Here is a 329816-nt window from a genome sequence, read left to right on the forward strand (position 1 = left end):
CCCTCAACACCCCGCAACACACCCGACAACGACCAGTCCACAAACCCCGACAGCGCCGACTCACACTCCGCCAACCGCGCAGCGAACACCGGCGACGACTCCAGCAGGGCAGCACCCATCCCCGCCCACTGCGCACCCTGACCCGGGAAGACGAACACGGTCCGGCCGACCGCACCCGCGACCCCCGACACCACCCCACCCGCAGGCTCACCCGAAGCCAACGCCTCAAGCCCCACCGCAGGTGAACCCACCACCACGGCCCGATGCTCAAAACACGACCGCGTCGACACCAACGACCAACCCACAGCCGCCGGATCCACCTCACCGACCAACGGCAACAACGCCCCGGCCTGAGCACGCAACGCAGCCGCACTCCGCCCCGACATCACCCACGGAACCGCAGGCAGGTCGGCTCCAGGCTCCGCTGCCTCCCCGGTGGGCGCCTCGGAGAGAACCAGGTGGCAGTTGGTGCCCCCCATCCCGAACGCGCTGACCCCGGCAATCCGGGGACGGCTCACGTCGGGCCACTCCATCGCGCGGTCCACGACGCGAAGGTTCAGTTCGTTCAGCGGGATGTCCGGGTTGGCTTCCTCGAAGTTCAGGCTTGCGGGGATGCGCCCGTGCGACAGTGCCAGCACCGTCTTGAGCAGACCGGTGACGCCGGCGGCGGCCTCCAGGTGTCCCACGTTGGTCTTGACCGAGCCGACCAGCAGCGGACTCGTGTCCGGCCGGGTGGAGCCCAGGGCGGCACCCAGCGCCTCGGCCTCGATCGGGTCGCCCACAGGGGTGCCGGTGCCGTGCAGTTCGACGTACTGCACGGCATCCGCCGGGAGGCCGGCGGCCTCGTACGCCTGGCGCAGGACGTCCGCCTGCGCCCGTGGGCTCGGGGTGGTCAGATGCTCGGCCCTGCCGTCGTTGTTGACGGCACCGCCGCGGATGACGCCGTAGACGCGGTCGCCGGCGGCGATCGCGTCGGGGAGCAGTCGGAGCACGAGGACGACGCCGCCCTCACCCCGTACGAAGCCGTTGGCCCGGTGGTCGAAGGTGTAACTGCGGCCGTCCGGTGAGAGGCCGCCGAACTCTTCGGCGGCGGTGCCTGTTTCGGCGGCGATACTGAGATTGACGCCGCCCGCGAGGGCAAGGGTGGTCTCACCGCGGCGCAGGCTCTCCATCGCGGTGTGGACCGCGACGAGCGAGGACGCCTGGCCGGCGTCGACGACGAGGCTGGGCCCGCACAGCCCGAAGAAGTGGGATGTCCGGCCCGCGATGATGCCGCGGCTCACCCCGGGCATCGCGTGGTGGTTGAGTGCGGCCCGGCCCGCCCTGCCGAGGAGGAGGGCGTAGTCGTCCCGCATCGCGCCGACGAACACTCCGGTCGCGCTGTCGCGCAGGTCGTCGGCGACGATCCGGGCGTCCTCGAAGGCCTCCCAGGCGAGCTCGAGCATCAGTCGCTGCTGAGGGTCGAGCACGGCGGCTTCGCGCGGGGTGATTCCGAAGAAGTCGGCGTCGAACCGGTCGACGTCGTCGAGGAACGCGCCCCAGTTCCCGCCGGACGGTTCCCGTCCGGCGGGAACCCGGGTGACCGCGCTTTCCCCGTCGCACAGCAGTCGCCAGAAGGCGTCGGGGTCGGGGGCCCCGGGCAGCCGGCAGGCGAGTCCGACGATGGCCACCGGCTGGTTGCCTGTGGCGGTGCCGGGCCGGGCGGGGATGCTGGTGCGAGGGGTGTCCATGGGTCGCGAGGTCTCCATAGGGCGCGTTGCTCCCGCCTACTCCGCGATCTTGGTGAAGCCGGTCCAGCGGAAGGTCCTCGGTCCCTGGCCGGCACCGCCGGGTTCGTCGGCCGGCTCGAAGTGCTGGTAGCCGCCGTAGTACTCGATTTTGATCTTGTCCGGGGCGTTGGCCGTGTCGATGAGCACCGTCCGCCTGTCTGCCGGGAGGTCGTCGGGACCGCCGATCAAGGTGACGCTCACCATGCGCTCGCCGGTCTCCTCGCCGATTCCGGTCATGGGGTACCCCTTCCGTGTCTCGTTGGTGAAGCGATGCGGTCCGCGCGCGCTCACCGTGCGAACGCGCGCCGTCGTGGCCGGACGGGGGGACGGTCCGGGCGGGGACGTCCCACCGCATTCCGGTGGATGCCGTGGCTGCGGTGCTGCGGTCGCGGTCAGTCCAGGCAGGAGCGCAGACAGGCGATGAGGCTGCGGGCCTGCACGTTGAGGTAGTGCCGGTGCTGGAGCAGCCAGGTGATCTGGGGCAGGGTCATCCAGCGGAAGCCGGGCGGCTCCTCGTCCGGGTGGTCGTCGCCCACTTCGATGATCACGTACCGGCTGCGGGAGTGGTGGAAGCGGCCGCCCTCCTCCGACAACTCCGCGTCGAACAGCACACGGTCGGTGTGGCGGCGGTGTTCGATGTCGCGGAACTGCTCCCGCAGTGGGCCGGGCAGGTGGGCGTGGTTCTCCGGGGTGCCCTGCACGGTGGGGGCGAGTTCGATGGCGTCGATGTAGCCGGGCTCGATGCGGGCGCGGAGCAGGACGTGTGGCACCCCATCGAACCGTTTGACCAGCAGCGCGATCACGCCGACGCCGTGCGGTTGGATCAACGGCTGCGTCCAGCCGGCCACTTCCCGGCTGTTGGCGACGACATCGACGGCGATGACGTCGAAGAACAGGCCGCGTTCGTGCGCGATGGACCGGTCCGTCTGCCGCCAGCCGGGCAAGTTCCGCAGGCCCACGACGGTGGTGTCGACGTCGTGGACGGCCTGGTTGGAGGTGATCCAGCTGATGATCTCGGTGCCGGTGTGCAGACTCGGGCCGTCCGTGTCGAAGCCGGGCAGGCAGGACAGCACCGTGCGGGTGTCCATGTTCACCCGGTGGTCCATGCGCAGTTGTTGCTGCACCTGGCCCAGGGTCAGCCAGCAGAAGTCGTCCCCGGCCTCCACCTCGGGCCCGACCTCGACCACCATGTTGCGGTTGCGCTTGTGGTAGAACCAGGCGCCGTGCTCGGACTGGAGCACGTCGGCGACGACCCGGCGCGGATCTGCGCGCGCGAAGTGCTCGACGTAGGGCACGGTCCGGCCGCGGTGCACTCCGGTGTAATTGCTCTTGGTGGCCTGCACCGTGGGTGACAGCTGGACGCCGTTGGGATTGCCGGGCTCCGTCTTGGCCTGCATCAGCAGGTGCAGGACCCCGTCGATCTCCCGTACGGCGATGCCCAGGAGTCCGATCTCCCGCTGCAGGATGATGGGCTGGGCCCACTGCCGTACCGGGCCTTCGTCGACCTCGACCCGGAGGCCGGCCACCGAGAAGAACCGGCCGCTGTCGTGCACCAGGTTCCCGGTGTCCTCGGCGAACGACCAGTTCCGCAGTTGGCTGAACGGGATGCGGGTGACGTCGTGGACCTGGGCGGCGCCGCGTTCGGCGAGCCATTTCTCGAACTGTTCGGGGCTGGTGGCCACACCGTCGGTGGCACGGGCCGACTCCGCGAGCCGCTCCCGCAGCCGTGGGTCCTCGTGACGCAGCACGCCGGGTCCGGTGGTCAGCGGCATGGTCCTCTCCCCCGTCGTCTGTTCGGTGGCGTTCGCACTCCGGTCGGGTCGACCGGGGCCTCGCCCTGTGGCGTCGCACACCAGGTGAACACGTCGGTGGGAGCTGTCCCAGACGGAGCGGACCGATCTAGGTGTTCACTCAGATCCGCGCCGAGGGGAGTGCCGCGGGGACGGTCGGCGAACTTCCCTTGACCCAAGCGGCCGACAGGGAGTGTGCTCCCGCCTCCCCACTCGCCGGCCGTGTTCGCGATCAGAGAGGCCGGGATGAACGACACCGATGTGTGGATACGACGCTACTTTCCGAGTGCCGATGCCGCGGTCCAGTTGGTCTGCCTGCCGCACGCGGGAGGCTCGGCGCCCTTCTACCGGCCGGTGGCCCAGGCGCTGAGCCCGCGGGTGGAAGTCCTCGCCGTCCAGTACCCGGGACGCCAGGACCGCCGCCACGAACCGATGATCGACGACCTGGGGGTGCTCGCGGACCGGGTGTGCGAGGCCGTCGCGGCGGCCGTCGACCGCCCCTTCGCGCTGTTCGGACACAGCATGGGCGCCACCCTGGCGTTCGAGACGGCGACCCGGCTGGAGGGCCGTCAGATGTTCCCGATGAGGGTGTTCGCGTCCGGGCGGCGGGCGCCGTCCCGGGTCCGCGACGAGCGGGTGCACCTGCGTGACGACGACGGCATGGTGGCCGAACTGCGGGCGCTCAGCGGCACGGACCAGCGGATCTTCGGTGACGAGGAACTCCTTCGCATGGTGCTGCCCGCGATCCGCAACGACTACCGCGCCGCGGAGACGTACCGGTACACGCCCGGTCCCCGGCTGCGCTGCCCGATCACCGCTCTCACCGGCGACAGCGACCCCAAGGCGAGTCACGAGGAGGTGGACGCCTGGCGTTCGCACACCGCGGGCTCGTTCGAGCTGAAGACCTACACCGGCGGGCACTTCTACCTCGTCGACCACACCTCGGAGGTCCTGCGCGTCATCGACGAGCGGCTGAGCGAACCGGCCCTTCGGTGACCGGGGAGCCGGACGGAGTGATGACGTCCAGGCATGTCGCGGTCCTCGTGTTCCCGGGGTACGGCCATGTGAACCCGACGCTGGAGATCAGCCGCATGCTGATCGCGCGGGGCCACCGGGTCAGCTACGTCCTGGACGAGCGCCTCGCGGAGCCGGTGACGGCCGCCGGCGCCCGGATGGTGCCGTACAGCTCGCGCCGCGTCCGGCTGGCCGCCGGTACGGACACGGTGACCGGTGAGGAGATCGCCGCGATGGGTCTGGCGTTCCTGCGGGAGTCGAGGGACGTCATCCTGCCGCTGACCCTGGAGGCGTTCGAGGACGACGTACCGGACCTGATCCTGTACGACCTGGAGAGCTTCTTCACCGCACGCACCGTGGCCAGACGCTGGGGCCGCCCCACCGCGCAGATGTTCCCGTACATGGCCACCAACGAGCACTACTCGCTGAACCGGGAGGTGTTCTCCGGGGCGGGTGAGAGCCTGGAGAAGTCCGTCGAGCTGGTGGCGGAGTTCCTGACCGGCGAGGGTGAGGACGCGGACGCCGTCTGGCCGTTCCTGGCCAACTTCGACGAGCGCAACCTCGTGCTGCTGCCAAGGGAGCTCCAGCCCCGCGGCGAGACCTTCGACGAGCGGTACACCTTCACCGGGCACAGCCTGCCGGCCGACCGGCCCGGTACGGGTTCGTGGGTCCGGCCGGCCGGGGACGGCCCGGTGGTGCTGATCACGCTGGGCACCGAGAAGAACGACCGCCCGGACTTCTTCGAAGCCTGCGGTGCCGCCTTCGCGGACGGCGGCTGGCATCTGGTGGCGGCGGTCGGCCCGGGCAACCTGCCCGCCGCCCGGCCTGCGGGCGACCACGTGGAGGTGCACGAGTGGATCGACTACAACACGGTCCTGCCGCATGTGTCGGCCGTGGTCTGCCATGCGGGCATGAGCACGATGCTGGACGCCCTCGCCTTCGGTAAACCGCTGGTGGTCGTCACGTACACGCCGGAGGACCGCGTCAACGGCAGGTCTGTCACCGAATGCGGCGTGGGCGTCGAGCTGCCCGGCGCGGAGGTCACCGCCGAGCGGCTGCGCGCCGCGGTGGAACACGTCGTGAGCTCCCCGGACATCCGCCGCCGGGTCGCCCGGATGCGCATGGACCTGCTCGCGGCGGGCGGGCCCGCCCGCGCCGCGCGGGTGATCGACGACTGGCTGAACGAACCCTTCCCGACGTCTGGAGAATCCATGGAGCACACGGTCCCGTCCGGGGCGCCCGAGAGCGCGGGCACCCGATGACGTATGCCATCGAGACCGAAGGCCTGGTCAAGCGCTTCGGCAAGGTCACCGCGCTGGGCGGACTGGACCTCGCGGCGCACCGGGGGACCGTGCTCGGCGTCCTCGGCCCGAACGGGGCGGGGAAGACGACCGCGGTCCGCATCCTGGCCTCGCTGATGCGGCCGGACGAGGGTACCGCCCGGGTCTGCGGATACGACGTGGCCCGCGACCCCCACGAGGTCCGCCGGGTCATCGGTCTCACCGGCCAGTACGCGGCCGTCGACCAGGAACTCACCGGCGCGCAGAACGTCTTCATGGTGGCCAGGCTGCTGGGATTCAGCCGGGCCGACGCCCGGGCCCGGGTGGCACAGCTGCTGGAACGGTTCGGGCTCGGACACGCGGCCAACCGCAAGGCGAGCACCTACTCGGGTGGCATGAGACGCCGGCTCGACCTCGCGGTCAGCCTGGTGGGTGATCCCGAGGTGCTGTACCTCGACGAGCCGACCACGGGTCTGGACCCGGAGAGCCGCTACGAACTGTGGGACATCGTGCGCGATCTGGTCGCGGACGGCTCGACGGTGCTGCTGACCACGCAGTACATGGACGAGGCCGACCGGCTCGCCGACGACATCGTGGTGATCGACGGGGGCGTGGCCATCGCCACCGGCACCCCCGAGGAGCTGAAGTCGAAGATCGACCGGCAGACGCTGGAGCTCCAGCCCGCCGATGACGGTCAGCTCGAGCGTGCCGCACGGATCGTGGAGGAGCTCAGCGGCATCCGGCCGATGACGGAGGGCAAGCGGCTGCGCTTCCAGGTCAACGACTCGGCGCTGCCGCCCGCGCTGCTGCGCCGTCTCGACGAGGCGGGCATCGAGGTCGTCGAACTGGCGCTGCGCAGGCCCAGCCTCGACGAGGTGTTCCTGTCCCTGACCGGGAGCGGCAGGCGGACGGATCCGGCGTGGACAGTGAAGACGGAACGGAGCACGGTATGAGCACGATCGTCCGCACGCGGCCCGGACACCGGCTGGGGATCGTGACGACGACCCGGCACTGTCTGACCCTCACCGGCCGCAACCTGCTGCACCTCAAGGCGAATCCGGGGGAGATCATCGGGTTCGCCGTCGTGCAGCCGCTGATGGTGATCGCGCTTCTGGTGTACGTCTTCGGCGGGGCCATCGCCGGAGACACCGAGACGTACCTCCAGTACGCCCTGCCGGGTCTGATCGTGCAGTCGTCGGTCACCTCCGTGCTCGCCACCGGTGCCGGACTGCACCAGGACATCAGCAACGGCGTGTTCGACCGGCTGCGCAGCCTGCCCATCGCCCGCATCGCGCCACTGATGGGTCATCTGATCGGCAACATGGTGCGGGTCGCGGCCGGTGTGCTGATGCTGCTGGCCGTGGGCGCCGCGCAGGGCTTCGACGTGCACACCGGGTTCTGGTCCACCCTGGCCGGCCTGCTGCTGGCCGTGCTGTTCGGAACGAGCCTGGCCTGGGCGTCGATGCTGGTCGGGCTCGCCGCCAAGTCCGCTACGACGGTCCACATGTTCAGCGGTGTGCTGCTGTTCCCGCTCACCTTCTGCAGCAACGTGTTCGTGCAGACCGACACCATGCCGGGCTGGCTCCAGTCCTGGGCCGACATCAACCCCATCTCGTACGAGGCGACGGCTCTGAGGGCGCTGATGACGGGCGGGCCGATCGGTGCCTCCGTGTGGTGGACGCTCGGCTGGACCGCCTTGCTGACGGCCGTGTTCGCCCCGCTCGCCATGCGGGCGTACCGCAGACGGGTCTGAGGCGACCCCCACAGCTTGCCAAGGGAGACGTAGTGATGAAGCACCGTACGGAAGACCTCGCACTGTTCGGCGGACCACCGGCCTTCGTGCACAACCGCCGCGTCGGCCGGCCGAACCAGGGCGACCGCGCACGGTTCCTGGAGCGGATGAACCGGGTTCTGGACAACGAGTGGCTGTCCAACATGGGGCCGCTCATGTACGAGTTCGAGGAGCGCGTGGCGGAGCTCGTGGGCGTGCGGCACTGCGTCTCCCTGTGCAACGCGACCGTGGCGCTCCAGATGCTGGTCGGCGACGTCGCCACCGGGGGTGTCCCGGGCGACGAGGTGATCGTGCCGGCGCTGACGTTCCCCGCGACGGCGCACGCCGTGCGGTGGCGGGGCCTGCGGCCGGTCGTGTGCGACGTGGATCCCGTGACCGGTCTGATCGACCCGGACGCGGTGGAGGAGCTCATCACGCCCCGCACCCGGGCGATCACGGGTGTTCATCTGTGGGGTCAGGCCTGCGACGTGCTCCGCCTGGAGAAGATCGCCGAGAGCAACGGACTGCGGCTCTTCTTCGACGCGGCCCCGGCGTTCGGCTGCACATACGGCGACAGGCCCCTCGGCGGCTTCGGTCACGCGGAGGTGTTCAGCTTCCACGCGACGAAGGTCGTCAACTCCTTCGAAGGCGGCGCGATCGTCACCGACGACGACGCGCTCGCCGCACGCATGCGGGCCGTGCGGAACTTCGGCTTCGGCCCCGACGGCCTGGTCGAACTGCTCGGCACGAACGCCAAGCTGAGCGAGGCCGCGGCCGCGATGGGGCTCACCTCGCTGGACGCGCTCGAGGGCAACATCGCCCACAACCGGGCCGCCTACGAGGCGTACCTGACCGCGCTCTCCGGTATCCCCGGGGTGCGGGTGCTGGAGTACGACCCGCGGCACCGCAACAACCACCACTACATGATGATCAACGTGGACGAGCAGGACGCCGGGGTGCACCGGGACCTGCTGCTGGAGGTGCTGCGCGCCGAGAACGTTCTGGCCCAGCCCTACTTCCGCCAGGCCATGCATCAACTGCTCCCGGAGGCAGACGAGTCACCCGCCCCGCTTCCGCACGCCGAGCGGCTCTGCGGGCAGTTGCTGGCCCTGCCGACCGGCCCCGGGGTGAGCACCGCCGACATCGAGGTGATCGGCGATGTCGTACGGGCGGCGGTCGCCCACTCCGGCGAGGTCACGGCACGACGGCGCACGGAGCCGGCCGGCGCGGCCGGAGCGTAGCGGGCACGACGGACTGGAGCGAGGAGAGGCCGCGATGGCAGCGACCACCACCACACCCGTCGGCAGGGTCAAGCCCAGCCGGCTCATCGATCTGGAACGGCACATGGACGAACGCGGCTGCATATCGGTCGTCGAGTCGGAGAAGACCGCCGATTTCCCCATCCGGCGGGTGTACTACCTGCACGACCTGACGGGCGGTACCTCCCGGGGCGGGCACGCGCACCGGGAGCTGGAACAACTGTTCATCGCCGCCCACGGCAGCTTCACCATCAGGGTCGACGACGGCTTCCAGCAGGCCGAGTACCGTCTGGGCAGTCCGTCGACCGCCCTGTACGTCGGTCCGATGGTGTGGCGGGACCTCAGCGACTTCTCACCCGGTGCGGTCTGTCTGGTCCTGGCCTCGCACCACTACGACGAGGCGGACTACTACCGCGGATACGAGGAGTTCCTGCGGGACACCCGGAGCCCGGCATGACCGAGGTCCCGTTCTTCGACTTACGCGACCTGCACGTCGCCACCGGCACGCAGGAGGAGATCGACCTGGCCGTGCTGCGGGTGTCCCGCTCCGGCCGCTACCTTCTGGGAGCCGAACTGGACGCCTTCGAGGCGGCTTTCGCGGCGTACTGCGACAGCGCGCACTGCGTGGCGACGGGCAGCGGTTTCTCCGCTCTCGAACTGGCGCTCAGGGCGACGGGGGTGGGCCCGGGCGACGAGGTGATCGTGCCCGCGCACACCTATGTCGCCACCTGGTTCGCCGTGTCGGCGACCGGTGCCCGCCCGGTGCCCGTGGAGCCGGGCGAGGACTCCTTCCTGCTCGACACGGACCTGCTGGAGGCGGCCGTCACCGAGCGCACCCGCGCGGTACTGCCGGTGCACCTGTACGGGCACCCGGTCGACCTGGACGCGGTCGGCCGGTTCGCCGGCCGGCACGGGATCGCGGTGGTCGAGGACGCTGCCCAGGCGCACGGCGCCCGGCACCGCGGCCGGCGGGTGGGCAGCGGCCATGCCGTGGCCTTCAGCTTCTATCCCGGCAAGAACCTGGGCGCCCTGGGCGACGGCGGCGCCGTCCTCACCGACGACGCGGAACTGGCCGACCGGTTACGGCTGCTGCGCAACTACGGCTCCCGCGAGAAGTACGTGCACGAGGTGCAGGGATACAACTCCCGTCTGGACGAGATCCAGGCCGCGGTGCTCGCCGCGAAACTACCTCACCTGGACGGCTGGAACGAGCGGCGCCGCGCCGTCGCCCGGCGCTACACGGAGGCGTTCGCCGCGCTGCCCGGCATCGTCGTGCCAAGGGTGGCGCCCTGGGCGGAGCCCGTCTGGCACCAGTACGTGCTGCGCGCCCCGCACCGCACGGCATTGCGCGAACGGATTCAGGAGGCGGGCGTGGCGACCCAGATCCACTATCCGGTGGCCAACCACCGCGCACCCGCATACGCCGGTCAGCGGATCGCCCCGCCCGGTGGCCTGCCGCGGGCCGAACGGCTGGCGGAGGAGGTGCTGAGCCTGCCCATCGGTCCCCACCTGCCGGACGAGACCGTCGAGCGGGTCGTCGACGCCGTACGCACCGCGGCGCTGGACCTCGCCGGAACCGGGTCCCGGTAGGCGTTCACCGAGGTTCGGCCGGACGCTCAGGCCTCCTGGCCGTCCGCGCGCGGGCCGGTCCGCGTCGCGCGCACCCACCCGAGGAAGGCCTCCACCCCGTCGACGACGGCTTCGAAGCGCAGCGAGTGGAACAGGTCGAACGAGTGTTGCGCACCAGGAAGTTCGGCGTACAGCACGGGACCGGACGACGCGGCGCGCAGGGCCCGGGCGAAGGCGCGGGCGTTCTCGACGGGTACCAGCGTGTCCTTGTCGCCGTGCGCCAGGAAGAACGGTGGCGCGTCCGGGCGCAGATACGCCCACGGCGTGGAGGCCGGCCGGCCCTCGGTCACCGCGGGACCGTAGTAGCCGTACAGGGAGACGGCGGCGGCGACCGAGGTGTCCGCCTGCTCGAAACCGGGCTGGAAGACGGGGTCACCGGGGGTCAGTGCGGCCATGCACGCCATGTGGCCTCCCGCGGAACTGCCCGCGACGACCAGCGTCGACGGGTCGGCGCCGTACGCCCGGCCGTGCTCCCGCGCCCAGACGATCACCTTCTTGGCGTCGACGAGGTGGTCGGGGAACCTGGCATCGGGCATCAGGCGGTAGTTCGCGCTCACGCACACCCAGCCCCGGCTCGCCAGCCGGTAGAGCAGGGGACGCGCCTCGCGGTCCTTGCGGCCGCTGTAGAAGCCGCCGCCGTGGAAGTAGACCAGGGTGGGGGCGCCCTCGGGACGGGAGCGGTGACGGTAGACGTCGAGCAGGTTGCGGCGGCCCGCTTCTCCGTAGCGGATGTCCGCGACCCGCTCGACGTCCCGGCGGCGCACGAGGAACGGCCGGAACAGGATGCGGGCGAGCGGGGGACGACGGCGCAGGCTGGCGGCGGTGCCGGGGGCGAGGGCGGAGCGCCAGCCGGCCCCGAGGCCCTCACTCAGGGCGTCCTCGACCACCGGGCGCGCCCGCAGCCCCCGGTGGATCACGACCCCCAGCCCGGCCGTGGTGAGCACGGCCGCCCCGAGCACGGCCCGGCCACCGGGAGAGGCGACATCGCCCTGGGCGAACGCCGGCAGGGTCGAGGCGACGATCCAGTAGAGGCCGAGGAACGGCAGTTCGTTGAGCACCAGGCCGAAGCGGAAACTCAGGGCGCCCAGCAGCCATGGCCGGCGCGGGGCGACGGCGGCGAAAAACGTGCACCACGTGACGAGGGCGGTCGCCACCAAGTAACCAATCGGCATGCCGCGAACTGTATCAACGGCCATGTCAGGGCAGTTAGTTGTTTCCCTAGAAGGTCCGGAATCCACGCTCTGGGCCGGTGTTCGCGTGGATACGCTTCGTCAGACATTCACCATTGTGTTCTGCGAAGGGGCGAACGTGGCGGAGCTTGTCGAACTGGGCGGCAGCCTGAAGGTCTACACACAGAGCCCGCTCGAAGCGCAGTACATCTACGACGAGATATTCGAGCAGGGTTGCTACGACGGGATCGAACTCGCCGAGAGGCCTCTCGTTTTCGACATCGGCGGGAACATCGGAATGTTCGTCCTGTTCATCAAGAACAAGTACCCGGACGCCGAAGTGGTCTCCTTCGAACCGATGCCGGATTCCATCGAACTCTTCAACACGAACATGGCGCTGCACGGTCTCGACGATGTCACCCTGCACCGCACGGCACTCGGCAGCGTGCCGGAATCCGCGGTCACCTTCTCCTTCTTCCCCATGCTTCCGGCCAACTCGACCAGGTACCCGGAGATCAAGGAGCTGCCGAAGGCGCAGATGGCCGAGAAGGTGGACCGGGCGCTGGTGGACCAGATGTACCACGCCGAGAAGGTGACCGTCGGCGTCGAGCGGCTCGCGGCGTTCCTCCCGGAGGACCGCGACGTCGATCTGCTCAAGGTCGACGTGGAGGGCGCCGAGGCCGACGTGCTGCTGGGTATCGACGATTCCCAGTGGTCGCGGATTCGTCGGGCGATCGTAGAAGTGGCTGACCTGGACGGGCAGTTGGAGCGGGTATGCGACATCCTGCGCAAGGCCGGCTTCGAGGTCGTTCCGGAGCGGGCCCCTCTCACCGAGGAGGAGAACCGCTACTACATGGTGCACGCCGCACGCCACTGACGCCTTCGCTTTCACTCCTGCCTTCCTTCGTGCTTTTCACTTCTGTGCCGGCCGTCATCCGCTCCGGCCCTTTTCCACGTCGGCCCTTTCCCCTGTCGAGGTGACAGCGTGGCTCTCGCATCCATATTCGGTACGAACCTCTTCCACTACGAGCCGAGCGGTGTCGTCGAGTTCTACGAGGCATATCCGGCGGTACGCGACTCCTTCGCCGAGGCCTCCCGGTGGACGGGCCTGGACATCGAGCCGCTCCTGTACCAGAACGGCTCCTACGAGGACGAGACGCAGCGGATCCGGGCGGTCTCCGTGGGGCTCGCCGCCGCCCAGCTCGGCATCCAGGACGTACTCGTGGAGAAGGGCCTGCTCCCCGACGCGGTCGGCGGGCTCAGCCTCGGCGGACTGGTCGGCAGCTGCGTCGCCGGCTCGATCGGGCGACGGGATCTCATGCGGATGCTCGTGGAGGCGGACCACGACTCCCAGCAGCCCGGTGGGGAGCGGGCCGAGGGCATCGCGTCGGCGTACCTGAGCCTGGACTTCGACCCCGACCACTACTACGGGGAACAGCGCGAAGGAGTTTTCCTGAGCGCCGACTTCGGCTGGGACGCCGAGGGCAGAATCCGGATCGCCATGCTCAGCGGTTACCGCGACGCCCTGGAGAAGCTCGCCTCGGAGGAACCGGAAGGCCTCATCAACGTCACCGAGGGCGCGGACCTCGCCGTGCACAGCCCGCTGCGGTGGCGGAACCGGGAGCTGACGCGGGCCCAGGTGGCCCCGATCCCCTTCTCGGACCCGCAACTGCCGCTGTGCTCGTGCCTGGAGCAGCGGACGCTCGGCACCGCCGAGGAGGTGCGGGAGATGTTCGTGGACAACGTCGTCAAGCCGATCAGCCTCGTGCATCTGAACGAGGAACTGCAGCGGCACGGCACCCAACTCGCCCTGGTGGTGGGCCCATCACCCGTCATGAACGCCCTGAAGTATCCGTTCCCGACGGTCTTCGTCGACTCCCCCGCAGCCGTGTCGCAGGCGGTCGCAGCGGTCTTCGAACACGGCGTCCGCCTGCGACGCGCCTGACACCGCACGGCCGGACGGGACCCCGTCCGGCCCGGGGCCGATTCGCCTAGTAGAGGCCCTCGGGCCGGTCCGCGGAGACCTGGAGGGGCTGGACGTTGGCGACTCCGTCGCATGGCCAGTCGGGCGAGGCGCGGTGGCGGATCGCCTGATCGCGCTCGAGGACGTTGGGCAGGAAGAGGTCCTCCTGGAGCACGGTCAGCCGCACCCGGCCGACCTCGCCGTACTCCACGACCCGCGTCGGGTCGTCCTTGTCGACGACGGCCATCGTCGTGTGCGGGAACCCCGGTACGTACGGCAGGGTGGCCCCGCCGTCGGGCGAGGGCAGACCGTAGCCGTTTCCGAAGGTGTTGCCGTAGGTGGTGCCGATCACCCCGTTCGGCATGGCCGCGGTGAGCCTGCGGTACGCGTCCGGGGTGAACTGGGTCCCGCCGAGGGCGACACCGCGCAGGGCTGCCACCAGGTCGGGGCGGCGGTTGATCAGGGCCTGCACGGTCGCGGGGGTGGTGCGCAGGTAGTCGACCGGGCGAGTGCCGAGGACGTCGACGATCTGGTCGGTCACGTGGTCGACGTACTCCTGCATCTCGGCGAGCCGGCCGCCGCGGATGAGGGTCTTGATCCAGCGGGGGTCCAGGTCGATCGCGTAGACGGTCGAGCCGAAGATCTCGGCCAGGTGGTTGAGTTCCTGGCCGACGACATGGGGACCGCTGGGCCCGGCGTCGAGCCAGACCCGCCCGGGTTCGAAGCCGGCCGTCTCGCGGCCGCGCTGGTGCCAGGCGGTCCACTGGAGTGCCATCGCCTCGGTGTAGAAGACGCGGCAGGGCCTGCCCGTGGTGCCGCCCGACTCGAAGACGCGTCCCCGCAGCGGCCGGGGCACGCTCTGCGGCACGAGATCGGCCGGGTCGAGGTCCCGCAGCAGCGCCAGGTCGAAGGAGCCGAACGCGGACAGCTCGTCGTAGCGGGTGATCTCCAGGGGGTCGAAGCCGAGGTCGGAACGCTGCTTCAGCCAGTACGCCGAGCCGCCCTCCGGGTCGAAGTGACGCCGCAGCACATGCCGCGTCCAGGCGTCGAGATCCTGCGCCAGCCAGCCGTCGGTCAACGCCCTCAGCGTCTCCGTGCGCATCTTCACCAACATGGCGTCAGTATCCGGGGCGGCACAGTGGGGGAATCCTTAGAGCGCGGCTCGCGGGGGCGGCGGGGCGGCCTGCCCGCAGGGGCCGGGCCCGGCGGGGAGACCGCCGGGCCCGGCCTGACACATCCGGCTCAGCTGCCCATCGGCCAGGGCACGTCCGGCGACAGGTAGTAGTTCACCCGCGCCTCACGCAGCCGCGGGCCCTGAGCGGCCAGCCGCCGCTTGAAGGTGTCCCAGTCGTGCGCGGACGCCTTCGCCCAGCCGATCTCCGCGACCGACAGCAGCCGCGGGAAGGCGAGGCCCTCCAACTGGTTGATCCCGAACACCGTCTCGGTCCACAGCGGCGCCTCGACACCGGCGATCGCGTTCACGGGCAGACCGGCGATCTGCTCCTCCGGCTTCCAGGCGTAGGACTTCTCCACGGTGGACGTGCCGACCCAGGAGTTGCCCACCGGATACTCCGGCAGATCGGCCGTGTACTTCATGTCGAGGTACGTGTGGGCGGCCGGAGCCATGACGACCTTGCCGCCCGCCTCGGCGGCGGAGATCATCTGCCCGTCGTTGAGGCCGGGGGCCCAGACCTCGGTCATCGACCCCGACGGGTTCAGCGAACCCGCCGCTTCCTGCCAGCCGAAGACCTTCTTGCCGTGCTTCTCGACGAGCTTTTCGACCTTCTCGAAATAGCCGTCGAGTTCCTTCTGCGTCCTGCCGCTGGCCTCGTCGCCGCCTATGTGGAGGTACGGGCCGGGCGTGAGGTCGGCGAGCTCACCGATGACGTCGTCGAGGAACTCGTACGTGTCCGGATCGTCGAGGCACAGCGCGCCCTCCTCGCTCTGCACCCAGCCGGTGTACGGCTCCGGCGCGGTGCCGTCGCAGTTCAGCTCGGCGTAGGAGGCCAGGGCCGCGTGCGAGTGGTTGGGCCCCTCGATCTCGGGGACCACCGTGACACCGCGCTGGGCGGCGTACCGGACGAGTTCCCGGTACTCCTCCTGCGTGTAGGAGCCGCCCATCAAGCCGCCGACACCGCTGCTGCCGCCGACCTTGGTCAGCTCCGGGCGCTCCTTGATCTCGATGCGCCAGCCCTGGTCGTCGGTGAGGTGCAGATGCAGGTAGTTGATCTTGTAGCGGGCGATGGTGTCGATGTACTTCTTCACGTCCGTCGCCGGCAGGAAGTGCCGGGCCACGTCGAGCATGGCACCACGGTAGGCGTAGCGCGGTGCGTCGGCGATGCGGCCGGCCTGGACCCGCCAGGGACCCGGCATCCGCTGCTGCCGTTCGACCTTGACCGGGAACAACTGGCGCAGGGTGGCGACCCCGTTGAGGAGTCCCGCCCGGTCATCGGCCCGGATGGTGACGGCCCGGGAGGTGACGTCCAGCTGGTAGCCCTCGGTCTTGGTGACCGAGTTGGCCCCGCCCAGGGCCAGCACGATGCCCTCCGGCTCGGTGCCGGCCCGGAGCGTGCGCACCGGCAGGTCGTAGCCGGTGGGCTTGCGCAGCAGGCCGGCCAGGAAGTCGGCGGCCGCCTTGGCGTCCGCCGAGCCGTCGGTCGCGTAGATCGCGTCGTCCGGGCCCAGGGCGAAGGAACCCTGCATAGTGCGGACCTGGGCGGGCAGCGGAACCACCTTGGTCAGCGGGACGGCGCCCGGCGTCCCCGAGGGCCCGCCGAGTGACGGCGTCGCCGCGGAGAGGGAGGCTGTGACCGCCACCACGACCCCGAGGACCGTGACTTTCTTGCTCCGGGAGCGGAGGCGCCCCGGGGGTTTCGCTCTTGCCTTCATGTATGACCGTGTCCTTCTGTCGAAACTCGATGGTGTCCTGAACCCATCGGTGACCAGCTTGGCGAACTCGGTCCAGTGGGAGCCCTAGTCTTCGCGGTCCAGTGGGTGCCCTAGTCTTCGCGTCACTCGCTCGATGCGGCACGCGGGGCGTGTACATACTCGCGCCGTGAACGGACGACCGGCGCACGACGGACCACCGCAGCGGCACGGAGACGGCCGGTTCGGCGGCCACATCGGTGTCTTCACCTTCCCCGCGTACGCGCACATCGCGCCCGCCGTACCGATGCTGGCCGAGCTGGTGCGGCGTGGCCACCGGGTCAGTTGCTTCGTCACGGAGCGGTTCGCCGGCCTGGTCCGGGGCACCGGGGCGGAGCCCGTCGTCTACCCGTCCGCGTTTCCGTGGGCCTCAGGTCCCTCCGGTACGGCGCTGGAGAACATTCTCGACTTCTTCGAGGAGGCGATCGCCCCGCTGCACAGGGCGGTGACCCACTTCGACGGCGACCGGCCCGACCTCCTCGCCCATGATCTGGCGGCCTGTGAGGCGGCTCGGCTGCTGGCCCGTGCCTGGGACGTCCCGGTGGTGCAGCTCTGCCCGACCATGGCCTCCGGCCCGGGGTTCTCGATGGGCGAGCGGCAGGGCCGGGAGGCCTCGGGGCCGCCCCCGGAGCCGATCGACCCGGCGGATCCGGCGATCACCTCGTTCGTCGGGCGCAAGGCGGAACTGCTCGCCCGGCACGGCCTCGACGGCGTCCCGGCCGACGGCCCCGGCGCCGAGCACGGCCCCAACGTGGTCTTTCTGCCGAAGGCGTTCCAGATCGCCCCGGAGACGTTCGACGACCGGTTCGCCTTCATCGGCCCGTGCCTGGACGACGCTCCGGCCCCGGACGACTGGCGTCCGCCGGAGGGCCGCCGGGTGCTGCTGCTGTCGCTCGGCAGTTCCCACACCCCCGACCAGGCCGACTTCCTGCGCGGTTGCGTCACCGCGCTCGCCGGCACACCGTGGCATGTCGTGGTGACCCTCGGTCATCGCGTCACCGCCGCCGAACTCGGCCCCCTGCCCGGCAACGTCGAGGTCCACCAGTGGCTGCGCCACCCCGAAGTCCTGCGGCACGCCGCCGCGTTCATTACGCACGCCGGCATGGGCAGCGTCATGGAGTCCCTCTTCCACGGGGTTCCGATGGTGCTCGTGCCGTACCACATCGACCAGCGGGTCATCGCCCGGCAGGCGGCCGAACTCGACCTGGGCCGGGTCCTGCTCCGCGAGGCGGCCGGCGGAGACGCTCTGCGCACGGCCGTCGACGAGGTCACCGGAAGCCCCCGTGTCGCGGCCGCCGTGGCCGAGATGCGCCGGCATGTGATCGAAGCGGGCGGCGCGCCCCGGGGCGCGGACGTCGTCGAGGCTCTGATGCGTCGTCGTCCCGCCCGTCCATACACCCTCAACGCGCCACCTATGGAGGTGACTCAGCCATGAAGGGCATCATCCTCGCCGGAGGCGCCGGAACGCGCCTGCACCCCGTGACCCTTGCCGTCTCCAAGCAGCTGCTCCCCGTCTACGACAAGCCGATGATCTACTACCCGCTGTCCGTGCTCATGCTGGCGGACATCCGGGACATCCTCATCATCTCCACGGCCGAGGACCAGCCGCTCTTCCAGCGGCTGCTCGGCGACGGCTCAGAACTGGGACTGCGGCTCAGCTACGCCGTCCAGGCCGAACCCAACGGTCTGCCCGAGGCGTTCGTCATCGGCGCGGACTTCGTCGGCGACGACTCCATCGCGCTGATCCTCGGCGACAACATCTTCTACGGTCCCGGCATGTCCGATTTCCTGCGGGACAGCCGCGACAGCCTGGACGGGTGCGTGCTGTTCGGCTACCGCGTCTCCGACCCGGAGCGCTACGGCGTCGGCGAGGTCGACGACCAGGGCCGGCTCATCGGCATCGAGGAGAAGCCGGAACGGCCGCGCACCGACCGCGCCATCACGGGCCTGTACCTCTTCGACAACCGCGCGCTCGACATCGCCAAGAACCTCACACCGTCGGCGCGCGGCGAGCTGGAGATCACCGATGTCATCCGCCGCTACCAGCAGGAGGGCAAGGCGAAGGTGATCGACCTCGGTCGCGGTTTCGCCTGGCTGGACACCGGCACCCACGACTCGCTCATCGACGCCGGCCAGTACGTCCAGGTGCTGGAGCGGCGCCAGGGCGTACGCATCGCCTGTATCGAGGAGATCGCCCTGCGCCGCGGTTTCATCGACGCCGAGGCCTGCCACCGGCGCGGCGCGCGCCTGCCCAAGTCCGGATACGGCGAGTACGTGATGCGCGTCGCCGAGAAGCAGAAGGAGCTTCGATGACCGGCCGGCACATCGCCTTCTTCAACTACGCGGCCCACGGCCACGTGAACCCGACCCTGCCGGTCGTCGCCGAGCTGGTACGCCGCGGCCACCGGGTGACCTACGTGGTCGCCGAGCAGTTCGCGGACGTGGTCGCCGCGACCGGCGCCGAGGTGATCGGGTACCACTCCGTCGTGCCGAAGTCCTGGAACACGGTGGCCATCCCGGCGAAGATCACCGGCAACGACATGGCGGAGGCGGCGGTGGTCCACCTCTCCGAGGCGTTCGCGCCCCTGGACGAGGTGGAGAAGCGGCTGGGCGACGACCGGCCCGACGCGATGGTGTACGACGCGTTCGGTTATGCGTCCGGGCGGCTGCTGGCGCGCAAGTGGCAGGTGCCCTCGGTGCTGACCGCCACGACGTTCGTGGTCAGCGAGGCCTGCAACCCGTACGCCGCGCTCGCCGGGTCGATGACCCCGCCCGACCCCGGTCACCCGGCGCTCGCCGAGCACCGCGATCTGCTGCGCGCCACGCTGGACGCGCACGGACTCGGCGGGCTGTCGAACGAGGAGTTCACCGGCGCCGCCGAGGAGCGCACGATCGTCTTCGTGCCGCCCGAGTTCCAGCCGGGCGTGGAGACGTTCGACGAGCGGCACGTCTTCGTCGGTCCGTGCATCGGGGACCGGGCCCTGCAGGGCGAGTGGCGGCGCCCGGACGACGGACGCCCGGTGGTGCTCGTCGCACTCGGCAGCTTCGGGTACGAGAACCAGGCGGCGTTCTACCGCGACGCTCTGGCCGCGCTGGCCGATCTGCCCTGGCACGTCGTGATGTCGCTCGGCGGCCTGGTCGGCCCGGACGATCTGGGCCCGCTCCCGGCGAACGTCGAGGCCCGGCCCTGGGTGCCGCAGTTGTCGGTCCTGGAACACGCGTCGGCCTTCGTCTCGCACGCCGGGATGGGCAGCACCATGGAGTCGCTGTCGTTCGGCGTGCCGCCGGTCGTGGTGCCCCGCACCGGCGAACAGGACCTGGTCGCCGCACGGGTGGCCGAGCTGGGCCTGGGCCGTGCCATTGCTCCGGGCGAGCTGACCGCCGACGGCCTGCGGGCCGCGGTGCTCGGGCTCACCGAGGACACGGCCACCCGGAGCCGGGTGCGGGAGCTGTCGGCGAGCATCGCGGCACGACGCGGGCCCGCGCTCGCCGCCGACGCGATCGAGGCCCGGGCGGCCTCGGCATGACCGGTCCTTCCCCGGTGGAACCCGGTGGTCCGCCCCGGCACTTCGCCTTCCTGCCCTACCCGGCGTACGGTCACATGGTGCCGGTTCTTCCGGTGGTCTCCGAACTCGTGGCGCGAGGCCACCGCGTGACCTGCTTCACCACCGACGCGTTCACCGACCGGGTCCGCGAGACGGGCGCCGAGGCGCGCCTGTACGACCCACCGCTCTCGTCCGACCCGCCGCCGGACGTCATCGACGCCGACGAATGCGCGCGCGCCCCGCTGAAGCTCCTCGAGGCGAGTACCGCCGTACTGCCGGCGATCGAGTCCCGCTTCGTGGACGGACCGCCGGACGCGGTTGCGTACGACACGACGCTGTGGCTGACGGGGCGCCTGCTGGCCACGCGGTGGGCGTGCCCGAGCGTGCAGCTGTCGCCGACGTTCATCTCCAACGAGCACTTCAACCTCTCCGATCGGCACCAGGAGTTCGCCGGGCGGATCGATCCGGCGCATCCGGCGATCGTGACGTTCGGCAAGCGGCTGACCGAGATCGTGACCGGCAGCGGTTTGGCGGCGGAACAGCAGGCCGAACTGTTTTACGGGCGGCGGGAGTTCACTGTGGCGTTCGTGCCGAAGGCGTTCCAGTTCGCCGGTGACACGTTCGACGAACGGCATGTCTTCGTGGGTCCGACGGTCTCGGGCCAGGACGGGGCGTGGCAGCCGCCGTCCGACGGCAGACCAGTGCTGCTGGTCTCGCTGGGCACCACCGTGAACAACCGGCCGGACTTCTTCCGCGCGTGCGTGGCGGCCTTCGCCGACCTGCCCTGGCACACCGTACTCGCGCTCGGCAACCGGGTCTCCCCCGCCGAGCTGGGGCCCCTGCCGCCTCATGTGGAGGCGCACTCCTGGGTACCGCTGAGCGCTGTCCTGCGGCACGCCTCGGTCTTCCTCTGCCAGTCGGGCATGGGCAGCATCCTGGAAGGGCTGCGCGCGGGAGTGCCCATGGTCGTCGTCCCGCACCACCCCGAGCAGCACGTCAACGCGGCCCGGTTGTCCGAGCTGGGCCTGGCCCGGGTGGTACAGCGCGAGGACGCGACCGCCGGGGCCCTGCGCGCGGCCGTGCTGGACGTCGCGGGCGACACCGCTCTGCGTGCCCGCGTCGGGGCCATGCGGCGGCATGTGGACTCGGCCGGTGGAGCCTCCCTGGCGGCCGACGCGATCGAACGACGGCTGCGTGCCGTGACCTTGGAGACGCCATGACCCACCCGGATTCCCGTCCCGCCACCCACCCGGACGCCTCCCAGGGCGCCGGACCCGGCACCGACACCCCGCGCGGTGGCCGGAGCGACGGGTCCCCGGAAACGGAGGCCGGGGAGGCTTCCGCCGTGCCGGTCACGTTGCCGGTGGCGCGTGGCTGTCCCTTCGATCCGCCGGCCGCGTACACGGCTCTCCGCGAGGAGGCCCCGGTCACGCCGCTGGCGTTGACCGTCGGGCCGGGCGGGGGCAGGGGCTGGCTGGTCACCCGGCTCGCGGACGCCCGGGCGGTGCTGAGCGACCGCCGCTTCAGTCATCGCAACGAACTGATCGGCCTGCCCATACCGCCGCCCTTCCCGATGGCCGGGTACGCGCCGTCGCCCGCCGCGCCGGGTGCCTTCATCAAGATGGACCAGCCCGGCCACTCGCGCTACCGCCGTCTGGTGACCCGCCGGTTCACGATGCGCGCGATCGCCGCACTGACGCCGGTCATCACCCGGCTGACGACGGAGCACCTCGACGCCATGGCCCGCTCCGAAGGGCCGGTGGATCTTGTCACCGCGTTCGCCGAGCCGCTCCCGGTCCAGGTGATGTGCGAGATGTTCGGCGTCCCGGACGCCGTACGCGATCCCCTCGCCCGGCACTTCGCGGTGCTGTCCCGGATGTCGTACACCGTCGAGGAGCTGGTCGCCGCGTGCACGGCCATCGCCGAGCTGCTGACGGACCTGGTGACGACGCGGCGCGGGAAGCCCGGCACGGACCTGCTGAGCGAGCTGGCCGGCAACGGGGAACTCACCGACGAGGAGGTCGTCAACATCGCCTGGGCGCTGCTCGGCGGCGGCTTCGACACCACCGCGAACATGATCGCCCTGAGCACGTTCGCGCTCCTCACGCACCCCGAGCAGCTCGCCACCCTGCGCGCCCGGCCGGAACTGGCCGACGACGCGGTCGAGGAGCTGTTGCGCTATCTCACCATCTCCCATCTGGGAGCGAGCCGCGCCGCACTGACGGACGTCGAGCTGAACGGCGTCCGGATCGGAGCGGGTGACACGGTCGTGGTGGCGCTGCCCGCGGCGAACCGGGACCCCGCGCACTTCCCGGCCCCGGAACGGCTGGACATCACCGCCTCCGCCCAGGGCCATGTGGCCTTCGGACACGGCGAGCACCAGTGCATCGGCCAGCACCTGGCGCGCAGCGTGCTGCGCATCGCGCTGCCGGCGCTGTTCGACCGCTTCCCGGACCTGCGCCTGGCGACCGACCCCGAGAAGGTCCCGCTGCGCCTGGACATGCTGCACTACGGCGTGCACGAGCTGCCGGTCGCCTGGGGCGCCGAGGGCTGACCGCGACAACGGAGGTGGGGGGGGGGGGAAGGGGGGGGGGGGGGGCCCCCCCCCGGGGGGGGGGTGTGCCCCCCCCCCTAGTCACCCTCCTGTTTGTTTTTCGCCCCCACCCCCCCCTTCTCCCCCCCCCCCCCAAGACCCCCCCCCCCCCTCCCCCCCCCCCCCCCCCCCCCCCCCCCCCCCCCCCCCCCCCCCCCCCCCCCCCCCCCCCCCCCCCCCCCCCCCCCCACCTCCGCGTGGTGCCGTGCCGTCAGCCCTCGTCAGGCCACCGTTCGGGGTGTTCGCGGTACCACCGCACCGTGCTCTCCAGCCCCTGGTCGAACTCGATCGCCGGGCTGAAGCCCAGCTTCGTGATCTTGCCGAAGTCCAGGGCGTACCGCAGGTCGTGGCCCTTGCGGTCGGCGACGTGGTGGATCAGCGCCGGGTCCGCGCCGCACAGGTCGACGAGCCGGCGCGCGATCGAGGCGTTGGTCACCTCGACGCCGCTGCCGATGTTGTAGATCTCGCCGGGCGCCCCGTCGGTGAGCACGAGCTGGAGCGCCGTGCAGTGGTCGGCGACGTGCAGCCATTCCCGGACGTTGCGGCCGTCGCCGTAGAGCGGCACGGGTCTGCCGCGCAGCAGGTTGGTGATGAACAGCGGGATGAGCTTCTCGGTGTTCTGGTACGGGCCGTAGTTGTTGGAGCAGCGGGTGATCCGGACATCCAGGCCGTGAGTGCGCCAGCAGGCCCGTGCGATCAGGTCGCTGCCGGCCTTCGACGCCGAGTACGGCGAGTTGGGCAGCAGGGGCCACTCCTCGTCCCACGCACCGGACTCGATCGAGCCGTACACCTCGTCGGTGGACACGCACAGCACCGTCGTCACGCCGTGGCGCAGACAGCCGTCCAGGAGCAGCTGGGTTCCGAGCACGTTCGTCGACACGAACGGCGCCGCGCCCACCAGCGACCGGTCGACGTGCGACTCGGCCGCGAAGTGGACCACCACGTCATGGCCGGGCAGTGCCCGTGCGAGCGCGTCGGCGTCGCGGATGTCCCCCTGCACGAACGTCAGCCGTTCGTGGCCGAGCGGCAGGTTGTCCGTGGTGCCCGCGTAGGTGAGCAGGTCGAACACGGTGACTTCGGCGTCCTCGTACCCGGCGTACTCGCCGGCGAGCATCGCGCGGACGTACTGCGAGCCGATGAACCCCGCGCCGCCCGTGACAAAGACCTTCACGTCGCTCCGCCCCTCAGCCGACCGGCAGGACCTTGAGCGAGCGGCGCTGTACGCCGTCGCCGGAGTCCGCGATCGAGGACAGGTGCGAGACGACCCGCTCGGTGGCGGGGTCGTTCGCCGGGTCGTCGTGCACGCGCAGGATGTCGTACGTGGTGCTGCGCTGGGCCGGCACGCGGTCGGCGCCCCGGATCAGATCCAGCAGCTCGGACAGGTTGGAGCGGTGCCTGGCCCCGGCCGACGACACCACGTTCTCCTCCAGCATGATGGAGCCCAGGTCGTCGGCGCCGTAGTGCAGCGTCAGCTGGCCCATCTCCTTGCCGGTGGTCAGCCAGGAGCCCTGGATGTGCGGCACGTTGTCGAGGAAGAGCCGGGCGATGGCGATCAGGCGCAGGTACTCCAGCGGCGTCGCCTGCGTCTGCCCCTTCAGCTTGTTGTTCTCCGGCTGGTAGGTGTACGGGATGAACGCCCGGAAGCCTCCGGTGCGGTCCTGCACGTCACGGATCATCCGCAGGTGCTCGATGCGCTCGGCGTTGGTCTCGCCGGTGCCCATCAGCATCGTGGTGGTGGACTCCACGCCCAACCCGTGCGCGATCTCCATGATCTCCAGCCAGCGCTCGCCCGACTCCTTCAGCGGGGCGATGGCGTTGCGGGCGCGGGCGGGCAGCAGTTCGGCGCCGGCGCCGGCGAACGAGTCGAGACCCGCCTGCTTGATCCGGCCGATCGCCTCGTCGACGGAGACGCCCGAGACCTTCGCCATGTGCTCCACCTCGGACGCGCCGAGCGAGTGGATCACCAGCTCCGGGAACCGCTCCTTGATGGAGCGGAACATGCCCTCGTAGTACTCGACCCCGTAGTCGGGGTGGTGACCGCCCTGGAACATGATCTGGGTACCGCCGAGCTCCACGGTCTCCGCGCAGCGGCGCAGGATGTCGTCGAGGTCGCGGGTCCAGCCCTTCTCGGTGTCCTTCGGGGCCGCGTAGAAGGCGCAGAACTTGCACGCCGTGACGCACACGTTGGTGTAGTTGATGTTCCGCTCGATGATGTATGTCGCCAGGTGCCCCTTGTCGGGGTAGCGGCGGCGGCGTGCGGCGTCCGCGGCCTGCCCGAGCGCGTGCAGGGGCGCGTCCCGGTAGAGCTCGAGCGCCTCGTCGGGCGTGATACGGCCTCCGGTGGCGGCACGGTCCAGAACAGCGGTGAGATGACTGGGCGGGTTGGCCACGTCGGGCCACCTTTCTTCTCTTGGGTGGTCGGGCTCGCGGTGCTATGCCGCGTGCTCGGTGTCCAGCAGGCCGATCCGCACGTCCGGCGGGAACCCGGCGTCGTCGCCGCCGACCCGACGGGCGAATTCACGAAGGCCCGCCAACTGCCGCTCGCCCAGACTGAAGTCGAGCGCGGACAGGTAGTAGCGCCTGAGGGTGGCGGCGTCGAACTCCGCCCAGCGGGCGGCCTTGCGGCACACCTCGTCGATCTCGGCGAGGAACAGCTCGCGCGAGGCGAGGAAGCCGGAGTGCACCTCGTGGACCAGGTCGGGATGATCCGCGAGGAAGTCGCGCCGGGCCGCGAACACGGCGAACACGAACGGCAGCCCGGTCCACCGGCGCCACATGTCGGCCAGGTCGTACACCTCGAACCCCAGGGTGTCCGCCTCCAGGAGCGAGGCGCGCAGCGCGGAGTCGCCGATCACCACGGCCGCGGGGGCGTCCGCCAGCATGGTCGGCAGATGCGGCGGACAGGTGAAGTACCGCGGCCGCACACCGATGTGGTCGGTGAGCAGCAGCTCGGCGAGGCGTACGGAGGTGCGGCTGGTGGTGGTGCAGGCGAGCGGGAGGCCGTCCAGCTGCGCGAGGGGCACCTTGCTCACCAGCAGGCAGGACATCACGGGTCCGTCCGCGCCCACCGCGATCTCGGGCAGGACCACCAGCTCGTCGGCGTGCCGCAGGTACTCCATGACGCTGATCGGGCCGATGTCCAGTTCACCGGAGACCAGGGCGTCGCTCAGCCGGTCGGGGGTGTCCCGGCGCAGGTCGAGGTCGAGCAGACTGCCCGTGCGGGCCAGACCCCAGAACAGGGGCAGGCAGTTGAGGAAGTCGATGTGACCGACGCGCGGCCGGCCGGCCGTGGGGCGAGGGCCTTCGGTGGCCGGCCGGCGGCCGGTGACCGTCGTCATCAGTCGTCGGCCGCGTCCGGTCCGAAGACCTCGACGCCGTCGTGCACCCGGCGCACGTGGATGCAGTCACCCGGACACTCCTTGGCGGAGTCGGTGACGTCGCGCAGGGCGATGGTGGGCACCACGACGGTGGCACCCGTGTCCTGGAGCAGTTCGCCGTCCGTGTCCTTGACATAGGCCAGGCCGTCGACGTCCAGTTCGAAGATGTCGGGCGCGTACTGGCAGCAGATGCCATCACCCGTGCACAGATCCTGGTCGATCCAGACCTCTAGGGTCTCCTCCTGCGCGGTCATCGCGCACACCTACCGATCCTTGTCGTGGTTGTGGGCACCGGGCTCAGACCCGCATGGGCTGGGGGGACTCCCGGCGGGCCGGGTCCGGGCCCTCGTACTCCCGGATGACCTCGTAGCGCGTGTTGCGCTCGACGGGCCGGAAGCCGGCGTCGCGGATCATGTCGAGCAGGCCCTCGCGGGACACCTTGTCCGGGGTGCCGTAGCCGTCCGCGTCGTGAGTGATCTTGTACTCGACGACCGAGCCGTCGATGTCGTCGGCTCCGTGGCTGAGGGCGAGCGCGGCGGTGCCCAGGCCGTGCATCACCCAGAAGACCTTCACGTGCGGCACGTTGTCGAAGAGCAGCCGCGAGACGGCGAACGTCTTGAGCGCCTCGGCCGGCGTGGCCATCTTCGTCTTCGCCATCAGCCGGTTGCGTACGACGCCGTCCATCGAGTCATGGAAGTCGTGCTGGTAGCGCAGCGGGATGAAGACCTGGAAGCCGCCGGTCTCGTCCTGCAGCTCCCGCAGCCTGAGGACGTGGTCGACGCGGTGCCGCGGCTCCTCGATGTGTCCGTAGAGCATGGTGCACGGCGTCTTGATGCCCTTGGAGTGGGCCAGACGGTGGATGCGCGACCAGTCCTCCCAGTGGGTCTTGTGGTCGACGATCTGCTGTCGGATCTCCCAGTCGAAGATCTCCGCGCCACCGCCGGTCAGGGACTCCAGACCCGCGTCGATCAGTTCGTCGAGGATCTCCTCGGCGCTCAGCCCCGAGATCTGCTCGAACCAGTGGATCTCGGTGGCGGTGAAGGCCTTGACGGCCACGTTCTGCGGCAGGGCCTCCTTCAGCGCCCTGATCGAGCGCGGGTAGTAGCGCCAGGGCAGGGTGGGGTGCAGGCCGTTGACCACGTGCAGCTCGGTGAGCTGCTCCGACTCCATCTCCTTGGCCAGCTTGACCGCGTCCTCGATGCGCATCGTGTACGCGGCCTTCTCCCCCGGCTTGCGCTGGAAGGAGCAGTAGGCGCACGAGGCCGTGCACACGTTGGTCATGTTGAGGTGCCGGTTGATGTTGAAGTGGACGACGTCGCCGTTCTTGCGCGTCCGTACCTGATGCGCCAGCCCGCCGAGCCAGGCCAGGTCGTCGCACTCGTACAGGGCGATGCCGTCCTCACGGCTGAGCCGTTCGCCGGCCTCGACCTTCTGCTCGACCTCGCGTTTGAATCCTGCGTCCACCCGTGCCATCTCCTCAGATTCGGGTTCCGCCGTGGGAACGGTTCGCTCGGCCGCCAGCACAACAGCTGGGGCAGCGCAGCTCCATGCTGGCGGAGGCACCCCTAAGAGATTCCCTACAGCTCCGTTGCCCGGCCCCTGGCGCACCCGGCGGACCGTACCGTGAGCCGTCCCGAACGTTCGGACAAGGCACCCTCGGCGTAAGGAAGTTGACGCATGTCACGTACGGAGACCGCCACCCCCACACGGCGCACGGCCGGCGGGCGGTTCGTTTACATCATGATCGCGACGGGCGCGGCCGTGGCCGTCTGGCTCGTCGCGCATTCCCTCCTCGGCATCTCCCTCAGGGCGAAGACGGACGGCGACGAGGCCCAGGACGTGGGCCTCGTCGCGGTCGTCGGCGCGTCGCTCGTGGCCGGCCTGGCCGCCTGGGGCCTGGTGACGGTGCTGGACCGGACGACGGCGGCGGCGCGCACGGTGTGGATGGCAGTCGGCTCCGTCGTGTTCCTGCTGTCCCTGATGGGGCCGGCCGGGGCCGAGGGAACCGGGGCGAAGATCGCCCTGGCGTGCATGCACCTCGTGGTCGCGCTGGTACTCGTTCCCGGCCTCGCCCGCACCGCGCGCAGTCACTGAACAGCGCACCGGAGGTCACCCGTCCGCCGGGTGAACTCCGGTGCCGGGCACGGGAGCGTCAGTGTGCCGCGGCCTCCGCGACACTCGCGTGGAGCGCGTCGACGATGCGCTCCACCTGGTCGGCGACGACGATCAGCGGCGGGGCGACCGCGAGGACCGGCCCCTCACTGCGCACGACGACCCCCCGGGACAGGCATCCGCCGGCCACCTGGGCGGCGCGCTCGAACGTGTCGAACTCGATCCCGGCGAGCAGGCCCTCTCCCCGTACGTCGCGTACTCCGTCCAGTCCCTTGAGCCGGTCGGTCAGCCCGCCGAGGAGGAGCCGGCCCATGGCGTCGGCGTGCTCGACCAGCCCGTCCTCCTCGATCGTCCGCAGGACGGCCAGCGCGACCGCCGCGCCGAGGGCATGACCGCTCGTCGTGTGCCCGTGCCGCAGACCGCCGAGCATCGGGTCGCCGGCGAACACCTCGGCGACGGCCGTGGTCGTCGTGACGGCGGCGAGGGGCACGTATCCGGCCGTCAGCCCCTTCGCCAGGGTGACCAGGTCCGGGCGGATGCCCTCCCGCTGGTGTGCGAACCAGGCGCCGGTGCGGCCGAGACCGGTGGTCACCTCGTCGACGACCAGGAGGATTCCGTACCGGTCGCAGATCTCCCGCACCTCGCGCAGATACCCGGGTGGCAGGGGGCGGATCCCGCCGACGCCGAGCACCGGTTCCACGAAGAACGCGGCCACGTTCTCCGGCCCGGCCGCGAGGACGGCCCGCTCCAGCTCCGCCGCTCCGGACTCGGAGGCGTGCGGGCCCGCTATCTGGACGAACCCCTCGGGGCGGGGCCCGCATCCGGTCCACGCCAGCGGGGAGGCCGACATCGCCGCGGTGGCGAGCGTGGTCCCGTGGTAACCGTCGGCGAGCGAGATCACCGTGCTGCGCCCGGGCTCGCCGAGCAGCGCGTGGTGCATCCGGACGATCCGGATCGCCGCCTCCGCCGCCTCCGAGCCGGAGTTGCAGAACAGGGTGTGGCTCAGGGGCTCGCCCAGCAGCTGGGCCAGTCGGGCCGCGAGCCTGACGGCGGCCTCGTTCGACGCGCCCAGCAGCGCGTACGTCATGAGTTTGCCGGCCTGCTCGCCGAGGGCGGCCAGGATCTTGGGATGGCTGTAGCCGAGGGTCGCGTTGAACTGGCCGCTGCGGCCGTCCAGATAGGTGCGCCCGTAGGAGTCGGTGATCTCGCAGCCCTCGCCGGAGACGAGCACCAGCGGGTCGGCGCCTCCCATGGGGGTCCACGGGTGCAGCAGGTGGCGGCGGTCGAGTGCGGCCAGTTCGTCGCCGTCCGGCGCGTGGGCTGCGGGTGATGCGGTGTCGGTCATCGGCACGGCTCCAGGTAGAGGTCGGGGCGGGCTGGGGTGGTCATCGGCTACCACCGCACCGCGGCCGCCGCGGCGAAGTCACCGGCGTGGGCGAAGCCGGACAGTACGAGGAGATCGCCCTTGGCGATCCGTCCCTCGTCGCGGGCCTGGGTCAGGGTGACCGGGATACCCGCGCCGAAGAGGTTGCCGTACTGGTCGTAGGTGTCGAGGTGGCGTTCGGGCTTCAGTTCCAGCGCCGTGTGCCAGTTCTCCAGGAACATCCGGTTCGGCTGGTTGGTGATCAGCACGTCGATGTCGCTGGTCGGCGTGTCCAGCCGCGCGCACAGCTCGGAGGTGACCTGCGGCACCAGCCGGTTGCCGCGTGCGACGATCTGCTTGACCTTGCTCTCGGTGAAGCCGATGTCTATCTCGCCCTCGCCGGGTTCCCAGTACTTGCGGGTGTCCACGGCGAGCGTCATGTCGTTGGCGTACTCCACCCCGTGGTGGGTCACCACGTCGAGGATGGGCGATTCGTCGCCGGCCGAGAGGAACCCGACGCCGCAGCCGTCGCCGGGCACCGCGGCGTGCTTGCGGCCCCTCACCTCCGGCCGGGCGAAAAGCTGGCCCGCCATGTTCTGCACACTGCAGATCAGCGCCGTACGCGCCTGACCGGAGGCGATGAGGCTCCGGCCGAGCTTCATCAGGTACACGAACGAGGCACATCCGCTGTTGTGGACGTCGATGATCCACTCGGGGACCGGGTCGAGCCCCAGCCGGTCCACGATGTCGGCCCCGGCGCCGGTGAACGCGCGGTCGGGGAGTGCCACGTTCGTCAGGACGACGTCCACCCGGTCGTCGCCGAGGGCGCGCCGGCGCTCCAGCACCGGCCGGGCCGCCTCGACCGCCATGTAGGTGGCGGTCTCGTGCGGCGCCGCATGACGTCTGCGGGCGGGCGGCCCGAACATGACGCCGTCGGCGGGCGGCGCCTCGTCACCCGTGTAGAACGAGGTGTCGACGCTTTGCGCGGGCAGGTAGCTGCCCACGTCCGTGAGGCTGACCGGGATCACGCACCGACCTCCGCGCCGGCGGTGACCTCGATCGGCAGCCCCCGGCTGTGGCGGTACTCCAGGATCCGCTTGAGGTTCTCGAGCTCGATGCGGTGCCCCGCGAAGAACAGCGGCCACAGGTCGCCCACCCAGACCCGGTCCGGGCTCGGGGCCAGCTCGGGGTGGGGGTTCTTGTCGTAGTTGGGGTGGCGGCAGTTGGTCCAGATGACGACGGAGCCCGGCTTGCCCAGCACCAGCTCCGCGGGAACGATCCGGAAGAGGTAGATCATCCAGAGTTCCTCGCCCTGGTCCCAGGCGCAGTGGTAGTCGAGCGTCAGCGTCTCGCGGTTCGGCTTCAGCCGCATGAAGATCCGGGTGTCGTCGCCCAGGGTGTCCCAGCCGGCGTAGAGCCCGGGTTCGTCGGTCGGTTCGAACGAACGGGTGCTGACGGAGTACTCGTCCAGGCTGTTGATGTCGCAGAGGTAGTCGAAGACGTCCTCGGGCGGGCAGTCGATGTACTCCTGGACCGTGCAGAAGTCCCCGTACACCTCGTCGTGCGAGTACTGGGGCCGGGTGCCGGCCGTGGCGAGGGCGAGGATGTCCTCGCGGGGGGTGGTCTCGCACCGGATCAGGCCGGGGACGTCAGCCAACTGGTGTGACGCGGTCGCCATGAGCAGCTCCTGGTTCACTGGGAGGATCGTCGATCAGACGGAGGAAGGGCACGAAGGGTGGTGTCTCGTACGGGTCGGACTCCACGCAGACCAGCGCCGGTCCGGCACTGGCGTTCGTCTCGGCCAGGGCCCGGCGGAGCTCGTCGGGCGTGCTCGCCGAACGGGCGGTGAGCGTGGGGAACATGGCACCGGCGCCGGCCGCGATGTCGGCGGGCCGGAAGGTGTTGTACGAGTAGTCGGCCGCGTAGAGCAGTTGCTCCCGCAGGACGCACATCGCGTGGGCGTTGTTGTTGAAGATGACGAAGGTGACCGGCAGCTCGTGCTCGACGGCCGTGTGCACCTCCATGCCGTGGGCGTAGAAGCCGCCGTCCCCGGAGAGCACGTAGCTGCGCCGGCCGGTGGCGAACGCGGCTCCGATGCCGGCTCCGAAGCTGTGTCCCATCCCGCCCATGCCGAGGGCGAGGACGAACTGTCCGCGGCGGGGCACGGACAGATGGTGGATGGCAGCCGCGCTCGCGTTCCCCGCGTCGGAGACCACGGTGGCGTCGTCGGGGAGCGCCGACTCGATCACGTGGACCGCGTCGATGAGTCGCAGTCCGGCGGCGTCCGGGTCCGCCACCGGTGCCGCCAGGTATTCCAGCCCGCCGACGGCGCCACGGGACGGTTCCGGACGGACCGGCAGCGCGGCCAGACGCTCGGCGGCCGTGCGCAGTTCGGTCCGCAGATCGCCGTCCACGTGCAGGACGGGCGGGCCGTCGACGGTGGGGGCGGTGAAGGGCGGCTCGGGGTCGTAACAGATCAACGGGGTGTTCCGGAGGGCCTCTTCCAGCCCGGTCCGGGCCATCACCGGCAGTCGGGTGCCCACGAGTACGCAGAGTTCCGCCTTCTCCAGGTGGCGCGGCACGGTGGGATGCCCGATCGCGCCGGCCACTCCGGCGAACCGGGGATCGTGATTGTCGAAGGCGTCCTTGGCCTCGGGGGTCACCGCCACGGCGGCCCCCAGCAGGTCGGCCAGCCGGGCGAGTTCGGCGCGGGCGTCCCGCCGTCCGACGCCGTCCCCGGCAATGACGAGGACGTCCGCCCCGCGCCCGACGGCGTCGGCGAGCAGGTCGGCCGCGGCGTGGCGGTCGGCCGCCGCACGCGGGTCCGCCGCGGCGGGTGACGTCCCCGGTTTCGACAGCAGTTCGGCGAGATCGGGCACCGGGCCCGAGGGTGCCTGCTGGACGTCCTTCGGCAGCAGCAGGACCGCCGGGCCCGGGTGCGGCGCCCGGGTGGCTGCCACCGCCTCGGTGAGCAGCTTGCCGAGGTCCGAGGGGTCGTCGACCCGGGCGCAGAAGCGCGAGACGGTCCGGAAGAGCTCGACGGCGTCGAAGGCACCGGCCAGGCCGCTGGAGTCCTGGAAGGCACCGCGGCCTTCCAGCGGCCGGGGCGGCTGGCCGATCAGGGCGAGCAGCGGAATGCGGGCGGCGTGGGCCTCGGCGAGACCTGGCACCAGGTTCATCGCGCCGGCACCGGAGGTGGCCATGACGACGCCGGGCTTTCCGGACGTCCGGTGATATCCCTCGGCCATGGTCACGGCCGAGAATTCGTGCTTGGCGACCACCGCACGGACGCTTCCGCCCGTTGACTGGGCGGCATCGTACAGATCCTCGATGTTCGCGCCACCGACTCCGAATATATGGTCGACGCCGAAATCGGCCAGCGCGGATATGAGGCGGTCGGCGACGCGCGGTCGGCTGTTTCGCATGGAGCTGCCTCCCCTGGGTCCAATGATCCGTGGCCCACCGATGGATGCCGCGTACTTTCCGCGCGGGAGGCGGTCCGGGGTCTCCACCGGACCTCCGGTGGAGACCCCGACACGGAATGCCGGACGGGGGATTCCAGGGATTCCGTGGCCTCCAGAGCCCGTTGGGGCCCGGTGGAACAGAGGGCTACGGGCACAACATAGACGGCGTCATATGCCGGAAGGGCACCGTGTTCCTTGCGACTGGGACCTTCACTAGTCTTCGTGCCGGTCCGCGAGCCGCTCCGGTGATCCGGGCCCCACACTTCCCGCATGACACCAGTTCAGCCGCCGAGTGCACGCGCAGGGGAGCTGGCCGCGTTGCGGGAACGGATCCGGCGCGGGCCCGGCGCCGGGGCCACGGAGGCCCAGCGCGCCAAGGGCAAGCTGACCGTCCGCGACCGTCTTCGGCTGCTCTTCGACGAAGGCACCTTCACCGAGATCGAGGAACTGCGCAGACACCGCGCGTCGGGTTTCGGCCTGGAGAGGCGCAGGCCCCACACCGACGGTGTCGTCACCGGATGGGGCCAGGTGCACGGCCGCAAGGTGTTCGCCTACGCCCACGACTTCCGCATCTTCGGCGGGGCGCTGGGCGAGGCCCACGCCGCGAAGATCCACAAAGTGCAGGACCTCGCGCTCACGACGGGGGCGCCTGTGGTGGCCCTGTGCGACGGCGCCGGGGCGCGCATCCAGGAGGGGGTGTCGGCGCTCGCCGGATACGGCGGCATCTTCCGCCGCAACGCCCGCTGTTCGGGCACCATCCCGCAGATCAGCGTGATGCTCGGCCCGTGTGCGGGCGGCGCCGCCTACTCCCCCGCTCTCACGGACTTCGTCTTCATGGTGCGCGGCATCTCACAGATGTTCATCACCGGTCCGGACGTGGTCCGGGCGGTCACCGGTGAAGCGGTGTCCGTCGATGAGCTGGGCGGCGCGGACGTCCACTCCACCCGTACCGGTGTCGCCGCATTCGCCTATGACGACGAGGAGACGTGTCTGGAGGAGGTTCGCTACCTGCTGTCGATGTTGCCGGCGAACAACCGGGAGCTGCCGCCCGCCGTGTTCTGCGACGACCCGCTGGACCGGCGCAATGAATCCCTTCTCGATCTGGTTCCCTCGAATCCCGCACAGGCCTATGACATGCGTGCCGTCATCGAAGAACTGGCGGACGACGGCGAGTTGTTCGAGACCGGCGCGTCGTGGGCCAGGAACGTGATCTGCGGTCTGGTCCGGCTCGGGGGACAGGTCACCGGAATCGTCGCCAACCAGCCCGAGGTGCTGGCGGGTGTACTCGACATCGGGGCGAGCGAAAAGGCGGCTCGTTTCGTCCAGTTCTGCGACTCCTTCAACATTCCGCTGGTGACCCTGGTCGACGTGCCCGGTTTTCTGCCCGGCACGGAACAGGAACACGACGGAATCATCCGGCACGGTGCGAAACTCCTGTACGCGTACTGCAACGCCACCGTCCCGCGCATCCAGCTCATTCTGCGCAAGGCCTACGGCGGCGCGTACATCGTGATGGACTCCCGCTCCATCGGCGCCGACCTGTCCTTCGCCTGGCCCACGAACGAGATCGCGGTGATGGGCGCCCAGGGGGCCGCCGACGTCATCTTCCGGCGCGAGCTGGCCGCGGCGGACGACCCCGACGCGCTGCGCGCCCGCCTCGTCAAGGAGTACACGGCCGAACTCATGCATCCCTACTACGCGGCGGAACGCGGTCTGGTCGACGATGTGATCGACCCCGCCGAGACACGTCGGGTGCTCATCCAATCGCTCGCGATGCTCGTGGCCAAACGGGCCGACCTGCCCAGCCGCAAGCACGGCAACCCGCCCCAGTGAAGACACCCGCACCCGCGGCCCCGGCCCCGTAGGAAGGCTGAACGTCGTGGAGGAAGCACGCCCGGATGCGACCGGCGCCCACGTCCTCGTCGTCACCGCGGTGCCGGCGGAACGGGAGGCGGTCGCCGCGGCGTTCGGCGGGCCCCGACAGGAGATTCCGCGCGCCGGGGTGTCCCTGCACCGGGTGACGGCGCCCGGCACCACCGTGGACCTGTTGGCCGGCGGGGTGGGTCCCGCCGCCGCGGCCGCCTCGACCGCCGCCGCCCTGACCGCCGCCGCGCTCACGGGGACGACGTACGACCTGGTCGTCAGCGCGGGGATCGGCGGCGGTTTCCCGCCCGAGGCGCCGGTCGGGTCGCTCGTCGTCGCGGACGAGCTCGTCGCCGGGGATCTGGGCGCCGAGACGGCGGACGGTTTCCTGTCGCTGCCCGCCCTCGGTTTCGGCCGGGTCACCCACCGTCCGCCTTCGGAACTCGTCCACCGGTTCGCGGCGGCGACCGACGCGCGGGTGGGTCCGGTACTCACCGTCTCCACGGCGACCGGCAGCGCTCGACGCGCCGCCGAACTGCGCGCCCGGCATCCGGGCGTCCTCGCCGAGGCCATGGAGGGCTTCGGCGTCGCCGCGGCGGCCCTGGTGGCGGGCTGCCCCGTTCTGGAGATCAGGGCCGTGTCCAACCCCGTCGGCCCACGGGAGCGCGACCTGTGGCGCGTCGAGGACGCGCTGACCGCCCTCACCGGGGCGTTCGAAAGGCTCACGCCCCACTGCGCGCAGTGGAGGGTCCGGCCGGCACCGCGGTGACCGCTCTGTCCCCTCGGTTCGACCGTCCCGGTCTCCCGCACCATCCCGGTCTACCGTCGCGCCGCGTCCCGGAAGGCCGAGGCCGGCGACGTTCCGGAGCCCGCCCGGGCCGAGCACGTCGGCTACGCCGACATCGAGTCCGGCCACCGGCCCGTGATCACCCGGCCCGTGATCACCCGACCCGTCGAGCCGGCCCGGATCACGTCCGCTCCGCCTCCCGCCCTCTGGTGGTCACCAGGGCATGGAGCATGGCGAGGAAGACCACGGTCCAGGCGGTGAGGGCGACCCAGAGCCAGGCCTGGCCGATCCATTCCACGATGGGGAGGTCATCGGCCCGGCCGAGGTACATGCCGGCGACGGCGTACATGCCGAGCGGGAAGACGATGCTCCACCAGGTGGGCTCGTAGGTGAGGGGCACCCGGTGGACGTGGTGGCGCCAGACGCCGACCGCGATCAGGACGGGGATGAGCCAGGTCGCGAAACACCAGAAGACGACCGACATGCCCGCCACCAGGCCGCGTACCGCGTCGACCATGGGTGCGCTCTCCATCTCCACGATGCGCGCGCCCGCGACCACGGTGATGGCGACCGCGCCCATGGAGACCCAGTAGGGCGGGTCGAGTTCGCGCGGTTCGAGGGTGTAGAGCATCAGGCGGAGCGAGACGAAGATCGCGGAGGCGGCGTAGAGGACACAGCCGACCGACCAGGAGAAGACCGCGACGACGGCCAGGCCCTGACGTGCGGCCTCGTAGTGGGGCTCCAGGGTCGCGGCGGCCACGGCGACCGACTGGCTGGCGACCACCCAGACGAACCAGGTCCCGTTGGCGGCCGCCACGACCGGGCGTTCGCTGCGGCCCAGGACCGCCGCCCAGGGGATGGTGTAGCCGAGGACGAGCCAGGTCAGCGCGGCGATCACGAGGAGGACGGCGGCGGGGACGTAGTGGCCCTGCCCCGCCAGGCCGACGGCGAAGACGTCGGTGCCCGCCACGAAGGTGAAGAAGAGGAACGCCCTGCGGGTGTCGTGGGCGTCGGCGGCGAGTTCGCGGCGGTGCGCGACGAAACGCCAGACGGTGAGGACGACGAGCAGGGCGTACTCGACGGCGGTGAGGACGAGGAGCGACCGGGCCATCAGGTCCCAGCCGCGCAGTTGGCAGCCGACGGACAGGATGCCCGTGGCCATGACGAGGGCGAAGTACCCGGGGGACAGCCGCGCCGGTGTCAGGCCGGCCAGCCGGGGGGACGGGGGGAGGAGGGACGTGGAGAGCACTCCGGCACCGTACGTGAACAGGACTGCGTCGTCCTGGGACGTTCGGCCCTCGTCGTGACGACGAGCGTGCTTCGCGGCTCCTCCCCAGCCGCCGGGCGGTCCGTGCCAGGGGCGGACGGGGCCGACTTCGTGCCGTGGTCCGGGCCCGTGAGCCAGGCACGAGTCCGTCAGGCGGCCTCGTGGACGACGAGCTTGAACTCCGCCAGGACGATGTCGCGCGCCACACTGTCGTCATGGGTGGCGCGCACCGCGAGCGGCACGGCCGGGTCGACGAAGATGCCCCACTGCTTCGTCCAGCACTGCATGCCGGGGCTGGGCGGCCGATGCTCCGTCGCCGTGGTGTCGTTGGGCGACGGGGTGAGACCGAGCGGATCCCGGACGAACTGGTCCCGCACTTCGTCGTAGCCTCCCGCCTCCCACTGGATCATCGCGTACAGGACGCCCCACCCGGCGGTGCTGGGCCATATCAGCCCGGAGCGGTCGTCGGTGTCCCAGCTCGTGACCACGTAGCCGTCCGGCTGGTTGACCTGGTGCATGGTGAAGCGGTCGGTGGACTCGGCGGCCCCGAACGGGAACCTGATGACCGTATAGGGGCTGTTCGCCGGGATCGACTGCGCGGTGTCCCGCTTCAGGGAGCAGACCTGCACGCCGGGCGAAGCCGTCGCATGGGTAGACATGTTTTCCGATATGCCCATCATGGGCCGGTTCGATGTCGGTCCGACCGGGATTCCGGACACCAATGACGCCTCGGCGTACAACCGTTCGAGGTGGTGGTGAGTCTCCGTCAGTGACCGACCTGAGTGACCGGCCTGGTCACTTGTACGAGGAGACCGTTATTTCCGCCATACGCAAGACCCTGACCGCCACCGCCGTCGCCACCGCCGTGCTGGCCGGCTCCGCCGCTTGCGGCACCGTGGAGAACTTGTCCGCCGGGCAGAAGCTCGACAACGCCTTCGACAGGCTCGGCGAGGAGCGGTCGCTCTCCTTCGAGCTGGACCTGGACACCGACGCCGCGACGCTGAAGGCGCTGGACGCCGAGTCGTCGGAGCCGGGCGAGGAGATGCCCGACGAGGTCGCCGAGCTGCTCAGCGACGCGCGGATCTCCGTCTCCGTGCAGTCGAAGAAGCCGATCGAGAAGTCCGGTGAGAAGGACTTCACCGCCATGGCGGTGAAGTTCAGCGGCCCGGACGGTGCCCTGTTCGAGTACCGGCTGGTAGGCGACTACACCTACGTCCGCGTCGACGCGGAGGCGCTCGGGAAGATGTCCGGCAGCCCCATGCCGCCGGTCGACGAACTTCCCGACAGCGCGGGAGCGTTCAAGAAGCTGCTCGCCGGTGAGTGGCTCAAGGTCTCGACGAAGGAGCTGAAGGAGACCGGCGGGCAGATGTCGGGGGCGGAGGGTGCCGAGGGCCGGAAGCCCTCCGCGGAGCCCACACTCGATGCCAAGACGCAGAAGAAGCTCACGAAGGCTCTGCGGCAGGTCATCGCCCAGGAGGTCGACTTCAAGACCTCCGGCGGAACGGACGGCACCGAGCACATCAAGGCCACGGCACCGTTCCGGACGCTGGTCACCGAGCTGTTCGACGAACTGCGGCCGCTGCAGAAGGATCTCCCGGGGGGCTCCGAGCTGCCCACCGCCAAGGACTTCAAGGACGCGCCGAACGAGAAGGTCACCGCCGACTTCACGCTGAAGAACGGCGAGCTGACCGAAGTGTCCGTCGACCTCGCCAAGCTGGCGGAGAAGGCGAAGGTCAAGAAGTTCGCGCTGGTACTGCGCATCGGCAAAGGTGAGAAGGCGACGGCCCCGGCGGGAGCCACCGAGGTGCGCATCGACGAGATCCTGGAGGGCTTCTTCGGTGGCGCCATGGGGCCGCTCGGGGAAGAGGGCTTCGAAGACGGCGAGTTCTAGGAGCTCGGCGGGCCGCCGGTGTCACCTGTCACCTGCGTCCGCCGAACTCCCAGTCGTGAACCTCGACGACGGCGTACCGGTCCGGGGCCAGGACGGCCCGGGCCGTGCCCCGGTCCGGTGCGCGGACCAGGGCCGCGGTACCCAGCCAGGCCGTGCCGTCGTCGGACAGCAGGGGCCCGTACGCGATCAACTCGTCCCGGTCGGCGTCGGCCGGCACGTCGAGGTCCGGGGTCTGCCCGGTGCCGAAGCCCAGGACGAGGTAGCGGTTGCCGCCGCTCCGGCCACCGGGGAAGTCCCACATGGTCCGGCCCAGTACGTTGTGCCAGCGGCGCAGCAGCACGTCCCGGTACACGCCTGCCTGGTGGTTGGGTTCGTCGAAGGCGAACGCCCGGGCGGACGCGGGATCCGGCAGGTCGACGATGTGGACGCTGCCGGTGGGCGTTTCACCGTCGTCGGCGAAGGTCGGGCCACGGGCAGTCAGCCGCTGCGCGTACCGGTCCATGTAGGACCAGTGTTCCTCCCCCAGTTCCTGGCGCAGGGAGAGGGACCCTGGCCGGTCGCGGTGGTAGCAGAAGAACTCCATGGGATCCCCTCCGACGAGCGTGCGACGCATCGTACGCACGGCACCGGCCAGAGGCGGCTCAATTCAGATCGACACCTCCGCCGACGCCGACGTCACCGTGTCCCAGTGGACCGTACGGTCGCACCACCGGTTCAGGAGGGTCTGGTCGTGGCCCACTGCCAGAAGGCCGGCTCGTGTCGCCGTGCGGTAGTCCTCCACGACCCGTACCAGCGCCGCCGTCGTCGACGCGTCCAGCATCGCCGTCATCTCGTCGCAGATCAGCCAGCGTGGTCGGAGCACCAGTGCACGGGCCAGGCAGGCGCGTTGCAGCTGGCCGTCGCTGACCTCGTGGGGGCGGCGGGTGAGCAGGTCCGGGGTCAGACCGACCGTTTCGGAGAGCTCGGCCACGCGGGCGGGGACCGAGGCGCGCCGGCCCGTCGCCCGCAGGGGTTCCGCGATCAGGTCGGCGAGGCGCAGCCGGGGGTCGGCGGAGAGGCGGGGCTGCTGGAAGACGACGCCGATGGTCGTACGCCGGGTGCGCGGGGCGCGGTGACGGTAGTGGTGCACGGGGGTGCCGTCGAGGACGACTTCCCCGGAGTCCGGGCGGTGGAGGAGGGCGGCGACCCTGGCGAGGGTGGACTTGCCGCAGCCACTGGGGCCCAGCAGGCCCACGGCCTCACCGGGAGCGACGGTGAGGGTCGCGCCGCGTACGACGGGGGCGCGCCGGTCGTAGCCGGCGGTGACGGCGTGCAGTTCAAGCACGGATGTCCTCCCGGGTGCGGGCCGGGACCGGGTGGTGGCAGGCGACCGGGCCCGTGAGGGGCGGGAGTGTCGCACAGGTGTCCGTGACGCGGTCGCATCGGGGGGCGAAGGCGCAGCCGACGGGGAGACTGCCGAGTTCGGGAGGCAGTCCGGGAAGGGGCAGGAAGGACCTCTCGGGGAGAGCCTCCAACAGGCCTCTGCTGTAGGGGTGACGAGGGCCCGGGAGGCCGAAGAAGGCGTCCGCCTCGGCCAGTTCCACTATGCGGCCGGCGTACATGACCGCCACGCGGTCGGCCATGCGTTCCGCCGCCGCCAGGTCGTGCGTGATCAGCAGCAGGGCACGGTCGGCGTCGACGTGGCGGCGCAGTTCGTCGACCGTGCGGTCCACGAGGTCGCGGTCCAGGCCGGTGGTCGGTTCGTCGGCGAGCAGCAACGGGGCCTCGCCGATCAGCGCCAGGGCGGTTGCGGCTCGCTGGGCGAGTCCGCCGGAGAGTTCGTGGGGGTGGCGGTCGAGGTGGTCCGCGGGGAACTCGGCGCGCTTCGCCGCCCGTTCGGCGGCCGCGCGCCGAGCCTGGCGTCCGCGCGTGCCGGTGAGCCGGACGATCGCCTCCTCCATCTGGGACCGGATCGTGCGCACGGGAGTGAGGTGCGCGGCAGGGCTCTGCGGGATGAGGCCGATGCGGCGGCCGCGTACGGTGCGGGCGAGGGTGCGTTCGTCGGCGGTGAGCAGGTCGAGGTCGCCGAGTCGGGCGTGGCCGGCGGTCTGCGCGTTGGCGGGGAGCAGGCCGAGCAGGGCGGAGGCCAGCACGGACTTGCCGCAGCCGCTCTCGCCGATCAGGGCCAGGCACTCCCCCGGCGCCACGTCGAAGTGCGCGTCGGTGACAGCGGCGATCCGGCGGCCACCCGGCAGCAGGAAGCGCACGGACAGTCCGCGGACCGACAGGACGGGAGGCCGCTCGGTCGTTCCGGCATCTGTCGACGGCGCGGGAGGTCGCTCCAGCGCCACCACATCGGCCGACGGCACGGCAGATCGCTCAGGCGCCACCACATCGGCCGGCTGGTCGGGAGGTCGCTCGGTCGTCACAGCATCAGCTCCGATCGGCGGCGGGGGTTGATCCGCTCCCGCCAGACACCGGCGAGGCCGGCGACGGCCAGGGTGGGGATGATCAGGAAGAGGCCGGGGAAAAGGGCGGGCCACCACTGTCCGGCGAGCAGGGAGCCGCGGGCCCCCTGGATGAGGGTGCCGAGGCTCGCGGTGTGGGTGGGCAGGCCGAGGCCCAGGAAGGACAGGGCCGATTCGTGCCACATGGCGTGCGGGACCATCAGAACGGCGGCGAGACCGGCCTGGGGCAGGACACCGGGGAGCAGGTGGCGGAACGTGACCCGCCACCGGGACGCGCCGCCGGAGACGGCCGCGTCGATGTGGGGGCGGGACCGCAGCGAGAGGATTTCGGCGCGGACGATGCGGGCGGTGGACAGCCAGTGGGTGAGGGCGACGGAGATCACCACCGGCCAGACGCCCGGCCGGAACATGGCGACGATGAAGATGCCGAGCAGCAGGTGCGGGACGGAGGACAGGGTGTCGACCAGGCGCATGACCAGGCGGTCGGCCCAGCCGCCGAGCGCACCTGCGGTGGCGCCGACGGCGGTGCCGATCACGGTGGCGGTGAGCGCGGCCACCAGGCCCACCAGCAGCGACACCCGGAGCCCGTAGACGCAGCGCAGCAGCAGGTCGCGGCCCACGTCGTCGGTGCCGAAGGGGTGGGCCCAGCTGGGCGGCAGGAGTTCCGCCGCCAGGTCGACGGCCTGCTCGTCGAGCTGGGCCAGGGGCGGTACGAGCAGGGCCGCGAGGACCGTCAGTGCGACCAGGACGGCGGAGACGCGCAGGCGGAGGGTGTGGGTGGAGCGGCGGGCGGTGCCGTGCGAGCGCCACGCCGGCGGGGTCGCGTACTCGGCGTCCGTCTTCACGACGGCGTCCGTCTTCACGACGGCGTCCGTCTTCACGACGGTGGTGTCAGCCACGGGAGTCACATCTCATTCAGCTTCACCCTCGGGTCGATCAGTCCGTAGAGCAGGTCGGCGAGCAGGTTTCCGGCGAGGACGGCAGCGGTGGCGAGGGTGGTGAGCGCGGCCAGCAGCGGGAAGTCGACGGCGGTGGCCGCCTCCACGGTGGCCGAGGCGATACCCGGCCAGCTGAAGACGCTCTCCACCAGCAGTGCGCCGGTGATGAGTTCGGGGACGCGGGAGCCGATCAGGGTGAGCACGGGCAGCAGTCCGGAGCGCAGGGCGTGGCCGAGCAGTACGGTGCGTTCGCTCAGGCCGCGGGCCCGGGCTCCGCGTACGGGGTCCTCCGCGAGGGCGTCGCCGACGCCCTGACGGACGTACAGGACGAACCAGGGCAGCTGGGAGACGGCGAGGACGCCGGCGGGCAGGATCAGGTGACGCGCGACCTGGCCGGCGGTGGCGTGGTCGCTGCCCGTGTCGGTGAGGCCGCCGGCCGGGAGGACGTCCAGCTTGAGGGCGAACAGCCAGACGGCGAGCAAAGCGATCCAGAAGACCGGCGCCGCCTCCAGGGAGTACGCGAGGGAGGTGACCGTACGGTCGAGGAGGGAACCGGGGCGGCGGGCGGCGAGCACGCCGAGCACGGTGCCGAGCAGCACCGCGACGGCGAACGCGACGGCGCACAGCAGCGTCGACCAGACCAGGCGTTCGCCGATGACCTCGGCCACGGGCCGGCGCATGACGGTGGACAGGCCCAGGTCGCCGCCGAGCACGGAGGTCAGCCAGTCCCACCAGCGGGCGGTGAACGGCCGGTCCGCGCCGAGGTTCTCCCGCAGCCGGTCCAGGGTCTCCTGGTCGGCGCCGAGCGCGGCGGTGCCCGCGTAGGCCTTGACGGGGTCGAAGGGGGATGCGGCGGCCACGGCGAACACGCCGAAGGTGACGACGAGGAGCACCGGCACGGCGTACAGGGCGCGCCGTGCCGTGAGCCGTGCCATCGATCCCCAGAGGGCGCGGGTCATGCCTGGGGCTGCCAGTCCTCGACGTTCCACCAGGGACCGCCGGCGAAGCCGTGCTCGTGCGGTTCGGTCTGGGTGGTGAGGTCCTTCCAGCGGTCCTCGAGGACGTACATGTGGTCGATGTGGGTGAGGAAGGTGTAGCCGGGGTCCTTCACCAGCGCGCGCTGGAGGTCGTCGTAGGCGGCCTCGCGGGTCCGGGGGTCCAGGCTGCGGCGGCCGGTGTCCAGGGCCTCGTCCACGGCCGGGTTGTCGTAGCGGGCCATGTTGTTGAAGCCGTTCCCGGCGAGGGAGGAGTGCAGCAGGGTGTGGAGGCCGAAGTCGGGGTCGCCGGTGCTGCCGAAGCCGGCGAGGACGGCATCGTGCTTCATACGGGGTTCGATGACCTCCCAGGTGGCGCTCTCGACCTTGACGTCGATGCCGGTCTTCTTGGCGTCGGAGGCGTAGGCGAGGGCGTGGTCCTGGCGGACCTTGTCACCGGAGGGGTAGTACAGGGTGAAGCGGGCGGGGCGGCCGTCCTTGGCGCGGATGGCGTCCTTCCCGGGCTTCCAGCCGGCTGTGTCCAGTACGCGCCCGGCTTGGGCGAGGTCCTGGGGCCGCTCGATGTCCTCGGCGAACCAGGGGTCGTCGAGGGGCAGGGGGCCGTAGGCGGGGCGGCCGGCACCGTCGAGGACCGTGTCGACCATGGCCCGGCGGTCCACGGCGAGGTCGAGGGCGCGGCGGATCGCGAGGTCGCCGGTGACGGGGTTGCCGGTGGGGAGGGTGACCGCGCGGAAGTCGTACGACGTGGCCCGGTAGGTCTTCTTGCCGTCGTCGTTCTCGAAGGTGGCGGCGAGGTTCGGCGGGAGGGTCGCGCCGTCGAGGTCACCGGAGCGCAGCCGGGTGGCGCGGACGTCGTCGTCGGCGACGATCGCCATGGTGAGCCTTTTCACCTTCGGCGCACCGCCCCAGTACTCCGGATTGGCCTCGAAGGTGAGCTTTTCGCCCTTGCTCCAGCCGGTGAGTACGTACGGTCCGGTACCGACCGGCTCGGTGTTGAAGGCGCCCGTGTTGGGATCCTGCCTTCCGGCGATGTGCTCGGGGACGATGGGCAGGACCGTGCGGGCGGCGAAGCCCGCGTAAGGGCGGTCGAGGGTGAAGACGACCTTGTCCTCGCCGTCCGCCTCGACCTCCTCGAGGGCGGCCAGTTCACTCCGGGCGGTGTTGTTGGTCTCGTCGGCCAGAACCGTGCGGTACGTGAACACCACGTCGTCGGCGGTCAGCGGCTCACCGTCGCTGAACTTCACGCCGTCACGCAGGGTGTACGTGTAGGTGCGGCCGCCGTCGGTGATCTCGGGGAGCGTCTTCGCCAGCGCGGGCTCGAGGCCGAGGTCGGCGTTCCGGGCGAGGAGTCCGTCGAAGATCTTGGAGTTGCCGTCCTTGCCGTAACCGAGCAACGGGCTGAGGGTGTCCGGTTCGGTGGAGACCCCGATCACCACGGACTCGGCGTCCGCGCCGCCGTCCGCGCTGCCGCTGCCCGGCGCCGAGCAGGCGGTGACCACCGCGGCCAACGCCACCGCGGCCGCGCCCCGTATTCGTCGGGTCGTCATCGAACCTCACATCCCTATTGCTTAACTATCGCTGTTGCATATTAGTTGCAGCAAGGTTCTGCCCATGACGGCGGCCCTCCAGTCCTCCGCCCCGGCGGGCGACACGATGCGCGTCAAGTCCGCAGGTGCACGCCGGGCCACGAGCCTCCGGGCGCCGTCCGCGCGCCCCTGGTGACCGCTTGTCACCGGCCCGGTCCGGGCACTACTGTCACCACGCCTTGGTGACGGGAAATCGGTGCGATACCGGTGCGGCCCTCGCCACTGTGATCGGGAAGTCCGGCTCCGGCCCTCACGGGCAGCCACTGGGTTCTTCGGAACCCGGGAAGGCGGAGCACGGGCGGTGGTACCCGTCAGCCAGGAGACCGGCCAAGGCGCGTCAACCATCCACGAGGTGCTGGAGAGGGTCTGCTGAGCCATGCACATTGCCGAGGGTTTTCTGCCTCCGGTGCACGCGGTCGCCTGGGGCGTCGCGTCGGCGCCGTTCGTCGTCCACGGAGCCCGGTCACTCATCCGTGAAGTCAGGGAACATCCCGAGAGCACCCTGCTGCTGGGCGCGTCGGGAGCGTTCACGTTTGTCCTGTCCGCACTGAAACTTCCGTCCGTGACGGGGAGTTGCTCCCACCCGACCGGCACGGGACTCGGCGCGATCCTGTTCCGGCCGCCGGTCGTGGCGGTGCTGGGCACCATCACGCTGCTGTTCCAGGCGCTGCTGCTCGCCCACGGCGGGCTGACCACGCTCGGCGCCAACGTCTTCTCGATGGCGGTCGTCGGCCCGTGGGCCGGGTACGGCGTCTACCGGCTGCTGCGCCGGTACGGCCTGCCGCTGATGGGTGCCGTGTTCTGCGGCGCGTTCGTCGCCGACCTGTCGACGTACTGCGTGACGAGCGTGCAGCTGGCGCTCGCCTTCCCCGACCCGGGCAGCGGATTTCCGGGCGCCCTGGGCAAGTTCGGCTCCGTCTTCGCCGTGACGCAGATTCCGCTCGCGGTGAGCGAGGGACTGCTGACCGTACTGGTGATGCGCATGCTGGTGCAGTCGAGCAGGGGTGAACTGACCCGGCTCGGGGTGCTCGTGACAACGGTGGGTGTCCGCAAGCCGGCGGAGCGGGCCGGGGCGGTGACCCGATGAGCCGCAACGCGAAGATCAACAGCCTGCTGCTGCTTCTCGTCGCCGCGCTGGCGGTGCTGCCACTGGTGCTCGGGCTCGGCGACCACAAGGAGGAGCCGTTCACGGGTGCGGACGCCGAGGCGGAGACGGCGATCACCGAGATCGACCCGGAGTACGAACCGTGGTTCTCGCCCCTGTACGAACCGCCGTCCAGGGAGGTCGAGTCGGCGCTGTTCGCCCTCCAGGCGGCGATCGGCGCGGGCGTCCTCGCCTACTACTTCGGACTGCGGCGTGGGCGGCGGCAGGGCGAGGCGCGGGCGCTGGAGCGGGCGCTGGAGCAGCCGTCGGAGCAGCCGCGGGAGCAGCCGGGGGAGCAGCCGGGGGGCGAGGCCGGCCCTCGCCCCGGCACGGACGCCGGGGCCGGTGCGGGCGACGGCGGCGGCTCCACGTCCGCGTCGCGGGGCTGAGCCTTCGTGCTGTCGATCGACGCGGCGGCGCACAGCAGTCGCTGGCGCCGCCGTCATCCCGTGGACAAAGCTGTGCTGGGACTCGGTCTCACCGTGCTCGCGATCTCGCTGCCCCCCTGGCCGGGCGCGGCCCTGGTGCTGGTGTCGGCGCTCGTGGCGCTGCTCGGCCCGGCGGGCGTGCCCGGGCGGCGGCTGTGGCGGGCGTACCGGGTGCCGCTGGGCTTCTGCCTCACGGGAGCACTCACACTGCTGGTGCAGGTGGGCGGTCCGGGCGGGTTCGTGGCACCGGCCGACGACGGGCCGCTGCGTGCCGGGGAGTTGTTGCTCCGCACGTCGGCGGCCTCCCTCGGAGTACTGCTGTTCGCGTTCACCACCCCGATGTCGGATCTGCTGCCGCGCCTGGTGCGCGCCGGGGTGCCCGCGCCGCTCGTGGACGTGGCGCTGGTGACGTACCGGATGAGCTTTCTGCTGCTGGACTCGGTGCGCCGGATCCATCAGGCGCAGGCGGCCCGGCTCGGGCACACCACCCGGGCCGCGACCTGGCGTTCGCTCGGCGGACTCGGGGCCACCGCGTTCGTCCGGTCCTTCGACCGGGCATCGCGGCTGCAGTCGGGGCTCGCCGGACGCGGCTATGACGGCACCCTGCGCGTACTGGTGCCCGAGGCCCGTGTCTCCGTGCGGTTCACGGCGCTGAGCGTGACCCTCCTGGCGGCATTGACCGCCCTCACCCTCGTACTGGAAAGGCCGTTGTCATGACGGAGCCCGTGCTGGTGACCCTGCGGGGTGCGTCCTTCGCGTACGAGGACGGCCCTCCCGTGCTCAGCGGCCTCGACTTCGAGGTGCGCGAGGGGCGCGCGCTGGCCCTGCTGGGGCGCAACGGCAGTGGCAAGACGACGCTGATGCGACTGCTCAGCGGTGGACTGCGGCCCGACAGAGGTGAGTTGACCGTCGACGGCAAGGTGGTGCGGTACGACCGGAAGGGGCTGACGGCGCTGCGGACCACCGTGCAACTGGTGGTGCAGGACCCCGACGACCAGTTGTTCGCCGCGTCCGTCGGCCAGGACGTGTCGTTCGGGCCGCTGAACCTCGGCCTGTCCGACACGGAGGTGCGCGACCGCGTGGCCGAGTCGCTCGCCGCGCTGGACATCACGGCGCTCGCCGACCGGCCCACACACCTGTTGTCCTACGGGCAGCGCAAGCGCACGGCGATCGCGGGCGCGGTCGCCATGCGGCCCCGCGTCCTGATCCTGGACGAGCCGACGGCGGGCCTGGACCCGGACGGCCAGGAACGCCTGCTCGCCACCCTCGACGGGTTGCGTGAGGGCGGCACCACGGTGGTGATGGCCACCCACGACGTGGACCTCGCGCTGCGCTGGGCCGACGACGCCGCCCTGCTCACCCCGTCGGGGGCGCACACCGGGCCCGCGGCCAGGATGCTGGGCCGCGCGGATCTGCTCGCGGCAGCGGGGCTGCGGCTCCCCTGGGGCGTCGCGGCGGCTCTTCTCCTGCGCAGGTGCGGACTGTTGACGAACGCGCGGGTCGGCCCCCGCACGGCGGAGGAACTGGTCGCCGCGCTGGCGGACGGGTGAGCACACCGGTGCGGGGGGCACCGACGGTGCCCCCCGCGTGCGCTCGGTCTCTAGGCCATGGAGCGGAAGGCGGGCAGGTATCCGCTCGACTGACCGACGGCCTTCGGGTGGTAGGAGTTGGTGATCGGGATCGTCACGCTGTGCAGCCACGCGTCGCCGGAGCAGAGCTCGTGTCCGGTGAAGTCGTCCGCCACCGACGAGAAGGTGAACCCGGCGTTGGCGGCCCGCTTCGCGAGCACCCCGTTCAGCACGTTCGAGGCGTTGTTGATGGCGCCGCGCTCGGTCTCGCTGAGGCCGGCGATGCAACTGCCCGACAGCTTGTAGAAGCGCGGGTACCCCAGCACCACCACGTGTGCCTGCGGGGAGCGGGAGCGAATGCCGGAGTACAGCGAGTCGAGCCTGCCCGGCAGGGTGTTCTGCATCTGCGAGACCGCGGTGTTGACCCGGGAGACGCAGGTGGCCTCGCTCTGCAGGACGCAGGTCTGCATGACGTCCGCGAAGCCGACGTCGTTGCCGCCCGCGGTGACGCTGACGAGGGTGGTCGAGGAGGACAAGGAGCCCAGCTGGCCGGAGGACACGCTCGACGTCGTCGCGCCCGAGCAGGCGACGAATCTGAACGACGACGGGGAGTTGGCGTTCGCCCACAGCTGCGGGTACGCCTTGGTGCTGCGCTTGCAGTCACCACTCTCGGACGTGTAGCTCCCGGCACCTACGCCGGAGGAGTAGGAGTCGCCGAGAGCGACGTAGTTGTCGCCGGCGGCCGAGGCCGGCTGAGCCATACCGAGCACGGCCACGGCACCCATCGCGAGGGTCGCCAGGGAAGCCCAGAGTGAACGCACTGACACGTGGCAGTCCGCCCTTCACAGAGGAGGGTCACAGGGGTGGTTGATGAGGCAATGAAGGTTGTAGCAGGCCTGTGTACCGCTCGGTAACACCTGTGGAAAAAGTCATCCGGAATGCCCGAATGATCGTTCGGCCAAGCATGCTCCGCGCGTAGATAAACCTTCAATCAGCCCTGGCGAAGGTGAATTTCAGGGGAGCGTCAGGGGCCCGTCCCCTCGGCCGGGTGGGCCGCAGGGCGGGCCACCGGGTCAGCCGGTCGGGTCGGCGGCCGGCGGGGGCAGCCGACGGCGACCCGCCGCACGGGTGATGGCCGACTCGACGGCTGCGATGCGTTCGCCGAGGAGGGCGAGGGCGGCCACGGCGCGGGCCAGCGCGTCGTCGTCCGGGCCGCCCAGGGTGCGGGCGCGGACATGGGCGGCCTTCAACTCCGCCCAGCGCGCCGACTGTTCGGCGGTGAGGGTGCCCCGCAGTTCCCCGAGCTTGAGCAGACTCGCCTCGGCGCCGGTGGTGAGGGTCTGGGCCTCGGCCGTGTAGTGGTCGTCGATGACGGCGCTCAGCTCGGCGTCGTTCATGACGGGCTGGATGCGCTGGGCGATCTTGTTCATGTTGCGGTAGGAGCCCTGGAGCCGGAACGGCGGCTCGGTGCGGGCGTCGTCGGACTGGGCGGCCGAGGCGATGTAGGCGGCGTTGACGGCGAGGACCGTCCGGCGGGCGGTGAGCAGATGCCGCAGTACGGCCTGGACGCGGTGGAGTTCGGCGGGTGCGTAGGGGTGGGTGAGGCGGTCGGGGCGGGCCGTGGGGTCGTTCTCGGCGAGACGGATCAGCAGGTCCAGGTCGGCGCGCTCCCGTCCGGCGAGCGGGGCGAGGACCGGGTTGGCGGTCAGGGCGTTCTCCACGAAGCTGAGCGCGAAGACGTCGTCCTTGCCGGTGAGGACGTCGCCGAGGTTCCACACGTCGGCGCGGTTGGCCAGCATGTCCGGGACCCGGAAGACCTCGCCGGACTCCGTGTAGGGATTGCCGGACATGCAGACGGCGAACCGCTTGCCGCGCAGGTCGTAGGTGCGCGGTTCGCCCTCCCACACACCCTCCATCCGACGGGTGGCGTCGCACAGCGGGATGAACTTCTGGAGCAGTTCGGGCGAGGTGTGCTGGATGTCGTCGAGGTAGAGGAGGGTGTTGTTGCCCGCGGCCAGCGCGAAGTTGATTTTCTCGACCTCGTGGCGGGCGGTGGCGTTCGGAGCCTCGGCCGGGTCCAGCGAGGTGACCGCGTGGCCGAGCGCGGGGCCGCTGATGCGGACCAGGACCAGACCGAGCCGGTGGGCGACGTACTCCACGAGGGTCGTCTTGCCGTAACCGGGCGGGGAGACCAAAAGCAGCAACCCGCCGGCGCCGGTGCGGGCGGACTCGCCCGTGGTGCCGAGCTGCTTGGCGAGGCTGTCGCCGACCAGCGGCAGGTAGACCTCGTCGACCAGCCGGTTACGGACGAACGACGCCATCACGCGCGGCCGGTGGTCGTCCAGGCGCAGACGGGTGCGCTCGGTGGTCACCAGGGCGGTGCGGCGGCGCTGGAAGGCGCGGAAGGCGAGTACGTCGTGTGCACCGAACTCCTCGGTGCGGGCGAGGAATTCGTCGAGGCGAAGGGTGAGGCGGCGGTCGGTGATCCGCGGATGGGTGGCGATCAGCCCCTCCACCGTGACGGTCAGGGACGCATCCGACTCGTGGCGGGGCAGGTCGGGGCAGAGCTCGGCGGCCACGGCCTCGGCGAGGTCGCCGGGGGTCACCAGGTCGCCGGTGGCGGCGGTGTACGCGGTCAGCCAGGCCTCTACCAGCTGTCGGCGGGCGGTGAGGTCGCCGAGGGCGGGGAGGTCCTCGTCGTAGGCCGCGGTCGCGACCGTGCGGCGGAACTTGTCGAGCAGGGTGCGGGTCCGGGTGCTGATGACGAAGCCGTCGGGGCCGGTGGTCAGTTCGTCGAAGAGGTACGCGGCGCAGGCCTCGGGGCGGGCGGTGGCCTCCTGGTCCCAGTCACGCACGGCACGGGCGAGCTCCGCCCGCAGCGCATCGAGCGCGGGCGGCGGGCCGAAGGCGTCCCGGACCCGGGCCAGGGAGCGGGCGCGGCGGGTGAGGTCGGCGCGCGCCTGGGCCGTGGTGCCGTGCGCCCAGTACAGCAGGGCGTGCGCGCGGGCGGCGGAGGCGTGGCGCAGGGTTCCGGCGGCGTCGTACAGGGGCAGTACGGCGGTGAGGACGGCGGTGGCGTCGTGGTCGTGGACACCGCGCTCGTAGCCCTCGTCGTACGCCTCCTCGGCGGCCTTGCGCACCAGGGTGGCGAGGTCCTCGGCGCCGGTCAGGGCGTCGGGGCCGTGCTCGCGCAGCAGACGGGCGGCGAGGTGTTCGGCGCGGTAGACCTCGGGCGATTCGGACGGCAGGTGCCGGTTCCACAGAGGGCGGTCGGCGAGGAGGGCGGGGTCGGTGACGGGGGCGCGGTAGTCGGTGCCGGTGAGGGCGAGGGCGAGACTGTCGCCGTGCGGGACGACGGTGAGTTCGAAGGGCTGGGTGGAGACGGCGAAGCGGTGGTCGCCGAGGCGGATGGTGCGTCCGCCGTCCGCGTAGAGGTCGGTGCGGTCGCGCAGGGCGCGGGCGGCCTCCTCGTGTGCGGAGCGCAGCCGGCCGTCGAGTTCCTCGGCCCGTACGCTGTCGCCCAGTCCGCGTAGTTCGGCGGCGGTACGGCGGACCTTGGCGACCAGCGGGTCGGAGGCGAAGTAGGTGCTCACCGCGTCGGTGTCGGCGAGCGTGGCGGAACGCCGGGCGATCGTCTCCAGTACGCGTCCGGCGGCGGAGGCGAGCTGTTCGGCGCGGCGGGCGCGGGCGTCGGTGAGGCTCTGCTTGCGGGCGGAGAACGCCTCGTAGACCTCGGTGCGCCGGTCGGCGAGTTCACCGAGGACGTCGTCGAACTCCGCGAAGCGGGACTCCAGGGACTCCAGCCGGGTCAGCACCTGGGTCAGTTGGTCGTCGCACGTCCCGGGGTCGTCGGCAGCGGCGAGGGCGCCGGTGACCGTCTGGCCGAGCAGGGCGAGTTCGGCGGCGAACCCGGCGCGTGCCTCCCGGTCGAGGAGGCCGCGGCGGCGGGTGTCGAGGGTGGCACGGGCGCGGTTGATCCCGGCCAGGGCGTCGGCGACCCGCTCCAGGACGGTCGTGCGGACCGTGGCGTCGCTGATGTCGAGTCCGGCGACCACCTCGGTCACCGTGGAGAGACCGTCGGCGAGTTCGTCGAGGCGGGCGGTGACGGGGGCGGCCTGCGCGGTGGTGGTGACCGACTCGATGTCGGCGTGCAGCTCTTCGAGGTCCGTGTGATGGGTGGCGAAGGCGTCCTCGCGGGCCAGGAAGGTGATCGCGCGCTGCCCGAAGGAGGCGAGGTCCGTCTCGGCGGCGCCCGCCAGTGCGTCGATGCGGGCGTGGTCCGCGTACCGCATGTCCTTCAGGGTCAGCAGATGGCCCTGGGCGTGGCGGAGTTCGGTGAGGCCGGTGACCCAGGCGGCGGCCTCGCGGGGCTGCTCGCCGCGCAGCCGTCGCACCACCGAGGCGATCCGGTCCGCCGCTTCGTCGAGCGCGTCGGCGGCCCGGCGGGTGAGGTCGCGCACGGCCTCGAACTCGGCCAGCACCTGCTCGGCGGTGTCCCGCACCTGATCCAAGGGGCCTCGGAGGTCGCCGAGTTCGCTGTCACCGAGCCAGTGGTGGGTGTCCGTGGCGCGGACGCAGGCGGCCGCCAGGGTCGTGTAGATCTCGGCCGTGGGGGTGGTCTCGGCTGCGGAGCGGGCCAGCGACAGGCAGTCGGAGATGCCTCGTACGAGGTCTGCGTTGCCGACCCGGGCCAGCGGTCCCTCGCCGGCGGGCTGTGCGGCGGCGTGGGTGTCGGAGACGTAGGGGGTCTCCCAGAGCTGGACGGGGTGGACACGGGCGGGGTCGTCGCCCTCGGGGCGCAGTACAACGAGCAGCCCGTCGTCGAACAGCGCCCATCCGTGGCACGCCATCGGGATGGCGACCGCCTCGTGGATCTGGTTGTACGACAGCAGCAGGGCCCGTCCGCGTCCGGGGGCGTGGAAGGCGTACAGCACGTCCTCACCGTGCGGTGAGCGCACCTCGCGTTCGAACCGCATGCTTTGCGTGTCGAGTTCGTACGTCTTGTGCGTCCCGACGGCGAGGCAGTAGCCGCCGGGGAACACGATGCCCTGGTCCTCGGGCAGCCGGCGGGGGCCCTGTCCGATGCCGTCGAGGCGGACGACGGAGCGGGTGAGGGTGTTGAAGACCAGGTAGCGGTGTGCCGTCTCCTTGTAGGGGAGGACCCGCAGCAGGATCAGGGGGCCCACACGGGCGTGGGCGATGTCGGCGTCGGCGAGGGACTGCAGGGGCTCGTCGACCGGCTCGGTGTGGATGCCGTCGGGGGCGTCCGTGTCATTGTCGGTCTTGACGGTGAGGGTGCCGCCGAGGGTGTCGACGAAGACCTCGCCCTGGACGGAGACGTGCGGGTGGCGGCCGAGGACGTGGTCCTCACGGGTGGTGGAGGTCCACTCGATGTCGGTCGGCGGGATGAGCGCGTGATCGCGGTCGCCGCGCGCGTCGAGGAAGGCGGCACGGCCGTCCTCGGACACCGACCAGCGCAGGACGCGGATGTCGCCCGCCTTCTCGCCGGTCTGGAAGACGGCGAGCAGCTTGCCGTCGACGCGGCGCAGGCGCAGCAGGCGTGCCTGGCGGTAGTAGCGGTGCAGGGCGGTGAACTCGCGGACGAAGTGCGGGTCGTCGAGGAGTCCGGGCACGGCGTCGTCGGGGAGGCGGTTCAGGTCGCGGTCGTGCGCGGCGAGGACGTCGCGGACCTCGGTGTCCCGGTCGGGCCGGGGCTTGGCCTCGTAGCCGAAGAGGAGTACGTCACCGACTGCGACGATGTCGCGGGGCACACTGCTCCGGTCGGTGCGCAGCCGCTCGGTGCCGGCGAGGCGCAGTTCGGGGGCACCGAACTCCTGCGCCCTCCGGTGGTTCAACGCCTGGGCCCGGCGGGCGAGTTCCGCTGCCTGGGCGGTGAGGCGGTCCCGCAGCACCTGGTAGGCGCCGCCGTCGACCGTCGCGGGGTCCGTCGCGGGCCCGCCCGCGTCCGGTGTCTCGTGGCGGGCCCCGGGCTCGTGGGTGCTGCTGGTCATGGCTGCCTCTCGGGAAGGGAGCGGTCGGGAGCCGCCGTCCCCTGTGCGGCGGCTCCCGACCCGATGGTGGTCAGGCCCTCGCGTGGCCGTTCAGTTCGGCCAGCGGCGTGTCCGAGAGACCCAGCTCACCTGCCTTTTCGATCAGTTCCCTGAACCGACCGGTGTTCTCGCCGCCCTGCTTCATCAGTCGCATCAGCAGGGCCGAGACGGTGAGGTTCTGTACGTCGGAGGTCGAGACGGAGCCCAGCATGCGGCTCAGGTCGTCGGTGAAGCTCGCGGAGCCGTCCAGCCAGGGGCCGGCGAGTGCCTGCGCGGTCTCGGAGTTCTGGACGAAGCCGTCCACGCTCCTGCCGAGCGTGATGGAGGACATCAGCCGGTCGAAGAACATCGATTCCCCGCCGACGATGTTGATGTCCGCGTTCTCCAGTCCGGTCGCGAGGACCGTGGCCTGTGCCTCGGCGACCTGCCGCTGCACGTCCAGTCCCGCGAGCCGGATGTCCTTCTCGGCCTCCAGCCGCAGCCGGTACTCCTCGTGGCCGCGGGACGCCTCGTCGAGGGCGGCCATCGCCGCCGCCTTCTCGGTGAGGCCGGCCGCCTCCGCGCGGAGCCTGCCGCTGATGGCCTCCGCGTCGGCGAGCGCCTTGGCCCGTGCGCCCTCGGCCTCCGCGCGCATCCGGGCCTCGGCGGCCTCGGCTTCGGCGCGGCCCGCCTTCTCGATGACCTCGGCCTCCTTGTCGCGGACCTGAACTGCCGCCAGTCCCTCGGCCGCGGCCTCCGCCTGGACTCCCTCGGCGGTCCGCAGCTTGGCCCGTGCGTCCAGGTCGGCGGTCTTCAACCGTGCCTCGGCCAGGGTGACTTCCTCGGCGGCACGGTGTGTGGCGGCCTGCTCGGCGGCCTCGGCGGCCTTGATGTCCTTGACCAGCTTCTCCTGCGCCTCGGCCTCAGCGGCGATGATCACGGACTGGCGCTGCCGCTCGGCCTCCTCGACGGCCCGGAGCTTCAGGATCGACTCCTCCTGCTCGGCCACCGTACGGTCCACCGCGACCCGCTCGCGGATCACCTCGGCGATCTCCCGCTTCTCCGCCTCGACCTCCTTGTCGGCGGCGATCCTGGTCAGCTGTGTCTCCCGCTCCCGGGCGATGACCTCCAGCAGGCGGTCCTTCTCGATCCGCTCGCTCTCGACGGCGATGACCCGCTCGCGGTTCTTGGCAGCGACGGCGACCTCACGGGCCTGGTTCTCGCGCTGCACGCCGAGCTGTTCCTCCGTGCGCAGGAAAGCGCTCTGGGCGCGCAGCCGCTCCTCCTCCATGACCCGCGCGGTCTCGGCCTCCTCGCGGGCCCTCACCGTCTCGATCTCCCGCTTCTGCTTGATCTCGGCGTCGGCCTGGCGGCGCTCCAGTTCCAGGATCGCCTCGCGCGCGTCGACGTCCTGCCGCGTGATCTCCTTCTGCTCGTTGCGCTGTGCCTCGTTGGTGCGGACGTGCTCGACCGCGGTCAGCTCGGTGATCTTGCGGATGCCCTGCGCGTCGAGCACATTGCCCGGGTCGAGCTGGGCCAGCGGGGTCTGCTCCAGGAAGTCGATCGCCGCGTCCTCGAGGTGGTAGCCGTTCAGGTCGACCCCGATGACCTCGATGATCTGGTACCGCAGTTCCTCGCGCTTGGTGTAGAGGTCGGTGAAGTCCATCTGCTTGCCCACGGTCTTCAGCGCCTCGGAGAACTTGGCGTGGAACAGCTCCTGGAGCGTGTTGCGGTCACTGGCCCGCGCGGTGCCGACGGCCTGGGCGACCTTGATGACGTCGTCGACGGTCTTGTTGACCTTGACGAAGAACGTGATGCGGATGTCGGCGCGGATGTTGTCCCGGCAGATCAGGCCCTCCTTGCCGGCCCGGGTGATCTCGATGGTCTTCACCGAGATGTCCATCACCTCGGCCTTGTGCAGCACCGGCAGCACGACCGATCCGGTGAACGTCACGTCGACCCTGCGGGTCTTGGAGACGATCAGTGCCTTGCCCTGTTCCACCTTGCGGAACAGCTTGGTGACGAGCAGCAGACCGATGAGCACGAGCAACAGGGCGACGCCGACGAGTACGGCGATGCCCACGGTGGCGGCATCCATGGAGCACGTCCTTCTGGGCTGAAAATTTGGCAGAAGTCAGGTGAAGTGGCGCCTCGTTGGCGAGACGGGTGAATGTCCGGTGGTGAGGGGGACGACTCAGCCGGCGCTGCGGTTCTGCGGCGGGCGCGGACGGATGCCGTCCGCTGCCCGGCGCACCGCGCGCGCCACACCGTCCCGGTCCGCACCGCGCCTGAGCGGGGACCGGGACGGCCCGGGTTCGTCCGGGGAGAGACGGTGCAACGGCCGTACGAGGCGGAGGGCGGACGGGCCCGCGGCGGGCTTCACGCACGTGCGCATCCGGGCCCCCTCCCTTCTCACCACTCGACGTCGTCGGGGCAGCACTGCTCCCCTCCGGTTCCGGCGCGAGGCACCTGCCGGTGCCCGGCACCGGAACCTTCCGCGGTGCTCCCCGCGGACCATGATGCCCGGCGGGGACGGAAACGTGCATTGCCGGATTCCGGCAAGGTTCACTAGGGTCTGCATGCCGGTGCGTCAACAGGAACGCATCAGGAACGCGTCAAGAGTTGGGGGCCCGCGTGACACAACGGGAGATTCCCGAGCAGTACCTGGACGGCTGTATCCACATCCTGTCCGAGGTGGCGGCGACGGGCAGACGCCTCACCCGGGACGAGATCGCCTCACGGCGGGATCTCGGGGAACGCGCCGCGGAGGCGGGCTTCGGCCTGCGGTCCCTCGTCAGCGCGCATCTGTCCGCCGCCCGCGGGGCGTGGCCGCGCGGTGCGGACTCGGTGGAGAGCGCGCTCGCGGCCGTACAGCAGGTCGTGGACGCGTTCGCCGAAGGCTATGAGCGCGCGCAGCGACTGGCGGTCCGTCAGGAGGAGGCGGCACGGCGCGAGTTCATCGACGACCTGCTCTACGGGCGCAGCGATCTGGGCCGGCTCGCCGAACGCGCCGAGCGGTTCGGGCTGCGGCTGTCCCACGAGCACGCGGTGGCCGTCGCACGGGGCGCGGTCGGCTACGACGAGGGCGACCCGGTGCCGCGGCAGGTGGAGCGCGCTCTGATATCCCGTTTCGGTGACCGCAGCGTCCTGCTCACCACCAAGGACGGCCGGCTGCTGTGCATCGCCCCCGGACATCAAAGCGAGGTGCTCACCTACTTCGCCAAGCAGGCGTACGCCGCCACCGACGGCGGACAGGTCGCCATCGGCCGCCCGCAGTCCGGGCCCGGCGGGGTCGTCCAGTCCTACGAGGAGGCCCTGAGCTCCCTGGAGATCGCCGAGCGACTGGGGCTGGACGATCCGGTGCTGCGCGCCTCCGACCTGCTCGTCTACCCGGTGCTGGCCCGCGACCGCCAGGCCATGGCCGACCTGGTGTACAACACCCTCGGGCCACTGACGACGGCCCGGGGCGGTGCCAAGCCCCTGCTCGACACGCTCACCGCCTACTTCGACTCCGGCTGTGTCGCGGCGGAGGCGGCCCGGCGTCTCTCCCTGAGTGTGCGGGCGCTGACCTACCGTCTGGAGCGCATCAGCAAACTCACCGGCGCCAACCCCGCCGACCCGGCGCACCGTTACATGCTGCAGACGGCAGTGATCGGGGCGCGACTGCTGAACTGGCCGGCCGACGGACCGTGAGCCGGAGGCCCGCGGGTCGCCTCACGCGCCCGCCGCCAGAACCTCCTGGCGCAGGGCGTCGGGGCCCATCGCCAGCAGACCGGGAACCACGTCGTTCCATCGTGCGGCGCTCTCGTCCAGGGCCTTGTCCAGGGACCGTTGCAGGCGGCGCCGGCCGAGGCGGAGGGCGACGGCCGCCACCGGGCGCAGCAGGCGCCGGCCCCGGACGCGTACGGTGACCGACACCGCCCAGTGACCGTCGGGGCCCCCGGGTCCGGGTACCGCCCGCAGGTCCGCCCGGGCGGCGCCGCACTCCAGGCTCGCCGACAGCGGGGCCCTACGCGTCGTCCGGCCCGTGTCGGCCGCCGCCCACCAGTCGTCGCACCGCAGCCGTGCCACACCGCTCACCCGGGACAGCGCGGACCAGACGTTCTCCACGCGGGCGCGTCCGTCGACCTCGACGAGGCGCGGACGGTCCGGGCGGTGCAGCGTGCCCCGGAGGGCGAAGGTGCCGTCCGGGGCGGATACGGCGAGCGCGAGCCGCAGCGCACGCCGGCGGTTCCACTCCTCCACGGTGATCCGTACCGTCTCCCCCGGCCGCCCCGGCTCCCCGTCCCCCGTGCTCTCGTAGACCCCTCCGGGCCGGAGGTGGCGTCCCCCGGCGAGCCGTACGTCCGGTGCCTCCCGCCCGTCCGGCAGCAGCACCCGCCCCGCCTCCGTACGGGTGTCCTCCGCCAGGTCCAGGAGGGCGGCGAGGGCATCGGCGAGCCAGGGACGCGGGACGGGGACGAGGACCATCGTGTGACGGAGAGCGACCATGGGACGAGGGTGACGGACCGGCCGTGTGCCGGTCCATGCCCGGGCACGGCAGTGGGGGCGCCGGTGTTCTTCCGGTCCCCGGCAGCGCGGGGGCCGGCCGGGCGGCGCCGGTCAGGCCCGGAGGAGGGTGACGTCCCGGTTTCCGACGGCATGGACGACGGGCTCCAGGACGATGCCGCTGAGGCGCTGTTCCATGATGATGGCCTCGACGTGCGCCGGGCCCGCCTTCAGCACGTTGCCGGGCACGCGGCCGGTGTTCTCCCAGGGGTGCTCCACTCCGTCGCACACCGCCCTGGTGCCCCCGATGCCGTAGCGGATCGTGGGCGCGGACTGGCTCACAGAGGAGCTGATGAAGACCGCGCCGGTGCCGGCGAGACAGCGGTAGGTGCCGGAGAGGGTGACGGAGCCGTCGTCGGCGATGCGTCCCTCCACGTCCACCGTCACAGTCTCCTCGGGGTCGGTCGACACGGCGGCCGAGGGGGCTGCCGCGGCGGTGCCGAGCAGCAGGAGCGCGGCGCCGGCCGCCGCGCCGAGGTGGGGGCGTACGGGCATGGGAAACCTCCGTGAGTGAGCGGAACGAGGCCTTCCACCAGTACCCGGTGCATCGCTCCCCGGCCACTCGTCGTCACCCTTCGGTGGCCGGGGGTGCCGGCCGTCGGGGAACGGCCCGGCGATCGTCCTGCCGCCGTCCCGGGTATCGGCCTGCGCTGGCCGGCGCGCCTGACGGTACGGGGGCGGAACCGTCAAGGAACCCTCAAGGTCGCCGTGGGTGGGCCGTCAAGTCCGCTGAGAAGGATGTGCCGAGTCGTCTTCCTACGAGTGAGGGAATCGTTCATGGCTACGTTCTTGTACAGGCTGGGCGCATGGGGTGCTCGCCGGTGGCGAACGATGTTGATCGGGTGGATTCTCGCCCTTGGCGCGGTGGTGGGTCTGGGGCTGTCGTTCGCCGGCTCCTTCAGCGACAGCGGTTCCATTCCCGGCTCACCGGCCCAGACGGCCCTGACCAAAATGGAGGGGCACTTCCCCGAGCCGGACACCCAGTCGGCGCAGATCGTGTTCCAGGCGCCGCCCGGCCGCAAGGTGACCGAGACGGATCTGAGCAAGCCGCTGGAGGCCACGCTGGAGGCCATGGGCCGGGTTCCGGGGGTGAGCGAGGTCAGTGACCCGTCCGAGAGCGGCACCGTCTCCGATGACGAACGCACCGCGGTGGCCCAGGTGACCTTCACCACCAAGGCGGAGGACGACGTGCCGGCGGGCACGCTGGACGCGGTGAAGGCCACGGGAAGCGAGGCCGAGCAGGCGGGCCTGAAGACCGTCTACGGCGGTGAACCGTACGAGTCCTCGCATCCGCCCGTGGGCCCCAGTGAGCTGATCGGTCTGGGGGTGGCCCTGGTCATCCTGGTGATCACGTTCGGGTCGCTGCTCTCGGCAGGTCTGCCGCTGATCACCGCGGTTCTCGGGATCGTGGGCACGATGGGCGCGATGATCGGTCTGGCCACGGTGTTCGACGTCTCCGACAACGCGCCCACTCTGGCGATCATGTTGGGGCTCGCCGTCGGGATCGACTACTCCCTGTTCATCGTCTCCCGTCACCGTGCCCAACTCGGCACCGGCATGCCGGTCCGCGAGTCCGTCGCGAGGGCCACCGCCACCGCAGGCAGCGCCGTCGTCTTCGCCGGAGCGACCGTCCTCATCGCGCTCGCCGGTCTGTCCGTCGCCGGTGTGCCGATGCTGACCTCCATGGGGCTGGCGTCCGCCGGAGCGGTCGCCGTCGCCGTCATCACGGCTGTGACGCTGCTGCCCGCGCTGATGGGGATGGCCGGAAGCAGGCTCACGCCCAAGGAACGCCAGTCCGCCACCCGGCACCGCAGGTTCCTGCCCCTGCGCCGTAAGGACGCCGTGCGCCGGACCGCAGCTCCCACCATGGGGGTGCGCTGGACCGAGGGCGTCCTGCGCCATCCCGTGCGCAACCTGGTCCTGGGAACCGTCGCGCTCGTCGCCCTGGCCGTTCCCGCCCTGGAGCTGAAGCTGGCGCTCACCGACGAGGGTTCCAGCGCCACCAGCAACTCGAGCCGCCAGGCCTACGACATGATCAGTGACGCCTTCGGACCCGGCGCCCACGGTCCCCTCGTCGTGCTCGTCGAGGACGACGACCCGGCCACCGTCAGCACCACGGCCGCCGCTGTCGAGGACGAGGTGCAAGGGGTTCGGGGCATCGCGGATGTCAGCGGTGTCGACGTGGCCCGGGACGGCAGGGCGGCACGGATCCAGATCATCCCCGACACCGGGCCGCGGTCCGGGGAAACCAGCGACCTCGTCTCCCGGCTGCGCACCCAGATGCAGCCGCTGGCCCAGGCCGGCGGTGGCTACGTCGCCGTCACCGGCATGACCGCGGTCAGCATCGACGTCTCCGACAAACTCAGCGGTGCGCTCCTCCCCTTCGTGGTCGTCGTCGTCGGCCTCTCCCTGCTCCTGCTCATGGTCGCGTTCCGGTCCGTGGCCATCCCCGTCAAGGCCACCATCGGGTTCCTGCTCTCCGTGGGGGCCGCCTTCGGCGCCACCGTCGCGGTCTTCCAGTGGGGATGGCTGGCCGGCCTGCTGGGCGTCCCCAGCCAGGGACCTGTGGCCAGCTTCGTACCCATCATCGTGATGTCCGTGCTCTTCGGCCTGGCCATGGACTACGAGGTGTTCCTCGTCTCCGCCATGCGTGAGGACTACAACCGCCACCGCAACGCCCGCATGGCCATCCTCAACGGAGCCCGCAACGCCGCCCGCGTGGTCACCTCTGCCGCACTCATCATGATCTCGGTGTTCGTCAGCTTCCTGTTCTCCCGCGACGCCGACATCATGCCGATCGCCTTCGCGCTGGCCTTCGGAGTCCTGGTCGACGCCTTCCTGGTCCGGATGACCCTCGTACCGGCTGTCCTGGCGCTCCTCGGTGACCGCGCTTGGTGGCTGCCGCGGCGTCTTGACCGGATCCTGCCCCACCTCGACGTCGAGGGCGGGAACTTCCACGCTCCCGAAGGGGCGGCGCCCCACGCCCCCGTCAAGGACTCCACTCCAGTGAGCCTGTGACACGATGATCAGCAAAGCCGATATCGGAATACCCGCCGAGTCCACCGCACCGGCCGCGGCGGCAGAGGTCAGGCGGTCGCTGCCGTCACCAGGAGCGCACATGAACGTCGTCAGCACGCCGGGGACCGCCGACCGCGTCCTGGTCATCGACGATGATCCCGGTATCAGGCGGCTGCTGATCTCGGCACTGGAATTCGCCGGATTCGACGTCGACGCGGCGGGCGACCTGAGCGAAGCCCTCGCCCAGGTCGCCCGCCACTCCCCGGACGTCATCGTCCTGGATGTGATGCTCCCCGGCGCCGACGGCTTCGAGATCCTCCAGCTGCTGCGCGCCCGCGACATCAACGTACCCGTACTCTTTCTCACCGCCCGCGACGCCGTCGAAGACCGCGTACGAGGGCTGCGGCTGGGAGGCGACGACTACGTCACCAAACCCTTCAGCGTCGTCGAGGTCGGCGCCCGGCTGCAGGCACTGTTGCGCCGCGCCCGCAGCGGCGCCCCCGCCGCCGAGGAGACACGCCTGTCCTGCGGCGACCTCACACTCGACGACCTCCGCCACGAAGTCCGCCGCGACAACCGACTCGTCGAGCTCTCTCCCACCGAATACCGACTGCTGCACTACCTGATGAGTCATCAGGGACAGGTTCTCTCCCGCGCCCAGATCCTCGAGGCCGTGTGGCAGTACGACTTCGGCGGCGGCTCCGTCGTGGTCGAGCGTTTCGTCTCCAACCTCCGCCGCAAGATCGACCACGGCCGCACACCGCTGCTGCACACCGTCCGCGGTGTCGGCTACGTCCTCCGAGAGCGGGCCGGCACGTGAGACTCCGCGGCCGTCTCCCCTGGGCCTTCTCCAGCGTCCGTCTGCGCCTGCTCGCCGGGCTGTCCGTGCTCCTGGTCGCCGGCCTGGCCGTCAGCGCCCTCATCAGCGCCTTCCTCCTCGACAGCTTCCTGGACAAGCGCAACCAGGACACCCTCGAAGCCAACGCCGACCGTCTGACCCAGGTCATCGGCCAGGGACCGCAGACGGCCAACGCCGACCAACTCGGCGCCCTCCTCGGCTCACCCCTGGGCACCGTGGCCGTCGACGAGGACAACAAGGTCCTGCTGAGCACCGGTTCCGCATCCCGGTCCGCCGGCGATATCGCCGCACTCAGCGTGACCGCAACCGCCGGCAGTGTCGTCTCACTGGAAGGAGGCAATCTCAGCGCCGTACGCATCCCCAGCCCCGGCCTGATCATCGACCGCGGACCCGTCGAAGGCACCGTGGCTCCGGCAGCTGTCATCCTCACCATAGACACCAACGTCGACGACGCCACCACCGACGCCCTCATCGGACGCCAACTGGCTTTGATCGGAGCCGTGTTGCTCACGCTGCTGGGGCTGTCCGTCATCGTCCTGCGCCTCGGTATGCGCCCGCTCGCCCGCATGGCCCGCAGCGCCGACGCCATAGCCGCCGGCTCGTTGACCGAGCGGCTCCCCACACACCGCAACGGCAGCGAAGCCGACCTGCTGGCCAAGGCGGTCAACCGGGCGTTCGACGCCCAGGCCCGCGCGGAGGCGACCGTTCGCTCCCTGGCCGCCGACACCTCGCACGAACTGCGCACCCCCCTGTCCACGATCTCCGGGTGGCTCGATCTGCACCGCCAGGGCGGCCTTTCCGGCCCGGGCCTGGAGACCGCGCTCGAGCACATCGAGAACGAGGTGGGGCGGATGCGCCTGCTCGTGGAAGACCTCTCACTGCTCGCTCGCCTGGACGCCGGCCGCCCCGTCGACCAGGACGAGGTGAACGTCACCCTGCTGGCCGCCGGCGTGATCGAGGACGCCCAGATCATCTACCCCCAGCGCGACATCACCATGGCACCCGCGCCCCCCGCGCCCGTCATCGGTGACGCCGCCCGCCTGCAACAGGCCCTGCGCAATCTCGTCGGCAACGCCGTCCAGCACACCCCGGTCCACACCTCCGTCCGCGTCGAGATCACCCTCGGCCGCGAGGACGTACGACTGAGCGTCATCGACAACGGCCCCGGGATCTCCCCGGAGGACCTGCCCCGCGTCTTCGAACGGTTCTGGCGCGCCGAGGCCAGCCGCAGCCGCGCCTACGGCGGTTCCGGTCTCGGCCTGGCCATCGTGGAAGCCATCATCCACGCCCACCACGGAGAGGTGACCGTGCGGTCGGAGGTGGGAGTCGGGACCACTGTCAGCATCCGGCTCCCCCGCGGCCACCACCCACGCTGACTCCGCACCACGGGGTTCCGCCTCAGCGCTCGGCGTCCGCCGTCCAGGCAGCCGGCCCCATGTCAGGACACCACCTGACGGGCCGGCCCTCCCGGCGGCCGCTGCACCACGACGACGCCCGGCCCGACGGGACACCGTCCCCCCGCCCGTCCCGGCACACCGGCACACGGAGGGCTGCGTGCGTGTTCGGCTGAACGCCGTCGAACGTGGGAGGGCCGCCCCCAGGGCTGTCCCAGCCCTTCTACGAGGCTGTTCGCAGCCGGTTCGCGATGAAACTGGTGTGCGTCGTGCCGGGCACGACGAGGCCGCTCTCATAGGCGAAGGCGACCAGGTGCCCGCGCCGGCGGATGCCGAGCTTGCTGAGCATGCGTGTGATGTGGGTCTTCACGGTGAGCGGGCTGAGGCCAAGGTCGCGGGCGATGCAGGCACTGTCCTGACCGCCGGCGAGCATCGTGAGGATTTCGCGTTCCCGGACGGAGAGTTCCCGGGTGAGCTCGGGTGTGACGCGTGCCTGCCCCGTGTTCACGGCCGGAGCCGTTCCGAGCGCGACGACAAGCCCGCCCCGGCTCACGGTTTCCAGGGCCGAGATGAGCTGTGACGCGCTGACGTCGGCGGCGAGAATGCCCGTGGCTCCGGCCCGCACCTGGGCGTCGACCTCCTGAGCGCCGGGGGCGCCGAAGACGACGGTCCGGGTCACCGCGCAGATCTCGCGGATCAGACCGGTGAAATCGCCTGGTTGCCCTGTGCGGACGGAACGGTCGAGCAGGACGACGTCCGCAGGGGCGTGGGCGTCGAGCAGGTGTGTGAGGTCATCGCTGTCCGCGGCGGTGCCTGCCACCCTCAGGGTGTCGCTCGAATCGATCACCTTGGTGAGGGCGGCCCGCACGAGGGACGGCCCGCCCGCAACAATCACCGTGTCCACGGATCCCTCTTCTCGGCTCGCCGGACCTTCCGTCACGACCCGCCCGGTGCTGAGTCCAGCCGTGCCCGGCTCCCGCACCGGCGGGGATGACCCGACAGATCATCCACACCGCACTTGACGGTCGCCCCGCGATCAACCTGAGTGTTTGTTGACGGTTGTGCCAGGGCCGGCGAGGACCCGAGCGGCCGGGACTTGTCCGGCCGGTCGTGGTCGCAGCCGCTCCGGCGGCCGGGGCGTCGGCCGCACCGGATGTCCGCCGACCGCCTCGTGGCCGCCGCCTGCTCCCGGCCGCCGCTGCGTTCACCCTTCCGCGACGAACCACCGCAGCAGGGAGGCGAGCCGCTCCGGCCGGTCCTCGGCGATCAGCGTCCGCGTGTTCCTGATCTCCACCAGCCGGCCGCGCGGCAGCAGTTCGGCCAGCAGGCGGCCGTGTTCACGCGGCATCATCAGGTCCTCGGTCGCCCAGACGACCAGCGCGGGCCGGTCGAAGTACCGCAGGCCCTGGGCGGCCTCGAGCAGTTCGCTCCGCCGGACGTGGGTCCCGTAGTGCCGGAAGTCCCTCCGGATCGCCGGGTCGGTGCGCAGGGGACGCAGCCAGCGGTCGACGATCTCGTCCGGCACGGGACGCTTGGTGAGCGCGCCGAGGCCGACCGGCAGCCTGCGCAGCGGTTTCAGGCCCAGCGTGCGGACCATCAGCGGGATGCCTCCGGGCACCTCGCAGGCCAGGGCGAGCATCTTGCCGGGCAGCCCCGGCGGGTAGTTGTCGAAGGCCTCGCAGGAGATCAGGACCAGCCGTGCCAGCCGCTCGGGGTGCCGGGCCGCGACCGTCTGGGCGCGTCCGCAGTCGCTCTCGACGAGGGTGACGTCCCGAAGGTCGAGGCGGTCGAGGAACTCCGCGACCATTTCGTTGACCAGGTCGGGTGTGGGCGGCCGGGTCATCGGCCTGCGGTGCGAGCCGTACGGCAGGGTCGGCGCCAGCAGCCGGTGACCGGTCCGCAGTTCGGCGATGACCTTCCGCCAGACCGAGGAGTCGTGGACGAGTCCGTGCAGCAGGACGACGACCGGCCCTTCCCCTCCGGTGTCCTCGTACTCGACGGTGCCCGCGCTCAGCTCGATCTCCGGCATGGTGTCAGGCTAGGGGCGCCCGGCGGGTCAGGGCAGCAGGGCGAAGCCGTCGAGTTCCACCAGGGCCTCTTCGTCCCACAGACGGACCACTTCGACGACCGCCATCGCCGGGTAGTCCCGGCCGGCCAGCTCGTGCCAGACGCGGCCGAGTTCCCGGGCGTGGGTGCGGTAGGCGGCGATGTCGGTGGCGTAGACGGTGACGCGGGCCAGGTCGGCGGGGGTGCCGCCGGCGGCGCGCAGGGCGGTGAGCAGGTTGCTGAGGGCGCGGGTGAACTGCTCGGGCAGGGTGCCGCCGACCACCTTTCCGTCGGCGTCGAGGGCGGTCTGGCCGGCCAGGAACACCAGCCGGGAGCCGGTGGCGACCACGGCGTGCGAGAAGCCGGCCGGCGGGGAGAGGTCGGGCGGGTTGACGCGATCGGCGGTCACCGGTCCTCCAGGCTCTTGTACAACTCCTTGGCGATGATGCCCCGTTGGACTTCGCTCGCCCCCTCGTAGATACGGGGTGCGCGGACCTCGCGGTAGAGGTGTTCGAGCAGGTGCCCGCGTTGCAGGGCGCGCGCTCCGTGCAGCTGGACGGCCCGGTCGACGACGTACTGCGCGGTCTCGGTGGCCAGCAGCTTCGCCATCGCGGCGCGCCGGGGGACGTCGGCGGCGCCCGCGTCGTACGCCGTGGCCGCCGCGTACACCATCAGCCGGGCCGACTCGGTGCGCAGGGCCATCTCGGCGACCTGGTGGGCGACGGACTGCAGGTCCTTCAGTTTGCCGCCGAACGCGTCCCGCCGGGCGGTGTGCTCGAGGGTCGCGTCCAGGGCGGCCTGGGCCATGCCGACCGCGAAGGCGCCGACGCTGGGCCGGAACAGGTTGAGGGTGTCCATGGCGACCCGGAAGCCGCCGTCCGGTGCGCCCAGCACGTCGTCGGCGGTCACCGGTACGGCGTCGAAGCCGAGGGCACCGATGGGGTGCGGGGAGAGCATGTCGAGGCGGCTGCCGGTGAGGCCGGGGCGGTCGGCGGGGACCAGGAAGGCGGTCACGCCCCGGGCGCCGGAACCGGGGGTGGTCCGGGCGAAGACGGTGCAGACGTCGGCGTCGGGGGCGTTGGAGATCCAGCACTTCTCCCCGGTGAGCCGCCAGCGGGAGGGTCCGTCGGGGTGAGCGGTGAGCGCCAGCGCCGCCGCGTCCGAGCCCGCGCCCGGCTCGCTGAGCGCGAACGCCGCGACCGCGCTGCCGTCACTCACCCGGGGGAGCCAGCGGTCGCGCTGGGCAGCGGTGCCGTGGGCGTGTACCGGGTGCGCGCCCAGGCCCTGGAGGGCGAGGGCGGTCTCCGCCTCGGTGCAGGCGTGGGCGAGGGACTCCCGCATCAGGCACAGGTCGAGCGCGCCGGAGGTGAACAGGCGGGGCAGCAGGCCGAGGGTGCCCAGTTCGGTGACCAGGGCGCGGTTGACCCGGCCGGGTTCACCCTTCTCCGCAAGCGGTCGCAGCCGCCGCGCGGCCAGGCTGCGCAGCTCCGCGCACCAGGCGAGTTGTGCCGGTTGGAGCGAGAATGCGGTCATCGCCGGTCCCTTCCCTCGCCGCTGGGCCACTCCCGACGTTATCGCGGACCGTTGACTGCCGTCACCAACGCGATACGCTCCTGGTGCGAGCCCACCACGCCAAGGGGGCGAACCGTCATGAACCCACGGGCCACCGCGCACGTCGACACCTTCGCCCGCGACCATCTCCCACCACCCGGTCAGTGGCCCGAGCTCCGCTTCGAGCTGCCGGAGCTGCGCTACCCCGAGCGGATGAACTGCGCCGCCGAACTGCTGCACGGCCCGCCGGACGACCGTCCGGTGTTCCACACACCCGACGGCACGACATGGACGTACGGCGAACTGCGGGCCCGGGTGGACCGGCTCGCGCACCTCCTCACCCGCGACCTCGGGGTCGTTCCCGGCAACCGGGTGCTGCTGCGCGGGCCCACCACTCCCTGGCTGGCCGCGTGCTGGCTGGCGGTACTGAAGGCGGGCGCGGTCGCCGTCACCGTGCTGGCCCAGCAGCGCCCGCACGAGCTGAGCACCATCTGCGAGATCGCCGAGGTCCGCCACGCCCTGTGCGACGTCCGGGCCGTCGACGACCTGGCCAAGGCCGAGGTCCCGGACCTGAGGATCGCCACGTACGGCGGTGACTCCCCCGACGACCTGCTGAACCGTCCGGCGGCAGGCACCCCGTACGAGGCGGTGCCCACCGCCGCCGACGATGTCGCCCTGATCGCCTTCACCTCCGGCACCACCGGACGGCCCAAGGGCTGCATGCACTTCCACCGGGACGTGCTGGCGATCGCGGACACCTTCTCCCGGCACGTACTGAAGCCGGTCGCGGACGACGTGTTCGCCGGCAGCCCTCCGCTCGGCTTCACCTTCGGTCTCGGCGGACTCGTGGTGTTCCCCATGCGTGTCGGCGCGAGCGCACTGCTGCTCGAACAGGCGCATCCCACCCAGTTGCTGGCCGCGATCGCCCAGCACCGGGTGTCGGTGCTGTTCACCGCGCCGACCGCCTACCGGGCGATGCTCGGCGACGCCGCCTCGCACGACATCTCCTCGCTGCGCCGCTGTGTCTCGGCGGGCGAGAACCTGCCGGCCGCCACCTGGAGCGCCTGGCACGAGCACACCGGGTTGCGCATCATCAACGGCATCGGCGCCACCGAGCTGCTGCACATCTTCGTCTCCGCCGCCGACGAGCACATCAGGCCGGGGACGACCGGAGTCCCGGTCCCCGGGTGGCAGGCGCGCGTGCAGGACGCGTCCGGCGCCCCCGTGCCGGACGGGGAGCCGGGACTGCTCGCGGTGCGCGGCCCCGTCGGCTGCCGCTATCTCGCCGACCCGCGCCAGCGCGAGTACGTACGCGACGGCTGGAACATCACCGGTGACACCTACGTCCGTGATCCCGACGGCTACTTCCGGTATGTGGCCCGCGCCGACGACATGATCATCTCGGCGGGTTACAACATCGCCGGCCCCGAGGTCGAGGACGCCCTGCTGCGCCACCCGGACGTGGTGGAGGCGGCGGTGGTCGGGCGGCCCGACGAGGCGCGCGGCCAGGTCGTGGTGGCGTACACGGTCCTCAAGGAGGGCGCCGCACGCGACACCGAGGCCCTGCGCGCCTTCGTGAAGTCCGAGCTCGCGCCGTACAAGTGCCCCCGCGAGATCGTCTTCCTGGACGCACTGCCCCGCACGGCCACCGGCAAGCTCCAGCGGTTCCGGCTGCGTGCTGCCGCGGAGTCGGGAGATGACCAGGACTGATGCCGGGGAACAGCGGTCATCGGCAGGACCTAAGATGATCAACGTGTCCGACCAGCATGCTCCACGGTCTCTCATCGTCACGCTCTACGGCGCGTACGGCCGCTTCGCGCCGGGCCCGGTGCCCGTCGCCGAGCTGATCCGTCTGCTCGCCGCGGTCGGGGTGGACGCCCCGTCCGTGCGTTCCTCGGTGTCCCGGCTCAAACGGCGCGGGCTGCTCGTCCCGGCGCGTACCGCGCGGGGCGCGGCCGGGTACGCACTCTCGGCCGACGCACGGCAGTTGCTGGAGGACGGCGACCGGCGCATCTACGCCACCGCACCGCCCGGGGACGAGGGCTGGGTGCTCGCCGTGTTCTCCGTCCCGGAGTCCGAGCGGCAGAAGCGGCACCTCCTGCGCTCCCGGCTGTCCGGCCTCGGTTTCGGCACGGCGGCGCCGGGTGTGTGGATCGCCCCCGCGCGGCTGTACGCGGAAACCAGGCACACCCTGGAGCGCCTGCGCCTCGACGGGTACGTCGACCTCTTCCGCGGTGAGCACCTGGGATTCGCGCCCACCGCGGAGGCGGCAGCCCGCTGGTGGGACCTGGCCGGCATCGCCAAGGAGCACGAGGCGTTCCTGGACCGGCACGCGCGCGTGCTGCACGCCTGGGAACGGCGCACGGACACCCCGCCCGAGGAGGCCTACCGCGACTACCTCCTCGCCCTCGACTCCTGGCGCCATCTCCCCTACGCCGACCCGGGCCTGCCGGCCGCGCTGCTGCCCGGGGACTGGCCCGGCACGCGCTCGGCGGCCGTCTTCCAGGCGCTGCACGAGCGGCTCCGCGACGCGGGAGCACGCTACGCGGCCCTGGACACCGGCTGATCCGGGCACCACTCACGACGTGCGTGGCGGGGGCTGCGTGTCCTGAGCGGACGTGGTCAGTCGGTCAGCGTGAGCCGCGGTTTGGGGGCGTCGGTACGTCCGGTCTGCGGACGACGGCTGCCCGCCCGGTACTGCGGTGGCCAGACGACGCCCGGCCCCTCGTAGCCCTGCTCGGCCGCGGCGTGCAGCGTCCAGTGCGGGTCGTAGAGATGGGGCCGGGCCAGCGCGCACAGGTCCGTACGCCCGGCGAGGATGAGGGAGTTGACGTCGTCCCAGGAGGAGATCGCGCCGACCGCGATCACCGGGATGCCGACCTGGTTCCGTACCCGGTCGGCGAACGGGGTCTGGTACGAGCGGCCGAACTCCGGCTCCTCCTCGGCCACGACCTGCCCGGTCGACACATCGATCGCGTCGGCACCGTGCGCGGCGAAGGCACGGGCGATCGCGACCGCGTCCTCGGCCGTGGTGCCGCCCTCCGTCCAGTCGGTGGCGGAGATCCGGACGGTCATCGGCCGCTCGCCGGGCCACACCGCGCGCACCGCGTCGAAGACCTCCAGCGGGAAGCGCAGCCGCTTCCCCGGCGAGCCCCCGTAGGCGTCGGTGCGGCGGTTGGTGAGCGGGGAGAGGAAACCGGAGAGCAGGTAGCCGTGGGCGCAGTGCAGTTCGAGGAGATCGAAACCGGCCCGCGCGGCCCGCGCGGCGGCGGCCGTGAACTGTTCCCTTATGTCGGTGAGCTGGGCACGTGACAGCTCACCGGGTACCTGACCACCCGGCCTGTACGGCAGCGGGGAGGCGGCGACGAGGGGCCAGTTGCCGTCGTCGAGCGGTTCGTCCATGCCCTCCCACATGAGCTTGGTCGAACCCTTGCGCCCGCTGTGGCCGAGCTGTACGCCGATCGCGGTGCCGGGTGCCCGCTCGTGCACGAAGCCGGTGATCCGCCGCCATGCCTCGGCCTGCCGCCCGGTGTAGAGACCGGCACAGCCGGGGGTGATACGGCCCTCGGGGCTGACGCACACCATCTCGGTCATCACCAGCCCGGCGCCGCCGAGCGCGCGGGAGCCGAGGTGGACGAGGTGGAAGTCACCGGGCACGCCGTCGACCGCCGAGTACATGTCCATGGGCGAGACGACGACCCGGTTGCGCAGGGTCAGCCCGCGCAGCCGGAACGGGGTGAACATCGGGGGCGTACCGGGAGGGCAGCCGAACCCGCGCTCCACCGCCTCGGTGAAGCGGGCGTCGCGCAGCCGCAGGTTGTCGTGGGTGACCCGGCGGCTGCGGGTGAGCAGGTTGAAGGCGAACTGGCGCGACGGCTGGGCGAGGTAGAGGGGCAGGTTCTCGAACCATTCCAGGCTGGCCCGGGCCGCCCGCTGGGTGGAGGCGACGACGGGCCGTCGTTCCGTCTCGTACGCGGTCAACGCGGTTTCGAGGGTGGGCTGTTCACGCAGGCAGGCGGCGAGCGCGAGCGCGTCCTCCACGGCGAGCTTGGTGCCGGAGCCGATGGAGAAGTGGGCGGTGTGGGCGGCGTCGCCGAGGAGCACGATGTTGCCGTGCGACCAGCGCTCGTTGACGACCGTGCGGAAGGTGGTCCACGCGGAGTTGTTGGACTTCAGCGGGCGCCCGCCGAGCGCGTCGGCGAAGATCTTGGCGCAGCGCCCGGCGGATTCCGTCTCGTCCGTCTCGTCGAATCCGGCCCTGCGCCACACCTCTTCACGCATTTCGATGATCACGGTGGAGGCGCACTGATCCTGCGGCCCGGAGGGCCTCGTCGCGGGGTGGTGGTCGGGCGACGGGCGGGAGTAGGGGTAGCCGTGCAGTTGCATCACGCCGTGCTCGGTCTCGGCGATCTCGAAGCGGAAGGCGTCGAAGGCGAAGTCGGCGGCGAGCCAGATGTAGCGGCAGCGGTGCGCGGTGATCCGGGGCCGGAACACGTCCGCGAAGGCCTCGCGGGTGGTGCTGTGGACGCCGTCGGCGGCCACGACGAGGTCGTATGTCTCCGCCAGCCGGGCCGGGTCGGGGGCATCGGCGCGGAAGCGCAGGTCGACGTCGAGGGCGCGGCAGCGGTCGTGCAGGATGTCCAGGAGGCGGCGGCGGCCGAGGGCCGCGAAGGCGTGCCCTCCGGAGGTGTGGCGGGCTCCCCGGTGCACGATGTCGATGTCGTCCCAGCGGACGAAGTGCTGTTGGAGGGCCGCGTAGACCTGTGGGTCGGCGTGTTCGATGCCGCCGAGGGTTTCGTCCGAGAGGACCACTCCGAAACCGAAGGTGCTGTCGGGGGGGTTGCGTTCCCAGAGGGTGACCTTCCGGTCGGGGGCCAGGCGTTTGAGCAACGCGGCGGTGTAGAGGCCGCCGGGGCCTCCGCCGATGACCGCTACGCGCAGGGGGTGGTTGTGCTCGTCGGGCGACCGCGGGCCGTCCGTGGCTCGGCGCGCGGTTCCCCGCGCCCCTGGGGATGATGCCGTGCCCTTGGCCGAGAACATCCGCTGCCTCCCCCACCGCCGTGCCCACACGGCCGCGGCCGCGGGTTCGGGACAGCCTCGCGCCCCCGCGGGCGATGCCGCGCCCTGCGTCGAAGGCATTCCCCTACCTCCCCCGCCACTTCGGGGGGCGCTTCTCCGTGAAGGCCGCGTGGAATTCCGCGTAGTCCTCGCCGGTCATCAGGAGGGCCTGGGTGGATGCGTCCAGTTCCACCGCCGCCGCCAGGGGCATGTCCAGTTCGGCGGTGAGGAGGGCCTTGGTCTGGGCATGGGCCAGGGCGGGGCCGTCGGCGAGGCGGCGGGCCAGCGACCGGGCGGCCTCGTCGGCGTGGCCCTCGTCCGTCAGCACGCTGATCAGGCCGATGCGCTCGGCCTCCGGGGCGCGTACCGGTTCTCCCAGCATGAGCAGCCGGGTCGCGTGGCCCAGGCCGACCACCCGGGGCAGCAGGTATGCCGCGCCCATGTCACCGCCCGACAGGCCGACCCGGGTGAAGAGGAAGGCGAAGCGGGCGCCGGCGTCGGCGACCCGGAAGTCGGCGGCCAGGGCGAGGACGGCGCCGGCGCCCGCCGCCACCCCGTGCACCGCGGCGATCACCGGGAACGGGCACTCCCGTACGGCCCGCACCACCTGGCCGGTCATCCGGTTGAAGTCGAGCAGCCCCGCGGTGTCCATCGAGAGGGTCGCGCCGATGATCTCGTCGACGTCGCCGCCGGAGCAGAAGCCGCGCCCCTCGCCGGCCAGCACCAGGGCGCGTACGGCCCGCTCCCGGGACAGCTCGGCGAGCAGGTCGCGCAGGTCCGCGTAGGCGCCGAAGGTGAGCGCGTTGAGCCTGTCGGGGCGGGCGAGGGTGACGGTGGCGACGCCGTCGGTGAGCTCGACGCGCAGATGCTCCCAGTGGGCGGTGCGGGCGGCGGAGCCGGTGAAGGGACTCATGAGGGCGGCCTCCTCGGGCGGGCACTGCGCTGCTCACTGAGCTCTACCCCAAGAAGTTATCACCTATTGGTGACTGTCGTCACGGCTACGCGATAGGCCGGGGGCGGTGCGGACCGGAGGTTCGGGCACCGGAGGGTTCGGGCACCGGGTTCGGGGCCGTCACATCCGTCACGACTCGTCGACATACCGGTAACGGGGGGACCGGGTGCGCGAGGTGAGGTCCGCAGGTGGGTAGGCCGCCGTTGCCGGGGCCCGACGCCCTGGACGGCGCCCGGGCAGGGCTCCGGGGCCTCCCCCTCGCAGGGCCGCACCGGGTGCGCCGTACGATTGACGGTTGAATGCGGGCGCTCCCGCTCCATGAACGGACCAGTTGTGTACGAACCCTCCGCCGCTTCCACCTCCTGGCGCGTCGCACTGCCGCACTCCACCGCGGCAGTGCCCGTGGCCCGTGCACTGGTCCGTACGGCACTGGCCGAGCGGGAGCACTCCGCCGACAGCGACACGGCGGAGCTGCTGACGGCGGAGCTGGTGGCCAACGCCGTGGAGCACACCTCGGGGAGCGCCCCCATAGAGCTGGTGGTGCGGCTGCTGCCGACCGGTTTCCAGGTCGAGGTGCACGACGCCGACCCGGCACCGCCCGGTGACCTCACCCGTCCCGTACGCGACAAGCCCGACCCCTGGCAGGAGCACGGGCGGGGGCTGCTGCTGATCCGCACCCTGAGCTCGTCCTGCGGTCACCGCCCCACCGAGTCCGGCAAGGCGGTGTGGTTCCGGCTGCCGGGCCAGCGGCGCCCGGCCTGAGCGGGGCTTCGGCGCCCGGCCCGAGCGGGGCGGGAACTCAGGCGAGGGTCGCGACGAGGATCGCCTTGATCGTGTGCATACGGTTCTCCGCCTCGTCGAAGACCACCGAGTGCGCCGACTCGAACACCTCGTCGGTCACCTCCAGCGACTGAAGGCCGTGGGCCTCGTACACCTCGCGGCCCACCTGGGTGCCGAGGTCGTGGAAGGCCGGCAGGCAGTGCAGGAACCTGACGTCCGGGTTGCCGGTGGCGCGCAGCACGTCCATGGTCACCGCGTACGGCGCGAGGGCGGCGATCCGCTCGCCCCAGACCTCCTTGGGCTCGCCCATGGAGACCCAGACGTCCGTGGCGACGAAGTCGGCACCGGCGACCCCCTCGGCGATCTCCTCGGTGAGCGTGATGCGCGCCCCGCCGGACACGGCGAGCTCGCGGGCCCGGTCGATCACCTCCTGGGCGGGCCAGTAGGACTTGGGGGCGACGATGCGCACGTCCATGCCCAGCAGGGCCGCGGTGACGAGGTAGGAGTTGCCCATGTTGAAGCGGGCGTCGCCGAGGTAGGCGAAGGCGATGTCCGTGAGCGGCTTGGGGCTGTGCTCGGTCATCGTGAGCACGTCGGCGAGCATCTGGGTGGGGTGCCAGTCGTCGGTGAGACCGTTGAAGACCGGGACCCCCGCGTACCGCGCCAGCTCCTCCACCTTGTCCTGGCTGTCTCCCCGGTACTCGATCCCGTCGTACATCCGGCCCAGCACCCGGGCGGTGTCCTTCACGGACTCCTTATGGCCCATCTGCGAGCCCGACGGGTCGAGATACGTGGTCGAGGCGCCCTGGTCGGCGGCCGCGACCTCGAACGCGCAGCGTGTCCGCGTCGAGGTCTTCTCGAAGATCAGCGCGATGTTCCTGCCCCGCAGATACCGGTGCTCGGTCCCGGCACGCTTGGCGGCCTTCAGCTCGGCGGCCAGCTCCAGCAGACCGCGGAACTCCTGCGCGGTGAAGTCCACCTCCTTGAGGAAGTGGCGGCCGGCGAGGGCGGTCGGGACAGTCGCCATGGGGCTCTCCAGGGATGGGGAACGCGAACCCTTGGAAGTATATACGAAGTTTTGTATTTCTATACGGCGTCTCGCTGTACGGGACAGCTCATGCAGCGCGGTCCTCCCCTGCCCCGGCCCAGTTCACTGCCCGGGATCTCTATCACCTCGATGCCCTGCTTGCGCAGATGCGTGTTGGTGGTGGAGTTCCGCTCGTAGGCGACGACGACGCCCGGTTCGACGGCCAGGACGTTGCAGCCGTCGTCCCACTGTTCGCGCTCGGCCGCGTGCACGTCCTGGGTGGCGGTCAGCACCCGGATCTCGCTGAGCCCCAGCGCGGCGGCGATCGCCCGGTGCATGTGCTCCGGCGGATGGTCGGTGACCTTCAGTTCCTTCTCGTCGGAGCCGGGTTCGATGGTGTAGGAGCGGAGCATGCCGAGGCCCGCGTACTGGGTGAAGGTGTCACCGTCGACCATCGTCATCACCGTGTCGAGGTGCATCAGCGCGCGTCTCTTCGGCATGTCGAGCGCCACGATCGTGCTCGCCGAGCCGGCCGCGAACAGTTTGTGCGCGAGCATCTCCACGGCCTGGGGGGTGGTGCGCTCGCTCATCCCGATCAGCACCGCGCCGTTGCCGATGACCAGCACGTCCCCGCCCTCGATGGTGGACGGGTAGTCGGCCTGCCCCTCCGACCAGAGGTGGAAGGACTCCCCCCGGAACAGCGGATGGTGCCGGTAGATCGCCTCGAAGTGCACGGTCTCGCGCTGCCGGGCCGGCCAGCGCATCGCGTTGATGGAGACACCGTCGTAGATCCAGGCGGAGGTGTCCCGGGTGAAGAGGTGGTTGGGCAGCGGGCCGAGCAGGAAGTCGTCGAGCTCCATGGCGTGGAAGCGCACGGAGGTCGGCTCCGGGTGGGTGTCCAGGAACTCCCGCTTGGTCATCCCGCCCACCAGCACCTCGGCCAGGTCCGGCGCCGGGAGCGTCTCGAACGCGGCGCGGAGATGGTCGGTGGCCAGCGGGCCGTACTCCTTCTCGTCGAAGACACGGTCCAGTACGAGCGCACGTGCCGCCGGGACCGCCAGCGTCTCGGAGAGCAGGTCACCGAAGAGGTGGACGGTGACGCCGCGGTCACGCAGGACATCGGCGAACCCGTCGTGCTCGGCGCGCGCCCGGCGCACCCAGAGCACGTCGTCGAAGAGCAGGGCGTCCTTGTTGCTGGGGGTGAGCCTTTTGAGCTCGAGATCGGGCCGGTGCAGAATCACGCGGCGCAGCCGCCCGGCCTCGGAGTCGACGTGGTAGGTCATGCCTCCATCCTGACCACCCGGCTGCCCGTTCACCCCCGGTTCGGCGGATCCGCGATCCCGCTTCCGTCACCCGGCTCCCGGCGACGGCGTCAGCAGCAGCTCCGGCCGGGCCAGCATCCGCCGGGCGGCGCGGCCCGGTTCCAGCACGGCCCGGGCGACGATCCAGCCGGCGAGCAGGTGCGGGTCTCCGGGCTCTCGTTCCAGTCCTTTGGCGTACCCGTCGAACGCGGCCGCCGGGTCGCCCGCGGCGAGGTGCTCGTCCGGCGTACGGGGTTCGGCGGGCGGCAGGGCGAAGGCGTGGGTGCGGACGTCGGGCCAGGACCCGCGATCGGGACGGAAGCGGAGGGGCCCGCTGCCGTACGGGTCCTCCGGAGGAACGGGCGGGGCCAGGTTCCGCAGTCGCCACTCGGTGCGGTGCAGCGCGGCCGCGACGCGGGCGCGGACCAGCGCGACCCGGTCGACGGGCTCGCGCAGCCATGCGTCCAGCGTCCGGGCGAGCCCGGCGACCAGGCCTCGCCCGGTCTCGGTGAGCCGCCCGCTGGTCACGAGGGTGCGCACCACGAGCCTGCTCTGTGTCCGGCGCAGCGCGAAGTGGTAGGCCGCCGTCCTGCCGTGCTCCGGGTCGGAGAGCCGGTCCCGCCAGAAGCCGGCGACGCCTGTGAAGGCGTACGCGCCGTGCAGCAGACCGGTGAGGTGGCGGGGATCGGCACGCCAGGGAGCGTAGTACCGCTCCGCACGGTCGTCGTCGACGAGCGGAAAGAGGTGGATCAGGGCGGCGAGCTTGCTGTGCTGGAACTCGTGGACCAGCGTCTCGGCAAGGGCGAGCGGAGAGGAGGGGCGGGCGATGAGCATGGCGCCGAAGGAGTCACCGCTCGATGCGGACACCCGTACGTCGGGCGGCGGCGGGGGCAGCGGACTGGTCCGTCCCCACGGTACGACGGACCGGATCACCGCCGGATCCAGTCGCCCGGGCCGGTCCGTGCCGTCCGGGGCCGCGAACATCCCGGTGGCTTCGCCGAACAGCCGCTGCCAGGCCAGGGCCTCGTCGGCGTCCAGCCGGGCGGGCGGTACGGGGTCGTCGAGGTCGCGGTAGGGGTCGAGATCCTCCAGGGGTATCGCGACCGGACCGGACGTGGTGGTGTGGGTGAGCGTGCGCAGCGGGGTCCAGTGCGGGGCCTCGGTCTCGGCGGACGTGCCGATCGGTTCCGGCGCCGGGCGGCAGGTCACGGACACCGGGCGGCCCCTTCGGTCCGGGCCGGTGAGCGTCAGTTCTCCCGCGCGGGTGCTCGCCCGGCCGGCCGTCGGACCGGCCGTCGCGTCGGGCAGGTGCACCGTGCCGAGGCCGGGGAGCGGGAGAGAGCCGTCGGTGAGGGGAACGCGCAGCTGCGATTCCGTTCCCGCGTGCAGCGAGGCGACGACCGCCAGGCTATTCAGCCGGCCGGCCTCCGCCCACAGCGGGGGGCCGTTCGCCGTACCGTGCACCCTGCGCAGGGTGTGGGCGATCCAGGCGCCGGTCGTCGGGGCCAGGAGCAGCGCCTCGACCGGCTCCGGCGTCCGCTGCGCGGCCTCCTTCAGCACCTCCCAGGCCTCCGCGGCCGGGGTCAGCGGTGTCGGCAGGGCGGCCAGATCGTCCAGCAGTGTGCGCAGGAGCAGCAGCCGCCGGGCCCTTTCCCCCTGTTCGAGGAAGGTGACGGCCTGCGCGGAGCCGCCGCCGGCGGCCAGTTCCGCGAAGAGGCGTCCGGGCATGCGGAGACGGTCGGTGCGCGGCTCACTGATCATCCCCGGCGTCCTCCGGTCTGTGGGCAGGCAGGCGGGAGCCCGGCCGGGTGCTCCCGCGGGCGGGCGGCTCTATTCGGCCCGGGCGCCGCCTCCGTCCTCGCCGCCGCCCCGGATGCCGCCGCGGGAGCGCAGGACCTCGGTGAGAAGACGGGTGCCGGGACGAAGAGGCGCCAGGCCGTCCACGGCGGTCAGCGGCAGTGTCCTGAGGTCCAGCAGGTCCGACTCCCGCACGGGAGCTCCCGTCGCGAGGGCCGACTCTCGGGCGGCTGCTTCGGCGTTCCGCTGCACGGGCGTCTGATGCAAGGTGCGTCCCCCTTCTCGCACGGTGGCACGCGATGCCCCGTGTCTTCATCCATCATGGCCATTCTGTCCCCCGTCGAAAACCATACGATCACGCCACCTGATCATCGTTCACCATGCGGGCGGGCTGAGGATCCCTCGAACTCCCTTGTTCTGCCCCGGAGTTCCCATCAGCAGTGTCCCCCGCACCGACCGGCACACAGTGTCGGTCACTGCCCGCCAGGGCGCCGGACGGGACCGGTGGGAGCGCTGGTAACCACTGTGCGTCCCCTGGTGCGACGGGACGGGCCGAAGGTGCGCGGGGGGTGACGCGACGGTCGGCGCACACCGCCCACGGGGCCCGCCATCAGCGGGTTCGTCAGCCGGCCGGTCTTCCCCCCGGGGAATCGGCGGGCGGTGACGCCTCAGTCCGGACGGAGGAATCACCGGACGCTCGCGGATACGGAGCCGGGTCCGGGGGGACTGCAGAGAACGGCCCGCTTCCCTGAGGGCCACGAGACACGCCCGTACGGCCGGAAACCGTCCCTCCGGATCAGCGGCCGCACAGCGCGGTACGTCCGCTACGGCACCGGGGGAACGCCGCCCCGGTCCCCGCCCGGGCGCACGGTCGGCGCACGGCGGCATGCGCGGCGACCTGCGGCACGAGAAGGGCGCACACCGCACCGATTCCCTCCGAGGCCCGCCTCGATCATGCACTCCGATGCCGCCGGGCGCTCCGCCCATCGGGGTGAGCCGACACCCGACGACCCGTCACATCGCCGATATCGTTGAACACTTGGCGTCGCACACCCGTGTGATGCACCGTCCGCGGCCGTACGGGGCCGGACGACCCGCCCACAGGGGGATGCATGAGCCCTGACACGCTGATCGCGCACTTCGTGGGAGCCTCGGCCCTCATCCTGGTGGCGGCTCACGCCGCGGGCTGGGTGGCCCGCAAGCTCGGGCAGCCGTACATCATCGGCCAGCTGGCGGCCGGTATGGCGCTGGGCCCCTCGCTCCTCGGCGGTGCGGCGCCCGGCGCGTACGACACGCTGTTCCCCGACGGGATCGACCCCATGCTGACCGGGTTCGCCCAGTTCGCCCTGGTGGTGTTCCTGTTCGCGGTGGGCTATGAGCTGGATCTGCGCCTGCTCGGCGGACGGGCCCGGACGGCGGTGGCCGTGGCGCTGGCCTCCTTCGTGGTGCCGATGGCGGTGGGCAGTGGCGCCGCCGTGCTGTTCCGGGACCAGCTCCGCTCGCTCGGCATGCCGCGTGACCTCACCCCCTCCATGGTCCTGTTCGCCGGGATCGCTCTGTCCATAACGGCGGTTCCGGTCCTGACGGCCATCGTGCGGGAGAACGGTCTGGCAACCACGGTGCCGGGGGTGGTGGCGGTCTCCGCGGCCGGGCTGCTCGACGTCATCTGCTGGACGGTGCTGGCAGGGACGATGATGGAGGCCGGCACGGAGCACGCGCTCGGATGGCCGTGGCGTGCCGTGCTCGCGGCCGGCTTCGTCGCCCTCATGCTGATCACCACCCGCCCGCTGCTGCGGCGGCTGCTGTGGGGCACGCACATGGACCCTTCGGTGCGTCTGGCGCTGCTGATCGGCTTCGCCCTCGGATCGGCCTGGGTGACCCACTCCCTGGGACTGCACGTCATCTTCGGTGCCCTGCTGGCGGGTGTCGTGACGCCCCGGGAGCCCGGCGGTACGCTCGACTCCGATCTGGTGCGGCCCCTGCACGACATCGGCCGGCTGCTGCTGCCGTTCTTCTTCGTGGTCTCGGGCCGCTCGGTCGTGGTGACCGGCATGGACACCACGGGATGGGCGGCCGTTGTCGTGGTGACGCTCCTCGCGGTGGTCGCCAAGATCGGCAGCGGGACGCTGACGGCCCGGCTCGGCGGTCTGGACCGGCACGACGCGCGTACCGTGGGCGTCCTGCTGAGCGCCCGCGGCCTCACCGAACTGATCGCCCTGGACGCGGGCCTGCGAGCGGGGCTGCTCAGCGTTCCGCTCTACACGGTCCTGGTGTTCATGGCACTGGCCACCACCCTGCTGACCCAGCCGCTACTGGGGCTGGTCCGCCGCTCGGCCGAGCGGGCTCCGCAGCGGCCCGCCGGACACGTCCGCCACACACCGACCGCGCCGGCGACGGACCGGGAGGACGCACCGTCGGCCCGGGTGGCGGACCCGGGCTGACCTCCGCATCTCCGGCGCGGTCGGAGTGGCACGTCGCGCCACTCCGACCGCCCGCGCTACAGCGGCATCGGCGCGATGGGCTACAGCGGCATCGGCGCGATGTCTGCCTCGATACGACGCTTGTACTGGGCGGAGGCGAGCCAGGGGTGACCGCTGCGCACCACACGGCTGAAACCGTCCACCGCCTTGCGCTGCGCCTCGTCCGCATCCTGCCCACGGCCCAGACCGCGCAGGTCGAGGGCGAGGTTGGCGGTGCAGGCGAGCGTCAGCGGGTGGTCCTCACCGGCGACCTCGGCGAGCAGCGGGAGGTTGGCCTCGTCGATCGCGTGCGCCCGCTCGAAGTCCAGCTGCGCGTACGCCGTGTTGGCCTGGCCGATGGCCGTCGTCAGGGTGAGTACGTGGTGTTCGCCCACCGTGGCGGAGAGCCGGCGGGCCGCGTCGTCCTCGACCTCGCGTGCCTTGTCCAGCCCGCCGAGCGCACGCAGTGTGGCCGCCAGATTCGCCTGCGTCAGCAGGGTGTAGGAGTGGTCCTCACCGAGGAGCGAGGCATAGCGGCGTGCCGTCTCCTCTCCCAGCTCGCGGGAGAGGTCGAGGTCTCCGGTCAGCCGCTGGTCGACGGAGTAGTTGATCGCCGTGGCGAGCGAATCGGCGTGCCGCGCCCCGTACCGGGCGACGAAGCGGCGCAGGGTCTCCGCGGAGAGCTTGGCCGCGTCGCCGAGGTCGCCGTCCCGGCGCCGGCAGACCGCGAGGTTGCGCGCCACGCGCAGGGTCAGCGGGTGCTCCTCACCCATCGCGGCGCGCGCCCGCCGGTAGACGTCCTCCTGGAACTCGCGGGCACCCGGGTAGTCGCCGCTCTCCCGCATGTTGATGGCGAGACCGTTGAGGCTGTTGAGGGTGAAGTAGCTGGCCGGCCCGAACATCGTCTCGCGCTGGCGGACGTTCTCCTGGTCCAGGGGCAGGGCCTCCTGGAACTGCCCGCACAGCCGGAGGTCGACGCACCAGCTGTGAGTGGCCCGCAGGGTGGCCGGGTCGTCCGGCCCGAACAGGGACCGGGCCAGCTCGGTGGCCTCCTGCCCGAGGTCCCGGGCCTCCGCGAAACGTCCCTGGTAGCGGCGGGCGTCGGCCAGGCTGCACAGGGACTCGATGAGTTCCTCGGAGTCGACCTGGACGCGCCGTGAGACCTCCAGGGCCTTCTCGGTGAGGGGAATGGACTCCGGGATCTGGCCGATCTGACGCAGCGTGAACGCGAAGCTCTTCGCCATGCGGATGACGTCCGGGTCCTCCTCCCCCGAGGCGGCCAGCCAGGCGTTCCACGCCTGCCTGCCGAGTTTGGCGGCTCCCTCGTGGTCGCCCCAGTAGTAGAGGAACTGCACGGTGTCGAAGACCAGTTCGCGCACATAGGTGTCCGTGCTGGCCACCGCGTCGGAGGAGAGAATGTGCGGCAGCAGCTTCTGGTAGCGGGGCCACTCCGCAGACGAGCCGTAGGGACCCGGCTTGGCCGCCGACAGCAACTGGTGGGCGGCGTCCCGCATGCGCTCGCGGTTCTGCGGGGACAGCTTGGCGAGGAGCACCGTCTGGAGCAGCCGGTGCATCTGCAGGGTGTCGGCCCGCGGGTCCACCTTCACCAGGGAGAACTGGCTGAGGTCGCGCACGGCTCGGTTGAGCCTGATCGACTCGCGCAGCAGGGGGTCGATCTCCGGCGTGATGTTGATGCCCCTGCTGCTGCGCAGCATGGACCGCGGAATGGGCTCGGGCGCCATGCTGGCGCAGATGTCGAGGAGTTGCCGGGCTCCGGGATTGTTCTCCCGGATCCGTTCCAGTGAGATGTCCCAGGCGGCGGCGACGGAGACCGGGTAGTCGGGAGCGGGATCCAGTTCCAGGATCTCCGGGCGGCGCTGCGCCAGCAACTCGAGGTAGTCATCGACGAGCATCCCGGTGACCGCACGCCAGGCGCCCGCCTGCTCAACGGCGAGCGGAAGGTCGCCCAGGGCCTCGGCGAGCCGGTCGGCATCCCCGTCCGTGAGGTCGGGTGAGCGCTTCTGGAGCAGCTCGATGGACTCCTCGCGTTCGAACACGTTCACGGGAAGCGGGGTGGCCACCCGTTCCCAGGCCCGGTTCCGGGAGGTGACGATGACCTTGCCGGGTCCGTTGGTCGGGAAGTACTGGCGCACCTCCTCGACGTCCTCGGCGTTGTCGAAGATGAGCAGCCAGTTGTCGTACGGCTTGCCCGTGCGCAGCGCCTCGAGGACCGCGGGAACGGCCGTGTTGGCGGTGGACGCCCCGGCACTGTCCTGCCCGGGCGAGGAGACGCCCAGCCGTGCCGCCAGAGTGGACAGCGCGGCCAGGATGAGGCTGTCCCGCTCCGCCGGGATCCAGCAGATCACCTTGTGGTCGTGCTGGTGGGTGTAGATGTACTCCAAGGCCAGCTGGGACTTGCCGACGCCGCCCAGGCCGTGCAGGGCGTGCGGCAGCACCGCCGCGGTGTCCTGGGCTCCGAGCTGTTCCTCCACGGCCCTCAGCAGCGCCTGACGGCCGACGAATGAGGTGTTCCTGAGCGGAACGTTCACCATGAGGGCCGGCGTTGCGGTCGTGGTGCTCTGCATGAGCGATTCAGCCTCCGGGGCTTCGTGTTTGATCTCGGTCACCAGGCTCGGCAAGGGGTACTCCGTGTGGTCCGGGTCGTCCGACACTGGAGTCATCCCGTCCTGATCGTCACGGGAGTCGCCGCCGTCCGGGTGGTTCACCCCACCGGGCGGCACTCCGGACGCACCGACGTCCATCCGTTCGGGGGTATCCGGCAGGAGCCTGGAGGCGTCGGGCTGAATGCGGTGCGCCCTTTCGGAGTACGGACCCGACAGGGCGCGCATCACGGCGAGTTCGCTGCGCAGCCAGCCGTTCTCCGCCGGGTCGGGCAGCACGGTGCCGGCCGGGTCACGCAGCGCGGCGCGCAGGGCCACACCCCGTTCCCCGGCGGCCGGAAGATCGCCCACCACGCTGACGGTGCGGGCGAGTTGGGATCGGGTGGTGCTGGCGAGCAGCGCCTCGCGCACGCCGTCGGCGAATTCGGGGCGGCCCTCGCCACCGCTGTCCCAGTCGATGAGTCCGCCCATGAGGATCTCGGCGAGGTGGTCGGGGCCGGTCTCCGGCATGACCCGGCGCCGTAGTTGATCCACCAGGTCGAAGTCGAACGGGATGGCGGCCAGCTGGGTGGCGAGCCGCCGCGCGGCGGGCGTGGCGAGGGTGAAGAAGCGGCGCACGGCGGCGGAAGCGGCGCGCGGGAGGCGCGGAGCGCGCAGACCGGGGGCGGGCGCTCCCTTCGTCAGGGTGCCGGCGAGCACGACGGGCAGGGAACGGCGGACTCCACGCTCCCCGGTGACGAGGTCGGCCCAGGCGCCGACGGATCCGGGTTTGAGGGTGAGCACCGGAATGGGGAGGGAGTCGTCGGCCGCCTCGGGCAGCGGGCGCAGGGGGTCGGGGCCGCCGGGTGGCGCCCAGTGCCCTAGGCAGTCGTTGGGCAAGCCGAAGCCACCCGCCTCCAGGACCGCCGGGTGGGGGTAGAGAGAGGTGCGGTGGCGCAGGTGGGGCGGGAGCAGGTGGACCAGTGCGGTGGGCCCGGAACGGGCGAACCGGCTCAGCAGGGTGTCCGCGGCGGGGGCGGCCCAGCCGTGGGCGAGGCCGTCGGTGACGACCAGGAAGACGCGGCCGCCGCTTCCGTCGAGGAGTTCGGCCGGGTCCGTGAGGGCAGCGCCGCTGCTCCAGCGAAGGGTGGCGGTGCCGGTCCGCGGGAGAGTGAGCCTGAGGGCACGGACGCTGCGGAAGGCGCCGCTGTGCTCGGCGGCCCGGGCGAGCCCCGCCACCGTCTCGTCCCAGATCCGCATGGTGGGTGCCTCGTCGGTGATCAGCACCAGGTCGAACGCGGCGGTCGGGACGGAGCGGAAGAACGGCATCCAGATGCCGGCGGTGACCCCTTGCTCGGCGGTGGTCTCCTCGTCGAGCTCCCGGGTGTCGCGGGAGGGGACCCGGCGGGCGAGCTGGTGCAGGGCGCGGGCGAGCAGGGCGGTGGGGCGGCCGGGTCCGTGCTGCGGCAGATTGGCGTCGGACAGCAGCGGCCGCCCGACGTGGAGCGTGGCGGTGCCCTCGGGGTGGGGTAACAGCCGGTCGTCGGCCGCTACCGGAGGTCCGGGGGGACCGGCCCCGCCCGCCGGGGCGGACGGTTCCGCCCGCCGGGGCGGGTCGGACGGGGGCGGCACAACAGAACCGGAGAGGCCGGAGCCGGCCTCGAAGTCGGCCGATTCCGCACCTTCCGAGGACACGCCGGTGCCTGGCCCGCCCTCCGCCCGGGGGGCCGCGCCGGCTTCCGTGGGATCGGCGAAGGACGCGGCCGTTCGGGTGGCGGACCGCTCCGCGGCGGTGTCCCGACCGACGTCACCGGGTCCACCGTGGCGGTTCCAGTGTGCGGCGAGCCACACCGCGTCGGCGACCTCCTGCCAGTGCGGTGGGTCCTGCGCCTCGCCGTGCGGGCCCGGCGACGGCTGGTCATGGCTTTGGGCTTTCCGGAGCGGGGCAGCGAAGGACGGCTCTCCGCCCTCACTCGCGTACTCGACGGACTCGGAGAACGCCGAAGAAGGCGACGGCCTCGGTTCAGGTCCGCCGTCGCCGGATCCGGATGCGCGCTCCCTGGGAAAGCCGTTGTCCATTCAGCGGCCCTTCGCGAGGTCGCGGAGCAGCATTTCCACGAGCTTACGCCCGTTGCCCTCGACCTGGAAACCACCCGTGGTAGTGATCTGGACAGCGTTGAGTAACTGGTCCAGGGAATGCGTGCCCCCGGCGTGGACGCGCTGGAGGAAGAGGTCCACCAGGTCCTCGCTGTGCGGCGAGCGCTCCCCGAGGTGCCGGCTCACCATGGCGAGGAGCTGTTCGCGGGTGGGCACACGGAGTTCGAGGGGCAGACAGCGCCTGCGGAACGCGGGCGGAAACTCGCGTTCCCCGTTGCTGGTGATCACCACGACGGGGAACTCCCGGCATTCGACCCGCCCTTGTCGCAGCAGGGCACGGACTCCGGGGTCGCTGGTGTGGACGCTCGCGGTGTCGGCGGCGTCGCGGACCAGTTCCGGGACGTCATAGCTTCCGTTCTCCAAGACGTGCAACAGATCGTTCGGCAGGTCGATGTCGCTCTTGTCGAGCTCGTCGACAAGGAGCACCCGGGGACGATCGTAGGGCAGCAGAGCGGTTCCCAGGGGCCCCAGGGTAATGAAATCCCCTAGGACCGGCGCAATGTGACGGTCCGTCACGACATGGCCGGCCCCGCTGTCCGCTGTCCCGCCGGCGCCGCGCGCCCCCGCGTCCCGCAGCCCCGCCTGCCAGGCGGCGATGGCCTGGGCGCGTCCCATCGCGTCATGGATGTACAGCCCCTCGTGCAGGGCCGTGCGGCTGACGATGTTCCACTCGAGCACCCGGCCGAGGCCCAGTTCCCGCGCGATCATGTAGGCGAGGGTGGACTTGCCGATGCCGGGCGGTCCGCTGATCAGCAGCGGCCGACGCAGCAGCAGCGCGGCGTTGACCGTGTCGATCTCCTCGGAACCGAGCTGTGGAGTGACCTCGCCGGGACCGAGCCGGCGCAGCGCGGCCTCCGGATCGTCGGGCGGGGCGGGCTGGAGCGGGGCTCCGCCGAACCGCCGCCAGGGCGGGGGCTCGGGCAACTCCACCGCGGCGGCGGGGCTCTGGCCGGTGGCATGGAAGACCCGCCAGCCGTCCGGGGTGGTCTGCTCCTCCTGCGCGGTCATGCCGATGCCTCCTCGCTGGCGAGATCGCCGTCGTCGGTGTGGATGTCGACCACTCGGGTCGGATCGTCCCAGAAAAAGGCGATGTGACGGCCCAGCAGGTCGGGACTCTGTGCGGGGTCGACGGCCTTCTTGCGCAGCCGGTGGATGGCCATGGGAATCTGGGCGGCGATCGGGACGGAGGCGAAGACGGCGGTGACGACCTCGCGTCGCTCCTCGATGAAGGCGCCCCGACGGTCCCATATGGCCAGCGAGATTCCCTCCGCGATGGCGGCCTTCAACGCCTCCAGGGCGGGGGGGGCGGCCGGGGCGTCAATGACCACGGCGGTACGTCCGGACTCCCCGGCGAGCGCGGTCTGCCAGGCGTCGAGCCGCTGGGCGTCGGCGCCGGTCCACCCGTGCACCGTGACTCCGTGCTGCCGCAGGCTCCTCCAGCGTTCCCGCCACTGCTGCCGGACCAGCACGTCGTCCGTGCGCATCCGCTCCAGACTGCGCAGGTGCACGCCGTACTTGAGGCCGAGCGGCAGCGGGCGGCCGTGGCCGATCCGGAGCCTCAGCCCCGCCACGTCGTGATTGAGGAGGTCGTAGGGGAGAACGAACTCCACGTACGTCGGCTGCTCGCGCCCGTCCGGTCCGGCCGGTGGGGACCAGAGCCGGGCGCCCTGCCGGAGGGCGCTGTCGACGGCCTCGCCGAGACCGTCGAGTGTGGTCGTGGCGGGTTCGCCGGGCTGGGGGTCCCAATGGCCGGGGACCGTGTTCAGCCAGGGACGTACGACGATCTCACCCGTACCGTCGCGGGCGGGTTCCACGGCGACGATCAGGCAGCAGGGGATGTCGGGGTCGGCGGCGGTCGTCCGGCGGGCGGCGCGGCGCTGGGCCACCGCCGGCGTCAGCTCCGAGCGCTGGGCCCAGCCGTCGACCCACTTGAGGAGGCTCCCGCGGTGACCGGGTGACGCGGCGAGATGGGCGGCCGTGTCGACCAGGAGCACCGCGGGCGGTAATCCGTCCGGTTGCGCGTTCCATTCGAGGACGTGCGCGAAGAGCTGTTCGGGCGAGAGGCCGGTGGGCAGGTAGAGGCCGTTGAGCTCCTCGGCGAGCCTGTCCCGCAGCCGGGAGGCGGACACCTCCCCTTTGGCCTCGGCCAGCAGGGCGTGCGCGGTACCGGTGTCGTGGCCGGAGACCGGGCCGGGGAGGGTTGCGGGGGCGGGCGCGGCGGGGGCGAGCAGCCGGTCGAGTTCGTCGGCCGGCGCGGGCCCCTCGAAGACCTCGACCACCCGCACCAGTACGCGTTCCCCGCCCGCCACGTTCAGCGCGGCGCGCACCATGGCCACCACGTCCTCGCGCAGCCGGACGCCACGTACGTCGACGGTGCGGGCCAGCTGCTCGCCGAGCACGGTGGCGAACTGGACCCGTCCCTGCGCGTCCTCCATACAGCCCAGCTCGCACAGCGCGGCGGTGAGCCGGGACAGCAGTTCCAGGCCCTGTGCGCGCGCACCCCCGCCCTCGGGGCCGACGATTGCCTCGCCTCTCTCCACCGACTGCTCCCCCATGAGTCGGTTCAGCTGTCTGACCGGCCTGCGAAGTTAGCACGGTAACTGACGGTTAGCCAGGGACGTGTGATGTGGGGGAAACGATGTCGGCCGGGCTCCCCCCGTACGCGGGGTGCCCGGCCGACGTGAGGGCGGAAAGGGCGCGGGGCCCGTCACAGGCGTGGGTCGACCGGTTCCGACTCCAGGGCCAGTACGGCGAAGACCGGCTCGTGGACGCGCCACAGGGGCTCGCCCCCGGCCAGGCGGTCCAGGGCCTCCAGGCCGAGCGCGTACTCGCGCAGGGCGAGGGAGCGCTTGTGGTTGAGGAAGCGGCCGCGCAGACGGGTCAGGTTCTCCGGGCGGGTGTACTCGGGACCGTAGATGATCCGCAGGTACTCGCGGCCCCGGCACTTGATTCCGGGCTGCACCAGGCGGCCCGAGGAGTCGCGGACCAGGGCGCCGACCGGCTTGACGACCATGCCCTCGCCGCCGCGTCCGGTCATCTCCAGCCACCAGTCGACGCCGGCCCGCACCGACTCGGGGTCGGCGGTGTCGACGTACAAGCGGCGGGTGGTGTGGAGAAGGCCCGTGGTGTCGTGCTCGACCATGCGGTCGATGAGGGCGAGCTGCTGGTCGTGCGGCAGGGCGGCGAGGCTCCGGCCCCGGGCGGCGAGGATCTGGAACGGTGCCAGGCGTACGCCGTCGAGGCCGTCGGTGGTCCAGCAGTAGCGGCGGTACGCGTCGGTGAACGCCGAGGCGGACCCGGCGCGCTCGCGCTGGCGGTTCAGCAGGTCCTTGACCTCGACACCGCGGGCCGCCGCGCCCTCCAGCGCGGCCAGGGCGCCCGGGAAGACCGCGGCGGCGGCGGCGCCGACCGAGGCGTACTGCGAGCGCAGCAGGCCGGACGCCTTCAGGGACCACGGCATCAGTTCGGCGTCCAGCAGCAGCCAGTCGCCCGCGTCGGAGGCGCTGTCGGATGCGGCGAGTTCGTCCCAGAGGCCGGCCTCGGTGACCGCCGTCCGCAGCCGGCCCAGGATCTCCTCCGTGACGGACGCGTCGTCGAAGAACGGGCGGCCGGTACGGGTGTACAGCGAGCCGGTCTCGCCTCCGCCGGCGCCGAACCGCTGAGCGGCCACGGCCGCGTCGCGGCAGACCAGGGCGACCGCACGGGAGCCCATGTGCTTCTCCTCGCACACCACCCGTGCGACGCCGTCCCGCTCGTACTGGGCGAAGGCTTCCACCGGGTGCTCCAGGTAGCCGTCGAGGTGCGACGTGGCGGTGGGTGCCATGGTCGGCGGGAGGTACGGCAGCAGGCGGGGGTCGATCGCGAAGCGGCTCATGACCTCCAGGGCCGCGGCGGCGTTCTCCTCGCGGACGGACACCCGGCCGGTGTGCCGGGTCTCCACGACACGGCGGCCGTGCACGTCCGCCAGGTCCAGCGGGCGGCCCTCGTGGCCGCCGGGGGCCTCGCTGCGCAGCGGGCGGGCCGGCTCGTACCAGACCCGCTCGGCCGGTACGTCGACCAGTTCGCGTTCCGGCCAGCGCAGCGCGGTGAGCTTGCCGCCGAAGACCGCGCCGGTGTCCAGGCAGATGGTGTTGTTGAGCCAGGTCGCCTCCGGGACGGGGGTGTGCCCGTAGACCACGGCCGCACGGCCGCGGTAGTCCTCGGCCCACGGATAGCGCACCGGCAGGCCGAACTCGTCGGTCTCGCCAGTGGTGTCGCCGTACAGGGCGTGGCTGCGGACCCGGCCGGAGGTGCGGCCGTGGTACTTCTCCGGCAGTCCGGCGTGGCAGACCACGAGCCTGCCGCCGTCGAGGACGTAGTGGCTGACGAGGCCGTCGATGAACTGCCGCACCTCGGCGCGGAACGCGTCACTCTGGCCGTCCATCTGGGCGATGGTCTCGGCGAGTCCGTGGGTGTGCTGGACGTTGCGGCCCTTGAGGTAGCGGCCGAACTTGTTCTCGTGGTTGCCGGGCACGCAGAGGGCGTTGCCCGACTTCACCATGGCCATGACGCGGCGCAGGACCGCGGGGCTGTCCGGGCCGCGGTCGACGAGGTCGCCGACGAAGACGGCGGTACGGCCCTCGGGGTGGACACCGTCGGTGTAGCCCAGTTTGCCGAGCAGGCTTTCGAGTTCGGTGGCGCAGCCGTGGATGTCGCCGATGATGTCGAAGGGGCCGGTGAGGTGGGTGAGGTCGTTGAACCGCTTCTCGGTGACGACGACTGCGTGCTCGATCTCCTCCACACCGCGCAGCACATGCACCTTGCGGAAGCCCTCGCGCTCCAAGTGACGCAGTGAACGGCGGAGTTCACGGGTGTGACGCTGGATGACCCGGCGCGGCATGTCCGCGCGGTCGGTGCGGGCCGCGTTGCGCTCGGCGCACACCTGCTCGGGCACGTCGAGCACGATGGCGATGGGCAGGACGTCGTACTGCCTGGCCAGGTCGATCAGCTGACGGCGGGCGTCCTGCTGGACGCTGGTGGCGTCGACGACGGTGCGGCGGCCGGCGGCGAGGCGCTTGCCGGCGATGTAGTGCAGCACGTCGAAGGCGTCGCGGGACGCGCTCTGGTCGTTCTCGTCGTCGGCGACCAGACCGCGGCAGAAGTCGGAGGAGATGACCTCGGTGGGCCCGAAGTGGCGGCGGGCGAAGGTGGACTTGCCGGAGCCGGAGGCGCCGATCAGCACGACGAGGGAGAGGTCGGTGACGGGCAGGGCGCGGGGCGGCCGGGAGGTGTCGGTGGTGGTCATGCGGCCTTCGCCTCCTTCGGGTTCGCGACCTGGAACACGGCCATCTGGGTGGGCGGTCCGACCTCGGGGTCGTCCGGCCCCACGGGCTCGAACCCGACCTCGTAGCCGTGCCGTTCGGCCACCTTCTCCGCCCAGGCGCGGAACTCCTCGCGGGTCCACTCGAAGCGGTGGTCGCCGTGTCGGACATGGCCGGCCGGGAGGCTCTCCCAGCGCACGTTGTACTCGACGTTCGGGGTGGTCACGAGGACCGTCCGGGGGCGGGCGGCGCCGAACACCGCGTACTCCAGGGCCGGCAGCCGGGGCAGGTCGAGGTGTTCGATCACCTCGCTGAGGACGGCGGCGTCGTATCCCGCCAGCCTCTTGTCGGTGTAGACGAGGGAGCCCTGGAAGAGGTGCACGCGCGCGGCCTGGCGCTCCCCCATGCGGTCGAGCTTCAGCCGCCGGGAGGCGATGGTGAGCGCCCGCATCGACACGTCGACGCCGACGATCTCGGTGAAGGACGGGTCCTTGAGCAGCTGCTGCACCAGCTGTCCCTGGCCGCAGCCGAGGTCGAGCACCCGGGCGGCGCCCGAGGCGCGGAGCGCGGCGAGGATCGCCTCGCGGCGCCGCACGGCGAGCGGAGTCGGCTTCTCCTCCTGCTCGGCCTCCGCTTCGACGGCGTTGTCGATGTCCTCGATGTCGCTGTCGTCCGCCTCGGCCAGCCGGACCATCTCCAGGCGTTCCATGGCCTGCCGGGTCAGTGACCAGCGGCGGGAGAGGTAGCGGCTGGTGATCAGCTTCTGCTCCGGGTGCCCGGGCAGCCAGCCCTCGCCGGCCCGCAGCAGTTTGTCGACCTCGTCGGAGGAGACCCAGTAGTGCTTGGCGTCGTCGAGGACGGGGAGCAGTACGTAGAGATGGCGCAGGGCCTCGGCGAGGGTGAGCGTGTCCGCGTCCAGGACCAGGCGTATGTAGCGCGAGTCGCCCCACTGCGGGAACTCGCCGTCCAGCGGCACGGGCTCGGCGATGACGGTCCAGCCGAGCGGCTCGAAGAGCCGGCGGACGAGATCCGGGCCGCCCCGCGCGGGCAGCGCGGGCACCTCGATGCTCAGCGGGCGGGGCTGTCCCGGGAGCTCCGGGCGGGCGGTGCACACCCCGCGCATCGCGCTGGAGAAGACGCCGCTCAGCGCGACGGCGAGCAGGGAGGAGGCGGCGTACGGGCGGTCGTTGACGTACTGCGCGAGGGCGGCGTCGGGTGCGCCGCCGCGTCCCTTGCCCTTGCCGCGCCGGACCAGTGCCACCGCGTCCACCTCCAGCAGCAGCGCCGCCGTGCAGCGCCCGGCATCGGCCTCGGGGTAGAGGACGTGTGCCGTGCCGTAGGACGTGGAGAACGCCTGCGCCTTGTCGGGATGCTTGTGCAGCAGGAAACCGAGGTCGGTCGCCGGGCGCTGTGCGGAGCCGGTGGTACTGATCGTCAGGAACACGGTGGTTACACCTCGAAAGGCCTTCTGAAGTGCGGGTACACAGACCGGGACTCCGGCATGTCCGATCAACGTACAGGGAAGGGGTCGCGGGGTTCGAGGGATTTCGGGGCCGGTACGAGGGGCGGGACCACCCTGGTGAGAGGCGGTCCCGTCCGCCCGGTGCGCGTGCTACGACAGCTGGGACTTGACCTGGGTGGAGATCAGCTCCAGGTGGTCGAGATCGTCCAGGTCGAGGAGCTGGAGGTACAGGCGCCGCGAGCCCGCCCCGGCGTAGCGGCCGATCTTCTCGACGACCTCCGCCGGGGAGCCCGCCAGGCCGTTGGCCTTGAGTTCACCGACCTCGCGGCCGATCGCGGCGGCGCGGCGGGCGACCTCCCGGTCGTCCTTGCCGACGCAGACGACGAGCGCGTTGGAATAGACGAGGTCGCCCGGGTCGCGGCCGGCCTCCTGGGCGGCGTCCCGGACCCGGGCGAACTGGCGCGCGGTGTCCTCGACCGAGGCGAAGGGCATGTTGAACTCGTCGGCGAACCGGGCCGCCAGGCGCGGCGTGCGGGTCGTGCCGTGACCGCCGATGAGCACCGGCACCCTGGGCTGGGACGGCTTGGGGAGCGCGGGTGACTTGGTGAGGTCGTAGTGGGTGCCGTGGTAGTCGAAGGTCTTGCCGGGCTCGGTGGCCCACAGCCCCGTGACGATCTCCAGTTGCTCTTCGAGGCGGGCGAACTTCTCCTTCGGGAAGGGAATGCCGTACGCCTTGTGCTCCTCCTCGAACCAACCGGTGCCCAGGCCGAGTTCGACGCGGCCGCCGGACATCTGGTCGACCTGGGCGACCTGGATGGCGAGCACGCCGGGGAGGCGGAAGGTGCCTGCGGTCATCAGCGTGCCGAGCCGGATGCGCCTGGTCTCGCGGGCGAGGCCGGCGAGGGTGATCCAGGCGTCGGTGGGGCCGGGAAGGCCGTCGCCGGATCCCATGCTGAGGTAGTGGTCGGAGCGGAAGAAGGCGTCGAAGCCGAGGTCCTCGGTGGCCTTGGCGACGGTGAGCAAGGTGTCGTAGGTGGCCCCCTGCTGGGGCTCGGTGAAGATGCGGAGATCCATGCCCTCATCCTGCACGCTCGCCGGCGGAGGGCGGCCTCGTCCGGCCCTCCGGCGTGCCCCGGCCCACGGCCGGGCGGGGACGGGCGTGGACCGGCGGTGCGGTACGGCCGGCACGTGACCGGTCACGGTGGAAATCGTTTGCTCGGGAGGAGCCGGAGCGTCCGGCACCCGTGGCGGCCGGTGTGCGCCGGGGCGTCATCGTGTCGGCCGTCGGAGACCGTCCGGGGCCACGGGCCGGGGAGGCCTTCATGTCCGAAGAGTGCGTGCCGCGGCGGGACGGAGTGGCCACGGGCCGCCGGAGGGGCTGCTGCGGCGGATGGAGGAGCTGATGGCGGCCCTGAGCGCGGACCCGCCGGCGCTGGACGCGGACCCGCGGGCGCTGGACGCGGACCCGCGGGCGACGGGGCGGGATGCCGGGGCCGCGGAGGAACACCAGGGCCGCTGACACCGCGCCGCGTCGGTGCGGAAGGCCCGGTGCGCTCATCCGGCCTCCCGCACCGGTAGGACCTCGTCGCGGTCCGCCAGTCTGCGGAGCATCTCCAGCACACGGTCCCGGGACTCGTCCGCCGCGTCGATGGCCTCCATGCACTGCCAGTACGTCGCCTCGTCGTTCACGGAACAGGCGATGCCGACCAGGGCGATACCGACCTCGCCGAGCAGACCGCCGAGGTACATCAGGCACGGGCGGGCCTCGCCCAGTTCGGTGAGCTGCGCCGCGCGCGGCTCACCCACGCCGAACTCGGGGGTGCCCAGCACACCGCAGCCGCGGCCCGCCAACTCGGTCAGCCCCAGCGCCTCGCCGCGCAGTTCGGGTGGGCCGACGACCGCCAGTCGGCTGCCTATCGCCTGTGCCAGGGCCTGTGCCTGCCACACCTCGGTCAGCAGCTCCGGCACGCCGCCGCTCGCTGCCAGGGCCCTTCTGCTCGTCACGATGAGCCGCACCGCGTCCATGCGCTGCCCCCGTCCGTCCGACGCGCTGCCCACGCGTCCGCATCCACTGAACTCCCTTGTCCATTACCCAGAGTGAGGGACCGTGAGACAAAAAGCCAGAGGAAGACCGAAATCTGTGGACAACAATTCGATCGAGGTCAGATTCTCATATACGGAGAGTGAAGACGGAGCCGACGGCTCCCTACTCGGGGGACGGCTTTCCGGCCGGGAACCGGCGCTCGTTGCGGTCGATCTTCGCGGCAAGGGCGGCCAGCGGGTCCACGCCGAGGACCTCGCACAGCTGGAGGAGATAGGCGAGGACGTCGGCGACCTCGTCGGCGACCCGGTGCGCGCTGTCCGGGTCGTCCATGACACGGGAGGACTCCTCGGGCGTCAGCCACTGGAAGATCTCGAGGAGTTCGGATGCCTCCACGCTGAGCGCGGCGGCGAGGTTCTTCGGGGTGTGGTACGGCTGCCAGTCGCGCACGGCGGCGAGCTCGGCGAGACGGCGCTGGAGTCCGGCGAGTACGAGTGGCTCGTGCGGGGTGTCGTCGTCGTACGGATCAGTCACGGTCCAGGTCTACCACTGTCACGCCGGGCACTCCGGCGGCCCAGGAGGCGTCGCTCACCGCGCCGGCCAGGCGGATGTGCCCGCGCTCGCACATCCGCGCCGCCAGGCGCAGCAGGTGCGCGCGCTGTCCGGGGTCGAGATCCCGGTCCAGGCCGTCGGCGAGGACCGTGAGGGTGCGGAGCGCGGCGGGGACCTCGCCGGGCACGTCGGTCTCCAGTACGCCGGGGCCGGTGAGCAGCACCAGCGCGAGGGCGGTGTACCTCAGCTCGCCGTCACCGAGCCGCCGCAACTCGGTACGGGTGCCGTCGCCCCGGTCGAGCAGGGCGCGGACCAGGCGGCCGGCGTCGTACGGCTCGGCGAGCAGGTCGGCGACCGGCCCCGCGCAGCCGGCGCGCACCGCGTCGACGAGGAGCGCGTGCCGGCGTCCGCACTCGGCACGGGTGCGCCGCAGTACGTCGGCGACGTTGTCACAGCCGCCCAGCAGCCGGCCGGTTCCGGCCGGTACGGCGCCGCGCATCCGGTCGGGGCGGGGGTCGCAGGGGAAGACCGAGCGCAGGGCGACCACCATCTGCTCGGCGGCGGCGAGCACCCTGCGCTGCCCCGGGGTCTTGCCGGCGACGCGCAGCGGCAGCAGCGCGGTGCCGAGCCGATCGTCCGGCAGCGGGGCGCGGGTCACCGGTGCGGTCCCGGCCGTGTACCAGGCGGCCTGCACGGTGCGGCGGCTCGGATCGCGCAGGGCGGTCTGCAGCAGGACCTGTCCGTCCGCGGTCAGCCGCTCGCCCACGATGCGCAGCTCCGGTTCGGCCTGTACGGCGATCTCCAGCCGGACCGGTCCCTCGGGGCCGTCGGCCGTGCAGCCGATACGGAAGCCGCGGCGGCGCTGGACGTCGGGGCGTGCCCGCTCCGGCACACAGGCGCCGGGCTCCCGGAACGCCTCGCCCAGCTCGGCCCCGCCACCGAGCCGGGCGAGCGCCTCGTACGCCCCCAGCGCACTGGTCTTGCCGCTTCCACTGCGCCCGGCGATCAGCGTCAGCGCCCCGAGGGGAAGCGTGACGCCACGGTGCCCTGCGAACGCGGACAGCAGCAGTGCGGTGACCCGCGGCAGCCCGGGGCGCCGCTCGGCCGCGCCGGAAGCGGGAGACCCGGCCGACGGCAGGGGTGGCGGGGGCGCAGTCGTGCCGGACGCAGGTGACGACGGCGTGCCCGGACCGGCCAGGGACGGCGACGGCGTGCTCGGACCGGACAGGGACGGCGACGGCGTGCCCGGACCGGACAGGAGCGACGGCGTGCCCGGGTGGGACAAGGGTGGCGGGGTCATGTGCGGGACGCTAAGGGATGGAGTGCGGGGCGAACCGTTCCGCTTGGTGGGCCGTCCCACGTTCGGGCGGCGCGGGCCGCGCGGCTGCTCGCGCCCTCGGGCACCGTATGCGCCCCCAAGGGGCCCCGGGGCCCGGGGTCCTTGAGAGCCCGGACCACCCGAGATCACCGGGCTCTCAGACTCCCGGGACCCCCATGCCCTCCATCAGCCCCGTGACCTCCGTGCCGGACGGGGTCAGGAGGAAGACGTTGCGGTCCACCCGGTGCATCCCGCTGGCCAGACCGAAGACGACACCCGTGCTGAAGTCCAGGACGCGTTTGGCCACGTCGGGCTCCGCGCCGGTCAGGTCCAGCAGGACGGGTATGCCCGACATCAGTGTCTCGGCGACGTCGCGGGCGTCCGCGAACACGTTGACGCGCAGGACGACGAAGCGGCGCCGGGCCTCCGTCTCGGCCTCGGGCAGTGCGCGATGGCCCACCGCGGACGGCCACGCGTCGCGGCCCCGCAGCGGAACGACCTGGGCGAGCCCTTCCCACTGTTCGTCGGTGACATCGTGGCTGCTCACCGGCATGCTCCGTCCCCTGTCGCGCTGACTGTCTGCATCGGGCAATTCTTACGCATGGTCACCCGTTCGGCCCAATAACGACACGCTCCGCCATCGCACCGCACCTACTCCCCGGACCTGCCGGAGCCCGTCGTCGGTCACGGCACCGGCCCGCGCGGCGTGCGGAGGCCCGGCGGGCCGGGGCGCCGGCCAGATCCGCTCCGGAACCGGAATCCGCCACCATCAGATCCGCCCGACTCCCCAGCGGGGCCCCCGCGTTGACCCGGGTCCTCCGGGCCGGTTGCATGGGCGTATGGCTGGTGACGTGAAGGGTGTGACGGGGCCGGTGCGTGCCTTCGAGACGCAGGGGGACTGGGAGGAGTGGCTGGAGGAGCATCACGAGGAGGCCGGCGGGATCTGGGTGAAGATTCCGCGCAAGGGCTCCGGTGTCGTCGGGGTCGACTACGCCACCGCGCTGGAGTCGGCGCTGTGCTACGGCTGGATCGACGGGCACAAGAAGGGGCTGGACGACACGTACTGGATCCAGCGTTTCACGCCGCGTCGCCCGCGCAGCAGATGGTCGGCGGTCAACCGGCAGAAGGCCATCGACCTCATCGAGCGGGAGCGGATGCGGCCGCCCGGTCTGCGCGAGGTGGAGAGGGCGCAGGCGGACGGTCGCTGGGAAGCCGCGTACGCGAGCCAGAGCACGGCGGCCGTCCCCGGCGATCTGCGGGCCGCGCTGGACGCGACCCCCGGTGCCGGTGACTTCTTCGGCACCCTCGACAGCCGCAACCGCTACGCGATCCTTCACCGGATCGAGGAGGCCAAACGGCCTCAGACCCGCGCGGCCCGGATCGAGAAGTTCGTCGCCATGCTCGCCGAGGGGAAGAAGATCCACCCCTGAGCTTCGCGCGGCCGGCCCCCTGACGACCGCCTCCGAGCGCGCCGGAGCCGCGGCGCCCGGCCGGCGACGCCCGCCGCCCCGTCACGGACACGCACGGGTCGGCCCGGGGCGGGCCGGACTGCGGTCCCGCCCGGCGCCACGGCCACACGACCCGGAACGACGGCGAGTCAGCCCGCCACCACCGCCTCCGCCGCCGCCACACCGCAGACGCGCGCCGCGCCGTGGGTGGTGATGTGCAGGGCGCCGCGTGGAGCGGACTGCGGTACGCCCATCTCCACCACCACGGTGTCCGGGTCGGCGGCGAGCAGCGTGTCCAGGGCGGTACGCATCCACGGGTGCCGGTGCTCGTCGCGGACCACGGCGACGACGCGTCGGCCCGCCGCCGCCCTCAGTGCCGCGTCACCGGCGTCGGGACCGGTGAAGCTGCCCGTGGCCGTGCCCGGCAGCAGTCGCTCCAGCTCCGCGCCGACACCCCACGGGGTCTCGTCGCCCACGGCGATGTTCGGGGCCGGGTTGAAGGTGGCGACGTACACCGGCCCGCTGACCGGCGTGGAGCCGGCGGCGCGGGTGACGGTCACCGCTCTGCGGGCCGCCGTGAGACCGATCTCCGGCTCGGGGTCGACCGCGGCCGCCGGGGAGCGCCGTACTCCGGCGGTCCATTCGGCCAGGGCACGCACCCGGGCGGCGGCGTCGGCGAGCCGTTCCTCCGGGAGTTCGCCGGAGCGTACGGCGCGCACCAGCGCGTCCTGGAGGCTCTGCACCGTGCCCTCGTCGCACAGCCCGCCGCCCACGCAGATCGCGTCGGCGCCGGCGGCGATGGCGAGGACGACCCCGTGTTCGAGGCCGTACGTGCCGGAGATGGCGCGCATCTCCATGCCGTCGGTGACGATCAGCCCCTCGTAGCCGAGTTCGCCGCGCAGCAGGTCGGTGAGGATGCGCCGGGAGAGCGTGGCCGGGCGGTCCGGGTCGAGGACCGGCACCCGGATGTGCGCGCTCATGACGGCACGGGTGCCGACCGCGATCGCCGCCCGGAACGGCTGAAGTTCACGCTCGTGCAGCGTCGTGGCGTCCAGGTCGATGTGCGGGACCGCGTGGTGGGAGTCGACGCTGGTGTCGCCGTGGCCGGGGAAGTGCTTGGTGCACGCGGCGACACCGGTGGACTGCAGGCCCTCCACGTACGCGGCGGTGTGCCGGGCGACCAGGTCGGTCTCCCGGCCGAAGGAGCGCACGCCGATCACCGGATTGTCCGGATTGGCGTTGACGTCGGCGGAGGGGGCCCAGTTGAAGTTGACCCCGCACTCGGCGAGCCGGCGGCCCAGCTCGCGGGCGACGCCCCGGGTCAGGCCGGTGTCGTCGACCGCGCCGAGCGCGTGGTTGCCGGGGAAGGAGGATCCGGTGCGGACCTCCAGGCGGGTGACGTCTCCGCTCTCCTCGTCGATGGCCACCAGCAGGTCGTCCCGCTCGGCCCGCAACTGCGCGGTGAGGGCGGTGACCTGCTCGGCGGTGGTGACGTTACGGCCGAAGAGGGCGACGGAGGCGAGGCCCTCACCGAGCCTGCGGCGTACCCAGTCGGGCGCGGTGGTACCGGCGAAGCCCGGCTGCAGTACGGCCAGCGCATCCCGGGTGAGGGTGTCGGTGCCGGTGGTGAATGTCGTCATCGGGTGGCGTTATCCCTTCACGGCGCCCGCGGTGAGGCCGCTGACGGCCTTGCGCTGCAGGAAGACGAAGAGGATCAGGATCGGGACGGCGAAGAGCGACGAGGCGGCCATGGTCGCGCCCCAGTCGTTGCCGAACTGGCTCTGGAAACTGGACAGCCACAGCGGCAGGGTCTGGGCCTCGGCGTCCTTGTTGAGCACCAGCACCAGGGCGAACTCGTTCCAGGCGGTGATGAATCCGAACAGCGAGGTGGCCATCAGGCCCGGGGCGAGCAGCGGCAGGATGACCCGGCGGAACGCCTGGGCGCGGGTGCAGCCGTCGACCATCGCCGACTCCTCCAGTTCCTTCGGCACGGCGGCGACGAAGCCGCGCAGCGTCAGGATGGTGAAGGGCAGGATCATCATCATGTAGAAGAGCGTCAGCGGTACGAGGCTGTTCAGCATGGACGCGTCGCGCACGATCATGTACATCGCGATGATCATGACTTCCCAGGGCGCCATCTGCGCCAGCATGAAGCCGATGACGAAGCCGCGCCGTCCCTTGAACCGCATCCGCGCGAGGGCGAAGGAGCCGGCCAGCGCGATGACCATCGAGAAGACGACGGCGAGGACGGTGACGGTCAGCGAGTTGGTGACGTAGGTCCAGAAGTGGTCGACGTCGGTCGCGGTCACGAAGTGTTCGAAGGTGATGTCGGTGGGGAGCCAGACCGGGTCCTGCGAGATGATGTCGCCGGTCGGCTTGAGGGCCGTGCTGAACATCCAGTACACCGGGAAGACGAAGCCGATGAACAGGACGGCGGCCGTGACGTTGGGCCACAGGCGGCCGAACAGTGAGCGCTTCACAGCTCGTCCTCCTCTTGCTTGAGCACGATCCTGAGGTAGTAGGCGGTCAGGCCGAGCAGGATCAGGATGGTCAGGACGGCGATCGCCGCGCCCATGCCGTAGTGCTGGTTGCCGACGCCCTCGACGTAGGCGTAGACGGGCAGGATCTCGGTGAGCCGGTCCGGGCCGCCCTCGTTGATGAGGTAGACCTGCACGAACGCCTTGAAGACCCAGATGATCTCCAGGAACGTCGTGGCGTAGAGGAAGGGCCGCAGGAACGGCACGGTGACCGTGGTGAAGCTCCGCCAGGCGCCGGCGCCGTCGAGGGACGCGGCCTCGTAGAGCTCCTTCGGGATCGTGGTGGTCGCGGCGTAGAGGTTGATCGCGACGAACGGGATGGACATCCACACGATCAGCAGGGTGATGACGAAGAACGTCGACATCTGGCTGCTGGTCCAGCTGTAGTCGGCCATGGAGTGCCAGCCGAGCTTGTCCAGGACCCAGTTGACGACGCCGAAGCGCTGTGCGAACAGCCACTGGTAGACGGTGGTGGCGGCCACGATCGGCATGGCCCAGGCGAGCACCAGGCCCAGCAGCAGGGTGAACCGCATCCACTTGCCGAGACGGGCGAGCAGCAGTCCGACCAGTGCGCCCAGCACCATGATCAGGACGACGTTGACCGCCGTGAACAGGATCGAGCGGAGGGTGACCCGCCAGAAGTCCTCACTGGTCAGGGCCGCCTGGTAGTTGTCGACACCGTTCCACTCAGTGGCGCGCTGGATCAGCTGCGTCATGTTGAGGTTCTGGAACGACAGCAGCACGTCCTTCAGCAGCGGCCAGCCGAGCAGCAGCACGGAGGCCACACAGGCGGGCAGCAGCAACAGGTAGGGGGCGAGCGCGCCAACGCGCGACGCCGCTGTCTGTGCCGTCCTGCCGGGTCCCCCGTCGTCCGCCTTGCGGACGTCCGCCGGGCCGGAGGGCGGCCGTTCGGTCTGCACGGTCATGCTCGCGATCTCTCTTCTCGACATACTCGACGCCGGGGCGGGGACCGGCGAGTGGCCGGCCCCCGCCCCGTCCGTGCACTCGCTGCGTCTACTGCTTCTGCGACAGGCGCTTGTTGAACTCGCCCTCGACCTGCTCCGCGGCCTCGGCCGGGGACTTGCCGTTCAGAACGGCGGTCAGGTACGTCTTGATCGGGTTGGGGTCGTTCTCCACAGCGGCCCACTCCGGGATCAGCGGCGTGGTGCCACCGACGGCGGCGGCCGGCGCCGCGGCCTCGGCGGGGGCGTTGCCCTTCAGGTTGCTCTGCAGCGACTCCTTGTTCGGGATGACGCCGTTGAGCTTGGCCAGCTGGCCCTCGAACTTGTCGGAGAGGGCGAGCTTCAGGAACTCCTTGGCGAGCTCCTGCTTCTTGCTGCCGGCGGCGACGGCGAGGTTGGAGCCGCCGAGGAAGACACCCTCGGGCTTGTCGGCCGTGGCACCGGGGATGGTGAAGTAGCCGATGTCCTTCTCGATCTTCGGGTTGGCCTCGATCGCGATGCCGGCTTCCCAGCCCATGCCGATGAACGCGCCGATCTTGCCGTCGGCGAAGACCTCGCCCTGCTGCGGGGTGGCCTCGTCCTTGTCCTTGGGCGCCTTGGACAGCGCCTGGAACTTCTTGTACGTCTCCGCGGCGGCGGCGACCTTCGGGTCGTCGAGGTTGGAGACGTACGTGTCGCCGTCCTTCTTGACCAGTTCGCCACCCTCGCCGATCACCAGGCCGACGAAGTGGTACCAGTTCTGGCCGGGCAGGTAGATCGGTTCGGCGTCGGTCTTGTCACCGATCGTCTTGAGCGCGTCGTAGAACTCGTCGCGGGTCTTGGGCGTGTCCTTGAGACCGGCGTCCGCCCAGACCTTCTTGTTGTAGAGGACGACGCGGTTGGCGAAGTACCAGGGCGCCGCGTACTGCTTGCCCTCGAAGACGGACGACTCGTTGAGCGACTCGGTCCACTCGCCGCCGATCTCGGACTTGAGGTCGGCGAGGTCGGCGAGGCCGCCGGTCTTGGCGTAGGCCGGGGTCTGGGTGTTGCCGATCTCGAAGACGTCCGGCGGGTTCTCCTCGGACAGCGAGGTGGTCAGCTTCTGCTGGATGCCGTTCCACTGCTGGACCTCGAACTTGACCTTCGCCTTGGTCTTCTTCTCGAACTCGGCGGTGAGGTCCTTCTGCCACTGGTCCGGCGACGAGCCGTCCATCACCCACACGGTGAGCGTCTCGCCGGCGTAACCGTCCGCACCGGCCTTCTTGTCGCCGTCACCACTGTCGCCGCCACACGCAGCGACGGAGAACAACATGCCCGCGACCCCGATCGCGGCTATCAGCTTGCGCTTCACGCGCCACCCCTCCTCAGGAATGCCTTCCACACCCACGCCCTCGGCGGTGACCCTCACAACGGCGCAACAGCTCGGCGGGCTGGGACCCGGCTTCCTCTAAATGGTTTAGACCAGCAAGGGGAGCTTGGCCTAGACCTATGGCCCTGTCAAGGGTCGTGGACCCACGCCTGGATAACGGCTCGGCCACTTCCGAACGGCGGTAGAACTCACCCCAAACGGGGACGGCTTGAGGGTTGGACTAGACCAAAGCGAGAACGCACCGTTATAACGGGATCGCCGAGCGTGCGGCGCCGAACCCGGCCGTCCGCCGACGTGCACCGCGGCCGGCACCTGCCGTCCGCGCGCCGGACACCGCAGCCGGGAGGCAGGTCATGAGCACGGACGTCAGCAGCGCCCAGGCCGGAACGGGGGCGCCGGGCCATATCGGTCGCGTTCCGAAGTACTACCGCATCAAGCAGCGGTTACTGCAGATGACCGACGAGCGGGCCCCGGGCGCCCCGATGCCGGCGGAGCGCCTGCTCGCCGTCGAGTTCCGCACCTCCCGCACCACGATCCGCAAGGCACTTCAGGAGCTGGTGGGCGAGGGCCGACTGGACCGGATCCAGGGCAAGGGCACGTTCGTCGCCCGGCCGAAGGTCTACCGCACGCTCCAGCTCACCTCGTACACCGAGGACATGCGGGCGCAGGGGCTCCATCCGGCCTCACAGGTCCTGGACATCGGCTACGTTCCCGCCGACGAGGAGCTGGCGGCCCTGCTGGAGGTGGAGCCGGAGGACAGGGTGCTGCGCATCGAGCGGCTGCGGCTGGCCGGCGGCGAGCCGATGGCGATCGAGGCCACCCACCTGTCCGCCCGCCGCTTCCCCCACCTGCGCCGGAACCTCTCCCGCTACACCTCGCTCTACACCACCCTCGCCGAGGTGTACGGGGTCCGCCCGGCGGAGGCCGACGAGACGATCGAGACCTCCCCGGCGACCCCGCGGGAGGCCGGACTGCTCGGTACGGACGTGGGGCTGCCGATGCTCCTGCTCTCCCGCCACTCGCGGGACGAGACGGGGACGCCGGTGGAGTGGGTCCGCTCGGTGTACCGCGGCTCGCGCTACAAGTTCACGGCGACCCTGACCCGTCCGGCGCCCTGACCGGGCGGTTCGCTTCAACACCGCCTCGAGCAACCGAAGTTCGCAAGGGCGTTCCTTGACACCAACCATTGGTCCAGTCCAATATTCAATGGTCTGAACCACTCGTGGCGCATTCCCTGCGCATCCGCCGCGTGCACAACCCCGCACGGAGGTCCCGATGACCGAGAGCAGCCACCCGCGACTGCCGCGGTGGGCGCACTCCGTGCTCCAGCCGGGCTTCGGGGGCACGACGGTGCCGGACTGGGTGCGCCGCCGCATCTCCGAGGGGCTCTCCTCCGTCGTCCCGTTCGGCCGCAACATCCACGGTCCGGAGCAGACCGCGGGGCTCACCACCGCCCTGCGCACGGAGAACCCCGGCCTCGTGGTCGCCGTCGACGGGGAGGCGGGCGACGTCAACCGGATCGAGGCGCGCACCGGGGCATCCCGCCCGGGCGACCTGGCACTGGGCCTGCTCGATGACATCGATGTCACCGAGCAGGTCGCGCGGGACGTCGGACGGGGACTGCACGGCCTCGGCATCACCCTGGACCACGCGCCGAGCGCCGACGTCAACACCAATCCGCTGAACGCGGGCACCCTCGCGCTGACCGGGCTGCCGCCGTTCATCGCCGCGACGGACGCGGGCGTAGGGGCCGTGATGACCGCCCACCTGCTCGTACCGGCCTACGACGAACGGTGGCCGGCGACCCTGAGCCCCCCGGTCGTGGAAGACCTGCGGCGCGGCGAACTCGGCTTCGGCGGTCCGGTCGGGACCGACGCCGGGGAAATGAGCGCCGTGGCCGACCGCTACGGCATGCCGGACGCCGCCCGCTACGGCTGGATGTCCCGCGCGCTCGCCGGCCTGGTCCGCAGGCGTCCCGACGCGACGGTCGTCGAGATGGGCGTTCTGGCGGGTGAGCGCCCCGGTGCGGTGCATCCGGCGACGCACGGCGCCACACGCGTGTCCGGCATCGCCGCGGCCGAGATCCTGGCGGGCCGCACGGGGCCGTCGTAACACCGACCGGTCACCGGCTCGTTCGTCCCGACCTTTCCCTTCCCTCTGTCCTTCCCTCTGTTCCTTCTTTCTGTCCGCATGCCGTGAGCGATCCAGAGTTCCGGAGTACCGCATGACGACGCACCACCGCTTCTTACACCGCGCCGCCTCCGAACGCCCCTACTTCAGCGCCGACGGCGAGACCTACCTCGCCGAGACGCAGCTGAGGCACCTGGACAAGGACCTGCCGCTGCGGGTCCTCTCCGAGGAGCAGTTCGCCTCCTGGCAGAGCCACGGTTACGTGGTGGTCCCGGAGGCCATCTCCCCCGACGCGGCCAAGCTGCTGCTGGAGTTCGCCTGGGAGTTCCAGGGCCTCGACCCGCAGCGCCCCGAGACCTGGTACCAGGAGCGCACCTTCCGCTCGGACCTCGACCGGGACCTGTTCGTCTACGGCTTCGTCGAGGCGTACCACCACCAGCTGATCTGGGACAGCCGGCAGACCCGGCGTGTCTACGACGCCTTCGTGGACGTCTGGGACTGCGAGGAACTCTGGGTCACCCTGGACCGGCTCAACCTCAATCCGCCCAACGTGAGGAACCGTTCGCGATCCCTGATCGACCCCACGGACGAGGGCTTCGACATCGAGCTGCACTGGGATGTGGACACCACGGCGAGCGTGCCGCCGCAGCGGGTGCAGGGCGTCATCGCACTCACCGAGACGGAACCCGACCAGGGCGGTTTCCAGTGCTCGCCGGAGCTCTTCCACCGGTTCGACGCGTGGAAGGCCGGGCAGCCGGCCGGCCGGGACCCGATCCGGCCGGGGACCGACCGCAGGGAGTTCCCGGTGGTCCGGCCCCAGCTGAAGACCGGAGACCTGCTGATCTTCAACGGCATGCTGGCGCACGGAGTGGCCGGCAACCTCTCGGCCGACGGCGTGCGGGCGGTGCAGTACCTGTCGATGATGCCCGCGCTGGAGGAGCACGAGGAACTGCGCCGCTCCCGGGTGGAGTCCTGGCGCACCCTCAGCACGCCGGACTGGAACCCGACCCTGCTCGGCGACGCGACGCTGCACGAGTCCCTGCGCTACGGGCCCGCCGAACTCGACGGTCTGGGGCGGACGCTGCTGGGACTCGACGCCTGGCACGAGCGGACACGATGAGACAGGAAACCGACGTGCACCGGATATGCCTGGCACTCCCCACCAACAGGGAGTGCTCCGCGACCATCACGGCCATCGGCGCCGAAGCCGCCCACGCCGCCCGGCACTTCGACGTCGAAGTGCGTCTGCTGATCCTCGACTCCTCCGACGAGGCGACCCGGGCCGCACACGCCCGGACGGTCGCCGCGCTCCCCGGCCTTCCGCGCGTCGTCGTGCACCACCTCGACGAGGCGGCCCAGCGGGAGTTCCTGCGCACCGCCGTCGGGCGGACGGAACTGCCCGAACAGGAGCGGCTGCTCGACCTCATGCTCCCCGACGCGCTCTCGTACGGCGCCTGCACCAACCGCGCGTTCCTGATCGCCGCCGCGCTGGGCTGCCGCTCGGTGCACCGCCGCGACTCCGACTGCCGCTACCAGTTCTTCGACGGCGAACCGGTCTTCCCCGTCCACCACGAGTTGGCCTCTCTGGGCAAACGGGCCTCGGACGCCTTCGCCGGGGTCTCGGACGTCACGCTCGACCCCGCGATCGCCCATCGGGCCGTCTCGATGGTGGGCGCCTCCTTCATCGGGGAACTCTCCGTCGACATCGGCGGGATCCAGGAACTCGACAAGGAGGTCTACGAGCAGGTCGTCGGCCTGTGGGCCCCCGCCCACTGGACGGACGAGGAGAAGCACGGCCTGGTCGAGGAGTCCTTCAAGGGCGCCGGGATGCTGCCCTTCACGGGCGACCACTCGACGCTGACCCTGGTCGACCCGATGCGCGTCGACATGTCCAACATCGCGTTCACCCGGGACGTGTACGAGCGGCTGCCCCTGCCGCCCGCCACCGCGACCATCGGCAGCGACTACTTCCTCATCCACGCCGTGTACGACGCCGCCCTGCCCGGCGTCCTGCACAACCGGCACATCGAGAACTACTACACCGGGGAGCGCCGGACCCACGCCGGATTCCTGGCGTACCAGACCCGGTTCGTGAAGTTTTTGCTGTCGATGCTGTACCTGCACCACGTCTACGACCGGATGGGTGAGGCGGGCGCGGGACTGCTGGACGACGACGGGCGGCTGGACCCCACGCCGTTCGCCGCGTTCCTCACCGAGAGCGTGGCGCTGGACCGTACGGAGAACGAGCGCCGTCTGGACACGGTGGAGGCGGCGTACGGGCGACTGGGCGGCAGGTACGCCGAGTTCGCGCGCGCCATGGCAGCGGAGCGGGAGCGTCTGCTGGACGAGGCCGCGCGCGACACCGAGGACTTCGTGCTGCTGATCAAGTCCTGGGAGGCCCTGGTGAGCGCGAGCGGGGGCGTCGAGGTGCGGAGCGCTCTCCGGTGAACCGGGCTCTGCGCACCGCCCTCGCGGCCGCCACCGAGGACGCGCTCGTCTACGACCTGGACGGGATCGCCGCCCAGTACGACGCGCTGACCGGCGAGTTGCCCGGTGTCGACGTGCGGTTCGCGATGAAGGCGTGCCCGGTGGAGGAGGTCCTGGCCCTCCTGGCGTCCCGGGGCGCCGGCTTCGACGCGGCGAGCCCCGGGGAGATCGTCCGGGCGCTGGCGACGGGCGTGCCCGCGCACCGCGTCCACTACGGCAACACGGTGAAGTCCGACCGGAACATCGCTCAGGCGTACGGGCTCGGCGTACGGGACTTCGCCACGGACAGCGTGCAGGACGTGGCGGCGCTGGCCGAACACGCCCCGGGCTCACGCGTGTTCTGCCGGCTGGCGACCACGGGTGAGGGAGCGCTGTGGGGGCTGAGCCGGAAGTTCGGGTGCTCGGCGGTCGACGCCGTACGGGTGCTGGAGAGCGCCCGGGACGCGGACCTTGTTCCCGCCGGGCTGTCGGTGCACGTCGGTTCGCAGCAGATGACCGCCGAGGCGTGGCAGCAGGCCGTCGCGACCCTCGCCGACGTGCTCACGGCCCTGCACGGCCGCGGGATCGTGCCGGACCACGTCAACCTCGGCGGGGGTCTGCCGGCGCTCGGCTACATCGACCGCCGGGGTGAACACCTGGACCCCCCGCTGGACAAGACCTTCGCCGTGCTGCGCGAAGGCATCGAACGGCTGGCGGAACTGTCCCCCCGCCCCCTGGGCTTCGTCGTGGAGCCGGGCCGTCATCTGGTCGCCGACCACGGCGCGATCAGGGCCCATGTCTCCCGGCTGACGTCCCGGCGTCAGCCGGACGGGGAGCGCGAACACTGGCTGTACCTGAGCTGCGGCAAGTTCAACGGGCTGTACGAGATGGACGAGGTGCGGTACCCACTCGTCTTCCCGACCCACCCGGACGTGACCGACGCCGGCCTGGTGCCGGCCGTCGTCGCGGGCCCCACCTGTGACAGCGACGACGCCTACGCCCATGAGCACCGCCGGGTGCGGGTGCCGGGGGAGGTCGCGTCGGGGGACCCGGTCTGGGTGCTGTCCGCCGGCGCGTACGCCGCCAGCTATACGACCGAGGGTTTCAACGGCTTCGGTCCGCTCCCCCGCGTCTGTGTCCGCGACGACGCCCCGGACGGGCGCGTCCGCGCCGTCGCCGAGGACGACTGGCCACGGATAGCCGCCCTGGAGGCCGAGGCGTACGCGTCGGCTGCACTGTCCGAGGGCGTCGAGGCGCTGCGCTCCCGGGGCCGTGCGTCCCCGGCGACCTGCTTCGTCCTGGAGACGGGGGACCGGGTCGCGGGCTATGTACTCGCTCTGCCCTATCCGCGGTTCCGTTACCCCGATCTCGCCCGGCCGGAGGAGCGGACGTTCGACTCGCGCAACCTGCATCTGCACGACCTCGTGATCGCGGACGACCTCCGCGGCCGAGGTCTGGGCAGCCGGCTCGTGCGGCATCTCACGGACACCGCCGGGCGGTCGTCGTACGAGCGGATCTCGCTGATCGCCGTCGGCGGGACGGAGGGCTTCTGGGCCGGACACGGCTTCCGGCCCGACCCGGGCGCCCGGCTCCACGGGAGTTACGGCGACGGCGCCGTCTACATGTCCCGCCCGGTCCAGTACCACCGCTCCGGCGGCCCGGAAGAAAGGTCCTGAACACTGATGCTGCCCACCCTCGGCGATTTCCGCCGTGACCAACTGGCCACGGCCGCGCTGTTCTGCTTCCTCGGCTTCCAGTACGCCACCTGGGCCTCCCGGCTGCCCGCGCTCAAGTCCCGTTTCGGCCTGGACGAGACACAACTGGGGCTGCTGCTGATGATCTGCGGTGTCGGGGCGGCGGTGTCCTTCCCGCTGGTCGCGCCGCTGATGCGGCGGATGGGCTCGCGCCGGCTGGCGGTCCGGTCCGCGCTGGTGCTGGTGGCGGTGCTGCCCGCGCTGGCCGCGGCCGGCAGCTACCCGCTCGCCCTGGCGGTGGTCTTCGTCGACGGTGTGGCGGTCGGCTGCCTGAACGTCGCCATGAACGCGCGGGGCGCCGCCCTCGAGGAGCACTACGGCCGGGCCGCGATGGCCCAGCTGCACGCGACGTTCAGCGGCGGGGCGTTCGCGGGCGCGCTGCTGGCCTCCGCGACGAACGCGGTCACCCACTCCGTGACCGCGCACTTCGCGCTGGCCGCGGCGCTGCTGGTGCCGCTGCTGGCCGCCTCCGGGCCCAGGGTCCTCGCCGAGGGCCGGGGTGCCGCTCCCGGGGAGCGGCCGGCGAAGGACGGCGAGAAGGGCCTCCGGAGCCTGACCGGAGCCTCCCGCACGGCTCTCTGGCTGGGCTGTGCCATGGTGTTCGGCACCGTCACCGAGGGTGCCATGAACGACTGGTCCGCGCTCTACCTGACCGAGGAGACGGGCGCGTCGGGACGGCTGGCGCCGCTGGGCATCGCCTTCTTCTCGGTGATGATGGTGCTGGCCCGCCTGCTGGGCGACGGCTGGCGGAGCCGGTGGGGGGATGCGCGCCTGGTGCGTGCGGGCAGCGTGCTGGCCGGCACCGGGCTCGCGCTCGCCCTGCTGACCGGCGGTACCTGGCCGGCCCTCATCGGCTTCGCCTGCGTCGGCCTGGGCATGGCGACGGTGACCCCCTGTCTCTACGTGGCCGCCGCGGCCGAGGGCCCGGGCGCCCTCGCCCTGGTCGCCGCCATGGGCACCACCGGACTCCTCGCCGGACCCGCACTGATCGGCTTCCTCGCCGGTCACACGGACCTGACGGTCGGCATGGCCGCCGTCGCGGCGTCCGCGGTGCTGGTCGCGGTGTGCTCGCGAGGGGTCACCTGGAAGGAACGGGAGGCCGAGGGCGAGGCCGAGACCGTGGCGCGCTGAACGCCGTGGGGGCCCGCCCGGTGCGGGACCCCCCGGCCGCGCCGTCACCGCGCGCGGGGGACCGTCACCGCGCGCGGGGGACTGCCGCCGCGCTCCTCTGCCGGCGGTCGGCGCTCAGGTCCGCCGTGCCCGCAGGACCGGGGCGAGCAGGATGACGAGGAGTCCGGCGAGGGGCACCACGAGCAGGCCCACCCGCAGGCCGGCGGCGTCGGCGACGAGTCCGACGACGGGCGGGGAGCACAGGAAGCCCAAGCGCATCAGCCAGGAGACGATGGTGAGTCCCGATCCGGGCTTGAGGCCGGGCAGTTCGTCGGCTTCGTGCATCGCCGCCGGCACGAGGGTCGCCACGCCGAACCCGGCGGCGGCGAAGCCGAGGATCGTTCCGGGAACCGTGGGCACGGCCAGCGCCAGGCCCATGCCGGCCGCCACGATGACCCCGCCGGCGCGGGCCACCTGCCGCTGTCCGAACCGGTCCACGAGCCGGTCGCCGATCAGGCGGCCGATGAACTGCGCGCCGACCAGGGCGATGAATCCGCAGGCCGCCAGGGTCACCGACGCGTCCAGGGAGTCGGAAAGGTACAGCGTGGCCCAGGAGTTGCCGGCGTCCTCGACGAGTGTGCCGGTAGTGGCGATGAGGACCAGTGCGGTCAGCAGGTACGCGGTGCGCCGGGACACCGCTCCCCCGCCTTCCCGCTGCCCCGGGTCGTGCCCGGCCGCCGTGGCCTCCTCCACCGCCGGCCCGGTGTCGGGTCCGGGCAGGCAGTAACGCAGGGCGACACAGGCGGCCACGCCGAAGATCACTCCGGAGACGAGCAGGTGCTGTCCCCGGGAGAGGTCGAGGGCGATGGCGCCGGCGGCCATGGCACCGCCGGTGACGGCGCCGATGGACCAGACGGCGTGGAAGGAGTTGATGATGCTGCGTCCGTAGTGGCGCTGCACCCGCAGACCGTGGGCGTTCTGGGCGACGTCCGTGATCGCGTCCATGGCGCCGGCCAGGAAGAGCGCCGCCGCGAACAGCGCCGGCGAGCCGGCCACTCCCGCCGCCAGCACTCCCGCGCCCGTCAGCAGGGTGCCGAGCACGGCGACGCGCGCCGACCCCAGCCTGCGGACCAGTACCCCCGCCGCCAGGCCCGCGACGATGGCGCCCGTCGGGAACGCGGCGACGGCCAGTCCGTACGCGGCGTTGCCGATCCCGAGGTCGTCCTTGATCTGCGGATAGCGCGGCAGCAGGTTGGCGAACAGGGCGCCGTTGGTGAGGAACAGCACCGCCACGGCCGCGCGGGCCCGCCGGTCGGCCCGGGTGGGCCCGCGCAGTACGTCAACAGTCATGCGGGGAGCCTACAACCGGGAGCGTACGGTCGTACATTCCTGAAGGTACGACCGTACGCTCCCGCTCGCGCCCCACATCTGCCCCTGGTCCGGGAGGCCGAGCGGGCCGGAGCCGAGTGAGCCCTCGTCCACGGTGGGCGCGCGGGCGTCGAGGAGTCGCGCCGCGCCGCCCTCGCGAAGGCCGAACCGCACCGCGAGGACTTCACCCTCAACCGGCGTTCGAGCCGGCCCGCGGCATCGCCGTCGTCGGGCCGACGGTCCGGCTCGCACCCGGCGTACAGCCCACGGACCGGACCCACGACCCGCCGGACCCGCCCCACTGGGGCCGGACCGGCGGATCATGCCGGAGACGCGAGGGCCGGCACACCTGGGCTCCAGGACACCGCCCGTTTCCTCCGACGTGATCCGCCGGTCCGGCCCCGGCGGACGGGGCCGGCGGCAGCCGGTCAGCGCAGCGGGTCAGCGCAGCGGGTCGAACGGGGCGAGCTGCGGCGGGCGTTCACCGGTGACCATCGCCTCGGCGAGCAGCAGTCCGGTGGCCGGGCCGAGGGTGATGCCCCACATGCCGTGCCCGCCGGCCGCGAAGACCCGGGGTGAGCCGGTGGCGCCGATCAGTGGGAGGCCGTCGGTCGTGCAGGGGCGCGAGCCGACCCACTCGTCCTCGCGGGCGTCCAGGTCGGCGCCACGCAGCAGTGGGCGGGCCGCCTCGGCGATGGCGTTGATCCGGCGTGCGTCCAACGGCGCTTCCGGCTTGCGGAACTCCATCATTCCGGCGACGCGCAACCGGTCGCCGAGCGGCGTGCAGGCGACGCGCTGACCGGGGAAGTACACCGGGCCGGCCGGCAGGTGCTCAACCGGGACGCTGAAGCTGTACCCCCGGCCGGCCTGGACCAGGGAGCGGACCCCGAACTTCCTGGCATGGCGGCCGAGCCAGGCTCCGGTGGCCAGGACCACCGCGTCGAAGCGCCGGGTCGCGCCGTCACCGGTCAGGACGGTGACACCGGTGGCGGCGTCCCGCACATCGGTGACCTCGGTCCCCTCCCGGATCTCACCGCCGCGGGCGCGGACCGCGTCGCCCAGGGCGTGCACGAAGTGCCCGGGATCGATGTAGCGCTGGCCGTACAGCCGGATCGCGGCGCCGATCCCGTCCGAGAGGGACGGCTCGACCTCGCGGGCCTCGTCGCCGGTGAGGACGTCGAACTCCATCCGCTGGCCGGCGGCGGAGATCTGCTCGAGTTCCTCCAGCAGAACCCGGCGTTCCCCGGCGGTGCGGTAGGCCGCGAGGAAGGACTTCGCCTCGAGGGTCCGGGCCTCGACGCCGCCTCCGGTCAGCAGGTCGAAGCCGGCCAGCGACAGGCTGTTGAGGGGGACGAGCGCGCGCATCGACCGCAGCCACCGCTTCGCGGTGCTGTTCCGGGCGAACCCCGCGAGGAACCTGAGCAGCCTGGGGTCGGCGCTGGGCGGGACATAGACCGGTGAGGACGGGCTGAGAACCGCGCGGACGCCGTAGGTGAGGACCGCGGGTTCGGGCAGCGGTGTGGCGATGCCGGGGGTCAGCCATCCGGCGTTGCCCCAGGAGGAGCCGGCGGCCACCGCGTCACGGTCGTACACGGTCACCTCGACGCCCCGCTCCTGCAGGAACCAGGCGGCGGACAGTCCGACCATGCCCGCACCGACGACGGCGACAGTACGGGGGCCCGGGTGCGCGGGCGAGGCGGGGCGGGACATGCGGAACCTCTTCTCCGATGCGGTGGTGCGTTTTCTCCGAGCGGTAGTGCCTTCGATGGTGGGCCCCGCCCCCGCGGTTGTCTTTGTGCCGTGCGGCCAAGGGAAGTGGCCCGGGTAGTGCGCCGGGAACAATGCCTCCGGGCCACAATGGGGGCATGACCCCGCTCATGCGTCACTGCCGTCGCGCCGTCCGGGACCGAGGATGATCACGGTCACCGATCTGGTGGAGTCCCTGGGCGCCGGGTTCCTCCGTACGGTCGTGGCGGCCGGTGACGCCGAAGTGCACGACGTCGCCCTGGCCGAGCCCGGTGATGCCGTGGGGCAGCCGGGCGAACTCGTCCTGGGGGTGGGGGTGACCGACCGGGACGGCGCCGTCGCCCTGCTGGAACGGGCCGCCCGGGCGTCGGCCGGGGGCGTCGTGCTGAAGGGCCCCTTCGCCGCGGATCCCCGGGTGGCCGCAGCGGCACACGAACTGGCCGGCCCCGCCCTGGTCGAACTGCAGCCGCACACGTCGTGGGCGCATGTCGTCTGGCTGCTGCGGGGCGTCATCGACCGGGCCGCCGCGCCGGACACCAGCCGTCTCGGGTCGCCCGGCCCGCACGTCGATCTGTTCGCGCTGGCCGACACGGCGGCCGAGATCATCGACGCGCCGGTGACGGTGGAGGACGCGCAGTCGCGGGTCCTCGCCTACTCCGCGCGGCAGGACACGACCGACCCGGCGCGCGTCTCCACCATCGTGGGACGGCGTGTTCCGCCGGAGACCCTCACCCACTTCCGGGCCGGCGGAGTCTTCCGCAGGCTCGCCCGCTCCAGTGAGCCCATCTGGACCCCGGCGGGCCCCGACGGCACCCTGCCCCGGCTGATCATCCCGGTGCGGGCCGGCGGCGAGTGGCTGGGATCGATCTGGGCGGTGGTCCGGGCCCCGGTCCCCCCGGAACGCATCCGGGAGCTCGGCGACGTGGCCTCGGTCCTCGCCCTGCACCTGCTGCGGCTGCGCGCCGAGGCCGGTATCGCACGGCGGGTCTCGACGGGCCGGCTGCGGGTGACCCTGCGCGAGGGCGCCGCCTCCGTCACCGGTCCCGGCACGGCCGCGGGGCCCGGCGTCGCGGGACCGGGTGCACCGGCGCTGCCGGCGGGCCCCTGGCGGGTGGTGGCCTTCGGATCGCCCGCGGGGACCGATGTGCGCAGACAACTGGATCTGTGGGAGTCGGTCGCCCTGCGCTTCGGCTGGCACCAGCCGCTGCTGACCGACCTCGACGGCTCGCTGTTCGGCCTGGTCGCCGAACGGCCGCGGGGCAGACGGCCGGTCACGGCCGGGGGTCTGGCCGACGCCGGTGCGGGCACGCTGGACTGGCTCCGGCACGTGCTCCGTGAGGTGCACGCCCACGATCCGGGTCTGTACGCCGTGGCGGGCTGCCCCGCCCGCACCCCCGACGAACTGCCCCGGGCCACCGCGGAGGCGGGCGAGCTCCACCGGCTGGTGGGAGATGGCCGGCTCCCGCTCCCCGACCGGACGGGGCTCCTGCTGATGGAGGACGCCTGGGACGCCGTCGTCGTGGAGCGTGCCGCGGCGGCCGTCGGGATCGACACGGGCCTGCTCGGCGGGCCGCTCGCCGCGCTCCGCTCGCACGACGAGGAGCACGGCACGGCATACCGCGAGACGCTCGCGGCCTGGCTGGACCACTACGGTGACCCGCGGAGCGCCGCGCGGCTGCTGCGGATCCATCCCAACACGCTGCGCTACCGGCTGCGCAAGCTCGACGAGGTGGCCCCGGTGGACCTGACCTCGCCACGGGTACGGCTCGCGCTGCGGCTGCAGCTCATGGCGATGACCGACGGGCCGCGCCCGGCCGGCACCTGACACCACAGGTGGACCGGGCCGCCTCCTTGTCGAGCACCGGCCCTGGCAGCCCGGCCGCCTGTACGTCACCGCACGCCGACGTGGATGTCGCCGTCTCCCTTGACGCCCTCCTTGGTGCGTTCGGCGACGGCCGACTACGGCCTCGACGGGAGGCCCCCGGACCGCCGCGCGGCGGCCCCGCCGAACACGTCCCGAGGTCAGGCGAGCCCATAGGTGCCGGAGAGTGCGCCCACCGTGGCGGCCATCGCCCGGCGCAGTCCGGCCGGTGCGACGACCTCGACGTCGGTGCCGAGCCGGAGCAGCTCGCCGCAGGCGTGGTCCGTGCTCTCGGTCGGGATGACGGCCTCCACCCACCCGTCGTCGCCGACGGCGACCGCCGTGGTGTCGACGGCCCGGACCACCTCCGGGGGGACGTTGTCGGGCAGGCGCCGCCGCCCCCGTGGCGAGAGACGGACGGTGGCCGTGCCGGTGTAGCGGCGCGTCCGGAAATCGTCGAGGTAGGAGGTCCAGTACGCACCCAGGTCGAAGTCCGGCGGCCGGTCGAACCGCTCGTCGCTCGGCACCGCGTCGAGGACCCGGGCGACCCGGTAGGTCGCGATCCGGTCCTCCCCGGCGGCGACCAGGTACCAGGTGCCGGACTTGAGCACCAGGCCGTAGGGGCGGAGGCGGCGCTCCACCTCGTGCGGGGCCCGCCAGCGGCGGTAGCGCACGTCCATGGCACGCCCGGTGAGCACCGCGTCGGCGAACAGGGGCAGGTGCGGCGCACGTTCGGGGTCCCGGTACCAGCCGGGGGCGTCCAGGTGGAACACCGCCGCGGTCCGGGTCGCCTCCTCGCGCTGTGCCGTCGGCAGCGCGGCCAGCAGCTTCAGCCGTGCCGCCGCCACCTCGGCCGCGATGCCCAGCTCGGTGGCGGGCCCGGGCAGCCCGGCGAAGAACAGGGCCCGAGCCTCGCCCTCGCTCATGCCGGTGAGGCGGGTGCGGTACCCGTCGAGCAGCCGGTAGCCGCCCCCGCGCCCCGGCTCCGCGTAGACCGGGACCCCGGCGGCCTGCAGACGTGCCAGGTCACGGTAGGCGGTCCGCACGGACACCCCCAGTTCGTCGGCGAGTACTCGCGCGGACATGCGGCCACGGGATTGCAGCAACAGCAGCACCGACAGCAGTCGACCGGCAGACATGGGCGCATTCTTCCAGGAAACCCTGACAGCACCTGGCACACGGCTCCCCTACCGTCGGTCCGCGCCCGGCTTTTACCGGGACGAGCAGGGATCCCCTGCCCGGAGAAGAGAACCGAACAGGAGCCCGCTGTGCCTCCCACCCACGCTGTCGACCGCCCCTCCGTGATCGAGCTCCGCCAGTACACGCTGCGTCCCGGCCGGCGCGACGAACTCATCGAGCTGTTCGACCGGGAGTTCGTGGAGACCCAGGAGGAGACCGGGATGGTCGTGCTCGGCCAGTTCCGGGATCTCGACGACCCCGATCGCTTCGTCTGGCTGCGGGGATTCCGGGACATGGCGGCGCGTCACAGCGCGCTGACGGCCTTCTACGGCGGCCCGGTCTGGGCCGAGCACGGCCCCCGGGCCAGCGCCACCATGATCGACTCCGACGACGTCCTCCTGCTGCGGCCGCTGTCGGCCGGGACCGGTTTCGCCCTCTCCCCTGCCGAGCGGCCCCGGGCCGGCGCCCCGGAACCGGAGCGCTTCGTGTCCGCCACGCTGTGGTCCCTCCCTCCCGGACGGCACGACGGCGTCGACCTGGTCCGGGACGGCCTTCTCCCGGTGTTCCGGGAGACGGGACCCGCGCCGCTCGCCGTCCTGGCCACCGAGTCCGCCCCCAACACCTTCCCGGCGCTACCGGTCCGCGCCGGCGAGAACATCGTCGCGGTCCTCACCTCGTACCCGGACGAGAGCGACCACCGACGGCACCTGGCCGACGTGCGGGACCACCCCCTCGTACGGGACGCGGTCCTGCAGGCCCTCGAGCGGGCGCGGACGGCCGCCCCCCGGACGCTCCGGCTGGCCCCCACCGGCCGCTCACTGATCCGCTGACGGGTCCGGCCCGGTCCTGCAACCAGCGGTTGCGCGTCACGGGAAACGGGCCTACGGTTATACGCAACCAGAGGTTGCGAGAGGTGAGGGGTCCGGGATGGAGTACGGCAGCATCGAGCGGGAGATCCGCATCGAGGCCACGCCCGAGGTGGTCTACGAGGTCGTCAGCAGGCCCGAGCACCTGAAGGAGTGGTGGCCGGACGAAGCAGAGCTCGATCCGGTGCCCGGCGCCACCGGGATGATCTCGTTCGGGGAAACGGGCACGCCGGAGGCGCACGTCGTGCCGGTCACGGTGGTGGAGGCCGACCCGCCCCGCCGGTTCTCCTTCCGGTGGGTGTACGACAAGGGTGAGGCCGCGACGCCGGACAACTCGCTCCTGGTGACCTTCGAGCTGGTGCCGTCCGGTGGGGGGACGCTGCTGCGCCTCACCGAGGCGGGGTTCCGGGAGAAGGGCTGGGAGGCAGCCCTCCTCGAGGAGCAGTACCGCGACCACGTCACCGGCTGGGACTACTGCCTGCCCCGCCTCGTCCCGTACGTCACCCGGCTGGTGTCGACGCCATGAGCGTCACCGTCGACGACGACCTCTGGTCCGCGGTGGGCGACCCCACCCGGCGGCGGATGCTCGACCTGCTGCTGGCCGACGGCGGCGGGACGGCCACCACCCTGAGCGAGCGGCTGCCGGTCACGCGGCAGGCGGTCGCCAAGCACCTCGGCGTACTCCACCGGGTCGGGCTGGTCCACGTCACGCCGTCCGGACGCGAGCGCCGCTACGAGGTCGACGAGGCCCAGCTCGCCCGCGCCGTCGCGCAGTTGTCGTCGGTCGGGGCGGCCTGGGACGCCCGGCTGCAGCGCATCAAGCGGATCGCCGAAGCCATCCAGCACGGCCAGGGCGGCCAGGGCGGCCAGCACGGCCAGAGCGGCCAGCACGACTGACCCCACACGAACACACGCCGCCGCATCCGTTGGCGGCGCCCGCACAAGGAAGAGGCATCACCATGGTGGACATTCTGCACAGGATCGGAGTCACGTCGTCTCCCGAAGCCGTCTACGCGGCGTTGACCACGGTCGAAGGGCTGGCAGGCTGGTGGACGCGGGACACCGACGGCGACCCCGGCGTCGGGGGAGTCATCCGGTTCAGCTTCGAGCCCGGCGCGTTCGACATGAAGGTCCTGGAGGCCCAGCCCGCCGAGCGCGTGGTCTGGGAGGTCGTCGACGGCCCCGAGGAGTGGATCGGCACACGGATCCGCTTCGAGCTCAAGGAGGAGGACGACTACACGATCGTCCTGTTCCGGCACGAGGGCTGGAAGGAGCCGGTGGAATTCATGCACCACTGCAGCACCAAGTGGGCGACCTTCCTGATGAGCCTCAAGAAACTGATCGAAACCGGCACGGGCGAGCCCGCGCCGCAGGACGTCAGGATCAGCAACTGGCACTAGAGAGGCGGGCGGTCCGCCCGCGCATCGGGCTCCGGGCCGCGCACCGGGCTCCGGGCTCCGGGCCGCGCCGGCGAACGTCTCGTCCGGCGCGGCCCGGGCGGGCTACCGGTCCGGGCTCAGACCGAGGCCGGTGGCGAGCGTCGGCCAGGACGCCTCGAACTCCCCCCGCCACGCGGACCACGCGTGCGAACCACCCCGGTACAGGTGGGACCGTACCGGTACGTCGAGGTCGTCGAGCCAGTCGACGAACCCGCGCGCCTGCCACCACAACGTGCCCTCCAGGACGGCGCCCTCGAGGTTTCCGAAGTCGTCGCTGGGCAGGCCGCTGCCCTGGGAGACGTACAAGTGGGTGTTCTTCAGCCGGTCCGCGAGCCGGTAGGGGTTGTGCGCCGACCAGTTGGCCCACTGGATGACGGTGTTGCCCCACAGGGTGACCGGCAGCTGTCCCTCCCGGGCGACGATCGCGCCGACGACGGTGCGCATGCCGGTGGCCGTCGTGTCCAGGATGCCGCTGTAGGACGCGGCGGCCTTGAAGGCACCGGGCCGGCGGGCCGCGAACGCCAGGGCGCCGTAGCCGCCGGTCGACACCCCCGCCGCGGCCCTGGCCGGCCCCGCGTGGAACTCCTCGCGCAGCAGCCCCATCACCTCGTCGACCTGGAAGGTCTCGTAGTCGGGCGCGCCGCGGCCGAAGTTCCACCAGTCGGTGGGGATGCCGGTCGGTCCCGCCGACGGCATGACGGTGATGACCTCCTTGTCGGCCAGGAAGTCCTCGACGTCCGTCTCCCGCGTCCACGAGGTGTGGTCGTCGTGCGCACCGTGCAGCAGGTAGAGCACCGGCCGCTCGCGGTCGGGCGTTTCCGCGTACGAGTCCGGGAGCAGGACCCGCACCGGGACGTCGGCGCCCACGGCCGGGGAACGGACCGTCAGGTCGACGGTCCGCTCGTCGAGCCATCGGCGTTCGACGATGTGGGCGCCGTCCTCGGTCGCGGCCGTCCGCTGCCCGGAGGACACCGGCGTGCCCTGTGCCGTGGACGCCGCGAGCGCGCCGCCCGTGGCGAGGAGCGCGGCGGTGACGGTGAGTGCGGCGAGGCGGGTGCGGAGTGTTCTGCGGTGCCGGCGGTTTCGTCGCATCAGGGCTCCATGGAGGCGTGCTTCGGCGGGAGGCCGGAGGGGTCGAGGGCACGGGTCAGGTCCGCGGCGAGGGTGTCCACCGCCGGAGGGTCGAGCAGCGCCAGGTGGTGGCCCGGCAGATCGGTCACGGTCAGGTCGGGGCAGTGGGCGTCCCAGCCGAGCGTGGTGTCGGTGCGTTCGTAGCGGGCGTCGCGGACCGTGTGAGGTGCCGGCCGCGTCGCCCGGTAGAGGAGGGTGCGGCCCGGGTACGGGCCCGGTGTGTGGCGTTCCCCGCTGCGCAGGTCCAGGTACGAGGCACGCTGGTGTGCCGGCACGGCGGGCGGCAGGCCGACGGCCTTCTCCAGGAGCGCGAGGACGAGGTCGACCTGTCCGGTGTCGTCCATGGTCCCCAACTCCTTGTACGGAAGGTCCAGTTCGGCCCCGTACACGGTGCGGACGTACGCGGCGAAGCCGGCGAAGCGCCGCCGTGCCTCGTCGGCCGGGGTCGCCACGGGCGGGGCCGGCAGCGGCAGCACCGAGTCGACGAGGACCAGGGCGGCGACCTCGCCCTCCCGGCTCAGCAGCCGGGCCGTCTCCTGGGCGACGACTCCGCCGTACGACCAGCCGCCGAGGATCCAGGGGCCCTCGGGCCGCAGCAGGCGGATCCGGCGGGCGAACTCGGCGGCGCGACCCGCCACGTCGTCCGGGTGTTCCAGGCGGTCGAAGCCGTACACCGGCCGTTGCCCGTCCAGGCGCGCGGCCAGGCGGCCGTACACGTCGGAGGAACCGCCGGCGGCGTGCGCCAGGAAGAGGGGCGGGTGCGGCCCGTCACCGGGGAACGAGCGCAGGACGCCGGGCGTGCCGTGGGTCGGCTCCTCGGGGTGCGCGAGAGGCGGCGGGGCCGGTACGTGCGCGTCGTCGAGCAGTGCCGCCACGCCGCGCAGCGTGCCCTGGCGCAGCAGCACACCGGTTTCGGGCGCCGAGCCGAACTCCCCCAGTACGGCCGTGCGGATACGGACCGCGGTGAGCGAGTCGAGACCGAGGTCGGTGAGGGGGACGTCCGGGTCGAGGCGGTCCGGGGCGAAGCCCATGACGCGTGCGACGAGTGTGCGCAACCGGTCCAGCCGGGTGGCCGTGGCCGGCCGGGCCTCGGGTTCGGGGACCGGCTGTGGTTCCTCGCCCGCCCAGTACCGGCGGTGCTGCCAGCGGGGCGAGGGAACGTCCGTGATCCGGCCGCCCGGGTGCAGCGTCTGCCGCGTCGACGGGAGGCGCGCGCCGTGCACCAGGAGTGTGGCGAGACCGGTGCGGAAGGACATCGCGTCGTCGGTGCCGCGGCGCAGCGTCGGGACGACCAGTGCCTCGTGCGCCCCGGCGGCCTCCAGGGTCCGGGCCAGCGGGTGTGCCTGGGTGGGGTGCGGCGCGACTTCCACGAACACGCGGTGTCCGTCCTGCGCCGCCGCGCGCACCGCCTGCTCGAACCGGACGGGGCGGCGCAGGTTCGCCAGCCAGTAGGCGGTGTCGTAGGCGTCGTCGTCCCGGGGGTCGTCCAGGACCGTGGAGTAGCGGCGGCAGACGGGATCGCCGTGCGGGACGGCGCCGAGCTCCCACGCGAACGCGTCCAGCAGCGGTTCGACGTCCGGCGAGTGTCCCGCCACCGGGACCGGCATCGTCCTCGCGAAGGCGCCCTCGGCGGTGACCCGGGCGACCAGAGCCGCGACATCGGGTGCCGAACCGGTGACGACGCACTGCTCGGGCGAGGCGTACACCGCGACCTGCAGCGTCGGCAGGTCATCCGTGATCCGGCCGATGTCGTGCGGGGGCAGGTCGACGACGGCCATGGTGCCGCCCCGCACGGTGGTCAGGAGCCGGGAGCGGGAGGCGACGATCCGTGCCCCGGTCGGCGCGTCCAGGGCTCCGGCCGTGACCGCCGCCGCGATCTCGCCCAGCGAGTGGCCGATCACCGCCGAGGGCTCGACGCCGTAGGAGCGCCACAGTTCGGCGAGCGCCACCTGGAGGCCGTAGAGGGCCGGCATGACGGCGGTGAGCGAGGTGAGGTCGGCATCCGGTTCCGTCGCGCCGAGCAACGAGATCCCGGCGTGCTCCCGCAGCACCGGTTCGAGCCGTTCGACGGCGGCGGCGAACGCGGGTTCCGCGGCGAGCAGTTCGCGTGCCATGCCGGGCCACTGGGAGCCGTAGCCGGAGAAGACCCACACCGGCCCCGGGTCGTCGGCGGCGAGCGGGGCGCGGTCGGCGGTGACGAGGTGGGTGTCCGGGTGGCCCGCGGCGAGACGGTGCAGGGCGGTGGTGGCGGCGTCCAGGTCGCGGCTGACGACGGCCGCGCGCCGCCGGCCGCGTCCGGTGCGGCCGGCCAGGGTCCGGCCGACGTCGGACGGCCGTGCGCCGCGGCTCGCCGGCGAGTCGAGCCACCGCGCCAGCTCGCCCGCGTGGGCGCGGAGTCGGGCGTCGGTGGGCGCGTCGAGCAGCACCACGGCGGGCCGGTGGGGTGCCGGCGCCGGACCGCCGGTGCCACGTATGTGGTGTTCGCGGAGTGCGACGTGTGCGTTCGTGCCGCTGAAGCCGAAGGACGACACGCCCGCGGTCGCCGTGCCGGAGTAGCGGGGCCACGGTTCGGGGGAGGTGAGCACGCGCAGGCGCAGGGCGTCCAGGTCGATGTGCGGGTTGGGGTCGGCGAAGTGGAGTTGGCCGGGCAGTTCGTCGTGGTGGAGGGCGAGGACGGTCTTGATGAGTCCGGCGATGCCGGCGGCCGCTTCGAGGTGGCCGATGTTCGTCTTGACCGAGCCGAGCAGCAGGGGCTGTTCGGCGGGGCGGCCCCGTCCGAGCACCGCGCCCAGTGCGCCGGCCTCGACCGGGTCGCCGAGCGGGGTGCCGGTGCCGTGGGCCTCCACGTAGTCCAGCTGCCGGCCGTCGGGGCCGTGGGCGTGGGTCAGCAGGGCGCGCTGTGCGGCCGCGTTCGGGGCGGTCAGGCCGTTGGAGCGGCCGTCGGAGTTCACCTCGGTGGCCGTGATCACAGCGAGGACGCGGTCGCCGGCCCGCTCGGCGTCGGCGAGGCGCTTGAGGACGACTACGCCGCATCCCTCGCCCCGCACCATTCCGTCGGCCGCCGCGTCGAACGCCTTGCACCGGCCGTCGGCGGAGAGCGCGCCCGCCCGCTGGAGTCCGAGCGTCACGGTCGGCGAGAGCAGGACGTTGACGCCGGCCGCGAGCGCCACGTCGGACGTGCCGTCGGCCAGGCTGCGCACCGCGTGGTCCACGGCCACCAGCGAGGAGGAGCAGGCCGTGTCGACGGACAGGCTCGGGCCCCGCAGGTCGAGCGCGTAGGAGACGCGGCCGGCGGCCACGCTCAGGGCGGCGCCGGCCGCCGTCCACGGGGTCACCGACTCCGGCCGCCCGGCGGTGAGATGGGCGTACTCGGTGCCGCTGATCCCGACGAACACCCCGGTGCGGGTCCCGGCGAGCGAGGGCGCGGGGATCGCCGCATGGTCGAGGGCCTCGCGGGTCACCTCGAGCAGCATCCGCTGCTGCGGGTCGAGGGCCACGGCCTCGTCGGCGGCGACGCCGAAGAACTCGGCGTCGAACTCCTCGACGCCGTCGAGGAAGCCGCCGTGCCGGCCGAGGTCGTCGGGCAGGACGGACCCGGGCGGCACGAACCGCTCCCAGCGTCCCTCGGGCACCGTCCCGACGGCGTCCCGGCCTTCGGTCAGCAACCGCCAGTACGCCGCCGGGGAGTCGGCCCCGCCGGGGAAACGGCACCCGACGCCGACCACGGCGACCGGTGACCCGGTGGCGGGGAGAGCTTCCGTCGACCCTCCGGCGGGATGAACCGTCACGGCCGTGCCGGCCGGCGGTTGTTCCGGTTCCGCCGTGAGCGCGGCGACCAGCGCCGCCGGGGTCGGCGTCTCCCACAGCAGCGTCGCGGGCAGCCGCCGCCCCACTGCCTGGCCGAGGAGCGCGGTGAGGGCGACGGCGTCCCGTGAAGTGAGTCCGTACTCGGCGAACGGCCGGTCGTCGGTCACCTCCTCGGGGGTGACGCCGTACCACTCGCCGAGCCGCGCGACCAGCGTCTCCCGGACGAGCCGCGCCGTGGCGCTCACAGCGCCTCCGCCCGCAGCGCGCCGGAGAGGAAGCGTTCCCGGCCGGCGGCCCTCGCCACCTTGCCGCTCGAGGTGCGCGGCACCGTGCCCGCCTCGACCAGCACCAGCTCGGCCAGCCGCAGTCCGTGCCGCGCCGCGACCGCGGCCCGTGCCCGGGCCAGGTGCTCGACCGCCTGCGCGCCGTCCGTTCCGGTGCCCCGCCGGACCTCGGCCACCACCACGAGGTCCTCCTGGCCGTCGTCGCCGCGCGGGACGGTGAAGGCGGCCAGCCGGTCCCGGCGTACCACATCCACCGCCGACTGCACGGTCTCCTCGATGTCCTGGGGGTAGTGGTTGCGGCCGTCCACGACGATCAGGTCCTTCAGACGCCCGGTCACCAGCAGCCTCCCGTCGTGCAGCGCGCCCAGGTCGCCCGTGTGCAGCCAGCCGTCGCGGAACGTCTCGGCGCTGCGCTCGGACTGTTTCCAGTAGCCGGCGCCCACGTTCGGTCCGCGCACCTGGATCTCGCCGACCCGTCCCTCGCCCAGCACGGTGCCCGACTCCGGGTCGGCGACGCGCACCTCCTGGCCGACCGGCCGGCCGCACGCGGTGAGCCGTGCCGTCCCGCCGGGCCGCTCCTCGACCCGGCCCGCCGCCAGGGCCCCGGCGTCGCACTCCACGGTCACCGGCGGCTCGTCGCGGCGGTCCGCCGTGACGAACACGGTGGCCTCGGCGAGCCCGTACGCGGGGCACAGGGCCTCGGCGGCGAGGCCGGCCGGGCCGAACGCGGCGAGGAACCGCTCCAGGGTGGCGGGCCGCACCGGCTCGCTGCCGTTGAGCAGCGCCGCCACCCGGTCGAGCCGCAGACCGGCCGCCTCGTCGGCGCCGACGCGGGTGGCGCAGTAGTCGTACGCGAAGTTGGGCGCGGCGCTGACCGTCCCGGGATATCTGCCGAGCAGGCGCAGCCAGCGCACCGGGCGCTCCAGGAACGCCACGGGGTCGAGCAGTACGGAGGCGAACCCGGCGTAGACCGGGGCGGCCACGCTCAGCACCAGGCCCATGTCGTGGAAGAGCGGCAGCCAGCCCACGGTGGTGCTGCGTGCGGGGGCGGCGTCGAAGGCGGTGACGGCCTGCCGGGCGTTGGCGACGACGTTGGCGTGGGTCACCATCACTCCGGCCGGGCTGCGGGTGGAGCCCGAGGTGTACTGCAGGTAGGCGACGTCGTCCGGAGCGGTGCGGGGCAGCTCCGTCGCGGGCGGGCCCTCGGGCAGCGCGTCCACCTCGGTCACCGGAAGGCTCCCCCCGGTCGCCCCCTCCACCGCCTCCCGCGACGGGCCGTCCGTGAGCACGTGGGCGGGCTCGCAGTCGTCGAGTACGGCGGCCAGGCGTCCCGCGTGCCCCGCGAGGTCGGGTGTGAAGAGGGGAACCGCGATCACTCCGGCGTACAGGCAGCCTAGGAAGGCCGCCGTGTAGTCGAGGCCCTGCGGCAGCAACAGCGCCACCCGGTCACCGGCCCGCACGGTCCGCTGCAACTGCCCGGCGACGGCACGGGCCCGTGCGTCGAGGCCCTGCCAGCTCAGCGTGCGGTGCACGCCGGCCGAGTCCGGTTCGGGGAACGCGACATGGGTGACGGCGGGCCGGTGGGCGCTGTGCGCCGCCCAGTGCCGGAGCCGGTCGGTCAGCAGCGGCGCGGGTTCGGACGTGTCGGTCATCTCGACTCCACTGTGGTGACGGGCGGTTCGGCTGAGGCCCCAGGTTCCGCTTCCGTGCGGCGGTGGCAGAAGACGGGGCGCTGACAGACCGTCCAATAGGAACTGTCAGCGCGGTGACAACACCCACCCCGTCAATCAACGGCCCGCACAGCAGTGCGCGGACCTCCCGCGCCCGCACAATCCGTGGGACGCATCCGGCGGGAAGGGCGAGGTCATGCATCGCGGAAGGCTGTCGGCGTTACTGGTCCTGGTGTCCCTGACCGGCTTCCTGACCACGCTGGACAACACCGTCATCAACGTGGCCCTGCCCACCGTGCAGGAGGACCTGGGGCTGGACGTCGCGGACCTGGAGTGGGTCGCGGCCAGTTACGTCCTGTCGTTCGGGGCGCTGCTGCTCGCCGGCGGGCGGGTGGCCGATCTGGCCGGGCGGCGCGCCGTCATGGCCGTCGGCATCGTGGTGTTCACCCTGTCCTCCTGTGCCGCCGCGCTGGCCGGCAGCGGGACGGCCCTCATGGCGGCCCGGGCCGTGCAGGGCGCCGGCGCCGCTCTGATCGTCCCCGCGTCCCTCGCGATCGTCACCATGGACCTGCCGGTCCGGCGCCGCACCACCGCCATCGGGATGTGGACGGCGTCCCTCGCGATAGCCCTCGCGCTCGGACCGGTCATCGGCGGATTCGTCACCGAGCACTGGGGCTGGACCTGGATCTTCCTGCTCAACGTGCCCTTCGGGGCGCTCGCTCTGCTGCTCGTGCCCGCCGTCCCGGCGGCCGCACGGCGCGGTACCGACCGGTTGCGGACCTCACTGCTGGACGTGCCGGGCGTCGTGCTCTCCGTCATCGCGCTGTTCCTTCTCACCTACGCGCTCGTGAAGGGCGGCGAGCACACCTTCAGCACGCCGCCCGTCCCGTTGTGCCTGTGGCTCTCGGCCGCGGCCGGCGCCGCGTTCCTGGTGGTCGAGGCGCGCGCCTTCCTGCCCCTGGTCGACCTGCGGGTGCTCCGCGACCGGATCCTCGTCGGGGGGGTCGCGGCGCAGGTGCTCTGGGGGGTCGGGGTCAACGGCGTGTTCTTCTTCACCGCCCTCTACCTGCAGCAGATCCTCGCCTTCTCTCCCGTCGAGGCCGGACTGGTGTTCCTGCCCCTGGCCGGTGCCCTGCTGGTGTGCACACCGTTCGCCGAACGGGCCGCCCGGCTCGTCGGCGCCCACCGCTCCATCGCGGCCGGGCTCGTGCTGGTCGCCGCGGGTCTGCTGCTGGTCTCCGGGACCGGCGCGGACGCCTCCTACGCCGATCTGCAGCCGGGACTCCTGCTCATCGGCGTCGGTTCGGCCCTGACCACGCCGCTCACCGTACGGTCGATCGCCGGCGTCCCCGCCACCCGGACCGGCATGGCGTCGGGCCTGGTGAGCGCGGCGCGGGAGATCAGCGGTGTGTTCGGCGTGGTCCTGGTCGGCATCGTGCTCATCCGAACCGAACGTGACGCGCTGGCGGACGGGGTGGCCCCGCACACCGCGTTCCTCGACGGCTACGACACGGGACTTCGACTGGCCGCCGGCTGTGTCCTGCTGGGCGCCGTCGTCAGTGTCGTGGCGCTGCGCCGTCCCGGCCGCCACCGTCGCCGAGCAGCGTGACGAACCCGTCGGGGCCGCGTACCGCGAGCCGTCCGGTGCGCAGCCATCCGCCTGCCGGGCGCCCCTGGTGGTCGCCGAACTGAGGTCCACGCAGGAGGAGTTCACCGGCGTGACCGGGCAGCACGTCCACCTCGGGGAACCCCTCGACGGCGATCCGCGCCCGGGTGCGCGGCACCGCCAGCCCCGCCGTGCCCGGACGGGCGTCGGCGGTCAGCGGGTTGGCCAGTGCGACGCCCGCGGCGGCCTCGGGACCGTACGCCTCGATGACACGGGCGTCCAGCGCCGCCCGTAACCACTCGCCGGTGGCGACGTCCAGCGGGGCCGTGACGACCGTGCGCACGGTGCCCAGGGCCTCCCGTTCGTGAACGGGACGCTCCAGGAGGCGGCGCAGGTCCGCGGGGGACGCCACCAGGACGGTGGGCGCGTGCCGGCGGGCCGCCCGCAGCACGCCGAGCGGGTGGCTGTCGGGCACCAGCACGGTGCGCGCCCCGGCGAGGAGCGCCGCCGTGACCAGGACGATCCCCCGGGTGTCCGACAGCGGAACCAGGGACAGCAGCCGCGGCCGGCGCGGCACCGGGGCCGGCTGCCAGGCGACGATCTGGTGTGCCGCCGCCACGACGTTGTGGTGCCGCAGGGAGACCCGCGTGCCGTCGTGCCGGTGCACGACGACGGCGACGTCGTCGGGTTCCGGTCCGCCGGACCAGTCCCAGTCCCTCAGGGAGTCCGACCGGTCGGCCGGCCGCCGTTCCAGGTCCCGGTAGGCCACGATGTCCACGGGTCCGCGCCGCGGCCGGGCGTCCCGGCTGACGGCGGCGTACGGCGAGCCCGGACCGGTCCGCTGAGCGGGTATGTTCCGCGAGGCCGGGTCCGGCCGGTGCGCCGCGACGGTCCGGGCCGGGCCGGGTGGCCGCCCCTCGAGCGGCAGGTCCGCCGTCCGGGGCGCGGCGTCCTTCCGGCTCCCGGTGCGGGAGGAGCCGCCCCGCCGGGCCGGCGCCGTCTGCACGGTCACGACGGCGCGCAGGAACGCGCGGTCCTCGCTCGCGGCGATCTCCGGGAGCCGCTCCAGCGGTACGGCGGCGACCACGGCGTGGGCCAGCGCCCGCCGGTGGCCGGAGGTACCGCCCGGTACGACGACCGCGCCGAGCCGCCACGCGGCGTGGCAGAGCACCACCGCCTCCGGGCAGTCGGGCAGCAGCAGCGCCAGGTGGTCGCCGCGCCGCAGCCCCAGCCGGGAGAGCGCCGGGGCGATCCGCGCGGCCGTCCGCAGCAGGGCGCGGAAGCCGGTCCGGCCCCCCTGTGCGGTCAGGGCCGTACGGCCCCCGTACCGGTGGGCCGCGCCCTCGAGCAGGTCGGGCAGCGTGTCCCGGGGCACGGGCAGGTGCCATGGCACGCCCGAGGCGTAGAAGCGCAGGCCGGGCTCCTCGGCGGGCCGTCGCTCGAACAGATCCGTCATGTGCGGGATAGTGGCCCATCGCGTCCTGTGACCACTTGTGTCCGTACGCACAGGACACCCGGCCTTGTTGTCACTTCAATGACATATCGCTCCCCGCGATCCGTCTGCCGCTGACGAGCCGACACACCGACTGGGCGGTACGGTCTCCGGGCCCCTGATGTCCCCCACGCCGAGGGAGCCCCATGGCCGACGGAGCCCGCACAAGGTCCGAACCTCCCGCAGGTGACGCCCCGCTCAAGGCCCTGCCGGCAGAACTCCTGGACCGCTTGCGGCCGTTCCTCGACGAGATCACCGAGGAGGTCGTCCGGACCATAGGCGTCGAGATCGCCGAGTACGCCCGCCCGATGGACGAGACGTACATGCATGTCATCAACCGGGGTGTCGGGCAGGCCCTGGAGGGCTTCCTCGCCCGTCTGTCGGGCTCCCGGACCGACTGGGAGGACGTCAGGGCCACCTACCAGCGCATCGGGAGGGGCGAGGCCGAGGAGGGGCGCAGTCTCGACTCGTTCCAGGCGGCGCTGCGGATCGGCGCGCGGGTGACCTGGCGCCGGGTGTGCGAACTCGTCGAGGTCCACCGGCTGCCCCCGGACGTGCTCATCGCGTTCGGCGAGACCGTGTTCCTGCACCTCGACGAGATGGCTGCCGCCACCGCCGGCGGGTACACCGAGGCCCGGCTGCACGCTGCCGGTGAACTGCAGCAGCGGCGCGGCCGGTTGATCGACCTGCTCACCGCCGACCCGGCGGTCTCCCCGGAGGCGATCGCCGACCTCGCCCGCACCGCCCAGTGGCCGCTGCCCCGGGACATCGCCGTCGTCGTCACCGACCTCGCCGAGGAGTCGGGCACCGTGCGCCCCATCGTGCCACCGGAGTTCCTCGCCCGGTTCGACGGACAGCCGGGCATCATCGTCGTCCCCGATCCGCAGGGCCCCGGCCGGGAACGGGCCATCACGGGGGCGTTACGCGGCCTGCGGGCGACGCTCGGGCCCACCGTCGCCCTCGACGCGGGCGCCCGCTCGCTGCGCTGGGCCCTCGACGCACTCGACCTCGCACGGCGCGGCATCCTGCCCGGTACCGGGCTCGTCCGCTGCTCCGACCATCTGGCGACCCTGCTCCTCTTCCGCGACGAGGAACTCGTCGACGCGCTCACCCGGCAGTACCTCGGGCCGCTCGACTCCGTGCGCCCTCCCCAGCGCGAGCGACTCGCCGAGACCCTGCTGTGCTGGCTGAGCTGCGCCCGCAACGCGAGCGAGGTCGCCCAGCGTCTCGCCGTGCATCCGCAGACCGTCCGCTACCGGCTGCGCCAGCTCGAGGAGGTCTTCGGCGATCAACTACGCGATCCCACGGCCCAGTTCGAGATGCAGATCGCGTTACGCGCCCTGAGGCTGCGCCCCTCGCCGGAGTGAGCCGGTGGTGCGCGACCGGCCCGGCACGGGGTGCCGGCCGCGTGCGGCCCGTCGGCGCCAGGCGCGAGACGGTCAGGCGGCCGGTTCCTGCGCCGGCTGCCTGTCGAGCTGCACACCGACCGTGTTGAGGGTGAGGGCGATCATGACGTAATGGCCGATGAGCATGCACAGTTCGAGTGCCTCGTCGGGCGTGCAGTGGTCGCACAGCGCGGACCAGGAGGCGTCCGTCAGAGTGCCGGAGGCGAGGATCTCGTCGGTGGCCTCGACCAGGGCGTGCAGACGGGGGTCGTCGAACCGCGGTGACTCGGTCGCCGCGGCGCGTTTGTGGTGATCCGGCACTCCGGCGGCCGTGGCCATGGGGCTGTGCAGGGACCATTCGTAGACGCAGCCCTGCCGCCAGGCCACTCTGAGGATGACGAGTTCCTTCTCGGCCACCGGGAGACGGCCCTTGAGGAGGATCTGGGAGAGGAAGACCGCGTGCGCGGGAAAGATGCCGCCCAGCCGGGCCAGGGTGCGGAAGACGTTGTAGTCGTGTGGGGCCCGGGTGCGCCGCCGGATGACGCGGAGCACGAGACGGGCCGTGAGGCCCAGCGCCTCGGGTGCGGCCGGTTCGATCCGGGCCCGGGGCGCGAGGTACCAGTTGCCGGCCGGCAGGTCTTCGAGTACGGGATGTTCGGTCACAGCCATCGTCCTTTCGGCGGACGGAGATCGCGGCCGGACGGACGGTGAGCCGGAGCTTCCGTTTGCCGACCCTCTGACTCATGCCGTACGTTTCCTCCGGAACTTATGGCATAAGTATGGGCCGGTCAATGGGTGCGGCCGCGCGGAGGGACGGGCGGGCCGATGGCGGGGAGAAGGACGCAGCGGGGTCCGCTGAGCAGGCGGGAGATCGTCCTGCGCGCCCTGGAGCTGGCCGAGGCCGACGGCATGGAGCAGCTGTCTCTGCACCGGATCGCCACGGCGGTCGGGGTCCGGACGATGTCGCTGTACAACCACATCCGCGACAAGTCGGATGTGCTGGACGCGATGGCTGACGTGATCCTCGAAGAGATCGCCGTCCCGGAGATCGATGCCATGCCCTGGGAGGACGGACTGCGCGAACTCGCCCGCGCCTTCCGGGCGGCCGCGCTGACCTACCCGCGGTCGGCTTCCCTGCTCCTGACGCGTCGCCTGAACGCGCCCGCCTCCCTGCCCGTGGTGGAGGCCTCGCTCCAGGTGTGCCGCCGGGCCGGGCTGGACGGCGGGGAGGCGGTCCACGTCCTGCGGGCCTTCATCGCCTTCCTGATCGGGGCGCTGTCGCGCGAGGTCGGTTCGGCGCCCGCCCGTGCGGGAGCGGTACCCGGCATCATCGCCTCACGCGAGCAGGACCTCGTCGACAGCGGGTTCCCGGCGGTGGCGTCCGCCGCGCGGGAACTGGCGGTGTGCGACCACGGGGCGGAGTTGGAGTACGGCCTGGACCTGCTGGTGGAGGCCGTACGCCGACGGGTGGGGACGCGCCCGTGAACGCGGCGGGAGACCGCCCGGGCCGGACACCCTTCGGCGGACGCGAACGGGATCGCGGGCGCTGATCGGGTCACACCCGGCTGGTCGTCCCGGCCCGTGCCCCGGAGGCTGCCGGACGCCTGCTGCCCCACCGGGTGCTCCCCCGGGAGGACGCCGCCCACAGGTGACACCGATCGTCGGAGGGACGCGTGTCGCGTTCCCCGCGGAGAGGAGTGCCTGATCACGCCGGTTCCCTCCGCACCCCGGCCGGGCAGGCCACCGGCAGCCCTGTCGGCACCTCGGGCAACGCCGTTACGCCGGTGAGGCGTTACCGCTTCCGCCCGCCCCGGCGCCCGGGAACCCGCAGGCCTCACGTCCCCGCGCCCGGACCGGCCGGAGCGGCGCGTCACTACGGCGAGGGGGCGGGATGCGGGACGCGGGGTGATGGCGTCATACCCGCGCACCCACGTCATGGCCCACCGCCGCCCCACGACGGGCAGCGGAACGCGCGAACCGACCGCCTCACCGCGGCCGTCTCGAACCGGCCGCGGCGTACGGCGGTCGGGCCTGGCCGGGCAGATGGGCGTGCTCGGCCCGGCCCCGACCGCGTGTCAGCCGAAGCGCAGGATGCGCGGGGCGAAGGCGCCCTCGGGGCCGTCGGCGCGGCCGACCGACCACACCGTCTCCGTGCCCGGCACCGGCGTCAGCCGCAGCACCCGGGAGTCGCCCTCCCCCGCCACGGCCGGTTCGTCGTGCCCGATGAAGGACTGTCCGTCCCAGGCGAGGAAGTCCGGTCCGGGGACCAGCGGCGGATAGCTTCCCGGTGGGCCCCACTTCTGCGAGCGGGCCACCGCGACCCAGCCCAGCGCGCCGGACGGAGCGGGGGCCAGCGAACTGATGGAGCCGAAGTCGGTGGGCACGGTCACCCTGCTCCACTCCTGGCCGTCGAAGCGGACCAGCAGGGGCGGGATCGGCCGGCCCACCGGACCGCCGATGAACCCCGCCGTGCCACCCGCCCACACCTCCGTCGGCGAGACCGCCAGCACACTGCTCACGCCGGATCGCGGGAACCCGTCCACGATCGTCTGCCGCCACGCCTGCCCGTCCCAGTGCGACACGGTCGCACCCGAGGCTCCGGCCCCCGCGGCCCAGACGTCGTCGGCCGCCAGGATGTGCAGGCCGTACACGGATCCCGGTGGCACCGGCAGGTCCCGCCAGCCGTTCCCGTCCCGGCGCATCAGGACCTGTGCGCCGTCCCGCGAGCCGATCAGCCAGGTCTCACCGCCGCCCGCGACGACCTTCGCCGGCTCGACGCCCCTCGGCGGCCGGCTCTCACGCCAGGCGGCGCCGTCGAAGCGGAGCAACCGGGCGCCGCTCGCCGCGTCACGTCCGGCCGCCCAGACGTCGCCCGGCGAGACCCCGGCGACGGACAGCAGCTCTCCCTGCCAGCCGATCCCGGGCAGACTCTGGCGCTGCCACGCGTCTCCGTCCCAGCGCAGGACCAGCGGGAAGCCGGGCGACTGGCGGCCCACGGCGTCGGCCCCCACCGCCCAGGCCCGGTCCGGCCCGAACGCCACCGCCTCGTTGAGCCCGGCCTGGGGGCGTACCTGGGCCGGGACGGGAACATGCTGCCAGGACGCGGTCTCCGCCGCGGCCGACGTCATGAGGCCCGTGAGGCCCAGGACGACGGCGAGGACCGCGACGAGAAGTCTGCGTGTCATGGTCAGCCTCCCAGCCGCTCGCTCATCAGGTTCGGTTTCGAGCCGTAGATCTCCGCGGTCCCGAAGGACATCAGCGAGGACCCGGCGGTCGCCAGGGCCCGGGGCGTGACGTCGATCGCGTTCGGGCGCTCCGGGCCGTAGGAGAAGGTGGTCCTGGAGGCCTTCATCCGCGCGTACTTCGACTGGAACGCGCGGTCACTGATCACCGGCAGCCACAGCGCCCCGTCGGGCCCGCGGACCATGGCGTCGGTGGAGGAGTTACCCAGCGGTGGGTGACTGGTGTGCCAGGTAGGGCCGTTGCGGGTCATCAGGTACGTGCGCACCACGCCGTCGGCGTACCGGCTGCCGCCGACCGTGACCCGGCCGGACGGTTCGGGCAGGATCGTGTGCACGTTGCTGTCCGGTGGCAGCGGCACCTTCGCGTCCCGCCATGCCGTGCCGTCCCAGTGCAGGACGGTGGTCCCGGTGGTGGTGTCCGCCCAGGCCCACGCGTCGGTGGCGGTTCGCGCGGTGATGCCCATCAGGAACACCACACCGTCCGGGACGGACTGCGCGCTCCAGCCGGAGCCGTCGTGGTGCAGCACCTTCAGCCCGGTGTCGTCCTCACCGACCACCCAGGCCGCGCCCGGTACCGCTGTGAAGTCCTGGTACGTCCAGAGGGTCTCCGGCAGTGGGACGGCCCGCCATCCTTCCGCCGACCGGCGCAGGATCTCCCCGGCGCCCTGGCGCTCGTGGAAGATCCACACCTCCTCGCCCACGAACTGCGCCTTGCCGAGCCGGCCCTGCTCGGCGGCACCGGGAAAGCTCGTGTCCCTGTTCCACGCCGTGCCGTCCCACCGGTACAGCAACGGCCGCCGCTCACCGGCGACATGCTCGGACCCGGTCGCCCACGCCTCCCCCGGCCCACGGGCCGCGAGATCGTCCACGTAGACCGGCGGAGCGGCCGCCGGCACCTCGGACGCCGACCAGCCGGGTGGGGCGGCCGCGGCCGGCGAGACGAGCGTGGCGCAGGCGACCACAAGACAGACGATGACTGCACGAAGACCGTTCACGAGCCCCCCAGGACGCGAAGGTGGCACACAGTATTGGCATGTCCCTGCCCAGAGACAGACGGCATTCGGCCATCACACCCTCCTCCGCCGCGGCTTCCGGGCGGATGCCGCGGCAGGAAGAGGGTGGCGAGCGCATCCCGTTGTCACCCGGCTCGGCCGTTCGGGTCCCGTACCGGTGCGGGACGGCCACCCCGACCGGCGACCGTCCTCCGTTCGGGGATCGTCTGCCGGGCGTGCGGCGTCCGCCGCGCAGGCAACCGGCTCACCACCGGTGGAGCACGCGAAATGAGTTCCCGTACCCATGTGCCGTGCCGGGGCGCTGGTTAGGCTGCCGCCGCGAGATGCGGTCAGGGCGGTCTAAGGAGGCGGGAGACAGGATGCGGCCGGTAGGCGGAGCGGGTGGACCGGAGGAGCTCAGGGAAGGTGACCCCCGGGAGATCGGTGGCTATCCGCTGTACGCCCGTCTCGGTGAGGGCGGCATGGGCACGGTCTACCTGTCGCACACGCGCGGGAACCGTCCGGTCGCGCTCAAGGTCATCCGGCGGGAGCACGCCGAGGACCCGCACTACCGGCGCCGTTTCGCACGGGAGGCGCAGGCGGCCCGGAAGGTCGCCGGGTACCACCTGGTCCCGGTGCTCGACTTCGACACCGACGCCGAGCAGCCCTGGATCGCCACCGCGTACCAGCCGGGCCCTTCCCTGGGCTCCGTACTCGAGTCGCACGGTCCGCTCCCGGTGGCGATCGCCCTGCAGATCACGGGGTGCGTGGCGCGGGCGCTGCACGCCGTGCACACCGCCGGATACGTGCACCGGGACGTCAAGCCCGGCAACGTCCTGATCGGGGCGGACGGCCCCTGGCTGATCGACTTCGGCATCGCGCGCTCCGCCGACTCCACCGATCTGACGGGCACCGGCGGGATCGTCGGCACGCTCCGCTTCATGTCACCGGAACACGCGCGCGGCCGGGAACCCGGACCGCCCAGCGACGTGTTCTCCCTCGGCCTGCTGGCCGCGGTCACGGCGACCGGACGCCATCCCTACGGGGACGGCGACGGCATGGGCATCGCCGCGTCGATCGCCGGTACGGACACCTGTCCGCCCGTCCTCGACGGCTACCCGGCCCCGCTGCGGCACATCCTGCGGGCCGCTCTCACCGCCGACCCCGGCCGGCGGCCGGACGCGGCCGGGCTGGCGGTTCTGTGCGAGGAGGCGGCCGGGCGACCGCTGACCGACTTCGACGGCTGGCTGCCCGAAGCCGTCGCCTCGGCCGTGGCGTCGGTGGAGAGGGAGGTGGCGGAGGTGACGGCGCGCATGACGGCGGACACCCCGCCCGCGGGGACGGGGACACCCGTCCCGCCGCCCCCCGTACCCGCCGGCTTCGGGCCGCCACCGCTCATGCCCACGGTGCCCCTCCCCGCGCGGACGGTACGGCGCAGACGGGTGCTGACCGCCCTGCTCGCCGCCCTGACCGTGGGGGCCGTGGCCGGCGCCGTCACCTCGATGTGGCCGGAGGGGGCCGACCGCGCGAAGGGCGCCACGGGGACCGGCACCGGCTCCCCGTCGACCGCACAGCCGCGTTCGCCGAAGAACGACGACAACGGCACGGACCGTCCCGTGCCGCACGCCCCCCAGGGCTACCGACTGATCTTCGCCAACAAACCCTTCACCTTCACCCCGCCCCCGGGCGACGGCCAGGCCAACCACCTGGACCTCGACATCCCCCGGTCCACGTACATGGAACGCGACACTCTCCCGGGGCCGGCGGAACTCGTCTACAACTCCGACGGCTGGCTGGGCAGCATCCTCGTGGTCGTCGGGAAGCGGAAGACCGTCTGCACGGAGGAACAGCAGACGGCCGTCCTGTCCCACCCGCTGCCCGCCGCGGAACTGCGCCTGGGCCGGCAGGTGAAGGTCGGCACCATCCTGTGCGCGATCACCAGCAACGACAACGTCGCGGAGGCGGAGATCACCGAGATCGTTCCGGGAGAGGGCCCCGACGGACTCCCGACGTACAAGGGATACGTCACCGCGTGGAAGCGTCCCGCGAGCAACCAACAGGGCTGAACACCACAGGAGTTGTCTCGGCCGGCTCACCCAGCGGGTTGGTCCCCGCACGGGTGGGGCAGGCGCCCGCGGGGCGCCTGCCCCGCCCTCCGGCCGCCGGCACGCGTGGACACGACCGGCCCCGCCACGGGAGCACGGGGTGCCCCTCCCACCGGCGGGCGGCCACCGGCCGGTGGATATGGCTCAAAGCATGAACACAATTTGCACACAACCTCTCTTCAACACCGACCCTCATGGTCTAGATTGACCTTGCTTCAGCTGTTCGAACACGAAGCGACCGCTAATGATCAATAGGTCCGGCGCTACGGCAGGCCGGCATTCGCGTCCCCGGCACCGCACTTGGGGATGATCTGGCTTCCTGGAGCCCGAGAGGGCCCCGGATGCGGGGAGCATCCGAGGTTCCGACGGGCTTGCACGCACCTCGAAAGTCCGGCGGGACGGGCAGTCCGCTGCCGCCGGGGCGAATTGCTCGAGTACCTCTGAAAGAACCGGAAGGTCAGGTGCGGGAGGCGGGGGCCGCCCGTGGGGAGGGGAACGGCGCGGCGCGGGGGGCGGGGACCTCCGTGCGGACGAACAGTGTGGGGCGACCACGTCGAGCCACTGGGACCTGGGGGGTTCTGTGCGGCAAGGGGGATTAGTCAGCCCGTTTCCGCCGGCGCGCGGGCGTCTGGCGAACGGGGAGATCAGCCGGCCCGCGAGCGACTGGGAGCAGCGGTACCGCCGTACCGTGATCACCGGCGATACCGTGACCACCGCCGTGGTCGTAGCGGCGATCGGCAACTTCTTCGGGGCGCGGGATGCGGCCAACTGGCATGAGAAATGGGGAATTCTCGCCTTCGGGACCTGGTTGCTGGTGCTGGGGGCGCTCGCGGTGAGCCGGGCGTGGGCTCCGGCCGTACTCGGCCAGGGCGCCGAGGAATTCCGCCGGCTCGGCCGCTCTCTGTTCGCGGCGACCGTCGTCCTGGCGCTCGGCGGAATCGCCCTCACCTCGCGCAACATCAAGCTCTGGATCTTCGTCGCGGTTCCCGCGATCGCCCTCGTCACCATGACCGCGCGGTATGTGCTGCGTCTGCGGCTGCACAGACAGCGGAAGGAAGGGCGGTGCCTGAGACCGGTGCTCGCCGCCGGGAGCCCGGACACCGTGCGCGACCTGATCACCCGGACCCGCAAGTTCCCGCACCTCGGCTGGCGGGTGGACGCCGTGTGCACGACGGAGGGTCACCGATTCGGCGGTGACCGGCTGGACGGAGTGCCGGTCGTCGGCCGGCTGGCGGACGTCGCCGGCCACGTCCGTCGCGACGGCTACCGTGTCGTCGCGGTCACACCTGACCCGCACTGGTCACCGGACCGGCTGCAACGGCTGGCCTGGAGCCTCGAAGGCAGCGACACCGAGATGGTCGTGGCCCCTGTGCTCATGGAGGTGGCCGGCCCGCGGCTGCACATCGACGCGGTGCTCGGGATCCCGCTGCTGCGGGTCAGCCTGCCGGCCTTCACCGGGGGCCGCCGGGTGGTCAAGGGGGTCGTCGACCGGATGGGCGCGGCGGTCCTGCTGCTGCTGTTCACGCCGCTGATGGTGTGCGTCGGGCTGCTCGTGCTGACGACCAGCCGGGGTGGGGTGTTCTACCGCCAGCGCAGGGTCGGCAAGGACGGCCGCGAGTTCACCATCCTCAAGTTCCGGACCATGGTCGCCGGGGCCGACCGGGCTCGTGCCGGGCTGGCCGGTCTCAACGAGGGCGCCGGGCCGCTGTTCAAGCTCCGCCGGGATCCGCGGGTGACCCGGGTGGGAGCGGTACTGCGCCGCTACTCGGTCGACGAACTCCCGCAACTCCTCAACGTCATCACCGGATCGATGTCGCTCGTCGGTCCGCGGCCTCCGTTACCGGAGGAGTCCGCCGCCTACGGCCCGGACATCCGGCGGCGGCTGTTGGTCAAGCCCGGACTCACCGGCCTGTGGCAGATCAGCGGACGCAGCGACCTGTCGTGGGAGGAGGCGGTCCGGCTGGACCTGCGGTACGTGGAGGACTGGTCCCTCGCCCTGGACACGGTGATCCTGTGGAAGACGCTGCGTGCGGTGCTCCACGGGCAGGGGGCCTACTGATGTGCGGCGGCCGCATACCGGCCGGCGCGCGCACCGCGGGCCGTGAGGGCCCGCCCGGGGGGAGGAACGGGTCGTGAGAGTCAGTGTTTTCGGGCTCGGCTACGTGGGCTGTGTGTCGGCCGCGTGCCTGGCCGGCATGGGGCACCGGGTCGTCGGGGTGGACGTGAACCGGGTGAAGGTCGACCTGGTCAACGACGGCAAGGCACCGGTGGTCGAGGAGCGGATCGGCGAGCTCGTCGCCGAGGGCGTGCGGACGGGGGCGTTACGCGCCACCGGTGACGTCCGCGACGCGGTCATGAACAGCGAGGTGTCGCTGGTCTGCGTGGGCACGCCGTCCGAACCCAACGGCAGTCTGTGCACGACGTACCTGGAGCGGGTCACGGAGGAGATCGGCGCCGCGCTCGCCGAGCGGGGCGGGCGGCACACCGTCGTCTTCCGCAGCACCATGCTCCCGGGCACCTGCCTGAACCTGCTGGTACCGATCCTGGAGAAGTACGTCGGCGGCACGGCCGGGGTGGACGTCGGGGTCGCGGTCAACCCGGAGTTCCTGCGCGAGGGCACGAGCGTGCGGGACTTCTTCGACCCGCCCAAGACCGTCATCGGCGAGCTCGACCCGGCCAGCGGTGACACGGTGGCGGCACTGTACGACGGCCTGCCCGGCGAGGTGTTCCGGGTGCCGGTCCCGACGGCCGAGGCGATCAAATACGCGGACAACGCGTTCCACGGCCTCAAGATCGGATTCGCGAACGAACTGGGCGCGGTGTGCCAGGCCCTCGGGGTGGACTCGCACCAGGTGATGGACGTGTTCCTGGCCGACCACAAGCTGAACATCAGCCCCGCCTACCTGCGGCCCGGCTTCGCCTTCGGTGGCTCCTGCCTGCCCAAGGATCTGCGCAGCCTGGTCCACGCGGCCCAGCGGGCCGATGTCTCGGTGCCCATCCTGGCCCATGTGCTGCCCTCCAACTCCGACCATCTGCAACGCGCGGTGGAACTCGTCGAGCGCACCGGCAAACGCCGGGTGGGCCTGTTCGGGCTGTCCTTCAAGCCCGGAACCGACGACCTCCGCGAGAGCCCGCTGGTCGAGCTGGCGGAGAGGCTCTTCGGCAAGGGCTACGACCTGAGGATCCACGACGCCAACGTGAGCCTCTCCCGGCTGCTCGGCGCGAACCGCGAGTACGTCGAGACCCGGCTGCCGCACCTCGCGCAGCTGCTCGCGGACTCCGTCGAGGAGGTGCTGGAGCACGCGGAGGTGTGCCTGGTGGGCACCAGGGACCCGGCCGTGCTGTCGGCCCTGCCCCATGGCGCCCACCCGGTGATCGTCGACCTCATCCACCTTCCCGACGCCGACGCGCGCCGGGCCGAACCGGGGTACGTGGGCCTTGCTTGGTGACAGTTCAATCGGTGACATGCCGTCGGATCACGGAGCCGGCGGCGACCGGCCGGACCGGCGCGCGCTGATCCTGGTGGAGAACCTGTCGGTGCCGTTCGACCGGCGGGTGTGGCAGGAGTGCACGACGCTGCGCGACGCGGGCTGGGAGGTGCACGTCATCTGCCCACGGGGAAGCAAACGGGACACGGAACCGGAGGCGGAGATCGACGGGGTGCGGATCCACCGCTACCCGCTGCGCGCGGCCACCGGAGGGCCGGCCGGCTACCTGCGGGAGTACGGATCGGCGCTGTGGCACACGGCCCGGCTGGCCCGCAGGGTCGGGCCGGTGGACGTGGTCCACGCCTGCAACCCGCCCGACCTGCTGTTCCTGCCGGCACTGTGGCTGAAGCGGCGCGGTGCCCGGTTCGTCTTCGACCAGCACGACCTGGTACCCGAGCTGTACCTCTCCCGGTTCGGCCGCGGCAAGGACCTGCTCTACCGCGCCGTGTGCGCGCTGGAACGGATGACCTACCGGGCCGCGGACGTCGTGCTCGCGACGAACGAGAGTTACCGGGACGTCGCGGTGCACCGCGGCGGCCGTCGGCCGGAGGACGTCTTCGTGGTGCGCAGCGCGCCCGACACAGGCCGGTTCCGCCCCGTACCGCCCGAGCCGGAGCTGAAGCGCGGCCGGCCCCATCTGCTGTGCTACCTGGGCGTCATGGGCCCGCAGGACGGGGTCGACTACGCCCTGCGGGCCCTGGCGAAGCTGCGCGACGAGCTCGGGCGGAACGACTGGCACGCGGTGTTCGTCGGCGCGGGCGACACCTTCGACGCGATGGTGGAGCTGTCCGGGCGGCTCGGGCTCTCGGAGCAGGTGCAGTTCACCGGGCGCATTCCGGACGCCGACCTGGTGCGCTACCTGTCCACCGCGGACGTGTGCCTCTCCCCCGATCCGCACAATCCGCTCAACGACGTGTCGACCATGAACAAGGTCCTGGAGTACATGGTGATGGGCCGGCCGGTCGTCTCGTTCGACCTCAAGGAGGCGCGGGTCTCCGCCGAGGACGCCGCCCTCTACGCGCCCGCCAACGACGAGGCCGAGTTCGCGAAGCTCATCGCACTGCTGCTGGACGACCCGGAACAGCGGGCCCGGATGGGCAGGAGCGGTCAGGAACGGATCAACGGGCCGCTCGCCTGGCGCAACTCGCAGGCGTCGCTGCTCGCCGCCTACGCCGCCGCCTGCCGTGACCGGCCGCCGGTACCGGCGGGCCGCCCGTACCGGGCAGGGAAGAGGCCGCGCCGTTGAGTGACGACACGATACGTCTGGTCACGATCGGGCGGATGATCCGCCGGCGCCGGCGGCTGCTCGTCATCCTCACCGTCGTGGGCGCGCTCGTCGGCTACGGCACCTCCTTGCTTTTTCCGCCGCGTTACACGACGTCGGCCTCGGTCCTGCTGCCGGGGGCGTGGGAGGATCGCGAACTGCTGACCCAGGTGGAGGTCGCGACCAGTTCGGTGGTGGTCGACCGCGCGGCCGCCGAGCTCGGCTGGGACGGGGTCGGCGGCGCCGAGCTGCGGGACCGGGTGAGCGCCGAGGCCGCCGACGGGAACATCATCGAGATCTCGGGCACGGCCGACACCCCGGAGCGCGCACAGCGGCTCTCCGATCAGATGGTCGAGCAGTTCGTCACCTTCTCCGCTCGGATCGCGGACGACACCACCGACTCCGAAGCGGCGGCGCGACCCGAGGAACTGCGGCAGATGGTGGTGCGGACCAGCCGCCGCATCACCGAGCTGGCCGACGCGGCCGATCCGGGACGGACCGTGGAGAGCGTGCAGACCCGCACCGAGCTCGCGAAGCTGCGCACCGCGCTGCAGGAGGCCGTCGCCAAGCTGGACCAGGCCGACCCTGCCGCGAACAGGGCCGGCCTGGTCGTCATGGGGCCGGCCGCCCTGCCGGACGGCGAGGCACCGCCGACGAGGCCCCAACTCGTCGGCGCCGGCGCGCTGCTGTTCCTCCTGCTCGCGGTCATCGGCCAGCTCACCGCCGCACGGACGAGCCGCCGGCTGCGCACCGGACCGGAGATCGCCGCGGCGCTGGACTCGACGCTGCTGGGTACCGTCGAGGTCCCTGGTGAACCGTCCGCGCACCGGCCGGAGGACCGCGGCCCGCGGGCCCGGACCCGCCGGCTGCTGGGCCTCGACGTCCGGTGGGACGTACCCACCCCGCGGACGTCCGGCGACGAGGCCGGCCGGCAGATCCGCTACCGGCGGGTGTGCGCCCGTCTGCGGGACCGGCTGCCTGCTCCCCGGCGGCTGCTTCTCGTCGTCCCGGACGGCGACGCGACCGCCCGCCGGGCCTCCGAGCGGCTCGTCGCCGAGGCCGGGAGCGATCCCGACCTGCGGGTGGTGGGGGTTTCGGTGTCCCGGCCCATGATGGCGGACCACGACGACGAGTCCGGCGTCCTGCTCGTGCTCGGCGCGGGCAACTGGACCGCGGAGGAGCTCGCGGGCATCTCCGGGGCGTGTTCGGACGCGGGGCACGAGGTCGTCGGCGTCGTTCTCGCCGGCCCGGTCCCAGCCCGTCCGGCGCGGTCCGCCGACCGTCCCCGGGATGCCGCCGCGCCGGCGCTCGCGGTGGGCGGCAACACCACGGGAGGGCCGGCGTGACGACACGTACGACGTCGGAGTCCGAGGCCGCCGCTCCGCTGCTGGACCTTCAGTCGCTGGTGGCCGCGGTGCGCAGGCGACGCCGCCTCTGGTCCTCCATGGCGCTGCTGGGGCTGCTCGCGGGCACGGCGGTGGCGGTCCTGCTGCCGCCGCCACCGACCGCGGTGACCAAGGTGCTGGTCGCACATCAGCAGGACCAGCCGAACGACCCCGGAACGCTGATCCGCACCGACGCCGCGCTGCTGCACACCACGCGGATCGCCGACCAGGCCCTTCGGTCCCTCGGGTCCCCGGAGAAACCGGAGGACTTCATGGAGGACTACGAGGGCCTCGGCCTGACCAACAACCTGCTGCAGATCACGGTCACCGGTGACAGCGACGCGGAAGCGGTGGCCCGCGCGGAGGCGCTGGCCGAAGCGTTCGTCGCGGACCACGTCAGGCGGATACGGGAGGCCGCGGACGCCGAGGCCAAGATCCTGCTCGAGCAGCGTGACCACATGCGGGACGAACTCGCCCAGGTCAACGAGGCGATCGAAGACGGACCGCCGGAGAGTGACCCGCAGGATCCGGCGAGCATGGAGTCGCTCTTCGCCCGCCGGGCCGAACTGACCTCGCGGATCACCGACTTCGGACAGCGGGCCGCGGAGGCGCGGGTCGGCACGCCCCAACTCGTCGCCGGTACACAGATCGTGGACGCGCCCCGCGTGGTGCGGCACTCCCTGCCCGGGACCGCCGCCACCAACGCCGCGATCGGGCTCGTCCTCGGGCTCGTCCTCGGGCTCGCGGCGGCCGCGGTCACCGCGGTGGTGGCGGACCGCCCCGTGCTGCGCCGGGAGATCGCGGCGAACCTCGGCGCCTCGGTCGTCGCGGAGCTGCCCCACCGGCCGGCCCGGCTGTGGCAGGGGCGACGGACCCGAGCGGCACGTGCGCGGCTCACCACGACGCTGGCCCGCACCGTGCGCGGCTCCGCGGAACCGGTGTCGCTGCTGGAACTGGGCTGTGCGCGCAGCGCGACCGTGATCGCGCTGGACCTCGCCCGGGCGCTGGCGGAGGAGGAACCCGTGGTCGTCGTCGACGGTCTGCCCGGCCCAGGGCTCCCGGGCCACCGCCCGAAGCCGGGAGACCCGACGGTGATCGGCGCCGAGCATGCCGCGGCCGCCCGCGACAACCCGCCCGGCCCACAACCCGCCGACCACACGAAATCGAGCGACCCGGCCCCGACCGGCGGTGAGCCGGTCGCAGCCGTGGGCGGCGGTGGACATGCCGCGGCCGTGTCGCACGGGGAGCGTCGGCTCGGCGTCGGGTCGGTGGCGCCCGGCACGACGTGGACCGACCTGCGGTACCTCGGCACCCGGACCGTGCTCCTCGTACGCGCCGGGCACGGCAGCGCCGCGTGGCTGCACACCGTGGCGCGGCAGCTGGCGGACCAGCGCATCGCGGTGATCGGTGTGGTGCTGATCGACCCCGATCCGCGTGACCGGACCGACGGGACGCTGTGGGACCGGCCGCACGCCGAGCCGCGCGACCGGAGGGAGCCGCCCGCCCGGTGGAACGGTGGGGGTACCTCCCACGCCGTCCAGGCAGTGGGGGAGGGCCCGCGGCGGACGGAACGGCTGCCGATGCCGGCGGCACGGGTCCCGGACAGCGACCAGGAGGCGCGGTAGCACATGTGCGGCATCGCAGGCACCTACCGATGGCCGGACGGCAAGGCCGTCACCGACCGGCTCACCGACACCCTCGCCCACCGCGGTCCGGACGGGGCGGGCCGGTACAGCCACAGCGTCGGTGACGGCGAAGTGCACCTCGGGCACCGCCGGCTGGCCGTCATCGACCTGTCCGGGACCGGCGCCCAGCCGATGGTCTCGGGCGGCCTCGTCCTGACGTACAACGGCGAACTGTACAACGCGCCCGAACTGCGGGCCGAACTGGCGGCCGCCGGGGTGAGCTTCCGCGGTACCTCCGACACGGAGGTGCTGCTGGAGGCCTGGCGGCGCTGGGGCACGGACTGCCTGCCCCGGCTGCGCGGCATGTTCGCGTTCGGGATCTTCGACGAGCGGACCGGTGAGCTGGTACTCGCCCGCGACCAGCTGGGCGTCAAGCCGCTGTTCCTGCTCCGGCGCGGCGAGGGCCTGGTGTTCGCCTCCGAGCTCAAGGCGCTCGCCGCCGTGACCGGCGGGTCGCTGGAGGTTGACCACGCGGCGATGGTGGCCTCGCTGCTGTACTACTGGGTACCGGACTCACGGTGCGCGTTCCGCGAGGCGGAGAAACTGCCGCCGGGGAGCTGGCTGAGGTGCCGGCCCGACGGCCGGGTGGAGCGCGGCCGTTACTGGAGCCTGAGGGACGTCGCCGCCGAGGGCCGGGAGCGGGCCCTGGCCGGCGAACAGCCGGACATCGCCGCCGTCGTGGAGGAGTCGGCCCGGCGCCACCTCCTCTCCGACGTGCCCGTGGCGACCTTCCTCTCCGGCGGTCTCGACTCCAGCTATCTGACCGCACTGGCGGCCCGCGACCGGCCCGGGATCGCCGCGTACACGATCGGGTTCCGCGCCGAGGACGCGAGGTTCGAGGCGATGCCGGACGACCTGCGCTACGCCCGGCAGGTGGCCGAGCGGTTCGGTGTCGACCTGCGTGAGATCGAGATCGCTCCGGATGTGCTCGACCTGCTGCCCCGGATGACGTACCACCTGGACGAGCCGATCGGTGACCCCGCCGCGATCAACACGTTCCTGATCTGCTCGGCCGCCCGGGAGGCCGGGATCAAGGTGATGCTGTCGGGGATGGGCGCCGACGAGTTGTTCGCCGGATACCGCAAGCACCTGGCCAACCTGCTCGCACTGCGCTACCAGCGCGTCCCGCGGCCGCTGCGGCGCGGGGTGTCCGGGGCCGTGGACCGGCTCCCGGTCGCGACGAGCCGGCGGGGGCTGCGGTCGGTGCGCTTCGCGAAGCGCTTCCTCTCCTTCGCCGATCTGCCGGAGGAGACCGCCTTCCGGCGCAGCTACACCATGTACGACCGGGAGGAACTGCTCGCCCTGGTCGATCCGGACCTGGCCGGAACGGTCGACGACGTGCTGACCGAGCATGCGGACGTCTACGGGGACAACGACCTCGACGACTTCGTCAACCGCATGTGCCTGGGCGACGCCCGGATGTTCCTGCCGGGCCTGAACCTCGCCTACACGGACCGGTCGAGTATGGCCGCGTCGACCGAGGTGCGGGTGCCGTACGTGGACGTCGAGGTGGTCAGGGCGGCGTTCGCCGTGCCCGGTGACCGCAAGATCGTCGGACGGCAGGGCAAGGCCGTCCTCAAGGAGGCGGCCGTCTCCATCCTGCCCCGGGAGATCGTCTACCGGCCCAAGGGCCTGTTCAGCGCCCCGCTGCGGGCCTGGATGAGCCGGGATCTGGCCCCGCTGGTGCGCGAGGTGGTCAACGACGGCGAGCTCGTCCGTTCCGGGTTCCTGCGCCGCGACGCGCTCCGGCGGCTCGTCGCCGAGGACGCCGCCGGACAGCAGGACTTCTCCAAGCACCTGTGGCACGTGCTGACCCTCGAGTACTGGTACCGCGGCGCGACCTCCGGGTCCGGCCCGCACTCATCGACGGCGTAGAGACAAGAGGACTTCGGGTGAAACAGGTCGTACAGAACTACAAGAGCGGCGAGCTGGCACTGCTCGACGTGCCGGAGCCCGGGTGCAAGCCGGGCGGTGTGCTGGTCCGCAGCTCCTACTCGCTGATCTCCACCGGGACCGAGCTCATGAAGGTGTCCGAGGCCGGCATGTCGATGCTGGGCAAGGCCCGTTCCCGGCCGGACCAGGTGGCGAAGGTCGTGCGGAGCGTGGCCACCAACGGGGTGCCCGCCACCTACCGCAAGGTGATGGGCAAGCTGGACTCCTACACGCCGCTGGGCTATTCGCTGTGCGGTGTGGTCGAGCAGGTCGGTGCCGGGATCGACGACGTGGCGGTCGGTGACCTGGTGGCCTGTGCCGGCAACGAGCACGCGTTGCACGCCGAGTTGAACTGGGTGCCGAAGAACCTCTACGCGCCGGTGCCGGACGGTCTCGCGCCGCAGCACGCGGCCTTCGGCACCGTCGGGTCGATCGCTTTGCAGGGTGTACGCCGCGGCGAGTCACAACTCGGCGACGTGGCGCTGGTCATCGGCCTCGGGCTGATCGGGCAGTTGGTGGTGCAGCTGCTCGCCGCCTCGGGAGTGCGTGTCGTCGGGGCCGACCCCGACCCACTGCGCTGCGAGCTCGCCGAGCGGCTGGGCGCGGCGGCCTGCGACGATCCCGCCTCCTCGGCGGTGGAGCAGGCCGTCGCCGAACTCACCGGCGGCCTGGGCGTGGACCAGGTGTACCTGGCCGCCGGCGGCGACAGCAACCAGCCCGTCGAGCTGGCCGCCCGGCTGTGCCGGGACCGGGGCCGGGTGGTCGACATCGGCAAGTGCCGTCTGGACCTGCCGTGGAACGCGTACTACGAGAAGGAACTCGACGTCCGCTTCTCCCGCAGTTACGGCCCCGGGCGCTACGACCCGGAGTACGAACTGGAGGGCCGGGACTACCCGATCGGGTACGTGCGCTGGACCGAGCGCCGCAACCTGGCGTGCTTCCTCGATCTCGTCGCCCGCGGCCGCGTCGACGTGGAGCCCCTGGTCTCCCACACGGCCGACTTCGACGACGCCGTCGAGACATACCGGAGTCTGCAGGACGGCGGCCTGAAGGCCGTGGCCGTGCTGTTCCGGTACCCGGAGCAGGCGGCCGGGGCGGAAGCCCTGGAGATCGCCGTCCCCCCGGTACGGCGCGGCGGCACGGTGTCCGCCCCGGCCCGGGCGGCCACGTCCCCGGTGCGCCTCGCGTTCGTCGGCGCGGGCAACTACGCGACGTCGATGCTGCTGCCGCACCTGGCAGGGCGTGACGGCGTCGAGCTGTCCACGGTCGTCACCACGACGGCGCTGTCCGCGGCCAACGCGCAGCGCAAGTTCGGCTTCACCGGGGCGACCACCGACCTCGACGCCGTGCTCGGCGACCCGGCCGTCGACGCGGTGTTCGTGGTCACCCGGCACAGCTCGCACGCCGAACTGACCCGGAAGGCGCTGCTGGCCGGCAAGGCGGTGTTCGTGGAGAAGCCGCTGGCGCTCACCGAGGACGAGCTGGCCGGTGTGCTCGCGGCGGTGGAGGAGTCCGGCAACGACCGGCTCCAGGTGGGCTTCAACCGCCGGTTCGCGCCGCTGCTGCGGGAGGCCGGGAAACGGTTCGGCCCCCGGACCGGACCGGGACACGTCCGCTACCTGGTCAACGCCGGCCGGCTGGACCACGGCAGCTGGTACCTCCAACAGGGCACCGAGGGCTCGCGGTTCGCCGGCGAGGGCGGACACTTCGTCGACACGGCGAGCTGGCTGCTCGGGGCCGACCCGGTCTCGGTGTACGCGCTCACCACGCCCGGCGGTGAGGACCTCCAGGTCGTGCTGCGCTACCCCGACGGATCCACCGCCACCATCAGTTACGTCACCACGGGCCCGTCCGGCTTCCCCAAGGAGACCCTGGACCTGGTCGCGGACGGCCGCGCGCTGCGCCTGGACGACTTCGTCCGCGCCTCGGTGTACGACGGCCGCAAGCGGTGGGTCAGTTCGCGGCTGCCCAAGGCGCGCGACAAGGGCCAGTCCGCGGAACTGGCCGCGTTCGTCAGGGCCGTGCGCAGCGGCGGGCCGATGCCGGTGCCGCTGGAGTCGCTGGCCGCCACCACGGCGGCCACCCTCGCCGTGCGGGCCGGGCTGGCCGGCGGTGTGCCGGTCACGCTGACGGGGGCGCGATGACGGTGCGTTCGGGGAGTCCGGGCTGGTACCTGCGGCGGCTGTCCCGGATGGAGCCGCGGGAGGTCGCCGGCCGGGTGGGCGACACGGTGCGCAGGCGGCGGTGGCGGTCTGCGCCGCCGCCGGACTGCCCGCGCGTGACCGGCGCCCGGTTCACCGCCGTGCTGCCCCCGGGGACGGTCGCCGCGGTGCCGCCGGACGCCGCGAAACGCCTCGTCGCCGAGGCGGACCGGCTGATGGCCGGACGCGTCGAGTACTTCGGGGTGGAGCGCGACGACCTGGCCGACCCGGACTGGTGGTACGACCCGAAGACCGGGCGCCGGGCCCCGTCGGGCTACGCCTTCGACGTGCCCTACCGGGACGAGGACACGGTCGGGGACATCAAGCAGATCTGGGAGCCGTCCCGGCACCAGTACCTCACCGTGCTCGCCGCCGCCTATGCGGTCACCGGGGACGAGCGGTACGCCGAGCGGGTGGCCGAGCACCTGCGGTCGTGGTGGGCGGTCAACGCGCCGCTGCGCGGGGTGCACTGGACCAGCGGCATCGAACTGGGGATCCGGCTGCTGTCCTGGGTGTGGATCCGGCGGCTGCTCGACGGCTGGCCGGGCGCGGCCACTCTGTTCGAGGGCAATCCGGTGGCGGTGAACCAGATCTGGCACCACCAGCGCTGGCTGGCCGCCTTCCCCAGCCGGGGGTCCTCGGCGAACAACCACGTCATCGCCGAGGCGGCCGGGCAGTTCGCCGCGGCCTGCGCGTTCGGATGGTTCCCCACGTCCGCGCGCCTGCGGGCCGACGCGCTGCGGTCGCTGGAGCGGCAGCTGCGGAGCAACACCTTCGGCTCCGGACTCAACCGCGAGCTGGCCACCGAATACCACGGGCTGGTGCTGGAGCTCGCCCTGGCCGCGGTGGCCGAGGCGGATGCCGCGGGCGTGCCGGTTCCCGCGTCCGTCCGGCTGGTGCTGCTGCGGATGACCGACGCGCTCGCGGCCGTCGTGGACAACCGGCTGCGGCCGCCGCGGCAGGGGGACGCGGACGACGGGCACGGTCTGGTCGTGGACGGCGCGGGCACCGACCGCTGGGGTTCGCTGCTGGCCACCGGGGACGCCGTGTTCGGCCGGCTCGACTGGTGGCCGGAGGTGACCGGCACCGATGTGCGCACCCCGTTGCTGGCCGCGCTCATCCGGCCCGGGGCCGATCCGGAGTCCTCCGTGGGCACTCCGGCGCCCGGCACGCGCCCTCGCCGCACGACGGCCCTGGGCGGATGGCTCCGCCCGGCACCCGGCACGCACCCCCACCGCATCACGCCCCTGGACGGATGGCTCCGCGGCGTGACCGGCGGAGCCGCACGTAGAGGGCGGGGGCCGGACGCCGCTGCGCCCGGCTCCCGGGCGGTCGGCGGGAGAAGCCGGACAGGTCACGCCCCGGCCGTCTCCCGCCCGGCGAGCCGGCCGGCCCACTTCGCCGACGCGGGGCTCACCATCCTGCGGGGGCCGGGAGACATCTGGTGCCGCTGCGACGGCGGCCCGCACGGATTCCTGTCCATCGCCGCGCACGCCCACGCGGACGCGCTGTCCGTGGAGGTCCGGCACGACGGGGTGGACGTGCTCGCCGATCCGGGGACGTACTGCTACCACGGGCAGCCCGAGTGGCGACGGTACTTCCGCTCGACCCTCGGCCACAACACGCTGGAACTCGACGGCGCCGACCAGTCCGTCTCCGGCGGCCCGTTCCTGTGGACCAGGCAGGCCCGCAGCCGCGTCCTGGCCGTGGACACCTCCGGGGAGGGGGTGGCCCGCTGGTGCGCCGAGCACGACGGCTACCGGCCGGCCGTACACCGCCGCCGGGTCGAACTGACGGCGGCCGGCCGCGAGGTGAAGGTGGTCGACGAGATACGCGGCCCGGTCCGGGACGTGCGCCTGGCGTTCCACCTCGGCCCGGCGGTCACCGCGGACCTGGTGGGGAACCGGGCCGCGCTCACCTGGACCCGGGACGGCGAGGACCGCTCCGCGGTGCTCGAGCTGCCCGGCCAGTTGAGCTGGCGGGCGCACCGCGGCGAGAGCGACCCGCCACTGGGCTGGTACTCCCCCGGCTTCGGCCGCAGGGAACCCGCCACCACGCTGGTCGGCACCGGCGTCGCCGACGCCGCGCGGCGGTTCACCACCGTACTCGGGTTCCAGGGCTAGGGGGGAGGACACTTGGGGAGCAAGGGGCGGCGCCGGGCGTTACCGGCGGCACCGCTGGCGCTGCTTCTGCTGGCGGCGACCGGCTGCGAGGGCACGCCGGACGCACGGCCGGAGCCGAGCACCGGGCCGTCCCTGTCCGTGGCCCGGGTGTGCGCCGGGCCCGCGGCCGGGCCGGCGAAGGCGCCGGCCGGTGCGGTGACGGTCGACCCCGCGGTGGCCGGCGACCTGGCCGCGAAGACCAGGAGCAGTCCGCCGGGGACCACGTTCTGGCTCCGGCCGGGCACGCACACGCTCGAGCCGGACCGCTACGCCCAGGTCCTCCCCAAGGAGGGCAACAGCTACCTCGGCGCGCCGGGGGCGGTGCTCGACGGCCGGAAGACCAACCAGTACGCGTTCGGCGGCACCGCCCGCGACGTCACCATCCGCCACCTGACCGTGCAGGGCTTCGTCGCGCCGCACGACGAGGGCGTGGTCAACCACGACTCGGCCGACGGGTGGGTGATCGAGCACGCGACGATCCAGAACAACTCCGGTGCCGGCCTGATGGCCGGTGCCAGCCAGCAGGTCCGCGCGAACTGCCTGCGCGGCAACGGCCAGTACGGCATGAACGCGTACAAGGGTGACGGGATCATCAGGGACCTGGTGGTCGAGGGCAACGAGATCACGGGCAACAACACCGGCGACTGGGAACGGCGACGGCCGGGCTGCGGCTGCACCGGAGGCGTCAAGTTCTGGGCCGTGGACGGCGCGGATGTACGCGGCAACTGGGTGCACGACAACCGCGGAACCGGGTTGTGGGCGGACACCAACAACAACGACTTCCGTATCGAGGGCAACGTGCTCGAAGCCAATGACGGCGCCGCGCTGATCTACGAGACCAGCTACAACGCGGTCATCCGGAAGAACACGATCCGGCGGAACAACTGGGTGGAGGGCCGCAGGTACGCCGACCGCGGCGACACCTTCCCGTTCGCGACCGTCTACCTGTCCGAGTCCGGCGGTGAACCGCGGATCCCGGCCCGCACGGACAGGATCGAGGTCTACCGGAACCTCCTGGAGAACAACTGGTCCGGCATCACCCTGTGGGAGAACGCCGACCGGTTCTGCAACAGCCCGGCCAACACCTCGTCCGGTGACTGCACGCTGCTGGTCGAGGACACCGACCGCTGCGCACAGCCGGAGATCGCCACCGCACCGCTCTACGCCGACTGCCGGTGGAAGACCCAGCGGGTGGACATCCACGACAACCGCTTCGTGCTGGACAAGTCCGTCGTCGACTGCGCGGTGAAGTGCGACCGCATGGCGGTGCTGGCCAACTACGGCACCTATCCGGAGTGGTCGCCGTACCAGGGCGAGCGGGTGGCCGAGGCGATCACCCTCGAGCAGCACAACCGCTGGCACGACAACGTCTACGTCGGACCGTGGAAGTTCGTCGCCCACGACCCCAGCCGGGTGCTCGACCCCGGGCAGTGGCAGGGGCCGCCGTACCGGCAGGACGCGGGCAGCGACTTCCGCGCACGGGACGGTGGTTGAGATGGGCACGGACCACACGCCGAAGATCGTCGGAACGGCCTGGGGACTGCTGGTCCTCAACACCCTCGGCTCCGCCGGGGCGAAGACCATCGTCCCGCTGCCCCGCTCCCTCATCCAGATGGTCACCATGGGCGCGCTGGTCACCGCGTTCGCGCTGGCGCTCGCGGTCAATCTCCGTCCGCGCGTCCGGCCGAGTGCCTTCCTGTTCCTGCTGACCCTGCTGCTGGTGCCGAGCGTGCTCTCCAGCGCGAGCCTGGAGTCCGGGTTCGGCGCGCTGTTCCGCTGCGCCCGGCTCGCTCTCTTCGTCGGCACGCTGTGGCTGCTCAGCCGCTGGTGGGACGGCGGCCCGACGTTCGTCCGGCACCACATCCGCATGTACTTCCTGGTGCTCTGTTCGGTGGCCGCCGGCCTGGTCGTCTCACCGGGAGCCGCCCTGCCCGAGCTCTACGGGGGGCGGCTGGTCGGCGCGTTGTGGCCGCTCACCCCGCCGCAGATCGGACAGTACGCCGCGGTGGTCACCGGGCTTGCCGTGCTGCTCCTCCTGGGCCGCCGGACCGACCGGCGCAGCGCGGCGCTGGTCATCGTGCCGGCCCTCGTCCTGCTCGCGCTGACCCATACCCGTACGGCCACGCTGGGTCTGGTCGCCGGGCTGACGCTGGCGGTCGGCTCGCTCGTCCTGACCAGTGCCGCCGCCCGCCGGTTCTTCACCTGGGCGGTGCTGTGCGCCGCCGTGGCCGCGGTGGGGTTCGGCTCCGCGCTGCGGGCCTGGTTCCTGCGCGGGCAGAGCCAGGAGAACTTCACCAGTCTCACCGGCCGGGCCAAGGTCTGGGACGCCCTGCTCGCGGCGCCCCGGACGACCTCGGAGTACCTGTTCGGCGCGGGCCTGGGTGACAAGTCGTTCGGCGGGCTGCCGATCGACAACAGCTGGCTGGCCGTCTACCACGAGCAGGGGATGACCGGTGTCGCCCTGGTCGCGGGAATGATCACCGTGCTGGGCGGGGTCGCGTTGCTGCGGCCGCCGTCACTGTCGAGGGCCTGCGCGATCTTCCTGATCAGCTACTGCGCGATCGCGTCGTACACCGAGGCCGGGCTGGGCGACGCCTCGCCGTACCTGCTGCATCTGGCCGTGGCCGCCTCGCTCCTTGCCGCACCGGCCGCGGCCACGGCCCTCCCGGCGCCGGACGTGCCTCGACGGCGCGCTCCGCGATGGGCCCGGACATCGGAGGTGACCTGAGCATGCACGTCCTCGTGGTGCACAACCGCTACCGCTCGGAGCAGCCGAGCGGGGAGAACACGGTCGTCGACCGGGAGGTGGCGCTGCTGCGCGGGGCCGGCCACCGGGTCGAGGTGTTCGAGCGGCGCAGCGACGACATCGCCGCCAGATCCCTGCCGGCCAAGGCCGTGCTGCCGTTCCTCGTGCCGTGGAACCCGGCGGTCCGCAAGGAGCTCGCCGCCCGGCTGCGCGGCGAACGGCCGGACGTGGTGCACGTCCACAACGTCTTCCCGCTCCTGTCGCCGGCGGTGCTGGCCGCATGCGCCGACGCCGGGGTGCCCGCCGTGGCCACGCTGCACAACTACGCCCAGGTCTGCCCGCCCGGCACGCTGCAACGGGACGGCCGGCCGTGCACCGAGTGCGTCGGGGCCTCACCGCTGCCCGCCGTCCGGCACGGCTGCTACCGGAACTCCCGGCCGGCGACCGTACCGCTCGCGGTCAGCCTGGCGGTCAACCGGCGGCGGTGGTGGTCCGGCGTGGAGCGGTTCTTCTGCATCTCGGCAGCGCAGCGCGATGTCCTGGTGGGGGCAGGCATGCCGGCCGAACGGCTGGTGGTGAAGCACAACTTCGTGCCCGACCCGCAGGTCCGCCGGCGGGGCGACGGCGAGCATCTGCTCTATCTCGGCCGCCTCGCCGAGACCAAGGGCGTACGGCTGCTGATGGCCGCGTGGGACGAGCTCGCCGCCGGCGGCGGTGTGGGCGTGCCGCTCGTGATCGCCGGCGCGGGGCCGCTGGAGCGGGAGGTGGCCGCCTGGGCGGCGGGCCGGGACGACGTGCGGTACGCCGGCCTGTACGACCGGGCGGAGTGCCTGGAGGCCGTCGCGCGGTCGGTCGCCGTGGTGGCTCCCTCCACGTGGCTGGAGGCGTTCGGCCTGGTGGTCGTGGAGGCGATGGCGGCGGGCGTCCCGGCCGTCGCCGCCGGTCACGGCGCCTTCACCGAACTCGTCGAGCACGAAGGGACCGGGCTGCTGCACCGGCCGAACGATGCCGCCTCGCTCGCGTCCTGCCTGCGCCGGATCACGGCCGAGACCGCTGAGGGCCGGGAGATGGGCCGGGCGGCCCGGCGCCGTTACGAGCAGGGATTCAGCCCGGACGTCGGGCTGGAGCGCCTGGTGGAGGGGTACCGCTCCGCGATCGCGGGCCGGTCCGGCGGCGGGGACGGCCCGCCGCCGGCAGGGGATGGAAACACTGGCTCGCGGCGGGGACACCCGCGCGGGCGGGATGGGGGCAGTTGATGACACGATGCCGACTCTGCGGCTCGGCGGCGCTCGAGAGCGTCGTCGACCTGGGGGCGACCCCGCCGTGCGAGAGCTTCCTCGCCGCGGACCAACTCGACCGGCCGGAACCGGCGTACCCGCTGCACCTGCGGGTGTGCACCGACTGCTGGCTCGCGCAGATCCCTCCGCTGATCACGCCGGAGGAGACGTTCACGCAGTACGCGTACTTCTCCTCCTACTCGACCTCCTGGGTGGAGCACGCGCGCACGTTCGTCGACGGCGCCGCCGCGCGGCTGGGGCTCGGCGCCGACTCCTTCGTGGTCGAGGTCGCGAGCAACGACGGATATCTGCTGAAGCATGTGGTGGACCGCGGCATCCGCTGCCTCGGCATCGAGCCGTCGGTGAACGTCGGCGCGACGGCGCGGGACGCGGGTGTGCCCACGCTCACGGCCTTCCTGGACCCGGCCACCGGCTCGGAGGTCCGCGCGCAACACGGCCCGGCGGACCTGGTCGTGGCCAACAACGTGTACGCGCACATCCCCGACGTGGTCGGGTTCACCCGGGGGCTGCGCGCCCTGGTCGCCGACGACGGCTGGGTCTCCGTCGAGGTGCAGCACCTGCTGACCCTGATCGAGGAGAACCAGTACGACACGATCTACCACGAGCACTTCCAGTACTACACGGTCGCGTCCGCCACCCGGGCGCTGGCGAGCGGCGGACTCACGCTCGTGGACGTCGAGTTGCTGCCGACGCACGGCGGCTCGATCCGGCTGTGGGCCCGCCCGGCCGAGGTCGCCGGGGAACCCTCCCGGCGGGTGGCCGAGGTGCTGGACCGGGAGAAGGCCGCCGGGCTCCAGGAGTTGCCCGGGTACACCGAGTTCTCCGCCCGGGTGGCCAAGGTGCGCCGGGACCTGCTGCGGTTCCTCATCGAGGCGGCCGAGCGCGGCGAGACGGTCGTCGGCTACGGCGCGCCGGGCAAGGGCAACACGCTGCTCAACTACTGCGGCATCCGGCCCGACCTGCTCCCGTACACGGTCGACCGCAACCCCTACAAGCACGGCAGGTTCACCCCGGGCACCCGCATCCCGGTCCTGCCGCCCGAGCGGATAGCCGAGGACCGGCCGGACTACGTCCTCGTCCTCCCCTGGAACCTGCGGGCCGAACTGACCGAGCAGCTGTCCTTCGTGCACGAGTGGGGCGGCAGGCTGGTCTTTCCCATACCGGAACTGAGCATTGTCGAGGTCGAGCGATGAAGGTCGTACTGTTCTGCGGCGGTTACGGGCTGCGGATGCGCAACGGAACCTCCGACGACGTGCCCAAGCCGATGGCGATGGTCGGACCGCGCCCGCTGATCTGGCACGTCATGCGCTACTACGCGTACTACGGGCACACCGAGTTCATCCTGTGCCTCGGGTACGGGGCGCACCACATCAAGGACTTCTTCCTCCACTACGAGGAGACCACGTCCAACGACTTCGTGCTGCGGGGCGGGCGGACCGAGTTGCTGTCCACCGACATCGCGGACTGGACGATCACCTTCGCGCAGACCGGCATCGAGTCACCGATCGGGGAGCGGCTGCGCCGGGTGCGTGACCATCTGGACGGCGACGAGATGTTCCTCGCCAACTACGCGGACGTGCTCACCGACGCCCCGCTGCCGGAGATGATCGACCGGTTCGCCCGGCGCGACGCCGGTGCGTCGATGATGGTGGTGCCGCCGCAGTCCTCGTTCCACTGCGTGGACCTGGGTGAGGACGGTCTGGTGGGCGGCATCACCCCGGTGAGCGAACTGCCGCTGTGGGAGAACGGCGGCTACTTCGTGCTCCGCCAGGAGGTCTTCGACCACATCCCCGAGGGCGGGGACCTGGTCGCCGACGGATGCGCCCAACTGGCCAAGCGCGGGCGGCTGGTGGCGCACCAGCACCGCGGCTTCTGGAAGCCGACCGACACCGTGAAGGAGCGGGCCGCGCTCGACGGGGCCTACGCCCGGGGCGACCGCCCGTGGGCGGTGTGGGAACGGGACGGCGCGGGAGTGAGCGCGTGATCCGGCTCGGCACCGGCAGCCCGGACCGGATCGTCGCGGTGGGCGCGCACTGCGACGACATCGCCATCGGCGCCGGCGGCACCCTGCTGACGCTGTGCCTCGCACGGCCGGGCATCCGCGTCGACGCGCTGGTGCTCTCCGGCGGTGGGGGCGAGCGGGAGCGGGAGGAGCGGGCCGCGCTCGCCGCCTTCTGCCCCGGCGCCGACCTGCGGCTGACCGTACTCAAGCTGCCGGACGGCCGTATGCCGGCGCACTGGGAGGAGGCGAAGTCCGCGGTCGAGGAGCTGCGCGGGCGCACGGAGCCGGACCTCGTGCTGGCCCCGCGCACCGAGGACGCGCACCAGGACCACCGCGGCCTGGCGCGGCTGATACCCACCGCGTTCCGCGACCACCTCGTGCTCGGCTACGAGATCGTCAAGTGGGACGGCGATCTCGGCCGTCCGACCGCGTACCAGCCGCTGTCGCCTCAGATCGCCGAACAGAAGGTGCGACTGCTGCAGGAGCACTATCCCTCGCAGCGGCACCGGCCCTGGTACGACCGGGAGGCATTCCTCGGTCTCGCGCGGATCCGCGGCATCGAATGCCACGAGCGCTACGCCGAGGCGTTCGCCGTCACCAAACTCATGCTCGACCTGGGGGAATGAACTGTGCGCGTACTGCTGACCGGACACCAGGGCTACCTGGGCACCGTGATGGCCCCGGTCCTCACGGCCGCCGGGCACGAGGTCGTCGGTCTTGACGCCGGCCTGTTCGCCGACTGCGTCCTCGGCCCGGCGCCCGCGGACCCGCCGGGCCATCGTGTGGACCTGCGCGACGTCACGGCCGACCACGTGGCAGGGGTGGACGCCGTGATCCATCTGGCCGCGCTGTCCAACGACCCGCTGGGATCACTGGCACCGGATCTCACCTACGACATCAACCACCACGCGTCCGTGCGCCTGGCCAGGCTGGCCCGCGACGCCGGGGTCCAGCGTTTCCTGTACGCGTCGACCTGCTCGGTCTACGGTGCCGCCGGCGGCGACGGCCTGGTGGGCGAGGACGCACCTCTGCGCCCGGTGACCCCGTACGCGGAGTCCAAGGTGCGGGTGGAGGACGACCTGCACGCGCTGTCCGACGGCGACTTCAGCCCGGTGTACCTGCGCAACGCCACCGCGTTCGGCTTCTCGCCCCGGCTGCGCGCCGACATCGTGCTGAACAACCTGGTGGGCCACGCGCTGCTGTCGGGCGAGGTGCTCGTGCTCTCCGACGGCACCCCCTGGCGCCCGCTGGTGCACGCCGCCGACATCGCCCGTGCCTTCGCCGCCGCGCTGACCGCGCCCCGGGTGGCGGTGCACGACCGGGCGTTCAACATCGGCAGCGAGGTCAACAACGTCACGGTCGCGGAGATCGCCGGGCAGGTCGCCGAGGCGGTGAGCGGCTCGAAGGTGGTGATCACCGGGGAGACCGGCGCCGATCCGCGGTCGTACCGGGTGGACTTCTCCCGGTTCCGCGCCGCGATCCCCGGCTTCGACTGCGAGTGGACGGTGAAGCGGGGCGCGCTCGAACTCGCCGACGCCTACCGGGAACACGGGCTGACCCGAGAGGACTTCGAGCGGCGCTTCACCCGCCTCGCCGTGCTGCGCGCGGCGTCCGACTCCCAGGACGTCGACGACACCCTGCGGTGGCGCGGATGACCTCGGCCGGCGGGGAGATGCACGCGCTGGTGGAGCGGCTGTACCCGCTGTGCCGGAGCATCACCGGCGACGGTGTGCGGGCCACCCTGGACATCGTCGGCGAGTACGTCCCGCTGCGGGTGCACGAGGTGCCGACCGGGACGCAGGTGCTCGACTGGACGGTGCCGCAGGAGTGGAACATCCGGGACGCCTACGTCGCCGACGCCTCCGGCCGCCGCGTCGTCGACTTCGCCGCGTCCAGTCTGCATGTGCTCGGCTACAGCGTGCCGGTGTCGGCGACCATGCCGCTGGCCGAGCTGCGCCCGCATCTGCACACCCTGCCGGACCACCCGTCCTGGGTGCCGTACCGCACCAGTTACTACCGGCCGGAGTGGGGTTTCTGCCTGTCCCAGGAGACGTTGGACGCACTGCCGGACGGCGAGTACGAGGTGCGGATCGACTCCACGCTCGCCGACGGCCACCTCACCTACGCCGAGCACGTGATTCCCGGGCAGGTCCCCGACGAGGTGATCGTCTCCTGCCACGTCTGCCACCCGTCGCTGGCCAACGACAACCTGGCCGGCATCGCGGTGGCGGTCTTCCTGGCCCGGGCACTGGCGGAGCGGCAGCCGTACTACACCTACCGGTTCATCTTCGCCCCCGGCACCATCGGCGCGATCACCTGGCTGGCCCGCAACGCGGAGCGGGTGGAGCGGGTCAGGCACGGCCTGGTGCTGGCCTGCGCGGGCGATCCGGGCGAACTGACCTACAAGCGGAGCAGACGCGGTGACGCGGAGATCGACCGGGTGCTGCGGCACGTTCTGTCCGCCTCCGCACGCCCGCACCGCATCACCGAGTTCACTCCGTACGGATACGACGAGCGGCAGTACTGCTCGCCCGGTTTCGACCTCGGCGTGGGCTCGCTCAGCAGGACCCCGTACGCCGGGTACCCCGAGTACCACACCTCGGCGGACAACCCGGACTTCGTCTCCCCGGAGGCGATGGCGGACACCCTCGCCGTCTGCCGCGAGGCGTTCGCCCTCCTCGACCGCAACCGGCGGTACGTCAACCTCAGCCCGTACGGAGAACCACAGTTGGGCCGGCGCGGGCTCTATGACTCGCTCGGGGGCCGCAGCGACGCCCAGCAGGCCCAGATGGCGATGCTCTGGGTGCTGAGTCTGTCCGACGGGGAGCACGGTCTGCTGGACGTCGCCGAACGGTCCGGGCTGCCGTTCGACACCGTCGCCGACGCCGCCGAGGCCCTGCACGGCGCCGGGCTGCTCAAGGCGTGACGCCGATGACCACGAAGGGGGAGACCACGGCACCCGCGAGATCCACCCGGCGGGCCGTCGCCGGCCGGCTGTCCTGGGGACTGGCCGACCAGGCGGCCTCCAGCCTGTCCAACTTCGCGGTGGGCATCTATGTGGCGCGCTCGCTCGGGCTGACCGCGTTCGGCGTGTTCAGCCTGGCCTGGGTGACCTACGGCGTGGTGCTCAACGTCTCCCGGGGACTGGCCACCGACCCGCTCGTGGTGCGCTTCAGCGGCGTGCCGGAGGCGTCCTGGCGCTCGGCGGTGGCCCGGTCGTCGGGTACCGCCCTCGGTGTCGGTGCCGTCATCGGCGCGGTGTGCCTGGTGGTCGGACCGGTGCTGGGAGGCAGCCTGGGGGCCGCGTTCACCGGCCTCGGCGTCATGTTGCCGGGGCTGCTGTTGCAGGACGCCTGGCGGTACGCGTTCTTCGCCGCCGGCGACGGCCGCAAGGCGTTCGTCAACGACGTCGTGTGGGGTGTCGCGCTCGTCCCGGCCATGGTGCTGGCGGCCCATGTGGGCACCGTGACCGCTTTCCTGCTCGCCTGGGGCGGGTCCGCCGCGGTGGCCGCGGGGTACGGCTGCTTCCAGTCCGGCATCCTGCCGCGGCCGGCCGGGGCGCGCGAGTGGCATCGCGACCACCGCGACCTCGGCTACCGGTACCTGGTCGAGAACGTCGGCGTCAGCGGCGCGAGTCAGTTGCGGGCGTACGGGCTCGGCGCGATCGTCGGGGTCGGCGCGGTGGGGGTGATCCGGGGCGCCGAGCTCCTGCTCGGCCCGTTCCTCGCCGTGCTGATGGGGCTGTCGCTGGTCACCGTCGCCGAGGCGGCGCGGGTACTCCGGCGGGCGCCGCACCGGCTCGGAACGTTCTGTCTCCTTCTCGGCGGCGGGCAGGCCGTCGGCGCGCTGTCGTGGGGCGCGGCGCTGCTGCTGGTGCCGGACCGGCTCGGCGAACTCGTCCTCGGTGACGTCTGGAGCTCCGCCTCCGAGCTCATCGTGCCGGTCACGCTCGGCGTCGCGGGCGCCGGCCTCGGCACCGGCGCGGCGGCCGGGCTCCGCGCGCTCGCCGCCGCCCGGCGCAGCCTGCGCTGCCAGTTGTTCGCCTCCGCCTGTTACGTCACCGGCGGGATCGGCGGAGCGGTCGTGGCCGGCACCGTCGGCTCGGCGTGGGGCGTCGCCGCCGCGGCCGCCTGCGGATCGACCGTGTGGTGGCTCCAGTTGAGGTCCGCCCTGCGTGAGCACCGGCACCATCCCATCCCCGAAGTGAGGACACCGTGACACCCCATCCCCGGCTGAGCATCGGCCTGCCCGTGTACAACGGCGAGGAGTACCTGGCCGAGTCGTTCGACGCCCTGCTGGGCCAGACCTACGAGGACTTCGAACTGGTCGTCTCCGACAACGCCTCGACCGACGGCACCGAGGACATCTGCCGCCGGTACGCCGCGAAGGACTCGCGCATCCGGTACCTCCGGCTGCCCCGGAACATCGGCGCCGCGCCGAACCACAACCACGTGTTCACCGAGTGCCGGGGCGAGCTGTTCAAGTGGGCCTCGCACGACGACCTGTACGCCCGGGACCTGCTGCGTGCCTGCGTCGAGGCGCTGGACGAGCGTCCTGACGTGATCCTCGCGCACAGCGGCCAAGCGGTCATCGACAGCGCCGGCAAGGTGAAGGTCCCCTACGCGTACGGTCTCGCCACCGACTCCCCGCACGCGCCGGAACGCTTCCGCAGCCTGCTGTTCGAGCCCGGCGGCGACGACTTCTACGGGGTGATGCGGGCGGACGTGCTCCGCCGGGTGAAGCCGCACGACAGCTACCACCACGCGGACCGCGTGTTCGTCGCCGAGATCACCCTGCACGGGCCCTTCCACCAGGTGCCGGAGCTGCTGTACTTCCGCCGCGACCACCCCACCCGCGCCGAGCGGGCGAACCCCTCCAAGCGCTCCCGGTGCGTCAACCTGGACCCGCGCCGGGCCGGACCGCTGCACCCGACGCCCCGGCTGCTCGCCGAGTACGTCTGGGGCTTCGTCGCGGCGATCCGGCGTGCGCCGCTGTCCCCGGCCGACCGGCGGGCGTGCTACCGCCACCTGGCCGCGTGGATGACCAGCCGGGTCCCGCCGGGCGCCGGCGAGCGGGTCGAGGACCGCGCCCCGGCCGACCCGGACCGGCTCACCGTCTCCGTCGACGCGCTGGTCGCCGGCCGTGAGGGGAGGCGGGCGTGAGCGCGGTACGCGTCGGGGTGTTCGGCCTGTTCGGCTCCGGGAACCTCGGCAACGACGGGTCGCTGGAGGCCATGCTCGACTACCTCCGTGCCGAGCACCCCGGGGCGGTCGTGGACGCGCTGTGCGGCGGACCCGAAGTGGTCGCGGCCCGGTACGGGATCCCCGCGACGCGGCTGAACTGGTACCGCGGGGAGTACCGGACCGCGTCACGCGCGGGTGCGATCGCCGCCAAGGGGCTGGGCAAGCTCGTCGACGTCTTCCGCACCGGCGCCTGGGTGCGCCGGCACGACGTGGTGATCGTGCCGGGCACGGGCGTCCTGGAGACCACGCTGCCGCTGCGGCCGTGGGGCTTCCCGTATGCGCTGTTCCTGCTCTGCGCGACCGGCCGCCTGTTCGGCACCCGGGTCGCACTCGTCAGCGTCGGCGCCGGTGTGATCGGCAACCGGCCGACCCGGGCCCTGACGCGCTGGTCGACGCGGCTGGCCGCCTACCGGTCGTTCCGGGACGTCCAGTCCCGCGAGGCGATGCGGGCGATGGGCGTGGACACCACGCGCGACGAGGTCTACGCGGACCTCGCGTTCTCCCTGCCGACGCCGCGGCGCGACGAGGTTCACCCGGACCTCGCGTCTTCGGTGCCGACGCCGCGGAAGAGCTCACCCCCGCGCCCGCCGGGCCCGGTCTGCGTCGGCGTCATGGACTTCCACGGGAGCAACGACGACCGCGCCCGGGCCGGGCAGATCCACCGGCGCTACCTCGACGGGACGACCCGCTTCGTCCGCGCGCTGGCCGAGGACGGCAGGCCGGTCCGGCTGCTCACCGGCGACGAGCTCGACCGGTCCGTGGTCGACGCCATCCTCGACGCGGTGGACTCGCCGCTGGTCGCCGCGGCCGAAACGGCCTCGCTGGCCGACCTGGTGAAGGAGACGGCGGCCGCCGACACCGTGGTGGCGACCCGGTACCACAACCTGATCTGCGCGCTGAAGGCCGGCACACCGACGCTCGCGCTCAGCTATTCGGCGAAGAGCGACACGCTCATGGCCGAGATGGGGCTGGGCGAGTACTGCCACCCGGCCCGCGAGGTCGACGCCGACCGGCTGATCGAGCGGTTCCGGGCGCTGGAGCGGCGGTCGGCGGAGCTGCGGCGGACCCTCGCCGAGCGGAACCTGGCCGCCGCCCGGCGCGTCGAGCAGCAGTTCACCGCCCTGACCGCCGCCCTGTTCCCGGCGACCGACCACACCCACACCTCACGGGAGGCCCGATGAAGGCGACCGACGTCCCGGCGATCGCCGGCGCGTACCTGTTCGAGCCGACGCCGTACGCCGACGAACGCGGTTTCTTCTGCCGCACCTTCGACGCCGAGGTGGTCCGCGCGGTGGGCCTCGACCCGGACGCGTTCGTCCAGGACAGCCTCTCCCGCTCGGTCAAGGGCGTGCTGCGCGGCCTGCACCTGCGTTCCGGCGCCGGCGAGGCGAAGCTCGTACGGTGCTCGTACGGAAGGATCTACGACGTCGTCGTGGACCTGCGGCCGGGCTCACCGACCTACCTGGGCCGTGCCTCCTTCGAGCTGTCCGGCGAGACGCAGGCGACCCTGTACGTCCCGGCGGGCTGCGCGCACGGCTTCCAGGCGCTGACCGACACCGCCGACACCTCGTACCGGATCGACCGCGAACACGACCCGGCCGAGGACGTGACGATCGCCTTCGACGATCCGGAACTCGCCATCCCCTGGCCGCTGCCCGCCACATCAATGTCCCGGCGGGACCGGGAGGCGCCGAGCCTCGCCGATGTTCTGAAGCACCTGGAGAGGTGAGGCCCCGGTGACCAACGAAGACTTCGACCTGCCCCGCTCGCGGCAGGCCAACGAGCGACTGCACGCCCTGATCCCCGGCGGCGCGCACACCTACGCCAAGGGCGACGACCAGTACCCCGCCGGTCTGGCCCCGGTCATCAGCCACGGCCGCGGCGCCCACGTGTGGGACGTCGACGGCAACCGCTACGTCGAGTACGGCTCCGGCCTCCGGTCGGTCAGTCTCGGCCACGCCCACCCGCGCGTGGTCGAGGCGGTACGGCGGCAACTCGACCGCGGCAGCAACTTCGTCCGGCCGTCCATCGTGGAGGCCGAGGCCGCCGAACGCTTCCTGGCCACCGTACCGACGGCGGACATGGTGAAGTTCGCGAAGAACGGCTCCGACGCCACGACGGCCGCCGTACGCCTCGCCCGCGCCGCCACCGGCCGCACGCGGGTGGCTCTCTGCGCCGACCATCCGTTCTTCTCCGTGGACGACTGGTTCATCGGCACCACGCCGATGTCCGCAGGCATCCCGGCTGCGACGACCGACCTCACCCTGGCGTTCCCCTACGGCGACCTGGCCGCCACGGAGGAGCTCCTCACCCGCCACCAGGACGAGGTCGCCTGCCTGATCCTGGAACCCGCCACCCACACCGAACCGCCCCCCGGGTACCTCGCCGGCCTGCGCGAACTGGCCGACCGGCACGGCTGCGTCCTCATCTTCGACGAGATGATCACCGGCTTCCGCTGGTCCGAGGCGGGCGCCCAGGGCCTGTACGGCGTCGTCCCCGACCTCTCCACCTTCGGCAAGGCACTGGGCAACGGGTTCGCCGTCTCCGCGCTGGCCGGGCGCCGCGAGCTGATGGAGCGGGGCGGACTGCGCCACTCCGGCGACCGGGTGTTCCTGCTGTCCACCACGCACGGTGCGGAAACGCACTCCCTGGCCGCCGCGATGGCCGTGCAGACCACGTACGTCGATGAGGGCGTCACCGCGCGGTTGCACACCCTCGGCGAGCGGCTGGCCGCCGGTGTCCGCGAGGCGGCGTCCGGCATGGGCGTCGGCGACCACGTCGTCGTCCGGGGCCGGGCCAGCAACCTGGTCTTCGCCACCCTCGACGAGAGGCGGCAGCCGTCGCAGGAGTACCGCACGCTGTTCCTGCGCCGGCTCCTCACGGGCGGGGTGCTGGCCCCCTCCTTCGTGGTGAGCGCCGCACTCACCGACGCCGACATCGACCACACCCTCGACGTGGTGGCCCAGGCCTGCGCGGTGTACCGGAAGGCACTGGACGCCGGCGACCCGACCCCGTGGTTGGGCGGACGCCCTGTGAAGCCGGTGTTCCGCCGCCTGGCGTGACGGCACGTCAGCGGCGCTCCCGCCGACCGGCGTCGGCCCTCCGGTCGGCCCTCCGGTCGGCCCTCCGGTCGACCGACCACGCGGTCGCCGGTATCACCGCCAGCGCGGTGCACCAGCCGCCGAGGACGTCGGTCGGGTAGTGCGCGCCCAGGGCGACCTGCGCCCACCCCATGGCGGCACCGGCGGCCAGCCCCGCGCCGAGCACGAGTGACGCGCCGGCCGCCCTGCCGAGGCCGAACCGTCCGACCGCGAGCAGCGCCATCACGAGGGCGAACGCGGTGAGGAAGGCGGTGTGCCCGCTCGGGTAGGACAGGTTGTCGCGGCCATGGATGGTGCGCCCCACCAGGGGCTTGAGCAGCGTTGTCGCCCCCACGCTCAAGCCGGCGCCGACCACGACGAGCAGCGCCGCGCGAGGACGCCGGAGCAGCAGGCAGCCCGTCACGGCGGCCCCGACCAGTATCGCCGCTCCTACGGGCTCCCCCAGGAAGTCCGTGGCCAGAGCGACGTTCCGCCACGACGTCCCCGCACCGTCCACCACCGCCCAGACCCGCGCGTCCACCGCCCCGGGCTCGCTGTCGCCGGCGTACAGCACCCCGAGCACGACGACCACCAGCGCGGCGAGTGCCGCGATCGGCCCGCACCACGCGCGCACCGACGGGGGCAGCACCGCGGGCACCGGCCGACCGGCCGTACGCCCACCGCGGGTGTGCCGGGTCAGGTCTTCCACCATGGGTCCATCATCGCCGCCGCGCCCGGCGGGTGCCCGGCCCTGTGGACAACTCCCCGCGACGGTCCAGGACCGTCAGCCGGGCAGGTCCAGTTCGGCGGCGACCGTCTTGCCGACGGGGATGCGGTCCAGGACCTCCCACCGGTCGGCGAGGGCCTCCACGAGGACCATGCCCCGGCCGGTCTCCGCGAGCGGGCCTCAGCAGGGAGGAGTTCGCCGCCACGGTCCGCTTCTCGAAGCACACGGTGGCCTCGGTGGAGCAGGGCCGCCGGATGCCGGACCCGGGCTCCGTGGAGCCTGCGGAGGAGGCGACCGGCCGGGGCGCTTCTGCTTCCGGTACCGGCGCGGCGAGCGCCCGGCACGGGCCTCCATGGCAGACGGGCCCGGCGCACGCATCGCGTGGGCCGGGCCCGTCCGCCGGGTCAGCTGCCGGTCACTCCCCGGCGGCCGCCTTCTTCCTGCGCAGGACGAACATCGCCGCGCCGCCCGCGACCACGAGGGCCACCGCGACACCCGCGATCACCGGGGTCGCGCTGGAGCTGCCGGTGTTCGCCAGGTCGCCCTCGCCGCCCGTCGTGTCCTCGGCGGAGCCGCCGGCCGGGCTGGGGGCCGAGGACGGGGTGTCCCCGTCCGTGCCCGGCGTCTCGGTGCCCGGGGTGCCCTGGGTCTTGCAGTCCAGGACGCCCTGGAAACGCTCCGAGAAGCCGTTCGGGCCCTCGATGGTGATGTCGTACGCCGCGTCCTCGTCGACCGGGACGGTCACCGTCTTGGTCCCGCCCGCCTCGATCGTGTGCTCGGTGCCCGCGAGTTCGAAGGTGAACGGCTTGTCGCCCTCGTTGCTCGCCGTGACGTCGACGCCGCCCTTGGCGCAGTTCTTCTCCGCCGTGACCGAGGGGATGGCGCCCTTGGTGGCCCAGTTCGCGGTCGCGTCGGCCGTGACCGTGGACTCACTGGAGCCGGCGAGGATCTGCGTCTGGCTCTTGCTGGGGCTCGCGAACGCGCGGCCGACCGGGATCTGGGTGGTCGCCTTGACCGTCAGCGAGGCCGAACCGTCGGCCGTCCCCTCGGGAACGTCGAAGAACAGCTCGGTGCCGTCACTGGCGGACGTGACGGCCTTACCGCTCTTGTCGGTCACCTTGACGCCGGCCCCGGCGGCGTCGGCGGAAGCGGCGACGGAGACCTGACCGGCGTCGGTGCGCACGGTCACCGGGCCGAGCGTGCCGCCGGCCTTGCCGGAGACCGCGTTGGGCTCCAGCGTGAGGGAGGTCTTCGGCTCCTTGAGGTTCTGGGCCTCTGCCTCGAGCCAGTCGGCGAGCTTCTCGGCCTGTGCGTCACGGGCCTCGACCTTCGCCCCGTCCGAGAAGCGCCAGATGGCCACCTGGGTACCGGCCGCTGCGGTCTTGGCCGTCAGCCCGCTGGCACCCGACTTCTGGGCCAGCGCCGTCAGGTCGTCGACCTGCGGGTACGAGTTCTGCAGGATCCAGAGGATCTTGCCGGCGTTCTCGTTGGCGCCCAGCGAGGTCTGGGCCCAGGGGGTCTCCAGGTACTTCGCCTTGTTCTGGGTCGGGTTGTGGATGTCGATGCAGTACGTCTCCAGGCGGCCGCTGCCCTCGACGCTCATCTCGAACAGGCCGGCGGCGATGTTCTTGGTCTTGCCGTCGCCGACGTCCAGACGGGCGGAGTCGTACGTCTTCAGCCCGTCGAGGGTGGCGACCGCACCCCCCTGGTGATGGACGTCCCCCTCGTCGGCGGCGGCGTTACCCGCACCGACGAGAAGGCCCATGGTCAGCAGTCCGGCCGTGGCCGCCCCTGCGGCGACACCTCGTCCGGTGACGCGCCGCCTGGTCGTGGCGGACGCGGAATGAAGAGCAAACACAGATTTCCCCTCCGGCGGGACCCGCAACGGGACACGCGAGATGTGTTCACACATGATGCGTGGTGGAAGAGTCACGCCAGTTGTCTCAAGTGCTGGACAAGCACGAGAAGATCTTATGAACCGAAGCACTCCGGGTCTTCGTTCCTGGCGCCGGAGGATCATTCCGAATCGGAACCGTTACTTCCTGCGACCGGAGTGCCCGCATCCATCCAATCTTCACAACCCATCCGATGAGTCTTCCCGCCTCCCGCCCGGCCGGGGAGGGCCCACCGATCCGTGACGGACCGTCATCAACCGTTCACCCGGCGGGTGCCCGCCGCGTACCACGGGCCGGGTTCCCGTGCCCATGTGCCGTACAGGGGACGGCGGTTGGATCCCCGCCGGGAAAGACGGTCACGGCAGTCGAGGGAGACGGCCAGGGCCGGAGCCCACGGCGTCCGGACCGCGGTGCCGGTCCGGCACCTCGCTCATTCCGGCCAGGCCACAGCGGCCGGGTCAGACCGCCTGCGCGGAGGGGGCCGCGCCGTGGGCCGCAGCCGGGGGGTGCGGGTACTCGGCGGTCCGGTTCTGGAAGGAAAGGATCTTGGGGTTGACCACCACTCCGTCGCGGATCTCGACGGCGTTCCTGATCGTGGCGTCGCCGTCCCAGGACGCGGGGCCGCTCATGACCTTGCGCAGATAGGGCAGCAGCGCCTCACTGATCTCCCAGGTGGCCGAGTTCCACAGATAGGACGGGCTGTGGTCCACCCCGTAGTAGTGGCAGCCCGGGCCCACCGTGATCATCGGGTCCTCGAAACTGGTCGGCCGGGCCCATGCGAAGCCCATGCCCTCGTCGCAGGAGACGTCGACGAAAAGGGTCCCGGGCCGGAACAGGGCGAGTTCCTCGGCGGTGACGAACGTCAGAGGCGCGTCGGTGTCCTGCCTCACACAGTTGACGATGATGTCGAACCCGGCCAGATGTTCGGCGAGCGGCACGGGACCCAGTCCGGTGATCACCTCCAGACGGGACGGATCGTCCGCCCGCTCCGCGAAGTGGCCCATCACGACGGACGGCATCGGGGAGGCCACCGCGGCGGCGGCCCGCTGGGTGAGCACCGTGACGTCGGAGACCCCCAGGGCGCCCAGTCCGGTGACCGCCCCGCGTGCCGTGGCGCCGAAGCTGATGACCACAGCCCTCATCCGGCGGCCGTAGCTGCCGGTCACGCCACCGAGTTGCAGGGCGTGCAGCACGGAGGAGTAGCCGGCGAGTTCGTTGTTCTTGTGGAAGACGTGGACGCTGAAGGCGCCCGTGGAGGTCCAGTGGTTCATGGCCTCCCAGGCGATGAGGGTGAGCCGTCGGTCGATGCCGAGCTGGGTCATCCGCTCGTCCTGCACGCAGTGCGGCCACCCCCACAGGACCTGGCCCTCGCGCAGTTGGGCGACGTCCTCGTGCATCGGCTTGGGCAGCAGCAGCACATCGCACTCGGCGAGGAGTTGCCCGCGGGAGCGCAGTCCGCCCACCAGCGGACGCAGCGCTTCGTCACCCACACCGAACCGCTCGCCGTACCCCTCCTCGAGGAAGACCTTCGCGCGTACGTCGGGTGCGATCCGGTCGAGGTGATCGGGATGCAACGGCAGTCGGAACTCGTTCTCCTTGCGGGAGGAGGCCAGAACTCCGAGACTCAGCAGACTCATGTACGTCCTTCTGTTTCGTTGTCGTCGTACGTGGTGCGGCGTGATGCGGCTGCCGGGAGCGCCCGGTCGGGAACGGTCACCCGGGTGCCCGCGAACGCGCTCTCCCGGCGGGAGGGGCGTCCCGCCCGGGGCGTTGACCGACCCGCACGCCCTACGCGCGCCTTCCGGGGAGGCGAGCACCTTCCGCCGGCACGGTGGGGGACCACCACGGCTTCGGAGGCGTGCGCTCCCGGTAGTCGGTGCCGCACGCCGGGCGGTCAGGTCAGGTCCGGTCCGGTCCGGTGAGCAGCTCGGCGGTCGGTTCGAGACGGCCGCCGAGACGCCCGGTGAGCTTCAGAGAGCCCTGTACCGCCGGGCGCGGAAGAGGTTGCGGAAGTCGGCGGGACTGTGCGGGCCAGACGGCATCGCGCGGCTCATTTCCGGCCGGGTTCGTCGTGCGTCGGCCCTTGCCGTTCTTCGGGTGCGACGCCGCGATGGATGACGGCATACGAGGTGCGCCCGGTGACACCACCGTACTCCCTTCCGCACCCGGCCCCGACGGGCTGCCGAGGCGCCGCCCGGTCTCCTGCTCCGTCAGGCCCGGGGTGAACCTGCTCCTGCCGGCCGCGGGACGGACCGCATCCGCCCTGCTCGGGCAGCATGGTGGTAGCCGGTCACCGTCCTCCTCACGGTGATGTCCACCCGGGCCGCGTCTCCACCGGGAGAGGCACGCCGGGCGGTCCGGTCAGCCCGCGTCCAGACCCGCCCGGCCGTGGCTGCCGTCCGGATCGACGGACGGACCTCCGATGTCGGCGGACCGTCCGTCGGTCACGCCCTGGCCGAAGCCACTGCCGGAGAAGCGGATACGGCGTGCCTTGCCGAGCTTCGGGTAGGTGGCGGTCACCCGGGCCTCCACCTCCTGGGTCCGGTCGGAGAGGACCAGTTCGACGCTGCGTCCGTCACGGCCCCGGCCGGGATGTGCGCGCGTGTGCTCCGCCTCCGCCCGCGCCACGGTCTGTGTTGCCTCGACGCGCCGGATGACCTCCCGCATGAATCCGTACATCCACGAGCGCTTGTACGCGCGGGCATCCTCGGAATCGGCCCGGTGGAGCCGTTCCGCGCGGGCCGCCCCGTCGAGCATCTGCAGGCGCAGGCTCGCGAAGAGCACTTCCGTTGCGTGGACATCCGATGCGAAGCCGAACACGTGCGCGCGGTAACCGCGCTGCCGCGAGTGGAGGTGGACCACGGAGCAGCGCATCGCTCTCGCGATCCATCCCAGGAGCGTACTGGTCTCCTTGGCGTACGGAGGGCGCACGGCGATGATGCGGTCGACGGGCAGGACCGGTTCCGCGCGGCCCTCCAGCATCGCCTGCTCGATGCCGTACTTCGCCATCATCTCGGTCGCCTTGCCGAGGTAGGTACGGGCCTCCTCCTCGGTGGCGGCGGGATCCTCGGCCTTGGTGAGCAGCGCCCGGACCTTGCGGAGCAGGTCGCTGGGCAGGCCCTGCATGGCGGGACGGTTCCCGCTCATCCCGCCGTGGGTGTCGTCGCCTGGACTGCCCAGGTCATCGGCGTCGTCGTCCTCGCCGGTCTCCGCGTCCAGGACGGCCTCGGCGAGGTAACCGGGGTCGCCGACCAGGCCGTCCAGGGCCTCGAGAGCCTGGCGGCGCCAGTGTTCCGCGTCCTCCGTGCGGAGCCGGGCTCGAACCGTCCTGAGCAGCCTGAAGCCACCGTCCGGAGTGCTTTCGAGGAATTCGAGCCTGGCGTGCTCCAAGGATCCGAGAACGAGGAGGGCGCCCAGGTCGAAGGCCCGGTCGGGGGCGTACTCGATGCGGACCCCCGGGTCCGGGTACCACTCGCCCTGGTCGGTGGTGGGCCCGCCGAAGAGGTCGACCGGCGGTCCGGGGGCGTCCTCCAGACCGGTGTGCACGTGAATGACGGAGGCCTCGGGCCCGCCCGAGTAGGCGAGGGCCGCCGCCCGCTCCTGCGGGGAGGCCACGATGTGATACCAGACGGGCGTCGAACCCCGCATTCCGTGCCAGGTGCGCACACCCCGGACCCGGTTCCGGGCGGCTTCGGAGAGCACGGAGACGCTCAGGGAGTCGTCGCGGAAGGCTTCCGCGCCCTGCTCCGGCAGACAGTCCACGAAGGCGTCCAGGTACTCGCCGGCGCAGCGGTCCACCGCCCGGCCGCTCGCACGCCACAGGCGCCGCTCGACCGGAGAGAGGGCGTCGACCGTGGGCTGGACGACCACCGACATGTACCTCTTGATGACGGGGGACAACTCCTCGAGGAATGCCCGGACCGGCCCGGAACCGATGGCGTGCTCGGCCGTGCGCCAGACCTCCAGCCGGTCCGCGTACGCCTGCTGCTCGGCCAGCCAGACGAGGTGTCCGGCGTCGCGGAGGTACCCGCCGCGGAGCAGTACGGCGTCGGCGACGGCGCTGGTGGTCCGGGGGTCGGCGATTACGGCCTGGGCCAGCAGCCGGACGGGCTCCGGTTCCCGCCGGAAGAAGGCATCGAGGCCGACCAGTTCCTGCCCGAACCGGGTGCAGGCCGTCTCCGGTGCCGTGTCCGGCAGGGGTACGAAACCACCCCAGCGGGCCGCCCAGTGCTCTGCCGCCGGACCTCCCTCCGCCACGGTGATCTGCCGGTACCAGTGGTCGGACAGCAGGGCGGCCCAGCCCTCGGCATGCCAGGAACGCAGGGCCACGGCCTCGCTCGCGGCGAGTTCGCACCGCAGCGACAACAACAACTCGGGCAGGTCGATCCAGTCGGCCTCGGGGAGCAGCCGCTCCAGCCGGCGGACCGTTTCCTCCATCGGCCGGGCCTGTGCGTCGTCCGCGGCCACCTGTGCCACCACGGCCGCGGCCGGAGTGGCGGGGCCACCGGCCGCGGCCGGCATCATCTTGTACAGGGCCGGACAGGTGTCGTGCAGGAGCACCGCCAGTGCGGCGATCTCCCGCTCGAGCCAGTCACGGCGCTTCGCTCCGAATGCTTCGGCAGCCGCCGTGGTTTCGGCAGGTGTCGTCATCGGTCTTCCCCCATCAGTGTGTTCACAAGCTGCTCCAGTGCGTCGTGCAGTCCCTCGACCGCGACCGGCCGCCCCGTCCGCATGTGGAGGACATGGCGCGTCCCCTCGAGGCCCGGCGCGAGGCTCTGCGCCGAACGGCGTGGGAGCGACCCGCCTCAGCAGACGCCACGGCCCGGCACCGGTCGGCTGGCCCGCCGACCGTGTGATGACGTCAGCGCTTCAAGAAGGCGCTCCGGCGTCCCGACCACGACACGTAGAGTTCCTCCCGTGCCCGCGTGCAGGCCACGAAGAGAAGACACCTCTCGGCCATGAGGTCGGCGTCGTACTGACGCTGATCGGTCTCGGGTGGGGTGAGAGCCTTGGGGTAAGGGACCGCGCCGGCACGCACGTCGAGCACCGCCACGCAGCGAAACTCCAAACCCTTGAAGGCGTGCATCGTGCCGACGGCGACGGCCCGGGACGCGTCGGGGACGTCGTGGCGCAGCTGCCTCACGGGGATCCCCTCCACCCCGAGAACACGCTCGATCGCCTTTCCCTGGCGGGCGAACCTGGTGGCGACCCCGATCTCACCGGGATCGACACCGGCGTCCAGCCACCGCCGGACTCTGGCGACCAGGGCTCGGATCTCCGCATCCGGGCCGTTCGCTTCATGAGTTTCCGGAATCGCACCGTGAAGCGCGGACCGGTAGTGCCTGAGCGCCTCGTCCTCCTCGGCCTCTGCGAGCCCTTCCACGCCGTGGCCGAGAAGCATGCCTGCGGACCACTGCAGGATCTGCTGGGTACTGCGGTAGTTCTTCCGCAGGGTCGTGGACCGGCCCGCCACCGAGATGCCGAGGGACTTCAGGGAGACCTTGGAGTCGTAGATCCGCTGGTTCGGGTCTCCGGCGATGAACAGGTCGTCCGGCCCGTCGGGAACGGCGGCGCGCAGCAGCCTCCACTGGACGGGGTGCAGGTCCTGGGCCTCGTCCACGACGACGTGCCGGTACAGATGCCCGGTCGCCGTCACCAGGTCGGCGGCGAGAGCGGCACGCTGGAGGTAGGTGCAGCGTTTGCCCGCGGCCAGCAGGTCGATGAAGCGTTCGATGGCCTGCCATACCTGCGGTCTGCGGCTGGGGTGCAGACCGCTGCCCCGGCCCCTGCGGCGCGCGGAGGCGTACGCGTCGGCCGAGGAGAGCCCTTGGGCGACGACGACGTGCCGGTACTCCTGGTCGAGGAACTGCGGCGTCCAGGGCAGGTCCTGCTCGTCGATCACCCGCTGCCAGTAGTCGAGTTCCTCGCCGCCGCGGAGGGGCTGGAAGTCACCGCCTCCCGGCCGGGCGACGACCTGATGGGCCAGCGCGTCCACGGTGAGGACGTCCACTCTGTCCCTGAGCCGCGCGTCCGGTACCAGTTGCCGAAGTGACTCCCGCAAGGACGCGGCCAGGACGTTGGTGAACGTGGTGAGCAGGATGCGCTCGTCCGGACCGAGCCGACCTAGCAGGTGTTTGACCCGGTGGAGGGCGACGACCGTCTTGCCCGTGCCCGGACCTCCGCTGACCTGCGCCGGGCCCCAGTACGTGGATCGGTAGGCGACGTTCTGCTGCGAGGGGTGGAGGTAGACCCGCCACGCGGCGAACGGCATGTCCAGCATCGCCTGCAGATCTTCCGTCGCCGTGACCAGCGCCATGCGGGACGGCGTACGGCGGACCGCCTCGTCGAACCCGTCTGCCCCGACCTCCTCGGTCTCGTCCCGGCGGTGGGCGACGAGGTCGCTCCACACTGCCTCCACCGGCCATCCGGTGGCCAGGAACATCAGTACCTCGCACTGGTCGGCGGGGAGGAACGGGGCGAACATCTCCAGTTGGTCGAGGCTGTTGAGTGTGCGGACCCGCCGGAGCGTGTCGTCGTCGACTCCGAGCTTTCTCATGTCTCCATCGGAGACGTCACTGAACAGCGGCGGCTTCTCAGGAATCTCCAGCTCCGCGACTGCCGGCGCCAGTTCCTCCAGAGCTCCGGCGTCCCGGACCTCGACGGCGCGGGTGACGCGGTTGATGCTGGACTTCTGCTTGCTGCCCCAGGCGATGGCCTCGTCGTGCGGCAGGACCTTCAGCAGGACGAAGGTCTCCCCGCTCTCCGGGGCGAGGACGACCCCACGCCAGAAGCCACTGATCCTGATGGTCCGGATGTGTGGGTCGAGTGCGTTCCTGAGCTTCTCGACGTGCAGCCCCTTGTCGGCCAGGAGCTGTGGCAACGACAGCTCCCGGAACTTCCTCCAGGCGTCGACGACGCCCTTCTTCACCGGCTTCTGCAACGTATGGAGCTCGGTCAGAAAACCGATGTCGAGAGCGAGTTGGGGCACAGGACGTTCCTCCGTCTCATGACGTGCGGTGTGGTCGGCCCAGTCGGGTCAGTATGCCGAGGCGCTGTAGTTCGCGAACGTGCTCCGCGGCCCGGCGCGGTGCTGGACCGCCTTGCACCCTCACCGCCGCCTCGAGATTGCGGCGCGCGCCGGAGGCAGTGAGGTTGGCACTGCCGAGCAGGAGCACCCGCCGGTCGGCTATGGCGAGTTTGGCGTGCTGGCGCGCGCCTCGTTCCTCACGCCTGTCCTCGGGCCAGTGCCAGACGCCCACCCCGTCGACAGCCTGGAACGCCTCGGCCGGCTCCGGTCCTCCGAGCAGTCCGCCCGCTCCGGAGAGCGTTTCCACCACGACGTCGACGCGAACGCCGCGGGCGACCGCGTCCGCGAGCGCGGCCCCGAGCGCGGGATAGGGGCGGGCCGAGTAGGTCATCGCGATGCACTCCTCGCGCGCCTCCCGCACCAGTTCGACCAGGGCCTGTGCCATGGCGCGCACGGGTACGTTCTGTGTCCTGGGACCGCTCCACACGGTACCGACCTCGACCTCGTCACGTCGGCCCGTCCAGCCCGCCACGAATCCCCGCAGGTACGCGGCTGCTTCCATCCCGCTGATCCCGGCCTCCGCGGCGGTGTCCCACACGTCGGTGACCGCGGCCTCCGCCTCCGGTACGCGCAGTGCCTGCCGGGTGTACGCGCGGCTGCGGCCGAGAGCGAAACAGCCCGCCAGGTCCTTGGCCCGGACCGGACCGAGAGCGGCGACGGCGTGTGCCGCCGCTGCTTCGAACGCCTGTCGGCTCACTCCACCAGCTCCCTGGGGGTCAAGAGGTCCGCGGGGTCTCCTCCCAGCGGCACCAGGTAGCGGCGGTCCAGATACCGGTTGCCTCGCTCGCAGGTCGTCTCGGAGACGAAGAGGCACGCGTGGCACGCCGCGCCGTGCAGGTAGTCGAACGGTTTCTGCGGTACACGCTCGGCGCACAGCGGATCGGATGAGCAGTGCGCGGCGTCGCCAAGTGCCCTGCGGACGATGCGCTCGAAGTGCCGCTCACCCGCCAGCGTCACGAGGCCTCCGAGCGTGCCTTCCGCGTCGGGGACGGCGGTGTAGATCAGGATGCCGGTTCGCGGGTCGGTGTCGGTGCCGGCGTAGATGCGCTCCCCGAGGCTCGCCGAGCTGTATCCGCACTCCAGAGCGATCGTGCGGATCAGCATGTGGGACAAGGTGTGCAGGGCGATGTACCGGGCGCCGGGCCAGTGGTCCATGGGATGGAAGCCGCCGGGGATACGTCTCGACCGGCGGTTGGTGCGGAACTGGGCGTACGCGTCGCGGTGCGCGTGCATCGTGTCGGACGTCTCCATACGCGCCGCCCAGTCGGCCACCAGTGTGTCCTGCACACGCAGGAAGATGCCCTCACCGCGGACCTCTCCGGCCGGGACCCAGCCACGGGGCCTGGTGCTCAGAGAGACCTGCCGGACGAGTTCCGGGTCCTCCGGGTCGGGTGCGTCGAGCCGGGTGAAGCCGATGAGGGCACGGGCCTCGCGCAGCCGCTCCACTTGCCGGACGTCGGCGAACAGGCCGCGCAGCGGTTCGGGAACGTCGACCTGCTCCAGGGCGAAGTCCTCGGTCGGTCGGGGCAGGACCGCGGAGGTGAGCAACTGCCACTCGGGGGTGAGCAGGTCTTCGCCGTCGGCCGGTGTGCTCTCCGGCTGCTTCCCGGATTGTGCGAGGTGGTGTGCGTTGACCGCGTCGACGACCTCTTGTGCGTCGTGCTCGTTCAGGTACCGGTAGTGCGGTGCCTGGGACATGGCCTGGAAGATCGCCGTGCTGGTGATCATGTTGAGCTCGGCCCAGCGGGACTCGACGAGGGCGCGGAGGTCGTCCTCCTTTCCGGCGGGCAGGGCGAGGGCGGTCAGGGTGATGGGGAACCACTGGTTCGAGGCTCCGGCGACCAGCACGAGGGGGTTCTCGGAGCACCCGTCACCGCCCGCGAAGGTGTCCAGGTGAGGGTGGCGTCCCCGGCAGCGCGGCAGGTGCTGCCGACCGCGTTCTCCCATCGCGTGGCGGATGTTGCGGTGCGCGCCGCAGGGGATGCACTCGATGGTCACGTTGGCGGCCTGGTTGCCGCCGTTGTCCCGCATCCGCATCCGCGGCCGTTCGGCCTTCGGGCACCCTGTGCCGCCGTGGGCGAAGAAGACGTAGGGGAACTCGTCGAGGTGGCCGTCCCTGCACACCAGGGTGAACCGGGCCGCGACGGCGAGCGGTTTGGTGCCGCGGCGCTTGCAGTCGTGCACGAAGCGCGCCTCGTGCGGGGTGCGCGGATTGCGGTTGACCAGTTCGAAGGACCCCGAATCGAGGGCGGCGAGCTCGTTGCAAGCGGTGCAGCGCATCCATTGCGGAAACGGGGTGACGGGCACACCGGTGTGCTGGGCGGCGGGCCCCTGCGGGTTGTTGTCGCCTCCCTCCGCCCAGGGCGGGGAGCGCAGTTCGTCGACGCGATCGGCGCCGTAGAGGCGCAGTCGCCGGTTCACCGCGGCCCGCAGCCGCGGTTCGTCGATGAGGTAGTGCTCACCGGGGAGGCCGGTGTGGTTCCAGGCCTCGAGACCTTTGACTATGACGGAGAAGTTGGGCAGGTCGATCAAGGCGCCGATGCCGCCGGTGAACATCAGATGACTGGGCCGGGCGGCTCCGACCCTGCGGTACTGCCCGCTCATGCCTGCTCCTCCGTGCTCTGCTCGTCGTCGGCGTGTCCCTGGGTCGCGCTGAAGTCCCAGGCGGGGCCGGGGGCCACGGCGTATCTGCCGCCGCCGGGCAGCAGGAGGTTGATCTCGTTCTCCGTCTCACGCATCGACATCGGCACGGTGAGCGGGTCCCAGCGTGATCCGTCGGCGGTGCGGAGCAGCCCGGTGACGACCTCGTCGGCCTTCTTCTCCTGCCGGTAACCGAGGGTGGCGCTGCCGTCGCGGCGCTCTCGCCACTCGTCTTTCAGGGCCAGGATCCGCTCGCTCAGATACCCGCGCGCCCTGCTGCCGGCGACCGCTTCGGCCCGGTCGAGAAGCCGTGCCTCCACCTGACGGGCGATGTCGCCGTCGAGGTCGACGGTCTGCGCGTCCGCGTTGCGCGAGTGTTCGTCCACGGCATGCCGGAGGGCCGCGACATACGTCGGCGTGGTACCCCGGTCGAGCGCGCGGCGGGTGAACGGTGTGACGGACAGCGCCTCGACCTGACGGTAGAAGGTCGCGTGGTAGTGCCGGAAGTCCTCGTAGTGGGCGAGGTCCCTGGGCCTGGACCAGTTGTAGAGGGTGACGACGAGGCCCGGACGTTCCAGAGAACGGCCTACGCGAGACGACGCCTGGATGTACTCGGCGGTGTTCTTCGGCTGCCCCACGACCAGCATCAGACCGAACCGGGAGACGTCCACGCCCACCTGGAGCATGGAGGTGGCGAGTACGGCGTCGACGGCTCTGGGGCCGCCCTCGACGCGCGGCCTGCGCGGGGGCTTGCTGCTCAGGGCGTCGGCGATCTCCCGGGCGATGGCCCTGCGTCGCCTGCTGGTGTCCTTCTCGGGATCGAATCGCCCTTGGAGGCGTTTGAGGGCAGTGCCGATCTGGTTGGAGGAGATGCGCGAGGTGAGTTCCTCGACGTTGAGCATGCCGGACCGGGTGACGATCCGGTCGGCGATTCCGTCGCCCACCCGGCTCGGGTTGCGGCGTACCCGGGTGGTCACGTCGTCGTCCAGGTAGCGGCGCATTCCGGCGAGTTCGCGGGTGGCGTTGAAGTAGCCGACGAGGGTCATGTAGGGGTCGGCGGGTGCCCCGTACCGGTCGAAGAGGTCCTGCCCTGCCCTCAGCAGGATCTCGGCCAGGCGGATCTCGGCGGACTTGAGCCGTGTGCCGTGGGCGCACACGCCGAGGTAGCGCCGCCCGGGGGTGCCCTCGGTCACCGGCACCTGCCGGGAGAAGAACGTGTCCTTGTGGTCGAGCACCTGGGGCGGGAAGACCGCGACGGCCCGGCCGAAGACGCCGCGGACCTGTTCGTCGGCACGTTTGGTGGTGGCGGTGGAGGCGACGATCTTGGGGCCTGCCAGGAGCCTGGCCCCGTCGTTCCGGGTGACCGGCCAGCTGCACAACTGGTCGACGGCCGCTTCGAAGAGTCCCACGGTGGTGCCGAGGGCGCCGGAGATCAGGTGCAGTTCGTCCTGGATGATCAGGTCCGGCGGCCTCAGCCGGTCGGTGGGCCGGGAGCGGACGGCGTCGTGACCGCCCTTGTCCTTGCCACCGCCCTTGGCGTTGTGCCGGCTTCCGCAACCGGTGCGGGTGTCGAGGTCCTCGTGCCGGTGGCCGTGGCGGTCGCACCACTGGGTGGTACGGCCGAAGAGCAGGCCCGCGTAGCCGTTCCAGGGGAGCTGGGCGAGTTTGTCGACGGTGGCGATCAGCATGCTCGGCACGAGGCGGTAGATCTCCTCGTCGACGGTGAGGACCGGCAGTCCTTCCTCCTCCGCCCGTGACCCGAAGAACGCGCGGGAGGCGATCCGGGAGAACGGGCAGGCGTCGGCCGGGCTTTCGCCACGAGGGCAGAAGACGAGGATCCTGCGGCGGTCCTCGTCCGGGACGACATCGCGTTCGGCACGCAGTTCCTCGCCGCACCAGGGGCAGTTGAGGACCTGCATGACGCCGGCGTGGCGCCCGTCGGCGCTCTCCTTCGCCATACCGATCTGGCTCCGGGCCTCGTCGAACCAGTTCGGTGAGACGGTGCCACCGACCCACAGGCCGATCCGGAACGGGGTGGTCCCCCAGCGTGTGGTGTCCTCGCGGCGCAGGTGTTCGGCGGCGCACACCAGGGCGGCGGCGCGCTGGAACTGCTGGGCGGTCAGCAGCCGCAGGGTGTAGCGCATGAGCACCGCGACGCCGTCGTCCCCGCTGCGGGCGTCCGGCCCGGTGCCGATGACCCCCTGGAGGCGGCGCAGGGCGAAGGTGTAGGCCGCGAGGCCGAGGTAGGCCTCCGTCTTGCCTCCACCGGTGGGGAAGAAGAGCAGGTCGACGAGGGCTTCGCGGCCGGTGCCGCGGTGCGGGTGCGCCGGATCGGTGAGGGAGGTGAGGTTGAGCAGGACGAACGCCAGCTGGAAGGGCCGCCACTCGGCCGCCTGCGGTCCGCGTCCTTCGACCTCGGTCCTGGCCGCCTCGTACGTCGGGGCGGTGGTCCCCTCGGAGGAGGTGCGCAGTTCGGTGATGGCCGTGTTGCGCCGCTGCAGGGCCATGGCCCGGTTGGCGAAGCGGAACGCTTCGAGAGCGCGCTCGTCGGCGCGCAGGGTGTCGATGCCGTGCCCGACCCGGTCCGCGATCTCGGCCGCCTTGACGAGGGCCACCTCGGCGGCGTCCCGGAGGTCGGCCGGCAGGTCGGCCGCGCGTGCGCGCTGACCGTGCAGCCAGGCCGCGTAGCCGTCGGCCAGCGGGCGCAGGGCGGCGGCCAGGTCGTCCTGCCGTCCGGGGACGGCGAGTTCCGCCAGTGCGTCCATGGACAGTTCCAGCCCGGTCAGCAGCTCCTGGTCCTTGGCCGAGGGAGCCATGGTGGTGGGCACGTCGTACGTGGGCAGCCAGGTGGTCTCGAGTTTGTGGGCGTTGCGCTGTCCGTCGCGTACGTGAGCGTGCACGGCCACGTTCCGGCCCACGGCGTGACGGAGTTCGTCGCGGTACAGGAGCCGGAGATGCCGGTCCTCGTGGTCCTCGGGGGCCGCGTGCTCGAAGGCCGGGGCCAGCGGGTCGTCGATGGGCAGGAAGACGGGGGCGGTGTCGTCGGGGAAGGCGGTGACCGACAGACGGGTCTGGAAGAGCCAGTTCTGGTCCCGGAGTTCGGCGGAGTCCTCCAGCCCGTTGACCAGGGCGATCTCGACGACCCGCAGGTCGGGCCCGGAGGTGGTGGCACGCCGGCGCACGCGGACGTCGAGGCGGATGTGCGGTTGCCCTTCGGCACCTTCCAGGTAGTACGGCTCGTGGTCCTCCGGCTCGCGGACGCTGATGTCCTCGACATGACGCACCGCCTCCCGGCTCCAGGGACGGCGGACGGTGCCCTCGTCGTCGAGGGTCTCGCTGCGGGCGTAGCGGCCCCAGGCGGCGACGACGCTGAGGGTGCCGATGTCGGCGGGGACGACGAAGGACAGCCCCATCGAGGGCGCCCAGATCCGGCCGGACGCCTGCGGTGTGAGCAGTTCGGGCAGCTCGGCCTCCCGCGCGTCGCCGTCGCCCTCGGGCGCGGCCTCGATGCCCTGGGCCGCCGCACGGGCGGTCTCGTCCGAGTGGGCCGGAGCGGGCCGCGGGCCGAGCATGCCGACCAGGTAGCGGTCGCGAGGGCCGGCGTCGTGGTGCAGCTCCTCCTCTTCGCCGCCCCAGGGGCCGAGGAGGTCGTCGGCGATGAACTTCTGCAGCCCTTCCCGCACCGTGTACGAGGTGCCCTCGTCGAAGTGCTGCTCGACGTCGTCGATCGGGTGCGGAACATCGGTGCTCTGAGCCATGGACGGGCCTCTTCGACGGAGATGGAGCGAGGAGAGCAGCTTTTCATGCATTGACTGAGTTCACAATGCCCGTTCATGAGGTCAGAAGAGGGTGTCGCCTCGGGCGAACAGACCGCTGTCCAGGTCCCACGCGTGCTGTTCCCCCTCGGACTCGGCGACCGCCGCTCCCGCCGACCCCAGGAGGGTGGGCAAGGTGCCGGGGTCCCTCTCTGTCATGGCGTCCAGCTCGGCCATGGCACAGGCCCGCATGGCTTGCCGCAGCGGCCCGGGAATCTCCACCGCGGTCGTCCGCACCATCCGCGTCCGGCCCGTCGCCCAGTCGTGCACGAGGAAACCGAGACGTGCGTGGCCCGTGCGGGCGAGTGCCAGCATCCGGCACAGATCGTGCGCGTCCTCGTCGTCGTAGCCGAATCCCATCTGCAGCAGGTCCTGGTACGACTGCCCGCGCGCCGGGCCGACCAGGAAGGTGGACGGATCGCCCAGGTCCACCTTGAACTCCGCGCCCGCCGCGCTCTGGAAGTCCAGGGCCGCCTCGACCTCCTCCGGTCCGTCGAGTCCGTAGAGCCACCACGACTGCGTGCCGAGCACGCCGGTCCGTCCTCTCCTGCCGTAGGCCTCCCGCAGGCCGGCCACCTCCGCCCCCATCCAGTCCGGCACCTGGGTCTCGGGCCGCTGCGCGGGCGGAAGAAGGGCGTACAGGTGCTCGGACTCCACCGGTACGGCGCCGGGATCGCCCGGCCCGGGTGTCACCGTCAGCGCCCACTGCTCCAGGTAGGAGTCCTCCCGCAGCAGTTCGGGGGTCCCCCGCCGGTCGATCAGGGCACGCTCCACGGCGGTCAGCCTGCTGGTCACGGTCTCCACGGTGAACGCCTGGTAGGTACGTCCGAGTTCGGCGCTACGTGACAGCGCGGCCCGCAGGCCCCCGGGCAGGGGTGAGCCACCGGAGTCGGCGTCGGCGAGGCTCAGCGACGCCTCGGCCAGCGAACTGACGGCGTGACCCAGCGCGTACTGCTCCCAGAGGACGCGCAGATGGTCGGGATCCCCGTAGGGAAAGGGCCGCGCGGTCATGTTCTCCAGCACGCCGCGTACGGCGGAGTTGGTGACCTGGTCGGTGAGGAACAGCGCTGCCGCCCGGTCGTCCGCGTCCCGCGTGAAGTCCGTGAGGGCCCGCCACCCCTCGAAGGGCCTGGGACCGGGGCCGAAGCCGCCCGACCACAGGAGGTCGGAGTCGCACGCCCAGCGCTCCCTCAGTTCCCGGTGCACCGCGGGCCAGCCGGTCCCCACCCGCACCGCCTGCCCGCGCCTGGTGAACCGTTCGGCGAGTTCCGCGGCCCGCCGGGAAGCCCAGTGCTGGAGCAGCGCCAGGCTGAGGTCCGGCAGCTCCCACGCGAGGAACCGGATGTCGTGGAGCTCCGCCAGGGCCGCGTGGTCCAGTGCGCGGATCCCTCGCCACACGTCCTCGACCAGCCCCATCCGCTTGGACAGCGTTCCGCTGTGCGGCCCGAGGACGCGCTGGAGGTCCACCGCGGCCTGCGAGAGCTGCGCGCACGCGACGTCCGCGGCCGCGAGCCGGGCGAGGACGGTCGCGGAGATCAGGGTCCGGTCTCCGAGGTCGTGCGGGATCAGCTCCGCGAGCGGAGGAGAGAAGTGCTGGAGGGCGACCTCCAGCGAGTGTGCGATCCCGTCGAACCAGAGCGCCCGGCGCTCAGCGAACCCCTCCGGCGTCCAGTCGTCCCGCGCGTCCTCGTGCATGCCCGTTGTCGCCCTTCCCCACCCGCGTCCCTCGCCCTACGCGGCCCCACGGCCACTCTAGGCGACGCCGATCATGTTTCTGACGGCCGGTCACTCGAGGTCGAGGTGGTCGGTGAAGATGCCGATGAGGATGCGGCCACCGAGACGCTGGTCGGGCAGGCTGAAGTGGATCCTGTTGCGGTCGGGCTTCTCCTTGCCGTGCCATTCGCAGCGGTAGGTCTCGTTCTCGTGCTCGACGTCACGCTGCTTCATGATCTTCGGCTTGGACTTGGTGTTGGGACTCTCGGGCGACAGGTTGAGTCCGTGGTTGCCGAGCGCGGCCTGTATGGCCCTGGTGTTGCCCGGGTTGGCCGTGTAGGCGTCCCGGAAGTGGTCGTGCACCACACCGAGGACGGCGACGACCCAGTCGCGCATGACGAGGTAGGAGCCGTCGAACTTGTTGAAGGTCAGGGAGTCCGCGAAGACCAGTTCGGGGAAGGCCTCGCGGGCGCGTGCGAAGAAGTCGTGCTCCGTCACGTTCTCCCGGCGGAAGAGCTCTCTGAAGAAGTCGGGAAGCGCGGACGGGTCGCTGAAGAAGTACACGGTTGCCTCGACCGCGGCCGCCGACACCTTCCGCCAGCCGCCCGGGGCTTCGCTCCGGGGGAACACCAGGCATCCGACGGTGCTGCCCTCACCGGTCCGTACCAGGGCGTACCCGAGCGACCAGGCCATCTCCCTGGTCGTTCCGTCCAACTCCACCTCGCCGGGTAATCCCGGCAGATCCATGTCCCAGATCGGGCAGCGGTCCATCAGGCTCTGCATCCGCAGCCGCGCGTCCCGCCCCGCCTTCGGCGGTGCGCCCTCGTAGAGCACCTGGTACAGCTGTTGCCCGTCCGCACACTCGGTCTCGGCCCACCAGGGCGACACCGCGACCGGACGGGTCGTGCCTAACTCGGCGAGCGCGTCGCTGAAGTCGTCGAGCGCGTCGGTCAGCTGCTCCTCCGTGAGCCCCCGGAAGTCGAAGGACGACTCGTCCACGACGAACCGGTACGGCTCACCTCCCCCTGCGCCTGGCACGGGCCAGCCTCCCGAGGTCGTGCTCGATCTGGTCGAAGAAGCCCTTGGGCCACTCGGTCAGCTCACCGCTCGCGTGGAAGTCGATCGGGACGGTGCCGACCTCTTCGTCGCCGAAGTAGTGGATGACGCCCGCCTCGGGGTCGAGCACCCGGTCGTCCGCCACCGCGAGGCGTGCGCCGTTGAGGACATGGTCACTGTGGGTCTCCACGACGACCTGGACGCCGCTGCCCGCGACCCGGGCCAGGAAGCGGCCGAGCTTGGACTGTCCGCCGGGGTGCAGATGGGCTTCCGGGTTCTCGACGATCAGCAGATCGCCGGGGCGGGTCAGGAGTCCGGCGACGATGACCGGAAGGGCGTACGAGAATCCGAAGCCCATGTTGGCCGGCCGGATCGCCTCACTGAGCAGGCCCGGTTCCTGGAACCGGATGGTGCTCGCGGTGATGCCCGGCGGCCACTGGGCGTTGATCTTTATCGGGCGGATGATGTCGGACGCCCAGGTCTCCACCTGGGTCCGCAACGTGGTCACGCCATGGGTGGCCTCCGTGCTCGGGTGCTGGAGCTCCTCGCGCACGGACCGGGTCTCGTTGAGGGCCAGCACCTGCGCCGTGTACTCACCCTGGACGCCCACGCCGATGAGGTCGGGGTGCTCGGCGGAGACTCCGAGCTGGTCGCGCGGCCCGAGGCGTTCGGCGCACAGATAGGTGAATCCGCAGCCGCGCAGGGACAGCTCGGGCGGACCGTCGGGCGTGCCCTTCGGGACCCGCAGGTACAGGGCCTGCTCGTCCGGCACGTGAAGGCGGTAGGTGACCGCCCGGCCGGCTGTGTCGCTCTCGAGCCCGATCTCGATGCATGAGTCGGGGGCATCGGGATGCAGGACCTCGGACGCCTCGCCGAGCGCCAGGCCGTACGGCCCGTTGAGCTGGACGACGCCGCCGCCCCCACCGGGCGCCTCGGCGAGCTGACGGGCGAGCAGCAGCGCCTGGATGGTGGTGCTCTTACCGGTTCCGTTGAGGCCGGTGAGGATCGTCAGGGGACGCAGCGCGAACGACGCGTCGGTGAAGCGCTTGAAGTTGCGGACGCGTAATGAGGTGATCACTTGCCTGCCTCTGCGGCCTTGGCCGCTTCCTCGAACCGGTATTTCACGCGGCGCAGCCCGCCGGTCGACGCGGTGATGGCTTCCAGGTAGGTGTAGTCAGCGGTCATGAGCCTGCGGGCGGCCTCGACGATCGCGTCGCGCCGCTGCTCCAGGTCCTCCGGCGCATAGCGGGCGAGAACGATCGACCACGTCTCGAACAGCGCGCGGTTGATGGGGTTCTTGCCGTTGATCCCCATGGGCCATTTACGGAACGCGTACTCGCCGAACAGCAGCCGGGCGTTCTTCATCGCCCGGTCGAAGTCGGCCATCAGCCGCTCCGCGCGCTCGGTGGGTACGGCCCGATCGTCGTCCAGCAGGGTCGTCGTGTGCTGGAGGAAGGGGTCCATGGCGGAGTACTTGGCGTATCCGTCCACCCCGAGCAGCCAGAACCCGGCGAACCTCAGCGCCATCTCGCGGTCGTTCATACGAATGTGGTTGCGCCAGTTCGTCGCCCGGTTGAACTCGTCGGTCGACGTCATGCGCTTGAGGATGTCCCGGCTGCGCTTGTTGCTCATGCAGTGGCGGATCTCCTGCGCGTTCAGCGGCGTGCCGCCGGTGTTGATGCGCTTGAAGATGTCGTACATGACGTCCGGCGGCGTGGTCGGGTCGATGACGTGCGCCATGATCTGGGCGTTGTTGATCCGGCGCTTCCACGGAGCGGGCAGGTCCTCGAAGCGGGCCCCCTCCACCACCGTCGTGAGGTACTCCACGCCCTTGAGGGCGAAGCCGGACTTCTCGCCGCCGCGCACGAAGTCGTAAATGGTCGACAGCCGCTGCAGTCCGTCGACGACGCGCATGGCGCCGTCGGCGTCCTCGGCGAAGTAGAAGGCGGGCAACGGGATCTGGAGCAGCACCGACTCGATCAGGCGTGACTTCTGCCCCAGCTTCCACACCCGGCCGCGCTGGAAGTCCGGCGCGAGCTCCAGCGTCCCGTCCTCGATCATGTCGAGGGCGTTGCGCAGCGAGAACTGCTTACTGTTGACCCTGATCTGTTCCGGTTTCCAGGGCCGGTCGATCTCGGGCGGCGAGGTGTCGCTCTCGCTCTCCTCCTCGACGTCCAGGCCGCCTTCGACGGAGTACTCCTCCTTGATCTGCGACAGGTCTGTGGTCTCCGGGCTCGTCATGGAAGTGATCGTAACCGGCGGGGCGCGCCGTTGTGAGGGTCCCGCTCAGAAGCGGAAGCCGAAGAGCCCGCCGTCGTCGTACCGGTCGTCGAGCCGCACGCTCAACAGGTGCGGCGAGGCGTCGAAGCCCAGGTGCTCCGCCTTCTGGAGGTCGTCGGAGTTGAGGGTGGCGATGTACTGCATGTCTTCGCGTTCCGTCACCTCGGCGGCCAGCTCCAGGGCTCTGCGCACCTGGCGGGCGTCGACGCCGTCGAAGAGGTGGCTGTCGTGCACCAGGAAGTCGGGTCCGCGGCCGTGCCGGTGCGCGACCACCGCGGTGGTGAGGTCGAAACAGAAGATCACCATGTTGCCGATGCCGCGGCTGTCGTCGCTGTCCACATGCGGAACGATCTTGAGGCTGCTGGGGCCCGCGTCGAACTCCAGGTAGGCCAGACGGCCGGGTTCGTAGAGCCGTTGTGCGAACTCGGAGAAGAGCACGGTGGCCTCGTCGGTCTGCCGGACGCGTTCGTCCAGGTCGCCCTTCAGCGCGGTTTGGAGCTGGAGACGCTTCGCCTTGATCTCCAGTGCGCCGGCTTCCAGCGTCTGCGCCGCCTCGTAGCGGTGCCGCAGCGCCTCGACGAACGCCTGCTTCTGTGCGAGAGCCTGCTGCAGGGCGGTCAGAGCCTCCAGGGCTCCGCCCTCGTTGAGCGTGTGCAGCACTCGCTCCAGTTCGAGGCCCAGTGTCTGCCGCTCGACGGCCCGCTGTGCGAGCCGCGCCTCGATCGCCTGGATCTCCTCCGCGAGATAGCGCCTGCGGTTACGGACGATCGACTCGTGGAAGCCCTTGACGTCGGTGAACCGCCGCTTGACCTGATCACCGAGGAGGATTCCCAGCTCACGGTAGACGGGCTCGAGGTAGCGCACATCGTGGTCGGTCGCCTCCGCCACGGCGGCCTTGAGGTCGGACAGATTGCGCCGGTCGACGGCGTCCTGGGCATTGGCCGAACGGATCCCGCGGTCGATGTCGTCGGCCCGGCGCTTGAGCTCCTCGTACTGCGGCACGACGCGGAAGGCCTTGACCTGTTCCTCCAGGCGCCGCACCTCCTCCTCGGCGATGGTGATCTGGCCCCGGAGCTCGGACGTGCTGCCGACGATCCGCCCCCACACAGGGTCGTTGACGGCCTGCCGCAGCTGACGCCGGGTCGCCTCGCGCGCGGAGATCTCGCGGTACCCGGCGGCCAGCTTCCAGTCCAGCCCGAGGAGGTACGCGAGGTTGGCCGCGGCGTCCGCCTCCGGCTGCTGGCCGTTGGTGCGGGTCGGCGTGTTGAAGGCGTGGCTGGAGACGCGCCGGATCAGGAAGGACAGCATCGTGCGGCCGCTGAGCCCCTTTTGCTCGCCCCGCAGGCCGAACAGGTTCTCCTCGATGAGTCTCGTCCACTCGACGGTGGCGATCTCGACCGGCCCGCCGACGGAGAAGATGGCGTCGGTGTCCGGCTCGGGCCGCTGGTCCAGTAGTACGGTCTCCGGCCGCACCCCGCGACGCCGCACGGTGAGCCGGCCGCCGTCGGCCCCGGGCCAGTCGAGCTCCAGGCCGAAGAAGATCTCCCGCAACTGCTTGCGGGTGGCCACATGCTTCTTGTCGGCCCGTGCCCCGAGCAGGAAGTGCAGCAGCTCCACCATGCTGGACTTGCCGGTGCCGTTGCGGCTGTCCTTGTCGCTGGAGTCCGCGGCGGTCTCGGCGACGAGGAGGTTGAGGCCAGGGCCGAAGTCGAGGCTGCGGAACCGCGGGTCGTCGGCGGTCAGTCGGCGCAGCATCAGGGCCTCCGGGGCATCAGCAGATCGTCACGGAGTTCAACAGCGCCGAGGGCGTGCAGGACATCCAGCGCGAGCACGAACCATCCGAAGGAGACCGGAGAGCGATGGCCGAGGGCGAGGCGGCGGTCCTTGAGCCGCGCCCAGGCCTGGCTGACGGTGAGCGGTCCGTCGAGTTCCTGGAGGATCTGGGCGCCCACGGTGAGCAGCGCGCGGTCGGGGCTGATGCCCTTGGTCGGGGTGAGCATGTCAGTTCGCTCCCGATATCCGCAGCGCGTCGCCGGACGTCCAGCCGTCCGGCGGGTTGTCGAAAACATGGCAGCGCTCGAAGAAGTAGGCAAGCACCACCCAGCCGGCTTTGAGCTGTGCCAGATGCTGGAGGCGGTTTCCGTGGATGTAGAGCTGGAGGTCGAGCAGTACGTCTGCGGGGTCGGTGTGCCGCGCCCGCGAGGCCCGGTACTCGCCGGTGAAACCCGCGGCTACCTCGTCCTCCTCGAAGGGGTCGTTCAGGCCCGCGTAGTACTCCGCGACCAGCCAGGTGTGTCCCATCCCGGTGATGAGCTCGTCCCTCTCGTCACCGATCACCCCATTGAAGTCGATCTTCTGCTCGTTGACCGGGTCGAGGGCCATCAGGGGGTTGGCGGTCCGGCGGCGCTCCTTGAGGTTGTCGAGCAGCCGGGCGACCTCGTTCTCCATGCTGATACCGAAGACCTGTGCCTCGATCGGTATGTCGCAGCCGAGCAGGTCCTCCACGACTTCCCGGGGGTGCGGTAATAATTCCGCCCACAGCCTCCTCGGGCCGATCTGCTCGAACCCGATACCGGGGTGGTCGTTGCGCGCCTCGGCCAGGCAGGTGGCCAGCTCGGGGTGGACACCGTGCGGGTCGTTGTGGACGAAGACGAACGTGCTGAACTGCCCCGGTCGCTGGCGGAGCGCCGACTCCAGGTCCTTGCGGAACTTCTTGCGGATGTCGGCAGCGTTGAAGGCGTAGGGCGCGTAGCAGGCGTACAGCTTCTCGGCATGCAGGCTGAGTCCGTCGGAGCCCTGGTCGCCGAGCCAGCCGTAGGTGCGGACGTCGACGAAGTCCGGATGGCTGACGCACATCAGGTTGTGGAAGAACGTCTCGAACGACTCGCCGTGCAGGTCGGCCAGTTTCTCCCGGAACTTTAATTTGGCGTACGCCCGCTGCGCACCACTGTCCATGATCCCCCACCCCTCGTGCACTGCCCCTGGCCACCGTACGGACCGCCCTTACCGACGACGCTGTCCGCACCCTTCCCTGCCGGGCCGCGCCCTCTTCCTACCTACCCACGCCGCACTGCGGTCAGAGGTCCGTCAGACGCACGCCATCCTCCGTGCACCACACGCGCATCCCGCTCTGCTGGTTGCCAGCGATGACCGCGGCGGCCCGGGACGGTGTACCGAAGACCCGCAGACCTTCGACCTTCAGGTTTCCGTTGCCCAACACCTCGGCCCGGTACTCCCGCCGGAGGTTGCGACGGTGCCACACCAGCCGCTGACCGGCCTTCAGACGGCCGTCCTCAAGGAAGTCGGCGAGCCCGTACTGCGGAAACCCCACCTCGCCCTGATCATCGGCCTCCGGATCGGCAGATGTGCCGCCGGAGGCCGGGAGGTCGAGCTTGAGAAGCTTACGTAGAGCCGAGTTGGGTGTGTCCACGAGAGGCTCGGCGAGCGCCTGAAGCGCCTCGAACACCTCGTCGTCGATCCGGATCGTGCGCGTCACACCGCTCCCCCTGTCGGCACCTGCAACATCGTGACAGTCGAAAGCGTAATGGTAAGTGCGGTGCTCGGTATCGAGAATGGCGATTTCAGGCCAGAGTCAGGGCGAGCTCCGCCCAGACAGTTTTGATCACGGGATCGTCGGCCGTCCAGCCCCAGTCGGCCGCGAGGGCCTCCACGAGCAGCAGGCCCCGTCCGCCCTCCGCCTGGGGAGGCGGAGTACTGAGGGTGCCGGGGCCCGGCGGCAGCCGGTCGGGGCGGGTGTCGGACACGGTGATGCGGAGTCGGCCGGTTGTGGGCACGAGCGCCAGGGTGAGACGGAAGTCCCGGCCCGGGGTGCGGCCGTGGGCGATCGCGTTGGCGGCGAGTTCCGCCGTGACGGCGCCGGCGTCCTCAATGACGGGCGCTGCGTGCGGGACGCCCCAGCCGAGGAGTTGGCTCACTACGAGGCGACGGGCGAGGCGGGCTCCGCGTGTGGTGGGGCTGAGCAGCACGGTGAACGGATGGACGGGGGTGACGGTTTCTACATTCACAGGGTGACCGTCTCGTCACTCTGCATAACTGAACAGGGAAGTTCGGCGTACCCGGGCTCGCTGTACGGGTCGCGTACGGGCTTGTACGGGTCCGGTCGCGTGTCCCGGGGCGGGCGGGCCGGGTTGGTTGGGGCAACTCGCAGATGTGGGGACGGTGGTGTGAATGGCAGCCCGCCAGCAGAAGAAGCCGTGCGGCAACAACAACGACGACAAGCCGGCGATCTGGGCCGGTTACGGCAAACTGGTCAGGCTCTTCCGCGATAAGGCGGGGCTCACGCAGCAGGCACTGGCCGATGCCGTGCAGTACTCGTACGAGCAGGTCGCCTCCATCGAGCAGGGCCGCCGCCCGGCGAAGGCGGCGTTCACGGAGGCGGCGGAGAGGGTGTTGGGGGCGGGTGGGGTGCTGGCCACCCTCCAGGACGAGGTGGAGCGAGCCAAACTCCCCTCCTTCTTCCAGGACTTCGCACTCATCGAGACGGAGGCGGTCAGCCGCTTCTCGTACGACCCGCTGCTGGTTCCGGGGCTGCTTCAGACGGAGGAGTACGCCCGGGAGCTGTTCGCCGGGCACTGCCCGCAGCTCAGCGAGGAGACGGCCGAACAGCATGTGGAGGCGCGGCTCAACCGGCAGAAGCTGTTGACACGTACTCCGGTGGCTGAGCTGAGCTTCGTCATCGGAGAGGCGGCGTTGCGGAATCCGCTGGGGAGCGCGACGGTGATGCGTGAGCAACTCCAACACCTGCTCCAGCAGGGACAACTGCGCAACGTGGAAGTGCAGGTCATGCCCACGGTTCGGGGCTTCCACCCTGGGCTGAACGGACCGATGGTCGTGCTGGAGACGTTGGAGCACAGGCAGGTGGGGTATTTCGAGTCGCAGGGAGTCGGGCTGGTGATCTCCGATGCCGCAAAGGTAAGTTCGCTCGGGCTTCGGTATGGCAAGCTGCGGTCGCAGGCCCTCAACACCGAGGAGTCGGCGCGACTCATCGAGCGGATCGCAGGAGAGCTATGACCACCGCACACTCAGGCACCGCCACACACCTGTGCTGGCGGAAGAGCAGCTACAGCGGGTCCGACGGCGGGGACTGCGTCGAGGTCGCCACGGCGTCCGCGACCGTGCACGTCCGGGACTCCAAGAACCGCGCCTTGCCTTCGATCAGCGTGGGTGCGGAGCAGTGGGCCGCGTTTATGGGGTTCGCAGCTGACCAGTAGGCGGAAGAAGGGGCAACATCATCCCTTTCCGTTGCCCTCCTTCGCCCAGGTGATGTGCCGGATCAGTGCGTCGGCGTAGTACTGGGCCGGCTTGCTGTCCGGTGCCCCGTTCACGCGCCCTGACTGGCTGCCGCCCACTCTCACCTTGCGCTCCCACTCCTCCGCCTGAGCGACGATCCGACGCAGACCTCGCCCCTTCGCCCCCTTGACCTCGGGAAGGACCTCCTTCGCGTGGATCAGAAGCGCGCGGACATGGGAAATCGTGGCCTTGCCAGTGCCCTTGCCCGCCTTCCCGGCCACCGCTGGGAAGGGCAGGCGGGGAGGTGCCTCGCGCTGTGGTGATCCGTACCGCGCGAAAGCGCGGATCCTCTCCTGAGCGCACCAGCGCCTGAGCGGATCGCCGTGCTCGGCTCGGCCGAGGCCGAGTTCCTCCAGGACCTCGGGAAGATACGGCAACGGTGCCCCGCCGGGCTGCCGGACGAGGACCGTCAGATACGGGTGTCCTCTGCCCGGCATCAGGTCAGCCTTCACCAGCAGCTCGATGCGGTCGGCGGTGGACAGTCGGTCCAGGTCGAGCCCGGCCACAGGAGCCAGTCTCTGCCAGGTCGTCGTCACGCGACGGCCCGCCTCCAAGAGAAGTGCTTCCCGGACTCGGGCCGCGGCGTCCCGAAGCTCGTCCGCCACGACGAGCGGCACCACGGTGACTGGTTCCGGGTCCGGCACAGTGGGTTCCGGCGCCGGTACGACGGGCGTCTCGGATGGTTCAGGCACCTCTGTCACTACAGGCACAGGTGACCACAGTCCCGTTCGCTGGGCTTCGTGCGCGTCGAGACGTATGAACTTGTCCCCCTGGAGTGCCCATTGGGCGCCCGTGGTCGTGTCCGGCTCAGTGACAAGCAGGCGTACCGAGCCGGTGAACCGGAAGACGTTACCGGTGGCAGGAGGTGGTACGTCGTCGGGCAGTGAGAGCAAGGCCTTGACCATGCGGCTCTCGGATGGCTTCACATCGGCGAGGACGAGGTAACGGCCGTCTTGGGAAAGGTGGTCCGGGGCATCGGTGACTGGTTCCTGGGACGACACGGCGAACGTCGGTCCGCCAACGACAAGGAAGCCCGCCGGCTTGGGCTTGGGGCGGCTGAGCCGGATGGGCTCGACCGCGGGGGTCAGCAGGCCGCCGGGAGCAAGGGTGCAATCCTCCAGCGGGGTCCAGTCGATGCGGCGGTCCGTGCCTTCCGCGCCGATGTGGACTCGCCGCTCGGCGCCGTCGGTCTCGCAGCGCACGCGCAGGCAGTAGCCGTGACGGCCCAGCATCTCGCGGGTGAGGGGGCTGTCGTGGGCGAAGACCCAGTCGACGGTGTCGACGTCCTCGCCGAGTTCTTCGTCGGCCCGCTGCCAGGCCTGGAAGTCGAGTCCACGGGAGAGGTGGAAGCGGATGCGCTGGCGGGTGCCGGGGATGTGGATGTCCAGGGCATCGCCGGGACCGCTGCCGAGGTTGCGGAGCTGGGCGCGGCTGGGCAGCTGTTGCTTGTCGAGCCAGCGGGTGACGCCGTGCTTGATGAAGAGGTGGTCGGCGCTGTCCTCGCCGTTGCGTGTGCGGAGGCAGACGGGGCGGGAGCCGTCGGGGTCGGGGTGGTGGGCGAAGTGGCAGACCCGGCCGTCACGGCAGAGCCGGTCGGCGAGCTGGCGTCCGCAGCCGCCCAGTTGGACGCCGCACCAGTAGCTGTACCGGGGATGCCGACGACGGTGAACGGCGAGATCGTCGGGGTCCGTGGGGAGAATGATCGGCTGCTCGGAGTTCTTGTGGCCGATCACGGCGGTCTGGACGAGCCGCGTGTCCTGCGAGAACGAGACCATGGGCGGTGGCTCCCGATCCAACGACGGGTGGGTTCGATTGTGGGGCGTGGCGGCACCGCTTGTTGAGCGGTGCCACCACGGGTGTGTCAGGGGTAGCTCAGAACAGGGCATTCTCCGGGGGGAAGAGCCCGTCGTCATCGAAATCCTTACCCGTCGCCTTGCCGGCCAGCCGCTCGGCCTTCTTCCGCCGCGCCTCGGCGGAAGGGGGCGGCATGTCCGGATGCTTCTTCGGCTTCTTGTGGAACCCGAGGTAGACCTCGTCGGCGTAGGCCTGGTGGTTCAACTCGCGGAGACGGTCCAGAATCTCGGTCCGGACGACAAGACCGATGGTGTAGCGGGTTCCCTGATCGGTTTCATGAAACCCGTGATCGAGCCCTCCCTCGGCTTCGAGAAGGTCATCCCAGCCGTAGGCCTTCACGGTGGCGATGTCAATCTCTCGGTGAATGGACCGAAGCTCTTCGATCGCAGGATCTCTACAAGATGAGCTATGAAAGAGGTTGTACGTATCCGTCAGGCCAAGATTCCGACGCGACATAAACGATCCTCGGGCCTCTTCTACCCGGAGCCCAGCGCAAAAGAGCTCATCCGTCAGACATGCCCTTACGAAGGTTTCGAAGCAGCGCTCGGGAGCATACGTCACAGATGCGGCAACCCCGTGTGACGTCTTATTGAGATCAGCCCACCAGTAGTGAACCGAACTCGTCAATAGAGCAAGAAATGCAGGCGAATCCTCAACGAAGACAACAAGCTTTTCATGAAATACCTGACGGCAGTCCACTCTCACTGGAATCAGTGTATCACTGACCCGAGCCATTACCACACATTGCTCAAGCTCTCCATTCAGGATCGCCGCTCTCAGCTCTACAGCTGGCCTTGTGAACCGCCACCAAATCTCACGTCTACTACGATCGCTATTCTGAGCACGCTTCGGCTTTACCTCACGAACGACCTTGTCATAAGCCTTTGGATAATCTCGCGCCCTCACCTCATCCCAATCATGGAAATCAATAACCCAGCGAGCCGCTTTATGCCTAGGGTCAGAATTGACGTCTTGACCACTGACATACGGGAAAAGAACATCTTCATATAGAGGATCTTCGGAAATCCAAGACTTCGCCATATCCTCGCTCAGAGTGAACCCGAGACCCAATACATTGGACCCCTGAAATGAGAATCCGGAGTTACCGTCAAGCGGCTCCACCCATGCCGAAACCCTCGATTTGGGATTCAGGGAAGCCGTGATTCCCGATTTCACTGGCATGCCGTTAAGGACGGCTGAAACGCCGACAGGGATCTTCTCCTTACTGGTCCAAACCGCACAGAAAGACAAGGATGCCGACTTCGATGGCCACTTACAGCTCTTGATGGCTTGCCTAATCTCGACGCCGCTCCGGACTAGTTGCTCCAAACCGATTTCGCGACTGTCCCCCTGAGCAAGTTTGTCCGTCGCAATCAAACCAGTCTGCCCACCATCACATGCGAGCTGGTGAGCACGCAGCTCAAAGTAGGCCACAAAATCAGCTTGCCCTCGCTGCCCGTGGGCAAGCCCATCAATCAGATACTCGCGATATGCATCCCCCATTGCTTTCGCGATCTTCTGGCTGCCAAGGAACGGCGGATTTCCCACCACCGCATCGAACCCGCCCCCCTCAAACACCTCCGGAAACACCAGTGGCCAATGCACCGGCTCCCGCACGAACCCGTCGTCCGGTTGGTCCGTCACCAGCCACTCCAACGCCCGGTCCCGCGCCGCCTGCACCGCCGGGTCCGTGTCGCGGACGTTCTCCCCCGCCGCGTCGCCCGCGAGATTCGCCGCCTCCGAGAAGGTGCGGGAGCGCACCGCGTCGCTGCCGCCGGCCGAGGCGAGACCCGCGCCCGCGACCAGGTCGCCGATGAGTTCCAGCCGGGCCGCGCGCTGACGGGCCCGGCGCAGGGCTGAGCGCTTGCGCTCCAGGCCGTCGATGTCGTCGCCGTTTATCGCCGCGATTGCCCGGCGTTCCGCCGCCACCTGCGCGACCCGGCGCCGCGCACCCTCCGTCCAGTCGAAGAGGGCACCGGTGTGGAGTCGGCGGCCTTCCTTCGGGTCGAGGTGAACGGTCTCCAGCTGCTCCAGGTTGGCGATACCCAGCAGTGCGTCGCCCGCCACCAGGCGGTCGTCGAGGAAGGTGAACGGCCGCTCGGGGTCCATGGAGACCAGCCACAGCGACAGCTTGGCCATCTCCACCGCGAGCGGGTTGATGTCCGCGCCGTACAGGCAGTGCTCGATGATCTCGCGGCGGGCGCGGATCACCAGCGGGTCCGCCTCGGCGTCCACGGCCGTCACCGCGTCCACGGCGGTCGCCGCCCGCGTCGCGCGGTAGGCCGCGTGCTCGGCGTCGTCCCGTTCCGCCCGCGCCTCGATCAGCCGGTCCGCGAGGTAGCGGCACGCGGCGACGAGGAAGGCGGCCGAGCCCATCGCGATGTCCGCGACCTTCAGCCCCAGGATCTCCTCGGGCGACTTGAGCTTCCACTTCTTCTTGTCGCCGGTCTGGAGCGGCCCCGGCTCGTACACCAGCGGCTCGAGCGCCCCTTCCACGACCTCCTCCGCCAGCGACCGGGGCGTGTAGTGGGTGCCGGTGTTCTTGCGGAGGGCGGACTCGGTGACGTACAGGGCGCCCGCGTTGATGATGGTCGGGTAGCCGCGCAGGTCGGCACGGATCAGGCCGTAGAACGGCAGCAGCCGCTGGGTGAGGTCGCGGTCGCGGCAGGCAGCGAAGAGCTGGAGTTCGGCGTCCCTGCGCTCGCCCTCCCCCAGCGGGGCCAGTGCCTTCTCGGTCGCGTTCACCGTGCCGATGCCGGGCTTGGGGTCCTTGAACGCCTCCACCACGGCCTTGGCCAGGCCCTTGAGGTCCGGCTCCTTGCCGGCTACCGCCCGCGCGCCGACGCCGAACGGGGCGGCCAGGCGCTCCAGTTCGTCGAGGGCGACCTCGTTCTCCTTGCCTAGGGGGCCGATCAGGCCCACCGTGGTGTCGTCGGCGCGCCGGCCGTCGTAGGAGAGCAGGCCCTCGTACACGTAGCCGATCTGTTCGACGTCCAGGGCGCGGAAGGTGAGCTTGCGGCGTTCCCCGGTCCGCTTCGACGGCCGCTGGGCGTCGGCGGCCAGCTGGCGAGCGGACTTGGCGCGCTTGTCGCCGCCGATGGTGACGTACTGGACGGAAGCCAGCATGTGCAGCACGGTGCGGTCGTCGATGGGCAGCAACGGGAGCGGGGTGCCGTCGCCGTCGGGGGCGGGCATGCCCTCCAGCCACCAGTACGTCATCGGGTCGAAGATCGAGCCGTCGTAGGCGGGGAGCTGGAGTTCGGGGTGTTCCACTCCCCCGTACACGGCGTGGAAGAGGGCGATCAGCCGGTGCCAGGCGGCGTGGCTGTAGTCGAGGGAGCTCTCGCCCTGCGCGTCGGCCTGGGCCTCCAGTTCGGCGCAGAGGCGTCCGGCCGAGTAGGAGGTGGCGTAGACCTCGTTGTCGGCGGGGAGCAGTCCGCGTTCCTCGGCGAAGAGGAGGAAGACGACACGCATCATCACCGCGACCGAGCCCCGGTAGACCTGGGCGGCGGTGACGCCCTGGGCGTGCAGTCCGGGTGCGCCGCGTTCCATGGCGCGGGTGTCGGCGCGGCCGACGGCGTCGACGAGGAGTTCGACGGCCTGGCGGACCTGGACGCCGAGGGCGTCGGTGACGTCCTCCTGGTTGTCGAGGCTCTTCTTCAGCAGCGGGACGAGGGTCTCCTCCTCGGGGACGGAGAAGAAGCGGGAGCGGCGCAGCAGGGAGACCCAGGCGCGGACGACGTCGCGTTCGGCGGCGGTGTTCCAGTCGACGGTGTCGAAGACTGCGGTGGTCGTGACGCCGCCGACGGGTGCCCAGACCAGGCACCACCAGCGGCCGTCGGTGACGATGCCGAGCGGGATGTGGTGGTGGCGCAGCAGGCGGGCCAGGCGGTCGGCGGGGGTGGCGGACCAGGTGGTGCCGTCGGTGTCCTTGAGGCGGGCGGTGGGGCGGGTGCCGGGAGGCAGGACGGTGCCGAGGATCCGGGTGCGCTTGGCGGCGGCCGGGACGCCGGGTTCGGCGGTCAGGTCGGTGCCGGGTTCGACGAGAGCGAAGTCGGGCCGCAGTTCGGTGTCGTGGTCGGGGACGGGCAGGGTGAACAGGTCCAGTGCCGCGTCACCCGCGTCGGTGCCCCGGGTGACGAGGGCGTCGCCCCACTCCAGCAGGTCGCCGAGGAGGTGGGCGATCCACTCGTCGCGGCCGCCGTTCCGGTCCTTCTGCCAGGCGGCGTGCCGGCGTGCCAGGCGTTCGCGCTGCGGCTTGTCGAGCGCGTCGAGCTGCGGCCAGGCGGCGAGCAGCACCGGCAGGGTGAGGAAGGGGCCGGAGACGTCGACGAGGTTCAGCCAGTCCAGGTGCTGCCTGCGGCCGTCGTTGGCGTGGGCGATGGCGGCGGCGACACCGCGGTTGCGGCCATTCGCCGTGGCGGGGCGGGGGCTCATCGGACGGCCTCCTTGCGGGGGATGACGAAGACGACGGCGACGGGGAAGAGGTGGTCGCGGGGATCCTGGTAGCGGGCCGCGACGGCGGCGAGTTCGCGGTCGCGTTCGGCGGGGAGGTTCTCCACACGGCGCTGCCAGCGGTCCCGGTCCTCCTGGTACTGGCGGTGTTCGACGGTGGTCAGTTCGCGGGTGCCGAACATGGCCATCTGCTCGCCCTCGCCGTCGCCCTCCTCGCGGAGTTTGGCGCGCAGGGTGTTCTCGAAGCGCTCGAAGGTGTGCCGGACGCGGCGCTTCTCGTCCTCCTGGCGCTGTTCAAGGGCACCCAGGAGGCCGTCGCGGCGGTCCTTGGCGCGGGCGCGCAGCGATTCGTAGAGGGGCTGCTGGAGGCGGCGGGACCAGGCGTCGGCCAGCGGCCCGCGCAGGTGGTCGGCGGCCGGGCGGCCTTCGGTGAGGGCGCGGTGCAGGGTCTGGCGCTGGGTGTTGACGCTGGCCCAGCGGCGGAACCGGCCGGTGTCCCCGAACCAGCCGCCAGCGTGCAGGATCTCCTCGTGCAGGCGGACACCGTCCGCGCCGACCAGGACGTAGCGGGCGTAGGCGCTGACGAGGGTGGTCTCCAGGGCGGGGTCGTCGCTGACGACGGCGGTGACCCGGTGCAGGCCCACGGTCTCCGAGTTCCAGACGGCGGCGCGCAGCAGCCGGGTGGACATGGCGACCAGCGGATGGTTGAGGTGCGCGAGGACCACGTCGTCACGGCCCTGGGCGGCGACCTCGGCGTCGAAGGTGACGGGCCGCTGCTCCTCAGGGCGGAGCTTGTGGGCGAGCCCGCGGGTGGCGCGCTCCCAGGAGCCGGTGAGCGGCGGGACCTCGAAGAGGGAGTCGGTGAGGTCGGGGACGGAGGGGTCGTCGTACCAGTCGGCGAGGTGGGTGGCGGTGTCGGGGCTGGTGCGCAGCGGCTGCTGGCGGTCCAGGGCGAGGGCGGTGTCGACGACGCGTTTGATGTTGGCGGGGGTGAGGCCGAGTTCGTCGACGGTCTGGCCGTACTGAGCGGTCAGCCGCTTCACCTGCGCGGTGACGTTCTGCTCCGGGGCGACGGTGCCTCCGGTGACACGGCCCTTGATGGGCCTGGCCTTGGCGTTCTCGATGTCCACCGGTCGCTGGTCACCGGTCATGCGGCGCTGGACGGCGTCGGCGATGACGGCGTTGACGGAGCCGAGGTCCTCCTCCATCCGGGCCACCTTCCGGGCGACGCGGGAGAGGAACTCGAGGTCGGCCTCGTACGACCCGGCGGCGGCGGTCTTCCAGCCGGTGCCGACGAAGTGGCGGATCTCCGGGTCGTGCTTCTGGCCCCAGCGGTCGACGCGGCCGATGCGCTGTTCCAGTTTGTTGGGGTTGAAGGGGATGTCGTAGTTGACCAGGCGGAAGCAGTGCTTCTGCAGGTCGATGCCCTCGCTGGCGGCGTCGGTGGCGAGCAGGATGCGGACCGCGCCCTCGTCGGTGGCGGGGTGGGCCTGGAAGCCGAGGCGGACCTGCTCGCGTTCCTCGGTGGACAGGCCGCCGTGGAGCTGGGCCACGCGGCCGCCGTCCGTCATGCCCTCCTGGCGGAGCAGGTCGAGCAGCCAGCGCTGGGTGTCGCGGTACTCGGTGAAGACGACGACGCGTTCGTTCTGCCACATCCCGCCGGGGCGGCAGACCGCCTTGAGGTAGTCGACGAGCGCGGCGGCCTTGGAGTCGGCGGCTGCCTCGTGGGTGAGGGCCCAGCGTTCCATCTCTCGCAGCAGGCCGCTCTCGTCGGCCTCGGGGTCGCCGGTGAGGCGGGTGGAGAGGCCGAGGGCGGTGTCCTCCTCGGCGGCCAGGTCCTCGTCGTCCAGGTCGGCCGTGTAGTCGGCGAAGTCGTCGAGCCAGTCGGGGACCTCGGTCGCCGCCTGCCGGGTGCGGCCGGCCGACTCCTCCAGGCCGGTGAGATACACCTGCACGGTGCGGGCGAAGGCGGCCGGTGAGGAGAACAGGCGCTTCTTCAGCAGCAGGGTGACCAGGTCGGCGGCCTTCCTGCCGCCGTGCGCCTGGGGCGCCATGCGCTGCTGGCGCGACTCGGCGAACCGGCCGAGGAGTTCATGGACGCGACGCTCCTCCTCGGTGTACTCGACCTCGATGGTGCGGGTGAGGCGGGTACGGAAGTAGGGGTTGCCGTCCTCGTCGGTGATCGCGGACTTGAGGCGGCGTACGACAGTGTCCTTGAGGGCTTCCTTGTCCGGCTCCATGCCCCGGGCGAAGCGCTGGTCGTCGATGAGTTCGAGCAGGGCGGTGTAGGACTCCGGATAGCCGTTGTGCGGGGTCGCGGAGAGGAAGAGGCGGTGCTCGAAGTGCGGCACGAGGCGGCGGATCAGCTTCGTCTGCTGGGAGTCCACCGCGTAGATCTGCTTGGGTGCGGCGGGGGCGACGTGGTGGGCCTCGTCGAGGACGAGCAGGTCGAAGAAGCGGCGGCGGGACGCGGCGCCGCCGTCGGCCTCCGCAGCGGGCCCGGTGCCGGTGGCGATCACCTCGTCGAGCAGGCGCTGGGCCTTGGCGCCGCGCAGCCACGGCAGTGAGACGATGGTGTGCGGGTGGACCCGGAAGGGGTTGGCCGAGGTGCCGTGGGTGCGGCGCAGGCCGGCGCAGAGCGCCGAGTCGACGATGGTGAAGTCCAGGCCGAACTTCTCGTGGAGCTCGTCGCGCCACTTCAGGGTGAGTCCGGCCGGGCAGACGACCATGATCCGGTGGGCGCGGCCGCGCAGCAGCAGCTCCTGGGCGACGAGCCCGGCCTCGATGGTCTTGCCGAGGCCGACGTCGTCGGCGAGGAGCAGGTTGACGCGGGGGGCGCCGACGGCGCGGGAGACAGGTTCGAGCTGGTACGGCTCGACGGCGACCCCGGAGCGGAACGGCGCTTGGAGGGTGCGTACGTCGGCGGAGGCCACTGCGGACCAGCGGACGGCGTCGAGGAAGGCGGCGAGGCGCTCGGGCGGGTCGTACTGTCCGGCGGCCGCGTCGGGGAGGGAACCGGCCGGCAGGACCCGGCGTCCGGGCTCGACCTCCCAGACGACCGACAGCGTCTCGCCGTAGCGGCCATCCGCGACGGACTGGAGCCGGACGAGGGTGTGGCTCCCGGCGGGGCCGGACGGTTCCACCTCGGAGACCACCCAGTTCTGGCCCCGGACCTCGACGAGCCGGCCCTCGGCCGGCAGCTCCGTCTCCGCGGACGCGGTCCCACCGCGCCGTGCCCTCGTCGCCTCAGCCACGTCCTCGCCTTCCCACCCGGTACGCCTGGAACCACTCAAAGCATGTGAAGGAGGGACATGCGTGGTGCCAGGGCAACCCTAAGGCCCGGCGCGGCCTTGCTCGACCCCCCTGCGTACCCTATAGCTCATCCATCTCGTTGACTATGTACACAGAGAAGTTCATCGATCCGCCAGGCGGTCGAGGCGCGCGATGAGAGCGGCCGCTTGGCCCCGCAGCCGGTGCTCGGCCGGGAACACGGAGGCCGGCTCGTCGCACAGCGCCTTCAGCTCGGCCCTGGCCAGCTGCACCTCACCCGCGCCGGCGTGCAGGACCGCGATCCAGTAGCGGGTGTCGATCACCTCGGCCGCCGCAGGACCGAACACGGCGCGCAGGTGCGGCAGCAGCGCCTCGTACTCGACCAGCGCCTCGGCGGTGCGCCCCAGCTCCCGCAGACAGCGAGCGGTTCCCGCCCGGCACATCAGGACGTACGGGTCCCGGGCCGGGCGCTTGGAGCGCAGGGCGGCGCCGAGGGAGAAGTAGCCGTCGTACGCGAGCTGCAGTTCGCCCGCGAGACGACGGTAACCGAGCAGCTCGATACGGTCCTTGAGGAGCGTGGGATCGGTGGCGGGCAGGTCCGCCGCCGACAGCAGCGCGTCGAGCTGGTCGGCCGCCTGGGCGTAGCGCCCGGCCGCCGCCAGTTCGCGCACCGTCTCCCGCGGGTCCTGCGGGCTCCCGTCGGCGGGGGCGGGTGCGGTACGGGTGGGGGCATCCGGAAGCACACGGGGCGGGACAGGCGTACAGGGCGGGGGCGGTGCGGACGGGCGGCGTGGAGCCGCGGTGACGGTGGACGACCGTACGGCGTCGGCAGGCGCCGGCCGTGGCTTGAAGAGGCGCTCCAGCAGGTCGGTGGAGGGCTTGGGGGCGGGCTGCCGCCGCGGCACCTCCGTGCCGGAGGAAGGCACCTGGGCGTCGCAGCGCAGGGCGTAGTGACCGGCCGGGTCGTACCACGCGGGTGGCCAGCCGCCGACAGGGGCGAGGACCGGGTGGGCGTGGGCGGGGGCGCCGTCCCGGCCCGGGAGCAGAGGGGCGACGGCGCGGAAGATCTCCTCGGCCCGCTCGGGTCGCTGCTCCGGGTCCTTGGCCAGGAGCCGTTCGACGAGCGCGGTGAACTCCGGCGGGGCATCGGGGCGACGGTCCGCGAGCGGCGGCAGTTCACGTACGGCGTGCAGGTAGAAGACCTCCTGTGGGCTCCCGACGAACGGCGGCTGCCCGGCCAGAAGCTGGTACAGCACACAGCCGAACTCGTAGAGGTCGCTGCGGGGGGTGGCACGCTGGCCGTTGAAACGCTCGGGCGCGATGAACCCGGGTGTCCCGATGGGTGAACCTGGCCGGGTCAGCACGGGCTCGTCCGGATCGGGTTCCAGGACGGCGGCGATACCGAAGTCCAGCACCTTGACCTGCCCTTGCCGCGTCACCATCAGGTTGGCCGGCTTGAGGTCCCGGTGGACGACGCCGAGCCGATGGGCGTAGGCCAGGACCTCACTGACCTGCGCGGCGATTCCGGCGGCCCGGGCGACGGGGTAGGGTCCGTCCGCCTTCAGCAGGTCGGAGAGGGTCCGGCCCTCGACGAGCTGCATGACGAGGAACATCCTGCCGTCCTCCGACGTCCCCATGTCGTAGACCGTCGGCACGGCGGGATGCTCGAGGCGGGCGGTGATACGGGCCTCCCTGCGGAAGCGCTCCTCCGCCCGGCGTCGCGCGTCCGGAGCGGTGGGGGGCCAGACGTACTTGACGGCGACCTTCCTGTCCAGCCGTGTGTCGTAGCCGCTCCAGACCTCGCCCATCCCGCCTTCGCCGAGCTTCTTCGCGAGCTCGTACCGCTCCGTGCTTCCCACCGGCACTCCGCGCCCTTCTCCGCCGTCATCCGCCTGCGGAGATCCTGCCATCCATCGGGTAGGGACCGGACGGGATCAGGAAAGGCCTGCGGGCGTCCTCCGGCCGGTCCCGGCCGCCCGCGGATCCCGCACGTTCCGGGCCGGGCAGATGAGGCACCAGCAGCCGGTAGACCTCGGCCGCGTCCGCGGGGCGTTCACCGCGGTCCTTGGCGAGAAGCCGGCCGACCAGTTCCTGGAGCGAGGGGGGAACGACGACACCGCAGTCGGCCGGCGTGGGCGGCGGCTCGTGCAGATGCCTGCCCGCGAGGAGGACCGGCGGTTCCGGCGGGAACGGCGGGGCGCCGGTGAGCATGTGGTGCAGCAGGCAGCCGAGCGCGTACAGGTCGCTGCGTCCGTCCAGGTCGCTTTCACCGCCGAGGAGTTCGGGAGAGGCGCAGAGCAGGTTTCCGACGCCTTCGCCGGTGGCGGTGAGACGGGCGAGGACATCGCCCATGAGTTTCACCAGGCCGAAGTCGAGGATCTTCACCTGCCCGTCCTTGCGGACCATGATGTTGTCCGGTTTCAGGTCCCGGTGCACCAGTCCGGCACGGTGGGCGACCGCCAGTCCGCCGCACAACTGCGCGGCGACCGCCGCGGCCTCCTGCGTGCCGAACGGCTCCCCCCGTTCGGCGAGCAGGTCGGCGAGCGTGGCCCCTTCCACCACCTGCATGACCATCCACAAAGTGCCGTCCTCATCGACTCCCAGGTCGTGCACGGTCGTGATGGCCGGATGGTCGAGCCGGGCCGCGGCCCGCGCCTCCCGTTCGAACCGGGCCCTGCGCTCGGCACGGCTCGTGGCACTGCGCTCGGGCAGCGCGATCTTGACGGCGACACGCCGGTCCAGCTCCCGGTCCACGGCCTGCCATACGCTGCCCATGGTTCCGGTCCCTAGCGGAACCGTCAGCTCGTAGCGTCCGCCGAACCGTTTTCCCGCATGCACGTGCGCATCCTTTCCGGAGCTTGCTCTCGATCGTGGTACCCGTAACGTGCGTGAACTGAGTCAAGCGACACCATGGCACTCCGTGCCGGTGAGAGGTACTGTGACGGCGGCCAACGGCATGGCGTGCCGCGATCCGGCCGCCGCCGACACCATCCGGGAGAACCGCATGCCCGAACCCACCCCTCCGTCCGTGGCGATCACCCTGGCACAGGTCGCCCGCATCGCCGACGTCGGGCGCGCGGCGGTCAGCAACTGGCGTCGGCGGCACACCACTTTCCCGGCCCCCGTGGGGGGAACGGACACCAGCCCGCTGTTCGACCAGGCGCAGGTCGAGGAGTGGCTGCGCGCGCAGGGAAAACTCTCCGACGCCGAGGAGGACAGCCTCGAGCGGGTGTGGCCCCTGTTCGAAGCACTGGCCGACCGCGACCTCATGGCGACGGCCGTCACGGCCGTCGCCCGTGGTACCGGTGCCACCGGAATCGCGCTCGAAGACGACACGCTGTCCGCCGGGCAGCGCCACGCCGTCGAGCGGGCCCTGCTGCTCGCCGGGAAGGACGGCGGACCGGACACCGTCGGACAGCTGGTGGAGCGTTGGCTGTCCACACACGTACGTCAGATCACGGCCACCCCGATGCCACTCGCCGCGCTGATGGCCGACCTCGCCCACACCGTCCACGCCCTGGACGCCGAGCGGAGCGACACCCTCGCGACCGGCGAGGCCACCCTCCTCGACCCGGCCTGCGGCGCCGGCGGTCTGCTCCTCGCCGCAGCGCAGCGGTGGGGCGAGGGCGGCCCCGCCCTGGCACTCCACGGACAGGACCGGGATCAGGCACTCGTCTCCCTCGCCACAGCGCGGCTGGCCACTGACCCGGCCACCGCCGGACACCGCAGAACGGTCGTGGCCGGTGACACCCTCCGCGCTCCGGCCGTCGGCGAGGCCGACGTGGTGCTGTGCAACCCCCCTTACAACGAACGCGACTGGGGGCACGAGGAGCTCGCGACGGACCCGCGCTGGGCGCTGGGCATTCCGCCGCGCACCGAATCCGAACTCGCCTGGGTCCAGCACGTGCTGTCGACGCTGAAGCCGGGCGGGACCGCGGTGCTGCTCCTGCCGCCCGGGGTCGCCGCACGCCGGGCCGGCCGCCGCATCCGTGCCGGGCTGCTGCGCCGGGGCGTACTGAGGGCGGTGATCGCCCTGCCTCCCGGTGCCGCCCCGCCCCACGCGGTGGCACTGCACCTCTGGGTGCTCCACAGGCCCGCGGGGGACGGCAGGACGCCGGGTGACCATCTGCTGCTGGTCGACACGGCTCGGGAGGAGGTGCACGGCAATGGCAGGACAGGCATCGTCTGGGACGCTCTGCGGACCTCGGTGCTCACGGCGGTCCGTTCCCACGAGGCGGAAACGTCGGGCGAGTTGCCCACGGGCAGCACCTCCGTGCCGGTCATGGCGCTGCTCGACGACCAGGTGGATCTGACCCCGGCACGCCACGTCCCGGCCCCGGCCGCCGAGGCCGGTCTACGACTGCGGCGCTCCTGGGGCAGATTCGGAGGCCTGCTCCAACAGGTGCAGGACCTGAGCGGGACGCTCTCCGCGTGGGAACTCACGGTCGGTGAGCCGTCCGGCGCGCCGTTCGCCTCGGTGGAGGAGCTGGAACGCGCCGGTGCTCTGTCCCTGCGCGCGGGGCGAAGCCCCGAAGCATTGCCGCTGCGGCGGGACGTGGTGGCCGATGGGGGCGTACGCCTTCTGACGGTGGCCGATGTGACGCCCCGGCACCCGTCCGGTGCGTGGTTGCCGGCGGACGCGGCGGCAGCGGCCGAGGCCGCGCGGACCCTGACCGTCACACGCCCCGGAGAGATCGTCGTCGTCGGTGCGACACGAGCCTTCGCCGCCTGGGTCGACACGGACGCCCCTACCGCGCTGGGGCCGCAGCTCTACGCCGTCCGCACCGACCCGGCTCTCCTCGATCCGTGGTTCCTCGCCGGCTGCCTGAACTCCCCCGCCAACGCCCGCCAGGCCGGCAGCCACGCCTCCACCGTCTCCCGCATCGACGTACGCCGTCTCCAGGTTCCGCGCCTGCCGCTCGACGAGCAGAAGCGTTACGGCGAGGCGTTCCGGCTGCTCAACGCGTTCGACACCGCTCTGGGGGAAGCGGAAGACGTCGGCCGGGGGCTGGTCCATGCCATCGGCGACGCTCTGGGCGCGGCCTCACTGGCTCCGGGCAGCTGAACCGGGCCGCCGCCTTCCTGGCGCCGTGAGCCCTTCACCTCACAGGGGGTCGAGCTTTGCCAGGATCGTGTCCACTTCGGCGCCGTGCCCCAGCTCGTGGAGTTCCACGGCGACTTCACGGCAGCGTTCGAGTACGGCATCCGACGGCTCGACCAGTCCGGCGACCTCTTCGACCACCGCGGACCAACGCGCGAACGCCTCCTCGGTGGCACCGAAAGGAATCCTGCACTCGGCGGCTCCGAGCCGGGCCTGAAGCATGATGCCGCGCAGGAACGGAGCCGAACTGCGCTCCAGAGCCCTTGCGAGGCCGACGAAGAGTTCGGCGGCGCTGCGGTAGTCGCCGGCGACACGGGCGGCGTCGGCGCACAGGAGCTGCACGTCGGCAACCAGTTCCGTACGGGGCCCGAACTGGCTGCGCGCGGAGTCGAGCATGCCTGCGAGCAAGTCGCAGCAAGCGCCCGGCCCCTCGGTCTCGAGCTCGGCCCGCGCCGCGTCCCTCGCCGCCTCGACCTCTTCCTCCGCGAGCCACTCGTCGCTGCGGTGCGAGCGCGCCTGAACGGCGGGAACGGCTTCCGGGCGGCCGCCGCGAGGGCCCGAAACGCGGGTCTCCGGCTCCCTGTAGACACGTGTGGGGTCGGGATCCGGCACAGGGAACGGCGCCCGATCACCCCGTACCGGCAGGTACGGACGCAGTACATCCAGAACCACACCGATGTCGAACGGGCGGTCCCGCTCCTCTTTGGCGAGCAGGCCCTCGGCGAGGAGGGCGATCCGGTCCGGGACAGTGCCGGCGTGGAGCAGTGCGGTGGGCACCGGGGCGTTCAGGTGCAGGTCGTACAGATTCCGCCCCGCCTCGGGGACGAAAGGACGTCCACCGGTGAGCAGTTCGTACAGCACGCAGCCGAAGGCGTACAGGTCCGCGCGCGGGGTGATCAGGTTGCCCAGGATCTGCTCGGGCGCCATGTAGCCGGCGCTGCCGGGGGTCGCCCCGTGCGAGGTGTACCGCGCCGCGCCGGGGCGGGTGGGCAGGGCGATGCCGAAATCCACGAGATGCACCAGGCCCTGGGCATCGATTATCACGTTGTCCGGCTTGAGATCCCGGTGCACGACGGGGATCTCGTGGGCACAGGCGAGCGCCTCGCCGACCTGGACGGCGACGGCCACCGCCACCTGGAGCGGCAGCGGCCGCCACCGCTCCAGGAACCGGCGCAGTGACTCACCGTCCACCAACTGCATGGCCAGATACGGGCTGTCCTGGTGCATGCCCTGCCCGTAGAGCCGGGGAATGCCGGCGTGGTCGAGGGTGCCGAGCAGCCCGCCCTCCCGGCGGAACCGGTCGTGCAGTGCCCGGAGGTCCTCCAAGGGATGCGCCGGGTCGATCCAGTCCCCGAGCTCCGCCTCGGGGCGCATGACCTTGAGTGCCACGTCCCTCCCCGTGTCGACACAACAGGCACGCCACACCCGCGCCACACCGCCCTTGCCAAGAAGAGCGGTCAGCCGGTACCGGCCGTCCACCACATCGCCCGCCAGCAACGCTCGGCCCTCCGGCGCATCGGATCCAGATGCCGAGCGTCCGGGGAGACGCTCGGCACAGCAGCGATCACACCCTATCGGTACCCGCCACTCGAACACCATATTCATTGACTTAGTTCACAGCATCTGCTTCTCTCATGCCTGCCCCCTGACACAGCGGAGGTCTGGTCCCCATGTCGCCTTGGCAACTTCCACCCCGTACCACCGGGGACATCCGACTGGTGCGCACCGGACTGCCCGCGATCCGGGAGGACCTCCGTGACTGCCCGGCCGGAATCGCCGTCAGGACACGCCCGCTGGTCCGTCAGGACCCCCGGCCTCCGAGGGCGGCCACCCCCTGGGAGACCTTCGCCCTCGGACCTCTGATGACCGCCCTGGACCGGATCGAGCACTACCGGCTTCCAGAGAACCTGGTTCTCGATGAACTGCACGGATCCCAGGGCACGTTCGGCAACCGGTCCCGCCCGGTCCACGCCGGTCTCCTCGCCTGGACGACGGCGGCCGTTTCCCATTGGCGTGCGGCGCGCGAGGCGAACCTCGCCGACCTACGTGCCGGTGGGCGCCCGGTGACTTACCCGGTCGACGAGCACTGGGTGGTCCGGGACCTGCTGCGGGAGCCCGACGACCGGGGAGCGGCCCTCTACGAACGCACTGCCTGGGGGCGCCGCTACACCTCGCCCTGCGGCACGGTACGCGAACTGTGGCTGCTCTCCCTCGGATCGGCGAAAGAGGACCGGCCGGACGCCGAGATCGCCGCCGCCGCCCACGTCGCCATGTTCGGCGAACCGTGCGCGACGGCACGGTACGGCTCCGCCCACGAACCGATTCCGCCCCACCTACTGCACCCGGCGCGCACGGCACGCCCCGAGCGGGTCAGGGTGATCGCCGTCGGCTGCGGCGACGGCAGCTCGGCCGTACTGGCCGACTGGGACGAATCCACGACCCGGGACCGCTACCGGCGGCACGCCGCCCCGGCCCTGGCCCGCGTGGTCTCCCGAACAGCCCGCACACCGGCCTCCACCTGCGCGAAGTGCCCCGCGATAGCGGGGTGCCACGACCTCCACCGCGCCCCCGGGGTGCTCGGCGCTCCCGAGCCTCCCCGACGCCGGGAACGCCGCACCGTCTCGGTGAGCGACCTCCGGGCCCATGCGGCGTGCCCGGCCCGCTATCACCTGACCCGGGTACTTCATCTGCGCTCCCCACGGCCGGAGAGCGAGGCCGTACGCCGCGGCCGGGCCGTGGACGACTGGCTCAACGAACAGCACGCGCGGCTCCCCCACCGACCCTGCGAGCACGAGCCCGGCCCCGCCACTCCGCAGGCGTGGGCGGAACGGGGGTTCGCCCTCGGCCCACAAGCGTCGCGAACCGCCTCCCTGATGATCGCGCAGCACGCCTGGACGTGCCCGCTCGACGGTCTGGAACCCGACGAGACGGTCTCGGTGCAGCACCAGTTGGCCGTTTACGACGAGCCGCTCGACACCATCGTCATAGCCACCCCGGACCTGGTCCACACCCGAGCGGGCGGCACCGTTCTGCGGGAAACGAAGACCGCGTCCACGCCACCCCGGGGCGACCAGCCTCTGCTGCGCCGATGGCCCCAACTGGCTCTCAGCGTGCTGTTGCTGGATGCCGGAGCGGTCGGCGACCCGAGCCGTTCACGGGTCGAACTGGAGATCCTCTACGAAGAGGACAGCGAGGTGCGGTCGATCGACCCCGCTCTTCCGCACGTGGTGGGCGAGGCGCGGCAGGTGATCACGGAACTGGCCGGTGCCTGGACCTCCGATGCCACGTACACGGCCCGTCCCGGCCGCGCGTGCGCCGACTGCGAAGCACTCGACTGGTGCCGCCCCGGGCTCGACCACACCGCCACGCAGGAACAGCGCGACTGAACCGGATCGGAAGCCTTCATGAACTCCCACGCCCCACCGCCGGACTGGTCCCGACACCGGGACGTGCCCCTGCTGCACACCCTCGCCACCGCGGTACTGGCCCTGGCCGAGACCACGAACCTCGACCGGTTCCGGCTGCCGTACCATCCCGAGGCGCAGCGCGCGCTGGACGGCACCGCGCTCAGCTGCCTGCGACGCGGCGCGGAACCCCCCGCGAGTGTCCCGCAGTTGATGTACTGGTGCCGCACCCGTCCGATCGCCCGCTGGGGACTGGACCTGCCACGTGACGCCTTCGGGCCGGGCGACCTGCTGGTCGACCGCGACTCGGCGGAGCCGACGGAGCTCTGCCACGAGTGGGCGATGGACACCCGGGACAGCGCCGGACTCCAGCGCGACCGTGAGGTGATCGGCTGGGTCATGCGCGTCTGCCAGGACATCGGCGCCCCCGAGTCCTACACCGCCTTCCGGCGGCTGCTCGTCCAGCGGCCGGTGCTCACGACGGCCGATTCCTTCGAGATCGGCGTGGACACCTATCTGGAGCCGGTGCGAGCGGTGATCGACGACATCTACCAGGAGGTTCCCGCCAGTTACCGGCGTAACGGCGCCTACCTCACCTGTGGAAGGTGCCAGACCCTGCTGGTGCCCCTCTCCGACGGAGGGTGGTGGTGCGAACGGGACCAGTGCAGGCGCCAGGGTCCCCCACCGCCCGGACGGGAGCTGCCCGCGGACGAGGTGGGCGTGCTGCGACAACTGGAGCGGCCGCTGAGGCAGTTCGTGACCGGCCCAGGTCGGGCCGAAGCTTCGCTCGAGGGCCTTCTGACCGGACTCGGACTCCCGGTCGAGATGTGGCCGGGATTCGATGCCTACGACCTGCGTGTCACCTTCCCCGACGGCCTGGTGTGGGCGGTGGACGTTAAGGACTGGGCCCACCCCGGGCTGCTGGGCCGCCACGCCCGGCCGGTCCGCAGGACTCCGCCCTACGACGAGGCGTTTTGGGTCGTGCCGCACCACCGGATCGAGGCACGGCCCGACTACCTCGCCGTGTACGAGCGGCACCGGCCGCCCGAGGCCGACGGTCTTCGGCTGCTCACCGACCGGCAGCTGACCGCAGCCGCCGCGGAGCGTCTGGCGGCTCCGGCACACCCCACCGCCTCGCCGACGGCAGAGGCGTCGGCCGCGAACGGAGACCAGGATGCGTGACAGGGACAGCTGGTACCGGACCGTCGAGAAGGACCTGGCCCGGCACTGGCACGAAGCGGAAGCCGTCCAGCCTGGAGTCAGGATCTCGCTGCTGTGCCAGGTCGAACTCGGGCTCCGTCTTCTGGAGCGCCTCGACCCGGCCCGCAGCGCCGACGGTGTCTGGGTTCTGCTCGGGGGCTATCCCTTCGCCCGTGCGGCCGGGCTCGCGGTCACGGCCGCGGACGAGCAACTCGTCACCCACGCCCGTCACCTGCTCTGGACACTGCGTCGAAGGCGCATGTGGCGCCAGTCACTGGAGACGTACCGGACGCTGCCCCAGCGGCTGCTCGGCTACCGGCTGGACGCACTGGATACCGTGGCACGGCGGGTGGCCCCGATGACCGCCGGCACACGGTTCGACCACTACGACGAAGCACTCGAAGTTCTGCCCGGGTTCACCGGGAGCGCTCTGCCACCCGCTCCCGCCGGCCGCAGCACCTTCGTCCAGCGGCGGATGCCCGCCTCCGTGACAATTCCGGAGGAGATCCTCCCCGCGCCGGTACCGGGACACGATCTGGCCGTTGGACGACCCGGTGACGGAAGCCCGCTGTCCGTCACCAGGGACGAACTGGCCGAGACCGCACGGTGGATGGACACGGAGGCCGAGCGGCGCGGCACACCCGCGGCCGGCTGGGCACAGCGGCTGGAGGACCTTCATCTCGCGCGCCGGTCGGACGACGGAACCGCGTTCCTCGACAGTGACGTCCTGCGGCTCGACGGGCTGGGCCACCTCGTGGGCATGGTCGGCGCGGGCAAGAGCACGCTGATGACCCTGATCGCCGTGTGGGCTGCCCAACGCGGCCTGCGCACCACCCTGGTGGTGGGCGATGTGGCCGAACAGCTCGCGGTCGTGGGAACGCTCAGGACCCTCGCACTCCCGGCTACTCCCGTCCTCGGGCACACCACCCGCACGACCCACGTCCAGCGGCTGCACCGCCGCCTCGCCGCGCGGGGCCAGGACAACCTGCTCACCCATGACGACCCGGGCTTCGACGACCTCGGAACCGCCTGCGTCGTCGACGCGCTACGGGGCACCGAGGCCGCCGAGCCGCTGCATTACGCGGACGCTCCGTGCACATCGCTGCGACCCGAGGCACCACCCGCAGTGGAACCCTCCGTTCCGGGACGGTACCGCCCCGGAACGACCACGCGCGGGGACCTCCCGGCTTCACAGGAACCGGCCGCTGGGACCGGGACCCCGCACGGCTGCCCCTTGTGGTCCGGCTGTCCCCGGCACCGTTCCGCCCGGGAGCTGACCGACTCGCTGATCTGGGTGGCCAATCCGGCAAGCCTGGTGCAGTCCCCGGTGCCCCGCCATCTCAACTCGGAGCGGATCCGTCATCTCGAACTGGCCTGTCTGCGCTCCGACATCGTCATCGTCGACGAGGCCGACCGGGTGCAGATGCAACTGGACGACATGTTCGCGCCGTCCGCCACTCTCGTGAAGCAGGGCCCGGACTCCTGGCTGGACCAGTTGGGCACCCACAAGATCGACGAACTCTCCCGGCAGGGACGGCTGCCGCTCACCGAGCGGGACGTGGAGCGGTGGGCAGCCGCCTACGACGTGGTGAGCACGGCGGCCAACCGTCTGTACCCCTTGCTCATCGCCGACAAGTCGCTGCGCGACTGGGCGGACATCGAGTACTTCAGCGCCTGGACGCTTCAGGAGAAACTGCTGTCGGAGTGGTACCCGCCCCATCTGCCCTCCGACGACCTGCCGGACGGCACTCCCGACGACGAGATGCTGTACGAGGCCGAGCCGGAGGACGGCAAGCCGGAACCGACCTCGCCGCCCGCCCCCGAGCCCACTCCGTGGGGAGCACGTCGAGCGGCCGTCAACGATCTGTTCGACGCGTTCCGCGACGACCCGCTGGGCGACCGGGACCCCCGCGTACCGGGCGCGGAGGCTTTGGTGCGGACCACTCATGACCTGCTGCACACCCTGGACGAGCGCATGACCCGAACGCGCGTACGGATCGTCCTGGACGATCTGCTCGACGGTTCACCAGCGCTCGACGGCACACTCCGTCCCCCAGCCGCTGTCCGAGGCGCCGCCCCGGCCCAGGCGGACGTCCCGGGATCGGACGCCTGGCGGGACCGCGCGGCAGCACGGCTGGAGTTCACGCTGCTTCTCGCCGCCCTGCATCAGCGTCTGGACCGGCTGACGTTCCTGTGGCCGCAGGTGGAGGCCGCCCTGCACCTGGACTCCACAGGCAACGAGCTGGGCCGGCGACCACCGCTGGATTACGCACCCCTTGTTCCCGAGGCACCCATGGGTAATGTGCTCGGATTCCAGTTCCTGCCCGACGACTCGGATCGTGAGCAGGACAGCAGAACGAGCACCGGCCACCTGCGCAGCGGCACCTTGCGCTTCTTCCGCTGTGCGGGTGTCGGCCGGGAACTCCTGCACGCCCTTCCTCACCTGGGTGCCGATCCCGCGTCCGGGCGCACGGGCCCCCACGTCCTGCTGATGTCCGGCACCAGCTGGGCCGGTACCTCCACCCGGGCCCACGTGCTCGCCCCGGTGACCGCCGTTCTGCGACCCGGCCCCGAAGCCATGGAAGCGATCCGGCAGACCACCTTCCGCACGCGCTTCCTCTACGGAGCCGACAAGCGACCGCTGAGCCTGTCGGGAACCGCGCTCAAGGACCGCCCCGCGGTGCTGAGGGAGATGGTGACGAAACTGGCAGGTCCGACCCGCACCGGTGACCAGAGCGCGCTGGAGGACGAACTGGCGCGCATCCCGGACGAGGAGCGCCGCAGGGCGCTGATTCTGGTCGGCAGCTACAAGGAGGCCGACACCGCCGCGGGTCTCCTGGAGGACATGGAACGGTGGAAGGGCCGTGTACGGGTCCTGGCGGCGGACGACGCCGACCTCGACGACGCCGTCCAGGGCACCGGCACGGGCACCGATGGCCGGACGCATGCCACCGTCCTGCGTCGCGGCGACCTCGCCTCGTTCGCCCGCGATCCCTACGCCCAGGTACTGGTGGCCCCGCTGATGGCCATCGAAAGGGGACACAACATCCTCAACAAGCAACGCAAGGCCGCCTTCGGCACGGTCCTGTTCCTGGCCCGTCCTCACCCCCGCCCCGACGACCTGGGGCTCGCGGTACTGGCCGTGAACGACTGGGTCTCCCGCTACGTCCGGGACCTGTCGTTGCCCGGCCACGAGACCTTCGGTTCCATGGTGGAGAAGGCCGGCGATCTGGACTCGGCGGGCAGCGCCTTCAGGCGTACCGCACGTCAGGAATGGCGGCGGCTGCTGTCCCGCCGTTACATCTACTCCCGGCTCGACGCCGAGGAGAAGAAGTCCTTCACCTGGGACCAGCTGGTGACGATCTGGCAGGTCATCGGCCGCCTCGTGCGCGGTGGTGTGCCCGCGCGAGTCGTCTTCGTCGACGCCCGCTTCGCCCCTCGCCTGGCAGCGGCACAGGCGCCCGGCTCGGAGGCGGTTCCCGACACGCTCCAGGGGGACGACGGTCTGCTCGCCGGACTTCGCGACGTGCTCGCTCCCTACTTCGCGCCGGCCGCCGAAGACGGTCCGGACCTCCCGGCCGACGGCGACGCCGACCTCGTACGGCTGCTCTACGCACCCCTCCACAACGCTCTGCAGACGCTCAACTCCCGTCCTTGAGAACGGAAAACAGAGATGCAGTACAAGACTCTGCGCCGTGCGGCGTACGTCCCCGCGCCCGACGCGTCCCTCACCGCCGAGTTCCGCACCCTCGCGTTCCCCGAACACTGGCGCGACGAGCTGCTGGCGCTGTGCAACAGGAACCGCCCGGAGGGCAGCCGGCCGCTGCGTACCGTGCCGCTGCACAGAATGAACCAAGTGCTCCAGACCCTGGCCCCCGACCTGATCGTGCGTCCCCGCTCGGATAGCTCCGGCACCGCCGGGACGGAGGACTTCTGGCTGTGCGCTCCCACGGAGGTGCCGGACCCGTTGCCGGGACCCGTTCTGGACGGGCTGCTGACGGTCTGGTTGGGCGATCTCTGTCCCGGCGACCCGGCCGCCGTCCGCGGCACCCTCGACCTGCTTCGCGCGGAACCCCCCGTCTGGCACAGCCGGAAGCTGGCGCTCCTGCGGTGTCCGTCGAGCGAGGGGGGTACGGCGGTACCCCTGCCGTACCAGTACCAGCTCGCGACGGACCACCTGGCGCGCAGGATCCAGGACCTGGGGGCATACGACACAGGAGCCGGACTGCTGCACTTCCGGGCGGTGCCCCGCGGGCCGCGCGAGCAGGGGGCCGAGCTGATGTCACAGCCACTGCCGCACGAAGCGGGCAGCAGAACCTGGTGGTTCTCGGTAGTCATCAACATCTCGCTGCACACGGTGCCGTTCTCCCCCCTTCCCCGACTGCACCTCCACACCGGGATCCGTCGCTGGAACACACATGTGCGACGCAAAGACGGACGCCTTGCGCTGCCCTTCGGCCGTGCCACGTCCGTCTACCTCCTGCCGAGGGTTCCCTGGCTGCCGGGGGCTCCGGTGTCGAGGCGGCACGCGGTCGCCAAGCTCGCGTGGAGCCGCGAGGTAGGGGGCATCGATTGGAGCGCCAGCGGTCCGGCAGGCATGCTCGGGCGGCTCACCCTCACGGAACGGTTCCCTGACGCCGAGAGCATCCTCACCGATCCGCTGCACTGGTTCACCCGGGAGAAGGGAACGCGGGCAGCGGTGGTCCACAGCAACCACATGGGACCGCACAAGGTCGGCCACGGCCTGATGTCCCATCAGCGGTCCCAAATCACCGAATGGGCCGAGCAAGCGTTGCCGGACGGGCTGGTGGCCGCACCACCGCTGTCGATCAGCAAGCGTGGACCGCGCGGGCCTCTGAATCCCCGGCCCAAGCCCAGCGCGACCGGGAAGGAGGACGTGGAGCGGCGCACCGCCGACGTGAGAAGAGAGGCTCTCGCCGCCGCACTCCCGACAGGCACGGGCCCCGTGCCGTGCCTGGAAGCGAGGCTGCTGTGGCAGACGAGGGAGCTGCGCGAGGAAGCAGTGGCCGCACTCAAAGCCGTCCTCGGGCTCAAGGGAGACGAAGGCGCGGAGGAAGTGTCGCAACAGGCCTACGAACAGGCCACCCCCCGAAGTCCGGTCCTTCTCACCTGGGAGAGCCCGGAGTTGACCGTGCGGCTTCGCTGCCTGCCGCTGGCGAACGGTCTCGCCGACGACCTTCCCATCGATCCGACCCTGCGTCCGAAGCAGCGTGCCCTCGGGGAAGCGCTGCACTCCCGGCGTGCGGCCGTCGCCCAGTGGCTGCGCGCCGACGGTGCGACGTCCGAGGACCCGGGCCTGGCACTCGTCGAGATCGACCGACGGGAGGACTTCACCACCGCCGCCCACGACGCCAAGTTCGCCCTTCGACTCGGCTGCGCGGACGCCGGGGTCCTCACTCAGTTCACTCACGTGGCCAAGCTGACCGAAGGCGACGACACACCCGGATCGCTCTCCCACCGCACCCGGTCCGCCTGGGACGACGGACTCCGTCAGTTGGGTGTCCGGATCGTGCCCGAACACGCTCTCGGCGACGCACTGCCGGCCGGACTGCAATACGTCGCCGTGTGGATGGTCAAGAAGCGCAAGGACGGCCGGACGGGACTACCCCGGTACCTTCCTGTCGCCGTCAAGGTGACGCCTCGCGAGGCCGGGGACGGCGGTTGTGTGATCACCGGTTGGGACAGGGAGCTGCGTCGCTGGATCCCTTATCCCCAGTTCCTGCTGGCGCTGACCCGGCATGCGGAGATCCCGCGGAACCTGGATGTTCCGGCGCCACGGTCCGGTGATGACGCCGAGGCCCCGGCCGCCGAGACCCGTAACCCCTGGGAGTGGAAACAGAATGCTGACGCTCAGCGTGCCGACACGGCTCGTTGGCTCGGGCATGTCCGGCGCTCGTTGCGCGGGACCGATTCCGTTCTGCTCGCACACGCCCAGAACTGTCGCTCGCTCTGGCCGTGGATGGGGAACAGCCGAGTCGTCGCGGACCTCGTCCAGTTCAGTGACGAGCCTGCGGGACGCCTCGATGCCGGACTCCGTCTCGTGCGAGTACGCGGCACCCAGGGGCGGGAGACCCCCCAGTGGTGGGGCGTAAACACCCCGGGGAAACCGAACGGCCTGTCCGTGGGGCTGTGGTGCGAGCCGTCGGGTGAGCCATCATCCGAACGGGTCTTCTACAGCACAACGGAAAAGCCGTCACAGTTCGCCACCACCGCGGTGTCCGCGGACAAGCTCAAGGCCCGGCCGCTGCTGAAGGGCAAGCGTAAGGGCGAGCTGACCACCGACTCGCGTGTCGTGGCATGGAACCCGGCGATGGTTGAGATCACGGTCCTCGGTGGTGACAGTGCCGCCGGGGACGAACCCGAGGCGCTGGCGCTGGCCGTACACCAGCTTCGGCAGGCTCCGGACTACGGGGCTTCGCTGTCCAACCCCTTGCCACTCCATCTCGCCTCGAAGGCCCAGGAGTATGTCTTGCCTACCGTCGGCCAGGACGTCGGGCTGGGGGAGGGCCAGGTCGTTTCGGAGGAGAACGCAGTTGCAGCCGTGCCTGCCCGTGGCACGTACCTGCCCGAAAAGTAGGGATGCCGGCCAGCCAAGTGCTGTCCGGCAGATTGTGAAGGAGCCTCTCACGAACCGGCCCGCGGGCTGACACCGCCAGGCCTCGAACCCCGTTGCCCTTTTCGCACCCGAGACCTCGCCCTCCTGCAGTGCGAGTCGCAGCCGTCTTCGGCCCCCGGGACCAGGCCGCGGTGTACCCCTCGGCACCCATGCAGGCGCGGACCCGCTATGGACGTGCGTCAAGTCCGGCAGCCACTGAGCGCTTTTCGGACAAAGTGAGGGCCGTCCGGGGAAGTACAAGCAACCCGGAGGGTGTCCGGCGGCCTCTCATGGTCCGAACAACGCGGCCTCGTACGTCAGTTGGGGCCGCACTGCTCGTCCACGTTCCATGACGCACTCGAAAGCCGGAAGCACGAGGACTGATGACCAGACTCCAGCAGGACCGCACCAACCGCCTGACCCGCCCCTCCATCGCCGTCGCCGCGGCCATCGCCGTGACCGCGGGCGTCGTCGCCGCCGCACCCGACGCGAAGTCCGAGGAGCCGACGCCGAAGCTCAGCCTGATCGCCGCCTCCACCTCCGTCACGCTCGACTCGTGGAAGGAGAATCCCGGGGTCCATCTCGACCTGGGGACGTACGTCACCTCCGAGAACGGCGCTTTCGAGCTCAAGGTGACCCGCAAGTCCTACAAGGACCCGGTCGTCGCCCAGCAGATCCTCCGGAACGGGAAGAAGACCCGGACCAGGACGCTCCCCGCCGGGGTCGTGAACGACTTCGCCGGACTGCCGGACTTCACGCAGATCACCCTCACCGACGCGGCCGGCTCGACGGTGCTGGAGAAGAGCGAGGCGTTCTGCCCCAACAACGCCTCGGGGCGGGTCCGGCCGGATGCCCCCGCCAACTCGAAGTATCCGGAGAGCTGTCCGACGAACCCCTTCACCCTCGGTTCGGTATGGGGCGTCGAGAACGGCTGGGCGGCCAACACCTACGCGGGGTTCTACACCGACCCGGTCCAGCTGGACGCCGGCACCTACACCGCCGAGATCAACGTGGCCGAGAAGTACCGCGATCTCTTCGGCATCGCCGACAAGCCGCAGACCGTCAAGGTGGTCGTCCGCGAGCGCAGCTGGGACGACGAGGAGAGTGCCGACGCCCGCAGCTCGGCGAAGACCACCGCCTCCGGGCACAGCGCCCACGCGGAGCACGACGCCCACGCGGAGCACGACGCCCACGCGGAGCACGACGCCCACGCGCAGCACGGAGCCGCCGCGGACACTCCGGCCCCCGGCGCCGTGACGAGCGGCGCCGGCCCTTCGTACAACGCCGGCCACGGGCCCTACCCGTCGGCTCCGCCCGCCCTGCCGTGGGCGTTGAAGAAGAAGTCCCTGGAACGGCGGGCCTTCACCGCCACCGACGTCGGCGACGGTTCCGGGCAGACCGACGGTTCGCGGCAGGCGCCGGGCGCCCAGCCCAACGCGAAGCGGCCGGCCGGAAAGGCGTCCGTGCCCGACGTACCGAAGCCCGACCTGCGCTCGCTGCCCGCGTTCGGCATCACCGTCAGCGACGGTTACGAGGAGGTGCCCGGCAAGGACTACCTCGCCTTCAGCGCCAACGTGTGGAACGCGGGTCCGGCCAAGCTCGTCGTGGACGGCTTCCGCTCCCCGGGCAAGGAGGTGATGGACGCCTACCAGTACTTCTACGACGCCGACGGCAAGCAGGTCGGATACACCCCGACCGGCGGCATGGAGTGGGACCCGCGTCCCGGCCACGAGCACTGGCACTTCCTGGACTTCGCCAGTTACCGGCTGCTGACGGCCGACCAGAAGGAGACGGTGCGCAGCGGCAAGGAGGCGTTCTGCCTGGCCAACACCGACGCCGTCGACTACACGGTGAAGAACGCCGACTGGCACCCGAGCAACACGGACCTGTCCACCGCGTGCGGCTCCGAGAACTCCATCTCCGTCCGCGAGGTGCTCGACGTCGGCTCCGGTGACACCTACACCCAGGACCTGCCCGGCCAGTCCTTCGACATCACGGACCTGCCGAACGGCACGTACTACATCCAGGTCCTCGCCAACCCGGAGAACCGGCTCAAGGAGACCGACTACGGCAACAACAGCGCGCTGCGGGAGGTCGTCCTGGGCGGCGAGAAGGGCGCCCGCACGGTGACGGTTCCCCCGCACCACCTGGTGAACGCCAACTGACCTGCCTGTGACAGCCGGGGCGGCTGCGGTCCCTGAGACCGGCCGGAGCCGCCCCGGCGCTGAACACCGAGGCCGCGGCCTCCGCACGGTGCGGGGGCCGCGGCCTCGCCGTCACGGCGGGTGCCGCAGGCCACCGCGGGCGTACTCCCCGCTCGCAGGTGTCAAGGACGGGAATCGGCAGCGACACCGACGGCCGGCATCCGGCCGTCACCCTCCCCTCCGCGGCCCACCCGCCGTGCGCACCGGCACCACCGGCGCGGCGCGTCGTCCGTGCCGGACCTCCCTGCCGGATGTCCGGCGGCCGGCCTCTCCCGGCGGCCACGCCGAGTCACAGGCCCGGGGCGCCCCAGAGCGGGAACCAGCGGCTCAGGTCCTGCTCGATACGGAGGTCGTCCTTGAGCAGGGCCCTGACCTGGAGTTCCAGTGGATTGTCGCGTTTGTTGCCGGGCAGCGGGGCGAACGGGTAGAAGCTGCCGCGCTTGTAGAGGTAGACCAGCGCGAGGGACCGCTGGTCGGTGTGGAAGGCGACCAGGGAGCAGAGGAGGTGCGGGTCGAAGCCTCCGTCCTGCAGGACGGTGTTGACGGCATGGAGGTCGCTCACGAGAGCGGGCAGATCGTCCGGGCGCCGACGGGAGAGCAGCCACGCGTAGCCGTACGTGTCGCGGCTGAACTCCACGGGAGCGTCGCCACGTTCCGTGTCGGCCTCCAGAAGGGCTTGCACCTCCCGCTGGACCTGCGCGAAGGCGCCGCCTTCGATCGCGGCGAAGCAGACCGAGCCCGCGCCGGTCGGGGTGAGGCCGATGCCGGCCTGGAGGGTGATCGCCGCCGAGGGCAGGGCGAAGAGCTGGTCCAGGTCGGGCCGGGCCGGTTTGCTGCGGCCCAGCAGGACGTCCCAGAAGCCCACGGTCCCGCCTCCTTCCTCACGCCCCGCCCGCGTCGCCGAGCTCCGCGGAGAGGTCCGCGAGCGCCTCCAGCCGGCGTTCCAGGGTGGGGTGGGTGGAGAACAGTCTGGCCATCGCCGTACCGGGCCCGAGGGCGGGGGAGAAGAAGAACGCGTTGAACGCCTGGGCGGTACGCAGATCCTTGGTGGGGATGCGGGCGATGTCGCCACTGACCTTGGTGAGCGCCGAGGCCAGGACGGAGGGCTTGGCGGTCAGCATGGCCGCGGCCCGGTCGGCGGCCAGCTCCCGGTAGCGGGACAGGGCCCGGATCAGCAGGAAGCTGATCGCGTACACGAGGGCGGAGACGCCTACGACCGCCATGAACACGGCAGCGGTGTTCTGATCCCGCTGGTTGCGTCCGCCGAACAACTGGGAGTAGAAGGCGAAGCGGACGACCAGCCCGGCGATCACCCCCAGGAACGAGGCGACGGTGATCACCGCCACGTCGCGGTGGGCGACATGGGAGAGTTCGTGCGCCAGAACGCCCTCGAGCTCCTCCGTCTCCAGACGCCGCACGAGCCCGGTGGTCACGCAGACCACGGCGTGGTCGGCGTTGCGGCCGGTGGCGAACGCGTTGGGCAGGTCCATGTCCGAGACGGCGACCTGCGGCTTGGGCATGTCCGCGGTGGCGCACAGCCGGTCGACAACCCCGTGCAGCAGGGGCTGTTCCTCGGGCGTGACGATGCGGCCGCGCATGGCGTACAGCGCGATCCGGTCGGAGTACCAGTACTGGGCGCCCAACAGGGCGGCGGCGATGACGATCACCAGGACGACGGACTTCAGCAGCGCGATCAACGCGGCGACGAACGCCACGTACAGCAGGCCGAGCAGGAACATGGTGACCGCCATGCGGGCGGTCAGCCGCCGGTCGGGTTCGAAACGGCTACGCATCGTCATCCCCCCGTCAGCCCGGGATCAGGCCCTCGTCGGACAGCAGCTCCCGCACCTGCGGGAGGCCGGTCGTCTCGTCGGGCAGCACCACATCCGACGGAGTGATCCGCTCGGCCGGCAACGGTGTGCCCAGGCTGCGTACGGCATCCAGCAGGGCCGACAGCGCGGCGGCGAACGCCGTCCCGTCGTCCGCGTCGGCGGCTGCCTGGAGGGTGGAGTCGAGCTGGTTGAGCCGGTGGACGTGCCCCTCCGCGATGTCGTACTGGCCTTCGCCCAGAATGCGCATGATCATGACTTCTCCTCCTGTTCCGGGCGGGCCTCTGCGGCTTCCACCGCCTGCGGCTCGGCCTTCGCGGGGAGCCGCGCCTTCATCCCGGCCAGTTCGAGCTCCACATCCTGGCCCGCGGTGACCCGCTCCAACTCGGCCTGGACGTCGTCCCGGCCGGGCGGCAGGGTGGCGTCGTCCAGCACACCGGAGTCGATGAGTTCGTCCAGCGCGCCGGCGCGTGCCTGCAACTGCTCGGTCCTGTCCTCGGCGCGCTGCATGGCCAGCCCCACATCGCCCATCTCCTCGCCGATGCCGGTCACGGCCTCCGTGATGCGGGTCCGCGCCTCGGCCGCGGTGTACCCGGCCTTAATGGTCTCCTTGCGGGTCCGGAAGGCGTCCACCTTCCCTTCCAGACGCTGCGCACCGAGCGTGAGCTTGTCCTCCTGGTCCTTCAGCGAGGTGTGCTGGGCCTGAAGGTCGGTGATCTGCGCGGCCACGGCCGTACGGCGGGTGAGCGACTCGCGGGCCAGGTCCTCGCGCCCGGCGGCCAGCGCCCGCTCCGCCTGGCCCCGCAGCTTGTCGGTGGACTGCTGAAGCCGGCTGAGCTGCAGTTCGACCCGCTTGCGGCTGGTCGCCACGTCGGCGACCCCGCGCCGGACCCGCCGGAGCATCTGCTGCTGTTGTACGTAGGAGTAGTCCAGGACCTCGCGGGGATCCTCCGCTCTGTCCAGTGCCTTGTCCGCCTTGGTACGGAACAGGGTGGTGATGCGCCGGGTGATGTCAGCCATGGTGACCTCCTCGCTCGCCGGGCCGCCGCCGGATTCGAGGAGGCGGCCCCCGGCGTGCCGCGCGGCGGCGGCACCGGCTCGTCCGCCGGTCACCGGCGACCGAGCACCTCTTCCATTGTCCGGGTGGGCTCCACGCTCGGCAGTTCGATCGTGCTTCCCACGGGGTTCCGGCTGGTCACGGCGTGCTTCGGGAGTGAGGCGCCGCCCGGTTGCTGGGGATGTCCCGCAGGGGGTCGCCGGTGGGACGGACCCGTGCCCCGCCCGCGAGAACACTCCACGGATGCCCCGCCGGGCCGGCACACCCGTTGAGGGCCGCCCCGGACATGCACGGGTGGCCGCCGCGGGGCATGTGAAGGATCCTCGGCGGCATCCCTGTAGCCGCCCGGGCCGGGCCGGCCGACGCTCCGACGGTCCCGGCCGGCGCCCACCGGGACGGTCGCGGTCTAGTTCTAGTCGCCGGTGATCCGGCGGTCGAACGCGTCCTGGTGCCTCTCCGAGGCGGCGAGCAGATTGCCGTAGACCTGACGTGCGTCCGGGGCGGTGACTCCGGACAGTGCCTCGGTCAGTGCGTCGATGTCCTCGGCCTCGACCGTGCGGCCCGCCTTCAGGGCTCCGGACAGGCTGTCCTCGCCCTGTGTCAGGAGCCGGTCGTAGGAGGCCTGGACGGCGGGATCGGTGAACTCGCCGGCCGGCTTCCGAGCGGTCGGGTCGATGACGTCGTAGCGGTCCAGCAAGGTGCGGACAGCGGTCAGGTGCCGGGTCTCGGACGCCGCGATCCGATCGAAGATCCGGGCGTCGTAGCGCTCGGCGAACGCCGTGTAGAGGTCGTGCGCGAGCTTCTCCTCCTCGGCCGTGCTCGCCAGGGCGGCCTTCTGCGCGGCCGTCAGGGTGCCCTGCTCGGCCAGGGCGGCCCCGTCGCAGTCCCCGCCGTGCTTCCGGGGGCCGTCCGCGTCGCCGCCGTGGTGGTGGTGCCCTTGGTGCTGAGCGCTCGGCAGCGCACCCTCGGAAGTGGTCTGCGCGGCCACCGGCCCGGCACCGCCCGGGTCCGCGGCCACCGGGCCGGCGGCCAGCATGCCGCCCACGGCGAGAGCACCCGCGGTGACCGCTGTCGCGATCTTGATGTTGCGCCTCATGGCGAACCTCCTCGGATCCGCGGGAGCGTCCCTGTGTTCCCGCACCGTCACCCTCGCGCCGGGCCCTGCAGTCGCCGTGCGCCGCGTGTGGAGACGGGATGGAGACCGCGACGGGCGGGTTCGGCCCGTTCGGCCCTCGCCGGAACCCGTTCCGGTGGGTAGGTGTGGAACATGACCGCCACGGTGCTCGTCGTCGAGGACGAGAAGGAGATCCGCGAGCTGTTGCGCCGCTATCTGGAGCGCGCGGGCTACGGGGTGCTGACGACCGGGTCGGGGGCCGAGGCCGCACGGCTGCTCGGCACGGGTGGGATCGATCTGACCCTGCTCGACCTCGGTCTGCCCGACGTGGACGGGGAGGAGGTGCTGCGCGAGGCGCGCGAACGCGGACGGGTGCCGGTAGTGGTGCTGACCGCGCGCACGGGCGTCGAGGACCGTATCCACGGGCTGCGGCTGGGAGCCGACGACTACGTGACCAAGCCGTTCAGTCCCACCGAGGTGGTGCTGCGGGTGGGTGCGGTGCTGGAGCGGGCCCGGGGTTCGGCGGCGGGGGCGGCGCCGGCCATGTCGTACGGCGGGGGACGGCTGCGGATCGACGAGACCCGGCACGAGGTGACCCTGTCGGGGGTGCCGGTGGAGCTGACACCCACCGAATGGGGTCTGCTGACCGCGCTCGCGTCCGTGCCGGGCCGCGCGTACTCGCGCTACGAGCTGGTCAACCGGGTGCGCGGCTACGAATTCGCCGGGTACGAGCGGACGGTCGACTCGCATGTGAAGAACCTGCGGCACAAGCTCGGGGACATCGGCCCCGAGCTGGTCGAGACGGTGCTGGGCGTGGGCTACCGGCTGGGGTGGTCCCGTGACCCCTGAGCCCCGTTCGTCCCGCTCCGGCGGGCTGGGCCCGCTGGGCCGGCGGCTGTTCGCCGCGTTCGCCGTGGTCGTGCTGGCGTCCGTGGCGCTGCTGACGGCCGCGGCGCTCGTGGGCACCGACCGCGGGCTCAGCAGCGCCCACCAGGCCGACCGCAAGCGCACCGTTTCCCGGGTGGCCGCGGCGGCCGCCGACGCCTACCGCACCGCGGGCGGCTGGCCGGCTGCCGACCTTTCCGCGGCGCGTTCCGTCGCCGCCGGCGCCGACGCGGTGCTCACCGTGCGGAACGCGGACAACGAGGTGGTGTCGGGCGCCATCGGGAGACCGGACGAGAACAGCGGCTCGGATCGCGAACGGCGTGAGCGGGGCACCGGCTCGGGGCCCGGAGCCCGGGCGCCCGTGGTGGTCGACGGCGGCACCGTCGGCTCCGTCCGCCTGGTCTTCTCCCCCGGCTCCGGGTCGGCGGGACTGTCGGTCGCCTGGGGCTGGATCGCCGCGGCCACCGCCGGTGCGCTGGCCCTGGCTCTGGCCGTGAGCTGGTTCGTCACCCGGCGCCTGACCGCTCCCGTGATCCGTGTCGCGGACACCGCCCGTGCGCTGGCCGCCGGTGAACGCTCCGCGCGGGCACGGGTCGAGGCACCCGGCGAGCTGGGCGACCTCGCCCGCGCCTTCGATGCCATGGCCGACGACGTCGGCCGCGCCGAGCAGGCACGCCATCGGCTCGCCGCGGACGTCGCACATGAACTCCGCACGCCTCTGGCCTCGCTGCGGGCAGGGCTTGAGGAACTGCGGGACGGCTTCGCCGATCCGTCGGCCCGGCGCCTTGCCTCCCTGCACGACCAGGCCCTGCGGCTGGGCCGTGTCGTCGACGACCTCGGCGAACTCGCGGAGGCCGAGTCGGCCCGCTTCGCCCTGCACCTGGCCGAGGTGGATCTGACCGCGCTGGCCGGGGCCGCCGTGGCCGAGCGGGAGGCCGAGCTGCACACCGCCGGGCTGACCGTGCGCACCGTGCCGGGCCCGGCTCCCCTGCTGGTCCGCGCGGACGCGGACCGGCTGCACCAGGCGCTCGGCAATCTGCTGAGCAACACCGCCCGCCACTGCCGTCCCGGCGACTCCGTCACCGTCATGACGTCCGCCACATCCTCCGAGGCGCTCGTCGAGGTGGCCGATACCGGGCCCGGTATCCCCGCCGAGGAGCTGCCGCACGTCTTCGACCGACTGTGGCGCGGGGCGCGTGCTCGTGCGGGTGGCGGCAGCGGCATCGGCCTGGCCGTCGTCAAGGAGCTGGTCGCGGCCCACGGCGGCACGGTCGCCGCGGACTCCGGGCCGGAGGGCGGGACGCGGATGACCGTCCGGCTGCCCAGGACCGCGCCGCGGGGGACCCGGCCCGCTCCCGGCGCTCCCCACGCTGCCTCCGTGCCGGGAGCCACCCCCGGGAAAGATACCCCAGGGGGTATTTGACGTCCGCCGCCGGGCCGCCGTACCCTCACAGGGAGCGATACCCCCCCGGGTAATTGAGGAGGCGCACGAGATGGCCCGTGAAGTGACGCAGGACGTGTTCGCGGAGGACTGGGCCGGCGGCGCACTGGTGATCGACGTACGGGAGCCGGAGGAGTACGCGGCCGGGCACGTGCCCGGCGCACGGCTGATGCCACTGCGCACCGTGCCCGCCCGGTGCGGTGAACTGCCCGCCGACCGACCCGTGTTCGTGATCTGCGCCAGTGGCAACCGCAGCAGGACGGCCGCCGACTGGATGAACTCCCGCGGCATCGACGCCTACTCCGTGACCGGCGGAACGGGCGGTTGGGCCCGCGCCGGACGCCCCGTCACGGCCGGTTCGCACGAACGCTCCCTCTGATTCCCACCGACACCCTCACACCGCCCGCTGGAAAGGAAGTCCACCGTGGTCGCCACCCCCTCACCCGCCGACGCCCCGCTCTCCGGCCGTCACCGAGTCGCCGTCATCGGCGGCGGCAGCGCCGGCATCAGCGTCGCGGCGCGCCTCCGCCGGGCCGGCGTCAGTGACATCACCCTGATCGAGCCGTCCGACACCCACTGGTACCAGCCGCTGTGGACCCTGGTCGGGGGCGGTCAGGCACCCCTGCGCACCACCCACCGCCCCGAGGGGTCGGTCATACCGGACGGCGTGCGGTGGATCCGCCGCCGCGCCCTGGCCGTCGACCCCGAGGCCCGCACGGTGGAACTGTCCGGCGGCGCCCGGCTCACCTACGAACACCTTGTGATGGCGCCGGGCATCCAGCTCGACTGGGACGGCGTGCCGGGACTGGCCGAGGCGGTCGGGCACGGCCGGGTGAGCAGCAACTACGCGCCCGAGTACGCCCCGCGCACCTGGGAGCTGATCCGACGGATGCGCTCGGGCACGGCCGTCTTCACCCACCCGGCGTCCCCGCTGAAGTGCGGCGGCGCCCCGCAGAAGATCGCCTATCTGGCCGCCGACCACTGGCGCCGGCAGAAGGTTCTCGACGACATCCGGATCATCCTCGTCGTCCCCGATCCGGCGCTGTTCAAGGTGCCCGCCTGGTCACGGGTGCTGGATCAGGTGGCCGCCCGGTACGGCATCGAGGTGCGGCTGCGTACCGAGATGACCGCCGTCGACGGCGACGGCCGCGAAGTCGTCCTCACCGACCACGCGAACGGCACGAAGGAGACCGTCGGCTTCGACCTCCTGCACGCTGTGCCGCCGCAGAGCGCACCCGACTGGGTCAAGGCGAGCCCGCTCGCCGACCCGGCCAGTCCGCAGGGCTTCGTCGCCGCCGACAAGTACACCCTCCAGAGCCCCTTCCACGACAACGTCTTCGCGGTCGGCGACGTGGCCGGTCTGCCCACCTCGAAGACCGGCGCGGCCGTGCGCAAGCAGGCCCCGGTGGTCGCGGCGAATCTGCTGGACGTGATGAAGGGACGCTCTCCGTCCCAGCGCTACGACGGCTACACGTCCTGCCCGCTGGTGACCGCGCGTGACCGGATGCTGCTCGCCGAGTTCGACTACGACCTCAACCCCACGCCCTCCTTCCCGCTGCTCGACCCCTTCAAGGAGCGGCGCACGATGTGGGCGTTCAAGCGGTACGGCCTGCCGCCGGTGTACTGGCACGGCATGCTCACCGGCCGCCTCTGACCGGCCGGCCCGGGCATCCCCCGGCCCGGGCCGGCCCCCTCCACCCGCCCATCCCGTTCCCGTATGGAGCTCCCCCTCATGTTCTTCTCCCAGTACTACCTCGAGTGCCTCTCCCACGCGTCCTACATGATCGCCGACGAGAGCACCGGCAAGGCCGTCGTCATCGACCCGCGCCGCGACGTCTCCGAGTACCTCACCGATGCCGAAGCCCACGGCTTCACCATCGAGGCGGTCGTCAACACCCACTTCCACGCCGACTTCCTCGCCGGCCACCTGGAGCTCGCCGACCGCACCGGAGCCTGGATCGGCTACGGGCAGCGCGCCGAGGCCGAGTACCCCATCCGCAAACTGACCGACGGCGAGCGGATCAGTCTCGGCGACGTCCAGCTGCGGATCCTCGAGACCCCCGGCCACACACCGGAGTCGATCAGTGTCCTGGTGTACGAGCACGCGGAGGACACCGTCCCCTACGGCGTCCTGACCGGCGACGCGTTGTTCATCGGCGACGTGGGCCGCCCCGACCTGCTGGCCTCGATCGGCGTGACCGCCGACGAACTCGGCACAATGCTCTACGACACCGTCCAGCACAAGCTGATGGCCCTCCCCGACGCCGTCCGGGTCTTCCCCGCCCACGGGGCCGGCTCCGCCTGCGGCAAGAACCTCTCCACCCGGCGCCAGTCGACCATCGGCGAGCAGCGGGCCACCAACTACGCCTGCCGGCCCATGAGCGAGGAACAGTTCGTGGCACTGGTGACGGCGGGACAGCCCTCCGCGCCCGCCTACTTCGTCTACGACGCCATCCTCAACCGCAAGGAGCACGGCCTGTTCGACGCGGCCGCGGCGCCCCGCCCGCTGTCGGCCGGGGAGTTCATGGAGCGGCGCGCGGCGGGAGCGGTCGTGCTCGACGCCCGCTCCCCGCAGGACTTCGCACCCGGGCACCTGCGCGGCTCGGTCAACGTGCCCGCGGACGGCCGGTTCGCCGAGCAGGCGGGCATGGTCGTCGCCCCCGACCAGGAGGTCGTCGTCATCGCGCCGCAGGACCGCGAGGAGGAGATCGTCACCCGGCTCGCCCGCATCGGCTTCGACAGGGTCGGCGGCTACCTGCGCGAGCCCGAGGGCGCCTTCCCGGCCCTGGCCGACGAGATGGAGCAGGCCAGCCGGCTGACCGCCGACGAGCTGCGCCGTCTGCTGGACGGCGACGAACCGCCGCTGGTCCTGGACGTGCGCAACGCCGCCGAGCGCGAAGAGGGCTTCATCGACGGTTCGCTGCACATCCCCCTGGCCGAACTCGCCCGCCGCACGGACGAGATCCCCGCCGGCCGCCCCCTGATCGTGCACTGCGCGGGCGGCCACCGCTCCTCCATCGCCGCCGCCCTGCTGCGCCACAAGGGCCGCACCGACGTCTCCGACCTGCTCGGCGGCTACGGCGCCTGGCTCGCCCTGCCCGTATCCGCCGACGTCTGAGCCGGCGCGCACGAGGGCGGGCGGCGACCGGGGCAACCCGGCCGCCGCCCGCCGTACGTGCGTTCCCGACCGCACCCGGCCCCGCTGCGACCGTACGGCAGGGCCCCGACAGCCGTCCCGGTCCGGATCGGCCCGCCGGTGACGATGCGGAAAACCGGGACGGCGGGAACAGTACGGACCGACCGGGATTCCACTCCGAGGAAAGAGGTGCGCACGATGGACGCAGCGGGCTGGGACGAGCGGTATCGCGGCAGCGGACTGGTCTGGAAGGCCGAGCCCAACCGGTTCGTCGAGCAGGAGCTGGCCGGTCTGGAGCCGACCGGGCGGGCGGTGGACATCGCCGCGGGAGAAGGACGCAACGCGGTCTGGCTCGCCGAACAGGGCTGGGAGGTGGACGCCGTCGACTTCTCCGCCGTGGCCCTGGAGAAGGCCGGTCGGCTGGCCGCCGAACGCGGGGTGCGCCTGCACGCCGTCCCTGCCGATCTCATGGACTGGGCACCGCCTGCCGCGACGTACGACCTGGCGCTGATCGCCTATCTGCATCTGCCGTGGCCGCGGATGGCCGAGGTGCTGACCCGGGCCGCCACCGCCGTGCGCGCGGGCGGGACCCTGCTGCTCGTCGGCCACGACGCCGCCAACCTCGACCACGGCGGTCCACAGGACCCACGCGTGCTCTACACCGCCGGGCAGGTCGCCGATCTCTGGCGGCCGCACGCCGGCATCCAGCGGGCCGGGACGGTCACCCGGCCGGTGGCCGGCACCGAGGGCCACAGCCGCACCGCACTGGACGCGCTCGTCCGCGCCGTGCGCAGCTGACACCGCCGACGCGGCCACGCACGGGTCAGACCCGGCGCGGGAGCCGACCGGCCGACCGGCCCCGGGCCCGGGCCCGGCGCACGAGGAACTCGCGGGCGGCGAGCAGGGCGCCCTCGCCACGCCCACGTCGCGCCCGGAGCGGCTCCACGCCCTGCCACGCCGGAACGGGCGTCGCTCAGGAGTCCGTGCGGATCACCACGACCAGGGTGCGCGGACCGTGCACCCCCTCGACTCGCTCCAGTTCGATGTCGGAGGTGGCCGACGGGCCGCTGATCAGCGTGGTCGGGCGCTCCGGGATCAGCCGGTCGAGCGCCTCCGGCACGCCGGGCGCCACCGTCGACAGGTCCACGACGCAGACGTGCAGGTCGGGGACGAGGGACAGCGCGCGCCGGCCCTGTCCGGGGCCTCCGTCGAGGAAGATCGTGCCGGTCTCCGCGCAGCCGGCCGCGGACGCGGTGACCACGCCGTCCAGTTCGCCGAGCCGGGGGGCCGGGATGTCCGGGGAGTCCCACTGGACCTCGCCGTCGTAGGCGGCGACCCAGGCCGGGTCGAGGTCGGCGGGCGCGCCGGCCCGGCGCGCCCCGTGCTCGTGGAGCGCCTCGGCGATCATGGCCGGGGCGCGGTCGGCGGTGCAGGTGCGCACCTGCGCCTTGTAGTCGACCAGGCGGTCCAGGAAGAGCGCGAGCCGTTCGTCGTCGGGCAGCGTACGGCCGGTGCGGTACGCGCGGGGGGCCGTCACTTCCGCCGGGCGGGCGAGGGTGAGGGCGTCCCGGACACGTCCGAGCACCGTCTCGCGTGCGGTCGCGGTCACGGGTTCTCCTCCTCGTGGGGGTGGGCTGCGGTCCGGGCGCCCTCTTCGGCGGCGGCCCGCAGGGTGGCCTCGCCCTCCTCGGAGGCCAGCCAGTCGCGGAAGGTCCGCCGGGGCGGGGCCAGGATGTCCCGGCTGTCGGTCCAGCCGTCGAACGGGGCCGGGAGGCGGGAGATCTTCCGGTCCCGCCCGGCCACCAGCCGGCCGCCGGGTCCGGCGGTCTTCTGCGCGGCCGTGAACAGCCGGGGCCGCTTCATCACCGTCGCGGCCGCCTTCATCGCCAGCTTCTCCACGGTGGTGCCGGCCTGCTCGGTGTGCTGGTGCCGCAGCTCCACCAGGAGCGACGGGATGTCGATCTTCACCGGGCAGGCGTCGAAGCAGGCGCCGCACAGACTGGAGGCGAACGGCAGCGAGCTGTTCGGGTCGTCCTTCGCGGCGTGCATCCCGGCGAGCTGCGGGGTGAGCACGGCGCCGATGGGGCCGGGATACGTCGACCCGTAGGCATGTCCGCCGGCCCGCTCGTACACCGGACAGACGTTGAGGCAGGCGGAGCAGCGGATGCAGTTGAGCGCCTCGCGCCCGATCCGGTCGGCGAGCGCCGCAGTGCGCCCGTTGTCGAGGAGCACCAGGTGGAACGTCTGCGGGCCGTCCCCCGGGGTCACGCCGGTCCACAGCGAGGTGTACGGGTTCATCCGCTCGCCGGTGGAGGAGCGCGGCAGCAGTTGCAGGAAGACTTCCAGGTCCCGGTAGCGCGGCAGCACCTTCTCGATGCCCATGACGGTGATCAGGGTGTCCGGCATGGTCAGGCACATGCGGCCGTTGCCCTCGGACTCGACCACCGACAGCGTGCCGGTCTCGGCGATGCCGAAGTTGGCTCCGGAGACGGCCACCGGGACCGTCATGAACTTCTCCCGGAGATAGGCCCGGGCGGCGGCCGCCAGATGGGCCGGGACGGAGTCGAGACCGGGGTCCACGCCCGGGATGGCGGCGCGGAAGATGTCCCTGACCTCGTGCCGGTTGCGGTGGATCGCCGGGACCAGGATGTGCGACGGCTTGTCGTCCGCGAGCTGCACGATCAGCTCGGCGAGGTCGGTCTCGTACGCGGTGATGCCCCGGGTCGCGAGGTGTTCGTTGAGACCGATCTCCTGGGTGGCCATCGACTTGACCTTGATGACCTCGTCGCTTCCGGTCTCCTCGACGAGCCGGGCGACGATCTCGTTGGCCTCGGCCCCGTCGCGCGCCCAGTGGACGGTGCCGCCGTGCTCGGTGACCTTGCGTTCCAGCTGTTCGAGCAACTCGGGCAGCCGGTTCATGGTGTCCGTCTTGATCGCCGAGCCGGCGTCGCGCAGCCGCTCCCAGTCGGGCAGTTCACCGGTGACGGCGAGCCGCTTGGCGCGGATGGTGTGGGTGGCCCTGCGGAGGTTTCCGCGCAGTTGCTCGTTGCGCAGCTCGTCGTGGGCGGCCGCGGGGAACGTGCGCTCGCCGCGCAGGTTGCCGGTCCCGTACGGGGAGCGGGGCGGGAGGGCGGGCATGCCGAGGAAGGTGCTGCTCATCGGGCGGCGGCCTCCATCTTCGAAAGTACGCAGGGCGAGGTGCGGGTGGAGGCGAGGATCTGCGCGAGGTGCAGGGTGCGGGTCCCGGCCTTGATGCGGGACAGGCCCCCGCCGATGTGCATCAGGCAGGAGGAGTCGCCGGCCGTGCACACGTCCGCACCCGTGGACAGCACGTCGCGCACCTTGTCCTGGAGCATGGCGGTGGACGTGTCCGCGTTTTTGACCGCGAAGGTGCCGCCGAATCCGCAGCAGGCGTCGGCCTCCGGCAGCTCCACCAGGTCGATGCCGTCGACCGCGTGCAGCAGGCGCAGCGGCTTGTCCCCCACCCTCAGCATGCGCAGCGAGTGGCAGGTGGGGTGGTAGGTCACCCGGTACGGGAACCAGGCGCCGACGTCGGTCACGCCGAGCACGTCGACGAGGAGCTCCGACAGCTCGTAGGTCTTGGCCTTGACGGCGGTGACGGCGTCGACCAGTGCCGCGTCGCCGTACCGTTCGGCGACGATCCGGTGCTGGTGACGCACCGAGCCCGCGCAGGAACCGGACGGCATGACCACGGCCTCGATCGACGGGTCGCCGAACTGTTCGGCGAAGTTGCGCACCAGTGGGACCGGTTCGCGCTGGTAGCCGGTATTGACGTGCATCTGACCGCAGCACGTCTGCCCAGGCGGAAACACCACGTCGTGGCCCAGCCGGGTGAGCAGCACGGCGGTCGCTTTCACCGCGTCGGGGAACAGCGTGTCCCCCAGACAGGTGGCGAAGAGTCCGATGCGCATGGAGCCTCCTTCGTTCGGTCGGACCATATTAGGCATCGACCGATCCTGCCACCAGAGTTCGGTCCGACCTTATTGACATGTGAGGTCATCGGTGTCCTACTGATGGCCGCTTCAGCAGCGGCAGGGCCCACGCAGGCCTCCGGAACGGGACACCGGCAGGGCACGCGCAGTGCCGCCCGGAACACGGACACCGGCGGTAACGGCCCCGCAGCCGCGGTACTCAAGGAGGAGCACGTACGTGATCACAGCGCAACCGGCCGTCCTCGCGGCCTACACCCCTGACGTGACCGCCGTCGGGGACAGCCTCACCGTCACCGCCCTACTCGGCCTTGTGCCCCTCGCGGTCTTCTTCCTGCTGCTGGTGGCGGCCAAGCGCCCGGCGCTCCAGTCGGCGCTCGGAGCTCTGATCACCGCCCTGTCGATCGCGGTGCTCGGCTACGGGATGCCAGTCGGGCTCGGTGCCCTGTCCGCCACCCAGGGCCTGGTCTTCGGTCTGTTCCCGGTGATGCTGATCGTCGTCGCCGCCATCTGGTTCTACGAACTCACCGTCGTCAGCAACCGGTTCGAAGACCTGCGCCGCTCCTTCAGCGCCGTCGGCCGCGGCGACCTGCGCGTCCAGGCGATGCTCATCGCCTTCTGCTTCGGCGGCCTCCTGGAGGCCCTGGCCGGATTCGGCGCACCCGTCGCCATCACCGCCGCGATGCTCATGGCGATCGGCCTGCCGCCGCTCAAGGCGGCCGTGACCGTCCTGGTCGCCAACACGGCCCCCGTCGCCTTCGGCGCCATGGCCATCCCGATCACCACGGCCGGCAACCTCACCGGCATCGCGCCCGAGGACATCGCCGCCGTCGTCGGCCGGCAGACACCGCTGCTCGCGCTCTTCGTCCCCATGCTGCTGCTCTTCCTCGTCGACGGCATCCGCGGCTTCCGCCAGCTGTGGCCCATCGCCCTGGTCACCGGACTCGTCTTCGCCGTGGCCCAGTTCTGGTGCGCGTCCCACTTCGCGTACGAACTCACCGACGTGGTCTCCGCGCTGGCCGGCTTCACGGCCGCGGTGATCATGCTGCGGTTCTGGGCGCCGAAGACCCCCGACGACCAGCGCTCCCAGGTCGAGGCAGAGCCGCTGACCCCGCGCCGGGTCGGCCTGGCCGTCCTGCCGTACGTGCTGGTGATCGTGGTCTTCGCGCTGGCCAAGCTCAGGGTCGGCGGACTCGATGTCCCCGCGCTGCTCGGCCGGTTCAAGATCGAGATCCAGTGGCCCGGTCTGTACGGCAACCTGGTCGCCGGCGACGGCTCCCCGTCCGCCAGCGCGATCTACAAGCTGGAGATCCTCGGCAATCCCGGCACTCTGCTGATCGCCTCCGGCCTGCTGGTGACGCTCGTCTACAGCCTCACGAGCGACGGCGGCCGGTTCCCGATGTCCGCCCGCACCAGCCTGCTCGCCGCGGGCCGCACCCTGAAGAACATGCGCACGGCCATAGCCACGGTCGCCACCGTACTGGCGCTGAGCTACGTCATGAACCAGTCCGGCCAGACCGTGGCCATCGGCACCTGGCTGGCCGCGGTCGGCGGGATCTTCGCCCTGCTCTCCCCCGCCCTCGGCTGGCTCGGCACCGCCGTCACCGGCTCCGACACCTCCGCCAACGCCTTGTTCGCCACGCTCCAGCAGACCGCGGGCGAGCGCGCGGGCATCGACCCGACCCTGCTGGTGGCCGCGAACACCTCCGGCGGCGTCGTCGGCAAGCTGGTCAGCCCGCAGAACCTGACCATCGCGGCGACCGCGGTGGGAGTGCCGGGCTCCGAACGGATCCTGCTGCGCAAGGTCGTCGGGTACAGCGTCGCGATGCTGGCGGCGCTGGGAGTGCTGGTCTACCTGCAGTCGCTGCCCGCCCTGTCCTGGATGCTGCCGTAGGGACGGACACCCGAAACGCGCGCGGGGATGGGACCGGGGCTGCTCTCACCCCGGACCCACCCCCGCGCGGCGCACCCGGGCCACCGGTCCGCGCCGCGGCTACTGCTCGGCGGGCTCCGGCCCCTGGTCGTCGACCAGGGTGCCGTGGAAACCTCGGATGTGCTTCTCGGCCAGGTCGGCCGCCGCCGCGCCCTCGCCCTCCCGGACCAGACGCAGCAGTTCGGCGTGTTCGTCGTTCAGGGAGCCGGCCGCGGCCGGCCAGTCCTCGGCCCCCTCCAGGGCCCGCAGGATCAGCGGTCGCACGGACTCGCGCACCGCCGAGGTGAGGGTGGACGTCAGCCGGTTGCCGGAGCTGCGGGCGATCAGCACGTGGAACCGGGTGTCGAGGTCGTTGAACTCCGCGACCTCCACGCCGGGCTCCCGCATCCGCCACAGGAGGGTCTCCACCTCTTCGAGCTCCTCCGGCGAGGCGTGCCCGGCGGCTGCCTGGAAGCTCGAACGTTCCAACGTGACCCGAGCCTCCAGCACGTCCTCCAGGCTGTAGCTGCCCAGCGCGAAGTGCAGCCGCAGCAGTCTGCCGAGCGCGCCGTCGGGGTGCCGCACGATCCGCGCCCCGGCGTCCGGCCCCCGGCCGGACTGGGCGACCAGCACGCCGATCGTCTCCAGCACGCGCAGCGCCTCACGCAGAGCGGAGCGGCTGACCCCGAGCACGGGCGCCAGCTCCCGCTCGGGCGGCAGCCGGTCACCGGCCTTCAGCTCACCGGCCAGCACCCGTGCCTCGATGGTCTCCAGCACGAGTTCATGGGTGCGGGACTGCCGGACGGGCTCCCACTCGACGGACATGACGCACTTCCCTCCCTGATCGAAAGCCCCAGGAACGACTATGTCACACATGTCATGTGGTCGGACCAGAACCGTTACGGAGGGTACTCAAAGGCCGTCGGACTGCTGCGCCGGGCGGCCGAACTGGCCCGTCCCGGGCGGCCGCCCTTCCCGCCACAGCCCCGTCACGCAAAGTCGGCCGCCGGTTCGATGGCGTCCACCGCGTATGGACAGCCCTCCTCCGCACAGGAGCCCCAGCCGCCGCACGACTGGGGCTCCACGATGCGGTGGGTGTCGGTCAGCGGGCTGGAGGAGCTGGAGCTGCCCACGTCGTCAACCGCTCACCCGCACACCGGCGGACCGCGTCACCTCGCGGTCACCGGGCACCGGGAAGATCAGCGCCGCAGGGTGAGGACGCCCGGCCGCCACGGCAGCCGGTTGTACTCGCCGCCCGCGTTGGGGTCCTTGCCCTGGTAGAGGAGCTGGAGGTTGCAGGGGTCGATGGTCATGGTCTGGTCGGGGTTGTTGCGGACCAGGTCACCGTGGCTGATGTCGTTGGTCCACGTGGCACCGCTGTTGGCCTTGCCCGCGAAGGGGTTGCTCTCGCTCGCGGCCTGCGGGGTCCAGGACCCGCTCAGGCTGGATGACGTGAAGGAGCGGAAGTAGCGCCCGTTCGCGCCCATCGCCTCGACGATCATGAGGTACTGGCTCTGGTCCTTGACCTTGTAGACCTGTACGCCCTCGAACAGGTTGGCCTTCGTGTCGCTCATGATGGTCGTGTAGGACGAGCCGAAGTTGCCCGGGAAGTTCCCGATCGGCATGCTCGCCCGGTAGATCTTGCCGTTGTCACCGGCGAAGAACAGGTACATGTTCTGGCCGTCGGCGATCAGGGTCTGGTCGATCGGGCCCGTGTCGGAGCCGGAGATGCTCCCGGTGAACAGCGGCTGCGGAGAGGACCAGCCGTTGGGGTTGGTGGGGTCGCTCGACGTGCGGTAGATGAAGGGCCAGGAGCCCCACTGGTACGCCAGCACCCAGATGTTCTTGGGCGCGAAGTAGAACAGGGTCGGCGCCACCGCGGCCTGGCTCATCCCGGTCTGGCCGGCCGACGCCATGTCCGACCAGTTCGTGAAGGGGCTGAACATCATCGAGCCGTACGACGACCCCGACACGTTCGACGCGTAGACCAGGTGCTTGCCGTTGTGCGTCACGGTGGTGAAGTCCTTCACCGCGGCCCACCCGTTCGCCGGCTGCGCCAGGACACCCGTCGATGTCCACCGGTACGTCGACGGAAGAGCACACGTGCCGTCGGTCGGCGGGTCGTCCGGCGTCAGACCGGTCCACTTCTGGTTGGCACCGCCGTTGCACGTCCAGATCTGCACCGCTGTGCCGTTGGCCGTACCGGCGCCCGACGCCTCCAGGCACAGCCCGGACTCCACGCCGACGACCGTGCCGTCGGAGTTCACCCGCCACTGCTGGTTCGCACCGCCGGAACAGCTCCAGATCTGCACCCGGGTACCGGCCGTGGTGGCATGGCCCGGAACATCCAGGCACTTGTTGCCGTACACGGTCAGCTGGTTGGCGTCCGTCAACGTCCACTGCTGGTTGGTTCCGTTCCAGCAGTCGTAGATCTGCAGGTACGTGCCGTTGGTCTGGTCGGCGCCCGGCACGTCGAGACACCGGTCCGAACCCACACCGCGCAAGGCGCCACTGGTGGCCGCCTGAGCCGGGGTGGCAACGAGCATCGCCGCCAGCGCGGCCAGCGCCGCGACCGTGGCGGCGAGTACCACAGACAGATGCCTGCGGTTGAAACTTCCTCTGTGCATGGGGACTTCCCCAACCTTGAGTAGGCGGTTCCGGCTGACCTCGTCGAGGCTGTCCGGACTGACGGTGCAGTGCGGTGTGCAGCGGTCTGTGAGCATCACGGCAGACCGTTGTGACGTCCCGGCCCTTGCGGCCTTCCGGAGGACCGGTGGCGCCCGGCGTCCTCGGGCCGCACGACGACAGGAATTGTCAGATCCATGACATACACAACGCAGGCACACCCCTTACGTCTCGGCATTTCGATGGAACACGGCCCGGAGGTGACCCGCCGTACGAGTGGAGCGATCCCGACCTGTTCGCAATACCGAACACATGTCGAAGTCTCGAGCAACCCGAATGATAGGGAACCGGTGAACCACGTCAATACCTCTCGCATGAATCGCGAACATCACCGAAACATTCGGCCCCGCCATGTAGGTAACGACGCAGGTCAACCACCGACCCGTCGGGCTCCGGTTCCTGCCTGGAGGCCGCGCAGAGAGGCGCTGGTGGGCGAACTCAGTGGCAGAACGGGCGCAGGCCGCGGTGTGGTCGCCCAGGAGCCCGCCCCGGTGCAAGCACGGTCGGCAAGAACAGACAATGCGGCGAGTGGCGGGCGGCGGTCAGGTCATGGGTACCGTGGAGCAGTGCGGGCGTGATCCACAGCGGCTCACCCGACAGAGTGATGTCCGCCCGACGGGGAACCCGGCTTGTGCCGAGTGAACGGGTCACGCTTGGCCGACCCTGCGGACGGCCGCCGTTCCGGGCAGGTCTCCGCCACCGGTCGCACAGGCTCACCAACGGCTCCGAGCCACCTGCCCGCCTCGCAGAGAGTTTCCCCAACATGACAAGTGTCACGGTCCGCGCTCCACGTCCCGGGAGTCCCGGGAGTCCCGGCAGCGACTTCGCCCGGCTGTCGAGGAAGGTCGCGGATGCCGGATTGCTGAAGCGGCGCCCGGGCTACTACACGCTCCGGATCACCGCGGTGGCCGGGCTCTACGCCACCGGATGGATCGCCTTCGCACTCGTCGGCCGCTCATGGTGGACGTTGGCGGTCGCCGCCTTCCTGGCCCTCGTCTTCGGGCAAGTGGCCCTGGTCGCGCATGACGTGGCCCACCGCCAGGTGTTCCGGCGGCGCCGGGCCAGCGAGGTGTCCGGACGGATCGCCGGAGCGAGCATCGGAATGGGCTACGGCTGGTGGCAGGACAAGCACACCCGTCACCACGCCAACCCCAATAACGAGGACCTCGACCCCGACGTCGCACCCGACCTGCTGGTCTGGTCCCAGGACCAGGCCCGCGCCGCCACCGGGCTCCCCCGTCTGCTCGGCCGCTGGCAGGCGTTCCTGTTCTTTCCCCTCCTCACGCTGGAGGGCTTCAACCTGCACGTGTCGAGCGGGAGGGCGGTCGCCAACGGCTCGCTCAGGCACCGGTTCCTCGACGGTGTTCTGCTGGCCGTTCACTGTGTGGCGTACCTGACCGCCGTGTTCTGGGTCCTGCCGCCCGGCATGGCGATCGCCTTCCTCGCCGTCCACCAGGGCTTGTTCGGTCTCTACCTCGGCTCCCTCTTCGCCCCCAACCACAAGGGCATGCCGATTCTGAAGGGCGACGACCGCCCGGACTTCCTCCGCCGCCAAGTGCTCACCTCACGCAACGTGAACGGCGGCTGGTTCACCGACATCGCCCTGGGCGGGCTGAACCACCAGATCGAACACCACCTCTTCCCCAGCATGCCCAGCCCCAACCTGCGCAAGGCACGGACCCTCGTCCGGCACTACTGCGAGGAACTGGGCGTGGACTACCTGGAGACCGGGCTGATCGCCTCCTACCGACAGGCACTCACCAGCCTCCATCAGGCGGGAGCACCCCTCCGGCACAACCGCGTCCCTGCCTAGGGAGGCCGGAGGACGGCGCCCGCGCGGCAGGGGCGGGCCGGCACGGCGACCCGGCGCCCGCGGCCGACGCGGATGTGGGTAACCGCGGTCGGCCGGCGTGCCGGGCACCCGGCAGCAGCTCTGATGATGCGCCGGGACGCCTTCCGGGACCGATAACCGGCCGGACCCGGGCACGATGACCGGCTACCGGACCCGGGCCCGGTAGCCGGGGGTACCGTCCGCCAGGGGCGGGAGCAGGGTGGTGGCACGGCGAAGTAGAGTGACCAGCTCTCCGGTCCAGTCACATCCAGCCGCACAGCGAGGTCTCCATGGAGCCCCAGGAAGCACCCTCGGCCGGGTACGCCGAGGTTCATGTCGTCGCCGCGTCACCCGAGGTCGCCCGGCGGGTGGCGGAGGTGCTCCGGCGTTGCTTCGCCGCTACCGAGCAGCGCAGCTATCCGGCCAACGGCGAGGGTGACGGAACCCGTCTGGAACTCACCGTGGACACCACCCGCACGGCGGAACCGGCACGCTCGTGGCTGGAGTCCAGCCGGTGGAGCGGACCCGTCGGCCAGGAGCCCCGGCAGGACTGATCCTCCGCCGGGCCCCCGCCGGCCCCGTGTCGCGGCAAGCGTGCTGCGCCCTCGGCACGGAGGAGTCGCTGCAGTTCCCCGTTGAACGCCTTGGTGTTCTCCACCAGAGCGTCCAGATGCCCTTCCAGCTCCCGCAGCGTGCTGAAGATCCGCCGATCAGCCGACGCGGGTTCACCGGACAGCACGCACAGCTCGTCTCCGCATGGTTGTGCACGACGTCCAGGAGCTCCCGCTGTACGAGCTTCCCGAGCACCTCGTGCGGATCCTCCTCCGCGGCCGCCGCCACCCAGCCCACCCCGCGCAACCGCTCTCGCACCGCGTCGACCCCCAGCGCCCGCCTCCAGGTGTTCACCGGCCACGCCGAAGACGTCCAGCACCGCCCCGTACAGGTCGGACTTCTCCACCGTCGTGCACCGGAACATCTCCGGTGGAACCCTGCGCACGCCTGTCGCCCCTCCCGTCGCCCCGTCGGCATCCGGATCCCCACCGTAGAGGGAGGCACCGACATGCAGGGGCAAGCCGCAGAACAGCGGACCCAACCGACGGGAATCGGGCGGTCTCGTGGGACGGAGCCGAACGGGCCGTTCGCACCCGCAGCCGCAGCGCGAAGAACAGGCCGGGGCTCGTCGTGGAGCCGCTGGAGCACGCCCGGAATCTCGGGTGAGTGCTGGAGCGGATACGGCGGCAAGTCGTCGATCCCCAGCAGCGGCGTTTGCGGCCGCCGCTTCCCCGCCCTGGCCCTCAACTTCCTCTCTGGTCACGACTCCACGCCGAGGGGAAGCCCAAGCGTCGAGCCCCCCGAAGAGGAAGGAGGGCCTCCGCAGGAAGGTGATCTATTTACTTGAAGTACTCGGCGGGATCAGGTCCAATGGGGCACCTTCACTAGGTGCAAGGACCACGGAAAGCCGATCATGACGCACCACAGTCAGTTATGCGCGACTGTCCCGCAGCCCCGGGCGGCGAGACGAACGCCCGTCCCCCGCGGCGACGTGAACGGCACCCTGACCGCGCTCCCCACGGCGGCGGAGCGAGCTTGGCTCGACAGCTTCCAGAGCACCCGTCATCTGGCCGACGCCGACGTGCGGCGGCACGAACGACGGAACACGCTGCACATGTTGAGGGGCCTTCAGGTGCTCGCCCGGTTCGCGGAGGAGCGGGCGGACGCGTTCGCGGCCTCCAACGGGGTGCCGCTCGCCACGGTCGAGGTGATTACGCGCCAGATCGGTGACCCCCTGGTCCGCGCACAGGCGGTGGGCAAGCTGATCGCCGCGGTCGAGCGCGGTGTGGACTTCCGGCTCGACCCCGCCTCCTGGCTGCCCGCCGGCCTGGAGGGGGCGGGGGAGATCGGCGCCGTCTTCGGCAACCTCGTCGACAACGCCCTGGACGCCGTCACCGGCACCGGACGGCCGGAGCCCCGCGTAGAGGTCGTGCTCCGGTACGACCGGGGCACCCTCGATCTCTCCGTGTCCGACAACGGGCCTGGCGTGAGGCCCCACTTGCGCGGCTGGGTCTTCGAGCGGGGCTCCTCGACGAAGCCGGCCTCGCCCGCACGCCCCCGGGGCATCGGCCTGGCGCTGGTACGCGCCGTCGCCGAGGCGCGGAGCGGATCGGTCGAGGTGAAGGGCCGGAAGGGCGGCGGCGCCGTCTTCACCGTCCGGATGTGCGCCGCCGAACAGCACCAGGGAGCCCGCCGGCACGTGCCGTGCCAGGCGGACGCGGGCACGTCGAGACGGCTGCGGGAGGGCCGGTGATCAACGTGCTCGTCGTCGACGACGACTTCTACGTGGCGAGGATCAACGCCCACTACGTGTCCGAGATACCTGGCTTCCGGGTGGCGGGAATCGCCCACGGCGCGGCTCCCGCCCTGGCGGCCGTCGAGCGCGGCGGCATCGACCTCATCCTGCTCGACCAGCACCTCCCCAACGAGAGCGGACTGTCCGTCACCCGCCGTCTTCGCAGCATGAACCTGGACGTCGACATCGTCATGGTCACCGCCGACCGCAGACCCGCATCGGTCCGCGCGGCCCGCCGCGCGGGTGTTCTGCACTACCTCGTCAAGCCGTTCACCTGCGAGAGCCTCCGCGAGAGGCTGGAGTCGTACGCCCGGATGCGCGCCGCGTTCGACGACACCACGGAGATGGACCAGGACGCCGTCGACGGGTCCCTGGGCGGCGGGTGCACTCCGGACGCGGGGCGGGGCCTGCCCAAGGGGTTCTCCGAGCACACCGCGGACCTGGTCGCGCGAGCGGTCGAGGAGCAGGGGGCCGGGGGCCGGCTGACCGCCCAGGAGGTGGCCGAGCTGACGCGGATCAGCCGCTCGACCGCGCAGCGGTACCTGAAGTTCCTCGCCGACAGCGGGCGGCTGCGGCTCACCCTCCGGTACGGCACCAGTGGCCGGCCCGAGCACCTCTACTCCCGGGCGTGAACCGGACCCGGTTCGAGCGCCGGACCCTCCAGCGTGAACCGGACCCGGACCGTACTGGACGCGGACGTCTCCCCCGGATGGCCCGTACCCCCGTCGGCCTCCCGGCGGCCCTCCCTCACGGCCCAGCGAGCGCGACAGGAAACCGATAGTGCCGATCCGAATTCTCCCCGCGCCCGGTCCCACCCGGACGCTGACGCTCATCACCATGGTGATGAGCCTGGGGCAAGGGCTGTGGATGGCCCTGAGCGCCCTCTACGCGGTGACGGTCGTCGGCCTGTCACCCGGCGAACTGGGCGTCGCCTTGGGCGTCACGGCCGTCCTCGTCCTGCTGTCCAGCATCCCGCTGGGCCACCTCGCCGACCGCGCGGGACCGCGCACCGTGCAGCTGTGGTCGTTCCTCGCCCTGGCTCCGCTGACCGCAGCCCTGGCCGCGGCGCAGGGTTTCTGGTCGTACCTGTTCGTCACCTCCGTGCAGGGGCTGGCCTACCGGGCCGGGAACAACGCCCGCAAGGCGATGATCGCGGCCAACGTGCCTCGGGAGGACCGGGTGCACGTCATGGCGTACATACGGGCCGCGGTCAACGCGACCCTGGCGGTCGGCGCCTGTCTGGCCGGCCTCGTCCTGGTGTGGGACGAACGCATCGGCTACCAGAGCGCCGTCCTCTTCGCCGCCCTCTGCTTCCTGATCACGGGACTGCTCACGCTCAAGGAACGGGCGGTGCCGCCGGTGCCCGCCATGCCGGGCGCGGCCTTCTCCGTGCTGCGGGACACACCGTTCCTGGCGTTCACCGTGCTGGACGGCGCCCTCGTCACCCACGCCCTGCTGCTCGACCTCGTCCTGCCCCTGTGGGTTGTCCAGCACACGGACGCGCCGCGCTGGACGAGCGCGGCGCTGCTCCTGCTGAACACCGCGCTGGTGGTGGCCCTCCAGACCCGGGTCGCGCGCGGCGTCCGCGACCCGAGGTCCGCGTCCTTCGCGAGCCTCCAGGGCGCCGGCTGCGTGGCGGGCGCCTGCCTGCTCTTCGCCCTGACCGACGGCGCGGAGGTCGTCGCGGCCTGCGTGCTGCTGGGCGTCGGCGCGCTGCTGCACGCGTTCGGGGAGATCCGGCAGGCGGCGGGCAGCTGGACCATCGTCTTCGACCTGGCGCCCGACCACGCGCAGGGCCAATACCAGGGCACGTACAAGATGGGCGGTGACATCGGCAAGATGTTCGCCCCGGCCGTCCTCACCTGGCTGATCATCGGCCACGGCGCCCTCGGCTGGATCGTCCTGGCCGTGGCCTACGCCGTGCTGGGCGCCGCTGTTCCGGCCGTCGTGGCCCTCGGTCGCCGCAGGGCGACCCCCGCGAAGGACCCCGCCACCGTCTGAGCGCGCCTCCGCGGCCTGCCCGTACGTCCCACGGCGACGTGCCCCCACGCGTGCTGTCGCCGCCGCGCGCCCGGCCGACAACCGCTCTGCCGGCCCGCGGGGGAAATGAGCAGAACACGTTTTTCCCGGCCAAGGATGTTTAGCGCGGCAGTGCGCACAACCGGGACCGGCCCCCGGAGCCCTCGATAGCTTCGTGCGCAATCCACCGTCGACGAGTTCGGACAGACATGACCACAGCATCGGACGTACGCCTGGGCGCCGGCCTCCTGAAGCACGCGCTCGTCCAGCCGGACCGCACCGCGTTGAGCCTGGGACGCCGTGCGTACAGCTACGCCGAGGCCGCGACCACGGCGCGCCGCTGGGCCGCCCTGCTGGTCGAGGCAGCGGGCGGCCGGCCCGCCCGGGTCGGGGTCTTCGCCCACCGCAGCGAAGCCTCCTACCTGGGGGTCGCCGCCGCGCTGTGCGCGGGCGCCGCGTTCGTCCCGCTGAACCGCAGGTTCCCGGCCGAGCGGACCCGCTCGATGCTGGAGCGCGCCGACATCGACGCGATCGTCGTGGACGCCGCCTCCCTGCCCGGCCTCGCCGGCCTGCTGCGGGGTCTGCCGCGCAAGCCGGTCGTGCTGCTTCCCGACGTCGATCGGGCCGAGGCCGGCGAGCTGGGCGACGTACGGGTCCTGGACGCCCAGGACCTGGCCGCCGCCGCGCCGCTGGAGGAACTGCCCCCGGTCGCGCCCGACGACATCGCCTATCTGCTGTTCACCTCGGGCAGCACGGGCACGCCCAAGGGCGTGCCCGTCACCCACGGCAACGTCCGCGCGTTCCTCGACGCCAACCAGGAGCGCTACCGCCTCACCCCCGAGGACCGGCTGACGCAGACCTTCGACCAGACCTTCGACCTGTCGGTCTTCGACCTCTTCATGGCCTGGGAGAACGGGGCCCGGCTGTGCTCGATGGACCCCATCGAGCTGCTCTCGCCGTTCAAGTACCTTGAGCGCAACGGGATCACCGTCTGGTTCTCCGTGCCGTCCGTCGCCGCTGTCCTGCGGCGGCGCGGGGTGCTCCGCCCCGGGACGATGCCCACGCTGCGCTGGAGCCTGTTCTGCGGCGAGGCGCTGCCCCGCGAGACCGCCGAGGCGTGGCAGGCGGCCGCCCCGCAGTCGGTGGTGGAGAACCTGTACGGGCCCACGGAGCTGACCATCGCCTGCACGGTGCACCGCTGGGACCCGGTGACCGGGCCGGCGGCCTGCGTCCACGACAACGTGCCGATCGGCCGCCCCTACCCGGGCCTGTACCCGCTGGTGATCGGCGAGGACGGGGCCCCGGTGGCGGACGGTCAGGTGGGGGAACTGTGCATGGCGGGCCCGCAGACCACCCCCGGCTACTGGCGGGCGCCCGAACTCACCGCCGAGCGCTTCTTTGCGTACGAGGGTCGCACCTACTACCGCACCGGTGACCTGGTGTGCCGGCAGGACGACGCCTACGTGTGCCTGGGCCGCAACGACCAGCAGGTCAAGATCGGCGGCTACCGCGTCGAACTGGGCGAGATCGAGGCCGTCCTGCGGCGGGCCGGCGCCGTGGAGGCGGTCGCCCTGCAGTGGCCCGACGCCCACACCGTGACCGCCGTCGTCTGCGGCGACGTCACCCCCGCGACGCTCACCGCGGCCTGCGAGGCCGCGCTGCCGCCCTACATGACGCCCGCCCGGATCGACGTGGTGGCCGAGATGCCCGTCAACGGCAACGGCAAGACCGACCGGGGCGCGCTGCGCGACCGCCTCCGGACCAGCCTGTGACCACCGCCCCTCCGCCCCTTCCCCCGCGCCCCCGAAGAAAGGCCATCGTGAGCACAGTCGACGAACTCGTCGCCCGCACCCTGGGAATCACCGAGGACCGTCTCACCGCCGATCTCGCCTACCAGTCCGTCCGCGAGTGGGACTCGCTCGGGCACGTCACGCTCATGGTCGCTCTGGAGCAGGAGTACGGCGTCGAGGTCGACGACGACCTCATGCTGGAGCTGCGCACGCTCGGTGCGGTGCGCGCGTTCGCCGACGGCCTGAGCGACCCCACGGCCACCGCGGGCTCCACGGCCCCCGCGCCCCGCACGGCCTCCGGGACCCCCCACGCGCCGGCGCCCGGCGGCACCGTCCACCGGGGTCTGGAGGGCGTCACCTTCGACCAGTCCGCCGTCACCCTCATCGACGGTGCCGAAGGCATATTGGAGTACCGGGGCTACAGCATCCACGACCTGGCCGAGCACGCTTCCTTCGAGGAGGTCGCCCACCTGCTGGTCCACGGCCACCTCGCCGACGCGGCCGCCCTCGAGGTCTTCACCAAGCAGCTGCGCGCGGCCCGCACCCTGCCCGCGCCGGTCCAGGACCTCGTCCGATCACTCGCGCACGCCCATCCGATGGAGGCACTGCGCACCTGTGTCTCGGCGCTCGGCGCGTTCGGCGCCCGCCGGACGGCGGGCACCGACGAGAGCTACGCGGAGGCCCGCGCGGCCGGGATCGAGCTCATCGCCCGCATCCCGATGATCGTCGCGGCGCACCATGCCTTCCGCAGCGGCCGCGAACCACTGTGGCCCCGTGAGGACGCCGGCCACGCCGAGGCGTTCCTCACCGTGCTGCTGGGAGAAGAGCCCACCCCGGCCGCCGTCCGCGTCATCGACAAGGGCTTCGTCGTCCACGCCGACCACGGGTCCAACGCCTCCGCGTTCACCGCCCGCGTCGCCATCGGCTGCCGCGCCGACATGACCGCGGCGCTCACCGCCGCCATCGCCGCCTTCTCCGGTTCGGTGCACGGCGGCGCCGCCGAACGGGTCATCGGACTCGTCGACGAGGTCGGCGCACCCGAGAACGCCGAGGCCCACGTCGCCGCCCTCCAGAGCCGGGGCGAGCCCGTCATGGGCTTCGGCCACCGCGTCTACCGCACCGAGGACCCGCGCGTGCGCCACCTGCGCGCCAGCGTCGTCGAGCTGAGCGAGGAGCGCGGCGACCGCACCGGCCTCGACATCCTGGACGCGGTCGCCGCCGCGATGCGGCCCCGGCAGCGGCACGGCGTCGCCGCCAACGTCGACCTCTACGCCGGTCTCTCCTACCGTCTTCTGGGCCTGCCGGACGACCTGGCCGTCGCCCTGTTCGTCGTCGGACGGGCGCCCGGCTGGGTGGCGCAAGCGCTGGAGCAGCACGCCAACAACGTCCTGATCCGCCCGCTGCTCGCCTACGCGGGCCCGCGCGGCCTGACCTACCCCGAGGGAGCCGCGCGATGAGCACCACGTCCGTGCCGTCCCCCCTCCCGGTGCGGCTGCCGGAATTCGCCGCAGAGCACGGCTTCGACCTCGGTGCCCTCCCCTACACCGGCCGCGTCCTGCTGGAGTCGCTGCTGCGGGGCGGAGACCCCGCACAGGCCTCGGTCCTGGGCAAGCGCCTGGCGCTCGGCGAGGACCCGGCCCTGGAGATGCCGTTCCGCCCCGCCCGCGTCCTGGTGCAGGACTACACAGGCATCCCGCTCCTGGTCGACCTGGCCGTGCTGCGCGACCGAGCCGCCGAGCCCAGCCGCGTCAACCCCGCCCTCCCCGTCGACGTGGTCGTCGACCACTCGGTGCAGACCGACTGGGCGGGCCGCCCGGACGCCCTGGGCCTGAACGAGGCCCTGGAGATGTCCCGCAACCGCGAGCGCTACGCATTCCTCAAGTGGGCCGAAGGCGTCTTCGACGGGGTGACGGTGATCCCGCCGGGACGCGGCATCGTCCACCAGGTCAACCTGGAGCAGCTGGCCACCGTCGTCGCCGAGGGCCCCGACGGCTCCCTCATGCCGGACACCGTCCTGGGCACCGACAGCCACACCACCATGGTCAACGGCTTGGGCGTGCTCGGCTGGGGCGTCGGCGGCCTGGAGGCCGAGGCACAGATGCTGGGCCTGGCGCAGGCGATCCGCGTCCCCCCGATCGTGGGGGTGCGGCTGACCGGCACGGTCAGCCCCGGGACCTCGCCCACCGACGTGGTCCTGGCCCTGACCCGCCGCCTCCGCGAGGAGAACGTCCAGGGCCTGATGGTGGAGTTCACCGGCCCCGGCGTCGACGAACTCTCCGCGCCCGACCGCTGCACCGTGGCCAACATGGCCCCCGAGTACGGTGCCATGTCGGCGTTCTTCCCGGTGGACGAGGAGACCCTCGGCTACCTGCGGCGCACTGGGCGCGACGAATCGACGGTGTCCCGCGTCCGGGAGTACTGCCGGGAGCAGCGCCTGCTCCGGGAGGGCGCCGAGCCGGTCTTCGGGCGGACCCTCGCCTTCGACCTGGGCGAGGTGGGCCCGGGCCTCGCCGGCCCCAGCCGCCCCGACCAGCGCATCTCCCTGGGCCAACTGCCGGATTCGCTGGCCGCGCTCTGCCCGCAGGGCCTGCGGAGCGAAGCCGGTGTCCAGGACGGTGACCTCGTCATCGCCGCCATCACCTCCTGCACATCGACCTCCAACCCCAAGGCCATGCTCGCCGCCGGCCTGCTCGCGAAGCGCGCCGTCGAGCGGGGTCTCCGCGTTCCCGCCCACGTCAAGACCAGCCTGTCGCCCGGCTCCAGGGCGGTCACCCGCTATCTGGCCGACGCCGGACTCCTCACCGACCTGGAGACGCTCGGCTTCCACGTCGCCGGGTACGGCTGCATGACCTGCAACGGCGGCAGCGGCCCCCTCAACGAGGGCATCGGCGAGGCCGTCGACCGCGGGGACCTGACCGTGGCCGCCGTACTGAGCGGCAACCGCAACTTCGCCTCCCGGGTCCACAGCCAGGTCCGCGCCGGCTACCTCGCCTCACCCGCTCTGGTCGTGGCGCTCGCCCTGGTCGGCGACGTCCGCACCGACCTGGAGAGCCAGCCGCTGGGCGTCGACCGCGACGGCAGGCCCGTCCACCTGCGGGACCTGTGGCCGCACGCCGGCGAGCTGCGCGAGCTGGAGGAGCGGTGGGTCACCCCCGAGGTGTTCGCGCCCGATCGCGCACCGCAGCCCGCGTGGGAGTCGATCACCGCCCCCGACAGCGAGGTGTACGCGTGGGACGAGACCTCCACCTACATCCGTCCGCCTGCCTACGTGGACTCCGAGGGCGGACTTCCCGTCCTGAGCGGGGCCCGCGCCCTGGTGGCACTCGGCGACCACGTCAGCACCGACCACATCTCTCCCGTCGGCGCCATCTCGGCAGCCTCCCCGGCCGGGGAGTACCTGCGGGAGAGGGGCGAACGGGACTTCAACTCCTACGGCTCCCGCCGGGGCAACCACGAGGTGATGGCCCGCGGCACGTTCAGCAACCCGCGCCTGCGCAACCTGCTGGTGGGCGACGGTGACAGCGGCGGCACCACCCTGCACCTGCCCAGCGGTGAGCGGCTGCCCGTCTACGACGCCGCCCGGCGCTACACCGGCAGCGGCACCCCCCTGATCGTCCTGGCGGGCCGCGGCTACGGCATGGGCTCGTCCCGTGACTGGGCCGCCAAGGGCCCCTGGCTGCTCGGCGTCCGTGCTGTCCTCGCCGAGGACTTCGAGCGCATCCACCGGGCCAACCTGTGCGCCATGGGCATCCTGCCGCTGCTCCTGCCCGCCGGGCGGAGCTGGAGCGACCTCGGTCTGACAGGCCGCGAGGAGTTCGACGTCGACCTGTCGCAGGTGCGCGCGAGCGGCGAGGCCCATGTCACGGCCGACGGCATCGGGTTCACCGTACGGGCGGACGTGCGGTCGGCCGGTGAGTGGGACGTCCTGCTGGCCGGCGGCACGCTGCCCTATCTGCTGCGGACCATGGGCGCACGGCACGAGGACACGGCATGACGCACATCCTCGACACCCTGGGCCTGCGCACGGCAGCCGAGGCCGACGCCCTCACCGCGGGCGCGAAGACCTTCGTCCCCGTCCACACCGGCACCCACGACCTGCCCGTCGGCACCCTCCTGGACGCCCTGGCCGAGGCCCCGTCACTGCTGCCGCCGCGCACCGGCCACCTGGGGAACTGGGAGGACATCGCGGCCGGACGGGCCGGGCCGATGGACTTCAACACCGCTGTCTGCGGCGGCGGCCACGGCTACCCGCTGATCTATGGCTTCACCCGCACCGAGGCCGACACCGAGGGCGGCGACGAGGCCTACCAGCCCGGCTCCCTCATCGACCAGGGCAAGCGGCATGTCCTGCCGCTGCACACCTGGGACGGCTCCCGCTTCGTGCGCCGCGACCGCGCCACACCGCTGTTCTGCCCCCTGGTCCAGGCCGAGGTCGACGGGCAACTCGTCCCCCTGGTCGACCTGCACAAGCAGCGGATGGCGGCCCTGCCCGGCTACCGCTTCCGGCACTGGGCCACAGCCCTGACCGACCGCGCCGGCCTCGTCACCGACATGCTCACCCTGCTCCTGGAGCAGGCCGCCGCCCAGGGCCGCAACCAGGCGTTCGCCGAACTGATCAGCCAGGCGGTACGCCTGGACGGCGAGGTGGCCCGCTGCCGGGTGTGCCCGGAAGGCGCCGGCTACCTGCTCGAGGACCAGTACTACCCCTCGGCGCGCTCCCTGGCTGAGGCGGTCATGGTGACGGTCCACGCGCTGGTGGACCCGGCCACGTTCATCGCCCGCCTGCCCGAACTGCCGCCGCTGCTGCCGGTGATGTCGCTTCAGCTCACCAACGTCCTGTTCGCGCTCCTGGACATGCACCACCCCGACGGCCCGCCCGGACCTCCGGAGCAACCCTTCATCACTCATCTGCACTGGGGCGCGCGCGCCATGGCCGGCTGCCCGCCCCGGCGCAACGGCTACCTGACCCGGCGCTCCACCGTGCGCTCCCTGCGCGCGATCACCGACCCGCTGGTCGAGCACTTCGAGGCCGCCCGCCCGGTGGCGTTCGTCCTGCTGCCCGCCCAGACCTTCATGCTGTGCCCACCCAGCACCTCGCCCCGCGACATCGACCTGCTGGCCGACCTGTTCGCCCGGCTCGGGGCCGCCGACCCGGGAGCCGCCCACGACACGACACGGCGCTGGCTGGAGGGCCACGCCGGGCTGCTCTCGCCGTACCTGCGCGGCCGGTTCGCCGGTGGCAGCGGGGTTCCGGCCGACGGCACCGTGCGGGAGCCCGCCGTACCGGTCGAACCGGACGGGTTCCGCGCGCTCACATTCCGCCAGGCGTGCGGGGCGGTCGCCACGTTCGAGGAGGTCCTCGGATGAAGCTCGCCCACCGCGAGATCGTCATCGCCCTGCGCGAACCCTTCGTGAGCAACACCGGCGTCACCACCCGGGTGCGCCAGCGCGTCGTCGAGCTGACCTGGCGTGACCTGTGCGGCCTCGGCACCGCCCGCGACGTCGACCCCGCCGAGCTCGACGCCTGCGCGCCCGTGCTCGCCGGAGCGTCCCCCTACGGGCTGCGCGCGGCGCTCAACGCGCTCCCCGACGTCGGCGCGGCGACCCGGTCGGCCGTCGACATGGCCCTGCACGACCTGCTGGGCAAGGCCACCGGCCGCCCGCTGCGCCAGTTGCTGGGGCTCGACGGCCTGCCCGTACCGCCCACCGCCCTGTCCATCGGCGCCTGCCCCGACGACGAGCTGGTCCGCCGGGGCCGGGTGCTCGCCCACTGGCCGGTCCTCAAGCTCAAGCTCACCCCGCAGGACGACGGCAGCCGCGCCGGGGTCCTCCGCGCCGTCTACCGCGGCCGCATCCGCGTCGACGGGAACGGCTCGTGGGACCCCGAGCAGGCCCTCAGGGTCGCGGAGGAGCTGCACCGCCACGACGTCGAACTCCTGGAACAGCCCATCGCCCCCGGCCACCTCGACGACCTGCGCCACGTCCACGAGCACTCGCCCGTCCCCGTCTTCGCCGACGAGGACTGCGCCACGCCCGAGGACGTCCTGCGCCTGCGCGGACACGTCAGCGGCGTCAACATCAAACTCGTCACCTGCGGCGGCCTGGCCGAGGCCCACCGCATGATCCTGCTGGCCCGGGCCTGCGGCCTGCGGACCATGCTCGGCTGCAAGGTGGAGAGCGCGCTGGGCGTCTCCGCCATGGCACAGCTCTCCCCGCTCGCGGACCACCTCGACCTGGACGGCCCGGTCGGCCTCCGCGACGACCCGTTCACCGGGGTACGGATCGACGACGGCGCCCTCGCCCTGCCCACCGGCCCCGGCATCGGCGCCACTACCCTCCATCCGACCCCGATCACCTGAGACAAGGACTGACATGAGCCTTCGCTGCGCCGTACTCGACGACTTCCAGCAGGTGGCCACCACCGCCGCCGACTGGAGCCCCCTCAAGGACCAGGTGGAGGTCGTCAGCTTCGCCGGACACTTCGCCACCGAGGACGAGCTCGCCGCCGCCCTGGCCGACTTCGACATCGTCGTGACGCTGCGCGAACGCGTCGTCTTCCCCGCCTCCCTCCTCGACCGACTGCCCCGCCTGCGCCTGCTCATCGCCTCCGGCATGCGCAACAGCGTCATCGACTACGCGGCGGCCGAGCGCAACGGCGTCACCGTCTGCGGCACCGCCAGCACCTCCACCCCGCCCGTCGAGCTGACCTGGGCCCTGCTGCTGGGCCTGGCCCGGGGCATCGTCACCGAGAACACGGCACTGCGCACCGGCGGCCCCTGGCAGTCCACCGTCGGCGCCGACCTCCATGGCCGGACCCTGGGCCTCCTCGGCCTGGGCAAGATCGGCAGCCGGGTCGCCCAGGTCGCGCTCGCCTTCGGCATGGACGTCCAGGCCTGGAGCCAGAACCTCACCGACGAGCGCGCCGCCGAGGTCGGCGTCCGGCGGGCCCCCAGCAAGGAGGAACTCCTCGCCACCAGCGACTTCGTCTCCCTTCACCTCGTCCTCGGCGACCGCACCCGCGGCCTCCTCGGCCCCGCCGAACTGGCGCTCCTGAAGCCGACCGCTTACCTGGTCAACACCTCCCGGGCCGGCCTGATCGACCAGGACGCCCTCCTGGACGCCCTGCGGGAGGGGCGCATCGCCGGCGCCGGCCTGGACGTGTACGACGTCGAGCCGCTGCCCGCCGACCACCCGGTGCGCACCGCACCGCGCCTCCTGGCCACCCCCCACCTGGGCTACGTCTCCCGGAACAACTACCGCACCTACTACACCCACGCCGTCGAGGACATCCAGGCGTACCTCGCAGGCGCGCCCGTCCGCCTCCTCGGCTGACCCCACCACCACCTTCCGCCCCGCCCTCTCTCGACCTTGGAGATACCCAGGTGAGCCCGCACCGCCGCATGATGAAGCTCGGCGCCTTCCTTCCCGCGCCCGGGCACCACATAGCCGCCTGGCGGCACCCCGAAGCCCGCCCCGACGGGGGCCTGGACTTCGACTACTACCGCTCCCTGGTGCAGACCGCCGAGCGTGGCATGTTCGACATGATCTTCCTGTCCGACGGGGCCGGAGTCCGGACCCGGTACAAGGACGCCGACGAGCTGAGCCGCCAGGGCCGCATGGTCCACTTCGAGCCGCTGACCCTGCTGTCCGCGCTCGCCGTGCACACCCGGCACATCGGCCTCACCGCGACCGCGTCCACCACCTACAACGAACCCTTCACCCTGGCGCGGCAGTTCGCCTCCCTCGACCACCTCAGCGCCGGCCGCTCGGGCTGGAACGTCGTGACCTCGGCGACGGACGCCGAGGCGCGCAACTACAACCTGGACAAGCAGCCCGAGCACGCGGCCCGCTACCACCGCGCCCGGGAATTCATGCAGGTCGTCACCGGACTGTGGGACAGCTGGGAGGACGACGCCTTCCTCTACGACAAGGAGTCCGGCCGCTTCTTCGACCCGGAGAAGCTGCACATCCTCGGGCACCAGGGCGAGCACTTCTCCGTGCGGGGCCCGCTGAATGTCGCCCGCCCGCCACAGGGCCACCCCGTCATCGTCCAGGCGGGCTCCTCCCCGGACGGACAGGACTTCGCCGCCCGCTGGGCGGAGGTCGTCTTCACCGTCCAGCAAACCCTGGACCAGGCGCAGGTCTACTACCGCGGCCTGAAGAAGCAGGTCGCCGACCACGGCCGCGACCCCGGCCACGTCAAGATCCTGCCCGGCGCCTTCATCGTGGTGGGCCGCACCCTGGCGGAAGCCGAGGACAAGTACGCGACCCTCCAGTCCCTCGTCGACCCGGTGGTCGGCCTCGGGATGCTCTCGTACCAGCTCGGCAATGTCGACCTCACCGGATACCCGCTGGACGGCCCCCTGCCGGAACTGCCCGCCATCGAGGGCAGCACCAGCAAGCAGCAGGTCATCTACGAGCAGGCACGCAGGCAGGGCCTGACCATCCGTGAGCTCTACCTGGCCGTCGCCGCCGGACGCGGGCACCGCTTCCTGCTCGGCACCCCAGAGACCATCGCGGACGAGCTGGAGGACTGGTTCGTCAACGACGCCGCCGACGGCTTCAACATCATGCCCGACTACCACCCCGGTGGCCTGGACGCCATCGTCGACCTCCTCGTCCCCGAGCTGCAGCGCCGGGGCCTGGTGCGCACGTCCTACGAGGGCACCACTCTGCGGGAGAACCTCGGACTGCCCCGGCCCGCCGTCCCCCCGGCCCCGGCGAGCGGAGCATGACCGTCGACGCGACGGCCCTGCGCTCCGTCCTGCGCGCCCACCCCTCGGGGGTCACGGTCCTGACCGCCGCCGGGTCCCACGGCCCGGTGGGAGTGACCGTCACCTCCTTCACCTCGGTCAGCGCCGAACCCGCTCTCGTCGCCATCGCCCTCGCGGACACCTCCACCACGTGGGCGAAGATGGCGCACAGCGAGCACTTCGCGATCCACCTGCTCGGCGCGGACCAGTCGGCCACGGCCATGCGCTTCGCCACCCCGGGTGTCGACCGCTTCGCCCCGCCGACCGCCTGGTACCCCGGCCCGTACGGCGTGCCGTCCTTGGCGGCCTGCCTGGGCAGGCTGCTGTGCTCGCGCCACAGCACCGTGCGCCTGGGCGACCACCATCTGCTGGTGGGCGCCGTCGAGCAGGTCGAGCACGGCGAGCCGGGGGACGGCCTCGTCCACCGCCACGGGGACCTGCAGCCGGTCACGACTCCTCTTCCAGCAAGGACCTGACACATGCCCACCGTTCTGTTGTTCTCGCGCCAGCCGCTCACGGGCCGCCCGCTCCAGCAGTGGCTCGACCGTCCCCAGAACGTCGTCCTGATCACCACGCCCAAGGCGGTCGACGGCGCCGAGGACATCCTGGCCGCGTCCTTCCCCCGCCACCGGCTGGTCGACGACTACCACGGCTGGGCGACCGAGGAGGTAGCGGAGACGGCCGCTCGCGAGTACGGGGTGGACCTGGTGGCCAGCACCAGCGAGAGCGACGTGCTGCGGGCCGCCCGGCTGCGGGCCCGGCTCGGCCTGCCCGGGCAGGCGGTCGCCTCGGCGACCGCCTACCGCGACAAGGTGGTCATGAAGGGGCTCGCACGGGCCGCGGGCGTACGGGTTCCGGAGTTCGCCGCCGTGGACAGCCCGCGGGACCTGCTCGACTTCGTCGACGCCCACGGCCTGCCCGTCGTCGTCAAGCCGCGCGCCGGCGCGGGCGCCGAAGGAGTGGCGTTCCTGCGGGAGCCCGCGGACATCACCGCCTTCTTCACGCGGGAACGCGGCTCCGAGGTGCCGTACCTGCCCGGCCAGTGGATGGTGGAGAGCCTCGCCCACGGCGACTTCCACCACGTGGACGGCATCATGCAGGACGGCCGGATCGTCCACTCCTGGCCCGCCCGCTACACCGGCGGCCTCGCCGAACGCGTCCGTGAGGACCTCCACGCCGGAAGCATCATGCTCGCCCCGGACGACGCCGTCACGCACGCCCTCCAGCGCATGACCGCCGACGTCGTCGCCGCGCTGCCCCCGGCGCCGCACCCCCTCGCCTTCCATCTGGAGGCGTGGGTCGGCCCGGACGGCGTCCCCGTGCTGTGCGAGATCGCCAGCCGCGCCGGGGGTTCCCTGATCGGAGACCAGTACATACGGGCCTTCGGCGTCCACCTGGCACGCGAAGGGCTCCGGGCGCAGTGCGGGCTCCCCCTCACCCTCACCACGCAGCCGGCCGCCCCGTCGCGGGCCATCGGCCACATCCTGCTGCCCCCCGGGCACGGCGTCTTCGTCCCCCCGGCCGAGCCGTGCCCGGTCCCCGAGGTGGAGTTGACCCTGATGCGCGAGGCCGGGGCACACTGCCAGGGCGTGGAGAGCGCCGCCGACGCGGCGGCCAGTGTCTTCGCCGAAGCCGACACCACCGACACCGTAGAGTCCCGGCTCGCCGACGCCATGGAGTGGTGGAACCGGCAGACCCGCTGGGAATGAGGCGCCTCGAGCCCGCCACCGTCCTCCGTCCTCCTCCCCCCGGAAGGGACAAGCCGTCTTGTCCGAGCACGTCCTGATCGTCGGCACCGGCCGCGACTTCCCCGCCCGCATCCGCGCCGCCCACCCGGGCGCCCGCACCACGGTGTTCTGCCGTCTCGGCTCCGTCGGCCGGGTCCGCGCCCCCGGCGTCAACGCCCGCGTCCTGGGGCTCCGCGACGACGCCCCCGAGCAGGAGTGGGTCGATCTGGCGGCGGCCGTCCACGCCCGGGACCCCTTCACCCGGATCGGCACCTTCGGCGAGCGCAACCAGAACCACTACGCCCGCATCGCCGAGGCGCTGGGGCTCACCGCGCACAGCCCGGACACTGTCCGCCTGGTGCACGACAAGCAGGCCATGCGGGCACGGCTGAGCGAGGCGGGCGTGGACTCCACCGTCGGCGTCCGCGTCGCCGACCTCGACGAACTGCGCGCCTTCGTCCGCCGGTACGGCCTGCCCTGCGTGGTGAAGCCCCTCTCCAACTCCGGTAGCGCCGGCGTCACGAAGGTGACCAGCGAGAGCGAACTGGCCGACGCCTTCACCCGGGCCGACGACAGCTACCAGGGCCTGGTCCACGCGGGCGTCCTCGTCGAGGAGTTCCTCGACGGGCCGCAGTTCAGCGTCGAGGCCGTCTCGGAGGCGGGTGAGCACCAGGTCGTCGCGATCACCGCGAAGTTCTCCGACCCGGCCTCCTTCGTCGAACTCGGGCACGTCACACCCGCACAGCTCACCGACGAGGTCCGCGACGAGGTCCACGCCTACGTCGGCGCCGTACTCGACGCCCTCGGCGTGGAATTCGGCCCGACCCACTCCGAGATCTGCCTCACCGAGAAGGGCCCCCGACTGATCGAGACGCACGTCCGCATGGGCGGCGACGAGATCCCAGCGCTCGTCCGGGACGCGACCGGCGTCGACGTGGACGACTGCGCGGCCCGCCAGACCCTGGGCGAGAGCGTCGTGCCAGGCATCCGCGCCACGCTGGCCGAGGACCGTCCGGCGCGCTGCTCGGCCGTCTGGTTCGCGGCTCTGGAGGTCACTGGCGTCCTGGACCACGTCGGCCGCCTCGACGAGGCCCGGTCGCTGCCCGGTGTGACGGAGGTGCGCCTCCTCGCCGAGCCGGGAGCGGAGGTGGGCGGTCTGACCTCCTCCGCCTCACGGGTGGCCTTCGCCCGCGCCCTGGCGGACACCCCCGAAGAGGCCGTACGGGCGGCGCGGGCGGCGGTGGAACGCCTGGAGTTCACCCTGAAGGTCTTCGCCCACCGAGGCCGGGCCGTCTGACCCACAGCCCTGCGACCAACGCAAAAAGCCCCCGGCGAGCCGCGTTCTGCCGTCGGACGGGCCATGCTCTCGGTTCCGAGGAGCCGGGGCCGGGACGGCAGATCGCGCCGCCGCCGGGGTGCAGCGGGACGCCCGTGCCAGAGGTTCGCCCGCCGCGATGACGTTCGCGCGAACGCGTTGCCGAGGTCGCGCCCTGGCTGGGACGCCGAGGTGACAGGAGCTCGAGGCTGCCCAGAACCCAGCCGTCGTCCGCAACCACCACGGCTGCGGGACCCGCCTCGCGAATGGGGCCCGCAGCCGGTTGTTCGCCGGACAGAGGTCAGCCGCTGACCGTGATGTTCGAACTGCCGCTGCTCTGGTAACCCTCGGTGGCCATGATCATGTAGTACCTGAACTGGCCCATGTTCATGCCCGCGCGCGCCCAGGCGTCGAAGTGGTTGCCGGTGGTGATGGTGCCGGAGCCGCTGGTCACCTTCGACTGCCGGACGCTCCAGTACTGGTCGAAGGTGCGGGTGCCCTCGACGGAGGGGGCGTTGTACCGCGTCGTCTTGTAGATGTCGTACGTGCCGCCGTCGCTGTGGACGGTGCCCCGGTACTCGCCGGTGGGCCGGTAGCTTCCCCAGTTGTCGACGATGTAGTACTCCACCAGCGGGTTCGAGGTCCAGCCGTAGAGGCAGCCGTAGCCGTTGCCCGACGGGTTGAAGTAGCCGTTGTAGCGGACCGTCCTGCGTCCGCCGGTGTTCCAGCCCTTGCCGGCAACGAAGTTGCCGCAGTTGGTCCACTGGGTGCTGTAGCTGCCGCCGCCGTTGAGCGTCATGGAGACGGAGCCGCCGCCGTCGGTCCAGAACGAGTAGTACATGCCGTCGTAGCCGGTCTGGTTGGTGGTGATGGTGGTGGCGGCGTGGGCGGTGCCGGGCAGCAGCAGTCCGGTCGCGGTAGCGAGGGCGACGGTGCCGGCGCCGCCGAGGAAGCCTCGTCGGCTCAAGCCGTTGAAGGGAGCGGGGTTCTGCTTGATCTGGTCCTGCTGCGTGCCGTCCTGCTGCATGCGTCCTCCCGATGAAGGCTGGTGGGGGCCGGGCGGCTTCTGCTGCCCGCGGCCTTGCATGGAACACGGCGGGGGTCACCCCTCGTCGTGCCGCAACGACCGACCGGCGTCCCCGGTCACCTGACGCGAGGGGAACGACGGTCTGCTGTCGTTCGATGGCCACAGTTTTCGTAGAGCGCCATGGGCCTGTCAACACTTTCGGCAACCTTTCGGAAATCTTCCCTTCACGAGAGGAGGCCTTGCCGGGCACATCTTTGCAGGTCAAGCCACCCCTTACGCGAACCGTTGCGAGCGACGGAATGAGATACGAGAGGGGCGGAACGCAAGCGAGTCCACGACTCTCGAAAGTTTCGATTGGTCGTGAACGCGACTCCGGCTGCCCTGCCACGGGTGACAACTGCGCGCGAGTGGCCTGGCCCGGGTCACGTGACCGCCCGGTTCGGCGAGGCCGAATTCAAGGCGACGACGCGGGCGCCGAGCCGTCAGGCGGGCTGGAGGTGATGGTGCAGAGGCGCTTGGTGGCCCGGGTCGGGGCCACGTACAAGTCCCTCTCCCCACCGGGGCGGGGCGTGGACCGGTACTACCTCTGGTGCACCTGTCTGTTCCTGACCCCCGCCAGCCGATCGGTGTACGGCAGCGCCCGCTCGGGTTGGCACCTGGAGGAGCAGCGGCTCGGCCGGCTGGGCAAGAGCCCGTGGAACCCGCACAACGACGTGCTCAGCGCGTGGGCGATATCAGCGGTCCTCTTCGCCGCGCTCACCGCCGCGTTCGGGGTGGAGGCGCTGCCGTACCTGGCGGTCCAGGCGGTGCTGGTCGCCGCCGGCATGCGGCCCGACACCGCCGGCCGCCCGGGCGGGCCTGGACGTGGGTGACGGCATACTCGTCGACGCCCTGGGCACGACCAGCGATCCGCGCGTCTTCGCGGCAGGGGACGTGGCCCTGTATCCCGACCCGGTCCTTGGCCGACGGCTGCGCGTGGAGCAGTGGAACCACGCCCAGCAGCAGGGCGCCGCAGTCGCGAGGAACATGCTCGGCGCCGGGACGCCCCTCACCGCGGTGCCCTGGTCGTGGACGGCCAGTACGGCGTCATGCTGCAGATCGCCGGTCACTGCTCCGGCGCCGACTCCCTGACGCTGCAGGGCGACATCGCCCGTTTCGGCTTCTCCGCCCCGGCGACCGCGAACGGACGCCCCGTGGGAGCCGTGGCAGCCGGCCGACCCCATGACTTCCGTCCCCTACGGACGGTCCTCGACCACGTGGACGACAGCCCGTCCCCGGCCGCCGGGCTCCCACGGGCGGTCACGCACGCCCCTCTCGCGGGCGGACAAACAACCCGCCATGCCCTACGGCCTGGACGAGCGGAGCCGGACGTCCCGCAACCCGGATCACACGCTGCCGCCGGGTGACGCTCTTCGGCCGCGGGCACCCGAGCGTCAAAGGAGCGTCACGACCAGCCAGGGCGACTCCGCTGCTGAGCCGCACCAGCGAGATCTTTCAACAACACTTCCGCCACCAGTTCCTCGACCACGGCGACGCCGTGCTCCGCCATGGCCTCGGCCAGGTCGAGATCCCAGGGCGCTTCGGTGATGCGTCCCGGCTGAGGACCGCGTGGGTTGAGGGCAACCGCGGCACGATAGTCCGCTGCCGTCATGCGCCAGGGACGCGCCATCGTCTTGTCCAGGACGTAGGCGGCGATGCGGACGCCCTCTCCGTCGAAGTCGCCGTGGTAGCGAAGAGCCGCGCCGTGCTCCGCAAGCATGCGCAGGAACTGGATGGCGGCGCTGTTGGGCCAGCCGGACGTGCAGACGAGCGGCGGGCAGCAGGGCCCGAAGCGGCGTAGGGCCAGTGCCAGGACGCTGGGGTTCTCCACGACGTGGACGACGGGTACAGAAGCCTCGGAAAGGATGAACTCGCCCGGATACCGGACGTGGGCGAGGGTCAGACAGGCGGCCTGGCCGGCCTCCGCGCACGCCGTGGCCACCCGGGCGAGCAGTCCGTCACCGGCCGGGCGAAGACCGCCGACGAGGACGGTGGCGGACAGCTCGTCGTCGGCGACTCCCGCGCGGGTCCACAGGGCGCGCCGCTGCGCGGCGGACTGCGGAGGGACGGTGTCGTACAGGGTCGCCAGGGCGCGCAGGACGAGTGCCGACAGGGGCGTGCCGTCGTCGAGTGCGTGCGTCTGGCCGCCCAGGACCCGGGCGGCGAAGACGGGCAGGGGTTCTGCCTGGCCGGGCAGTTCGGCGAGCACCTTGAGCGCGTCCGTGAGCAGCGTACGGGTGTGCTCCACCGAGCCGGCGACCACGCCGGCTGCCCGGCAGGCGGCAGCCCAGTCGGAGAGCGCAGGCTGGGCCCTCACCGTCTCGTGCTCGGCCAGCCAGGTCCACAGCCCGGCCCGCTCGTCCCTCTGGCGGCGCCGCTCGCCGGCTCTGTCGCCGAGAGGGCCGACCAGTTCGCTGACGATGTCTCGTACTGTGCGGCCGGAGAGTTCGGTGACGGCCTCCTCCAGGCGGGTCAGGGGGACGGAGGGACGTGCGTCCGGCAGACGGTCGAGGCCCAGGAGGTCGGCGAGCGCCTCGCGCTGGGTGTCGTCGAGCGGTCCGAGGCGCACCCGTGTGACGGGGCGGCCGGAGGAGAGGCGGCTGTGGAGCGTGTCCCAGAGGGGGCGGAGTTCGGGGCGGCGCAGGGTGGCCTCGCCCGGGGCCGGTTCCGTGGGGATCGTCGCTTCGGTGCTGGTCATTCCACCTCCAGGTCGACGCCGTTCCAGACGAAGCGGGCGCTGGTGACCGCGTCGTCGTCCCCGCCGGTGAGGAGTTGGTGGACGGCGATGCCGGGCAGTTCGCCGTAGGTGCACCATTCGTGGTCCGAGGTGACCATGAGGTCCAGGTCGAGGGCGGTGAGCAGCACGAAGACCTGTCCGCGGTTGACCGTGTCGACTCCGACGAAGACCTCGTCCAGCAGGATCAGCCGGGGTGCCAGGGGCACGGCCTCGTAGTGGGCGGCGACGGCGGCGAAGAGGGGCAGGTGCAGTGCGATGGCCTTCTCTCCGCCGGAGAGCGCGCCGTGCAGCTTCTTGGTCAGCGGCTGCCAGCCGGTCCCGTTCGCCCGGTCGAGGCGGACGGTGAAGCGGTGCCAGGCGGTGTAGTCGAGCACCGCACCGAGCTGTTCCTCCCAGCTCGCGGCCGTCTCACTGCCCTTGGCCTCCTCGATGCGGGCGCGGAAGAAGACGTGCAGCGCTTCCCGGTCGCTCTCGGTGACCCGGCCGGGGTCCTTGAGCAGCAGCTGACGGGCGGTGCGGGTGCTGTCCGGAAGGTCCGGGCGGACGTCCCAGACGAGTTGGACGGCGACGTTGGAGGCGGTGCGGACCCGCTCCAGGTGCCCGTTCATGCGGTCGACGAGTTCGCCGGCCTGGCGGATGCGGGCCGCGAGGTGGCGGCGGATGTCGCCGGTGAGGATCTGGTCGAACAGGTGCCGTTCGGCGGCCGTGATGTCGTCCCGGCTGCGGTCCCGCTCCTGGGTGAGCGTGCTGAGCAGGCCCGTCGCCCCCACGCGTACGCCGTCCAGGGTGGCGGTGAAGAGCTGGATGTCGTCGTCCGGTTCCAGATCCAGGTCGGCACGGGTACCGAGGCGCTGGCGGGCCTCGTGGACCGCTTCGGACAGGCGGGTCGCGGCGTCGCCCAGGTTGCGTGGGGCGTGCGGGAGGTCCGGCCACTTCGCCGCTGTGGCGCGGGCGGCCTCCAGGGTGACCTTGGTGCCGTCCCCGGCGTCGAGTGCCGGTGGGATGCCGGCGTCCTCGGCCAGCCCGGCCAGACACAGGTGCCGGAACCGGCGCGCCGCTGCGTCCCTGGTCGCGACGGCCTGTTCCCGTCGTTCGGCGTCCTGGCCGCTGGTGGCACGCAGTTCTCCGACCTGTCCTTCCAGGCGCAGCAGGAGTTCGGCGGCCCGGCCGGCCTCCTCACGGCAGCGGCGCAGCTCGGCGCGCGCCTCGGCGAGGCGTGCGACGATCTGCCGGTAATCCGCGCCGACGGTGGCTTCCACTGCCTCCAGGCGCGCTTTCAGCCCCGTTGCCTCCGCTTCGGTCGCGGCCGCTTCCTCGGCGCGTTCCTCTGCGGTCCGGCGCGATCGGTCCGCCTGGGCGGCCCGCTGGCGGGCCCGGTCGGTGGCGGCGATCGCGGCGAGCCGGGCGTCCACCCAACTGTCGGCGGTGTCCCGGAACCTGTCGATGGCGTCGGAGAGCGTACGCAACCGGGCACGGTCGGTGGGCAGTCCGTGTTCGGCGGCTCGGCGGTCGAGTGTGCGCAGAGCGACCGCCACCTCCCTCTCGCACCGCGCCAGCCGTCCGGCGACGTCGCGCACGGCGTCGTCCCGGGCCGCCACGGTGTCCTCCGCGCGGTCCCGGTCACGCCGCCGGGCGTCGAGTTCCCGGTGGTCGGGTCGGGCGGCGCGGTCGGCGTCCAGCCGGGCGTGGCGAGCGGCGAGGCCGCGCAGCCGGTCGTCGAGTGCGGCGAGGGAGGCGTTCGTCTCGCCGATACGGTCGGTCAGTTCGCCGATCATGCGCTGCCGGGCGCGCTGACGTGCCAGGGCGCCGATGTGGGCCGGCTCCGGTTTGCTCCAGGTGCCGGTGGCGAGCGCGAGACGCCAGGCGCCGTCGGCGGAGACGGCCGCGGGGTGCCCGCCCGGCAGAGTGGGGCCGTAGGCGATGCCTGCGAGGATGCGGGTCACGGTGTCGGCCGGGACGGGGATGTCCTCCTCGGGCCTCAGCACTTCCAGCAGGCTGGGCTCCGGGGCGGTCGCGGCCAGGGCGGCCTCGGCGCGCGTGTCGTGACCCGGCAGCGTGATTCCGTCGTAGGGACTGACCCAGGCGTCCAGGAGACCCGACGCCTCCAGTGCGGCCTCCACCGCGGACTGAACGGAGAGCGGGACCCCTTCCCGGAAAGCGACCGATCGCCACAGGGGCGCTCCCGCCGTCGCCGTACGGACGGCGGTGCGGGTGGGCGGGGGCGCAGGCGGCAGGTCGGTTTCACCGCTCAGCCGTCGTAGCCGCTCCTCCAGTCGGCTCCGCTCGTCCCGCAGACCCTGGCGTGCGGCCCGGGTGGTGGCCTCCGCCGTGGCGATCTCCTGTTCCAGCGGGCGTGCGGCGGCTTCGGTCAGGGCCGTCACCTCGGCCTCCGCCACTGCTGTGGCAGCAAGTTGGTCGAGGTCGGTGATGCGTAGTTCCGTGCAGTCCCCGGCCCAGGCGAGCAGGCGTTCCACCTGTGCGGCGAGGGCGTCGTCCCAGGCGGCGGAGGCCTCGTCCCGCCGGGCGATCGCCTCCGCGAGACGGGTGCGGGCCTCGTCCAGCAGTTCCTCGGCAGCACCCCGGTCGCGTACGGCGCGATCGTGCTCGTCGATCGCCTCGGTGACGAGGGTGACCTGCTGCCGTCGGGCGGTGTCCGCACCGCGCACCAGTCGACGGGCCTGTCGCGCTTCGTTCCCGGCCGTCGTGCGCGGGACGCCGCCCTGGTCGCGTCCCGGGGTGCGGGGGAGAACCACCGCGGGCTCCGCCGCGTCGAGGACTGTCCTCACCTCGTGGTGGATGGACTCCAGCCCTGCTGCCCGAGCCGCCCGGTGTGCTTCCCCGGCGGCTTCGCGCGCGTGCTCGCCCAGTGTGCGGGCGTGGTCCGCCGCCTCCTCGGCGTGCCGCTGGTCCTCCTCCGACCGGACCTGACCGGCCTGAGCGGCGGATCGCTGCCTCCCGGCGGCGGCTGCCACGTCTTCGACGCGGCGGCGGAGCCGGTCGAGTTCCTCGCCCTGCCGGTACGCGTCACTCTCTCGCAGGCCCTCGACGGTCTCGTCCAGCGCGTGCGCGCGCAACTCCAGTTCCCTGCGCCGGGCCTGGGTCGACCGGCGTTCCGCCAGCGCCTGTTCGAGTTCCTCGGCGCTCTGGCGGGCGACGCGGGTGAGGTTGTCCAGCTCGGTCGTGGCCGAGATGAGCGCGGCGGAACCCGCGCGCAGGACCCGCCGCGCGTAGGCACGCTGCCGGGACGCGACGGTCTCGGCGGCCGTCACCTCGTCGTCCAGCCGCTTGAGGTGTTCGCGCTGCCGGTCGAGCCGCTCGAAGCCCTCGGCGAGTTCGGCGATCTCCGCCTCGCCCAGCGGGGGCAGGGCACGGGACAGCAGGGTGGAGAGCAGGGACGGGTCGAGCCGCTCCGACAGTTTGGGCTGACGCAGCTGGAGCAGCGCGGACAGCAGCGACTCGTAGCGTTGCTCCCCCATCCCCGCGAAGAGTTCACGCCGTACGGCCGTGCGATAGTCGGTGGCCGAGGCATGGACGTCGCCTCGGTCGCGCAGGGCTTCGGCGAGGGCGGCGCGGGTCAGTGGCTGTCCCGCGTCGTTGACGAGGAGCACACCGCCAGGGTGGGCGATTCTGGAGCCGGTGGTGAAGTAGTCGGCGTGCACCGTGCTGGTGTGCACGCTGGCCTGCAGGCGTGCCCCGCAGCCGAACCACCGCTCGGTGCCGTCGTCACCGACGCGGCGGAACTCCATCCACACGTAGCCGACGCGGGTCTTGCCGGAGGCGCCCTCGCCCAGCAGGTTCCAGTGCATGGTGCGTTCCGAACCGCCGAACGTGGACAGGCGGTTGGGGCGGAGACTGGCGTCGAAGAGGAACGGCAGCAGTAGTTCCAGGGCCTTGGACTTGCCGGAGCCGTTCTGGCCGCGGAGCAGCAGGCGGCCCTGGTGGAAGGTGAACGTCTCGTCGTAGTAGCGCCAGACGTTGAGGATGCCGGCGCGGTGGGGCTGCCAGCGGCTGCCGGCGGCGTCCGCCGCTCGGGCGGCCCCTGCCGGAGCCGATTCGGTGGGCTCCGACCGCCGGGGGAAGGGAAGCTCTGTCACGCTCACTGCTCGTCTCCTTCTTCCGCGTCGCCCTCGGCAGCCGTGCCGCCTGCGGCCCGGGGGGAGGCGGCGTCCCCTCCCGGTTCGGGCTTGTCGTCCCGGTTCGGGCTCGTCGTCTCCGTCAGGCGGTAGCGGTATGCGGCAGGGCACGCGACGACACGCCCCCCGGTACGGTGGGCCAGGCCGACGTCACGCAGTACGCGTACGGCGTCGTCGGACAGCTGAGCCGCACCGTCCTCGGACTGGTACGCCCTGGCCCACCGCGGGAAGCGGCGCAACAGGTCCGCGCCGGCCTCGGCGACCTGCTCGGGCAGCAGTCCGCTGGGCGCGGCGCACAGCGGCTCCAGGAGGAGCAGCGCGGCGACCCGGGCGGTGGACGTGTCGTCGGGGAAGCGGACATCGGTGGCGAGGCCGTCCGGGTCCACGAGCAGGAAGCCCTCGGCTCGTTCCTCCAGGAGGAAGCCGGCCTGCTCGACCGAGCGGCGCAGGATCTGGCGTCCGGTCAGGGAGGTGACGTACGCCAGCTCGTCGTCGGTGAGGTCCGTCCGGTACAGCACGGGGTCGTCGAAGAGGCGGCGCAGCACCGAGTGGCGCAGCCTCAGGTTGCGTTGCGCGTCCGTGGCGGCCCGCTCGCCGTGCACCTCGTCCGCCGTGCCGTCGGCGACCACGCCGCCGTAACGGCGCTCGCGCACCAGACCGGCGAGGAGTTCCCCGAACCGCGCGGGCACCTCGTCCGGGGGTACGGCGAGCCGGGAGGCGCCGACGGGCGCGGCGGGCAGCCGCATCAGCAGTGTGGTGTCCACCCGGTAGAGGACCTTCGCCTCGGCGGACTCGACGTACGCCTCGGTGGTCCCGTCGACGGCGCGCAGCACGTCGTAGGACTCCAGCAGTTTCAGGACGTCGACGAACGCCATCCGCTCCGGCTTGTGCACCGGGTCGAACGCGGCCAGCGCCCGGTCGGCCGACGTGGCCTGCACGACCCGGTCGGCGAGCATGCCGATGGTCGTCATCGGCATGGACAGCAGCTCGGCGGCGGTCACGCACAGCAGCACGTAACGCCGGCGGTCGAACGGGGCCCGGCCGGAACGCGCCCGGCGGGCCGGCCGGGAGCCGTCCGGGTCGGCGCGGACCTTGGTGAGGCGGGCGTAGCCGCGGCGCGGTTCCACCACCAGGCTCCAGCCGCAGGTGTAGTCGAACCACTGGGCCAGCGGCTCGCGACGGCGGCGTACCAGTTCGAAGCCGGCCGGGTCGGTGACCTCGGTCAGCAGGGGCCGGGCCAGCAGGAGACGGATGGCGCGGGCGACCTGCTCCCGCTCCGCTGCCGCGAGTTGGTTGGCGAGGGTGCTCATCCGGCTGCCTCCCGCCGCGCGGCGCCCGGCCGTGGGAGAGGGCTCGCTGTGCCGGGCGCTGTGATGAATACGAGGTAGTCCGGTCCGGCGAGTGTGCCCTTCGTCGTGCGCAGTACGGCGGTGCGGTCGTCGGGAGGTGGGGACAGCGCGATCTCCACCCGGCCGTCCCCCGTCGTGGCGCGCCGCGAGCCGGTCGTGTCCGGCCGGGCGGCCAGGGCCCGGCCCACCAGGTCGAGCAGTCGCTCGAAGGCGGCGGGATCCAGGGTGCCGAAGGAGGACAGGCGCACGGGTCCGTCCGTCTCCAACGCCTGCCAGGCACGCGCGAGTTCCGCCCGCTCCGCGCGGGCCCGCTCCGCGCGCTCGGCCCTGACCGCCGCTACGTCCCGCACCCTGGCCGTGCGCGTGAAGCGCTCCGTCCGTCCGCTGGTCCGCAACAGCGCCGACACCTCCACGGGCGGGGCCTCGGACCAGGAACGGGAGGACGGGATCAACTCCGGGTCCGGGTGGGCGAGGTGGGCGTGGCGCGCCGGGCCGAGTCCGAAGGCGGCCGACCACAGCCGGTGCAGGTCCTCCTCCGCCGGGGCGGCGGCGAACCAGCGCGCCAGCTCCCGGAAGTCCTGTACGGCGCTGGAGGAGCGGCGCCGTGACTCGTTGATCCGCTCCAGGACCTGCAGCAGCGAGACGATGGCGCGCCGGGCGATGTCGTGCAGCTGCTCGATCCGGGGGCGTGCCCCGTCGTCCGGCAGGAACCAGGCCCGCAGGCCCGCCCAGCGCGCCCGCCTGCTCTCCAGCCAGTCGGCCGCGGGGTCCTCACCGGCGACCGGGGGGAGTTCGGCCCCCCGCAGGGCGCGCTCGCGCAGCACGGCGGTCCCCCGCTCCTCCACCCGGGCCACGGCGGCGGCGACCGACTGTCCGCGCCGGTCGAGGTTGACCAGGAACTCCTGCAGATAGGCGACGGTGGCGGCCTTGACCTCGCGGAAGACCTCCAGGTCCGCGCCCTCGGCGCGCAGGAGGCGCTGCAGTTCGCCGTTGAACGCCTTGGTGTTCTCCACCAGGGCTTCCAGATGTGCCTCCAGCTCGCGCAGCGTGCTGAAGATCCGCCGGTCGGCGGAGGCGGGTTCGCCGGACAGCAGGCACAGCTCGTCCAGCCGGTCGGCGATGGCCTCCAGTACGGCGGTCTGCAGCGCACCCGTGGAAGCCAGCACCTCGAGCGCGTGCCGCACTCCGGCGAGGGCCGCCTCACCCCGGCGGGTCAGCGAGTACTGGAGGTTGCGCCGCTCGTACTCCTCGGCCGTGCGGTAGTTCTCCGCGTGGTTGTGCACGACGTCGAGGAGCTCCCACTTCACGAGCCGGGCGAGCGCGTCGTGCAGTTCCCCGTCGTCGACGTCCGCCACCCAGCCCACCGGGCGCAGTCGCTCGCGCACCGCGTCGGCCCCCAGCGTGGTTTCGAGGTGCTCGCCGGCCACCCCGAAGGCGTCCAGCACCGCCCCGTACAGGTCGGCCTTCTCCCCCGTCGTGAACCGGAACATCTCCGGTGGCACCCTGCGCACGCCTGTCGTCCCTCCCCACCGCCCCGGCGGCATCGGCGATCTCCACCGTAGAGGGCGGCACCGACATCACGGGCCGTGTCACGGAAGAGGGGTGTGCGCCCCGGTCTGCCGGGGAATGGACGGTGACCGGCCTCCCGCGGGCCCGGGTGGTGGTCTAGCGTGGCCGTGGACACCGGTTCCGCCCGATTGTGAGGCCCTTCGTGCACATCGCGCCCCTGAGCCCCGACGACCCTGGCGAGCTGGGCGGATACGAACTGCTCGGCCGGATCGGGCAGGGCGGGATGGGCAGCGATTTCCCAAGGCTCTCGGCAGCGACCGGACCGTGGTCCAAACCAGGGACAGGCCCGAGGTTACTCCCCTACGGTCGGAAGGTCGGCCATAGGGACACTCATCCCCAGTGCTCCGCCTGGTAGCGCAGGAGGTCATCGCCGTGGAGTTGCTTGGTGGCGTTGCCGACCCGGACCCAGAAGTCGGTGGCGCCGTTGCCGCCCTTGGCGGGCTTGGCGAACACAGGCTTACCTGCCGCAGCAACGCTGATCTGGCAGACGACATTGCCGGAAATCTCGGGGAAGCGTACGCGGACGGTGGTCGCTGTCGGGGCCGACAGGCTGCTGTCGAGGAGTTGGCGTACGAAGAGCTCATACCCGTCGACGCTGGCCTGGGACTCCAACGTGGTGAGGTCGTTCTCGATGCCGAGGACGGTTCCGTCGTCGGCGACACCGATGAACAGGTTTCCGCCCTCGCCGTTGAGGAAGCCGCAGACGGCCTTGACGATATTGTGCCGTAGGGACTTGTCGGCCTGCTGGGTGTGCACGTTCCAGCGAGCGCTGGCCTTGAACTCGGTGCCCTGGGACTCGCCGGCGGCGATCATGTCGGCCGGGGTGGTCGGGACGTACGCGGGGCGTTCCCCTGTGAGGGTCTCGAACGCTTCCCGCACCACCTTGGCGATGAGCTGGCGTCGCCGTTCCAGGAAGGTGAAATAGTCGAGCTGCTGCCAGCCGACCGGGAGTGCGTGCCACCGCACCTGCTGCTCGAGCACCACCGGGTCCATCTCGTCCGTGATTCTCGGCCAGTAATCATGCGGTGCGTCGGTGTTGGACAGCTCGTCTGCCGGCCACGTCACGTAGGCCATGTTGGCGATGGCATTGACTTGGCGTCGGTCGGTGATACCCAGTCCGGCGAGCGTCTTGCGGTTGAACAGGTTGTCCCGGTCGACAGCCTTGGCGGGTTGGACTGAAGGGTCCAGCAGATCACGGATTCGCTGGTTGCCAAAGAGCATTTCGGCGTCAAGGATGTTGAGCGCCGCCTGGTAGGCGAACAGCACCGGTGAACGCGGCGAGGATGTGTCCAGCCGGTTCGGCAGTGAGATGTCCCAGTAGTCGCCGGTGAAGTTCGCTGCGATGATCCGGTCGAGTTCCGCGGTGAAGGCTCGGCCGTCACCTGGCGGCAGATTACCGATCCGTCCCAGGTCGAACTCCATCTGGGACTCCGGCGAGTTGGAGTACCGACCGGTGGTGTGCGCCATGAAGAACCACCGTCCGATCGTGGGACGGAGTTCATCGGCCGCCAGACCGAAGTCGTGGCGTCCGATCAGCCAGATCGCGTAGCTGTACAGCAGGGCGTTGTCGGAGGTGATCATCTTGCGACTGCGAAAGCCGGCCGCCGTGACGCACTGGAAGAACTCATGCCAGCTGGCCAGGTCCAGGACCTTTGTGTGTGCTTGGGCGAGCCGGTCGAACTGCTCCTGCCGTCGAGCGGCGGTGACCTTGCCGGTTTCGAGGTCCTTTCCTCGCAGGACGCTATAGACGTGCTGCAGCCGGGCGCGCCGGAAGGCAACAGCGACGGCTACGCGCAGCAGTTGGTCCGGGCTGGGGTCCAGGAAGGCGTTTCGAGGGCTTGGACCCGGGGGTCCTGCGACCACCGCACCACGACTGAAGTCTTCGAGCTGGCGGCGGCCCTTCTCCCAATGCACTGACATCAGGGTGAGGATGAAGTCGGACTGGTTGAGCTTCACCCCTTCGGAGTTGATGCGCACAAAGATGTCGGCGACCTGCTCCTCGCTGGCCGAGGCACCCAGCTCCACAACCTGGAAGCGGAACTCATGCAGGTCCCGGACCCTGTCTACCCGTTCTTCGAGCTCATCCTTGGCAGCGTCCGACAGGGGTTGGCCGCTGGCCTGTTCGAGCCGTTGGAAGAACTGCCGGACGGTGGGCTTGTAACCACCTTGCGCCCAGAGCGCGGTGATGTCCGGAATGAAGTGGGCGTTACGCTCGATCGCCGCGTCCGAGACCTCGAACATCTGGTCTTCCGGGTGGAACGCGATGCGAACGTTGATCTCGTCGAAGGACTTAGTGACGATCTTGTGTCCGGTGAGGACAGCGAACAAGGCCGTGAGCCGCTGCTGCCCGTCAACGACCAACAACTGCGGCGCCCGATCACCGACTTCCGTCCCGATCTGCCGCGTCCCCACCTCAGCACCGGTCTCCCAAAACATCAGGGTGCCGATCGGGTAGCCGCGATACATCGAGTCAAAGAGATCGCGGGTCTTTGCCGCAGACCAGACGAAGGGGCGTTGAATGTCTGGTAATCCGATACGACCGCCTTCGATGTTCTCGATCAGGTGTCGGAGCGTGTAGCCAGTGTCGCGGTACAGAGTGGGTGGCACAGCCGAGAACTCCTGACGTCTGGGGGCAACTGGTAGGCGGAAGCGGTCATGGCGTGGGAACAGCATCAGGTTAGCCTGCGTCACCCTGACCGAGCAGCGCTGTCCGGGGATGCGGCTGGCCGACTCGCTCGCCTCCGGAGGCTCCGCCGGGTCAGCAGCTCAGACAGCAGTTCCGTGGATGTTCAGATGGGCACCGCCGCGTACGGACTGTGGGCCTCAGACAACTCCGGTGATCTTGAAGGCAGCCCAAAACAGCGTGTTTCCCTCGGCCTGTTGATCGAGGTGGAGTCTCCAGTCCGAAACCATCGCGTCGATGGCTGATTCGGCAGCGCACACCGGTCCTGCCTCAGAGGGCACGCGCCACCTGACGACTTCCACGCTGTCGTGAAGCCCTTCGATCACGCGGGCTTCGCACAGTGGCCCGCCGATCGGCTCGAGGCCGGGGAGGTGCCCACCTCCGTGTGCCACCACCAACACCTCGACCACGGCTGCCTGCCGCTGGGATCTCTCGATGGCGGACCTGGTCCGGGATGACCTCATACGACCTGGGCAAGCCGCGCCAGCGCATGGGCCTGTACCGTGCCGTCCTGCACGAGGGCCTGCACGACAACCTGCCCCGTTACCCCAACCAGGACCTGCTCCTCCAGCTGTGACCGGTGCTGCGCACCCTCCTCGGTCGCACCGTACGCGCCGTGTGGGAAGACGCCTTCCCCCAGTTCACCTCCCGCACCCGGGCAGCCGCGCGACGGACATGCAATGTGTATGTGCTCCCGCAGCGCACAGTCGGGGCTTTCGCATGTCCGCTGACTTCGGGCACGCCTCACGACATGTGCCACTCGGGCGGGGCTCGGGCGAAGGTCGGGCGGTCCGCGGTCGTGGGGTTCCTCAGAGGGGTACGGCACCGGTTCGCTGGAGGTGTACGGCGATGCGGAGGTGAGGGCGATGGACGTCAACGGCACAGGTGCGTTGATCGTGGCGGTCGTCGGGGTGATCGGGACGCTGTCGTCGGCCCTGCTCACCCAGCGGGCGGCCGAGCGCAGCCGGATCCGGGAGCAGGAGCGAGCCGAGCAGGCGCGGGCGCGTGCCGAGGAAGCCGGGGAGCGGCGCGCTTGTTACATCACTCTCAACGCCGCTTCCCGGCAGTATCTGGCCGCCCTCACCGACCAGTTGCACGCCCTGATCCGGGCGGAGGACCCGCGCGCGGCCCGGCAGCGCCTCACCGAAGCCAGAGATCTGCATCGGGACGTGTACGCCGAGGCCCAGATGCTGCTGCCCGACCCCGTGCTCGCCCTGGCCGGTGAGGTCACTCATTCGCTCGGCACCCTCTACGGTCGGCTCCGGCGCCTGGACGACGGCACGCCCCGCCCGAACGACTCCCTCGACGCCGCCAGGGGCGAGATCGACGCGCTGTGGGACCAGCTGCGGGAGCTGCGGCGCGGGATGCGGGCGGATCTGGGGACCCCGGGAGCATCGTCCCGGCCGAGCCTGTCCGCCCCCGGCGCACTCCACGCTCGTACCGGCGCACACCACTCCCTCACGGGTCCGGGCACATCCCGGGCGAGTTCCGGGTGTTGATCGGGCGTCGGCCGGAAAGATCTGCGATCGGGCGTCACCATGCCCGACGCATCGTCATCATGGAGACCTGTAAGGGGTTTTGATGCTCGGGACGCGAGGAGTGCCGGTGAACGAGGAAGAAGGGGAGAGCGGAGGCGTTCAGGCTGTGCGGGCCTGGGCCGGTGAGGCGATGGGGCGGGCGAAGGCATTGCTGCCGAAGCCGGACACGGGTGGCCGGCTCTCTCGCGCTCATCAGGAGTCGGTCGCGGAACTCGACGAGCTCCAACGTCTGTTGGACCATGACCCGCAGCTGCGCAGCTCGGTGACCCTGTGGCTCGGGGGCGTCCTCACCTTACGTCATGCCGCCGGGGGTGGGACGCCCGAGGACCGGGAGCGGGCGCACGGACTGCTGCGGGACGTACGGGACCCGGCGACGAAGATCGGAGCCGCAGCCTCCACCGAGGACCGGCGGTGGGCCGCGCTGTTCCTGCTGACGCACATGATTCCGCTGCAGGAGATGCTGGGCGGGCTCTCGCCGGAGCCGGACGCCACCGCCTTCTTCGACATGATCATGAGGGAGGGGCCGAGCGGGATGGCCTCCTTCACGGCCGAGGTGCGGGAGTTGGTGGCCGAAGCAGCCGAGCTCCCGTTGCCGCCGGAGACGCTGAGGAAGCTGCGACAGACACGCGACTTCTTCGCCCAGCCGTCCGCCGACGGGATCGCCGACCTGTTCACGACCTTCCTGCCCGACCACGGTTTTCCGGGCAGCGATCAGATGCGGCAGATGATGACGGACCTGATGACGCGCATGCCCAAGGGCGCGGCACCGTCCGCCACCCCTCCCGCCGGTGCCGGTACCGGCGAGACCGGTGCCGGTACCGATGCCCGGACCACGCCCCGGAGCCCCGAAGACTTCCGCCGGCTCATCGCCGCGTGGCAAGCCGTCAACACCACGTCCGTGGACTTCGTGAACCATGTCGGCGGTGGTGACCCCGCCGCCCTCGATCAACAGCTCAAGCGGTTGATCGAAGGGCTGGACGGGCTGCCGGAGGGCATGGCGGACAAGGGCGCCCTCACAGGGATGATGGCCCTGCTGCTCAACTTGAGCGACGGCGCCGGCGGCACCCTTCAGGACCAGGCGGCCGGTCGCGCGCACACCCAGGCACTCACGGACTACATGCGGCGCACGTCGCAGCGTTCGATCCCCATGGCCGAGGGCTTTGCGGTCATGGCGGACGCGATGAGCCTCATGACCGACCTCCGTGCCGCCGATCAGGACCAGGACGTGGAGCGGATCCGCGACCTCCTCTCCAAGGCCGAGGGTCTGGTCGCCGCCACACCCGAGAACCACGACTTCCGCTTCATGGCTCTCGTCGCCCGCGCCATGGCCCGCCTCGCGCTCGGGCGGTTCACCATAGACAAGGAGCTGGCCCTGAGCGGCCTCACGGACTTCGAGGACGGCAGGACGGCCGCCGCGAACAGCAGTCTCCCGTTCGGGGTGGAAGAGCTCGACGCGATGATTCCCGACCTCGCGGCCATGCGCTCCTACCTCACCGGCGACCCGACGGCCGTCCCCGAACGGGTCGTACCACCAGCGGACGCCCCCGCCGACCAGTTGCACTCCGCCGCGAACCGTCTCGGCACCCGTTACAGCCTCACCAAGGACCCGGAGGACCTCGACGCCGCCATCACCACGCTGGAACGGCTCCGCGAGCACATCCGGCAGGGCAGGGCCCCGCGCGTCGCCGCCGAGGCCCTGTGGACGCTCGCCGAGTCCTACCGCGCCCGCTGGCACCGGGCGCGGAACACCGACGCCGCAACCGACGCCGACGCCGCGACCGACGCGGCGAACGAATCCCTGGCCACGCTCGCCGCCGACGTCCTCCTCCAGCACGGCGCCGAACACCGTCTGACGACCGCCCGCCACGGCGCCTCCCTCGGTGTGCGGGCCGCTCTGTGGGCGGCCGCGCACGGGCGGGTGGACGACGCGGTCGTCGCCCTGGAGCTGGGCAGGGCACTGGTGCTGCAGGCGGCCGCCACCTCCCGGGCCGTACCGGACCTGCTGGAGGAGCGCGGCTGCCACGACCTCGCCGCCGCCTGGCGGGAGTCCGGCGCCGCCGACAGCGCCGAGCTGCCCACCGAGCTGCCCAGTACGCTGCGCCGGCAGGCTCTGGAGGCACTCGGTTACCGGGAGCGGGGAGGGCTGCTCGGCACCCCCACCCTGCGCGAACTGGCGGACGGTGTGGGCGAGGCCGGTGCCGACGCACTGATCTATCTGGTCCCCGGCAGCGACGGCGAGGCCCCCGGCATGGTGCTGGCCGTGGGGCCCGAGATCGGCATCGGTGTGGGCTCGCTCCCCCCGCTCTCCCTGGCGGCCGGCGCCCCGCTGGAGCGGTACCTGGACGCGGACGCCGCCCGCTCCGCGGAACACCTCGACGAGCAGGCGCGACGGGACGCCCAGCGGGCCTGGGAAGCGGCACTGTCCGACCTGTGCGACTGGGCGTACGAGGTGTTCGTCCATGTCCTCGCCGCGCTGGAGAAGCACCTCCCGGGCGACGCGTCCGACCACCGTACCCCTCGGGTCGTCCTGGTCCCCTGCGGCCGCCTCGGGATCGTCCCCTGGCACGCGGCCCGTTTCCCCGAGGACTCCCCGTACGACTACCTGTGCCAGGCCCTGGTGATCAGTTACGCGGCCTCCGGCAGCCAGTTCCTGCGCACGGTGAAGCGCGCACCGCGCGATCCGGTCTCGGCCCCGGCCCTGGTGGCCGACCCGAGCCTCGATCTGGCCTACGCCGAGCCGGAGGTCCTGGAGTTGCGCAACGCCTTCTATCCGGGTGCACGGCTGTACGGCGACTTCGGCACCCTCCCGCCCGATTCGGTGCCTGAGGGGACCCCCGACCAGCTGCTGGCCCTGCTCGCCCAGGAGCACTCGATGGTCCATCTGGCCACGCACGGCAGAGCGGGAGTACGGCCCACGGAGTCCGCCCTGCACCTCGCCGCCACCGACGCCGACGAGAAGGGCCGGCTCACCGTGACCCGGCTCCTCGACCGGCCGGGGCCCGCCGAACAGGAGCGGCCGGACGGTCCGCTGATCGTGCTGAGCGGCTGCGAGACCGATCTGAGCACCCGTGATCACGACGAGGCCCTGACTCTCACCACGGCGTTCGTCTCGGGCGGCGCACGTGATGTCGTGGGATCCCGGTGGATCGTCCAGGACAGCGCGTCGATCCTGCTGATGGTGGTCTTCCACCACCATCTGCGGGCCGGACGCAGCCCCGTCGACGCCCTGCGGGCCGCGCAGCTGTGGATGCTCGACCCGGACCGGAAGGATCCCGGCTGTCTGAGCGAGACACCACGGTCGGACATCGGCCGCCCCGATCTCCAACGGCCCTCCCTCTGGGCCGCGTTCATCCACCAGGGCCACCCCGGCCAGGGAGAGGAGACCGTATGACCCAGGGTGAGGACGGCGGGGCGAACGTGCTCGGCCTCGTCGACGAACACCTCGACAGCATCCGCGCCCGGCTGACAGACGCCCAGTACGAGCTGCTGCTCACCCGCCTGCGAGGGCTCGCCGACACTCCGCCGGACGATCCCAAGGCCCTGCGCCGGGCCTTTCAGGCCGTACGGGTCTGTCTGATGCCGCTGCCGTTCGACCATCCGGCCCGGGAGGCAGTGGACTCCTTCCGGCTCACCGCCACGGTGCCCGTCGGACGGCCGGTCGTGCTGCGGACGCAGCGTCTGCTGGCCCGGCTCGCGGCCGACCCGCCGCGCTCCCCGGACACCGCGGCCATCATCGCCGCCGCCGAGCGCAGGCTGCTCCAGGCGCCCGCCCTCTCCGCCACAGAGGTCCGCGCCCGCTGCAGCGGTGCGGCGCCACCACCGGAGCTGATCCGTCTCGCCGACCCCGGCCTCGGCGACCGCTACCCGGAGTTCCAGTTCGAGCCCGGGGGCGGAGCACCCTACGAGGTCGTCCTGGAGGTCAACCGCGTGCTGCTCGCCGACGCGGACCCGTGGGGAGCAGCCGACTGGTGGCTGAGCACCAATCCATGGCTGGGCGACGGGCCGCCCGCGGCATTACTCGGCGTCCGGCCGGACCGCGAGCTGGTGGGCGCAGCCGTCGCGTTGGTGGAGGGGGACTGATGCTCGACGAAACCGTGTCGCCCTCCGTGTACCGCTTCCAGCCGCACTGGGAGGTGCTGCCCACCGGTACGCAGCTGTGGCGCAGGCACTCGTCCCGGTTCGCGCCCGAGGAGTTCAAGCCGTTCGATCCGCGCGACCGCGCACCCGGCCGCTTCCACGGCACGGCGGAGGACCCGTACCCCTGTCTGTACGCGGCGACGGAACCGGAGACCGCTCTCGCCGAGACCCTGCTGCGCTCGGTCGACTTCGACCCGGTGACCAGTGTGCGGCTGATCCCCTGGGCGTGGGCGCGGGGCAAGTCCCTGAGCGTGTTGCGGACCCGGTGCGAGCTGAAACTGGTCTCGCTGCGCACAGGAGCGGCCCTCGCCGCCGTCTGCCAGGACAACCGCCTGCTGGAGAACGAAGGGCCGGAACACTACGCGGGCACGCAACGCTGGGTGCGGGAGATCCGGGCCCAGGCCCCCGAAGCCACGGGGATGGTCTGGGATTCGAAGCGCAACCCGTCGGGCCGGGCCGTGGTGCTCTTCGGAGACCGGCTCGCGCACCTCACGGACGGACCGCTCGAACCCCTGCCGTACCGCAGCATCCCGGACCTCGGATCACCGGACGGCGTCCAAGAGGCCAATCAGCTGCTGGAGCAGCTCCGTTCGGCGATCCGGGAGCCGCTTCACCGCTGAACCCGTCACCGCACACTTTCCGCTTGTCCCCCGTGACACGTGGTGTCATCGTTGTCGGCATGGCACCATCGCCTATTGATCCTGAGTCAATTCTCGTCGAGTTACAGGCTGTTCGCCGCGCCGGACTGCTGAGGCTACGAGGTCGCGAGCTGCCCTCCCTGGAGGCGGCCGCGGTCTCCTCGGCGACCTCTCGTACCCGCGAGGGCGCCGTGGAGGCGCTGCTTCGCCGTGCGGTCGGCCGGCTCGACCCGGGCACGCTGCGGACCGCCGCCGAGTACACGCTGGGACTGGCCCAGGGCACGCGGGACTGGCCGGCGTCCTCCCGCCGGGCCCGCGCGGCCGAGGTGTACCGGGTGAGCGAGGAGCGTTTCCGCAAGCACCACGAGGTGATGGTGCTGGGGCAAGTAGCTGAACACATAGTGGAGTTGATGGAAGGCGACGAGCCGGACGAAACCGACTGGGGGACCGGCACCCACCGGCGCCTGGAGGTCCTGGCGGGCGACCGGTCCGTACGCCTCACGCTCCACATGCACCCCGTCGACCTACTGCGGGACGTGGATGTGGTGGTCTCCCCGGTGAACATCTACTTCGCGCTGCCCGAGCCGTACAAGTCCTCGGTCTCCGCCTCGCTGCGCCGGGCCGCCTCCGTGCGCGGAGTGACCGGCGACCTGCTGGACGACCCGGTCCATGCCGAGCTGCGCAAGTGGACGGAGCTGCACGGAACTTCAGGCCGCCCGGTGGTCCCGGGGACGGTGGCGGCGACCGGTTCGGGGGCCCTGGCCGAGCAGGGAGTACGACGGATCTACCACGCGGCCGTGGCCGTGCCCCGGGCCGGCACCAACGACTACGACGTGCTGCCCGCCGATGTCACTCGCGCCACCTCGCGCGCGATCGCGCTGCTGGCCGAGGAGCACGACCGGCACACGCCACCGCTGCGCTCGGTGTGCTTCCCGCTGCTCGGCTCGGGACGCGGCGGGCTTCCGTCCCGGGTGAGCGCGGCCGCTGTGTGGAGCGCCGTCGAGGCGGAGCTGGCCCGCGGGGCCCGCTGGGACGTGCACTTCGTCGTACGTGCTCCGGAGGCGGCCCGTGTGGTGGAGCGAATCCTGTCCGGGACCCGCCCGGGGCACGACCGATCGGCGCCCAGCCGTTCCGTTTGACTGGAGGAGCGGGCCGCTCAGGTGGACGCCCGGGGGAGAGCGTTCCCTGGGCGGCCCGTGCCCCGGCCCGTAGTTTCGGCGGTGCATCAATTCTCGTAAGGAACAGTCATGTTGGTGCCGATTTCACATACCGTGGTCGCATGACCAGGGGGATGGTTGAGTGGGCGCACGGCTGCGCGGGGCGCACGGTGACCTGGCCCGCTCCGGATGCGTATGTACTCGTCGACGGCGTCCTGTTGCGCATGCGTCCCGAGCCGCCCGGACTGCCGCCGGGCACGGACGTCACGGTGCGCCTCGATCCCGGAGGACAGCGGCTGGCGGCCCACGCCGGCTCGGAAGCGGGGGCCGGATGAGCCTCCACGGCATCGGGTTCGGGGCCGGGTACGGGGAGCGGCAGCCCGTCGTCCTCCTGCTCGACACCTCCGCGTCCATGGGGCGGCCCGAGGAGCACCCGCGGATCGACGAGCTGAACGACGCGTTGACCCGCTGGTTCGACGGGGTCCGGGCACAGGAGCGGCTGCGCACCCGGGTGGAGGTCTGCCTCATCACCTTCGACTCGGCGGTGCGTGTCCACGACCCGGCGCCGGGCCGCCTCGTCCCGGTCGAGGAGGCCGACGCCGGCCGGCTCTTCGTCCCGGTGCACGGCCTGCACCCGCCCACCCTGCGCGCCGGGGGCCTGACCCGGCTGACGGAAGCGGTGGAAACGGGCCTCGACCTGGCCCGCACCCGCTACCGCACCCTGCAGCGGCAGCGGGTACCGGTTCGACGCCCCTTCGTCTGGGTTCTGACCGACGGTGCGCCCAGCGACGCGCAGGGCTGCCCGCTGGACGCGACGGCCCTGGCGGGCACCGCGGAGCGGGTACGCCGGGGCGAGGAGAAGGGGGAGTGGGTGTTCCAGGTGATCGGGGTGCGCGGCGCCGACCTGCCGATGCTCCGGGTCCTGGCGCCGAAGGCCACGTCCCCCTTGGCGAACCTGGACTTCGGCCGGATCCTCGACCTGCTCTTCCAGAGCACGGACGACAGCAGCCCGGACCAGGACGCGGATCTCATCCACCGGCAGTTCCAGGACCGCGCCTCCCGGCTCGCGCGTATGGAAAGACTGGAGAGGGACCTCCGGTGATCATCGCGGGCTCCTCCGTCCAGGGCACCGCTCATCTCGCCTCGGGGCAGGGCTGCCAGGACGCGTTCAAGGCGGTCGACCTGGGCGACGCGGCGGTGCTGGCGGTGTCCGACGGCGCGGGCAGCCGTGACCGCAGCGCTCTGGGCGCTCACATAGCGGTCGACGCGGCGTGCCGCCTGCTCTCGCTGGACGTCCCGGACGCCGGGGCGGCGCCGGAGCAATGGACCCGGTGGACAGCGGGACGAGGGCAACAGGTGGTTGAGGCCTATCTACGGGCGGTGTCGGGGGTGTTGAGCGCGGACTCCGGTTCAGCAGGCCCGGACGCCCTTGCGGCCACCCTGACCGCGGCGGTCGTGGCCCCTCCCTGGGTCGCCTTCGTCTCGCTGGGCGACGGCTTCGGCACCCTGCTGACCCGCGACGACCGCAGCCATCTGGTCCTCCCGCCACCCGCCGCTGCGGCCCCCTTCCTCTCGTCACCCGGCGCGGCCCTGCGCATCCGCACGTTCACCGCCTGGGAACCGGAACTCGGCGGAGTGGTCCTGGCCACCGACGGCTGTGCCGCCCTCGCCCTCGACCACCCGTCCGTCCGCCGGCTTCCACCGGAGGCAGGCCCGCTGCCCGCCGAGTGCTTCTTCTCGAGCCTGGCGGCGACTCTCCGCGCGTCCCGGGGAGACGCCGAGCCTCTTCGCCGTCTGCTCTCCGGGCCGGAGGCCGGACGGACCGGTGACGACCTGACCCTCCTGTGCGCTCTCGTCGAAGAGGGGTGACCGTGGCACTGACCGTGGTGTCCGGGAACGGACGCACCTGGCGACTCACCGGGCAGATCGGCAGCGGCTCGGAAGGATTCGTGTACGGCGTCGACGACACGCGCCCGCTCGTCGCGAAGCTCGTCCCGGATCCGCCCGACCCCGAGGCGTTCCGGCGCCGTGTGGCCCGCCTGGTGCGCCAGCGTCGCGAACCGCGCACCGTCGAACTCCTCTCCGGCACACCGGTCCGGCTGGCCTGGCCGCTGGTGCCGGTCAGTACGGCCGACGGCGACGACCCGGAGCGCGTCGACGGTTACGTCATGACCGACATGCGGCACGCCTACCAGCCGTTCAGCCACCTCCTCACCCCGCACGCCCGCCGGACCTTCCTGCCCGGGGCGACCTGGGCGACCGCTCTGTGCACCGCCCTCTCCCTCGCCCGGCTGCTGGCCCAGGCGCACGCCGAGGGCTACGTGGTGGGCGACCTCAAGCCCGACAACCTCTGGGTCGACGGGACCGGCCGGGTCGGCATGGCCGATGTCGACTCCTGGCAGTTCACCGACGGCCACGACACCTTCCGCGGCCGGATGCGAACCCCCGGCTACACGGCCCCCGAACGGATCGGCGCCCCCGCCGGCACACCGCCGGACAGCGCGTCGGACGACTTCGCCCTGGCCGTCCTGGTCCATCAGCTGCTCATGGCCGGTCTGCACCCCTTCGCCGGCCACCCGGCGAAGGGCGGTGACTACATGTCGTACGACGACAACGTCATGCACGGCCGCTGTCGGCTCCTCGACCGTACTTCGGTACTGCTGCCCCGCTCCGTGCCGCCCGCCGATCTCCTGCCGAGACGGCTCACGGAGGCGTTCCGGGCGGCGTTCGCGCACACGGGGCGCCGTCCGACGGCGGCCGAGTGGGCCCGGTCGCTCGCGGCCGAGCTGGTCCCCGGCCGTCTGAAGGTGTGTGCGGTGAGCGCCCGTCATGTCCACACCGCGGAGCGGCCCTGGTGCCCGTGGTGCGACCAGGCCGAACAGGGCACCGACAGCTACCCCGGCGATCCGCAGGAGGAAGCATGACCACCCACCTCTCCGTCGCCCGCACGCTGGACCGCTGCACGGTCCTCGGCCCCGGCACCCGCGCGGTCGTCTGGGTCCAGGGCTGCCCGCTGCGCTGCCAGGGCTGCGTGGCCTCGGAAACCCTGCCCTTCGACGGCGGCACCAGCCGACCGGTCGCCGAACTCGCCGACTGGCTGTGCGGTCTGGACGGCATCGAGGGCGTGACCCTCTCCGGCGGTGAGCCCTTCAGCCAGGCCCAGGCCCTGGCCGAGCTGCTCGACGCGGTACGCGAGAGGCGCCCGGACCTCGGCACGATGGCGTACACCGGCTTCCGTCACGAGGCTTTGCGGCGCGGTGGCCCGGACCGGCTCGCCCTGCTCGCCCGGCTGGACCTGCTGGTCGACGGGCCGTACGTCACGGCACGGCACGGCAGCCTGCGCTGGCGCGGCTCGGACAACCAGCGGCTGATCCCGCTCACCGACCGCTACACGCGCGCTCTGGACGAGCCGGACACGACCGCGGGGATCGAACTGGCCCTCGACACGGATGGTTCGGTCTCCTGGGCCGGGGTGCCTCCTGCCCCCGGTTTTCGAGAGGCACTTGAGGATCAGCTCGCGGCGCGGGGGTTCGTGCTGCACACCGAAGCGCGGAGGGAACGATGAGCGGATCGCCGAAGTACAGCACTGTCCGCGTGGGCGCTCTGTACACCCAACGGGAGGCGGCGGAGCGCCTGCGCCGGGCGGAGCAGCGCCGCGCCAGAGAGCGGAAGCGGGCCGCCGAGCGGGCCCGGCTCGCCCAAGAGGCGGCCGCCCGCAGGGAACGCGCCCGCGCCGAGGCACAGCGGCGCCGGGACGAAGTCGCCCGTTCGGAAGCCGAGTCGGCGGCCCGGCGAGCCGCTGAGCGCGATGCCCTGCTGGCGCGTGCGCAGGCGGAGCAGAGCCGGGCCGACGAGCGCGGTCTCGACGAGGTGCGGGAGCTGATCGCCGAGGCCCAGCGATCCGGTGCCCGAGCCGAGACGGATTCCTTGGAAGAGCAGTTGGCCGGCCTGCGGGAGCGGGCGGCCCGCGGCGAGCAGCTCGGCGGCGCGGTGGAGGAACTCCGCGGCCGGGTCGTGAGCCTGCGCCCAGAGGCGACCGGGAACCGTACGGAGGACCGCGCCGCCGTTCTGGCCGGCCTGGAACGCCGCTTCTCGGCGATCGGAGCGGACGGCTCCGCCCTCGACCCGGACGGCCATCGGCGCTGCACCGACTTACTCGACCAGCTGCGCGCGGCCGCCTCCCCTGAACGCCAGGTCCGTTTCGAAGCGCTGCGAGGCACGGCCGAACAATCCTTCACCCAGCATGCGGCAGTGGTTGCCCAGGCTCGGGAAGCCGCCGAGCGGTCGGCCGTCGAGGAACGGCAGCGCGAGGCGGTCAGGGCGGCGGAACGCGAACGCATCGAGGCGGCGGAGGCGGCCCTGGAACTGGCCCTCGCGGAAGCCACGGAACGCCTCGACGCCGTACGCCCCGCAGCTCAAGGCATTGTGGACACCGCCGCCGACCTCGGCGACCCCGGCATCGCCGACGAGACCGGGGACGTCCTGCGCGCGGTCGTCGAGGCGCTCGCCGCGCGCTCGGCGGCCGAGGCCCTGGCGGCGGTCGCCGAGCTCGAAGGCCGGCTGCCCGACGCCGAGCGCCGGCTGGACGAGCTGGAACTGGCCTACCAGCGGCGCCGCGACCTGGTGGAGGCGCTCAGGGACGCCATGACCGATGAGGGCTTCGCCTTCGAGGGCGGGGAGAACCAGGGCGGCAGCTTCCGGTTGCACTTCACGCGGTCGACCGGAGCGACGTACGAGGCGACGGTCGCCACCGAGGACGACGGCACACCGGTCCTCGTCTACCACGTGGACGGCGAGCCGGACGTGACGCTGTATGCGCCGCAGGACGAGGCGGTGTGCGACACCACCGAGACGCTGCTGGAACGGGTGCACGAGACGCTGGGCGGCGACGACGGCTTCCTCCCGGGTGAGCTCACCTGGGAGGGCAAACCGCCGAACCGGCGGGCCAAGGCGCTGCCCCACGACACCTCCTGGAGGTGGACGACCCCGTGAACACGGTCGACTTCGCGAAGGACGGCAACGAGGACCGGGACAGAGGCGCGGACAAGGACCGGGACAAGGGCGGGACAGGGCCGGTCACCGCCGACGGCATGATGCCCCTGTGGGCGGTGTCGCTCGGCTGGGAGCTGCGGCGGGGACGGCAGGTGATCATCAGCGGGCAGATCCGGGACCGCTGGTGGTTCGAGGACACGCCCGCCGGCTTCCGTGCGGTGGTCGCCGGGCTGCTGGAGGTGCGCGGCGCCGACGTGGTGGGCTGGTGGGATCCGGTGGCCGGGCTCACCTTCCCGCTGCCGGGCCACGCGGAACGCTTCGCCGGGCTGGAGGCGAACCAGCCCCGTACGACCGCCAGGAACGGCGGCCGGGGCGCCCCTCAGGAGGACCGGCAGAACGCCGACCCGCGCACCCGGCGCGGCGTCGAACGCGAGCGGGACCGGTCGAGCCTGCTCTCCCCGCGCCCGGCCGGCGCCGCCCGGGCCTTCGACGACGTGGTCGCCACCGTGCACCGCATCGCCGCCTCGCCCGACACGTCCACGGCCTTCGTCTTCCAGGACGTCGACCACCATCTCCCGCCCGGTCAGCCGGAGTCGAACGCCGGCTATCTGCGGCTGCGCGCGGCGATGGCCGACGCGGTGACTCCCCGCTCCACTCCGGTGGGCCGCCGCCCGCACGCCCGCAACGCCGTGCTGTGCGCGGTGGGCGACGTCGGCCGGCTGCCCGGCTGGTTCCACCTGGAGGACCCCCGGATCGCCACCTTGCACATCGGCCCGCCGGACCCGGGTGAGCGCCGTCTGTGGCTGACCTGGCTGCGCAGCCACTTCAACGGTGCCGCGGACGCCACACGCCACGACATCGAGGCCCTGGTCGGCGCGACCGACGGCATGTCCGGCTGGGACATCGACGCCCTCGCCCGGACGTCGTGGCTGCGCGACGCTCCCCTGCAGAAACCGGACAAGCTCCTGGAGCTGCACCGGCTCAACGTGAGCGTCGACCCCTGGACCCAACTGGACCGGGAGACCGTCGCCCGTGCGTCCGACGTACTGGGCGCCCGGGTGGTCGGCCAGTCGAAGGCCGTCGACGCGGTGGCCGCCGCGCTCCAAGCCGCCTTCGTAGGCATCGACTTCGGCGGCTCCGGCACCGCCCGCCCCCGCGGCGCGTTCTTCTTCGTCGGCCCCACCGGCGTCGGCAAGACCGAACTCGCCAAGGCAGTAGCCGAGTTGATGTTCGGCGACCAGAGCGCCTACGCCCGCTTCGACATGAGCGAGTACCAGCAGGAACACGCGGCCGAGCGGCTTGCGGGTGCCCCTCCCGGCTACATCGGCCACGAGCAGGGCGGGGAACTGACCCGCCGCGTCCAGGAACGGCCGTTCAGCGTCCTTCTCTTCGACGAGATCGAGAAGGCGCACCCCCGGGTACTGGACAAGTTTCTGCAGATCCTCGAGGACGGTCGCCTCACCGACGGCCGCGGCCAGACCGCGTACTTCTCCCAGTGCCTGATCATCTTCACCTCCAACACGGGCGCGGAGGCCGTCCATGGGCTGCTGTCCGACGGGGACGAGGACCTGCCGTACTCCGCTCTGGAGGCCCACTTCACACGGGCCGTGGAAGACAAGTTCCGGACGATCGGCCGACCGGAGATCTACGGCCGGCTCAAGCCCGGCGTGGTCGTCTTCGACATGCTGCGCCGCGAGCACATCGTGAAGATCGCCGACCGGTTGCTGGGCCAGCTCGCCGAGTCCGTCCGCGAGCGCCACCAGGTCGGCCTCATACCCGACACCGACATGCTGCACCCCTGGATCACCGAGCGGATGAGCGACCCGGAGCATCAGGCGTACGGCGGCCGCCAGATCCGCAACGAGCTGGAGCGGCTGCGGGCGGCCGTCGTCGCCCACTTCCTGGCCCATCGACCCGCTCCGGGCAGCCGGATCCGGCTCGGCGTCGACGCCGTCGGCGCGGCGTGGGTCAGGACCGAGGAAGGGGACCACTGAACATGCTCGGTATCGCCATCGGCCACCGCATCGCCCGGATCGGTCGGATCGGCCCGGACGGCCGTCCGACCGTGACGGTCGCGGACCTGGAAGGAACGGACGGCATCGCCGACCCGGCCACCGCACTGACCATGCTCCCGGGCGACACCACGGGCGAGGAGGTCGTGCTCGGCCTGCCCGCGTCCGCCGGCCGTGAGGCCGAGGCCCGCCTGCGCCACGCCGCCGAGGACGCCGGTCTCCGCGTCGACAGGATCGTCCCGGAACCGGTCGCGGCAGCCGTGCATTACGGCGCAATCAGCGAGGGCGTACGCCGCACCGTTCTGGTGGTCGACCAAGCCGCGACGGCGGTCGGCCTGACGGTCCTCGACATCACGCCGGACCTGACGGCGCGCATCGTCAGCGCGCGCACCGCACAGCCGGCCGACGATCGCGCTCTCGCGGCCATCGCCCAGGTGCTGGCCGAGGCGCTCCCGGACGCCGTGCTCCTGTCCGGGGACCTCTACACCACACCCGACCACCGCACGGAGATCGAGAACCTTCCTGAGGCCCAGGGCCTGACGGTCCGCTGCAGTGAGCCCGAACTGGCCGTCGTACACGGCCTCCTGCTTCTGGAGGACTTCGGTCTGCTGCGCGTCGCCACGGGCCCGACACCGGCGCGGACCGACTTCCCCCCTCCCCTGGAGGACCCGGAACCACAGCCCTGGAGCCCTCCTCCGGAAAACCCCGAGCCCCTGCGGACCGAAGTCACCCCGGCCGGAACAGCCCCACAGGGCAGAGGCGCTGCAGCACCTGCGGAGCCTTTGCCTGAACCCGACGAGCCCTCACCCGCCCGTGCCGGGGCAGCCCTCCGCCCCACCACGCCCGCCGCTCCCGAGCCCGAGCCGGAGCCGGAGCGAGGACCGGAACCAGCGCCGGAACCCGGACCCCGGCCGGCGCCCGCGCCCGCCCCGCCCCCACACACGGCGTCCGAGCCGACCCCACCCTCTTCTGCGGCTTCCGCTCTCCGCTCCGTCCCCGTGACGCAGCTCCAGGCCATGCGCCGGGACGACCACCTCCTCGTCCTGTGGGCCTGGCCCGACTCCGCCCTGACCGCTCGCGTCCGCTGGCGCCGTGAGGACGCGACATCGGCCGGTGACGGCCCCCGCGACGGCGACATCCGCTGTCAGCGCCGGGTCTACGAACACGACGGCGGACTGGACCTCCCTGTCGGCCGAGGAGCGATCACACTCACCGTCGAGGCCCTGGTCCCCGACCCCACCGTCGACACCGAGGGTGCCGCCTCCCTGCGCATTCCGGCCGAACCGCCCATCATCGAGTACGAGCCCTCTCTGCGCCGCCGTCTCACCGGTGCCCGCGTCGCGAGCGTCACCTTCACCGCCCGGACCGGCTGTGACCTCCCCGCCCTCCGGATCGTCCACGGACTCGGCCGCTACCGCCCCACCAGCACGGCCGAGGGAACCGTCCTGCACGAGGTCCCCGCCCAGCGCCTGCCGGCCAGCACCCCCCTCACCGTGGAGTTCCCCCTGCCCAGCACCCGAGGACCGTCCTGGCTCGTCTGCTTCCCCGCGGACGGCCCCGACTCGGGCCAAGACCACGAATCCGACATCGACATCCGCCCCACGGCGCTGCACCGGCTGCGAGTGACCTGAATGGCCAGACGACTCACCTGCCCCTACTGCTACGAGACCTTCGCCCCGCGGGAGATCCGGTTCCGCTGCAACAGTCGGCTCAGCCGCACCCGCAAACAGTGCCAGCGCCGCCGCGACCCGGTCCTCGACGAACGCTTCGGCAAGCGCCCCAGCCACGACGTGGGGCCGGACTTCCCCGCCGACGGCCGCAAGTCGACGGCGGTGTGCCCGGACTGCGACGGCGAGACGACGTACCGCATATGCCCGGTCTGCCATGTCGGACTGCCGGTGCAGTTCGGCATGGTGGAGAACCGACTGATCGCCATGGTGGGCGCGCGGTCCTCCGGCAAGACGATCTACATGACCGTGCTGCTGCACGAGATGCGCAACCAGGTCGGCGAGGCGTACGGCGCTTCGCTGATGGGCCTGGACGACGCCACCATGCGCCGCTACAGCTCGGAGTACGAGGACCGGCTCTACCGGGACCGGCAGATGTTCCCGCCCACGCAGACCGCGACCACCAACGCCAACCGGGTGGAACCCTTGGTGTTCCGGTTCGGACTGCGCCGCAAAGGGCTCTTCGGGGAGCGGCCGCAGCACACCGTCCTGTCGTTCTTCGACACGGCGGGCGAGGACTTCAACAGCCGGGAGAGCGTCGAGCTCAACACCCGGTATCTGACCAACGCGGACGGCATCATCCTGCTGCTCGACCCGCTCCAGATGCCGGGTGCCCGGGACATCGCGGCGCCGGGCACGGCACTGCCCGGGATGGACGGCATCGACCCGCCGATCAATGTGCTGAGCCGGATGAGCAGCATGCTGCTGGCCGCCCGAGGCGGCAAGGCCACGAAGATCGACACCCCGATCGCCGTGGTCTTCTCCAAGATGGACGCCTTCTGGCATCTGCTGGAGAACGGCAGCCCGCTGCGGTCGCACGCGCCCGCGCGCGGCCACTTCGAGGTCGGCGACAGCCTCAGCGTCCACGAGGAGGTGCGCCGGCTGCTCAAGGAGTGGGACGGGGTGCCGATCGACCAGTCGCTGGAGAACACCTTCGCCCGCTACCGCTATTTCGGTGTCTCCTCGCTGGGCCGCAGCGCCACTCCCGAGTCCCGGGTCGCCGACACCGGGATCCAGCCCTACCGGGTCGCGGATCCGCTTCTGTGGCTGCTGAGCGAGTTCGGTTCGGTGCCGAAGGCGGGCCGGGGATGAGCAGCTTCCAGCAGCTCTACTACACCTCCTGCGAACACGGGCTCAGCGGCTCCTCCGGCTTCCAGTTCAACGCGGTGAGCGAGCGGGTGTCGGTCGAGACCCGGGATCAGGTGGAAGGACTGGCCGGGTACGAACCACCACGCTTCCAGATCGAGTCGGACACCCCCGAACTCCTGGCCCGCTGCCCGGTAAATCTCTGCCACACCCCCGGCCGGCAGGGCGGCGCCACCACGCTGTGCGTGCGGTACGTCGGCCGGGACTCGGCGCGCCGCTTCGGCAACTACTTCGCTCACGCCCTGTACACCGAGGGCGAGTTCGCACCGGACAGCGGCGGGCTGCTCGCGATCGAACTGTGGGACTCCCCAATATGGACTGCACGAGTAGCCGAGACGACCGAGATCCCTGAGCTGCACGCGCCCCTGCCACGCGGCCCGCTGTCCCCTCGTTCGGCACGCGCCTTCCTGCGCGCGCATCCGTACGCGGAGCAGCTGCCGGCCCTGCTGGCCGCGGTGTTCACGGCGCTCGCCGAGGAGGGCTCGGTGGTAGTGATCGACGAGACGACCGACCGGATCGCCCACTGGTTCGCGACGGTCTCGTATCTTCTGCCCCCCTCGATGGCCCGCTCCCTGTCCTTCGCCACCTACCTCTTCCGCCCCACCCGTAGCCGCCTGCATCTGATCGGCGCGGTGCCCGGGGCGGACCTCGCGTTCGGCCCTGACGACGAGGAGTCGTACACCGTCTTCGACTTCTCCGCAGGCCGCTTCCCGGAGGTCGTACCTACCCATCCCCTGGTACGCCTGCTGACCCGGATCGGGGTCGGCTCGATCCGCTCGGTGTGGTCCTGGACAGCCGAGTACACGCACGGTCAGGAGCAGGCTCTGGGCGACTGGCACGCCCCGGTGGCGGCAGCCGCGGCGGCGGGTGGCATCGAACTGGCCGACGCCGATGTCCGCGCGGTGATCGGCTGGCTGCCCGGCGCCGATCATCTCGGACCGCGCCGTGCGGCGGTGGTGGCGGACATCCACCACAAGCACCGGGACCTGGACGACGACCAGCTCGCGGTGCTGAGCGCGGCCGCCGAGACGGGCGGCGACACCGCGCTGCACCGGGAGCTGGAGGGCAAGCTCCACCAGTCCCGAATCCGCGCCTATGTGACCGGCGTGGAGGACGCACCGGGTCCCGTTCCCCTCACTCGTCCCGCCGAGCGGGAACAGGCCACGGCTCTGTGGCAGAGCCTGCTCGACGAGGCCACCACGAGCCGCCAGCGGGTCCGCCTGTTGCTGTGGGCGGTGGGAGCGCGGCTCGCCCCGTCGCCGGAGCTGCTCGCGGCCCGGAGCCTGGACGTGGCCCGCGCACTGCTCGGCTTCTCGGGCGCGGGCACAGGCCTGCAGGAAGAGGTCGCCCGCCTCGTCCACACCCTCCCGGAGTTCAGGGCCGGGCTCGCGACGGCGGTGCAGGAGGTACTGGACGCGCGGGGCGGTCAGGAACAGCTCTTCGCCCAGTTCCCCGCCCAGTTGCTGAACGAGCGGGACCTCGGTGAGCGGCCTCGGCTCCTGGAGCACTACTGGCGGGCACAGGCAGAGAGGGTGCCCGCGCGCACGGTCGACCTGATGTTCAGGATCCTGGAGGTGCGCGGCCAGTCCTCGCCGGACGCGGAGCTGCTGCGAGGGCTGTGGCGACAGCCGTCGCCGACCTGGCGGCACGGGGAGGCGACCGAGATCGCCCGTCGGCTGCCCGCGGACCAGCCAGTGGACGAATCGGTCAGCGAGTGGTTCGACCGCGCGGTGAAACAGCGGGTCAGCGACGAGCACGCCCTGCGGTCCTGCCTGGTGCTGTGCGACGCGCTCACCGTGCCGGGCCGCTTCGCCTGGCTGAGGCCGGCCACCCAGGAGTGCGTGCAGATCACGCTCGGGCTGGACACGGCCCTGCGCCGAGCCACCGAGGCCACCGCACTCGCCCGAGCATTCCGGATCCCGCAGGTCGACGCCTGGGCGGCGCCGCGCGCGCTGAAGCAGTACCGGCTGGTCCCCGCCATGCTCCGGCTGCCGGCCGACCCGGCCCTGGTGCGCACGGAGATCGGGCAGTTCGGCTTCTCGCTCGCCGACGGCTATCTGCGCGCCGTGCAACGGGACGCTGTGACCTCGGGCCGTGTCGGCGACGTGCTGTTCAGCCATGTCACCGGCGTGGTCGCGGTCAACGGCGAACGAGTCTCCTTGCCGCAGGCACACCTGGAGATCGTCAAGGCGCTGCGCCTGCACATCGCCCAGCACTGGTCCTCCGCAGAACTGGACCGTATGGCCCGCGCACTGCGCCCCTACGACTCGCGGCTCGCCGAGACCTACGAGGGGTACGCCGAGCACCGTCGGGGTCGCGTGAAGAAGTGGAGCCGCAAGCTGAGCCAGCGGCGATCTTCGGACGGCCCCCGACCGGAGGAGCGGTGATCGCCGATGGCCGACATCGTGATGTTCATCCTCGTCCCAGCCGCCTATCTGTGCCTGTTGCTGATCTACCTGCTCGTCGCACCGCTGATCGCTGCCCTTCGCGGTGCCGCCCTGGTCAGTGAACTTCTCTGGCGCTACTGCCAGTTACTCAACGGCGTGCTGCGCCTGCGCACCCACGAGTTCGTGACCATCCCGCCGTACCGCCCCACCGAAGAACTGGCCCACCGCAACTACTTCTACGGCCCCGCCACCCGTGACCTGCGCCAACTCCTCGTGCAAGGGCGGCGGCTGTACGTCCGCACGATGACGGACGCCTACCGTCGGGTGGTCGCCGCCCAGTTCACCGCGCCGACCGTGCACCGGGCCGCCTCAGTGCCGTACGGCGTGACCCTCGGTCTCGGTCTCGGTCTCGGTGCCGGCCTCGGCGCGCCCGTGCTGGGCGTGCTGCTCGGCGTCCAGGCGCTCGCGGTGGCGTTGCTGGCGGGCGGCGCCCGGCTGACCGCGCTCACTCTGCGGACCACGGACCGAGCGGTGATGATCCTGCGCGGGCTGCCCCGGGGAATGCTGTGCCCGAGCTGCTTCGAGCGCGTCCCTTATCCGGCGTACGACTGCCCCCGCGCGAATTGCCGACGCCGGCACGCCGACATCCGGCCGGGCACCTTCGGTCTCTTCCGGCGCCGGTGCGCCTGTGACGAACGGATACCGACACTGCTGATGCTGATGGGCAGGAACGCCCGGCTGAGCGGCTACTGCGTCCACGAACACTGCGGCAAACCCATGAACCCGGACGCCGGGCACATGCCCGAGCTGATCCTGCCGCTGATCGGCGGCCGGGCCGCGGGCAAGACACAGCTCATGGCGGCGATGGTGAAGTCGCTGGAGGACGCGGCGGAGAACGGCGGACCGGCAATCCGGCTCGCGGACCCCGAGTCGAGTGCCAACCAGCGGGTGCTGAACGAAGTCCTGGAGATCCAGGGCCACACCCGCCCCACCCAGAAGGCGCTGCCCCGAGCCCATTCCTTGGTACGCGGCAGCGGCCGCACCGAGCGCCTCGTCCATATCTTCGACACAGCCGGCGAGCGGTTCGTGAACCGCGAGGAGACCGACGCGCTGCGCTACGTCCGAGAAGCCCGCACCTTCGTCCTCGTGCTCGACCCGATGGCTGTCGACGCGTTCTGGACTCGCCTCGATCCGGCGGGCCCAAAGGTGGACCGCACACTGGCCTCGACGGTCGACCCGGAGGACGTGTTCGCGCGCTCGGTGCAGACCGTACGCACCATGGGCACCCGGCTGGACAAAGCCCGGCTCGCCGTCGCCGTCAGCAAGAGGGACCTGCTGGTCGGGCAGCCCGCCCTGCTGCCCGACCGCCCGGACGACAGCGACACAGTTCGGGACTGGCTGTGTGAGCGGCTGGGGATGCGGAATCTGGTGAAGACGATGGAGTTGGAGTTCGGTGAGGTCCGGTTTTTCTGTACGGCGGCGGTGGCGGATCAGGAGGGGCGGGTGGACCCCAGTATTCCGTTTTTCGTCGAGTGGTGTCTGTGCGAGTGAGAGTGCCGCGATACGGGCTCGATCCGCTTCGGCGGACATCCAGGATCAGGGGTGGAGTCCCCGGAAGGATCTCTGTGACGACTGCACAGCAGCCTCGGCTATCACAGTCCCGTCGGCCACGACGCCGCCCCGGCTGCCTGGCGACCACGAGACCCAGGTCACAACCAACATCTGAGAGGGCGTTTGATCTAGGCGGATTGCCCTTTATCTCCTAGTAGGTCCCTCGCCAGGTGGGGGTGGCTTCGTCCGTTATACGCTTGGCGAGGTTGTCGATCGAGACGATGTGGATCATGGCTTCGGAGCTGGTGGTGAGCGTCTCGTAGTCGCGGGCGAGGCGGCGGTGCATCATGATCCATCCGATGCTGCGCTCGACCACTCAGCGCCTTTTTACGACGTGGAAGCCACGTTTCTCGGGGTTGCGGTTGACGACCTCGACGTCAATTCCCGAGGGTGGCGCCGTGCTCAATGACGGCGTTCTTGAAGCCGGTGTCGACCCAGCTTTTCGCGATGGTCGGGTACGTCTCCTTGGCCTGGTTGAGGAGACGTATTCCCATGGCGTTTTCCGAGAGGCCGGCACCGGCGACGGTCACGGCGAGAATGAGGCCGATCGTGTCGGTCAGGATGCCGCGCTTCCTCCCGACGATCTTCTTGGCAGCGTCGGTTCCCTGGCTGGTCAGAGGCACGTTGGTGGAGGTCTTCACGCTCTGGGTGTCGATGACGGAGGCGGTCGGTTCGGGCTTGCGTCCATCCTTCACGCGTGCCAGTGCGGTGAGGTCGTAGTTGAGTTGGTTGAAGATTCCCTCGTCGCGCCAGGCGGCGTAGTAGAAATAGACGGTGCCGTGTCCGGGGAAGTCGTGCGGGAGGTATTTCCAGGGTATTCCGGTGCGGTTGAGATAGAGGATTGCGTTGAACACGTCGCGCAAGTCGATTTTCGCGGGCTGGCCGCTGGGCCTGCGGTCGAGTCGGGCCTTTCGCCAGGCCGTCAACGTCGGCTCGATCAGGGCCCATCGGGCGTCGGACAGGTCGCTGGGGTAAGGCTTGCGCTCACTCACGACCCAGCGTGATCACGACCGAGCCGGAAGACTCCGTTCCGCAGGAAGTTGGGAGGTTCTGTTGCATCTCTACGTCAGACGGGTTTCCGAGACCAGAAGCGGATGAGACGGACGACAAGGTTCGTGCCTTACTGAGTGACATTCAGTACCTACAGGGCAAGCCGTGCTGAAGTGGGGCACTCGCATAAGCCGCTTACCTGCCTTGACCTGCATAAACGCCCTCTCAGGGTGTTCAGGAACCGCTTGATCTGCCGAGGGTTGCCCCTCAACCCGCTGCCAAGGACTGGCGCGACGGCAGCGGCCCAGATCATGTCTCGGTACAGCTCCGGCGGCATGTCGGGCCCCAAGGTATCCGCGGCCATGCCGACGTTCAGGGCGACTCCGAGTGCGCTGCCGCGCCGACGCTGGTCAACCGCCTCTTTCACTGCCGTGAACTGGGCCTGTGACAGATGTAGTTCGGATAGGAGGAGATGCATATAGGTTTCGGCCTCCGGCGCGGAGAGCGCCGGAATGTTGATCTCGACCTGAAGCATCTTCTCCAGGTACTCCGCTCCCAGTCCGGATGCCCCGGAACGCCTCAGCCCTGGGTAGCGCTGGTCGATGGCGGCCTGGACGACCTCGGCGTGGGCAGCGATGACGAACGCACTCTTGTCGACGTTTAGGAAAAGTCGAATGGCTTCGAAGGTGTCCACGACGGTATGCGGCAGGCACCGGTCCAAGTCGTCGATCATCACGATTACGGCCCGGACCTTATGCAATGACTCCACCAGTTCACCGAACTGCTGCCGGAACGCGCCCGCCGCTACGGGCTCAGGCTCCTCCTCGGAGCTGTATCCGGCGGAGTCCTGGGACGATTCTGATGAGCCGACCATGCCCTGAGCAATCATGGACGCTGCATCCGCGAGGGCAGGGTCCACAGCGCCAGCGGCTATGGCGGCACCGACGGGCAGGGCGGTGCCGACAAGCATCCGGACCGGTCGACGCAAGCTCGTAGCCATGCGCCTGAGACGTCCCACCTGCTCGGCCTGCGGGCCATCGGCCTCGACCTCCTGCTGAAGGCGCGCCAGGACCGCCTCCGTCAGGGCGGCCTTGATGTCCTCGTACCCTTCGTATTGCCACGGGCTGAAGGAGACGACGACGAAGTGTCCCGTTTCATCGTCTGGTAGGTCCGCGAGTTCAGCTGAAACGATCTTCAACAGGCTACTCTTGCCCGATCCCCAACCACCAGTGACTCCCATCGTCAGCGGAAGCAGCCGCGGCTGGGTGAGTGCGACAACCATTTCGTCCACGAGGAAGTCGAAACCGAGCAGGTCCAGATCCGTCTCGTTGTCCGACCACATGACGCCTCCCCACCCACTACCGCACAGGCCCCGACCATGCGTTTCCGTGATCATAGGTGCGACTGGCCGAAAAGTGACCCGGTTCGGCGACATCAGAAGTAGGCACCCTGGCCGCACGGAACCCTGCGTCGCAGAGGTTCGGTCTTCGGTTCCCCCCCCCTCGGCGCCGGCGTCGGCGCCCAGCAACGCTGGAAGCCAGGTGGTCAGAGCGGCGCGATCGCACGTCGCGGCACGCTAGCGGGGTGGCTGGTCCCTTCCGGGACAACCGACTAGGACGGCACCCACGCGTACCGCTGCTCTCCAGCGGTGCACTGCCATCAGTCCCGCAAAACGAGCCCTGACTTGCCCCCAGAACTCCCTGACGGCCCATCAGAACGAGCGTCAAATGAGCGTCACGAGCGTCATTTCAGCGTCAAGATATCGCCCGTAACGCCCACACCGCACATAATGCGCACGCGCAAAACCGCAGGTCAGCCGCCCTTTGCGACCGGTTCAAGGATGGCAACGCACTCCACGTGATGCGTCATCGGGAAGATGTGCAAAATGCGCCTGGGATACGAAAGGCCAGGTCAGCCAGTGTCGTTGGCCAGTTTCAGCCAGCGCTCATAGCGCCCGTGCGTCAAACGAGCGTCAGCAAATCGTTTCTCCGGCGGTGCCCGCCGGCGCCGGGAGCAAGGCTCGGTGTGCCCACGCCGCCCGGCAGTCGAGTGTGGCCGTTCGGGCAGCTGGTCCAGGCTGACGACCCCTTGTCCCAGGACCTCCGGCGACGACCTTCGCCGCCACCCCTCCCTGTCGAAAGTCAGGGGGAACAGTCGTCCTTCGTTTCTGGTGACGATCACGCACGCGCTCCTAGAGTCCTTCGCGGGGAGAGCGCGGGCCGGTCCGCGCCGGAGCGGCAGCGGTCATGGCGGAGGGCACCGGAAAATGAAGAAGCGGCTGGACGAGTCCGGCGGTGTCGCTGAGGTGACCGGCCCGAGTGCCGGGGGCGGTCCGTCTCGCGAGCTTCCGGCACGAGGGATACTCGGGCTCAGCACGGCTCAGGTCGCCGAACGGGTGGCCGCGGGTCACGTCAACGATGTTCCCAGCAGGTCGAGTCGGAGTGTCGGCGAGATCGTCCGGTCCAACCTGCTGACCCGCATCAACGCGATCATCGGTGTGCTGTTCGTCATCATCCTGGTGGTCGGCCCTGTCCAAGACGCGCTGTTCGGCGGCGTGATCCTCGCCAACACACTGATCGGCATCATTCAGGAGGTGCGTGCCAAGCGCACGCTGGACCAGCTCGCGATCGTCGGCGAGAGCCGCCCACGTGTGTGGCGTGACGGTGAGCGTGTCACGCTCAGCGCCGCCGAGATCGTCATCGACGACGTCATCGACCTGGGCCCGGGCGACAAGATCGTGGTGGACGGCACCATCCAGGCGTCCGACAATCTGGAAGTCGACGAGTCGCTGCTCACCGGTGAGGCCGATCCGGTCCACAAGCAGCCCGGTGACGTGGTGATGTCGGGCAGCTTCGTGGTGGCCGGTGCCGGGGCCTTCGTCACCACCCGGGTGGGCCGCGAGGCGTATGCGGCACAACTCGCCGAGGAGGCACGCCGCTTCAGCCTGGTCAACTCCGAACTGCGCAACGGTATCGACCGGATCCTGAAGTTCGTCACCTACGCGATCGTTCCCGCCGGCATCGCGCTGATCATCACCCAGCTCGCGGTCAACGACGACGACCTTCCGGAGGCGATCCGGCGCATGGTGGGCGGTCTGGTGCCCATGGTCCCGGAGGGTCTGGTCCTGCTGACCTCACTGGCCTTCGCGGTCGGTGTGGTGCGGCTGGGCAAGAAGCAGTGTCTGGTCCAGGAGTTGCCCGCCATCGAGGGTCTGGCCCGGGTGGACACCGTGTGCCTGGACAAGACGGGCACGCTCACCGAGGCGCGGATGGACATCGACGAGGTGTACCGCCTGGGGCGCGACGTGCCCGTCGACGACGTGCTGGGCGCGCTCGGGGCCGCCGACGAGCGACCCAACGCCAGCATGCAGGCGATCATCGAGTCCCGTCCCGCTCCTCAGGACTGGGAGTGCCGTGCGACCGCGCCCTTCTCCTCGGCCCGCCGGTGGAGCGGCGCCTCGTTCACCCAGCCGTCCGGTGAGGAGTCCGTGTGGCTGCTCGGCGCCCCCGACACGATGCTGCCGGCCGGGCACGAGGTGCTCACGGCGGCCGACGTCTACGGTGCTCGTGGCCTGCGGGTCCTGCTGCTCGCCCGGTCCCACCGGCCCCTCGGCGAGCTCCTGGAGGATCCGTCCGCGGTGCCGGACGCGGTGGTCCCCTGCGCGCTCGTCGTCCTCAAGCAGCGCATCCGGCAGGAGGCGCCTGCGACCTTACGGTACTTCGCCGAACAGGGCGTCTCGGCCAAGGTGATCTCGGGTGACAACGCCGTGTCCGTCGGAGCCGTCGCCACGGCCCTGTCGCTGCCCGGGGCCGACGATCCGGTGGACGCCCGGTTCCTCCCGGAGGAACCCGGCGAGTTGGCCGACGCCGTCGAGAAGAACACGGTCTTCGGGCGGGTCGGCCCGCGCCAGAAGCGGGACATGGTGGGCGCACTGCAGTCCCGTGGGCACACCGTGGCGATGACGGGGGACGGAGTCAATGACGTGCTCGCGCTCAAAGACGCGGACATCGGCGTGGGGATGGGCGCGGGCAGCCCCGCCACGCGGGCGGTTGCCCAGATCGTGCTTCTCGACAACGACTTCTCCTCACTGCCGTCGGTGGTGGCGGAGGGCCGGCGGGTCATCGGCAACATCGAGCGGGTGGCCAATCTCTTCCTCACCAAGACGATGTACTCGGTGCTGATGGCGCTAGTCATCGTCATCGCCCAGGTGCCCTACCCCTTCCTGCCGCGCCACATCACGCTCGTCGGCTCCCTCACCATCGGCATCCCGGCGTTCTTCCTCGCCCTCGCTCCGAACTCGGAGCGGGCCAGGCCCGACTTTGTGGGCAGGGTGCTCCGGTTCGCCGTGCCGGCCGGTGCGCTGGCCGCGGCTGCGACATCCGTGTCGTACCTGATCGCGCGGTCCGTGTACGACGACGACCTGCAGACCGAGACGTCCGCGGCCACGCTTGCGCTGTTCCTCACCGCACTGTGGGCGCTGGCCGTCATCGCCCGCCCGTACACCTGGTGGCGCGTGCTGCTGGTCCTCACCATGGCGGCGGCGTTCGCGGTGGTTCTGGTGGTGCCGTACCTCCAGGAGTTCTTCCAGCTGAAGCTCGCGGGCCTCGCGGCGCCGTGGGCCGCGGTCGCCTCGGCGGCGGTCGCCGGCGTGCTTCTCGAAATCGTGTGGGCACGCAGTCGAAGCCGCCTGGCCGAGGCCTGAGCCCACCAGGGCGGTCAGCCCCCGTGCCGCCCGAAAGGGAGGGCGCCCGGCACATAGCGCGGGCGTCCTCTCTTTCCGCGTGTCTTCTTCTTCCCGAGCGGTCCGTGAATGCCCGTCCTTGGAATTCGTTGACTGCCGCGGGTGATCAACTTAGGCTCTGGGAAAGCCGTCTGGCGTCATAGGAGGAGAACATGGCATGGTCGCACGTGAATGGCATTCGGGTGCACTGGGAATCCCACGGTCACGGCGAACCGGTCCTCCTGGTGATGGGCAGCGGCAGCAGGGGGCGCGTATGGGACCTGCATCAAGTTCCCGCCCTCACCGCCGCCGGTTACCGCGTCATCACCTTCGACAACCGCGGCATTCCGCCGACCGATGAATGCGCCGGGGGTTTCACCGTCGACGACATGGTGGCGGACACAGCCGCGCTCATCGAGGTGCTGGAGATCGGGCCGTGTCTGGCTGTCGGTACCTCCCTGGGGGCGCAGATCGTGCAGGAACTGCTGCTCACTCGGCCTGACCTGGTGAAGAAGGCGGTGCTGATGGCCACGCGCGGGCGGGCCGACCTCATGCGCAAAGCCATGGCCGAGGCGGAAATCGCGCTGCATGATTCGGGGGTGAAACTGCCGCAGGCGTACGCCGCGGTGATCCGTGCCACGCAGAATCTGTCACCGCGTACGCTGGCCGATCCCGAACTGGCGCGGGACTGGCTGGAATTGCTGGAAATGGCCCGGCCTATGGGGCCGGGTGAGCGAGTGCAGCTGAACTTCTCGGCCATGGCCGACCGGCTGTCCGCCTACCGAGCGATTTCCCGGCCGTGTCATGTGCTGGCTTTCTCCGACGACATGATCACGCCTCCACATCTGGGACGGGAAGTCGCACAGGCCATTCCAGGTGCCACATTCGAACTGATCGAAGACTGTGGACACTACGGATATCTGGAGAACCCGGACGCGGTGAACAAGAGCATCATCGAGTACTTCCGGCGGGGGGACTGATCACCCGGGCACCCCACCACCGCACCCCGCCACGGCACCCCGCCCGGGCGCACCGGTCAGCGGACGAGTGGCCGCTTGAAGCCGCGGACCGCCACCCACATGGCGACGGCGCCCGTCAGCAGGCTGGTCGCGACGGCTCCGAGCACCGCGTCGCCGAGCGGCCAGTCCAGTGCCAGCGCCCGGGTGGCGTCCACCGCGTAGGACACCGGGTTCACCAGGGCCACCGCCTGCAGCCAGCCGGGGAGCGCGTCGACGGGAACGTACGCGCTTGACGCGAACATCAGCGGGAAAAGCGTCAATCCGCTGATGCCCTGCATCACCCTGGCGCTGCGCACCCACGCGCCGAGCGCGATGAAGATCCAGGTCAGTGCGGTGATGACCAACAGCGACAGCAGCAGGGCCCCGGTCACCCCCAGCAGGCCGCCGGCCGGGCGGAAGCCGAAGAGGGCCGCGGCGCACCCCAGCAGCAACACGATCTGGGCACCCGTGCGCAGCACGTCGGCCACGGCGCGCGCGACGAGAACCCACCGCGCGTCCACAGGGAGAGCGCGGAACCGGGTCAGCACTCCGTTGTCCATGTCGCGGATCAGCTCCGCGCCGGATCCGACGGCCGAGGTGATGCCGCTGGTGACGAGGATCGCGGGCATGAGGTAGTCGATGTAGCCGACTCCCGGTGGGAAGTGTCGCGGGTTGGCCATGCTCCCGAAGACCTCACTGAAGATGACCAGCAAGATCAGCGGCTGGAGGAACGTGAGCGCGACGATCCTTCGGTCGGCGAAGACGCCGCGCAGGGCGCGCCCGGTGAGCACCGTGAACTGTGTCGCCGCGCCGGCGGGACGCCAGGGCGGGACCGCCCGGGAGGTGACGGACTCATCCGGGTCGGCGGGGGCCGTGACGGCCATGGCAGTCGCTCCTTGAGGCGTCGGCTGATCAGCGCGGAGTGGGAACGGTGGAGGACCCGGTCGCCAGGGAGAGGTAGACGTCGTCGAGCGAGGGTTCGGACAACGACAGTCCGACGACGGGCACCTCGGCGTCCTCGACGGCATGGACCACCTGGACGAAGTCGGTGAACTCGGCGACGGGCACACTGACGGTGCCCTCCTGCGCAGTCTCCACCGCCGAGAGCCCGGACCGGCGCAGGGCGGCGGCGACTTCGGTCGCGTCACCACGCCGGGTGACCGACAGGTGGGCGCGGCGCTCGCCGACGCGGGCCTTGAGTTCTGCGGGGGTGCCGGCGGCCACGACCGTGCCCTCGGAGAGGACGACGACCTGATGGGCGAGGCGTTCGGCCTCCTCCAGGTACTGGGTGGTGAGCAGCACGGTGGTGCCGTCGGCCACCAGTGACTCGACGCGCTCCCACAGGGCGATCCGGCTGGCCGGGTCCAGTCCGGTGGATGGTTCGTCGAGGAAGAGCACGCGTGGCCGGCCGACGAGGCTGAGTGCCAGGTCCAGGCGTCGTCGCATCCCGCCGGAGTAGGTGCGGCAGGGCCGGTCCGCGGCTGCCGTCAGACCGAACGCGTCGAGCAGGTCGTCGGCCCGGCCACGGGCCTGGCGTCGGCTCGCTCCGAGCAGGCGGCCGATGAGGACCAGGTTCTCGCGTCCGGAGAGCTTCTCGTCGACCGAGGTGAACTGTCCGGTCAGTCCGATCCGTTCGCGGACCTGGCGGCCTTCGCGCACGACGTCGTGCCCGGCGACGGTTGCGGTGCCGCCGCTGGGGGGCAGCAGTGTGGAGAGGATGTTGACGAGAGTCGTCTTGCCGGCGCCGTTGTGGCCCAGCAGCGCCAGCACGGCCCCTTCCTCCACGTGGAGGGTCACCCCGCGCAGTGCGTCGACCCCGCGGTACGACTTGGCGAGGTCCAGAGTGCTGATCATGGTGTGCCTCATCCCCCGGTTCGGCGGCCGCATGGCGCAGAATTCGATGCGAATTGAATTCCATCTCGCCGATTCAATTCACACAACCTTCACACACCGACAGTACGGCGATTCCGCCCGACCGTAGATCAGCAACCAAAAGAGCGTCAAGCTCCCCCTGTCGCTGCCTCGAAACGATCCAGGTGTGACTCACATCACGCCACTGAAGCGGAGGATACCCCTCCGCTTTTCGCTGTGGGCCCAACTTTCGTTGGACCGGGTGTGACTAAAGACAGTTGACGCTCCACGAGTGGTTGACCTTTCATGCTGTCGGAAGGGTCGTTAGCAACACTCCGTAACCACGAAAGAGCTTGACGGAAAAGATCATCCATGCCTAAGGTCGATCGAACGACCGAGCGACCGAACGAGTACGTAGGTCAACGGGGGACTCGTGTTAGACGCAAACTTCGCGGATTCCATACGCCGCAATGCAGCCGACCATGGCTCTGAACCAGCCATCACTTTCATATCCGATTTCGATGCCGCCGACGGGCGGATGTCCCTTTCCTATGCGGAACTGGACGACCGGGCCCGCACCGTCGCCGCCGCACTGCTCGAACGCTGCGCCCCGGGCGACCGCGCCCTGCTGCTCTACCCGGAGGGCCTCGACTTCACCGTTGCGTTCATCGGCTGCCTCTACGCCGGCGTCGTGGCCGTGCCCTCCCCCTTGCCGGGGCAGTACCAGCACCACCAGCGCAGGGTCACCGCCATCGCGGCCGACGCGCAGGTCTCGGTGGTGCTCACCGACTCCCGGAGTATGGACGGAGTGGGCTCCTGGGCCGAGACCGCGGGGCGGCGGGCCGACGAGGTTCTGGTCACCGACCGCCTCGAAGCCACCCCGCTCGACGTCGCCACGCTTCCGCGGCTCGACTGCGGCAGCCTCGCGCTGCTCCAGTACACCTCGGGCTCGACGGGCGATCCCAAGGGTGTCGTACTCACTCATGGAAACCTGCTCCACAACGCCGACATCGTATGGCGGTCTTTCGCCCTCGACGAGACCTCGCGCTTCGGGTCCTGGATTCCGCACTACCATGACATGGGCCTTATGGGAATTATCCTGCCGCCCCTGGCCAAGGGGACTTCGTGCGTGCTCATGAGCCCGTCCAGCTTCATCAAGCGGCCGCACTGGTGGCTGCGTATGATCGATGAATTCGACATCACCATTTCGGCGGGACCGAATTTCGCCTACGAGTTGTGCAGCCGCAGTGTGACCGACGAGCAAATGGCCAAGCTCGACCTGTCCCGATGGAAATACGCCTGCAATGGATCGGAGCCGGTTCAGGCGGCCACCCTGGCCGCGTTCGCCAAGCGCTTCGCGCCCGCCGGACTGCGCGCGGAAACCCTCGCACCGTGTTATGGAATGGCCGAGGCCACTGTCTTCGTGAGCAGTTCCGTAAGGCGTGAACCGGTGGTTCGGCGATTCGACGACGCGCTGCTTTCCGACGGTGCGCTCGTCCCGGTGGACGACGCGCGGGCCGGCCGGGAGCTCGTCTCGTGCGGTCTTCCCGCCGACTTCGACCTGCGGATCGTCGAACCCGCCACCGGCCAGGACGTTCCCCCCGGAAGGATCGGGGAGATCTGGCTGCGCGGACCGAGCATCGGACACGGCTACTGGCAGAAGCCCGAGGTCAACGAGCGCACCTTCCAGGCCGACGGCGGCTTTCTGCGCACCGGAGACCTCGGCGCCGTCCTGGACGACGAGCTCTACGTCACCGGCCGCATCAAAGAGATGCTGATCCTGCGGGGCCGCAACCTCTATCCCCAGGACATCGAGTACGAGGTGCGCAGCCTCCACCCCGAGCTCCAGAACCTGTTCGGCGCCGCCTTCACCGTCCCCGCACGGGACGAGAACGGTCTTGAGGAGGAGCTCCTCGTCCTGGTGCACGAACTCCGTGGCAGGCCCGGCGAGGAGGAGCTGGAGCGGCTGTCCGCCTCCATCCGGCGCTCCGTCTTCACCGGGTTCGGAGCCCACCTCGCGGGCCTCGTCCTGGTCCGCCGCGGCGCCGTACCGCGCACCACCAGCGGCAAGATCCAGCGCCTGCAGATGCGCGACATGTTCCGCGCCCAAGCCTTGCAACCGCTGTTCGCGAAGCTCGACCGCAGGCTCGAGCAGGCCGTCTCCTGACGACACCCGGTGCCGCCTCCTTAGGTGCGGCACGCATCTGAGGCGCACTCACCGGCTCAGCCATCGCATCCCGAGGGATCCACTGTGCTGCATCAATCCGTACGCGTGCTCGACCAGTTCCTCGACCGCCCCGACAATCGTCCGCTGTTCACCCGCGCCGCCATGGCCGAACTCGACCGGGAGGAGGAGTTCCCCGCCGAAGCCTGCGCAGCGCTCGACACGTTCGGTCTCTCCTCCTACTACGCGGACGCCCGCCACGGAGGCAGGCTGCGCGACATGGTCGAGCTGGTCCGGCTGCAGCGCACCGTCGCGCGCCGGGACCTGACGGTCGCCGTCGCCCACGGCAAGACCTTCCTCGGCTCGGCCCCCGTCTGGGTCGCCGGCTCCTCCGCACAGGCCGCCCGGCTGGCCGGGGCCGTGTGCGAGGACGCCGTCGTGTCCTGGGCCCTCAGCGAACGGGACCACGGCAGCGACCTGCTGTCCGGAGAGCTCACCGCCCTCGCACAGCAGGAGGGGTGGCGGATCGACGGCGAGAAGTGGCTGATCAACAACGCTACGCGCGGCCGGTACCTGTGCGTGCTCGCCCGCACGTCGGAGGCCGGAGGACCACGGGGATTCAGCCTGTTCCTGGTCGACAAGGAGCAGCTCGCCCCAGGCTCGTACCGCACGCTGCCCAAGGTGCGGACGCACGGCATCCGGGGTGCCGACATCAGTGGCATCGCCTTCGACAGCGCGATCGTCCCGGACGAGGCGCTGGTGGGACCGGTCGGCAGCGGCATCGAGACGGTTCTCAAGACCCTTCAGCTGACCCGCACCGTGTGCGCCGCCCTGTCACTCGGCGCGCTCGACCACGGGCTGTCCATCGCCGCCCGCTACGCCACCTCCCGCAACCTCTACGGCCGCGACCTGGCGGACCTGCCGCGGGTCCGCCGCATCCTGGGCGAGTCCGCCGCCGCGCTGGCCGTCGCCGAGTCGGTCACCACGCTGGCCGCCCGGAGCATCCACACGGTCACCCCCGAGCTCGCCGTCATCTCCGCCGTCACCAAGGCGTTCGTGCCGACGCTCGTCCAGCACACCCTCGACCGGATATCCGAACTCCTCGGTGTGCGCGGCTTCTTGAGTGAGAGCTACGAGGACGGCGCGTTCGCCAAGCTGGAGCGGGACCACCGGATCGTGGCGGTCTTCGACGGCAGCACCGCCGTCAACCGCAACCTGCTCATCGACCATTTCCCCCTGCTCGCCCGGGCCTGGCGGGCCGGCACCGCCGACCGTGAGGCGCTGGCCATGACCATGCCGAGCGCACCCGCCACCGCCTTCGACCTCACCCGGCTGCAGGTGCTGTCGACCGGTGGATGCAGCATCGTGCAGCTCCTGCCCGAGGCCGTCGGACGGCTCAAGGAGGCTGCCCCGAATGGCCTCCTGCCGCGGGAGACGTCGCGGATGGCGGACGAGCTCGTAGCGGCCGCGACGTCCGTGCACGCCGCCATGGAGGAAGTGGACCGCACGCCCCGGGACGTCCCCCAGCCCGCCTTCGACCTGGCCGCCGAGTACGAACTGTGCTTCGCGGGAGCGGCCCTGGTCCACCTGTGGCTCGACAGCGCGCGCACCCAGTACGACAGCCTGTGGCTGCAAGCCGGGCTGGCCCTGGTGCTCGGCCGGCTGGGTCTGCGGATCGACGAGGCGCGGGCCGAGGCGTTCGACCATCTGGCCGATCAGCTGCTGCGCACCGAGGGCGGCGCCCCTGCCGTCCGTCCGGCGCAGCACCCGCAGGGGAGCGTGCTGTGACGACCGCCCACGCCGTCCCCGCCCTGCCCGCCCGGCTCGACACACTCGACCGGCTGCTCGGTGACCCCACCGACCCGGGCAATCCCCTCAGCCACGCCGCCATGGTCGCCGCCGACGAGCGGGGCGAGATGTCGCCGGAGGGCGAAGCCGCCCTGCACGAGTACGGGCTGAACGCCGAGTTCGTGCCCGCCGCCTTCGGTGGCCGTCTCACCCGTCTCGATCACCTCGTCGATGTGATGCGCACGGTCTACCGGCGCGACCCCTGCCTTGGCCTGGGATACGGCGCCAGCTCCTTCATCGCGGGGGTCAACATCTGGACCGTGGGCAGCGAAGAGCAGACCCGGGCCGCCGCCGAGCACCTGCTGAACGGCCGGCGGGTCGCCGTCGCGTACCACGAACTGGCCCATGGCAACGACATGGCGCGCACCGAGTTCACCGCGCTGCCGAGCGGGGACGGACGACTGCTGCTCAACGGCCGCAAGGAAGTCATCACGAACGTCCAGCGCGCCGAGGCCGTGGTCGTGTTCGCCCGTACCTCGCTCGCCCCCGGCAGCCGCAGCCACTCCCAGGTGTACGTCGACAAGTCCCTGCTTCCGGCCGGCCGAATGACCTATCTGCCGCGGTTCCGCACCACCGGCATGCGCGGAGTGCAGCTCGGCGGTATCGAGTTCCGCGACTGCCCGCTGCCCGCCGACGCCGTGCTCGGCGGCGAGGGGCTGGGGCTGGAGACCGCCCTGCGGTCGTTCCAGGTCACCCGCACCACGCTGGTCTCGATGTCCACGGGCATCGTCGACACGGCGCTGGAGACCACGCTGCGCCACGCCCGAGGCCGTCACCTGCACGGGCGAAGGGCCGCCGACCTCCCCCACGTACGGTCCGTACTGACCGGCGCGTTCTCGGACCTGCTCACCGCGGACTGCTTCGCGACCGTCGCGACCCGTGCCCTGCACCTGCTGCCAGCCGAGACGGCGATCCACGGCCAGGCCGTCAAGTACTTCGTGTCCAAGGCACTGATGGACGCCATGAACCAGCTGTCGTCGGTCCTCGGGGCGCACTTCTACCTGCGGGAGGGTCCCTCCCAGATCTTCCAGAAGTTGCTGCGGGACATCCAGCCGGTGGGCTTCGGGCATGCCGCGCGCGCCGCGTGCCAGGTGTCGCTGCTTCCGCAGCTTCCTCTGCTGGCCCGCCGCTCCTGGCTCGGGTCCGCCGTCGCGCCGGCGGCCCTGTTCCGGCCCGGCGCCGATCTGCCGCCGATGGACTTCCGCCGGCTGGCGATCACCGCGGGAGGCCGCGAGAGCCTGAGCACCACGCTCGCCGCCGCCCTCGCCTCCATGCCGGACGGCGAGGGGCGCGCGTACGCCGCTCTCCGCGCGCACGGCGAGCACTTCGCGCAGGAGCTCTTCCGGCTGGCGGAGGAGTGCGCGGTGCTCCCGGCCGGTGAGCTGTCCGTCGCGGCTAGCTCGCACACGTACGACCTGACCACTCGCTATGTGAACGTCCTGGTGGCCGCGGCGTGCTTCGAGACATGGCGACAGGCCCGGCTCGCCGGCGACCCGTTCCTGTCGGATCCGGTCTGGGCGGCGGCCTCGCTGCACCGGCTGCGCGGCCCCCTCGGCGGGCCGGCCGGCAGCCTGCCCCCGTACCTCGAAGGCCCGCTGTGGGACCGGCTGCTCGAACGCTTCGAGCGGTCCCAGGGCTTCGGCCTCAACCCGAGACGCACCCCCTCAGCCTGATTGGAGACGTGAGATGGAACAGTCCTTGGTCAGAGAGGACCCGCAGGCCATGCGCGACTGGCTCGTCGCGCGGCTCGCCGAGCACCTGCGTATGTCCCCCGACGAGATCCGGCCGGACATGCCGCTCAGCGAGTACGGCCTGGACTCGCTCTACGCCCTGACGGTGGCCACCGAGATCGAGGACCACCTCGGGCTGACGGTCGACCCCACCATGATGTGGGACAACCCCACCGTCGACGCGCTCATCGAGGCGATTACCGCGGAACTCGCCCGCGCAGCCTGAGCAAGAGCAGCCCTGCCAAGAGCGCCGGTGTCCGGGACGTCGTCGAGCACGACGTCCCGCCCCGGCGTGCAGCCCCTGCTGCCGTACCGACCTGCCGCGCCGCAGTTGTTCCGTTCCGGGATGGGAAGAAAGTGTCCGACGAAAACGCTCTCCTTACCGCCTCTTCCGCTCAGACCGGCATCTGGGTGGCGCAGCAACTGGAGCCCGAGAACCCGTTCTTCAACTGTGGCGTGGTCTTCAACCTCGACGGCGCGGTCGACCAGGCCGTTCTGCGGCGTGCGGTGACACGGGCCGTCGCCGAGACGGAGACCCTGCGGACGCGGTTCCACGACACGCCCGACGGATTGCGGCTCACCGTGGAGGCGGACGCGGAGCCCGTTCTGCTGGTGCGGGACCTGTCGGGCGCGGATGACCCGGCGGCGGCCGCCGAGGCATGGATGCGCGACGACCTCGCCGTAGCGGTCGACCTGACGGCCGAAGCGCCGTACGCACACGTGCTGTTCGCGCTGGGACCCCGGCGGAGCCTGCTCTACTTCCGGTACCACCACATCGTCATGGACGGCTTCGGACAGTTCCTCTACTGCCGTCGGCTCGCCGAGCTGTACACCGCCTTCGAGGCCGGCCTGGACCCCGCGCCCGCCACCAGTGCGCCGCTCTCCCGGCTGCTCGACGAGGACGCCGCCTACCGCGCGTCACCCGAGCACGCGCGGGACGCCGCCTTCTGGCGGTCCGAATACACGGAGGTGCCCGAGGGCACTCCGCTCGCGGGGCGGACGGCCCCCTCAGGCCCCAGTGTGCGCCGTACCGTCGCGCTGGAGCAGGAGCGGGCCGACGCGCTGCTCGGCACCGGGCGCGGCACCGTGGGCGGCTGGTCCGCGACCATGCTCGCCGCGACCGGGGCGTATGTGCACCGCTTCCTCGGCGCCTCCGAGGTGGTGGTCAAACTGCCGATGGCCGCCCGCCGTTCCCGGGCGGAGCTGAGCACGCCCGCGATGCTCGCCAACGAAGTGCCGGTTCGGCTCTCCGTCGGCGCGACGACGACCTTTGCCGAGTTGGTGCGCCAGGCCGCCGAGAAGATCCGGCAGACGGTACGGCACCAGCGTTACCGGGGTGATCTCCTGCGGGCCGACCTCGGTCTGTCCGGTGAGGCGGCCGCCCTGACGGGCCCCCAGCTCAACGTCATGGCGTTCGAGCAAAAGTTCGCCTTCGGCTCATGCCCGGCGGAGTACCAGCAGTTGTCGACCGGGCTCGTCGCCGACCTCGTCATCAACGTCTACCGCACTACCGGTGGGGCGGGCAGCCGCGCGGCGGGGATGCGTCTGGAGTTCAGCGGCAACGCCGCCCTGTACAGCGAGGAGGAGGTCGCCCGCCACCAGGACCGGTTCATCGCCTTCCTGGAGCGGGCCGCCGCCGAGCCCGACCGGCCGGTGGCCGACCTCGATCTGCTCACCGTCGCCGAGCGCGACCGGACGCTGAGGGAGTGGAACGACACCGTGGCCGGCCTGCCGCCGGTCACCCTGCCCGCGCTCTTCGAGGCGCAGGCGGCGCGCACGCCGGACGCCCCCGCGCTGCTCCACGACTCCGGCACGCTCACCTACGCCGAACTCGACACCCGGGCGAACCGGTTGGCCCATCTGCTGATCGGCCGTGGTGCGGGCCCGGAGCAGTACGTCGGCCTGGTCCTGCCCCGTACCGCCGACCTCGTCGTCGCCGTGCTGGCCGTCCTCAAGGCGGGTGCCGCCTACCTGCCGGTCGACCCGGGGTATCCGGCGGAGCGGATCGCCCACATGCTGGGCGACACCGCGCCGGGGTTGGTCCTGACCACGCGGGAGCTCGCCGGCCGGACTCCGCTGGGTTCCGCCGAGGTGCTCGTCCTCGACGAACTGGACACGGCCGGGCAGCCGTCGCACAACCCGGCGGACGCGGACCGGCTCCGTCCGCTGCGTCCCGCACACCCCGCCTACGTCATCTACACCTCTGGGTCCACGGGTGTTCCCAAGGGGGTTCTGGGCCTGCACGGCGGCGCGGTGAACCGGCTCCTGTGGTTCGGCCGGGTCTTCCCCTTCGAAGCCGAGCGGCCGGTACTCGCCAAGAGTTCGCTCAGCTTCGTGGACGGAACCACCGAGCTGCTGGGCCCCCTCGTCCACGGCGCCCCCGTCGTCCTGTGCGGCACGGAGGCGTCCCGGAGTGCCGCCGAACTGACCGCGCTCATCGCCCGGCACGGTGTGTCCCGCACGACGGTGGTCCCCAGCCTGCTCGCCGAGCTGTTGGAGGGCGACACCACGGGAGCCCTGGCCCCTTGCGCCCTGTGGGTGACCAGCGGCGAGGCCCTGCCGCCCGCCTACGCCCGGCGGTTCGCCGAAACCCTGCCGAAGGCGCGGCTGCTCAACCTCTACGGTTCCTCCGAGGCGAGCGGCGACAGCCTGTACGCGGAGGTCACCGATGCATCCGTACGCATCGGACGCCCCATCGCCAACACGCGCGTGTACGTGCTCGATGCGGCTCTGCGCCCCGTGCCCCTGGGCGCCCCCGGTGAGCTGTACGTCGCGGGCGCGGGTCTGGCGCGCGGCTACCTGAACCGCCCGGGGCTGACCGCGGAACGCTTCGTCGCCTGCCCGTTCGTCCCGGGCGAGCGGATGTACCGCACGGGTGACCTCGCCCGCTGGACGGCCGACGGGGAGCTGGAGTACCTCGGCCGCGCCGACCACCTGGTGAAGGTGCGCGGCTTCCGGGTGGAACCGGCGGAGATCGAGGCCGTGCTGACGGACCACCCGTCGGTGAAGAGCGCCGTGGTGGTGCAGCGGGAGGACCGGCCCGGCGACAAGCGGCTGGTCGCCTACGTCGTGGGCGGCGCGGACCCCGCGGAACTGCGCGAGCGGGTGGCCCGTACGCTGCCCGACTACCTGGTCCCGTCGGCCGTCGTCGCACTCGACGCCCTGCCGCTGAACGCCAACGGCAAGCTGGACCGGCGGGCGCTGCCGGAGCCGCGCTACGAGTCCCGGGGCGCGGCGCCGCGGACGGCGCGCGAACGGCAGCTGTGCGCGCTCATGGCCGAGACCCTCGGGCTGGAGACCGCCGGCGCCGACCGGAGCTTCTTCGACCTGGGCGGCGACAGCATCCTGGCACTCCGGCTGGTCAGCCGCGCGCGCCGGGCAGGACTGGCGATCACCGCGCAGGACGTCTTCACCCACCGTACGGCGCAGGGCCTCGCCTCCGTCGCGGTCGAGGCGGGCGCCCCGGCGGACGACGAAACGTTCGTCCTGGACTCCCCCCTGCCGGACGAGGAGCGTGAGCGACTCGGCGTCCCGGAGAGCACACAAGTGCTGCCGCTGACACCGCTGCAGGAAGGGCTCGTCTTCCACAGCGTCTTCGACGAGAGCCGCCCCGACCTCTACACCGTGCAGGTCGTGCTCGAACTCGGCGGAGCCCTCGACGTCGCCGGTCTCAAGGCCGCGGCCGCGGCCCTGCTCGACCGGCACGAAGCGCTGCGCGCGGGCTTCGTGCACGACGGGCTCAGCCACGCCGTGCAGACCGTTGCCTCCGAAGTCGTCCTCGACTGGCGGGAGTCGGCCACTGCCGAGGGCCCCGCGCTGGAGGAGCTGCTGACCCGGGAGCGGGTGCGGCGTTTCACTCTGGACCGGCCGCCACTCGTGCGCTTCCTGCTGGTGCGCACCGGCGACGGGCGCCACTGTCTGGCGATCACCGCCCACCACGCGGTCCTGGACGGCTGGTCGCTGCCGATCGTGGTGCGGGATCTGCTGGAGTCCTACGCGGGTCGCCGTCCGCGGCCACGGCCCCAGCCGATGCGCCGTTACCTCGGGTGGCTGGCCCGGCGGGACGCCGACGCCGCCCGTACGGCGTGGACCGCCGCTCTCGAGGGGCTGGAGGAGCCCACCCTGGTGGCCCCGCGCACGGCGGGCCGTACACCGACGGCCCCGCAGCGCATCCTGCGCACACTGCCGGCGGAGCTCACCGCACGGCTCGAAGAGCGGGCCCGTGACCTGGGCGTCACGCTCAATTCGCTGACCAGCACGGCCTGGTCGCTGACGCTGTCACGGCTGACGGGCCGGCAGGACCTGGTCTTCGGCACGACGGTCGCCGGCCGGCCCGCGGAGCTCGACGGCGTCGAGGACATGGCCGGCCTGTTCATCAACACGCTGCCGCTGCGGGTCCGGCTCGATCCGGCGGAGTCGGTCGGCGCTCTCGCCGTGCGGCTCATGCGGGAACAGACCTCGATGCTGCGGCACCAGCACACGGGTCTGGCCGACATCCAGCGCTGGGTGGGTCTGGGCGAGCTGTTCGACACCACGACGGTCTTCGAGAACTACCCCCTGGACCGCGCCGCCCTCGGCGCGCTCGCCGACGACGCCGGGCTCGCTCTCACCGACGCCCGCGCACACGAGGGTTCCCACTACGCAATGAGTCTGGTGGTCCACCCCGGCGCCGAGCTGGCGCTGCGTCTCGACCACCAGCCCGATCTGGTGGACGGCGCGGCGGCCGAGCGTGCCCTCGACTGCTTCGTGCGGGCCCTGGAGGCGCTGGCCGCGGACGCGGACGAAGCGGTGGGCCGGGTGGACGTGCTGGCGCCGGCGGAGCGCGAGCAGGTGCTCGTACGGTGGAACGCCACCGCACGTGACGTGGAGGAACCCGCGCTGCCCCAGTGGTTCGAGGCGCAGGCGGCCCGCACACCGGAAGCGGTGGCCCTGGTGTTCCAGGGCGAGGAAGTGACGTACGCGCAGCTCGAGGCGCGGGCGAACCGCCTTGCCCGGTTGCTGGCGGAGCAGGGGGCGCGTCCCGGCCGCCGGGTCGCGGTCGTCCTGCCCCGCTCGGCGGACCTGGTGTGCGTCCTGCTCGCGGTGATGAAGTCGGGGGCGGCGTATCTGCCGGTGGACCCGGAGTTCCCGGCGGAGCGCCGGGCGTACATCCTCGACGACGCCGCTCCCGCACTCGTGATCGACGAGGAGTGGCTGTCCGCTTCGGCCGCGGCTGCCGAGCGGCTCGCGGACACGGCCCTCGGCCCGGTGCCGCTGTCGGCGGCGGCCTACGTGATCTACACGTCCGGCTCAACGGGCCGGCCCAAGGGCGTGGTGGTCGGACACGCGGCGCTGGTGAACTTCCTCGCCTGGTTCCGGGAGTCGCTGGCGATGCGCTCCGGGGAGCGGCTGCTCGCGGTGACGACGGTCGGGTTCGACATCGCGGCGCTGGAGCTGTTCGTGCCGCTGCTGTCGGGCGCCACGGTCGTGCTCGCGGACCGGGACACCGTGCGTGATCCGGAGGCGCTGGCGGCGCTGGCTACGACGGCCGGGGTGTCGGTGGCGCAGGCGACGCCGAGCCTGTGGCGTGCACTGGTGGACGCCGTCCCGGACGCCGCAGCCGTCCTGTCGGGTGTGCGGGTGATGGTGGGCGGCGAGGCGCTGCCCACCGATCTCGCCGGACGGCTGCTGCACGCGGCCCGGTCGGTGCTCAATGTGTACGGGCCCACCGAGACGACCGTGTGGTCGACCGCGGGCGAGGTGTCGCCCAGCGACGGGGCACGGGGTTCGATCGGCCGGCCGATCGCCAACACGCGGGTGTACGTGCTGGACGGCGCACTGCGCCCCGCGCCGGTCGGGACCGCGGGTGAGCTGTACATCGCGGGCGCGGGTGTTGCGTCGGGGTACTGGAACCGGTCCGGTCTCACGGCGGAACGATTCGTCGCCGATCCGTTCGGCGGGCCGGGTGCCCGGATGTACCGGACGGGGGATCTGGTGCGCTGGTCCCGGGACGGCGACCTGGAGTACCTCGGCCGGGTCGACCACCAGGTGAAGGTGCGGGGCTACCGCATCGAGCCCGGGGAGATCGAGGCCGTACTGCTGCGGCACCCGGAGGTGGCCCAGGCCGCCGTGGTGGTCCGGGAGGACCGGCCCGGTGACCGGCGGCTGGTGGCGTACACCGTGGGCGCGGCCGGCAGCGCGGAGCTGCGGGAGTTCGCGGCTCGGGAGGTTCCCGACTACATGTTGCCGTCGGTGTTCGTGGCGCTCGCCGAGCTGCCGCTGACGCCCAACGGCAAGCTGGACCGGGCGGCGCTGCCCGCTCCGGAGGCCGGGGACGTGGTCGCGTCGGGACGCGGTGCGCGCGACGCCCGCGAGGAGCTGCTCTGCGGGTTGTTCGAGCAGATCCTCGGAGTCTCCGGGATCGGCATCGACAACAGCTTCTTCGACCTGGGCGGTGACAGCATCATCGCCGTGCGGCTGGTGGGCCTCGCCCGCAGGGCCGGGCTCCCCCTCACCGTCAAGGACGTGTTCACACACCGCACCGTGGCGGGGCTGGCCGGGGTCACGAACAGCGCGGACGCACAGGTGCGTCCGGATGCCCTGCTCCCGCCGGTGGAAGGCGCGGAACTGGAGCGGGTGGCCGAAGCCCTGCCCGGTCCCGGCGACGTGCTGCCGCTGTCGCCGCTGCAGGAGGGCATGGTCTTCCACAGCGTCTTCGACGAGAACGCCCCCGAGATCTACGCCCTCCAGGTGGGCGTGGAACTCGTGGGCCGGCTCGACGCCGACGCCCTGCGGTCGGCCGCCCGCGCCCTGCTCGGCCGCCACGAGGCACTGCGCTCCGGATTCCTCGTCGAGGGCCTGAGCCGGGCGCTCCAGTTCACCCAGGACGACGTGACGCTGGACTGGACGGAGGCCGAGGCGGGCGATGACACCGCGCTGCGGGCTCTGCTGAGGCGTGAGCGCGAGCGCCGGTTCGACCTGGCCGCGCCGCCGCTCGCACGGTTCCTCCTCGCCCGCACGGCGCCGGACCGCCACGTGCTGGCGCTGAGCGTCCACCACGCCGTGCTGGACGGGTGGTCGTTGCCGGTGGTGGTGCGTGAGCTGCTGGAGCTGTACCGGGGGGCGGACACGCTGCCGCCCGTACGGCCCTACCGCGACCACCTGGCGTGGCTGGCCGGCCGCGACCGCGCGGCCGCCGAACAGGCCTGGCGGGAGGCGCTGGCCGGGCTGGAGGAGCCGACGCGGACGGCCGCGGCCACGGCGGGGCGGGTCCCGCAGCGGCCGGAGCGGCTGGAGTCGGCGCTGTCGGTGGCGGCGACGGAGCAGCTGGTCCAGGGTGCGCGCGCCCTGGGGGTCACCCTCAGCTCCGTGGTGCAGGCGGCGTGGGGGCTCACCCTGGCCCGTTCCCTGGGACGCGACGACGTCGTCTTCGGCGTCACCGTCTCCGGACGCCCCGCCGAAACCGACGGCGTCGAGAACATGGTCGGACTGTTCATCAACACCGTCCCCCTGCGCCTCACCGTCAACCCCGCCGAAACACTCGGCGACCTCCTCCACCGCCTCCAGAACGAACAAACCCGCCTCCTCGACCACCAGCACCTCGGACTCGCCGACATCCAGCGCACCACCGGACACGGCGAACTCTTCGACACCTCCCTCGTCCTCGAGAACTACCCCCTCGACCCCACCGCCCTCCAGGGCACCGCCGGGGCGGCCGGCCTGCGCATCGGCGAGGTGTACCCGCACGATGCGGTGCACTACGCCCTCGGCCTGGTGCTGGTCCCGGGTGAGCGGCTGAGCTTCCGGCTGGACTTCCAGCCCGACCTGGTCGACCGCACCGCCGCCGAGGCGTACCTGGCCCGGTTCGGCCGGCTGCTGGAGAGCCTCGTCGCGGACGCGCGGCTGCCCGTCGGCCGGCTGGACGTGCTGGATACGGCAGAGCGGCAGCAGGTGCTGCGGACGTGGAACGACACGGCACACCCGGTGGCGCTGACCACGCTGGCCGAGTCGTTCGAGGCGCAGGTCGCCCGGACCCCGGACGCCACCGCCGTGGTGTCCGAGGCAGGCGAGATGACGTACGCCGAGCTGAACGCCCGGGCGAACCGGCTCGCCCGGCTGCTCGTCGAGCACGGGGTGGGTCCGGAGCGCCGTGTGGCGATCGCCCTGCCGCGCTCGCTCGACCTCGTCGTCGCCGTCTACGCGGTGGTCAAGGCCGGCGGAGCCTACCTGCCGGTCGACCCGGACCATCCGGCGGACCGTATCGCGTACGTACTGGAGGATGCCACTCCGCAGCTGCTGCTGACCCGGAGCGGGCCGGCCGAGCGGATTCCGGACACCGGCATCACCCGCATCCTGCTGGACGAGGCGGACACGGCCGGCCGGCCCGGCACCGACCTCACGGACGCGGAGCGGACCGCCCCCCTGGCGCTCTCACACCCCGCGTACGTCATCTACACCTCCGGTTCCACGGGGCGCCCCAAGGGCGTGGTCGTGGACCACGCGGCCATCGCCAACCGGCTGCGCTGGATGCAGGACGCGTACGGACTGGACGGCACGGACCGGGTCCTGCAGAAGACGGTGTTCAGCTTCGACGTCTCGGTGTGGGAGTTCTTCTGGCCGCTGGCCGAGGGCGCGGCGCTGGTCGTCGCCCGGCCCGAGGGTCACAAGGACGCCGTGTACCTCGCCGAGCTGATCCGGAGCCAACGGGTCACGACCGTCCATTTCGTGCCGTCGATGCTCCAGGCGTTCCTCCAGCAGCCCGACACGGCGGACTGCACGTCGCTTCGCCGGGTGTTCTGCAGCGGTGAGGCGCTTCCGGGCGAGCTGGCCCAGCAGTTCCACGAGCGGTTCGGCGCCCAGTTGCACAACCTCTACGGCCCGACCGAGGCCGCGATCGACGTGACCGCGTGGGCGTGCCGCCCGCAGGACACGGGGGCATCCGTGCCGATCGGGCGGCCCATCTGGAACATCGCGACCCGGGTCCTGGACGGCGCACTGCGCCCCGTGCCGGTCGGCACGCCCGGTGAGCTGTACCTGTCGGGCATCGGTCTGGCCCGCGGCTATCTGCACCGGGCCGGGCTGACCTCGGAGCGGTTCGTCGCCGACCCGTACGGTCCCGCCGGTTCCCGCATGTACCGCACCGGGGACGTGGCGCGGTGGCGGGCGGACGGTGTTCTGGAGTACGTCGGGCGCACGGACCAGCAGGTGAAGATCCGTGGCTTCCGTATCGAACTGGGCGAAATCGGTGCCGCGCTGGCCGCGCACCCCGGTGTCGCATGGGCCGAGGCCGAGGTCCGGGAGGACCGGCCCGGGGACCGCAGGCTCGTCGCGTACGTCGTGCCCGCGGGCGAGGGCGCGGAGCCCGAGCGGCTGCGGGACCACCTGGCGCGGACGCTCCCCGACTACATGGTGCCGTCGGCCTTCGTGTCCCTCGACGCGTTGCCGCTGACGCCCAACGGGAAGCTGGACCGCAAGGCTCTGCCCGCGCCGGACCCGTCCACCACCGGCAAGGGCGGCCGGCAGCCGCGCAACGGGGCCGAGCAGACCCTGTGCCGGCTCTTCGGAGAGGTGCTGGGAGTCACCGGCGTCGGCGTCGAGGACGGCTTCTTCGACCTCGGGGGCGACAGCATCATGTCCATCCAGCTGGTCGGCAGGGCCCGGCGCGAGGGCCTGGTCCTGACGGCTCGCGATGTGTTCGAGCGGCGTACGGTCGCCGGCCTCGCCGAGGTCGCCGAACGCGCGGCGCAGGCCGGTGCGGAGCAGAGCGGCGCGAGCGGGGAAGACGTCGCCGTCGGCCCCGTTCCGCTCACCCCGATCGCGCACTGGCTGGCCGAACGCGGTGGCCCCGCGGACGGGTTCGCCCAGTCCGTGGCGGTGCGCGTGCCCGCCGGTACCCGTCACAGTGACCTGCTGGCCGCCGTACGGACCCTGTTGGACCGCCATGACGCGCTGCGCATGCGGCTGGCCGGGGACACCGCCTGGGCCCTGGAGATCGGCGAGCCGGGATCGGTCCGGGAGGCGGCGTGCCTGCGGCGGGTCGACGCCGTGGGTGTCACGGGCGGGGAGCTGGACGCGCTGATGACCCGGCACGCCGCAAAGGCCCGGGCGCGGCTCGCACCGCGCGACGGGGTCATGGTGCAGCTCGTGTGGTTCGACCGCGGGCCAAAGCGGTCGGGGCGGCTGGCGCTGGTCGCGCACCACCTCGTCGTGGACGGCGTGTCGTGGCGGATCCTGCTGCCGGACCTGGAGGCGGCCTTCGCCGCGGCGGTGGCCGGCCGGGCACCGGACCCTGCTCCGGCGACCCGCTCCTTCCGGTCATGGGCGCGTGCGCTGGAGAAGTCCGGCACCGAGGGCGTCTACCGGGGCCAACTCCCCTACTGGCGCGAAGTCCTCACGGGCGATGGCGCCCGGGGCTCCGCGGCGGTCCGGCTCGACGCGCGACACGACACGTACGGCAGCGCCGGTTCGCTGACCCTGCGTCTGCCCGCCGAGGTGACGGCGGACGTCCTGGCATCCGTCGGCCCCCGCTACCGGGCGGGCGCCGAGGACGTGCTGCTGGCCGCGTTCGCGCTGGCGGCCACGTCGTGGCGGCCCGACTGGGGCACGTCCGTCCTGGTCGACGTCGAGGGCCACGGACGTGACCAGGTGACGGGCACCGGTGAGGGTGATGTGGCCGGCACCGTGGGCTGGTTCACGAGCCTGTATCCGGTACGTCTGGACACCGGCGCCTTCGACGGGCCCGGGCGGGCCGGGATTCGCGCGGGCGGGCGGGAGGCCGGCCTGCTGCTCAAGCAGGTCAAGGAGCGGCTGCGAGCGGTGCCGGACAACGGCATCGGCTACGGGGTGCTGCGGTATCTGGATCCGGCCGCCTCGGCCGAGCTGTCGGCGCTGCCGCGCCCCGCGCTGGGCTTCAACTACCTGGGCCGGGCCGCCCAGGGAGAGGACGCGGACTGGGCGGTCGTCGCGGGCAGCCAGGGCATCGGAGGCTCCTCCGACGACGGCACTCCGCTCGCCCACACCGTGGAGCTGAACGCCCTCGCCGTCGAGGGATCCGAGGGTCCCGAGCTCGTCGCCACCTGGACCTGGGCGAGCCGGCTGTTCGGTGAGGAGGACGTACGCGCGCTGGCGGACGAGTGGTTCGCCGTGCTGCGCGGCCTGGCCGCGCACGGCCGCCGCCCCGAGGCGGGCGGGCTGACCCCGTCCGATGTGGCGCTCGCGCGGCTGGGCCAGCGGGAGATCGACGTCCTGGAACGGCGCCTGCCGCGCCTGAAGGACGTGCTGCCGCTGTCACCGCTGCAGGAGGGCCTGCTCTTCCACCACTTCTTCGACCGGACCGCCGACGGTGACTCCGCCGACGTCTACACCACGCAACTGGTCCTGGACATCGAGGGTCCGGTCGATTCCGCCGCCCTGTCCGCCGCCGCGGCCTCGCTGCTGGACCGGCACGCCACCCTGCGGGCGGCGTTCGTCCACGAGGGCCTGGACCGGCCGGTACAGGCCGTCCTGAGTGATGTGCCGCTCGCCTGGCGCGAGGTGGACCTGCGGGAGCTGCCCGAGGCCGAGCGCGAACGGGAAGCGGAGCGGGTCCTGGAGACCGAGCGGGCCCGCCGCTTCGACCCGGCGCGACCGCCCCTCGTACGGTTCGCGCTGGTGCGCGTGGGCACCGCACGGCACCGCTTCGCGATCACGTCCCACCATGTGGCGCTGGACGGGTGGTCGTTGCCGGTGGTGGTGCGTGAGCTGCTGGAGCTGTACCGGGGGGCGGACACGCTGCCGCCCGTACGGCCCTACCGCGACCACCTGGCGTGGCTGGCCGGCCGCGACCGCGCGGCCGCCGAACAGGCCTGGCGGGAGGCGCTGGCCGGGCTGGAGGAGCCGACGCGGACGGCCGCGGCCACGGCGGGGCGGGTCCCGCAGCGGCCGGACACCGTCGACTTCGCCCTGCCGGCGGAGACGACCACCGGGCTGACCGAGCGCGCCCGTGCGCTGGGTGTCACCGTCAGCTCCGTGGTGCAGGCGGCGTGGGGGCTCACCCTGGCCCGTTCCCTCGGGCGCGACGACGTCGTCTTCGGCATCACCGTCTCCGGACGCCCCGCCGAAACCGACGGCGTCGAGAACATGGTCGGACTGTTCATCAACACCGTCCCCTTGCGCCTCACCGTCAACCCCGCCGAAACACTCGGCGACCTCCTCCACCGCCTCCAGAACGAACAAACCCGCCTCCTCGACCACCAGCACCTCGGACTCGCCGACATCCAGCACGCCACCGGACACGGCGAACTCTTCGACACTTCCCTCGTCTTCGAGAACTACCCCCTCGATCCCACGGCGCTCGGAGCGCTCGCCGAAGGCACCGGCATCCGGCTGACGGCGGCCCGCACCCACGACGCCGTGCACTACACCTACGGTCTCGTCGCCGTGCCCGGCGAAGAGCTGCGTTTCCGGCTGGACTTCCAGCCCGACCTGGTCGACCGTACGGCGGCGGCCGGCATCGCGGACCGGCTGCTGCGGGCGCTGGAGGCGTTCACCGAGCGGCCCGGCCTGCCCGTCGGCCGCCTGGAGCTGCTGGACCGGGCCGAGCGACGGCTGCTGCTCGACACCTGGGGCACCCGGACCGGGGAGCCCGCTCCGAGCACACTGCCCGAGCTCTTCCAGGCGCAGGTCGCCCGGACCCCGGACGCGACCGCCGTGGTGTCCGAGGCAGGCGAGGTGTCGTACGCCGAGCTGAACGCCCGGGCGAACCGGCTCGCCCGGCTGCTCGTGGAGCACGGGGCGGGCCCGGAGCGCCGTGTCGCGGTGTCGCTGCCGCGCTCGGCCGACCTCGCGGTCACTTTGCTGGCCGTCATGAAGTCGGGGGCGGCGTATGTGCCCGTGGACCCGGACTACCCGGCCGAACGCGTCGCCCACATCCTGCGGGACGCCGATCCGGCGCTGGTCGTCGACGCGGCCTGGCTCGCCGGTGCCCGAGCCGATGTCGCCCGTCAGGAGGCCGGTGACCTGCCGCCGTTCTCCCCGGCGCACCCGGCCTATGTGATCTACACCTCGGGCTCGACCGGCGTGCCCAAGGGCGTCGCCGTCAGCCACACGGGCATCGCGAGCCTGGTGGCCGGGCAGTCCGAGGTGTTCGCGGTGACGCCGGACAGCAGGGTGCTGTGGTTCGCGTCGCCGAGCTTCGACGCGGCCGTCTCCGAGCTGGGCATGGCCCTGTTGACGGGCGCCGCCCTGGTTGTCGCCCCGGCCGACCGCCTGGCACCGGGCCCCGCTCTTCGGGAGCTGGTGGTGCGCCGGCGGGTCACGCATGTGACGCTGCCCCCGTCGGCGCTGGCCGTCCTCTCGGAGGGGGCGCTGAAGAGCGTGTCGACGCTGGTGGTGGCCGGCGAGGCGGCCGCCCCCGACCTGGTGGCGCGCTGGTCCCGCGGCCGCCGGATGATCAACGCGTACGGGCCCACCGAGACGACGGTGTGCGCCAGCATGAGCGGGCCGCTGTCCGGGGAGCGCGTGCCGCCGATCGGGGTCCCGATCACCGGCAGCAGGCTGTTCGTGCTGGACGGCTCGCTGCTGCCCGTGCCGGTGGGGACGCCCGGCGAGCTGTACGTCGCGGGTCCCGGTCTGGCCCGCGGCTATCTGAACCGTCCGGGGCTGACCGCGGAGCGCTTCGTCGCGTGCCCCTTCGCGCCCGGCGAGCGGATGTACCGCACCGGTGACCTGGTCCGCTGGACGGCCGACGGGGAACTGGAGTATCTGGGCCGGTCCGACGACCAGGTGAAGGTCCGTGGCTTCCGGATCGAGCCGGGGGAGGTGGCGGCCGTTCTGGGCACCCACCCGTCGGTGGCGCGCGCCGCCGTCGTGGTGCGCGAGGACCGGCCGGGGGACAAGCGGCTCGTCGGCTACGTCGTGCCCGTCGCGGGCGGCGCGGCCGACCCGGCGGAGCTGCGCCGGCACGCCGCCGCACGACTGGCGGAGTACATGGTGCCGTCGGCGTTCGTGTCGGTTCAGACGCTACCGCTGACTCCCAACGGCAAGCTGGACCGCAAGGCGCTGCCCGCGCCGGAGTACGCGGCCCAGGACCGGTACCGGGCACCGCGGTCGCCACGCGAGGAGATCCTGTGCGGCCTGTTCACCGAGGTGCTCGGCGTGGACCGGGTCGGCATCGACGACAACTTCTTCGACCTCGGCGGCCACTCCCTGCTGGCCACCCGGCTCGCCAACCGCATCCGCGCCACCCTCGGCACCGAACTCTCCCTCCGCGACCTGTTCGCGGCGCCCACCCCGGCGGCTCTGGCGGCGAGGGACGGCGGGGCGCCGGACCGTGCCGGCGTCCGGGTGGGTGAGCGGCCGGGGCGGCTGCCCCTGTCCTTCGCGCAGGAACGCCTCTGGTTCCTCAACCAGTTCACGCAGGCCCCGGCGACGTACAACATTCCCGCGGTGCTGCGGCTCGGCGGCGAACTCGACCGGGAGGCGCTGGAGAACGCGCTCGCCGATGTGGTCGCGCGGCACGAGTCGCTGCGTACGCTCTTCGTCGAGGACGCCGAGGGGCCGCACCAGCGGGTGCTCGACGCCGACGCCGCCCGGCCGCGCCTGGAGTCGGTGCGTACGGACGAGCGGGAGCTTGAGGGGCTGCTGCGGCGGGAGGCCGGCCGGGGCTTCGATCTGGCGCTCGAACCACCGCTGCGTGCCCGGCTGTTCTCCCTCGCTCCCGACGACCATGTGCTGCTGCTCGTGGTCCACCACATCGCGGGCGACGGCTGGTCCGTCGGACCGCTGGCGCGTGACCTGACGGCGGCCTACGCGGCACGTGCCGCCGGACGGGTGTGGGCGGGGCCCGGCCTTCCGGTGCAGTACGCCGACTACGCCCTGTGGCAGCGCGAGATGCTGGGCTCCGAGGACGACCCGGAGAGCCTCGTCTCGCGGCAGCTCGCCTTCTGGCGTGAGGCTCTGGAAGACCTTCCCGAGGAGCTGGACCTGCCGTCGGACCGGCCGCGGCCCGCTGTCGCCACCTACGCCGGCGGTTCGGTGGAGTTCGACGTACCGGCCTCGCTGCACCAACGGCTCACGACGAGCGCCCGGCAACTCGAAGCCAGCCCGTTCATGGTGGTGCAGGCGGCACTGGCCACCCTGCTGTCCCGGCTCGGAGCGGGTACCGACATCCCGATCGGCACCCCGATCGCCGGACGCACCGACGACACCGTCGAGGACCTGATCGGCTTCTTCGCCAACACCCTCGTCCTGCGCACCGACCTGTCCGGCAACCCCACCTTCCGCGAACTGGTCGCCCGCGTCCGCGAGTTCGACCTCAACGCGTACGCCCACCAGGACGTGCCCTTCGAGCGGCTCGTCGAAGTCCTCAACCCGGTGCGCTCGACCTCCCGCCATCCCCTCTTCCAGACCGTCCTCAGCTGGAACGACACCGTGGGGCAGGCGCTCGACTCGCTGCGCTCGCTGCCGGGGCTCTCCGTCCGCGCCCAGTCGCTCGACGCCGGGGTCGCGAAGTTCGACCTCGTCGTGGCGTTCGAGGAGCGGCATGCGGCCGACGGCACACCGGCCGGTCTGCAGGGCACGCTGACGTACAGCACCGACCTGTACACCCGCCGCACCGCGCGGTCACTCGCGGCGCGCCTGCTGCGGGTGCTGGACGCGGTGCTCACCGACCCGGACCGTCCCGTCACCCGCGTCGACGTCACCGACGGCGCCGAGCGCGCGCGGCTGCTGACCGCGGCCGGGAAGGGCACCGTGGAAGCGCCCACGGAGACGCTCGCCGAACTGTTCGAGCGTCAGGCGGAGCGCACCCCGGATGCGGTGGCCGTCTCCTTCGGCGCGCAGTCCTTGTCGTACGCCGAGCTGAACGCGCGGGCCAACCGGCTGGCCCGGCTGCTCGTCGAGCACGGCGCGGAGCCGGAACGGTTCGTCGCCGTGGCGGCGCCGAGGTCGGCGGAGCTCGTGGTCGCCCTGCTGGCCGTGGTGAAGTCGGGCGCGGCCTATGTGCCCGTCGACCCCGGGTATCCGGCGGACCGTATCGAGTACATGCTGGCCGACGCCGCGCCCCGGCTCGTGGTGACCGCGGCCGAGGTCGCCGGCCGGCTGCCCGCGGCCCCCGGCCGGCACATGCTGGTGCTGGACGCGGAGGAGACCGTACGGGCGATGGCCCGATACGAGGACGGCGACGGCGATCTCACCGTTGCCGAGCGCGGCACCGTGCGCCCGGCCCACCCGGCCTACACGATCTACACCTCGGGGTCGACGGGACGTCCCAAGGGTGTCGTGGTGCCGCACGGGAACGTGGTGCGGCTGTTCACCGCCACCCGGCAGCTGTACGGCTTCGGTCCGGACGATGTGTGGACGCTGTTCCACTCCAGCGCGTTCGACTTCTCCGTGTGGGAGCTGTGGGGGGCGCTGCTGCACGGCGGCCGGCTGGTCGTGGTGCCGTTCGAGGTCAGCCGGACGCCGGCGGAGTTCCTGCGGCTGCTGGTGAGGGAACGCGTCACCGTGCTCAACCAGACGCCTTCGGCCTTCTACCAGCTGATCCAGGCCGACCAGGACCATCCGGAGCTGGGCGACCGGCTGAGTCTGCGCTGGGTCGTCTTCGGCGGCGAGGCCCTGGACCTGGGCCGGCTCGGTGCGTGGGGACGGCGGCACGGTGACAGCGAGCCGGTGCTGGTCAACATGTACGGCATCACCGAGACCACCGTGCATGTCAGCGCCCGCGTGCTGGACAGGTCCCTGTGGGCCGGCCACTCCCCCAGCCTGATCGGACCCGGCATCGACGACCTGCGGGTGTACGTGCTCGACGGGACGCTCCGGCCGGCTCCGGCGGGAGTCACGGGCGAGCTGTACGTGGCGGGTCCCGGTCTGGCCCGCGGCTATCTGAACCGTCCGGGACTGACCGCGGAGCGGTTCGTCGCATGCCCGTTCACCGCGGCGGGCGAGCGCATGTACCGCACCGGCGACCTCGCCCGGTGGACGGCCGACGGGGAACTGGAGTACCTGGGCCGCGCCGACGAGCAGGTGAAGATCCGCGGCTTCCGGATCGAGCTGGGCGAGGTCGAGGCCGCCCTGCTGGGCCATGCTCAGGTCGCCCAGGCCGCGGTGGTCGTCCGCGAGGACCGGCCCGGCGACAAGCGGCTCGTCGCGTACGCCGTGCCCGTACCCGGCGAGGTCCCGCCGGACGTCGCCTCGCTGCGCGCGCGGTTGTCGTCGGAACTGCCGGAGTACATGGTGCCGTCCGCGGTGGTGCTCCTCGCGGCGCTGCCGCTGACCACCAACGGCAAGCTGGACCGCAAGGCGCTGCCCGCGCCGGAGTACGCGGCCCAGGACCGGTACCGGGCACCGCGGTCGCCGCGCGAGGAGATCCTGTGCGGCCTGTTCACCGAGGTGCTCGGCGTGGACCGGGTCGGCATCGACGACAACTTCTTCGACCTCGGCGGCCACTCCCTGCTGGCCACCCGGCTCGCCAACCGCATCCGCGCTACCCTCGGCATCGAACTCTCCCTCCGCGACCTGTTCGAGTCACCGACGGTCGCCTCCCTCGGGCAGGCACTGGAGGCGGGCGCGGACACGGGTGCGGAGACGAGCGCGCGGGCCGATGGCGCGCGGCGCCCCGTCGTGCGCCAGGAGCGCCGGGGCGAGCGGATCCCGTTGTCGTTCGCCCAGCGCAGGCTGTGGTTCCTGCACCGCTTCGAGGGCCCCAGCGCCACCTACAACATTCCGCTGGCGCTGCGGCTGGCCGGTGTCCTCGACCGCGACGCGATGGAGAGGGCGCTGGCCGATCTGGTCGCCCGGCACGAGTCGCTGCGCACGGTCTTCGCCGAGGACGGCGACGGTCCGTACCAGATGGTGCTGGACCAGGCGCGGCCCGGGCTGCACACCGTCGCGACCGAGGCGCAGTTGCGGGAGGCGGCCAGGTACACCTTCGACCTGAGCGCCGAAATCCCGCTGCGCGCCGTGCTCTGGGAGCAGGCGGCGGATCGGCACGTACTGCTGCTGCTGGTGCACCACATCGCGGGCGACGGCCGCTCGACCGGTCCGCTCGCACGTGACCTGGCCACCGCCTACGCGGCCCGCCGGGCGGGCGGCGCCCCGCAGTGGAACGAGCTTCCCGTCCAGTACGCCGACTACACGCTCTGGCAGCACGACATGCTGGGCTCCGAGGACGACCCGGAGAGCCTCGTCTCGCGGCAGCTCGCCTTCTGGCGTGAGGCTCTGGAAGACCTTCCCGAGGAGCTGGACCTGCCGTCGGACCGGCCGCGGCCCGCTGTCGCCACCTACGCCGGCGGTTCGGTGGAGTTCGACGTACCGGCCTCGCTGCACCAACGGCTCACGACGAGGGCCCGGGAACTCGAAGCCAGCCCGTTCATGGTGGTGCAGGCGGCACTGGCCACCCTGCTGTCCCGGCTCGGAGCGGGTACCGACATCCCGATCGGCACCCCGATCGCCGGACGCACCGACGACACCGTCGAGGACCTGATCGGCTTCTTCGCCAACACCCTCGTCCTGCGCACCGACCTGTCCGGCAACCCCACCTTCCGCGAACTGGTCGCCCGCGTCCGCGAGTTCGACCTCAACGCGTACGCCCACCAGGACGTGCCCTTCGAGCGGCTGGTGGACGCGCTGGACGTGACGCGCTCGACCTCCCGCCACCCGCTGTTCCAGACCGTCCTCACCCTGGACGACACGGCGGAGCAGGAGGCCCTCGCCCACGCCGTCGGGCTCCCCGGGCTGACCGTGACAGGGCACACACTGGACACGGACGTGGCCAAGTTCGACCTGTCCGTCGCCTTCACCCGCAGCCGGCCGGACGGCTGGGGGCTCACCGGCCGCCTCGACTACGCGACCGACCTGTACGACCGCACCACCGCCGAGCGGCTCGCCGCCCGCCTGGTCCGCGTGCTGGAGGCGGCGCTCGCCGACCCGGACCGTCCGGTCACCCGTATCGACGTGCTCGGCGACGCCGAGCGTCACACGCTCCTGGAGGGCCGCAACGACACGGCACGCCCCACGCCCGGCGGAACGCTGCTCGGGCTCTTCGAGAGCCGCGCGGCGGCCACCCCGGACAAGGCGGCGATCGTCGCCGACGGTGAGACCCTCACCTACTCCGAGCTGACGGTGCGGGCCCACCGGCTCGCGCACCGGCTGCGCCGCTCCGGCGTGGGCGCCGAGTCGCGGGTCATCCTGCTCATGGAACGCTCGGCCGACCTGGTCGTCGCCGTGCTCGCCGTGCTCAAGGCGGGCGGCGCCTACGTACCGCTGAGCGCCACCTATCCCGACGACCGGCTGCGGTGGATCGTCGAGGAGACCGGGGCACCCCTGCTCGTCGCCGATCGTGCCCTGCGCTCCCGGGCGCTGGCCGTGGCGGAGGGTCGTGAGGTCCTCGTGGTCGACGACCCCGACACGGCCCGCGCACTGGCCGACGAGGAGAGCACGACGCCCGGCTGTACGCCGCTGCCGGACACGCTGGCCTGCGTGATGTTCACCTCGGGTTCCACGGGCGACCCCAAGGGCGTCGCCGCCACCCACGGCGACATCGCGGATCTCGCGTACGACCGGTGGTGGGAGTCGGGCTGCGCGGAGCGGGTGCTGCTGCACTCCCCGCACGCCTGGGACGCGCTCACGCTGGAGTTGTGGGTGGCGCTCCTCGGCGGGGGCACGGTCGTCGTCGCCCCGGCGGGCGACCTCGGCGTGGAGTCCCTGGCCGCGCTCATCACCGGACACGGCATCACCGGGCTGTGGCTCACGGCGGGCCTGTTCGCCGTCATGGCCGAGGAGCAGCCCGAGGCCTTCGACCGCGTCCGGCAGGTGTGGACCGGAGGTGACGTGGTGCCCCCTGCCGCGGTGCGCCGGGTGCTGGCCCGCTGCCCGGGTATCGAGATCGTCAACGGATACGGTCCCAGCGAGACGACGGTGTTCGCCACCCGGAACCCGGTGGGCGCGCAGGACGCGGAGCGGTTCTCCAGCGTCGTGCCCATCGGACGGCCGCTCGACAACATGCGCCTGTACGTGCTCGACCCGGCACTTCACCCGGTGCCGGACGGGGTCGCCGGTGAGCTGTATGTGGCGGGCGCCGGTCTGGCCCGCGGCTACTGGGCCCGTCCTGGGCTGTCCGCCGAGCGGTTCGTCGCCGATCCGTTCGGCGCGCCCGGTACCCGTATGTACCGCACCGGTGACCTGGTGCGGTGGAACGGCGACGCGCTGCTGGAGTTCGTGGGCCGCGCCGACGACCAGGTGAAGGTGCGCGGCTTCCGCATCGAGCTCGCGGAGGTGGAGGCGGCGCTCGCTTCCCGGCCCGGCGTCCTCGCCACAGCGGTGCTCGTACGGGAGGACCAGCCCGGCGACAAGCGGCTCACCGGGTACGTCGTCCCGGCGGACGGCCCCCTCGACCTGAGCCGGCTCCGGGCCGACCTGGCGGAGCAGCTGCCGGACTACATGGTGCCCGCTGCGCTCGTCGAGTTGCCCGGGCTTCCGCTGACCACCAACGGCAAGCTCGACCGCAAGGCCCTCCCGGCACCCGAGTACCGCGCCGCGGGAGGCGGGCGTCCGCCGTCCGGGCCGGTCGAGGAGACGCTGTGCGCACTCTTCGCCGACGTGCTCGGGATCGGCACGGCCGGCGTGGACGACAGTTTCTTCGACCTCGGCGGCGACAGCATCATGTCCATCCAGCTGGTCAGCCGGGCCCGAAAGGCGGGTCTCACGCTGAGCCCGCGAGACGTCTTCGACCACCGGACCGTGGCCGCCCTGGCTTCCGTGCTGTCCGGTCGGACGCCCCAGGAGGCGCCCGAGCGGACGCCGGAGGACGCCACCGGACCGGTCCCGGCGACGCCGATCATGGGATGGCTGACCGAACGGGGCGGCTCGGTCGACCTGTTCAACCAGTCCGTCGTGCTCCAGGTGCCCGCGGCCATGCGCCACGCCGACCTCCTGACCGCTGTGCAGGCCGTGCTCGACCGGCACGACACCCTGCGGATGCGCGGCATGACCGGCACCTCCGGAGAGCCGGCGCTGGAGATCCCGGCACCGGGCACGGTGGACGCGCGGACTTGCGTCAGCCGGGTCGACGCGCGGGGCGCCGATCCCGACGAGGTGCGGCGCCTGACCGCCGAGCACGCCCTCGCCGCGCTGGGCCGCCTGTCGGTGGCCGACGGCATCGTGTTCCAGGCCGTCTGGCTGGACCGCGGAACCGAGGTGTCCGGGCGGCTGGTGCTCCTCGCCGACCACCTCGTCGTCGACGGCGTCTCATGGCGCGTCCTCGTGGCCGATCTGGCCGAGGCGTGGGAGTCGGCCGCGGCCGGCCGGACGCCGGAACTCGCCCCCGTCACGACCTCCTTCCGGGAGTGGGCCCTGGGGCTCAGGGCCGCCGCGCTCGATCCGGTGCGGGTCGAGGAGCTCGCCCACTGGGCGCAGACCTTGCGGGGCGGCACCGAACCCCGTATCGGCAGCGCACCGCTCGACCCCGCCCTGGACACCCACCGGTCGTCCGGCACCCTGACCCTCCGGCTGCCCACCGACGTCACCGAGACCGTGCTCACCCGGATCGGCGCGGCCTTCGGCACGGGCGTCGCCGACGGACTCCTCGCCGCCTTCGCCATCGCCGTGGCGGCGTGGCGGGACAGCGACGAGACCTCGGTCCTGGTGGACATCGAGGGCCACGGGCGGGAGGAACAGCTCCTGCCGGGCTCCGACCTGTCCCGTACGGTCGGCTGGTTCACCAGCCTCTACCCGGTCCGGCTGGACGCGGGCACCGGCGACCGCGCCGCGCGCGCGGACGCGCTGGCCGGCGGAACGACCGCGGGGCGCGTGCTCAAGACGGTCAAGGAACAGCTGCGCTCCGTACCGGACAACGGGATCGGATTCGGTCTGCTGCGCCACCTCAACCCGCGGACGAAGGCGGTGCTCTCCGCACTGGCCAGGCCACAGCTCGGCTTCAACTACCTGGGCCGGGTCACGGCCCAGGACGCGGCCGACTGGTCGGCCGTGCCCGACACCGGTGCGCTCGTCCCGGGTGACGATCCGGACGCACCGCTGACCCATGTGCTGGAACTCAACGCGCTCACCCAGGACGGACCCGGCGGCCCCGAGCTTGTCGCCACCTGGACGTGGGCCACCCGGCTGCTGCCGGAGGCAGCGGCGCGCGAGCTGGCCGACTACTGGTTCGCCGCCCTGCTCGGCCTGGCCGAGCACGCGCAGCGGCCCGACGCGGGCGGCCTCACACCGTCCGACGTGGCCCTGCTCTCCATCAGCCAGAACGAGATCGACGAACTCGAAGACGACTTCTTCGGAGATTTCGCGGATTCGGAAGACGAGTGAGGAACGACGTGAGCAACAAGAAGTCCCGCCCCATCGAGGACATCCTTCCCCTGTCGCCGCTCCAGGAAGGGCTCGTCTTCCACAGCGTCTTCGACGATGAGGGCGCGGACATCTACACGGTGCAGCTCGTGTTCGACCTGGCGGGCGAGCTCGACCCGTCGCGGTTGCGCTCCGCCGCCGACGCGCTGATCCGCCGCCACACCAACCTGCGGGCCGCGTTCCGGCAGCGCAAGTCGGGCGAGTGGGCGCAGGTGGTGCTCCGTGAGGCCCCGGCGGCGTGGGACGAGCACGACCTGTCCACACTGCCCGACGCCGAGCGCGAGGCCGAGGCCGCGCGTCTGGTCGAGGAGGACCGGATCCGCCGCTTCGACGTGGGCCGGCCACCCCTGCTGCGCTTCACCCTGCTGCGGCTGTCCGCCGACCGCCACCGGCTGGCGGTCGCGGTGCACCACGCGATCCTCGACGGCTGGTCGCTGCCGGTCGTCCTGCGCGAACTGATGGCCCTCTACAACTCGGACGGCGACGCGTCGGCGCTGCCGCGCATCCGCCCGTACCGTGACTACCTCGCCTGGCTCGCCGGACGCGACCAGGACGCGGCGCGTGCGGCCTGGCAGGAGGTCTTCGCGGACTTCGACGAGCCGTCGCTGGTGGCGCCCGCCGACCAGGGGCGTAAGCCGCTGCTGCCGGAGCAGGTCACCTTCGGGCTGCCGGCCGCCACCACGCGGCGGCTGGGCGAACGCGCGCGTGAACTCGGCGTCACGCTGAACTCGGTGGTCCAGGGTGCCTGGGGCCTCGTCCTGTCGAGGCTGCTCGGGAGGGACGACGTGGTCTTCGGCGTGACCGTCTCGGGCCGTCCCGCCGACCTGCCCGGCGTCGAGGACATGGTGGGCCTCTTCATCAACACGCTGCCGCTGAGGCTCCGGCTCAGCCCGGCGGAGCCGGTCGGGCGGATGCTCGTACGGTTGCAGCGCGAGCAGTCCGCACTGCTGGAACACCAGCACACCGGACTCGCCGAGATCCAGCGCGCCCTCGGCCGGGGCGAGCTCTTCGACACGTCCATGGTCTTCGAGAACTACCCACTGGACAGCGCCGGCCTGGACCGGTCTGCCGACCTCGGCGGCATCCGGCTGGAGGGCGCCCGCAGCCGCTCCGCCATGCACTACACGTACGGTCTGGTCGCCCACCCCGGCGAGGAGCTGTCGTTCCGGCTCGACTTCCAGCCGGACCTCGTGGACCGTGACTTTGCACAGGTGGTGGCGGAGCGGTTGGTGCGGGTGCTGGAGGCGGTGGCCGCCGATCCGCAGCGCCGGGTCGGTGACGTGGACGTGCTGTCGGACGCCGAG

Annotated in this window: 230 protein-coding genes, 4 pseudogenes and 1 riboswitch; of the genes and pseudogenes, 126 read left to right on the forward strand and 108 right to left on the reverse strand. The window is 71.7% G+C overall.

All coding sequences use genetic code 11. The features are described from left to right. The 3 genes from ACZ5C2_RS11925 to ACZ5C2_RS11935 form a co-directional block, all read right to left on the reverse strand. Positions 1-1730: type I polyketide synthase (locus ACZ5C2_RS11925; RefSeq protein ID WP_468789159.1), on the reverse strand; the 1730-nt coding region annotated here is incomplete at its 3' end. A gap of 36 nt (positions 1731-1766) precedes the next feature. Then, positions 1767-2006 (reverse strand): DUF5988 family protein, encoded by a 240-nt coding sequence (locus ACZ5C2_RS11930; RefSeq protein WP_468789161.1) that lies wholly within the window; start codon positions 2004-2006, stop codon positions 1767-1769. Positions 2007-2161: 155 nt separating this feature from the next. Beyond that, on the reverse strand, positions 2162-3541 hold the full coding sequence (locus tag ACZ5C2_RS11935; protein WP_468789163.1) for an NDP-hexose 2,3-dehydratase family protein: 1380 nt from the start codon (positions 3539-3541) through the stop codon (positions 2162-2164). Between the two features lie 264 nt (positions 3542-3805). Here ACZ5C2_RS11935 and ACZ5C2_RS11940 point away from each other — a divergent pair, with 264 nt between their 5' ends. From ACZ5C2_RS11940 to ACZ5C2_RS11970, 7 genes are read left to right on the forward strand one after another with little or no spacing between them, the layout of a single operon-like run. Then, positions 3806-4555: a thioesterase II family protein gene (locus ACZ5C2_RS11940; RefSeq protein ID WP_468789165.1), complete on the forward strand. Its 750-nt coding sequence runs from the start codon at positions 3806-3808 to the stop codon at positions 4553-4555. Positions 4556-4575: 20 nt separating this feature from the next. Next, positions 4576-5835 carry a macrolide family glycosyltransferase gene (locus ACZ5C2_RS11945; RefSeq protein WP_468789167.1) on the forward strand — a complete coding sequence of 420 codons (1260 nt, stop codon included), beginning with the start codon at positions 4576-4578 and terminating at the stop codon, positions 5833-5835. Then, entirely contained in the window at positions 5832-6806 is a 975-nt protein-coding gene (locus ACZ5C2_RS11950) for an ATP-binding cassette domain-containing protein (RefSeq protein ID WP_468789169.1), read from the forward strand. Before ACZ5C2_RS11945 ends, ACZ5C2_RS11950 begins: the two co-directional genes overlap by 4 nt. Then, positions 6803-7606 carry an ABC transporter permease gene (locus ACZ5C2_RS11955; RefSeq protein WP_468789171.1) on the forward strand — a complete coding sequence of 268 codons (804 nt, stop codon included), beginning with the start codon at positions 6803-6805 and terminating at the stop codon, positions 7604-7606. Before ACZ5C2_RS11950 ends, ACZ5C2_RS11955 begins: the two co-directional genes overlap by 4 nt. A gap of 35 nt (positions 7607-7641) precedes the next feature. After that, the gene (locus ACZ5C2_RS11960; protein WP_468789173.1) at positions 7642-8865 is read left to right on the forward strand and encodes an aminotransferase class I/II-fold pyridoxal phosphate-dependent enzyme; all 1224 of its coding nucleotides are present in this window, start codon (positions 7642-7644) and stop codon (positions 8863-8865) included. Between the two features lie 34 nt (positions 8866-8899). Beyond that, entirely contained in the window at positions 8900-9340 is a 441-nt protein-coding gene (locus ACZ5C2_RS11965; RefSeq protein WP_468789175.1) for a sugar 3,4-ketoisomerase, read from the forward strand. Further along, positions 9337-10473: a DegT/DnrJ/EryC1/StrS family aminotransferase gene (locus tag ACZ5C2_RS11970; protein ID WP_468789177.1), complete on the forward strand. Its 1137-nt coding sequence runs from the start codon at positions 9337-9339 to the stop codon at positions 10471-10473. The genes ACZ5C2_RS11965 and ACZ5C2_RS11970 overlap by 4 nt, the downstream gene beginning before the upstream one ends. A 26-nt stretch (positions 10474-10499) precedes the next feature. On the opposite strand, the gene ACZ5C2_RS11975 is transcribed toward ACZ5C2_RS11970, so the two are convergent. Continuing rightward, positions 10500-11684, reverse strand: coding sequence for an alpha/beta hydrolase (locus tag ACZ5C2_RS11975; protein ID WP_468789179.1), 1185 nt, complete (start codon positions 11682-11684; stop codon positions 10500-10502). Between the two features lie 136 nt (positions 11685-11820). On the opposite strand from ACZ5C2_RS11975, the gene ACZ5C2_RS11980 reads away from it, so the two are divergent. After that, positions 11821-12558 (forward strand): FkbM family methyltransferase, encoded by a 738-nt coding sequence (locus tag ACZ5C2_RS11980; RefSeq protein ID WP_468789181.1) that lies wholly within the window; start codon positions 11821-11823, stop codon positions 12556-12558. A 108-nt stretch (positions 12559-12666) separates the two neighbouring features. Further along, positions 12667-13626: an ACP S-malonyltransferase gene (locus ACZ5C2_RS11985; RefSeq protein ID WP_468789183.1), complete on the forward strand. Its 960-nt coding sequence runs from the start codon at positions 12667-12669 to the stop codon at positions 13624-13626. A 46-nt stretch (positions 13627-13672) separates the two neighbouring features. Here ACZ5C2_RS11985 and ACZ5C2_RS11990 read toward each other — a convergent pair whose 3' ends face one another. Beyond that, entirely contained in the window at positions 13673-14758 is a 1086-nt protein-coding gene (locus tag ACZ5C2_RS11990; RefSeq protein WP_468789185.1) for an acyl-CoA synthetase family protein, read from the reverse strand. Between the two features lie 128 nt (positions 14759-14886). After that, a complete protein-coding gene (locus ACZ5C2_RS11995) occupies positions 14887-16533 on the reverse strand; it encodes a beta-N-acetylhexosaminidase (RefSeq protein ID WP_468789187.1) in 1647 nt (548 codons plus the stop codon). Positions 16534-16699: 166 nt separating this feature from the next. On the opposite strand from ACZ5C2_RS11995, the gene ACZ5C2_RS12000 reads away from it, so the two are divergent. Genes ACZ5C2_RS12000 through ACZ5C2_RS12020 form a run of 5 tightly spaced genes read left to right on the forward strand, consistent with a single transcriptional unit; the run spans position 16700 to position 22668 of the window. Then, positions 16700-18004 carry a macrolide family glycosyltransferase gene (locus ACZ5C2_RS12000; protein WP_468789189.1) on the forward strand — a complete coding sequence of 435 codons (1305 nt, stop codon included), beginning with the start codon at positions 16700-16702 and terminating at the stop codon, positions 18002-18004. After that, a complete protein-coding gene (gene rfbA / locus ACZ5C2_RS12005) occupies positions 18001-18882 on the forward strand; it encodes a glucose-1-phosphate thymidylyltransferase RfbA (RefSeq protein ID WP_468789191.1) in 882 nt (293 codons plus the stop codon). Before ACZ5C2_RS12000 ends, rfbA begins: the two co-directional genes overlap by 4 nt. Beyond that, complete coding sequence (locus ACZ5C2_RS12010) at positions 18879-20096, forward strand: macrolide family glycosyltransferase (RefSeq protein WP_468789193.1); 1218 nt, start codon at positions 18879-18881, stop codon at positions 20094-20096. The genes rfbA and ACZ5C2_RS12010 overlap by 4 nt, the downstream gene beginning before the upstream one ends. Next, a complete protein-coding gene (locus ACZ5C2_RS12015; protein ID WP_468789195.1) occupies positions 20093-21334 on the forward strand; it encodes a macrolide family glycosyltransferase in 1242 nt (413 codons plus the stop codon). The genes ACZ5C2_RS12010 and ACZ5C2_RS12015 overlap by 4 nt, the downstream gene beginning before the upstream one ends. Beyond that, positions 21331-22668, forward strand: a complete 1338-nt coding sequence (locus ACZ5C2_RS12020) for a cytochrome P450 (RefSeq protein ID WP_468789197.1) — start codon at positions 21331-21333, stop codon at positions 22666-22668. Before ACZ5C2_RS12015 ends, ACZ5C2_RS12020 begins: the two co-directional genes overlap by 4 nt. 250 nt (positions 22669-22918) lie before the next feature. On the opposite strand, the gene rfbB is transcribed toward ACZ5C2_RS12020, so the two are convergent. The 5 genes from rfbB to mqnE are packed head-to-tail and all read right to left on the reverse strand — an operon-like array spanning position 22919 to position 27548. After that, positions 22919-23878, reverse strand: a complete 960-nt coding sequence (gene rfbB / locus ACZ5C2_RS12025) for a dTDP-glucose 4,6-dehydratase (RefSeq protein ID WP_468789199.1) — start codon at positions 23876-23878, stop codon at positions 22919-22921. A 13-nt stretch (positions 23879-23891) separates the two neighbouring features. Next, a complete protein-coding gene (gene mqnC, locus ACZ5C2_RS12030; protein ID WP_468789201.1) occupies positions 23892-25097 on the reverse strand; it encodes a cyclic dehypoxanthinyl futalosine synthase in 1206 nt (401 codons plus the stop codon). Positions 25098-25139: 42 nt separating this feature from the next. Continuing rightward, entirely contained in the window at positions 25140-26045 is a 906-nt protein-coding gene (locus tag ACZ5C2_RS12035; protein WP_468789203.1) for a menaquinone biosynthetic enzyme MqnA/MqnD family protein, read from the reverse strand. Then, the gene (locus ACZ5C2_RS12040; RefSeq protein ID WP_468789205.1) at positions 26045-26338 is read right to left on the reverse strand and encodes a ferredoxin; all 294 of its coding nucleotides are present in this window, start codon (positions 26336-26338) and stop codon (positions 26045-26047) included. The genes ACZ5C2_RS12035 and ACZ5C2_RS12040 overlap by 1 nt, the downstream gene beginning before the upstream one ends. A gap of 43 nt (positions 26339-26381) precedes the next feature. Beyond that, on the reverse strand, positions 26382-27548 hold the full coding sequence (gene mqnE, locus ACZ5C2_RS12045; protein ID WP_468789207.1) for an aminofutalosine synthase MqnE: 1167 nt from the start codon (positions 27546-27548) through the stop codon (positions 26382-26384). Between the two features lie 213 nt (positions 27549-27761). On the opposite strand from mqnE, the gene ACZ5C2_RS12050 reads away from it, so the two are divergent. After that, positions 27762-28178 (forward strand): DUF6069 family protein, encoded by a 417-nt coding sequence (locus ACZ5C2_RS12050; RefSeq protein ID WP_468789209.1) that lies wholly within the window; start codon positions 27762-27764, stop codon positions 28176-28178. A 58-nt stretch (positions 28179-28236) separates the two neighbouring features. Here ACZ5C2_RS12050 and ACZ5C2_RS12055 read toward each other — a convergent pair whose 3' ends face one another. The 4 genes from ACZ5C2_RS12055 to ACZ5C2_RS12070 are packed head-to-tail and all read right to left on the reverse strand — an operon-like array spanning position 28237 to position 32984. Continuing rightward, entirely contained in the window at positions 28237-29541 is a 1305-nt protein-coding gene (locus ACZ5C2_RS12055) for an aminotransferase family protein (protein ID WP_468789211.1), read from the reverse strand. Between the two features lie 47 nt (positions 29542-29588). After that, positions 29589-30587 carry a 3-oxoacyl-ACP synthase III family protein gene (locus ACZ5C2_RS12060; protein WP_468789213.1) on the reverse strand — a complete coding sequence of 333 codons (999 nt, stop codon included), beginning with the start codon at positions 30585-30587 and terminating at the stop codon, positions 29589-29591. Beyond that, a complete protein-coding gene (locus tag ACZ5C2_RS12065) occupies positions 30584-31237 on the reverse strand; it encodes an SRPBCC family protein (protein ID WP_468789215.1) in 654 nt (217 codons plus the stop codon). The genes ACZ5C2_RS12060 and ACZ5C2_RS12065 overlap by 4 nt, the downstream gene beginning before the upstream one ends. Next, entirely contained in the window at positions 31209-32984 is a 1776-nt protein-coding gene (locus ACZ5C2_RS12070) for a thiamine pyrophosphate-binding protein (protein WP_468789217.1), read from the reverse strand. Before ACZ5C2_RS12070 ends, ACZ5C2_RS12065 begins: the two co-directional genes overlap by 29 nt. 309 nt (positions 32985-33293) lie before the next feature. Here ACZ5C2_RS12070 and ACZ5C2_RS12075 point away from each other — a divergent pair, with 309 nt between their 5' ends. Further along, complete coding sequence (locus tag ACZ5C2_RS12075) at positions 33294-34856, forward strand: acyl-CoA carboxylase subunit beta (RefSeq protein ID WP_468789219.1); 1563 nt, start codon at positions 33294-33296, stop codon at positions 34854-34856. A 46-nt stretch (positions 34857-34902) separates the two neighbouring features. Further along, positions 34903-35655, forward strand: a complete 753-nt coding sequence (locus ACZ5C2_RS12080) for a futalosine hydrolase (protein WP_468789221.1) — start codon at positions 34903-34905, stop codon at positions 35653-35655. Between the two features lie 199 nt (positions 35656-35854). Here ACZ5C2_RS12080 and ACZ5C2_RS12085 read toward each other — a convergent pair whose 3' ends face one another. Further along, positions 35855-36922: a tellurite resistance/C4-dicarboxylate transporter family protein gene (locus ACZ5C2_RS12085; protein ID WP_468789223.1), complete on the reverse strand. Its 1068-nt coding sequence runs from the start codon at positions 36920-36922 to the stop codon at positions 35855-35857. 167 nt (positions 36923-37089) lie between these two features. Then, positions 37090-37599: a hypothetical protein gene (locus tag ACZ5C2_RS12090; RefSeq protein WP_468789225.1), complete on the reverse strand. Its 510-nt coding sequence runs from the start codon at positions 37597-37599 to the stop codon at positions 37090-37092. 236 nt (positions 37600-37835) lie between these two features. On the opposite strand from ACZ5C2_RS12090, the gene ACZ5C2_RS12095 reads away from it, so the two are divergent. After that, complete coding sequence (locus tag ACZ5C2_RS12095) at positions 37836-38831, forward strand: hypothetical protein (protein WP_468789551.1); 996 nt, start codon at positions 37836-37838, stop codon at positions 38829-38831. A 28-nt stretch (positions 38832-38859) separates the two neighbouring features. On the opposite strand, the gene ACZ5C2_RS12100 is transcribed toward ACZ5C2_RS12095, so the two are convergent. The 6 genes from ACZ5C2_RS12100 to ACZ5C2_RS12125 all read right to left on the reverse strand — a co-directional run bounded on the left by ACZ5C2_RS12100 (position 38860) and on the right by ACZ5C2_RS12125 (position 44758). After that, the gene (locus tag ACZ5C2_RS12100; RefSeq protein ID WP_468789553.1) at positions 38860-39414 is read right to left on the reverse strand and encodes a YciI family protein; all 555 of its coding nucleotides are present in this window, start codon (positions 39412-39414) and stop codon (positions 38860-38862) included. Positions 39415-39477: 63 nt separating this feature from the next. Continuing rightward, the gene (locus tag ACZ5C2_RS12105) at positions 39478-40155 is read right to left on the reverse strand and encodes an ABC transporter ATP-binding protein (protein ID WP_468789227.1); all 678 of its coding nucleotides are present in this window, start codon (positions 40153-40155) and stop codon (positions 39478-39480) included. After that, complete coding sequence (locus ACZ5C2_RS12110; protein ID WP_468789555.1) at positions 40148-41155, reverse strand: ABC transporter ATP-binding protein; 1008 nt, start codon at positions 41153-41155, stop codon at positions 40148-40150. Before ACZ5C2_RS12110 ends, ACZ5C2_RS12105 begins: the two co-directional genes overlap by 8 nt. 80 nt (positions 41156-41235) lie before the next feature. After that, positions 41236-42141, reverse strand: a complete 906-nt coding sequence (locus tag ACZ5C2_RS12115) for an ABC transporter permease (protein WP_468789557.1) — start codon at positions 42139-42141, stop codon at positions 41236-41238. Between the two features lie 41 nt (positions 42142-42182). Beyond that, positions 42183-43151 (reverse strand): ABC transporter permease, encoded by a 969-nt coding sequence (locus ACZ5C2_RS12120; protein ID WP_468789559.1) that lies wholly within the window; start codon positions 43149-43151, stop codon positions 42183-42185. 20 nt (positions 43152-43171) lie between these two features. Continuing rightward, positions 43172-44758 (reverse strand): ABC transporter substrate-binding protein, encoded by a 1587-nt coding sequence (locus ACZ5C2_RS12125; protein ID WP_468789229.1) that lies wholly within the window; start codon positions 44756-44758, stop codon positions 43172-43174. Positions 44759-44960: 202 nt separating this feature from the next. Then, positions 44961-45143, forward strand: a riboswitch (cobalamin riboswitch). A 30-nt stretch (positions 45144-45173) separates the two neighbouring features. Between ACZ5C2_RS12125 and ACZ5C2_RS12130 the strand changes: the two genes are divergently transcribed. From ACZ5C2_RS12130 to ACZ5C2_RS12145, 4 genes are read left to right on the forward strand one after another with little or no spacing between them, the layout of a single operon-like run. Continuing rightward, positions 45174-45884, forward strand: a complete 711-nt coding sequence (locus tag ACZ5C2_RS12130; RefSeq protein WP_468789231.1) for an energy-coupling factor ABC transporter permease — start codon at positions 45174-45176, stop codon at positions 45882-45884. Continuing rightward, on the forward strand, positions 45881-46330 hold the full coding sequence (locus ACZ5C2_RS12135) for an energy-coupling factor ABC transporter substrate-binding protein (RefSeq protein ID WP_468789233.1): 450 nt from the start codon (positions 45881-45883) through the stop codon (positions 46328-46330). The genes ACZ5C2_RS12130 and ACZ5C2_RS12135 overlap by 4 nt, the downstream gene beginning before the upstream one ends. 6 nt (positions 46331-46336) lie before the next feature. Next, positions 46337-47086, forward strand: coding sequence for a cobalt ECF transporter T component CbiQ (cbiQ, locus tag ACZ5C2_RS12140; RefSeq protein WP_468789235.1), 750 nt, complete (start codon positions 46337-46339; stop codon positions 47084-47086). Further along, on the forward strand, positions 47083-47919 hold the full coding sequence (locus ACZ5C2_RS12145; RefSeq protein WP_468789237.1) for an energy-coupling factor ABC transporter ATP-binding protein: 837 nt from the start codon (positions 47083-47085) through the stop codon (positions 47917-47919). The genes cbiQ and ACZ5C2_RS12145 overlap by 4 nt, the downstream gene beginning before the upstream one ends. A 50-nt stretch (positions 47920-47969) precedes the next feature. On the opposite strand, the gene ACZ5C2_RS12150 is transcribed toward ACZ5C2_RS12145, so the two are convergent. From ACZ5C2_RS12150 to ACZ5C2_RS12160, 3 genes are all read right to left on the reverse strand, one after another. Next, on the reverse strand, positions 47970-48764 hold the full coding sequence (locus ACZ5C2_RS12150) for an SGNH/GDSL hydrolase family protein (protein WP_468789239.1): 795 nt from the start codon (positions 48762-48764) through the stop codon (positions 47970-47972). A 246-nt stretch (positions 48765-49010) separates the two neighbouring features. Then, positions 49011-53948 carry a DNA repair ATPase gene (locus tag ACZ5C2_RS12155; protein WP_468789241.1) on the reverse strand — a complete coding sequence of 1646 codons (4938 nt, stop codon included), beginning with the start codon at positions 53946-53948 and terminating at the stop codon, positions 49011-49013. Positions 53949-54018: 70 nt separating this feature from the next. Then, complete coding sequence (locus tag ACZ5C2_RS12160; RefSeq protein ID WP_468789243.1) at positions 54019-56064, reverse strand: flotillin family protein; 2046 nt, start codon at positions 56062-56064, stop codon at positions 54019-54021. A gap of 536 nt (positions 56065-56600) precedes the next feature. Here ACZ5C2_RS12160 and ACZ5C2_RS12165 point away from each other — a divergent pair. After that, positions 56601-57659 carry a PucR family transcriptional regulator gene (locus ACZ5C2_RS12165; protein ID WP_468789245.1) on the forward strand — a complete coding sequence of 353 codons (1059 nt, stop codon included), beginning with the start codon at positions 56601-56603 and terminating at the stop codon, positions 57657-57659. Positions 57660-57680: 21 nt separating this feature from the next. Here the strand turns inward: ACZ5C2_RS12165 and ACZ5C2_RS12170 are convergent, their stop codons facing one another. Then, on the reverse strand, positions 57681-58457 hold the full coding sequence (locus ACZ5C2_RS12170) for a hypothetical protein (RefSeq protein WP_468789247.1): 777 nt from the start codon (positions 58455-58457) through the stop codon (positions 57681-57683). A 111-nt stretch (positions 58458-58568) separates the two neighbouring features. Next, positions 58569-59009, reverse strand: a complete 441-nt coding sequence (locus tag ACZ5C2_RS12175) for a DUF6299 family protein (protein WP_468789249.1) — start codon at positions 59007-59009, stop codon at positions 58569-58571. Between the two features lie 282 nt (positions 59010-59291). Here ACZ5C2_RS12175 and ACZ5C2_RS12180 point away from each other — a divergent pair, with 282 nt between their 5' ends. The 3 genes from ACZ5C2_RS12180 to ACZ5C2_RS12190 all read left to right on the forward strand — a co-directional run bounded on the left by ACZ5C2_RS12180 (position 59292) and on the right by ACZ5C2_RS12190 (position 63767). Then, positions 59292-61532: an MMPL family transporter gene (locus ACZ5C2_RS12180; RefSeq protein ID WP_468789251.1), complete on the forward strand. Its 2241-nt coding sequence runs from the start codon at positions 59292-59294 to the stop codon at positions 61530-61532. Between the two features lie 100 nt (positions 61533-61632). Next, positions 61633-62352: a response regulator transcription factor gene (locus ACZ5C2_RS12185; RefSeq protein ID WP_468789253.1), complete on the forward strand. Its 720-nt coding sequence runs from the start codon at positions 61633-61635 to the stop codon at positions 62350-62352. Continuing rightward, a complete protein-coding gene (locus ACZ5C2_RS12190; RefSeq protein ID WP_468789255.1) occupies positions 62349-63767 on the forward strand; it encodes a sensor histidine kinase in 1419 nt (472 codons plus the stop codon). Before ACZ5C2_RS12185 ends, ACZ5C2_RS12190 begins: the two co-directional genes overlap by 4 nt. A 241-nt stretch (positions 63768-64008) precedes the next feature. On the opposite strand, the gene ACZ5C2_RS12195 is transcribed toward ACZ5C2_RS12190, so the two are convergent. From ACZ5C2_RS12195 to ACZ5C2_RS12210, 4 genes are all read right to left on the reverse strand, one after another. After that, positions 64009-64689, reverse strand: a complete 681-nt coding sequence (locus ACZ5C2_RS12195; RefSeq protein WP_468789257.1) for a LuxR C-terminal-related transcriptional regulator — start codon at positions 64687-64689, stop codon at positions 64009-64011. Between the two features lie 300 nt (positions 64690-64989). Further along, entirely contained in the window at positions 64990-65814 is an 825-nt protein-coding gene (locus tag ACZ5C2_RS12200) for an alpha/beta fold hydrolase (RefSeq protein ID WP_468789259.1), read from the reverse strand. A 27-nt stretch (positions 65815-65841) separates the two neighbouring features. Then, on the reverse strand, positions 65842-66240 hold the full coding sequence (locus tag ACZ5C2_RS12205) for a RidA family protein (protein WP_468789261.1): 399 nt from the start codon (positions 66238-66240) through the stop codon (positions 65842-65844). Continuing rightward, positions 66237-67364 carry an acyl-CoA dehydrogenase family protein gene (locus ACZ5C2_RS12210; RefSeq protein WP_468789263.1) on the reverse strand — a complete coding sequence of 376 codons (1128 nt, stop codon included), beginning with the start codon at positions 67362-67364 and terminating at the stop codon, positions 66237-66239. The genes ACZ5C2_RS12205 and ACZ5C2_RS12210 overlap by 4 nt, the downstream gene beginning before the upstream one ends. A 117-nt stretch (positions 67365-67481) precedes the next feature. Between ACZ5C2_RS12210 and ACZ5C2_RS12215 the strand changes: the two genes are divergently transcribed. Then, positions 67482-69092: an AMP-binding protein gene (locus tag ACZ5C2_RS12215; RefSeq protein WP_468789264.1), complete on the forward strand. Its 1611-nt coding sequence runs from the start codon at positions 67482-67484 to the stop codon at positions 69090-69092. Positions 69093-69126: 34 nt separating this feature from the next. Beyond that, positions 69127-69948 carry a PaaX family transcriptional regulator gene (locus ACZ5C2_RS12220; protein WP_468789266.1) on the forward strand — a complete coding sequence of 274 codons (822 nt, stop codon included), beginning with the start codon at positions 69127-69129 and terminating at the stop codon, positions 69946-69948. Positions 69949-70004: 56 nt separating this feature from the next. Here the strand turns inward: ACZ5C2_RS12220 and ACZ5C2_RS12225 are convergent, their stop codons facing one another. Both ACZ5C2_RS12225 and ACZ5C2_RS12230 read right to left on the reverse strand, forming a co-directional pair. After that, on the reverse strand, positions 70005-72422 hold the full coding sequence (locus tag ACZ5C2_RS12225; RefSeq protein WP_468789268.1) for a bifunctional salicylyl-CoA 5-hydroxylase/oxidoreductase: 2418 nt from the start codon (positions 72420-72422) through the stop codon (positions 70005-70007). 103 nt (positions 72423-72525) lie between these two features. Beyond that, positions 72526-73353 carry an enoyl-CoA hydratase family protein gene (locus tag ACZ5C2_RS12230; RefSeq protein WP_468789270.1) on the reverse strand — a complete coding sequence of 276 codons (828 nt, stop codon included), beginning with the start codon at positions 73351-73353 and terminating at the stop codon, positions 72526-72528. Positions 73354-73710: 357 nt separating this feature from the next. On the opposite strand from ACZ5C2_RS12230, the gene ACZ5C2_RS12235 reads away from it, so the two are divergent. Further along, complete coding sequence (locus tag ACZ5C2_RS12235) at positions 73711-74154, forward strand: ATP-binding protein (RefSeq protein ID WP_468789272.1); 444 nt, start codon at positions 73711-73713, stop codon at positions 74152-74154. A 37-nt stretch (positions 74155-74191) separates the two neighbouring features. Here ACZ5C2_RS12235 and argF read toward each other — a convergent pair whose 3' ends face one another. The 4 genes from argF to ACZ5C2_RS12255 form a co-directional block, all read right to left on the reverse strand. Then, complete coding sequence (argF, locus tag ACZ5C2_RS12240) at positions 74192-75199, reverse strand: ornithine carbamoyltransferase (RefSeq protein ID WP_468789274.1); 1008 nt, start codon at positions 75197-75199, stop codon at positions 74192-74194. Between the two features lie 59 nt (positions 75200-75258). Continuing rightward, positions 75259-76482 (reverse strand): arginine deiminase, encoded by a 1224-nt coding sequence (locus ACZ5C2_RS12245; protein WP_468789276.1) that lies wholly within the window; start codon positions 76480-76482, stop codon positions 75259-75261. Positions 76483-76548: 66 nt separating this feature from the next. Further along, positions 76549-78261: an HEXXH motif domain-containing protein gene (locus tag ACZ5C2_RS12250; RefSeq protein WP_468789278.1), complete on the reverse strand. Its 1713-nt coding sequence runs from the start codon at positions 78259-78261 to the stop codon at positions 76549-76551. A 69-nt stretch (positions 78262-78330) separates the two neighbouring features. Next, complete coding sequence (locus ACZ5C2_RS12255) at positions 78331-78564, reverse strand: hypothetical protein (RefSeq protein WP_468789280.1); 234 nt, start codon at positions 78562-78564, stop codon at positions 78331-78333. A gap of 845 nt (positions 78565-79409) precedes the next feature. Here ACZ5C2_RS12255 and ACZ5C2_RS12260 point away from each other — a divergent pair. Then, positions 79410-80738 carry a cation:proton antiporter gene (locus ACZ5C2_RS12260; protein ID WP_468789282.1) on the forward strand — a complete coding sequence of 443 codons (1329 nt, stop codon included), beginning with the start codon at positions 79410-79412 and terminating at the stop codon, positions 80736-80738. A gap of 80 nt (positions 80739-80818) precedes the next feature. Here the strand turns inward: ACZ5C2_RS12260 and fxsT are convergent, their stop codons facing one another. From fxsT to ACZ5C2_RS12310, 10 genes are all read right to left on the reverse strand, one after another. After that, entirely contained in the window at positions 80819-85435 is a 4617-nt protein-coding gene (fxsT, locus tag ACZ5C2_RS12265) for an FxSxx-COOH system tetratricopeptide repeat protein (RefSeq protein WP_468789284.1), read from the reverse strand. Further along, on the reverse strand, positions 85436-86521 hold the full coding sequence (locus ACZ5C2_RS12270) for an AAA family ATPase (protein ID WP_468789286.1): 1086 nt from the start codon (positions 86519-86521) through the stop codon (positions 85436-85438). After that, positions 86518-88068: a VMAP-C domain-containing protein gene (locus ACZ5C2_RS12275; protein ID WP_468789288.1), complete on the reverse strand. Its 1551-nt coding sequence runs from the start codon at positions 88066-88068 to the stop codon at positions 86518-86520. The genes ACZ5C2_RS12270 and ACZ5C2_RS12275 overlap by 4 nt, the downstream gene beginning before the upstream one ends. A gap of 152 nt (positions 88069-88220) precedes the next feature. Next, entirely contained in the window at positions 88221-90797 is a 2577-nt protein-coding gene (locus ACZ5C2_RS12280) for a polynucleotide kinase-phosphatase (protein ID WP_468789290.1), read from the reverse strand. After that, positions 90794-92257: a 3' terminal RNA ribose 2'-O-methyltransferase Hen1 gene (locus tag ACZ5C2_RS12285; protein WP_468789292.1), complete on the reverse strand. Its 1464-nt coding sequence runs from the start codon at positions 92255-92257 to the stop codon at positions 90794-90796. The genes ACZ5C2_RS12280 and ACZ5C2_RS12285 overlap by 4 nt, the downstream gene beginning before the upstream one ends. A gap of 168 nt (positions 92258-92425) precedes the next feature. After that, entirely contained in the window at positions 92426-93349 is a 924-nt protein-coding gene (locus ACZ5C2_RS12290; protein WP_468789294.1) for an LLM class F420-dependent oxidoreductase, read from the reverse strand. A 480-nt stretch (positions 93350-93829) separates the two neighbouring features. Further along, entirely contained in the window at positions 93830-94300 is a 471-nt protein-coding gene (locus ACZ5C2_RS12295) for a DUF6099 family protein (protein ID WP_468789561.1), read from the reverse strand. 181 nt (positions 94301-94481) lie between these two features. Beyond that, positions 94482-94850 (reverse strand): nucleotide pyrophosphohydrolase, encoded by a 369-nt coding sequence (locus ACZ5C2_RS12300; RefSeq protein WP_468789296.1) that lies wholly within the window; start codon positions 94848-94850, stop codon positions 94482-94484. Next, on the reverse strand, positions 94843-96168 hold the full coding sequence (locus ACZ5C2_RS12305) for an ATP-binding protein (protein WP_468789298.1): 1326 nt from the start codon (positions 96166-96168) through the stop codon (positions 94843-94845). Before ACZ5C2_RS12305 ends, ACZ5C2_RS12300 begins: the two co-directional genes overlap by 8 nt. A 175-nt stretch (positions 96169-96343) precedes the next feature. Beyond that, positions 96344-96739 (reverse strand): cell division protein SepF, encoded by a 396-nt coding sequence (locus ACZ5C2_RS12310; RefSeq protein ID WP_468789300.1) that lies wholly within the window; start codon positions 96737-96739, stop codon positions 96344-96346. Positions 96740-97025: 286 nt separating this feature from the next. On the opposite strand from ACZ5C2_RS12310, the gene ACZ5C2_RS12315 reads away from it, so the two are divergent. Further along, a complete protein-coding gene (locus ACZ5C2_RS12315) occupies positions 97026-97616 on the forward strand; it encodes a YdeI/OmpD-associated family protein (RefSeq protein WP_468789302.1) in 591 nt (196 codons plus the stop codon). Positions 97617-97783: 167 nt separating this feature from the next. Here the strand turns inward: ACZ5C2_RS12315 and ACZ5C2_RS12320 are convergent, their stop codons facing one another. The 4 genes from ACZ5C2_RS12320 to ACZ5C2_RS12335 form a co-directional block, all read right to left on the reverse strand. After that, complete coding sequence (locus tag ACZ5C2_RS12320; RefSeq protein WP_468789304.1) at positions 97784-99274, reverse strand: glycoside hydrolase family 3 protein; 1491 nt, start codon at positions 99272-99274, stop codon at positions 97784-97786. Positions 99275-99283: 9 nt separating this feature from the next. Continuing rightward, positions 99284-100114 carry a carbohydrate ABC transporter permease gene (locus ACZ5C2_RS12325; protein ID WP_468789307.1) on the reverse strand — a complete coding sequence of 277 codons (831 nt, stop codon included), beginning with the start codon at positions 100112-100114 and terminating at the stop codon, positions 99284-99286. Then, positions 100111-101097, reverse strand: a complete 987-nt coding sequence (locus tag ACZ5C2_RS12330; protein WP_468789309.1) for a carbohydrate ABC transporter permease — start codon at positions 101095-101097, stop codon at positions 100111-100113. The genes ACZ5C2_RS12325 and ACZ5C2_RS12330 overlap by 4 nt, the downstream gene beginning before the upstream one ends. An 88-nt stretch (positions 101098-101185) precedes the next feature. Then, positions 101186-102463: an extracellular solute-binding protein gene (locus ACZ5C2_RS12335; protein ID WP_468789311.1), complete on the reverse strand. Its 1278-nt coding sequence runs from the start codon at positions 102461-102463 to the stop codon at positions 101186-101188. Between the two features lie 371 nt (positions 102464-102834). On the opposite strand from ACZ5C2_RS12335, the gene ACZ5C2_RS12340 reads away from it, so the two are divergent. From ACZ5C2_RS12340 to ACZ5C2_RS12370, 7 genes and pseudogenes are all read left to right on the forward strand, one after another. Beyond that, positions 102835-103599 (forward strand): GntR family transcriptional regulator, encoded by a 765-nt coding sequence (locus tag ACZ5C2_RS12340; protein WP_468789313.1) that lies wholly within the window; start codon positions 102835-102837, stop codon positions 103597-103599. A gap of 157 nt (positions 103600-103756) precedes the next feature. Further along, a complete protein-coding gene (locus ACZ5C2_RS12345) occupies positions 103757-104593 on the forward strand; it encodes a glycoside hydrolase family 3 N-terminal domain-containing protein (protein WP_468789315.1) in 837 nt (278 codons plus the stop codon). A gap of 112 nt (positions 104594-104705) precedes the next feature. Then, positions 104706-105731: a phytanoyl-CoA dioxygenase family protein gene (locus ACZ5C2_RS12350; protein WP_468789317.1), complete on the forward strand. Its 1026-nt coding sequence runs from the start codon at positions 104706-104708 to the stop codon at positions 105729-105731. Continuing rightward, complete coding sequence (locus ACZ5C2_RS12355; RefSeq protein WP_468789319.1) at positions 105728-107059, forward strand: DUF6271 family protein; 1332 nt, start codon at positions 105728-105730, stop codon at positions 107057-107059. The genes ACZ5C2_RS12350 and ACZ5C2_RS12355 overlap by 4 nt, the downstream gene beginning before the upstream one ends. Continuing rightward, a pseudogene (locus ACZ5C2_RS12360) lies at positions 107056-108219 on the forward strand (type III PLP-dependent enzyme); the annotation flags it as partial. The gene ACZ5C2_RS12355 and the pseudogene ACZ5C2_RS12360, both read left to right, overlap by 4 nt. 93 nt (positions 108220-108312) lie before the next feature. Continuing rightward, on the forward strand, positions 108313-108753 hold the full coding sequence (locus ACZ5C2_RS12365; protein WP_468789563.1) for a GNAT family N-acetyltransferase: 441 nt from the start codon (positions 108313-108315) through the stop codon (positions 108751-108753). Positions 108754-108759: 6 nt separating this feature from the next. Next, complete coding sequence (locus ACZ5C2_RS12370) at positions 108760-109962, forward strand: MFS transporter (protein WP_468789321.1); 1203 nt, start codon at positions 108760-108762, stop codon at positions 109960-109962. 114 nt (positions 109963-110076) lie between these two features. On the opposite strand, the gene ACZ5C2_RS12375 is transcribed toward ACZ5C2_RS12370, so the two are convergent. Together ACZ5C2_RS12375 and ACZ5C2_RS12380 are read right to left on the reverse strand one after the other, a co-directional pair. Next, positions 110077-111291, reverse strand: a complete 1215-nt coding sequence (locus ACZ5C2_RS12375) for an MFS transporter (protein WP_468789323.1) — start codon at positions 111289-111291, stop codon at positions 110077-110079. Between the two features lie 459 nt (positions 111292-111750). Further along, positions 111751-113019, reverse strand: coding sequence for an NAD(P)/FAD-dependent oxidoreductase (locus ACZ5C2_RS12380; protein ID WP_468789325.1), 1269 nt, complete (start codon positions 113017-113019; stop codon positions 111751-111753). A gap of 202 nt (positions 113020-113221) precedes the next feature. On the opposite strand from ACZ5C2_RS12380, the gene ACZ5C2_RS12385 reads away from it, so the two are divergent. Beyond that, positions 113222-114880: a PucR family transcriptional regulator gene (locus ACZ5C2_RS12385; RefSeq protein WP_468789327.1), complete on the forward strand. Its 1659-nt coding sequence runs from the start codon at positions 113222-113224 to the stop codon at positions 114878-114880. A gap of 197 nt (positions 114881-115077) precedes the next feature. On the opposite strand, the gene ACZ5C2_RS12390 is transcribed toward ACZ5C2_RS12385, so the two are convergent. Further along, complete coding sequence (locus ACZ5C2_RS12390; protein ID WP_468789329.1) at positions 115078-116055, reverse strand: helix-turn-helix transcriptional regulator; 978 nt, start codon at positions 116053-116055, stop codon at positions 115078-115080. 129 nt (positions 116056-116184) lie between these two features. Here ACZ5C2_RS12390 and ACZ5C2_RS12395 point away from each other — a divergent pair, with 129 nt between their 5' ends. The 4 genes from ACZ5C2_RS12395 to ACZ5C2_RS12410 all read left to right on the forward strand — a co-directional run bounded on the left by ACZ5C2_RS12395 (position 116185) and on the right by ACZ5C2_RS12410 (position 118361). Then, the gene (locus ACZ5C2_RS12395; RefSeq protein ID WP_468789331.1) at positions 116185-116925 is read left to right on the forward strand and encodes an NIPSNAP family protein; all 741 of its coding nucleotides are present in this window, start codon (positions 116185-116187) and stop codon (positions 116923-116925) included. Positions 116926-117022: 97 nt separating this feature from the next. After that, entirely contained in the window at positions 117023-117487 is a 465-nt protein-coding gene (locus ACZ5C2_RS12400) for an SRPBCC family protein (RefSeq protein ID WP_468789333.1), read from the forward strand. Further along, positions 117484-117858, forward strand: a complete 375-nt coding sequence (locus ACZ5C2_RS12405; RefSeq protein WP_468789335.1) for an ArsR/SmtB family transcription factor — start codon at positions 117484-117486, stop codon at positions 117856-117858. The genes ACZ5C2_RS12400 and ACZ5C2_RS12405 overlap by 4 nt, the downstream gene beginning before the upstream one ends. Positions 117859-117920: 62 nt before the next feature. Then, a complete protein-coding gene (locus ACZ5C2_RS12410; RefSeq protein ID WP_468789337.1) occupies positions 117921-118361 on the forward strand; it encodes an SRPBCC family protein in 441 nt (146 codons plus the stop codon). Positions 118362-118463: 102 nt separating this feature from the next. On the opposite strand, the gene ACZ5C2_RS12415 is transcribed toward ACZ5C2_RS12410, so the two are convergent. The 3 genes from ACZ5C2_RS12415 to ACZ5C2_RS12425 are packed head-to-tail and all read right to left on the reverse strand — an operon-like array spanning position 118464 to position 125274. Then, positions 118464-119492 carry an alpha/beta hydrolase gene (locus ACZ5C2_RS12415; protein WP_468789339.1) on the reverse strand — a complete coding sequence of 343 codons (1029 nt, stop codon included), beginning with the start codon at positions 119490-119492 and terminating at the stop codon, positions 118464-118466. After that, entirely contained in the window at positions 119492-123583 is a 4092-nt protein-coding gene (locus ACZ5C2_RS12420; protein WP_468789341.1) for a beta-ketoacyl synthase N-terminal-like domain-containing protein, read from the reverse strand. Before ACZ5C2_RS12420 ends, ACZ5C2_RS12415 begins: the two co-directional genes overlap by 1 nt. After that, on the reverse strand, positions 123580-125274 hold the full coding sequence (locus ACZ5C2_RS12425; protein ID WP_468789342.1) for a fatty acyl-AMP ligase: 1695 nt from the start codon (positions 125272-125274) through the stop codon (positions 123580-123582). The genes ACZ5C2_RS12420 and ACZ5C2_RS12425 overlap by 4 nt, the downstream gene beginning before the upstream one ends. Before the next feature lie 214 nt (positions 125275-125488). Between ACZ5C2_RS12425 and ACZ5C2_RS12430 the strand changes: the two genes are divergently transcribed. Further along, entirely contained in the window at positions 125489-126901 is a 1413-nt protein-coding gene (locus tag ACZ5C2_RS12430) for an MFS transporter (RefSeq protein WP_468789344.1), read from the forward strand. Here the strand turns inward: ACZ5C2_RS12430 and ACZ5C2_RS12435 are convergent. Then, complete coding sequence (locus ACZ5C2_RS12435) at positions 126849-128354, reverse strand: AMP-binding protein (protein WP_468789346.1); 1506 nt, start codon at positions 128352-128354, stop codon at positions 126849-126851. The two genes, ACZ5C2_RS12430 and ACZ5C2_RS12435, sit on opposite strands and share 53 nt — an antisense overlap. Before the next feature lie 182 nt (positions 128355-128536). On the opposite strand from ACZ5C2_RS12435, the gene ACZ5C2_RS12440 reads away from it, so the two are divergent. After that, entirely contained in the window at positions 128537-129757 is a 1221-nt protein-coding gene (locus ACZ5C2_RS12440; RefSeq protein WP_468789348.1) for a PucR family transcriptional regulator, read from the forward strand. Positions 129758-129829: 72 nt separating this feature from the next. Here the strand turns inward: ACZ5C2_RS12440 and ACZ5C2_RS12445 are convergent, their stop codons facing one another. Then, positions 129830-130438: a carboxymuconolactone decarboxylase family protein gene (locus ACZ5C2_RS12445; RefSeq protein ID WP_468789350.1), complete on the reverse strand. Its 609-nt coding sequence runs from the start codon at positions 130436-130438 to the stop codon at positions 129830-129832. 162 nt (positions 130439-130600) lie between these two features. Here ACZ5C2_RS12445 and ACZ5C2_RS12450 point away from each other — a divergent pair, with 162 nt between their 5' ends. Continuing rightward, the gene (locus tag ACZ5C2_RS12450) at positions 130601-131260 is read left to right on the forward strand and encodes a TetR/AcrR family transcriptional regulator (RefSeq protein WP_468789352.1); all 660 of its coding nucleotides are present in this window, start codon (positions 130601-130603) and stop codon (positions 131258-131260) included. A gap of 590 nt (positions 131261-131850) precedes the next feature. Here the strand turns inward: ACZ5C2_RS12450 and ACZ5C2_RS12455 are convergent. Together ACZ5C2_RS12455 and ACZ5C2_RS12460 are read right to left on the reverse strand one after the other, a co-directional pair. After that, on the reverse strand, positions 131851-132960 hold the full coding sequence (locus tag ACZ5C2_RS12455) for a hypothetical protein (RefSeq protein ID WP_468789354.1): 1110 nt from the start codon (positions 132958-132960) through the stop codon (positions 131851-131853). 2 nt (positions 132961-132962) lie between these two features. After that, positions 132963-134012, reverse strand: a complete 1050-nt coding sequence (locus ACZ5C2_RS12460; RefSeq protein ID WP_468789356.1) for a hypothetical protein — start codon at positions 134010-134012, stop codon at positions 132963-132965. Positions 134013-134389: 377 nt separating this feature from the next. Between ACZ5C2_RS12460 and ACZ5C2_RS12465 the strand changes: the two genes are divergently transcribed. The 22 genes from ACZ5C2_RS12465 (at position 134390) to ACZ5C2_RS12570 (ending at position 164582) form a co-directional block, all read left to right on the forward strand. After that, positions 134390-136075, forward strand: a complete 1686-nt coding sequence (locus ACZ5C2_RS12465; protein WP_468789358.1) for a serine/threonine-protein kinase — start codon at positions 134390-134392, stop codon at positions 136073-136075. 619 nt (positions 136076-136694) lie between these two features. Next, positions 136695-138173 carry a sugar transferase gene (locus tag ACZ5C2_RS12470; protein WP_468789360.1) on the forward strand — a complete coding sequence of 493 codons (1479 nt, stop codon included), beginning with the start codon at positions 136695-136697 and terminating at the stop codon, positions 138171-138173. A gap of 73 nt (positions 138174-138246) precedes the next feature. Beyond that, positions 138247-139563 (forward strand): nucleotide sugar dehydrogenase, encoded by a 1317-nt coding sequence (locus tag ACZ5C2_RS12475; RefSeq protein ID WP_468789362.1) that lies wholly within the window; start codon positions 138247-138249, stop codon positions 139561-139563. 16 nt (positions 139564-139579) lie between these two features. After that, entirely contained in the window at positions 139580-140848 is a 1269-nt protein-coding gene (locus ACZ5C2_RS12480; protein WP_468789364.1) for a glycosyltransferase family 4 protein, read from the forward strand. Then, complete coding sequence (locus tag ACZ5C2_RS12485; RefSeq protein ID WP_468789366.1) at positions 140845-142212, forward strand: Wzz/FepE/Etk N-terminal domain-containing protein; 1368 nt, start codon at positions 140845-140847, stop codon at positions 142210-142212. Before ACZ5C2_RS12480 ends, ACZ5C2_RS12485 begins: the two co-directional genes overlap by 4 nt. Next, entirely contained in the window at positions 142209-143876 is a 1668-nt protein-coding gene (locus tag ACZ5C2_RS12490) for a Wzz/FepE/Etk N-terminal domain-containing protein (RefSeq protein ID WP_468789368.1), read from the forward strand. The genes ACZ5C2_RS12485 and ACZ5C2_RS12490 overlap by 4 nt, the downstream gene beginning before the upstream one ends. 3 nt (positions 143877-143879) lie before the next feature. After that, a complete protein-coding gene (asnB, locus tag ACZ5C2_RS12495) occupies positions 143880-145811 on the forward strand; it encodes an asparagine synthase (glutamine-hydrolyzing) (RefSeq protein WP_468789370.1) in 1932 nt (643 codons plus the stop codon). A 17-nt stretch (positions 145812-145828) separates the two neighbouring features. Further along, entirely contained in the window at positions 145829-148012 is a 2184-nt protein-coding gene (locus tag ACZ5C2_RS12500; protein WP_468789372.1) for a bi-domain-containing oxidoreductase, read from the forward strand. Continuing rightward, positions 148009-150192 (forward strand): heparinase II/III family protein, encoded by a 2184-nt coding sequence (locus ACZ5C2_RS12505; RefSeq protein ID WP_468789374.1) that lies wholly within the window; start codon positions 148009-148011, stop codon positions 150190-150192. Before ACZ5C2_RS12500 ends, ACZ5C2_RS12505 begins: the two co-directional genes overlap by 4 nt. Positions 150193-150204: 12 nt before the next feature. Further along, positions 150205-151725 (forward strand): right-handed parallel beta-helix repeat-containing protein, encoded by a 1521-nt coding sequence (locus ACZ5C2_RS12510; RefSeq protein WP_468789376.1) that lies wholly within the window; start codon positions 150205-150207, stop codon positions 151723-151725. A gap of 1 nt (position 151726) precedes the next feature. Further along, complete coding sequence (locus tag ACZ5C2_RS12515; RefSeq protein ID WP_468789378.1) at positions 151727-152959, forward strand: O-antigen ligase domain-containing protein; 1233 nt, start codon at positions 151727-151729, stop codon at positions 152957-152959. 2 nt (positions 152960-152961) lie between these two features. Beyond that, positions 152962-154233, forward strand: a complete 1272-nt coding sequence (locus ACZ5C2_RS12520) for a glycosyltransferase (protein ID WP_468789380.1) — start codon at positions 152962-152964, stop codon at positions 154231-154233. After that, positions 154233-155468: a class I SAM-dependent methyltransferase gene (locus ACZ5C2_RS12525; RefSeq protein ID WP_468789382.1), complete on the forward strand. Its 1236-nt coding sequence runs from the start codon at positions 154233-154235 to the stop codon at positions 155466-155468. The genes ACZ5C2_RS12520 and ACZ5C2_RS12525 overlap by 1 nt, the downstream gene beginning before the upstream one ends. Continuing rightward, on the forward strand, positions 155465-156259 hold the full coding sequence (locus ACZ5C2_RS12530; RefSeq protein WP_468789384.1) for a sugar phosphate nucleotidyltransferase: 795 nt from the start codon (positions 155465-155467) through the stop codon (positions 156257-156259). The genes ACZ5C2_RS12525 and ACZ5C2_RS12530 overlap by 4 nt, the downstream gene beginning before the upstream one ends. Beyond that, a complete protein-coding gene (locus ACZ5C2_RS12535; RefSeq protein WP_468789386.1) occupies positions 156256-156903 on the forward strand; it encodes a PIG-L deacetylase family protein in 648 nt (215 codons plus the stop codon). The genes ACZ5C2_RS12530 and ACZ5C2_RS12535 overlap by 4 nt, the downstream gene beginning before the upstream one ends. Before the next feature lie 3 nt (positions 156904-156906). After that, complete coding sequence (locus ACZ5C2_RS12540; RefSeq protein ID WP_468789388.1) at positions 156907-157932, forward strand: NAD-dependent epimerase/dehydratase family protein; 1026 nt, start codon at positions 156907-156909, stop codon at positions 157930-157932. After that, the gene (locus ACZ5C2_RS12545; RefSeq protein ID WP_468789390.1) at positions 157929-159203 is read left to right on the forward strand and encodes a DUF4910 domain-containing protein; all 1275 of its coding nucleotides are present in this window, start codon (positions 157929-157931) and stop codon (positions 159201-159203) included. The genes ACZ5C2_RS12540 and ACZ5C2_RS12545 overlap by 4 nt, the downstream gene beginning before the upstream one ends. Before the next feature lie 5 nt (positions 159204-159208). Beyond that, positions 159209-160495: a hypothetical protein gene (locus ACZ5C2_RS12550; protein WP_468789392.1), complete on the forward strand. Its 1287-nt coding sequence runs from the start codon at positions 159209-159211 to the stop codon at positions 160493-160495. Beyond that, entirely contained in the window at positions 160492-161439 is a 948-nt protein-coding gene (locus ACZ5C2_RS12555) for a glycosyltransferase family 2 protein (RefSeq protein ID WP_468789394.1), read from the forward strand. The genes ACZ5C2_RS12550 and ACZ5C2_RS12555 overlap by 4 nt, the downstream gene beginning before the upstream one ends. Before the next feature lie 71 nt (positions 161440-161510). Beyond that, complete coding sequence (locus ACZ5C2_RS12560) at positions 161511-162701, forward strand: polysaccharide pyruvyl transferase family protein (protein ID WP_468789565.1); 1191 nt, start codon at positions 161511-161513, stop codon at positions 162699-162701. After that, complete coding sequence (gene rfbC / locus ACZ5C2_RS12565; protein WP_468789396.1) at positions 162698-163249, forward strand: dTDP-4-dehydrorhamnose 3,5-epimerase; 552 nt, start codon at positions 162698-162700, stop codon at positions 163247-163249. The genes ACZ5C2_RS12560 and rfbC overlap by 4 nt, the downstream gene beginning before the upstream one ends. A 7-nt stretch (positions 163250-163256) precedes the next feature. Further along, positions 163257-164582, forward strand: coding sequence for a glutamate-1-semialdehyde 2,1-aminomutase (locus ACZ5C2_RS12570; RefSeq protein ID WP_468789398.1), 1326 nt, complete (start codon positions 163257-163259; stop codon positions 164580-164582). Between the two features lie 7 nt (positions 164583-164589). Here the strand turns inward: ACZ5C2_RS12570 and ACZ5C2_RS12575 are convergent, their stop codons facing one another. The 18 genes and pseudogenes from ACZ5C2_RS12575 to ACZ5C2_RS12660 form a co-directional block, all read right to left on the reverse strand. Continuing rightward, positions 164590-165312 carry a phosphatase PAP2 family protein gene (locus ACZ5C2_RS12575; protein WP_468789400.1) on the reverse strand — a complete coding sequence of 241 codons (723 nt, stop codon included), beginning with the start codon at positions 165310-165312 and terminating at the stop codon, positions 164590-164592. Between the two features lie 72 nt (positions 165313-165384). Next, positions 165385-165504 (reverse strand): annotated as a pseudogene (locus ACZ5C2_RS12580) (ATP-binding protein); the annotation flags it as partial. Positions 165505-165742: 238 nt separating this feature from the next. Then, a complete protein-coding gene (locus ACZ5C2_RS12585; protein ID WP_468789567.1) occupies positions 165743-167092 on the reverse strand; it encodes a Cys-Gln thioester bond-forming surface protein in 1350 nt (449 codons plus the stop codon). A 588-nt stretch (positions 167093-167680) separates the two neighbouring features. Then, on the reverse strand, positions 167681-168859 hold the full coding sequence (locus ACZ5C2_RS12590; RefSeq protein ID WP_468789402.1) for a N(5)-(carboxyethyl)ornithine synthase: 1179 nt from the start codon (positions 168857-168859) through the stop codon (positions 167681-167683). Positions 168860-169583: 724 nt separating this feature from the next. Then, positions 169584-171872: a DUF2786 domain-containing protein gene (locus ACZ5C2_RS12595; RefSeq protein WP_468789404.1), complete on the reverse strand. Its 2289-nt coding sequence runs from the start codon at positions 171870-171872 to the stop codon at positions 169584-169586. Between the two features lie 211 nt (positions 171873-172083). Beyond that, positions 172084-174210: a UvrD-helicase domain-containing protein gene (locus ACZ5C2_RS12600; RefSeq protein ID WP_407111344.1), complete on the reverse strand. Its 2127-nt coding sequence runs from the start codon at positions 174208-174210 to the stop codon at positions 172084-172086. Positions 174211-174226: 16 nt separating this feature from the next. Continuing rightward, positions 174227-175006 carry a DISARM system phospholipase D-like protein DrmC gene (gene drmC / locus ACZ5C2_RS12605; RefSeq protein ID WP_386497686.1) on the reverse strand — a complete coding sequence of 260 codons (780 nt, stop codon included), beginning with the start codon at positions 175004-175006 and terminating at the stop codon, positions 174227-174229. Further along, positions 175003-176913, reverse strand: a complete 1911-nt coding sequence (drmB, locus tag ACZ5C2_RS12610; protein WP_468789407.1) for a DrmB family protein — start codon at positions 176911-176913, stop codon at positions 175003-175005. Before drmB ends, drmC begins: the two co-directional genes overlap by 4 nt. After that, positions 176910-180707, reverse strand: coding sequence for a DISARM system helicase DrmA (drmA, locus tag ACZ5C2_RS12615; protein ID WP_407111343.1), 3798 nt, complete (start codon positions 180705-180707; stop codon positions 176910-176912). The genes drmB and drmA overlap by 4 nt, the downstream gene beginning before the upstream one ends. 81 nt (positions 180708-180788) lie before the next feature. Next, positions 180789-182459 carry a hypothetical protein gene (locus ACZ5C2_RS12620; protein ID WP_468789410.1) on the reverse strand — a complete coding sequence of 557 codons (1671 nt, stop codon included), beginning with the start codon at positions 182457-182459 and terminating at the stop codon, positions 180789-180791. Positions 182460-182549: 90 nt separating this feature from the next. Then, positions 182550-183515: a hypothetical protein gene (locus ACZ5C2_RS12625; protein WP_386497674.1), complete on the reverse strand. Its 966-nt coding sequence runs from the start codon at positions 183513-183515 to the stop codon at positions 182550-182552. Then, entirely contained in the window at positions 183493-184611 is a 1119-nt protein-coding gene (locus ACZ5C2_RS12630; RefSeq protein ID WP_386497671.1) for a DUF3696 domain-containing protein, read from the reverse strand. The genes ACZ5C2_RS12625 and ACZ5C2_RS12630 overlap by 23 nt, the downstream gene beginning before the upstream one ends. Beyond that, positions 184608-185774, reverse strand: a complete 1167-nt coding sequence (locus tag ACZ5C2_RS12635) for a DUF262 domain-containing protein (RefSeq protein ID WP_386497668.1) — start codon at positions 185772-185774, stop codon at positions 184608-184610. The genes ACZ5C2_RS12630 and ACZ5C2_RS12635 overlap by 4 nt, the downstream gene beginning before the upstream one ends. 45 nt (positions 185775-185819) lie before the next feature. Next, positions 185820-187568 carry an ABC-three component system protein gene (locus ACZ5C2_RS12640; protein ID WP_468789412.1) on the reverse strand — a complete coding sequence of 583 codons (1749 nt, stop codon included), beginning with the start codon at positions 187566-187568 and terminating at the stop codon, positions 185820-185822. Further along, entirely contained in the window at positions 187568-187813 is a 246-nt protein-coding gene (locus ACZ5C2_RS12645) for an ABC-three component system middle component 6 (RefSeq protein WP_384713803.1), read from the reverse strand. The genes ACZ5C2_RS12640 and ACZ5C2_RS12645 overlap by 1 nt, the downstream gene beginning before the upstream one ends. Before the next feature lies 1 nt (position 187814). Beyond that, positions 187815-188768 (reverse strand): ABC-three component system protein, encoded by a 954-nt coding sequence (locus ACZ5C2_RS12650; RefSeq protein WP_407111340.1) that lies wholly within the window; start codon positions 188766-188768, stop codon positions 187815-187817. A gap of 121 nt (positions 188769-188889) precedes the next feature. Beyond that, the gene (locus tag ACZ5C2_RS12655) at positions 188890-189309 is read right to left on the reverse strand and encodes a restriction system modified-DNA reader domain-containing protein (RefSeq protein ID WP_407111339.1); all 420 of its coding nucleotides are present in this window, start codon (positions 189307-189309) and stop codon (positions 188890-188892) included. Positions 189310-189394: 85 nt separating this feature from the next. Beyond that, the gene (locus ACZ5C2_RS12660) at positions 189395-189838 is read right to left on the reverse strand and encodes an ATP-binding protein (protein ID WP_407111338.1); all 444 of its coding nucleotides are present in this window, start codon (positions 189836-189838) and stop codon (positions 189395-189397) included. A 163-nt stretch (positions 189839-190001) separates the two neighbouring features. On the opposite strand from ACZ5C2_RS12660, the gene ACZ5C2_RS12665 reads away from it, so the two are divergent. Together ACZ5C2_RS12665 and ACZ5C2_RS12670 are read left to right on the forward strand one after the other, a co-directional pair. Beyond that, entirely contained in the window at positions 190002-190844 is an 843-nt protein-coding gene (locus tag ACZ5C2_RS12665) for a helix-turn-helix domain-containing protein (protein ID WP_407111337.1), read from the forward strand. After that, positions 190841-191044 (forward strand): DUF397 domain-containing protein, encoded by a 204-nt coding sequence (locus ACZ5C2_RS12670; protein ID WP_407111336.1) that lies wholly within the window; start codon positions 190841-190843, stop codon positions 191042-191044. Before ACZ5C2_RS12665 ends, ACZ5C2_RS12670 begins: the two co-directional genes overlap by 4 nt. An 18-nt stretch (positions 191045-191062) precedes the next feature. On the opposite strand, the gene ACZ5C2_RS12675 is transcribed toward ACZ5C2_RS12670, so the two are convergent. The 5 genes from ACZ5C2_RS12675 to ACZ5C2_RS12695 all read right to left on the reverse strand — a co-directional run bounded on the left by ACZ5C2_RS12675 (position 191063) and on the right by ACZ5C2_RS12695 (position 203540). After that, positions 191063-192898: a hypothetical protein gene (locus tag ACZ5C2_RS12675; protein WP_407111335.1), complete on the reverse strand. Its 1836-nt coding sequence runs from the start codon at positions 192896-192898 to the stop codon at positions 191063-191065. A gap of 97 nt (positions 192899-192995) precedes the next feature. Beyond that, entirely contained in the window at positions 192996-197414 is a 4419-nt protein-coding gene (locus tag ACZ5C2_RS12680) for an Eco57I restriction-modification methylase domain-containing protein (protein ID WP_407111334.1), read from the reverse strand. Then, positions 197411-200686, reverse strand: coding sequence for a DISARM system SNF2-like helicase DrmD (drmD, locus tag ACZ5C2_RS12685; RefSeq protein WP_407111333.1), 3276 nt, complete (start codon positions 200684-200686; stop codon positions 197411-197413). Before drmD ends, ACZ5C2_RS12680 begins: the two co-directional genes overlap by 4 nt. A 159-nt stretch (positions 200687-200845) precedes the next feature. Continuing rightward, the gene (locus tag ACZ5C2_RS12690; protein ID WP_468789418.1) at positions 200846-202561 is read right to left on the reverse strand and encodes a serine/threonine-protein kinase; all 1716 of its coding nucleotides are present in this window, start codon (positions 202559-202561) and stop codon (positions 200846-200848) included. Between the two features lie 25 nt (positions 202562-202586). Beyond that, positions 202587-203540 carry a serine/threonine-protein kinase gene (locus ACZ5C2_RS12695; protein WP_386497637.1) on the reverse strand — a complete coding sequence of 318 codons (954 nt, stop codon included), beginning with the start codon at positions 203538-203540 and terminating at the stop codon, positions 202587-202589. 88 nt (positions 203541-203628) lie between these two features. On the opposite strand from ACZ5C2_RS12695, the gene ACZ5C2_RS12700 reads away from it, so the two are divergent. Beyond that, positions 203629-205767, forward strand: coding sequence for an N-6 DNA methylase (locus ACZ5C2_RS12700; RefSeq protein WP_468789421.1), 2139 nt, complete (start codon positions 203629-203631; stop codon positions 205765-205767). A gap of 39 nt (positions 205768-205806) precedes the next feature. Here the strand turns inward: ACZ5C2_RS12700 and ACZ5C2_RS12705 are convergent, their stop codons facing one another. Further along, the gene (locus tag ACZ5C2_RS12705) at positions 205807-207300 is read right to left on the reverse strand and encodes a serine/threonine-protein kinase (protein WP_468789423.1); all 1494 of its coding nucleotides are present in this window, start codon (positions 207298-207300) and stop codon (positions 205807-205809) included. 173 nt (positions 207301-207473) lie between these two features. Between ACZ5C2_RS12705 and ACZ5C2_RS12710 the strand changes: the two genes are divergently transcribed. The 5 genes from ACZ5C2_RS12710 (at position 207474) to ACZ5C2_RS12730 (ending at position 219188) form a co-directional block, all read left to right on the forward strand. Beyond that, a complete protein-coding gene (locus tag ACZ5C2_RS12710; RefSeq protein ID WP_468789425.1) occupies positions 207474-209189 on the forward strand; it encodes a PD-(D/E)XK nuclease family protein in 1716 nt (571 codons plus the stop codon). Between the two features lie 18 nt (positions 209190-209207). After that, complete coding sequence (locus ACZ5C2_RS12715) at positions 209208-210389, forward strand: pPIWI_RE_Y domain-containing protein (RefSeq protein ID WP_386497628.1); 1182 nt, start codon at positions 209208-209210, stop codon at positions 210387-210389. Beyond that, the gene (locus tag ACZ5C2_RS12720) at positions 210382-214065 is read left to right on the forward strand and encodes a pPIWI_RE_Z domain-containing protein (protein WP_407111328.1); all 3684 of its coding nucleotides are present in this window, start codon (positions 210382-210384) and stop codon (positions 214063-214065) included. Before ACZ5C2_RS12715 ends, ACZ5C2_RS12720 begins: the two co-directional genes overlap by 8 nt. A gap of 15 nt (positions 214066-214080) precedes the next feature. Further along, positions 214081-217005, forward strand: coding sequence for a pPIWI_RE module domain-containing protein (locus tag ACZ5C2_RS12725; protein WP_386497623.1), 2925 nt, complete (start codon positions 214081-214083; stop codon positions 217003-217005). Positions 217006-217406: 401 nt separating this feature from the next. Beyond that, on the forward strand, positions 217407-219188 hold the full coding sequence (locus ACZ5C2_RS12730; protein WP_468789428.1) for a lysyl oxidase family protein: 1782 nt from the start codon (positions 217407-217409) through the stop codon (positions 219186-219188). Between the two features lie 328 nt (positions 219189-219516). On the opposite strand, the gene pspAB is transcribed toward ACZ5C2_RS12730, so the two are convergent. From pspAB to ACZ5C2_RS12755, 5 genes are all read right to left on the reverse strand, one after another. After that, positions 219517-220092: a PspA-associated protein PspAB gene (pspAB, locus tag ACZ5C2_RS12735; RefSeq protein ID WP_468789430.1), complete on the reverse strand. Its 576-nt coding sequence runs from the start codon at positions 220090-220092 to the stop codon at positions 219517-219519. A gap of 16 nt (positions 220093-220108) precedes the next feature. Next, entirely contained in the window at positions 220109-221020 is a 912-nt protein-coding gene (gene htpX / locus ACZ5C2_RS12740; RefSeq protein WP_468789569.1) for a zinc metalloprotease HtpX, read from the reverse strand. Positions 221021-221033: 13 nt separating this feature from the next. Continuing rightward, positions 221034-221312, reverse strand: coding sequence for a PspA-associated protein PspAA (gene pspAA / locus ACZ5C2_RS12745; RefSeq protein WP_468789432.1), 279 nt, complete (start codon positions 221310-221312; stop codon positions 221034-221036). Beyond that, on the reverse strand, positions 221309-222076 hold the full coding sequence (locus tag ACZ5C2_RS12750) for a PspA/IM30 family protein (protein WP_468789434.1): 768 nt from the start codon (positions 222074-222076) through the stop codon (positions 221309-221311). The genes pspAA and ACZ5C2_RS12750 overlap by 4 nt, the downstream gene beginning before the upstream one ends. A gap of 449 nt (positions 222077-222525) precedes the next feature. Further along, positions 222526-223209 (reverse strand): DUF2202 domain-containing protein, encoded by a 684-nt coding sequence (locus tag ACZ5C2_RS12755; protein WP_468789436.1) that lies wholly within the window; start codon positions 223207-223209, stop codon positions 222526-222528. Positions 223210-223380: 171 nt separating this feature from the next. Between ACZ5C2_RS12755 and ACZ5C2_RS12760 the strand changes: the two genes are divergently transcribed. The 6 genes from ACZ5C2_RS12760 to ACZ5C2_RS12785 all read left to right on the forward strand — a co-directional run bounded on the left by ACZ5C2_RS12760 (position 223381) and on the right by ACZ5C2_RS12785 (position 229487). Next, entirely contained in the window at positions 223381-224076 is a 696-nt protein-coding gene (locus tag ACZ5C2_RS12760; protein WP_468789438.1) for a response regulator transcription factor, read from the forward strand. Further along, on the forward strand, positions 224066-225535 hold the full coding sequence (locus tag ACZ5C2_RS12765) for a sensor histidine kinase (protein WP_468789440.1): 1470 nt from the start codon (positions 224066-224068) through the stop codon (positions 225533-225535). The genes ACZ5C2_RS12760 and ACZ5C2_RS12765 overlap by 11 nt, the downstream gene beginning before the upstream one ends. A 70-nt stretch (positions 225536-225605) precedes the next feature. Next, positions 225606-225932 carry a rhodanese-like domain-containing protein gene (locus ACZ5C2_RS12770; RefSeq protein WP_468789442.1) on the forward strand — a complete coding sequence of 109 codons (327 nt, stop codon included), beginning with the start codon at positions 225606-225608 and terminating at the stop codon, positions 225930-225932. Between the two features lie 45 nt (positions 225933-225977). After that, on the forward strand, positions 225978-227207 hold the full coding sequence (locus ACZ5C2_RS12775) for an NAD(P)/FAD-dependent oxidoreductase (protein WP_468789444.1): 1230 nt from the start codon (positions 225978-225980) through the stop codon (positions 227205-227207). Between the two features lie 78 nt (positions 227208-227285). Next, positions 227286-228671: an MBL fold metallo-hydrolase gene (locus ACZ5C2_RS12780; protein WP_468789571.1), complete on the forward strand. Its 1386-nt coding sequence runs from the start codon at positions 227286-227288 to the stop codon at positions 228669-228671. 216 nt (positions 228672-228887) lie between these two features. Beyond that, positions 228888-229487 carry a class I SAM-dependent methyltransferase gene (locus ACZ5C2_RS12785; RefSeq protein WP_468789446.1) on the forward strand — a complete coding sequence of 200 codons (600 nt, stop codon included), beginning with the start codon at positions 228888-228890 and terminating at the stop codon, positions 229485-229487. 175 nt (positions 229488-229662) lie between these two features. Here ACZ5C2_RS12785 and ACZ5C2_RS12790 read toward each other — a convergent pair whose 3' ends face one another. Genes ACZ5C2_RS12790 through ACZ5C2_RS12800 form a run of 3 tightly spaced genes read right to left on the reverse strand, consistent with a single transcriptional unit; the run spans position 229663 to position 232621 of the window. Then, positions 229663-230298, reverse strand: a complete 636-nt coding sequence (locus ACZ5C2_RS12790) for a LutC/YkgG family protein (protein ID WP_468789448.1) — start codon at positions 230296-230298, stop codon at positions 229663-229665. Continuing rightward, the gene (locus tag ACZ5C2_RS12795; RefSeq protein WP_468789450.1) at positions 230295-231848 is read right to left on the reverse strand and encodes a lactate utilization protein B; all 1554 of its coding nucleotides are present in this window, start codon (positions 231846-231848) and stop codon (positions 230295-230297) included. The genes ACZ5C2_RS12790 and ACZ5C2_RS12795 overlap by 4 nt, the downstream gene beginning before the upstream one ends. Beyond that, positions 231845-232621, reverse strand: coding sequence for a (Fe-S)-binding protein (locus ACZ5C2_RS12800; RefSeq protein ID WP_468789452.1), 777 nt, complete (start codon positions 232619-232621; stop codon positions 231845-231847). The genes ACZ5C2_RS12795 and ACZ5C2_RS12800 overlap by 4 nt, the downstream gene beginning before the upstream one ends. A 238-nt stretch (positions 232622-232859) precedes the next feature. Between ACZ5C2_RS12800 and ACZ5C2_RS12805 the strand changes: the two genes are divergently transcribed. Beyond that, a complete protein-coding gene (locus ACZ5C2_RS12805; protein ID WP_468789454.1) occupies positions 232860-234533 on the forward strand; it encodes an L-lactate permease in 1674 nt (557 codons plus the stop codon). 99 nt (positions 234534-234632) lie between these two features. Here the strand turns inward: ACZ5C2_RS12805 and ACZ5C2_RS12810 are convergent, their stop codons facing one another. The 3 genes from ACZ5C2_RS12810 to ACZ5C2_RS12820 form a co-directional block, all read right to left on the reverse strand. After that, the gene (locus tag ACZ5C2_RS12810; RefSeq protein WP_468789456.1) at positions 234633-235376 is read right to left on the reverse strand and encodes a FadR/GntR family transcriptional regulator; all 744 of its coding nucleotides are present in this window, start codon (positions 235374-235376) and stop codon (positions 234633-234635) included. Between the two features lie 164 nt (positions 235377-235540). Further along, positions 235541-235684 (reverse strand): hypothetical protein, encoded by a 144-nt coding sequence (locus tag ACZ5C2_RS12815; protein ID WP_468789458.1) that lies wholly within the window; start codon positions 235682-235684, stop codon positions 235541-235543. A 66-nt stretch (positions 235685-235750) separates the two neighbouring features. Beyond that, on the reverse strand, positions 235751-237178 hold the full coding sequence (locus ACZ5C2_RS12820; RefSeq protein WP_468789460.1) for a non-reducing end alpha-L-arabinofuranosidase family hydrolase: 1428 nt from the start codon (positions 237176-237178) through the stop codon (positions 235751-235753). Between the two features lie 821 nt (positions 237179-237999). On the opposite strand from ACZ5C2_RS12820, the gene ACZ5C2_RS12825 reads away from it, so the two are divergent. Both ACZ5C2_RS12825 and ACZ5C2_RS12830 read left to right on the forward strand, forming a co-directional pair. Next, positions 238000-239049, forward strand: coding sequence for a fatty acid desaturase family protein (locus tag ACZ5C2_RS12825; protein WP_468789462.1), 1050 nt, complete (start codon positions 238000-238002; stop codon positions 239047-239049). 308 nt (positions 239050-239357) lie between these two features. Then, a complete protein-coding gene (locus tag ACZ5C2_RS12830) occupies positions 239358-239621 on the forward strand; it encodes a hypothetical protein (RefSeq protein WP_468789464.1) in 264 nt (87 codons plus the stop codon). Between the two features lie 44 nt (positions 239622-239665). Here the strand turns inward: ACZ5C2_RS12830 and ACZ5C2_RS12835 are convergent. Then, positions 239666-240043 (reverse strand): annotated as a pseudogene (locus tag ACZ5C2_RS12835) (DUF2397 family protein); the annotation flags it as partial. A 567-nt stretch (positions 240044-240610) separates the two neighbouring features. On the opposite strand from ACZ5C2_RS12835, the gene ACZ5C2_RS12840 reads away from it, so the two are divergent. The 13 genes from ACZ5C2_RS12840 (at position 240611) to ACZ5C2_RS12900 (ending at position 257000) form a co-directional block, all read left to right on the forward strand. Continuing rightward, the gene (locus ACZ5C2_RS12840) at positions 240611-241372 is read left to right on the forward strand and encodes a sensor histidine kinase (RefSeq protein WP_468789466.1); all 762 of its coding nucleotides are present in this window, start codon (positions 240611-240613) and stop codon (positions 241370-241372) included. Further along, complete coding sequence (locus tag ACZ5C2_RS12845) at positions 241369-242046, forward strand: response regulator (RefSeq protein ID WP_468789468.1); 678 nt, start codon at positions 241369-241371, stop codon at positions 242044-242046. The genes ACZ5C2_RS12840 and ACZ5C2_RS12845 overlap by 4 nt, the downstream gene beginning before the upstream one ends. Before the next feature lie 148 nt (positions 242047-242194). Then, entirely contained in the window at positions 242195-243415 is a 1221-nt protein-coding gene (locus tag ACZ5C2_RS12850) for an MFS transporter (protein WP_468789470.1), read from the forward strand. A gap of 227 nt (positions 243416-243642) precedes the next feature. Next, positions 243643-245205 (forward strand): amino acid adenylation domain-containing protein, encoded by a 1563-nt coding sequence (locus ACZ5C2_RS12855; protein ID WP_468789472.1) that lies wholly within the window; start codon positions 243643-243645, stop codon positions 245203-245205. A gap of 47 nt (positions 245206-245252) precedes the next feature. Beyond that, the gene (locus ACZ5C2_RS12860; protein WP_468789474.1) at positions 245253-246680 is read left to right on the forward strand and encodes a citrate/2-methylcitrate synthase; all 1428 of its coding nucleotides are present in this window, start codon (positions 245253-245255) and stop codon (positions 246678-246680) included. Further along, positions 246677-249217 carry an aconitate hydratase AcnA gene (acnA, locus tag ACZ5C2_RS12865; RefSeq protein ID WP_468789476.1) on the forward strand — a complete coding sequence of 847 codons (2541 nt, stop codon included), beginning with the start codon at positions 246677-246679 and terminating at the stop codon, positions 249215-249217. The genes ACZ5C2_RS12860 and acnA overlap by 4 nt, the downstream gene beginning before the upstream one ends. After that, positions 249214-250590, forward strand: a complete 1377-nt coding sequence (locus tag ACZ5C2_RS12870; RefSeq protein ID WP_468789478.1) for a DUF6025 family protein — start codon at positions 249214-249216, stop codon at positions 250588-250590. The genes acnA and ACZ5C2_RS12870 overlap by 4 nt, the downstream gene beginning before the upstream one ends. After that, positions 250587-251582 (forward strand): enolase C-terminal domain-like protein, encoded by a 996-nt coding sequence (locus ACZ5C2_RS12875; RefSeq protein WP_468789480.1) that lies wholly within the window; start codon positions 250587-250589, stop codon positions 251580-251582. The genes ACZ5C2_RS12870 and ACZ5C2_RS12875 overlap by 4 nt, the downstream gene beginning before the upstream one ends. 13 nt (positions 251583-251595) lie before the next feature. Then, a complete protein-coding gene (locus tag ACZ5C2_RS12880) occupies positions 251596-252555 on the forward strand; it encodes a D-2-hydroxyacid dehydrogenase family protein (protein ID WP_468789482.1) in 960 nt (319 codons plus the stop codon). A gap of 50 nt (positions 252556-252605) precedes the next feature. Beyond that, on the forward strand, positions 252606-253958 hold the full coding sequence (locus tag ACZ5C2_RS12885) for an LLM class flavin-dependent oxidoreductase (RefSeq protein WP_468789484.1): 1353 nt from the start codon (positions 252606-252608) through the stop codon (positions 253956-253958). Then, positions 253955-254452, forward strand: a complete 498-nt coding sequence (locus tag ACZ5C2_RS12890) for a flavin reductase family protein (RefSeq protein WP_468789486.1) — start codon at positions 253955-253957, stop codon at positions 254450-254452. Before ACZ5C2_RS12885 ends, ACZ5C2_RS12890 begins: the two co-directional genes overlap by 4 nt. A gap of 3 nt (positions 254453-254455) precedes the next feature. Further along, on the forward strand, positions 254456-255685 hold the full coding sequence (locus ACZ5C2_RS12895) for an ATP-grasp domain-containing protein (protein ID WP_468789488.1): 1230 nt from the start codon (positions 254456-254458) through the stop codon (positions 255683-255685). Between the two features lie 58 nt (positions 255686-255743). Beyond that, the gene (locus ACZ5C2_RS12900; RefSeq protein ID WP_468789490.1) at positions 255744-257000 is read left to right on the forward strand and encodes an ATP-grasp domain-containing protein; all 1257 of its coding nucleotides are present in this window, start codon (positions 255744-255746) and stop codon (positions 256998-257000) included. Between the two features lie 319 nt (positions 257001-257319). Here the strand turns inward: ACZ5C2_RS12900 and ACZ5C2_RS12905 are convergent, their stop codons facing one another. Beyond that, complete coding sequence (locus tag ACZ5C2_RS12905; protein WP_468789492.1) at positions 257320-258045, reverse strand: glycoside hydrolase family 11 protein; 726 nt, start codon at positions 258043-258045, stop codon at positions 257320-257322. A 500-nt stretch (positions 258046-258545) separates the two neighbouring features. On the opposite strand from ACZ5C2_RS12905, the gene ACZ5C2_RS12910 reads away from it, so the two are divergent. The 3 genes from ACZ5C2_RS12910 to ACZ5C2_RS12920 are packed head-to-tail and all read left to right on the forward strand — an operon-like array spanning position 258546 to position 259451. Next, a complete protein-coding gene (locus tag ACZ5C2_RS12910; protein WP_468789494.1) occupies positions 258546-258917 on the forward strand; it encodes a hypothetical protein in 372 nt (123 codons plus the stop codon). Then, a complete protein-coding gene (locus ACZ5C2_RS12915) occupies positions 258910-259176 on the forward strand; it encodes an FAD-dependent oxidoreductase (protein WP_468789496.1) in 267 nt (88 codons plus the stop codon). Before ACZ5C2_RS12910 ends, ACZ5C2_RS12915 begins: the two co-directional genes overlap by 8 nt. Beyond that, complete coding sequence (locus ACZ5C2_RS12920; RefSeq protein ID WP_468789498.1) at positions 259134-259451, forward strand: oxidoreductase C-terminal domain-containing protein; 318 nt, start codon at positions 259134-259136, stop codon at positions 259449-259451. The genes ACZ5C2_RS12915 and ACZ5C2_RS12920 overlap by 43 nt, the downstream gene beginning before the upstream one ends. Positions 259452-259489: 38 nt before the next feature. Here the strand turns inward: ACZ5C2_RS12920 and ACZ5C2_RS12925 are convergent, their stop codons facing one another. The 5 genes from ACZ5C2_RS12925 to ACZ5C2_RS12945 form a co-directional block, all read right to left on the reverse strand. Next, on the reverse strand, positions 259490-260782 hold the full coding sequence (locus tag ACZ5C2_RS12925; protein WP_468789500.1) for a TIGR02679 family protein: 1293 nt from the start codon (positions 260780-260782) through the stop codon (positions 259490-259492). Beyond that, positions 260779-264921: a TIGR02680 family protein gene (locus tag ACZ5C2_RS12930; protein WP_468789502.1), complete on the reverse strand. Its 4143-nt coding sequence runs from the start codon at positions 264919-264921 to the stop codon at positions 260779-260781. The genes ACZ5C2_RS12925 and ACZ5C2_RS12930 overlap by 4 nt, the downstream gene beginning before the upstream one ends. Beyond that, positions 264918-266264 (reverse strand): TIGR02678 family protein, encoded by a 1347-nt coding sequence (locus ACZ5C2_RS12935; RefSeq protein WP_468789504.1) that lies wholly within the window; start codon positions 266262-266264, stop codon positions 264918-264920. Before ACZ5C2_RS12935 ends, ACZ5C2_RS12930 begins: the two co-directional genes overlap by 4 nt. Next, a complete protein-coding gene (locus tag ACZ5C2_RS12940; protein WP_468789506.1) occupies positions 266261-267814 on the reverse strand; it encodes a TIGR02677 family protein in 1554 nt (517 codons plus the stop codon). The genes ACZ5C2_RS12935 and ACZ5C2_RS12940 overlap by 4 nt, the downstream gene beginning before the upstream one ends. Before the next feature lie 388 nt (positions 267815-268202). After that, complete coding sequence (locus ACZ5C2_RS12945; RefSeq protein ID WP_468789508.1) at positions 268203-270479, reverse strand: GmrSD restriction endonuclease domain-containing protein; 2277 nt, start codon at positions 270477-270479, stop codon at positions 268203-268205. 530 nt (positions 270480-271009) lie between these two features. Between ACZ5C2_RS12945 and ACZ5C2_RS12950 the strand changes: the two genes are divergently transcribed. From ACZ5C2_RS12950 to ACZ5C2_RS13030, 17 genes are all read left to right on the forward strand, one after another. Beyond that, entirely contained in the window at positions 271010-271132 is a 123-nt protein-coding gene (locus ACZ5C2_RS12950) for a hypothetical protein (protein ID WP_468789510.1), read from the forward strand. A gap of 289 nt (positions 271133-271421) precedes the next feature. Next, positions 271422-272054 carry a hypothetical protein gene (locus ACZ5C2_RS12955; protein ID WP_468789512.1) on the forward strand — a complete coding sequence of 211 codons (633 nt, stop codon included), beginning with the start codon at positions 271422-271424 and terminating at the stop codon, positions 272052-272054. A 106-nt stretch (positions 272055-272160) separates the two neighbouring features. Next, positions 272161-275484, forward strand: coding sequence for a CHAT domain-containing protein (locus tag ACZ5C2_RS12960; RefSeq protein WP_468789514.1), 3324 nt, complete (start codon positions 272161-272163; stop codon positions 275482-275484). Continuing rightward, the gene (locus ACZ5C2_RS12965) at positions 275481-276173 is read left to right on the forward strand and encodes a hypothetical protein (RefSeq protein WP_468789516.1); all 693 of its coding nucleotides are present in this window, start codon (positions 275481-275483) and stop codon (positions 276171-276173) included. The genes ACZ5C2_RS12960 and ACZ5C2_RS12965 overlap by 4 nt, the downstream gene beginning before the upstream one ends. Then, the gene (locus ACZ5C2_RS12970) at positions 276173-276850 is read left to right on the forward strand and encodes an RES family NAD+ phosphorylase (RefSeq protein ID WP_468789518.1); all 678 of its coding nucleotides are present in this window, start codon (positions 276173-276175) and stop codon (positions 276848-276850) included. The genes ACZ5C2_RS12965 and ACZ5C2_RS12970 overlap by 1 nt, the downstream gene beginning before the upstream one ends. Before the next feature lie 59 nt (positions 276851-276909). After that, complete coding sequence (locus ACZ5C2_RS12975; protein ID WP_468789520.1) at positions 276910-278007, forward strand: macro domain-containing protein; 1098 nt, start codon at positions 276910-276912, stop codon at positions 278005-278007. 140 nt (positions 278008-278147) lie between these two features. Then, the gene (locus tag ACZ5C2_RS12980) at positions 278148-278360 is read left to right on the forward strand and encodes a hypothetical protein (RefSeq protein WP_468789522.1); all 213 of its coding nucleotides are present in this window, start codon (positions 278148-278150) and stop codon (positions 278358-278360) included. Next, the gene (locus tag ACZ5C2_RS12985; RefSeq protein ID WP_468789524.1) at positions 278357-279127 is read left to right on the forward strand and encodes a vWA domain-containing protein; all 771 of its coding nucleotides are present in this window, start codon (positions 278357-278359) and stop codon (positions 279125-279127) included. The genes ACZ5C2_RS12980 and ACZ5C2_RS12985 overlap by 4 nt, the downstream gene beginning before the upstream one ends. Beyond that, a complete protein-coding gene (locus tag ACZ5C2_RS12990; protein WP_468789526.1) occupies positions 279124-279894 on the forward strand; it encodes a protein phosphatase 2C domain-containing protein in 771 nt (256 codons plus the stop codon). Before ACZ5C2_RS12985 ends, ACZ5C2_RS12990 begins: the two co-directional genes overlap by 4 nt. Positions 279895-279896: 2 nt before the next feature. Beyond that, positions 279897-280949 (forward strand): protein kinase domain-containing protein, encoded by a 1053-nt coding sequence (locus ACZ5C2_RS12995; protein WP_468789528.1) that lies wholly within the window; start codon positions 279897-279899, stop codon positions 280947-280949. After that, complete coding sequence (locus ACZ5C2_RS13000; protein WP_468789530.1) at positions 280946-281590, forward strand: 4Fe-4S single cluster domain-containing protein; 645 nt, start codon at positions 280946-280948, stop codon at positions 281588-281590. Before ACZ5C2_RS12995 ends, ACZ5C2_RS13000 begins: the two co-directional genes overlap by 4 nt. Continuing rightward, the gene (locus ACZ5C2_RS13005; protein ID WP_468789532.1) at positions 281587-283017 is read left to right on the forward strand and encodes a hypothetical protein; all 1431 of its coding nucleotides are present in this window, start codon (positions 281587-281589) and stop codon (positions 283015-283017) included. The genes ACZ5C2_RS13000 and ACZ5C2_RS13005 overlap by 4 nt, the downstream gene beginning before the upstream one ends. Then, positions 283014-285011, forward strand: coding sequence for an AAA family ATPase (locus ACZ5C2_RS13010; RefSeq protein WP_468789534.1), 1998 nt, complete (start codon positions 283014-283016; stop codon positions 285009-285011). Before ACZ5C2_RS13005 ends, ACZ5C2_RS13010 begins: the two co-directional genes overlap by 4 nt. A gap of 2 nt (positions 285012-285013) precedes the next feature. Then, positions 285014-286660, forward strand: a complete 1647-nt coding sequence (locus ACZ5C2_RS13015) for an Hsp70 family protein (protein ID WP_468789536.1) — start codon at positions 285014-285016, stop codon at positions 286658-286660. Beyond that, positions 286661-287848 carry a TRAFAC clade GTPase domain-containing protein gene (locus tag ACZ5C2_RS13020; RefSeq protein WP_468789537.1) on the forward strand — a complete coding sequence of 396 codons (1188 nt, stop codon included), beginning with the start codon at positions 286661-286663 and terminating at the stop codon, positions 287846-287848. After that, on the forward strand, positions 287845-290289 hold the full coding sequence (locus ACZ5C2_RS13025) for a GTPase-associated protein 1-related protein (RefSeq protein ID WP_468789539.1): 2445 nt from the start codon (positions 287845-287847) through the stop codon (positions 290287-290289). The genes ACZ5C2_RS13020 and ACZ5C2_RS13025 overlap by 4 nt, the downstream gene beginning before the upstream one ends. A 6-nt stretch (positions 290290-290295) precedes the next feature. Then, positions 290296-291840 (forward strand): TRAFAC clade GTPase domain-containing protein, encoded by a 1545-nt coding sequence (locus ACZ5C2_RS13030; protein WP_468789541.1) that lies wholly within the window; start codon positions 290296-290298, stop codon positions 291838-291840. Positions 291841-292051: 211 nt separating this feature from the next. Here the strand turns inward: ACZ5C2_RS13030 and ACZ5C2_RS13035 are convergent. Then, positions 292052-292892: pseudogene (locus ACZ5C2_RS13035) on the reverse strand (IS5 family transposase). A gap of 149 nt (positions 292893-293041) precedes the next feature. Continuing rightward, the gene (locus ACZ5C2_RS13040; RefSeq protein WP_468789543.1) at positions 293042-294232 is read right to left on the reverse strand and encodes a KAP family P-loop NTPase fold protein; all 1191 of its coding nucleotides are present in this window, start codon (positions 294230-294232) and stop codon (positions 293042-293044) included. 924 nt (positions 294233-295156) lie between these two features. On the opposite strand from ACZ5C2_RS13040, the gene ACZ5C2_RS13045 reads away from it, so the two are divergent. Together ACZ5C2_RS13045 and ACZ5C2_RS13050 are read left to right on the forward strand one after the other, a co-directional pair. Continuing rightward, complete coding sequence (locus ACZ5C2_RS13045) at positions 295157-297592, forward strand: HAD-IC family P-type ATPase (RefSeq protein ID WP_371230535.1); 2436 nt, start codon at positions 295157-295159, stop codon at positions 297590-297592. A 191-nt stretch (positions 297593-297783) separates the two neighbouring features. After that, positions 297784-298590, forward strand: a complete 807-nt coding sequence (locus ACZ5C2_RS13050) for an alpha/beta fold hydrolase (protein WP_371230537.1) — start codon at positions 297784-297786, stop codon at positions 298588-298590. 56 nt (positions 298591-298646) lie between these two features. On the opposite strand, the gene ACZ5C2_RS13055 is transcribed toward ACZ5C2_RS13050, so the two are convergent. Next, positions 298647-299492 carry an ABC transporter permease gene (locus ACZ5C2_RS13055; RefSeq protein ID WP_371230539.1) on the reverse strand — a complete coding sequence of 282 codons (846 nt, stop codon included), beginning with the start codon at positions 299490-299492 and terminating at the stop codon, positions 298647-298649. A 28-nt stretch (positions 299493-299520) separates the two neighbouring features. Beyond that, entirely contained in the window at positions 299521-300462 is a 942-nt protein-coding gene (locus ACZ5C2_RS13060; RefSeq protein WP_371230541.1) for an ATP-binding cassette domain-containing protein, read from the reverse strand. Positions 300463-300892: 430 nt separating this feature from the next. On the opposite strand from ACZ5C2_RS13060, the gene ACZ5C2_RS13065 reads away from it, so the two are divergent. The 6 genes from ACZ5C2_RS13065 to ACZ5C2_RS13090 all read left to right on the forward strand — a co-directional run. Then, on the forward strand, positions 300893-302626 hold the full coding sequence (locus tag ACZ5C2_RS13065) for a fatty acyl-AMP ligase (RefSeq protein WP_371230543.1): 1734 nt from the start codon (positions 300893-300895) through the stop codon (positions 302624-302626). 84 nt (positions 302627-302710) lie between these two features. After that, positions 302711-304411: an acyl-CoA dehydrogenase family protein gene (locus ACZ5C2_RS13070; RefSeq protein ID WP_371230545.1), complete on the forward strand. Its 1701-nt coding sequence runs from the start codon at positions 302711-302713 to the stop codon at positions 304409-304411. Further along, positions 304408-306144 carry an acyl-CoA dehydrogenase family protein gene (locus ACZ5C2_RS13075; protein ID WP_371230547.1) on the forward strand — a complete coding sequence of 579 codons (1737 nt, stop codon included), beginning with the start codon at positions 304408-304410 and terminating at the stop codon, positions 306142-306144. Before ACZ5C2_RS13070 ends, ACZ5C2_RS13075 begins: the two co-directional genes overlap by 4 nt. Positions 306145-306157: 13 nt before the next feature. After that, the gene (locus ACZ5C2_RS13080) at positions 306158-306427 is read left to right on the forward strand and encodes an acyl carrier protein (protein ID WP_371230549.1); all 270 of its coding nucleotides are present in this window, start codon (positions 306158-306160) and stop codon (positions 306425-306427) included. Between the two features lie 131 nt (positions 306428-306558). Then, positions 306559-328473, forward strand: coding sequence for a non-ribosomal peptide synthase/polyketide synthase (locus tag ACZ5C2_RS13085; protein ID WP_468789548.1), 21915 nt, complete (start codon positions 306559-306561; stop codon positions 328471-328473). 8 nt (positions 328474-328481) lie between these two features. After that, positions 328482-329816 (forward strand): condensation domain-containing protein (locus ACZ5C2_RS13090; RefSeq protein ID WP_468789549.1); only part of this gene is annotated, 1335 nt, incomplete at its 3' end.

The organism is Streptomyces sp. NPDC031365 (genome assembly GCF_055569765.1).

Excerpts from the sequence above, each read along its gene's own strand:
- rfbA (WP_468789191.1), top strand. The coding sequence starts at position 18,001 with ATGAAGGGCATCATCCTCGCCGGAGGCGCCGGAACGCGCCTGCACCCC.
- ACZ5C2_RS12440 (WP_468789348.1), top strand. The coding sequence starts at position 128,537 with ATGGCCGACGGAGCCCGCACAAGGTCCGAACCTCCCGCAGGTGACGCC.
- ACZ5C2_RS12505 (WP_468789374.1), top strand. The coding sequence starts at position 148,009 with ATGACGGTGCGTTCGGGGAGTCCGGGCTGGTACCTGCGGCGGCTGTCC.
- ACZ5C2_RS12130 (WP_468789231.1), top strand. The coding sequence starts at position 45,174 with ATGCACATTGCCGAGGGTTTTCTGCCTCCGGTGCACGCGGTCGCCTGG.
- ACZ5C2_RS12145 (WP_468789237.1), top strand. The coding sequence starts at position 47,083 with ATGACGGAGCCCGTGCTGGTGACCCTGCGGGGTGCGTCCTTCGCGTAC.
- ACZ5C2_RS12100 (WP_468789553.1), bottom strand. The coding sequence starts at position 39,414 with ATGGAGTTCTTCTGCTACCACCGCGACCGGCCAGGGTCCCTCTCCCTG.
- ACZ5C2_RS12170 (WP_468789247.1), bottom strand. The coding sequence starts at position 58,457 with ATGGTCGCTCTCCGTCACACGATGGTCCTCGTCCCCGTCCCGCGTCCC.
- rfbC (WP_468789396.1), top strand. The coding sequence starts at position 162,698 with ATGAAGGCGACCGACGTCCCGGCGATCGCCGGCGCGTACCTGTTCGAG.
- ACZ5C2_RS12670 (WP_407111336.1), top strand. The coding sequence starts at position 190,841 with ATGACCACCGCACACTCAGGCACCGCCACACACCTGTGCTGGCGGAAG.
- ACZ5C2_RS12310 (WP_468789300.1), bottom strand. The coding sequence starts at position 96,739 with ATGCCGGTGAGCAGCCACGATGTCACCGACGAACAGTGGGAAGGGCTC.
- ACZ5C2_RS12750 (WP_468789434.1), bottom strand. The coding sequence starts at position 222,076 with ATGGCTGACATCACCCGGCGCATCACCACCCTGTTCCGTACCAAGGCG.
- ACZ5C2_RS12275 (WP_468789288.1), bottom strand. The coding sequence starts at position 88,068 with ATGGGGGAGCAGTCGGTGGAGAGAGGCGAGGCAATCGTCGGCCCCGAG.
- ACZ5C2_RS11995 (WP_468789187.1), bottom strand. The coding sequence starts at position 16,533 with ATGAAGGCAAGAGCGAAACCCCCGGGGCGCCTCCGCTCCCGGAGCAAG.
- ACZ5C2_RS12910 (WP_468789494.1), top strand. The coding sequence starts at position 258,546 with ATGGTGCAGAGGCGCTTGGTGGCCCGGGTCGGGGCCACGTACAAGTCC.
- ACZ5C2_RS11990 (WP_468789185.1), bottom strand. The coding sequence starts at position 14,758 with ATGTTGGTGAAGATGCGCACGGAGACGCTGAGGGCGTTGACCGACGGC.
- ACZ5C2_RS12585 (WP_468789567.1), bottom strand. The coding sequence starts at position 167,092 with ATGGGCCTTCTCGTCGGTGCGGGTAACGCCGCCGCCGACGAGGGGGAC.
- ACZ5C2_RS12185 (WP_468789253.1), top strand. The coding sequence starts at position 61,633 with ATGAACGTCGTCAGCACGCCGGGGACCGCCGACCGCGTCCTGGTCATC.
- ACZ5C2_RS12620 (WP_468789410.1), bottom strand. The coding sequence starts at position 182,459 with ATGCACGAGGACGCGCGGGACGACTGGACGCCGGAGGGGTTCGCTGAG.
- ACZ5C2_RS12680 (WP_407111334.1), bottom strand. The coding sequence starts at position 197,414 with ATGAGCCCCCGCCCCGCCACGGCGAATGGCCGCAACCGCGGTGTCGCC.
- ACZ5C2_RS12435 (WP_468789346.1), bottom strand. The coding sequence starts at position 128,354 with ATGACGGATCTGTTCGAGCGACGGCCCGCCGAGGAGCCCGGCCTGCGC.
- ACZ5C2_RS12425 (WP_468789342.1), bottom strand. The coding sequence starts at position 125,274 with ATGACCGACACGTCCGAACCCGCGCCGCTGCTGACCGACCGGCTCCGG.
- ACZ5C2_RS12015 (WP_468789195.1), top strand. The coding sequence starts at position 20,093 with ATGACCGGTCCTTCCCCGGTGGAACCCGGTGGTCCGCCCCGGCACTTC.
- ACZ5C2_RS12320 (WP_468789304.1), bottom strand. The coding sequence starts at position 99,274 with ATGACGACATTCACCACCGGCACCGACACCCTCACCCGGGATGCGCTG.
- ACZ5C2_RS12770 (WP_468789442.1), top strand. The coding sequence starts at position 225,606 with ATGGCCCGTGAAGTGACGCAGGACGTGTTCGCGGAGGACTGGGCCGGC.
- ACZ5C2_RS12455 (WP_468789354.1), bottom strand. The coding sequence starts at position 132,960 with ATGACACGCAGACTTCTCGTCGCGGTCCTCGCCGTCGTCCTGGGCCTC.
- ACZ5C2_RS12380 (WP_468789325.1), bottom strand. The coding sequence starts at position 113,019 with ATGTCCCGCCCCGCCTCGCCCGCGCACCCGGGCCCCCGTACTGTCGCC.
- htpX (WP_468789569.1), bottom strand. The coding sequence starts at position 221,020 with ATGCGTAGCCGTTTCGAACCCGACCGGCGGCTGACCGCCCGCATGGCG.
- ACZ5C2_RS12935 (WP_468789504.1), bottom strand. The coding sequence starts at position 266,264 with ATGAGCACCCTCGCCAACCAACTCGCGGCAGCGGAGCGGGAGCAGGTC.
- acnA (WP_468789476.1), top strand. The coding sequence starts at position 246,677 with ATGAGCACCACGTCCGTGCCGTCCCCCCTCCCGGTGCGGCTGCCGGAA.
- ACZ5C2_RS12230 (WP_468789270.1), bottom strand. The coding sequence starts at position 73,353 with ATGAGTCCCTTCACCGGCTCCGCCGCCCGCACCGCCCACTGGGAGCAT.
- ACZ5C2_RS12875 (WP_468789480.1), top strand. The coding sequence starts at position 250,587 with ATGAAGCTCGCCCACCGCGAGATCGTCATCGCCCTGCGCGAACCCTTC.
- ACZ5C2_RS12295 (WP_468789561.1), bottom strand. The coding sequence starts at position 94,300 with ATGGACGCGGTGCGGCTCATCGTGACGAGCAGAAGGGCCCTGGCAGCG.
- ACZ5C2_RS13020 (WP_468789537.1), top strand. The coding sequence starts at position 286,661 with ATGGCCAGACGACTCACCTGCCCCTACTGCTACGAGACCTTCGCCCCG.
- ACZ5C2_RS12290 (WP_468789294.1), bottom strand. The coding sequence starts at position 93,349 with ATGGATCTCCGCATCTTCACCGAGCCCCAGCAGGGGGCCACCTACGAC.
- ACZ5C2_RS11955 (WP_468789171.1), top strand. The coding sequence starts at position 6,803 with ATGAGCACGATCGTCCGCACGCGGCCCGGACACCGGCTGGGGATCGTG.
- ACZ5C2_RS12225 (WP_468789268.1), bottom strand. The coding sequence starts at position 72,422 with ATGTTCTCGGCCAAGGGCACGGCATCATCCCCAGGGGCGCGGGGAACC.
- ACZ5C2_RS12755 (WP_468789436.1), bottom strand. The coding sequence starts at position 223,209 with ATGAGGCGCAACATCAAGATCGCGACAGCGGTCACCGCGGGTGCTCTC.
- ACZ5C2_RS12400 (WP_468789333.1), top strand. The coding sequence starts at position 117,023 with ATGGAGTACGGCAGCATCGAGCGGGAGATCCGCATCGAGGCCACGCCC.
- ACZ5C2_RS12235 (WP_468789272.1), top strand. The coding sequence starts at position 73,711 with ATGAACGGACCAGTTGTGTACGAACCCTCCGCCGCTTCCACCTCCTGG.
- ACZ5C2_RS12220 (WP_468789266.1), top strand. The coding sequence starts at position 69,127 with ATGATCAACGTGTCCGACCAGCATGCTCCACGGTCTCTCATCGTCACG.
- ACZ5C2_RS12545 (WP_468789390.1), top strand. The coding sequence starts at position 157,929 with ATGACCTCGGCCGGCGGGGAGATGCACGCGCTGGTGGAGCGGCTGTAC.
- ACZ5C2_RS12385 (WP_468789327.1), top strand. The coding sequence starts at position 113,222 with ATGATCACGGTCACCGATCTGGTGGAGTCCCTGGGCGCCGGGTTCCTC.
- ACZ5C2_RS12355 (WP_468789319.1), top strand. The coding sequence starts at position 105,728 with ATGAGACAGGAAACCGACGTGCACCGGATATGCCTGGCACTCCCCACC.
- ACZ5C2_RS12955 (WP_468789512.1), top strand. The coding sequence starts at position 271,422 with ATGGACGTCAACGGCACAGGTGCGTTGATCGTGGCGGTCGTCGGGGTG.
- ACZ5C2_RS11970 (WP_468789177.1), top strand. The coding sequence starts at position 9,337 with ATGACCGAGGTCCCGTTCTTCGACTTACGCGACCTGCACGTCGCCACC.
- ACZ5C2_RS12375 (WP_468789323.1), bottom strand. The coding sequence starts at position 111,291 with ATGACTGTTGACGTACTGCGCGGGCCCACCCGGGCCGACCGGCGGGCC.
- ACZ5C2_RS13005 (WP_468789532.1), top strand. The coding sequence starts at position 281,587 with ATGAGCGGATCGCCGAAGTACAGCACTGTCCGCGTGGGCGCTCTGTAC.
- ACZ5C2_RS12800 (WP_468789452.1), bottom strand. The coding sequence starts at position 232,621 with ATGCGCATCGGACTCTTCGCCACCTGTCTGGGGGACACGCTGTTCCCC.
- ACZ5C2_RS12520 (WP_468789380.1), top strand. The coding sequence starts at position 152,962 with ATGCACGTCCTCGTGGTGCACAACCGCTACCGCTCGGAGCAGCCGAGC.
- ACZ5C2_RS12305 (WP_468789298.1), bottom strand. The coding sequence starts at position 96,168 with ATGACCCCGCCACCCTTGTCCCACCCGGGCACGCCGTCGCTCCTGTCC.
- ACZ5C2_RS12215 (WP_468789264.1), top strand. The coding sequence starts at position 67,482 with ATGAACCCACGGGCCACCGCGCACGTCGACACCTTCGCCCGCGACCAT.
- ACZ5C2_RS12730 (WP_468789428.1), top strand. The coding sequence starts at position 217,407 with ATGACCAGACTCCAGCAGGACCGCACCAACCGCCTGACCCGCCCCTCC.
- ACZ5C2_RS12160 (WP_468789243.1), bottom strand. The coding sequence starts at position 56,064 with ATGGATGCCGCCACCGTGGGCATCGCCGTACTCGTCGGCGTCGCCCTG.
- ACZ5C2_RS12640 (WP_468789412.1), bottom strand. The coding sequence starts at position 187,568 with ATGCTGCGCCGACTGACCGCCGACGACCCGCGGTTCCGCAGCCTCGAC.
- ACZ5C2_RS13080 (WP_371230549.1), top strand. The coding sequence starts at position 306,158 with ATGGAACAGTCCTTGGTCAGAGAGGACCCGCAGGCCATGCGCGACTGG.
- ACZ5C2_RS13055 (WP_371230539.1), bottom strand. The coding sequence starts at position 299,492 with ATGGCCGTCACGGCCCCCGCCGACCCGGATGAGTCCGTCACCTCCCGG.
- ACZ5C2_RS12040 (WP_468789205.1), bottom strand. The coding sequence starts at position 26,338 with ATGACCGCGCAGGAGGAGACCCTAGAGGTCTGGATCGACCAGGATCTG.
- ACZ5C2_RS12560 (WP_468789565.1), top strand. The coding sequence starts at position 161,511 with ATGCTCGACTACCTCCGTGCCGAGCACCCCGGGGCGGTCGTGGACGCG.
- ACZ5C2_RS12825 (WP_468789462.1), top strand. The coding sequence starts at position 238,000 with ATGACAAGTGTCACGGTCCGCGCTCCACGTCCCGGGAGTCCCGGGAGT.
- ACZ5C2_RS12635 (WP_386497668.1), bottom strand. The coding sequence starts at position 185,774 with ATGACGAGCCCGGAGACCACAGACCTGTCGCAGATCAAGGAGGAGTAC.
- ACZ5C2_RS12975 (WP_468789520.1), top strand. The coding sequence starts at position 276,910 with ATGGCACCATCGCCTATTGATCCTGAGTCAATTCTCGTCGAGTTACAG.
- ACZ5C2_RS12370 (WP_468789321.1), top strand. The coding sequence starts at position 108,760 with ATGCTGCCCACCCTCGGCGATTTCCGCCGTGACCAACTGGCCACGGCC.
- ACZ5C2_RS12135 (WP_468789233.1), top strand. The coding sequence starts at position 45,881 with ATGAGCCGCAACGCGAAGATCAACAGCCTGCTGCTGCTTCTCGTCGCC.
- drmB (WP_468789407.1), bottom strand. The coding sequence starts at position 176,913 with ATGAGCGGGCAGTACCGCAGGGTCGGAGCCGCCCGGCCCAGTCATCTG.
- ACZ5C2_RS12075 (WP_468789219.1), top strand. The coding sequence starts at position 33,294 with ATGACACCAGTTCAGCCGCCGAGTGCACGCGCAGGGGAGCTGGCCGCG.
- ACZ5C2_RS12050 (WP_468789209.1), top strand. The coding sequence starts at position 27,762 with ATGTCACGTACGGAGACCGCCACCCCCACACGGCGCACGGCCGGCGGG.
- ACZ5C2_RS12405 (WP_468789335.1), top strand. The coding sequence starts at position 117,484 with ATGAGCGTCACCGTCGACGACGACCTCTGGTCCGCGGTGGGCGACCCC.
- ACZ5C2_RS12210 (WP_468789263.1), bottom strand. The coding sequence starts at position 67,364 with ATGACCGCATTCTCGCTCCAACCGGCACAACTCGCCTGGTGCGCGGAG.
- ACZ5C2_RS12480 (WP_468789364.1), top strand. The coding sequence starts at position 139,580 with ATGCCGTCGGATCACGGAGCCGGCGGCGACCGGCCGGACCGGCGCGCG.
- ACZ5C2_RS12020 (WP_468789197.1), top strand. The coding sequence starts at position 21,331 with ATGACCCACCCGGATTCCCGTCCCGCCACCCACCCGGACGCCTCCCAG.
- ACZ5C2_RS12345 (WP_468789315.1), top strand. The coding sequence starts at position 103,757 with ATGACCGAGAGCAGCCACCCGCGACTGCCGCGGTGGGCGCACTCCGTG.
- ACZ5C2_RS12200 (WP_468789259.1), bottom strand. The coding sequence starts at position 65,814 with ATGCCGGAGATCGAGCTGAGCGCGGGCACCGTCGAGTACGAGGACACC.
- ACZ5C2_RS13015 (WP_468789536.1), top strand. The coding sequence starts at position 285,014 with ATGCTCGGTATCGCCATCGGCCACCGCATCGCCCGGATCGGTCGGATC.
- ACZ5C2_RS12880 (WP_468789482.1), top strand. The coding sequence starts at position 251,596 with ATGAGCCTTCGCTGCGCCGTACTCGACGACTTCCAGCAGGTGGCCACC.
- ACZ5C2_RS12895 (WP_468789488.1), top strand. The coding sequence starts at position 254,456 with ATGCCCACCGTTCTGTTGTTCTCGCGCCAGCCGCTCACGGGCCGCCCG.
- ACZ5C2_RS12410 (WP_468789337.1), top strand. The coding sequence starts at position 117,921 with ATGGTGGACATTCTGCACAGGATCGGAGTCACGTCGTCTCCCGAAGCC.
- ACZ5C2_RS12985 (WP_468789524.1), top strand. The coding sequence starts at position 278,357 with ATGAGCCTCCACGGCATCGGGTTCGGGGCCGGGTACGGGGAGCGGCAG.
- ACZ5C2_RS12280 (WP_468789290.1), bottom strand. The coding sequence starts at position 90,797 with ATGACCACCACCGACACCTCCCGGCCGCCCCGCGCCCTGCCCGTCACC.
- ACZ5C2_RS12980 (WP_468789522.1), top strand. The coding sequence starts at position 278,148 with ATGACCAGGGGGATGGTTGAGTGGGCGCACGGCTGCGCGGGGCGCACG.
- ACZ5C2_RS12090 (WP_468789225.1), bottom strand. The coding sequence starts at position 37,599 with ATGTCTACCCATGCGACGGCTTCGCCCGGCGTGCAGGTCTGCTCCCTG.
- ACZ5C2_RS12720 (WP_407111328.1), top strand. The coding sequence starts at position 210,382 with ATGCGTGACAGGGACAGCTGGTACCGGACCGTCGAGAAGGACCTGGCC.
- ACZ5C2_RS12780 (WP_468789571.1), top strand. The coding sequence starts at position 227,286 with ATGTTCTTCTCCCAGTACTACCTCGAGTGCCTCTCCCACGCGTCCTAC.
- ACZ5C2_RS12010 (WP_468789193.1), top strand. The coding sequence starts at position 18,879 with ATGACCGGCCGGCACATCGCCTTCTTCAACTACGCGGCCCACGGCCAC.
- ACZ5C2_RS12710 (WP_468789425.1), top strand. The coding sequence starts at position 207,474 with ATGTCGCCTTGGCAACTTCCACCCCGTACCACCGGGGACATCCGACTG.
- ACZ5C2_RS12250 (WP_468789278.1), bottom strand. The coding sequence starts at position 78,261 with ATGATCAGTGAGCCGCGCACCGACCGTCTCCGCATGCCCGGACGCCTC.
- ACZ5C2_RS12760 (WP_468789438.1), top strand. The coding sequence starts at position 223,381 with ATGACCGCCACGGTGCTCGTCGTCGAGGACGAGAAGGAGATCCGCGAG.
- ACZ5C2_RS12925 (WP_468789500.1), bottom strand. The coding sequence starts at position 260,782 with ATGACCAGCACCGAAGCGACGATCCCCACGGAACCGGCCCCGGGCGAG.
- ACZ5C2_RS12035 (WP_468789203.1), bottom strand. The coding sequence starts at position 26,045 with ATGACGACGGTCACCGGCCGCCGGCCGGCCACCGAAGGCCCTCGCCCC.
- ACZ5C2_RS12650 (WP_407111340.1), bottom strand. The coding sequence starts at position 188,768 with ATGGACAGTGGTGCGCAGCGGGCGTACGCCAAATTAAAGTTCCGGGAG.
- ACZ5C2_RS12120 (WP_468789559.1), bottom strand. The coding sequence starts at position 43,151 with ATGGCACGGCTCACGGCACGGCGCGCCCTGTACGCCGTGCCGGTGCTC.
- ACZ5C2_RS12950 (WP_468789510.1), top strand. The coding sequence starts at position 271,010 with ATGACCTCATACGACCTGGGCAAGCCGCGCCAGCGCATGGGCCTGTAC.
- ACZ5C2_RS12055 (WP_468789211.1), bottom strand. The coding sequence starts at position 29,541 with ATGACCGACACCGCATCACCCGCAGCCCACGCGCCGGACGGCGACGAA.
- ACZ5C2_RS12525 (WP_468789382.1), top strand. The coding sequence starts at position 154,233 with ATGACACGATGCCGACTCTGCGGCTCGGCGGCGCTCGAGAGCGTCGTC.
- ACZ5C2_RS13030 (WP_468789541.1), top strand. The coding sequence starts at position 290,296 with ATGGCCGACATCGTGATGTTCATCCTCGTCCCAGCCGCCTATCTGTGC.
- asnB (WP_468789370.1), top strand. The coding sequence starts at position 143,880 with ATGTGCGGCATCGCAGGCACCTACCGATGGCCGGACGGCAAGGCCGTC.
- ACZ5C2_RS13045 (WP_371230535.1), top strand. The coding sequence starts at position 295,157 with ATGAAGAAGCGGCTGGACGAGTCCGGCGGTGTCGCTGAGGTGACCGGC.
- ACZ5C2_RS12820 (WP_468789460.1), bottom strand. The coding sequence starts at position 237,178 with ATGCACAGAGGAAGTTTCAACCGCAGGCATCTGTCTGTGGTACTCGCC.
- ACZ5C2_RS12430 (WP_468789344.1), top strand. The coding sequence starts at position 125,489 with ATGCATCGCGGAAGGCTGTCGGCGTTACTGGTCCTGGTGTCCCTGACC.
- ACZ5C2_RS12550 (WP_468789392.1), top strand. The coding sequence starts at position 159,209 with ATGACCACGAAGGGGGAGACCACGGCACCCGCGAGATCCACCCGGCGG.
- ACZ5C2_RS11965 (WP_468789175.1), top strand. The coding sequence starts at position 8,900 with ATGGCAGCGACCACCACCACACCCGTCGGCAGGGTCAAGCCCAGCCGG.
- ACZ5C2_RS13050 (WP_371230537.1), top strand. The coding sequence starts at position 297,784 with ATGGCATGGTCGCACGTGAATGGCATTCGGGTGCACTGGGAATCCCAC.
- ACZ5C2_RS13025 (WP_468789539.1), top strand. The coding sequence starts at position 287,845 with ATGAGCAGCTTCCAGCAGCTCTACTACACCTCCTGCGAACACGGGCTC.
- ACZ5C2_RS11945 (WP_468789167.1), top strand. The coding sequence starts at position 4,576 with ATGACGTCCAGGCATGTCGCGGTCCTCGTGTTCCCGGGGTACGGCCAT.
- ACZ5C2_RS12715 (WP_386497628.1), top strand. The coding sequence starts at position 209,208 with ATGAACTCCCACGCCCCACCGCCGGACTGGTCCCGACACCGGGACGTG.
- pspAA (WP_468789432.1), bottom strand. The coding sequence starts at position 221,312 with ATGATCATGCGCATTCTGGGCGAAGGCCAGTACGACATCGCGGAGGGG.
- ACZ5C2_RS12785 (WP_468789446.1), top strand. The coding sequence starts at position 228,888 with ATGGACGCAGCGGGCTGGGACGAGCGGTATCGCGGCAGCGGACTGGTC.
- ACZ5C2_RS12810 (WP_468789456.1), bottom strand. The coding sequence starts at position 235,376 with ATGTCCGTCGAGTGGGAGCCCGTCCGGCAGTCCCGCACCCATGAACTC.
- ACZ5C2_RS11930 (WP_468789161.1), bottom strand. The coding sequence starts at position 2,006 with ATGACCGGAATCGGCGAGGAGACCGGCGAGCGCATGGTGAGCGTCACC.
- fxsT (WP_468789284.1), bottom strand. The coding sequence starts at position 85,435 with ATGGACAACGGCTTTCCCAGGGAGCGCGCATCCGGATCCGGCGACGGC.
- ACZ5C2_RS13000 (WP_468789530.1), top strand. The coding sequence starts at position 280,946 with ATGACCACCCACCTCTCCGTCGCCCGCACGCTGGACCGCTGCACGGTC.
- ACZ5C2_RS12245 (WP_468789276.1), bottom strand. The coding sequence starts at position 76,482 with ATGACCTACCACGTCGACTCCGAGGCCGGGCGGCTGCGCCGCGTGATT.
- ACZ5C2_RS12905 (WP_468789492.1), bottom strand. The coding sequence starts at position 258,045 with ATGCAGCAGGACGGCACGCAGCAGGACCAGATCAAGCAGAACCCCGCT.
- ACZ5C2_RS12575 (WP_468789400.1), bottom strand. The coding sequence starts at position 165,312 with ATGGTGGAAGACCTGACCCGGCACACCCGCGGTGGGCGTACGGCCGGT.
- ACZ5C2_RS12725 (WP_386497623.1), top strand. The coding sequence starts at position 214,081 with ATGCAGTACAAGACTCTGCGCCGTGCGGCGTACGTCCCCGCGCCCGAC.
- ACZ5C2_RS13040 (WP_468789543.1), bottom strand. The coding sequence starts at position 294,232 with ATGTGGTCGGACAACGAGACGGATCTGGACCTGCTCGGTTTCGACTTC.
- ACZ5C2_RS12595 (WP_468789404.1), bottom strand. The coding sequence starts at position 171,872 with ATGACGACACCTGCCGAAACCACGGCGGCTGCCGAAGCATTCGGAGCG.
- ACZ5C2_RS12340 (WP_468789313.1), top strand. The coding sequence starts at position 102,835 with ATGAGCACGGACGTCAGCAGCGCCCAGGCCGGAACGGGGGCGCCGGGC.
- argF (WP_468789274.1), bottom strand. The coding sequence starts at position 75,199 with ATGGCGACTGTCCCGACCGCCCTCGCCGGCCGCCACTTCCTCAAGGAG.
- ACZ5C2_RS12590 (WP_468789402.1), bottom strand. The coding sequence starts at position 168,859 with ATGAGTCTGCTGAGTCTCGGAGTTCTGGCCTCCTCCCGCAAGGAGAAC.
- ACZ5C2_RS12795 (WP_468789450.1), bottom strand. The coding sequence starts at position 231,848 with ATGAGCAGCACCTTCCTCGGCATGCCCGCCCTCCCGCCCCGCTCCCCG.
- drmA (WP_407111343.1), bottom strand. The coding sequence starts at position 180,707 with ATGGCTCAGAGCACCGATGTTCCGCACCCGATCGACGACGTCGAGCAG.
- ACZ5C2_RS12390 (WP_468789329.1), bottom strand. The coding sequence starts at position 116,055 with ATGTCTGCCGGTCGACTGCTGTCGGTGCTGCTGTTGCTGCAATCCCGT.
- ACZ5C2_RS12260 (WP_468789282.1), top strand. The coding sequence starts at position 79,410 with ATGAGCCCTGACACGCTGATCGCGCACTTCGTGGGAGCCTCGGCCCTC.
- ACZ5C2_RS11960 (WP_468789173.1), top strand. The coding sequence starts at position 7,642 with ATGAAGCACCGTACGGAAGACCTCGCACTGTTCGGCGGACCACCGGCC.
- ACZ5C2_RS11935 (WP_468789163.1), bottom strand. The coding sequence starts at position 3,541 with ATGCCGCTGACCACCGGACCCGGCGTGCTGCGTCACGAGGACCCACGG.
- ACZ5C2_RS12665 (WP_407111337.1), top strand. The coding sequence starts at position 190,002 with ATGGCAGCCCGCCAGCAGAAGAAGCCGTGCGGCAACAACAACGACGAC.
- ACZ5C2_RS12870 (WP_468789478.1), top strand. The coding sequence starts at position 249,214 with ATGACGCACATCCTCGACACCCTGGGCCTGCGCACGGCAGCCGAGGCC.
- ACZ5C2_RS12315 (WP_468789302.1), top strand. The coding sequence starts at position 97,026 with ATGGCTGGTGACGTGAAGGGTGTGACGGGGCCGGTGCGTGCCTTCGAG.
- ACZ5C2_RS11975 (WP_468789179.1), bottom strand. The coding sequence starts at position 11,684 with ATGCCGATTGGTTACTTGGTGGCGACCGCCCTCGTCACGTGGTGCACG.
- ACZ5C2_RS12125 (WP_468789229.1), bottom strand. The coding sequence starts at position 44,758 with ATGACGACCCGACGAATACGGGGCGCGGCCGCGGTGGCGTTGGCCGCG.
- ACZ5C2_RS12330 (WP_468789309.1), bottom strand. The coding sequence starts at position 101,097 with ATGACCGTGCAGACCGAACGGCCGCCCTCCGGCCCGGCGGACGTCCGC.
- ACZ5C2_RS11940 (WP_468789165.1), top strand. The coding sequence starts at position 3,806 with ATGAACGACACCGATGTGTGGATACGACGCTACTTTCCGAGTGCCGAT.
- ACZ5C2_RS13060 (WP_371230541.1), bottom strand. The coding sequence starts at position 300,462 with ATGATCAGCACTCTGGACCTCGCCAAGTCGTACCGCGGGGTCGACGCA.
- ACZ5C2_RS12855 (WP_468789472.1), top strand. The coding sequence starts at position 243,643 with ATGACCACAGCATCGGACGTACGCCTGGGCGCCGGCCTCCTGAAGCAC.
- ACZ5C2_RS12175 (WP_468789249.1), bottom strand. The coding sequence starts at position 59,009 with ATGCCCGTACGCCCCCACCTCGGCGCGGCGGCCGGCGCCGCGCTCCTG.
- ACZ5C2_RS12970 (WP_468789518.1), top strand. The coding sequence starts at position 276,173 with ATGCTCGACGAAACCGTGTCGCCCTCCGTGTACCGCTTCCAGCCGCAC.
- ACZ5C2_RS12645 (WP_384713803.1), bottom strand. The coding sequence starts at position 187,813 with ATGCTCACCCCGACCAAGGGCATCAGCCCCGACCGCGCGCTGCTCACC.
- ACZ5C2_RS12890 (WP_468789486.1), top strand. The coding sequence starts at position 253,955 with ATGACCGTCGACGCGACGGCCCTGCGCTCCGTCCTGCGCGCCCACCCC.
- ACZ5C2_RS12155 (WP_468789241.1), bottom strand. The coding sequence starts at position 53,948 with ATGACCAGCAGCACCCACGAGCCCGGGGCCCGCCACGAGACACCGGAC.
- ACZ5C2_RS12180 (WP_468789251.1), top strand. The coding sequence starts at position 59,292 with ATGGCTACGTTCTTGTACAGGCTGGGCGCATGGGGTGCTCGCCGGTGG.
- ACZ5C2_RS12065 (WP_468789215.1), bottom strand. The coding sequence starts at position 31,237 with ATGGCGACCGCGTCACACCAGTTGGCTGACGTCCCCGGCCTGATCCGG.
- ACZ5C2_RS12920 (WP_468789498.1), top strand. The coding sequence starts at position 259,134 with ATGCTGCAGATCGCCGGTCACTGCTCCGGCGCCGACTCCCTGACGCTG.
- ACZ5C2_RS12465 (WP_468789358.1), top strand. The coding sequence starts at position 134,390 with ATGCGGCCGGTAGGCGGAGCGGGTGGACCGGAGGAGCTCAGGGAAGGT.
- ACZ5C2_RS12270 (WP_468789286.1), bottom strand. The coding sequence starts at position 86,521 with ATGACCGCGCAGGAGGAGCAGACCACCCCGGACGGCTGGCGGGTCTTC.
- ACZ5C2_RS12965 (WP_468789516.1), top strand. The coding sequence starts at position 275,481 with ATGACCCAGGGTGAGGACGGCGGGGCGAACGTGCTCGGCCTCGTCGAC.
- ACZ5C2_RS12070 (WP_468789217.1), bottom strand. The coding sequence starts at position 32,984 with ATGCGAAACAGCCGACCGCGCGTCGCCGACCGCCTCATATCCGCGCTG.
- ACZ5C2_RS11950 (WP_468789169.1), top strand. The coding sequence starts at position 5,832 with ATGACGTATGCCATCGAGACCGAAGGCCTGGTCAAGCGCTTCGGCAAG.
- ACZ5C2_RS12450 (WP_468789352.1), top strand. The coding sequence starts at position 130,601 with ATGGCGGGGAGAAGGACGCAGCGGGGTCCGCTGAGCAGGCGGGAGATC.
- ACZ5C2_RS12515 (WP_468789378.1), top strand. The coding sequence starts at position 151,727 with ATGGGCACGGACCACACGCCGAAGATCGTCGGAACGGCCTGGGGACTG.
- ACZ5C2_RS12530 (WP_468789384.1), top strand. The coding sequence starts at position 155,465 with ATGAAGGTCGTACTGTTCTGCGGCGGTTACGGGCTGCGGATGCGCAAC.
- ACZ5C2_RS12350 (WP_468789317.1), top strand. The coding sequence starts at position 104,706 with ATGACGACGCACCACCGCTTCTTACACCGCGCCGCCTCCGAACGCCCC.
- ACZ5C2_RS12415 (WP_468789339.1), bottom strand. The coding sequence starts at position 119,492 with ATGCGACGAAACCGCCGGCACCGCAGAACACTCCGCACCCGCCTCGCC.
- ACZ5C2_RS12830 (WP_468789464.1), top strand. The coding sequence starts at position 239,358 with ATGGAGCCCCAGGAAGCACCCTCGGCCGGGTACGCCGAGGTTCATGTC.
- ACZ5C2_RS12675 (WP_407111335.1), bottom strand. The coding sequence starts at position 192,898 with ATGGTCTCGTTCTCGCAGGACACGCGGCTCGTCCAGACCGCCGTGATC.